The following is a 350,000-nucleotide window of genomic DNA, read 5'->3' as shown; positions in this document are numbered from 1 at the left end:
TCCTCTCAGACCAGCTAGGGATCGTCGCCTAGGTGAGCCGTTACCCCACCTACTAGCTAATCCCATCTGGGCACATCTGATGGCAAGAGGCCCGAAGGTCCCCCTCTTTGGTCTTGCGACATTATGCGGTATTAGCTACCGTTTCCAGTAGTTATCCCCCTCCATCAGGCAGTTTCCCAGACATTACTCACCCGTCCGCCACTCGTCAGCAAAGCAGCAAGCTGCTTCCTGTTACCGTTCGACTTGCATGTGTTAGGCCTGCCGCCAGCGTTCAATCTGAGCCATGATCAAACTCTTCAATTTAAAGTTTGATGCTCATCGAATTAAACCGTAATGAATTACGTGTTCACCCGTGAGACTTGGTATTCATTTATCGTCCGAGGACGTTAAGAATCCATGTCACCTGAGTGCCCACACAGATTGTCTGATAAATTGTTAAAGAGCAGTTGCGACGCGCTTCAGCGCTCTGTCGCGAGGTGGCGTATATTACGCTTTCCTCTTTCAGAGTCAACCCTGAATTTCAGGATTTTTTCTCTTCCGACTTAACGTCGCTGCAAGCTGTTGTTTGCTTAGCGCCGTGTCGATGGAGGCGCATTATAGGGAGCCTACGAGGAATGACAAGCGGAAAAATGCATTTTTATTTCAACCGCTCATCTTTTCAACATAACGGCTATTTTTGGTGCTTTTTGATCGCTGCAGGCAGCTCCGCAAGGCTATTTAGCACCCAATCTGCACTTTTTTCCGCCTCTGGCGTCACTGGCTTACCGGTACGCACCAGCACTTTCGTGCCGACGTTCGCTGCCGCACCTGCCTGCATATCTTCCATTTTGTCGCCCACTATATAAGAAGCGGCCATATCAATGTTCAGGAAGTCACGCGCAGAGATCAGCATGCCCGGCTGCGGCTTACGGCAATCGCACTCCTGGCGATACTCCTCTACGCTCGCTTCAGGATGATGCGGGCAATAGTAGATACCATCAAAATCGACATCGCGATCGGCAAGAGACCAGTCCATCCATTCGGTCAGCGTTTCAAATTGCGCTTCACTATATAAGCCACGCGCAATACCAGACTGATTGGTGACGAGCACCAGCGCATAGCCCATCGCTTTTAATTCACGCATGGCATCAATGACGCCATCGATAAACTCGAAGTTATCGATCTCATGAACATAGCCGTGATCGATGTTAATCGTGCCGTCACGATCGAGAAAAATAGCGGGTACTAAAGTTGCCAAAGGTTTACTCCTGATAAAGGCCGTGTTGCGCCGTAGTATCTCATGTTTCGCTACGCAGGAAAGTGCTCATCATAACAGCGCGACATTGATTTAGACGTCTGGAAGCCTTACCATCCGCTCTGTTTACGGCTATTTCCCGTAACCGGCAGAACAAAATGCCACGGCTCACTCTTATACGATAAAAATAATCTAATGATTAAACTTTCGAATATCACCAAGGTGTTCCAACAGGGAAACCGCAAAATTCAGGCGTTAAACAACGTCAGTCTGCATGTGCCTGCTGGCCAAATATATGGCGTGATTGGCGCATCCGGCGCAGGGAAAAGTACGCTGATTCGCTGCGTAAACCTGCTTGAGCGCCCATCACAAGGTAGCGTGCTGGTCGACGGTCAGGATCTGACCCAGCTCTCTGAAGCGGAATTAACCAAAGCGCGCCGCCAAATCGGCATGATCTTCCAGCACTTCAACCTGCTCGCTTCCCGCACGGTGTTCGGCAACGTGGCGCTGCCGCTGGAGCTGGATAACACCCCGCGCGAAGAGATTAACCGCCGCGTTAAAGAGCTGCTCGATCTGGTCGGCCTCGGCGATAAGCACGACAGCTACCCGACCAACCTCTCCGGCGGGCAGAAACAGCGTGTCGCCATTGCCCGTGCGTTAGCCAGCAACCCAAAAGTGCTGCTGTGCGATGAAGCCACCAGCGCCCTTGACCCGGCGACCACCCGCTCGATTCTTGAATTATTGAAAGACATTAACCGCCGCCTGGGACTGACCATTCTGTTGATCACCCATGAGATGGACGTGGTGAAGCGCATCTGCGACTGCGTGGCGGTGATCAGCAATGGCGAATTGATTGAGCAGGATACAGTCAGCGAAGTCTTTTCCCATCCGAAAACGCCGCTGGCACAGCAGTTTATTCAGTCGACGCTGCATCTGGACATCCCGGAAGACTATCTACAGCGTTTGCAGCCTGAGCCGCAGGCGGACAGCGTTCCGATGCTGCGCATGGAGTTTACCGGCCAGTCGGTCGACGCGCCGCTGCTGTCGGAAACCGCCCGTCGTTTCAATGTGAATAACAACATTATCAGCGCGCAGATGGATTACGCTGGCGGCGTGAAGTTCGGCATTATGCTGACCGAAATGCACGGCACCGCGCAGGATACGCAGGCGGCCATTGCCTGGCTGCAAGAACACCATGTAAAAGTAGAGGTACTCGGTTATGTCTGAGGCAATGATTTGGCTCTTCGCCCGCAGCATCTGGGAAACGTTGTTTATGACCTTTGCCTCCGGCCTGCTCGGTTTTGCCGTCGGTCTGCCGTTCGGGGTACTGCTTTACGTTACCCGTCCCGGCCAGATTATGCAGAACCCAGGTCTCTATCGCGTGATCTCCGCGCTGGTGAATATCTTCCGCTCCATCCCCTTCATTATTCTGCTGGTGTGGATGATCCCCTTTACCCGCGTTATCGTTGGCACATCGATTGGCCTTTACGCGGTGATCGTGCCGCTGACTGTTGGCGCAGCGCCGTTTATCGCCCGTATGGTGGAGAATGCCCTGCTTGAACTGCCGGCAGGTCTGATTGAAGCGTCTCGCGCAATGGGTGCTACGCCGATGCAGATCATCCGTAAAGTATTGCTGCCGGAAGCACTGCCGGGGCTGATCAATGCTGCAACCATTACCCTTATCACGCTGGTCGGTTACTCGGCGATGGGCGGTGCCGTGGGCGCGGGCGGTCTTGGCCAGTTAGGTATTCAGTACGGCTATGTCACCTATAACCCATTAGTAATGAACACGGTTTTAGTATTGCTTGTGGTTTTGGTTTACTTAATTCAATTCGCGGGCGATCGTATCGTCCAGGCTGTGACGCACAAATAACGTTACACAACATAACGACTCTGACAGTAAGGAATAACTGATGGCTTTTAACTTCAAGACCTTTGCCGCCGTTGGCGCGCTGATCGGCTCTCTGGCGCTGGTCGGCTGCGGCCCGGATGAAAAAGATCCGAATCACATCAAAGTCGGTGTGATTGTTGGTGCTGAGCAGCAAGTTGCGGAAGTGGCGCAGAAAGTAGCAAAAGAGAAGTATGGCCTCGATGTTGAGCTGGTCACCTTTAACGACTACGTGCTGCCGAACGAAGCACTGAGCAAAGGCGATATCGACGTTAACGCCTTCCAGCATAAACCGTATCTCGATCAGCAGATCAAAGACCGCGGCTTCAAACTGGTGCCGGTCGGCAACAGCTTTGTCTACCCTATCGCTGGCTACTCGAAAAAAATCAAAGCGATCTCTGAACTGCAGGATGGTTCTCAGGTTGCCGTTCCTAACGATCCGACCAACCTTGGCCGTGCCCTGCTGCTGCTGCAGAAAGAGGGTCTGATCAAACTGAAAGATGGCGTTGGCCTGATGCCGACGGTGCTGGACGTTACTGAAAACCCGAAAAACCTGAAGATTGTTGAGCTGGAAGCCCCGCAACTGCCGCGCTCACTGGACGATGCGCAGATTGCGCTGGCGGTGATCAACACCACTTATGCCAGCCAGATTGGCCTGACCCCGGAAAAAGACGGCATCTTTGTTGAAGACAAAAACTCCCCGTACGTAAACCTGATCGTCGCGCGTGAAGATAATAAAGACGCGGAAAACGTGAAGAAATTTGTGCAGGCGTTCCACTCTGACGAAGTCAGCGAGGCCGCCAACAAAGTCTTTAACGGCGGCGCGGTGAAAGGCTGGTAATCTCATCAGTCTGTAATATCATTCAGGGCGGGCGAAAGCCCGCCTTGTCATTTGGGCACGCCCTTGTTTCAATACGGCGTTAAGAAAATTTTTGTGAGGATACTTTTATGCGTGCTTTCCCGATCTGTCTATTAGCACTCATGCTGAGCGGCTGTTCGTTGCTAAGCAGATCACCTGTCGAACCCGTGCAGAACAGCGCAGCGGAACCCAAAGCAGAGCCGCAAAAAGCGAAAGTCGCACGCGCCGCTCCCGTTCGCATCATTACCAACGCAGAAGAGCTGGTCGGCAAGCCGTTCCGCGATCTCGGTGAAGTGACCGGCGAATCATGCCAGGCCAGCAACCAGGACTCACCGCCGAACATCCCTACCGCCCGTAAACGCCTGCAGATCAACGCCTCGAAAAAAGCCAAAGCGAATGCCGTCCTGCTGCATAACTGCGAAGTCACCAGCGGCACGCCAGGCTGCTACCGCCAGGCGCTCTGTGTCGGCTCAGCCCTGAATATCTCGGCCAAATGAGTCATTTTGCTTTCGAGCAAATCGGCGTTATTCGCTCACCCTACAAAGAGAAGTTCGCTGTCCCGCGCCAGCCTGGCCTGGTGAAACACGGCGGTGGCGAACTTCACTTGCTGGCGCCCTACAACCAGCCCGATGCGGTTCGCGGCCTGGAGGCGTTCAGCCACCTGTGGGTGCTGTTTGTTTTTCATCAGACGATGGAAGGCGGCTGGCGCCCAACGGTGCGGCCTCCGCGCCTCGGCGGCAATGCCCGCATGGGCGTGTTTGCCACCCGCTCGACGTTTCGCCCCAACCCGATCGGTATGTCGCTGGTCGAGCTGAAGGGCATCCGCTGCCATAAAGATCAGGTGATCCTGCAACTCGGTAGTCTTGACCTGGTCGATGGCACGCCGGTGGTTGATATCAAACCCTACCTCCCCTTTGCAGAAGCGTTGCCCGACGCGCAGGCAAGCTATGCGCAGCACGCCCCCGCCGCGACTGTCGCCGTAACCTTTGCACCTGAGCTTGCACCGTCGCTCGCCCTGCTGGAGAAACGCTTTCCGCACTTTGCCGCATTTGTGCAGGAGGTGCTGTCGCAGGATCCGCGCCCGGCCTACCGCAAAGAGGAGGAGCCGGGGAAAACCTATGCCGTCTGGCTGCATGATGTAAATGTCCGCTGGCGCGTTGTCGACGGCGGTTTTGAAGTGTTTGCCCTTGAACCACGCTAATTTTGAGTCCCTCTCTTTTGGCATCTCTGCCGGGCTGATAAACTAAACCACTTTTTTGTGTCGGGCCGCCTCCGGCCTGCTCCAATTGTCCAAATGGAACCGTAACAACATGCGTACTAGCCAATACTTGCTCTCTACTCTGAAAGAGACGCCTGCCGACGCCGAAGTGATCAGCCACCAGCTGATGCTGCGCGCCGGGATGATCCGCAAACTGGCCTCCGGGTTGTACACCTGGTTGCCGACCGGTCTGCGCGTCCTGAAAAAAGTCGAAAACATCGTGCGTGAAGAGATGAACAACGCCGGTGCGATTGAGGTGTCCATGCCGGTCGTGCAGCCAGCCGACCTGTGGCAAGAGAGCGGTCGCTGGGAGCAGTACGGTCCGGAACTGCTGCGTTTTGTCGATCGCGGCGAGCGCCCGTTCGTGCTCGGCCCGACCCACGAAGAGGTGATCACCGATCTAATCCGCAACGAGCTGAACTCCTACAAACAGCTGCCGCTGAACTTCTTCCAGATCCAGACCAAGTTCCGCGATGAAGTGCGCCCGCGTTTCGGCGTGATGCGCTCGCGCGAGTTCCTGATGAAAGATGCTTACTCTTTCCATACCTCTCAGGAGTCGCTGCAAGAGACCTATGACGCGATGTACGCCGCGTACAGCAAAATCTTCAGCCGCATGGACCTCGATTTCCGCGCGGTGCAGGCAGACACCGGCTCCATCGGCGGTAGCGCATCCCACGAGTTCCAGGTGCTGGCGCAGAGCGGCGAAGATGATGTGATCTTCTCTGACTCCTCCGATTTCGCAGCCAACATTGAGTTTGCCGAAGCGCTGGCACCGAAAGCGCCGCGCGCGGCTGCCACGCAGGAGATGACGCTGGTCGATACGCCAAATGCGAAGACCATCGCCGAGCTGGTTGATCAGTTCAACCTGCCGATTGAGAAGACCGTTAAAACCCTGCTGGTGAAAGCCGAAGAGGGTGCCAGCGCGCCGCTGATTGCGCTGCTGGTGCGTGGCGATCACGAGCTGAACGAAGTGAAAGCGGAAAAACTGCCGCAGGTTGCCAGCCCGCTGACCTTCGCCACCGAAGAAGAGATCCGCGCGCTGGTCAACGCCGGCCCGGGTTCGCTCGGCCCGGTTAACCTGCCGACCCCGGTAGTGATTGACCGTACCGTTGCCGCCATGAGCGACTTCTCTGCGGGCGCGAACATCGATGGCAAACACTACTTTGGCATCAACTGGGATCGCGACGTGGCAACGCCGGAAGTGGCGGATATCCGCAACGTGGTAGCAGGCGATCCAAGCCCGGATGGCAAAGGCACCCTACTGATCAAACGCGGTATCGAAGTGGGTCATATCTTCCAGCTCGGCACCAAATACTCTGAGGCGCTGAACGCCGCCGTACAGGGTGAAGATGGCCGCAACCAGATCCTGACCATGGGCTGCTACGGTATCGGCGTGACGCGCGTTGTCGCGGCTGCCATTGAGCAGAACCACGACGATCGCGGCATCATCTGGCCGGATGCAATTGCTCCGTTCCAGGTTGCCATTCTGCCGATGAATATGCACAAGTCCTACCGTGTGCAGGAGCTGGCAGAAAAACTCTATGCCGATCTGCGTGCGCAGGGTATTGAAGTGCTGATGGACGATCGTAAAGAGCGCCCGGGCGTGATGTTTGCTGATATGGAACTGATCGGTATTCCGCACACCGTGGTGATCGGCGATCGCAACCTCGACAATGACGATATCGAATACAAATATCGTCGCAGCGGCGAGAAGCAGATGATCAAAACCGGCGATGTGCTGGATTACCTGGTAAAAGCCATCAAAGGCTAAGCCAATAAAAAAGCCCCGTTAAACGGGGCTTTTTTTATGCTGTCAGAGACTACTCATCGCAGCCTTTATCCGCGCTGAATTTGCCTTTGTTATTGGTCACCAGCACTTTCTGCGCCGCACCGGTATCCGGGTTCGGCTCCAGCGCAAAATGCCCCTCCACCACCAGCAGAATCGGTTTCAGCTCCGTGCCGCGCGCCGCCGCATAATCACGCTCAAGCTGCGCGTTGCTGGCGACCGCCACCTCTTTTCCGGTCGCGCAATCGGTAAAGACCGCCGCATCCGCCATATATTTATACATGCCGCGCATCGCCATTGGCGTGGTTGGCAGTGGCGCTTCTACCGGCTGCAGGGTGTAGTTGAGCGACGATTCAATCGGGTTACCCTCCTGATCCAGCATCTCCAGCGCTTCCCCCTTCGCACGGAAATAGGTTTTGTCGCCCTGGCTATCGGTAAGGACTAATTTATCCGCCGTGCGCGCCCAGTTGCCATAGGTGCCGAATACCGATGGCGCTTTCCCGCCCTGGTAACGCTGGTTCATTACCCAACTGCCATCTTTTTGCAGAAACAGCGAGGTTTCAATACCTTCACAATCCGCGCAGGGCAACACACCGCGCCAGCTCTGCTGCATCGGTTTCAGCTCTTCGACCTGGGTCGGCTGCACCATCTCTGTCTCGTTACGGTTATTACAGCCGAAAAGGGCAAAGAGGGTACACCCTGCCGCAACGGCTAAAATCGCTCTGTTCACACTCGTTTCCTTATGCTCGTTCTCTTTCTGTTTATCCGCCGTCATGGCGACGGACTTTGCCGCGCAGAGATTTGACCGTCGACTTTTGTGATTTCGTCGATAACCGCCGCTCTTTCGAGGCGCGGGTCGGGCGCGTGGCCCGGCGGCTTTTCTGCACTACGGTTAACTCTTTAATCAACGCCACCAGGCGGGCTATCGCCGCTTCGCGATTCATCTCCTGGCTGCGATACTCCTGCGCTTTGATGACGATCCAGCCATCCTGGCTTATCAAATGGTGCGACACCTCCAGCAGGCGCGCCTTGTAATACTCTGGCAGGCTGGAGGCGCGAATGTCAAAACGCAGATGAATAGCGGTTGAGCTTTTGTTGACGTGCTGCCCGCCCGCGCCCTGCGAGCGCACGGCGGTGATATCCAGCTCATCCTCAGGCAGGGAGACGGAGCGGGAGATCTCAATCATGGTTGCTGCCAGGTTTCAAAATGGAACTCCACATTTTGCGTGGCATCAGAGAGCCAGATTGCGCCATCCTGCAGCGTCGCCTGCAGATTCATGGTGCGATCGTCGGCAAATGCGCTGAGCGCTGCCAGCTGTGCGTCATCCAGATACCAGATACTTAAATTGCTGAAGGTTGCGCAGCGCGCCTGGTTTTGCTGCCACCAGATATTCGCCGCCCGTGAGTTATAGGTAAAGAGCGCCACCTCTTTTGCTTGGTTGCACGCCTTCTTCAGCCGCTTTTCATCGGGTAGGCCAAGCTCAATCCACAGATCGATCCCGAGGTAGTCATTGCGCAGCCACGCTTCCGGCTCATCATCAGCGCTCAGCCCACGCGTAAACTGCAGCCGCTCGTCGGCATACTTTATCCAGGCCAGCAGGCGCAGCATCATGCGCTCCTGCGTTTCTGAAGGATGACGGGCCAGCGTCAGGGCGGCATCTAAAAACTGGTTCCGATCCATGTCGGCTACATTCACCGTCGCCTTATAAATTGTCGCTTTTAACGCCATTACATCCTCCTTCATAAAATGGCCGCCATTGTAGCGAAAATAAGCATAAAGCGCTGTTATCTCTTGCCGCGAGCGTTATTCATCACTCTGATAATGGTAAACAAGCTATGGTATAGTCACCTTGCTAAACAGAGGTTAACTTCGTAGGCTTAGTGTTATCTCACAGTAAAGCCGGGAGACTGGCAGGAGGTGATGTGGATAATTATTGTGAGCTAGTGCGCAAACGTTATGCGGAAATCGCCAGCGGAGATGTAGGGTATATCCCGGACGCGCTGGGGTGCGTATTGAAGGTCTTGAATGAAATGGCGTCGGATGACACCCTTTCAGAGTCGGTCAGGGATAAGGCAGCTTATGCTGCCGCGAACTTACTGGTGAGCGATTATGTCAATAAATGATGCCTATCAACCCATCAATTGTGATGATTATGACAATCTTGAACTCGCCTGCCAGCATCATCTTTTATTGAAGCTGGAAATGAAAGATGGCGAGGTACTCAGCGCCAAAGCGAACGATCTGCTGTTACGTAAAAACGTTGAGTATCTGGTGATTGACGCCGCCGGGGAGACCCGAGAACTGCGTCTGGACAGAATCGCCAGCTTCAGCCATCCCGAAATCGGCACCGTAGTGGTGAGCGAGTCCTGAACAGTGCGGGCAGCATCGCTGCCCGCTATCTTTGCCACACCAGACGCACGCCCGTCTGCCCTGCCTCTTTTATCCCTTCCTGCGTTACAAACCGATCGGCCGCCGCAATCAGCGTATCGCCATAAAAGAGCAGCGGCGTAGCATCGCGCTGCCATGGGGGAACGCCCAGCTCCTGCCAGATTTTTTTCAGCTTGCGCCCGCCGTGCCGACCCACAATGTGGATCAGGCCGGACGCCTGAAAGCGCACTGAAACCGCTTCATCGACAGCGGGTGCGCGTAACTCACCGCCGGAGAGCAACGACAAAGCTCCCAATCCCTGCGGCAAAGTGAGCGCGGCGAAAGGCGCAGGCCATGCAAGCTCGGCATCACGCGGATGCGCGGTGCGTTTCACCCACCATAAACACCCCTGATAGCGCCGCACCTCATCATCACCAACGCGCAGGCACGGAACCGCATCTTCCCGGGCGAGCGCCGCCTCTTGCCACAGGCGATCGAGCATCGCCCGCGAAGGCATCATCGACCCACGCTGCGCCAGCCAGCGGCGTAAAAGCGCCCGCCGCCGCGCATCGCTGTAAGCGGTGAGAGGTGCAATCGTCAGCGCCCCCTCTGCGGTGGTGACGGTTGATAACGACTCCGCCAGCAGTTCATCAAGTAACTGTTCCTGTTCACCGCACAGCGCGGCACTGCGCGCTGCCGCGTCGGCAAAGTGCGGCCAGCGGGCATTTAACAGAGGAAGAATTGCCTGGCGCAGGAAGTTGCGATCGAAGCGTGTGTCGGCGTTGCTCTCATCCTCGATCCAGCTGAGATGATGATCGCGCGCCCACTGCTCAAGGGACGCCCGGCTCTGGTTGAGCAACGGGCGGATCAGCTGCGTATCGCCAAACGGCAGGCTCTGCGGCATCGCAGCCAGCCCGGCAGGCCCGCTACCGCGTTTAAGCGCTAAGAGCACCGTTTCAGCTTGATCGTCAAGATGCTGCGCGGTGACAAGCACCTCACCCGGCAGCAGGGCTTCGCGAAATGCCTGATAGCGGGCGGTACGCGCCTGCGCCTCAATCCCCTTCCCTTCATCCACCAGCGCGACGCGAACGGTTGATAGCGGGATCTGCCAGCGTTCACACAGTGACTCGCAGTGCGCTGCCCAGCGATCGGCATTCGGGCTTAAACCGTGATGCACATGAATTGCGCGCAGCTGCACATCGGGGCGATCTTCACGCCAGAGCCACAGTTGATGCAGCAAAACGGTGGAGTCGAGCCCGCCGCTGAACGCCACCAGAAACTGGCGTGATTCGGTTGGCAACGAGAGAAGCAGTGGCGTGGTCATAGTGAGTGTTAACACGGGAACAATGCCCGGCACGTTACCGGGCATTCACAGAAGTGGCAAGCCTTACTGCTGGTAAAGCTCCAGCGGCAGGCCGTCGGGATCGTTAAAAAAGGTGAAGCGTTTATCGGTGCAGGGGTCGATGCGAATCTCTTCACACGCCACGCCCTGGGCAGTGAGATGGGCAACTGCCTGGTCAATATCATCGACGCTGAACGCCAGGTGGCGTAGCCCGCAGGCTTCCGGCCGGCTGGGGCGCGCGGGCGGGAACGGAAAGGAGAAAAGCTCGATAACGTACTGCCCGTTAAGCGCCAGATCGCCTTTCCATGAGTCGCGCGCTTCGCGATAGACTTCACTGAGCAGCGTAAAACCGAGGATGTCGCAGTAGAAGGCTTTGCTCTTCGCATAATCCGTCGCAATGATGGCGATATGGTGAACCTGTTTTAAACCCAGCATAATCTCTCCTTTTTTTGATGCCAGAACGTTACGCCCGCCGCGAAACGCCCGCAACCATTCAGCGCGTTTTTAGGACTCTGACGTAATAACACCCCTCTTCGTCCCGTTTTGCACCGTGAATATCCGTTTCGAATCCCGGATAGTGGCGGCCAATGGCACAGAGCATCAGCAGGAAATCGAGCACTGCCCGGCTCTGCTCGGTGATCATCTCGCCCGGCATCACCAGCGGCACGCCCGGCGGATAAGGCAGGATCATATTGGCGGAAACACGGCCGATGAGCGCTTCCAGCGCCACCGTTTCAACATCGCCACGCACCTGTCGCTGCCACGCCTGATGTGGCGTTAGTTTCATCTCCGGCAACACGTCGAAGGCCTGCAACATCAGGCGCGGCAGATCGTGCTGGCGGATCAGCTTATGGATCCCCTGCGCCAGATCCTGAATGCGCATATTGCGGTAGAAGTCGGGATCTTCTGCGTAGAGATCCGGCAGCATATTGCGCACCCGCAGGTTGAGATCGTAGGCGCGCTTAAACTCCATCAGGCCGCGCAGCAGGCCCATCGCCCGCGTTTTATCAATGCCGATACTGAAGAGAAACAGCAGGTTATAGGGCCCGGTTTTCTCCACCACTACGCCGCGCTCATCGAGGAACTTCGCCACCAGCGCTGCCGGGATCCCTTCGTCGCCCATATTGCCGACCTCATCCATACCCGGCGTCAGGATCGTTACCTTCACCGGATCGAGGAACATATGATCCTCGTCAGCTTCGCGAAAACCGTGCCAATCCGCACCGGGCGCTACCGGCCAGCACTCCGCTTCATCAATCTCTTCCGGTTGCCAGATATCAAAGAACCAGCCATCGGCCTCCTCTTTCAGCCGCTGGACCTCTTTGCGGAAGTGTAGCGCGCGCTCCACGGAGCGGTTAATCAGCCGCTTGCCGGGGTTGCCGCGCAGCATCGCCGCCGCCGTTTCGATCGAGGCAACCAGCGGGTAACTTGGCGAGGTGGTGGTATGCATCATAAAGGCTTCGTTAAAAGCATCTTCGTCATATTCACCTTTGATATGAATCAGCGACGCCTGCGAGAAGGCGGCCAACATTTTGTGCGTCGACTGAGTTTCATAGAAGACTTTTCCCGGCACACGCTCGCCGCTCATACCGCTTTTCCCGGCGTAGATCGGGTGGAAGTTGGTATAGGGAACCCAGGCGGAGTCGAAATGAATCGACGGCACATCCAGTGTCTTCTTGATCCAGTCGGTGTTGTAGAGCAGGCCATCATAGGTGGAGTTGGTGATCACCGCATGCACCGGCCAGCTTGCGCCCGGCGTGGCAACGATCTTCTGCTCAATGCTGGCTGAGGTAAATTCACGGCGCGGAATACCGCCAAGAATGCCCAGCGCGTTGCGTCCCGGTTTCAGCCACAGCGGCGTGACATCGCTCATCATCAGCAGGTGAGCCAGGGATTTGTGGCAGTTACGGTCAATAAGCAGCGTGCTGCCGGTTGGTGCGGCGTACATGCCGACAATCTTATTTGAGGTGGAGGTGCCGTTCGTCACCATATAGCTCTGCTCGGCACCAAAGGTACGAGCGATATACTCCTCCGCCTCAAGATGCGGGCCGGTGTGATCGAGCAGCGATCCGAGCTCCGTCACCGAGATCGAGACATCCGCTTTCAGCGTATTGCCGCCGAAGAAGTCATAGAAGAGACAGCCGACCGGGCTTTTCTGATAAGCGGTGCCCGCCATATGCCCTGGCGTACAGAAGGTGTACTTCCCCTCTTTAACGTAGGTAAACAGCGCCCGGGTAAAGGGCGGCGTAATGTTTTCCAGGTACTCTTTGGTGTATTGCGCGATGCGCGTCGCAATATCATCCGCCACGCTCAGCGCATATTCGAAGAACCACAGCGCCATACGCATATCCTGGGCGCTGACATCCATCGTCGAGTGAGTATTGATAAAACCGTAGAGCGGGAGGTATTCGTTAAGCTGGTTGATCTCGCAGCACAGGTCGAGGTTGTACTCGTCCCAGTCAAAGATCACGCCGCAGATGCGGGGGTTGTGTTCGATAAATTTCAGTAAGTCGGTGCTGTTTCTCGGCCAGATGATCTGAAAGCCCTGTGCCTGTAAGGCCTGTTCCAGCTCCTTAATCGGCTCATCTTTGTAGAAAACGCCATGGGGTCCCATGATGGCAATAATATTCACAACTACCTCCGTTAAAAACCTTAGCTAAGCATAGTTGAGGTAAACAGCAGGTATAAAAAAAGCCGCACCCAGGGTGCGGCTCATTATCGCGCTTTACACAGCGTTTCGCTATCAGGCGTAGCCGTAGCTCATCAGACGCTGGTAACGGCGGTTGCGCAGATCGTCTTTGCTCAGCCCTTCCAGATCGGCGAGATCTGCCAGCAGCTGCGCTTTCAGCGAAGCGGCAATCGCTTCCGGGTTGCGGTGCGCGCCACCCAGCGGTTCCGGAATGATAGAGTCGATCAGTTTCAGCTCTTTCAGACGCGGTGCGATGATGCCCATTGCATCGGCCGCCAGCGGTGCTTTGTCCGCGCTTTTCCACAGGATCGAGGCGCAACCTTCCGGGGAGATCACCGAGTAGGTGCTGTACTGCAGCATATTGACCTTGTCGCCAACGCCAATGGCCAGCGCGCCGCCGGAGCCGCCTTCGCCAATCACGGTGCAGATAACCGGCACGCTCAGGCGAGACATTTCACGCAGGTTGCGGGCAATCGCTTCAGACTGGCCGCGCTCTTCCGCGCCCACGCCCGGATACGCACCCGGCGTGTCGATGAAGGTGATGATCGGCATGTTAAAGCGTTCCGCCATCTCCATCAGACGCAGCGCTTTACGATACCCTTCCGGCGCTGGCATACCGAAGTTACGGCGAATCTTCTCTTTCGTTTCACGGCCTTTTTGATGACCAATGATCATCACCGGGCGACCATCCAGACGCGCGATGCCGCCAACGATAGCTTTATCGTCAGCATAGGCGCGGTCGCCGGCCAGCTCGTCAAATTCGTCGAACGCCAGGCGAACATAATCCAGGGTGTATGGACGCAGCGGATGGCGGGCTAACTGTGCAACCTGCCAGGCACCGAGATCGGCAAAGATTTTACGTGTCAGCTCTACGCTCTTTTCACGTAGACGATGCACCTCTTCGTCGATGTTAATATCCAGTTTTTCATCCTGACGGCCAACGGCGGTCAGAGAATCGATTTTCGCTTCCAGCTCAGCAATCGGCTGTTCGAAATCAAGGAAATTCAGACTCATAGTATTCCTGTATTAGTCAAACTCCAGTTCCACCTGCTCCGAACCAATGAGGCCACGCAGATCGTTAAGTAAACGATCGCTCGGAGAGACACGCCAGGTTGCGCCGAAGCGTAACCGCGCGCGCGCATCCGCCCTCTGGTAATAGAGATGTACTGGAATGGTTCCCGAACGGTGGGGTTCCAGAGACTGACGGAGTCGGTTTAAAAGCTGGTCATCAATTTGCCTGTCCGTCAGCGATATAGCAAGCCCGCGGGCATATTTTTCACGGGCCTCGTCAATGTCCATGACTTCACGGGCGGTCATTTTAAGCCCACCGCTGAAGTCATCAAAGCTGACCTGTCCGCTGACGATGAGTATGCGGTCTTTTTCCAGCAACTGCTGGTATTTATCCAGCGCGTCAGTGAACAACATCACTTCAAGACGCCCGGAACGGTCATCCAACGTACAGATGCCGATACGATTGCCGCGCTTGGTGACCATAACCCGCGCAGCAATGACGAGCCCGGCCGCCGTGGTGACCTTCCCACGTTCGGTCGGATGCATGTCTTTCAGCCTGTAGCCTCCGACATAGCGCTCTATCTCTTTTAAATACTGGTTGATCGGGTGTCCCGTCAGGTAAAGCCCCAACGTCTCCCGCTCGCCCTCAAGCTGAACCTGCTCCGGCCACGGCTGGCAGCTGGCGTAGGATTGCTCGATCTGCTCCGGCTCTTCCGCCAGCACGCCGAACATATCTGCCTGGCCGATCGCTTCCGCTTTCGCGTGCTGATCGGCCGCTTTCAGCGCATCGCCCAGCGAGTTCATCAGCGCCGCACGATGCGGGCCAAGGCGGTCGAACGCCCCGGACATAATCAGCTTTTCTAGCACCCGGCGATTGAGCTTTTTGATATCGGTACGCGCACAGAGATCGAACAGCTCGCGGAAGTAACCGCCGTTGTTACGCGCTTCGATAATCGCTTCGATCGGCCCTTCGCCCACGCCTTTGATCGCGCCGATACCGTAGACGATCTCACCGTCGTCGTTGACGTGGAAGTGGTAGAGCCCGGAGTTAATGTCCGGCGGCAGGATCTTCAGCCCCATGCGCCAGCACTCATCCACCAGCCCGACCACTTTCTCGGTGTTGTCCATATCGGCAGTCATTACCGCCGCCATAAACTCGGCCGGATAGTGCGCTTTCAGCCACAGGGTCTGGTAGGAAACCAAAGCATAGGCGGCGGAGTGCGATTTGTTAAATCCATACCCGGCGAATTTCTCCACCAGGTCGAAAATTTTTATCGCCAGTTCGCCATCGATGCCGTTTTTCTTCGCGCCATCTTCAAAAATGGAGCGCTGCTTGGCCATCTCTTCCGGCTTCTTCTTACCCATCGCACGACGCAGCATATCCGCGCCGCCGAGGGTATAACCGGAGAGCACCTGAGCAATCTGCATTACCTGTTCCTGATACAGGATAATGCCGTAGGTCGGCTCCAGCACCGGCTTCAGGCTCTCGTGCTGCCACTGCACGTCCGGGTAGGAGATCGCTTCGCGCCCGTGCTTACGGTCGATAAAGTTATCTACCATGCCCGACTGCAGCGGACCGGGGCGGAACAGCGCCACCAGTGCGATCATATCTTCGAAGCAGTCCGGCTGCAGACGCTTAATCAGATCCTTCATGCCGCGGGATTCAAGCTGGAAGACCGCCGTGGTCTCCGAGCGTTGCAGCATGTCGAAGCTCTTCTTGTCTTCAAGCGGGATGGCGGCGATATCCAGCGGCGGCTCGCCCTGCTTCTCGCGCCGGGCGTTGATCATCTCCAGCGCCCAGTTGATGATGGTGAGCGTACGCAGGCCGAGGAAGTCGAACTTCACCAGGCCCGCGTATTCCACATCGTTCTTATCAAACTGGGTAACCGGATGCTGCCCGGCTTCATCGCAGTAAAGCGGTGCAAAGTCGGTAATTTTAGTTGGCGCGATCACCACACCACCGGCGTGTTTACCGGCGTTACGCGTCACCCCTTCCAGCTTGCGCGCCATGTCGATCAGCGCCCGCACCTCTTCATCGGCTTCGTAGATCTCCGGCAGCTGCGGTTCCGCTTCAAACGCTTTTGCCAGCGTCATGCCCGGATCGGGCGGCACCAGCTTGGAGATACGGTCGACAAAGCCATAGGGGTGGCCCAGCACACGGCCAACGTCGCGGATAACCGCTTTCGCCGCCATGGTACCAAAGGTGATGATCTGCGACACCGCGTCGCGGCCATACATATCCGCCACGTGCTCGATCACCTGGTCACGTTTCTCCATGCAGAAGTCGACGTCGAAGTCGGGCATCGAGACACGTTCCGGGTTAAGGAAACGTTCGAACAGCAGGTCAAACTCCAGCGGGTCAAGATCGGTGATCTTCAGCGCATAGGCGACCAGCGACCCGGCACCGGAACCACGTCCAGGCCCAACGGGCACGCCGTTATCTTTCGACCACTGGATAAACTCCATAACGATCAGGAAGTAGCCCGGGAAGCCCATCTGGTTAATAACCTGGAGCTCAATGTCGAGGCGCTCGTCGTAAGGCGGGCGTTTCTCGGCGCGCACTGCCGGATCGGGGAAGAGGAATTCGAGTCGCTCTTCCAGCCCCTCTTTCGATTTCACAACCAGGAAATCTTCAGTGGTCATATCCCCGGTCGGGAACTGCGGCAGAAAGTACTCGCCGAGGCGCACGGTGACGTTACAGCGTTTTGCAATTTCGACGCTGTTTTCCAGCGCTTCCGGAATATCAGAGAAGAGTTCGCACATCTCCTCTTCGTTGCGCATATATTGCTGCGGCGAGTAGTTACGCGGGCGTTTGGGATCGTCGAGGGTAAAGCCGTCGTGGATGGCGACGCGAATTTCATGGGCGTCAAAGTCGCCCTCTTCGAGGAAGCGGACATCGTTGGTGGCGACAACCGGCACCCCCTGCGCTTCCGCCAGCGCGACCGCCGCGTGCAGGTAGTTCTCTTCGTCCTGACGACCGGTACGGATCAGCTCCAGATAGTAGCGATCCGGGAAATGGGTTTTATAGAAATCGAGGCACTGCTCGACCAGCGCGCTGTTACCGCGCAGCAGGCTTTTGCCGACGTCGCCCATGCGCGCGCCGGAGAGCAGGATCAGCCCTTCGTTAAGCTCAATCAGCCAGTCGCGATCGATATAGGGTCCCGCCGCGCCGTAGCCGCGCTGATAAGCGCGCGAAATCAGCAGCGTCAGGTTCTGGTAGCCGGTATTGTTGGCGGCGAGGACGGTAAGCTGCGTCAGCTCGTCACCAATCAGATCGCACTGCACGTGGAAGTCAGCGCCGACGATGGGCTTGATCCCGGCACCGTGCGCCGTTCCGTAGAACTTCACCAGACCGCAGAGGTTGGTGAAATCGGTGATCGCCAGCGCGGGCGAGCCAAGGGCGGCCGCCTTCTTCACCAGCGGCCCGGTTTTCGCCAGCCCGTCAATCATGGAGTAGTCGCTATGCACCCGCAGGTGTACGAAACGTGGTTCAGCCATTATTCAATTCCAGCCTGTAGTTTCACGTTCTTAAGAGTCAGGAGACGACGCCCAACGCGCGCCTGACCGGCGCAAAGCTGCGTCGGTGATGCTCGGTTGCGCCATACTCCGTCAGCTTTTCCAGATGAAAAGCCGTGGGATAGCCTTTATGTTGTGCAAAGCCATACTGCGGGAAGATCGCATCCAGCGCGGCCATTTCGGCATCGCGCGTGACTTTGGCGATAATCGACGCCGCGCTGATTTCCGCCACGCGGCTGTCGCCTTTCACCACCGCCATGGATGGCATGGCAAGCGCCGGGCAACGGTTGCCGTCAATCAGCACATATTCCGGCTTGATAGCAAGCCCGGCGACAGCGCGCTGCATCGCCAGCATCGTGGCGTGCAGAATATTAAGCTCATCGATTTCGTGCGGCTCCGCGCGGCCGAGACTCCAGGCCAGCGCTTTCTCTTTAATCTCATCAAAGAGCGACAAACGGCGTTTTTCGGAGAGTTTTTTTGAGTCGTTGAGACCCACAATTGGCCGAGCGGGATCGAGGATCACCGCCGCCGTCACAACCGCGCCGACCAGCGGGCCGCGCCCTACTTCATCCACACCCGCAACAAGATGCGTGTGCGGATAAACAAACTCAATCATTTTGCTAACTCCAGTACCGCGTCCGCTGCCTGTTCATCGGCATTACAGCGGATGCGCTGATGCAGCTCGCGAAACAGATCATGCATTTCATGGCGGGTTTCACTGTTCGCCAGCAGCGGTTCCAGTGCGCTCGCCAACGCCTGCGGCTGGCACTCTTCCTGCAACAGCTCTTTAACCACTTCGCGCCCGGCGAGCAAGTTCGGCAGGGAAACATAGGGCGTTTTCACCAGCCGTTTCGCCAGCCAGAAGGTGAAGGGCTTCATACGATAGCCGACCACCATCGGGCATTTCGCCAGCATGCACTCCAGCGCCGCAGTGCCGGAGGCCAGCAGCGCGGCATCGGAGGCGATCATCGCTTCCCGCGCCTGGCCATCAAGCAGGTGCACCGTCAAATCAGGCGCGACTTCCGCTTTAATGCGCTCAAACTGCTCGCGGCGTTTCGCATTGACCAGCGGAACCACCACTTCCAGCTCCGGGTAGCGCTCACGCAGCAGCTGCGCGGTACGCAAAAAGTCGGCGCTGAGCATCTCGACTTCGGCACCACGGCTGCCGGGCAGCAGCGCCAGGCAGCGCGCCTGCGGGCTAATCCCCAGATGCGCGCGCGCCGCATTTTTATCGGGATCGAGCGGCATGGCATCGGCCATGGTGTGCCCGATAAAGCGGCATGGAACATTAAACCGGTCGTAAAACGCTTTTTCGAAAGGGAGAAACGCCAATACCAGATTGGTCGCTTTACCAATTTTGAAAACGCGCTTTTGTCGCCACGCCCAGACAGACGGGCTGACGTAGTGAATCGTTTTGATGCCGCGTTTTTTTAAATTACCCTCAAGGGTAATGTTAAAGTCCGGCGCATCAATCCCGACAAACACATCGGGTTGCAGCTCGCTGAATCGACGGGTCAAATCAGCGCGGATATGCAGCAGGCGACGCAGACGGCCAAGCACTTCGACGATCCCCATCACCGCCAGCTCTTCCATCTCATACCAGGCTTCACACCCTTCAGCCTGCATACGCGGGCCGGCAACGCCAACAAAACGGGCGTTGGGCACGCGCGCTCTCAGTGCGCGGATAAGACCGGCACCAAGAATATCGCCGGAGGTTTCTCCGGCGACAAGGGCTATCGTAAGCGGACGCTTGTCGACCATTAACGGATCAGGCCACGCGTCGAGCGCTCGAAGAACTGCATAAACGCATCAACTTCCGGGTGCTTCGCGGCAAGCTCGGCAATCTCCGGTTTTGCTTCGTCGAGCGTTTTACCGCTGCGATAGAGCAATTTGTACGCGTTACGGATAGCCACCAGCGCTTCGCGGCTGAAGCCACGGCGTTTCAGGCCTTCGATGTTCACGCCATACGGCGTGGCATGGTTGCCCTGAGCAATGACATAAGGCGGTACGTCCTGCGCGACGCCGGAGCAGCCGCCAACCATCACGTGCTCGCCAATAATGCAGAACTGGTGAACTGCCGTCATGCCACCGATGATCGCAAAATCACCGATTGTGACGTGGCCGCCCAGCGTTGCATTATTCGCGAGGATGCAGCGGTTACCGATAATGCAGTCATGCGCAACGTGCGAGTTGATCATCAGTAAGTTATCGCTGCCCACCTTCGTCAGTCCAGCGTCCTGTACTGTGCCACGATGGATGGTGACGCTTTCGCGAATGCGGTTGCGATCGCCAATTTCCACGCGGGTCGGTTCACCAGCATATTTCAGATCCTGGTTCACTTCACCGATGGAGGCGAACTGATAAATCTCGTTATCACGACCGATTTTGGTGTGGCCGTTAACAACAACCTGAGATTTCAGTACGGTCCCTTCGCCGATTTCGACGTGAGGTCCCACAATACAAAACGGGCCAATATGAACGTTGGCGCCAATGACGGCACCCTCTTCAACAATGGCGGTAGGATGAATAAAGGCGGTTTTATCAATCACGTATCAGGCCTCCCGGCTACGTGCACACATCATAGTAGCTTCACAAACAACTTTACCGTCAACCATAGCAACCCCTTTAAAGCGGGTCACGCCACGGCGCGTTTTCTCGAAAGTGACTTCCATGATCATCTGGTCGCCAGGCACAACGGGGCGCTTGAAGCGCGCTTCGTCGATACCGGCGAAGTAGTACAGCTCACCCGGTTCCAGTTTACCGACGCTTTTAAACGCCAGAATACCGGTTGCCTGCGCCATTGCTTCGAGGATCAGCACGCCCGGGAAAATCGGTTTGCCAGGGAAGTGGCCCTGGAAAAACGGTTCGTTTACCGTAACATTTTTGACTGCGCGCAGAAAACGACCCTCTTCAAAATCCAGCACACGATCTACCAGTAAGAACGGGTAGCGGTGCGGCAGAAGCTCCAGGATCTCTTCAATGTGCAGAGTATGAGTGTCAGTAGTCAAAATACTCTTCCTGTCTAAATATACAAAAAAGCAATAATAACACGGCCCGCGACATTCCTGAGAATGCCAACAGGCCGGGGAGTATATACACTTTATGCGTCGAGTTGCAGAGGCGTTTTGTCGCTTTTTCTGTTAACCCGAACGCTTTTGTGTACAAGCGTCAGGTGAATGAATTAGTCGTCTTGTTGATTTATCTTGCGTTCGACAGCTTTCAAACGCTTACTCATCTCGTCGATATTCATCACCAGGGCTGCGGTTTTTCGCCACGTTTTATTGGGTTGTAACGGAATGCCGGAAGAATAAATGCCTGGCTCAGTGATAGGACGCATCACCATACCCATCCCCGTTACCGTAACCTTGTCGCAAATTTCCATATGCCCGTTGATTACGCTGGCTCCGCCAATCATGCAGTAACGGCCAATTTTCAGGCTGCCTGCCATGATGACGCCACCGGCAACGGCGGTATTGTCGCCAATCACAACGTTATGTGCAATCTGACACTGGTTATCGATAATTACGCCGTTACCGATACGGGTGTCATCAAGCGCGCCGCGGTCGATGGTGGTACATGCGCCAATCTCGACATTGTTGCCGATGATTACGCGACCAAGTTGCGGGATTTTCACCCAATTTCCGCGATCGTTAGCATAACCAAAGCCATCCGAACCTATTACCGTCCCCGATTGAACCAGGCAGTTCTCACCGATCTCAATCTCATGGTAAATAGATACGTTGGCCCAAAGACGCGATCCTGCGCCAATTTTCGTATTTTTCCCCACGAAGCAGCCAGGGCCGATCACGACGTTGTCGCCGAGGGTCACCCCGGATTCAATCACCGCATTCGCGCCGATAGAGACATTGCTGCCCAGCGTCGCGGTCGGATCGATAACGGCGCCAGGCGCGATGTTCTGCGCAGGCTGCGGCGTGGTATCAAGAATTTGTGCCATACGCGCGTAGGTCAGATAAGGGTTCTTCACGACCAGTGCGGCGCTGTGGGCAAAAGGAAGATCGTCCTGCGTCATTACAACGGCAGAGGCCTGGCATGCGGCCAGGTGTTCACGGTATTTAGGATTTACCATGAAAGTGATATGACCTGCTTCGGCAGATTGCATGGACGCAACGCCGGTGATGACGATATCGCCATCACCGTGTAATTCTGCATCCAACTGCTGAGCTAAATCAGCGAGTCGAATTGAAGGCATTACTTATTTAACCTGTTTCAGTACATCAGCGGTGATGTCTTTTACATCATTGCTGTTGTAAATAACGGCATTGGCAGGGATAACCAGATCCACACCCTGATCGGCAGCGACTTTCTTCACTGCGGACTGGATGCGGGTGACCAGCTTGCCGCGCTCTTCGTTAGAGCGGCGGGCCTGATCCTGCTCAAAAGCCTGCGCTTTCTGAGCGAATGCCTGGCGACCGGAAGTGATATCTTTTTCCAGTTTGCTGCGCTCGCTCGCTTTCATGGTAGAACCGTCGCGCTGCAAACGCTGTGCTTTTGCTTGCAGGTCGGACTCCATGCTCTGCAGTTCGTTGGCACGGCCGCCGAATTCGTTTTTCATGGTCTGAGAAACGCCGGAAGTCTGTGCGACCTGCTGTAACAGGTTACCCATATCAACAATCGCAATTTTGTCAGCAGCTTGAGCCGACGCGGCCATTGCCAGACTTAAACCTGCAGCTAATAACAACTTTTTCACAATTAACTCCTTACCATCCCGTTTGTACCCGGAGGTACAGCTCTTTGCGAGGCTGGGCTTCTTCGAAGCCGCAGCCATCACTACACTGCTTGCGCATTCCTTTGCAGTGCGGCGTTACCAGGTTTTACCGATGTTAAACTGGAACTGCTCCGCTTTGTCTCCATCGTACTTTTTAAACGGCTGGGCGTAGGAGAAGACCAACGGCCCCAATGGGGACATCCATTGTAATGCGATACCGGCAGACATGCGGATATTGCTCGGATCGCTATAATCCGGAATACCCAGCGCTTTCATCTCCGCGGTATTTTGCCAGTTCGTATCCCATACGCTGCCCGCATCCCAGAAGAAGGAGGTACGTACAGAGTTAGCATACTTCTCGCTGATAAACGGCGTTGGCGTGATCAGCTCGGCGCTGACAACACCCATTGCGTTACCGCCCACCGCATCGTCAGACTTACAGAATTTCGACGTGGTAGTGTTACAGTTTTCCAGACCGCTGCCGCCGTAGTAGACCGCTTTCGGACCAATGTTATTGGACTGGAAGCCGCGCACGGTGCTGGAACCACCTGCATAGAAGTTCTCATAGAACGGCATTTCTTTGCTACCGATACCGTCGCCATAGCCCCAACGTGTACGACCCAGAACCACCCATTTGTGATCCTCGTCAATCGGGAAGTAGGACGCGGTATCGACAGTGACTTTGTAGAACTCGTTATCGGAGCCCGGAATCGTCACTTTACCGTTCAGGTTGACGCGTGAACCTTTCGTCGGGAAGTAACCGCGGTCAAGGTTGTTATACGTCCAGCCATAGTTGAAGGTGAAATCATCCGCCGAGTAGCCGTTGCTGTCATCCCTGGTGCTGGCATTCTGCCCCACGGAGTCGAGATAACGCCACATGGCGATCTGCGGCTGCATCTTCGACAGGCTGTTGTGCACGTAGCCTAAGCCGGTGCGCAGCGTGTTGTATTCGTTGATCGGGAACCCGAGCGTGCCATCCAGACCATAACTTTTGTTGGTGTAGGATGAGAGGTCCGCGTCGTCCGCTTTAAAGTCGTTGTAGAACAGACGACCGCCGAGGCTCACGCCATCAACCGTGAAGTACGGGTTGGTAACCGAGAGTTCCGAGTAGGTCTGGTAGTCGTTCTTGGTGCCGCTGATGCCGACAGAGTAACCGGTACCTAACCAGTTATCCTGCTGCACGCCGACCTGGAAGCTAACGCCGCTCTCCGTGCCGTAACCGACACCAAAGTTGAAGCTACCGGTGTTACGCTCTTTAACTTTGTAGACCACATCAACCTGGTCCGGGCTGCCCGGAACACGCTGCGTTTCGCTATCGACGGTTTCAAAGTAGCCGAGACGGTTCAGACGCTCTTTACCCTGATCGACCAGATCGCTGCCGAGCCATGCCCCTTCCATCTGGCGCATTTCGCGACGCAGAACGGTATCTTTCGAGGTGTCATTGCCTTCAAAGCGGATCTTACGCACGTAGAAACGGTTACCCGCATCGACGTTGATATGCAGCTTAACGGTCTTATCGGCGTCATTAATCTCAGGCTGAGACTGTACGCGCGGATAGGCATAACCATAGCGACCCAGAAGCTTTTTAATATCGTCTTCCATTTTGGTCACTTTGGTGCCGTTGTAGAGCTCGCCCGGCTGAATTTTGGTCAGGCCTTCAATTTCCGCTGAGTGGCCCGCCAGATTGCCGGCAACCTGCACGCCAGAAAGCTTGTACTGATCGCCTTCGGTGACGTTAACGGTAATGTAGATGCCTTTTTTGTCCGGCGTCAGGCTAACCTGCGTCGAATCAATGTTGAAACGGGCATAACCGCGATCCAGGTAGTAGCTGCGCAGGGTTTCAAGATCGCCCGCCAGCTTCTGCTTCTGGTATTTACGATCGCCAACCACGTTCCACCATGGCACTTCATCGCGCAGCTGGAAGTTAGAGATCAGCTGTTCGGTCGAAAACGCGTGGTTACCGACGATGTTGATCTGCTGGATCTGCGCGGAGACCCCCTCCTGGAAGACCAGCTTAAGATCGACGCGGTTACGCGGCAGCGGCGTGACGACAGCTTTTACGCTGGCGCTGTATTTACCGACGCTGTAGTAGAAATCTTCCAGCCCTTTTTCAATATCAGAGAGGGTGGTGCGATCCAGTGATTCGCCAACACGCACGCCAGAAGCCTCAAGGTTCTGTTTCAGCATGTCATCTTTTACCGACTTGTTGCCGGAGAAGGTGATGCTGGCGATTGTCGGGCGTTCTTTCACCTGAACGAGAAGGGTATCGCCATCACGCAGGACACGAACATCCTCAAAGTTGCCAGTGGCAAACAGTGCGCGAATGGTGTTACTGATGTCTTCATCATTCACCGTATCGCCTGGACGTACTGGCATACTGAGGAGGGCCGCACCAACGGCGACACGCTGTAGGCCTTCGAAATGAATATCCTTCACTACGAACCCCTCAGCACCGTATACGGTGGCGCTGCTAAACAGCAGCGACGCTATGAGCAACTTTTTCATCGCCATCGTTATTATGCGTTCTTCCTAACAAACTCTCTTACAAGCGAGAGAAATCATTGAAAAGTGCAAGCCCCATTAACAACACCAGCAAAATAGAGCCAATGCGATAACTAAAGTCTTGAACTCGCTCGGATACCGGTCCGCCTTTCAGCTTCTCAATCGCTAAAAACAGCAGATGTCCGCCGTCTAAAACGGGGAGCGGGAACAGGTTGATAATGCCTAAGTTCACGCTTATCAAAGCGAGGAACATCAGGTAGTAAATCAACCCGAACTCTGCTGACATCCCAGCCCCCTGGGCGATAGAGATCGGCCCACTGAGGTTGTTCAGTTTTACATCACCGGTGATCAATTTCCCCAACATACTGACCGTCAGCTTCATCAACTGCCAGGTTTTACCCGTGGCTTCGGCGATGGCGCTGAAAGGCCCGTACTGGCGTACTGTCTTATATTCATCCGGCAGCGGGATAATTTTGGGCACCACGCCCGCAAAACCCTCTGCCTTGTTACCGGGTTTTGTATCCGGTACCAGTGTGACGGACAAGGGAGTCCCCTGCCTGTCCACGTCTAACGCTAACGCCTTACCGGGGTTGTCCCGCACCAGCGTGACAAAGGTGGTCCACTGCGTTAACTGCTGACCCTCGACTTTAACGATCCTGTCGCCTGCTTGCAAACCTGCTTTGCTGGCGGCGGAACCGCTCTGGACTTCAGCGAGCACCGGTTCCAGCTGCGCGGAGCGCGGCCGAATCCCCAGCGACATCACCGGATCGTCCTTATCAGGCGCAAAGGTCCAGTGGCGCAGGTCCAGCACTTTATCCTGTCGATTGTTACTGCCGAAAGGTGCCACGCTGACGGTCGTCTGACTGTCACCGATTTTTGACACCAGCTGTAAGCGCACTGCATCCCAATCAGGCGTTTCGATACCGTCAATGGCTTTAAGTTCCGTGCCGGGTGCAATTTGCGCGCTTGCAGCGATAGAGTTGGGCGTTATTTCACCAATTACCGGGCGAACGCCAGGGACGCCGATGATAAACACCAGCCAGTAGGCGAAGATAGCGAAGATGAAGTTGGCGATGGGACCCGCCGCGATCACTGCGGCGCGCTGGCCAACGGTTTTGTTGTTAAACGCGAAGTGGCGCATCTCCGGGGCGACCGGCTCGACGCGCTCATCGAGCATTTTGACGTAACCGCCCAGCGGGATCAGGGCGATAACAAATTCGGTGCCCTGCTTATCGAAGCGGCGCCAGAGCGCTTTACCAAAACCAATGGAGAAGCGCTCGACGCGGACGCCGCAGCGGCGAGCAACCCAGAAATGGCCAAATTCATGCACCGTGATCAAAACACCAAGCGCAATAATGAACGCCGCCAGATTCCAGAGAATGCTCAGCATAAAACCTTCCGTCAAATCGTCCTGAAAACCAGCAGTAACAGACAGGCAAATACGGGAACCGCCGCCGTCAGGCTGTCAATGCGATCCAGTATACCGCCGTGGCCTGGAATAAGATGACCACTATCTTTAATGCCGGCTTCACGCTTGAACATGCTCTCGGTTAAATCGCCCAGCACCGAAGCAAGCGCGGCCACCACAGAGCAGATCAGCAGCGTTGAGTGCGCCACTTCGAGGTTGGCCCATGCGCCGTAGCCCCATGAGATGATCCCTGCGGTCAGCAACCCGCCGAGGAAACCCTGCCAGGTTTTACCGGGCGATACCTTCGGTGCCAGCTTATGTTTGCCAAACAGTTTGCCAAACATATAAGCACCCGAGTCCGCGCCCCAGACAAGGATCATGACGTAGAGCAACCAGATTGCGCCGCTGTAGGGGTTGACCTCATAGTGCCAGACCCGCAGCGCCAGCATGCCCCAGAAGAAGGGAATGATGGTGAGAACGCCAAACAGCAGGCGCAGCGCTTTAGAGTTGCGCCACAGCGCCGCAGAGGCCGGATAACCCAGCACCAGCCCCAATGCCGCCAGCCACCACACCAGAGAGGCCCAAAGCGAGCCTTCAACCAGCGGCTGGTGAACGTTGTGATGATACTCCGGCAGCGTAAACAGCATCAGCGCTAACAGCAGCCCACAGAGCACCGCCAGCCACACGCGCTGCGTGCGCGAGGTTAAGCCGCTCAGCTGACCCCATTCCCATGCGGCGAGCATGCAGACGGCGAGAGTGATAATCGCAAATCCCACCGGTGGCAGCAAAAAAAGCGCCGCGATAACAATGGGTATCAATACAAACGCAGAAATCAGGCGATACTTCAGCAAAAGCAACCCCCATCAGGCTTTGTCGCCACCAGGCTCGGTACCACCGAAACGACGCTCTCGATTAGCAAAGGCATTCAGCGCACCTTCAAAGTCTTGTTCATCAAAATCAGGCCAAAGAACATCAGTAAAGTAAAGTTCGGCATAGGCAATTTGCCAAAGTAAAAAATTACTTATGCGATGTTCGCCGCCCGTCCTAATCACTAAATCAACGGGAGCCAGCTCATGCATGCAGACTTGCTTGTTCAGCGTCTCTTCATCTATTTCGTCCGGGCGCAACAGCCCTTCCTGCACTTGCTCAGCTAAATGCCGAACTCCCTGAACGATATCCCAACGCCCACCGTAGTTGGCGGCGATATTTAACGTTAGCCCGCTGTTCTGGGCGGTTAACGCTTCCGCTTTGCGGATTCGCTCCTGCAAACGCGCATTAAACCGGCTGGTATCGCCAATAATGCGTAAACGAACATTATGGCGGTGCAGGCTTTTCACTTCGCTATCCAGCGCCCACACAAACAGTTCCATCAGCGCGCTCACTTCCTGCGCCGGACGGTTCCAGTTTTCGCTACTAAAAGCATACAGCGTCAGCGCGTCGATACCATTGTTGGCGGCAAAAGAGACTGCGCGGCGAACGGATTTCGCTCCCGCTCTGTGTCCAAAGGCACGGAGTTTCCCCTGCCTTTTTGCCCAGCGACCATTGCCATCCATAATTATCGCTACATGGCGGCAGCCATGCGTTGGCAAATTTTCGCTTATCGGTTGGTTAGCAGACAACATAACGCGTTTTAGTCCCTGAAAAGGATTTAGCGGTACTCAGGAATACAAAAGCCTTCACACAAAAAAGCCGCGCAAACCACGGCTTACACAATTCGCCATAATAAAAAGCGGCAATTTTGTGGCGCAGACTATATCACTGAAGCCCTACGCTAACAAATAGCACCGTCACTCCGGACAGCATTATCACTAGCTTGCGAAGCGCATCACTTGTTTTTGCGCAATCTCTCGTGCCAGTACATCGACGGCCAGAACGTCATCAATACTCTGCGGTTCACGTAAATCCATCTGTTCCAGCACAGAGAGATTGAGAGCGGCAATATCAGTGAAACGAATAGCGGATGCCAGGAAAGCCGAAACGGCCACTTCATTCGCTGCATTTAGCGCGGTTGTCGCCGCCTGACCCTCGCTGGAGGCGTCAATCGCCAGCTTCAGACAGGGATAACGATCGAAATCGGGGGCGGCAAAAGTCAATGCGCTCAGCTTGCAGAAATCAAGGGCGTTGACACCTGACGACACACGCTCCGGCCAGGCCATCGTGTGTGCGATGGGTGTTCGCATATCCGGTTCACCCAACTGCGCCAACACACTGCCATCCTGATAACGCACCATGGAGTGGATCACCGATTGCGGGTGAATCAGCACTTCCATCTGGCGGGCAGCGGCATTAAATAACCAGCGTGCTTCAATGTATTCCAGACCTTTATTCATCATGGTGGCGGAATCAACGGAGATTTTACGCCCCATCGACCAGTTCGGATGGCGACAAGCCTGATCCGGCGTCATTAGCGCCAGATCCGCCATCGGCGTCTCCCGGAATGGGCCACCAGACCCGGTAAGCAGAATAGACGATACGCCATTCTGTTCGAGATCAGCGTACCCCAGGTTATGCTGGATTGGTTCCGGCAAACTCTGAAAAATCGCATTATGCTCGCTGTCGACCGGCAGCAGCTGCGCCCTGCTCTCTTTCACCGCCTCCATAAACAGGCGGCCACAGGTAACAAGCGACTCTTTATTGGCAAGCAGTACGCTTTTACCGGCACGAATAGCGGCAAGCGTTGGCAATAATCCGGCCGCGCCGACGATAGCGGCCATCACCTGATCGACCTCATCAAGCGCCGCCATCTCACAGGCGGCCTGCTGGCCGCTCAGCACTTCCGTACGGCTGCCATGCTCGCTCAGGGTGCGCTGTAGCTGCTGCGCGCTGTCAGCGTCATCCATCACCGCATAGCGCGGAGAGAATTCGAGGCACTGCTCCACCATGCGCGCGACATTTTTTCCCGCGACCAGCGCGGTGACGGTGAAACGATCGGGATTATGACGAACCACAGCAAGCGTGCTGCAACCTATGGAACCCGTTGAGCCCAGAAGAGTTAAATGCTTCATGAAACGCTCGCAACGTTGCAAGGGGGGAAAGCAAAAACGCCGTCAGCAAGCCGCTTGCACGGCTCTCTGGACGGCGTTTTAGTCGGTTTGTATCGAATCAGAACTGCATCAGTTCCGCTTCTTTGTCCGCCAGCGCCGCGTCAACTTTCTTGATCGCAGCGTCGGTCAGCTTCTGCACGTCATCCTGAGAACGGCGGTCATCATCTTCGCTGATCTCTTTGTCTTTCAGCAGTGCTTTCACTTTATCGTTAGCATCACGGCGCACGTTGCGCACGGCAACACGGGCCTGCTCAGCTTCACCGCGCACCACTTTGATCAGATCTTTACGGCGCTCTTCGGTCAGTGCCGGCAGCGGAACGCGAATATCGCTGCCCGCAGAGCTTGGGTTCAGACCCAGATCGGAGGTGAGGATCGCTTTTTCAACGGCCGGGCTCATCGAGCGATCGAAGACGTTGATTTTAAGAGTACGGGAGTCTTCTACCGTTACGCTGGCCAGCTGACGCAGCGGCGTCGGCGTACCGTAATATTCCACAACGATGCCGTCCAGCAGGCTCGGAGAAGCGCGGCCGGTACGGACTTTGCTGATTTGGGTTTTGAAGGATTCTACGCATTTTTCCATGCGTACTTCAGCATCTTTTCTGATATCGCTAATCACGTTACGGATCCTTGAAATCTTGTCGCAGACAGGCCATACGGCGGTTGTGCTAAGTATAGCCTTGTTCCCATGATGGCATCGTAAAGATGCCGGAACGTTCTGCTGGATAAATTAAAGCGGAATCTTACCTTTATTTATTGCTTACGGGAATTATTCCGTAATCAATGTGCCCTCTTTTTCGCCCATTACCACGCGGCGCAGCGCGCCTGGTTTGTTCATATTGAACACGCGAATCGGTAATTTATGGTCGCGGGCCAGGGTAAAGGCGGCCAGATCCATCACTTTCAGCTCTTTCTCAAGCACTTCAGTATAGGAGAGGCGCTCGCAGAGGGTTGCGGTAGGATCCAGCACCGGATCGGCGGTATAGACGCCGTCCACTTTGGTCGCTTTCAGCACCACATCGGCTTCGATTTCGATACCGCGCAGGCAGGCTGCGGAGTCGGTGGTGAAGAACGGGTTACCGGTACCGGCGCTGAAAATCACTACGCGGTTATTACGCAGCAGGCTGATTGCTTCAGCCCAGCTGTAGTTGTCACACACGCCGTTTAACGGGAATGCGGACATCAGGCGCGCGTTCACATAGGCACGATGCAGAGCATCACGCATTGCCAGGCCGTTCATCACTGTTGCCAGCATACCCATGTGATCGCCCACAACACGGTTCATCCCCGCTTTCGCCAGGCCCGCACCACGGAACAGGTTACCCCCGCCAATGACTACGCCAACCTGAATACCCAGTTCAACCAGTTCTTTAATTTCCTGCGCCATACGGTCAAGAATGCTTGCGTCGATACCGAAACCTTCAGAGCCCTGAAGCGCCTCGCCACTCAGCTTAAGCAGAATGCGTTTGTAGATGGGTTTTGCATTGGTAGCCATGTTTCTTTCCTGAGACTGTGAACAATTAGACGGGTTTAATCTGGCGCTATGATACGTCGCCTGTCAGCGCTAACACTAGTGTGCTGGCTGTTTTTCAGATGAAGGACATAAAAAGAAGCCGCCCTCAGGCGGCTCCTTTTATTGATTAAGACTGCTTGGACATGGCAGCAACTTCTGCTGCGAAGTCAGTCTCAACTTTCTCGATGCCTTCGCCCACTTCGAAGCGGATGAAGCCAGTCACGTCAGCGTTGTGCTCTTTCAGCAGCTGGCCAACGGTTTTGCTCGGGTCCATAACGAAAGGCTGGCCGGTCAGAGAAACTTCGCCGGTGAATTTCTTCATGCGGCCTTCAACCATTTTCTCTGCGATCTCTTTCGGCTTGCCAGACTGCATGGCGATGTCCAGCTGAACCTGGTACTCTTTCTCAACCACTTCAGCAGACACGTCTTCCGGCTTAACGAATTCCGGCTTGCTTGCAGCAACGTGCATAGCCAGCTGCTTAACCAGCTCCTGATCGGCGCCTTTCGCCGCAACCAGAACACCGATACGCGCGCCGTGCTGGTAAGAGCCCAGAACTTCGCCTTCCAGAGAAGAGACGCGACGGATGTTGATGTTCTCACCGATTTTAGCAACCAGTGCAACGCGCTCTTCTTCGAACTGCGTTTTCAGAACTTCAACGTCGGTGATTTTGCCAGCAACAGCAGCGTCCAGAACTTTGTTAGCAAATGCCTGGAAACCAGCATCTTTAGCAACGAAGTCAGTCTGGCAGTTAACTTCCAGAATGATGCCGTAGGTGCCGTCGATTTTGGTGATGATCACGCCGTCAGCAGCAACGTTGCCCGCTTTTTTCGCCGCTTTGATCGCACCGGACTTACGCATGTTCTCGATTGCCAGCTCGATGTCGCCGCTTGCTTCGGTCAGCGCTTTTTTACAGTCCATCATGCCTGCGCCAGTACGTTCACGCAGCTCTTTTACCAGGGATGCGGTAATTTCAGCCATTCTTTAATCCTCGGGAGAGATATGACCTGCCCGGTTCCAGGAACCAAACAGGCTTGAAAGTGAAAAAGGGGGCCATAAACAGGCCCCCTAACCAAACTCGGTACTACCTGCTCAATAAGGGGCTCAGCGAGCGTGCCTTATTACTCAGCTTCTACGAAGCTTTCTTCCGCCTGAGTAGCCAGATCAGAAGAACGGCCTTCACGAACGGTAGCAGCAACGGCATTCAGGTACAGGCTAACAGCACGGATTGCATCGTCGTTACCCGGGATAACGAAGTCAACGCCGTCCGGATCGGAGTTGGTATCAACGATAGCAAATACCGGGATACCCAGGTTGTTTGCTTCTTTGATTGCGATGTGCTCGTGGTCAGCATCGATAACAAACAGTGCGTCCGGCAGGCCGCCCATGTCTTTGATACCGCCCAGGCTGTTTTCCAGCTTGTCCAGCTCACGAGTGCGCATCAGCGCTTCTTTCTTGGTCAGCTTGTCGAAGGTGCCGTCCTGAGACTGAGTTTCCAGGTCTTTCAGACGTTTGATGGACTGACGAACGGTTTTCCAGTTAGTCAGCATGCCGCCCAGCCAGCGATGGTTCACGAAGAACTGATCGCAATTCTGAGCTGCTTCTTTCACCGCTTCGCTTGCAGCGCGTTTAGTACCAACGATCAGGATCTTGCCTTTACGAGCAGAGATCTTGTTCAGCTCAGCCAGGGCTTCGTTGAACATCGGTACAGTCTTCTCAAGGTTGATGATGTGAACTTTGTTACGCGCGCCGAAGATGAAAGGCTTCATTTTCGGGTTCCAGTAACGGGTCTGGTGACCAAAGTGAACACCAGCCTTGAGCATGTCGCGCATGGAAACAGTTGCCATGATTAAAACCTCTATATAAAAGTTGGGGTTATGCCTCCACGTATCCCATATTACCGACCCCGAAGGGCACCCCGGAATATGTGCCGATACGTGTGTGTTATTACACAAAGTGAGATTTGTGGCTCCCATTCCAAAACAGGAACGGAAGTCCGGCGCGCTTTATATCACAAAAGCGAGCAGGACACCAATAGTTGTTACCGCAGCGTGCTGTTAACGATTCTCAATTTGGCACAACGCTTGCCCGACTGTTACCATTGACAACACTACTCCTGGTATAGTCGAAAAAATCGACACTGATGGACGCTTCTCATGGCTATCTCTATTAAAACACCCGAAGAAATTGAAAAAATGCGCGTTGCCGGCCGTCTCGCCGCCGAAGTGCTTGAAATGATCGAATCGCACATTAAACCCGGCGTCAGCACCGGCGAACTGGACCGCATCTGTAACGATTACATCGTTAATGAGCAACACGCCGTTTCGGCCTGCCTGGGCTACCACGGCTTCCCGAAATCGGTCTGTATCTCAATTAATGAAGTAGTTTGCCACGGCATCCCGGATGACGAAAAACTGCTGAAAGATGGCGATGTGGTCAATATCGACGTCACCGTCATTAAAGATGAGTATCACGGCGACACCTCAAAGATGTTTATCGTCGGTAAACCGACCATTCTTGGCGAGCGCCTCTGCCGCGTTACCCAGGATAGCCTCTACCTGGCACTGCGCATGGTAAAACCGGGTATTCGTCTGCGCACGCTCGGTGCAGCTATCCAGAAATATGTTGAAGGCGAAGGCTTCTCCGTGGTGCGCGAATATTGCGGTCACGGCATTGGTCGCGGCTTCCACGAAGAGCCGCAGGTGCTGCATTACGATGCTGATGACGGCGGCGTAGTGCTGAAAGCGGGCATGACCTTTACCATCGAGCCGATGGTAAATGCCGGTGATTACCGCATTCGTACCATGAAAGATGGCTGGACGGTGAAAACCAAAGATCGCAGCCTCTCTGCGCAGTATGAGCACACGATTGTTGTCACTGAAACCGGCTGTGAAATTCTCACGCTGCGTAAAGATGACACCATCGAGGCTGTGCTGACCGCCGCCTGATAGCGCCTCTCTGCCAGCCATAACGGTCCGCTTCGCGGGCCGTTTTTTTTGCCCGCTTCCCGGCCGGGTCATACATATAAACGACTTTTCATTTCCATCCATCTCTTTTACTTTGTTTTGCAGTGGATCCGCACGCCAACTGGGTGGCTAATCATGAGCAATATCTCTTCCGAACAATTTGTCAGCAGCGTTCAGCCCACCCTTCCCGGCCAGCCTGAACATCCCGGAGTGTGGCCCGCAGAGGAGCTGCACTGCGCCACCATCAAAGCGCGCATCGATGCTTTTCAGCAGTGGCTGGGGCAGGTGTTTGACGCCGGGATCTCGGCCGAGCAGTTAATTGAGGCGCGCACCGAATTTATCGATCAGCTGTTGCAGCGCTTGTGGCTGCAATATGGCTTTGGCGATGCAGGCGATACCGCGCTGGTGGCCGTTGGCGGCTATGGCCGCGGCGAACTGCATCCCTTATCCGATATCGATCTGCTGATCCTCAGCCGCAATAAGCTGCCGGATGAGCAGGCGCAAAAGATCGGCGAACTGCTGACCCTGCTGTGGGATGTGAAGCTGGAGGTGGGTCATAGCGTGCGCACGCTGGATGAGTGCCTGCAGGAGGGGTTATCGGATCTTACTGTCGCCACCAACCTTATCGAATCACGCCTGCTGGTCGGCGATGTCGCGCTATTTCTGGAACTGCAAAAACATATCTTCAGCGACAATTTCTGGCCGTCGGAGACCTTCTTCCCGGCGAAAGTGGTGGAGCAGAACGAGCGCCATCAGCGCTATCACGGTACCAGTTATAACCTCGAGCCCGATATTAAAAGCAGCCCCGGCGGCCTGCGCGATATTCACACCCTGCAGTGGGTCGCGCGCCGCCATTTTGGTGCCACCTCGCTTAATGAGATGGTCGGCTTCGGCTTTCTGACCGAAGCGGAACGCAACGAACTGAATGAGTGCCTGCATCTGCTATGGCGCATTCGCTTCGCCCTGCATCTGGAAGTGACGCGCTACGATAACCGTCTGCTATTCGACCGCCAGCTCAGCGTGGCGCAGCGTCTCAACTATGTCGGCGACGGCAATCAGCCCGTTGAGCATATGATGAAGGATTTCTTCCGCGTCACGCGCCGCGTGTCGGAACTCAACCATATGCTGTTGCAACTCTTCGACGAAGCGATTCTGGCCCTGACGCCAGACGAAAAACCGCGCCCGATCGATGACGAGTTCCAGCTGCGCGGCACGCTTATCGATCTGCGCGATGAGACGCTGTTTATCCGCGAGCCGCAGGCGATTTTACGCATGTTCGCGATTATGGTGCGTAACAGCGCCATTACCGGCATCTACTCCACCACCCTGCGTCACTTGCGCCATGCGCGCCGCCATTTAACCCAGCCGCTCTGCTACATTCCGGAAGCGCGCACCATCTTCCTCAGCATGCTGCGCCATCCGGGCGCGGTGAGCCGTGGATTATTGCCAATGCATCGCCACAGCGTGCTGTGGGCCTATATGCCGCAGTGGTCGCATATTGTCGGCCAGATGCAGTTCGACCTTTTTCACGCCTATACCGTCGATGAGCACACCATTCGCGTTTTGCTGAAGCTGGAGAGTTTTGCCAAAGAGGAGACGCGCAGCAAGCACCCGCTCTGCGTGGAACTCTGGCCGCGCCTGACGCACCCGGAGCTGATTCTGATTGCGGCGCTATTTCACGATATCGCCAAAGGGCGCGGCGGCGACCACTCGGTGCTGGGGGCGCAGGATGTGCTGAAGTTCGCTGAGCTTCACGGCCTGAACTCGCGGGAAACGCAGCTGGTCGCCTGGCTGGTGCGCCACCATCTGCTGATGTCGGTCACCGCGCAGCGCCGTGATATTCAGGACCCGGAAGTGATTAAGCAGTTTGCCGAAGAGGTGCAAACGGAGAATCGCCTGCGCTTCCTGGTCTGCCTGACGGTGGCGGATATCTGCGCGACCAACGAAACGTTGTGGAACAGCTGGAAGCAGAGCCTGTTGCGCGAACTCTACTTTGCGACGGAAAAACAGCTGCGCCGCGGGATGCAGAACACGCCGGATATGCGCGAGCGCGTGCGTCACCACCAGTTGCAGGCGCTGGCGCTGCTGCGCATGGACAATATTAATGAGGAGCGGCTGCACCAGATTTGGGCGCGCTGTCGCGCCAACTACTTTGTTCGCCACAGCCCAAACCAGCTCGCCTGGCACGCGCGGCATCTGCTGCAACACGATCTGACCAAGCCGCTGATCCTGTTAAGCCCGCAGGCGACGCGCGGCGGAACCGAGATCTTTATCTGGAGCCCGGATCGCCCCTATCTCTTTGCCGCCGTCTGCGCCGAGCTGGATCGCCGCAATCTCAGCGTCCATGACGCGCAGGTCTTTACCACCCGCGACGGCATGGCGATGGACACCTTTATTGTGCTGGAGCCGGACGGCAGCCCGCTCTCTGCCGATCGCCACGAGGCAATCTGTTTCGGGTTGAAGCAGGCGATCACCCAGCATACCTGGCAGCCGCCGCAGCCGCGTCGTCAACCGGCCAAGTTGCGCCACTTTACCGTCGATACCGAAGTGAATTTCCTGCCGACCCATACGGACAGAAAATCGTTCCTGGAGTTGATTGCGCTTGACCAGCCAGGGCTGCTGGCGCGGGTCGGGCAGATTTTTGCCGACCTTGGAATTTCGCTGCACGGCGCAAGAATTACAACCATTGGCGAGCGAGTAGAAGATTTATTCATAATCGCTACCGCTGACCGGCGTGGCCTTAATAATGCGCTGCAAAAGGAGGTACAACAACGGTTGACAGAGGCCCTCAATCCAAACGATAAAGGGTGATTATTTTTTTACACAAGATGGAAAGAGTTTAACAATGCAGCAGTTACAGAACGTTATTGAAGCCGCTTTCGAGCGCCGCGCAGAAATCACCCCGGCCAATGTCGATACCGTGACCCGTGAAGCTGTCAACCAGGTTATCGCCCTGCTTGACTCCGGCGCGCTGCGTGTGGCAGAAAAAATCGACGGTCAGTGGGTCACCCACCAGTGGCTGAAAAAAGCGGTTCTGCTCTCTTTCCGCATTAACGATAACCAGGTTATCGACGGTGCGGAGAGCCGCTACTTCGATAAAGTGCCGATGAAGTTCGCTGATTACGACGAAGCGCGTTTCCAGAAAGAGGGTTTCCGCGTAGTGCCGCCTGCGGCAGTGCGTCAGGGCGCCTATATCGCTCGTAACACGGTATTGATGCCTTCCTATGTCAACATCGGCGCTTACGTTGATGAAGGCTCAATGGTAGATACGTGGGCAACCGTCGGCTCCTGCGCGCAGATCGGTAAAAACGTTCACCTCTCCGGCGGCGTAGGTATCGGCGGCGTACTGGAACCACTGCAGGCAAATCCGACTATTATTGAAGATAACTGTTTCATCGGCGCGCGCTCCGAAGTGGTTGAAGGCGTGATCGTTGAAGAGGGTTCGGTTATCTCGATGGGTGTTTATATTGGTCAAAGCACCCGTATTTACGACCGCGAAACGGGCGAAGTGCATTATGGCCGCGTACCGGCAGGCTCAGTGGTGGTGTCCGGCAACCTGCCGTCGAAAGATGGTAAATACAGCCTCTACTGTGCGGTTATCGTGAAAAAAGTGGATGCGAAAACCCGCGGCAAAGTCGGCATCAACGAACTGCTGCGCACCATCGACTAAGCCTTTTCCCTCTCCCCGTGCGGGAGAGGGTGATATAGCCCGCCTTTTTTGCATACGTCAGTGGCGAAAATAGATTTTTTCGTTAATTATTCATAGGTTATGTTGAGCTTAAGGGTCCGCTATGTACGACAATCTTAAAAGTTTAGGCATTACCAATCCCGATGAAATCGATCGCTATAGCCTCCGCCAGGAAGCGAATAACGACATCCTTAAAATCTATTTTCATAAAGACCGGGGCGAGTTCTTCGCCAAGAGCGTCAAGTTCAAATATCCGCGTCAGCGCAAAACCGTGGTCGCCGATGGCGTAGGCCAGGGTTATAAAGAGGTGCAGGAGATCAGCCCTAACCTGCGTTACGTGATTGATGAACTGGATCAGATCTGCCAGCGCGATCGCACTGAAGTGGATTTGAAGCGTAAGATCCTTGACGATCTGCGCCATCTCGAAAGCGTTGTGACCAACAAGATCAGTGAAATCGAATCGGATCTTGAGAAGTTGACGCGCGGGAAATAAGTTTTATCACCGCCATCTGGCCTGTTAAGCCTGATGGCGACTTTGCCCCGTTACTGATCCATCCCAAACCGGCACGATCGCGTAGGCCGGATAAGCGCAGCGCCATCCGGCAAAAAAGCAGCGCCCAGGCTAAATAAGCGCCTCACCTGTATCAAACCGGCACGATCGCGTAGGCCAGATAAGCGCTCACCCATATCAAACCGGCACAAAAACCGCCATCAATGCTGCTCATCCAGCTGCAACGCCACATAGAGCAGCAGCCTGTCGTCAAAATTCCCCAGGTCCAGCCCGGTCAGCTCCGAGATACGATTCAGGCGATACTCCAGCGTATTACGGTGGATAAACAGCGCCTTCGACGTCGCCAGCGGCTGCACATTGTGCCGAAACCACGCCGTCAGCGTGCGGCGCAGCAAACCATTATTATCCATCGCCTTCAGCCGCGTTAACGGGCGCGCCAGCTCGTTGGCCTGCCAGCCGCCGCGCAGGCTGTCGAGCAGCACCGGCAGCATCAAATCCTGATAGAAGTAGCTGCGGCTCTCCGGCATCCGCTGTTTGCCTACCATCATGGTGGTACGCGCCGTGCGGTAGGAGCGCGCAATGCTGCCAGGCCCGGTAAAGTAGTTGCCCAGCGCGACGCGAAAACGCAGTTGCCCATTCTCTTTCATCCGCGTAATCAGCTGCTCAACCCGCTTGCGGTGATCTTCTGCATCCCAGCGGCCAAACGGGTTCAGCGCCGGCTTTAGCACCACCATTTCGGTCAGGGAGACGATGGCGATAAGATTATTGCGCTCCGGCGTGGTGAGGGCGTTTTGTAGCTGCTGAAGTTCCGCCATTGCGCTGTCGACGCCCAGCTGCCCGCTATCAACCTCCACCACCGCCACCACGCGCGGCTGATTAAGATCGATACCTAAACGCTGCGCCCATTCGGTCAGCGCTGGCGTGTGCTCTTCTGCCTGAATCAGGTTCATCACCAGCTCTTCACGCAGGCGGCTATCCTGCGCCAGCAGATGCATCAGCCGGGACTGCTCCAGCATCATCTCCGCCGTCATACAGACCAGCTCGCCATATTTACGTAACGTTTCGGGTTCACCGGTCAGGCCGATAACGCCGACAATCTCCCCTTCGAGGCGCAGTGGCAGGTTGATGCCCTGGCGCACGCCATGCAGATGGCGCGCCACCGCATCGTCGATATCGACCACGCGCCCCTGTGAAAGCACCAGCAGCGCGCCTTCGTGCAATTCACCAATGCGCTCGCGATCGCCGCTACCAATAATCCGCCCGCGCGCATCCATCACGTTGATGTTTGTATCGATGATACGCATGGTACGCGCCACGATATCCTGTGCCATTTTGGTATCAAGATGCCAGCCAGCCATGTAACCCTCCCCGGTGCAGAGGCCAAGCATATGGCAGAAAATTGACCCGCGCATTGTGCGGATGCACAAAGCGGCAGTGAGAAGTGTGGAGTTGTGGAAGGCTTCACAAAAAGGGCGGGAAGCCCCTCTTCCCCGCAGCCGAGAAGAGGGGTGTACAGAGGATTACTGCATCAGCAGGTAGATTGAGGTATCGCCACGCTGGATGTTCAGCGCCAGCACTGACGGTTTGCTGTCGAGAACTTTGCGCAGTTCAGCAATGTTTTTCACCGGCTGCTGGTTCGCGCCGAGGATCACATCGCCTTTTTTCAGGCCGATTTGCGCCGCCGGGCTATTCGGTTTCACCGCATTCACCACTACGCCGCCATCTTTGCCTTTGTTGCTCATCTCCGCCCCTTCAATACCGCTGAAGATGGTGCTGGATTCAACCTGGTTCTGGCTGCTCTGCTGCAGCTCAAGGGTTACGTTGACCGGTTTGCCATCGCGCAGCATTCCCAGCGTAACTTTGCTGCCAATCGGCATTGAGCCGACTTCCGCGCGCAGCGCCGCAAAGCTGCTGATCGGTTTGCCGTTGAGCGTGGTAATCACGTCGCCCGCCTTGACGCCCGCTTTCGCAGCGGCAGAGTTCGGCATCACCTGGCTGACAAACGCCCCGCGCTGGGCGTCGACTTTCATCGCTTTCGCCAATTCAGAGTTCAGCTCGGTGCCCATAATCCCCAATTCGCCACGGCGCACCTGACCGTACTGCACCATCTGGCTGGTGAGGTTTTTCACCATATTACTCGGGATAGCAAAGCCGATACCGATGTTGCCACCGTCCGGTGCGAGGATAGCGGTGTTAATCCCAATCAGCTCGCCGTTGAGGTTAACCAGCGCGCCGCCGGAGTTACCGCGGTTAATAGCGGCATCGGTCTGAATAAAGTTTTCATAGTTTTCCGCGTTCAGGCCGCTTCGGCCGAGCGCCGAGACAATCCCGGAGGTAACGGTTTCGCCAAGACCAAACGGGTTACCAATCGCCACCGTGTAGTCGCCGACGCGCAGCGCATCGGAGTCCGCAAGCTTAATGGCGGTGAGGTTTTTTGGATCCTGAATCTGGATCAGCGCGATATCGGAGCGCGGATCTTTGCCCACCACTTTGGCGTCAAATTTACGCCCGTCGCTGAGCTGCACTTTGATGGTGCTGGCATTGTCGACCACGTGGTTGTTGGTAACAACATAGCCTTTCGCGGCGTCAATGATTACGCCGGAGCCCAGCGCCATAAATTTCTGCTGCTGGCCGCCACCCTGCCCATCCGGTGCACCGCCGCCCTGGCAGAAGGGAGAGCTCTGGAACGGTGAACCGTCCTGGCAGAAGGGTGAGTTATCACCAAAGAATTGCTGGAAGTTGCGCGGCATACGCGGTGTGTTCACCGTGGTGCTGCCTTCAACGTTAATGCTCACGACTGACGGCATCACCTTTTCCAGCATCGGTGCGAGGCTAGGCATCTGCTGCGATGTTGCGGTGGTTGACGAGGCTGTTTCTGCTGCCGTCGCAGACAGAGGAGACAGCGCAAAACTTAAACTTAAAGCCAGTGCACTCATTGCTAACGTCGTTTTTTTCATCTCTCTCAATCTCTTTTCTGATTAACGCGAACTGCTGTGTATGTGTCACTCAGAGTCGATTTATAGCGTGAAGTTCAGGCCTTAAGCCTCTGGAAAAAGTAAAAAAATATTGTCGTTCTTTACAATTCAGCGGGATTATTCCACCGCCATTAAACGACGATATTCATCCCATGAATAAAGATCCGTCATTCCGCTAATATAGTCCTGAATTAATCGACAACGGTGATAATACTCCAGCACCGAATAGGCTTCGTCATCAGGCGATAATTTGCTTACCGCTTCGACGTAGGCTAACCGGTGGCGCGTCGACAGTTTCTGGAACAGGCGCGATTCAATCGGAAAACGGCGCAGACGCTCTTTTTCCACCAGCTCGGTAAAGTCCGCCAGTGATAATTGCAACAAAGGTCGATAAATTTCCAGCAGCCCACTGATAACGCGGTAGCCCTGTAATTCCAGCTGCTCCACATCGGGGTGGCTGAATACCTGTTTAATGGCGACGTTTTTATATAATTCAAGCAGCTGGCTGAAGCTGCTGTCATCTTCCAGCAGCGCGTGGTTGAATTCGCCGCTGAAGATTTGCGGCAGGTTGTCAATAAAGCGCTGGGCGGCATAGGGCACCAGCTTATTAAGCGTGTTGACGCGCAAATACATAAAGAATTGATCTTCGGCGCTGCGGCTCATCGAATTCGCGCGCGATTTGTCCCACGCATTTTCGACAACCTGAGCAAACAGCGATCCCTTTTCATGCTCACCCCACGCCTCGTAAAGATGCTGATAGAGCTGCTCGGCGGAAAATATACGCTTCTCAACCGCATCTTCGAGATCGGCCACGCAATAGGAGATGTCATCCGCGGCTTCCATTATCCAGGTCAATGGAAAGCGGCTATAGGTATCGAGGTTTAACTCTTTACGCAGCCGCTCAACGTACGCCTCTTCCGAGAAATAGTAGCCGGGCTTTTTCATTAAATAGCTGTGGGAGGCGGGCGGATCACCGACCCACCACGCCGGGCGGGTATATTTTAAAATACAGCCGACCTGCGCCCAGGTCAGGTTCATGCGCATCAGGGTATGCACCATACGAATACCCTGCGCGTTCCCTTCGAAGTGGCTCAAATCGTGGCGCACTTTACTGCGCAGCGCGTTGAGCGTTCCCTCCCCTTTACGCAGGCGCAGGGCCATCACTTCACAGCGATCGTCACCAAGCGGCTCGCCGAGGGCATCATCCGGAGCCAGGCGCTGGCGGAACCAGTCATTAATCGCCGCTTCACCAAAGTGGCCGAACGGCGGGTTGCCGATATCGTGCATCAGGCAGGCCATCTCGACGATGCTCTCAAACGGCCCGGTTAACTCATCCAGCCCATACTTCTCCAGCAGGCGCTGCTCTTTCAGCCGGCTTAAAATCTCTTTGGCGATATAGCGCCCGACCTGCTGAACTTCCATAGAGTGCGTTAAACGGGTGCGAACCGCCGCGTTACGCTCAAGAGGAAAGACCTGGGTTTTCTGCTGCAAACGCCGGATGGCGGCGGAGTTGATGATACGTCCGCGATCGCTTTCAAAGATCCGCAGGATCTCATGTTCGGTTTTCACGCCCTGCGGCGAGCGATACCGGCGATGCCAGTTGATCTTGTTGCGAAAATCGATGTCGTCCATTTCCTCTCCTCTACGCAGGCGCACGGGGTGTCATGCAATTGTGTATGCCATGATAGACTATGCCCTGTAAACCTATTCCTGCCTTATCACATTAGCGAGTATCTCCATGAAAATTGGCATCATTGGTGCAATGGAAGAAGAAGTTACGCTGTTGCGTGACAAAATCGAAAACCGTCAGACGCTGAATATTGGCGGAAGCGAAATTTACACCGGTACGCTGAATGGCACAGACGTGGCCCTGCTCAAGTCCGGCATTGGCAAAGTTGCCGCCGCGATGGGCGCCACCCTGCTGCTGGAGCACTGCAAGCCGGATGTGATTATCAATACCGGCTCCGCAGGCGGCCTGGCGCCAACCCTGAAAGTGGGCGATATCGTGGTCTCTGATGAAGCGCGTTATCACGATGCCGACGTCACCGCCTTTGGCTATGAGTATGGCCAGCTGCCGGGCTGCCCGGCGGGCTTTAAAGCCGATGAGAAGCTGGTGCTGGCGGCAGAAGCCTGCATCGGTGAGCTGAACCTGAACGCGGTGCGCGGGCTGATTGTCAGCGGCGATGCGTTCATCAACGGTTCTGTTGGCCTGGCAAAAATTCGCCACAACTTCCCGCAGGCAGTTGCCGTTGAGATGGAAGCGACCGCTATCGCTCACGTTTGCCACAACTTTGGCGTGCCGTTTGTGGTGGTTCGCGCCATCTCCGACGTGGCGGACCAGCAGTCTCACCTGAGCTTTGATGAGTTCCTGGTGGTGGCGGCAAAACAGTCCAGCCTGATGGTTGAAACCCTGGTGCAGAAACTGGCACGTGGGTAATCCCCTTTTCAGGGCGCTCGCCGCCCTGCTTCTATTTCTGCCGGCGTGGCTCTTCGCTGCGCCGCGCGTTATTTCGCTCTCTCCGGCCAATACTGAACTGGCTTTTGCCGCCGGTATCACGCCCGTCGCCGTCAGCAGTTACTCCGACTATCCCCCCGCCGCCGCGCAGATTGAGCAGATTGCCAGCTGGCAAGGGATAAACCTCGAACGCATCCTCGCCCTGAAGCCCGATGTGGTGCTGGCCTGGCGCGGAGGCAACCCGGAGCGTCAGGTCGATCAGCTGAAAAAGTTTGGCATTCGCGTGATATGGATCGATGCCGTCTCCATTGAAGAGGTCGCGCAGACGCTGCGCCATCTCGCCCCTTACAGCCCGCAGCCCGCGCAGGCTGAGCAGGCGGCGCAACAGTTAATGAGCGCGTATGAGACGTTAAAATCCCGCTACGCAGCAGAGCCGAAAAAACGCGTCTTTATGCAGTTCGGCACGCAGCCGCTCTTTACCAGCGGGAAAGGATCGATTCAACACCAGGTAGTGGAGCTATGTGGCGGCGAGAATATCTTTGCCGAAAGCCGTGTGCCCTGGCCGCAGGTGAGCCGTGAACAGGTGCTGGCGCGCCATCCGCAAGCAATTATCCTCGCGGGTGAAGAGAAGGCGCAAACGCGCGTCAAAGCGTTCTGGGGCGATCAGCTGAATGTGCCGATTATTTCTCTGCATGATGACTGGTTTGAACGGGCGAGCCCGCGTATTATCCTCGCCGCTCAACAACTCTGTTCTGCCCTTGCGCAGGTGAAATAACCGGGGAATGAACCATGCTGGTCTACTGGCTGGATATTATCGGCACCGCCGTTTTTGCCATCTCAGGCGTTCTGCTTGCCGGAAAGTTGCGGATGGACCCTTTTGGCGTGCTGGTGCTGGGCGTGGTGACGGCGGTCGGCGGCGGTACCATTCGCGATATGGCACTGGCGCACGGGCCGGTCTTTTGGGTGAAAGATCCCACCGATCTGGTGGTGGCGATGGTCACCTGCATGTTAACCATTATTTTAGTGCGCCAGCCGCGCCGCTTGCCGAAGTGGATATTGCCGGTGCTGGATGCGGTTGGTCTGGCGGTGTTTGTCGGCATTGGCGTCAATAAAGCGTTTCTTGCCGGCACCGGGCCGCTGGTGGCGATCTGTATGGGCGTGGTGACGGGCGTTGGCGGCGGCATTATTCGTGATGTGCTGGCGCGTGAAATACCGATGATCCTGCGCACGGAAATTTACGCCACGGCCTGTATTGCGGGTGGCATCGTCCATGCTACGGCGTTCTATGTTTTTGCCGTGCCGCTGGAGTCAGCGAGTATGGTGGGAATGGTCGTCACACTGGTGATTCGCCTGGCGGCGATCCGCTGGCACCTGAAGCTGCCAACCTTTGCGCTGGATGAAGCGGGACGTTAAAAAGCGGAGTAAATGCCGGTATTACCCGGCATTTCACGTAATCAGATGCTGAACGACGAACCGCAGCCGCAGGTGCTGGTCGCGTTCGGGTTAGTCACCACGAAGCGGGAACCTTCCAGACCTTCGGTGTAATCCACCGAACCACCCACCAGATATTGCAGGCTCATCGGGTCAACCACCAGGCCAACGCCCTGCTTCTCAATGGTCATATCGCCGTCGTTAATCTGATCGTCAAAGGTAAAACCGTACTGGAAGCCGCTGCAACCACCACCGGTGATGTAGACACGCAGTTTCAGATTAGGGTTCTCTTCGTCCGCGATCAGGCTTTTTACTTTATTGGCTGCTGCGTCGGTAAACTGCAGCGGCAGCGCTACGTCATCACTCATGTCTTGCTCCCGTTAATACGTCGACCTGGGCAAATATTGACCCGATCATGGCGGCTATTATCCATTAGGGTAGTCAATCGTTCAAGTATTCTCCCGCGGCAGCGCACGCTCAGCGGCGGCCTCCTGCCTGGCAAGTGTACGTGCCAGGATGGCGGAATAGAGCGGTTTACCGCCCAAAAACTGGGCTAACAGTGTCGCACCAAGGCAGGTAATGATCATTGGCAAAATAAGCTGATAATTGTCAGTCATTTCCAAAACTAGCACAATTCCGGTCAACGGCGCGCGCAGCGACGCGGCAAGTAACGCCCCCATTCCGGCGACGGCAAAGGTCGCTGCATCGAGCTGATAATGGGGAAAAATCGCCATGCTCGCCGCGCCGAAGGCCATGCCAAGCACCGTGCCTAACGACAGCATCGGCGCAAAAATCCCGCCCGGCGCACCGGAGCTAAAGCAGAGCAGCGTCATCGCCACGCGGATCAGAAAAATAAACAGCAGCGCGCTGAGGCCATAATTCCCGGCAGAGGCGATAGGGATTAGCGCAAAACCGCCGCCGGAGAGCGCGGGAGCCATCAGGCCGAGCACGCCGCAGGTTCCGCCAATCAGGCCGCCAATCAGCACCCACTTTCCGGTCTTCCCGCCGTGCAGCCGCTGAAACAGATCCTGGGTCCGCAGCACCAGCGTGTTAAACAGCGGGCCGATACAGCCAAACACCATTCCCAGCAGCAGATAGAGCCACAGGGTGTTCACCGGCGCATTACTCAACTTACCGACATCGATGACCGCCGCTTCGCCGTTGAACAGGCGAAAGACGATGCTCGACATAATCACGCCGGTAAAGACGGCTTTGATGGAGATAAGGTTGTAGTGAAACTGCGAGCGCATCTCCTCAATGATAAAGAGAATGCCCGCCAGCGGGGCGTTAAAGGCCGCAGATAGCCCCGCCGCCGCGCCGGTTGCCAGCAGAGTGTGGCGCGCTTCGCCGCTGCGCAGACGAAAGAGATCGCACACCATCCGCCCGACGTTACCGCCAATCTGCACCGTTGGCCCTTCGCGCCCGAGCACCATGCCAGCGCCCAGCGTGCCCATGCCGCCGAAAAACTTCACCGGCAGTACGCGCCACCAGCGCACCGGGCGCAGATCTTCCAGCGCGCCTTCGATCTCCGGAATACCGGAGCCGCCCGCTTCCGGCGCGAAGCGGCGCACCAAAAAGTAGCCAATCATCGCCAGCAGCGCCGAGGTGATAAAGGCCAGCGGCCAGACGACAGCGCTGTTCGCCACCTGCGCCAGCGCGCCAATGCGCAGGTTGATCACCGCGTTAACCGCTTTTTCGAAGGCGACGCCCACCAGCCCGGTAAGCGTTCCCGCTACGGCCGCCACCACGAGGATCGCCAGCGGCGTTTTATCACGTTGCAGCATGCGGCGCAGAATATCTCTGCGTCGGCGTCGTTCAACCTGCTGCTGTTCAAATGAGGGAGTGTTTTCTGACATCGGCTCTGATACGTCATACAAAAGGAGTATTGTAGCCACCCGTTGCCGCCGCGTCGCGGGCAAAATCCCTGCAAAATATGTCGTTCTTCCCGGCAAAACTTTCATCCGCTTCCGGTAATCACATAGAATGAGCGGCAACGATTTTTTCCAGCAACCAGGAATGAAAGCATGAGTAAGTCTGAAAACCTCTTTAATACAGCGCGACAGCTTATCCCTGGCGGGGTCAATTCACCGGTACGCGCCTTCACCGGCGTTGGCGGTACGCCGCTGTTTATCGAGCGGGCTGACGGAGCTTATCTGTACGATGCCGATGGCAAAGCCTATATCGACTACGTCGGCTCCTGGGGACCGATGGTGCTGGGCCACAACCACCCGGCGATCCGCAATGCGGTGATTGAAGCGGCCAGCCGCGGGCTGAGCTTCGGCGCGCCGACCGAGATGGAAGTGAAAATGGCGGAGCTGGTGACCGAACTGGTTCCGACCATGGATATGGTGCGTATGGTTAACTCCGGCACCGAAGCGACGATGAGCGCCATCCGCCTTGCGCGCGGTTTTACCCATCGCGACAAAATCATCAAATTCGAAGGCTGCTACCACGGTCACGCCGACTGCCTGCTGGTGAAAGCGGGCTCCGGCGCGTTAACCCTCGGTCAGCCGAACTCACCCGGTGTACCGGCGGATTTCGCTAAGCACACCCTCACCTGCACCTATAACGATCTCGACTCGGTGCGCGCGGCGTTCGAGCAGTATCCGCAGGATATCGCCTGTATCATCGTTGAGCCGGTCGCAGGCAACATGAACTGCGTACCGCCGCTGCCGGAGTTCCTGCCGGGCCTGCGTGCGCTGTGCGACGAGTTTGGCGCGCTGCTGATTATCGATGAAGTGATGACCGGTTTCCGCGTCGCGCTGGCGGGTGCGCAGGCTTACTACGATGTGGTGCCGGATCTGACCTGTCTTGGCAAAATCATCGGCGGCGGGATGCCGGTAGGCGCCTTCGGCGGTCGCCGCGACGTGATGGAAGCGCTGGCACCGACCGGGCCGGTTTACCAGGCGGGCACGCTGTCCGGTAACCCGATTGCGATGGCCGCGGGCTTCGCCTGTCTGAACGAAGTGGCGCAGCCGGGCATTCACTCTACCCTGACCGATCTGACGACTCGCCTGGCGGAAGGTTTGCTGAACGCCGCGCAGGAAGCGGGCATTGGGCTGGTGGTTAACCATGTCGGCGGGATGTTTGGTCTCTTCTTTACCGATGCGCAGAGCGTGACGAGCTATCAGGATGTGGTGAAGTGCGATGTTGAGCGCTTTAAACGCTTCTTCCACCTGATGCTGGAGGAAGGGGTTTACCTGGCACCGTCCGCGTTTGAAGCGGGCTTTATGTCCGTTGCCCACAGCGTTGAGGATATCGATAACACCATCGACGCCGCGAAGCGCGCCTTCGCGAAGCTGTAATGCCCTGCTGATATCGGGGAAATGCCGGATGGCGCTGCGCTTATCCGGCCTACAAAACCACCGTGCTGCCGTCGGGAATTGCCGGATGGCGCTCACGCTTATCCGTCCTACAAAATCATCGTGCTCCCATCGGGAAATGCCGGATGGTGCTACGCTTATCCGGCCTACTAAATCGTGTTCTCAGCCTTCGTAGGCCCGGTAAGCGTTAGCGCCACCGGGCATTTTTTTAGCGGCTCTGCTTTCTCAGCAGATAGATAAAGTACGGCGCGCCGATAAAGGTCGAGAGCAGCCCCGCCGGGATCTGGAACGGAAACAGCACCATCCGCCCGCACCAGTCGGCAAACACCAGCAACACGCCACCCACCAGCGCCGAAATAACCATATGCGGCATCGTGCGGCGAAAGCCCATCATGCGCGCAATATGCGGTGCCATCAGCCCGACAAAGCTGAGCGGCCCGATGGTCATCGTCGCCGCCGCCGTCAGCGCGGCCGCCAGCAGCAGCAGCACGACACGCGACGAGGTCAATGCCATCCCTACCGAGCGCGCACTCTCCCCACCGAGCGGCAGGATCATCAGCCAGCGGCGGCACAACGGGGTCAACGCCAGCAGCACCACCATCACCACCGCGCTGCGCACCACCAGCTCACCAGAAGCGTTATAAGTACTGCCGGAGATCCAGGTCAGGATCGTCGCCATGCGCGGATCGCCGCTCGCCTGCAACATCATCAACAGCATGGTAAAGGCGGTACTGAGTGCCATCCCCGCTAGCAGCATGCGGTGTGGCGAAAAGCCGCCGCGCCCGGCGGCGAGCATAATGATCAATAGCGTTGCCGCTGCGCCCAGACTCCCAGCGGGCAGCAGCCAGCCAAAGGCGTTGCCCGGCACAAAGAAGAGCATCAACACCACGCCAAACGCCGCGCCGGAGCTGATGCCCAGCACTTCCGGGCTGGCCATCGGATTACCAGTCAGGCGCTGGATAATGCACCCGGCGACCGCCAGCATCATCCCGGCGGTCAGCGCAGCAATAATGCGCGGCCAGCGCCAGGGCAGCAGTTGATCCAGCAGCGTACCGCTGGCCCACTGCCAGCCGTGCGCGTCGCGGCCAAAACTGAGCGCCGCCCACATCGCCAGCAGCAGTAACAGCACGCCGCCCAGCGCAAACCACATCACATGCCCGCGCTCGGGGCGAACCTTATCGCCACCATCCATTGCCGGGGCGCTCATACTGCGCAGACGCGGCAGCAGCCAGAGCAGCAGCGGTGCGCCAATCAGCGCCGTCATCGATCCGGTGGAGACCTCCATCCAGACGCGCGTCAGCCAGAGGATCACCTGATCGGAGAGCCAGAGGATCAGCGCGCCAATCAGCGGGGCCAGCATCAGACGCGTCAGCAGACGCCGTGCGCCGAGCATCTTCGCCAACAGCGGCGCGAAGAGGCCGATAAACCCGATAATGCCAACCGCGTTAACCAGCAGCGCACTGAGTGCAATCGCCAGCGTTAACGCCGCCAGCCGCGCCAGCGACAGCGCCAGCCCGAGGTTGCGCGCCACGCCATCATCCAGCCCCATTAAGGTCAGCGGACGCAGCAGCAGCAGCGTTAACACCGTGCCGCCAAGCAGCTGCGGCCAGAGACGCTGCACCACGCTCCAGTCGGTCTGCGTTAGCGTGCCGGTGCTCCACAAAAACATGCTTTGCAGCTGATCGTGGTGAAACAGTGCCAAAAGCTGGTTGATCGCCCCGCAGTAGAGGCTCACCACCAGGCCCGCAAGAATCAGGGTCACCGGGGAGAGCCGTTTTCCCCACGCCACGCCAAACACCAGCGCGCCGACGGCGCAGGCACCGAGCAGCGCCGCAAACTGCGATGCCATTACGCCCGGGATCGCCCACAACGTGGTGATAGTGATGCCAAGCTGCGCGCCGGTCGCCACGCCAAGCGTGGTCGGCTCCGCCAGCGGGTTACGCAACACCTGCTGGAACAGCACGCCCACCAGCCCAAGCCCGGCACCGACCAGCAGCGAGATCGCCAGGCGCGGCAGCAAGCTGTAGTGAAACAGCATCTGATCGATACGATCGATATTCGGCGTAAACAGCGCCTGTCCCCACTGGGCGCGCGGCAGCGCAAGGGTGAGGTTGTACCAGGTTAACCCGGCCGCCAGGATAAACAGCACCGCCAGCAGCAGCGCCGATGAGAGGGAGAAGCGACGGATCATGCCCGGCCTCCCAGCGCGTTATCCAGCACGCGGGTGAAGTGCATGGCGGAGAGCGTCGCGCCATAGAACCAGACCGCCGGCACGCGCTGAAAACGCCCCTGGCGCACAAACGGCATCGCCTGCCAGAGCGGTGTCGCCATCACTTTTTGCATATCCTGCTCGTTGTTGTGATCAAAGCAGATCACATCCGCGTCTTTATAGGCGGCAAGCCGATCGATGCCGACCGCCACGCTGCCCCAGAAGGTCTGCTCGCCCTGCCAGGCGTTACGAATGCCGAAGTCATCGAGCACTTCCTGAAACAGGCAGTTGGCACCAAATACCAGCACATGGCGCGGATCGAGCAATGTAATCATCAGCAGCGGGCGATCGCCGCGCCGGGCAAAGCGCGGCTTTGTGGCGCTCATCAGCGCATCGAACTGCGCGAGATGCTGTTTCGCCTGCACTTCTTTGTTGAGCAACTGTGCCATCTCATTCAGCGAGCGTCGGGCCATTGCCAGCGGCTTTTTGCCGTCGCTGAAGGTAAACCCGCGCCCCGGCGCAATGGTCGCCAGCTTCGCTTCAGAGGGGCCATAGCCCGCCGACCAGACCAGCAGCGATGGCTTCATCTGCGTCAGCAGTTCGAGGTTCGGTTCGGTGCGCAGGCCAACATCAATGACCGACGACGGCAGCGACGGTTCGTTGACCCAGGTGTTGTAATTCTGCACATCGGCGACGCCATAGGGCATCACGCCCAGCGCCAGCAGCAGCTCGACCGGCAGCCACTCAAGAGCGACGACGCGCTGCGGATCGACGCTGGCAGCCTTCGCATTTCGCATCTGCCAGAGCAGCGGCGAGAGCGCCATGGCCGTCAGTAAACGCCGACGGCTGATTTCAGGAATAGCGGCCATCAGTAGACAAAGCTCACGGGCGCGGCACCGGCCGGGTGTGGCAGGATCCCCATCGGGATACCGTAGATCTGCTCCAGCGTTTCGGCGCGCATTAACGCCTCTGGCGCGCCTTCGGCGATCATCTCGCCGCCGCGCAGCGCCACCAGATAGTCACAGTAGCGTGCCGCCATATTGATATCGTGCAGCACGGCAATCACCGTCAAGCCACGCTGCTGGCTTAAGCGGTGCACCAGCGCCAGCACATCGACCTGATGGGCAATATCGAGCGCGGAGGTCGGCTCATCAAGCAACAGGCAGCGGCTATCCTGCGCCACCAGCATGGCAATCCACGCACGCTGGCGTTCGCCACCGGAGAGGCTGTCCACCAGCCGGTGCGCCAGCGGTTTTAAACCGACCAGCGCAATCGCCTCCTCCACTTTCTCCCGGTCAGCCACGCCAAAACGCCCCAGTGCCCCGTGCCACGGATACCGCCCAATCGCCACCAGTTCGCGCACGGTCATCCCTTCCGCCTGCGGCAACTGCTGCGGCAGATAGGCAACTTTGCGGGCGAAGGATTTGCTGCTCCAGCTCTCCAGCGGCTGCCCGTCGAGCAGAATATCGCCCTCAGAGGGCGCCTGATGGCGGCCAAGCATCTTCAGCAGCGTCGATTTACCCGAGCCGTTATGACCAATCAGGCCGGTCACTTTCCCGCTCGGGAAGGTCAACGACAGCGGATGCAGCAGCGTGCGTCCCGGCACGCGAAAGGTGACATCGTTTAGTTGAAAGGTGGTATCGGGAAGCGTTTTGTTTTCCTGCATGGTTGCCAACTTGTCAGAGGGCACGGCGAACCGTGCCCGAAGAGAAAGATTAGAAGCGGAAGGTTGCGGTTGCCGTCACCTGACGTTCAGCGCCCCAGAAGCAGCCGTAGCTGTTAAAGCAGCTGGCGACATACTCACGATCGAACAGGTTATTGACGTGCAGGGCGATATTGGAGCCCGCCATACCCAGGCGCGCCAGGTCGTAACGCACCAGCGCATCAACGACGGTAGCGCTACCGACTTTAAACGAGTTCGCCGGATCGCCGAAGCTTGAGCCGGTGAAGCGCGCGCCGGTGCCCAGCGTCAGGCCGGAGAGCGCGCCATCATAAAAGGTGTAATCTCCCCACAGCGAAGCCATATGTTTTGGCACCTGCGGCGGGGTATTACCTTTCAGTTTGGTATCGGTGGTGTATTCCGCTTGCGTATAGGTATAAGAGCCGACCACATTCAGGTTGGCGGAGAGCGCCGCTTTGGCTTCAAGCTCCACGCCGCGCGAACGCACTTTGCCGCCCTCGACTGACCAGACCGATCCCGCAGGGTCGGCCATCAGGTTGTTGCTCTTGGTCAGCTGATAGAGCGCGCCGGTCAGCACAATCGGCCGATCGCTCGGGCTATATTTCACCCCGGCTTCATACTGCTTGCCTTTCGACGGAGCGAAGATCGCGCCATTCGCACCGGAGGTGGACGACGGTTCGAAAGATTCGCTGTAGCTGAAGTATGGCGTGACGCCATTATCAAACAGGTAGTTAACGCCGCCGCGCCAGCTGAACTGGTTATCGTCACGGGTTGTGGTGATGCCAGTCTCGCGGTTAAACGCGCTCTGCTTCGCCCAGTCGTAACGGCCGCCCAGCGTAACCAGCACCTTCTCCCACTGCGCCTGATCCTGCGCATAGAGGCCGGTCTGTTTCTGGCGGTTAAGAATGCGGTAAGCGCCAGACGGGCCAGAGTGGGCAGCGAAATCAAAATCGCCGCGATCGAGGTTATAGATATCCGATGGCGCAACCGATCCCGCATAGCCAAACCATGAGTCGATGTCGTTACGCATACGCATAAAGTCGACGCCGGTCAGCAGCGTATGGTCGATAGATCCGGTGGCAAAGGTGCTCTGCAACTGCGTATCGACCGAGAAGTTCTGCAACTTCTCGTTATCAATCACATACTGGCGCGTCAGGTAGTGGTTCCACTGCGACGGCGCGATACTGGCACAGGGGCTTTTTTTTGCATCGGCGGTATAGAGCGGATCAGAGCACATACCGTAGCCATAGACGCTGTTTTGCGAAGTTTTGTTCTCGGCGTAGCGCAGGTTCTGGCGCACGGTAAAGGTATCGTCGAAGGCGTGCTCAAAGCTGTAACCGACCATCTTCTGGTTACGGGAGTAAGTGTTGTTCTTTGCGCCTTCATTGAAGCTGGTCGGCAGGCGTTTGCCGTTCGGCAGCGGTTCAACGGTCCCCTCTTTCGGCAACCAGCCGTAGTAGCCGGTGTCGGGCTCATTCTGGAAATAGGAGAGGAAGGTGAAGTTGGTTTTATCATCCGGCCGCCAGCTAAAGGAGGGGGCGATGGTATAACGCTGCTCTTTTTTCCCGTCCTGCTGCGCATTAGCAGAGCGCGCCAGTCCGGTCAGGCGATAGGAGTAAACACCGTCGTCATCCAGCGCGTCGCTGAAATCAAACCCGGTCTGAAACAGGCTATTGGTGCCGGCTTTAAACTGAATTTCATGCAGCGGCGTGGTGGTCGGGCGCTTGCTGACCATATTCATCAGGCCGCCGGGGCTGCTTTTTCCGTAGAGCACGGAGGTTGGCCCGCGCAGCAACTCAACGCGTTCCAGCATATAGGGATCGATCACCGCGTCGTTATAGAAGTTGCCCTGCAACTTCAGGCCGTCGAGGTAGTTATTCTGGCTTTGGTTATCAGCGGCAAAACCGCGGATGATCAGCTGATCGTAAGTATTGGACGCCCCACGCGTGCCCACGCTGACGCCCGGCGTGTAGCTCAGGGCCTCTTTCGCCGATTTCGGCTGGTGAAGCGCGATCTCTTCCGCGGTGACGACAGAAATGGACTGCGGCGTTTTTTCCAGCGGCATATCCGTTTTTGTCGCGGTCGCGGTATGTTTCGCCGCGATAGTCGCCGCCGGCCCCCACGCATTCTCTTGCGGCGCGGCGGTGGTGACGGTGATGGTTTCTTCTTTTGAGGTGGTGGCAGCCTGTGCATAAACAGACATGCCGCTAACCGCTGTGGCTACTACGACTGCGAGAGTACGCAGCGTAAAAGTGACTGGCTGAGCAGTTGTTGGACGCGCCATGAGTGTATCTCTGATTCAGTAAGTGAACGTTAACGTAAACGAGAATTATTATTATGACCGCAGAATAATATGCGAAGCGCTCAGTGCATAGCAAGCGCAATGCCGCCCGGCGGGGCTTAACAGGAAAGAATTAGTCGCTGAAAAAGCAGGATGTTAATTGCATGAAGAAAGGAATTTAACGCGGCGTTATTTGAATGTATCAGAAAGGACAAAATAAAAACCCCGGTCTGCTGAACCGGGGTTTTTTATCACTAGTTACTGCCGAACATATCTTTAATCCAGCCTGCTACGCCATCGCTCTTCTGCTCCTGCTGCGGCTGTTGTTGCTGCGGCTGTTGCTGCTGTTGCGGCTGCGTCGACTGATCGAACGGGTTGCCCGTTTGCGGCTGCATCATCTGGCTTTGCTGGCACAGCGCGTCCGGATTGGTGGTCCAGACCGGCAGCTGACGTACGCCACCGCCGCCGCAGATAAAGTTACCCATATCATCAACGCCGATGTTGGTGATGTCCTCCGGCGGCGTCAGATCCAGCGGGATCGGCGACTGGTTTTGCAGATAACGCTGGTAAATCGCCATCGCGCCGCTGGCACCATACAGCTTGGTCGGCTGGTTATTATCGCGGCCAACCCAGGTGATGGTCACTTCACGCCCGTCGATGCCGGCAAACCAGGTATCAACGTTATTGTTGGTGGTACCGGTTTTCCCTGCAAGGTGCAGGCCCGGATACTTCGCGCCAAGCTGGCGACCCGTTCCGCGCTGAACCACCTGCTGCATGGTCCACAGCGTCATGTAGGCTGCCTGAGCAGGCACCACACGTTCCGCCTGCGGGTAGCTCTGATAGAGCACCGTGCCATCTTCAGCAATCACCGAACGCAGCGCGGAAAGCTGAGCGCGGTTACCGCCGCTGGCGATGGTCTGGAAGGCCTGCGCCACTTCAATCGGCGTCAGGTTGAGCGCACCCAGCAGCATTGACGGCATGCCGTTCAACTGATTTTTCGGCGCACCGAGTTTCTCCCAGGTATCCGTTACCGCCGGTAAGCCTACCGCAATGCCGAGGTTAACGGTCGGCACGTTCATCGAGCGCGTCAGCGCATCCACCAGCATCACCTGACCGCTGAAGCGGCGATCATCGTTCTGCGGCGACCACACCTGGCCGTTGGAGAGGCGCAGCGAAATCGGCGCATCCGCAATCCAGGTGTTCAGGCGATAGGTATTTGGCTGGCTCAGCGCCGTCAGGTAGGTTGCCGGTTTTGCCAGCGAGCCGATAGAGCGACGCGCCTGCATGGCACGGTTATAACCGGCAAACTGCGGTGTCGCACCGCCCACCATCGCGCGAACTTCACCGGTGTAGCGATCGACCACCACCATCGCGGTTTCCAGATCCGACAGCTTGCGCTGTTTGATCAGCAGCGGAATGCCCTCCACCGCCGCTTTTTCGGCAGCATCCTGCGCCACCGAGTCAAAGGTGGTGAAGATCTTCACGCCGGAGAGATCTTTAACTTTATCGCCAAGTTTGCTCTGCAGCTCCTGGCGCACCATCTGCATAAAGGCTGGCTGAGGTGAGATCACCCCACCACGCGGCTGCACGCCGAGCGGACGCGCGCTGAGCATGTCATACAGCTCCTGGTCAATCACGCTCTGCTGTTGCAGCAGGCGTAGCACCAGGTTACGACGCTCAAGGGCCAGTTTCGGGTTACGCCACGGGTTATAAATCGACGCCCCTTTTACCATTCCCACCAGCAGCGCCTGCTGATCGAGGCTCAGCTCTTCAACCGGACGGCCAAAGTAGTAGAGGCTCGCCAGCGGGAAACCGCGGATTTCGTTATCGCCGCTCTGACCGAGGTAGACCTCGTTCATATAGAGCTCAAGGATGCGATCCTTGCTGTAGCGGGCATCCATGATCAGCGCCATATAGGCTTCGTTGGCTTTACGCCAGTAGGAGCGCTCGCTGCTCAGGAAGAGGTTTTTCACCAGCTGCTGGGTCAGCGTACTCGCCCCCTGCACCGTGCGGCCTGCGGTAAGGTTCGCCAGCACCGCACGGCCAATGGAGTAGAAGCTGATGCCGTCATGCTCGTAGAAGTGGCGGTCTTCCGTCGCCAACAGCGTGTCGACCAGCAGATCCGGGAAACCGTTACGCGCGACAAACAGGCGCTGCTCGCCGTTCGGCGAAGAGAGCATGGTGATCAGGCGCGGATCGAGACGGAAGAAACCGAACTGGCGGTTGCTGTCCATATTCTCAATCGTCTCCAGGCGATCGCCGTCAAAGGTCAGACGCGCGCGCACCTGGCCCTCTTTGCTGTCCGGGAAATCAAACGGACGACGGATCATCTCGATGCTTTTCGCCTGCACGGTGAACTCACCGGGGCGCGTCATCTTGGTCACTTCGCGGTACTGCGTCGCTTCCAGCAGCTTGACCATCTCATTTTTGCTGATGGCCATATCCGGCTCGAGGTTGACCATACGGCCATAGACGGCGGCAGGCAGCTGCCACACTTTACCGTCGATGCGCGCGCGGATTTTCTGATCCAGATAGACGCCGTAAATGGCAAACAGCACTGCGCAAACAATGAAAATTTTCAGCAGCAGCCAGAACCAGCCGCGTTTACCGCGGGGCTTTTTGCCTCTGCCTCTTCCCTTTTTCGGCACTGCGTTTTCCTCTTCATCATCGTATTCGTCATACTCTTCATCACGAACGCGACGACGACTGATTTTCTCTTTTGCCGGGCGCGCAGGTTTCCCCTTGCGTCCAATTGGCTCGCGGTCATTCCCCGCCATGCTTTACTCTCCGCAACGTTCAGGCGCAAGGGCCCGATTCTCAGCTCTTCGGCCCACAGGCAGAAGAAGAACTCTCTCAATTTATACCACTGCTGAATGACGCTATACGCATCAGCACTATGAATACTTTTTCGTTCGCCGCGTCGGCGCGGTGTTCGCCGGATCGTCCGGCCAGACATGTTTGGGGTAGCGCCCCTTCATCTCTTTTTGCACCTCGCGGTAGGTTCCGGCCCAGAACGCGCCTAAATCGCGCGTAATTTGCAGCGGCCGCTGGGCAGGCGAAAGCAGCTCCAGCACCAGCGCCACGCGCCCCTGCGCAATCGTCGGCGTGGTGGCTTCACCGAACATCTCCTGCATCCGCACCGCCAGCGCAGGCGGATTATCTTCATGATATCGGATGGCTATCCGGCTTCCGGTCGGCACAGTGTAATGCCCAGGCAGCTCACTATCCAGCCGTTGACGCAACGACCACGGCAGCGCCTGCTGCAACGCCTGCCCCACGTCGAGAGACTGCAAATCGCGCAGGGAACGAATGCCGCCCATTTGCGGCAGCAGCCACGCCTCAAGGGTGTCGAGCAGCGAGGCGTCATCAACGGCGGGCCAGTCAAACTCCGGTAGCCACTTCGCGGCGCAGAGTAAGCGTAAACGATACTGCGCCGCTTCGCTTGTCCAGTTCAGCACCCGCAGCCCCTTTTCGCGAATACCGTTTAGCATCGCCTGGTGCAGCTCCTCCTCAGAGGGCTTCGCCAGCGGCTGTGCGCTCAGCGTCAGTTGCCCAATTTGCCGACGACGAAATGCTTTCAGGGTGCCGAGCGTTTCATCCCACTCGACGCTGTCAGACTGGGTAATCAGTTGCGGGCATTGGGCAACAAGCGCGTCGATATCCAGCGGCAGCGCCAATAATATACGCGCATCCGGCGACTGGCTCCCCTGCAACAGCAATGGCGCGAGCAGCCATTCGTGACGGTTTAGCGCATCATCAGCATCCAGCGTTGCACCTAAACCGTTCGCCAGCTGGTAGCGCCCCTGCTGGCCGCGTCGGCGCGCGATACGATCGGCAAACGCACAGGCGAGAAGCGGTGCCAGCGCGTTGTTATCCGGCTCGCCTCTGCTGCTCTTCAGCCTGCGTGCCAGCTGGCGCGCGCGCTGTTGCCAGTTCCCCTGCTGGCGCGAGAAGGCAGCGCTCAAATCAGAATTACCGCCGCGCGGCGGCTCTTCGAGGATCGCTGCAAGCTTCGCCGCGGTGGCAATCTCATCATCGCCCTGCGCGCTCGAAAGCATCGCCGCCAGACGCGGATCGTTGCCGAGCGCCGCCATTTTCATGCCAAACGGCGTTAAACGCCCCTCTTCCAGCGCGCGCAGTTGCGTCAGCAGCCTGCGCGCCGCCGCCAGGTTAGCCTCAGGCGGCAGATCCAGCCAGCTAAGCTGGGCAGCATCCTGGCAGCCCCACTGCAATAACTCCATCAACAGACCGGAGAGATCGCTATTAACGATCTCCGGGTTGCTCTGCGCCGCCGCGCGCTCCGCCTGCTCTTTGGCAATCAGATGCAGGCAGATGCCCGGCTCCAGACGCCCGGCGCGTCCGGCGCGCTGGGTCATCGACGCCACGCTGATGCGCTGGGTAATCAGCCGCGTTAAGCCGCTGCGGGCATCAAAACGGGCAACGCGCTCCTGGGCGCTGTCCACCACCAGCCGGATCCCTTCAATGGTCAAGCTGGTTTCGGCAATATTGGTCGCCAGCACCACTTTTCGCTTGCCGGCGGGCGCAGGCAGAATCGCTTTACGCTGTTCGCTTAACGGCAGCGCGCCATACAGGGGGCAGAGCAGCACATCGCTGCCAACGCGCGACGCCAGTTGCTCCTGCACGCGCTGAATTTCGCCGACGCCTGGCAAAAAGAGCAGCAGCGAACCCGGTTCGTTGCGCAGTAGCTCAGCCGTGGCCTGCGCCACCGCCTCATCAAAACGTTGATGAGCGGGCAGCGACTGGTAGCGCTGTTCAACCGGGAAAGTACGCCCTTCGGAGACGATCACCGGCGCATCCGGCAACAGCGAGTGTAGACGCTCATTATCCAGCGTCGCGGACATAATCAGGAGTTTCAGATCCTCCCGCAGTCCCTGCTGCACATCAAGCAGCAGCGCCAGCGCCAGATCGGCCTGTAGACTTCGCTCGTGGAACTCGTCGAGGATCACCAGCCCGATGCCATTAAGCTCCGGATCGTTTTGGATCAGGCGAGTGAGGATCCCTTCAGTGACCACTTCAAGGCGGGTATTTGGGCCGACGCAGGTGTCGGCGCGCATGCGGTAACCCACGGTGTCGCCGGGTTGCTCATTGAGAAGCTCCGCCAGCCGCTGCGCAACGTTGCGCGCCGCCAGACGTCGCGGCTCCAGCAGCAAAATTTTCCCTTCAACTACATTATCTTGCAGCAGTTGCAGCGGCAGCCAGGTCGATTTACCGGCCCCGGTCGGGGCGCTCAGCAGCACCTGTGGCGCATTTTTCAGCGCAGAGAGAAGATCGGGCAGAACGGCGGCAACCGGCAGTAAGGACACAAACGCTCCAGGGGTTAACAGAAGAGGAGCGGCAGTATACCATCCCCACATATTCTTGACCTCGAGCACACTATGCCCGCATCAAAAAGGCTCTTTTTTGCCATCGAACTGCCCGCCGAACTCCAGCCCCAACTGGTGCAGTGGCGCGCGCAGCACTTCGCGCCGGAAGCGGGACGGCCAATTGCCGCCGCCAATTTGCATCTGACGCTGGCCTTTCTGGGCGATATCAGCGCCGAAAAACAGAAGGCGCTGGAGACGCTGGCCGGGCGCATTCGCCAGCCGGGCTTTACGTTGACGCTGGATGATGCCGGGCAGTGGCTGCGCTCGCGCGTGGTGTGGCTCGGTTCACGCCAGCCGCCGCGCGGATTACTGCAACTGGCAGATATGCTGCGCGCGCAGGCAGCACGCAGCGGCTGCTATCAAAGCCCGCAGCCTTTTCACCCACACATCACGCTGCTGCGCGACGCCAGCCACGCGGTTTCGCTCCCACCGCCGGGTTTTCGCTGGTCTTTTGCGGTCACAGAGTTTGCGCTCTACGAGTCGCAGTTTCTCAACGGGCGTACCCGTTACACCGCCCTGAAGCGCTGGTCCCTTAGCGGGGAGTAATCATTTCGGCGCGCCCTGAGCCACGAACATATTAAGGAAGAGATATGGAATTCACCCCGCCGTTACAATCCGCCACGCTTGTGACGCGCTATAAACGCTTTCTGGCGGATGTGGTGACGCCCGAAGGCGAAACCCTGACGCTGCACTGCCCCAATACCGGCGCGATGACCGGTTGCGCGACGCCTGGCGATCGGGTCTGGTATTCCACCTCAACAAATCTGAAGCGCAAATATGCCCACACCTGGGAATTAACTGAAACGCAACAGGGCGCATTTATTTGCGTGAATACGCAGCGGGCAAATATGTTAACGAAAGAGGCGATTATCGCCGACCGCCTGCCTGAGTTAACGGGATATAGCGAGCTGAAAAGCGAAGTGAAATATGGTGCGGAGCGCAGCAGAATTGATTTTCTGTTACAGGCGGAGGATCGCCGCAACTGCTATATTGAAGTGAAATCGGTCACGCTCGCCGAGCAGCAGTCAGGCTATTTCCCGGATGCGGTCACACTGCGCGGGCAGAAGCATTTACGGGAGTTGATGAGCGTTGCGGCCAATGGTGACCGTGCGGTGATCTTGTTTGCCATTCTGCACTCCGCCGTTGAACATTTCGCACCCGCGCGCCATATTGATGGGGAATACGCACGATTATTGAGTGAAGCGCAACAAAATGGGGTGGAAGTTATTGCTTATAAAGCGGAACTTTCTGCCGATAATATGAGTCTTAGCTTGCCGCTACCGTTCTCGCTTTAAGGCAAGCGCCTGACGAATAAGTGATTTGGTCGCGTGCGCAAATACGCTTTTCTTCACAGGGTTGTCAAGTGTTACGTATGGATATTTGCCATCCGTAAAAGCATCTGCTATTTATAGCGGCCTGATTTTTCCCCCATACGGGGATCGATAGTGCGTGTTAAGGAGAAGCAACATGCAAGAAGGGCAAAACCGTAAAACATCGTCCCTGAGTATTCTCGCCATCGCTGGGGTGGAGCCGTATCAAGAGAAGCCGGGCGAAGAGTATATGAACGAAGCCCAGCTGGCGCACTTCAAGCGGATTCTTGAAGCATGGCGCAATCAACTTAGGGATGAAGTCGATCGCACCGTTACGCACATGCAGGACGAAGCGGCTAACTTCCCGGACCCGGTTGACCGTGCTGCTCAGGAAGAGGAGTTCAGCCTTGAACTGCGTAACCGCGATCGCGAGCGTAAGCTGATTAAGAAGATCGAAAAAACGCTGAAAAAAGTAGAAGACGAAGATTTCGGTTTCTGCGAATCCTGCGGCGTTGAAATTGGTATCCGTCGTCTGGAAGCGCGTCCGACTGCCGACCTGTGCATCGACTGCAAAACCTTGGCGGAAATCCGCGAAAAACAGATGGCGGGCTAACCCCCGGCATTCCCCAAGACGCCCCGCTGATGCGGGGCGTCTCTTATAAGGCGGCGAACGCGCCCGCCCTGTACTTTTTTGCCTGTCGATATGCCTGAATCACACTATATCGGGCGCTTTGCGCCATCCCCATCCGGTGAACTGCATTTTGGTTCGTTAATTGCCGCCCTCGGCAGCTATCTGCAAGCCCGTGCTCAGCATGGAATCTGGCGCGTGCGGATTGAAGATATCGATCCTCCCCGCGAAGTGCCCGGTGCGGCAGAGACAATTTTGCGCCAGCTGGAACACTACGGCCTGCACTGGGACGGCGAGGTGCTGTGGCAATCGCGGCGACATGAAGCTTACCGGGAAGTGCTGGCGCGGCTGCACCGTGAAGGGCTGAGCTACTTCTGCACCTGCACGCGGGCACGTATTCAAAGCGTGGGCGGTTTCTATGATGGCCACTGCCGCACCCTGAATCATGGCCCGGAAAACGCCGCGGTTCGCCTGCTGCAACGCCAGCCGGTGCTGGAATTTACCGACCGTCTGCGCGGGCGCATCGTTGCCGAAGAGAAACTGGCGCGCGAAGATTTTATTATTCACCGCCGCGATGGATTATTTGCTTATAACCTCGCCGTGGTGGTCGATGACCATTTTCAGGGTGTGACGGAGATCGTGCGCGGCGCGGATCTGATTGCGCCGACGGTGCGGCACCTCTCCCTTTATCAACAATTAGGCTGGCCGGCACCGGAGTATGTTCATTTGCCATTAGCCCTTAATGAACAAGGGGATAAGCTCTCTAAGCAGAACCATGCACCTGCCCTGCCGGAGGGCGATCCGCGTCCTGTGTTGATCCGTGCTTTACAATTTATGAACCAGGATGTAACAAAAGAGTGGCAGGATCTCTCGCTGAAGGATCTGCTGGAAAAGGCGGTGGCGAACTGGTCGCTTTCACGCGTACCTGTAACAGGCGATGCGAATACAGCATTCTCAAATGCTTCGCGCTGAGCTATGATTAGCCGCTATTTTTTTGTCCCGATGACGTCTGACACTACCGAGGTGTACTATTTTTACCCGAGTCGCTAATTTTTGCCGCAAGGTGCTAAGCCGCGAAGAGAGCATGGCCGTTGAGGCAATGGCCAAACCGCAAATGGCGGTTATCCCGCGTGAGCAGCACGCTATTTCCCGCAAAGATATCAGCGAAAATGCGCTCAAAGTGCTCTATCGTCTGAATAAAGCGGGCTATGAAGCTTACCTGGTAGGCGGCGGTGTGCGCGACTTGTTGCTGGGCAAAAAACCAAAAGATTTTGATGTCACCACCAACGCCACGCCGGATCAGGTGCGCAAGCTGTTCCGCAACTGCCGCCTGGTGGGTCGCCGTTTCCGCCTCGCACATGTGATGTTCGGGCCGGAGATTATCGAAGTGGCGACCTTCCGTGGTCATCATGACGATCAACAAACCGATCGCACCATCTCCCAGCGCGGCCAGAACGGCATGCTGCTGCGCGACAACATCTTCGGCTCAATTGAAGAAGATGCCCAGCGTCGTGACTTCACCATTAACAGCCTCTATTACAGCGTTGCCGACTTTACCGTACGTGATTACGTCGGCGGCATGCGCGATCTGCAAGAGGGCACCATCCGCCTGATCGGCAACCCGGAAACCCGCTACCGCGAAGATCCGGTGCGCATGCTGCGCGCGGTGCGTTTCGCCGCCAAGCTGGGCATGCAGATCAGCGAAGAGACCGCAGAGCCGATCCCGCGTCTGGCAACCTTAATTAACGACGTGCCGCCGGCGCGTCTGTTTGAAGAGTCCCTGAAGCTGCTGCAGGCTGGTTACGGTTACGATACCTACCAGTTGCTGCGCGAATATGGCCTCTTCCAGCCGCTCTTCCCGATCATCACCCGCTGCTTTACCGAGCGCGGTGACAGCCCGATGGAGCGCATTATTGCCCAGGTGCTGAAGAACACCGATAACCGCATTCACAACGATATGCGCGTTAACCCGGCGTTTCTGTTTGCCGCCATGTTCTGGTATCCGCTGCTGGAGAACGCGCAGCGTATCACCCAGGAGGGCGGGCTGGCCTATTACGACGCCTTCGCGCTGGCGATGAACGACGTGCTCGACGAAGCGTGCCGCTCGCTGGCGATCCCGAAACGCATCACTACGCTGGTTCGTGATATCTGGCAGCTGCAGCTACGCATGTCCCGTCGCCAGGGCAAACGCGCCTGGAAACTGATGGAGCATCCGAAATTCCGCGCCTCGTACGATCTGCTGGCGCTGCGCGCCGAGGCGGAAAACAACGCTGAGCTGCAACGCCTGACAAAATGGTGGGGCGAGTTCCAGGTCTCTGCACCGCCAGCGCAAAAACATATGCTTGATGATTTAGGTGAAGAGCCGGCCGAGCGCCGTCGCCATCGCCGTCCGCGTAAACGCGCGCCGCGCCGTGAGGGCAGTGCGTGACGCTGGCCTTTATCGCGCTGGGCAGCAATCTCGCCTCGCCGCTCGATCAAGTAAACGCCGCGATAGCCGCGCTGGGGGAGATCCCCGACAGCCGGATCGTGGCGTGCTCCTCGCTTTACCGCACTCCCCCGCTCGGCCCGCCGGATCAGCCTGACTATCTCAACGCCGCCGTGGCGCTGGAAACCACGCTCGCACCGGAAGCCCTTCTCGACCATACGCAGCGCATTGAGCTGCAACAGGGGCGCGTACGTAAAGCCGAGCGCTGGGGGCCGCGCACCCTTGACCTCGATATCATGCTGTTTGGCGAGATGGCAGTGCAGACCGCGCGCCTGACCATTCCCCATTACGATATGAAAAACCGCGGCTTTATGCTGTGGCCACTGTTTGAGATCGCCCCTGACCTGCACTTTCCCGATGGCGAATCATTACAGGCCGTGTTGACTCGTCTGAACGCGCCAAAACCTCACGCCTGGTAACCCCGCCTGAAAAGGTGACCTGCATCAACGGGTTGCCTAAAGTCATTGCCCCCCTGAATGTTGCTGCTTAGAATGCGCCAGATTCGCCTTCGACTATCAGGAAACGCTATGAAACCGACGACCCTCTCGTGGCTGCTGAAATGTAAGCAGGAGAAGCGCCGCTTCGCCACCATCACCGCCTATGACTACAGCTTCGCCAAACTCTTTGCCGAAGAGGGAATCAACGTGATGCTGGTCGGCGATTCGTTAGGCATGACGGTACAAGGGCACGACTCCACGCTGCCGGTAACGGTAGCCGATATCGCTTATCACACCCAGGCGGTTCGCCGCGGCGCACCCGCCTGCCTGCTGCTCGCCGATCTGCCGTTTATGGCCTACGCCACCCCTGAACAGGCGTTTGAGAACGCGGCTGCGGTGATGCGCGCGGGTGCCAATATGGTGAAAATCGAAGGCGGCCGCTGGCTGGCACCGACGGTGAAAATGCTCACCGAACGCGCGGTGCCGGTCTGCGGGCACCTCGGTTTAACCCCGCAATCGGTCAACATCTTCGGCGGTTATAAAGTTCAGGGACGCGGTGATGCAGCGCAAGGCCTGTATGAGGATGCGCTGGCGCTGGAAGCGGCAGGCGCGCAGCTGCTGGTGCTGGAGTGCGTGCCGGTTGAACTGGCGCAGCGCATTACTGAGGCGCTAACCATCCCGGTGATTGGTATTGGCGCAGGTAATGTGACCGACGGACAGATTCTGGTGATGCATGACGCATTCGGCATTACCGGTGGACATATTCCAAAATTTGCTAAAAATTTCCTCAATCAAGCAGGCGACATGCGTGCCGCGGTCAGGCAGTATGTGGCTGAAGTCGAGTCCGGAGCCTATCCGGGCGAAGAGCACAGTTTCCATTAAGGAGCCTTGTTGTGTTGATTATTGAAACCCTGCCGCTGCTGCGCCAGCATATTCGCCGCCTGCGTCAGGAAGGAAAACGCATTGCGCTGGTGCCGACCATGGGCAACCTGCACGATGGTCATATGAAGCTGGTCGACGAAGCGAAACTGCGCGCCGATGTGGTGGTGGTAAGCATCTTTGTGAACCCGATGCAGTTTGACCGCCAGGATGACCTGGTGCGCTACCCGCGCACGCTGCAGGAAGATTGTGAAAAGCTGAACAAACGCAAAGTCGATTTCGTCTTTGCCCCGGCACCTGCGGATATCTACCCGCAGGGCACGGAAGGCCAGACTTATGTTGACGTTCCGGGCATCTCGACGATGCTGGAAGGTGCCAGCCGTCCCGGCCATTTCCGCGGCGTCTCGACCATCGTCAGCAAGCTGTTTAATCTGGTCCAGCCCGACATCGCCTGCTTCGGCGAGAAGGATTACCAGCAGTTGCAGCTGATCCGCAAAATGGTGGCGGATATGGGCTACGACATTGAGATTGTCGGTGTACCAACCGTGCGGGCGAAAGATGGCCTGGCGCTCAGCTCGCGTAACGGCTATCTCACCGCTGACCAGCGTAAAATCGCGCCGGGAATGAGCAAAGTGATGAACGCCATCGCCGATAAATTACAGGCGGGTGAGCGCGATATCGAAGAGCTGGTGGCACTGGCGGAGCAGCAGGTTAACGAAGCCGGTTTCCGCGCTGATGATATTCAGATCCGCGATGCGGACACGCTGCTTGAAGTGACAGAGAGCAGCGAGCGCGCGGTGATTCTGATGGCGGCATGGCTCGGCCAGGCGCGGCTTATCGACAACAAAGTGGTTGAATTGACCCAGAAATAATCTGGCAGAACGCTGCGCCGGTTAAGGCGCGGCAACAACAGACGGGGTTAAGCAGGGAGCCGTCTCCCCGTTTCGGCTTTACTCTCAGTAACGAAGGTTCAACTTATGATTCGCACTATGCTGCAAGGCAAGCTCCACCGCGTCAAAGTGACGCAGGCCGACCTGCATTACGAAGGCTCCTGCGCCATCGACCAGGATTTCCTGGAAGCGGCCGGTATCCTTGAATACGAAGCCATTGATATCTACAACGTCACCAACGGTAAGCGCTTCTCTACCTATGCGATTGCCGGTGAGCGCGGCTCGCGCATTATCTCCGTTAACGGCGCGGCGGCGCACTGTGCGGATGTCGGCGATATTCTGATTATCGCCAGCTACGTCACCATGCCCGATGACGTGGCCCGCAACTGGCAGCCGAAAGTGGCCTATTTTGACGGCGACAACGAGATGAAGCGCACCGCGAAAGCCGTGCCGGTTCAGGTTGCCTGATGCCTACCCCTGCGGCTGATTGCTGATCAGCCGCGACATCGTTTCCAGCGAGTCCGTCCGTAAGATATAGAGCCGTTTTAACAGGAACGGATTATCCCCCGGCTTCACCTTTCCGCGCACCGTGGTTACCGCCATATGGAAACCGGCGTCATTTGCCGCTTTCACCGCTTTATCGTCATAACCGCCAAACGGATAGGAGAGATAGAGCACATGCGGGTTGAACTGCGCCAGCGCGCGGCGTGAGCGTTTAAAATCAAACAGGATGTTGTGATAGCTACGGCTAAAGAGGATCGGATGGCGCGCGTCATCGACCCGGTGCAGGAAGTGGGTGTGCGACTGCACATCAAACACATCACGAATGCCGTTAAGCTCCGACACGCTCATAAACTGCAGCGATTTTGGGTCCCACTTCTGCGGCTTTAGCTTGATGCGCGACGAGATAATAAACGCCGTCGCTTTAAAGCCATACTGGCGCAGGATCGGGTAGGCGTAGCGGCTGACGGACTTCAGCCCATCATCAAAGGTGATCACCACCGCGCGGGCGGGCAGATTCATGCGGTTACGCACATACCCTTCCAGCTGATACATCGACAGTGTGGCGTAACCCTGGTCGCGCAGCCACGTCATCTGGTTGGTAAAGGCACGAACCGAAGTGGTAGTGGAAGTGTGGCGAAAGCGGGTGTTCTCTTCGTCATGCAAAATATGGTGGTAAGTCAGCACCGGCAGGCCGTTATCTTCCTGCGCATCGAGGCTGCTGACCCACGCCAGCCGGTTGCCGATGCGGATCTGAAACCAGGTCTGGTTCAGGCGATCCTTGAGCTTATCGATAATCGGGTAGCGCAGGTTTTGCGCCAGCGTGCCGAACTGCGGGCTGGTTTTATCGGGCGCGTTGTAGAGCGGCGTATCCTGCCAGGTGATGAGATTCTGGTTGCTGAGCGGCTTATTAAGATCGCCGAGGCTATCCTGCACGCGCTTGTTGCCCGTCACCGTGCCGAGATGGCCTTTATCAATAAACCCCGAGCCAAAGCCGAAGCGAAAGGCGTAGTAATCCTCCTCGCCCGGCACCACGCCGATGATCTGCCCGGCGCGAATATTGCCGACGGTAATGACCTTATCGCCCACCTGCGCCCAGATGTCGGCATCTTCGGTGGTTTGCAGATAACGTGCAGGAACAGCTTGTTCGCTGATAATGGCGGCAGAGACGCTACCGGCCAGCAACAGAAAGAGAAAGGCAATCAAACGAGACATGAGACGAACCGCGTTAGGAAAGTGGCGTGATTGTAACAAAACCTGAGGGATTTAATGGCTTTGTTTAGGTCAAAAAGTGGGCTAACTCGGCGGATTGCTTCCTGGCAGGTGACCTCTGGTGTGGAATGCTCATCTTCTGTTCAAACTTTGCCTTTCCATTTCCCTGCTGTATGTTATTTGTGCAATTGCACCTTAATAATGGACTAAGGGATCATCATGAACATGGATAAAGCTCTTATTCTCGCTCTGCTTTTAGGCTTTTCATCCGCTTCAGGCGCGGCTTTCGCGGGTCAATGCCCGGCAAAAGGAAGCATAACGTCAACGGGCGTGGAAACGGACACGGATGGGATTTCAAGCGTGGTTTATTGCTCCCCATCCGCCACTAACTGTAGATGGAAAGGATTCGACCCGATGGCCATCATAGGCAGTAAAGTAAAAGAACTCTTAAATGCGATGAATCAGCCCACCAGAAACAATGGACTCACTTATTGTGACTACCGATTAGAAACGGGCGATCAAATAAGAATGTCTTTAAAACACGATTAAGTGCTGTTCATGCAAAACGATAAGATCGCCGAAGCGATCTTATCGTTTTTTAGAGCAATGCTGAAAATAGCCGGATAACCGCTAGCTACGCAAACCGCGCCCACGCTGAATCAGATACCAGCAGGTCAGATAGAAGCCGAGGATAAAGACCACCAGCACGCCGACCGTGGTGATCAGCGGTACATCGCTAATCCCGAGGAAGCCGAAGCGGAAGCCGCTGATCATATAGACGATCGGGTTCAGGTGCGACAGCGCCTGCCAGAACGGCGGCAGCAGCGTCAGGGAGTAGAAGACGCCGCCGAGGTAGGTCAGCGGGGTCAACACAAAGGTCGGGATCAGGCTGATATCGTCAAAGGTTTTGGCGAACACCGCATTCAGCAGACCGGCCAGCGAAAAGAGCACCGCGGTAAGCAGCAGCGTCAGCCCGACAAACAGCCATGAGTGCACCTGGAAAGGCACGAAGAAGAGCGACACCGCCGTTACCAGCACGCCAACGCAGAGCCCGCGCGCCACGCCGCCGCCAACATAACCCACGATAATTACGTGCGTCGGCACCGGTGCCACCAGCAGTTCTTCAATGTTGCGCTGGAACTTGGCGCTAAAGAAGGAGGAGGCGACGTTGGCATAGCCGTTGGTGATCACCGCCATCATGATCAGACCCGGAACGATAAACTGCATATAGGTGAAGCCGTGCATTTCACCAATACGCGAACCGATCAGGTTGCCGAAAATAATAAAGTAGAGGGTCATGGTGATCACCGGCGGCACCAGTGTCTGCACCCAGATACGCATAAAACGCTGGATCTCTTTGTACCAGATACTCTTCAGCGCCACCCAATAAAGCTGCATCATGCGCCCTCTCCTTTCCTGTCATGCACCAGCGTAACGAACAGCTCTTCAAGGCGGTTGGCTTTGTTACGCATACTTAATACCTGGATCCCCTGCGCGCTCAGCTGGCTAAAGACGCTGTTGATCCCCTGCTCGCGCAGCACTTCCACTTCGAGCGTTGAGGTATCTACCAGTCGATATTGATACCCTTCCAGCTTCGGCAGCGCGCTTTTCGCCGCCAGATCAAGGATAAAGGTCTCCGATTTAAGCTTGGAGAGCAGCGACTTCATCGAGGTGTTCTCCACCAGTTCACCATGCTGGATGATGCCGATATTGCGGCACAGCATCTCCGCCTCTTCCAGATAGTGAGTGGTGAGAATAATGGTGGTGCCTTTGTCGTTCAGATCCTTCAAAAAGCCCCACATGGAGCGGCGCAGTTCGATGTCGACGCCCGCCGTTGGCTCATCAAGAATCAGCAGTTTTGGCTCATGCATCAGCGCACGGGCAATCATTAAACGGCGCTTCATCCCGCCGGAGAGCATACGCGCACGTTCGTTACGCTTTCCCCACAGATCGAGCTGGTTAAGGTACTTTTCGCTGCGAGCTAATGCATCTTTGCGATCGACACCGTAGTAGCCCGCCTGGTTGACGACAATCTGCTGTACGGTTTCAAAGGGGTTGAAGTTGAACTCCTGCGGCACCAGCCCCAGCTGGCGTTTGGCGTTCACCACATCCTTTTCCAGGTCATAGCCAAAGACGCTGACCCGACCAGAGGTTTTGTTCACTAGCGAGCTGATAATGCCGATGGTGGTCGACTTACCCGCGCCGTTCGGCCCAAGCAGGGCGTAGAAGTCTCCCGCCTCGACTTGCAGATCGATTCCGCGCAGCGCCTGAACGCCGCCAGGATAGGTTTTTTTAAGCTGCTCAAGCTCCAGTGCAATGGTCATGAATTATCACTTACCTATTTTCTTACACTCGATGTGTGGTTTTAAAAGAGAAAGAGTTGACCTATATTAGGCCTCGCACTCATTTTGCTTACAGGTCGCAAAGCGCTATGAAAGACATAGATACACTCATCAGCAACAACGCACTATGGTCAAAAATGCTGGTCGAGGAAGATCCAGGATTTTTTGAAACGCTGGCGCAGGCACAAAAGCCGCGCTTTCTGTGGATTGGCTGTTCAGACTCACGCGTTCCGGCTGAGCGCCTGACTGGCCTTGAACCCGGCGAGCTGTTTGTTCACCGTAACGTGGCCAACCTGGTCATCCATACCGACTTAAACTGCCTCTCCGTTGTGCAATACGCGGTTGATGTGCTGGAAGTTGAACACATCATCATCTGCGGCCACTACGGCTGCGGCGGCGTTCAGGCAGCGGTTGAAAACCCGGAACTGGGTCTTATCAACAACTGGCTGCTGCACATTCGCGACATCTGGTTTAAACATAGCTCGCTGCTCGGCGAAATGCCGCCAGAACGTCGTCTCGATACGCTGTGCGAATTAAACGTCATGGAGCAGGTTTATAACCTTGGCCACTCAACGATTATGCAATCCGCCTGGAAACGCGGCCAGAACGTGACGATTCACGGCTGGGCTTACGGCATCCATGACGGCCTGCTGCGCGATCTGGATGTGACCGCCACCAACCGCGAAACGCTGGAACAGCGTTACCGCACAGGTGTACAGAACATCAGCCAGAAGCACATTAATCACAAATAACAATCGGGGCCGTCGGCCCCGATTTTTTTATTCGTCCAGCATTACCACTTTGCCGACGTAGGGCAAATGGCGATAGCGCTGAGCGTAGTCAATTCCGTAACCCACCACAAACTCATCCGGAATCGAAAAACCGACATACTCGACGGTGACATCCACTTCGCGTCGCGAGGGTTTATCGAGCAGGGTGCAGATCGCCAGCGACTTCGGCTCGCGCAGGCTCAGGATCTCGCGAACTTTCGACAGCGTGTTGCCAGAATCGATAATGTCTTCAACAATCAATACATCTTTGCCGCGAATATCTTCATCCAGATCTTTGAGGATTTTCACATCGCGGGTCGATGACATGCCGCTGCCGTAGCTGGAGGCGGTCATAAAATCGACTTCATGGGAGACCTGCACTTCACGGCAGAGATCGGCCATAAACATAAACGAGCCGCGCAGCAGCCCCACCAGCACCATCTCGCTGCCGCTATCTTTGTAACGTTCAGTGATTTGACGACCCAGTTCGGCGACGCGTGCTTTGATCTCCGCTTCCGGGATCATCACTTCAACTTTGTGTTTCATATTAACTAACCATATGATTTTAGAAGCAAATAATTCAACACCAATCGCTTAAACCGGTGATTGAAACGCAAGCCGTGAAGTATACCAGCAAAACCAATTGAGGTGGGCATGCATCGAGAAAGCTCGATTTGTGATGACGATCACACTTGTTAACACCTATAATTAGTTGCTATCAAAAATTTAACAAACTGATGAGTATTCCTTTTATGGCAGAAACAAAATCGCAACGGTCGCGGCTATTGATCATGCTGACGACGATCTTTGCAGCCTTCTGCGGGCTGTATCTTTTAATCGGTGGTGTCTGGCTGGTCTCCATCGGCGGCTCCTGGTACTACCCCATCGCTGGCCTGGTGATGCTCGGTGTGACCTGGCTGCTGTGGAAAGGGAAGCGTTCCGCGCTCTGGCTTTACGCGGCTCTGCTGCTTGCCACCATGCTGTGGGGCGTTTGGGAAGTCGGCTTCGACTTCTGGGCGCTGACCCCACGTAGCGATATCCTTGTCTTCTTCGGTATCTGGCTGATTCTGCCATTTGTCTGGCGTCGCCTGATTATTCCTGCCCGCGGCGCGGTTGCTGCTCTGTTAGCGGTACTGCTGATTAGCGGCGGCATTCTGACCTGGGCTGGTTTTAACGACCCACAGGAGATCAACGGCACCCTGAGCGCTGACTCGACGCCTGCTGCACCGATCTCTAACGTTGCCGATAGCGACTGGCCGGCTTATGGCCGTAACCAGGAAGGCCAGCGTTACTCCCCGCTGAAGCAGATCAACGCGGATAACGTGAAGAACCTGAAGGAAGCCTGGGTGTTCCGCACCGGCGACCTGAAGCTGCCGAACGATCCGGGTGAAATCACCAACGAAGTGACGCCGATTAAAGTGGGCGACACCCTGTTCCTCTGCACCGCGCACCAGCGTCTGTTCGCACTTGATGCGGCAAGCGGTAAAGAGAAGTGGCACTTCGATCCGCAGCTGAATGCGGATCCGTCCTTCCAGCACGTAACCTGCCGTGGTGTCTCTTACCACGAAGCGACGGCGGAAAACGCCAGCCCGGACGTGGTGGCTAACTGCCCGCGCCGCATCATTCTGCCGGTGAACGACGGTCGCCTGTTTGCGGTTAACGCTGATAACGGCAAGCTGTGTGACACCTTTGCTAACAAAGGTATCCTCAACCTGCAAACCAACATGCCGGTTACTACGCCAGGGATGTATGAGCCGACTTCACCGCCGATCGTCACCGATAAAGTGATTATCATTGCCGGTGCGGTAACGGATAACTTCTCCACCCGTGAGCCGTCTGGTGTGATTCGTGGTTTCGATATCAACACCGGTAAGCTGCTGTGGGCCTTCGATCCGGGCGCGAAAGATCCGAATGCAATCCCGTCGGATGAGCACAAGTTCACCATTAACTCGCCGAACTCCTGGGCGCCTGCCGCCTATGACGCCAAGCTGGATATGGTCTACCTGCCGATGGGCGTTACTACGCCAGATATCTGGGGCGGTAACCGTACGCCGGAGCAGGAGCGTTACGCCAGTTCCATTGTTGCGTTGAATGCGACCACCGGTAAGCTGGTGTGGAGCTATCAGACCGTACACCACGATCTGTGGGATATGGATATGCCGTCCCAGCCGACGCTGGCGGATATCGATGTTAACGGTAAGAAAGTGCCGGTCGTTTATGCTCCGGCGAAAACCGGTAACATCTTCGTGCTGGATCGCCGTAACGGCGAACTGGTTGTGCCGGCACCGGAAAAACCGGTTCCGCAGGGCGCAGCGAAAGGCGATTACGTCACCAAAACCCAACCCTTCTCCGATCTGAGCTTCCGTCCGAAGCGAGATCTGAGCGGCGCGGATATGTGGGGCGCCACCATGTTCGACCAACTGGTGTGCCGCGTGATGTTCCACCAGATGCGTTATGAAGGCATTTTCACTCCGCCGTCTGAGCAGGGTACGCTGGTCTTCCCGGGTAACCTCGGCATGTTTGAGTGGGGCGGTATCTCCGTCGATCCAAACCGCCAGGTGGCGATTGCTAACCCGATGGCGCTGCCGTTTGTCTCGAAGCTGATCCCGCGTGGTCCAAACAACCCGATGGAGCCGCCGAAAGATGCGAAAGGCACCGGTTCGGAATCCGGTATTCAGCCGCAGTATGGCGTGCCGTTTGGCGTAACGCTGAATCCGTTCCTCTCGCCGTTTGGCCTGCCGTGCAAACAGCCAGCCTGGGGTTATATCTCTGCGCTGGATCTGAAAACCAACCAGGTAGCATGGAAAAAACGTATCGGTACGCCGCAGGATAGCCTGCCGTTCCCGATGCCGATTAAAGTGCCGTTTACCCTCGGTATGCCGATGCTCGGCGGCCCGATCTCCACTGCCGGTAACGTGCTGTTTATTGCCGGTACCGCGGATAACTACCTGCGCGCATACAACATGACCAACGGTGACAAACTGTGGGAAGGTCGTCTGCCAGCGGGTGGTCAGGCCACGCCGATGACCTATGAAGTGAATGGCAAGCAGTATGTTGTCATCTCTGCAGGCGGTCACGGTTCGTTCGGCACCAAGATGGGTGATTACATCGTGGCGTTTGCTCTGCCGGATGATGCGAAGTAATTAAGCACTCTGATGTGGTATTGCCGGATGGCGGCTAACGCCTTATCCGGCCTACAAAACAAAGCCCGGCACGCATTGCGCTGCCGGGCTTTTTTGTTGTGGAATCGCAATGCATTGCCGGATGGCGGCTGGCGCCTTATCCGGCCTACAAAACCCTGAAACCGACCACAGAACCGTAGGCCTGATAAGCGCAGCGCCATCAGGCATATTTACCCGCTGCGGTTTACGCGACGGTAAAGCCAAGCATCATGCCGGTATCTTCATGCTCCAGCAGATGGCAGTGCGCCATATAGGCAAACTCTTTCGCTGCCGCATGATCAAAGCGCACCAGCACTTCACTGCGCGCACCGTACACATTGACCGTATCCTTCCAGCCTGCGCGATGCGCCGCGGGCGGCTTGCCGTTTTCGGAGAGGATGCGGAACTGCGTACCGTGAATATGAAACGGATGCAACATCATGTCCCCCTCCCCGGAGATCGCCCAGCGCTCAAACTGCCCTTTTTGCACCGCAAATTGCGGCGTCACCATATCAAACGCTTTGCCGTTAATCCGGTTGGCATTGTGGAAATCAAACCCCTGGCTGCCGTGATCCATATGGCCATGATCCATCTGCATGCCGTGCATGCCCTGCATATCGCCGTGATGCATCCCCATGCCTGCCATCGCGCCGTCGCCATACTTCTGCTGCAGCGCCTGCATCCCCATCATATCGAGCATCGGATCCATCGACAGTTGCAGAGTGCGCTGAGTTAAGCCCTCAAGCGCAGGCAGTGCGGGCAGCGTGGCAAGCTTATCCGGCAGATCGCCCGAGGCGGTTACCTGCAGCGGCTGGATACGCAGCACCGGCACTGGCTGGTCGAACGGCGCGACGGTCATCCCCATCTGCTTAACCGGCAGCGTTATAAGATCGAAAGGCTTGCCATCGCTGATATCCACCAGCACCTCGAACCGCTCGCCCATCAACATCGGCAGTTCAGTCACCTTAACCGGCTCACTTAACAACCCGCCGTCGCTGGCGATGACATAGAGCGGGCGCTGATCGCTGGTAGCGAAATTGAGCGAGCGCGCGTTACACCCGTTGAGCAGGCGCAGGCGCAGCCAGCCGCGCGGAGCCGCATGCTGCGGGTAGACCGCACCATTGGCGAGCAGCGTATCGCCAAACCACCCCACCGCCGCGCTCATTACATCAAGCTGGTAATCAATTTGCCCCTGCGCGGTCAATTTTTTGTCCTGCACGATGACCGGCACATCATCGATGCCCCACTGCTGCGGCAGGCGCAGTTTGCGGCTGTTGTCATCTTCGATCAGCACCAGCCCGGCGAGCCCCATCGCCACCTGACGCCCGGTTTTTCCATGCTGATGAGGGTGGAACCAGCAGGTGGCGGCCTGCTGCGTGGGCGTGAAGGTCACCGACCGGCTACCGCCCGCCTTAATCACGCCCTGCGGCCCGCCGTCGACCTCGCCCGGCACTTCGAGACCGTGCCAGTGCACGGTGGTCTCTTCGGCAAGCTGATTGCGGATATCTACCGTCACCGCTTTTCCCTGACGCAGCCGAATAGCAGGCCCCAGCAACGCGCCGTTATACCCCCAGGTTGTCGCGCTTTTCTGCGCAAACTGGCTCTCCCCCGCCTGCACCGTTAAGACAATGCGGCTCTCTGCATCCGGGGCAAGCAGCGGTGGAATGGGTAACGTGGGCCAGGTGGCGGCGAAGAGCGAGCGGCTCCAGAGCGGCAGCGCGCTGGCAGCCCCCAGGAGCGCGGAATATTTAAGGAAATCTCGACGTTGCATGGGTATGTCCTTATCAAGAGTCGGCGATGCTTTAAGCGTAAACCTTTCCCCTGCCGGAAGGTCAAGAAAGCAGACGATAATAAATATCGTCGCGTTAACTGGACTGTGCTAACGTTTAATTTCCGTTACGCCGTGGTAGAGAGAATGAAAACGTTTTTCAGAAGTATCATCCTTGGCAGCCTGCTCGCTGTCTCCGCCAATAGTTATGCCCTGAGTGAATCTGAAGCTGAAGACATGGCCGATCTGACGGCGGTGTTTGTTTTCCTGAAAAATGACTGCGGTTATAACAACTTACCTAACGGGCAGATCCGCCGTGCGCTGGTCTTTTTTGCCCAGCAAAATCAGTGGGATCTCAGCAACTACGATAGCTGGAACATGAAAGCGCTGGGCGAAGAGAGCTACCGCGATCTGAGCGGCATCGGCATTCCAACGGCGAAAAAGTGTAAGGCTCTTGCCCGTGACTCGTTGAGTCTGCTCGCCTACGTGAAATAGCGCTTATCTTTTGACCGTGCATCGTTCGCCAGAGTTGGCTATCATGTTGCGCCCGTTTTTCACGGATGTTAACAAAGGAGCGACGAATGGCCGACAACACCATTTGGCAAGAAACGCTGCACGACAACTTTGGTCAGTACTTTGCCGTTGATAAGGTGCTTTACCACGAGAAGACCGATCATCAGGATCTGATTATCTTCGAAAACGCCGCCTTTGGCCGCGTGATGGCGCTGGATGGCGTGGTACAAACTACCGAACGCGATGAGTTTATCTATCACGAGATGATGACTCACGTTCCGCTGCTGGCGCACGGTCACGCAAAGCATGTGCTGATCATCGGCGGCGGCGACGGCGCGATGCTGCGCGAAGTCTCCCGCCACAAAAATATTGAAACCATCACCATGGTAGAGATCGACGCAGGCGTCGTCTCTTTCTGTCGCCAGTACCTGCCAAAACACAACGCCGGTGCCTACGATGACCCGCGCTTTGAGCTGGTGATTGATGATGGCGTCAACTTCGTCAACCACACGCAAAAAACTTTCGATGTGATTATCTCTGACTGTACCGATCCTGTCGGTCCGGGCGAGAGCCTCTTCACCTCGGCGTTTTATGAAGGGTGCAAGCGCTGCCTCAATCCCGGTGGGATTTTTGTCGCGCAGAACGGCGTCTGCTTCTTACAGCAGGAGGAAGCCGTCGGCAGCCATCGCAAACTGGGCCACTACTTTGCCGATGTTAGTTTCTACCAAGCGGCGATCCCGACCTATTACGGCGGCATTATGACCTTTGCCTGGGCGACGGATAATGAAGCGTTGCGCTCGCTCTCCACGGAGATTATCGCCGCGCGTTTCCACACCGCCGCACTGACCTGCCGTTACTACAATCCGGCAATCCATACGGCAGCATTTGCTCTGCCACAATATCTACACGATGCACTGTCTGCACAGTGACGCTAAGGGGGTGAGAAAAATTGAAAAAGCTTAAACTACATGGCTTTAACAACCTGACCAAAAGCCTGAGTTTTTGTATCTACGATATCTGCTACGCCAAAACCGCCGAAGAGCGCGACGGCTATATTGCCTATATTGATGAACTCTATAACGCCAACCGCCTGACGGAGATCCTCACGGAGACCTGTAACATCATTGGCGCCAACATTTTGAATATTGCCCGCCAGGACTACGAGCCGCAGGGTGCGAGCGTGACGATCCTGGTGAGCGAAGAGCCGGTCGACCCGCACCTGATCGATAAAACCGAACACCCGGGGCCGCTGCCGGAAGCGGTTGTCGCGCATCTGGATAAGAGCCATATCTGCGTGCACACCTACCCGGAAAGCCACCCTGAAGGCGGGTTGTGCACCTTCCGCGCCGACATTGAAGTCTCAACCTGCGGGGTGATTTCGCCGCTGAAAGCGCTGAACTACCTTATCCATCAGCTTGAGTCGGATATCGTGACCGTCGACTACCGCGTGCGCGGCTTTACGCGTGACGTGAATGGCATGAAGCACTTCATCGACCACGAGATTAATTCGATCCAGAACTTTATGTCTGACGATATGAAATCGCTGTATGACATGATGGATGTGAATGTTTACCAGGAAAACATGTTCCATACCAAAATGTTGCTTAAAGAGTTCGACCTTAAGCACTACATGTTCCATACCAAACCGGAAGATTTGACGCCGCAGGAGCGGAAAGAGATCACGGAAGCGCTGTGGAAAGAGATGCGCGAGATCTACTACGGCCGCAACATCCCGGCCGTGTAAATGCGCAGCGGGAGCAGGGACGCTCCCCGATTAGCGCTGCTTAAGAAATTGCCGGTAAGCGGCCACTACCTGAAGAAAATCCTCCACGCCGCAGAGCGATAAACTCTCCTCATCGTAGTAGTTCATCCCCTCTTCCATCTCGTCGCCGGTAAACTCCAGCAGATTGGCGCGGATCATCACCTCTTCGCCATCCAGCCACAGCGTGTACTCATGGCCGATGCGCTGCCAGGAGCGCTCGCTGCCCTTCACCGTTTGCGCCGCCTGCTCCACTTCATCCAACAGGGCGAGGTTCTCTTTCACCTCTTCGTTAAACCAGTGGCCGATCACTTCGTGCCCCATCGACATGCGCACTTTGACGCCGCCGGTGACATCGCGCAGAAATTCGTAATCCATCATTGCTCCTCATGGGGGCCAGAGAGCCGCCAGTGCTTTAATTATCGCAGCACCATACAGGAAAAAAAGCGCGGGGACGGGAAGGAAGGGAAAAAAAAGCCACTCCGAAGAGTGGCTTTCTGATTTAGACGGCGGTCTGGAATATCACGCCTTCAGCTTTGTCGGTGTATTGATCAAGCTGGTCAAAGTTGAGGTAGCGGTAAGTATCCACGGCGGTTTTATCCACCTGATCCATAAAGGTCAGATACTCCTGCGGCGTCGGCAGCTTGCCGATCAGCGCCGAGACGGCAGCCAGCTCAGCAGAAGCCAGGAAGACGTTCGCGCCGGTACCTAAACGGTTCGGGAAGTTACGGGTCGAGGTTGAAACGACGGTCGCACCGTCTGCCACACGCGCCTGGTTACCCATGCACAGGGAGCAGCCCGGGATTTCGATACGCGCACCGCTCTTACCAAAGACGCTGTAGTAGCCCTCTTCGGTCAGCTGCGCGGCATCCATACGCGTCGGCGGCGCAACCCACAGGCGGGTCGGCAGCTGGCCTTTGTGGCTGTCCAGCAGCTTACCGGCGGCGCGGAAGTGGCCGATGTTGGTCATACAGGAACCGATGAACACCTCATCGATGCTTTCGCCCTGTACATCAGAGAGCAGACGCGCATCGTCCGGATCGTTCGGCGCGCAGAGGATCGGCTCTTTGATTTCGGCCAGATCGATATCGATCACCGCCGCGTAATCTGCGTCCGCATCCGCTTCAAGCAGCTGCGGATCCGCCAGCCATTTCTCCATGCCCTGGATACGGCGCTCCAGCGTACGGCGGTCGCCGTAGCCTTCAGCAATCATCCACTTCAGCAGCACGATGTTGGAGGTCAGGTATTCGATAATCGGCTCTTTGTTCAGCTTGATGGTGCAACCCGCAGCAGAACGCTCTGCGGAGGCATCGGTCAGCTCGAACGCCTGCTCGACTTTCAGATCCGGCAAGCCTTCAATTTCCAGGATGCGGCCAGAGAAGATGTTTTTCTTACCCTTCTTCTCAACGGTCAGCAGACCCTGTTTGATGGCGTACAGCGGAATGGCGTGAACCAGATCGCGCAGGGTGATGCCCGGCTGCATTTTGCCTTTAAAGCGCACCAGCACCGATTCCGGCATATCCAGCGGCATTACGCCGGTCGCGGCAGCAAACGCCACCAGACCCGAGCCCGCCGGGAAGGAGATACCAATCGGGAAACGGGTGTGGGAGTCACCGCCGGTACCAACGGTATCCGGCAGCAGCATGCGGTTCAGCCAGGAGTGGATAACGCCATCGCCCGGACGCAGCGACACGCCGCCACGGTTCATAATGAAGTCCGGCAGCGTATGGTGGGTAGTGACGTCAACCGGCTTCGGATAGGCCGCAGTGTGGCAGAAGGACTGCATCACCAGGTCGGCAGAGAAGCCGAGGCACGCCAGATCTTTCAGCTCGTCACGGGTCATCGGCCCGGTGGTGTCCTGCGAGCCCACAGAGGTCATCTTCGGTTCGCAGTATGCGCCCGGACGAACACCGTCGACGCCACAGGCGCGGCCGACCATTTTCTGCGCCAGCGAGTAGCCGCGGCTGCTCTCCGCCACGTCTTTCGCCTGACGGAAGATCTCGCTCTGCGGCAGACCCAGCGCTTCACGCGCTTTGGTGGTCAGGCCACGGCCGATAATCAGCGGGATACGGCCACCGGCGCGCACTTCATCGATCAGCACGTCGGTTTTTAGTTCAAAGGTCGCCAGCAGTTCGTTGGTTTCGTGGTTGCGCACTTCGCCTTTGAACGGGTAAACGTCAATCACGTCGCCCATGTTCAGGTCAGAGACGTCAACTTCAATCGGCAGCGCACCGGCATCTTCCATGGTGTTGAAGAAGATAGGCGCGATTTTGCCGCCAAGCACCAGACCGCCGCCGCGCTTGTTCGGCACGTTCGGAATGTCGTCGCCCATAAACCACAGCACCGAGTTGGTGGCGGATTTACGCGAAGAGCCGGTCCCGACAACGTCGCCGACGTAGGCCAGCGGGAAGCCTTTCTGCGCCAGCGCTTCGATCTGCTTGATCGGGCCAACGCTGCCCGGCTGATCCGGTTCGATCCCTTCACGGGCGTTTTTCAGCATCGCCAGCGCGTGCAGCGGAATATCCGGGCGCGACCAGGCATCCGGTGCCGGTGAAAGGTCATCGGTGTTGGTTTCGCCGGTCACTTTAAAGACGGTAACGGTGATCTTCTCGGCCAGCGGCGGACGGCTCTGGAACCATTCAGCATCCGCCCAGGATTGCATCACCTGTTTGGCGTAGGCGTTGCCCGCTTTCGCTTTCTCTTCCACATCGTAGAAGTTATCGAACATCAGCAGGGTATGGGAGAGGGCTTTGGCAGCAATCGGTGCCAGCGTATCGTTATCCAGCGCGTCAATCAGCGGATGGATGTTATAACCGCCCTGCATGGTACCCAGCAGTTCAACGGCTTTCTCAGGGCTAACCAGTGGGGAGGTTGCTTCGCCTTTGGCGACAGCTGCAAGGAAACCCGCTTTCACATAGGCGGCTTCGTCAACACCGGGCGGTACACGATTAGCCAGCAGGTCTAACAGGAATTCTTCTTCGCCAGCAGGCGGACTCTTCAGCAGCTCGACAAGCGCGGCCATTTGGGTTGCATCTAATGGTTTTGGCGCAATCCCCTCAGCGGCACGTTCAGCTACGTGCTTACGGTATTCTTCTAGCACGACGGTTCTCCTCGCTCTCATTGTCATAATGCGGCAGGCGTTTCTCTTCACGCTCCTGTGAGACAGCAGTTTGTAGGGTAAATCCGCGAACCGCGCCGGGCAGCATAGCAGGAATTTCAGGGGGTGTTAATCTGTTTACAAAAAAGCAACATTAAATCCCGGCTGAATCGTTACAGATGGCATAAAGCAGACGGCAGAGGGGTTTAGCGAAAAATAATCCTCGAACCGCCGAGAAAACAAACGGCTCCGCAGAGCCGTTACGTTAAGACAATGTTAAAGCTTGCCGAGAATGTCCAGCCCCCAGCTACGGCTGTATTTCTCCGGGTTCAGGCTCTCATCAACCAGTTTGCCCAGCAGGTACTTTTTCACCGTTTCACGGTTATCTACCAGCTGATGGTGCTGAACGTTGGCCAGTTGGCCGCGTCCATTGTAGTTGAGCGTGGTGCTGTTCTCCTCGCTGTTTTCGACCACATGGTAGTAGTAGCTTTGTGAGGATTTCTGCGTGCCCAGCGCCAGTGGAATCGACGGATCGATCGCCTGGTGCCAGGCAGCGCTCAGGTTGCTACGCGTCGTCTGCTTCACGCTCTTAGAGCTGTCGCTATGATCGCTGGCTTCCGTTGACTGCGAGGCGGTGTAGGCAAAGCGATCTTTCTCCTGCAACTTCGCCGGGTTGACCGACTTCTCCGTCTGCGTCAGCGAGAGTGAAAAATCATTCAGCCCGCTGAGCTGTGACGCGCCGTTATCACCGATGCGAATCGCATTGGTCGCCACGACAGGCATTTTTTCAGCGCTGGTATTGCTGTTAAGCGCGCGGAAGACCGCCTTCAGCGCCGCCATCTGGTCATAATTGCCCTGCCCGGCAGTGCGCGCTTTATCGAATTTACTGTCCCACGCGCTTAAGGCGGTTTGCTGCTGCGCGGCGTTACCAGCAAAGGCGGAGTGCGCCATGTCGCTGCTCATTTTCAGCGAGAAGTCGCCATCTTCATAAGCCGTGGAGCGCGTTTTGTTATCCGCATGGAAATTGAGCGATTGCAATGACTTATCGTCGTTACGCAGGTCGGTTTTCAGGTCCACCGATTTCAGCAGGCGCGTATCAAACTGGGTTAAGCCGCTGATGTCCAACTGCGGTTGCTGCTTGCCGAGGCCGCTGAGGGTCTCTCCCAGCGCTTTACCGAGGCCCGCGATGGCGGCGGCTTCGTCGTCATTGAGCGCTTCGCCGTCGGTTTTCAGCTGGACGGTCATGCCGTCATCCTGCTGGCTCATCACCAGCTGCACTTTGGTGCCGGACTGGGTGACGATATCCATGGTGATGGCTGAATCATAAGGCGCGCGGGCAATGCCCATATCCGCACCGCGCAGCGTCTGCACCACATCGCCACGGTTATCATTCAGGTTGCTCAGCAGCGTGCTGCCAAGCGTGGCGAAAGCGGAAACGGAGATACCACCGGAGGCCAGCCCCATCAGCCCCTGAATCTGGCTATGCTGCTGCTCGGCAATCGCCGGGTTCACTTTCTTGGGCATCAGCGAATAGACGGCGGCAATCTCCGACGTCTGGCTACCGAACATCACTTTTGTCGAGGCGTCATCCACGGGAGATGCTTTGTTTACAGATGCGGGCGCAGCAGTGCCGACCCGCGCAGAGGTACTGACCCGCGCGGCTGATGGCAGTAGCGCAGTAAGGTTAAGGCCGTTAATCATGGCGATGAAACTCCCTCTCACCGAAATAGTAAATAAGTAACATCGGCAACGTGCGGCGAAGGTTTATCGCTTTTGGCTGAAAAGCAGGCACCCGTCACTTTTACCTATAAAAAAAGCGGGCCAGTTGCCTGAGCCCGCTTGTTAGCTGCCAGCAGTCAACTTACATAATGTTGGCGACAGATTTTGCCAGCTGCGCTTCGAGGGCCGGTTTCGCCTCTTCGAATTTCAGGTTTACTTTGTTGGCGTTAGAGACCACGCGGGTCTGGTATTTCGCGCGGTTACCCTCTTCGGTGCTGGTCTGCAGCTTGATACCAGAGGTGCCCTGACGCAGAGCGGCGATATTATCGGTGGTCACTTTCGCTTTGCTGCGCTCGGAGATCTGCAAGTCGGTGATCATAGTGAAGTTCACATCTTCCACCATCGCGTCTGCTGCGAGGCCAATCAGGCCAGCCGCCAGACCCACGCCCAGCGCGGCACCGGAGGAGTTGCTGTTATAGGCGGTGATACCGGCCCCCAGACCGGCACCAATCGCCGCGCCTTCGTAACCACTTTTCAGGTAGCCCTGAGTTTCACGCAGATCCATTTTGTCCGCTTTCAGCACGTTCGCCTGGATCCAGTAATAGGCCGTATCCGGAGAGGAGGTGACTTTGTAGCCTTTATCGCTCAGCTCTTTTGCCAGCAGGGTCTGCAAATTACTCATGTCTTTATCAGAGGTATTTTTTACCTGAATAAACACAGTTTTCTCAGAAGCCGGCTCCAGCCAGATGGTCTGGCTCATCTGAGTTTTTACATCCAGATTGCGTTTTTTGATAGCCGTCGTCATCGCGCCACAGCCGGAGAGGGTAAACGCTGCCAGAACCATACCGACAACAGCGAGTTTTTTAATAGACATTAACGATTCCTTTATATTTCGAACACCAGAAGAACAACAAATGCGGCAAAGGCAGGACGGGAGCGATGAAACGCGGATAAGTGACAAAGTCCATGTCATGACGACGCCAGGCCACCCGCCTGAGGCGAGCGTGCCAATACTATTCTTAAGTGAGTTATCGGCTTCGTTATCAATTGGTTGAGGGCTAATTACCTACTAAATGTGGTGGTTCTGCGGCAGGAATAAAAAAAGCAGCCATATAGGCTGCTTTATTGTCGAACGCACAAGCGGCGTGAAGAGGCTTATTTCTTCTTCGCTTTCGGGTTCGGCAGGTCGGTGATGCTACCTTCGAACACTTCTGCGGCCAGGCCAACAGATTCGTGCAGCGTCGGGTGCGCGTGGATGGTCAGCGCGATATCTTCTGCATCACAGCCCATTTCGATCGCCAGACCGATTTCACCCAGCAGCTCGCCGCCGTTGGTGCCGACAACCGCGCCACCAATAATACGGTGCGTCTCTTTGTCGAAAATCAGTTTGGTCATACCGTCTGCGCAATCGGAAGCGATAGCACGGCCAGAAGCTGCCCACGGGAAGGTGGCGGTTTCGTAGCTGATGCCTTTCTCTTTCGCTTCTTTCTCGGTCAGACCTACCCATGCTACTTCTGGCTCGGTATAGGCGATAGACGGGATCACTTTCGGATCGAAGTAGTGTTTCTTACCGGCGATAACTTCTGCGGCAACGTGGCCTTCATGCACGCCTTTGTGCGCCAGCATCGGCTGACCGACGATGTCGCCGATAGCGAAGATGTGCGGCACATTGGTGCGCAGCTGTTTGTCGACGCGGATGAAGCCACGGTCGTCCACTTCCACGCCCGCTTTACCGGCGTCGAGGTTTTTACCGTTCGGCACACGGCCGATGGCGACCAGCACGGCGTCGTAACGCTGCGGTTCAGCCGGCGCTTTTTTGCCTTCCATCGTAACGTAGATACCGTCTTCTTTTGCTTCAACGGCGGTCACTTTGGTTTCCAGCATCAGGTTGAACTTCTTGCTGATGCGTTTGGTGAAGACTTTAACTACGTCTTTGTCGGCAGCCGGGATCACCTGGTCGAACATCTCAACCACGTCAATCTCTGAACCCAGCGCATGGTATACGGTGCCCATTTCCAGACCGATAATGCCGCCACCCATAACCAGCATACGCTTCGGTACGGATTTCAGCTCAAGCGCGCCGGTGGAGTCCCACACGCGCGGATCTTCATGCGGAATGAACGGCAGTTCAATCGGACGGGAACCCGCCGCGATGATGGCGTTGTCGAAGTTGATTACGGTTTTGCCGTTTTCGCCTTCCACTTCCAGGGTGTTCGCCCCGGTAAATTTACCCAGACCGTTAACCACTTTGACCTTACGGCCTTTTGCCATACCTGCGAGGCCGCCGGTCAGCTGGTTAATTACTTTGTCTTTCCAGGTGCGGATTTTGTCGATGTCGGTCTGCGGTTCGCCGAAGACGATGCCGTGCTCGGCCAGCGCTTTAGCTTCTTCAATCACTTTCGCGACGTGCAGCAGCGCTTTAGAAGGGATACAACCTACATTCAGACAAACACCGCCGAGGGTGTTGTAGCGTTCAACGATGACGGTTTCCAGACCTAAATCAGCGCAACGGAAGGCAGCAGAGTAACCTGCCGGGCCTGCCCCAAGTACGACGACCTGAGTTTTGATTTCAGTACTCATCATGACCTCTTATTGATTTCCGGCGGTCAGGGGTACTTCATGTCGCCCTTCATCCACCGGGACGTTCTATCCGCCCGCAGTTTACAAAATTGTTAACATTTTTGAAACAACAAACGGCTAACGAATTGTCCTTTGCCTCTGATAACCCCAAAAGCGCTATGAGATTAGCAGAAAAAAGCCGGCCGTCAGGCCGGCTTTTCGATTACATCACCAGACGGCGAATGTCGGACAGCATGTTATTGATGATGGTGATAAAGCGCGCCCCATCAGCACCGTCAATCACACGGTGGTCGAAGGAGAGTGAAATCGGCATCATCAGACGCGGAACGAACTCTTTACCGTTCCACACCGGCTCCATCGCGGACTTGGATACGCCCAGGATAGCCACTTCCGGCGCGTTCACAATCGGCGCGAAGTGGGTCGTACCCAGGCCGCCGATGCTGGAGATGGTGAAGCAGCCGCCCTGCATTTCGCCGGCAGTCAGTTTACCATCACGCGCTTTCTTGGAGATCACGGTCAGTTCGCGGGACAGCTCGGTCACGCTCTTCTTGTTCACGTCTTTAAAGACCGGAACCACCAGGCCATTCGGGGTATCAACCGCGACACCGATGTTGATGTATTTTTTCAGCGTCAGACGCTGACCATCTTCGGACAGCGAGCTGTTGAAACGTGGCATCTGCTCAAGGGCCGCAGCAACGGCTTTCATGATGAAGACCACTGGGGTGAATTTCACGTCCAGTTTACGTTTCTCGGCTTCGGCGTTCTGCTGTTTACGGAACGCTTCCAGATCGGTGATATCGGTTTTGTCGAAGTGGGTAACGTGCGGGATCATCACCCAGTTACGGCTCAGGTTAGCACCAGAGATTTTCTGGATACGGCCCAGTTCCACTTCTTCGATTTCGCCGAACTTGCTGAAGTCCACTTTCGGCCACGGCAGCATGCCTGGCAGGCCACCGCCGGTAGCGGCAGCAGGTGCGGATTCCGCGCGTTTCACCGCGTCTTTCACGTAAGCCTGAACGTCTTCGCGCAGGATACGGCCTTTACGACCGGAGCCTTTCACTTTCGACAGGTTCACGCCGAATTCGCGCGCCAGGCGGCGGATCAGCGGAGTCGCGTGGACGTAAGCGTCGTTCTCTGCGAAGTCAGATTTGCCTTCTGCTTTAGCCGGAGCCGCAGCAGCCGGTTTCTCTGCTTTTGCAGCCGGTGCCGGAGCCGCTTCCTGTTTCGCTGCCGGAGCAGCAGCAGGCGCAGCGCCTTCCACTTCGAAGACCATGATCAGCGAGCCGGTGGAGACTTTGTCGCCCACGTTCACTTTCAGCTCTTTTACCACGCCCGCGAACGGTGCCGGGACTTCCATCGAGGCTTTGTCGCCTTCAACGGTGATCAGAGACTGTTCAGCAGAGACTTTATCGCCGACTTTGACCATCACTTCGGTCACTTCAACTTCGTCACCGCCGATATCCGGTACGTTAACGTCTTTCGCGCCCGCAGCTGCTGCCGGAGCAGAAGCCGCTTCTTCTTTGACCTGCGGTTTCGCGTCAGCAGCCGGTGCAGCACCTGCCACTTCGAAGACCATAATCAGAGAACCGGTGGAGACTTTGTCGCCAGTGTTGACTTTGATCTCTTTCACGGTGCCAGCGAACGGCGCCGGAACTTCCATGGAGGCTTTGTCGCCTTCCACGGTGATCAGGGACTGCTCAGCGGTCACGCTGTCGCCCACTTTCACCAGAATTTCGGTCACTTCGACTTCATCACCGCCGATATCCGGCACGTGAACGTCTTTTGCGCTTGCAGCGGCCGGAGCAGCAGCTGCCGGCGCGGCTTCTTTCTTCTCTTCTGCCTGAGCAGGTGCAGCGTCAGCTGCACCGTCGGCGGAATCGAAAATCATGATCAGTTTACCGGTCTCGGTTTTGTCGCCGACAGAGACTTTGATCTCTTTCACGACGCCAGCCTGCGGAGACGGAACTTCCATAGAGGCTTTGTCGCCCTCTACGGTGATCAGCGACTGTTCAGCTTCAACTTTGTCGCCCACTTTGACCAGAATCTCGGTGATTTCTACTTCATCAGACCCGATGTCCGGTACGTTGATTTCGATAGCCATTGTCTCTTTACCTCTTACGCCAGACGCGGGTTAACTTTATCTGCATCGATGTTGAATTTGGTGATCGCTTCTGCCACCACTTTCTTGTCGATTTCGCCACGTTTAGCCAGTTCGCCCAGGGCTGCTACCACCACGTAAGAAGCATCAACTTCGAAGTGGTGACGCAGGTTTTCACGGCTGTCGGAACGACCGAAGCCATCGGTACCCAGTACGCGGTAATCATCAGCCGGTACATAAGTACGAACCTGTTCGGCGAACAGTTTCATATAGTCAGTAGATGCTACAGCCGGAGCGTCGTTCATCACCTGAGCGATGTACGGAACGCGCGGAGTTTCCAGCGGATGCAGCATGTTCCAGCGTTCACAATCCTGGCCATCACGCGCCAGTTCAGTGAAGGAGGTGACGCTATAAACGTCAGAACCTACGCCGTAGTCGTTAGCCAGGATCTGCGCTGCTTCACGAACGTGACGCAGGATAGAACCGGAGCCCAGCAGCTGAACTTTACCTTTGTTACCCGCAACGGTTTCGAGTTTGTAGATACCTTTACGGATACCTTCCTCGGCGCCTTCCGGCATTGCCGGCATGTGGTAGTTTTCGTTCAGCGTGGTGATGTAGTAGTAAACGTTCTCTTGTTTCTCGCCGTACATGCGCTGCAGGCCGTCATGCATGATGACCGCAACTTCGTAAGCGTAAGACGGATCGTAAGAGATACAGTTCGGGATAGTCAGCGACTGAATGTGGCTGTGACCATCCTCGTGCTGCAGACCTTCACCGTTCAGGGTCGTACGACCAGAAGTACCGCCTACCAGGAAGCCGCGAGCCTGCTGGTCGCCTGCCTGCCAGCACAGGTCACCGATACGCTGGAAACCGAACATCGAGTAGTAGATGTAGAACGGAATCATCGGCAGGTTGTTGGTGCTGTAAGAGGTCGCAGCCGCCAGCCAGGATGCGCCAGCACCCAGTTCGTTGATACCTTCCTGCAGGATCTGACCTTTCTCGTCTTCTTTGTAGTAAGCAACCTGCTCACGGTCCTGCGGGGTGTACTGCTGGCCGTTCGGGCTGTAAATACCAATCTGACGGAACAGACCTTCCATACCGAAGGTACGCGCTTCATCGGCGATGATCGGAACCAGGCGATCTTTGATCGACTTGTTCTTCAGCATCACGTTCAGGGCACGAACGAAGGCGATGGTGGTGGAGATCTCTTTGTTCTGCTCTTCCAGCAGCTGGGAGAAGTCTTCCAGCGCAGGCAGATCCAGTTTTTCGGTGAAGTTCGGCTGACGTGACGGCAGGTAGCCTTTCAGCGCCTGGCGACGTTCATGCAGATATTTGTGCTCTTCAGAGCCTTCAGCGAAGGTGAGGTAAGAGAGTTTTTCAACTTGCTCATCGGTCACCGGAACATTGAAGCGGTCGCGGATATAACGCACGCCGTCCATGTTCATTTTCTTCACCTGGTGGGCGATGTTTTTACCTTCGGCGGTATCGCCCATGCCATAACCTTTAACGGTGTGGGCCAGGATGACAGTTGCTTTGCCTTTGGTTTCCTGCGCTTTTTTCAGTGCAGCGTAGATTTTCTTCGGATCGTGACCACCACGGTTCAGTGCCCAGATCTGCTCGTCGCTCCAGTCTGCAACCAGTGCGGCGGTTTCCGGGTATTTACCGAAGAAGTGCTCGCGAACGTACGCACCATCTTTCGATTTGAAGGTCTGGTAGTCGCCGTCAACGGTTTCGTTCATCAGCTGGATCAGTTTACCGCTGGTGTCTTTACGCAGCAGCTCGTCCCAACGAGAACCCCACATCACCTTGATCACGTTCCAGCCAGCACCTGCGAAGATGCCTTCCAGTTCGTTGATGATTTTGCCGTTACCGGTGACCGGGCCATCAAGACGCTGCAGGTTACAGTTGATGATGAAGCAGAGGTTGTCCAGTTTCTCACGGGTCGCGATAGTGATCGCACCTTTGGATTCCGGCTCATCCATCTCGCCATCGCCGAGGAAGGCGTAAACGGTCTGTTCAGAGGTGTCTTTCAGACCACGGTGTTCCAGATATTTCAGGAACTTCGCCTGATAGATGGCACCAATCGGGCCCAGACCCATGGAAACGGTCGGGAACTGCCAGAATTCCGGCATCAGTTTCGGGTGCGGGTAAGAGGAGAGGCCTTTACCGTGAACTTCCTGACGGAAGTTGTTCATCTGCTCTTCAGTCAGACGACCTTCAACAAATGCACGTGCGTACACGCCCGGAGAGATGTGGCCCTGGAAGTACACCAGATCGCCGCCGTCTTTCTCGTTACGAGCGCGGAAGAAGTGGTTGAAGCAGACTTCGTAAATGGTTGCGGAAGACTGGAAGGAGGCCATGTGACCGCCCAGCTCGAGGTCTTTTTTAGACGCACGCAGAACCGTCATGATTGCGTTCCAGCGGATAGCTGAACGAATACGGCGTTCCAGTTCCAGATTGCCCGGGTATTCCGGTTCATCTTCAACGGCAATAGTGTTTACGTAGTTGCTCGCCCCTGTGCCAGCTGCCACTTTCACACCGCCTTTGCGGGCTTCAGAAAGGAGCTGGTCAATCAGATACTGAGCACGCTCAACACCTTCTTCACGGATGACCGATTCGATCGCCTGTAGCCAGTCGCGAGTTTCGATCGGATCCACGTCATTTTGTAAACGTTCTGACATGGGGGGTATTCCTTATCTATCTAATCGTTGATTGTCTGGAACCTGTCCCATTGCACTCTGACGGCCTGTAAAGGTTCGTAAAAGTGCAATAAGACAGGTTCTGCGTTTAGTTGCCGCGCTCTAAAAGTTGGCGCTGTTGTTACAACTCTTCCGGCACAATTTGCGCCAGAAAATTCTAATTCTTGCGCTGCTCCAGCCGACGCAGAGAGCGTTCACGACGACTCTGTTCACGGCTGCGATCCAGCAAAATCTCTTCGATAAACGCCAGATGGCGGTGCGACGCTTCACGCGCCTCTTCCGGTTTGCCAGCCATGATCGCGGCGAAGATACTCGCGCGATGGTTGCTGACCAGCGGTAGCATCTCGCGGCGGGCGTAGAGCAGTTCGAAGTTTTGACGAACGTTCTGCGCCAGCATCGGCTCCATGCAGCGTAGCAGATGAAGCAGGACTACATTATGTGCCGCTTCCGTTACGGCGATTTGATACTGCACGACCGCGCTGGACTCCGCGTCCAGATCGCCCGACTGCTGAGCCAGTTCGATGGCGCGATGCAGCTCGCCAATCCGCACTTTGTCTTCGTCGGTGCTGCGAAGCGCCGCGTAATAAGCAGCAATGCCTTCCAGTGCATGGCGCGTTTCGAGAAGATCAAATTGGGATTCGGGATGATCGGTCAGAAGCTCGACCAGCGGATCGCTGAAGCTCTGCCACAGACTGCTTTGGACAAAGGTCCCGCCACCCTGGCGACGTAGGAGCAGGCCTTTCGCTTCGAGACGCTGGATGGCCTCGCGCAGTGAAGGACGAGAAACGTCGAACTGTTTGGCCAGTTCGCGCTCTGGAGGAAGTTTTTCACCGGGACGGAGTGTGCCCTCGAGAATCAAAAACTCCAGTTGCTGCTCAATCACATCGGAAAGTTTAGGTTGGCGGATTTTGCTGTAGGCCATTGTTCCCTGTCTCTGCCACTCGCCCGGAGTAAATTGGTCTTACCAATTTCATATTGTTGACGCTAAAGTAACAAAGTATTCACCTTCTGTCCATACAGGTTTTGATTGAAATCAGGAAACCACGCACATTTTAACAAGCAAAGAGAAATGGCGTTTCAAAGATGTAACCTTACGCAAATGACTCGTTTACCCCTTAAGAGTGAGTTTTAACTTTCCCGAAACGCAAATTACTGAATGTGAACCGATTCAGTCGGTTTATAGATGATTTTTTATTCACTTCTGATGAATAAAAAGAGGGGTGTTTTGGTATGAGGGGGTAAGAGGGTTATTGGCCGACGCTCTTTTTTTCATCAGCTCGTCATAGACCCGTCATAAAGCAGATGCATTCCCGTTCGCTTACCACTATTCTTTGGCATGCGAAAGGTCTCAAGTCAAAATCATCCTGCCGCTTCGTAAAGCAAAAAATACATATAAATGGAACTTATTCATTACACGCTTAAACATAGCGTAAACATAATAACCACACACGAGGTTTCATAATGGAAGGTCAACAGCACGGCGATCAGCTAAAGCGCGGCCTTAAGAACCGCCATATACAGCTTATCGCGCTGGGCGGTGCTATTGGGACTGGGCTGTTTCTGGGCAGCGCGTCAGTCATCCAGTCGGCCGGCCCCGGCATTATTCTCGGCTACGCCATTGCCGGTTTTATCGCGTTTCTGATTATGCGCCAGCTCGGTGAGATGGTGGTCGAAGAGCCAGTTGCCGGCTCCTTCAGCCATTTCGCTTACAAATACTGGGGCAGTTTTGCCGGCTTCGCCTCCGGCTGGAACTACTGGGTGCTCTACGTGCTGGTCGCCATGGCCGAACTGACGGCGGTCGGTAAATATGTCCAGTTCTGGTGGCCGGAAATTCCTACCTGGGTTTCTGCGGCCGTCTTCTTTGTCGTTATCAACGCCATCAACCTGACCAACGTAAAAGTGTTCGGCGAGATGGAGTTCTGGTTTGCCATTATCAAAGTGGTGGCCGTGGTGGCGATGATCCTCTTCGGCGGCTGGCTGCTGTTTAGCGACAGCGCAGGCCCGCAGGCGACGGTTCGCAACTTATGGGAACAAGGCGGCTTCCTGCCGCACGGCATCGGCGGCCTGGTGATGATGATGGCGATCATCATGTTCTCCTTCGGCGGGCTGGAGCTGGTCGGTATCACCGCGGCGGAAGCAGATAACCCGGAGCAGAGCATTCCCAAAGCGACCAACCAGGTTATCTACCGCATTCTGATCTTCTATATCGGCTCGCTGGCGGTGCTGCTCTCTCTGCTGCCGTGGACCCGCGTAACGGCTGACACCAGCCCGTTTGTACTGATCTTCCATGAACTGGGCGACTCCTTTGTAGCCAACGCGCTGAATATCGTGGTGCTGACGGCGGCACTGTCGGTCTACAACAGCTGCGTTTACTGCAACAGCCGTATGCTGTTTGGCCTGGCCAAACAGGGCAACGCGCCGAAGATGCTGCAAAAAACCGACAAGCGCGGCGTGCCGGTCAACACCATCCTCGTCTCCGCACTCTTCACCGCGCTTTGCGTGCTGATTAACTACCTCGCACCGGAATCCGCCTTTGGGCTGCTGATGGCGCTGGTGGTCTCCGCGCTGGTGATTAACTGGGCGATGATTAGCCTCGCGCACATGCGTTTTCGTCGTGCGAAGCAGCAACAGGGCGTGAAACCGCGCTTCCCGGCGCTCTTCTACCCGCTGGGGAACTGGATCTGCCTGATCTTTATGGCGGCAGTGCTGGTTATCATGGTGATGACGCCGGGTATGGCGATCTCCGTGTGGCTTATCCCGGTATGGATTGCGATTCTTGGCGTCGGTTACCTGGTACGACAGAAAAATGCAAAAGCGGTAAAAGCACACTGATCCCCTTCTGCCCTGCCCTCTCCCGCCCGGGAGAGGGTTGTTAAACCGATGTTAACTTCCTCACACTTTCCTTTACGTAGCCATATTGTCCATCTCTGCGGCGTGATCCTGCTACGCAAATAAAAATTTACGGGCGAATAATCGAACTCATACCTCAGAGGGAGACCCGTCGATGGACACCACTAAACTGTCTGTTAAAGAGAAGATTGGTTATGGCATGGGCGATGCCGGATGCAACATCATCTTTGGCGCCATCATGCTGTTTGTGAACTATTTTTACACCGATATCTTCGGTCTGGCTCCCGCGCTGGTTGGCGTGCTGCTGCTGTCGATTCGCGTTATTGATGCCATTACCGACCCGTTAATGGGCGCGCTGGCCGACCGCACGCAAAGCAAATATGGCCGTTTTCGCCCGTGGCTGCTGTGGATTGCCGTCCCTTACGCGGTCTTTAGCGTGCTGATGTTTACCACCCCGGAGTGGACCTACAGCAGCAAAGTTATCTATGCCTTTGTCACCTACTTCCTGCTCTCGCTCACCTATACCGCCATTAACATTCCCTACTGCTCACTGGGCGGCGTTATCACTAACGATCCGAAAGAGCGCGTGGCCTGCCAGTCTTACCGGTTTGTGATGGTCGGCATCGCGACGCTGCTGCTGTCGCTGACGCTGCTGCCGATGGCAGAGTGGTTCGGCGGCGCGGATAAAGCCAAAGGCTATCAGATGGCGATGACGGTGCTGGCATTTATCGGCATGTGTATGTTCCTGTACTGCTTTGCTACGGTGCGCGAGCGTGTACGCCCGGCGGTGCCGACCAATGACGATCTGAAGAAAGATTTCAGGGACGTGTGGAAGAACGATCAGTGGGTGCGCATCCTGCTGCTGACGCTGTGCAATGTCTGCCCCGGCTTTATCCGTATGGCTGCCACCATGTATTACGTCACCTGGGTGATGCAGGAGAGCACCCACTTCGCCACGCTGTTTATCAGCCTCGGCGTGGTCGGCATGATGTTCGGCAGCATGCTGGCAAAAGTGCTGACCGACCGCTGGTGCAAACTGAAAGTCTTCTTCTGGACCAATATCGCGCTGGCGATCTTCTCCTGCGGCTTTTACTTCCTCGACCCGCGCGCAACGGTGATGATTGCCGTGCTCTACTTCCTGCTCAACATCCTGCATCAGATCCCCTCCCCGCTGCACTGGTCGCTGATGGCCGATGTCGATGACTACGGCGAGTGGAAAACCGGCAAACGTATCACCGGCATCAGCTTTTCCGGCAACCTCTTCTTCCTGAAAGTGGGGCTGGCGGTGGCGGGCGCGATGGTTGGTTTCCTGCTCTCCTGGTATGGCTACGACGCCGGTGCCAAACAGCAGAGCGCCAGCGCTATCAACGGCATTATGCTGCTGTTTACGGTGATCCCGGGCGTCGGTTATCTCATCACCGCTGGCGTGGTTCGTCTGTTGAAAGTCGACCGTGAACTGATGAAACAGATCCAGGCGGATCTGGAAAAACGCCGCATTAACTACCACGAACTGAGCGACAGCCAGAGCGTACCGGCGGCGAAAAACGTAAGGAATGCATAATGAAAACCTGGCCGAACCCCTTTATTGAACAGCGCGCAGACCCGTTTATTCTGCGCCACGACGAACACTACTACTTTGTCGCCTCGGTGCCGGAGTACGACCGCCTGGAGATCCGCCGCGCCGCTACGCTCGACGGGCTGCGCAGCGCCGAAGGCGTTGTGGTGTGGCGCAAGCCGCAAAGCGGGCCGATGAGCGAGCTTATCTGGGCGCCGGAGCTGCATCATATCGAGGGCAAATGGTATTTATACTTTGCCGCTACCGGAACCAAGGCTCTCGATAAGCTGAATATGTTCCAGCACCGCATGTTTGTGCTGGAGTGCGCAGATGCCGATCCGCTCAGCGGAGAGTGGGTTGAAAAAGGCCAGGTTAAGACGCCATTCGACACCTTTGCGCTGGATGCCACCACCTTTGTACATCAGGGCAAGCGCTGGTATTTGTGGGCGCAAAAAGCGCCGGATATTGCCGGCAACTCCAATCTCTATCTGGCGGAGATGGAGAACCCGTGGACGCTGAAAGGGGAGCCGGTGATGTTAAGCAAACCGGAGTTTGAGTGGGAGTGCCGCGGCTTTCTGGTTAACGAAGGCCCGGCGGTGCTGTTTCACGAAGATAAGCTCTTTATCAGCTACTCCGCCAGCGCGACGGACGAGAACTACTGCATGGGGCTACTGTGGATCGATCTTAACGCCAACCCGCTTGCGCCGCAAAACTGGCATAAATCGCCAGAGCCGGTGTTTAAAACCAGTTATGAAAACCGCCAGTATGGACCGGGACACAATAGCTTTACGCAGACGCCGGAGGGAGAAGATGTGCTGGTGTATCACGCGCGTAACTACACCGAAATTGAGGGCGATCCGCTTTACGATCCCAACCGCCATACGCGCCTGAAAACGATTCGCTGGCAGGAAAACGGGATGCCTGATTTCGGCATCCCGGCGGCGGATAATCAGTAAACCGGCGGCACGCGGTTACATCAGCGTGCCGTAAATCGTCAGTAACGCCACCACCACGACCACGGCAAACGAGGTCTTCTTCGCCATCGACACCGCCGCTTTCGGCGTGGCGACCTTATCATGATGCGGCTCGCGCGCCAGCGAGAACTGTGCCAGCCGCGTTAACACATGGTATTGCGAGGTGTGGGTATCACCGAGCGAGGCAAACCAGGCAGGCAGTGCTTTCTCACCATGGCCGAGCAACGCATAGACCACGCCCGCAAGGCGCACCGGCACCCAATCGAGCAGATGTAAAATAGCGTCGATGCCCGATTGCTGCCGCTCGGTCGGCGTCTTGAAGCGCGCCAGCCAGTACTGCCAGGCGCGCAAAAAGGCGTACCCAACCAGCAATACCGGCCCCCAGGGGCCACCCACCACAAACCAGAAGAGCGGCGCGAGGTAGAAGCGGAAGTTAATCCACAGCAGCGCATTCTGCAATTCGCGCAGGAACTCGCGCTCGTCGCAACCGGGCGGCACGCCGTGAATCAGCGTCAGCTCACTGGCCATCGCCATATGGGCGCGGCTGTCGTTTCGCGCCGCCGCTTTCAGATAGGCGTGGTAGTGCAAACGCACTTTGCCCGCGCCGATGCACAGCAGGCCAATCAGGATCCACACCACCAGCAGCGGGACATTGAAAAACAGCCCCAACAGCGCGCGCAGGATCAGGAAGGTCACCAGCATGGCTAACGCCGTCATTAACAGCGTTCTCAGCATCGAATAGCGCTTGATGCGCCGGAACAGCACCTCCAGCCGGTGATCCAGTTGCCAGTGCTCTCCCAGTTTAAACAGCCGCTCCGCTGCCAGCACCAGCAGCATGGTGAATAACGTCATGGCTTCTCCTTTTCTGACAACGCGGCGACCAGGGCGCGAAATTTGGCCCAGTCAAACGCAGGGCCGGGGTCGGTCTTGCGTTCAGGCGCGATATCGCTGTGTCCGGTCATATTGTCGGCAATCGCCGGGTAAAGCTCAATCACCGTTCGTGTCACCGCCGCCAGTTGGCGGTACTGCGCGTCGGTATACGCCAGATCGTCCGTTCCCTCAAGCTCAATACCGATTGAGAAATCGTTGCAGCGCTCGCGCCCCTGATAAGAGGAGACGCCCGCATGCCAGGCGCGCTTATCGAAAGGCACATATTGCACGATTTCTCCGTCGCGGCGAATCAGACAGTGCGCAGAAACGCGAAGATGAGCAATGCCGGCAAAATAGGGATCGGCGCTGGGATCCAGCGTGCCGGTAAAGAGCGCGTCAATCCACGGGCCGCCAAACTCGCCGGGAGGCAGGCTGATATTATGTACCACCAACAGTGATGGCGACTCATCGTCCGGGCGGCAATCATAATGCGGAGAGGGCACATGCCGCGCCTCCACCAGCCAACCCTTGCGTAACTGCATAAGGAACTCCTTATAGAGGATGGTGCTGAAACACGCTTCAGAGTAGCATGCTTAGGCCGCCTCCCATAATGCCGGAGCTGCACAACCAAACGCTAACTTTGTGATTCGTTACACTTTTTGGAGCCTATCATGCCGCCTCGCCGCTATAACCCCGACCTTCGCCGTGACGCGTTGCTCAAACGCATCGAACTGGATATTCCTGCCGCCGTCGCGCTGGCATTGCGTGAAGATCTCGGTGGAGAAGTCGATGCGAATAACGACATTACCGCGCAATTATTACCGCCAGAGAATCGCTCCCATGCGGTAGTGATCACCCGTGAAGAGGGGGTGTTCTGCGGTAAACGCTGGGTTGAAGAGGTGTTTATACAGCTGGCGGGCGACGACGTGAAGCTCACCTGGCACGTTGCGGATGGCGACACGGTGCACGCCGATCAGCCGCTGTTTGAGCTGGATGGCCCTTCGCGCGTGCTGCTCACCGGTGAACGTACGGCGCTCAACTTTGTCCAGACGCTCTCCGGCGTCGCCAGCGCGGTGCGCAACTATGTTGCCCTGCTGGAGGGCACCAAAACACAACTGCTTGATACGCGCAAAACCCTGCCCGGCCTGCGCACGGCGCTGAAATATGCGGTGCTCTGCGGCGGTGGCGCGAATCATCGTCTCGGGCTTTCCGATGCGTTTCTGATCAAAGAGAACCACATTATCGCCGCAGGCTCAGTGCGCAACGCGGTAGAGAAGGCCTTCTGGCTGCATCCGGATGTGCCGGTCGAGGTTGAAGTCGAGACGCTGGAAGAGTTCGATGATGCGCTGAAGGCGGGTGCCGATATCATCATGCTGGATAACTTCGCGCCCGAGCAGATGCGCGAAGCGGTCAAACGGGCTAACGGCCAGGCGAAGCTGGAGGTCTCCGGCAATGTTACCGAGCAGACGCTGCGCGAATTTGCACAAACCGGCGTCGATTACATCTCTGTCGGCGCGCTGACCAAACACGTCCGCGCCCTCGATCTCTCGATGCGTTTTCGCTGATCATCTCCCAATATCACGGGCCGCTGGCCCGTTTTTTTGCGGCTTATCTCGCAGCAATCTTGTTCTGTTATGCAACTGCGGTAAAAACGCCGGAAGCCACTTTCCGGGGTGCTCTTTTGCCCCTCGCACCGCTTTTCACCCCCTGACACAGTAACGGCTCTGCATAAGGAGCCGTCTATGAACAGACAACACGGATTTACCCTCATTGAGCTGATGGTGGTGATTGGCATCATCGCCATTCTGAGCGCCATCGGCATTCCCGCCTATCAAAACTACCTGCGTAAAGCAGCGCTAACGGACATGCTGCAAACCTTTGTTCCCTACCGCACCGCCGTCGAGCTCTGCGCGCTGGAGCGCGGCGGCGTCGATAGCTGCGATGCCAGCAGCAATGGCATCCCCGCTCCAACGACAACGCGTTATGTCGCCGCGCTCAGCGTTGCCAAAGGCGTGGTTTCGCTCACCGGCCAGGAGAGTCTTAATGGCCTGAATGTTGTGATGACACCGCAGTGGAGCAGCGCAAATGGCATTCAGGGCTGGGCGCGCAACTGTAACACCGAGGCAGACAGTGCGTTGCAGCAGGCGTGCGAAGACGTTTTCCGTACCGGTCGATAAGGATATCTGATGAAAGAGAACAAACTTGAGGCGCTGTGCCGCCGCCATAATGCGGCCTTACTGAGCAAAGATGATGACGCGCTGGTTATCGCGGTTGTAGGCAGCCCGAGCATGGAGCTAATGGAGTCACTCAGTTTCGTTGCCCAGCAGCGTGTTGATATTCGCTGCTGGACGCAGGAGGAGATGGAAAAACATCAACAGCTCGCCGCGCAGGCGCTACCTGCGGCAAGTGCCGCACTCACCGAGGAGAGCGGCTCGGCGGTCGAGATCATCAACCATACGCTGCAGCAGGCGCTGATGCTGCGCGCATCAGATATCCATTTCGAGCCGGGCGAGACGCACTACGCGATCCGCCTGCGGGTGGATGGAGTGCTCCATCCGCTGTCGCCTCTGCCCTGCACCCTCTCCGACACTCTGACCGCCCGGTTAAAAGTGATGGGCAATCTGGATATCGCCGAGCGGCGGTTGCCGCAGGATGGGCAGTTCACCGTCACCCTCGCCGATCAGCCGGTGTCGTTTCGTATTGCCACACTGCCCTGCCGCCACGGCGAGAAAGTGGTGCTGCGGCTGCTGCACCAGGTAAACCAGGCGCTGGCACTGCCTGCGCTCGGCATGACCGACGCGCAGCTGACGCAGTTCAACGCCGCGCTGGCGCAGCCGCAAGGTCTACTGCTGGTGACCGGTCCCACGGGCAGCGGGAAGACAGTCACGCTCTACAGCGCGTTGCAGGCGCGCAATAAACCGGAGGTTAATCTTTGCAGCGTGGAAGATCCAGTGGAGATCCCGCTTGCCGGGCTGAATCAAACGCAGATTGCTCCGCGCGCCGGGCTCACTTTTCAGAGCGTACTGCGCGCCCTGCTGCGCCAGGACCCCGACGTCATTATGGTCGGCGAGATCCGCGATGGTGAAACCGCCGAGATTGCTATCAAGGCCGCGCAGACGGGCCACCTGGTGCTGTCGACGCTACATACTAACTCCACCAGCGAAACGCTGGTGCGGATTGAGCAGATGGGTGTGGCGCGCTGGATGATCTCTTCGGCATTATCGCTGGTGGTTGCCCAGCGCTTGGTGCGTAAGCTCTGCCCCCACTGCCGTAAACTGGCGACAGAGAGCATTCATCTGCCGGATAACGTCTGGTCACGCCCGCTGCCACGCTGGCGCGCTCAGGGGTGTGAAGCTTGTTATCACGGTTTCTACGGCCGGGTGGCGCTGTTTGAGATCCTCAACATCACACCACCGATCCGTCAGGCGATTGCCAGCGGCATGAGCGTGAACGAGATTGAGCAGTGCGCGCGTGAAGAGGGCATGACAACGCTCTTTCATCATGGCTGCCAGGCGGTTGAACAGGGGCTGACGACCTTTGAGGAACTGGTACGGATATTGGGCTACCCGCATGGCGAGTAGGCAACTCTGGCAATGGTCGGGGCTGGATGATAGCGGTGAACTACATGAGGGGCTGCTCTGGAGTGTAAGCCGTGACGCGGCGGTGTTATGCCTGTTGCAGCAGCGTCACCATCCGTTGACGCTGAAACGTCGAGCGGTGCGCGCACGTCTCTGGAGCCCCGAGCAGAGCACGCCGCTGCTTAACCAGCTTGCCACCCTGCTTCAGGCCGGGCTGACACTGCCGGAAGGGTTACAGCTGATGGCGGAGCAGCACCCGGCCAGACAGTGGCAGGCACTGCTGCGCAGCCTGTCAGCGGCACTCGAAGAAGGGGAAACCTTCTCTGCGGCGCTGCGTCAGTGGCCGGAAGTCTTTCCGCCGCTCTGGCAGGCGATGATCCGCACCGGTGAACTGACCGGCAAGCTGGACGAGTGCTGCTTCAGGCTCGCTGCGCAACAAAAAGCGCAGCATGAACTGAAGCTGAAGGTGAAAAAAGCGCTGCGCTATCCGCTGATTATTTTGTCGCTGACCGCGGCGGTGGTGCTGGCGATGATCTATCTGGTGCTGCCGGAGTTCGCCGCCATCTACCAGACCTTTAATACGCCGCTGCCGGCATTAACGCGCGGCGTCATTGCGGGCGCCGGGATAGTCAAACAGTGCGCGCTGCCTTTGATGCTGGTTAGCGGGCTGGCAGGCGCGCTGCTGCTACGGCTACGTAGTCACGACAACTGGCTACGTGCCTGTCAGCGGTTCTTGCTTGCCAGCCCGGTTATCGGGCCGCTGGTGCGCGGGCAACGGCTGAGCCAGATCTTTACCGTCTTGTCGCTGACCCAGCGTGCCGGTATTGCCTTTTTACAGGGACTGGAGAGCGTGACCGAAACGGTGGTCTGCCCCTACTGGCGGGATCTGTTAGTACGGGCGCAGCGGGAGATAACCGAGGGTGTGCCGATATTTGCCGCATTAAAAGCGAGCGGTGAGTTTCCACCGCTTTGCATACAGCTGGTGCGAACCGGGGAGCTGTCAGGCGCGCTCGACAGCATGCTGGATAATCTGGCGCAGTATTACAGTGAACAGACGCAACGTCAGGCCGACGGGCTGGCGGCGGTGCTGGAGCCGCTGATGCTGGTGGCGACAGGGATAATCATTGGTGTGCTGGTGGTGGCAATGTACCTGCCCATCTTTCATCTTGGCGATGCGATGGGCGGTACGGGCTGATGGCGGTATAACACGTTAAGCCGCGTTTACCGCAAGCCAGTTACAGGCTGTTGAAAACGCGGTTTTCCTGCTCCTGAACGCGAATAAAGGTGGTGCGTTTGGTCAGCTCTTTCAGACGAGAGGCACCGACGTAAGTGCAGGCGGAACGTAAACCACCGAGAATATCGCGCGCGGTATTCTCAACCGGGCCACGCAGCGGAAGCTTAACGGTTTTGCCTTCAGCGGCGCGGTAGCCTGCCACGCCACCAACGTGACGGTTCATCGCGGACTCAGAACTCATGCCGTAGAAGAGCATAAACTTCTCGCCGTTCTCTTCCATCAGCGTGCCGCCGCTCTCTTCATGCCCTGCCAGCATACCGCCAAGCATCACGAAGTCTGCGCCGCCGCCAAACGCCTTAGCAACGTCGCCCGGCACGGTGCAACCGCCGTCGCTGACGATCTGGCCGCCAAGGCCGTGCGCCGCATCGGCACACTCAATAACCGCTGAGAGCTGCGGGTAACCGACGCCGGTTTTCACGCGCGTCGTGCAGACAGAGCCGGGGCCAATGCCCACTTTGACGATATCGGCGCCGGAGAGGATCAGCTCTTCGCACATTTCGCCGGTTACGACGTTGCCCGCGCAGATGGTTTTGTCCGGCCAGGCTTCACGGGCCTTAGCCAAAAACTGCACGAAGTGTTCGGAGTAGCCGTTAGCAACGTCGATGCAGACAAAATTGAGCGAGGAATGCAGCGCGAGGATCTGTTTGGTTTTTTCGAAATCGGCATCGGATGTGCCGGTTGATACCATTACGTGACGCAGCACAGAGTCGGCCTGTGCCTGCACAAATGCTCGCCACTCTTCAACGGAGTAGTGCTTGTGTACGGCAGTCAGGATATCGAACGAGGCCAACGCTTTCGCCATGGCGAATGTCCCTACGGTATCCATATTGGCAGCGATAACCGGTACGCCAGACCAGCGCATTCCTGAGTGCTTGAAAGTGAATTCGCGCTCCAGTTCAACATCGGAACGGCTTTTAAGAGTGGAACGTTTAGGGCGGATAAGAACGTCTTTGAAACCTAACTTCAAATCTTCTTCGATACGCATGTAGGGATTCCTGGGGTTAATGGCGCTAAGACAAACTCACAACTCCAGTGACGCTATCATACGCACTAATAAGGGCCGCGCAAGACTGCGAAAATCTCTTTTTTTACGCTACAATCCTATAAATTTACCTGGTGAATATGCCAGTTTCAGTTAATTGATTTCTTTATTGTCTGATTGATTTTCAACTTACTGATTCCTATAAATAAAAAAAGAGTGGCTTTGCTTTTTTTCACGCTAAGTCTGCTGCGGTTTCGTTGTGATGAGTGACGAAAATAACAGCAGAGAATGAGTCTGGCAGCCCCTTACAGGATTGAGCGTTATGAAGTATAAGGTCGCGTTAACGGGCGGTATTGGCAGCGGTAAAAGTACCGTGGCGGACGCGTTCGCCGAACAGGGTGTTAACGTTATCGATGCGGACGTGATTGCCCGCCAGGTCGTCGAACCGGGCACTCCTGCGCTACGCGCTATTGCCGAAAAGTTCGGCGATGAAATGATCCTCGCGGACGGTTCACTCAACCGTCGCTTACTGCGCGAACATATTTTTGCCTCTGACGTGGATAAGCGCTGGCTCAACGGCTTGCTGCACCCGCTTATCCAGCAAGAGACCGAGCGTCAGATGGCCCGGGCGACATCACCTTATGTGCTGTGGGTCGTTCCGCTGCTGGTGGAGAACCAGCTTTACCACAAAGCCGATCGGGTATTAGTCATTGACGTTCCGGTTGAGACGCAAATTTTACGCACCATGCGCCGTGACGGCGTGACCCGCAAACATGCTGAACAGATCCTCGCCGCGCAGGCTACGCGCGATGCGCGGCTTGCCGTCGCGGATGATGTCATTGACAATAATGGCGCACCAGATGCAATCGCATCGGATGTTGCCCGCCTGCACGCGCGCTATCTTGCTCTCGCCGCGCAGGCCGTATCACAGGAAAAACCGTAATGCACACCCACATCCTTTTTGAACATCCGCTGAATGAAAAGATGCGCACCTGGCTGCGCGTCGAGTTCTTACTGCAACAACTCTCCGTCCATCTGCCCGTCAGCGATCATGCCGGCGCGCTGCACTTCTTCCGTAACGTGGGCGATCTGCTGGATGTGTTCGAGCGCGGTGACACCCGTACTGAATTGTTGAAAGAGCTGGAGCGCCAGCAACGTAAACTGCAAGCCTGGAGCGAAGTGCCGGGCGTCGATCCAAGGCGTATTGAAGAGATCCGCCAACAGCTGAAAGCGAGTGGTGCCGTGCTGATGAATGCACCGCGTATTGGTCAGATGTTACGTGAAGATCGGCTGATTGCGCTGGTGCGCCAGCGCTTAAGTATCCCCGGCGGCTGCTGTAGCTTCGATCTGCCGACGCTGCATATGTGGTTACACTTACCGCAGGAGCAGCGCGATGCGCAGGTCAATTACTGGCTGGAGAGCCTTGAACCGCTGCGCGCTACCCTGACATTAATCCTCGATCTGATCCGCAACGCCGCCCCGTATCGCCGCCAGACCAGCCTGAACGGTTTCTACCAGGATAACGGCGATGATGCCGATCTGCTGCGTCTGCAACTGCCGCTTGACGCGCGGCTTTATCCGCAAATATCCGGCCATAAAAGCCGCTTTGCCATTCGTTTTATGCCCCTCGACAGCGAACACGGCACGGTGCCGGAGCGGCTCGATTTTGAATTAGCCTGCTGTTAAGGAACCCTGATGACTGATAAGACAATTGTGAATTGCCCGACCTGCGGCAAACCTGTGGTATGGGGCGAAGCCAGCCCGTATCGCCCTTTTTGCTGCAAACGCTGCCAGCTGATTGACCTCGGCGAATGGGCGGCGGAAGAGAAACGTATCCCAAGCTCGGGCGATCTCTCTGACAGCGATGAGTGGAGCGAAGAGCAACAGTAATCCCGGGCTGCCCGCTGGCTGAAGGTCAGCGGGTCTGGCTCAGCGCAATCAGTTTTGTAATGACCGGTTCGTTAGCCGGAGGAAAATCTTCCGCTTTCAGCGCGCTCTGCGCAATCCACTCGCCCGGCTGCCCCTCTTTACCCCACGGCTCGCCCTGCCATTTTTCCACCAGCCAGAACCAGAGCGTGATATGGCGGTCGGGGAATTCATACTCCAGCTTATCGAACAGCGTGGCGCTTTGCGTGGTGATGCCCACCTCTTCCTGAAGTTCACGGATCATCGCCTGCTCAGGCGTTTCACCCGCTTCGATTTTGCCGCCGGGGAATTCGCGCATATTTGCCATATGCGCATCGGCCGCACGCCGGGTAATAAAGATTTCGCCCTGCGGATTACGAATAATACCGACGGCGATATTGAGTATTTTCATCCTGCTGACTCCATAAAAAAGGCGCAGATCTCTGCGCCTTTTTATTTGTTAATTAGCCGTTATGCGAGACGGCCATGGCACTGTTTATATTTCTTACCGGAACCGCACGGGCAAGGATCGTTCCGGCCGACTTTGCGCTCGCCGGATTGATCGGCAAGTGCAGCGGCGGCAGCGGCTTCATCGTCCTGATGGCTTAGCTGCTGCATCTGTGCCAGACGCTCTGCCTCTTCGCGGCGCTGCTGCTCCATCGCTTCCACTTCTTCCGGCATGCGCACCTGCACCTTGCTCAGTGTGCTGATCACTTCATACTTCAGCGATTCCAGCATCGCGGCGAACATGGCGAAGGATTCACGCTTGTACTCCTGCTTCGGATCTTTTTGCGCGTAGCCGCGCAGATGGATCCCCTGACGCAGATAATCCATCGCCGCCAGGTGCTCTTTCCACAGGGAGTCGAGGGTTTGCAGCATGACGCCTTTTTCGAAGTGACGCATCATCTCCGCGCCGACCACTTCCTCTTTACGCTGGTAGGTCTCTACCGCGCTCTGCAGAATACGCTCACGCAGCGTCTCTTCATGCAGGTTCGGCTCTTTATCCAGCCACTCCGCAATCGGCAGCTCGAGGTCGAAATCATTTTTCAGACGCTCCTGCAGGCCAGGAATATCCCACATCTCTTCCAGAGACTGCGGCGGAATGTGCCCGTCGATGGTCGCTTTGAAGACATCTTCACGAATGCTGTTGATGGTTTCGCTCACGTCGGTCACATCCAGCAGCTCGTTACGCTGGGTGTAGATTGCGCGACGCTGATCGTTCGCCACATCATCATATTCCAGCAGCTGCTTACGGATGTCGAAGTTGCGGCTTTCCACTTTACGCTGCGCGTTGGCAATCGCTTTTGTCACCCATGGGTGCTCAATCGCTTCGCCCGGCTTCATGCCAAGCTTACGCATCATGCCGGAGACGCGATCGGAGGCGAAAATACGCATCAGCGCATCTTCCATCGAGAGGTAGAAACGGGAAGAACCCGCATCGCCCTGACGACCGGAACGACCGCGCAGCTGGTTATCGATACGGCGCGATTCGTGGCGCTCGGTACCAATAATGTGCAGACCACCTGATGCCAGCACCGCGTCATGGCGTTTCTGCCACTCGGCTTTCAGCTCTGCAACCTGCTCAGGGGTCGGATCGACCAGCTCGGCCAGCTCAGACTGCCAGCTGCCGCCCAGCACGATATCGGTACCACGGCCCGCCATGTTGGTGGCGATAGTGACCGCGCCCGGATAACCGGCCTGCGCCACGATATCTGCTTCTTTGGCGTGGAACTTGGCGTTCAGAACGTTATGTTTAATGCCCGCTTTGGTTAACTCATTCGACACCACTTCTGATTTTTCAATCGAGATGGTACCGACCAGCACCGGCTGACCGTTGGCGGTACGCTCTTTGATATCTTCGATGATCGCCTGGATTTTTTCCGCTTCGGTCATATAGACCAGATCCGCCATATCTTTACGGATCATCGGGCGGTTAGTCGGTACAACCACGGTATCGAGCTTGTAGATGGAGCTAAATTCGAACGCTTCGGTATCTGCGGTACCGGTCATACCGGCCAGTTTTTCATACAGACGGAAGTAGTTCTGGAAGGTGATGGAGGCCAGGGTCTGGTTTTCGTTCTGGATCTCAACGCCCTCTTTGGCTTCAACGGCCTGGTGCAGGCCATCGGACCAGCGGCGGCCCTGCATTGTACGACCGGTGTGCTCATCAACGATGATTACTTCACCCTCTTTCACGATGTAATCAACATCGCGGGTAAAGAGCACATGGGCACGCAGCGCGGCGGTAACGTGATGCATCAGCATGATGTTGGTCGGGGAGTAAAGCGACTCGCCCTCCTCCATGATGCCCTCTTTCACCAGCAGCTCTTCAATCAGCACCAGACCGCGCTCGGTCAGGGTAACCTGACGCGCTTTTTCGTCGACAGAGAAGTGGCCTTCGCCCTGGAAGGTGTCAGAGTCCTCTTTCTCCTGGCGCACCAGGTGAGGAATGATTTTGTTCACTTTTTTGTAGAGATCGGAGCTATCTTCCGCCGGACCGGAGATGATAAGCGGCGTACGCGCTTCATCGATCAGGATGGAGTCCACCTCATCCACCAGCGCATAGTGCAGCTTACGCTGAACGCGCTCTTCCGGGCTGAACGCCATGTTGTCGCGCAGGTAGTCGAAGCCATATTCGTTGTTGGTGCCGTAGGTGATATCGGCGGCGTAAGCTTCGCGTTTGGCGATAGACGGCATGCCAGGCAGGTTGATGCCGACGGTCAGGCCGAGGAATTCGAACAGCGGACGGTTGTTCTCGGCGTCACGCTGCGCCAGATAGTCGTTGACGGTAACCACGTGCACGCCTTTGCCGCTCAGCGCATTGAGGTAGGCCGGCAGGGTTGCGGTCAGGGTTTTACCTTCACCGGTGCGCATCTCAGCGATGCAGCGATCGTTAAGCACCATGCCGCCAAGCAGCTGCACATCAAAGTGGCGCATGCCGAAGACGCGTTTACTGGCTTCACGTACCACCGCAAAGGCTTCCGGCAGCAGGGAATCAACGCTTTCGCCCTTCTCAAGACGTGCGCGGAACTCTACCGTCTTCCCTTTCAGCTCATCATCGCTGAGCTTCTCAAGGGCCGGTTCCATGGCATTAATCTGGTTGACGGTTTTACGCATACGGCGCAGCGTACGATCGTTGCGGCTACCGAATACTTTTGTTAACAAATTTAGCATGATAAAAATCTCTGATACTCCGCTCAGCGAAGCGAAAAAAATGGATGAATAGGGCTTTTTTTAGCTGAGGGAGTATGGCCCGGCACGGATACCCTGCGCCTGGCTAATCCAGTTCGAGACACTGAACGTCGCGAATGGTGTAAAAGAGAGGCGATCCGCAAGGCGTACAATCGCCGGCGGCTTGCTTTCAACGTTAAGCAGCGCGCTTAGCGTATCAAGAAGGGCAAGATGGTGTGCCTGAATCGGCAAAGGCTCTTCCGTTGCGGCGGCCAGCGTTTGCGGCGCCATGGCGAACGAAAGATGACGAATAACGGTGCGGATGGCGTGCTGATGCCAGTAATCGACGGTGAAGTTCGGGCGGCGCTTCGCTTCCAGCAGCGCGAGGCTGGTAAAATTCGCCGTGGTTGCCGAAGCGTGATCGCGCGTCGTTTCGCGCGTGGCGTGGGTTTCGGTATTACTGGCAAGCGCGGGCAAGCCAAAACTCGCCGCGACCATCCCTAATAAGAGATGCGGCCAGAAATAGCGTCTGCCAAATTGTCGCCAACGCGTCAGTATTCCGCTCACTTGCTCCACCAAAAAAGACGCGTCCATGATGTTGCGTCTATGAAAGTCGATTGCGCCCAAATCTTATCACTAATGCCGCCGCCACACAGCAGGAAACAGGCCTGACGCGCGTGAAAACTGGCGAGGAAAGCAGCAATCAAACGCAGGATCGCGGCGTTGAAAAGATTTTCGGAAAGATTAGTCGTAAAGAGAGGATTTTGCGGCGCGCAAAAAGAAAAACGACTGGTTCCCCTGACCGGAGAGAGTGCCAGGTTAACCAGTCGATTTTTTAGGTTATGGCGTTATGCCAGAACCATTGAAGGTGCTTTGAATGCCAGCGGCAGTTCAGCTTCGTCTTCGAAGGTCACATATTCCCAGGCTTCCTGTTTTGCCAGAACAGCCTGCAGAAGTTTGTTGTTCAGCGCATGACCGGATTTATAAGCGGTAAAGGCACCGATAATGTTGTGACCACACATAAAGAGGTCGCCGATTGCATCGAGCATTTTGTGGCGCACGAATTCATCTTCGAAACGCAGGCCGTCTTCGTTCAGTACGCGATAATCGTCAACTACGATGGCACAATCGAAGCTTCCGCCCAGGCACAGGCCGCGGGACTGAAGGTATTCGATATCACGCATGAAACCGAAGGTACGCGCACGGCTAATCTGGCGCATAAATGCATCGGCAGAGAAGTTCATCGCGTAGCGTTGCGTGCTGGCATCAATCGCCGGGTGGTTGAAGTCGATGGTGAAATCGAGCGTAAAACCGTTATGCGGTTTGAACTCGGCCCACTTATCGCCATCTTCAACGCGCACCGTCTCTTTGATGCGAACGAATTTCTTGGCGCTGTTCAGCTCCTCGACACCTGCGTCAAGCAACAGGTATACGAACGGTGCTGCACTGCCATCCATAATTGGAATTTCCGGTGCATCGACTTCGACAATAATGTTGTCGATACCCAGCCCCGCCAGAGCCGCATTTAAGTGCTCGACGGTGGAAATCCGCACGTCATGCTCGTTGACCAGACAAGTACAGAGCATAGTATCACGCACAGATTTAGCATCAGCCGGAAAGTCTACCGGTGGATTTAAGTCAGTGCGACGATAGATGACCCCGGTATTTGCCGGCGCAGGGCGCAACGTCAGTGTGACTTTCTTGCCGGTATGTAAACCGACACCAGTCGCCTGAACGATACGTTTAAGAGTCCTTTGTTTGATCATCGTATAATCTCGCCTTATTACCAATCCAACCAAATTGTATAACACAATGGGTGGGCCAGTTTAGCACAAAGAGCGAACATGCCCAACTTCCAGTAAATTCTTAGTCCGCCTGCTTACGCAGAAACGCCGGAATATCCAGATAATCGGGCTCTTTTGTGGTCTGCGGCGTATTGTCATTAACCACTTTCGCCGGCTTCTGCTCCTGCTGCATCGGCTGCATGCCGTGCTGCTGGTAGCGATCCATTACCGGCTGCTGCGCCTGCTTGTTGGTTACCAGAGTGATCTCAGGACGCTTGTCCATACCGATACCGGTGGCAACAACGGTCACGCGCAGTTCGTCGTTCATATCCGGGTCGAGAGAGGTACCGATTACCACCGTCGCGTTATCAGAAGCGAACGCACGAATGGTGTTACCAACGGTCTCGAACTCATCCAGACGCAGGTCGAAGCCGGCTGTGATGTTAACCAGCACACCACGTGCGCCAGAGAGGTCGATATCTTCCAGCAGCGGGCTGGAGATCGCCATTTCTGCCGCTTCTTCCGCACGATCTTCACCGCTTGCTACACCGGAGCCCATCATCGCGTAGCCCATTTCGGACATCACGGTGCGCACGTCGGCGAAGTCGACGTTCATCAGACCCGGACGGGTAATCAGCTCGGCGATACCCTGCACCGCGCCTTTCAGCACGTCGTTTGCCGCGCCGAACGCGTCAAGCAGAGAGATACCGCGACCCAGCACTTTCAGCAGCTTGTCGTTCGGGATAGTGATCAGGGAATCGACATGTTTTGAGAGCTCGGTAATACCCTGCTCTGCAAAGGCCATGCGCTTCTTGCCTTCAAAGTTGAACGGCTTGGTCACCACCGCAACGGTCAGAATGCCTAAGTCTTTAGCGACTTCAGCTACCACAGGCGCTGCACCGGTACCGGTACCGCCACCCATGCCCGCTGCGATAAAGACCATGTCAGCGCCTTCCAGCGCAGCGCGCAGCGCTTCACGATCTTCTTCAGCCGCATTACGACCGACTTCAGGGTTAGCCCCTGCGCCCAGACCTTTGGTGATACCGCCACCGATCTGAATGGTCTGCCCTACCGCCGTCTTACGCAACGCCTGGGCGTCGGTATTCACCGCGAAGAACTCAACCCCTTCGATGCGCTCGCGCACCATATGCTCTACGGCATTACCGCCGCCGCCACCGACGCCGATGACTTTAATCACCGCGTCGTTGGTTAATTCCATTGGTTCAAACATAATCTCTCTCCGTCTTTACGCCTCATCCACCGGGCAGCCCGTGGGCCGCTTATCAGGATTGGCGTATGTGCCTGTCGCCTGAAACCGCTAATTTTCTACGGTCTCTGAAAAAAATTAAAACTCTTTTCGCAGCCAGCTGTTGATTCGTTTGAACCACGAACCGACTGACGTCCGCTTTTCCACTTCCGCTTCACCACTTAAATGGGTCTCTTTCCCGTAGTGCAGCAACCCAACCGCCGTAGAGTAATACGGCTCCTGGGCGTAATCAGTTAAGCCAGTAATATTGAGCGGTGCGCCAATACGCACCTGCGTATGGAACACACGTTGCGCGCAGGCCGCCAGACCTTCAATCTGCGCCGCGCCGCCGGTTAATACAATCCCCGCCGCAAGATGATGTTTCACGCCCTGCTGGCGAAGCTGCTCCTGCAACTGCAATATCTCGTCGTTGACCAGGTTGAGCAGCTCGGTATAGCGCGGCTCAATCACATCTGCCAGCGTCTGGCGCTGCAGGCTGCGCGGCGGTCGACCGCCCACGCTCGGTACTTCCACGCTCTCATCTTTACCGACCAGCGATCCCAGCGCGCAACCGTGGCGAACTTTAATCGCTTCCGCATCGCTCGGCGGTGTGCCGAAGGCGTAGGCGATATCGCTGGTTACCACATTCCCCGCGTAAGGGATCACTTTGGTGTGGCGCAGCGCGCCGCCGGTATAAACGGCCATGTCCATTGTACCACCGCCGATGTCAACGACGCAGACGCCCAGTTCGCGTTCATCTTCCGTCAACACCGAGTAGCTGGAGGCCAGCCCGGCAAAGATAAGTTGGTCAACTTTCAAACCACATCGTTCAACGGCTTTAACGATGTTTTTCGCCATATCGTTATGGCAAGTAATCAGGTGCACTTTCGCCTGCATACGCACGCCGGAAAGGCCTACCGGGTTTTTAATGCCCTCCTGGTAGTCAATGGCGTACTCCTGCGGAATCACGTGCAGCACGCGGTGTTCATCGCGTACGCGGACTGATTTCGCGGTATGCACCACGTTTTCCACATCTTCCAGCGTCACTTCTTCTTCTGAAATCGGCACCATACCAATTTCGTTCTGGCAACTAATGTGTTTCCCCGAGAGCGCAAGGTAGACCGAGGAGATCTGGCAATCGGCCATCAGTTCGGCCTGATCGATGGCGCGCTGTACGCACTTCACCACCGACTCCAGATCGTTCACTCCGCCTTTGTCCATCCCACGGGATGGGCAACTGCCTACGCCAATGATATTAACAATACCGTCGGGCAGAACTTCCCCTACTAAAGCGGCGACCTTCGCGGTGCCAATCTCCAGTCCAACTACCAGTTTTCTGTCCGTCGCCTTGATCATTGTTGCTCTGCCTGTGCCTGATTCTGTTGTGCCTGATTTTGCTGCTGATCCGCTTGTTCCTGTACAGGGGCAGGCTTCCAGCCTACCGCCGCGCCTGAGTCATAGCGCAAATCCACGTAGCTTATCTCTTTGCCGTCTGTCTGGGCCTGCTGCTGCAGCACCGGATAGAGTTCAACAAAGCGCGCCAGACGTTTCATCGTATCGCCACGGCCCAGGTTGAGCTTGATATCATTGCTCAGCGTCACCTGCCAGGAGCGCCGCGCGGTCATCGCCGCTTCTTTCAGCGTGAACTTATCCTTTGCCAGCACCTGTCCCATATCGCGGTAACCCTGCAGCACTTCATTTTCGCTGCCTTCCGGGCCATACAGCATCGGCAATATCTGCTTGCTGGTGCGTTCCGCCGGTACGCTAAAGGCGTTGCCGTCCGCATCAACCATATGCTGGTCATTCCACCGCGCTATGGGCACATATTCAACCAGATGAATCTTCAATTCGTCCGGCCACTGCTTTCTTACGCTCGCCTGCTTAATCCACGGCAGGCGCTCAATCTGGCTCTGAATGATATTGACGTCCTGGGACATAAAGGTCCCGGGTGCGCCAAGCGCCAGAATGGACTGGCGAATATCATCATTGCGCGTGTAGTGACGATCGCCGGTTAACACCAGCTTCGACAGCGGTAACCGCTGTGCGTCATCCATCCAGCCGAGCACAATCCAGCCACTCACCAACACGGTGCACAGTACCGTCAACAGGAACACAATGCCGGCAAGGCGCGTTCCATTGTTGCGGCGGGAGGTCGTTACCGCCTCCGCTTCGCGATTTCGCGTGTTCAGCGCAGCCTGAGACATATCACTCCGCCAGTTCCAGAATACGAACAACAAGCTGGGTAAAGCTCAGCCCCGCCTGACGCGCCGCCATCGGCACCAGGCTGTGGCTGGTCATACCCGGCGAGGTATTCGCTTCCAGCAAGTAAAATTGACCATCACTGTCGAGCATCGCATCGATTCGTCCCCAGCCGCGGCAGCCTAAAACCTGCCACGCTTTGGCGATCAGCGCCTGTAAAGCCGCTTCCCGCTCTGCTTCCAGACCTGATGGACAGAAATACTTCGTCTCATCAGAGAGATACTTCGCCTCATAATCATAGAAGATTCCCGCCGGTTGAATGCGAATCGACGGTAAAATTTCATTTCCGAGCAACGCGACGGTAAATTCCGGGCCACTGAGCCATTTTTCGATCAGAACTTCATCATCGTGTTGAAAAGCAAGCGCTAAAGCCGCCTGCAGATCGCTACTTTCGTTGACCTTTGACATCCCGACGCTGGAGCCTTCACGGCTTGGCTTAACGATCAGGGGCAAGCCCAACGCTTCAATACTTTGAATATCAGACACTTGCAGGTCTGATTCAAACTCACCACGCGTCAGCGCAACCCATGGCGCAACCGGTAAACCCGCGCCCTGCCATAGCAGTTTGCTGCGCAGTTTATCCATTGAAATCGCAGAGGCCATCACGCCGCTGCCGGTGTAGGGAACGCCGGTCAGTTCCAGCAGACCCTGCAAAGTGCCATCTTCACCGCCGCGGCCGTGCAATGCGATAAACGCTTTACTGAAGCCCATCTCTTTCAGGCGGGTTACATCAACCTCGCGCGGATCGATGGCATGGGCGTCAACACCACCTTCACGCAGCCCGGCAAGCACGGCCGCGCCTGAATTAAGCGACACCTCGCGCTCGGCAGAGGTACCACCCAGCAGAACGGCAACTTTCTCAGCCACGCTGCACCTCCTCGCTCTGCGGAACCAGTTTGCACTGCGCGAGGCTGCGGGCGATCTTGCCGATATTACCTGCGCCCTGAATCAGGATCAGATCGTTACCGGTCAGCACAGGGGCCAGCATCGCTGCCACCTGATCCGGATCGGAGACCAGGATCGGGTCGATCTTGCCGCGACCGCGGATCGTGCGGCACAGCGAACGGCTGTCAGCCCCCGGGATCGCCGTTTCGCCCGCGGCGTAAACTTCCAGCATCAGCAGCTTATCCACCTGCGTCAGCACGTTGGCGAAATCGTCATAGAGATCGCGGGTACGCGTGTAGCGGTGCGGCTGGAAAATCATCACCAGATTTTTATCCGGCCAGCCGGCGCGCGCGGCTTTGATCGTTGCGTCCACTTCCGTTGGGTGGTGACCGTAATCATCAACCAGCATCGCACTGCCGCTGTTGCCATTCACCGTTTCCAGCGGAAACTCGCCGAGGAAATCAAAGCGGCGGCCGGTGCCCTGGAAGCTCTCCAGCGCGCGCAGAATCGCTTCGTCGTCAATCCCCTCTTCCGTCGCCACGGCTACCGCCGCTGCGGCGTTGAGCGCATTGTGGCGACCCGGCGCATTGAGCGTCACGCGCAGCGCCGGTTTATCCTGGCGCACCAGCGTAAAGTGGCCCTGCGGCCCCTGCTGGCGGTACTCTTCAACGCGCACATCGGCGTCGTCGCTAAATCCATAGGTGGTAATTTGACGCCCGACGCGCGGCAACAGCTCGCGGATCACCGGGTCATCAACACACATCACCGCACGGCCATAAAACGGCAGGTTGTGCAGGAAGTTGATAAAGGTCGTTTTCAAATTCTCGAAGTCACCCTGGTACGTATCCATATGGTCGGCTTCAATATTGGTCACAATCGCCACCATCGGTTGCAGGTGCAGGAAGGAGGCATCGCTCTCATCCGCTTCGGCAATCAGATAGCGGCTATGACCGAGGCGCGCATGCACACCGGCCGCTTTTACCAGCCCGCCGTTAACGAAGGTCGGATCCAGACCCGCTTCTGCGTAGATACTGGAGACCATGGCGGTGGTGGTCGTTTTTCCGTGCGTCCCGGCGATAGCGATGCCGTGACGAAAACGCATTAATTCAGCCAGCATCTCCGCGCGGCGGATCACCGGGATACGCGCTTCCTGCGCGGCAACAATCTCTGGGTTATCGGCAGAGATGGCGCTGGAGACCACAACAACGCTCGCATCGAGCACATTTTCCGGGCGATGGTTAAAGTAGATGGTGGCACCAAGGGACGTCAGCTGCTGCGTCACCGGGTTTGGCGCTAAATCAGAACCGCTAATCTGGTAGCCTTCGTTGGCCAGCACTTCTGCAATACCGCCCATGCCAGCACCGCCGATGCCAACGAAGTGAATGTGCCGGACGCGACGCATCTCGGGCACGATTAAACGCAGTTTCGCAAGTTCTTGTGTATTCATTTTCTAAACGCCATCAACTTCTAAAAAAATTGGCGCGACGCAAACAGGCGTCGCCACGATTTACCCTTGAGCCGCAAGGCTCACTTCATGCGCTACCCGCTCGGTGGCGTCGGGGATGGCTGCCGCGCGCGCGCGTTCCGCCATCTCTCTTAATGCTTCACGATCCCAGCCTGCAAGCGTTGCTGCCACGGCATCAACGGTAAACTGCGGCTGTTCGAGGATCTTCGCCGCGCCCACTTTCTCCAGCGGCAGGGCATTCCAGTACTGCTGTCTGTCTTTGTGCTGAAACGGCACAAACAGCGCTGGCAGACCGGCAGCGGCGATTTCGCTTACCGTCAGCGCGCCGGAGCGGCAAACGACCACATCCGCCCACGCATAGGCTTTAGCCATATCGTCAATAAATTCAGTAACTTTATGCTGCGCCTGACCCGCAGTGGCATATGCCTGCTCGACATCCTGCTGCGCGCCTTTACCACTCTGATGCCAGATGGTGATCGCCGCGCCCAGTTTAGCCGCCACCTGCGGCATGGTCTGGTTCAGCACGCGCGCGCCCTGCGAGCCGCCAACTACCAGCACGCGAATGGGTCCTTCGCGGCCCGGCAGGCGCATCTGCGGCAGGGGCAGCGCCAGCACGTCGACGCGCACCGGGTTCCCCACCACTTCCGCTTTCGGAAATGCGCCGGGAAACGCCTGCATCACTTTGGTGGCGATCTTCGCCAGCCACTTGTTGGTCAAACCGGCAATACCGTTCTGCTCATGCAGAACAACCGGGATACCGAGCGACCAGGCGGCAAGACCGCCAGGGCCGGAAACATACCCGCCCATGCCCAGCACCACGTCCGGCTTGAAGCGCTTCATAATGTCGCGCGCCTGACGCCAGGCATTAAAGATACGCACCGGCGCGAGCAGCAGCGCTTTCAGCCCTTTGCCGCGCAGGCCGGAGATGCGGATGAAGTCGATATCAATGCCATGTTTCGGCACCAGGTCAGCCTCCATACGATCGGCGGTTCCGAGCCAGCGTACTTGCCAGCCCTGATCCATCAAATGGTGCGCCACGGCGAGACCGGGGAAAACATGCCCGCCGGTTCCGCCTGCCATCACCATTAACCGCTTAGGTTGACCACTCATCACACACCTCGTGTAAACGCCTGAGCTTTCTTCAGACGCGTTTCATAATCTATCCGTAGCAACAGCGTAATCGCCGTCGACATAATCAATAAACTGGAGCCGCCGTAACTGATCAGCGGCAGGGTTAAGCCTTTGGTCGGCAGCATACCGGCTGCCGCACCGACGTTAACCAGCGCCTGGAAGCTAAACCAGATACCAATGGAGCAGGCAAGGAAACCGGAGAAGCGGTGGTCAATCTCCAGCGCTTTTCTGCCAATGGACATGGCGCGGAAAGCGACGAAGAATACCATTAAAAGTGCGGCTACCACACCGATATAACCGAGTTCTTCGCCGATGATGGAGAAGATAAAGTCGGTATGCGCTTCCGGCAGATACTCCAGCTTCTGCACCGAGTTGCCGAGCCCCTGCCCCCACAGCTCGCCGCGGCCAAACGCCATCAGCGACTGGGTTAACTGATATCCGCTGCCAAACGGATCTTCCCACGGGTTCCAGAAGGAGGTTACGCGGCGAATACGATAGGGTTCGGCGAGGATCAGCAGCACTACTGCCGAGATACCCATGCCGATAATGGCGATGAACTGCCACAGCTTCGCACCCGCGAGGAACAGCATCGCCAGCGTAGTAATAAACAGCACCACCACCGTACCGAGGTCAGGCTGCGCCAGCAGCAGCACCGCCAGCACGAGGATCACGCCCATCGGTTTTAAGAAGCCGCGCAGGTTATTACGCACCTCGTCCACTTTGCGCACCAGGTAGTTCGCCAGGTAGCAGAAGAGCGACAGCTTGGTGAACTCCGCCGGCTGGAAGCGCATGATGCCAAGGTCAATCCAGCGCGATGCACCGTTGATCGAACTCCCCACCACCAGCACCACTAACAGCATAATGATCGCCGCAATCAGCATTACCGAGCTGTACTTCTGCCAGAACTCCATCGGCAGACGCAGCGTGATCATCGCCATACAGAACGACAGGAACAGATAGAGCCCGTGGCGTTTAGCGAAGAAGAAGGGATCGTCCGTCAGTCGCTGACCGACCGGCATTGACGCCGAGGTCACCATAATGAAGCCGATCGCCGCCAGGCCGAGCGTCAACCACAGCAGCGTGCGGTCGTACATCACCAGGCTGTCGGTATCTTTCTGTCGCGAGCCCATGACCCAGCCTTTCAATGCCGCAAACAGCCACGCCAGGATCCCATAACCTGGCAGACGCGGCATTCTCGGGCGGGGAAGCGTTAAACGCATTAGCCTAACTCCTGCGCCAGACGGGTGAACTGGTCGCCCCGTTGTTCGAAATTCTTAAACTGATCGAGGCTGGCACAGGCCGGCGACAACAGCACCATATCGCCTGGCTGCACGCGCGCGGCAATTAAGCGCATCGCCTGATCCATAGTTTCTGTCTGCTCAGCCACATCCGGGCGCAGTGCAGCCAGCTCAGCGCCATCGCGCCCGAAGCAGTAGAGGCGAATACGATCGCCACCGAGATAGCGCTTCAGCGGCGTGAAGTCCGCCGATTTGCCGTCGCCGCCCAGCAGCAGATGCAGCGTCCCTTCCACCTGCAAACCATTAAGCGCCGCTTCGGTACTACCGACGTTGGTCGCTTTCGAGTCGTTGATCCAGCGCACGCCGTTATGCTCAAACGCCAGCTGGAAGCGGTGCGCCAGCCCGCCAAACGTGGTCAGAGCCTTCAGGCTGCTGGCGCGCGGTAAACCTGCCGCATCCGCCAGCGCCAGCGCCGCCAGCGCGTTGGTGTAGTTATGCTGGCCGCTCAGTTTCATCTCTTTGACGTTCAGCACCTTCTCACCTTTTACCCGCAGCCAGATTTCGCCCTGCTGGCGGTTGAGGTGATAGTCACCAACGTCAACGCCAAAGCTGACGCAGCGCTCATCGGCACCGCGAACCGGCATGGTCAGAGCGTCATCGGCATTGACCACGCACACTTTGGCGTTTTCATAGATACGCAGTTTGGCGGCGCGGTACTGCTGCAGGCCAAACGGATAGCGATCCATATGATCTTCAGTGACGTTAAGGATGGTTGCCGCCACGGCGTGCAGGCTGGAGGTGGTTTCCAGCTGGAAGCTGGAGAGCTCCAGCACATACAGCTCGCGCGCCTCGTCCAGCAGCATCAGCGCTGGCAGGCCGATATTGCCGCCGACGCCAACATTTTTACCGGCCGCTTCCGCCATCTCACCGACCAGTTTGGTGACGGTGCTTTTGCCGTTCGAACCGGTAATGGCGATGATCGGTGCCTGCGCTTCACGGCAGAAGAGTTCGATATCGCCGACAATCTCGACGCCCGCGTCCGCAGCGGCACTGAGCGACGGATGCGCCAGCGCCATACCGGGGCTGGCGACAATCAGATCGGCGCTCTGCAACCAGTTATCGTTAAGACTACCAAGATGGCGCTCGACCGTTTCCGGCAGCTTATCCAGCCCCGGCGGCGACGTGCGGGTATCCATCACCTTAGGCGTGACGCCGCGCGCGAGGAAAAAGTCCACGCAGGAAAGGCCCGTCAGGCCTAAACCGATAATGACGACTTTTTTACCCTGGTAATCTGCCATGATTAACGTACCTTCAGCGTTGCCAGGCCAATCAGCACCAGCATCAGCGAAATAATCCAGAAGCGCACAATCACGCGCGGCTCCGGCCAGCCCTTCAATTCATAGTGGTGGTGAATCGGCGCCATACGGAAAATGCGCTGGCCGCGCAGTTTGAACGAGCCAACCTGCAAAATCACCGACAGGGTCTCCACCACAAAGACGCCGCCCATGATCACCAGCAGGAACTCCTGGCGCAGCAGCACGGCGATAATGCCGAGCGCGCCGCCGAGCGCCAGCGATCCGACATCGCCCATAAAGACCTGCGCCGGATAGGTGTTAAACCACAGGAAACCGAGCCCGGCACCGACAATCGCCGTACAGACGATCACCAGCTCACCCGCGTGACGCAGATAAGGAATGTGCAGATAGTTGGCGAAGTTCATGTTACCGGTCGCCCACGCCACCAGCGCGAAACCGCCTGCGACAAAGACGGTCGGCATAATCGCCAGGCCATCGAGGCCATCCGTCAGGTTGACGGCGTTACCGGTGCCGACAATTACAAAGTAAGCGAGCAGCACATAGAACAGACCAAGCTGCGGCATTACATCTTTAAAGAACGGCACCACCAGTTCGGTGGCGGGGGTATCTTTTCCGCCAAGGTAGAGCGCAAACGCGACGCCCAGTGCAATCACCGACATCCAGAAGTACTTCCAGCGGGCGATAAGCCCCTTGGTATCTTTGCGCACCACTTTGCGATAATCATCGACAAAGCCGATGATGCCGTAGCCCACCAGCACCACCAGTACGCACCAGACGTAGGGGTTGGAGGGGTAAGCCCACAGCAACACCGAGACAACAATTGCGGTCAGGATCATAATCCCGCCCATTGTCGGCGTACCGCGTTTACTGAAGTGCGATTCCGGGCCGTCGTTACGCACAACCTGGCCAAAAGAGAGTTTCTGCAAGCGGGCGATCATGCGCGGCCCCATCCATAAGGAGATGAAGAGCGCGGTCAGCAGGCTGACAATGGCGCGAAACGTCAGATAGGAAAAGACGTTAAAGCCGGAATAATATTTGACCAAATGCTCGGCCAGCCAAACTAACATGTCCCGTTCTCCTGTAAGTCGCGTACCACCTCTTCCATGGCGGAGCTACGTGAACCTTTCACTAAAATGGTAATCATTGGGTGCTCGGCAATCAGCGCTGTTAAACGCGCCGTGGCCGCAGCTTTATCATTGAAATGCTCGCCAACGCCGCTGGCGTCGCTGAGCGCTTTACTTAATGTGCCGACGCTCAGCACCTTGTCGATACCGACGGCTTTCGCCGCTTCGCCGACCTGAACGTGGCAGGCTTCGCTCTCGTCGCCCAGCTCCGCCATATCGCCCACCACCATCACGCGGTAGCCGGGCATCTCTGCCAGCACGTGCGCAGCGGCGGTCATCGACCCGACGTTAGCATTATAGGTATCGTCCAGCAGCAGCTGGTTTTCACCAAGGCGCACCGGGAAGAGACGGCCCGGCACTGCTTTCAGCTTCGCCAGGCCCTGTTTTACCGCATCGAGAGATGCGCCCACCGCCATTGCCAGCGCGGTCGCTGCCAGCGCGTTAGCAATGTTGTGACGTCCCGGCAGGGGTAAAGTCACCTCGGCATTGCCGGTCGGCGTTTGCAGCGTGAACTCAGTGCCGTGCGAGGTGATATGCACATTGGTGGCGGTAAAATCGCTGTTCGCCGCGTTGGGCGAGAAGCGCCACACTTTGCGATCGCCGATAATGCTCTGCCAGTTCAGCCAGTCATTGTTATCGGCATTGAGGATGGCGATGCCGTTGGCCGGCAGGCCGGTGTAGATTTCACCTTTCGCCTTCGCCACGCCCGCCAGCGATCCGAACCCTTCCAGATGCGCAGCGGCCAGGTTGTTGACCAGCGCCGCTTCCGGGCGGGTCAGGCTGACGGTCCAGGCGATTTCGCCCTGGTGGTTAGCACCCAGCTCAATCACCGCGTACTGATGCTCTTTGGTGAGACGCAGCAGGGTCATCGGCACGCCGATATCATTATTCAGGTTGCCCGCGGTGTAGAGCGTGTTGCCGCACTCGCCAAGAATGGCGGCGGTCATCTCTTTCACCGAGGTTTTACCGGAGGAGCCGGTCAGCGCAACGACGCGCGTCGGCACCTGCTGACGCACCCATGCCGCCAGTTCGCCAAAGGCCTGGCGGGTATCACTCACCACCAGCTGCGGCAGATCGGTATCCAGTTTGCGGCTCACCAGCAGCGCGCCCGCGCCGCCCGCTTTGGCTTGCTCGGCAAAATCGTGGGCGTCAAAACGTTCGCCTTTCAGCGCCACAAACAGGCAGCCCGGCGTCAGTTTACGGGTATCGCTGGTCACGGCGTCAATTGTGACGTCCTGACCTAAAAGTTCACCGTGCAGCGTGCCGGCAAGCTGGCTGAGCGTTACGCTAATCATGCTACTACCCCCAGCAGACGCGCGGCGGTCACACGGTCTGAGTAATCCAGACGGTGGGTGCCGACAATCTGATAATCTTCATGGCCTTTACCTGCCAGCAGCACCACATCGTTCTCTTTGGCCTGCATAATGGCGTTGGTCACCGCTTCGGCGCGGCCCTCCACCACATGCGCGCGTCCGGCGTCGAGCATACCGGCGAGAATGTCGTTAATGATGGCGCGTGGCTCTTCGGTGCGCGGGTTGTCATCGGTGACGACCGGCACATCGGCAAACTCTTCGGCAATCGCGCCCATCAGCGGACGTTTGCCCTTGTCACGATCGCCGCCGCAGCCAAAGACGCACCACAGTTTTCCTGTGCAGTGCAGACGCGCGGCCTGCAGCGCTTTTTCCAGCGCGTCCGGCGTGTGGGCATAATCCACCACCACCGTCGGTTTGCCCGGCGCGCTAAACACTTCCATCCGGCCGCAAACGGGTTGCAGGCGGGAGGCGGTTTTCAGCAGATCGCTGAGGGGATAGCCAAGCGCCAGCAGGGTTGCCAGCGCCAGCAGCAGGTTGCTGACGTTAAACGCGCCCATCAGGCGGCTTTCGATTTCCCCTTCACCCCAGCTGGAGTCGAAGCGAATGGTCGCCCCGCTGTCGTGGTAATCAACGCTCAGAGTTTTCAGCCAGCGCCCGTGGCAATCCGGGTTGATATGGCCTTCCATCGACACCGCAACCGCATCCGGCAGGTTTGCCAGCCAGCGGCGGCCCACTTCGTCATCGGCGTTGATGATCGCCTGACCATAGTGGTGCGAGGAGAAGAGCAGCCATTTGGCGGCTTCGTAATGGGTCATATCGCCGTGATAATCGAGGTGATCGCGGCTTAAATTGGTGAACACCGAGGCGGCGAATTTCAGCGCCGCCACGCGATGCTGAACTAAACCGTGGGAGGAGACCTCCATCGCGGCAAGGGTAGCGCCCTGCTCCGCGAGACCGGCAATCACATGCTGGACATCGACCGCAGAACCGGTGGTGTTTTCCGTCGGCACCACTTTACCAAGCAGGCCGTTGCCGACCGTACCCATCACCGCGCTGGTTTCGCCGAGCAGCTGGCTCCACTGCGCTAACAGCTGCGTGGTGGTGGTTTTACCGTTAGTACCGGTGACGCCAATCAGGCGTAGCTGGTCTGACGGCTCGCCGTAGAAGCGGCCCGCCAGCGCAGAGAGACGCTCATTCAACTGGCTTAAGTAAACCACCGGCACGCCGTGCATTTCACGAATTTCACCGTCATTTGCCTCGTCTTTCGCCTCAGCAATAATGGCAGCAACACCTTGCGCAATCGCCTGCGGGATATAACGACGCCCGTCCGCCTGATGACCGACCACCGCCACGAAGAGATCGCCCGACGCAGCCACACGGCTGTCGAGTGTCATCTCTCGTAGTGCTCGCGCAGGTAGCATGGGTACCCACGGAGCGAGAAGGTCGCGCAAATTACGATCTGCCACCTGATCCCTCGCCTTGATTAATTACAAACTCACTTTTTTCGCCCGTGGTCAGCGCATCCGGCTCGATGTTCATGGTGCGCAGTACGCCGCCCATGATGGCACCGAAGACCGGCGCAGAGACCGCGCCACCGTAGTATTTGCCCGCTTGCGGATCGTTAATGACCACCACCAGCGCAAAGCGCGGCCGGCTGGCAGGCGCGACGCCCGCAGTGTATGCAATGTATTTGTTGATGTAGCGCCCATCCGGCCCGACTTTTTTCGCGGTACCGGTTTTGATCGCGATGCGATAGCCCTTAATGGCCGCTTTTACCCCACCGCCGCCCGGCAGCGCCACGCTCTCCATCATATGCACCACGGTGCGGACAATGGATTCGTTGAAGACGCGCTCACCCGGTACGGGCGGGTCGACTTTGGTAATCGACAGTGGGCGATAGATGCCGTAGCTGCCAATGGTTGCGTAGACTCGCGCTAACTGTAACGGCGTTACCATTAGCCCGTAGCCGAAAGAGAAGGTGGCCCTCTCTATGTCAGACCACCGTTGTTTTTGAGGAAATAAGCCACTGCGTTCCCCGACCATCCCCAAATTGGTCGTTTTTCCCAGTCCAAAACGTGAGTAAGTATCTACTAACGCTGAGGAGGGCATCGCTAACGCCAGCTTGGATACGCCAACGTTACTCGACTTCTGCAGCACCCCGGTAAGGGTCAATTCGCTATAGCGCGCCACGTCTTTGATTTCGTGACCGTTAATTCGGTAAGGCACGGTGTTAAGCACCGTATTGGGGTTAACCACGCCGCGTTGCAGCGCGGTCATTACCACCATCGGTTTCACCGTCGAACCGGGTTCGAAAACGTCGGTGATAGCGCGGTTACGCATCGCGTCTTTGGCGGTGCCGGAGAAGTTGTTCGGGTTATAGGAGGGGCTGTTGGCCATCGCCAGCACTTCGCCGGTGTTGACATCCACCAGCACGGCGCTGCCGGATTCGGCTTTGTTAAATGCCACGGCGTTGTTCAGCTCGCGGTAAACCAGCGCCTGCAGACGTTCATCAATGCTCAGCGCGAGGTTGTGCGCCGCCTGGCTGTCGGTCGAGGAGATATCCTCAATTACGCGGCCATAGCGATCTTTACGCACGATGCGCTCGCCCGGCTGGCCGGTAAGCCACTTATCAAAGCTCTTTTCGACCCCTTCAATCCCCTGGCTGTCGACGTTAGTAAAGCCGATCAGGTGAGCGGTCACTTCTCCGGAGGGGTAGTAGCGGCGCGACTCTTCGCGCAGATGAATGCCGGGAAGCTTGAGTTTTTTGATGTAGTCCCCCAGATCCGGATTGACCTGGCGGGCAAGATAGATAAAGCGCATCTTCGGGTTGGCGTTAATGCGCGAAGCGAGCTGGTCGAGCGGCATATTGAGCGCATCGGAGAGCGCTTTCCAGCGGTTATCCAGCGTTACGCCGCCTGCGTCATGCAGCTCTTTCGGGTCAGCCCAGATCGCTTTTACCGGCACGCTGACCGCCAGCGGACGCCCGGAGCGGTCGGTGATCATCCCACGCGAGGTCGCCACCTCCTGCACGCGCAGCGAGCGCATATCGCCCTGGCGCACCAGCATATCGGGGTTGATAATTTGCAGATACGCGACGCGGCCAATCAGGAAGCCGAGCGCCAATAAAATACAGCCGCAAAGCAACGCAAAACGCCAACTTATAAAGTTGGCCTGCTCTTCCTGGCGTTTCGCTTTCACCATCTTCGCCGCGGCTTTCATGCGCTGGGTTGTTCCTTTTTCATCGCTATTTCTGCACCACTATATTTTCCTGTGAAGGATCGACGTGCTGCATCTGCAGCTTCTCGGTAGCAATCCGTTCGACCCGGCTATGATCGCCGAGGGCGTTCTCTTCAAGAATCAGGTTGCGCCATTCGATATCCAGCGCGTCGCGCTCAATCACCAGTTGTTCACGCTGTGCGGTCAACAGACGGGTATGGTGCGCGGTGGTGACGACCGTGATGGCCGTCATGATGATGCAAATGAACAGGCAGAGTGGCAGTTTCCCGAACCGCAAAAGATCGTCGCCGATCACGCCAGGCAAGGCATGGCGCTCGCTGCTTCCTAACGATCCCTTAACTTTGCTGAGGGTCTCCGTCACTCTGCCGATCATGCGTTCGTCCTCTCTGCAATACGCAGAACTGAACTACGGGCACGTGGGTTTTCCGCCACTTCTTCTTCGCCCGGCATCATTTTTCCTAAGGCTCGCAGTTGACGGCCACCCAGCTTGCTGAGTTGCGCTTCGGTCATCGGCAGCCCGGCAGGAACCTGCGGCCCACGGCTTTGCTCACGCATAAAGCGTTTCACAATGCGGTCTTCCAGCGAGTGGAAGCTGATGACAGAAAGCCGGCCTCCCGGGGCCAGCACATCGAGCGAGTTTTTTAGCGCCTGCTCTATCTCCTCCAGTTCACTGTTCACCCAGATGCGCACCGCCTGGAAGGTACGGGTCGCGGGATGTTTAAACTTATCTTTTATCGGCGTCGCCGCTGCCACCACTTCTGCCAGCGCTTTGGTGCGGGTCATCGGATCGAGGCGGTTACGCTCGACGATGGCGCGGGCGATGCGTTTAGCAAAGCGCTCTTCACCAAAGGTTTTCAGCACCCAGGCAATATCCGCTTCATCTGCGGTTTGCAGCCACTGGGCGGCAGACTGGCCGCGCGTCGGATCCATACGCATATCCAGCGGGCCGTCTCGCATAAAGGAGAAGCCGCGTTCCGGATCGTCAAGCTGCGGTGAAGAGACGCCAAGATCGAGGAGAATGCCGTCGATCTTGCCAATAAGATCGCGCTCGCTGACATAATCAGCGAGCGCAGAAAAGGGTCCATGAATGATGGAGAAGCGCGGGTCATTAATGGTCTTCGCAACTTCAATTGCCTGCGGATCGCGATCGATTGCCAGCAAGCGGCCTTCCGCCCCCAGTTGGGAGAGGATCAGGCGCGAGTGTCCACCGCGACCAAAAGTGCCATCAATGTAAATGCCATCCGGACGAATATTCAGGCCGTTAACGGCCTCATCCAGCAGCACCGTTGTGTGTTTAAAATTTTCCATCATCATTAAAGAGACAAATCCTGCAACCGATCCGAAAGTCCTTCGGAACCGGATTGCTCAGCGTCAATATCTTCCCTGACCTGTTGATACCAGGTCGTTTCATCCCACAGCTCAAATTTATTGAACTGTCCGACCAGCATCACTTCTTTGGTTAGCCCGGCGTGCTGCCGTAAGACAGGCGCAATTAAGATGCGACCGGCGCTATCCATCTGGCACTCGCTGGCATGCCCCAGCAATAAACGTTGTACGCGCCGCTCAAGCGGGTTCATGCTCGACAGCCGCGACAGTTTTTGCTCGATAATTTCCCATTCGGGCAGAGGGTAAAGCAGCAGGCATGTGTGGCGAATATCAATGGTACAGACCATCTGGCCGGAGGCACTCTCCTGCAGCGAATCCCGATAACGGGTCGGAACGGATAACCGCCCTTTGCTGTCGAGATTGACTAACGTCGCGCCACGGAACATGTCCGGTTTACCCCCGCATGATCATTTCCACCACTTTATCCCACAAAACCCCACCGAGGGAGTTTACGGAGCGGAGGAAAAGCTTGTCAAGCCAGCGCAAAGGCCAACGAGAACAAAAGATCCCTTATTCGTAATGAATATCAGCGTCGGTGAAATAGTGCTCAGCTTACGAGGCAAATTAACGTCATGAATATTTGCAAGAAAAAAGGGGGGAATATAGGCCCTGGGGTTTCAGACCATTCCGTTTCTGTACGCGAAATATAAAGTGTCAGTTTGCGACGCGGGCGGCATTTTAAGGCATAACGGCGCGACTTAACAGCGCCAGATGCAGGAGCTGGCGCTAACTTAGCCCCGGTTTCGCTAAGGTGATGTTCCTCTCAACAAAAGTGGTTGTTAATTAATCGAATGCGATCAGGAGATGTAACAATTCAATACAGAAATCATCATCAGTAACTTCTTAACGGGCAGTGAGAAATCGGAAGTAAAGAAACTTAAAGAAATAATAAATCAGAGCATCTTCGTAAATTAAGGATTTATCTGAGGAGTTAAATAGCACTATTTCGATTAAGGCGAAATGTTGAAAAGGAAAAAGGCAGCGGGCGCTGCCTTAATTGCGTTTATTTATACCCGGCTTAATATGCCGCGTCGATAGAGATTACGTCGAATACGGCTTAACCCCGGCTTCGGCTTGCGCGGCTCATCAAGGCTTGCCAGCACGATCTCGAGCACCCGCTCGGCAACGTCACGGTGACGCTGCGCCACGGCCAGCACCGGACACTGCAGGAAATCGAGCAGTTCATGATCGCCAAAGGTGGCTATCGACAGATTGGAAGGCAGCTTGCCGTCGCGGCGCAGCGTCACATCCAGCACGCCCTGCAGCAGCGCGAAAGAGGTGATAAACATCGCTTCCGGCATCTCGTTGGTTTCCAGCCACTTTTCAAATAACTGGGCGGCGGCGTCGCGCTCATAGCCATTGGCGTAGAGATACTTCACCTCGCGGGGATCGTCTTTCCAGGCTGTACGGAAACCCTGCTCGCGCAGGAAGCTCACCGAGAGCTCCGGCAGCGCGCCTAAATAGAGCACGCGCTCCGCCGGCATTTTACGCAGCTCCGCCGCCAGCATCTCTGAATCCTCCTGATCGGCCCCGACCACGCTGGTGAAGTGCTCACGATCCAGCGCGCGATCGAGCGCGACAATCGGGAAGGCGTCATTCGCCCAGCGCTGATAGAAGGGGTGCTCCGGCGGAAGCGAGGTCGAGACGATGATCGCATCCACCTGCCGTTGCAGCAGATGTTCGATGCAACGCATCTCGTTATCAGGCTGATCTTCAGAACAGGCGATCAGCAGCTGGTAGCCGCGCTGGCGCGCCTGGCGCTCCAGATAATTAGCAATACGGGTATAGCTTGTGTTTTCCAGATCGGGAATGACCAGTCCGATCGATCGGGTGCGTCCTGCTCGTAACCCAGCTGCCACCGCGTTCGGGTGGTAGTTATGCTCACGAACGACCGCCATAACTTTCTCTACGGTTTTATCGCTGACACGATACTGCTTCGCCTTTCCGTTAATGACGTAGCTTGCCGTGGTTCGTGAGACGCCGGCGAGCCGGGCGATTTCATCCAGTTTCACAATTGCCCCTTAAAATGATGCGCACCATAACCTTTTTAGGGATATAGGTTAATTTCCATAACATCTAAGCGCAGAAAGGTAACTGCGGCAACCGCTTTTCTCTCTGCTTCCGGCTGATTTCGCAAAAAAAAGCCCGGCATAATCAGCCGGGCTTAAAAATGTGGAACCTTGCTCGCATTAGCGCATGATTTTATCGCCGCGTGATAAACCGACCACGCCGGAGCGCGCTACTTCAACAATCTTCGCTACATCACGAATTGTGGCGAGGAACGCATCCAGCTTGTCGCTGGTGCCGGCGAGCTGAACCGTGTAAATCGACGGCGTGACGTCAATGATCTGCCCGCGGAAGATCTCCGCGTTGCGTTTAACCTCTTCACGGCCATAGCCGCTGGCCTGGATCTTCACCAGCATGATCTCACGCTCAACATAGGCCCCCTGCCCCAGCTCGTTTACGCGCAGCACGTCCACCAGTTTGTGCAACTGCTTCTCGATCTGTTCAAGGACCTTTTGATCGCCCACGGTCTGGATGGTCATCCGCGACAGGGTGGGATCGTCCGTTGGCGCGACCGTCAGGCTCTCAATGTTGTAGCCGCGCTGTGAGAAGAGGCCAATGACGCGCGATAACGCGCCCGATTCGTTTTCCAGTAAGACAGACAATATCCGGCGCATAATCAGGTTCTCTCCGTTTTGCTTAACCACATCTCATCCATGCCGCCGCCGCGGATCTGCATCGGATAAACGTGTTCACTTCCGTCAACGGTCACATCGACAAAGACCAGACGATTGTTTTTCACCTGCTCCAGCGCCTCGGCGAGCTTCGCCTCCAGCTCTTCCGGACGGGTAATGCGGATACCAACATGACCATACGCTTCGGCGAGACGGGCAAAATCTGGTAAAGACTCCATATAGGATTGCGAGTGGCGCCCGGAGTAGATCATATCCTGCCACTGCTTCACCATCCCGAGGTAGCGGTTGTTAAGGTTGAGAACCAGCACCGGCAGCTCATATTGCAGCGCAGTCGAAAGCTCCTGGATATTCATCTGGATACTGCCGTCGCCGGTGACGCAAATTACCGTCTCGTCCGGCAGTGCCATTTTTACGCCCAGCGCGGCAGGTAAGCCGAAGCCCATCGTGCCGAGGCCGCCGGAGTTGATCCAGCGGCGCGGTTTATCAAAGCGGTAATAGAGCGCGGCAAACATCTGGTGCTGACCAACATCGGAGGTAACGTAAGCGTCGCCCTTAGTCAGACGCCAGGCCGCCTCAATCACCGCCTGCGGTTTAATGCTTTCGCTTTGCGTGTCATATTTCAGGCACTGGCGCGCGCGCCACTGCTCAATGCGCAACCACCAGTCGCGGATCTCATCGTGCGGCTGCGAGGCGCGCTCCTGTTCAAGCAACTCCAGCATCTGCTCCAGCACCTGGCGCGCATCGCCAACAATCGGCACATCCGCCTGCACGGTTTTAGAGATAGAGGTGGGATCGATATCGATATGCAGCACCGTCGCGTCGGGGCAGTACTTCAGCAAATTATTGGTGGTGCGATCGTCAAAACGCACGCCGACGGCAAAGATCACGTCGGCATGATGCATCGTCATATTCGCTTCATAGGTCCCGTGCATACCGAGCATACCGAGCGACTGACGATGGGAAGCCGGGAAGACGCCCAGCCCCATTAATGAAGAGACCACCGGTGCATTCAGCGTTTCAGCCAGCTGGCGCAACGGGGCGTCGCAGGCAGAAGTAATCGCCCCACCGCCGACATAGAAGACCGGCTTTTTGGCGGCAACCAGGGTTTGCAGCGCGCGTTTGATCTGCCCTTTGTGCCCCTGCGTGGTCGGGTTATAGGAGCGCATGCTGACCGACTCCGGCCAGAGATAGGGCAGCTTGTTCGCGGGGTTCATAATATCTTTCGGCAGATCCACTACCACCGGCCCCGGGCGTCCGCTGGCAGCGAGCCAGAACGCCTTTTTTAATACGCCGGGAATATCTTCAGCCTGCTTCACCAGAAAGCTGTGTTTCACCACCGGGCGGGAGATGCCCACCATGTCGCACTCCTGGAAGGCGTCGTAACCAATCAGCGAGGTCGCTACCTGACCGGAGAGCACCACCAGCGGGATGGAGTCCATATAAGCTGTCGCGATACCGGTGATGGCGTTTGTCGCGCCGGGGCCGGAAGTCACCAGCACCACCCCCACTTCACCTGTCGCACGTGCCAGCCCGTCTGCCATGTGAATGGCCGCCTGCTCATGGCGCACCAGCACATGCTCGATGCCACCGACGGTATGCAGGGCGTCGTAGATATCAAGTACCGCGCCTCCGGGGTAGCCGAATACCTTCTTTACGCCTTGATCGATGAGCGATCGTACGACCATCTCGGCTCCAGACAACATCTCCATGCTTTGCCTCCAGGCTTACGTTTGTCGACTGACGGCAGAACTCATTTCCGCACTGTCGCTCTGTTCAGAACAGGACATCCTGCTTTCTGATTATGAATGGCAGTTACCATAACCGCTCAAAATCTGGCAGGCAATCCGACCTCAGGCGAGGAAAAGCCCCGCTAAAAGCAGAAACAGGAGGTCTTAAATAAAGAGCTGGTGAAAACGTCTGTAATAAGCCGCGACGATGACCATTGATCGCTGTGATAAGGGAATGTTCAGTAATTCATGCATTTTTAACATCGTGCAGAGATTCGCTGGCGGGATAAATCAGAATAAAATAGTGGTTATATAGATAAAGGCAGAATAAACCGGAATTCAGCTGCCCGGTTTATTCCGCACGGCGCTTAGTGGCTACAGACCGACACCAACAGCTCCTCCATCCACTGATGCCCCTTATCCCGACCGGCGGATTCGTGCCATGAGAGGCAGCAGGTACGGCTATTGAGCGTAAGCGGCAACGGCAGCGTATGCAGCGCCAGCCCGCTGGCAAAGCGCTCCACCAGCCAGCGCGGCGCAATAGCAACCAGATGGGTTTGAGAGACAACGTTTAATACGCTGGGCAGCGCCATTCCTTGATAGGCAATGCGGTTGCGCTTTTCGACCGTGTCGTACCAGGGCTGGCTAAAAGAGGCGTAGCGCTCCAGCGAAACAACGGCATGCTGCTCGTTAAACAGGCTGTTTTCCGTCGTCAGGTCAGCGATGCGCGGATGTTGTTGGCTCACCGCCAGCACCATTTCATCTTTAAACAGCGGGACGCAGGAAAACTCCGGACGACGAAATTCTTCATAGCCGATCACAAACTCTATTTCCTGATAGCGCAACTGATGTTCGGTACTGTGATTTAGATCAGATTTGAATATCAGTTTTATATTTGGTGCGACGGCTTTCACATTATTGTAAATAACCGAAGTCAAGAAATTATCGAGTGGACTGCATACGCAAAGATTAAAAATCCGCTCGCTGCTTTGTGGATCAAAACCGGAGCCAGGCAGTTCATTTTGCACCAACTGAAGTGCCTGTCTTATCGCGCCAAAAAGCTGATACGAACGTGCGGTAGGTTGAATACCTCGACCATAACGAACAAAAAGTTCGTCGTTAAACATCACCTTAAGACGCGCAACGGCATTACTGACGGCGGGTTGAGACATACCCAACGCATGGGCTGCACGCGTAATGTTTTGTTCCTGCATAACGGCATCAAAAACGGTCAGCAAATTGAGATCAACCGAACGTAATTGTGGCTTCTCGCCGTCATTAACCTTTTGATTATAAATACTTTCCCCGGGAAAATTGCAATCCGTCGTCATGATAAACTCCCTTGACTTGTGTAATAATAATATTCAGGAAGATGATTTATCACGCATATAGCATTATTAGAAGCGCAGTGTGAAAATTTAGGAATATATAAAGCTTACATTTAATTTCCTGGATGAAATTAAAAAAAGCATTACTCAGCCCTGTAATATAAATTAATTTTTAATATTTTCACTTCCATAGCTGTTTTGTAACGATAATCATAAGTCGATTGCCCTACCCACCATTTTCTTTAACATCTTGCCGAAAAGGATTATTAATTCCCCGAACCTTCCCTTCGCTTTTTCTTACGAAAAGTCTTATCAGCACAACAAGCAAGAATGTCGCGATCACGCTAATTAGACAGCAGATTAAACTAAAACAGTGCGCGGAGATTTGCGCTTCCACATCGCCAGATTTCGCCGGGGGGTTGACATCAAAGTGCGTATCCAGTACCACTAAAAGCATATCGGTTTTCACGGGAGCAAGATTCATGATTCGTCACGTTCGTTTCGCTGGTCTACTACTACTAAACGCATCAACTGTGCGCGGTAGACCGGTGGACGACACTCAGAACTGAATCGTCTTCCTGTTAAGACTAAGAACCCGCGCCTTGGCGCGGGTTTTTTTATGCTCGTAGCGAGGCGGCCAAAGCGAACAAGGATCTAAACCATGAGCCAGCAGCAAGTCGTAATTTTCGATACCACCTTACGTGACGGTGAACAGGCATTGCAGGCAAGCCTGAGTGTGAAAGAGAAGCTGCAGATCGCCCTGGCGCTGGAGCGTATGGGTGTTGATGTGATGGAAGTCGGTTTTCCGGTCTCGTCACCGGGCGATTTTGAGTCCGTACAGACCATCGCCCGCCAGGTAAAAAACAGCCGTGTCTGCGCCCTGGCACGCTGCGTTGAGAAAGATATTGATGTCGCCGCAGAGTCGCTGAAAGTGGCTGAAGCGTTCCGCATTCACACCTTTATCGCCACCTCGCCAATGCATATCGCCACCAAGCTGCGCAGCACGCTGGATGAGGTGATTGAGCGCGCCATCTATATGGTGAAACGTGCGCGTAACTATACCGATGATGTGGAGTTTTCCTGTGAAGATGCCGGGCGTACGCCGATTGAGGATCTGGCGCGCGTCGTCGAAGCGGCAATCAATGCCGGGGCGAAAACCATCAATATCCCGGATACCGTGGGCTACACCATGCCCTTCGAGTTCGCCAATATCATCACCGGCCTGTATGACCGCGTTCCAAACATTGATAAAGCCATTATTTCTGTCCACACCCATGATGACTTAGGCCTGGCGGTCGGTAATTCGATTGCCGCCGTGCATGCCGGCGCGCGCCAGGTAGAAGGCGCGATGAACGGCATCGGCGAACGTGCCGGTAACTGTTCACTGGAAGAGGTGATCATGGCGATTAAAGTGCGCAAAGACATTATGAATGTGCACACCCGCATCAATCATCAGGAGATCTGGCGCACCAGCCAGACCGTGGCTCAGATCTGCAATATGCCGATCCCGGCCAACAAAGCGATCGTCGGCACCGGCGCCTTCGCTCACTCCTCCGGCATCCATCAGGATGGCGTGCTGAAAAACCGCGAAAACTACGAAATCATGACGCCAGAGTCGATCGGCCTGAACCAGGTGCAGCTGAACCTGACTTCACGCTCCGGTCGCGCAGCGGTCAAACATCGTATGGAAGAGATGGGCTATCAGGAGAGCGACTACAACCTGGATAACCTGTACGACGCCTTCCTGAAGCTGGCGGATAAAAAGGGTCAGGTCTTTGATTACGATCTGGAAGCGCTGGCCTTTATCAACAAACAGCAGGAAGAGCCGGAGCATTTCCGCCTGGAGTACTTCAATGTGCAGTCCGGCTCCAACGATATCGCCACCGCCTCGGTGAAACTGGCCTGCGGCGAGGAGATCAAAGCCGAAGCCGCCAATGGCAACGGGCCGGTCGATGCCGTCTACCAGGCGATTAACCGCGTCACCGAATATGACATCGAGCTGGTGAAATACAGCCTGACGGCGAAAGGCCACGGTAAAGATGCGCTGGGCCAGGTTGATATCGTCGTCAATTACAACAACCGCCGCTTCCACGGCATCGGCCTGGCAACAGATATCGTTGAGTCCTCCGTCAAAGCGATGGTCAACGTGCTGAACACCATCTGGCGCGCCGCCGAAGTGGAAAAAGAGTTGCAACGTAAAGCGCAGAACAAAGAAAACAACAAGGAAACCGTGTGATGTCGAAGAGTTACCATATTGCCGTGCTGCCGGGCGACGGCATTGGCCCGGAAGTGATGGCGCAAGCCCTGAAAGTACTGGAAGCCGTGCGTAGCCGTTTCGCGATGCGTATTACCACCAGCCATTACGACGTTGGCGGTATCGCCATTGACCGTCATGGCAATCCGCTGCCGCAGGCGACGGTCGAAGGTTGCGAGCAGGCCGATGCAATTCTGTTTGGCTCCGTCGGCGGCCCGAAATGGGAAAACCTGCCGCCAGCGCAGCAGCCGGAGCGCGGCGCGCTGCTGCCGCTGCGTAAACACTTCAAGCTGTTCAGCAACCTGCGCCCTGCCAAACTCTATGCGGGCCTGGAAGCCTTCTGCCCGCTGCGCGAAGATATCGCCGCCAACGGTTTCGATATACTGTGCGTACGAGAACTGACCGGCGGCATCTACTTCGGTCAACCTAAAGGGCGCGAAGGCAGCGGCCAGCATGAGAAAGCTTACGACACCGAAATTTATCACCGCTTTGAGATCGAGCGCATTGCGCGTATCGCTTTCGAGTCGGCGCGCAAACGCGGCAAAAAAGTCCACTCCATTGATAAAGCCAACGTGCTGCAAACTTCGCTGCTGTGGCGTGAAATCGTCAATGAGATCGCGGGCGAATACCCGGACATTGAGCTGGCGCATATGTATATCGATAACGCCACCATGCAGCTGATTAAAGATCCCTCCCAGTTCGACGTGCTGCTCTGCTCCAACTTGTTCGGCGATATCCTCTCCGACGAGTGCGCGATGATCACCGGCTCAATGGGCATGCTGCCCTCTGCCAGCCTGAATGAGCAGGGCTTTGGCCTGTATGAACCGGCGGGCGGCTCCGCGCCGGATATCGCGGGCAAAAATATTGCCAACCCGATCGCGCAGATCCTGTCGCTGGCGCTGCTGCTGCGCTACAGCCTGAATGCAGACGAGGCGGCAACGGCGATTGAACAGGCCATTAACCGGGCTTTAGAAGAGGGCGTGCGCACCGGCGATTTAGCGCGTGGCGCGTCCGCAGTCAGTACCGATGAGATGGGCGATATCATCGCTCGTTATGTCGCAGAAGGGGTGTAATCATGGCTAAGAGTTTGTACGAAAAGTTATTTGACGCCCATGTGGTCTATGAAGCGCCGAACGAGACCCCGCTGCTCTATATCGACCGCCATCTGGTGCATGAAGTGACCTCGCCGCAGGCGTTTGATGGCCTGCGCGCGCACAATCGCCCGGTGCGTCAGCCGGGCAAAACCTTCGCCACGATGGATCACAACGTCTCGACGCAGACCAAAGATATCAACGCCTCCGGTGAGATGGCGCGTATTCAGATGCAGGAGCTGATTAAGAACTGCAACGAATTTGGCGTCGAGCTGTATGACCTGAACCACCCCTATCAGGGCATCGTGCACGTGATGGGTCCGGAACAGGGCATCACCCTGCCGGGGATGACCATCGTCTGCGGCGACTCCCACACCGCCACGCACGGCGCGTTTGGCGCGCTGGCGTTCGGTATCGGCACCTCAGAGGTGGAACATGTGCTGGCGACGCAGACCCTGAAGCAGGGGCGCGCCAAAACCATGAAGATTGAAGTTAACGGCACCGCTGCGCCGGGCATCACCGCCAAAGATATCGTGCTGGCGATTATCGGCAAAACCGGCAGCGCTGGCGGCACCGGTCACGTGGTGGAGTTCTGCGGCGACGCGATCCGCGCGCTCAGCATGGAAGGCCGCATGACGCTGTGCAATATGGCGATTGAGATGGGTGCGAAAGCGGGCCTGGTCGCGCCGGATGAGACCACCTTTAACTACGTGCAGGGTCGCCTGCATGCGCCGAAGGGCAAAGATTTCGACGAAGCGGTCGCTTACTGGAAGACGCTGCATACCGATGAGGGTGCCCACTTTGACCGTGTTGTCACCCTGCAGGCAGAAGATATCGCCCCGCAGGTCACCTGGGGCACTAACCCAGGGCAGGTGATCTCGGTCACCGAGATCATCCCCGATCCGGCCTCCTTCGCCGATCCGGTCGAGCGTGCCTCGGCGGAAAAAGCGCTGGCCTATATGGGACTGAAACCGGGCGTACCGCTGACCGACGTGGCGATCGACAAAGTCTTTATCGGCTCCTGCACCAACTCGCGCATTGAAGATTTACGCGCAGCCGCGGCAATTGCCAAAGGGCGTAAAGTGGCACCGGGCGTGCAGGCGCTGGTGGTTCCTGGCTCCGGCCCAGTGAAAGCGCAGGCGGAAGCGGAAGGGCTGGATAAGATCTTTATCGAAGCCGGTTTTGAGTGGCGTCTGCCGGGCTGCTCGATGTGCCTGGCGATGAACAATGACCGCCTGAACCCGGGCGAGCGCTGTGCCTCTACCAGCAACCGTAACTTTGAAGGCCGTCAGGGCCGCGGCGGACGCACCCATCTGGTCAGCCCGGCCATGGCCGCCGCTGCGGCAGTAACCGGTCGTTTCGCTGATATTCGTCATTTGCAGGCTTAAGGAGATCACCATGGCAGAGAAATTTACCCAACATACCGGGCTGGTGGTTCCGCTGGATGCCGCTAACGTCGATACCGACGCCATTATCCCGAAGCAATTTTTGCAGAAGGTGACGCGCACCGGTTTTGGCGCGCATCTGTTTAACGACTGGCGTTTCCTCGACGATAAAGGCGAACAGCCTAATCCGGAGTTCGTGCTCAACTTTCCTGAGTACAAAGGGGCGTCGATTTTGCTGGCGCGGGAGAACTTTGGCTGTGGCTCCTCGCGCGAGCATGCGCCGTGGGCGCTGACGGATTACGGCTTCAAAGTGGTGATTGCGCCGAGCTTTGCCGACATCTTCTATGGCAACAGCTTCAACAATCAGCTGCTGCCGGTAACGCTGAGCGACGAAGAGGTGGATGAGCTCTTTGCGCTGGTGCAGAGCAATCCGGGCATTACCTTTGAGGTGGATCTGCAGGCGCAGGTGGTAAATGCAGGTGGGAAGTCCTACAGCTTTACGCTCGATGCCTTCCGCCGCCACTGCATGCTGAACGGTCTGGACAGCATTGGCCTGACGCTGCAACACGACGACGCCATTGCTGCTTACGAAGAGAAACAACCCGCGTTTATGGGGTGATAGCCTGACGCTGATTGCCGGAGGGTTATCCGGCAGTCGGCATCGTGCGGGTTTGCTTGCCGGATGGCGGCGTTGCCTTATCCGGCAGTCGGCATCGTGCGGGTTTGTTTGCCGGATGGCGGCGTTGCCTTATCCGGCCTACGGGTAACGATGCAAGTGTGAAGAGTAGGCCGGATAAGCGTTAGCGCCATCCGGCAATTCAACCGCCGCACCGCGCCTTACACATCCTTCACCCGGCTGGTGAGCAGTAGCGTCACGACCGACAGCCCGGCAATTCCCAAATACACCGAGCCGTGACCAAAATATTGCGCCAGCGCGCCCTGAATCACGCCTGCCAGAATCACGCCGGTGGAGATGCTGTTGGTAAACAGTGTCGTCGCTGAACCTGCCCTGCCCGGCATCAAATCCTGGAACCACAGCATACCGATCCCGGCGACAATACCGATAAACACCGCGTTGAAAAATTGCAACAACAGCAGCGCCGTCTGGCTATGGAAAAAGAGCAGGCCGATATAGAACAGCACGCCAGCGGCGACGGCGATCAGCATCATCAACCGCTTACCGAAACGCTTCACGAAATAACCCGCGAGGATCATCGCCGGGATCTCAAGGCCTGCGGCAGTACCCATCAAAATGCCCGCCAGCTTGTCCGGCAGCCCCAGATCAAGGCTGATCCACAGCGGCATATCAATGATGTACATGGTGTTGCAGGTCCACATCAGCGTCGAGGCGATAAACAGCATGCGCACATTGCTGTCGCGCCAGCCGCTCACCTGCGTGACGGCCACATCAGCGGGCTGCTCAACCCGCGGCACCGACGGCAGCCAGAAGGCGATCAGCACCAGGCTGACAATAAACAGCCCGGCGGCGATAGAGAACATGGCGACAAAGCCATAATTGAGCGCCAGCATAAACGCCAGCGGCGGCCCGATAACCCACGCCAGCGAGAGCTGCGCGCGCATAATCGAACTGAACATCACCACTTCCCGCGCCGAGCTGTCGGCGTACTCACGCGCCAGCGCGAAGAGCTGCGGCATCGCGGTGCTGGCAAGCGAAGCCAGCAGCACGCCGCAGGTGATTAAGGTCAGATAGTGACGGTTAAACGCAAACAGCAGCGCGTTACCCACCGCCATCAGGCAGCAAAAGAGGATCAGCTTGCGCCGATCGCCCTGGCTGTCGGATCGTTTTGCCAGCGCAAGGCTGACAAGGATCCCGGCAATGGCGTTGACGGTATAGAACAGCCCGATCCAGAAGGGCTCTGCGCCCACTTCGCGGCTGAGGAACAGGCTCAGCGTCGGCGCCTGTACCGCACCGGCGACGCCCATCATAAAGGCGACGATCATAAACGCGATGTAGACGCCATTCATGCGGCGTCCCATCGTCATCAACCAGAGCATGGCATTTCCTTGTTGAAAGCGGAAAACAGCGACGCAAGCTTAAACGAAAAAAGCCAGCAAAAACATTTTGCTGGCGGGTGCATTCGCACTTAATACTCAGTCACACATGATTCGGGCGAGTCAGTTTTTCCACACGCGTCGTCATTCCCCACTCCGCTATGCGCCTCCTCGCTTTCATCGCAGAGAAGTATCGGCTTAATATAGGGATAAATAAATTGCTGAGTTTTTGCCGGGAGTTCCTCTTTTATGTCCTCTGGTCGCCTGCAACAACAGTTCATCCGTCTGTGGCAATGCTGCGATGGAAAATCTCAGGAAACCACGCTCAACGAGCTGGCGGAGCTGCTTAACTGCTCCCGCCGCCATATGCGCACCCTGCTCAACACCATGCAGACGCGCGGCTGGCTCACATGGGAAGCAGAAGCCGGGCGCGGTAAACGCTCGCGCCTCACCTTTCTCTACACCGGCCTGGCGTTGCAACAGCAGCGGGCGGAAGATCTGCTTGAGCAGGATCGAATCGACCAGCTGGTGCATCTGGTGGGCGATAAAGCCGCCGTGCGCCAGATGCTGGTGTCGCATCTGGGCCGCAGTTTTCGCCAGGGGCGGCATATCCTGCGCGTGCTCTACTACCGCCCGCTGCGCAATCTGCTGCCCGGCTCGCCGCTGCGCCGCTCCGAAACCCATATGGCGCGGCAAATCTTCAGCACCCTGACGCGGATAAATGAGGAAAACGGGGAACTGGAAGCCGATATTGCTCACCACTGGAAAGCGATCTCTCCCCTGCACTGGCGCTTCTACTTACGCCCCGGCATCCACTTTCACCACGGCCGCGAGCTGGAGATGGCGGATGTTATCGCCTCCTTACAGCGCGCCAGCGCCCTGCCGCTCTACTCCCATATCCGCGATATCGTTTCGCCGACGCCGTGGACCCTCGACATTCACCTCTGGCAGCCCGACAGCTGGCTGCCGTGGCTGATGGGCCACGTGCCGGCGATGATCCTGCCGCAGGAGTGGGAGACGCTGGCGAACTTTGCCAGCCAGCCAATTGGCACCGGCCCTTACGCGGTGATGCGCAATACCCGCAACCAGCTAAAGATCCACGCCTTTGAGGATTACTTCGGCTTTCGCGCGCTGATTGATGAAGTGAATGTCTGGGTGCTGCCGGATGTCGGGGATGAGACCACCTGCGGCCTGACGCTCGAAGGGCCAACCGAGGGCGAAAAAGCGGTGGAGAGCCGTCTCGAAGAGGGCTGCTACTATCTGCTGTTTGACGCACGCTCCAGCCGCGGCGCGAACCCGGCGGTGCGCGAGTGGGTAAGCCGGATCCTTTCGCCGACCAATCTGCTGTGGCACGCCAGCGAACAGAATCAGCGCTACTGGTTTCCCGCCTATGGATTGCTGCCGCGCTGGCACCATGCGCGCCCCGGCAGCGGTGAAAAGCCCGCCGGGCTGGAGACGCTGACGCTCACCTTCTACCGCGAGCACAACGAGCACCAGGCGATCGCCCACACCATGAGCACACTGCTGGCAGAACATGGCGTTAAGTTACTGATTCAGGAGGTCGATTACGATGAGTGGCATCGCGGCGAAATAGAGAGCGATATCTGGCTTAACAGCGCCAACTTCACGCTGCCGCTCGACTTCTCGGTCTTTGCCAACCTCTATGAGGTGCCGTTGCTGCAACACTGCATCCCGCGCGACTGGCAGGCGGACGCCGCGCGCTGGCGCGCCGGGGAGATGAACCTGGCGATGTGGTCACAGCAGTTGCTGGCGAGTAAAGCGATTGTGCCGCTGATCCACCACTGGCTTCGCATTCAGGGGCAGCGCACCATGCGCGGGCTGCGCATGAATACTCTCGGCTGGTTTGACTTTAAATCGGCCTGGTTTGCGCCGCCGGATCCGTAATGCTTTCAGATTGTTTACCAAATCATTACAATAGCGCCGTTCTCAACGGGGTGCTGCGCTTCACGCGCGTGCTGAGAAAATACCCGTCGAACCTGATCCGGATAACGCCGGCGAAGGGATTTGAGGCTCTCTCAAAATCCTTTGCCACCCATTTATGAGGTGCAAAGTGTTAAAAAAATCATTGTCACTGCTGCTGCTGATTGCCGCCCCCGTTTTCGCTAAACCCGTCCTGACTGTCTACACCTACGACTCCTTCGCCGCCGAATGGGGGCCAGGCCCTGCGGTAAAAAAAGCCTTTGAAGCCGACTGCAACTGCGAGCTGAAGTTCGTGGCGCTGGAAGATGGCGTCTCGCTGCTCAACCGTCTGCGTATGGAGGGCAAAAAGAGCAAAGCCGACGTCGTGCTCGGTCTGGATAACAACCTGCTGGAAGCGGCTAGTCAGACAAAACTCTTTGCCAAAAGCGGCGTGCCGGATGACGCGGTGAAGGTGCCGGGCGGCTGGAGCAATGACACCTTTGTGCCGTTCGATTACGGCTGGTTCGCCTTCGTCTATGACAAAACCAAACTTAAAAACCCGCCGAAGAGCCTGAAAGAGCTGGTCGAAAGCGATCAGAAGTGGCGCGTGATTTACGAAGATCCGCGCACCAGCACGCCAGGGCTCGGCCTGCTGCTGTGGATGCAGAAAGTCTATGGCGATAAAGCCCCCGAAGCCTGGCAAAAGCTGGCGGGCAAAACCGTTACCGTCACCAAAGGGTGGAGCGAAGCCTACGGCCTCTTTTTGAAAGGTGAGAGCGATCTGGTGCTGAGCTACACCACTTCGCCTGCCTACCACATCATCGAAGAGAAGAAAGAGAACTACGCGGCGGCGAACTTCAGCGAAGGCCACTACTTGCAGGTTGAAGTCGCGGCGCGTACCGCCGCCAGCAAGCAGCCGGAGCTGGCGGAAAAATTCCTCAAATTTATGGTTTCACCCGCCTTCCAGAGCGCCATCCCAACGGGCAACTGGATGTACCCGGTGAGTAACGTCGCGCTGCCCGCCGGTTTTGACCAGCTTGAGAAACCGCAAACCTCGCTGCAATTCTCGCCGCAAGAAGTGGCAGCCCAGCGCGCAGCATGGATAGCCTCGTGGCAACGCGCCGTCAGCCGCTAATTCCCGGCTGGCTGCTTCCTGGCCTCACCGCCGCCACGCTGATGGTGGCGGTCGCGGTGGCGGCCTTTTTCGCGCTGTGGCAAAACGCGCCTGTCGAAGGGCTCTCCGACTTGTTGTCGGACAGCTACCTGTGGCACGTGGTGCGATTCTCCTTCTGGCAGGCTTTTCTCTCTGCCCTGCTCTCCGTGGTGCCCGCCATTTTTCTTGCCCGTGCGCTCTACCGCCGACGCTTTCCCGGCCGCCAGCTGCTGCTGCGCTTATGCGCGATGACGCTGATCCTGCCGGTGCTGGTGGCGGTGTTTGGCATTCTCAGCGTCTATGGTCGCCAGGGGTGGCTCGCCGCGCTCTGCCAGACGCTCGGCATTGAGTGGACTTTTTCGCCCTACGGCTTACAGGGCATCCTGCTGGCGCACCTCTTTTTTAACCTACCGATGGCCTCGCGCCTGCTGCTACAGGCGCTAGAACAGATCCCCGGTGAGCAGCGCCAACTGGCGGCGCAACTGGGCATGCGCGGCTGGGCCTTCTTCCGCTTTGTCGAGTGGCCCTGGCTGCGTCGCCAGATCCCGCCGGTGGCAGCGCTGATCTTTATGCTCTGCTTCGCCAGTTTCGCCACCGTACTGTCGCTGGGTGGCGGCCCGCAGGCAACCACCATTGAGCTTGCCATCTACCAGGCGCTTAGCTTTGATTTCGATCCCGCCCGCGCGGCGATACTGGCGATAATCCAGATGATCTGCTGCCTCGGGCTGGTGCTGTTAAGCCAGCGGATGAGTAAAGCCTTCGCCGTCGGCAGCCATCACATTCAGGGCTGGCGCGACCCGGAAACGCGCTGGTTTAGCCGCCTCGCCGATACGCTGTTAATTGTGCTGGCACTGCTGCTGATGCTGCCGCCGCTGCTGGCGGTGATCGTTGACGGGCTAAATGTCAGTTTGCTGAAGGTGCTGGCAGAGCCGGTGCTGTGGCAGGCGGTGTGGACGTCGCTGCGTATCGCGCTGGTCGCCGGGCTGCTCTGCGTGGTGCTGACCATGATGCTGCTGTGGAGCAGCCGCGAACTGCGTGCGCGCCACCGTGCAGCCGCCGGGCAGGCGCTCGAACTGAGCGGCATGCTGATCCTGGCGATGCCGGGGATTGTGCTGGCGACCGGCTTTTTCCTGCTGCTTAATAACACCATCGGCTTGCCCGACTCCGCCGATGGCATCGTGATATTCACCAATGCGCTGATGGCGATCCCCTATGCGTTAAAGGTGCTGGAAAACCCGATGCGCGATCTCACCGCGCGGTATGCGCTGCTCTGCCAGTCGCTCGATATTGCCGGTTTTCGCCGCCTGTGGGTGGTAGAGCTGCGCGCGCTGAAACGCCCGCTGGCGCAGGCGCTGGCCTTTGCCTGCGTGCTGTCGATCGGTGATTTTGGCGCGGTGGCGCTGTTCGGCAATGAAGATTTCCGCACGCTGCCCTTCTATCTCTATCAGCAAATCGGTTCTTACCGCAGCCAGGATGGAGCAGTCACCGCGCTGATCTTGCTGCTGCTCTGCTTTTTACTCTTCACTGTGATTGAAAAACTACCGGGCCGCCATGCTAAGACTGATTGATGTCACCTGGCTTTACGAACACCTGCCGATGCGCTTTACCCTTGCAGCCGAACGGGGTGAGCAGATTGCCATTCTCGGCCCCAGCGGCGCGGGGAAGAGCACGCTGCTGAACCTGATTGCCGGGTTTATCACCCCGGCGAGCGGCACGATTTTACTTGGCGATGAGGATCATACCCGCACGCCGCCCGCGCGCCGTCCGGTGTCGATGCTGTTTCAGGAGAACAACCTCTTCACCCACCTGACGGTGCGGCAGAATATTGCTCTTGGTTTACATCCGGGGTTGAAGCTGAATGCCGCGCAGCGGGAGAAGCTTAATGAGATTGCCGCCACCATGGGGCTGGAGAGCCTGCTGGAGCGACTGCCGGATCAGCTCTCCGGCGGCCAGCGCCAGCGCGTAGCGTTAGCACGCTGTCTGGTGCGCGAGCAGCCGCTGCTGCTGCTGGATGAGCCCTTTTCCGCGCTCGATCCTGCCCTGCGCCAGGAGATGCTCGCGCTGGTGCAGAGCGTCTGCCGTCGCCAGCAGTTAACGCTGCTGATGGTGTCGCACAGCGTGGAGGATGCTGCGCGCATCGCCGAACGCGCGCTGGTGGTCGCCGAGGGGCGTATCGCCTGGGATGGCGCAACCGACACGCTGCTTCGCGGCAACGCGCCGGTCTCTGCCCTGCTCGGCATTCAGGCTCAGTGACCGCGGATCACCTTGCCGAGAATATTGAGATAGATTGGCATCAGCGGGTGTTTCGCCAGCATCACTACTGCCGCAATGGCAATCACCATCGTGCCCGGTGCCAGCCAGAGCAGGCGCTGTCGCGGCAGATATGCCGTTAAACGATCGCTGCCCGATTTCCCCGCGCGCCACAGACGCCAGCAGAGCCAACAGGCCAGCCAGAGCACAATCGCCGTCAGCAGCAGCAACCATTTAAAGCTGCTGCTCTGCATATCGGCAGGAATATCGATCGCCGCACCGGCGAGAATACCCGGCAGGAAGTAGAAGGGCGGCCACAGCAGGCAGCCAATGATATTCGGCGGTAAAAATTTGCGGATCGGCAGATCGAGCATCCCGGCGACCATCGGCACCAGCGGGCGCGTCGGGCCGACAAAGCGCCCCACCAGAATGGTAAACAGGCTGTGCTCATGCAGCGCGTGTTCGGTCTTATCGAGCAGCGCTTTGTGCTTTTTCAGGAAAGACCAGCGGTGCAGCGGTTTCTTAAAGCGCCAGCCGAGCCAGAAGGAAATCCAGTCACCGAGCAGGCAGCCGACAATGCCCGCCAGCCACGCATGCCAGAAATTAACTTCCCCGCTGCCAATCAATGCGCCCAGCGCCGCCATCATCACCGTGCCGGGAAGGATCAGCCCCACCAACGCCAGCGACTCAAAAAAAGCGACCAGCGCAATCGCCACCAGCGAGTACATGGCTGACTGGGTAATAAAGTGTTCCAGCAATGCTTCCATAAAGGGTCCTGTTCAGATTGAACGCCGGATTCTGCGGAGCGCCTCCGCCACCGTCAAGCTTTCAATTATCTGAATCTTTACCACTTATGTCAGATTGAAGAACAGATTATTTCCATTCTTTACGCTTCATTCACATCCAGCACGAAACTCGCTCGGGCTGGCACCGGTGCATTTTTTAAAGACACGAGAAAAGTAGAGCTGATCGTCAAAGCCGACGTTGCGCCCGACGCTGGCAATCGGCATCCGCGTGGTGCTGAGCAGCAGCTTCGCCTGGCTGATGCGCTGATCTTCGCGCCAGCTCAGTACGCTAACGCCAAGCTGCTGGCGAAAGAGATGCGACAGGCGCGACGGCGAGAGGCAGACATGCTGCGCGACGCTGGCAATATCAAAATGGTTATCGGAAAGGTGGTCGCTGATGTACTGACAGGCATCACGCACGCGGTTATCAAGGGGCGGATTAAGGGATTCGTTAATCGCCTCCATACGCCGCAGCAGCAGCTGTTCGAGCAGGTTAATCGCCAGATGTTCAGCGTAGCGCCCGGCACTCTGCCCGGCGTCGATAATTTGCGCGAAAAGGTCGCGAAAACGATCCATATGCGCATCATCCGGGCGGTAAAAACCGGTTTGCGCGAAGAGCGTCGGCCAGTTTAGCCACTCCTGCCAGTAGGCGCGCGGACGGAAGTAGACCCACTGGTGATACCACGCCTCGGCGTCAGGATGGCGGCCATAGTGGTGAATCTCGCCGGGGGGAAAGAGCAGAATATCGCCGGGGCGGCAGACAAACTGTTTGCCCTGGTTCATCACCACGCCTTCGCCGCGCACCGTCAGGTTGAGGATATAGCCCTTCATCCCCAGCGGTCGGTCAACAAAAAAGTCGAGATAGCTTTCCGATTCAATCGGCGTCAGACCCGCCACCAGGTGCGCGTTAAACGAGTACCCGGGCAGCAGTGGATCATTTTGAGATTCGGCCATAAAACGCATTACTCCCCTACCCGACAAGGAAACCAATTGTCCATATTGTCATTCCCGTTATTTCCCGACTAATGGCGGGCAGAGCGCGTCAATACTGCCATCACGCGATGCCGCAAGACAAAAGCGATAAGCCCTTTTTAACGCCTTAAAGCAGGGTCAAAACGGATAACGAAAGTGTCTATAAAGGTGACAGAAATGTCCACATCGAATTTTTGCACGGCGTCACACTTTGCGATGCCATAGCAATTTCGTCCATAAGATTAGCGAATCCTGCCTGACGGTTTTCGCCGCCGATCTCTATCGTTTTTCTAACGGTTATTCTTATGGAGCACTAAGCATGGCAATCACGATTGGCCTCGATTTCGGCAGCGATTCAGTACGTGCGCTGGCGGTAGACTGCACATCCGGGGCGGAGATCGCCACCAGCGTCGAGTGGTATCCGCGCTGGCAGGAGGGCCGTTATTGCGACGCGCCGCATAACCAGTTTCGCCATCACCCGCGCGATTACATCGAATCGATGGAAGCGGCGCTCAAAAGCGTGCTGGCAGAGTTAAGCGACGCCCAGCGCGCAGAGATCAAAGGCATTGGCGTAGACAGCACCGGCTCCACCCCTGCACCGATTGATGCCGAAGGCCGCGTGCTGGCGCTGCGCCCGGAGTTTGCCGACAACCCGAACGCCATGTTCGTGTTGTGGAAAGATCACACCGCCGTGGAAGAGGCGGAAGCCATCACCCGTCTGTGCCACACCTCCGGTAAAACCGACTACTCGCGCTACATTGGCGGCATCTACTCCAGCGAATGGTTCTGGGCGAAGATCCTGCACGTTACCCGCGCCGACAGCGCCGTGGCGCAGGCCGCCGCCTCGTGGATCGAGCTCTGCGACTGGGTGCCTGCCCTACTCTCCGGCACCACGCGCCCGGAAGCGATCCGTCGCGGGCGTTGCAGCGCCGGGCATAAATCCCTGTGGCATGAAAGCTGGGGCGGTCTGCCGCCTGCCGCCTTCTTTGATGAACTCGATCCGATTATCAATAAACACCTGCGCTGGCCGCTCTTTACCGAAACCTTTACCGCCGACCGCCCGGTGGGCACGCTGACCGCCGAGTGGGCGCAGCGCCTGGGGCTGCCTGAATCGGTGGTGATCTCCGGCGGCGCGTTCGACTGCCATATGGGTGCCGTTGGCGCGGGCGCACAGCCCAATACGCTGGTGAAAGTGATCGGCACCTCCACCTGCGACATTCTGATCGCCGATAAACAGAGCGTTGGCGACCGCGCGGTGAAAGGTATCTGCGGCCAGGTTGACGGCAGCGTGGTACCGGACTTTATCGGCCTTGAAGCGGGGCAATCCGCCTTCGGCGATATCTACGCCTGGTTTGGCCGCATCCTCGGCTGGCCGCTGGAGCAACTGGCGCAGCAGCACCCGGAACTGAAAGAGCAGATCAAAGCCAGCCAGAAACAGCTGCTGCCGGCGCTTACCGACGCGTGGGTGAAAAATCCTTCTCTCGATCACCTGCCGGTGGTACTCGACTGGTTCAACGGTCGCCGCACGCCAAACGCTAACCAGCGCCTGAAAGGGGTGATCACCGATCTGAATCTTGCCACCGACGCGCCGGCGCTGTTCGGCGGGCTGATTGCCGCCACCGCCTTCGGTGCCCGCGCGATTATGGAGTGCTTTACCGAACAGGGTATTGCCGTTGACAACGTGATGGCGCTTGGCGGCATCGCGCGGAAAAACCTCGGCGTAATGCAGGCCTGCTGCGATGTGCTCAACCGCCCATTGCAGGTTGTCGCCTCTGAACAGTGCTGTGCGCTGGGCGCGGCTATCTTTGCCGCCGTCGCCGCAGAGGTGCACGCCGATATCCCGGCTGCGCAGCAGAAGATGGCGAGCGCCATCGAGAAAACGCTCCAGCCTTCGGCACAGGCGCAGCAGTTTGAACGGCTCTATCGTCGCTATCAGCAGTGGGCCGTCAGCGCCGAGCAGCACTATCTCCCTTCAGCCGCGACAGTTTCGCCGGCCGCGTTAACCCATTAAGGACACGATCATGACTATTTTCGACAAGTATGAAATTTGGTTCGTTATTGGCAGCCAGCACCTGTACGGGCCGGAAGCCCTGAAGCAGGTGACGCATCATGCCGAGCAGGTGGTTAACGCCCTCAACGCAGAAGCAAAACTGCCCTGCAAACTGACGCTGAAGCCGCTGGGAACCACGCCGGATGAGATTACCGCCATCTGCCGCGATGCCAACTATGACGAGAAGTGCGCCGGGCTGGTGGTGTGGCTGCACACCTTCTCGCCGGCGAAAATGTGGATCAACGGCCTGTCGATCCTCAATAAGCCGCTGTTGCAGTTCCATACCCAGTTCAATGCCTCCCTGCCGTGGGACAGCATCGATATGGACTTTATGAACCTCAACCAGACCGCACACGGCGGCCGCGAATTTGGCTTTATCGGCGCGCGTATGCGTCAGCAGCACAGCGTGGTAACCGGTCACTGGCAGGATAAACAGGCTCATTCCCGCATCGGTGCGTGGATGCGTCAGGCGGTGTCCAAACAGGATACCCGTCACCTGAAAGTGGTGCGCTTTGGCGACAATATGCGTGAAGTAGCGGTAACCGACGGCGATAAAGTGGCCGCACAGATCAAATTTGGCTTCTCGGTAAATACCTGGGGCGTCGGCGATCTGGTGCAGGTGGTGAATGCGGTGAGCGACGGCGATATCAATGCGCTGGTCGATGAGTATGAAAGCAGCTACCGCCTGACCGCGGCGGCCCAGGTGAACGGCGATAAACGCCAGAACGTAATTGATGCCGCGCGTATCGAGCTTGGTCTGAAGCGCTTCTTAGAAGAGGGCGGCTTCCACGCCTTCACCACCACTTTTGAAGATCTGCACGGTCTGAAACAGCTGCCGGGTCTGGCGGTACAGCGCCTGATGCAGCAGGGCTACGGCTTTGCCGGCGAAGGCGACTGGAAGACCGCAGCGCTGCTGCGCATTATGAAGGTGATGTCCGGCGGCCTGAACGGCGGCACCTCCTTTATGGAGGATTACACCTACCACTTTGAGAATGGCAACGACCTGGTGCTCGGCTCGCATATGCTGGAAGTGTGCCCTTCTATTGCTCTCGACGAGAAACCGACGCTCGATGTGCAGTATCTCGGCATCGGCGGCAAGGCCGATCCGGCACGTCTGATCTTCTCCACCAAAACGGGTCCGGCGATCAACGCCAGCCTGATCGATCTCGGCGATCGCTTCCGCCTGCTGGTGAACTGCGTTGAAGCGGTGAAAACGCCGCACGATCTGCCGAATCTGCCGGTGGCGAATGCCCTGTGGAAAGCGCTGCCGGACCTCAACACCGCCTCCGAAGCGTGGATCCTCGCCGGTGGAGCTCACCATACCGTCTTCAGCCAGGCGCTGACGCTTGATGATATGCGCCAGTTCAGCGAGCTGCACGGCATTGAGCTGACGGTGATTGATGAAGATACCCGCCTGCCAGCGTTTAAAGATGCGCTGCGCTGGAACGAGCTCTATTACGGTTCTAAGCGCTAAGCCGATGCCCGGTGGCACTGCGTTTACCGGGCCTACAAAACCCGAAAGCCGGATAAGCAACGCGCCATCCGGCGATACAGACGAAACAAACCCGTAGGCCGGATAAGCACGCGCCATCCGGCGATACAGGAGAAACCGATGCTCGACGATCTCAAACGGCAGGTGCTGGAAGCCAACCTGGCACTGCCAAAACATAATCTGGTCACCCTGACCTGGGGCAACGTCAGCGCCGTCGACCGCACCCGCGGCGTGCTGGTGATCAAACCCTCCGGCGTTGACTACAGCGTGATGACCGCCGAGGATATGGTAGTGGTGGATATCGCCACTGGCAACGTGGTTGAGGGGACGAAAAAGCCCTCTTCCGATACCCCCACCCACCGCCTGCTCTACCAGGCATTTCCGACCATTGGCGGCATTGTCCACACCCATTCGCGCCACGCCACTATCTGGGCGCAGGCCGGGCAGCCTATTCCGGCGACCGGCACCACTCACGCCGACTACTTTTATGGCGAGATCCCCTGCACCCGCAAAATGCGCGATGAGGAGATCAACGGTGAATATGAGTGGGAAACGGGCAATGTGATTGTCGAAACTTTCGAGAAAAACGGTATCGACGCGGCGCAGATGCCCGGCGTGCTGGTGCACTCCCACGGGCCGTTTGCCTGGGGTAAAAATGCCGATGACGCGGTGCATAACGCCATTGTGCTGGAAGAGGTGGCCTATATGGGCATCTTCAGCCGCCAGCTCAATCCGCAGCTGCCCGCCATGCAGCAGACGCTGCTGGATAAGCACTATTTACGGAAACACGGCGCGAAAGCCTATTACGGACAATAGCTGTATAAAACCACAGCATCACCTACCGAACCAGGCTATAATCTCGCCTGGTTTCGGTTGAGTGAGAGCAAACTGTGGCGCAGGCGCAAGAAGGCTTTATTTTAACCCGTCACTGGCGGGATACGCCCAACGGGACGGAGATCGAACTCTGGCTTGCCACGGATAACGGCCCGCTGCGCGTGGTACTGCCGCCGCAGGAGTCGGTTGCCTTTATTCCCGCCGAACAGGCGGACAAAGCCCGCGCGCTGCTGCGCGATGAGCACAACTGGCGCTTAACGCCACTCTCCCTCAATGATTTTCACCGCCGTCCCGTAATGGGTCTCTACTGTCGCGCCCACCGTCAATTAATGCGTTTTGAGAAGCTGCTGCGCGAAGGCGGTGTTACCGTCTATGAAGGCGATGTCCGCCCGCCGGAGCGCTATCTGATGGAGCGCTTTATCACCGCTCCGGTGTGGGTCGATGGCGAACCGCGCGGCAACGCGCTGGTCAATGCACGCCTGAAGCCGAGCCCGCACTATCGCCCGCCGCTGAAGTGGGTGTCGCTGGATATTGAAACCACCCGCCACGGCGAGCTTTACTGCATCGGCCTTGAGGGCTGCGGCCAGCGCACGGTCTATATGCTCGGCCCGGAGAATGGTGATGCCCAGGGGCTCGATTTCGATCTTATCTATGTCGCCAGCCGCCCGCAGCTGCTGGAGAAGCTTAACGCCTGGTTTGCCGAGCACGATCCCGATGTGCTGATTGGCTGGAACGTGGTGCAGTTCGATTTGAAAGTGCTGCAAAAGAGCGCCGAGCGCTACCGGGTGCCGCTAACCCTCGGGCGCAACGGCAGCGAGCTGGAGTGGCGCGAGCACGGCTTTAAAAACGGCGTCTTCTTTGCCCAGGCACCGGGCCGCTTGATTATCGACGGCATCGACGCGCTGAAGTCCGCCTTCTGGAGCTTCTCCTCCTTCTCGCTGGAATCGGTATCGCGCGAGCTGCTCGGCGAGGGAAAAGCGATCGACAACCCGTGGGATCGCATGGATGAGATCAACCGCCGCTTCGCCGAAGATAAGCCGGCGCTCGCTACCTATAACCTGAAGGATTGCGAGCTGGTGACGCGTATCTTCCATAAAACGGAGATCATGCCCTTTTTGCTGGAGCGTGCGACGGTCAACGGCCTGCCCGCCGACCGCCACGGCGGCTCGGTTGCCGCCTTTAGCCACCTCTATTTTCCGCGCATGCACCGCGCCGGTTATGTGGCACCCAATCTCGGCGATGTCGCACCGCAGGCGAGCCCCGGCGGCTATGTGATGGACTCACGCCCAGGCCTCTATGATTCGGTGCTGGTGCTCGATTACAAAAGCCTCTACCCGTCGATCATCCGCACCTTTCTTATCGATCCGGTCGGTCTGATTGAGGGGCTGGCGCAGCCGGATGCGGCGCACAGCACGGAAGGTTTTCTCGGCGCGTGGTTTTCGCGCGAGAAGCACTGCCTGCCGGAGATTGTCGGGCAGATTTGGCACGGGCGCGATGAGGCCAAACGGCAGGGCAATAAGCCGCTGTCACAGGCGCTGAAGATCATTATGAACGCCTTCTACGGCGTGCTCGGCACCACCGCCTGCCGCTTCTTTGATCCGCGGCTCGCCTCGTCGATCACCATGCGCGGGCACCAGATCATGCTGCAAACCAAAGCGCTGATTGAAGCCGAAGGGTATGACGTGATCTATGGTGATACGGACTCCACCTTCGTCTGGCTTAAACATCAGCACAGCGAAGAGGCGGCGGCGAAAATTGGCCAGCAGCTGGTCGACACGGTTAACCGCTGGTGGACCGCGCATCTGCAACAACAGGGGCTGGAGAGCGCGCTGGAGCTGGAGTTTGAAACCCATTTTTGCCGCTTTCTGATGCCGACCATTCGCGGTACCGATCAGGGGAGTAAAAAGCGCTACGCCGGGATGATTCAGGAGGGCGATACGCAGCGCATGGTGTTTAAAGGCCTTGAGACGGTACGTACCGACTGGACGCCGCTGGCGCAGCAGTTTCAGCAGGCGCTCTATCTGCGTATCTTTCGCAACGAGCCCTACCAGGATTATGTTCGCGAGACCATCGCCAGCCTGATGGCGGGCGAACTGGATGCGCAGCTGGTCTACCGCAAGCGCCTGCGCCGCCCGCTGGCGGAGTATGAGCGTAATGTGCCGCCGCACGTGCGCGCCGCGCGTCTTGCCGACGAGGAAAACCAGAAGCGCGGGCGCGCGCCGCAGTACCAGAACCGCGGCACCATTAAGTATCTCTGGACGACGAGTGGTCCGGAACCGGTCGATTACCAGCGCTCGCCGCTCGATTACGATCACTATTTAACGAAGCAGTTGCAGCCGGTCGCCGATGGGATCCTTCCTTTCCTTGACGATGACTTTGCTACACTGATGACAGGGCAGCTGGGACTATTCTGACCGTGATGCTGCACGAATCGGTCTATACGAACGAAGTTGGTTCCAGTACCATAGCGCCCTTCCTTTTTCTGGCCCCAAATTTATCCGCCCGCCTGTCGCCAGGCGGTGACGAACTATTGCCTGCAATTAGAGATTAGAGTTCATTTATGCCCTTTACACTTGGTCAACGCTGGATCAGCGATACGGAAAGCGAGCTTGGACTTGGTACTGTCGTTGCGATGGACGCGCGCACGGTCACCCTGCTTTTCCCCGCCACCGGTGAAAATCGCTTGTATGCCCGCAGCGACTCTCCCGTCACGCGCGTCATGTTCAATCCCGGTGACACCATCACCAGTCACGACGGCTGGCAGCTCACCATCGATGAAGTCAACGAAGAGAACGGTCTGCTCGCCTATACCGGTACGCGTCTTGATACCGGTGAGAGCAACGTGGTGCTGCGTGAAGTGCTGCTCGACAGCAAGCTGGTGTTCAGCAAGCCGCAGGATCGTCTTTTCGCCGGGCAGATTGATCGTATGGACCGTTTCGCGCTGCGCTACCGCGCGCGGAAATACCAGAGTGAGCAGTACCGCATGCCGTGGAGCGGCCTGCGTGGGCAGCGTACGAATCTGATTCCACACCAGTTGCACATCGCCCATGACGTGGGCCGCCGCCATGCGCCGCGCGTGCTGCTGGCCGATGAAGTGGGGCTGGGCAAAACCATTGAAGCCGGGATGATCCTGCATCAGCAGCTGCTGGCGGGTGCCGCCGAGCGCGTGCTGATCGTGGTGCCGGAAACCCTGCAACACCAGTGGCTGGTTGAGATGCTGCGCCGCTTCAACCTGCGCTTTGCGCTGTTTGATGACGATCGTTATGCCGAAGCGCAGCACGATAGCGATAACCCGTTCGAGACTGAGCAGCTGGTGATCTGCTCTCTTGATTTCGTGCGCCGCAGCAAGCAGCGCCTCGAACACCTGTGCGATGCCGAGTGGGATCTGCTGGTGGTCGATGAAGCGCACCACCTGGTGTGGAGCGAAAAAGAGGCGAGCCGCGAATATCTCGCCATTGAACAACTGGCCGAGCGCGTGCCGGGCATTCTGCTGCTGACCGCGACGCCGGAACAGCTCGGTATGGAGAGCCACTTTGCGCGTCTGCGCCTGCTCGACCCGAACCGTTTCCATGATTTCGCCCAGTTTGTTGATGAGCAGCAGAACTACCGTCCGGTGGCCGACGCCGTCGCGCTGCTGCTGGCGGGCGAACGCCTGAGCAATGACGATCTCAATATGCTGAGCGAGCTGGTGGGCGAGCAGGATATCGAGCCGCTGCTGCAAACCGCGAACAGCGATCGCGACGGCGCTGCCGATGCGCGCCAGGAGCTGATCGCCATGCTGATGGATCGCCACGGCACCAGCCGCGTGCTGTTCCGTAACACCCGTAATGGGGTCAAAGGCTTCCCGAAACGCGAACTGCACACGGTGAAACTGCCGCTGCCGACCCAGTACCAGACGGCGATTAAGGTCTCCGGCATCATGGGTGCGCGCAAAAGCCAGGAAGAGCGCGCCCGCGACATGCTCTACCCGGAGCAGATCTATCAGGAGTTTGAAGGCGACAGCGGCACCTGGTGGAACTTCGATCCGCGCGTCGAGTGGCTGATGGGCTACCTCACCAGCCACCGCTCGCAGAAGGTGCTGGTGATCTGCGCCAAAGCAGCGACCGCGCTGCAGCTGGAGCAGGTACTGCGCGAGCGCGAAGGCATCCGCGCAGCGGTGTTCCATGAAGGGATGTCGATTATTGAACGCGATCGCGCGGCGGCCTGGTTCTCGGAAGAGGATAGCGGCGCGCAGGTGCTGCTCTGCTCCGAAATCGGCTCTGAAGGGCGTAACTTCCAGTTCGCCAGCCATCTGGTGATGTTCGACCTGCCCTTCAACCCGGATCTGCTCGAACAGCGTATTGGCCGTCTGGATCGTATTGGCCAGGCGCACGACATTCAGATCCATGTGCCATATCTTGAAAAAACCGCGCAGTCGGTGCTGGTGCGCTGGTATCACGAAGGGCTGGACGCGTTTGAACACACCTGCCCGACCGGCCGCGCCATCTACGACAGCGTGCACGGCGAGCTGATTAACTACCTGGCCGCACCGGAAAACACCGACGGTTTTGACGAGCTGATTAAAACCTGCCGCGCGCAGCATGATGAGCTAAAAGCGCAGCTGGAGCAGGGCCGCGACCGCCTGCTGGAGATCCACTCCAACGGCGGCGAAAAAGCGCAGGCGCTGGCTGACAGCATCGCCGAACAGGATGACGACACCGCGCTTATCGCCTTCGCCATGAACCTGTTTGATATCGTCGGCATTAACCAGGACGATCGCGGCGAGAACATGATTGTGCTGACGCCATCGGATCATATGCTGGTGCCGGACTTCCCGGGCTTGCCGGAAGATGGCTGCACCATCACCTTTGAGCGTGATGTAGCGCTGTCGCGCGAAGATGCGCAGTTTGTCACCTGGGAGCACCCGATCATCCGTAACGGCCTGGATCTGATCCTCTCCGGCGATACCGGTAGCAGCACCATTTCCCTGCTGAAGAACAAAGCCTTACCGGTCGGCACGCTGCTGGTGGAGCTGATCTACGTGGTCGAAGCACAGGCACCGAAACAGCTGCAGCTTAACCGCTTCCTGCCGTCGACGCCGATCCGCCTGCTGGTGGATAAAAACGGCAACAACCTCGCCGCGCAGGTGGAGTTTGAGACCTTTAACCGCCAGTTGAGCGCGGTCAACCGCCATACCGGCAGCAAACTGGTCAACGCCGTACAGCAGGAAGTGCATACCATCCTGCAAAAAGGGGAAGCCCAGGTGGCTGACGCCGCGAAGGCGCTGATTGAAGCCGCGCGCCGCGAAGCCGATGAGAAGCTCTCTGCGGAGCTGGCGCGTCTGGAAGCGCTGAAAGCCGTCAACCCGAACATTCGTGATGACGAGCTGGAAGCGATCGAAAGCAACCGGCTGCAGGTGATGGAGAGCCTGGCGCAGGCCAGCTGGCGTCTGGACGCGCTGCGTCTGATTGTCGTCACGCATCAATAAACGGAGCCCGCAATGGTGATGGAGCCCTACAACCCGCCGCAGGATCCCTGGCTGGTCATTCTCTATCAGGATGAGCACATTATGGTCGTCAACAAGCCCAGCGGCTTGTTGTCGGTGCCGGGGCGTCTTAATGAGCACAAAGACAGCGTAATGACGCGCATTCAGCGCGACCATCCGCTGGCGGAATCGGTGCACCGGCTGGATATGGCCACCAGCGGCGTGATTGTGGTGGCACTCACCAAAGCGGCCGAGCGCGAGCTGAAACGCCAGTTCCGCGAACGAGAGCCGAAAAAACAGTACCTGGCGCGCGTCTGGGGTCACCCGGAAAAAGCGGAAGGGCTGGTGGATCTGCCGCTGATTTGCGACTGGCCGAACCGGCCAAAGCAGAAGGTCTGTTTTGAAACCGGCAAGGCGGCGCAGACGGAGTATGAAGTACTGTCCTATGACGAGGATGGCAGCGCGCGGGTGCGCCTGAAGCCGATTACCGGTCGTTCACACCAGCTGCGGGTGCATATGCTGGCGCTGGGTCATCCGATTCTTGGCGACCGCTTTTATGCGACGCCAGAGGCGCTGGCGATGGCGCCGCGTTTACAGCTCCATGCCGAAATATTGACCATTACCCACCCGGCGTTTGGCAACAGCATGACGTTTAAGGCACCGGTGGATTTTTGAGAACGCGCCCCGATCTTGCGGTCGGGGACGTTTTTATTAGCGGAACCCTTTCTGTTCGCGAATCAGTTCGTAGGCTTTCTGGATGTCCTGCGCTTTCTGCTTCGCCATCTCCATCATCTCCGGCGGTAATCCTTTCGCCACCAGCTTGTCCGGGTGATGCTCGCCCATTAAGCGTCGATAAGCGCGTTTAATGGTTGTCGCATCGTCGGTGGCTTTCACCCCCAGCACGTTACAGGCATCTTCGAGCGTTGGGCCGCGCTGCGACTGCTGCCATCCACCACCGCCCGCCTGCTGCTGTGAGTTGTTAAAGCCGCCGCCAAACTGCGCCCCGCCCTGCATCATCAGCAGGAACTGATCGAACTGCTGGCGAGAGATGCCCAGCTCTTCGGCAATGACGTACAGAACCTGGCGTTCGCTCGGGTGGAGCGTACCGTCAGCAAACGCTGCCTGGATTTGAATTTCCAGAAACATCCTAATCAAATCAAAGCGACCGAAACAGACGCTGCGAAACTGACGCATCTTGTCGCGCAACGGGTAGTTATCCGTTTTGCCGACGCGAAACGCGTGCTGCGCCGCGGTGCGCGACTCGCCGTGCAGGTTCAGACGATCCATAAACAGGGTGGCGACCTGAATATCCGCTTCCGTTACGCGCCCCTTCGATTTGGTTAAATGCCCCATCACCTCAAAGGTGGTGGCAAAAAAGAGCGTCTGGCGCTCGCGCTGGTTGGCAAACCACGCCATTTTACGGCTGCGTGATTTGTCAAAAAGATGCCCAATAATCAGCCCCAGCACGGCGCCCCAAAAGCCGCCGCCTACGAAAAGGGCAACGACTACTCCAACCACTTTCCCCCAATACTGCATATACTCCCCAAATCGTCATGCCGTCGGCTAAAATTTGCTTTATCATACCCGTCATTCTATGCCGTGCACAGGCGCAGGCTCTCCTTCTGGCTCGAACGCGGGCAGGATTAAAACTAGCGTTGCAAAGGCGAGTAAGTTAGTCTCAGACCGTTTGCCAGCGTAAAGCCACAGATGACGGAACAACACATAAAACGTATGAAAAAACGTATCCCCACCCTCCTGGCCACCATGATTGGCTACGCCCTTTACAGTCAGCAGGGGATGGCAGCCGATCTTGCCTCGCAGTGTATGCTTGGCGTTCCCAGCTATAACCGCCCCCTGATTAAAGGCGATACCAATAACTTACCGGTAACGATCAACGCCGATCATGCTAAAGGCAACTACCCTGACGACGCCGTTTTTACCGGCAATGTCGATATTAATCAGGGTAATAGCCGCATGCAGGCCGATGAGGTGCAGGTTCATCAACAGCAACCGGAAGGTCAGACGGAACCTGTACGAACGGTGGATGCGCTCGGTAATGTGCACTATGACGACAATCAGGTCATCCTGAAAGGTCCGAAAGGTTGGGCGAATCTCAACACCAAAGATACCAATATCTGGGACGGTAACTACCAGATGGTGGACCGCCAGGGTCGCGGTACTGCCGATCTGATGAAACAGCGCGGCCAGAATCGCTACACCATTCTGGACAACGGTACCTTTACCTCCTGTCTGCCCGGCTCCAATACCTGGAGCGTGGTGGGAAGCGAGGTGATTCAGGATCGCGAAGAGCAGGTTGCTGAGATCTGGAACGCCCGCTTTAAGCTCGGCCCGGTTCCGGTCTTCTATAGCCCCTATTTGCAGTTGCCGATCGGGGATAAACGCCGTTCAGGTTTCCTGATCCCGAACGCCAAGTACTCAACCAGCAACTACTTCGAATTCTACCTGCCCTACTACTGGAACATCGCGCCCAATATGGATGCGACGATCACGCCGCACTATATCCACAAGCGCGGTAACACCCAGTGGCAGAATGAGTTCCGCTACTTGTCGCAGGCGGGCCAGGGTCTGATCGAGTTCGATTATCTGCCCTCCGATAAAGTGTATGAAGATGAGCACCCAACCGAAGGCGATCGCCATCGCTGGCTCTTCTTCTGGCAGCATGCCGGGGTGCTGGATCAGGTGTGGCGTTTTAACGCCAACTACACCAAAGTTAGCGATCCGAACTACTTTAACGACTTCTCGTCAAAATATGGTTCCAGTACAGACGGTTACGCCACGCAGATCCTCAGCGTCGGCTATGCGGTTGAAAACTTTGACGCTACGGTCTCTACCAAGCAGTTCCAGGTGTTTAACCGTAACAACAGTAACTCCTACTCTGCGCAGCCGCAGGTGGACGTAAACTGGTACCACAACGATCTCGGTCCGTTCGATTTCCGCGTGTATGGCCAGGCGGTTAACTTTGTTAATACCAACAAAAATAACCCTGAGTCGACGCGTCTGCATCTGGAGCCGACCTTAAGCCTGCCGCTTTCGAATGGCTGGAGCAGTCTTAATACCGAAGTCAAAATGTTGGCGACCCACTACCAGCAGACCAATGTCGACACCTATAACACCCGTAACGGCACCGATTACCGCGAGTCTGTTGACCGCGTCATGCCGCAGTTTAAGACTGACGGCAAGCTGGTGTTCGAACGTAATATGGACTGGGCGGCGGGCTACACCCAGACGCTGGAGCCACGTGCGCAGTACCTCTATGTGCCGTACCGCGATCAGAGCCATATCAATAACTACGACTCCTCCCTGTTGCAGTCAGACTACAGCGGCCTGTTCCGTGACCGTACCTATGGCGGTCTCGACCGCATCGCGTCGGCAAACCAGGTCACTACCGGTCTCACCACGCGTATTTTTGATGATGCGGCGGTTGAACGTTTTAACGTTTCTGTTGGTCAAATCTACTATTTCACCGAGTCCCGTACCGGTGATGACAACATCAAATGGGAGAAAGACAACAAAACCGGTTCGCTGGTGTGGGCAGGTGACACCTACTGGCGTATCTCCGACCGTTGGGGTCTGCGCGGCGGGGTTCAGTACGATACGCGTCTGAACAACATCGCCAACAGCAGCTCTGCGCTGGAGTACCGCCGGGATCAAGACCGTCTGCTACAGCTGAGCTACCGTTATGCAAGCCCGGAGTATATCCAGGCAACGCTGCCGAACTACGCGGCATCAGAGCAGTATAAAAACGGGATTTCGCAGGTGGGCACCGCCGCAAGCTGGCCGATTGCCGATCGCTGGTCTCTTGTTGGCGCGTACTATCTTGATACCAATACCAAAAAGCCTGCGGACCAGATGGTTGGCGTGCAGTACAACTCCTGCTGTTATGCGATTCGCCTCGGTTGGGAACGCAAACTTAACGGCTGGGAGAACGATCAGAGCAAGTATGAAAAAGTTATCGGTTTCAACATTGAGCTTCGCGGCCTGAGCTCCAACTATGGCCTGGGTACGCAAGAGATGCTGCGCTCGAACATCCTGCCGTACCGTAGCTCACTGTGATCTGTTTGATTTGCAACGTAATCCGCACTGCGGTTAATTGAAATGGAAAAGGTATGAAGAACTGGAAAACGCTGCTTCTCGGTATCGCTATGGTTGCGAATACCAGTTTTGCCGCGCCTCAGGTTGTCGATAAAGTCGCCGCCGTGGTGAATAACGGTGTCGTGCTCGAAAGTGACGTTGATGGTTTGATGCAGTCTGTCAAAGCGAATGCTGGCCAGGCGGGCCAACAGTTGCCGGATGACAAAACCCTGCGCCATCAGATCCTGGAGCGTCTGATCATGGATCAGATCATTTTGCAGATGGGCACGAAAATGGGCGTCAAAGTGACTGACGAACAGCTCGATGCCGCTATCGCGGATATTGCGAAACAGAACAACATGACGATGGATCAGATGCGCAGCCGTCTGGCCTACGATGGGATGAATTTCAGCACCTATCGTAATCAGATCCGCAAAGAGATGATCATCTCCGAAGTGCGTAACAGCGAAGTGCGTCGCCGCGTGACCGTGCTGCCGCAGGAAGTGGAGTCGCTGGCGCAGCAGGTTGGCAACCAGAACGATGCCAGCACCGAGCTGAACCTGAGCCACATCCTGATCCCGCTGTCAGAAAACCCGACCTCCGCACAGGTTAACGAAGCAGAAGCCCAGGCGCGCTCGATCATCGAGCAGGCGCGTAACGGCGCTGACTTTGGCAAGCTGGCAATCACCTACTCTGCTGACCAGCAGGCGCTGAAAGGCGGCCAGATGGGCTGGGGCCGTATTCAGGAGCTGCCGAGCGTCTTCGCTCAGGCGCTGAGCACGGCGAAAAAAGGCGACGTGCTGGGCCCAATTCGCTCCGGTGTTGGTTTCCACATTCTTAAAGTGAACGATCTGCGCGGTCAGTCGAAGAGCATCTCCGTGACCGAAGTGCATGCCCGTCACATTCTGCTGAAGCCGTCGCCGATCATGACCGATGACCAGGCGCGTACCAAGCTGGAAGAGATTGCAGCCGACATCAAGGGCGGTCGCACCACCTTCGCTAATGCGGCGAAAGAGTTCTCTCAGGATCCGGGTTCAGCCAACCAGGGCGGCGACCTCGGCTGGGCTGCAGCGGATATCTACGATCCCGCTTTCCGCGATGCGCTGATGAAGCTCAAACGCGGCCAGATGAGCGGCCCGGTGCACTCCTCCTTCGGCTGGCACCTGATCGAAATGCTCGATTCGCGCAACGTCGACAAAACCGATGCCGCGCAGAAAGATCGCGCCTACCGGATGCTGATGAACCGCAAGTTCTCTGAAGAGGCGGCAACCTGGATGCAGGAACAACGCGCCAGCGCTTACGTCAAAATTCTGAGCAACTGATGAACACGCAGCGCATCGTTATCACTCCCGGCGAACCTGCCGGGATTGGCCCGGATCTGGTGGTGCAGCTCGCCCAGCGCGACTGGCCGGTTGAACTGGTAATCTGCGGCGATGCGACGCTGTTAACTGACCGGGCAGCCCTGCTCGGTCTGCCGCTTACGCTTCGGGAGTACACTCCCGGACACGCAGCGGTGCCGCAACAGGCCGGAACCCTTACCCTGCTGCCCGTTGCGCTTAACGCGCCGGTTGTCGCCGGCCGTCTTAATCCGCAAAACGGTGCTTACGTCGTCTCTACCCTTGCCCGCGCCTGTGATGGTTGCCTGAACGGTGAGTTCGCCGCGCTGGTTACCGGCCCGGTGCATAAAGGGGTGATCAACGATTCAGGTACGCCCTTTACCGGGCACACGGAGTTTTTCGAGCAGCGCGCTCACGCCGACAAAGTGGTAATGATGCTGGCAACGGAGACGCTGCGCGTGGCGCTGGCGACGACGCATCTGCCGCTCAGAGAGGTGGCGGATGCCATCACGCCCGATCTGCTGCGTGAAGTTATCACCATCCTGCACGGCGATTTACGGCAGAAGTTTGGCATCGCCTCTCCGCATATTCTGGTCTGCGGCCTCAACCCCCACGCGGGCGAAGGTGGCCATATGGGCACGGAAGAGATCGATACCATCATTCCGGTGCTGGAAGCGATGCGTCGCGAAGGCATGAACTTGAGCGGTCCGCTCCCGGCAGACACGCTGTTTCAGCCGAAATACCTCGATAACGCCGACGCGGTGCTGGCGATGTACCACGATCAAGGCCTGCCCGTGCTAAAATACCAGGGCTTTGGCCGCGGGGTGAATATTACCCTCGGTTTACCTTTTATTCGCACCTCCGTCGACCACGGTACCGCCCTAGAACTGGCGGGACAGGGAACCGCGGAGGTCGGCAGTTTTATTACGGCGCTTAATCTCGCCATCAAGATGATTGTTAATACTCAATGAATACTCGCGTCCATCAGGGCCACTTAGCCCGCAAGCGCTTCGGGCAAAACTTCCTCCACGACCAGTTCGTGATCGACAGCATCGTTTCCGCCATCAACCCGCAAAAGGGTCAGGCCATGGTCGAAATCGGCCCGGGTCTTGGCGCGCTGACCGAACCGGTCGGCGACCGTCTGGATAAAATGACGGTTATCGAGCTTGACCGCGATCTGGCGGCTCGTCTGCAAACGCATCCGTTCCTCGCACCAAAGCTGACGATTTATCAGCAGGATGCGATGACCATGAACTTCGGCGAGCTGTCGCAAACCCTCGGCCAGCCGCTGCGCGTTTTCGGCAACCTGCCCTACAACATCTCGACACCGTTGATGTTTCATCTGTTTAGCTATACTGATGCCATTGCCGACATGCACTTTATGTTGCAAAAAGAGGTGGTAAACCGCCTGGTTGCAGGGCCGAACAGTAAAGCGTATGGACGACTGAGCGTAATGGCGCAGTACTATTGCCAGGTGATCCCGGTGCTCGAAGTGCCGCCGACCGCCTTCGCGCCGCCGCCAAAAGTCGATTCCGCCGTGGTGCGCCTGGTGCCGCATACCACTATGCCGCACCCGGTAAAAGAGGTTCGCACCCTGAGCCGCATTACTACCGAAGCGTTCAACCAGCGCCGTAAGACCATTCGTAACAGTCTCGGCAATGTGTTTACCGTCGACGTGCTTTCATCGTTGGGTATCGATCCGACGATGCGCGCAGAAAATATCTCTGTTGCGCAGTATTGTCAGTTAGCCAACTACCTGACGGATAATGCGCCGCCGAAGGAGAGTTAACCCATGATCAATTCGCCCCGCGTCTCTGTGCAGGTTCAAAGCCTCTATATCGAGTCACAGTCGCAACCCGACCATGAACGCTATGTCTTTGCTTACACCGTCACCATCCGGAACCTGGGGCGAAGCGCCGTCCAGTTGCTCAGTCGCTACTGGTTGATCACCAATGGAAATGGCCGCGAAACGGAAGTGCAGGGCGAAGGTGTGGTCGGCGAGCAGCCCCATATCGAGCCAGGCGGCGAATTTCAGTACACCAGCGGCGCGGTGATCGAAACGCCGCTGGGCACCATGCAGGGCCATTACGATATGGTCGATGCGCAGGGCAACCCCTTCCGCGTCGCTATCCCGGTCTTCCGACTCGCCGTTCCAATAGTGATCCATTAATCAATGTCTACATACTTTATTGGCGACGTTCACGGTTGCTTTGATGAACTGATCGCGCTGTTAAACCAGGTGCAGTTTTCACCGGAAAAAGACACCGTATGGCTGACCGGCGACCTCGTGGCGCGCGGCCCTGGCTCGCTCGACGTGCTGCGTTACGTCAAATCCCTTGGCGACAGCGCGCGCGTTGTGCTCGGCAATCACGATCTGCATCTGCTGGCGGTCTTTGCCGGTATCAGCCGCAATAAGCCGAAAGATCGGCTTAACCTGCTGCTGGAAGCACCCGACGCCGACGAGCTGATTAACTGGCTGCGTCGCCAGCCGCTGCTGCAAATCGATGAAGAGAAAAAGGTGGTGATGGCCCACGCCGGGATCACGCCACAGTGGGATCTCGACACGGCGAAAAGCTGCGCCCGCGATGTCGAAGCGGTGCTGGCGAGCGACTCCTATCCGCTATTCCTCGATGCGATGTATGGCGATCTGCCAAACCACTGGTCGCCGGAGCTGAGCGGCCTTGCACGTTTACGCTTTATCACCAACGCATTTACGCGGATGCGTTACTGCTTCCCGAACGGGCAGCTGGATATGTACTGCAAAGATACGCCGCAGAACGCGCCGGCACCGCTGAAACCCTGGTTCTCAATTCCGGGTCCGGTCGCGCAGGAGTACAGCATCGTCTTCGGTCACTGGGCATCGCTGGAAGGCGAAGGCACCCCGGAGGGGATTTACGGCCTGGATACCGGCTGCTGCTGGGGCGGGGATCTCACCTGCCTGCGCTGGGAAGATAAGCAGATCTTCACCCAGCCATCGAATCGCCAGATGGATCTGGGTGATGGGGAAGCCATCGCCTCCTGAAATGAAAATCCCCGGCATGCCGGGGATTTTGCTATTAGCGACGCTCGAGAATTTCGAAGCAGTAGCTGTGTGAATTCTGCGCGTCCGCGTCGTGGAATTCACTGAAGACCGAGTCCCACTCGTCCGGATCGTAATCCGGGAAATGGGTATCGCCCTCCACTTCCGCATCAATGTGCGTCAGATAGAGGCGCTGCGCTTTCGGCAGGAACTGCTCATACACGCGGCCGCCACCGATCACCATGATCTCCTGCGCATCGCCGCACGCCGCCAGCGCATCCTCAACGGATTTCACCCACTCAACGCGATCGTCGGTGCCAGGCTGGCTGCTGATGACAATGTTTTTACGCCCCGGCAGCGGGCGACCGATGGATTCCCATGTCAGGCGGCCCATCACAACAGGTTTATTCAAGGTGTTGCGCTTAAACCAGGCGAGATCGGCAGGGAGATCCCACGGCATGGCATTCTCCATACCGATGACGCGATCCACTGCTAACGCCGCAATCAGACTGATCATTCATTCATTTCCTGGATGCAAAAAATTGTCGCCACTATACGGAAAGCACAATCTTTCGTCGACGGTGTGCAAGGTAAAGAAGAAGAAAAATTTCTGTTCTGCTGGCGGTGACCCTGCACATCTTCGCACCGCCAGCTTTCCATGCCTGATCTATCAAGCCGTTAGCCGTCAAGCAGCCTTAACAGACCGCGCGATCAGGGCTCTGGTTTCACCGCGGGCTCATCTGCCGGATCGTCAGTGTGCCGCCCCTCTTCCGTCCCCTGCCAGCCATGGCGCTGCGTAACGGAGAGATGCGCACGGTCTTCGGCGATAATCTCCGTCAGCATGGCGCTGGTACGCTTAAACACCGCAACGCGCCCCTGGCCGCCATCTTCCGCATTCGCCATCTCTTCAATCATGTCGTGATTAAAGCGGCGGAAGCGATCGGCGCGCTCACGCGCCTCATAGGCACCCAGCCCCAGCCCTTCAAGGGCCTGACGGCCGGTTTTCAACGCCGCTTCGAAGGTCTCACGTTCAGGATCCTCAACGCCCATCTGACGCAGGCGAATGTAGTGATCGACATCGCGGGCGCGGGCAATAATGCGCAGGTGCGGGAAGTGCTCCTTCGCCAGCTCCGTTAAGTGCAGGCTGGCTTCGGGATCATCAATTGCGTTGATCAAGACTTCCGCCCGCGCCGCGCCTGCAGACTCCAGCAGATCGACGCGGGTCGCGTCACCGTAGAAGACCTTCATACCAAACTTACGCAGCGTCTCGATATGGTCGGGATCGTGATCGAGGATCACCATCTTCACGCCGCTGGAGAGCAGCAGACGCCCTGAGATCTGCCCGAAGCGGCCAAAGCCGGCAACGATTACCCGCGCCTCCTCTTCGTCAATGGCATCGGCTTCCTGCTCCCGATCGCCGCCGCCCGCTTCCAGACGCGCAAGCACCAGCAGCAGCAGCGGCGTTGCCGCCATCGACAGCGCCACGGTGAGGGTTAAGGCTTTCGCCCATTCACTATCCAGCACTTGCGCCGTCTGCGCGGCACCAAACACCACGAAGGCAAATTCACTCCCCTGCCCCAGCAGCGCCGCGAACCACCAGCGCTGTTTGCGCGGCACCGTTAAAGGACGCGCAATCAGCCACAGCACCGCGGTTTTGATCACCAGGAACCCGCCCAGCAGCAGCAGGATGCGCAGCGGATGACTCACCAACGTGCCGAAATCGATCGACATGCCGACGCCGATAAAGAAGAGCCCGAGCAGCAGCCCTTTAAACGGCTCGATATCGCTCTCCAGCGCGTGGCGATACTCGGAGCTGGCGAGCAGCACCCCGGCGAGGAAGGCGCCCATCGCCATCGATAAACCGGCCTCTTCCAGCAGCAAACCGAAACCGAAGACCAGCAGCAGCGCCACGGCGCAGAAGACTTCGCGCAGGCCGGAGCGGGCAACAAAACGCAGTGCCGGGCGCGCGACATAGCGCCCAATCAGCACCACCAGCGTCAGCGCCGCCACCACTTTTAACGCGGATAATAGAAAGGCGCTGAGGGTCATCGCTCCGCCACTGGCGGCCAGTAGCGGGATCATCGCCACCAGCGGAATCGCGGCGATATCCTGGAACAGCAGCACTGAAAAGGCGCTGCGCCCCATCTGCGAGGCGGTCAGGTTCCGTTCATTCATCGCCTGCATGGCAATAGCGGTTGATGAGAGTCCCAGCGTCAGGCCAATCAGCAGCGCCACCGGCCACGGCAGCCCGAGCAGCAGGCAGAAGCCGCCGAGCAGCAGGCCACAGCTGCCCATCTGCAACGCGCCGCCGCCAAACACCGAGGCGCGCAATTTCCATAACCGCTGCGGATCCAGCTCGAGCCCGATAATAAACAGCATTAATACCACGCCGATTTCGGCAAAATGCAGAATAGACTCCGCATCGGTGACCAGCCGTAACCCCCACGGGCCGATAATCCCGCCAGCAATCAGGTAACCAAGCACTGAACCGAGCCCGAGGCGCATGGCGATTGGCACCACCAGCGCCGCCGCGCCCAGGTAGATCAGCGCCTGAATCATTGAGTGACTATCCACGCTGTACCTCCAGCCATGTCTGCAAACGCTGTTTATATTGCCGTGCCTGCGCCTGCAGGGTTTCGTCATCGCAGACAAAAGTGCGGTGAATGGCAAAAGGCGGCAGCCAGGTTAGCCCGCAATAGAGCGCCGTGGCCTGCAAAGGCTGAGCCAGCACTTCAAAACCAGGATGCTCACCCAGATCAAAATGGTGCTCGCCGCCGCCGGTAGTCACCGCCCACATAATGCTTTTGCCACGCAACGCGGTGCCGCCGTGACCATATGCCCAGCCGTGGGCCAGCACTTTATCGATCCAGAGTTTGAGTAAAGGCGTGACGCTATACCACTGCATCGGGTGCTGCCAGATGATGAGATCGGCACGTGCCAGCGCCTGCTGCTCGGCGGCAATGTCGATATTGAAATCGGGATAGAGGTCGTAAAGGGAACGGATCTCCACCTCATCCATTGTCCTGACCTGCTCAAGCATCTGCTTATTAGCATGGGAGTGTTGCGGATAGGGGTGGGCGTAAATAATAAGGATCATCGATTACCTGTTTCACTGACAATTTTCAAAGAGTGTAGACAGTTAATCGATTGGCTAACAGTGGCAATCTGTAGGGAAATTCAGAGGGGGGTCGTGCGGCGGCGAGTGCCACCGCACGCTAAGCGCGGCGGATTAGTTATCCAGCTCGCTCATACCTTTAACCTGGTCACGGTTGATCTGCTGCGTTTTACCGGTTTCGGCATTTTTAATGGAGACCATACCGGTATCTTTGTCTACCTGCGGCTTGCCGTCGGTAACGATGGTTTTGCCATCGGTCGTCTCTACAGCCTGGTTTGAAGAACAACCGGCAACGGTAAACAGCGCAGCGGCAGTCATTACGGATGTGAGCAGAAGTTTAGTTTTCATGGTTCTCTCCCTGTTTTGCAGTCAATTTTAGGCTTCTTGGGAGTAAGTGTAGGGTAACTTGCTGAGGGATGAGGAAAATACAGAACACTCTGAAGGTGGGTAAATGCAGGTAGGATCGCGTAGGCCTGATAAGCGAAGCGCCATCAGGCATTATTGCCGGATGGCGGCGACGCCTTATCCGGCCTACAAATAGTGCGAATAAAAAATTCGGGCCGGTAAACCGGCCCGCTCTGTTACTTGTTGATCTGCGCGTGCATCTCCTGCACGGAGGTCACCTTCTCGGTGGCGTCGGCATTCAGCGCCATTGCGGTGGCGAAGCCGCCGTTCAGGGTGGTGTCGTAATGCACCTTGTACTGCAGCGCGCTGCGGCGAATCAGTTTTGAATCCTCAATCGCCTGGCGGCCTGCGGTGGTGTTAATGATGTAGGTATATTCGCCATTCTTAATACGATCCTGAATGTGCGGACGCCCTTCATGCACCTTATTCACCAGGCGCGGGTTGATGCCTGCTTCGCCGAGCACAATCGCTGTGCCGTGGGTAGCATCCAGCTCGAAACCCTGCTTCAGCAGCTTGGCGGCGAGGTCAACAACGCGCTCTTTATCCCCTTCGCGCACCGACAGCAGCGCACGGCCACGCTTCTGCATGGTGGAGTTGCTGCCGAGCTGCGCTTTGGCGAACGCTTCAGCAAAGGTGCGACCGACGCCCATCACTTCCCCGGTCGAGCGCATTTCCGGCCCTAACAGCGGGTCAACGCCCGGGAATTTGTTGAACGGCAGCACTACCTCTTTCACCGAGTAGTACGGCGGGATAATTTCGCTGGTGTGGCCCTGCGCAGCCAGAGTCTGACCGGTCATCACGCGCGCCGCCACTTTCGCCAGCGGAACACCCGTCGCTTTTGAAACAAACGGTACGGTACGCGCCGCACGCGGGTTCACTTCAATCAGGTAGACGTCGTTATCTTTCACTGCGAACTGCACGTTCATCAGACCGCGCACCTGCAACTCAAACGCCAGTTTCTGCACCTGCTGGCGCATCACATCCTGAATCTCCTGGCTCAGCGTATAAGCTGGCAGTGAACAGGCGGAGTCACCGGAGTGAACACCTGCCTGCTCGATATGCTCCATGATGCCGCCAATCAGCACGCTTTCGCCGTCGCAAATCGCGTCGACGTCCACTTCTACTGCGTCATCGAGGAACTTATCCAGCAGCACCGGCGCATCGTTCGAGACGCTGACTGCGGTCATAAAGTAGCGACGCAGGTCGACTTCGTCGTAGACAATCTCCATTGCGCGGCCGCCCAGCACATAGGAGGGACGCACCACCAGCGGATAGGTGATCTCTTTGGCTTTCTCAACCGCCTGCTCCAGCGCCGTGACCGTGGCGTTAGCCGGTTGCAGCAGCTTCAGGCGCTCTACCGCCTGCTGGAAACGCTCGCGGTCTTCCGCGCGGTCGATTGCGTCCGGGCTGGTGCCGATAATCGGTACGCCCGCTGCTTCCAGTTCGCGCGCCAGTTTCAGCGGCGTCTGCCCGCCGTACTGGACGATCACGCCCTTCGGCTTCTCGATACGCACGATTTCCAGCACATCTTCCAGCGTTACCGGCTCGAAGTAGAGGCGGTCGGAGGTATCGTAATCGGTGGAGACGGTCTCCGGGTTACAGTTGACCATAATGGTCTCGTAACCATCTTCGCGCAGCGCCAGCGAGGCGTGGACGCAGCAGTAGTCAAACTCAATACCCTGGCCGATACGGTTTGGACCACCGCCGAGCACCATGATTTTTTCGCGATCCTGGTTCGGGTTCGCTTCGCACTCCTCTTCATAAGTGGAGTACATATAGGCGGTGTCGGTAGCGAACTCCGCGGCGCAGGTATCAACGCGTTTGTAGACCGGGTGCAGGTTGTACTGGTCGCGCAGCTTGCGGATCTCCGCTTCGCGCACGCCAACCAGCGTTGCCAGGCGAGCATCGGCAAAGCCTTTGCGTTTCAGCTGGCGCAGGAAGTCGGCGTTCAGGCCGTTAATGCCCTGCGCGGCGACCTGCTCTTCCAGACGCACCAGCTCCTCAATCTGCACCAGGAACCAGCGGTCGATATTGGTCAGGTTGAAGACGCCATCAACCGAAAGGCCAGCGCGGAAAGCGTCAGCGATGTACCAGATACGATCCGCGCCCGCGTCTTTCAGTTCGCGGCGGATTTTGGTCAGCGCTTCCGGATCCTCAAGGCTTACTTTCGGGTCGAAGCCGGTGGCGCCCACTTCGAGGCCGCGCAGCGCTTTTTGCAGCGACTCCTGCTGGGTGCGGCCAATCGCCATCACTTCACCAACGGATTTCATCTGCGTGGTCAGGCGGTCGTTAGCACCGACAAATTTTTCGAAGTTGAAGCGCGGAATCTTGGTCACGACATAGTCGATAGAGGGTTCGAACGACGCCGGGGTACGCCCGCCGGTAATATCGTTCATCAGCTCATCCAGCGTGTAACCTACCGCCAGTTTCGCCGCCACTTTTGCAATCGGGAAGCCGGTCGCTTTTGAAGCCAGCGCTGAAGAGCGTGACACGCGCGGGTTCATCTCGATAACAATCAGACGACCGTTTTTCGGGTTGACCGCGAACTGCACGTTGGAGCCGCCGGTCTCCACACCGATTTCACGCAGTACCGCCATCGAGGCGTTACGCATGATTTGGTACTCTTTGTCGGTCAGGGTCTGCGCCGGGGCCACGGTGATGGAGTCACCGGTATGGATGCCCATGGCGTCGAAGTTTTCAATCGAGCAGACGATGATGCAGTTGTCATTCTTATCGCGCACCACCTCCATCTCATACTCTTTCCAGCCAATCAGCGACTCATCAATCAGCAGCTCTTTGGTCGGAGAGAGGTCGAGGCCGCGGGCGCAAATCTCTTCAAACTCTTCGCGGTTATAGGCGATGCCGCCGCCGGTGCCGCCCATGGTAAAGGAGGGGCGGATAATGCACGGGTAGCCGACGTCAGCCGCCACGGCCAGCGCTTCGTCCATGGTGTGCGCAATGCCGGAACGCGCAGTATCGAGGCCGATTTTCTTCATCGCAATATCGAAACGGCGGCGATCTTCCGCTTTATCAATCGCATCTGCGGTAGCGCCAATCATCGTCACGCCGAACTCTTCCAGCACGCCCTGACGCTCAAGCTCCAGCGCGCAGTTGAGCGCGGTCTGGCCGCCCATTGTCGGCAGCACCGCGTCCGGGCGCTCTTTCTCGATGATTTTGCGCACCACTTCCCAGTGGATTGGCTCGATATAGGTGGCGTCCGCCATTTCCGGGTCGGTCATGATGGTTGCCGGGTTGGAGTTCACCAGGATTACGCGGTAACCCTCTTCGCGCAGCGCTTTACATGCCTGCGCGCCGGAGTAGTCGAATTCACACGCCTGGCCGATAACAATCGGGCCAGCGCCAAGGATCAGGATGCTTTTTAGGTCTGTACGTTTTGGCATGGCTCTTTTTCTCCTGATTATTTGGCGGTATGACGATACTGCTCAATCAATTCAATAAAGTGGTCAAACAGCGGCGCGGCGTCGTGCGGGCCTGGGCTGGCTTCCGGGTGGCCCTGGAAGCTGAAGGCCGGCTTATCGGTGCGGTGAATGCCCTGCAGCGTGCCGTCGAACAGCGATTTGTGCGTAACGCGCAGGTTAGCAGGCATAGAAGCCTCGTCGACGGCAAAGCCGTGGTTCTGCGCGGTGATCATCACCGTATTGTTGTCGATATCTTTTACCGGGTGGTTGCCGCCGTGGTGACCAAACTTCATCTTCACGGTTTTCGCACCGCTCGCCAGCGCCAGCAGCTGGTGTCCGAGGCAGATGCCGAACACCGGAATGTCGGTTTCCAGGAACGCTTTAATCGCGTCGATGGCGTAATCGCACGGTGCCGGGTCGCCGGGGCCGTTAGAGAGGAAGATGCCGTCCGGATTCATTTTCAGTACTTCTGCGGCCGGGGTTTGCGCCGGGACTACCGTCAGGCGGCAGCCGCGATCCACCAGCATGCGCAGAATGTTGCGTTTCGCGCCGTAATCATAGGCCACAACGTGGTAAGGCAGTTCGCTCTCTTGTTTCGCTTCCGGCAGCTCGTCCGCCAGCGTCCAGCTGCCCTGCGTCCAGCTATAGCTCTCCTGAGTCGTTACCTCTTTCGCCAGATCCATCCCGTTCAGCCCCGGGAAGGCTTTCGCTTTCTCCAGCGCCACGGTCTCGTCGAGGTTTTCGCCCGCGATAATGCAGCCGTTCTGTGCGCCTTTTTCGCGCAGCAGGCGGGTCAGCTTACGGGTATCGATATCGGCAATCGCCACGATGTTATGGCGTTTCAGGTAGGAAGAGAGATCTTCAGTGCTGCGGTAGTTGCTGGCAATCAGCGGCAGGTCGCGAATCACCAGACCCTGCGCATGCACCTGAGAGGACTCTTCGTCAGCCGCGTTGGTGCCGACATTGCCAATATGAGGATAAGTAAGAGTGACGATTTGGCGGGAATAGGAAGGATCAGTGAGGATTTCTTGATAACCGGTCATTGAAGTATTGAAAACGACTTCCCCAACCGCCGTGCCCGTTGCCCCTATGGCCCGACCGTAAAACTGGGTTCCGTCTTCCAGAACCAATAGCGCTGACTTAATCAAAACACCCTCCAGAGAATATTCACTCACTTTATTTGCATATTAATTCATATCAGGATGATGAATCAATGCAAATTTGCTGGCCGTGGATTTTTGGCAAACGGCGGCATTCTGGAGAGATGCGGGATAAAAGTCAACTTATGAGGCCTATTTTTCTTTCTCTTTTACGCCACTGCCTGCTTTTACAGGGTTTAAGAGATAAAAAAAGAAGATAAGCGGAGTCGGGAAAACGCTTGCGTGGGAAGAAAATTGTATCTGAGTGGTCGCCGGAGTGAAAAACCAGACCAAATGGTCAAAATTTACATTTTAGAAACAAAAAATCACTCATAAAGTGTGTAATTTAGCGGCTTGAAAGCAAAAATCATTTATAGATGACAAAATAAAAGGGCAATAAATTATTGCCCTTTGCAATCAATCCATTATGACTGCAACAACCACATCACGAAGGGTAAAAACGCTTACAGATTGTTGAGATCGAGGACATCACGCATATCAAAAAGACCGCTTTCTTTGTCTTTTAGCCATGAAGCGGAACGCACCGCGCCATTAGCGAAGGTCATGCGGCTTGACGCTTTATGCGTAATCTCGACACGTTCGCCAATATCGGCGAACATCGCCGTATGTTCGCCGACGATATCCCCGGCGCGAACCGTAGCAAAGCCAATGGTGCCAGGAACACGCTCACCGGTATGGCCTTCACGCGAATAAACCGCGCACTCTTTTAACTCTTTATTCAGTGAGCTGGCGATCGCTTCACCCATCGCCAGCGCCGTGCCTGACGGTGCATCCACTTTATAGCGGTGGTGCGCTTCGATAATTTCAATGTCGGTATAGTCGCCCATCACCTTCGCCGCTTTCTCCAGTAGCTTCAGCATGACGTTTACGCCAACGCTAAAGTTGGCGGCAAAGACGATGGCAATCTCCTGCGCCGCATCGCTGATGGCCTGCTTGCCCGCGTCATCAAAACCGGTGGTGCCGATCACCATGGCTTTATGGTGCTGACGGCAAAACGCAAGATGGTGCAGCGTCCCTTCCGGGCGGGTGAAATCGATAAAGACATCGAAATCATCTTTCACTGCCTCAAGGCTGCTCTGCACCGTGACACCGCTTTTACCTGCGCCTGCGAGTTCGCCCGCATCGCTTCCCAGCAGAGATGAACCTTCCCGCTCCAGCGCTGCACCAAGGGACACGCCCTCCATAGCCAGCGCCGCCTGAATCAGCTGTCGGCCCATACGACCGCCAGCGCCCGCGATGGCTACGCGGATTGCTGCATCATGCATAGTTGTGCTCTTTTGTTAATTAAATGCGTAAAAATCGTTTCCAGATTAACCAGCCCATCGCTGAGCCACCAGCCGAAAACGTCGATAATTAGAAATTAATGATATACACCAGCAAATATCAGTAAAAGGCATGACAAGAGCCTGGCTTCGTTATTAAGGTGCCAGCGCCAGCACCCCGGCGAACCATGTACGAAAACCCTCAACATCCATATCCAGCGCTACCTGCGCATTAGCGGGCATCCCCAGCTTGCCGTCGATATCCACCACCGTCGCGCCCGTAGTGAACTGCCCCTGCGTCTCAACCGCCACAAAGCAGGGTTTGAGGGTAAAGAGATCCGGGCGAACCAGGTAAGCGATAGCGCAGAGATCGTGCATGCGCTGCCCGGTCGCCATGCTGCCGCTGCGGTAGTGGCTGAAAAGCGCATGCAACATTTTGCCGGTGCGGTTAAGGGTGGGAAGCGTGGCCAGAAACGCGGGCGAAAGGGTCGCGTGGTTGGTGACATCCAGGCCGCACATGACGATATCCAGCCCGCTGGCAAAAACGCGCGCCGCGGCGTCGGGATCGACGGCGATATTAAATTCGGCGCTCGGCGTAAAGTTACCGCGCCCGGCAGAGCCGCCCATCATCACCAGCCGACGGATGTTGAACTGGCACTCCGGGTAGTGGGTAAGCAGCAGCGCGATATTGGTCAGCGGGCCGATGGTCACTAGCGTAATGGGTTCAGGCGAGGCCAGCAGCATGTCGCGGATCGCCTGAAAAGCCGGGATCGCCAGCGGCTGGCGTGCATGTTCAATAAAGTCGTAGCCATCCAGCCCCGATTCGCCATGCACATTTGCCGCGCTGTAGAGCGGGCGCAGCAAAGGCGTAGCGGCTCCCTGTGCCAACGGGACATCTGCGTTCCAGAAGTGAAGCAATTGCAGCGCGTTGCGGGTGGTTTTCTCCAGCGAAACATTACCGGCAACGGTTGTGATCAGTTTCAGATCGCACTCAGGTGCGAACAGCGCGGCGGCAATCGCCACGGCGTCGTCAATACCGGGATCGGTGTCGAGAATGATTGGCAGACCCATAGCCCCTCCACGAAAAATGGTCAAAAAAAATGCCAGACTCAGTCTGGCATCTTCGCATAACCCTCGGGAAAAAGGTTACTCGACTTCGCGAACCTCGACCCGCAGCTCTTTTGGCACTTCGAAGACGATATTCTCTTCGCGTCCTTCAAGCGGGATGGCGTCGCCGCCGCCCAGCTCCTGCAGGCGGGTAATCACGTTCTGCACCAGAATATCCGGCGCGGACGCGCCAGCGGTAACACCGACACAGGCAATGCCCTGAACCCAGCGCTCCTGGATATCAGAGGCATCATCAATCAGATAGGCCGCTTTGCCCATCCGCTGCGCCAGCTCGGCGAGCCGGTTGGAGTTGGAGGAGTTTTTCGACCCGACTACCAGCACCACCTCCGCCTGTTCAGCCAGTGCGCGCACCGCTTCCTGACGGTTGGTGGTGGCGTAGCAGATATCATCTTTACGCGGCCCGACGATCTGCGGGAAACGCACGCGCAGGGCGTCAATGACATCAGAGGTATCGTCGACGGAGAGCGTGGTCTGGGTCATGAAGGAGAGTTTGCCCGGATCTTTGATCTCAAGCGTCGCCACATCATCCGGCGACTCAACCAGGTACATGCCCCCTTTCGGGTTGCTGTACTGACCCATGGTGCCTTCCACTTCCGGGTGACCGGCGTGTCCAATCAGGATCGCCTCTTCGCCACGACGGCTGGCGCGTGCCACTTCCATATGCACTTTCGTGACCAGCGGACAGGTGGCGTCGAAGACCGTTAAATCACGGCTTTTCGCTTCGTTGCGCACCGCTTGTGAAACGCCGTGCGCCGAGAAGATCAGGATCGCGCCGTCCGGCACTTCGCTTATCTGCTCAATAAAGATGGCACCGCGCTCGCGCAGGCTGTCGACCACGTAGCGGTTGTGCACCACTTCGTGACGCACATAAATCGGCGCGCCGTAGATGGCCAGCGCGTTTTCAACAATGCTGATAGCGCGGTCAACGCCAGCGCAAAAACCGCGCGGGTTAGCCAACAGGATCTGCATCTGTCTCCTCCAGTGCCGGATCGACTTCCAGCACATCGATATCAAAGTGGACGGTTCTGCCCGCCAGCGGATGGTTGAAATCGACGGTAATCGAGTCGCCGTTGATTTCGCGGATCACGCCCGGCATTTCGCTGCCATCCATTGCGGTAAAGAGCATAATCGCGCCGATTTCAGGCTCGCCGGCGTCCATAAATTCACGGCGCGAGAAGTACTGGATCAGATCCGGGCTCGGTGTGCCGAAGGCGGCATCTGGCTCAAGGGAAAAGACCTTTTTCTCCCCGGCCTTCAGGCCAAGCAGATGTTGCTCCAGCCCTTCGGAAAGGGAACCGTCGCCAAGGCGAAACAGCGCCGGCTTACCGTTGTTGCGAGTGGATTCGGCAAGTGAACCATCTTCGAGCTTGAGCGTGAAGTGCACCAGCACTGCGCTGTCGCTCTGTACGGATTTAGACATGCAGGTTGCTCTTATGTGATAGCGAATGTAGGACCCGGGCTATATTGCATGCCGGATGGCGCTACGCTTATCCGGCTTAATAACCGGGCCTACAACGCTTTATGGCTTACGCCTGTTTTTTCACTGCGGCGGAGGGTAAAAACCCTTCCAGCACGATCAGCGCCGCGCCGATACAGATTGCGGTATCGGCAAGGTTAAAGGTAGCAAAATGCCAGTCGCCCACATAAAAATCGATCATATCGACGACAAAGCCATGCCACAGACGGTCGAACAAGTTACCGAGCGCGCCGCCAATAATCAGCGCATAGGCGATGTTATTCAGCTTTTGCGACGCTTTAGCGCGGTACATCAGCACCGCCAGCACCACGCAGATACCGATAGCGATACCCGCGAAGAACCAGCGTTGCCAGCCGCCACTGTCGGCGAGGAAGCTGAACGCCGCCCCATAGTTACGCGCATAGTGCAGGTTTAGCGACGGGAACAGAGAAACCGTCTCCCCCAGAGCGAAGTTCTGGAGGATCAGGTATTTACTGCCCAGATCGATAATCAGCACCGCCACGACCAGCCATAGCCAGCGCAGCCCTGTTGAAAAGATCGGTTTACTCATCAGGCAAACTTACGTTTTTCGCCGTCACCGGCGACGTTGCTAACACAGCGTCCGCAAATTTCTGCGTGTTCCGCCACCTGACCGACATCATGGGTGTAATGCCAGCAACGCGGGCACTTCTCACCATCGGCTTTACTCAGCGCTACTTTCAGCCCTTTGAGCAGTTCGCTCTGCTGTGCATCCGCAGACGCGCTGGCATAATCCTCAACCTGCGCGCCGGAGGTCAACAGGACAAATCGCAATTCATCGCCCAGCGCCGTCAGTTTCGCCGCCAGCTCCGGCTGCGCGAACAGCGTCACCGTCGCTTCAAGGGAGCCGCCCACTTTCTTATCGGCACGCGCCTGCTCGATCACCTTGTTGACTTCGCCACGCACTTTCAGCAGCTCGGCCCAGTAGGCGTCGTTCATCGCTTCGCTGTCCGCGAGGCCAAACAGGCCTTCGTACCACTCGCCGGTGAAGACATACTTCTCGCGATCGCCCGGCAGGTAGCCCCAGATCTCATCCGCAGTGAAGGACATGATCGGTGCCATCCAGCGCACCAGCGCTTCACAGATGTGATAGAGGGCACTCTGGCAGCTGAGACGCGCACGGCTATCCGCTTTCGCGGTGTACTGGCGGTCTTTAATGATGTCTAGATAGAAGGAGCCCATCTCCACGGAGCAGAAGCGCATCAGGCGCTGCACCACTTCATGGAAGTCGTAGGATTCGTAAGCTTTCAGGATATCTTCCTGCGCCGCTTTCGCGCAGCCGACAGCCCAGCGATCCAGCACCACCATATCTTCCGGTTTCACCATATCTTTCGCCGGATCGAAACCGTTAAGGTTCGCCAGCAGGAAGCGCGCGGTGTTACGGATACGACGATAGCTATCGGCTGCACGCTTGAGGATCTCGTCAGAAACGGCGATTTCACCGGTGTAATCCGTTGATGCCACCCACAGACGCAGAATATCCGCGCCGAGTTTGTTCATCACATCCTGCGGCGAAACGGTGTTGCCGATCGATTTCGACATCTTGCGGCCCTGGCCATCAACGGTGAAACCGTGGGTCAGCACCTGACGATAAGGCGCTTTGCCCTTCATCGCTGTCGAGATCATCAGGGAGGACATAAACCAGCCGCGATGCTGATCCGAACCTTCCAGATACATGTCTGCTGCGTTGCCTGCAAACTCCGGGCGAACGTCGACGACGGAAGCATGGGTTGAACCGGAGTCAAACCAGACATCCAGCGTATCCGGCACTTTGACATAGCTGTCGGCGTCATCGCCGAGGATGTCGCGCGGGTCGAGATCCCACCAGGCCTGAATGCCGTCAACTTCAACGCGTTTTGCTACCTCTTCCATCAGCTCCAGCGTACGCGGGTGCAGCTCTTCGCTATCTTTATGAACGAACAGCGACATCGGCACACCCCAGGTACGCTGACGGGAGATACACCAGTCAGGACGGTTAGCGACCATCGATTCGATACGCGCCTGGCCCCAGTCCGGGATCCACTGCACGCCTTTGATCTCCTGCAGCGACTGCGTGCGCAGCCCTTTTTGATCCATGCTGACGAACCACTGCGGCGTAGCGCGGAAGATGATCGGCGACTTGTGACGCCAGCAGCACGGATAGCTGTGCTGCATCTTCTCGACGTGCAGCAGCGCGCCTTTCTCGGTCAGCAGCGCCACGATGATGTCATTTGCTTTGAAGACGTTAATGCCGTCCAGCGTCGGGTAGGTGCCCGGCAGATAGCGACCGTCCGGGCCAACCGGGTTGGCAATTTCCAGACCGTACTTCTGGCTGATGGTGTAGTCGTCCGGGCCGTGACCACCGGCGGTATGCACCGCGCCGGTACCCGCTTCCAGCGTCACGTGATCGCCAAGGATCGCCGGCACGTCGAAATCGAGGAACGGGTGTTTGAAGCGCATCAGCTCAAGCTCAGCGCCGTTGACCGTAGCCAGCACGCGATAATCGCTGATGCCGGTGCGTTTCATCACGCTCTCAACCAGATCTTTTGCCAGGATCACCGCCTGACCGTCAACCTGCACCAGCGCGTACTCAAACTCCGGAGAGAGGGAGATAGCGCGGTTAGCAGGAAGGGTCCACGGCGTGGTGGTCCAGATAACCAGCGAAACCGGGCCGTTAACAGAATCAACGCCGAATTTCGCTTTCACCGACTGCTGATCGACGGCCTGGAAGGCGACGTCGATAGAAGGTGAGGTTTTGTCGTAATACTCAACTTCCGCTTCCGCCAGCGCAGAACGGCAGTCGACGCACCAGTGCACCGGTTTAGCCCCTTTCAGCAGGTGGCCGTTACCGATGATTTTGCCCAGCGCGCGGATGATATTGGCTTCGGTTTTGAAGTCCATGGTCAGGTAAGGGTGCGACCAGTCGCCGAGCACGCCCAGACGGATAAAGTCTTTGCGCTGCCCGTCTACCTGCGTGGCGGCATATTCACGGCACTTGGCGCGGAACTCGGCGGCGGTAAACTTCTCGCCCGGTTTGCCGTACTCCTGCTCGACTTTCAGTTCGATCGGCAGACCGTGGCAATCCCAACCCGGAACGTAAGGCGAGTCATAACCTGCGAGCCCTTTGGACTTCACAATAATGTCTTTCAGAATCTTGTTAACCGAGTGACCAATATGAATGCTGCCATTCGCATATGGAGGGCCATCATGCAGAATGAAGGTTTTTTTGCCTTTTTTCGCCGCACGGATGATGCCGTAGAGGTCATCATCAGTCCAACGCGCCAGCATTCCCGGTTCGCGTTTGGCGAGATCGCCACGCATTGGGAACCCTGTTTCCGGCAAATTCAGGGTAGATTTATAGTCACTCATTAGATTCTCGGTTCCGTATTTCGGTTTGATTAATACCACCAGGCCTTAAGAAGCCGGTTTAGATAGCCCAAAAAACTCACGGGCCGCTACCTCATCTCGGGCGATTTGCGCCTTCAGTTCATCGAGGGAAGCAAAGCGCTGTTCGTTACGTATTTTTTTACGCAGTACTACGTCTATATGGCGACCATAAAGGTCCATTGCAACATCCAGCAGGTGCACTTCCAGCTGCTGGCGAATACCTGCCACCGTCGGACGGGTACCAATATTGGCAACGCCCGGCAACAGCGTGTCGCCGAGGCCCGCCACTTCAACCGCGTAGACCCCTTTTACCGGGGAGACCTGGCGGCGCAGCGGCACATTCGCCGTCGGAAAACCGATGGTACGCCCCAGCGCATCGCCGTGGACAACGCGCCCGGAGATGCTGAACGGGCGGCCAAGCAGATTCTCGGCAAGCGCCAGGTCGTCGTTCGCCAGCGCCTGGCGAATCGCGGTGCTGCTCACCCGCACGCCGCCTTCGCAGAAGGTTTGCGTACTGGTGACGTCAAAGCCATATTTCTCGCCGGCCTTCTGTAATAACAAGAAATCCCCCTGGCGACCAGCGCCAAAACGGAAATCGTCACCGACTGCGAGAAATTTCACACCGAGGCGGTCGACCAGCAGGTCGCTGACAAAGGTTTGTGCGGTCAGCGCCGCAAAACGCCTGTCGAAGCGCAGGCAGAGAACATACTCCACGCCGCACTCGGCCAGCCAGCGAAGCTTCTCGCGCAGACGCGTCAGCCGCGCGGGGGATTTTTCCCCGGCGAACAGCTCCAGCGGCTGCGGTTCAAAAATCATCACCACCACCGGCAGGCCGCGCGCGCGCCCTTCTGCGCCCAGCCCCTGTAGCAACGCCTGATGACCGCGATGTACGCCGTCGAAATTACCAATAGTCAGCACACACCCGTGCGGTGCATGACTGAGGTTATGTATGCCGCGTATCAGCTTCATGTCTGGCTCAAAACAGTGAAAATCGTCGGATTATACCTTGTACAGCGGGCAACGTTAACCGGCGATTGCCTTATCGCGTCAGAAAGGAGAGGCTTTTCATCAGGCTGCCGCTGGCTGTGGTGAGAATCTGCCGTTATGCACGATTTTTTCTGGTGGAAAAGCTGTATTCGCGACACGCAAGCTGTTAGAATCCTGCGCCATCACTACGTAACGAGCGTCGTTGCTTAACGGCGCTTATTTGCACAAATCCATTGACAAAAGAAGGCTAAAAGGGCATATTCCCCGGCCTTTGAATTGTCCATAAAGATCATATTTGGGAGTTGGACCTTGGCTAATATCAAATCAGCTAAGAAGCGCGCCGTTCAGTCTGAAAAGGCTCGCAAGCACAACGCTAGCCGTCGCTCAATGATGCGTACTTTCGTTAAGAAAGTATACGCAGCTATTGAAGCTGGCGACAAAGCCGCTGCGCAGAATGCATTTAACGAAATGCAACCGATCGTGGATCGTCAGGCCGCTAAAGGTCTGATCCACAAAAACAAAGCAGCGCGTCATAAGGCTAACCTGACCGCGCGTATCAACAGCCTGGCTTAATCGCTTCGCTGATCGCTTTGTAAAAAAAACCCGCTTCGGCGGGTTTTTTCATTTCTGGCGGAGCGCGAAAAGCGCCGAGTAGTCGCGATTGCAGATGCGCTGCACCGCCGGATGCTGGATCATCCGTTCAGCAAAAATCGCGTGATACTCCTCCTGCACGTTGTCGAGCCGGCCGATCTCCACCATGCGCGCATCGGCATAGAAGTCGTCGCCATACGAGGTCGGCGCAACAAAAATGGCGTCATGTTTCGCGCCAAAGGCCTTCATCAGCGCAGCATCATCAAACTCGCCGAGGATCTCCACCTGCAGGTTCTGCACATGAAACCAGTTCATTAACTTGCGGCCGAGCATTGAGCGGCGACCGGGAATTAATAACCGACGCGTTTCAAGGCAGGCGGGAAACGGCAGATCGGGCACCGGGCCGCTGCTCCAGAAGCTGACGCTGCATTCGCCAATCTTCACCGAGAAGAGCCCCTCCTGCTGCGCAGAGTCGATGGGGCAGTCCGAGATAATCATATCGAGCTTATGCTGGCTTAACTGCTCCAGCAGCAGCTCGTGCGTCGATTCAAAACAGCGCAGGTGAATCGGCTCGCCCTCCTGCACGGCGGCATCAAGGATACCGCTCACCAGCCGCTTTGAGAGCGCATCCGCCACGCCGACATCAAACAGCAGGTTCGCCTCTTTGCGGTAGTTGATGATATCGAGCATCTCCTGGCTTAAGGCGAACATCTTATCCGCATAGCGAAACACCAGCTGACCCAGTTCGGTAGCTTCCAGCCCGCGCCCTTTACGTTTAAAGAGCTTGCCCTGTAGCCGCTCCTCCAGCGCTTTGATCTGCCCGGTGATCGTCTGCGGCGTTAAATAAAGCGCCTCCGCCGCGCCAACGACGGAGCCTTCCCGGTAGACATGCCAGAAGTAGTACAGATGGTTGTAATTGATATATGACATGGCGCTTTACCTTTTGGTGACTACGCCGTGCGGATAAGGCGCGTACGCAGCAGGCAGTAACCCGCCACGGCCGAGATAACCGAGCCGGTGAGAATGCCCAGTTTGCTCCAGGCGATCATATCGGCATGCGCATCACCAAAGGCGAGTGACGAGATAAAGATCGACATGGTAAAGCCGATACCGCACAGCACACCGACCGCCATAATCTGTTTGAACACCGCGCCATGCGGCAGCTTCGCCAGTTTCAAACGCAGCGCCAGCCAGCAGAAGAGCGAAATACCGAGCGGTTTACCGATCACCAGGCCAGCAATAATCCCCAGCGGCAGTACATCCGTCAGGCCGGAGAGCGACATACCGGTAAGAGGAACCCCGGCATTGGCAAAAGCAAACAGCGGCAGAATAAGCCAGGCGACCCACGGGCTAATCGCATCACTCAGCTGATGTAACGGCGATACGCCATTCTCTTTTTTCAACGGCACAAAGAAACCGACGATAACGCCCGCAAGCGTGGCATGTACCCCGGATTTCAGCACCGCCGTCCACAGCACGACGCCCACTAACATATAGAGACCGATGCGGCGCACATTGAGTGCATTCATGATTGCCAGCACGGCGATAGCGGTGGCGGCAACGCCCAGCGCCAGAGTCGAGAGATCGCTGGTGTAGAAGAGTGCGATAATCACAATCGCGCCGAGATCGTCAATGATCGCCAGCGCCATCAGAAACACCTTCAGTACCGGCGGGACGCGATTACCTAACAGCGCCAGCACGCCAAGGGCAAAGGCAATATCGGTCGCGGTAGGAATGGCCCAACCGTGGCTTGCCAGCGGGTTATGACCATTAAACAGCAGGAAGATCAGCGCGGGTGCAACCATTCCACCCAGCGCGGCAATCACCGGGAATACCGCCTGCTGACGGCTGGCGAGCGTCCCCTCTACCAGTTCATACTTCACTTCCAGACCGACCATCAGGAAAAAGATCGCCATCAGCGCATCGTTAATCCACAACAGCATGTCTTTATTGATCTCAAGCGAGCCGACTTTCAGCTGGACTGGGGTCTGTAAAAACGAGCTGTAAATCTCCTGCGTCGCGCCGAGGTTCGCGCAGAGCATGGCCAGCGCGGCGGCACAAATCAGCACGATGCCACCTGAGGCATCGCTATTTAAAAAACGGTGCAAAAACTTCATCGGATTCTCCCACTCCCTGTAACGTCGTGGCGGCTATCTTACTCCTCGTCACTCTTCGTTAAAAACAGATTATTATTGCTTATCAACTCTGTTTTCCCGAGGTATGCGAGCGGGCAAAAAAAAACCCGGCAGCGCCGGGTTGATAAAGAGAGGTGATGCGAAACGCTTAGCGCGTCAGATCGTCGAAGAATTTTTTCACGCCGTCGAAGAAGCTTTTGGAGCGCGGGCTGTTATTTTCCCCGGTCGGGCCACCAAAACTATCCTGCAGATCCTGCAGCAGCTGTTTCTGCTTCTCGTTCAGGCCGACCGGCGTCTCTACGACCACGCGGCACAGCAGATCGCCCTGCGCGCCACCGCGCACGGATTTCACGCCTTTACCGCGCATGCGGAACAGCTTGCCGGTCTGGGTTTCGCTCGGCACTTTCAGCTTCACGCGACCATCCAGCGTCGGCACTTCGATTTCGCCGCCCAGCGCCGCCATGGCAAAGTTGATCGGCACTTCGCAGTAGAGGTTATTGCCTTCACGCTCGAAGATCGGGTGCTGTTTCACCTGCACCTGAACGTAGAGATCGCCTGCCGGCGCGCCGTGCTCGCCCGCTTCGCCTTCGCCGCTCAGACGAATACGATCGCCGGTATCCACCCCTGCCGGGATCTTCACGGAGAGGGTTTTGGATTTCTCAACGCGACCGTGGCCGTGACATTTGTTGCACGGATCTTTAATCAGCGTACCGCGGCCCTGACAGTGCGGACAGGTCTGCTGTACGGCAAAGAAGCCCTGGCGCATCTGCACCTGGCCGGAGCCATGACAGGTCGGACAGGTCTGCGGCTGGGTACCCGCTTTTGCGCCGCTGCCGTGGCAGATGTCGCACTCTTCCAGCGTCGGGATACGGATCTCTTTCGTGACGCCGCGTACCGCTTCTTCCAGCGTCAGCTCCATGGTGTAACGCAGATCGGAACCACGCGCCGCGCGCTGACGGCCACGACCGCCGCCGAAGATGTCGCCAAAGACATCGCCAAAGATGTCGCTGAAGTCGGCACCGCCGCCAAAGCCGCCGCCGCCGTATCCACCGCCGCCGCCGCCCTGCTCAAAGGCCGCATGACCGTACTGATCGTACGCCGCGCGTTTCTGGGGATCGGTCAGGACCTTATAGGCTTCGTTGATCTCTTTGAATTTACTTTCGGCCTCTTTATCGCCCTGGTTGCGGTCCGGGTGAAATTTCATGGCCAGGCGTCGGTACGCCTTTTTGATCTCAGACTCTTCGGCCGTTTTCGACACGCCGAGAATCTCGTAATAATCTTGCTTCGCCATCGGTTTATCTGCCCCTTAACATACGAGCACGGGCGTGGAGAAAACTCCGACGCCCGTGCTGGTTATCTACCCTGCATAAGGGCGATTACTTTTTGTCTTTAACTTCTTCGAACTCGGCGTCAACCACGTCGTCATCTTTCGCCGCGTTGGCGTTGTTCGCAGAAGCATCAGCGCCGCCCGCCTGCTGCTGTGCGTGCTGCTGCTGGGCGATTTCCATCAATTTCTGGGAAACCTGTGCCAGCGCCTGCATTTTCGCGTCGATGGCCGCTTTGTCTTCGCCTTTCAGCGCGGTTTCCAGCTCGCTCAGCGCGGACTCGATTGCAGTTTTGTCTTCAGCTGGCAGTTGGTCGCCTGCTTCTTCAACCTGCTTACGGGTGCTGTGCAGCAGATGATCGCCCTGGTTACGGGTCTGTACCAGCTCTTCGAACTTACGGTCAGACTCGGCGTTCGCTTCCGCGTCACGCACCATTTTCTGGATTTCATCCTCGTTCAGACCAGAAGAAGCCTTGATGGTGATCTTCTGCTCACGGTTGGTATTCTTGTCTTTCGCAGAGACGTGCAGAATACCATCGGCGTCGATATCGAAGGTGACTTCGATCTGCGGCATGCCGCGCGGTGCCGGGTTGATACCGTCGAGGTTGAACTGGCCCAGCGATTTGTTATCGGAGGCGCGTTTACGTTCACCCTGCAGCACGTGGATGGTTACCGCAGACTGGTTGTCTTCCGCAGTAGAGAACACCTGGCTGTGCTTGGTCGGGATAGTGGTGTTTTTGTTGATCAGCGGAGTCATCACGCCGCCCATGGTTTCGATACCCAGCGACAGCGGGGTAACGTCCAGCAGCAGAACGTCTTTAACTTCACCGGTCAGAACGCCGCCCTGAACCGCAGCACCGATAGCAACTGCTTCATCCGGGTTCACATCTTTACGCGGATCTTTGCCGAAGAACTCAGCCACTTTTTTCTGCACCATCGGCATACGGGTCTGGCCACCGACCAGAATCACGTCGTTGATGTCAGAAACGGAGAGGCCCGCATCCTGCAGCGCAACTTTCAGCGGCTCGATAGAACGGCTTACCAGGTCTTCGACCAGGCTTTCCAGTTTCGCGCGAGTCACTTTGATGTTCATGTGTTTCGGACCGGTCGCGTCTGCGGTGATGTACGGCAGGTTCACGTCGGTCTGCTGTGCAGAAGAGAGCTCGATTTTCGCCTTCTCTGCCGCTTCTTTCAGGCGCTGCATTGCCAGCGGATCGTTGCGCAGATCGATACCCTGATCTTTCTTGAACTCTTCCACCAGGTAGTTGATCAGACGGCTGTCGAAGTCTTCACCACCGAGGTGGGTGTCACCGTTGGTCGCCAGTACTTCGAAGGTTTTTTCGCCGTCAACATCGTCGATTTCGATGATGGAGATATCGAAGGTACCGCCGCCCAGGTCGTATACCGCGATAGTACGGTTGCCGGTCTCTTTATCCAGACCGTAAGCCAGCGCAGCCGCTGTCGGTTCGTTGATAATACGTTTTACTTCCAGGCCCGCGATACGGCCAGCGTCTTTGGTCGCCTGACGCTGCGCATCGTTAAAGTAAGCCGGAACGGTGATAACCGCTTCAGTTACCGGTTCACCCAGGTAATCTTCCGCCGTTTTCTTCATTTTTTTCAGCACTTCAGCAGAGATCTGCGGCGGTGCCATTTTGTTGCCTTTCACATCAATCCAGGCGTCGCCGTTGTCGGCTGCCATGATTTTGTAAGGCATGATAGATACGTCACGCTGGACTTCTTCGTCCTGGAAGCGACGGCCAATCAGGCGCTTGATCGCAAACAGCGTGTTTTGCGGGTTCGTCACTGCCTGACGTTTAGCCGGCTGACCTACCAGAGTCTCGCCATCCTGTGTGTACGCAATTACGGAAGGCGTGGTGCGATCGCCCTCAGCGTTCTCAAGCACGCGCGCCTGAGCCCCATCCATGATGGCTACACAAGAGTTGGTTGTCCCAAGGTCGATACCAATAATTTTACCCATCTAAACGTCTCCACTAAAAATTCGTCATCAGCTGGTTGTGAACCTGTAATAAGGGCAAACCTCACGGTTTCAACTGCCCTGTATTGATTTTTTTGCAAGCCCACAAAATGCGGTTGACTACAAGATGGGGTCGCCGCGCCGCGCATCAAGGGGGAGACAATAAAAAAATATTTAATTTCCACCTGTTCAGATCATAGACAGGCCGGATGGCGCTATTTATGATGCCGCGCCCCGCTTGCAGAAAACTCCCGCGGGGTAATTATTTCTCCCCTTTATCAATTGATTCTTTTGAGGAATTATGGGCAACACTAAGTTGGCTAATCCGGCTCCGCTGGGCTTAATGGGCTTCGGCATGACCACTATTCTGCTTAACCTGCACAATATTGGTCTATTCCCGATGGATGTCATTATCCTGGCCATGGGCATTTTCTATGGTGGTATCGCACAAATTTTTGCCGGCCTGCTTGAGTATAAAAAAGGCAACACCTTCGGCTTAACGGCTTTTACCTCTTACGGTTCTTTCTGGTTGACGCTGGTAGCAATTCTGCTGTTCCCGAAAATGGGGCTGACAGAGGCGACCAACGGCCACTTCCTCGGCGTCTATTTAGCCATCTGGGGCGTCTTTACCCTGTTTATGTTCTTCGGCACGCTGAAGAGCGCGCGCATGTTGCAGTTTGTCTTCCTGAGCCTGACGGTGCTGTTTGCGCTGCTGGCAGTGGGACATCTGGCGGATAACGAAAACATCGTTCATATCGCGGGCTGGATTGGCCTCGTCTGCGGTGCCAGCGCGATCTACCTTGCGATGGGTGAAGTGCTGAACGAACAGTTTGGCCGCACCGTGCTGCCGATTGGCGAAAAGCACTGATTCGTTCAAGTGCCAGCAATAAAAAACGGAGCCTGAAGGCTCCGTTTTTTTATAAGGATTCGAGCGGGGTGTCGGCCACACTATCGGCATGATGCAGATCCTGGCGCAGCCAAACGCCCAGGCCAAACCCCATCAAGGAGAGCGCCAGCACGTACCAGGCCGGTGCCATCGGCGAGACGCTCATCAGCATCGTCACCGCAATCGGCGTCAGCCCGCCGAAGATGGCATAGGAGACGTTGTAAGAGAAAGAGATGCCGGTAAAACGCACCTCCGCCGGAAAGGCGCGCACCATCACATAAGGCACTGCGCCCACAACGCCCACGCACAGCCCAACCAGGCCATACAGCAGAAAGAGTTGTTCCGGGTGGCTGCCAACGCGGTGATAGAAGAGCCAGCTCGAAGCGGCGAGCAGCAGGCTGCCGACGATAAAGGTGCGGCTGGCACCAAAGCGATCGACTAACAGCCCCGCCGCCAGACAACCAAAGCAGAGCATGACCGTAGCGATGCTGTTTGCCTGTAAGGTCAGGGCGGGCGCGAAGCCAAACTGCTTTTGCAGCCAGACCGGTGACATCAGAATGACGACCACAATCCCGGCAGAGAGCAGCCAGGTCAGCAGCATTGAGACCACTACTGCCTTTTTGTGCTTCAGCACCACCGCTTTAACCGGCAGCTCCTGCGCCAGCGCTTTGCGCTGCTGCATCTCCAGGAAAATGGGGGTTTCACGCAGCCAACGGCGTAAATACATTGCCACCAGCCCGAACGCGCCGCCAAGCAGGAAGGGGATACGCCAGCCGCCGTCGTGGATCGCCTGCTGCGTCATGCTGGTATTGACCAGCGTGGCAACCACCGATCCCAGCAGGATGCCAACCGTTAAGCCCGCCGTCAGCGTGCCGCAGGCAATACCAATGCGGCGCGCCGGGACATGCTCAGCAACAAACACCCATGCGCCAGGCACTTCGCCACCAATCGCTGCGCCCTGTAACACGCGCATAAACAGTAGCAGCAGCGGCGCGACTATGCCCATTGAGGCATAGGTCGGCAGCAGGCCAATCGCCAGCGTTGGCAGCGCCATCAGCAGAATGCTGAGGGTGAACATCTTCTTGCGCCCGACCAGATCGCCGAAGTGCGCCATCACAATGCCGCCCAGCGGGCGCGCCAGATAACCGGCGGCAAAAATACCAAAGGTCTGCACCTGACGCAGCCACTCGGGGATATCGGCCGGGAAGAAGAGTTCCCCGACCACGGCGGCGAAAAAGACGAAGATGATGAAATCGTAAAACTCCAGCGCCCCGCCGAGGGCGGCGAGGGTCAGGGTTTTATAATCCTGTTTGTTCAGAGGGCGTGTGTAATGTGACATAGCGAACCGTTGATAAGAGTGAACGATTATATTTTTACGAGTTATGTAAACTAAAAATGACTATACCGTAAAAATATCAATACGCCACTGCCGGGATCGCATATGTCAGAAAAGCGCTGCTTTCAGGATAAAGTTTCGCGCCTTGCGCTTTTAGGACGAAAAGCTGCTACGACCTGCGGATCCGTTTCCACATAGGGGCCATCAAGAAGCTGTACACAATACGGTACACTGGCAAAAATCCCTGCAACTTTCACTTCACCGTTCTCGCTTTTCAGCCCTTCAAGGGTCTCTTTAATCGATTTCGGCTGGCCCGGCAGGTTGAGGATCAGCGCCTGTTTACGGATCACGCCCACCTGGCGCGAAAGAATGGCCGTCGGCACAAAATTGAGGCTGATCTGGCGCATCTGCTCGCCAAAGCCCGGCATCTCGCGATCGGCAACGGCGAGGGTGGCATCGGGGGTTACATCGCGTCGCGCCGGGCCGGTTCCACCAGTGGTCAACACCAGATGACAGCTCATCTCATCCACCAGCTCACAGAGGGTCTGCTCGATGATGGTCTGCTCATCAGGGATAAGGCGCGTTTCGATATGAAACGGGGTGGTTAAGGCCGATGCCAGCCACGCTTCGAGCGCGGGTAAGCCTTTGTCTTCATAAACGCCGCTGGAGGCGCGATCGGAAACCGAAACTAAACCAATGCGTAGTGTGTCCATAATTATTCCGTTGCATAAAACCGTTTACGGAATGATACACGCTGAGGGGAGAGGCAAACAGAGTAGAGAGAAGAAGCGTGACCGGGAGCCCGGCCACGCCTGATGATTACAGCAGATCGCCGATCATTTTTTCCAGTTTTTCCTGGTCAACGGCAAACTTGCGGATACCGTCCGCCAGTTTATCAACCGCCATCGGATCCTGGTTGTGCTGCCACAGGAATTCCGCTTCGCTGATGCGCTCCGGACGCGCTTTTACTTCGCCGGTGTACGACAGTTTGCGCTCCAGCGCGCCTTCGCTTTCTGAAAGCTCTTTCAGCAGCGCCGGGGCGATGGTCAGACGGTCGCAGCCAGCCAGCTCAATGATTTCGCCGGTGTTACGGAAGCTTGCGCCCATCACCACGGTTTCATACCCGTGCTCTTTGTAGTACTGGTAGATTTCGCTCACGGAAACCACGCCCGGATCTTCTGCCGGAGCGTACTCTTTCTTGTCGGTATTAGCTTTGTACCAGTCAAGAATACGACCTACGAACGGAGAGATCAGGTAGACGCCCGCTTCGGCACAGGCACGCGCCTGGGCGAAGGAGAAGAGCAGCGTCAGGTTACAGTTGATGCCCTCTTTTTCCAGCTGTTCTGCTGCGCGAATGCCCTGCCAGGTGGAAGCCAGCTTGATCAGGATACGATCGTTGCTGATGCCCGCATCGTTATACATTTTGATCAGGCGTTTGGCTTTGGCGATGGAGCCTTCGGTGTCGTAAGAGAGGCGCGCGTCAACTTCAGTAGAGATACGGCCCGGGATCAGTTTGAGGATTTCCAGACCGATGTTAACGGCCAGGCGGTCAGACGCATCAACCACTTGCTGCGCGCGATCGCTGCTCTGGCTGCGCGCCCATGTCACAGCTTCGTCAATCAGTTTACGGTATTCCGGGATTTGGGCTGCCCCAAGGATCAGAGAAGGGTTGGTTGTAGCATCCTGCGGCTGATAGAGCTTCATTGCCGCGATATCTCCGGTATCAGCCACGACTGTTGTGTACTGACGCAGGGAGGTCAATTTATCCGTCATGATAATGTTTCTCTTTAAACGATACCCTGAATAAATCACGTCGAGACCGATGACGCCTTTATGGCTTGTCGGGCGCAAAGGCTGCCAGCGCACCTGAACGAGAAGTATGACGAGTATACTTGTTAGGGGGATGTAACCGGTCTGGCAAGATGATAACACGACGCCCTGTCAGCGCAACCGCAGACAATGCAGGTGGCATTGTATGATAAACTCCCTGATTAATTGCCTGCGAAGGGATAAGCCCGTTGTAAACGCGCCATTGCAGGTTACCTTCCCCGGCATCGACAAGAGGGTCGTTAATGCCAGAATTCTTCTCTTTTATCAGTGAGATCCTGTGGGGTTCGCTGATGGTATACCTGCTGGCAGCGGCGGGTATCTGGTTTGCATTTCGCAGCCTGTTTGTTCCCTTTCGTTTTTTCCGCGACTTTGGCAAAAGTCTGAAAAGCGGCCGCAGCGTGCCGCCCGGAGCCCTCACCTCGTGGCAGGCGCTCTGCCTGAGCCTGGCGACGCGCTTAGGCAGCGGCAACCTGGCGGGCGTGGCATTCGCCCTCACCGCTGGCGGACCTGGCGCGATCTTCTGGATGTGGATCGCGGCGCTTATCAGCATGGCGACCAGTTTCGCCGAGTGCGCGCTGGCCCAGCTCTATAAAGAGCGTGATGCCAATAATCAACTGCGCGGCGGCCCGGCCTGGTATATGGCGCGCGGCCTTGGCATGCGCTGGATGGGCGTGCTCTTCTCCGTTTTCCTGCTCCTCGCTTATGGGCTGGTGTTTAACACCATTCAATCCAGCGTGGTGACGCGCGCCGTTCACTTCGCCTGGCAGGTGCCGGGCACGCTGACCGGTCTGGTGCTGGCGGTGGGCTGCCTGCTGTTTATGACCCGTGGTCTGGCGGTGCTTTCCCGTCTGATGCAGTGGATGGTGCCGCTGATTGCGCTGGCATGGATTGTGGTGAGCTTCAGCATCAGCCTCTGGCATGCCAGCCTGTTACCGGAGGTCTTCGAAACCATTTTTAAAAGTGCCTTCGGCTGGCAAGAGGCGGCGACCGGCACAATGGCCTGGACACTGAGCCAGGCGATGACCAGCGGGTTTCAGCGCAGTGTTTCAACTAACGAAGCGGGAATGGGCTCCTCGCCGAATGCCGCGGCGATGGCAGCCTCCTCCCCGCCCCATCCGGTTGCGCAGGGCATTGTGCAGATGATTGGTGTGCTGACGGATACCTTTCTGGTCTGCACCGCCAGCGCGATGATGCTGCTGCTGGCAGGTAACGGGCCGGCAGAGAGCAGCCTTGTCGGCATCCAGTTGATGCAACAGGCGATGGTCTCTCTTGCTGGCGGCTGGAGCGCCGGGTTTATCGCGCTGGTGGTGCTGCTGTTCGCCTTTACCTCAATCCTTGCAAACTACCTCTATGCCGAGAACAACCTGATCTTTTTAGGCCGCAACAGCCGGGGCAACCTGCTGCTGCTGCGGGGCGTCGTGGTGGTAATGGTGCTGTGCGGTTCCTTGGTCAGCGTACCGCTGATTTGGCATATTGCCGATGTGGTAATGGCGCTGATGGCGATGATTAACCTGACCGCCATCCTGCTGCTGTCGCCAGTCGTTAAGCTGCTGGCGGGGGACTATCTGCGCCAGCGTAAACTCGGTGTCGAGCCGGTGTTTAACCCGCAGCGTTACCCGGAGATTCAGCGCCAGCTTGCGCCAGGCAGTTGGGACTCCCTGCCCCCTTCGTCTCGCTAATCGCAACTATCGATCAAGCCAGGTGATTTTTTTGTTAAAGTCAGCGGAAATTTCTCACACAGCAAGGAGTGAGCATGCTGATTTTGATTTCACCTGCCAAGACGCTCGATTACCAGAGCCCGCTGGCAACCGAGCGCTACACCCAGCCAGCACTGCTGGAGCACTCTCAACAGCTGATTAAGACCGCCCGCACGCTTTCCGCGCCGCAGATCAAAAAGCTGATGGGGATAAGCGACAAACTCGCCGACCTCAACGCCACCCGTTTTCACGACTGGCAGCCCAACTTCACGCCGGAAAACGCGCGCCAGGCGCTGCTCGCATTTAAAGGCGATGTTTATACCGGCCTGCAGGCTGAAACCTTCAGCGACGCGGATTTTGACTTCGCCCAGCGGCACCTGCGTATGTTATCCGGCCTGTATGGCGTGCTGCGTCCGCTCGATTTAATGCAGCCCTATCGTCTGGAGATGGGTATTCGTTTTGAGAATGAGAGAGGCAAAGATCTCTACCACTTCTGGGGCGATATCATCACCGATACGCTGAATGAGGCGCTCGCCGAACAGGGCGATGAGATTGTGGTTAACCTGGCGTCCGATGAGTATTTCCGCGCCGTGAAGCCGAAGAAGCTCAATGCGCGCATCATCAAACCGGTGTTCCTCGACGAGAAAAACGGCACCTTTAAGGTCATCAGTTTCTACGCCAAGAAAGCGCGTGGCCTGATGAGCCGCTACATCATTGAGCAGCGTCTGACGAAGCCGGAGCAGCTAACGGGCTTTGACCGCGAAGGGTACTTCTTTGATGAGGTGGCCTCGACGCCAGACGAGCTGGTGTTTAAGCGCCACGAACAGTAAGCGGAAAAGCGTCCCCCACCTGCAGGTGGAGGACGCTTAAGATTACGCTTTTTGCATCATCAGCTGGCGTAACGCCGCAAAATCCGCAGGCAGGGAGTGGGAGAGCAGCGGCAGATCCGCACGGTCCGCCAGCTCTTTCGGCAGCGGCAGCGTTTCGCCAAGGATAGCTTCCACGCTCTCTTTGAACTTCGCCGGATGCGCAGTGCCGAGGAACAGGCCATATTCCCCCGGATGGAGCTGATCGCGCAGGGCGCGGTAAGCAATTGCGGCGTGAGGCTCTGAGACGTAGCCCTTCTCTTTCAGCTCAACGATCGTCGCTTTGGTGGTTTCATCATCCACTGCCGCGTAACCCAGCTCGTTCAGACGCCAGATTTTACGGCGGAACAGCTCCTCCACGCGCGGCCAGTTGTTCGGCTGGCTGACATCCATCGCGTTTGACAGCGTCGCCTGCGTCGCTTTTGGCTGCCACTCGCCCTCTTTCAGAAAACGCGGCACGGTGTCATTGGCGTTGGTGGCGGCGATAAAACGCTTCACCGGCAGGCCGAGTGACTTCGCCAGCAGCCCGGCAGTCAGATCGCCAAAGTTGCCGCTTGGTACCGACACCACCAGCTGATTGCGCGCCTCTTGCGGCAGCTGCGCCACCGCTTCGAAGTAGTAGCACACCTGCGCCAGCAGGCGGCTGATGTTAATCGAGTTGGCGGAGTTAAGGCCCAGCGCGCTTTTCAGCCCTTCATCGTCAAAAGCCTGTTTGACCAGCGCCTGGCAGGCGTCGAAGTCAGCATCAATGGCCACCGTTTCGATATTCCCACCCAGCGTACAGAAGAGCTTCTCCTGCAGCGGACTGATTTTGCCCTGCGGGTAGAGGATCACCACGCGAACATTCTTCATGCCGTAGAAGGCATGAGCAACGGCCGCGCCGGTGTCGCCAGAGGTCGCAGTCAGAATGGTGACCGGCTTATCGCCGCTGATGGCGCTCAGCATCTGCGCCATAAAGCGCCCGCCGAAATCTTTAAACGCCAGCGTCGGCCCGTGGAACAGCTCCAGGCAGCCGATATCGTTTTCAACCGGTTTTACCGGGGCCGGAAAGGCAAACGCAGCACGCACGCGGGCTTCCAGCGCTTCCTGCGGGATCTCATCGCCGATAAAAGCGGAGAGGATCTTCGCGCTGCGGCTGACGAAATCCTGCTCCAGCATCTCGTCGATTTCCGTCAGGTTGAATTCCGGCAGATCGTGCGGGAAGAAGAGCCCCTGATTCTTGCCAAGCCCTTGTGTGACGGCCTGCGCGAAGCTGACCTGCTCATTGTGATCTTTTAAGTTGTAGAGTTTCATTGGTTATCCCACTACCCTTGCGCCCGCCGTGTCCAGCCGGCAAATATGAACGAAGCCTTCCTGATTTTGCAGATAGTGTTTGCCGAGCCAGTCGGCCACGCGCTGCGCGGTATCCGGCTTGTCGCACAACGCAAACAGCGTTGGGCCAGAACCAGAGATGCCGCAGGCCTGCGCGCCGATATCCGCCACCGCCTGACGCGCCTGCTCAAAGCCTGGCAGCAACTTCATGCGATAGGGTTCGGCAATCACATCTTTCATCAATTTCGCCGCCAGCGCGGGCTGGCGGGAGTAACAGGCATGAATAAATCCAGCCAGGTGACGCCCGTGAGCAATACACTCCTGACGGCGATACTGCGCCGGTAAAATGGCGCGCGCTTCTGCCGTCGAGACTTTAATGCCCGGGTAGGCAAGCACCCATAACCACTCATCAAAGCATGGCACCTGCTGGCTGATAATGCCGCCTTCCTCGATCATCAACTGCATGCCGCCGAGATAACAAGGCGCGACGTTGTCGTAATGCACGCTGCCGGAGATGCGCCCTTCCAGCTCGCCCATCAGCGCCAGCATGCGCGTCTCATCAAGCGGCTTACCGCAGAACTCGTTCATCGCCACCAGCGCCGCCACGACCGAACAGGCGCTGGAGCCGAGACCGGAGCCGATCGGCATGTTTTTTTCCAGCGTCATCGCCACCGGCACCTGCTTGCCAATCTCCTGGCAGAAGAGCTCCCAGCATTGATAGACGATATTCTCCCGCGCTTCGCTCGGTAACTTACTGGCGAAACGCCCTCTGTTTTGCAGACTAAAGTGGTCAGCGGCTTCCACCGACACCGTGTCGCCTAACAGCGTGCCATCGACCGGCGTTACCGCCGCGCCGAGGACATCAAACCCTACGCTCATATTGGCGCTAGACGCCGGCGCATACACCTTCACCATCTCAGACCCCTAACTTCCACGAAAGCGTACGCAGCAGGTCGGCAAACACGCCCGCCGCCGTAACATCATTACCCGCGCCGTAACCGCGCAGCACCAGCGGCAACGGCTGATAATAGTGGCTGTAAAACGCCAGCGCGTTCTCGCCATTTTTCACCTTATACAACGGATCGTTGCCGTCGACTTCGGCAATCTTCACCCGGCAGGTGCCATCCTCTTCAATGTTGCCAACATAACGCAGCACATTGCTGGCGTCACGGGCCTTCGCCACGCGGCTGGCAAACTCATCATCCAGCGACGGCAGACGCGCCATAAAGCTGTCGACATCGCCAGAATCATCGAAGCTTGCTGGCAGAACCGGCTCGATCACGATATCCGTCAGTTCCAGCTCGCGCCCGGTTTCACGGGCCAGGATCAACAATTTACGTGCGACATCCATGCCGGAGAGATCGTCACGCGGATCCGGCTCGGTGTAGCCCATCTCACGCGCCACTTTTGTTGCTTCCGACAGGCTCATCCCTTCGTCGAGCTTACCGAAAATAAAGGATAAAGAGCCGGAGAGAATGCCGGAGAAACGTTGCAGTTCATCACCGGCGTTAAGCAGGTTTTGCAGGTTTTCAATCACCGGCAGACCCGCGCCAACGTTGGTGTCATAGAGGAATTTGCGGCGCGATTTCTCTGCGGCGCGGCGCAGCTGATGGTAGTAATCCATCGACGAGGTGTTCGCTTTTTTGTTCGGCGTGACGACGTGGAAACCTTCGCGCAGGAAGTCGGCATACTGATCGGCGACCGCCTGGTTGGAGGTGCAATCGACGATCACCGGGTTCAGCAGGTGATACTCCTTCACCAGACGAATCAGTCGGCCAAGGTTAAACGGCTCCTTCGCGTCGGCAAGTTCTGCCTGCCAGTTATCCAGGTTCAGCCCATGAACATTGGTCAGCAGCGCTCTTGAGTTAGCGACGCCGCAGACGCGCAGATCGATATGCTTACTCTTCAGCCACGTCTGCTGGCGCTTCAGCTGTTCCAGCAATGCGCCGCCAACGCCCCCGACGCCGATCACAAAGACTTCAATCACCTGATCGGTGTTGAACAACATCTGGTGAGTGACGCGAACACCGGTGGTGGCATCATCATTACTGACCACAACAGAGATGGAACGCTCAGAGGAACCCTGGGCAATTGCCACGATATTGATATTGGCGCGCGCCAGTGCGGCAAAGAATTTCGCCGAGATGCCGCGTAAGGTGCGCATGCCGTCGCCGACAACAGAGATGATCGCCAGGCGCTCCATCACCGCGAGCGGCTCCAGCAGCCCCTCTTTCAGTTCCAGATAGAACTCTTCATTCATCGCACGCTGCGCACGGGCGCAGTCGGACTGCGGCACGCAGAAGCTGATGCTGTATTCGGATGAAGATTGGGTGATAAGCACCACGGAGATGCCGTTGCGCGACATGGTAGCGAAGACGCGGGCGGCCATGCCCACCATCCCTTTCATTCCCGGACCGGAAACGCTGAACATCGCCATATTGTTAAGATTCGAGATGCCCTTAACCGGCAATGAATCGTCATCCGAGGTGGCGCCAATCAGCGTACCTGGTGCTTGCGGGTTGCCGGTGTTTTTAATCAGGCATGGGATCTGGAACTGGGCGATGGGGGTAATGGTGCGGGGGTGAAGAACTTTAGCGCCGAAGTAGGAGAGCTCCATGGCTTCCTGATAGGACATCGACTTCAGCAGCCTGGCGTCCGGCACCTGGCGCGGGTCGCAGGTATATACGCCGTCAACATCCGTCCAGATTTCACAACAGTCGGCGCGTAAACATGCGGCCAGCACGGCGGCGGAGTAATCGGAGCCGTTACGCCCAAGCACCACCAGTTCGCCCTTCTCATTGCCCGCGGTGAAACCGGCCATCAGCACCATATGATCCTGCGGAATACGGCTCGCTTCGATACGGCGCGTGGATTCAGCGATATCGACCGTCGATTCGAGATAGTGCCCGACCGCGAGCAGTTTTTCGACCGGATCGATAACCGTCACTTTGTGACCGCGTGCTTCCAGCAGCCCGGCCATAATCGCGATAGAGAGCTTTTCACCCCGGCAGATAAGCGCAGCATTGATGCTGTCCGGGCACTGGCCCAGCAGGCTGATGCCGTGCAGAACATGTTTGATCTGCGCGAACTCGGCATCGACCACGGTTTTGAGTTGTGCGAGCGGAAAGCCGGGCTGCGCATCTGAAAGCCCCTGCAGCAGCTCGGAGAAAATACGCTCCGCATCGCTAATGTTGGGAATGGCATCCTGTCCGGAGATGGTTTTTTCAATCATCGCGACAAGATGGTTAGTAATTTTTGCGGGAGCAGAGAGTACGGTTGCGACTTGCCCCTGCCTGGCATTACTTTCCAAAATATCGGCAACACGCAGAAAACGCTCCGCATTTGCCACTGATGTACCGCCGAACTTCAACACTCTCATGCTTTACCCCTTGATTTTTGCTCGAAAAAAAAGCCCGCACTGTTCAGGTGCGGGCTTTTTTCAGTATTTCCTGTACGCGTCAGCCCGCACCGTTACCTGTGGTAATGGTGATGGTTGTAATAGTGGTAATCGTGCAGATGCGTGCCATGGATGTTGTGCTCTGTATTATTATCTGTCTGTGCTGTATGCCTATATTGGTTAAAGTATCTGCCTGCTTAAGTCAATTTATTTTTTATTTATGCAGAATTTATTCAATTCCCGTCTGCGCTAAAAGCGGAGCCGTTTACAGCCCGATCAGGGCGATGAGAAATCGATATCGCAGCATCTTCAGCTATAAAAGAATCTTATTACAGCGCGTTACTCGATAAGCTTTTTTTCGATATCGTGAAGCAAACGGTGCAACATGGCGGTGTCGCGCTGCTCAAGTAAGCCAAGCCGCTGGTCCAGCCAGTCGACCATTTTCATATCGTCAACCACGTCTAATTTTTTGAGTAAATTATGTGCCCGTAAACGCAGTGCACTTAACTGGTTATTATCAACCTGAGAAATGGTTTGCGGCGCACTTTGCATTAACGCAGATAATTGATAGCAAAATACCATTACCGCCTGGCCGAGATTAAGCGAAGGGTAATCTGCCGCCATCGGCACGCCGGTTAAAATATCCGCCAGCGCCAGTTCATCATTGGTCAGCCCGGAATCCTCGCGCCCAAAAACCAACGCCGCGCCGCTAAGCCAGGCGCTTTTTTCCTCTAATAACGGCACGAGCTGCTCAGGCGTCGCGTAATAGTGAAATTTCGCCCGGCTACGCGCAGTGGTGGCAATGGTGAAAGGAATATCGGTCAGCGCGTCGGCGAGCGTCGCGTAATGTTTCGCGTTATCCAGGATCTCTCCTGAACCGTGCGCAACACGCCGTGCGGCTTCCTGTAAATGGGCATCGCTGTCGACAATACGTAAATCAGTAAAGCCCATCGTTTTCATGGCACGCGCCGCTGCGCCAACGTTTTCCGCTCGCGCGGGGGAGACAAGAACAATTGCCAGTTGCATCGAAACCTTCTTTTTTCATGCCCGCTGAAAAAATGTGACATCAATCAACATATTACGCGGAGCGAATTTACAATTACATAACACTAATCGCCGATCTGACCCGTCTCTACGCTTAAAAAAAGCTAAACTGTTTATCAGCAATATTACCTGTTAAGATGTTAACAGAACGGGCATATCCCTCTGTTTCTTCTTGGCATTTTAATACAGAAATGTCTGCCTGTGTTGGATTCAGGCTATTTATCAATTAGCGCACGCAACTACTTGGTTTATTGAAAATTTGTAATAGAAGCTAGCAGCTGGCTATCAGAATTTCGCTAAAGTGTTAACGTGCTACAATTGAACTTGATATATGTCAACGAAGCGTAGTTTTATTGGGTGTCATTTGCGTCTTAGCCTGTTATGTTGCTGTTAAAATGGTTAGGATGACAGCCGTTTTTGACACTGTCGGGTTCAGAGGGAAAGTGCCCACGACCAAGCTAATGATGTTGTTGACGTTGATGGAAAGTGCATCAAGAACGCAATTACGTACTTTAGTCATGTTATGCCGTCATGTTAATTTTCGACATGCACCAGGCTGGTCAGGGACTTTTGTACTTCCTGTTTCGATTTAGTTGGCAATTTAGGTAGCAAACATGCAGATCCCGCACATTCTTATTGTTGAAGACGAGTTGGTAACACGCAACACGTTGAAAAGCATTTTCGAAGCAGAAGGCTACGATGTCTTTGAAGCGACTGATGGCGCTGAAATGCATCAGATCCTTTCTGAACACGATGTAAACCTGGTGATTATGGATATCAATCTGCCGGGTAAAAATGGTCTTTTACTGGCGCGTGAGCTGCGTGAGCAAGCAAATGTCGCGCTGATGTTTCTGACCGGTCGCGACAACGAGGTCGATAAGATCCTCGGTCTTGAAATTGGCGCTGACGATTACATCACTAAACCTTTTAACCCGCGTGAATTGACTATCCGCGCGCGCAACCTGCTGTCCCGTACCATGAATCTCGGTACCATCAGCGAAGAGCGCCGCAGCGTCGATAGCTACAAATTCAATGGCTGGGAGCTGGATATCAACAGTCGTTCGCTGATTAGCCCGAACGGCGAGCAGTATAAGCTGCCGCGCAGTGAGTTCCGCGCGATGCTGCACTTCTGCGAAAACCCGGGCAAGATTCAGTCGCGTGCTGAGCTGCTGAAAAAAATGACCGGGCGTGAGTTGAAACCGCACGATCGTACCGTGGATGTCACCATCCGCCGTATCCGTAAGCACTTTGAATCAACGCCGGATACGCCAGAAATTATCGCCACTATTCATGGCGAAGGTTACCGCTTCTGCGGCGATCTGCAGGAATAAACGAACGCAAACGAAAAAGCGGCGCACAGTGCGCCGCTTTTTTTATTTCCAGATCCTTAACTCATCTTCCGTCGCAGGCTCTGCTGCGATCCGTTTTATCCCTGCCGCCGAGAGCGCATACCAGTCAAATTTACGCGTCAGGAACATCACCGCGGTCAGCGCCACAAACAGCACGCCGGTTCCCAGTAAGAGCGCATTATCCTCAGAGTTGAGCAGCCCCCACATCACCGCATCAAGCAGCAGTAGCGCGGCGGTAAAGCCCAGACTGGCACGCCAACTTTTCATTACGCCCTGCAGATAGAAGCCGTTCAACAGCGCACCGAGCAGGCTGGCAATAATCCACGCGACGGTAAATCCGGTGTGTTCAGAGAGCGCCAGTAATACCAGATAAAACATCACCAGCGACAGACCAACCAGCAGATATTGCATCGGGTGCATCTGCCGCGCGGTGAGGCTTTCAAACACGAAGAAGGCGAGGAAAGTCAGCACGATCAGCAAGATGGCATACTTTATCGCTCTGTCGGTCAGTTGATACTGATCCGCCTGGGTGACGATATTGACGCTGAACGCCGGCAGTTCCCAATTGTTCTTACTGGAGAGCACGGTCATATCGCGCACTTTACTGTCCAGATTGTTGGCAAACCAGCTACTCTGCCAGTGCGCCTGGAATCCGCTCTCGCTCACTTCACGTTTTTCCGGCAGGAAATCGCCCATAAACCCCGGGTGCGGCCAGTCGCCCTTCAGCGCCATCTCGCTATTACGGCCAAGCGGCACCACGGAAAATTCACCGGTTCCACTCAGATTGAACGACATCGCCAGCTTGAGCGGTTTTTGCAGGCTCTCCATCGCCAGCGGCATATGCACGCCCTGCAGATCGCTCGTCAACCCGGTCCCCGGCTCGACGCGCAGCGCTTCGCCATTCACGCTTGTGCTGCGCACCAGGCCAATGCCGCGTGAGTCGCTCACCGCCAGCACGATAAACGGTTCGCCAAGCGTCACATTTTCACTCGGTTTGATATCCAGCCGCTTCGGGTCGAACTCGGCGTTAATATCAATGTTGTTGTGCCAGATCTGCCCGTCATAGATACCGATTTTGCGTGTTTCAACCTGCTGATTGCCGTTGACCATCAGCGATTCCGGCAACCATAAACGGATGAAACTCTGCTTGCGGCGTATCTCTTTCGGCGGTTCGTTTTCGCCGCTGCTCTCCAGCGACACGGTGGTTTCCGTTACCGGGATGGCGATCAGCGGGCCGATCAGTTTTTGCGAGCCGGCGCTGCTCTGGCGCAGCGTATCGGTCACGTCATGTCGATAATCGGCGCGCTCGCCAATCAGGCTGCTGAGCATTGTCAGCGGGATAAGTAATACACACAGGCAACTTGCCAGCGTAACCATTTTCCAGAACAGGGGGGATTTCAACATAGCCTTCTCCTTAGTGATGCGCGCAGCATAACGAGGCTATGTGTGAAGCATTTGAAGTTATGTGAAGTGAGGGTGAAGTGTCAGACGGGCTTCGCAACCGCCTTCCTCACGGTTGGAAACGGTGATAGCGCCGTGATGCAAGCGCGCGACCTCCTGGACAAAGGCCAGCCCTAATCCGCTGCTCTTCTGCCCATTTCCGCGCGGCAGGGAGTAGAAGCGCTCAAAGATGCGCGGCAGCGCATAATCAGGAATACCGGCACCGCTGTCGCTCACCGTGATGACTATCTTGTCGGCTTCCTCTGCGGCGCGCAGCACAATATTGCCACCAGCAGGTGTAAAGTCGATGGCATTATCCAGCAGGTTTCCCACCGCCTGCGCCAGCAGCTCTTTATCACCCGCCACCACCGCATCGTTGGCTTCAAAAACAAGGTTTAGCGCCTTTGCCGCTGCCACCGCGCTTCGCTCCTCCTGCAATTGCTGAAAGAGCGCACTCATCTCAACAGGCGCAAAGGCGATCTCCAGACGGTTCTCCAGCTTCGCCTGATGCAGCAACTTCTCAACCAGGCGCTGCATACGGCTATTCTGCGCGAGAATATTCTCCGTGAAGCGGGTCGCGACTGGCTGGGGAGGATGTTCACGCAGGATCTCCGCCGCGCCGCGGATCGCCGCCAGCGGGCTTTTCAGCTCATGGGTCAGGGCATAAACATACTGCTCAATATAGTTTTTCCCCTCCAGCTTGACGCGCATGCTCTCCAGCGCCTGCGCCAGTTTGCGCAGTTCACTGCTGCCCAGTTCAGGCAATGGCACCGGGCGGTCTTCGGTTACCGAATCCGCATAACGAGCGAGCTTGCCGATCGCGCGGTTGATCCACCAGACCATTGCCCCGCCAATCAGCAGCGCAATGCCAAGCAGCGCGCCGCCGGCCCACAAAATGCGCCGTTCGCTGCGTTTTATCACCGGATCCATGGCACTGTTGGGCTTACCAACGCTCACCACGCCAATGATCCGCCCCGCATCCATCACAGGCGCAGCGACATACATCACCGTACTTTGCGGATCGCCCGCAAACAAGGGTGAGCTACGCGCGCCATACTGCCCGCGCAGCGTCAACCAGACATCATTCCAGCGCGAATAGTCCTCGCCCAGCGCCTTGCCCGTCGAATCAAATACCACGCGCCCGCTGGCGTCAGTCATATAGACATGGTACTCGTTGCGCACTTTGTGAATGCCGTTGATATGGGCGTTAATCGGGTGCTGATGAAGGGTGGAAAAGGCCTGCGCCAGTCGCCCATCCTGCGCATGCCCGCTGAGCAAATCCTCGCGGGCAAACTCTGCCAGCAATGTCGCGGTATCAATCAGCGTGCCTTCGGTGGCGCGACGCACGCCGGGTTTGATCTCCTGCACGAAGATAAACAGCACAAACCAGGCGGCCACTGCCACAATCAGGAAGTAGCCCAGCAGCAGGCGCATGCCGATACGCATCAGCGCAGCCCCAGGCTGTAACCCATGCCGCGATGGGTATTGATTGGCGTCAGTTGAGGATTGATTGCGCGCAGCTTGGCGCGCAGCGTTTTGATATGGGTGTCGACGGTACGATCGAAGCTCTCTTGCCCATCGCACCACACCTGGTCCATCAACTGCTGGCGCGAGAAGATCCTGCCCGGCGCCTGCAATAGTGTTTTCATTAACAGGAATTCATACCGCGTCAGATTCAGCGTTTCGCCGCACCAGAGGATAATCGCCGCGGTTTCATCCAGTTCAAACTCGCCGACGCGGATACGGTCGCTATGCAGCGACGCTTTCTGCAACCTACGCAACACGGTGCGCACGCGGGCGCACACTTCGCGCGGCGAGAAGGGTTTGGCGATATAGTCATCCGCGCCCATCTCCAGCCCCAGCAGTTTGTCGACCTCTTCGCTGCGCGCGGTCAGAAACAGTACCGGCAGCGCGGGTGCGCGCGCCAGCAGACGCCGGCACAGCTCAAAGCCGCTGATATCCGGCAGGCCAACATCAAGGATGACCAATTCGGGCAACCGCTGCGCCGCTGCATCCAGTACCGGTAATCCCCGCTCAAACGCGGTGACGGCAAACCCATCCTGTTGCAGCATATAGAGTAAGGTTTCAGCGATGCTGGCTTCATCTTCCACCAGCCAAATCAGCGGTTGCGGCATAGACACGTTGCTTATTTACCCCACGGCATGATCGGCACCGCGCTGATGGCGTTCTTCGGTGAACCTTCGACCACTTTATCGGAATAGGCTAAATAGGTCAGCGCGTTACGTTTGGAATCGTAGAAACGAACCACCTGTAACTTTTTGAAAACTAACGAGGTGCGCTTCTGGAACACGACGTCGCCCTGCGCTTTGCCGTTCTTAATCTTATCGCTCAGCTCAACCGGCCCTACCTGCTGGCAAGAGATTGCCGCATCGGAGGTATCCTCTGCTAAACCAAGACCGCCTTTGATACCGCCGGTTTTCGCCCGGCTGATATAACAGGTAACGTTTTTCACATCGGGATCGTCGAACGCTTCCACCACGATTTTGTGATCAGGGCCGAAAATCTTGAATACCGTATCCACCGATCCAATCTGCTCCGCCTGTGCGGAAGCTAGCGAGGTCGACAGGAGAGCAGGAATAACAAACTTTGTATATTTCATATTGTTACCATTTTTGAATATTACGTTACGCAACTATTCAGTTTTCATATGAGAAACTGTTTGCAGATCACCCATTTACAAAATTTATGATTAAAATCAGTCACAATGCGCGGGTCAGCGCAAAAAAAACACTGCATGCTAAACCCCTTAAAACCCGCTATTATCCCTCCCCTGATATCAAGCGTTCACCGCTGCTGTGCTATGGAAGAGGATATTTTATGGATCAGGCTGGCATCATTCGCGACTTACTTGCCTGGCTGGAAGGCCATCTCGATCAGCCGCTGTCGTTAGATAATGTGGCGGCAAAAGCGGGTTATTCCAAGTGGCATTTGCAAAGGATGTTCAAGGATGTCACAGGCCACGCTATCGGCGCCTATATTCGTGCCCGCCGTTTGTCGAAATCCGCCGTTGCGCTGCGTCTTACCGCCCGCCCGATTCTTGATATCGCGCTACAGTATCGCTTCGATTCCCAACAAACGTTCACCCGCGCGTTTAAAAAACAGTTTGCCGTTACCCCAGCGCTCTATCGCCGTTCACCGGACTGGAACTCGTTTGGCATCCGGCCGCCGCTGCGTCTGGGCGAGTTCGCCTTACCGACGCACAGCTTTGTCACGCTGCCGCCGATGAAGCTTATCGGCACTACGCAAAGCTACACCTGCGCGCTGGAGGAGATCTCCGATTTTCGTAACCAGATGCGTATCCAGTTCTGGCGCGAGTTTTTAAGCAATGCACCTACCATCCCGGATGAGTTGTACGGCCTGCACGAGCCGCGGCCAAGCCAGGAAAAAGATGACGAGCAGGAAGTCTTTTACACCACCGCCCTGCCGCCGGAGCAGGCGAATGGTTACCTGAGCAACGCTCAGCCGGTCGCGCTGGAAGGGGGAGACTATGTTGCCTTCTCCTATGATGGCGCACCGGAAGGGTTGCAGGAGTTTATCCTGACCGTCTACGGCACCTGCATGCCGATGCTGCAGCTGACGCGCCGTAAAGGCCAGGATATCGAGCACTTCTACCCGCAGCGTAACGCCACCAACGATCGTGAACCGCCGACGCACATTCGCTGCGAGTATCTGATCCCTATCCGCCGTTAACGCTGCATCTCATCGAGCGCAGGGGCGTCCAGATGTGAGACGTCGCCTGCGGTTTCCACCACCCAGCCTGACGCCAGCCATGGGCTCTGCTGATAGTCGATGCGGGAGATGGAGCAGTTGCGCAGGCGCAAACGGCGCTCGGCGTAGGCCGGCAGGCCAAGAATCGTGCTCACCAGACACCCCAGCGCCATGCCGTGGCTCACCAGCAACGGACGGCTGCCTTCTGGCAGTTCGAGACAGGCTGCCAGCGCGGCGTGCATACGCTCGCTCAGCTCCTGCATCGACTCCCCTTCAGGAATGCGGCCATCTGCGGTGCCGTTGACCAGTTGACGACGCCAGCCCTCTTCCTCTTCGGTTAAAGAGTCGAGGGGGCGTCTCTCCAGCACGCCCATATTGAGCTCGCGCAGGCGCGGTTCCAGCGTCACGTCGCAGCCGCAAATGTCCGCGATAATCTCCGCCGTGCGGCGCGTACGCCCCAGGTCGCTGGTGATAATGTGGGTGATGCCCAGTGCTTTCGCGCGTTCCGCCACCTGACGGGCCTGTGTTTCGCCTTTGTCGGTTAACGGACTGTCAGACTGGCCTTGAATACGACGCTCGGCGTTCCAAAGGGTTTCACCGTGGCGAACAAGGTATACCTGTAACATGTATTGTTATCCATTATACTGCGATGAATTTATTTCTCTGAGGAAGGCTCAAGTCCGCATGGGAAAAGCAGTTTCCTCTCGGACATGCCTTAGATGATTATGCACCAAGTTGTCTGCGCTACCACCAATCCCGCCAAAATTCGGGCGATTCTGCACGCTTTTAACCAGATTTTCGGCGAAGGATGCTGCCATATTGACGCTATTTCCGTCGAGAGCGGCGTCCCGGAACAACCCTTCGGCAGTGAAGAAACGCGAGCTGGCGCACGAAACCGCGTACGGAACGCGCGCGCGGCACGGCCAAAAGCAGATTTTTGGGTGGCGATCGAAGCGGGTATTGATGAAGGGAGCACCTTCAGTTGGGTGGTAATTGAGAATGGCAAGTTAACCGGCGAATCCCGTTCGGCAACGCTGCCGCTGCCGGAGGTGATTCTGCGCGATGTGAACGCTGGCGAAGCGCTGGGGCCGGTGATGTCACGCTATACCGGCATTGATGAGATTGGCCGCAAAGAGGGAGCCATCGGCGTCTTTACCGCCGGGGCGCTGACCCGCGAAAGCGTCTATCACCAGGCGGTGATTTTAGCGCTTAGCCCGTTCCATAACGCCGTTTATCGTTGAGCGTTAAGTAACGCTTTTTCCAGCCACAGACGCAAATCCGTCGGCGCGGCTTTCAGACTGTTGGAGCCGCGCGTGATGGTCGCAATGCCCGCGCCAAGCTCGTTTTTCAGCTCGCGCTGGCTCATCTCGCCGCGCAATAGCTCTTCGATAATACGCACCCGCGTGCCCAGCGCTTCGCGCTCGTCCGGCGTAAGCATCAGGTTAAGCAACGGGATATGCAGTTCGTTGTCGTACGCCTGCCTGAGCAGATCAACAAAGCGTTGCCACTCCTGCTCGCGCTGTTCGGCCATCGCCGCTGAATAGGGGGATTGCTGAGTCATAGTTTGTCGCCGTGTTAGGGATTTTTATGCTGCGTACTCGTGCATGAGTACGCAGCATAGCATAAACCACACTAATCAGTAACGGCGCTGCCATTCAGCGTCACTGAGGATGGTCGCTTTCTCGTCCTGCAGGAAGTAACGGTAGTAGGCATCATAAGCCAGCACGTTTTTCACATAACCGCGGGTTTCCGAGAAAGGAATGCTCTCGATAAACGCCACCGCATCCAGCTTGCCGCCGCTGTTATTCAGCCAGCTACGCACCCTTCCCGGCCCGGCGTTATAAGCCGCCGAGGCGAAAATACGGTTATCGCCAAACTGCTGGTAGACATACTGTAGGTAGCTGGTGCCGATCTTGATGTTAGTTTCCGGATCGAAGAGCTGGCTGGAGTTACTGTAGCCCGGGATCGAAAACATCTTCACGGTGTGCGTGGCGGTGGCAGGCATAATTTGCATCAGCCCACTCGCGCCGACCGGCGAGCGCGCCGTCGGGTTCCACGCACTCTCCTGGCGAGAGATAGCCATCGCATAGCTCGGCGAAATCTGCTTATCGCCGGTATAGCGCGTATAGAGATCGCGATACGCCAGCGGGAAGCGCTCCTCTAACTGATCCCACAGCTTGCCGCTGATCGTCGCCTGCACGCTCAGATCCCACCACTGCTGCTCAAAAGCATAGCGCGCCAGCTGCGCCTGCTGTTGCTGGCTGCGGCTGGAGACCAGATTCGCCCACTCGCCGCGCGCGGTGTTATCCATCTTCCAGTACATCAACTCGCGCACGCGCGCCATCTCTGTACTCTGCAACAGGGTCGGATCGACGTTGCCATCAGCCTTATCTATCTTCAACTGATACGCTTCGCCCAGACGCTGCGCGGCAGCCATCGGGTAGAAGCCGCGCTGCTGCATCAGCGCATGGAGGATCTCTTTGGCGTCGTTTTCACGCCCGCGCTCCAGCAGCAGATCGGCCTGCCAGTAGCGCCACTCATCTTTCTCTTTCGCCTCCATCGGCAGGCGCGAAAGCCAGGTGTTCAGCCCGCGGCGGTCGCCATTGCTGAGCGCCATACGAACACGCCGCTCCAGCAGTGAAACGGATTGCGAACGCATAATCGTATCGTCGCGCCAGCGCGCCTGCTCGCTGGTCACATCATTGCCCATCAGCCGCCACGCGACCGTCTCGCGCAGCTGCTGCGTCTGCTCTTCGTTGAGTTTTTGCGCCTGCGCCAGTAACGGGATCATCAGCCGGGCATTCTCCACATCCTGGCGCGCCACGCTTTCAAACGCTTCAGCCGCCATCTGGCGCGTAAAGTCCGTCGCTCCGGTGGTGGTAGCGAAACTCATCACCGTCATCGGATCGTTGGCCAGCGTCACAATCGCCGACGAGATGGTCTGGTAATCGGGCGGCATCTGGTTCGCCAGCAGCGTAACAAGCCGCGTATTGCCAGCTTTCATCGCCAGGCGGATCCGCTCCAGGTAAGCGAGCGGATCTTGTTTGCCCGACGCGCGCCAGGCGCCAAACAGCTGATCGCAGGCGTTGGGCTGGCTTTTACCGCTCAGCCAGAGATCTTTCGCGCCCGCCCAGGCTTCATCCGCCTGGCCGCTGTTCCATTTAGCGAAGTAGTAGTTGCACTGCGCCTCGGTGGTCGTGGGTTTGTCCGGGCTAAAGGCCAACAAACCCTGCCAGTCCTGACGCCGCGCCAGCTCGTTCACAAAGCGGTTTTTCAACGTCCGCGCGGCGGGCAGCGTCGGATACTGCTGCACAAACTGGGTGACAGTGAGCGCCGGTTCGCTCATCAAATCGTCGGTGATCTGCCGGTATTGCAGGTAGGGGTAAAGGGGATAGGTTTGCAGCGTCGGCATTAGCTGCTGCACAACGTCCATCTGGTTGTTGTCCCAGGCGCTTTTGATTTGCGCATACCGATCGCGTTGTTCATCCAGTGAGTCCGCCCGCGCCGCATTGCTGAAGGACAGCAAACACACGCAGGCCGCCGCTAACCGCCAGGCGGCATGTTTAGCTCTCTGCACAGCTCTTTCCTCTTATCTGTCACATTTTTACAGCATCATGCCGCATACAGGGGTTAATGCTAACCGGGCATGCCGTAACGCGCCACGTTACGCACACTTTTTTACCTTTCTGGTGTGATTTAACAGTGTGAGCGTCGCTGGCTGGGATTAGCGCGCGAAAACGGCTACACTCCGCTGTTAAATGCACTACTCATAACAAAGAGGCGAAGTCCACCGTGGCTCAATTCGTATATACCATGCACCGTGTCGGCAAAGTTGTTCCGCCGAAACGTCATATTCTGAAAAATATCTCCCTCAGTTTCTTCCCTGGCGCAAAGATCGGCGTGCTCGGCCTTAACGGTGCCGGTAAATCGACGCTGCTGCGCATCATGGCCGGTATTGATACCGACATCGAAGGGGAAGCGCGCGCGCAACCGGGTATTAAAATCGGTTACCTGCCGCAGGAGCCGCAGCTCAATCCTGAGCAGACGGTTCGTGAATCGGTTGAAGAAGCCCTTTCTGAAGTGGTTAACGCGCTGAAACGTCTGGATGAAGTTTACGCACTCTACGCTGAGCCGGAGGCGGATTTCGACAAGCTCGCCGCCGAACAGGGCAAGCTGGAAGAGATTATCCAGGCGCACGACGGTCACAACCTGAACGTGCAGCTTGAGCGCGCCGCCGATGCGCTACGTCTGCCGGAGTGGGATGCGAAAATCGCCACTCTCTCCGGGGGTGAACGCCGCCGCGTCGCGCTGTGCCGTCTGCTGCTGGAAAAGCCGGACATGCTGCTGCTCGACGAACCAACCAACCACCTGGATGCCGAATCCGTTGCCTGGCTGGAACGCTTCCTGCACGACTTCGAAGGTACCGTAGTGGCGATTACCCACGACCGTTACTTCCTCGATAACGTTGCGGGCTGGATCCTGGAGCTTGACCGCGGTGAAGGTATTCCGTGGGAAGGCAACTACTCCTCGTGGCTGGAGCAGAAAGATCAGCGTCTGGCGCAGGAAGCCTCTCAGGAAGCGGCTCGCCGTAAATCCATTGAGAAAGAGCTGGAGTGGGTTCGCCAGGGCGCGAAAGGCCGTCAGTCGAAGGGCAAAGCCCGTCTGGCACGCTTTGAAGAACTTAACAGCACCGAGTACCAGAAACGTAACGAAACCAACGAACTCTTTATTCCGCCAGGCGCGCGTCTGGGCGATAAAGTGGTTGAAGTCAGCAACCTGTGCAAAGCCTATGGCGACCGCCAGCTGATCGATAACCTCTCCTTCTCCGTACCGAAGGGAGCCATCGTCGGCATTATCGGCCCGAACGGCGCCGGTAAATCGACGCTGTTCCGCATGATGTCCGGTCAGGAGCAGCCTGATGCCGGCACTATCACGCTTGGTGAAACGGTGAAACTGGCCTCTGTTGACCAGTTCCGTGACGCGATGGATAACAACAAGACCGTCTGGGAAGAGGTCTCCGGCGGGCTGGATATCATGCGTATCGGCAACACCGAGATGCCAAGCCGCGCCTACGTTGGCCGCTTTAACTTTAAAGGCACCGACCAGGGCAAACGCGTTGGCGAACTCTCCGGTGGTGAGCGCGGTCGTCTGCACCTGGCGAAGCTGCTGCAGGTTGGTGGCAACATGCTGCTGCTCGATGAACCAACCAACGACCTGGATATCGAAACCCTGCGCGCACTGGAAAACGCCCTGCTGGAGTTCCCGGGCTGCGCGATGGTTATCTCGCATGACCGCTGGTTCCTTGACCGTATCGCCACCCACATTCTGGATTACCAGGATGAGGGTAAAGTGGAGTTCTTCGAAGGTAACTTCACCGAATACGAAGAGTACAAGAAACGCACGCTGGGCGCCGATGCGCTGGAGCCGAAGCGTATCAAGTACAAACGTATTACCAAGTAATAAGCAGAGCGAATGGGGAGACCCATTCGCTTTTTTTCCCGCAAACCCTCAGCAAATTCCTCTTCTTTCCCGCACTAAAAAAGTATTTTTGTTTTTCTGTTATTCAGGACGAATAAGCCACCTCGTTATATTCGCCATGGAAATAAAATAAAAATAAACCGCATCAGACGACGCTAATCCAAAGCAGATATCACTGCGCAATGTCTATCGGCAGAATATCTGTTTTAGCTTTCGCTAAAAAAGCCGCATCTTGAATAACGCTACACCCAGTCGCTACCATTTTGCTTCCTCGTAACAGGCAGTAAACGGAGCCCTCTTATGCACATCATTACAGACGATCGCTTCCTGGCGTGCGGGCTGCGGGCGCTGTTTGAGCAGGGAATCTTTAATCTTGCCGAAGAGGACGTTATCGTCGATTTCGATAATCACTTTCTGATTATTACTACGCTACCGACATTAAAAACGATTATGTCTGGCGACCAATCTTTTGAGCATTTTTTATTACAGCCCTTTTTTAAAATCGAAAAGCGCATCGCTATAAAAGCGTTACCGCTTCAGCTGAAATACCGCCCCTGGCGGCAGCGTAAATACACCCCGCCATCACCGCCCCTCACGCGCAAAGAGCGGGCACTGCTGACGTATGTGATGAACAGCGAGTATCAAAACGGGATTTTTGATTATGGCGAGCTGGGCAGCAAAACCCTGAGTACCCACAAATACAATCTGCTGCGCAAAGTGAATCTGCGCTCAATTGCCGCGCTGGCGCAGGTGCATATGCGCTGGAAAACGCTCTCTCATCTGCGCTGTTTCTGGCCGGAGAGCGCATGCGCCAGACCGGCCAGAGAGCGCGCGCTACGCGCCCATCAGCTGTTTTACCAGGTCAACACACTGCAGGAAGCGTGAGTCGTAATCGGCCTCTTCAACGCGAACATAGTCGATATTATTCGCTTCCAGCATCGAGACCAGCAGATCCTGAAACTCACGGCGATCGACAGAGCTGCCGAGGCTGCGCAAGCCGTCGTTGATCCACGGCGTGTTGTTTTCCAGCAGGATCACCAGATCGAAGCGATACTCATCGATCAGCGCCTGCACAAAGGGGTGCTCGCGCCCCTCATACTTTTTACAGAAGGCCTGCGTGGTGACAAAGTCGGTATCGATAAAGGCGACTTTATTGGCATACTTCACCGCAAAATCAATATATTGCGCATGACCGAGGGCGATTTTGTCGTAGTCAGAATATTGCAGCGCAATCTCATCCCCGCCGAGATGGGAGAAGACGTAATCGCGACCAAACTCCCAGGCGCTGGTGGTGTTGAAGATATTGGCAAGCTTGTTCACCAGCGTCGACTTCCCGCTCGACTCACCGCCAAGGATCGCCACTGTGCGCACAAAGAAGGGCTTCACTTCCGTCGGAATGTACTCCCAGTAGCGGAACGGGTTTTCACGAATTTGTGAGCCGCTAATGTTCATAAAGGTGCGCTCGGGATCGACCAGCACCGCTTCCGTGCCGAGATGCTGCAAATATTGCGGCGCATCCGCGGCCTCAGAGGTGTAGATCCAGTTCGGCGTAATGCCCTTTTCCGCCATAAAGGCTTTGATGCCATTGCTCCAGACGTCCCAACCGTGAGGATAGGGCTCCATCCCCTCTTCGTTGAACGCATGGATGCGGATATTTTTCTGGTACTTAAAGGTTTGCAGCAGCCAGCGCAGACGGTCGCTCACCGTTGGCTGCTGCGACATCGCGCTTTCTTCAAACAGCGCGCGGTCGCGGGTTTCGTCATACCCGAGGATGATATGCAGCTCGTCAACCTGGCTACAGGCGCGCTGGATCAGGTAGATATGGCCAGTGTGCAGCGGATAGAACTTGCCGAACACCACGCCGATATTTTTCTCGCGACGCGGGAAATCCAGCCCGAGGAAACGGTGCAGCGCCTCCAGCTTTTGCGCGCTGGGGCTTTTGATTTTGGCATTCAGCAGCTGGCTTAAGTAGCCTTTGGTCATGCCGCTGGCATCCGCGACCTGCTGCAACGTGCAGCCCTTCTGGCGAATGGCGGTTTTTAAGTAGTCGAATGACGACATCGTTGCCTCCTGCAAAAGTGATAAGCCAATTATAAGTCGTCAAAGACGCTTAGCGCATCGGCGAGCTTCTTCACGCCAAAGATCTGCATGCCTTCCGGCACCTTTTTCGGCACGTTTGCCGCCGGAACAATCGCCCGGCGAAAACCGTGCTTCGCCGCTTCCGAGATACGCTCCTGGCCGCTCGGCACCGGGCGGATCTCACCGGCCAGCCCGACTTCGCCGAACACCACCAAATCCTGCGGCAGCGGGCGATCGCGCAGGCTGGAGACCATCGCCAGCAGCAGCGCTAAGTCGGCGCTGGTTTCCGTCACTTTCACCCCGCCGACCACATTGACAAACACATCCTGGTCCGCCATCTGCAAACCGCCGTGGCGGTGCAGCACGGCCAGTAAAATCGCCAGCCGGTTCTGCTCAAGCCCTACCGCCACGCGGCGCGGGTTCGACATCATGGAGTGATCGACCAGCGCCTGGATCTCCACCAGCAGCGGGCGCGTTCCTTCCCAGACCACCATCACCGAACTGCCGGAGGTTACTTCATCCCCGCGGCTAAGGAAGATGGCCGACGGGTTGCTCACTTCGCGCAGCCCCTGCTCCGTCATGGCGAAAACGCCCAGTTCATTCACCGCGCCGAAGCGGTTTTTATGGCTGCGCAGCGTGCGGAAGCGGGAGTCGGCATCGCCGTCGAGCAGTACCGAACAGTCAATACAGTGCTCCAGCACTTTCGGCCCCGCCAGCGAACCATCTTTCGTCACGTGGCCGACCATTACAATCGCTACGTCGCGGGTTTTGGCAAAGCGGGTGAGATAGGCCGCGGTTTCGCGCACCTGCGCGACGCTGCCGGGCGAGGACTGGATATCCGCCATGTGCATTACCTGGATGGAGTCGATCACCATCAGGCGCGGCTTCTCCTCTTCAGCAATCATGCAGATCTGCTCAATGCTGGTCTCGGAGAGCATATTCAGGTTAGTGGTCGGCAGCCCTAAACGGTGGGCGCGCATCGCCACCTGCTGCAGTGACTCTTCGCCGGTAACATAAAGGGTTTTCATCTGCTCGGAGAGCTTGCAGAGCGTCTGTAACAGCAGCGTCGATTTCCCCGCACCCGGGTTACCGCCAATCAGAATGGCGCTGCCGGGCACCACGCCGCCGCCGAGGACGCGGTCAAACTCTTTAAAACCGGTGGAGAAGCGCGGCAGCGCTTCGAGGCTAATGTCGGAGAGCTTTTGCACCTTCGACACGCCCGCGCTGCCCGCATAGCCGGAGAGGCGCTCGTTGCGCGCAACGGTTGGCGAAGCGGCCACGCGCACTTCGGTAATGGTGTTCCAGGCGTGACAGGCGCTGCATTGCCCCTGCCAGCGCGGATAATCAGCGCCGCACTCATTACAGACAAACGCACGTTTTGGAGCTTTCGCCACATTCACCTCTACTTCTTATTAATACTGCCGGAAAGGATACAAAATACGCCCATCAGGTCGGCGTGACGAATGGTCACTTCCGCCTTCTCATTCACGGTTGGTTTGGCGTGAAACGCGATGCCAAGGCCGGCGGATTTGATCATCGGAAGATCGTTGGCGCCATCGCCAATCGCCACGGTCTGATCCGGGGCGATCTCATACTCTTCCGCCAGCAGCTTCAGCGTTTTCGCTTTGTACTGCGCATCGACGATATCCCCCAGCACCTGGCCGGTAAATTTACCGTCGACGATCTCCAGCTGATTCGCCACCGCCGCCGTCAGATGCAGCTTGTCGCGCAGGTAGTCGGCAAAGAAGGTAAAGCCGCCGGAGGCAATCGCCACCTTCCAGCCGAGGGTTTCCAGTTTTAACACCAGTTGCACCAGACCCGGCATCAGCGGCAGATTTTCGCGCACCTGATGCAGGATAGCAGCATCCGCGCCTTTTAAGGTCGCCACGCGGCTGCGCAGGCTGGCGGTGAAATCGAGTTCACCGCGCATCGCGCGCTCGGTCACTTCAGCCACCTGTTCGCCGGTGCCGGCCAGTTTGGCGATCTCATCAATGCACTCAATCTGGATCGCGGTGGAGTCCATATCCATCACCAGCAGCCCTGGCGAGCGCAGGTGCGGGATTTTACCGAGCGGCGCGACGTCCATGCCCTCATCGTGCGCCAGGCGCGTCGCGCGCGGCGTCAGCGAGCCTGCCAGGCGAATCACCTGATACTCATCCACGCTCCAGGCGGAAACAATCACCATCGCGGCACCCAGCTTGCGCTGATAGGTGGTCAGACGCTGCTTATCAAGGCTCCGGCTATAGAGCAACCAGCCGCTGCGACCAGCGTGATAATCCAGAGGCATCACCTCATCACCACTGAGAGAGAGCGGCAATCCCGGCCACTGAGAAACATCATCGGGCAGGTCGCACCAGGTCAGACTGTTAGGCATTAAAGCTCCTGTAAAAACGTTCGCGCCAGAAAGCACCGGAGGGGAAAATAACGCAAGAGGCTACCTTGTAATCAACGCTTCTGGCAACATTAAGCATCAAATTTACAACAGGTGACACATGAGTCGCGCAAAACTTAAATTTCGGCTGCATCGCGCCGTGATTGTCCTTATCTGTCTGGCGCTGTTGGTCGCGCTGATGCAGGGTGCTTCCTGGTTCAGCCAGAAGCATCAGCGCCAGCGAAATCCGCAGTTTGAAGAGCTGGCAAGAACCCTGGCGCGTCAGGTGACGATCAATCTCACCCCGCTGATGCGCACCGAAACGCCCGATGAAAAACGTATAGCCGCCATCTTAGGCCCGCTGACGGAAGAGAGCCGCATTCTCGATGCTGGCGTCTACGATGCACAGGGCGACCTGGTGGCGCGCGCCGGTGAAGGTATTGAGGTACGTGACCGACTGGCGCTGGATGGCAAAAAGGCGGGTGCCTACTTCAATCAGCAGATCGTTGAGCCAATCCAGGGCAAAAGCGGCCCGCTGGGTTATCTGCGCCTGACGCTGGATACCCACACGCTGGCGACGGAAGCTAAACAGGTGGATAACACCACCAATATTCTGCGTCTGATGCTGCTGCTCTCCCTGGCCATCGGCGTAGTGCTGACGCGCACCCTGTTGCAGGGCAAACGCACCCGCTGGCAACAGTCCCCCTTCCTGCTGACGGCCAATAAAGCGGTGCCGGAAGAGGATGAGCAGGAAAAGCGAGAGTAGCCGCCGCGGCTTCCCGTACGCCCCCTGATTTTTTAGCAAGGATATCGCCTATGTCGACGCTTCGTCTTCTTATCTCCGACTCTTACGATCCCTGGTTTAACCTGGCGGTTGAAGAGTCGATCTTCCGCCAGATGCCCGCCACGCAGCGGGTGCTGTTTCTCTGGCGTAACGCCGATACGGTAGTGATTGGCCGGGCGCAGAATCCGTGGAAGGAGTGCAATACTCGCCGCATGGAAGAGGACAACGTGCGGCTGGCAAGGCGCAGCAGCGGCGGCGGCGCGGTGTTCCACGATCTCGGCAACACCTGTTTTACCTTTATGGCCGGCAAGCCGGAGTATGACAAAACCGTCTCCACCACCATTGTGCTCAATGCGCTACAGGCGCTGGGCATTAACGCGGAAGCCTCCGGGCGCAACGACCTGGTGGTCAAAACCGCCGAAGGGGATCGTAAAATCTCCGGCTCAGCCTATCGCGAAACGCCGGATCGCGGCTTTCACCACGGCACCCTGCTGCTCAACGCCGATCTCAGCCGTCTGGCGAACTATCTCAACCCGGATAAGAAGAAGTTGCAGGCCAAAGGCATCACCTCTGTGCGCGGTCGGGTGGCGAATCTGGTCGATCTGCTGCCGGGTATCACTCATGAGCAGATTTGCGCCGCCGTCACCGAGGCCTTCTTTGAGCACTATGGCGAACGTGTCGAGGCAGAGGTTATCTCGCCGGACAAAACGCCGGACCTGCCGAACTTTGCCGAAACTTTTGCCCGCCAGAGCAGCTGGGAGTGGAACTTTGGCCAGGCCCCGGCCTTCAGCCATTTGCTGGATGAGCGGTTTACCTGGGGCGGCGTGGAGCTGCACTTCGATGTCGAAAAGGGGCATATCACCCGCGCGCAGATCTTTACCGACAGCCTGAACCCGGCACCGCTGGAAGCGCTGGCGGCACGTTTGCAGGGCTGCCTCTATCGCGCCGATATGCTGGCACAGGCGTGCGACGCGCTACTGGTAGATTTCCCGCAGCAGCAACAGGAGCTGCGCGAACTGTCGGCGTGGATTGTACAGGCAGTGCGATAGAGCAGTATGCCTGGCGCTGTGCGTATCGGGTGTGAATAGATACGTGAATAGATTCTCAATCACTATTCTATTGATTTAAAAAGAAAAGCATGCAGATATGCAGTAAAAGATGAATAGATAGTAAGGGGTAAAATGCCGGGCAAGCTTACCGCCGCCCGGCAGGCAAAATTACGCGTTGTCGCCCAGCAGGACGGATTCCAGCGCGATTTTGATCATGTCGTTGAACGTGGTTTGACGCTCATCGGAGGTGGTCTGCTCGTGGGTGCGGATATGGTCGGAAACGGTGCAGATTGTCAGCGCTTTCGCACCGAACTCTGCCGCAACGCCATAGATACCCGCCGCTTCCATCTCCACGCCGAGGATACCGTACTTCTCCATCACGTCGAACATCTCGCCATCCGGGGAGTAGAAGAGATCGGCAGAGAAGAGGTTACCTACGCGCGCATCAACGCCAAGGTTTTTCGCCGCGTCAACCGCGTTACGCACCATGTCGAAATCCGCGATCGCTGCGAAGTCGTGATCCTTGAAACGCATACGGTTCACTTTGGAGTCGGTGCAGGCACCCATACCGATGACGATGTCACGCAGTTTCACATCCATACGCACGGCACCGCAGGAGCCGACGCGGATGATCTTTTTGACGCCAAAATCGGTGATCAGCTCTTTGGTGTAGATGGAGCAGGATGGAATACCCATACCGTGACCCATTACAGAGATTTTGCGGCCTTTGTAGGTGCCGGTGTAGCCCAGCATGCCGCGCACGTTGTTCACTTCACGATAATCTTCGAGAAACGTTTCGGCGATGTGCTTTGCACGCAGCGGGTCGCCCGGCATCAGTACGACGTCCGCGAAATCGCCCATTTCTGCATTGATATGTGGGGTTGCCATCGTTGCTTCCTTTGACTTGTTAGAAAATGGAGGGCGGGAAAGACCCCGCCCAAAAACATCAGAACATGGCTTTGCCATACTCCATATCAGAGACGCCGAAGTAGCGGGCGATCGTCTGACCAATATCAGCGAAGGTCTCGCGGTGTCCCAGCGAGCCTGCTTTTACTTTCGGGCCGTAGATCAGAACCGGAATGTGTTCGCGGGTATGATCGGTGCCTTTCCAGGTCGGATCGCAGCCGTGGTCGGCGGTAAGGATCAGGATATCATCTTCACCCACCAGCTCCATCAGCTCCGGCAGACGGCGGTCGAACAGCTCCAGCCCGCCCGCATAACCGGCGACATCGCGGCGGTGGCCCCAGGAGGAGTCAAAATCGACGAAGTTGGTAAAGACAATGGTCTTATCACCCGCCTCTTTCATCTCGGTAATCGTGGCATCAAACAGCGCGTCGAGGCCGGTAGCCTTCACTTTTTTGGTGATACCGCAGTTGGCGTAGATATCGGCGATTTTACCGACGGAGACCACCTGCCCATCCTTCTCTTCAACCAGTTTTTGCAGCACCGTCGCGGACGGCGGCTCAACGGCCAAATCGTGACGGTTGCCGGTACGCTGGAAGTTACCCGCTTTGTCGCCCACAAACGGACGCGCAATTACGCGGCCAATGTTGTAGCCGCCTTCGGTCAGCTCTTCGCGGGCAATTTCGCACAGCTCATAGAGCTTATCGAGACCAAAGGTCTCTTCGTGGCAGGCAATCTGGAACACCGAGTCGGCAGAGGTATAGAAAATCGGCTTGCCGGTTTTCATATGCTCTTCGCCGAGCTGGTCAAGAATGACCGTCCCGGAGGAGTGGCAGTTGCCGAGATAACCCGGCAGGTTAGCGCGCTCGACCAGCTTATCCAACAGCTCCTGCGGGAAGCTGTTTTCGGTATCGCTGAAGTAGCCCCAGTCGAAAAGTACTGGTACACCGGCGATTTCCCAGTGGCCTGACGGCGTATCTTTCCCGGAAGAGAGTTCATGCGCCCAGGCATACGCGCCAATAATCTCGGCGTTGCCGTCCATACCGGCCGGGATCTCGCCGGTTGCGCCTTCGTGGGCTTTCGCAAGCCCGAGGCGAGTGAGATTCGGTAGATTAAGCGGACCTTTGCGCCCGGTATCTGCTTCACCTTTCGCACAGGCTTCAGCGATGTGGCCGAGAGTGTCGGAACCCGCGTCGCCGAAGCGATCCGCGTCTTCTGTCGCGCCGATGCCGAAAGAGTCCAGCACCATGATAAATGCACGTTTCATATGTTCTCCGTACCTTGTGCTTTGAAAAAAAGCGATCAGATCAGTATACCGCTATTCAGTTATGCGGCGATAGACCGTAGGTGTCTCTTTTGGTGCGCGGTCGCTCACACTTATTGCCGCTTTCACCACCTGCGCGGCGCTCTGCCAGCTGGCTTCATCTTTGGCGTGAATAATGGCAAGCGGGCGTTGGCCGTCAACCTGTTCACCGAGGCGCACCATATCGGTTAAGCCAACGCTGTAATCAATGGTATCGGACGCCTGGCGACGACCGCCGCCCAGCGAGACCACCGCCATACCCAGCTCGCGGGTATCCATTGCGCTGATAAACCCTTCATCGTCGGCGTAAACCGCTTTGCTCAGGGTCGCTGTCGGTAAATAGCGATCGTAGTTCTCAACAAAATCATGCGGGCCTTTCTGCGCGGCGACCATGCGCCCGAAAATCTCGGCCGCTTTTCCGTTATCCAGCACCGCCTGCAATTTCGCGCGCGCGTCAGCGTCATCTTTTGCCAGTTTGCCGGAGATGAGCATTTCGGCGCTGAGGGCCATTGTCACCTCAAACAGACGCGGATTACGGTATTCGCCCGTCAGGAACTGCACCGCTTCGCGCACTTCCACCGCGTTACCGGCGCTGGAGGCCAGCACCTGATTCATATCGGTCAGCAGCGCGGTCGTGCGCACGCCTGCACCGTTGGCAACGCCCACAATCGCTTCCGCCAGCTGTTCGGAACGCTCATAGGTCGGCATAAACGCCCCGCTGCCCACCTTCACATCCATCACCAGCGCATCAAGCCCTTCCGCCAGTTTTTTGGCGAGGATCGAAGCGGTAATCAGCGGAATGGAGTCAACGGTGGCGGTGATATCGCGGGTGGCGTAGAAGCGCTTATCTGCCGGTGCCAGCGAGTTGGTCTGGCCGATAATCGCCACGCCAACCTCTTTGATGATGTCGCGAAAACGCTGGTCGGAGGGGAAAATATCAAAGCCCGGAATCGCTTCCAGCTTATCGAGCGTGCCGCCCGTATGGCCGAGGCCGCGCCCGGAGATCATCGGGATATAGCCGCCGCAGGCCGCCACCATCGGGCCGAGCATCAACGATGTCACATCGCCAACGCCGCCGGTAGAGTGCTTATCCACCACCGGGCCATTAAGATCGAGGCTTTTCCAGTCAAGCACGGTACCGGAATCACGCATCGCCATGGTCAGCGAGACACGCTCCGGCATGCTCATATCATGGAAGAAAATGGTCATCGCCAGCGCGGCGATTTGCCCTTCAGAAACGGTGTTATCGCGAATTCCGTTGATAAAGAAACGGATTTCTTCATCACTCAGCGCGATGCCATCGCGTTTTTTACGAATAATTTCTTGAGCGAGAAACAAGGTAACCCCCTGAGGATAGAGAGGGCCGGGCAACGGATTCAGCCCGGCAATATGGCTAATGATGGCGCAGCGCCATCAGGCAATCATCAGTAAGCGCTGCCGCTTTTGCCGTCGCCGTGGCCGAGCGCTTTCAGCAGGCTCGCCAGCAGGCTGGACGCGCCAAAACGGTAGTGACGCGCATCGGCCCAGTCGGCACCAAACAGCTGATCGGCAATCGCCAGGTACTGCTGCGCATCTTCCGCCGTGCGCACGCCGCCCGCCGGTTTAAAACCAACGTTTTTTTCCACGCCCATATCGCGGATCACTTCCAGCATGATGCGCGCGCTCTCAGGCGTGGCGTTGACCGGCACTTTACCGGTGGACGTTTTAATAAAATCAGCCCCGGCGTTGATGGAGATTTCAGAGGCTTTGCGAATTAATGCTTCCTCTTTCAGTTCACCGGTTTCGATGATCACTTTCAGCAGCACATTCGCCGCTGCACAAGCCTCTTTACACGCTTTCACCAGATCGAAACCGATCTGCTCGTTACCGGCAATCAGCGCACGGTAAGGGAAAACGACGTCCACTTCATCCGCGCCGTAGGCGATGGCCGCGCGGGTTTCCGCCAGCGCAATCCCGATATCGTCATTACCGTGCGGGAAGTTGGTGACGGTGGCGATACGGATCTCCGGCGTTCCCTGCTCGTTCAGGGTTTTACGCGCAATCGGGATAAAACGCGGATAGATGCAGATCGCGGCAGTATTGCCGACCGGGGTTTTCGCCTGATGGCACAGCGCAATGACTTTCTCATTGGTGTCGTCATCATTCAGGGTGGTCAGGTCCATCAGTTTCAGCGCGCGCAGGCTGCTGGCAGTTAAATCAGTCATATTCTCTCCGACGGCATAATGCCGGTTTCAGTTCGGTTTTGTGAGTATTCTAACATTCACCCACAATTACACTTCGACACGCATCACAGTTAGCAAAAAGTTTGTTCATGCTTGCATAACCATAACGCGACATTGATCAAATTATTCTGGTACAGAAAGGCAACCACGCGTGGAGGCAGCCGCAGCAAGCCCACGCCATTTGAATGTGAGAATTTTAACACAGGAGAGTGTGCGTGCCGATGAAAAAGCGTTACAGCCGCGAATCAGGCAGAGCGAAGAGCCGTTGGGTATTGTGAAACAGCGCGTTAGCAATCACATCCGGCGCTTCCGGACGCAGCTCACAGAGGGTTGCAAAAACGTTTGCAGCCCGCTCCGGGCGGTTGGGCTGCCCCTGAAAACCGTTGAGCGGCATATCGGGCGCGTCGGTTTCAAGCAGCAGCGAGGCGAGCGGCAGTTGTGCCATCACATCACGGGTTTTACTGGCGCGCGGATAAGTAATCGTGCCGCCAACGCCAATGCAGTAGCCAAGATCGATAAAGCGCTGCGCCTGTTGCAGACTACCCGCAAAGCCGTGCACCACGCCAGTTCGCGGCAGGTTATGCTTTTTCAGCTGCATCGCCAGCTTGTCATGGGTGCGGCGGGAGTGAATAAGAACCGGCAAATCATAGCGCTTCGCCATTTTTAGCTGCGCATCCAGCAGTTCTTGCTGGCGCTCAAACTGCGGATTATCGCGATAAAGGTCGAGGCCGATTTCGCCGATGGCGATCACCTTCTCAGGCCGGGTGGCGAGCAGCGCATCCAGCTCTTCCAGACTCTGCTGTGTATGCTCCTCCACCACAATCGGGTGCAGGCCCAGCGCGGCATAGAGGGCGTGATGCTGCTGCGCCAGGTTGCAGACGCGGTCAAAATAGCGGGCGGCGATGGCGGGCACAATAATGCGCTCAACGCCCGCCTCTGCCGCGCGGGCGATACTGGCCGCCTCATCGCCTTTGAAGGGTGCAAAATCGAAATGGCAGTGGGTATCGATAAAGCGAAAACTCACGCGCTGTCCTCGTTATTGAGCGAAATATCATTGGCCTCCGGCGCGGTCACCAGCGGCAGATCAAGCGCGTCGTTCGCCACCTCGGCGGGCGGCACCACGCGCGTTGTCGGCGCAACCACCGGCGTATAGCGCAGCAGCGGCGGCGTCTCGGCCAGCAATTTGCCCACCGTCGCCAGGAAGTAGCGCCCGCATAAGCGGCCAATTTTATAATCTTCCCGTAGCGCCGGTAAACGGCTGCCGAGCGCCATGCTTTTTAACAGCTTCGGCGGGTAGATCTCGATGATGCGCAGCTTGCCCGGCGGCGTTTCGATAAACTGCTGCGTGGCGAGATAACTCTTCTCATGATGCTGCACCAGGTTGACCAGCGACTGCAGGCTGCTTTCGCCAAGCCAGCGCTCCATACGCTTAAACCACTGCGGCGTGTAGTATATCTGTGACGGTACGGTGCGGATCACCACGATGGTATCGGCCCCGCGACGCGCGGCTTCCTGCACCGGGATGGCGTCGCTGACGCCACCGTCCAGATAGTTGACGCCGCTCAGCGCCACGCCGGTGCGATAAAAGCCTGGAATGGCACTTGAGGCACGGATCAGGTCGAGCCATGTCTGGTGATTAGGTAAAAAATACTCCGCCGAATAATCATCCTGCCGGCAGGCGCACATGTAAAAGGCTTTTCCGGCGTCGAAGGCGCGTACACCATGATCCATTGCCAGCGGCATTTCGGTCGCAGTGGCGTTAACCAGCCAGTCAAGATCGATAAGGTTGCCCCCGCGCACGAAGCGCAGCGGGTCGAAAAATTCCCGTCGCGTGGTGTAGCGCATAATCACTTTACGCGCGTAACCCGGTTGGTTGCAGACATACGCCGACAGGTTCTGCGCGCCGGCAGAGGTGCCAAAGAAGAGATCGAAAGGGTTGAAGTCGGCGCGCATAAACTCATCCAGCACGCCCGCGGTAAAGATGCCGCGCTGACCACCGCCTTCGCACACCAGTGCCAGACGCCCCGGTCGAAACGGTTTCAGCGCCAGCGGCGCAATATTGCCGAGCGTGATGGGAATATGTTGCCCCACTTCGTTTTCCTTTTAAGCAAATGTCACAACAAAGTAGCGCAATATTTAAGTCCCTGAAACAGCAAAGCCAGTCACGAGGACTGGCTTTAATGTAACCGAAGTTTAAGCGTGTTAAACGCTACGGGCGCCGACGACCCATGAACAGGCTGACCAGGAACAGAACGATACCAACGATGAAGACGATTTTCGCCGCACCGGCTGCTGTACCTGCCAAACCACCAAAGCCCAGAGCGGCGGCAATTAACGCGATAACCAGAAAAATAATGCCCCAACGAAACATAGAACTCTCCTTAACCATAGTTAATGTCGACCGCAAGCGATGGGCTCTCAGATGCCCATCCGCGATGTTTCCTGCTAAGTATCTATCGCGCCCGGACATCGCCAGGCGCGGATTTTTTCACGTACTCTTATTTAACTTTCAGGTCGTTCTTCACGCTTTTCACGCCATCAACTGCTTTGGCGATGCTTTCAGCGCGCTCACTTTGAGCCTTGGATTCCACCGTACCGGATAACTGAACAACGCCGTCAGTGGTTTCCACTTTCACCATACGGGACGGGACGTTTTCATCGGCCAGCAGCTTCGCTTTGATTTCGCTGGTGGTGGCGGTATCACCCGCGTAACCTTTTGCAGTGCTCTCTTTCGCATCGCGAACGTGCAGTTTGTCGCTTACAGAAGCCACACCCTCTACACCTTTCGCCACGGAAACCGCCTCTTCAGCCTGTTTCTGGCTTTCGACGAAACCGCTCAGGGTTACCACTTTTTTGTCCGTTTTCACGGAGATATCGGTGCTTTTAATGCTTTCATGATCGACCAGCGCTGCTTTAACTTTTGCAGTAATGGTACTGTCGTCCATGAATCCACCGACTTTATTCATAGAGCTATCAATTTTGTCCCCTGCACTGGACGCGGTGCTTTGCGCTTTATCAGTGGTGGTTTCCGCCGCCAGGGCAGAACCCGTGGTCAGAACAGAGCCCAGCGTAATAGCCAGCAGGGTTTTAGAAAGAGTCAGCTTTGTCATAGTCATCGATGTTATTCCTGTATGTTTGCCCACCATTTGGGCTGAAGCAGCAAGAAGCTGCCAACTGCTGCGGTGAAACTCACCGTATCAACGTCAATGGTTGCGATCACATTCCGGCAAATCGCTGCGCTGATGCAGTTGTTAATGTTATCTGGTGATTAGTTGAGTGGATAAAAGACCATTAAACACGCATTGAGCAGTACTTTCAGCCACACACCTTGTCATCACTTTGTTAAATATAGATCACTCTCGACAAAGATCCTGTTGGAGTGCGTAAAAAGCGAGCAACAGACAGAAAAAGCGAGGGTTTTAAGAACTTTCCGCAAGAAACGGCAGGGTAGAAAAGAGGCCGGAGCGCAGCGTCTGCCGCGCTCCGTAGAGGGATTAGTGTTCGCGGGTTTTGTGGAAGGTTACTTCCGGGTAACGCTCTTGTGTCAGGTTGAGGTTAACCATGGTCGGCGCAATGTAAGTCAGGTTATCGCCGCCATCGAGCGCCAGCTGGATCTCGTTCTTACGCTTAAACTCTTCGAACTTCTTCACGTCGCTGCTCTCCACCCAACGGGCAGTTGCCACGTTGACGGACTCATAGACCGCTTCGACGTTGTATTCGCTCTTCAGACGCGCTACTACCACATCAAACTGCAGCACGCCGACCGCGCCGACAATCAGATCGTTGTTGGCAATCGGGCGGAAGACCTGCACCGCACCCTCTTCTGAAAGCTGAACCAGACCTTTAAGCAGCTGTTTCTGCTTCAGCGGATCGCGCAGGCGAATACGGCGGAAGAGTTCCGGGGCAAAGTTCGGGATGCCGGTGAACTTCATCATTTCACCCTGCGTGAAGGTATCGCCAATCTGAATGGTGCCGTGGTTGTGCAGACCGATGATGTCGCCCGGGTAGGCTTCTTCAACGTGAGAGCGGTCGCCCGCCATAAAGGTCAGCGCATCGGAGATCACCACATCTTTTCCGGTACGCACCTGGCGCAGCTTCATCCCTTTTTCGTAGCGCCCGGAAACCACGCGCATAAAGGCAACGCGGTCGCGGTGCTTCGGATCCATGTTGGCCTGGATCTTAAAGACAAAGCCGGTGAACTTCTCGTCGTCCGCTTTCACTTCGCGCACGTCGGTTTTACGCGGCATCGGTGCTGGTGCCCATTCAACCAGGCCATCCAGCATATGATCGACGCCAAAGTTACCGAGCGCGGTACCGAAGAAGACCGGCGTCAGCGCGCCGCTCAGGAAAAGCTCCTGGTCGAACTCGTTGGAGGCACCCTGCACCAGCTCCAGCTCATCGCGCAGCTGCTGGGCCAGATCCTCGCCGACAGCGGCATCCAGCTCCGGGTTATCCAGCCCTTTGACGATGCGCACTTCCTGGATGGTGTGGCCTTTACCGGTCTGATACAGGTAGGTTTCATCTTTATAGAGATGGTAAACCCCTTTGAACAGCTTGCCACAGCCAATCGGCCAGGTGATCGGCGCGCAGGCGATCTTCAGCTCGCTCTCAACTTCATCCAGCAGCTCCATCGGATCGCGGATGTCACGGTCGAGTTTGTTCATAAAGGTGAGGATCGGCGTATCGCGCAGACGGGTCACTTCCATCAGCTTACGGGTACGATCTTCGACGCCCTTCGCCGCATCGATCACCATCAGACAGCAGTCAACGGCGGTTAGAGTGCGGTAGGTATCTTCGGAGAAGTCTTCGTGTCCCGGGGTGTCGAGCAGGTTGATCAGGTTCTCGCGGTACGGGAACTGCATCACGGAGGTGGTGATGGAGATACCACGCTGCTTCTCCATCTCCATCCAGTCAGATTTTGCATGTTGGTTGGAGCCACGGCCTTTTACAGTCCCGGCGGTCTGGATCGCCTGTCCGAACAGCAGCACCTTTTCGGTAATGGTAGTTTTACCGGCATCGGGGTGCGAGATGATAGCGAACGTGCGGCGCTTCGCCACCTCTTGGTAATAAGGAGACAACGTCATAATTGAGATCTTCTGTGTAATTGCGCGGCACTGAGCCCCGCGTTAAAGACGAAAAATGCGGCTATTGTACTCAACGGTTGAGTGCAGACAATCAATGTTTACACAGGAGTTGCTCCAGTTCGTTCAGGGACGTTACCGTCCAGGTCGGGTTGATACCTTCAGGCAGCGCGCGGTTGTGGGCATTGAGCCAGCAGGTCGAGAGCCCCGCGTTGATGCCGCCCAGAATATCCGACTCCGCCGTGTCGCCAACCATTAAGACGCGATCGCGGGATGGGTTACCCGCCTGCTTCAGTGCGTACTCAAAAATGCGCGGATCCGGTTTAGCCACGCCAACCTGTTCAGAAATCACTAACAGATCAAAATAGTCGCGCAGGCCGGTGCGTTCCAGGCGAATTTGCTGCAAGGCGGTAAAACCGTTGGTGATGATGCCGATTTTCACTTTGCCCTTCAGGCTGTTGAGCAGCGACACCGCGCCCGGCAGCGGCGCGCAGATTTCCGCCATCGCATTGAGAAACGCCTCGTTAAGCATGCCCGGCGGCACATCCAGCCGCTCGGACCAGCTCTGAAAACGCTGATGCTGCAACTGCAACGCGGTGATCGCGCCATTCTGGTAATCGACCCATAACGGCTTATTAACAGATTGATATTCTGCGAAATCCTGGTCGGTGAATGTCACGCTATAGTCAAGAAACATCCGTTGTAAGCCGCCAAACGAGTCGAAGGTGAAGAGCGTTTCGTCAGCGTCAAAGAGTATCCAGTCCCATTTCATTACATCACCTTTATTCAATTACAGAGGAAGCGCCATGATGATGGCATCCTCACGCCCGTGGGCCGTGGGATAGTAGTTGCGCCTGATAGTCGCTTCGTTAAAACCTAAACTCTCATACAGCGCGATGGCGGGCTGGTTAGAGGCGCGAACCTCCAGCCACAGCGTCAACACATCGCGCTTTTCCAGCTCGCTGATCAGATGTTCGAGCAGCTGGCGGCCCAGCCCCTGGCGCTGCCAGGCGGGATCGACGGCGATATTGAACAGCGTGGCTTCATCAAGCACCACCTGCGTGATGGCAAAAGCCGCCATCTCGTCACCCACCATCAGCCGATAGTTGAGGTAGCGCTCCCCCTGATTACTGGCGAGCGTTTTTTCGCTCCAGGGAAAGGCGTGCGCCCGGGTCTCTATTTCGTAAGCGCGGGGCAGATCAGTCGTGCAGAGGGAAGAAATCGTGTTCATGTTCGCAGATTTGTTGCCATAACGCGGCGCGTGCCGCAGGGTTTGCGCGTAGCTCATCAACAGCGGGCGTCGAGACTTGCACGCCCGACAGCGGCAGCGGCGCATCAATGCCCAGCAGCCAGCTGTTGCAATGGCTCTCCGGCGGCAGCATCGCCACGCGATCCGGGGTGAGTTGTAGCACCTGATCTGCCGTTACGGTCAGGGCACGCAGCACGTCGGTGACAAGCGGATCGTTTAATGCAGGCAGCGCCGGCGAGACCATTACCAGACGAATGTGCGCGGGCAGCGAAATGGCGATCTCGCCCTGTAACGCCGTCGGGCGGCGCAGGGTCCACTGGGTAATACCCAGTTGCTGTAATTGCCAGTCGCGTCGGGAAGTCATCGTGAAACACTCCTGTATCAGGCGCGCAAATATAACAAACTCGTCGAAAATGCGCCATCAACACGCGGCGTATAGGGATAAAGACGCAGCCAACAAAGAGGCAGCGCGCAGGATAACGTGTTACACAAAATCATTCGTGTTGCGTCGAGGCGGCAAGGATGAATATCCCCAGGAGCTTACAAAAGTAAGTGACTGGGGTATGAAGACGCAGCCAACAAAGAGGCAGCGCGAAGGATAACGTGTATAATCGCCGGCTCAGTTTAAAGAGGAACACGTAATGTCTGCTTTTACCCCGGCAAGTGAAGTCTTGCTGCGCCACAGTGATGATTTCGAATCTAACCATATTCTTTTTGCCGGTGATCTGCAGGATGACCTGCCCGCGCGTCTGGAGAGTGCCGGGAGCCGAGCCTGGACCCAACAGTTCCACCAGTGGCAAACTCTGAGCCAACAGATGGGCGAGCGCGCCAGTTTTAGCCTGGTGGCGGATAGCGCGATGATTGGCGAGAGCGATACGCTTATCTACTACTGGCCGAAAAATAAGCCGGAAGCGCTGTTCCAGCTGATGAATTTGCTCTCGCTGCTGCCGGTGGGAACGGATATTTTTGTTGTTGGCGAAAACCGCAGCGGCGTGCGCAGCGCCGAGCAGATGCTGGCAGAGTATTGCACGCTGAATAAAATCGACAGCGCGCGTCGCTGTGGGCTTTATCATGGCCGCCTCGATAAAAACCCTGCCTTTGATCCTGACGGCTTCTGGGGCGAGTACGCGCTGGACTCTCTGACGATTAAAACCATGCCGGGCGTCTTTAGCCGCGATGGGCTGGATGTTGGCAGCCAGTTGCTGCTCTCCACGCTGACGCCGCATACCAAAGGCAAAGTGCTGGATGTTGGCTGCGGCACGGGCGTGCTGGCAGCGGCGCTGGCAAGCCATTCGCCGAAAGTGCGTTTGACCCTGTGTGATGTTTCGGCCCCGGCGATCGAAGCCAGCCGCGCGACGCTTGCAGCGAACGGCCTTGAAGGCGAGGTTTTCGCCAGTAATGTCTTCTCTGAGGTGACCGGTCGCTTCGATATGATCATCTCCAATCCGCCGTTCCATGACGGGTTGCAGACCAGCCTGGAAGCGGCGCAAACGTTGATCCGTGGCGCGGTGCGACACCTCAACAGCGGCGGCGAGTTGCGCATTGTGGCGAACGCCTTCCTGCCCTATCCGGACGTGCTCGATCAGACCTTCGGCTTCCATGAAGTGATCGCGCAGACCGGACGCTTCAAGGTCTACCGCACCGTGATGACGCGCCAGGCGCTGAAAAAATAAGTCATCTTCCCGGCGGGCCTGCTCGCCGGGTGAATTTCCCCACCTGTTAGCCGACGCCCATTTTTGCAGCAATCGACGACTCTGCGCGCAATTAACTGTTGACGAAAAGTTGAAAACATCTAGAATGCGCCTCCGTGGTAACGATACTTCTGGTATCGATGGTATGCGAAGGTGGCGGAATTGGTAGACGCGCTAGCTTCAGGTGTTAGTGTCCTTACGGACGTGGGGGTTCAAGTCCCCCCCCTCGCACCATAAACCACGCAGATATCGCTCGCACTGTGCGAAGGTGGCGGAATTGGTAGACGCGCTAGCTTCAGGTGTTAGTGTTCTTACGGACGTGGGGGTTCAAGTCCCCCCCCTCGCACCATAAACCACGCAGATATCGCTCGCACTGTGCGAAGGTGGCGGAATTGGTAGACGCGCTAGCTTCAGGTGTTAGTGTCCTTACGGACGTGGGGGTTCAAGTCCCCCCCCTCGCACCAGATATCTTGCTCACCCCTCTTAATGCCCCTCTGTTTTTACACCATCATTTTCAAATTCAGCAGCATCAAAATGACACCGCCAATCAAAGCAATGCTTGATGGCAACAGAACGTAATGGCGTAATCGCTTGTGGTAAAGCATCACTGGCGTCAATAACAAACCCAGTAAAATTACCGCGCGCCAGCTGTTGACCGACAGGTCTGCCAGCACTAATGCGGCTACAATCATGCCCGGAAAAACGATCCCCCAACGACTTCCCAACGCGCGCTGCAGCATGGTTTCATCTCTTCAATTACGAATGATAACCAATATCATATGATATAATTTCTCATTTGTCAGCGAGGTCGTCGTGCCGGAAGATTCTGCATCTTCTAATGACAGCCATTGAGTAAGGTGATAAATTAAGCACCGCTTAAATAAAAATTCTTATTACTAATATTTCGCGATGACCATTTCATTGCGCAACGCTATTTTACGACTCATAACGCACTGAAAAACTGCGGATAAATACGACTTATAGGTATGACATCACAAACATGGCAATCTCTTTGTAATAAGAGATATCGATTGTCCCTACGTCTCTTTTTACTGCTTAACGCCATTTCAGCACTCTTTTCTATGCTGGTGCCGCTCTATAATCTGCACGCCGTTACGCTGCCGGTTGGGGCGATCTTCACGCTCAGCGCGGTGTTGCCCGCGTGGCATAAATTTTACCCCAGAAGCAAAATCAACATCACACTGATCTCACTCCTGTTTGGCTGTCTCTGGGCGTGGCATGTTGTTCTTAAAGCGAAACTGATAGGGGATGATGCTTCGGCCTATCTGTTAATCGCGCTGCTTAGCGTTCTGTTTATCGGCACTATCGCCTTCTCCAATAATATCATCGCCTTCCTGCTCCACTCTCTGCCGCTTTTTGTAACCAGCTTATGGCTGAATGAGTCTGAGAGCTGCATGCGCCTCATCTATAGCTTCTCTCTGCCCGTTATCGGGATTGCCATTCAGCATGCGATTCAGAAGCGTAACGATAGTTTTGCCCGCGCCCTGATGCAGCGGTTAATGCAGGAGCGCAAGACGCTTAACGACCTGAGCATGCTTGACCCGCTCACCGGTCTCTATAACCGCCGCGGATTGCAGCATAAGCTCGATAACCTGCTTGCCGTCGATGACAGCAGCCGTTTTGTTCTGCTGTTGGATATCGATCACTTCAAAGCCTATAACGACCATTATGGGCATATGATGGGCGACCAGGCGCTTATCCGCGTCTCTGCTGCGCTGCGCGACGCAGTGCGCTCGCGGGACATTGTGGCGCGCTTCGGTGGCGAAGAGTTTATGATTTTGTTGAATAACATCGACCAGGATCAGGCGCGGATGGCCGCAGAGCATATCCGCCAGCGGGTTTACGATCTGAAGATCCCCCATATGTTTAATGAAAGCGTCGCCACCAATGTCACCGTCAGTATCGGCATTGCGCCGTTGCAGAATAACGATATTGATGCCGCGCTGACGCAGGCGGATAAAGCGCTGTATGAAGCCAAGCATTTAGGCCGCAACAGTATTCTGGTCAGCGGAGACTTACAGCTCGCCTGACGTGCGCTGGCGCTAACTTTACGATAAACAACTTGCTATCGGTTTGGCCTCTGGATAGGATTGGCAATCATTATCATTTAGATTCCTTCTCCAGCTGGGGCTATGGCATACCGTACCGCATCGATTACGCAACATGTTATCTGGCAAAGCCCGCTTCATGATGAGCGCGACTCGCTGGCGACTGCCATGCGGGACGCCATTGCCAGCACGCGGGCCCATCTGCTCGATTTCCTGCGCCTTAATGAAGATGCGCCTCATCAGGCAATGACGCTGGCAGAGTGGTCGCGCCCGACGGCGCTAAGCTCGCTTATTGCCACCTACTCCGATCATATTTACCGTAACAACCCCACAGAGCCGCGTGAAAGCAAACCGCTGCTCTCGCTGTGGGCGCAATGGTATCTCGGGCTGATGGTGCCGCCGCTGTTGCTGACGCTGCTAACGCAAAAGAGCGCGCTGGATTTAGACCCCGATAACTTCCACGTTGAATTTCACGAAAGCGGGCGCGCCGCCTGCTTCTGGATCGATGTTCAGCAGGATCACAGCCTGACGCTGAAAAATGATGCCGAACGTATTGCCACACTGGTCACCCATACCATCCAGCCGGTAATAAAGGCGCTGGAAGCGACGGGCGACATCAACGGCAAACTTATCTGGAGCAACACCGGTTACCTGATTAACTGGTATCTGGGCGAGATGATGCCGCTTATCGGCGAAGCCCGGCTGGCCGCTCTGCGCCAGATCTGCTTTTTCGAAAAAGCGCTTGCCGACGGCAGCGACAACCCGCTATGGCGCACGGTCGTGCTGCGCGACGGCGCGCTGGTTCGCCGGACGTGCTGCCAGCGCTATCGCCTGCCGGATGTTCAGCAGTGCGGCGACTGCACGCTGAAATAGCGTTGTATGCTGGAATAGCAAAGGGGCGATGATTCGCCCCTTTTTTGTCTCAGGCAACCTGCCGATTTTCCTCTTCTGCGCGGCGCGCCTCTTCCGCCTCCTGCTCCAGCAGCTGCTTCTCATACACCTTGAAGAAGGGATAGTAGATAACCGCCGAGATCGCGGCGAGGAGCAGAACCAGCACGGCAGCGCGGAAATCCCAGCCTAGTGCCCACGCGGCACCAATCGGCGCGGGCGCGGTCCACGGTACAACTGAAATCACGCGGCCAATTAGATCCATCTTCATCACCGCCCAGGCAATGATCGCATTGAGCGTCGGTGCCAGCAGGAAGGGGATAAAGAACACCGGGTTCATCACAATCGGTGTGCCGAAAATCACCGGCTCATTAATGTTAAACAGGCTCGGCACAACGCTGAGACGGCCAATCGATCGTAGATGGACCGAGCGGCTACGCAGGTAGCAGAACACCAGCCCCATGGTTGCGCCCGACCCGCCAATCACAATAAAGAAGGTCCAGAACGCCTCCATAAAGATGTGCGGCAGCGGCGCGCTTTGCGCCAGCGCGCTCTGGTTGATACCCAGGTTGGTCAGCCAGAACATCTGCAGCATGCCGGAGACAATCGCTGCGCCGTGGATACCGGCAAACCAGAGCAGATGACCAATGATCACCGCCAGCAGGATCGCAGGCAGCGAGTCTGCCGCCGAGACTAGCGGTTTAAACAGCGCCATGATCGCCTGCGGGATGAGCATATTGAACTGAGACTGAATCAGCAGGCTGAGCGGATAGAGCGTCAGTACCACCACCAGCACCGGGATCAGCAGATCGAAGGAGTTCTTGATCATCGGCGGCACCTGGTCCGGCAAGCGGATGCCAATGTTGTGCGCCTTCAGAAAACGCATCATCTCCACGCAGTAGATTGCCACAAGGATCGCGGTGAAAATCCCGGTGCCGCCAAGGCTGTCCACCGGCAGCGTACCGCTGGTTTTCGGTGCGGCAACCAGTAAAAACGCCATCAGCGAGAGCATCGCGCACATAAAGGGATCAAGCTGATATGACTTCGCGTAGTGCTTGCCGAGGTTGTAGGCGATAGCGGCGCAAATGTAGATCGACATGATCCCCATGGTCATATCAAACGGCGTAAGGATCCGCCCTTCATACTGCTTCGCCAGATCCAGCCAGCCGCGGGCAAAACCCCACGTGGTATCCGGCGAAAAAGGGGGGTAAGCAAACACCAGTAAAAACGAACCGACGATCATAAAGGGCATCGCGGAGATAAAGCCGTCGCGGATGGCCATAACGTGGCGCTGGGAAGAGATACGCCCGGCTATCGGGCTGACATAGTTTTCAATAAACCGAAAGATAAGGTTAAACGCAGCATGGTTAGCAGACATCGTCGATCTCCTGTCAGAGTTGCAAGGTAATGGCAACAGCAGCGGTGCAGCCGTGCCGCGATCGGTTTCGGATGGTTGAAACCATGCTGATGAGCGGACCAGCATTACAACTGAGTAGGGTAGGTTTCATAAGAGGCTCTTTTTATTTTAGGGTCAGGGGGAGTGACAAAATGAGTATTAACCTGCCCTGAGAACACTGCAACTGGTTCATGTAACCGGTTTCTGCGATTGTGAAGGGGATCGAGAAACGTAATGTAAGCGGTTTGTCATGATGGATTATTTACAGAGATAACTCGCTTGTGACAGATTAGCTGCGGTCTTTCGCAGGAGAACATCATGAGTTTGCAGTCCGTGCGGCAATTCTTTGCCGATAACGCCCCTGATATCGATATTATTGAACTCAATCAAAGTACGGCAACCGTTGCGCTGGCGGCGGCGGCCCATCGTGTCGAGCCGGGCCAGATCGCCAAGACGCTGTCGTTGAAGGTGAAAAACGAGGTCATTCTGGTTGTCGCGAAAGGTGATGCCCGGCTTGATAATAAAAAACTGAAAAACACCTTCGGCGCAAAAGCGCGGATGTTGAGCAGTGATGAAGTGGTCACGATTACCGGTCATCCGGTCGGCGGCGTCTGCCCTTTTGGGCTGGAAACCCCGCTGGCGGTCTATTGCGATGTCTCGCTCAAACAGTACCCGGAAGTGTTACCGGCGGCGGGCGCGATTCACAGCGCGGTGCGTATCTCACCGGAGCGCATGGCGGCGCTGACCTCCGCAAAGTGGATTGACGTTTGCCTGTAGTGTTGCTGCGCCAGGCCCGGTCCTGGCGCTTACGCGCAATGAAGCGAGCGTTACATCAGCTCTGATGCCGCCCGGGTGCTGGGCGGAATCCAGGTCAAAATATCCGCAGCATCAAGTAAACCGACATCGGATGTCACGCCCAATTTTGTCATGGCATTAAATTTGTGCGCGCGGATGGTTTTCACATTGCGGTCCAGCTGCGAGGCGATCTCTGCAATGGAAAAGCCCCGCGTCATATAGTGCAAAATCTCCCTTTCGGTTGGGCTTAACATACGAAACTGGCTGACGTAGCCATGATTAATCATGTTCTCGTTAACCCGCCGGGTTTCGCCAAGCAGCGTGGTGAGTTGCTCAAGCAGCATCGGCAACTCTGATGATTTACTCAAGATGCCGTGCAGCCGCGACGGGGAGAGGTGCCCCACCAGCCGCGCTTCTCTGTCATCTCCCGCCAGCACGATGCGCTGAACGTCCGGGCAGGAGAGCGAGAGCAGATGCAGACACATCAGGCATTCGCGCCGCTCTTTACGCTGACCAAAAAGCGAATAGATGACCGAGAAATAGGCAGACTTTTTTAATGCCTGCCGAAAGGCAATATGATCCTTAAAAAAATGAAAAGAGTAGTTTGCAAAAACGGGCTCGCTGAATAAACTCTGCAACCCTTCCCGACTCATCATGCATTTTTCAATGATGGCTACATGTCCCGCTTGGCTAATGTTTTCCATTCATTATGGTCTCCATATGCTGATCCTAAATTCAGCTCTTTCATACCCTGATGGCTATTAATCCACGTGTACAAATCTGCATTACTGCGCAGTGATAATCGTCGCATTGCGCTATTTTTCTGCGCGCTGACGGTTTTGTTGCTTTTTTTGAGCAACATGGCGATTTGGTTTATTCCCCACCCCTTTCCAAGAAGGCGTAACACTTTCCTTTCCGAAAAGGTGAGTAATTTTCGCGGCGCTGGCGTCTCTGCACAGTGCTGCCGTACCGCAGAAAGTAGCGTAGGGCTCACTTTAGGAGCGTTTTCTTCTCCGCCGCGTAGCGCATTAACCACACTGTCGATAGGCTCAATATCGGCGAGTAGCATGGTTTGCGGCTGGATTAAAAAGTCCACCGCATCAGGATAAAATTCCGGGGAAATAAAGAAGAGCCAGCGCGTTTTATCGCATTGCGAGATCAAGGTGTAGTAGTGTTCACAGCGCTGCTGCGCAGACCGCAACCCACCGGAGAAATCAATGATAACCAAGCTGCTATCCGCTAACTGCGGCAGCGTGACCTCCTCTATCGTGGCGTAATGCGTTACCGGATACTCAGGAAAATGATGCTCAAATATGCTGCCAATACCGGCCCTAAGTACGGGAGCCTGGCTAATAATAATCCCGTGATTGCCGCCTGGTGATAGCATAAAAACCTCCGCTTCCATTTGCGCTCTCTATCAATCCTCGTAATGAGTATTTACTCAATCGGTACCAATAATGCGTAAATTAACAATAATGTTCCGAACCAGCCGTTATAAGAATTGTTGGAATTTATGATTAGCAATTTAATATAAATATTTAAAATCATAATATTGCCAACGTGCGTGACAACATAGCACAACGACTCTTCAAATACTTAGTGCCTTATTAAAAATAAAATAATTAAAAGAATATAATCAAATTGTATATGGTTAATAAAAGATCAATAACCTTAATAAATATTTAATCGCAGATGTAAACTAGGAATATTAACGCTTACCAGGATTATCCGTAATATGTCGCCGTAATTCACATGGCCCTTATAATAATATTCCTAGAAACATTGATGTGGTAAATAATCATAGCGAAATCATTATCCAGATTTATTGCACACTTCTTGATCTGCGTTAGCGCCAGCCTCCCCCGCTCCTGTGCTAAAAAGAGGTGTGCCGTTCCCCCTTTGCGAGCGGCGTGACCAGATAACCAGGGCAAGCATGCAAACAGACCACTCAACGCAGCGAACCATTACGCGCTTGTGTATTCAGTGCGGCCTTTTTTTGTTACAGCACGGCGCAGAGAGCGCGCTGGTGGAGGAGCTGTCGACGCGCCTGGGGAAAGCGCTTGGCATGGACACAGTCGAGAGCCTCATCTCCTCAAATGCCATCGTGTTAACCACCATTAAAGAGGGCCACTGTCTGACCTCAACGCGCAAAAGCAGCGATCGCGGTATCAACATGCATATGGTGACGGAAGTGCAACATATCGTCATTCTCGCCGAGCATAAGCTGCTGGATCTTCAGGATGTAGAGAAGCGCTTCACCCAGCTAAAACCGCTGCGCTATCCGCGCTGGCTGGTGACGCTGATGGTCGGTCTCTCCTGCGCCTGCTTCTGCAAACTCAATCGCGGCGGCTGGGACGGTGCGTTTATCACCTTCTGCGCCAGCAGCATCGCGATGTATGTCCGTCTGCTGCTGGCAGGAAGACATATGCATCCGCAAATCAACTTCTGCATTACCGCTTTTGTCGCCACCACCGTTTCCGGTCTGCTGCTCACCCTGCCCGTTTTTCTGCACTCCTCAACGGTAGCGATGGCCGCCAGCGTGCTGCTGCTGGTGCCAGGCTTTCCGCTTATTAACGCTGTGGCCGACATGTTTAAAGGGCATATTAATACCGGGCTGGCGCGCTGGGCGATTGCCAGCCTGTTAACACTCGCGACCTGTATCGGTGTGGTGATGGCGATGACACTCTGGGGGCTGCGCGGATGGATATAATCTCGTTCTTCTACGCACTGGCACAAGATATGCTGCTGGCCGCCATTCCGGCGGTGGGCTTTGCGATGGTGTTTAACGTCCCTCACCGCGCGCTGCGCTGGTGCGCACTGCTTGGCGCCATCGGCCACGGCTCGCGGTTTGCCATGATGCACTGGGGTTTTAATATCGAATGGTCGACGTTCGTCGCCTCAATGCTGGTAGGCTGCATCGGCATCCGCTGGTCGCGCTGGTATCTGGCGCACCCCAAGGTCTTTACAGTGGCGGCGGTTATTCCCATGTTTCCGGGCATTTCAGCCTACACTGCAATGATCTCGGCGGTAAAAATTAGCCACGTCGGCTACAGTGAAGCATTAATGATCCTGCTGTTGACCAACTTCCTGAAGGCCTGCTCGATCGTCGGTGCGCTGTCGATTGGATTATCGCTGCCGGGGTTATGGATCTACCGCCGTCGGCCGCGTGTTTGAGTCGCCTAAAAATATCTTGCAATTAAATCGCACACTACCTATATTTAAAAACATGAAGAAAAGCTCAACATCCACCGCGAATGAGCAGCTCGCGCTAGATAACCAGTTTTGTTTTGCACTCTACTCAACAAACCTGGCGCTGCATAAGCTTTATCGGCAGTTGTTAACGCCGATGAACCTGACCTATCCGCAGTATCTGGTCATGCTGGTGCTGTGGGAGAAAGATGATATTACCGTGTCGGAGATTGGCGAGCGTCTGTTCCTCGACTCCGCCACGCTGACGCCGCTGTTAAAACGTCTGCAAAGCGCCGGGCTGATCGATCGCCAGCGTTCGCGCCATGATGAACGCCAGGTGGTTATCACCCTGAGCGAAAGCGGCCGTGAGTTACAGCAGCAGGCAAAAGCCATCCCGGAAGCGATACGCTGCGCGGTGGCCTGCGATGATGCAACGCTGAATGACGTCAAAAAGCAGCTGGAGCAGTTTCGCCAACAGTTTCACCAGGCATAAATTCCCTTTCGGGGATTTATGCTGATATATAAATCGCACGCTATTTTATAGCAAACACTCAAGATGATAAGGAACCTGTCATGTCTTTAGAAAAAGTTGTTTACACTGCCAAAGCCAAAGCAACCGGAGGCCGTGACGGCCGCGCAACCTCTTCTGACGGCGTTCTCGACGTCAAACTGGGTGTGCCGAAAGAGATGGGCGGCGCGGGCGGTGAAGTAACCAACCCGGAGCAGCTGTTTGCCGCAGGCTACTCTGCCTGTTTCCTCGGCGCGATGAAGTTCGTGGCTGGCCGCGACAAAATCAGCATGCCGAAAGAGGCCTTTATTGAAGGTGAAGTGGGTATCGGCCCGTTGCCGACCGGTTTTGGTATTGAAGCCAAACTGAACATTCACCTGCCGGGGATGGACGCAGACGAAGCCAAAAAACTGGTCGACGCCGCGCACATCGTCTGCCCTTATTCTAATGCCACCCGTGGCAACATCGACGTTACGCTGAACATCATCGCGTAACGCATTTTTTAGCCAGCACGTTTGGGAAATGACAAAGCCGGGGCAACCCGGCTTTTTTCGTGCTGTGCTCCCCTTTCCGCGCGCTGTGTTACTATGTGCCTTTCTGTCGGCGGCCTATATTGCGCCCGCCACTCTTTCTGTCGTTACCCTGTTTGAGAACGTGTTATGTCTTCCAGAATCCTGACGTCGAATGTTATCGGCATTGATGAATTTATGCGTGATAACGCCGCGATACTGGCGCGCGCGGAAGGCGGTACCGTCGCCGTATTTGCAAATAACAGCCCTGCGTTTTACGCGCTCACCGCCGAGCGCCTTGAGCAGCTACTGGCGCTAGAAGCGCAGCTTTCGCGCCCGCCGAGCGACGTGTCGCTTGATGCGCAATTCTATGAAGAGCCTGCCGCCGCGCCGGTGAGCGTGCCAATGGGCAAATTCGCTATGTATCCGGGCTGGCAGCCAGACGCCGATTTTCAGCGCCTGGCCGCGCTGTGGGGCATCGCCCTCACCCAGCCAGCCACGCCGGAAGAGCTGGCGTCGTTTGTCGCTTACTGGCAGGCGGAAGGCAAAGTTTTCCACCACGTGCAGTGGCAGCAGAAGCTGGCGCGCAGCCTGCAAATCGGGCGCAGCAGCCAGAGCGGCGCGGCGAAGCGCGATATCAACACGCTCTCTGCACCGGACAACCACATTCCACCTGGCTTTCGAGGTTAGCGATGAAAAACGTTGGCGAATTGATGAAGCGGCTGCAAAAGATGATCCCGGCTCACGTCGAACCGGCGTTCAAAAACAGCGAAGAGTTGATGGCCTGGCAAAAGCAGCAGGGCGAACTGCGCTCAGCGGCGCTGGAGCGTGAAAACCGCGCCATGAAGATGCAGCGCACCTTTAACCGTTCCGGCATCCGCCCTCTGCATCAAAACTGCTCTTTTGACAATTATCGCGTCGAGACGGAAGGCCAGATGCGCGCCCTCAGCCAGGCGCGGCAGTATGTCGAAGAGTTTGATGGCAACATCGCCAGCTTTATCTTCTCCGGCAAACCGGGCACCGGCAAAAACCATCTCGCCGCCGCCATCTGCAACGAACTGCTGCTGCGCGGTAAGTCGGTGCTGATTATCACCGTGGCGGACATCATGTCGGCGATGAAAGAGACCTTCGGCAACCGCGAAAGCAGCGAAGAGCAGTTGCTGAACGATCTAAGCAGCGTCGATCTGCTGGTGATCGACGAAATCGGTATGCAGACCGAGTCGCGCTACGAAAAAGTGATCATCAACCAGATTGTCGATCGCCGCTCCTCTTCAAAGCGCCCGACCGGCATGCTGACTAACAGCAATATGGACGAAATGAATAAGCTGCTCGGCGAACGCGTGATGGATCGCATGCGTCTCGGCAACAGTTTGTGGGTCATCTTCAACTGGGACAGCTACCGCAGCCGCGTCACCGGTAAAGAGTACTAAAATCAGCGGCTTCAACGCCGCGTTATCCCCAATGCGGCGTTTTTACCCCTTTCACGCTGTGCGATAGCGATCACCTTTCCCGCTTTCTAAACCAATTCTGAATAAACCGCCGATAAGATGACACTACAATTGCAGGCAGGTGACATCGTCATTAAATTATATCCCCTGTTACAAATATTCATGACCAGTAATATCTCTGGCGCTTTTGAGGAATAACGGTTGTCCGGATTGCTCTCCCTTGTCCTGTTTATCGCCTCGGTGGCGATTTATGCTACGAAAGCGGGCCGTAATAAGTGGTGGTTTAGCGCCACGCTTCTCGTATTAGGCCTGTTTGTTCTATTAAACATTACCCTTTATGCCAGCAACTACTTTACCGGTGACGGCATTAACGATGCGGTGATCTACACCCTGACTAACAGCCTGACCGGCGCGGGTATCGGCAAATATCTGCTGCCCGGCGCAGGCTTAGTGCTGGCACTGGTTGCCGTTTTTTGTGCCCTCGGCTGGGTGCTGCGCCGTCGCCGCCATATGCCCCACCATTTTGGTTACAGCCTGCTGGCGCTGGCGCTGGCCTTAGGCTCGGTGGATGCCAGCCCGGCGTTTCGCCAGATAACGGAGTTAGTAAAATCGCAAACCCGCGAAAGCGATCCCGATTTTGGCGCCTGGTACAAAGTGCCTGCAAAGCAGATCCCCAACCCGCAGCTGAACCTGGTCTATATCTACGGCGAAAGCCTCGAGCGCACCTACTTTAATGAGGATGCATTTCCCGGACTGACGCCGGAGCTTGGCGCGCTGAAAGCCGAAAGCCTCGATTTTAGCCATACCGAACAGCTGCCCGGCACCGATTACACCATCGCCGGCATGGTCTCCTCGCAGTGCGGTATTCCGCTCTTTGCGCCGTTCGAGGGCAATGCCTCCGCGTCGGTCTCCAGCTTCTTCCCGCAAAACCTCTGCCTCGGCGATATTCTGAAAAACTCCGGATATGAGAACCACTTTATTCAGGGGGCGAACCTGCGTTTTGCCGGTAAAGATGTGTTCCTCAAATCCCACGGTTTTGACCATCTGATTGGCGCCGAGGAGCTGAAAAACCAGGCCGCGGATCCCAGTTACCGCAATGACTGGGGCTTTTACGACGATACGGTGCTGGATACCGTCTGGCAGCAGTATGAATCCCTCTCCCGCGCCGGTAAGCGCTTCTCCCTGTTTGCGCTGACGGTGGACACCCACCACCCGGACGGCTTTATCTCCCGCGGCTGCGAGCGCAAAAGCTACCGTTATGACGATAAGGTGAACCAGTCATTCAGCGCGGTGACCTGCAGCCAGCAGAATATCGCCAGACTGATTAACCGGATAAAAGCATCGCCGTGGTTTAAAGATACGGTGATTGTGGTCTCGTCCGATCATCTGGCGATGAACAACAGCGCCTGGAAATACCTGAACAAACAGGATCGCAGCAATCTCTTCTTCGTCCTGCGTGGCGACCAGCCGCAGCAGGATCTCTCCGGCATTAAGCGCAGCACGCTGGATAATGGCGCGACCGTGCTCGATATTCTCGGTGGCGACAACTTCCTCGGCCTCGGTCGCAGCAGCCTCTCCGGGCAGTCGCTCTCCGGCGTCTTCCTCAACATGAAGCAGAAGGTGCTGGCGTGGAAGCCAGATATCATCCGCCTGTGGAACTTCCCCAAAGAGATAAAGGATTTCACCATCGATGGTGAAAAACAGACCATCACCTTCTCCGGCAGCCAGTTCCGCCTGCCGCTGCTGGTGCGCGTGTCGGAGAAAATCGAGCCGTTGCCGGAGAGTGAATACTCCGCGCCGCTGCGTTTCCAGCTGGCGGATTTCGCGCCGCGCGACAACTTTGTCTGGGTCGATCGCTGCTACAAAATGGCGCGGCTCTGGGCTCCTGAGCTGGCGCTCTCAACCGACTGGTGCGTCTCGCAGGGTCAACTGGGCGGCGAACAGCAGGTGCAGCGCGTCGATAAACCGCAGTGGCACGGTAAAACGGCGTTTAAACAGACAGTTATCGATACTGCCCGCTACCAGAAGAGCGTCGATACGCTGAAGATCCTCGATGATGACATTCGCTATAAAGCCGACAGCTTTATCTTTAATGTCGCGGGCGCGCCGGAAGAGGTGAAACAGTTTAACGGCATCTCACGCCCGGAAAGCTGGGGACGCTGGTCAAATGCCCAGCTTGGCAAAGAGGTGGCCATTGAGTACCAGCAGCCGCTACCGGCGCAGTTCGATCTGGTGATCACCGCGAAAGCGTTTGGTGATAATGCCAATCGCCCGATTCCGGTGCGTGTCGGTAACGAAGAGCAGATGCTGACGCTAAGTCATGAGGTGAGCACCACCACGCTTCATTTCACCAATAGCGCGGGCAGTAACAAGCTGGTCATTGTGCCGCCGGATCCGCAGTCGACCAATGAAGGGAATATCCTCGGTCATGCGCCGCGTCAGCTGGGGATTGGTCTGGTAGAGATAAAAGTGGTGAAACGCGAAGGGTAAAAGCGCGCCCTGCAGAGCAGGGCGCAGCGGGAAATCAGAAGGTTTCCCAGTTTTCGCCAGAAGTGGTCGCTACCGCTTTACGCGGCAGCACCGCCGGCGCGGCTTTGTTACCACCGGCTGTTTTCGCAGCAGCACGCTGCTCGTTCATCAGGCGGAACACGGCAACCGCTTCAGTCAGACGGCTGGCCTGCTCTTCCAGCGCGGCAGCCGCCGCGGCAGACTCTTCCACCAGCGAGGCGTTCTGCTGTGTCACGCGATCCATCTCGGCGACGGCAAGGCCAACCTGGTCGATACCGCGGCTCTGCTCATCGGAAGCAGAGGCGATTTCGCCCATGATATCAGTCACGCGGGTAACGGCATTGACGATCTCATCCATCGTTTCACCGGCGCTCTCAACCAGCGTGGAACCCACTTCAACGCGACCAACAGAGTCTTCAATCAGACTCTTAATCTCACGCGCCGCCTGGGCACTACGCTGGGCAAGGTTACGCACTTCACCAGCAACCACGGCAAAACCACGGCCCTGTTCACCGGCACGCGCCGCTTCCACCGCGGCGTTGAGCGCCAGGATGTTGGTCTGGAAGGCAATCCCATCAATCACGCTGATGATGTCAGCGATTTTCTGCGAACTGGCGGTGATATCACGCATGGTCTGCACCACGTTATCCACCACTTTGCCGCCTTTCTGCGCCGTTTCCGACGCGCTCAGCGCGAGGTTGCTCGCCTGACGGGCGTTTTCGGCGTTCTGTTTCACCGTCGCAGTCAGCTCTTCCATGCTGGCAGCGGTCTCTTCCAGAGAAGCAGCCTGCTGTTCAGTACGTGAAGAGAGATCGTTGTTACCAACGGAGATTTCGCTGGCACCGCTGTAAATCGCGTTAGCGCCATTACGCACATCGCTGACGGTGCGCACCAGTTCACCCTGCATATGACGCAGGCTGTCAGCCAGCACGCCCATTTCGTTGGAGCCCTGCACTTCAATGCGCTGGCCCAGATCGCCACCGGCGATATGGCGAATATTGTCGATCAGGTGGTTCAGCGGTGCGATCAGCGCACGTTTGATGCCGACCCACACGGCGATGATCACCAGCAGCACCACCAGCAGCACGCTGATAATGATCCAGATGGCAGAACCGTAGGAGCTTTCACTGTCAGCCACGGCGGCGTCATACAGACGATCGTTCTGCTGCAAGTAGGAGGTGTACTGCTTCTCGAAGCCATCCTGGTAGCTCTGCGTCGGCTGATCGAAGAACTCGTTGATCTTGCCTGCGCCAAGCAACTGGATCAGTTCTGACAGCGCGTTGTGGTAGATATCGTAATTACGCTTGATCTCCGCCGCCGCCTCTTCGCTCTGACGCGGATCGCGCGGCAATGCCTGGTAGGCATTCCAGTTCACTTCCGCCTGTTTCAACGAGGTGCTGGCAATCTGCATCAGTTCCGGAACGGTCGCGCCGCTGCCGATATTGGTCTGATCCATCATGTAGCGGATACCCGCGCGGTTCAGGGTATTACGGGTTTGCAGCAGCGCAACCCAACTGCCGTTAAGCGTGGATTGTTGCTGACGAATGGTTTGAAGGACGGTGAAGTTTTCTTTGTCTTGCTTTAGCGAATTAAAGAACAATCCGCCGGAGGTGAGTTGTAAAAGGCCAAATAATCCGAGTACCAGTAACAAGCTGGTCACGATTTTGATGCGCGTTAACATATCATTCTCTTTCCTTATAGATAGTAAGTAGATTTTCGGCCTGGCGGGGAAAAACTTTATGGCTAAATGCACTATTTTGTAGGGATATTAATAGCGGCATCAGCTTGTTACGTGGGCTAACCTGTTGCGATCTTACGTGATCTTGCTCACATAATTTTTCGGAATAGTTGTAGTGTAAAACCTCTTAGACCCACTTCGATACCGCTCACCGCGCTTATATAACCGCTCGGCAAAATCGCCCCCTTTCACGCGCGTGATTTGCCATCATGGCGGGCAGCATTTGTCCTGTTTAACACCACACACGTCTCTTCCCTATTTCTGATAAAAACCAGGTCTGCTATGGATACCAAAAAACTCTTTAAGCACGTTCCGTGGGTCATCCTTGGGGTAATCGGTGCTTTTTGTCTGTCGGTCGTCGCGTTACGCAGGGGTGAGCATGTCAGCGCCCTGTGGATCGTGGTCGCCTCCGTCTCTGTTTATCTTGTTGCTTATCGTTACTACAGCCTCTACATCGCCCAGAAGGTGATGAAACTCGATCCAACCCGCGCCACGCCTGCGGTGATCAATAACGATGGTCTTAACTACGTGCCGACCAACCGCTACGTGCTGCTTGGTCACCACTTTGCCGCTATCGCTGGCGCTGGCCCGCTGGTCGGCCCGGTACTCGCCGCGCAGATGGGCTACTTGCCCGGCACCCTCTGGCTGCTGGCAGGCGTCGTGCTGGCGGGAGCGGTGCAGGACTTTATGGTGCTGTTTATCTCCTCACGGCGTAACGGTGCGTCGCTCGGCGAGATGGTGAAAGAGGAGATGGGCCGCGTGCCGGGTACCATTGCCCTCTTCGGCTGCTTCCTGATCATGATTATCATCCTGGCGGTGCTGGCGCTGATTGTGGTGAAAGCGCTGGCCGAGAGCCCGTGGGGCGTCTTTACCGTCTGCTCAACGGTGCCGATTGCGCTGTTTATGGGCATCTATATGCGCTTCCTGCGCCCGGGCCGCGTCGGCGAAGTGTCGGTAATCGGCATTGTGCTGCTGGTGGCGTCAATCTGGATGGGCGGTGTGATTTCCCAGGACCCTTACTGGGGCCCGGCGCTGACCTTTAAAGACACCACCATCACCTTTGCGCTGATTGGCTATGCCTTTATCTCTGCCCTGCTGCCGGTGTGGCTGATCCTCGCCCCGCGCGACTACCTGGCAACCTTCCTGAAGATCGGCGTGATTGTCGGCCTGGCGCTGGGGATTGTGATCCTCAACCCGGAACTGAAGATGCCTGCGGTGACGCAGTATATCGACGGCACCGGCCCGCTGTGGAAAGGGGCGCTCTTCCCGTTCCTGTTTATTACCATCGCCTGCGGCGCGGTCTCCGGCTTCCATGCGCTGATCGCCTCTGGTACCACGCCGAAACTGCTGGCCAATGAGACCGACGCGCGCTTTATCGGTTATGGCGCGATGCTGATGGAGTCCTTTGTGGCGGTGATGGCGCTGGTGGCAGCCTCCATTATCGAGCCGGGTCTCTATTTCGCCATGAACACGCCGCCTGCGGGTCTTGGCATCACCATGCCAAATCTGCATGAGCTGGGTACTGAACATGCACCGATGATCATGGCGCAGTTGCAGGATGTCACCGCGCACGCCGCGGCGACGGTCAGCTCCTGGGGCTTTGTGATTTCGCCAGAGCAGATCCTGCAAACCGCGAAAGATATTGGTGAACCCTCCGTGCTTAACCGCGCGGGCGGCGCGCCGACGCTGGCCGTCGGTATCGCCCACGTGTTCCACAAAATCATTCCGATGGCGGATATGGGTTTCTGGTATCACTTCGGCATTCTGTTTGAAGCGCTGTTTATTCTGACCGCGCTGGATGCGGGCACCCGCGCAGGCCGCTTTATGCTGCAGGATCTGCTGGGTAACTTCGTGCCGTTCCTGAAGAAAACCGACTCGCTGGTGGCCGGTGTAGTGGGTACTGCCGGTTGCGTTGGCCTGTGGGGTTACCTGCTCTATCAGGGCGTGGTCGATCCATTAGGCGGCGTGAAGAGCCTGTGGCCGCTGTTCGGTATCTCTAACCAGATGCTGGCCGCCGTAGCACTGCTGCTCGGCACCGTGATCCTGGTGAAGATGCAGCGCACCAAATACATCTGGGTAACGGTCGTTCCGGCCACCTGGTTGCTGATCTGCACCACCTGGGCGCTCGGCCTGAAGCTCTTTAGCAGCAACCCGCAACTGGAAGGCTTCCTCTACATGGCTAACCAGTACAAAGCGAAGATTGCCGCGGGCGGCAGCGAGCTGAGCGCAGAGCAGATTGCCAACATGAACCATATCGTGGTGAACAACTACACCAACGCCGGGTTAAGCATTCTGTTCCTCGTGGTGGTTTACAGCATCATCTTCTACGGCATTAAAACGTGGCTCCAGGTACGCAATAACACCACGCGTACCGATAAAGAGACGCCGTATGTGCCGGTGCCGGAAGGTGGCGTTAAAACCTCTTCACACCATTAATCTCAACCCTTTGCCGGAGCGGGCTCGCCCCTCTCCGGCATTACCAATATCTGGATGCGCGAATGTTTGGTAACTTAGGCCAGGCTAAAAAGTACCTTGGGCAGGCGGCAAAAATGCTGATTGGTATTCCGGACTATGACAACTATGTTGATCATATGAAAACCAACCATCCCGATACGCCCTATATGACCTACGAAGCGTTTTTCCGCGAGCGTCAACAGGCGCGTTACGGCGGCGATGGCAAAGGCGGCGTCCGCTGTTGTTAAAGGAGAGTCCATGACACCTGTTGCAGTTACCCTGCTGACCGGCTTTCTCGGTGCCGGCAAAACCACCCTCTTGCGCCATATCCTTAATGCACAACACGGCTATCAGATTGCGGTTATCGAAAATGAGTTCGGCGAGGTCTCCGTTGACGATCAGCTGATTGGCGATCGCGCCACGCAGATCAAAACCCTGACCAATGGCTGCATCTGCTGTAGCCGCTCGAATGAGCTGGAAGATGCGCTGTTGGATCTGCTCGACGGGCTCGATCGCGGCGAACTCCATTTTGATCGGTTGGTGATCGAGTGCACCGGCATGGCGGATCCCGGCCCGATCATTCAGACCTTCTTCTCTCATGAGATCCTCTGCCAGCGCTATCTGCTCGACGGCGTGATTGCGCTGGTCGATGCGGTGCATGCCGATGAGCAGATGAACCAGTTTACGCTGGCGCAATCGCAGGTCGGTTACGCGGATCGTATTCTGCTGACTAAAACCGATGTCGCTCCGGATAACGCGGCGCTGCGCGAACGGCTGGCCCGCATCAACGCCCGCGCGCCCATCTACACCGTGACCCACGGCGATATCGATCTGGCGCTGCTGTTTAATACCAGCGGTTTTATGCTCGAAGAGAACGTGGTTACCGCCAAACCGCGCTTCCACTTTATGGCCGATAAGCAGAACGATATAAGCTCAATTGTGGTGGAGCTCGATTACCCGGTGGATATCAGCGAGGTGTCGCGGGTGATGGAGAACCTGCTGCTGAGCTTTGCGGAGAAGCTGCTGCGCTACAAAGGGATGCTGTGGATCGACGGCGAGCCGAACCGCCTGTTGTTCCAGGGCGTGCAGCGCCTCTATAGCGCCGACTGGGATCGCCCGTGGGGCGACGAAACACCGCACAGTACGCTGGTGTTTATCGGCGTGCAGCTGCCGGAGGAGGAGATCAGAGCGGCGTTTGCCGGGCTGAGAAAGTAACTGCCTGATGGCGCTACGCTTATCAGGCCTACAAAAACACAGCAGCACGTACGTAGGCCGGATAAGGCAAAGCCGCCATCCGGCAAAACCGAATGACGGCTCACAGTGGAAACGGTGTCGCCCGTAGGCCGGATAAGCGCAAGCGCCATCCGGCAAACGATGCCAGCTAAGGCTACTGACGCACCACTACCAGCTTCTGGTTCACAAACTCTTTGATCCCCAGATCCGACAGCTCACGCCCAAAGCCCGAACGTTTCACCCCACCAAACGGCAGTTCTGCCGCGGTATCGGTCAGCCAGTTGATGTACACCATCCCGGTTTCAATCCGCGAGGCCAGCCCTTTCGCCCGCTCAATATCGCGGCTGAAGATCGCCCCACCAAGGCCATAATGGGAGTCGTTCGCCAGGCGCACAGCCTCTTCATCGTCCTGCACCACATAAATCTGCGCCACCGGGCCGAAGAACTCTTCGAAGTACGCCGGGTTGTCGCGAGTAATGTGAGTCAGGATCGTCGGCTCAAAGAAGTTACCTTCGCTGTTCGCCGGTTTACCGCCGAAGTGGAGTTTCGCCCCCTTCTGCACCGCTTCACTCACCTGCTTGCTAAGGGTTTCTAGCGCATCTTTAGACGATAGCGGCCCAAGCGTGGTGCTCTCATCAAGCGGGTCACCCATATTCACCTGCTGGAATGCGTCGGTGAACTGGCGCAGGAACTGATCGGCTACTTTCTGGTGCACGATAAAGCGTTTTGCCGCCGTACAGACTTGCCCGGCATTGGCCAGACGCGCCTGCACGCCGGTTTTCACCGCCTTCTCCAGATCGGCATCGTCGAGCACGATAAAGACATCGTTACCGCCCAGTTCGAGGGTCGATTTTTTGATGTGCTTCGCCGCCTGCGACGCCACTGCGCTACCCGCTTTTTCCGAACCGGTCAGGGCTGCGCCCTGCACGCGTGGGTCAGCGATAATCGCCGAAACCTGATCGGAAGAGATAAACAGGTTGGTCCATGCCCCTTCCGGCGCACCCGCTTCACGCACCAGATGGGCGAAGGCTTCGGCGCAGTGCGGCACGATGCTGGCGTGCTTACAGATCACCGGGTTACCGGCGGCCAGGTTCGGTGCCAGCACACGAATGAGCTGATAGTAAGGGAAATTCCACGGCTCGACCGCCATGATGATACCGATCGGATGGTGTTCAACCCAGGCATCGCCCAGCTCGGTGTCATATTTCACCGGGGCGAGGAATTTTTTCGCGTTGTCCGCATAGTAACGGGCGATCTGCGCGCAGATCTGCACCTCGCTGCGGCTCTGGGCAATCAGTTTCCCCATCTCCTGGGTAGCGATTTTCGCCAGCTCCTCCTGATGGCTCTCCAGCAGGTCAGCCAGTTTATGCAGTACCGGCAGCCGCTGGTCGATGCTCCCTTTTGCCCACTCTGAGTGGTAAAGGGCGTCAGCCTGGCGCAGCGTCGCCTCAATATCGGCATCGCTGTGATTCGGATACGCTTTAATCAGCTGATTGTTGAAAGGATTCACTGTCTGGTAAGCCATATGGGTCTCCTTAATTTACCACTTAGGATAATAAGGGTAGTAAAGCGTCAGGAGGCGTGAAGTAAAGTTGAGTATATCCGGAGTGTTCTTATGTTTCATTTAGCGTGATATTCTTGCCACCAGGAAATATAAAACCTACATAAGAAATTAAAAATCAATCACTTACTTTATTTATCAAGTAATAAAACCTTATTTAACCCTGAACTATCTCTGGATAAGTAAATAAGCGCTCCTGCCTGTCACTTTTTGTGCAATTAAAGCTTAATTAACGCCGCTTTATTTCCACCCCGTCTGCATCCGCTATGCTTAATACCACACAAATAACAGGAGGAAATATGCAGCAGAGCGTCCGCGGAATTGATCATATTGGTATTACCGTGCCGGATATAAAAGCCGCTACCCGTTTTCTTACCGAGGCATTAGGTGCGGAGCTGATTTACCAGTCCGTGGCACCGGAAGATGAGGATATTGATAGCGAAGCGCAGCAAAAGACGCTGCGGCTGGTGCCGGGCACGGTGATCAAAGCGGTGAACATGCTTAAGCTGCAACACGGGCCGGGCATTGAGCTGTTTGAAATGCAGGGGCCTTCGCAACGTGAACCGCTGCGGGCGAACGACTTTGGCCTGCAACACTTTGCGGTCTATGTCGACGATATCGACGCCGCGCTGAAACAGTTTGCCGATGCGGGTGGCGAAGTGTTTACCGCGCCGCAGCCGCTCGGTTTCCCGACCGAGAAGGGCGACGGCAACTGCTTTTGCTATGGCCGCACGCCGTGGGGCAGCATCGTCGAATTTATCGCTTACCCAACGCCGATGCCCTACGAGCGCGACACACCGCTGCGCCGCTGGAAACCGTGACCATTAGTCCGAAGCCCCACCCAATGTAGCGGCTTCTGCACAACGCGCTTCGCGATCCCAGGCGCGCTGTGCTATACCGGAAAACCGCTCCAGATCGAGATGATGAATAGCCGTGACTCGCGATATCGCACAAACCTTTTTCCGCTCAGCTGCGCTGCCCGGTGTCGAGCTGCGCAGCACCCGCAACAGCACGCAGGCGTATAAGCGCCACCGCCACGCGGAGCTCTCCATCGGTGCGATTATCGACGGCCAGACCCGCTGCGTCTGCCACCAGCAGGAGTACCTGCTGCGGCCAGGCGATCTGATTGTGATTCCGGCCCTGACGCCGCACAGCTGCAACCCGCTCGCCGGGCAGCCGCGCAGCTACCATATGCTCTACCTGGCTGATGAAAATCGCGCCCGGCAGGTGATTCGCGACCCGCAGTTGTTCGAACACTTCCTGCATATTGTCGCGCTGATGGAGCATAACCAGACGCTGGCATTGCCAGGAGCCATCCAGACTCTGCTCGCCGCCTTACCGAATGTGCCTGATGATAAACCGCTCCACGCAGTCAGTGAGCAGGTGCAGATGGCGTTGCAGGAGAATTTGCAGCAGCCACCGACGCTGGATGCGCTGGCGCACGCCTTTTCACTGCGCAAAGAGACGCTGATCCGCACCTTCAAGCGGGACACCGGTTTAACGCCCGGCAGCTTTCTCAACCTTGCCCGCGTCGAGTTTGCCAAAAGCCGGCTGCGCGCCGGGGATAAACTGGCAGATGTCGGCTACCAGAGCGGTTTTGCCGACCAGAGCCACTTTCATAAAACCTTTGTCAGCTACACCGCCGCCACGCCGCGCCAGTACGCGCGCGGATCAATATCAGACAATAAATAGCGCCGCGCAGCGGCTATGGTGACCGCAATGTTTATGCGAGGTCACTATGGATATCTTTCCCGCCGCTTTTCCCGCCCTGGCGCTGGCGCATTTTGTCGCGCTGCTCAGCCCCGGCCCGGACTTTTTCCTGCTGATAGGTTACGCCATTCGCTACCGCCTGCGCGGCAGCGTCGGGCTCTGCATCGGCATCGCTTTGGGTAACGCGCTCTATATTCTGCTGGTGATTATCGGGGCCAGCGCGCTGCGCCACTTCAGCGGTCTGTTTACCGCCATCGAACTGCTCGGCGCGCTTTATCTGTTGTGGATTGGTTCACAGCTGGTGCGCAGCCGCCCGCAAACGCTGGCACTGGATGAGACGCGTCAGCGCTGCCCTGGCATCGGTAAACAGTTTTTACTTGGCCTCGGCTCGGCGCTGCTCAACCCGAAAAACGCCCTCTTCTACCTGGCGCTGATGACCGCCCTGCTCGGCCCCGATGTGACGCTACTGCAACAATCGGTCAGCGGGATCTGGATGGTGATGGTGGTACTGCTGTGGGATATAGCGCTGGTCAGCCTGATTGGCCTGCCTGCCCTGCAACGGCGTCTGAGCCGCAGCATCTGCTGGATAGAGCGCATCGCGGGCGTAGTGCTGATGGTGTTTGGCGGGTGGATCTTATGGAAAACCCTGTAGGTCGTTATTCGAATAGCTCGGCATGGGTGCCCAAATCGGTGAATACCACCAGATGCTTTTCGCCATCAAGGCGATATACCAGCAGATAGTCACCGCCAATATGCAGCTCGCGAAACCCCTGCATATTTCCGGTTAAAGCATGATCGTTATATTGAGCGGGAAGCGGGTTGCCGGAGAGCACCATCGACATGATAGCAGCCGTCTCATGCATGTCCCGGCGTCCCGCTTTGTTATATCGCTCCCAGGCCTTCACAAAGGTTTTGGTGTAATCGGAGCGGAATGGCAGGCGCGCGCGTTTACTCTTTCCCATCGTTTAAGCTGTCCATTAGCTGTTCAACACTCTCAAAGCGTCCCTGCTTTTGCGCGGCGATCTCTTCGGCCTCAACCATTGCGTTACGTAACCGGGCGGTTGGTTTCGCGGTGATTTCAAAAGGTATCCCTTCGTTTTTAACAATTTGCTCAGCAAACAGGCGTATCGCCGTGCTCCAGTTGAGGCCGCAATTTTCAAGCACCAGCCCGGCGCGTGCCTTGAGTTCGCTGTCGATACGCGATCGGATAACAGAATCCATATAACCTCCTGTGCGTTTGTGGGCACAGTGTAGCTACAAAATTGATTCTTTGCACCTTCGCCTCGTCTCGCTCTATGCTTATCAGATGGAAAAATTAGCTGAACTGAAGCGCGCCAAACGACTGGCGCTGTCGCTGCTGCTGATCGCTGCCGCGGTGTTTGTTACCACTCTCTTTCTGCCGCCAAACTTCTGGGTGAGCGGGGTCAAAGCCATTGCCGAGGCGGCGATGGTCGGCGCGCTGGCCGACTGGTTTGCGGTGGTGGCGCTGTTTCGCCGCGTGCCGCTGCCGTTTATTTCCCGCCATACGGCGATTATTCCGCGCAATAAAGACCGGATTGGCGACAATCTTGGTCAGTTCGTGCAGGAGAAGTTTCTTGATACCCAATCGCTGGTGGCGCTGATCCAGCGTCATCAGCCTGCGCAGATGATCGGCGTCTGGTTTAGCCAGCCGGAGAACGCGCAGCGCGTTGGCACGCACCTTTTGCAAGTGATGAGCGGTTTTCTTGAGATGACCGATGACAGCCGTATTCAGCGGCTGATCCGCCGGGCAGTGCATAAAGCGATCGATAAAGTCGACTTAACGCAGACCAGCGCCCTGATGCTGGAGAGCCTGACGCGTAATAATCGCCATCAGAAGCTGCTGGACACGTTAATTACTCAACTGATTGCTCTGTTACAGCGGGAGAGTACGCGCACCTTTATTGCCCGCCAGGTGGTGCACTGGCTGGAGACCGACCATCCGGTGAAGGCGAAAGTGCTGCCGAAAGAGTGGCTGGGGGAGCAGAGCGCGGCGCTGGTCTCCGATGCCGTTAACTCCCTACTGGATGATATCAATGCCGATCGCACGCACCAGATCCGCCAGGCCTTCGATCGCGCGACGATGAAACTGATCGCTAACCTGAAAAGCGATCCGGAGATGGCAGAGCGGGCGGAAAACATCAAAGAGTACCTGAAGAACGATGAGGCGTTTAACCGCTACGTGGGTGAGATGTGGGGCGATCTGCGCAACTGGATGAAAGCGGATATGCAGTCTGAAGATTCAAAGATGCAAAAGCGCATCAGCGAAGCCGGGTTGTGGTTTGGCGAAACGCTGCTGGCGGACGGCGCGCTGCGCGCCTCGCTTAACGAGCACCTCGAGCAGGCGGCCCATCGTGTAGCACCGGAGTTTTCGGCTTTCCTGACGCGTCATATTAGCGACACGGTGAAGAGCTGGGATGCGCGGGATATGTCTTACCAGGTGGAGCTGAATATCGGCAAGGATCTGCAATTTATCCGCATTAACGGCACGCTGGTCGGCGGCTGTATCGGCCTGATTTTGTACCTCTTGTCGCAGATCCCGGCGCTCTTAAACCTCTCCGCCCTGTGAGTCGCCGGATGGCGGCTTACGCCTTATCCGGCCTACAAAAGCGCCCTCCACGAGAATAGTAGGCCGGATAAGCGCAGCGCCATCCGGCAGTGAACTCACTCCTCAATCACAAACCGCGTCGCTTCAAAGCGGTTCAAAATCAGGTGCACCAGATAAACCATCGTCAGCGTCGCCACCAGCGAAACGGTGACGGAGACAATGCGGTACAGGTCGCTGAACACCAGGTCGGTGTCCGGGTGCAGGTTCTGGCCAAACATAATGCCGATGGTGGTGACGCTGGCGAAACCGACGCCTGCGCCCACCTTCTCCATCACATGCAGCCGCGCGCTAAACGCCAGCCCAAGGCCGATAAGCGGCATCATCAGCAGCATATGGCTACTGTGGTTATAGAGAATCAACTGCACCAGCAGAATATAAAGACACGCCAGCACCACGCCGACTACGCGCCATAACGAACTCAGCACCGACCCGCGATAGTGCATCGGAAAGAGGATCAAAATGCCCGCCATCAATGCCGAAAGCGAATCGCTCAGGTCGCTCATCTGGAAGACAACAAAAATCATCGTCGCCACCGTGCCGGAGAGCAGCGATTCATGGCGCACCCGGGCAGCATTTTTCTCAATCAGCGGCGGACGGGTGCGCGGCTCGACGTCCGGCAGCAGAAAGTGCATTAGCGCGCTAAGGGCGACGGCCATAATACTGGCCTCAATATTGGAAAAGAGCAGCGTATGCCAGTCGCTCGACGGGTAGCTCATAAAGTTGAGCATCGTGCTCTGGCACACCACGCCGGTTGAACCAAAGAGAAACAGCGGGCCTTTGCTCATAAAGCGAAAACGCATCACATAGAGCCCAAACACCACCAGCGTCATGATCACCGGCCACTGCATCAGATAGCCGATGATGAACACCATTTCGACACAGTTAATCACCGCGCTGAACACAAACTGTTTGGCGACGTGGCGGTTAAACACCGGCACCAGCGACAGCAGCATCACCGGGTAGATAACATAAAAGACGCCATACTGCGTGTTGTAAAAGCTCGACACGCTCAGGGCGATCATCCCGGAGAAAACAATGCGCAGCGTCTGGCGAAAATCGTTCGCCGTGTAGACGATGTTGCCGTGCGGCGTAAAGACGCGGGCCAGCGTGTTAATAGACATAGTGCAGCAGGCTTACCAGGCGGATTTGCAGCCCGGAGAAGAATCGGGCGAAGATCCCTTCGCTGTTATAGAGCTGCACCGTAGCGCGCGCGCCGGTCGGCAGTTCTTTGGGCAGTGGCTCATCCAGCGCCACATGAATACGCATACGCTGCGCATCGCGCACCCAGCGGTTGGAAGTTTCCGGCTCCGAAAGCTGACCGTTTACCGCTTCCTGCCCGGCGAGGGTGCCCGCATCGCTGCTGGTGACATGCGCGTGAAACACCTGGCCCGGCAGCGCATCAAACACTACCGCCGCATCGGTGCCAACATGGGTATGACGCAGGCTCTTTTCACGAAAATCGGCGACGATATCGCTCTTTTCATGCACCAGTGCCAGCGACGCGCCACCCGCCTGGGCATAAAAACCGGGGCTGAGTTGCAGGTTGCTGACCGTGCCATCAGCTTCGGCGCGCACCTGCGTCCAGCCAAGGTTCAGCTGCGCCTGTTGCAGGGCGTTGCGATATTTTTGCAGCGTGACGTTATGCGCCTCATCACGTTCACCGCGCTGAATACGCAGCGCTTCAATGCTGGCATTGAGATTCGTCACCGACTGCTCGCTCCCCTGCCAGGTGGTGCGCACGTTATCGAGATCGGACTGCGAGACACTCTGCATTTTGCCGAGTCGCTGGTAACGCTCAAAAGTGACGCGATTATTCTGCGCCGTCAGCTGCGCCGTTTTCAGGCTCGCCTGCGCGGCAGCGATCTGCGCGTCGAGCTGTTGATTGGTCAGACGCGCCTGCGCCAGCGCAATCTCCGCGGCTTCAACCTGGTTTTCAAAGGGAGTAGCGTCGAGTCGGTAGAGCAGATCGCCGCGCTTAACCCGGCTGTTGTTCTGCACATAGACCTCAGAAACATAGCCAGAGACGCGGGCAGAAACCGGCGTCACCACGCGCATCACGGTGGAGTCCGGCGTCAGCGGGATCCAGATATCGGCGACAATAAAATAGACAAACATCAGCAGGAAAGAGGCAATACTGACCCTTACCCAGCGGGCAAATTTTTGTTCAGGCGTCATCATTTTCTTATTCGGTTTTATTATCTTCTTCGCGCATCACGCGCAGATTACAGGCGAGTTGGCTCAGCGTGGCGCTGAACTTTTGCAGATCTTCCGCCGGGATACTCTCCGTTGCCCGCAGCTGACAGGCTTCAATCACTTGTGTGATTTTCTCCAGCAGCGCGCACCCTTTGGCGGTCAATTTCAGCAGGCGGATGCGCTTGTCGTACGGCGATGTCGTACGCGCAATCAGCCCCTGCGTCTCCAGTTGGGCGAGCGTGCGCATCAGTGGCGGTAGTTCAATGCCCTGCACTTCCGCCAGCTCACTGACCGAAACATTGTCCCCCAGTTGCTGCAACTGCATCAGCACCGTCCAGCTCGACTGGGTGATGCCGGTGTCGCGCAGGGCATGATCAATGGTCGCTCGCCACTGGCGCACTACCATTGCCATGCGCATTCCCAGCGGTCGGCGGGCAAACAGTTCATCTTCGGTCATTACGTCCCCTCACATTAGCGGAGGGGCACGATAAAGGTTATCAGGGTAACTATCAAGAAACGGTGGGGCAAAGAGCATGGATTGTGAAAGGCGAGGAGGTCAATCAAAAAACACCATTCCCTTATAGGGCTTCGCGCGACAAGCCGCCAGGCGCTGCGCCAGATCGCCGACATGTGCTTCCAGCTTATGACCGTCCGGGTCAAGGACGTAGTACGATGCCCCTTCGCTTTTGTTCACCTTCCAGCTCACCACGCCCGCTTGTTCCAGCCGTGTGATAAACGCCGAAGCCATTCTTTCCTGCTCGCTGCGCGCGATGCCCAGCGTTTCAGCATGGCTGCGCGCAGCAGGCCAACCCGCGCAGGCTCGGCAAAATCTTGCCAGTCGGCATACACCCAAACATCCGTGGTCATTAACGCGGCTCTCCTCTCTTCCTTAAAAGCTCAATATCCTGCAACTTGCGCCCCAGCTCATCATCCCTGGCAAGCAGAAGAAAATCATCGACCAGCCCGAGTACGCCGAGCACAGCCACATAGTGCCCAAGCGAAACCCCCGGGTCGCCCTGCTCGATTTTTCGCAAGGTGAGACGGCTTAACCCCGTTCGTTCCGAGAGCATAGTCTGAGTGAGTTTTCGGCGTTTGCGGGCGAGTTTGATGTTCTCACCAAACTGCGTAAGCACTTATTGATGGCGGGGGAAGATAACCGCGCTGCGTTTATCTCTTGCTGTCATGGTCACTATACTTACCATTAATATTGAATTTGGTAAGTATAGTGACCATAAAATCGAAGGTAAAGTATATAAAATGAACACCACCGCATTCTCTTATCCGGTCGCGGGGGTGCTCAGAGGGTTATTTCGCGGCTTTGACCTCGGCGACAAACTCGGGAAGCTCCCAGGCACCGCCCGCGCGAATTCCACGGCAAAGGCCGGTGGTGCCTTCGCTACTTCGACGAAACGCTTCGCCGTCCCACACCCACTCGGTTGATGCCCAGCAGTCGCCAATCCCGCGCCCGCGCTGAGCAAGCGTGATGGCACCGTCGCTGTAATCCGTTCCCGAGCTGGTGATGAACTGCGGTTTCTCTTTCAGGGCGTTATCAACCACCCAGTAGCCATAACCTTCGTTATAGGCGGCACGCCAGCAGAGTGCGGAAACCAGGCCATGTTTTGCGTCCAGCGGCGTCAGGGTGAGGTCATTATCGCCCTTAACCGTCTCCTCTTCCGGGTTGGCGAGCCGGTCGCAGTCATCATCTTTACCGAGTGTCGCGAGCAACTGTGGCGTCAGTTTTTTTGCTTCGGCTGCGCTAAGGGTACGCGCCTCGCCTTTGCTTACGGTTGCGGCCTGGATCACCGGGGCGCTAATCGCGGCGGTAACCGAGGTTTCAGGCTTATTGCCTTTTTTACTCAGTGCGCCCGGCGTGCCGATGCGCCCCTGCACATCGTCAACCTTTAGCAGTGCGGCGGAAGCGCCGTCGCCAGAGAGCACAAACGGTTTCGCGCCGCCTCTGAACTCAACTTTGCCACTGCCCTTCACCGCAGCAATCATCTGCGTTGCCTGCTCGTCCGTCAGACGCCAGGTGTCGTTATCGCCAGGGGTTAACGCGCCGAGCGATTTGCCGTTGATCCACAGCGCCAGTTTCGTCGGCGACGACGGCGGTTCACTCTCGTCCATATCTGCCAGCACCACCTGCACGGTGACCGGGGTTTGCGGCCCCGCTTTACGGGTGATCAGCACAGAGCCGGTTGGGTCGTCTTCCACACTGTAGCCCGCTGCGCGGCAGGTCAGAGTGTTATCGCACACCACTTGCCAGTCTTTATGTTCGAACGAGACGCTGGCAGATGCTGCCAGCGCAGGAAAGCTCAGGGTCGCTGCGGTTATCAGCGCTGCGGTGATACTGCTTTTCATGCCATCACTCCATAATGAGAAAGGCGTCAGGGGTGCGAAACAGAATCAGGAAAATGATGAGGCGAGAGAGTTCTCGCCTCAGAAAAGCACAGGAATTAATCGAGGTTGAGATCGGCGTAGGAGTTGACCACGCGGGAGACAATGCCGTAATCCATCGCCTCTTTGGTGTTCATCCAGAAGTTGCGATCGGTATCCTGCTTCACCTTCTCCACCGGCTGGCCGGTTGCGTCAGCAATCATGCGGTTCACACGCTCAAGGGTACGGATAATCTCTTTGGCTTCGATTTCAATATCGCTCGCCTGACCACGCACGCCGCCCAGCGGCTGGTGGATCATAAAGCGGGTGTTCGGCAGCGAGTAGCGGTGCTCTTTTTTCGCCGCGAGGAAGATAGTGATCCCAGCGCTGGCGACCCAGCCGGTGCCGATGATGTGCACTTCCGGGGTGATAAATTTGATCATGTCGTGGATGGTATCCGCCGCTTCGACATGGCCACCCTGGCTGTTGAGATAGATTTTGATCGGCGCATCGCTGATGCCTTGTAACAGCAGAAGCTGGGTCACCACTTTCTCAGTCAGCGCCTGGTTGATCTCACCGGAAATGATGATCGAACGCGCATCCAGCAGTTTCTGCTGCATCAGCTGGCTGGCATTGCTCGCTTCTTTCTCTTTTTTGTCGTCATCATCGTGGTTAGTAATAAAATGCATGTGCTCTCTCCCTTCAGGTTATGCAGCTAAGCATAGCCCAACGCAGGGTGGGCGGGAACCACCAGATATTTCCTCCGCCCTTTCGCCTTCAGCTTATATCGCTGCGTCGTAGTCCCATATCCCTTAACTGCTCGTCACTCAGCCTGCGCAGTTCGCGTCGGGTTTTCGCCAGCAGGTGCCAGCGCCGCAGCTGGCGCCAGAGTAAAACAAAGCCGGAAAACGGGCGCCGTGGTCGATTTTCGAAAAATTCCATGTTGCTCTCCTCGCCTGAAAAGAGCTCTATCTTCGCTGCGATCGCCCTGCACAATACAGACTCAGAAAATACTTTTCTTTAACATACAGATGCCGTAAAAGAGGATCTGAACGCCACTTTCCCGCCCGATCTGTACTGTTTTTTGCAACTGTATGGTGACTTTTTAGGATACAGCATGACCCGCTACCAACATCTGGCCACTTTGCTGGCAGAGCGCATTGAACACGGCTTATATCGCCACGGTGAAAAATTGCCTTCGGTGCGCAGCCTGAGCCAGGAGCATGGCGTCAGTATCAGCACCGTACAGCAGGCCTATCAGGTACTGGAAACGTTGCAGTTAATCACCCCGCAGCCGCGCTCCGGTTACTTTGTCGCGCCGCGCAAAGCCAAACCGCCGGTGCCGGCGATGTCGCGCCCGGTGCAGCGCCCGGTTGATGTCACGCAGTGGGATGAAGTGTTAACCCTGCTTGATGCGCGCACGGATAAAGAGATTATCGCCTTCGGCGGCGGCGCACCGGACCTCAACCAGCCGACCCTCAAACCGCTGTGGAAAGAGATGAGCCGCATCGCGCAGCACCAGGTGATGGATGCGCTTAGTTATGATCCCCTGCCCGGCCAGCACGAACTGCGCGAGCAGGTCGCCCGCCTGATGCTTGATGGCGGTACCTCGTTAAACGCCGAAGAGATTGTTATCACCGCTGGCTGCCACCCGGCGCTGGCGCTGGCGCTGATGGCGGTCTGCGATCCGGGCGATATTGTCGCCGTCGAATCCCCCTGCTTCTACGGCACCATGCAGCTGCTGCGCGGGCTGGATATCAAAGCGATCGAAATCCCGACCGATCCGGAAACGGGGATCAGCATTGAAGCGCTGGAGCTGGCGCTGGAGCAGTGGCCAATTAAAGGGGTGATCCTGGTGCCCAACTGCCAGAATCCGCTCGGGTTTATCATGCCGGAAGCGCGCAAAAAGGCGGCGCTGTCGCTGGCACAGCGCCACGATATTGTCATTTTCGAAGATGATATTTATGGCGAGCTGGCCACCGACTATCCGCGGCCGAGCACCATCAAATCCTACGATATTGATGGCCGCGTGCTGCTCTGTAGTTCACTGACCAAAACCGTGGCGCCGGGACTGCGCATTGGCTGGATCGCGCCTGGGCGCTATCTGGATCGGGTGATCCATAAAAAATATGCCGCCATCGGCACTAATGTCCCTTCCACCCAACTGGCGGTGGCGGCGTTTATCCGCGACGGACACTATCACCGCCACGTACGCCGGATGCGCCAGGTCTACCAGCAGCGGCTGGCGGTCTATACCTGTTGGGTACGGCAATATTTTCCATGCAATATCTGCGTGACGCGCCCGCAGGGCGGCTTTCTGCTGTGGGTCGAACTGCCGGAAAGCGTCGATATGGTCTGCGTTTCCCGCGCGCTCTGCCGGTTAAAGATCCAGATCGCGCCCGGTTCACTCTTTTCGGCCTCCGGCAAGTATCGTAACTGCCTGCGCCTCAACTGCGCCCTGCTGCCGGATGAAGAGAGACGGGAAGCGATCAAACAGCTGGGTGCGACTATCCACAACGCGCTGGAGGAGTAGCCTCAGAGAATCGCCTCGTTGGTCAGAATACGCCGCGCGCCGAGGTAGTGATCCTGCCAGTAGTCATTGGTCAGGTTACTGATACGGATCTTCAGCCCGCTGCGCGGTGCTTCGATAAAGCTATTGTTGCCAAGGTAGACGCCAACGTGGTCTGCCGGGCCGCGCCTTTTACTGTGAAAGAAGATCAGATCGCCGCGGCGCAGCTTATGGCGGGCCACTTTTTTCAGCCCCCTATCCCGAAACATCGCCCGGGTGGTGCGCGGCAGTTTTCGCGCCAGCACCTTGTTATAGGCGTAGACCACCAGCCCGCTACAGTCGAACCCCCGCTGCGGTGAGACGCCGCCACGCACGTAAGGTTTACCGAGCTGCTTCTCCAGACGGTTCATTACCGTCAGCAACGATGCGCGAACGCGCGCTTTTCGCCTCGCCTGATGATGCGCGGCAGCTGTCTGGGCGTTTGTCTCAGACGTGGTTAACAGAGGCGCCGCTCTGCGCGCGGGGGTTTGCACACACCCGGTTGCAAGCGACAGCACAAGAAGCGTAAAAAAAAGCCCCAAAAACCCTCGGAGCAGGCTCCGACTGGGGGCGACGATGGATGACAAAATCACAGCTTTCACGAGAACAACACATTTAAACCAATGAGTTAAACGGGAGCACCGGCTACAGCCAGCACCATAAATAGTGCGTTTATTGACGCGTAAACGCCTGAACCTTCTGGGCAATCCCTTTATTGAGCTGGCAGACGCGCGCTTCCGATACGCCAATCACCTGCGCGATCTCTTTCAGGCTCAGCTCATGCTGGTAATAGAGCGCGAGGATCAGCTGCTCACGCTTGTCGAGGGTGGCTACCGCGCTGCGTAACGTGTAGGCGGGCAGCAGTTCATCCTCGAGCTGGCGGCTATAGAGCGTGCTGGCGTGCAAATCACTCTCCAGCAGGGTATCCAGGCTCTCCAGGGCACTGGCCGAGTGCAGCAGCAGATATTGCTGCCAGGCTTCCGGCGTCACTGACAGCCGTTCACTCAGCTCCTCAAAGCGCGGTTCATACCCCAGCTCACGGGTGATTTCGCGGATCGCATCCGTAAGCTTATGCGTCTGTTGACGCAGCCTGCGCGGTCGCCAGTCCTGCTGGCGTAACTCGTCCAGCACCGCGCCGCGAATGCGCTGAATGGCGTAACCGGCAAACTGCGCGTCCGGCGGGCCATAGCGGCGCAAGGAAGCCAGCAGCCCCATCAGGGCAATTTGGCGCATATCCTCTTTGCTCATTACGCTGCTGGTCTGCCAGCTGAACTGTTTGACGACTTTATGTACCAGCGGCAAATAATCACTGATATAACGCGCTTCATCAGCGGGATTTAAGGTTTTTGCGGCAGTTAAATTCATCATTTACATTACGTATGAGGAACAGCGGATAAAACAATTAATAAAAAGTTTCGGCAACACCTAATTAACAAAATGAGAAGAGAAGTAGCTAATAACGTACAAAAGCGCTCCTCAACGGCGTCAAACAATACACCACAAAGGCGTTTTTTAATCCTTTGAAAAGCGCCAACTAATGAAATCACATGTAATTTACGCCGCGCCTTCCGTATTATTAACGCCACAAACCGGTGAACTACGAATATTTATTCTGTTATTTATCCGATTCAGCCAACGGCATTATTTCTTGTAATAAGTCTCTGACGGATTGGTATCACTCGTTAACCTTTTATGAATAAACACAATTGCACCGTAAATAACTGGGTCATCGATCCTGCGTCAGGCGCGATCCACCATGTGGTGACCGGCGAGGAGAAACGGCTGGGAACGCACCCGCTCAGATTACTGGCTGTTTTGCAGCAACACCCCGGCGAGATCCTCTCCCATGAGGCGTTGGCGGCGCAGGTGTGGGAAGATCGCGCGGTCAGCAGCAATAGCCTCGCCAGTGCCATTCACGCACTGCGCACCGCCCTGGCGGATAACGGTAAGCAGCAGCGAATTATTCGCACCATCCCCAAAAAGGGATACGTGCTGGAGGCAAAATATTGCCGCCCTCTGGTCAGCGGGCCGCCGCCAGACCCGCGCCCTGTCGCAACTGAAATCGATATCCCGGTACAGGAGACGCCACCTTCCGCGCCTGAGTTACCCGCGCCAACCCGGCAACCGACGCCCGTTGCTGTGCGGCCTTTCTCCTGCATTAACGTTCTGCTTATTATGCTGCTCTTTATATTCACCGTTCTCTGTAGCGGTTACCTGGCGCTCACCTATAACAACAAGATAGTGGCAAAAGAGGTGGCGAAAAATATCTACAGCCATCTGCGTATATTTGCCCTGCTGGCACCGGGCGAGAGAATGAAAGAGCCGACGGCTATTTATGATCGCTTAAAAGAGAGCTATACCCGGCTTAATCGGCAGGCCAAGCAGAAGGCGCTGCGTATTGCTATTTACTATCGCAGTGAAAATCAAACCTTGAATTATACCTTCCGCATACATAATGGCTGCGAGCAGCGGGTACTGGTGATGCAAATTGACCACTGGCGTTCCGATACGGCGTTATTAAATAAGCTGATTGTCAGTGAGACACGGAGAAAAATGGATGAGATGGTACGCTGTAACAGACAATAAACGGACACTATTTCTGCTTGCTATCACCCTGGCGGCGCTGGCCTGCGGCATCGTTTTCCAGCGCGGGCAGCGCGTCCTTAACCAGACGGAGGAGATCGTACAGCAGGTGGGGTTTTACGATTTGATGCTGCATCAACAGGAGATCTACGATTCGCGCATGAGCACGGCGGGCAATATTATTATCAGCACGCTCAGCAGCCCGCAGGATGCGGCCTTTATCCTCAAAAGTAACTTTGTCCACACGCGCCAGCGGTATGGTAAACACTATTTTGCCTACGCACCGGTGCTGTTCAACCCGGCAAAAGATAACCGTATGGTGACAAACAATGTTGATCTCCTCACCTACTCGGAGAATGCCATGCAGCAGATTGCGCCCGACGGCGTGCCGCTGGTTTGTCAGCAAAATGGCATGATTTTTCGCTATCAGCTGGAGCCGGATTAAGCTAAAACGCGGGGATTAAGTTTGCAACGTCGGTGGTCGTTTTAGGTAGCCAGATAGCCGCCAAACGTTAACCGCCCTCTGTGAGACGCACATCATGACAGCGCCCCCCTTTTCTGACGCGACCCTCTTTTTGCTTAACCAGGCGCAGGCCGACCTTGATCAATTGCCGGAGATTGACCAGCCTAAGATTGAACGCCTTCGCGCAGCGCTTAACGCTGGCGAACTTAAGCTCGATCCCGATGCGCTGGTGCAGGCCATTTTCACTTTTCACCAGCGCTGACGCGCCGCTTAATGATCACTTATGCGCAGCATGAGCAGCGTCACACTCTCGTTTCGCGCCCCGTGTAAGAATAAATTATTCTTAAATTGATAGTTATGAATAATATATTATTCCTTTTTCGGTTGCCGGGGCCGCGCAGCGGCAGGCAGAAAGTCATAACGCAGAGTGAAGTGAGACGTGATGAACATTGATCTATCCACATTGACGACCGAAGGCCGCAACAGCGCCAGCGCCAACATCGACATGCTTGATACCGAGGCGATGTTACGGGTGATTAACCGTGAAGATCAGAAGGTCGCACTGGCGGTTGAGCAGGTGATCCCGGCGATTACGCAGGCGGTCGATGCGATTGTCAGCGCTTTCAAAAAGGGCGGACGCCTGATTTACTGCGGCGCGGGCACCTCCGGGCGCTTAGGCATTCTGGATGCCAGCGAATGCCCGCCCACTTACGGTACGCCGCGTGAGCAGGTTGTCGGCCTCATTGCTGGCGGTCATCGCGCCATTTTGCAGGCGGTGGAGAATGCCGAAGATAGCCTGACGCTCGGCGTCGACGATCTTAAATCCCTCAATTTCAACGCCAACGACGTGCTGGTCGGCATCGCCGCCAGCGGGCGCACGCCCTATGTGATTGCCGCCATGGAGTACGCCAAAATCCTGCATGCCACCACCGTATCGCTGACCTGCAACGCCGGTAGCCCGATGACGCAGATTGCCGATATCGCCATTACGCCGGTCGTCGGCGCGGAAGTGGTTAGCGGCTCCTCGCGCATGAAAGCGGGCACGGCGCAAAAACTGGTGCTCAATATGCTCACCACCGGGGCGATGATCCGCAGCGGCAAAGTCTACGGCAACTTGATGGTGGACGTGGAGGCGACGAACCAGAAGCTGGTGCAGCGCCAGGTCAACATTGTTATGGAAGCCACCGGCTGCGATAGCGACGAGGCGAAGCTGGCGCTACAGGCCTGCCACGGCCACTGCAAAACCGCCATCCTGATGGTGCTGGCGCAGATTGACGCCGAAGAGGCCGCGCGTTTGCTCGCGGATAACGGCGGGTTTATTCGCCAGGCGCTGCTCCACGCAGGAGTGAAGTGATGGCCAAAATCACGCCGGAACTGATCGCCTCCATCCTGCAACGGGTCGGTGGTGAAGCGAATATTAAAAGCTGCGGCAACTGCATGACGCGCCTGCGCCTGGCGCTGCATAACGACGCGCTTGTCGACAAGGCCGGGTTGCAGGCGCTGCCCGGCGTGCTCGGCGTGGTGAACAGTGACGATCAGTTGCAAATCATCGTTGGTCCCGGCAAAGCGCAAACCGCGGCAGAGATGATGAGTCTCTTAATCAACCGTGACAATGCGCCGGCTGAATCGGCCCCGCTTAAAGAGATCGCCCGGGACACCAAACAGCAGATGAAGGCGAAGCAGACCAGCGGCCTGCATCAGTTTCTGGCGAAATTCGCCACCATTTTCACACCGCTCATCCCAGGCTTTATCGCCGCCGGGATGCTGCTTGGCTTCGCCACGCTGATTGAGCAAAGCCTGCTGGTTGGCGCGCAGGATAAGAGCAGCGCGCTCGCGCACGTTGTCGGTTATATGAAAGTGTTTGGCAAAGGGTTGTTCACCTTCCTGCCGATCCTGATCGGTTATAACGCGCAAAAAGCCTTTGGCGGCAGCGGCGTCAACGGCGCAATTATCGCCGCGCTGTTTGTGCTCGGCTACGACGCGAAAGCGACGGTCGGCTACTTCTCCGGGATCGACACCTTCTTCGGCATGAGTATCGATCCGCGCGGCAATATTATCGGCGTGCTGATCGCCACGATCCTCGGCGCGTGGATCGAGCGGCAGATCCGCCGGTTTGTGCCCGACAATCTCGATATGATCCTCACCTCGCTGCTGACGCTGCTGATCACCGGCGCGCTCACCTTTACGCTGATCATGCCGATCGGCGGCGAGCTGTTTAAAGGAATGTCGTGGCTGTTTCTGCACCTCAACGGCAACCCGTTTGGCTGCGCGGTGCTGGCGGGGCTGTTCCTGATTGCGGTGGTGTTTGGCGTGCATCAGGGCTTTATTCCGGTCTACTTCGCCCTGATGGATGCGCAGGGGTTCAACTCGCTCTTCCCAATTCTGGCGATGGCGGGCGGCGGCCAGGTGGGCGCAGCGCTGGCGCTCTACTTCCGCGCGGCGCGTGAATCGACGATCCGCAACCAGATCCGCGGCGCGATCATCCCCGGCCTGCTAGGCGTCGGCGAACCGCTGATCTACGCCGTGACCCTGCCGCGCGTTAAACCTTTTGTCACCGCCTGTATCGGCGGTGCCTGCGGCGGATTTTTTATGGGTGCGGTGGCGTGGCTTGGCTTACCGGTCGGATTGAATACGGTATTTGGCCCTTCCGGGCTGGTGGCGTTGCCGCTGATGACCTCCGATCACGGCATCTATGCCGGGATGGCGGTCTATGCGGCGGGCGTGGTGGTGGCCTATCTCGGTGGGTTTATCGTCACCTGGCTCTCCGGCCATAAAGGCGTCGATCTCAGCTAAGAAAAAACCCGGCGCAGCGGCCGGGTTTATCACATCAGAATGCGTAAGAGAGGCTGCCAACGATGCTGCGCTCGGCGCCAAAGTAGCAGTAATTGGCGGAGTTACAGGCGGCGACATAGCGCTTATCGGTGAGGTTATTCACGTTCACCTGGGCGCTCAGCCCTTTCAGACCGACATTCGACAGATCGTACCCGATGGCCAGATCCACCAGCGTGTAGGAGGGCAGCGTGTGGGTATTCTCACGATCGGAGGTGATGCCGTTAACATAGCGCACGCCGGAACCGAGGGTCAGGCCATTCAGCGCACCCGCTTTCACGTCATAGCTCAGCCAGGCGCTGGCCTGGTTACGCGGGGCGTAAACCGCGCGTTTCCCCTGCTCCTCGGGGCTGCTTTTCTTATAACGAATGTCGTTATAGGTGTAAGCCGCTTGTAAGCGCAGGTTATCCGTCAGCTGACCCACCGCTTCCAGTTCAACCCCTTCTGATTCAATCTCGCCAATAGCGCGATAGGGATCGGTCGGCTCCACTTTGGTGGCGATATTGTTCTGGTTGATGCGGTAGACCGAGGCGCTGTACATGGTCTGCGACCCTTCCGGCTGGAACTTCAGCCCCGCTTCCCACTGCTTGCCCTTCATCGGTTGCAGGATCTTGCCGTTCTCATCGGTAAAGCTGGTCGGCGTAAAGGCCGTCGAGTAGCTTACGTAGGGCGCAAATCCGCTGTCGAAGAGGTACATCAGCGCCGCACGGCTGCTGATATGGTCTTTCTCCAGCGTATCGTGCGTGTCACCGATCTTATTGCTGTTGGTGATCTTCACCTGATCGTGACGCCCGCCGAGGGTCAGACGCCAGCGATCGAGCGACATCTGATCCTGTACATAGATCCCGGTCTGCTCCAGTTTATGCTTTTCACGTCCATACACGGAAATTGAGAGCGGATCGGCACCGTAAACCGGGTTAAAAGCATCGATCGCCGGGAAGCTGCCATAGGACGAGGTGACGTTGTTATTGCGATGCTGATAATCAACGCCCACCAGCAGACGGTGGTTGATGGCACCGGTATCGACGCTGCCATCCAGCTGGTTATCCAGCGTCACCGCCGAGAGGGACTCATCTGAGCCGGAGTAACCGCGGTTCAGCTCGGTCTCATTCAGCCAGCCCGAGGCATAAACCTGATTGAGATCGACTTTGGTACGCAGGTAGCGCAGCTTCTGGCGCACCGACCAGCCGCTTTCAAACATGTGCTCAAAGTTATAGCCGACCATGTTTTCACGGCGTTTGTACTTGTCGTACTTATCTTCGCCCTCAAAGAAGGTGTTGGAGATTTTGCCCCCGGCGTGCGGCACCACGGTACCTTCATACGGCAGGCCTGAGTGGCTGCCGCCTTCCGGATCGCGATGCAGATAGGCCATCACATCGAGGCGCGTGCTGTCGGTAATACGCCAGGTGACGCTCGGCGCGATGGCGTAACGCTGCTCTTTCAGGTGATCAAACTGGGAGTCAGCATAGCGGGTCATACCGGTTAAACGCACCGCCACGCGATCGTTATCATCTACCGGCCCGGTCACATCAAACGCCGCGCCGCGCTGGTTGTTATTGCCCGCGAAGAGTTTCACTTCACCGCCCGGATCGAACGACGGTTTACGCGAGTTCAGCGCCACAATGCCGCCCGGCGACGAGCGGCCATAGAGCACGGATGCCGGGCCGCGCACCACTTCAACGCTGTCTAAAAACCACGGGTCGATCACCAGCGAGCTGTGGGAGTTGGTATCGCCCATCATCTTCAGGCCGTCGAGATAGACGTTATCGAGACTGCCGTCGGAAAAGCCGCGCAGCACGATGTAATCAAAGCGGTTAGAGGCGCCGATTTGGTTGCTGTAGACGCCCGGTGTGTAGCTAACGGCCTGGCGCACGCTGGTTGCGCCCTGCTCTTCATACTGCTGGCGCGTGACGATCGAGACCGCCTGCGGCGTTTCGATATCCGGCGTCTCAAGCTTGGTCGCGCCGCTCTGCACCTGCGACGTTACCACCACGGTATCTTTAGCGTTTTCCTGCGCCAGCGCCGAAACGCTTATCCCACCCGTTATGCAGCCAATCATCAATGCCAGTCGCGTTTTTGCGAACATGAAACTCTCCAGAAGCGGTTATTATTGTAAATAAGAATTATTACCCTTTTGGATTCGCCAATAGCTATGCGCAATGACAATTCACATATGCGCGGTGACAAAATGGCGCGCAGGGCGAGAGAAAAGGTCTACGGGGAGGCGATCGGCTGTCGCGCTTCACTCGGCGCAATGCCATACCGGCGGCGAAAAGCGGTAGAAAAGTTGGTAGCGTGTTGGTAACCCGACATCCAGGCCGCTTGCTGCACGCTGTAACCCTGGGCGAGATAGCGGCGTGCCAGCGCCAGGCGGCAGTCGCGCAGATAGTCAAACACCGAGTGTCCATAGGCCTGGCGGAACTTCACCCGCAGGCTGCTGGTGCTCATCGCCGCCAGCTGCGCCAGCGCGGTCAGGGTGTACTCTTTTTCCGGCTGCTGCTCGAGCAAACGGCGCACCGACTCAAGCCGCTGCCCCTCACCGCCACAGGCACGCGTACAGCGCTCCACGCCCGCCATCCGCTGTGACAGCGCGTGCCCGACCAGTTGCAGCATCACCCCTTCGAGGATCAGTTCGCGCGACAGTGCGGGCAGCGTTGAAAGCTGGCTCTGTTGTAAGCCGGAGAGCAGAAACTCGGGCACCTGCCATAAAAAGGTTGGCGCGCCGTGGGATTCCCACTGCTCCAGTAGCGCGGTAAGCAGCGGCGAGCGCTGGCAGCTGGCCGGATCGACGCCGAGAGACAGCGTGCGCAGGGAGTTATCCGCCAGATGACGGGCGTTCATCACCTGCTGCTCGCTCAGACGCGAGGTAAAAGCCATACCAGAGCGAACGATAAACTCCTCGCCGTTGAGGCGCAGCATTACGCTGCCTTCAAGCACTACCAGCATATAGAGCGGGCAGCTGTGCAGAGAGGTGGTTTCATAGGGTTGCAGAACGCGAATGTCGGAGCGGGTCAGGTTCAGGCCGCTGGAGAAGCGCATCTCCTGCACATCGCCCTGAATCACGATGCGTCGCTCCTCGCTCAGCGAGCGGCAGGAAGCCAGCGCCGGAAAGCGGTAATCGATGCCGTAGCGCTCGCCAAAGCCGATAAAATCTTCAACGGAAAAGTCTCTTTTTTGCATAACCGGCAGCCGTTCGTTCTCGGTCAAACCCAGGCCCCACGCCGGGCGAAACGGCCTACACCTTACCATCCGCATCCGGCTGCTTCAATGCTATTGAGAACGATTCTCATAAAACAGGTCCGTGGGCGTAGCGGGCATCATGGGCAAGAACGGCTCACCCTGTCGGCCTATAACGTCAAATAGGAGTGCCTCCTTTATAGAGGGCAATATCACTCTGCCAGGGTCATTTTTATCTCTTTGCAACCTCTCACATTGCCATCACATTGGCTCCGCACTTTCACGCTAATATATCCCTCAATCTTTCCTGCTTATTTTTTCTTTATTTCTCCACATTATGAAATTTCGTAAAACGGATCTATTTATAAATAAAATATTTACCCAAAAAAGATAATTTCAATTAATGTACTGCGTAATGAGAATGTTCATTCTCATCCTTATTTAACCGGGGGGCGCGATGTCGCAAAAAGCACTACAGGAGCAACGCCATCAGCAGCGTAAAGACGAGATCATTGCGGCTGCCCGGCGGCGTTTTCGCATCAGTGGCTTTCATGCCGCCAGCATGTCGCAAATCGCCCTCGAAGCGCAGCTGAGCGTCGGTCAGATTTACCGCTACTTCATCAATAAAGACGCCATTATTGAAGAGATGATTTGCCGCATTATTGACTACCGCATCGCCGAAATGGAGAGCAAAGCCGAGACTACCCATCTGCCGGAAATGCTGGCCTGGCGGCACACCCTCAGCCCGGATGACGATGCGTTAATGCTGGAGATGTCCGCTGAAGCGACGCGCAACCCGCAGGTGCAGGCGATGATGATTGAAGCCGATGCCCGCATGTTTAACACCGCCTGCCAGCACTTGCACAACAGCCACCCTCACCTGTCGCAAGAGCGCATACGGTGCTGCGTGGAATTACTGGCAGTGTTAATGGAAGGCAGCACATTTCGCCGCCTGACGCCGCAAAAATGCGACCCGGCACAATTACAGCAGCTCTATCAGGAAATTACCGCGATGTTATTTGCGAAGAAATAAGAAGTCATAGATGAAAAAGCGGCGGCGCTATTTCTGGCGCCGCCGAAATAACCTGTTTACTCGCCTGCTCCACACTCCTGTTAATCAAAACGGGCAGGCTTCGCTCATGCCAGGAAAACTGAAATAAAGTTAATAAAAACAACCCTGTTGGCCGCGATCGCCCTTGTCGGTTGCGATAACGCCACGCCACCTGCACAACGCCCGCCCCAGCAAGTGGGGATTGTCACCTTAAAAAGCCAGCCGCTGGAGGTTACCAGTCAGCTTACCGGGCGCATATCCGCCGCGCAGTCGGCAGAGGTTCGCCCTCAGGTGGGTGGCATCATTCAAAAACGGCTGTTTACGGAGGGCGATACGGTAAAGGCCGGGCAGGCGCTTTACCAGATCGACCCTTCCAGCTATCGCGCCGCCTTTGATGAAGCCAGCGCGGCACTGAAACAGGCGCAGGCGCTGGTCGTTTCCGACTGCCAGAAAGCCACACGCTATGCGCAACTGGTAAAAGAGGATGGTGTTTCGCGCCAGGATGCAGATGATGCGCAATCCACCTGCGCGCAGGACAAAGCCAGCGTGGCGTCGAAAAAAGCCGCGCTGGAGAGTGCGCGCATCAATCTCAACTGGACCACCATTAGCGCACCGATTGGCGGACGCATCGGCATCTCCTCCGTCACGCCCGGCGCGCTGGTCACGGCTGAGCAAACCACGGCACTCGCCACGATTCGCGGGCTGGAGAGCATGTATGTTGATCTGACGCGATCCAGCGTCGATCTTCTGCGCCTGCGCAAGCAAGCGCTCACCAGCGACAGCAATACGCTGGGGGTGACGTTAACGCTTGAAGATGGCAGCACCTACAGCGAAAAAGGGCGCCTGGCGCTGACGGAAGTCGCCGTTGATGAGTCCACCGGATCCGTTACGTTACGCGCCATCTTCCCGAACCCGCAGCACCAGCTGTTACCGGGAATGTTTGTCCGCGCACGCGTTGATGAAGGGGTAATGGCTGACGCCATTCTCGCACCGCAGCAGGGAATCACGCGCGATGCAAAAGGCAATGCCGTCGCGCTGGTAGTGAATGCGCAGAACAAAGTGGAGCAGCGCACGGTTGAAACCGGTGACACTTACGGCGACAAATGGCTGGTGGTAAAAGGCCTCGCCAGCGGCGATAAGCTCATTGTGGAAGGCAGCGACAAAGTGAGTGCTGGCGCAACAGTGAAAGCGGTGCAGGTGCAAGAGACTGAAGGAGGGAAAGCCTGATGTTCTCGCGCTTTTTTGTCCGCCGCCCGGTCTTTGCCTGGGTTATCGCCATTCTTATCATGATGGCCGGTATTCTGGCGATCCGCTCACTGCCCGTTGCCCAGTACCCGGATGTCGCCCCACCTGCTGTCAAAATCACCGCCACCTATACCGGCGCATCGGCGCAGACGCTGGAAAACAGCGTCACCCAGGTGATTGAACAGCAACTCACCGGGCTGGATAACCTGCTCTACTTCACCTCCACCAGCAGCTCCGACGGCCAGGCGACCATCACCGTCACGTTTGAGCAGGGCACTGACCCGGATACCGCGCAGGTTCAGGTGCAGAATAAAGTCCAGCAGGCGGAGTCGCGCCTGCCAACAGAAGTGACGCAATCGGGCGTCACGGTAGTGAAATCCCAAAGCAACTTCTTGTTGATCATGGGGTTGTACGATAAGACCGACCGCGCCAGCAGCTCCGATATTGCCGACTGGCTGGTGAGCAACATGCAGGATTCGCTGGCGCGCGTAAACGGTGTCGGCAGCCTGCAAGTCTTCGGCGGTGAATACGCGATGCGTATCTGGCTGGATGCGGACAAGCTGAAATCCTTCTCGCTGATGCCGTCTGATGTGCAATCGGCCATCGAAGCGCAGAACATCCAGGTCTCCGCCGGAAAAATCGGCGCCCTGCCCGCGTCCGATAAACAGCAGTTAACCGCCACCGTGCGCGCCCAGTCGCGCCTGCAAACCGTGGCACAGTTTCGCGACATCATTGTCAAAAGCCAAACCGATGGTGCCGTGGTGCGCGTTAAGGATGTGGCGCGCGTCGAGATGGGCAGCGAAGACTACAGCGCCCAGGCAAAGCTGAACGGCCACCCGGCAGCGGGTCTGGCGGTGATGCTGGCACCCGGTGCGAATGCGCTGGACACCGCCACGCTGGTCAAAAACAAGATTAATGAGTACCGCAACAACATGCCGCAGGGCTACGACGTGGCCTATCCGAAAGACAGCACCGATTTTATTAAGATCTCCATTGAAGATGTGGTGAAGACGTTAATCGAAGCCATCATTCTGGTGGTCTGCGTCATGTACCTGTTTTTGCAAAATATCCGCGCAACGCTGATCCCGGCACTGGCGGTGCCGGTGGTGCTGCTCGGCACCTTCGGCGTGCTGGCGCTGTTTGGTTACTCCATCAATACCTTAACGCTGTTTGCCATGGTGCTGGCGATAGGGCTTTTGGTCGATGATGCGATTGTGGTGGTGGAAAACGTCGAGCGCATTATGCGCGACGAAGGTTTGCCTGCCCGCGAAGCAACGGAGAAATCGATGGGCGAAATCTCCGGCGCGCTGGTGGCCATCGCGCTGGTGTTGTCTGCCGTATTTCTGCCAATGGCCTTCTTTGGCGGCTCGACCGGGGTAATTTACCGGCAGTTCTCCGTCACCATTATTTCAGCGATGGTGCTCTCGGTGGTGGTTGCGCTGACGCTGACACCGGCGCTGTGCGGCGCAGTGTTAAAACATAGCGCGCCCCATAAAAAGGGCTTCTTCGGCGCCTTTAACCGCTTTTACAACAACACGGAACAGAAATATCAGCACGGCGTATTGCGGGTGCTACGCCGCGCGCTATCCGTGCTGGGAATCTATGCCGTGCTGTGCGGCGCGATGGCGCTGGTGATGTGGCGCTTGCCGGGCAGTTTCCTGCCGACGGAGGATCAGGGCTCGATTATGGTGCAGTTCACCCTGCCCGCCGGGGCCACGGCAACGCGTACCGATGCGGTGGCGAAAAAGGTCACGGAGTGGTTCCTCAACAATGAAAAAGCCAATACCGATGCCATTTTTACCGTTACCGGTTTTAGCTTTAGCGGCAGTGGGCAGAACGCAGGGATGGCCTTCGTCTCGTTGAAAAACTGGTCTGAACGCGACGGCGCGCAGAACACCGCCCAGGCGATTGCCCAGCGCGCCAGCCAGCAGTTAGCCACCATCCGCGATGCCACCATCTTCGCGATGACGCCACCGTCGGTTGATGGCCTCGGCCAGAGCAACGGTTTCACCTTTGAGCTGCTCGCCAGCGGCAGCACCGATCGCGATCGGCTCCTCACGCTGCGTAACCAGTTGCTGGCCAATGCCAATCAGCGTGCTGAGTTGCAGGCGGTTCGCGCCAACGATCTGCCGCAGATGCCGCAGTTGCAGGTCGATATCGACAGCAACAAAGCCGTGGCGCTGGGGCTCTCCCTGAGCGATGTGAGCGATACGCTCTCCAGCGCCTGGGGCGGCACCTACGTTAATGACTTTACCGATCGCGGCCGGGTGAAAAAGGTCTATATCCAGGGCGATAGCGACTTCCGCGCGTCCCCCTCCGACCTGCAAAAATGGTACGTGCGCGGCAGCGATAACAGCATGACGCCGTTTTCAGCCTTTGCCACCACCCGTTGGGAGTATGGCCCGGAGAGCCTGGTGCGTTACAACGGTTCGGCGGCGTATGAGATTCAGGGCGAGAATGCCAGCGGCTTTAGCTCCGGCGCGGCAATGACCGAAATGGAACACCTCGCCGATAATCTGCCCGCGGGCACCACCTGGGCGTGGAGCGGTCTGTCATTGCAGGAGAAGCTCGCCAGCGGCCAGGCAATGAGCCTCTACGCCATCTCCATCATGGTGGTGTTTTTGTGCCTTGCCGCGCTGTATGAGAGCTGGTCGGTGCCGATTTCGGTGATTTTAGTCATCCCGCTCGGCCTGCTCGGTGCGGCGCTGGCGGCATGGATGCGCGGGCTAAGCAACGACGTCTACTTCCAGGTCGCGCTGCTTACCACCATCGGTTTGTCGTCGAAAAACGCCATTTTGATTGTTGAGTTCGCCGAAGCCGCGGTGCAGGAGGGACAGTCGCTCTCCCGCGCGGCGCTGCGCGCTGCACGTACCCGCCTGCGCCCAATCATGATGACCTCGCTGGCGTTTATAGCCGGGGTCGCGCCACTGGCGATTGCCACGGGAGCTGGAGCCAACAGCCGCATCGCCATCGGTACCGGCATTATTGGCGGTACGCTGACGGCAACCCTGCTGGCGATTTTCTTTGTTCCCCTTTTCTTTGTGCTGGTGAAAAAACTCGTCACCGCTAAACGCGCGCGTCAGGAGTAATTATGTTGCGTATAAGTGTTCTGTTTCTTGCCCTGCTGAGCGCGGGCTGTGTCTCCCTCGCCCCGACTTATCAGCGCCCGCAGGCTCCGGTGCCGGCAACCCTGCCGGGCAGCAGCGGCCAGGCGCAGGCCGTCGCCACCGACTGGCAGCAGATTGTGAATGATGGCCGCCTGAAACAGGTGGTCAGCAATGCGCTGACGCAAAACCGCGATGTCCAAAAAGCGATTGCCGATATCGACGCGGCACGCGCGCTATACGCTGAAGATCGCGCCGCGCTCTTCCCGACGGTCAATGCCGACCTAAGTCACACCCGTAGCCGTACCGTGGCAGGCGGGTTAACCAGCAGCGCGGAAGCCGACGGCGCAGTCTCCAGCTTTGAACTCGATCTCTTTGGCCGCAATCAGAGCCTCACCCGCGCCGAACGTGAAACCTGGCTTGCCAGTGAATATACCGCGCAAAACACCCGACTGAGCCTGGTGGGGGAGATCACTACCGCCTGGGTGACGCTGGCGGCAGATAACAGCAACCTTGCCCTCGCCAGACAGACGATGGAGAGCGCGCAAAACTCGCTGAACATTGCCAAACGCAGGCAGACGATCGGCGTCGCGGCCGCAGGGGATACCGCGCAAGCGATGGCGGTATTTCAGCAGGCGCGCGCCAGCGTTGCCAGCTATCAGACGCAAGTGATGCAGGATAAAAACGCGCTTAATCTGCTGGCGGGCGAGACGGTGCCGGAAGCGCTGTTGCCGGGTACGCTGGAGAGCCTGGGGGATAACAGCATTACGCTGACCCCGGCGGGCGTCTCCTCCTCCGTGCTGCTGCGCCGCCCCGATATTCAGGAAGCGGAACATAATCTGAAGAGCGCGAATGCCAATATCGGCGCCGCGCGGGCGAACTTCTTCCCGACCATTTCACTCACTGCCAGCGCGGGCGTTGGCAGCAGCTCACTTTCGTCCCTCTTCAGCCATGGCATGAAGGTGTGGTCATTTGCGCCGTCCATCACGCTGCCGCTCTTTACCGGCGGGAAAAATATGGCGCAATTGCGCTACGCCGAGGCAGAGAAAAAGGGGCTGATTGCCACCTATGAGAAGACGATTCAGAGCGCGTTTAGGGATGTGGCCGATGCGCTGGCGCGCCGCGAAACGCTCACCGAGCAACTGGATGCTCAGCGTGAATATGTCGCGGCCGAGCAAAAAGCGCTGGATATCGCCCAGCGCCAGTACAAGGCGGGAACCGGCGATTATCTCTCGGTTCTGACAGCCCAGCGCTCGCTCTGGTCGGCGCAGGAATCATTGATTTCACTGCAACAAACCGACCTGCAAAACCGCATCACGCTCTGGCAATCCCTCGGCGGCGGCGTCAGTTGATCCTCTCACCCCTTTTTACCGCCCGGCTTTAAACCCCGGTGAAACTCATTGATGCGTTTCACCGTTTTAATCGCCCGCTGCGAATTGGCTGACGCCACCGACAGGACAATCATCTCCAGGCAGAGCAACACCGTGCCGTGCAGCGGGATTTTGCCCTTCTCGCCGCCGCGCGGGACATGGATCACCACATCCGCTTGCTGGCTGAAGCGCGAGTCGACGGCGTTGGTCAGCAGGATCACCGGAATGCCGAGCCGCCGCGCCTCTTTCAGGGTGGTAAGCCCTTCGCGGTGCGCCGATTTCTGCGCCATCATCACCAGCACATCGCCGCGCTGTAACCCAATCAGCTGCTCAGAAAGGGCGATGCCGGTGCGGTTAAGTTCAATAGCGGGCAAGCCAATGCGGTTGAAAAGCCGCGCGCTGTACTCCGCCAGGATCCCCGATGCGCCAATGCCGAAAATCGCCACCTGGCGGGCATCGACCAGCAGTGCCACCGCCTGCGCGATAGCGTAACGGTTGGCAGGCGCGGAGAGCACTTCGCAGGTGTGCTGATGCCCTTCGAGGACAAAATCGATACCTGAATTGACGTCGCAGGCGAGCGCATTCACCGTGGTGCTCATCTTCTCGGCCGACGATGCCGCCGGGCCAAACCACTGCTCCAGCGTCTGCTTCAGATCGCGCAACCCGGCAAAGCCCAGCGCCTGAATCGCCCGCACGACGGTGGCGTCAGAGGTGTGGGTGGCGGCAGCAATCTCCATCGCCGTCTGCTCCAGCACCGCTTCACGATGATCGTGGATATAACGCGCCACCGCCTGCAAACGCGGTGACAGCGTCTGCACCCGCGCGCGAAAACGCTCGCCGTAGATATCGACGCGGCTTCTGGCCCGCTTTGCGTTCTGCATGTTCATTTCCCTTGTTGCGGCAGCGGTCGCCCGGCAATCTGCGACTGCACCTGCGCCACCATCAGGCTTAACGAGGCAAAGGAGTTAGAGATCGCCTCTTCCCGTGAAATCAGGACATAGCGCCCGTTGTGACAGGCAGTGAGGAAATCGCACCAGCCGGGCATCACCGCGTTCATGGCGGCCATCTCATCCTGCGGCGTGCCGCCAGTATCGCCGCGCCATGTTGCAAAGACAAAGTCCGCATCCAGCTCCGGTAGCCGCTCGGCGCTGACATCCATCCGCCCGCCTTCAGGGATGCTGTCGATAAGCGGCGGGAAGCGAAAACCGGCATCCCGCAGCACGCGGCCCAGCGAGTGATAGCTGTGTAGTACGTTGATTTTGCCGTTGTTCGCCTGGATAACCGACACCGTTATCTTGCGGGTATCAATGGTCTTTTTCAGCGCCGCAATCTGCGCCTGATAGCGCCGCATCAGTATCGCCAGCCGCGCCTGCGTGCCGGTCAGCTGCGCCAGCTTGCGGTAGATCTCCGGCGCGCCGCCCTGCAGATGATCAATGCTCACGGTTGGGGCGATCTTCTCCAGTTGCTCTACCGGCGTATTACGGCTGGGCTCGGTAATGATCAAATCGGGTTTCGCCGCTGCAACGGCTTCCATATCGATATCGGCGGAGCCAATAAAGCGGATGTCAGAGTTATCAAAGTCGACGCCGGTTAACAGCGCGCCGGAGCGTAACACGTGGCGACCATCCGCCTGCGTGCGCCCGTGGCTGGCGACCGGCGGTACGCCAAGCTCAATCAGCGGAATGGTGATATCGAGATCGTGCAGCGACACAATGCGTTTCGGGTGCTGCGGCACCTTGACCACGCGCCCTAAATCGTCGGTGAAACTCTGCACAGGCTCTGCGGCAGCGGCGGCAAAACCGGCCAGCAGCAGCAGGGAGAAGAGAAAGCGCATAGAACTCCTTAAGGTTACAAGCGATCGCGTCGCTGCCAGAGCAGCAGCAGGAAAAAGGGGCCACCCACCAGAGCAATCACAATCCCGGCGGGAAGTTGCAGCGGCGCAAACGCCAGCCGCCCAATCGTATCGGCGGCGAGCACCAGCAAACCCCCGAGCACTGCGCTGCCCCAGAGCAGCGCGCGCTCACCGCCGCGCAGCAGAAAACGCGCCATATGCGGGGCAATCAGCCCGACAAAGCCGAGACTGCCGACGCAGGAGACGCTGGCCGCGGTCAGCAACACCGGAGCGAAGACCCGCAGGCCGTTAAGCAGTATCAGCCGCACGCCGAGACCCCTTGCCGCCTGATTGCCAAGCTGAGCGACATCCGCCGCGCGGGCGGTGAGCAGCAAAATAAGCGCCGCAGGCAGCGCCCAGCAGAGCGCCACGCCGAGCAGCGGCCAGCTGGCGGCCTGTAAACTGCCCGCCAGCCACAGCATCGCGGTCTGTACGTCGCGCACGTCAGCGGTGGTCATAAAGAGGCCGATACCGGCGGCGAAAGTCCAGGAGAGGCCAATACCCAGCAGCACAAAGCGCGGTCGGGAGACATCCCGCGCCAGCGCGATCACCAGGCCGGCGGCAAGCAGGCCGCCCGCCATTCCCGCCAGCGGGCGCCAGACAACGCTCACCGCCGGAAAGCTGAACACCAGCGTTAACACCGCAACGCTGGCCCCCTCTTTCACGCCAATTAAGCCTGGATCCGCCAGCCCGTTGCGCGTCATGGATTGCATCGCCGCGCCCGCCATGCCGAGCATCGCTCCGCAGAGCAGCGCCATGCAGAGCCGCGGCAGACGCAGATCCCACACCACATAGTGCTGCTCGCCGCTGAGCATCTGCGGCATAAACAGCGCCCGGGCAAGGTTCGATGTCGGCACGGGCAGCGATCCGTGCGAAACGCCGAACAGCAGCAGCCCCAGCGCCAGCAGCAGCAGGCCGCTCAGCCACAGCAGCGCACGCGGGCGTAGCAGGCGGGAGAAGCCGCCGATCCGAAGCGCACGCAGCCCGGCGCGATGCAGTTGGTGGCTCATTTGAAGAACCTCGCCGCCAGCAGCATAAACAGCGGCGCGCCGACCAGTGCAGTCATCACCCCGGTTGCCAGCTCCTGTGGCGACAGTAGCGTTCGCGCCGCAATATCCGCCAGCAGCAACAGCGCTGCGCCACCGAGCGCCGAGAGTGGGATCACCACGCGCAGATCGCTCCCCGCCAGGCGGCGCACCATATGCGGCACCACCAGCCCGACAAACCCGACCGGACCGGCAATGGCCACCGCCGCGCCGCACAGCAGCGCAATGGCGAATAAAGAGAGCAGGCGAATTCGCGTCAGCGAAACACCAAGGCCGCGCGCCAACGTATCGCCGAGCGCCAGCATATTCAGTGCCGGTGCCAGCCCAATCGCCAGCGCGAAGCCCGCGGTGGCAGCCATCGCCGCAGGGGTGATTTGCGCCCAGCTCAGCCCGGCAAGATCGCCCGCCAGCCAGGTGCGCATGCTCAGCAGGGTCTGCTCATCAAGGATCAGGATCGCGGCGGTGATTGACGAGGCAAAGGCCGACAGCGCCACGCCGCAGAGCGTCACCTTCATCGGCGTGAAGCCAGCGCGCCCGGCCGAACAGAGCAGCATCACCAGGGAAAAGAGGAGCGCCGCTCCAGTGGCGGCAATCAGCGGTCGGCTGACGGCGGCATCGCCCACCGTGATGCCAAGCGCGGTAGTTGCCACCACCGCCAGCGCGGCACCGGCATTCAACCCGAGGATGTGCGGCTCGCCCAGCGGGTTGCGAATAACCGACTGCAAGAGTGCCCCGGCAACGCCCAGCGCGCCGCCGGTAAAGAGCGCGGCGACGAGGCGCAGCAAACGCAGGCTGACGATCACCCGGTGATCGAAATTGTGCGGATCAAAGGCGATCAGCGCCTGTACCACCGTCGGCGGGGCGATGTAGCGCGCGCCGAGGCCAAGATGGCAAATGGCCGCCATTATCACTAATGCCAGCAGGCCAAGCGCGCCGATGCTCACGCGGGCAGAGTGACGAACGCTCATGCGTTACTACCGCCCGGTTTGCGAAAGGGCATAAAGAATGGCTTGCCGGTCAACGGGTTAACCGACATCTGTACCTCGACATCAAACACGCGTTTGATCAGCTCCGGCGTGCAGGCTTCGCCTTCGTTGATCACCCCCTGCAAACGCCCCTGCTTGAGGAAGATCAGCGTGTCGGCGTAGTTCACCGCGAAGTTAAGATCGTGCAGCACCACAATCACCGTGCGGCCATGATCGCGGGTTAAGGTGTGCAGCAGTTCGAGGATCTCCACCTGATAGCGAAGATCGAGGAAGGTGGTTGGTTCATCAAGCAGGATCACCGGCGTTTGCTGCGCCAGCGCCATCGCAATCCAGCAGCGCTGCCGCTGACCGCCGGAGAGGCTGTCCACGGGCTGATGGGCAAACCCGGCGGTGCCGGTCATTTCCAGCGCCTGCTGTACCGCGTTTTCATCCTCTTGCGACCACTGGCGCATAAAGCTCTGCCAGGGAAAACGCCCGCGCGCGACCAGCTCAAACACCGTCAGCCCTTCTGGCATGACCGGCGATTGCGGCAAAATGCCCAACTGGCGGGAGACCGCTTTTGTCGGCTGCTGATGGATCGCTTTGCCATCCAGCAGCACGCTGCCGCCAAGCGGTTTCAGCATGCGGGCAATGGTGCTGAGCAGGGTGGATTTCCCGGAGCCGTTCGCCCCCACCAGCACACTCATTTTGCCGAGGGGAATGGTCAGGCTGATCTCATCGACAATTATCTGCTTGTGATAACCCGCCGACAGGCGGTCGAGCACGATACCTTGCCCGCTTTCAGGTTGTTCCACGTGTTGTGGCATGTTGACTCCTGCGCCGCAACAGCGTGGCTACCCGCGCGTGCGTTAGCATCAAATAAAAATAAATCTCATTCTCTTTTGAAATTTTGCAGTTTGCCGCTGTAGTAGTCAAGTATCCTAATCAGCTAATGCACTTACCCACTCAGGCAGATGATCGGTGCTTATCTGCAAACCGGACTTAACCATTAACTTATTTATTTTTAATAAGTTAATTAACTAAACCTACCGCGCTATCTGCCCTTCTTTGCCCCTTATTTTTCTGTAGTGAATATCTCCTGTTTTTCGTTTACTACTACGTAAGCTCATGTTTGAATGATTATCAATTACAAATCCGAAGCCGCACACTACGGTTAACGGATCGCGCTTTATCCATCAGCAATAACCATAAAAAAACGTTCACGCCTGCCGGTAACGCAGGCACGCTTCGGGAAAGAAGAAGACATGGCAGATTTAACAGGTTGTTATTTCGGGCAAAAAGGGCGCACGCGCCTCTCTGCGCTGATTTTAGGTGCGCTCGTTTCACCGCTCACGCACGCAGCAGATAACAAAGAGGGCGACACCGTAACGGTGGTGGCAGATGCCGCCGCCGATAAACCGGCCACCTCCGGGTATCAGCCGCTTAACTCCTCCACCGCCACCCTGACCTCGATGCCGCTGCTGGATATTCCGCAAGTGGTGAATACCGTTAGCGACCAGGTGCTGGAAGATCAACACGCCACCACGCTTGATGAAGCGCTCTATAACGTCAGTAACGTTGTGCAGACCAACACGCTCGGCGGCACGCAGGATGCGTTTGTGCGCCGTGGTTTTGGTGCCAATCGTGACGGCTCGGTGATGACCAACGGCCTGCGCACCGTGGTGCCGCGCAGTTTTAACGCCGATGTCTCCAGGGTGGAAGTGCTGAAAGGCCCGGCTTCAACGCTGTATGGCATTCTCGATCCCGGCGGGCTTATCAACGTGGTGACCAAACGCCCGGAGACCACTTTTGGTGGCTCTGTTTCCGCCACCTCCAGCAGCTTTGGCGGCGGCACCGGTGAGTTTGACGTTACCGGCCCGATCGAAGGCACGCGGCTGGCCTGGCGCCTGATCGGCGAATACCAGAACGAAGATTACTGGCGTAATTTCGGCAAGCAGAAAAGCACCTTTATCGCCCCCTCGCTGAGCTGGTTTGGCGATAACGCGACGATCAACGTGCTCTACTCCCATCGTGACTATCAGATGCCGTTCGATCGCGGCACGATCTTCGATCTTGCGACCAAACAGCCGGTCAATGTCGACCGTAAAACCCGTTTTGATGAGCCGTTTAATATTACTGACGGTGAATCTGACATCGCGCAGCTCAACGCCGAATACCGCTTTAACAGCCAGTGGACCGGAAAGCTGGAGTACGGTTTCAGCCAGGATAAATACAGCGATAACCAGTCGCGGGTGATGGCCTATAACGCCGCCACCGGCGGGCTGACGCGCCGGGTGGATGCCACGCAGGGATCGACCCAGCGCATGCACACCACGCGCGCCGATCTGCAGGGTAACGTAACCCTCGGCGGCTTTTATAACGAGATCCTCACCGGCGTCGCGTATGAAAATTACGATCTGCTGCGCACCGATATGATCCGCTGTAAAAACGTGAAAGATTTCAATATCTACAACCCGAGCTACGGTCGTGCCAGCAAATGTACAACCGTCTCGGCTTCCGACAGCGATCAGCGCATCCAGCAAGAGAGCTACTCGGCGTATGCGCAGGATGCGCTCTATCTGACGGACAACTGGATCGCCGTCGCCGGGATGCGCTACCAGTATTACACCCAGTATGCGGGCAAAGGGCGTCCGTTTAAGGTCAACACCGACAGTAGCGATGAGCAGTGGACGCCGAAGTTTGGCCTCGTTTATAAACTCACGCCGTCGATCTCGCTGTTCGGTAACGTGGCAAAAGCCTTTATGCCGCAGTCGTCGATTGCCAGTTATATCGGCGACCTGCCGCCAGAAACATCGACATCCTATGAAGTGGGTGCCAAATTTGACCTGTTCGACGGTGTTACCGCCAACATCACGGCGTTTGATATTCACAAACGTAACGTGCTGTATAACGAAATCATCGGCGATGAAACGGTAGCGAAAACCGCCGGGCGCGTGCGCTCCCAGGGTGTTGAGATGGATCTGGCAGGTGCGCTGACGCCGAATATGAATGTGATTGCCAGCTACAGCTATACCGCGGCGAAAGTGCTGGAAGATCCGGACTACGCTGGTAAACCGCTGCCGAACGTGCCGCGTCACACCGGTTCGCTGTTTCTGACCTATGACATTCACAATGTTTTTGCCGGAAATACGCTGACCCTCGGCGGCGGCGGGCACGGCGTCAGCCGCCGCTCGGCCACCAACGGCGCGGATTATTACCTGCCGGGCTATGTCGTCGCGGATGCCTTTGCCGCTTATAAAATGCAGCTGCGCTACCCGGTGACGCTGCAGCTGAACCTGAAAAACCTGTTTGATAAGACCTATTACACCTCATCGATGGGCACCAATAATTTGGGTAACCAGATTGGCGATCCGCGTGAAGTGCAGTTCACGGTGAAGATGGATTTTTGATCTTCAACAAAAGAGGAAAAAACACCCTGCATTATGCGGTTTTTTTGCTGAATATTTACTACATCCTCAATCGTTCAGCTACCGGCATGCTGCGTTAAACCATATCCGCATGCCGCCTCAGAATTTTCCCAGCCGTTGAATGCTGTTTTCATGCTTGATTTTGAAAAATATTTTGTCAGGATAGATAACATATCTCAGCCCTACGATCAGAAGCTCTATCTGAGGGCGGTAGCATAGCTTTGTCAGAGAAAGCGACTGCTTGATGAGGTCTGTTCAATTATAAGCAATGTGTCTAAAATATTATTAAGAGAGCACAGATGACAATACAGTCCATCGAAATAACTAATCTTTTATCCTTTGACTCATTAAAAATCGATAAAATAAAGGACATTAATTGCATTGTTGGAAAGAATAATGCAGGAAAGTCAAATCTGTTAAAATTAATTAAGTTTTTCTATGACGCCTTAAACGGTAAGGAAAGTCTGCCGCCAAAACTGCATTCTAACTATTCTTACAAAGGTAATATTACACTTATTTACGACACAACCAGAATTTATAGAATAGCCAGAAGAAACGCCGGGAACAGATATTTCAACTATATTTTGAGGAAACTTATCCCTGTCCATAGGAGGGGTTTTTTAAGCACCAACAGTTACAATAAAAACCCAACATCATTTACACTCACCCTGCATATCTATAATAACAACTCGATAGCCTGATCGACCAAAGATAAGCAAACACGTGATTTAATTTTATACCTTTACCCTTTCTTTTATATCGAACCGCGACATATGAACCTTCACAACTGGGAAAGTTTATGGGATCTAGTCGCACGTATAAAATCATTTAATCTATCGAAAATAAATGATAATGCAGTAATAAAGTTTTTCGACAAGGCCATAAACACAGACTCTGAAAATTCTTACAAAAAATATATAGATGAGTTGAGCCAGATCCTCAAGACACAGAAAAGCACCCAAAAAGAGAAAATACTATCCTATATCAAATCGGGCCTAAAAGGATATAAATTCGAAATAGAAGAGAATGAATTAATTTACCAATCTGACGGAACGAATTCGTTTCACTTTATAAAAACATTCCTTAACATCCTAATAACCATATCAAAGAGAGAATATATAACTCCATTTGTGTTTATTGATGAACCAGAATTAGGTTTGCATCCAAAGATGAATGAGACATTAATTAAAGAAATCTACCACTCTTACGCTTACCAGGCTATTAGCAGTAAAACACCCAAACCTAAAATAATTATGTCGACACATTCGTCGAATATTGTAAAAGAGATCATAAAAAGCTTCCGCGATAAACAGTCTGTGTTATTGTTTCAAAAAAAAAGACAAAGCACCACCCGTGTCGATTATCTCAAATCGAATTTCGACAACGAAAGTTTCATTAATATTTTTAGCGATAACGAAGCCAGGCTTTATTTCAGCAAATTCATACTATTCGTAGAAGGGGAAACGGAACAAGAGGTATTCGGCAATGCAAAATTAGCGCAACACTTTCTACACTTAAATGAAATAGATATTTATAAAAGTAGCAGCAATGTTATTGGTGAAAGGATCAATCCGTCTTACGCTAATAGCTCCATACCTTACTTATTTCTTTTTGATGCTGATAAAGCATGGAAAATCGTGGGAAAAACCGGCAACCACACTATCAACACAGAGAAAAATGGTAATTATTACAGCCTCAAAACTCCTGCTCTTGAGGACGATGCCAATAAATACTCTCTCGGTTATAATAAAAAATACATGGAAATTGCAGAAAATATAAAGTCCATCATCGCCATTATTGATACTAAAATATCAATAAATGATACAACGCAGCAGTTTTCTAATGAATATATCATGGAGAGATTTCGTTCATCTATAAAAAAATATCTTCTTCTCAAAAATTGCTATATTAATCAAAACACTTTCGAAGGTTGCCTTATTAATATGAATTCCGCACCGATCTTCTATAAATGGCTTGAGATAGAACGAGGTGTAGATATAAAAAAAATAAAAAGATACGTCAACAGTAGCAAGGGTTTAAATCAACGAATGTTACTCACCTTCTTCCGTGTAATTTTTAATGGAAAAACTGACGCACTATGGGATTACAGTGCATTTAATCTTGAAGAATATAAAAAGGCAATTCAATCCGGGTCAGCGCTTCCTGAAAAATTACTACGAACAAGCCTGAAAGCCAAAAAATTTATGGCCTATGTAGAAAATAACTCTCTCAGAAGCAAGTCTTTGAAGAAAACAGACGGCTGGACAACCAGTTTTCTCAATTTTGCTATTGATTCAATGGAAGATCAAAGTAAACGACAAAAAAAATCTTTTGTTAGTTTATTCAAATTTTACTTTCCTGAATTTTATGATATAATCCAGAGGCTTCAACCCGATAGTTAATGGGAGATATAAGCTTCGGTTTATATCTGAGGGCTGGACCCTCCCGTCGTTTGACATAGCCCACGAGTGACTAGTTGGCATCACGTGTGATTAGTCTCTGGAAGGCACACCTGCGGTGTAACGTTGTTCTTTGTATCGGGTTGAAGCAACTAATGAAATTAATTACTAATGAAGTTTTCAGCAAAACTATTCTTAAAGGTAAATCTGAGTTATTTGATACCTTCACCCCTCTGTCAACCGAACGTCAGATAGGCAAAGAGGTTTGTTGCATAATACCAGACTCAACAGATCATAAGGTAATAAACAACTCCTTAACCAAAATTGTTTTCTCTCGTATACCATTGAATAATTCTGCCTATGGCTTTGTACCAAACAGATCTTACTTGGATTTTTTGACACCGCATGTCAAGAATTACTATTTCTTGAGGCTGGATATAAAAAAATTCTTTTACAGCATTGATATCTCCTTGATTAAGAAATTGGTCCAAAGCTTATTTAGCCAAGATAAGGAAGGGAAAAAACACTCTCCTTATGATGTTGTCATGGAAGCGATAACACACAAAACCTCATCTGACTTCCCGATAGCAGAAATCAGAAACCGACAAGTTCTCCCCATCGGCTACCCATCTTCACCAGTAATATCAAATATTCTATTCAGGCCAATTGATATTTTAATCCAGAAATACTGTGAAGGAAAAAAAATAACGTATACCCGCTACGCTGATGACATGTTATTTTCTGGCAATACCAAAAGAATATTACACGGAGAAAATTTTGAAACAGAAATATCAATTTTATTAGCCACTATCGGCTTGAAAATAAACAATAAAAAGACTATTGCGTGTGAAAACACTATATCGCTCAATGGATACGTAATTCAAAACATCAAGCCAACTGTTAACGAGTTTCTCTCTCAATATTACGAGACCTCTATAGGTCACATTCACATATCGAATAAAAAGACACAGTTAATATGCAAAGTAATACACTCTCTGAGAAAAAAAGAAAGTCCGGAAAATATTATGGCGACACATTTCGGGAAAACATATAACAAACACAAATTTAAATATACCAAAGATTATAGCTTCTATATAAAATATGCTGACATGCAACTGCAAAACAAATTAAAAGGTTATCGATCATTTTTAATATCATTAATTAAGCATAATAAGAAAAACAATTGCATTAGCGACAAAAACATCGAAAAATATAGTAATTTAGCGAGAGAGATTGAGCGCCATATAAAAAATTAGGAAATATTTAGCTTATATTTTAGGCCTCCGTAATAACGCCCGATGGAGCGAAGCACATTGGGCTACTCATCTCCATGCAGCCGCTTAATACCCTCTAAACCCCGATTCATTAAACAGTCACCTGCACGCCATGCTTTTGCAGCATTGGTTTCACACAATGCCCGCTTTCGAAACCCGTGACGTTTTTTTCAGGCAACTATGAAAAAGTACTGGCTTCCCTGGCTTATCCTCTCGCCGTCGCTGCTCTTCCTGGCGCTGTTCACCTACTTTCCCCTGCTGCGCTCGGTCTACGACAGCCTGTTCGATACGCGCATGGCGAGCGACAACCCGCCCTTTGTCGGCGCGGCTAACTTTACGCGCCTGCTGGAGGACAGCGTCTTCTGGCAATCGCTGCTCAATAACCTGCTCTATATCCTGCTGACGGTGATCCCGGGCGTCACGCTGGCGCTGCTGCTGGCCGTCGCGCTGTGGGAAAACCACCGCGTAAACCGCTGGCTGCGCACAGCTTTTTTCTTCCCGATGATTATCCCGATGGTGAGCGCCGCCGCGCTGTGGCTGTTTATCTTTATGCCCGGCCTCGGCATGCTCGATCACTATCTGGCCATCCTTTTTGGCCCGATGAATAACAACTGGCTCGGTCGCAGCAACAGCGCGCTGTTTGCGCTGGCGCTGATTGGCGTATGGAAATTCGCTGGCTACTACATGCTCTTTTTCCTCGCCGGTTTGCAGGGCATTCCCGCTTCCACGCGTGAAGCGGCGGTGATGGAAGGCGCAACGCCGACCCAGGTTTTCTTCAAAGTCACGCTGCCGCTGCTGCGCCCGACCCTGAGCTTTGTGCTCACCACGGCGCTGATCTACTCCGTAACGCAGATCGATCACGTTGCGGTGATGACCCACGGCGGGCCGGATAACGCCACCACCGTGCTGCTCTACTACATCCAGAATCTCGCCTGGGAGACGCACGATCTCGGTAAAGCGTCGGCGGCCACCTTTCTAACGCTGGTCGGCCTGTTCATCTTTTCGCTGGTTAACCTGAAATTACTGGAAAGAGGAGCGCACTATGAGCGTTGAGATCTCACCTGCCCTCAATTCGACGGCTGCCGTAGCCCGCCCGCGCTGGCTGCGCCTGCGTCACTCCCGTTCGTTTACCCTCGCGCTGCTGATGAGCTGCCTGGCGCTGCTGTGGGTCAGCCCGTTTATCTGGATGCTGTCGTCCGCTTTCAGCACCACCACCTTCGGCGAAGAGATGGCCTCAATTCTGCCGCGCTTCCCGCTGACGCTGGATAACTTCCGCGAGGCGTGGAACAGCGCCGACTGGCTGAGCCTCTATGGCAACACGCTGATTTTCGCCTTCGGCACCTTCTTCGTGCAGCTTTTTACCATCACGACCGCCGGGTATGTCTTCGCCTGCCACGAGTTTCGCGGCAAGCAGACGCTGTTCGTCCTCTTTCTGGTGCAGCTGATGATCATGCCGGTGGTGATGATGATCCCCAATATGCTGACGCTGAAAACCTTCGGCCTGCTCAATACCTTAACCGGCGTGATGATGCCCTACTTCACTTCGGCGTTTGGCGTGTTCCTGATGCGCCAGGCCTTTCTCGCTATCCCGAAAGAGATCGAAGAGGCGGCGCTGATGGAGGGCTGCCGCTGGTGGCAGGTGCTGTTCCGCGTGATGTTGCCGATGTCGTGGCCGTCGCTGCTCGCCTTCGCCACCGTCAGCATTACCTATCACTGGAACGAGTATTTATGGCCGCTGATGATGCTCAACGATCCCGACAAGCAGGTGCTGACGGTCGGGCTGGTCTCCTTCGCCATGGGCGCGGAGTCCGGCGGGCAGTGGGGGGTGATCAGCGCCGGGACGCTGATGGTCTGCCTGCCGCTGATGATCGCCTTTATCGCGTTCCAGAAACAGTTTCTTCGAAGCTTTGGCTTCTCCGGCATTAAATAAGGAGTGCAGTGATGTTTTTAGCGCAAATTTCCGACACCCACTTTCGTAGCCAGCATGAGAAGCTGTACGGGTTTATAGACGTCAATGCCGGTAACGCCGATGTGGTGTGCCAGCTAAACGCCCTGCGCGAGCGCCCGGATGCGGTGGTCATCAGCGGCGATATCGTCAACTGCGGCCAGCCTGAAGAGTACCGCGTGGCGCGCCAGGTGCTCGGCAGCCTCGATTACCCGCTGTTTGTTATTCCCGGCAATCACGACGACAAAGCGCACTTTCTTGAGTATATGCACCCGCTCTGCCCGCAGCTGGGCAGCGATCCGCACAATATGCGTTACGCGATTGATGAGTTCCCCACCCGTCTGCTGTTTATTGACTCCAGCCTCGCCGGGGAGTCAAAAGGCTGGCTAACGCCGGAGACGCTGAACTGGCTGGAAGCGCAGCTTACGCAGAGTAATGATCGGCCTACCGCTCTGTTTATGCACCACCCGCCGCTGCCGCTCGGCAATGCGCAGATGGATCGCATCGCCTGTGAAAATGGCCATCTGCTGTTAAATCTGATTGAGCGTTTCCCGGCGCTGACGCGCATCTTCTGCGGCCATAACCACAGCCTGACCATGACCCAGTATCGCCAGGCGACGATTGCCACCATTCCCGCCACCGTGCACCAGGTGCCGTACTGCCACGAAGATACCCGCCCCTATTACGACATGTCGCCGCCCGCCTGCCTGATGCACCGCCAGATTGGCGAACAGTGGGTCAGCTACCTGCATTCGCTCTCGCACTACCCTGGCCCGTGGCTCTACAACCCGCAGATCAGCTGCCCGGTGGATGAGCGCTAAGAACATGTTAAGACTCAATCAGGTAAGTAAAAGTTTTGAGGGCAATGCGGCACTGAACGCGGTCTCGCTGGAGATTGCCGACGGTGAATTTGTCGTGCTGGTCGGCCCGTCCGGCTGCGGCAAAAGCACGCTGCTGCGGCTGATCGCCGGATTAGAGAGCGTCAGCAGCGGGGAGATCTGGCTCGATAATCAGGAGATCACTACTCTTTCGCCGCGCGATCGCAACTTTGCGATGATCTTCCAGAACTACGCCCTCTTTCCGCATCTTTCAGTGCGCGACAACATCACCTTCGGCATGAAGGTGCGTAACGAAGAGCGAGCAAGCTGGCAGCCGCGGCTGGAGCGCGTGGCGCAGATGCTGGAACTCGATACGCTGCTGGAGAGAAAACCGGCGAAGCTCTCCGGCGGCCAGCGTCAGCGCGTGGCGATGGCGCGCGCCATCGTGCGCAACCCGAAGCTCTTTTTAATGGATGAACCGCTCTCCAACCTCGATGCCCGCCTGCGCAGCGACGTGCGCGACAGCATTATGGCGATGCACCAGCAGTTGCAGATAAGCACCATCTACGTCACCCACGATCAGACCGAAGCGATGTCGATGGCCGACCGCATCGTGGTGATGAATGGCGGGCATGTGCAGCAGGTGGGCCGCCCGGAAGAGCTGTATGCGCACCCGGTGAACCTGTTTGTCGCTGGCTTTATCGGCTCACCGGCGATGAACCTGCAACGGCTGCCCTGTGCCGGGGACGATGTGCTGCTGGGCGAGCAGCGCCTGCCGCTGCCGGCTCACGCCCGAAATCATGATGAGGTATGGCTCGGCATTCGCCCGGAACATATCACCGATGTGCCAGAAGCAGGCAATCTTATGCTGCCTGCCACCGTCACCCAGCGCGAACTGATGGGCGCCGATTACCAGCTGCATGTCACCACGCCCATCGGCAACCTGCGCTATATCCGCCGTCACCGGGGCGATGTTCCCAACAAAGGGGACACGCTCAGCGTCGGTTTTTCACCGTTTGATTGCCACCTTTTTGCTGCCGATACGCAGCGTAATTTACACCAGGAGAGAGACCATGCATAAGCTAATGCGAGCGCTTACTTACGGTATAACCCTTGCGATAAGTGCCAGTGCGGCGGCGCAGGAGAAGATCGACTTTATGTTTCCGGCACCGGTCGATGGCAAGCTGACGATGGAGATGACGCGCATCATCAAAGCCTTCAACGACTCGCAAAAAGAGGTTGAGGTACGCGGCATTTTTACCGGCAACTACGACACCACCAAAATGAAAGCCGAGTCCGCGCAAAAGGCGGGCCAGCCGCCTGCGCTGGTGATTATGTCCGCCAACTTCACCACCGATCTGGCGTTAAAAGATGAAATCCTGCCGATGGATGAGCTGTTTAAATATGGTGATAAAAAAGCGGGCGATTTCCTGCAAAGCGCTTTCTGGCCGGCGATGCAGAAGAATGCGCAGGTGATGGGCGTCACTTATGCCATTCCGTTCCACAACTCGACGCCAATCCTCTACTACAACAAAACGCTGTTTGCGCAGGCGCGCATCACGCAGCCGCCGCAGGACTGGAAAACGCTGCTGGAGGATGCGAAAAAACTGACGGATCAGAGCAAAGGCCAGTGGGGCATTATGCTCCCCTCGACCAATGACGATTACGGCGGCTGGATCTTTTCCTCGCTGGTACGCGCCAACGGCGGCAACTACTTCAATGAGAACTTCCCCGGCGAGGTCTATTACAACGCGCCGACAACCATTGGCGCGCTGCGCTTCTGGCAGGATCTGATCTACAAAGAGAAAGTGATGCCCTCCGGCGTGCTGAACTCCAAACAGATCAGCGCCGCCTTCTTCTCCGGCAAGGTGGGGATGACGATGCTGAGCACCGGCGCGCTTGGCTTTATGCGTGAAAACAGCAAAGGGTTTGAGCTGGGCGTAGCGATGATGCCTGCCCAGCTGCAGCGCGCGGTGCCGATTGGCGGCGCCAGCCTGGTGAGCTTTAAAGGCATCTCCGACGCGCAGAAAAAAGCGGCTTATACGTTTATGACCTACCTCATTAGCCCCGAGGTCAATGGCGCATGGAGCCGCTTTACCGGCTACTTCTCGCCGCTGAAAGCGACCTACGACACGCCGGAGATGAAGGCTTATCTCAAGCAGGATCCGCGCGCGGCGATTGCGCTGGAGCAGTTACAGTATGCGCACCCGTGGTACTCCACTTATGAAACCGTCGCCGTGCGCAAAGCGATGGAGAACCAGCTCGCCGCGGTAGTGAACGATGAGAAAGTGACGCCGGAAGCAGCGGCCGCCGCCGCACAAAAAGAGGCGGATACGTTGATGAAGCCCTATGTCGATAAAACGGCGCTACAGCCGGTGAAATAAGGGATTTACAGGCCCGCAGGGAAGCGGGGGAAGGTTTGCTCCAGTAAGCACTCACTAACGTAGCAGTATCATGCTTAGCGTCGCCTCGCGGGTTTGCGCATCGTAATGGAGTGAAAAAGTATCTGCTGCGGGGTTGTCAGGTTTTCGCCACTCTTCTGCACGGGTTATCGGATGCGGATCGCGCTCATAGCCGAGGGTTTGAATGTACTGCCGCAGCGCCTCGATACTCTCTTTGCTGGCATTCTCAAAAATAATGCTGTTGATGGAGGGATAACCGTCACCATTATGAAATTCCAGATGATACGTCGTGGTGATACGCGGAGCCTGCGCAATCGCCTTTTCGGTCAACGTGTTGTAATCCCAAAGATTACGCTCGGTGTAGACCGTCGTTTCCCCCAGCCCGGAGAGCATCAGCCAGAGCAGAAAGAAGAGCACCAGCGCGAGGGAAACCACAAACAGGCTGCCCCACTTCACTATGCGAAAGAGTAACGCGGTGGCTGCGTGGGGCTTTTGCATCATTATTTTTTATCCTGCACCGTAGTTTGACGCTCCAGTCTTACCTACTCTTCGCGCGCCATAATCTTTTCGATATAAGCCTCAAGCTGATGACGCTGCAGATAGGTTTTCACCTGACGCTCCCAGCCGGAGCCATCGCCGAGCACCGCGCGGCTGTGCGTCGGGGCATAGAGATAACGTGTGTCGTAGAGGTTCATCAGCGACTGGTTCATCGCATCGATATTGGCCGGGGTTTTCTTGCTCTTCTCTTGCTGGATAGCCAGCGAATGCAGGACTTTTTCGCGCGACGCTTCATCGGGCGTCCACGACTGCTCACTCAGTTCGCTCAGCACCAGAAACTGCGGCTGATACTCTTCTGCCAGCGCGGCCTGTAACCGGTCATGACCGTCGAGGATGACGAACGACGCCAGCCCGGCGATATACCACACCAGAATCGGCGGCAGCGCGTTTTCGCGGCACTTCTTGCGCCACCACTTCACGCGGCCGGACCCGGCATCCACCGGATAGCGGCTGAGCAGCAGATGACCGCCCCACCACCAGTCAACCCACTTCACCTTCTCCGGGTTTTGCAGATCGGGAAAATCTTCGCTGTAGAGCGACCAGTTCACGCCGATATAGGTGCTGTGGTCGGGCGTATCAAAACGCCACTCTTCGCGCGGCACTTTGCGATCGCACACATAGGGTGCCTTCGGCCTGGCTGCCAACATCGGGCGCAGCAGCCAGCGGCGCGGCGGCAACAGTGGAACGGGCGCTTCCATCAATTCACGGGCAAAGTAGCGGCACCAGTGGCTGATCCAGTTCTCTTCGCCCGCCCGTTTGGCGCTTTCTACGTCCGCCGAGCTGATGGCAGGCAGCAGCAGATCCTGGCCGGGGTGCTCGGCGTTAAACACCAGCCAGACGCCGGAGTGGTCGTTTAGCATCGTCGCCCAGAAGAGGGGTTCGCCATTGACCTGCAGGGCCATGCGGCCGTTGTTGCCGCTCTGCATCTCCATCGCCTGGCCGTTGCCTTCGCGCACCACCAGCTCCAGCCCCTGCCAGCGATCCTGACGGTCGAGCAGATCTTTCCACCAGTACTCACTCATCCTCTTCTCCTTACGACGTGACCCGCAGAGTGTAAGGCAAAGTTGCCGCAGGGATAACTACCAGAATGTCTTAAACCATGGCTGAGATTAAAGGAAAGGGATCGCCTGCCGTTTATTACTTCTCATTACTTTGTGAAAGGAACCACAATGTTACATGCCATTTTGAACAGCAAAGCGCGGCGCGTGGATGTGAGCGATAAGGCTGCACAAAGCTGGCGGTCGGTATTTCAAAACTATGAAGATCTCTTAACCGCCGCTTTCTGGGGGCGAATAAGCTATCTCTCCCAGGAAGCCATACAGGCTTTACTCTCCTCCCTGCTCGCTACCGATACAGGCCCATGGGGAAAGTTTGAATCCCTTACGTTCTGGCCCAAATATCCCTTTCCTGATGTGCTGGATAGCGCTGTCGCGCCGTGGATCAATGAGCATGATAAGTATGCCGAGCCCGATGTTGTCCTGACCTTCGAACACGCCACGCTGATTGTGGAAGTCAAACCGCCAGAGGGTGGTCAGCAGTACCAACAGCAGTGGTGTAAGGAGATCTACGCGTGGAAAAACAGTGAAGAGGCCCAGCAGGCGCTGCATTTTCTGGCGATCGGCAACTTACCGAAGCATGCTAACGCTCTGTTTTGCGATTTGAAGCGTCTCTTTGATGGCGTGTCGTTTTACGGCTTAGAGTGGCGCGAGGTTCGCGCCAAAATGGAACACCCCGCCAGCGGCTGGTCGACAGAGCAGGATCAACGCATTGTCGCCGATTGCCTGCGCGCCCTTGAGTTATATGGCATCCGCGCGCCGTTATTGCCGTGGCAGCCCTTTCTTTCGTCTCTTCATCACGCCGACCTGTCGGCTGGCTTCCCCTCTTTACAAGGAAAATCCTGATGTCCGATCCCTTTAGCGTCGTGCGCCAGGCGCACCGGATTTGTGCGGCCTACTATCAGCAGATGCTGCCACTCATCAATGAAACGGCCTATCGCCTTGGGGCAGAGTTTTTTCGCCGCGATCACTGGAGCTTCAGCCCACCGCCGCAGCGTAACAGCAACCCTTTTACCTGCTGGGAGTGGGATTTCCTGCCGCTGATGGATGCCGCCTTCGTTTTCGCTCACCAGCAGACCGCCAGCAAAATGGGGAGCGAGGATTTCGTTGTTGATTTCCGCCTGGTAACGGACAGCGAGCTGGCCTGGGAGCAGCGCAACGAACAGTATGGCGAAGATGAAAAACCGCTCGCCAGCGCATTGAAAACAGCACCAGAAAATGCAGAAAGCTTGCTTGAAATCTACCTCTTCGCCGCCTGTAAAAACGGAACCTACGATTCCCCTTACACGCTGTGGAACAGCTATCGCGGTTATCCAAAAACTGACGGTACGGTCACGCTTTCAGAGGATGAAGCCATCAAAGCGATCGGTTTCAGGGTTCACCTCCATGAGCTGGCGCATGAAGGTAGCGTTGACGAGCTTGTTAAACGCATCGAGGCTCATCTGGCACTACTGCGGGCGGATAAAACAGCATAATGCCCGCCAGCAGCGTAAAGGCGATCAGCGCTGGTGCAGCGCCGATCTGCGCGTAAAGCACGCCGAAAAGCATCGATCCGGCAACCTGCCCGGCAGCGAGCATAAAAAAGACCACGCCGACGCCGGATGCAGGCCTCTCTGGCGTGGCCTGCGCACCGCCAACCAGCAGCACGCCGGAAAGTGTAATGTAACCCGCCCCACAGAGCGCCACCGCCGGAAACAGCCAGCCGCTAAAGGTATGGCTGAAGGCAATTAGCATCAGCGGAGCGGCCATAAACAGTAGCGACAGGCGGTAAACCTGCCCCATGCCGATGAGGCGCGCAAGCGGCCCGGTAAGGACCCCGAGCATCCCCGCTGCACCGCATACCAGCCACAGCAGGCTTATCAGCGTATTCGCGACTTTCGCATGCTGGCGCAGCACCTCGGGGCCAAAACTCCACCACGCCGCGCTCGCCATACCGCTGATAAAGGCGACGATCGCAAGGTGCACCAGCGGACGAGTAAACAGCCCCCTCTGAGCGGATGGCTCAACCTGCTTCACCGCACCCGACGGCAGATAGCGCCACGCCGGCAGCAAGGTCAGCAGCGCAATCGCCGCGAACAGCACGCAGGCGTAGCGCCAGGGCAGAACAAGCAGCAGCGGCACAGAGAGGATAATTCCTGCGCCCGTACCGGCATTGATGATGGTGTTAACCTGCGTCTGGCGCTGCGCGGTGACAGCCTGGCTGACCGCCGCCGCCAGCGACGGTGAAGAGAGCCCGGCGCTGAAACCGGCAATCAGCAGCCCTGCTGCCAGCAATAGGGGCGAGGAAGCAGCGGCAAGCAGCAGCAAACCCGCCGCGGCACAGAGAGCGGAGATCACGCCTACCAACCTTGCGCCATAGCGCGTGCAGAGCCGGGATGCCACCGAGACCGACAGGCAGTAGGCGGCGAAACTGCAGGCAGAAAGCACGCCCGCCAGACGCGGGCTGAATGGCACCTCTTGCGAGACCGCGGGCAGCATCAATCCCCACGAGAAACGCGCCAGCCCGTAAGAGACGGCAATCAACAGAAAGCCCGTAACGGCGAGCGAAAGGGAGTTTTTCATGGCGTCTCCTGGTGGGCAATAAGCAGTGCCGCCGCATCACCGGCGCGCTGCGCGGCCTGAGCACCGACGATCAATGCCGAGGTGATAGCGCCTTCAAACAGCATCCATATCGCATCTGCCAGCGCGGCGTCGTGCACGCAGTCGGTGATGTAAGCGCGCAGCTGATAGCGAAAATCGAGCGCCAGCGCCGAGAGGCGAACACTCTCCTGCGCATACTCGCCCCAGGCTTTCAGAAAGAAGCAGCCGCCGGTGCCATGTGCCTCCATCCAGTCGCCGAGCACGGTGAAAAGCGTGTGAATGGCGAGCGGATCGTCAGGCGTTCGCAGGTCAGCAAAAAACCGCTGCTGACGCGCCTGCATCACCGCCTCGGTAAGCTGCTCGCGCGACGGAAAATAGCGATAAAGCGTGCGTGTGGAGACGCCCGCTTCGCGGCAGATGCGGTCGGTGCTGGTGGCGTGAAAGCCGTTGTCATAGAAGAGCCGCTCGGCGGCCTCGATGATATCTTTTCGTTTTTGCATAGTTAAAAAGTAAACCGATCGTTTTACTTCTGCAAAAAAATAGCGAAAAAAATAAGATTAATAATCTATTCAGCCGGAACGGTATCACCTGCAGCGCAGGTTTTTACCGCGGCGTTATTTACCGCGTGAAACATCCGAAAAGAAACCATTTGCCTTGAAGCACCCCTCCCCTTTGCTAATTCTTAAAAATCACCTTCGCACTCCGTTCGTTCCGCCACCTTTTTGAGCAACCACCGCTTTCATCTTTCAGGCGTAAGATAATGATTATCAGGGGCTTACTATGTCCGATTACGATATCCTTCCCAGAAATATGCCCGACACCACAAGCGAACTGGCCGATCGTTTTGATACCGCGCTGCCGGAGACAGCATTTAAAAATGATTATTCACAGCCTGCCGCTGATATTTATGAGCTTTTTCTGGACGACTCAGACGATATTACTCTCCAGTCATCAGGCCGCCCGGTTAATAATGGCACCCCGCCCGATGAAAATAAAAAACAGCAGCTGAGGGATGTTATTGAAGAGGCGTTAAATAAAAAACTGCCTCAGCTGATCGAATTCCACGCGAAGGGTTATAACGCGATCAGTCCGGACAGAAACGCGCTGCAGAACCTCCGGGAGATGCTGCAAAACGAGCGGCTGAATATTCCTGAAGCGCTGCGTAAACCCGCCCGGCGATTTGTCGACACGCTCAGTGCCGTTGTCAGCTCAGAAGAGGCGCTCTCTCCGGATCTGCTCCAGGCATCAGACGACGTTCTTCAGCATCTGCGCGCCGCGCTGGATGACCTCAGCGCCATCCGCAAAGTCAGCTCGCTGAACTGGGAGGAAGAGGCTGAGCAGACGGCGCGCGAAGCGCGCGGGCAGCTGGTCACCCGTGCGGCTGAGCAACTTTTTCCGCAGCAGGGCACAGAGCGCGAGAAAAGCCGGCAGAAACTCGACAGTATTCTGTTCTCACAAAGCAGTGCGCTCAGCGCGGAGTATAAAAAATTCAGTCTTTTAAAAGCCTCGCTGGTCGCGGAAAGCCGCCTGACCCGCCAGCGGCTGGCGGCCCATTTACAGTCCCGGGCAGACACCTTAATTCAGGGCGCGCGGGAAGCACGCCGCGCCGCACTGGATGTGCTGCTCACGGAGTCCGGTACCGGGCAGATGCACCCGGAGCAGCTGATGCACTGGAGCCAGGGCTATCAGCAGTATGCCCGTTATCTGCGGGCGGTTGATGCCCGGCCGGACGCCGGTGCGCTGACAGGCAATCCGCTGATTGCCGCCGTGTATGCAACCGCCCGCGGCGGCGGCTCCGCGCGCGCCAGGCTTGCCGGGAGCATGGTGCCGCTGGCGGATGCACTGGGCTCGGTTGCCGTGCGTCTTTTACAGGAAAAACAGCGCACAGAGCCTGCGCCAGCTGCCCCCCGGCCTGCGCAGAGGGAAGAGTCCGGGTTAACGGGCAAAATTAAAAAAGTGGTCTGGGACAGGGGGCGCAAAAAAGGGCGTGCGGTCAGGGCAACCTCTGTCTGGCTGGCGAAAACCTCCGGCAGCAAAGTCAGCCGGGCAGCGTCAAAAACGAAACATACCCTGCAACGAGCCCCTGCCCTCAGCGAAGGCACCCGCCAGGCCATCAGCAACACCGCCCTGCTTCTGCTTGATGAGATTCAGCAGGCAGAGCGGCGGCTCAGGCTCCTGCCGGGTTATGCCTGGGTACGCCAGGAGGCGGTACAGCAGCAGCAAAACGTCAGCCGCGAAATCACCGACGCGCGCGAGTCACCCCTGCTGGATACGCTTGTTTCGCAACGGATTAATGAGGAGACAGCCCGCTGGCAGCTGATCGCAGACAATGCCGCCAGGCAGATGGAGGCCCTGCTCTCTCCCCTCACCCGCCTTGCGGAAACAACCTGGTTCAACGACTTTTACTTTGCCCTGAGTGATGAGCTGCGGGCACACCCGGTGCCGGGAAGCGCTGAGGCGATTTCACGCATGGATGAAACGGTGATCCGGGCCGCCGAGCAGCTGGCCGGTCTCGGGCGTCAGCTGAACGCCGCCGCCGTGCGGCTGAGCGGCCACGGGCATGAGGGCGGAAAAGCACTGCAGGAGAAGGCCGGTGAGTGGCTGATGACGCTGAAAACCCTGAAGCACCAGGTCAAAACGCAGGCCATTCAGCTCACCGGCCATGCGCCGGATAACTTCTCCCGCAGCGGCATGCTGGCGCGCGGCATCGCGGAGTGGGCGCAGACGCTGCGCCAGGATTATCTTGCGGGCCTGGCGGGCGATGAGCGCACCCGCGCAAATGAACGCTTCGATCAATTATTCACTGAGCTGCTCAGTAAGCACCGCCAGCACTTTGCAGGGCCTGACGATCCGCAGGCAGAGGGCCTGCTGAAACGCGTCGCCATGGCGTTAAAGCATACCGCGGAAGGGACAACGGTCTACCCGCCGACGGCGGAGGAGATCCTCGCGGGCACCCGCAGTATCTCCGCGGATGTTCAGCACTGGGCGGAGAAAAAGATCCTCACCGGCGCGCTGTCAGCGGCGATGTCAGGCGGCCTGAAACTGCTGACCGGGCCGGTTTCCCTGCCCGTGCGCGTCGCCCTGCGCGGCGCAAGAACCGGCTGGACGCTGAACAAAAGCCTGAGGGCAATGAACCGCGTGCGGCTGGGGGAGGGGCCGCCGGGGCGCAGCGCACGGGACCGGCTTATCCATCAGGAGCTGTCGAAGCTGGCGTTCCGGCTGACGCTCTCGCTGTCACCCGCAGGCGGGTACGGCGTGGCCGCCACCGTCGTCGGCAGCCAGCTGATTAGGGGTAAAAAAACCTACGCCAGAGCGCTGACAAAAAAAGTAGTTGTCGACCTGCCGCAGGAAGCGCTGTGGTTCGGCCTCGCGTATGGCGGTTACGCCGGCGTTAACGCGGTGGTACGGGCCAGCGCGGAGCGTGCGATGCAGAAAGCCTGGGAGCAGGCGGCAAATGCGCGGCGCGAGAGAATTAACCGCATGCTGCAACAGTCCAGCATGGCGAATATTGAGGAAGAAGATGTTTCAGAGACAGAACAATCCATAGCTGAAACCGCAGACGATACTGCAGCTGAAGCCACCGCCGATGTAGTTATTGCGAGTAACAAGACGAATGAATCAACAACGTCGCAGAGCGAAACGCCTGCAGACGCTGGCACCGACCAGGCCAGAAACGATAAAAGAAAAGTGCCGTCATTATCCCGCAGCGGTCGGATAAAAAGATTCGCACCGGACAGTGGAACGCCCCGGACGGGCGTCGCGCTGAATACCACGCCGGATAAGGCGGATAATAAAATTATCTCCTCTCAGGTTTCCGGCAGTTTAAAAGGTCTCGTCGAGAACCTGGCTACCGGACGTGGCTTCCTGGACTCCGGCCTCAAAAATGGACACGAGGGAGCAGTTTATAATGCGGACGGCAACTTTTATATTTGTATAAATAAACAATACTGGCCCATTGATTTCAAAGAGAATCAGAAAGCGGTCATCACTTTAAATCCCTATAAAAGAGAGAGCGAAATAAAAATAGAGGTTCATCTCAAAAATAATACGTGGTCAGCAGCCGAAAATGACAATACAAAAAATAATTATCCCGCCCTTCCTGTTAAGCCTGGAAATCCGCAAGAGGAAAGTGCCGAATCCACTACAAATTCAGAAAAAGAGGTTAGCAAAAATGCTGACTCTTCAGCAGGATTATCTAACAGCACAGCAACACCTGAACTTTATAAAGAGGTTAAAAGCTGGTCAACCCATAGTGCTTTTTATTATAACAACATGACTGGCGGTAAAGAGTCGCAGATTTACACAGACAGTAAAAATCATAAAAACTATATTTATCTTAACGGTATTTATTGGCCAGTCATTATCACAGGAAGTTCAACAGCGGCTATCACCTTGAATTTTGATGACCCTCGGCAGAAAAAAGTCATCAACATAAGGAAAATCAATCAACAATGGGGGATAGCACCGTCATTTAACACACAACCCCTGACTATGAAAAACGCAGGTAATTTTAGCATTGAAGATTACATCAAGGTTTTTTTAGTGCTAATAACGCTGCTAAAGTTACATCCGAACAATTACAAAAATTAGATAACGGGTTATTCCTCGACAAATCCACGGGTCAGCATTATATACAGGTAAACGGATATTACTGGCATATCACATCTATTCTCCTTCGTGGTTCTGAAAAACTTAAAACCTGGAAAATACATGAAGCCGGCACGCGTGAGTATATTAACGTACATTATAATGAAACCACTGGCGTATGGATTCCCTTGCAAACAAAGGATAATGCGTATGATACAGACAACAGTATAACGCCTGCCACATTATCGACAGATTTAATTGGCGAGATGAAAAAATGGGATGTTGATTCGTCTGTGCGCCCTGCTGGCTCAGGACCAGGCGTAGAGGGCGTTGTATATCAAGATAAAACAGGCGAATATTATATCTATCTGCAAAATCGGTACTGGCATTTCAGCTGGATAACGCCAGATGCAGGAGGGGTAACCATCATTAGCGATGGTATTCGTAAGTTTTTCATTCTCCTCAAGGAGAACAGTCAATGGTACTATTTTGATGAAGAACTGATATCAGACGCATTCGATCTCGATACTCTTCTAAAAAGCATCGAGGATGCTAAGCTTGATAACGAAACGCAAGAAAAATTATATTCCATATTATGGCGAGATAATTTCACATCGCTGGATGACTTACTATATAACTTACAGAAAGCACTGGAGCAGGGATTTTATCGACTCTATGAAAAACCGGCTAGCGAAGCTCTCGTTAATATAATCTCCTTAAGTAATAAAGTATCAGAACTACAAAAATCCATTGCTTATTATAATCCTGATAAGGGTAGTAAAAAAGAAGAGTATAACTGGAATCAAAATCTACTCAATTTATATCGAGAAGAGTTCTCCAGCGATGCAGAAGAGAGTTCTTATTTATATGCCGCACGACAAGCTAAAGTTGCGGCTGATGAGGCCAGGAAAAAGATTACCCAACTCAGCACTGCGGCTATTGATCGACAGATTAAAGAACAATATGACGCCATCTCTGCCCGCATGAAAGATATATCTTACTGGCTTGATTTCCTTTTTGAGAGGCCATTATCAATTGATAAACCAATAGCCCAGGAGAATATAGACGCCCTTAAGCTAACAATTAATACGCACCAAACCAGAATCAAACAACTCAGTACCCTGAGGAAACAAACGCTCGATCGGAAAGCTGAATACCAAAAAGTCATAGACGACTATAACAAAAATTATCGTCTGGTAAATATCAGTATTGACTATGTGAAAAAAGCCCTTGCTGATAAGAAAAAACTAGCAGGATTTAATGATGATGTAAGCATAGCTGAAGAGTTACTAATTGATTTCACCTTACAGAAAATTGCCATAAGAAATTCCGCAACAGAGGCTTATACCCAAGTCGAACTCGATAAATTAAAAACATTGAACATTTCGCAAACGATGATAGCACAACTCATTGAGCGCCATACGCTGAGCCAGGAATTAATAGAACAAATCGAGCAGTCATCAATTCAGTGGCCGTCATTGAAAAATAGCTACCAGGATATAGAATGGAGCAATAAAGAAGCAGAGAGAATTTACCAGGAAAATTATCCAGAGGATGATGACTCTGAAGCTAATCACTTATTACCCCCTTTACTCTACTGGTTATTAAAAAACAACGGCAACTTTCGCACCCTAAAGTCGATGGATATAGATGATATTATTAATGTTTATTATTCCGATGCCTATTTATTGAACCCACTAAAGAAAATTAAGGAAATGCCAGAAGGGTATACCCCATTAGCACACATGTTAGGTAGCGAACACTTCAACTCTGATAGCGAGTATTATCAACAATTCGTCACCTACAAGGAAAAATACAGCAATTACGAGGCTAGCGAAAATACCAAAAACTTCCTCCTGTCATCCGATCTCTCTTTGAATGAGATCACATCTAAGGTAAAAAAACGCTTCTATTTTAACGTACTACAGTCAACTAATATTAATGATAAACATGACGGCGGAATGTTATTTATTGAACTGGAAGATGGCCGCTGGGTTTTCTTCTCTCTTTTCCCTGAATCTCTTTTTAGCCGGGTACTATCTCGTGAAGAGATGATGGGAAATATCTGGTTAAAAGCAATAGCTAACCTGACTCCGGAGAAAACACATTATCACGGGGTTGAGTCCGTTTTCCTCGAATCCTTCTTTCTTAAAAACTTTGAACCCAATAATAAAAACAAAAAGGCTGGCAAATACCACACTGTGGAAGCCAGAAAAAAGAAAGAGTACGAAGATTTAATCAAAAACATCTTATACAAGGATCGCGATGGTATCACCTATGACAATCCTTTTAAAGATCGCGCATATTATGGTTTGACCTATGATTTTTCACTTAACACTGAGCAACCACAAGAAACACTATTAGAAACCCTGAATAAAGCTTTTCATGATGTACTGAACCGCTCCGCCACAAATCGAAAAACGTCCTTATACCAGTCGTCACTATTTGAGAAAATCGCTAACATAGTCATTCCTTTTTATGCTGAGATACGTGGTTCAATAAATGACCCAGAGCACAAGGTTGATGCTACTTCAATTATTCTTGATGTCGTAAGCATTTGCTTTGTTGCTTCCCAGGCGGGAACTAAAACGGCTTCACTGCTTAAAAATGCAAAGGGGATGGGTAAAATAATTGGTGAAGGGAGAAAAATTGGGTTAGCAGGAAAGGGCTTGCAGAAATATGTAATTAAACAGATGGGCAAACAAGGCCTCATCAACGCATCGGGGCTCGCGAAAATCAGCGCCAATGCACTCATTGATCTTGTTTCACCTGTTACTTTAGGCGATTTATCAAAGATCTCTTTCACTAAAAAGAAACTTACCGCTGGCCTTAGCAATATCATTAACGCTGATTTCCATGGAGCAGTAAAGAGCAGAGGCATTCCTGATAAATACATAAACACAAGTATTTCGCTTGATGATTTGTCAAAGACTCATATACACGGCACTGACGTTTATACCAAACCAGCTGATAGTGTAATGAATGGGAATTATTTTATTAAATCTGATGGTAACCTTTACCAAATACGCTGGGATGATTATGCGCACACCTGGCGAACTGTTGACCCTAATAATCCAGGGCGTTTTAGTTATGGTGAACCGGTTATCTTAGAAGATGGCAACTGGGTAATAAATAAAAATTATGGTGGGTTACGTGGCGGTGAAATAAAGTACCCACTGGTTACTATGGGTGAGCAACCGATGAGAGAAGGATTAAAAGAGGAAAAAGTCTTTGAAAATATTATCAGTACTCCAGATGTTAATGCCGCAGCATATCTTGAAGAAATAAAAAAAACCGGCGGATTAAGTGGCGCAATATTATCCCCGTCTGAAAAATGTGAACTTGTTATTACAACCATGGCTACTTTTATGAAAAAAAAGGATTTTACAAACATCAGATGCCGGGGCATGGCTTTTTTTGTTAACGGCATGGATACTTCAGCAACCAATCATTTCGTGCTGATCGGTACAAAAAAAGGCAGAGATTACGCTTTTGATATTACTGCCGGACAGTTTAATGGACTCTATCCAGAGTTAAGCGGCCCAATCATTATGCCCGAGGAAATGTGGGCTCAAAAGTATGCCAATATTACGTCCGAAAGAAAGCTTATAAAATACGCTGATTATCCCCTGAACGAACTGCGTAAGGTAAAAATAGATTACGGGTCTTATAGTCCTTATCTCGTGCGCGGGCCCAATAGCCAACTGCCTAATGCATTGGTCCTCAAGCGACCTATCTGGTATTTTCCTAAAAAAAGTGTCGATGATGTTGCTGCCATCGCTAGCACCAATAAAAAAATGGCATTCGACACCATTGAGCAGGCCAATCCTGTACGCGAGGCGGCAAGGCGTAGCAGGTTAACAAGCCAGGCATCCGATATCAGTTGGGATTATGCGGTTACTCTTCTTGAGAATGCCGAACTTATAAGTAAAGGCCCGGCCATAACACTACGTACCGGCATACGTCAGGCAACAAAATACCAGCGCGCTAGCGCCTCCTCCCCAGGCAATGTGGATGGTCTCTTTGCAAGTAGTCACACCATCAATAGTCATGAGAATCTGCTTAACGTAAAACAGGGCGAAATATTGATGTTTATGGAGGTTGATCCTAATTTACCGGCCAAAGGACCGCGCCCGATCCATATTATGGTAAGCCTGGGTAATGGCCGCTTCGCCGGTGTGAAAAATAGCGTACTTAACAGCAGCCTCGGTGAGGGCAAACGAATATTAACCGCAGAACAGCTTGGCGAGTTTGTGAACGGGACGTTCAGGCGCAGGGGAAATGCTCAGTTACCAGACTTGCAGCTTATCGCGGGCAGACCGAAAGGGCTGCAGCTTGACTCCCCTTCATTAAAATCTCTTGCAGAAGATGCCCCGTTATCGGCAGCGAACAGCAGCGATATCGCCACCACTACCACTGAATTTCTCAGCAAATCAGGGGAGCTGGCAGAAGAGCAGGCCAGGGCTTTGAAAGATCTATTAACGCCCCTGTTATCCACTACCACCACTGGCGTTGTTCATCAGCCCGTAACCAACTTATTAACGAATGCCGTCCTGATTAAGAAAAAACAGCTGGCAAACGTGCCCAAAGGTCAATTGATCATTTTTGATAAGACATCCGATGCCTCATCGTCAAGACATGTCATGTACAGCCTGGGTAACGGTGAGTTTTTTATGGTCAACCCCGGACATCTGGATGCGGGTCTGCCAATCAATAAAGCTATTGTCAAAGCAGAACAGTTCTCCGATGAGATTTTTAAAAACCGCAAAGTCTATGCCGGTAATATCTCACCGACTAATCTTCGCATGAAGTCGCTGCTGGGACAGGACGCCAGTTTTGTCGTTAACGGCAATCAATTAATCATTACGGCACATGGTGCTGCATCGGGCGTTAATGCGATGGATGCCTCTGAGCTTGCAGAGGTGATTCGTGGCCTGGGGCTGCGTGAAACATCCAAAGTGGACTGGTCGAAAATAAAAGAAATCAGGCTTAACTCCTGTTTTAGCGCCTTTGGCTCGTTACCCACCGGCAAAGTTCTGGCGAATATCCTGAACAAAAAAGTGACGGCCTATCCTTTTTACTTCAGCGAAAGAATGCGTGATACCAGAAGCTTTTTTACCCGGGCCAGGACTTACCTCCCGGGTGACCTGACAACCATCGAAGTAGAGAAAATGATAAAACAGCAAAGCCGCAACCACGATTTGTGGGTCAGGCTACTGCGCCTACCGCGGAAAGCCCCGGCGAAGGGAGTGCCTCTTGTCACCAGTCGTTTTGATAATACGCTCGAGGATGTTGCAAAACTGGCAAATGGCGACACGACAGTCGGGCAATTCATGAAAGATTACCCTGAGTACAAAAGCGGGCTGTCCGTGACAGAGAATGAACTCAACACCCTCGTCGGAGAAACTATTCCTGATGATGAAACCTTTGCCATGCGTTGCTGGGATATTCTGATGGCCAGCACTTATACCGCGAATCTGGTGGATAAATATCTTGAAAGCCAGTCAGCGGATTGAGGTATCGCTCACTGAAAGATGCCCTGCGCTATCGATGGAAAGGGTAAATTGGGCAGTGATGAGGTAGGCATCACCTTTGACAGGTACAACGTTCCAGTAGTAAGCATATTTTTCCCCTGCCCTGAATGCAGTGCTAAACATGGGCAGGCAATCACCCGCAGCAATATAACGCGGCTTATCCGGGAAGAGTTCAAAACGCTTTCCTTCATCAGTACTGAAAATCTCAGCCGAGACCATCTTTTCGCCGGGTTTCATGATCGAGACTGCGCAAACTTCATGATTCATCAAAAATAGATTTGTCGGCACTTCTCGTGTCATTTTGTCAAGAAAACCGATGCAGCCAGATAGCATGCACACGCCCATCAATAGCAAACTTGCTCTCATCATCCTTACCCTCTGCCTGTAATGATTTTTCGATACAGCGTCGGGATATCACGAATATCATCTTTTCCGCAATATCGTCCTGGTTGATTATGTTTCTGAAATAGCTGCCAAACATTAATACCATGAATATGAAGCAACCAGTAATCCGCCAGAATAGAGGCCTGTTGCTCAAGGGAATAATCTGTAAGCTTTTCTCTGTCGAGTTGATAAAAATAATTTGCTGCCCAGCTAAAAGCTCCTCGGATGCGCACCCATTGACCATGCTGATGCTGCCACACGTGCCCTAACTCATGGATGAAGGTATGTTTTTCTTGCAGGGTCGTAGAAGGCAAAGAAAAGTCATCTCTATAACGCTCTTTTCTGTACCAAATCTCCCCATTCGGCGCCATAACATAATCCGGATGCTGCAGCCCAAACGGGAAGTAGCTTTCGCAGTGGATCCAGACGCGGCTATATACAATCGCATCGCCGTAAAATTGACGTGCCATGGCAATTTCACCGAGCGTCATCAGACGCAATGTTCCCTCTCTACGTCCTGTAGTCATCATTTATTCCCTTTCAAAAATAACAGCGCAGGATTATCAATAAATCTCGTCACCGCTGCGCAGAGGGAATAAGCAGAAAACTAAAATTCAGATTATTTTTTATATTGATGCGTTAGATGAATTTTTAAGTTACGGCCCTATATTAATTGCCAGAAAAATATAAAAAGCCCATAAAAAAAGCCAGCCACATAACATGGCTGGCCTCAAGTTAACGGCAGCACCTGATTAGCTGAGCTTAAACACCGCTACCGCCTCTTCCAGCAGCTGAGACTGCTCTTTCAGCGAGTAGGCTGCGGCAGAGGCTTCTTCAACCAGCGCGGCGTTCTGCTGGGTCACGGTATCCATCTGCGCCACCGCGAGGTTGATCTGATCGATCCCACGGCTCTGCTCGCCGGTGGAGAGCGCGATTTCCGACATCAGTTCGGAAACCTGCTTCACCGAGTTGATAATACGCTGCATGCTCTCGCCTGCGCTGGTAACGCGATCGCTGCCCACCAGCACCTGACGGCCAGAGAGTTCAATAAGCTCTTTGATCTCCTTCGCCGCCACGGAGGAGCGCTGCGCGAGGTTGCGCACTTCGGTTGCCACCACCGCAAAACCACGCCCCTGCTCGCCTGCGCGCGCGGCTTCGACGGCGGCGTTAAGCGCCAGGATATTGGTCTGGAATGCAATATCTTCAATGATGCCGATAATGGTGCCGATCTTGCCGGAGCTGGTTTCGATCTCCTTCATCGACACCACGGCTTCTTCAACAATCGCATTCCCCTCTTGCGCCGCGCTGCGCATATTCCCCGCCAGGCTGTTGGCCTGCTGAGTGTTTTCAGAGGTGTGTTTCACGGTTGAGGTCAGCTCTTCCATGCTGGCAGCGGTCTGCCCCAGCGAGGCGGCCTGCTCTTCGGTACGCGCCGACAGATCGGTGTTACCCGCGGCGATCTCTTCTGCGGCGTAAGCCACGCTCTGGCTGGAGTTACGCACCTGAGAGATGATCTGCACCAGCGAGAGACGCATCTGCTCCAGCGCGCTCATCATGCCGCCGATCTCATCTTTCGAGTTGGAAACCACCGGCAGATTCAGTTCGCCCGCCGCCATTTTCTGGCAGTGCAGGCGCGCGGCATCCAGCGGTGACAGCACACGACGACGCAGCAGGATAAAGATCCCCACAATGATCAGCGTAAACAGCAGCGCAAAGACGCCGAGGGTCACCATGCCGTTAACGAAGCGGCTCTGCGCCTCATTGTTCAGCTGCTGGGCATACTTTTCACGGAACGCCAGCAGGTTATCAAGGGTGATCTCGAACTGACGATCCAGCTGAGGAATGGTAGTGCTGACCAGCTGGTTAAAGCGCGCGGTGTCGTTGTTTTTCGCGGCATCCATCAGCGGACGTAAGCCGTTATCAACATAGTTCTGCCAGGCCCGGCGATACGGCGTAGCAAGCGCATCTTCACCGGCAACGCGCGGCGCGGCGAGATAGTTATTGAACGCCGACGAAGCTTTTTGCATCACCTCATTGGCGCTCTCAAGGGAGGCCTGGGCTTTCTGGCTATCGCCCAGCGAGGCGTTAATCATCGCCTCCATCAGGCGTACGCGCAGGGTACGGCTATGGTTAATCGGATCGATGACCGACAGCACCACGCGGATCTCTTTGTTTACGTTATCCAGCGAGTCGTTACTGCGGGTAAGCGACCAGAGGTTAGACGCGGAGCTGATAAGGAAGATAGAGAGTAACAGACCAAAAACGAGCAATGAAAAACGCCTGACTGACATAGTGATCCCTTGGGTGATAGAGCGACAAAACGATGTGGCACCGCATAAAATGCGAATTGCCTTAAAAGAGTTATCGACCAAAAGGGAGCGAAATTTAAATTAAATAATCATATTTACACTAAATATGAATCCTCAAAAATTCATTCATAAAACAAATTTGAACCCTTCGCGCAAAGAAGATCTCGCATTCGTAATAGGATTCATTATCATTGCGAAACTATTTCGATGATCCCATAAATCACCATAATGTTAATGAAGGATAGTGTTGAATGAAGAAGGTTCTCTGCGCGCTGGGGCTGGCGCTTGCCTCATTAAGTTCTGCTTATGCCACCACATATCCCCTCACCCTTGAAAACTGCGGCTACAAAGAGACCTTCACCAAAGCCCCTGAGCACGTGGTCGCGTTAGGGCAAAACACCGCCGAGATCCTGCTGCTGCTCGGCTTAGAGGATAAAATCGCCGCCACCGCCTTCTGGCCGACCAAAGTCCTGCCGCAGCTGGCGGACAAAAATGCGAAGATCAAAACCCTGACGGTAGAGATCCCGACGCTGGAGTCGGTGCTGGCGCAAACCCCGGATTTCGTTGCCGCGCAATCACCGCTGCTGCTGGGGCCAGAGAGTAAAGTGGCGAAGCGCGAAGATCTCGCCACCGTCGGCGTTAACAGCTATATGTCACCGGGCATGTGCGCCACCAAAAAGGGCACCGGCGATATGTACGGCAGCCGCCAGAAGCTGTGGGACATGACCTACCTCTACCAGGAGATCGAGGATTTCGCGAAGATCTTTAACGTTGAAGATCGCGGCCAGGCGCTGGTTGCCGACTTCAAAAAGCGCGAAGCCGATCTGCGTAAAGAGTTTGGTAAAAACAAAAAAGATCTCTCCTTCGTCTTCTGGTTCTCCAGCTCATCCCCTTCTGCTGACGCCTACGTCGGCGGCAAAAACAGCGCCTCCGGCTTTATCGCCAATGTGCTCGGCGGCCATAACGCCATCACCACCGAAACTGAGTGGCCGACCGTTGGCTGGGAGAGCATTATTGCCGCTAACCCGGATGTGATTGTCGTCTCCAGCCTCGACCGCAACCGCTGGGCGCTGGATAACGCCCAGGAGAAGATTAAGTTTCTGAAGAGCGATCCCGCCGTCAGCCAGCTTGAGGCAGTGAAAAAAGGCCATATCGTGGTGATGGATGGACAGGCGATGAACCCCACCATTCGCACCATCTACGGCGCAGAGCAGGTTGCTGAACAGCTGAGAAAGATGGGGCTTAATTGATGGCAGCGTTGCACCCAACGCGACAAACGTTGTGGTTAAGTAGTGCCGCGCTGCTTGCCGTTGTGCTGCTGGTGGTGGTGATTGCGGTAGGAGCCAGCGTCGGTGAGCTGGCAATTCCGTTACCCAGCGTTTTCTATGCGATTGGCAATAAGCTTGGGCTCACCGCCGAGCCGCTCAACCGCATCTATGAAAGCGTGATCTGGGATTTCCGCCTCAGCCGCTCGCTGGTCGCTGCCTGTTGTGGCGCCGGGCTGGCGATTTGCGGCGCGGTGCTGCAAAGCCTGCTGAAAAACGCCCTGGCCGAGCCGTACGTGCTCGGTGTCTCGGCGGGCGCATCGACCGGTGCGGTCTCCGTGGTGGTGCTCGGTCTTGGCGCGGGTGCGGTATCGCTCTCGGCGGGCGCTTTTGCCGGAGCCTTCGCCGCCTTTGCTTTTGTCGCGTTTCTCACCAACGGCGCACGCGGGGGCAACGAGCGCACCATTTTAGCCGGGGTGGCCGCTTCGCAGCTCTTTAACGCTGTCACGGCGTATACCATCAGCACCTCCGCCAGCGCCCAGCAGGCGCGCGACGTAATGTTCTGGCTGCTGGGCAGCTTTAGCGGCGTACGCTGGCCGGAGTTCCAGCTGGTGCTGATCGTGGTGCTGATTGGTCTGGCGATCTGCCTCTACTACTCGCGGGCGCTGGATGCCTTCACCTTCGGTGATGATGCGGCGGCCTCGTTAGGTATCGCCGTGCCGTGGGTGCGCCTCGCGCTGTTTACCACCACGGCGCTGATCACCGCCACCATTGTCAGCATGGCTGGCTCCATCGGATTTGTCGGGCTGGTAGTGCCGCATATGATGCGCTTCTTCTTTGGGCCGCTGCACCGCAGGCTGCTGGTGGCCTGTGCGCTGGCGGGCGCGATTTTGATGGTGCTGGCGGATATCGCATCGCGCATGCTGATTGCCCCGCAGAGCCTGCCGGTGGGCGTCGTCACCGCGCTGGTCGGCGTGCCGTTCTTCGCCTTTATTATTTACCGTTCAAGGAATCGCTAATGAGCATCGCCGCTGAAAACATCACCTGGAAGGTGGGTAAAAAAGTGATCGTCAACGATGTCTCACTGACGGTTGCGCGTGGCGAAACGGTGGGCCTGCTGGGGCCAAACGGCTCGGGGAAATCCTCCCTGCTGCGCGTGCTGGCGGGTCTGCGCCGCCCGCATAAAGGACGCGTATTGCTCGACGGGCAGAACCTTCACCGGCTGCCCAAAAAGCAGCTCGCCCGCCGGGTAGCGTTCGTTGAGCAGCACGGCATGACCGATGCCAATATGCGCGTGCGCGACGTGGTCAAACTGGGGCGTATTCCGCACCACTCCCCCTTCTCCAGCTGGAGCACGGAGGATGGTGAGACCATCTCCGCGGCGCTGGCACGCGTCGACATGCTGGAGAAAAGCCAGCAGGGCTGGCTGACGCTCTCGGGCGGCGAGCGGCAGCGCGTCCATATTGCCCGCGCGCTGGCGCAGATGCCGTCAGAGATCCTGCTCGACGAGCCGACCAACCACCTCGATATTCACCACCAGCTCCAGTTGATGAAGCTTATCAGCGAACTACCGGTGACCAGCATCGTCGCCATTCACGATCTCAACCATGCGCTGATGTTTTGCGACAGCCTGATCGTGATGCAGCACGGTACTGTGGTGGCGAGCGGAACGCCGCAGGCGATCCTCACCGAAGATCTGCTGTGGGAGGTATTTCGCGTGAAGGCGAAAATCACGCCATCGCCCTGCCATGACAAAAACCATATCCACTTCATCGCCTGACGTCAGGATTTTCGCATGTCTTTTCCCCACCCGCGGCCAGCGAAACAGCTCTGGCCGCCTGTTTTACTCGGTAGCCAGTTTGTTTTTAATATCGGCTTCTACGCCGTGGTGCCCTTCCTGGCGATCTTCCTGCGCGATGACTTACTGCTCTCCGGCGGGCTGATCGGCCTGGTGCTTGGGCTGCGCACCTTCTCGCAGCAGGGGATGTTCTTTATCGGCGGCGCGTTATCGGACCGCTTTGGCGCGCGCGTCATTATCCTCTGCGGCTGCATTATCCGCGTCGCGGGCTATCTGATGCTGGCCTTTGGCCACTCGCTGGGGCCGATCATTGTCGGAGCCTGCCTGACCGGCATCGGCGGCGCGCTCTTCTCCCCCTCGATTGAAGCGTTACTGGCGCGCGCCGGAGCCCAGAGCGAAAGCCAGGGCAAGCGCAGCCGCGCCGAGTGGTTTGCGCTTTTTGCCGTCTGCGGCGAACTCGGCGCGGTGCTCGGCCCGGTAGCGGGCGCGCTGATGACCGGCCTCGGCTTTCGCCAGGTGGCGTTAGCAGGTGCTGGCGTGTTTGTCGTGGCGCTGATTGTGCTCTTCTTCTGCCTGCCGCCCGCGCCGCCAAAACGCCAGACGCTGGCGGTCACACCGTGGTGGACCACCTTTCGCCAGCCGCGCTTTGTCGCTTTTATCCTCGCCTACAGCTCCTGGTTACTGAGCTACAACCAGCTCTACCTGGCGCTGCCGGTTGAGATCCAGCGCGCGGGCGGTAGCGAAAAAGATCTCGGGCCGCTGTTTATGCTGGCCTCGGTGCTAATTATCACCCTGCAACTGCCCCTCGCCCGCTTAACGCGCCGCATTGGTGCCGCGCGCATGATGCCGGTGGGCTTTTTGCTCATCTCTGCAAGCTTTGCCAGCGTCGCGCTTTGCGCTGCCAGCACGCCGCCTGCGGGCTGGATGCGGCTGCTGCCCGCCATCAGCTTCGTCTCGTTATTAACCCTCGGACAGATGCTGCTGGTGCCTGCGGCGAAAGATATGGTGCCGTGGTTCGCTGACGACGCCACGCTCGGCGCGCACTATGGCGCGCTGGCGACGGCGGGCGGTTTTGCCGTGCTGGCGGGCAACCTGCTGTTTGGCAGCCAGCTCGACCGGGCGTTAACCCCCTCGGTTGAGGCGATCTACCCCTGGTTGCAGCTGGCGATTTTCCCGCTCTGTAGCGCGGTGGCCTTAATCTTTATCTGCCGCCCGATGCGCAGGGGCTAAGCGGGCGCTCAGTTGCAGCACCAGGCTGAACGCGGCGGGTAACACCGTCAGCGTCACCAGTGTTGCCACCAGCAGCCCGCCGATAATGGCGTAGGCCATCGGCCCCCAGAACACCTGATGGGAGATGGGGATCATGCCGAGGATCGCCGCGCAGGCGGTCAGCATAATCGGCCGCGCGCGGTGCTCCGACGCGGCGATAATCGCCTCATCAGGCTGCATCCCAAGGTGCAGATTGCTGTCCACTTCGCTAATCAGGATCACCGCGTTGCGGATGATCATCCCCGCCAGCGCAATCACCCCCAGCAGCGCGACAAACCCCATTGGCGTGCCGGTCGGCAACATCGCCAGCACAATTCCCGGCAGGCCAAACGGTGCCATGGTGACGGCCAGCAGCATGCGCGAGAAGCGCTGAAGCTGAACCATCAACAGCAGCAGCATAATAATCAGCGTCACCGGCAGCACGGCATACACCGAGCCGTTGCCCTTGTCCGACTCGGCAACGGTGCCGCCCTCCTCAATACGATACCCGGCAGGCAACTGGGCGCGCAGCTTATCCACCGTCGGGCGCAGGCCGGATGATACCGCTTCCGCACGCAGGCCGGGCGCGAGATCCGTCTGCACGGTGATAAAGGGCAGCCGCTGATGACGCCAGATCACCGGGTCGTCCAGCCCCCACTCCGGCGTCGCCACTTCGCTCAGCGGAATTTTTGTGCCGTTAGACGTCGGCAGCATCAATGTGCCGAGCGTACCGATATCGAGCCGCTCGCGATCGTTACCGCGCAGCACCACGTCCACCAGCCGATCGTTATCCCGCACCGTGGTCAGCGTCGCGCCGGACCAGACGGTATTAAGCATCTGGGCAATGCTTTCCGAGGAGACGCCCGCGGCGCGCGCGGCGGTCTGATTAACCTGTAAGCGGATCATCCGCTCCGGCTCCCCGGCGGTCAGGTTCACTTCCCGGGCCAGCGGCGAGCCGCCAATCTGCGCCGCCAGCTGATGCGCCAGCGTCTGCACTTTTGCATAATCCGGTCCGCTCACGCGGTAGCGCACCGGCCAGCCCACCGGCGGCCCCAGCTCCAGCGGTGACACGCGAGAGGTAATCGCGCTGAACTGCTTTGCCAGCAGCGTCTCCAGCTGTTGGCGCAGCCGGTCACGGGCGGCGAGATCTTTTGCCACCACCACCAGTTGCGCGGTGTTTTCGTTGTCCTGCAAAACATCCATCGGCAGATAAAAACGCACCGCGCCGGAGCCGACGTAGCTGCTGTAGCGATCGAGATCCTCATTACCGGTCATCGCCCGCTCCAGGCGCTCCACCTGCTTTTGCGTCTCGGTCTGCGAGGCGTTCGCGGGCAGCGAGAGCGTCACCAGCAGCTCCGGGCGATCGGAGGCGGGGAAAAACTCCCCCTGCAAATAGGTGGTGCCGACCAGCGACAACCCCAGCGCCAGCAGCGCCAGTGCCAGCGTGGTCAGCCGCCAGCGCAACGCGAGGCGCAGCAGCGCCTGATAGCCGCGCTTCAGCCTGCCGACGCGATCGCCATGCTTATCAATGCGCGCGGGCAGCAGCCAGGTGCCGGTAAGCGGGGAGAAGAGGATTGCCACCACCCACGAGCAGAGCAGCGCGATCAGCACCACGGCAAACAGCGAGTAGCAGTACTCCCCGGCGCTGGAGGCGGCAAAGCCGACGGGAATAAATCCGGCGATCATCACCAGCGTGCCGGTGAGCATCGGAAAGGCGGTGGTTTTAAAAGCATAGGTGGCGGCCTGCCTGCGCGACTCCCCCGCTTCCAGGCGCGCGACCATGGTTTCAACGGTGATCATCGCATCATCCACCAGCAGACCGAGCGCGATAATCAGCGCGCCGAGGGAGATGCGTTGCAGGCCGATCCCGGCGAGCATCATCCCGGCGAAGGTCATCGCCAGCACCAGCGGAATGGCGGCGGCCACCACCAGGCCCGCGCGCAGGCCCAGCGAGACAAAAGAGACGGCGAGCACAATCACCACCGCTTCTACCAGCACGCGGACAAAACCGCTCACCGCCCCGCTCACCACCTGCGACTGATCGGCCACTTTCACCATCTCAATGCCGTGTGGCAGCTGGGCCTGGATCTGCGCCATGCGCGCATCCAGCGCCTTGCCAAAGCGCAGCATATTCCCGGTCGAAGCCATTGAGATCGCCAGCCCCAGCGCCGGTTGCCCGTTAACGCGAAACTGCGGCGCGGGCGGCTCTGCGGCCTGGCGGGTGATGGTGGCGATATCGGTGAGCGGAATATAGCGATCGTTGATATGCAGCGTCACCGCCCGCAGGCTCGCTTCGCTGCTTAACGCACCGCTGACCCGCAGCGCCACGTTATCCTCGCCGGTGCGGATCGTGCCGGCGGGCGCGATGGCGTTTTGCGCCTTCAGCGCCGTGCTGATCTGCTCAATATCGAGCCCCATTCCCGCCAGCTGACGCGGGGAGAAGGCGATAACAATCTGCTCCTGCTGATCGCCTATCAGGCTGATCTTGCCGATATCGTTCAGCGACATCAGGCTGCGGCGGATGGTCTCCACCCGATCGCGCAGCTCACGCGGTGAGTAACCGTCGGCGGTAAAGCCATAGATGGTGCCGAAGGTGTCATCAAACTCATCGTTGACCTGCGGCCCCTGCGCGCCCTGCGGCAGATCGGCGGCGCTGTCCTGCATCTTTTTCCGCGCCTGGTACCAGATGTCGGGCACCGCTTTTGGCGGCGTGTCATCGCGCAGGTTGACGTTGATAATTGTGCTGCCAGCGCGGGTTTCGCTCTCAATAAAATCGAGATGTGGAACCTCCTGTAACTTCTTCTCCAGCACGTCGGTGACCAGCTGTGTTGTCTCTTCGACGCTGGCACCCGGCCACTGAGCGGTGACGACCGCCGTTTTGATGGTGAATGCCGGATCTTCATTACGCGGCAGCTGTTGATAGCAGAGCACGCCCATCACTATCACCAGCAGCATAAAAAAGGTGACCAGCTGCTGATGTTCCAGCGCCCAGGCAGAGAGGTTAAAGCGCGAGCGTTTCATGGCTGTAACTCCCCGGCGATCACCTGCTCACCGGCGCGCAATTTGCTGACGCCCGCAGTAATGACTCTGTCACCGGGACGCAGGCCGGAACGGATAAACACCGATGAGGCGCTATAGCCGCCCAGCGTCACCGCGCGCGGCTGCGCCCGGTTTTTCTCATCAATCACAAACAGCGCCGGTTGTTGACCAAGGCGGCTTAATGCCGGGGCAGGCACCGCGAAGCCTGCGGATGCTGACTCCGGCAGCGCAATGGTGGCGCTGGCACCGAGCGCCATCGCCGCGGGCGGGTTTGCCAGCGCCAGCCGCACCTGCCAGGTGCGCGTCTGCGGATCGGCCTGCGGGCTGATATCGCGCAGGCTGCCGCTCGCCTTCACCGACGGGTCCGCCAGCAGCGCAACGGTGAACGTTGCGTTTGATGCCAGCTGGCGCGGGTCGGCAACGGCAAACACCACGTCGCGCGCCTCGCTGGTGGCGAGGGTAAAGACCGCCTGCCCGGCGCTGACCACCTGCCCGGCAGAGGCGTTCACGCGCGTGATAATGCCGTCTGCCGGGGCGACCAGCTGCGTCCAGCTCAGATTCTGCTCGGCGTTGCGTAATGCCGCAGTGCTGCTTTTCAGCTTTGATGCTGCCGACTGCCAGTCGGCGCGGGCGCTGTCGAGCTGCGTGCGGGCAATCGCGCCGGAGGGCATTAACGCCTGCATCCGTTTCAGATTCAGCGCCGCCACCTGCTCAGCCGCGCGGGCACTCTCCACATCGGCGCGCGCGCTGGCGAGCTGGTTTTTGCCGGTTTCGCTCTCAAGGGAGGCCAGCACCTGCCCGGCATGCACCCGCGCGCCAATATCCACCTCACGGGAAATCATGCGGCCATCCAGGCGGAAAGCCAGCGTGGTCTCATCATGGGCGCGGATCTCGCCAGTGCGCACCGTTTGCGGGTTTGCCGCGCTATTAGCGACGACCAGGTAACGCACCGGACGCGGCGGAGCCGGTTTGTCGGTTTTTTTCTCGCCACAGCCGGTCACAGCCAGCGCCAGCAATAGCAGCAGAGGAAGCCCGCGGACAGCGTGCAAAAGCCTGTGTGCGAGCGGGCGTGCGTAAGGGATAAACTGTTCTGACATAGCGCCACTCCGGATCGGTAATGGCGCTATTACAGGCGTGACGCGTCGAGATTCAGCCCACGTTTCGTCAAGGTTTTATCAAGGCTGCAACTTTTCTTGCGCCTCAACAATGTGGGGAAGGTGAAGGGTGATCGCCAGCCCGCCCGCTTCCGGCAGCGCGGCGCTGATGCTGCCGCCGTGGGCATGGACAATCGCCTGGGCGATGGATAACCCAAGGCCGCTGCCGCCGGAATGGCGCGCGCGCGAGGTATCGGCCCGCGTGAAGCGATCAAACATCAGCGGCAGAAAATCAGCCTCCACGCCGGGGCCGTCATCGGTGAAATCAATTAAATAGCCGCTCGCCTGCGATGTGAGCGTGATAAACAGATGGCCGCCCTGCCGCCCGTAACGCACCGCATTCTCCATCAGCACGGTAAAGACCTGCCCTAAGCGGAAGGCGTCGCCCTCCAGCGGCGCGGGCGTTGGCGCGGTCAGGGTAAAGGTGAACCCGGCGGCGTCGGCCTGCGGTTTCATCCACGCCGCGCGTTCGCGCAGCAGATCATCTAAGAGCAGCGGCTGGCAGTTGAGCATCAGCTGCCCGGCGTCGGCCAGCGAGAGCAGGTGCAGCTCATCCGTTAAGCGGCGCAGCAGTTGTAATTGCTTCATCACCATCGACATCTGCGCAGGGCTTGGCTCAAACACCCCATCCAGCATCCCCTGCAGGCGACCAATCGCGGCAGTAAGCGGCGAGCGCAGTTCGTGAGCCATCGCCACGTGGGAGGCGCGCAGTTCACGCTCATAGCGCGCCAGCTGGCGGGTCATGCCGTTAAAGTCGCTGGCAAAGCGCACCATTTCGGCGGGTGCCTCTTTTACCAGCTCAGCCTGTGCGCCAAATGTTCCCTGCGTTACCTCTTCGGCGGCGTCGCGCAGGCGGCTAAATTGCAGGGTCAGCGGGCGGGCATAGCGCAGCCCCATAAAGACGATAAAGGGGATCATCACCAGCACCAGCACGCCGACCATGATCCAGTCCGTTGAGGCGATAGTGGGCGTGGAGTAGCTCAGCCCCCACCAGGTATCGACGATTTCGTGAAAGCGCGTCGGATTGATCTCCGGGTTCTCTTTCAGTAGCAGAAACTCGGCGCGCACCGACGCGGGCATGGCGTGCAAAATCCAGACGTTCTGCACGGCATAGCGTAGCCACATACAGAGCGCGATGATGATCACCGTACCAATCGCCAGCGCGAGGATGCGTACGCAGATCCAGCGCCAGAGCGACTGTTGAACTGAATTTTTCATGGCTGAGAGAACCTGTAACCGACGCCGCGCACATTGCTTAACACGCCGCTGACGCCCGCGTTTTCCAGCTTTTTACGCAGGTTGTAGACGTGCGTATCGACCACGCGCTCCAGCGCTTCGCTTTCGGGCAGGCAGTGCTCCAGCAGATGCTGGCGGGAGAAAGCGCGCGTGGGATGGCGCATCAGTGTCGTAAGCAGGGAGAATTCCGTCGGCGTCAGCTCCAGCGCGCGCGTCTGGTTATCTTCTTGCGTGACGGTCACGCTAATGGCGACGGTGTCGACCGCAAGGTTGTGCCAGCGCAGCACCTCCTCCTGGGTTTCCGCGCGCTGCGTGCGCCGCAGTACCGCCTGTACGCGCGCCACCACTTCGCCGGGGTGATAGGGCTTCACCACATAATCATCCGCGCCGTAACGCAGCGCGCCAATGCGGTCGGGGGCATCGCCGAGCGCCGTCACCATGATCACCGGCACATCGCTTTTGCGCCGCAGCGCCGCCAGCACTTCGCTACCGTTCATGCCGGGCAGCATCACATCGAGCAGGATCAGATCGGGCTTGCAGCGCTGCGCCAGCTCCAGCCCGGCCAGGCCGTCGCTCGCCAGCGTCACCTCATAATTTTCACGGCGCAGATAGGCCTCCAGCACGCCTGCTGCATCCGCGTCATCCTCAATCACCAGCACTCTTTTCGCCACCATTTCCCCACCTTGACCGTTTCTTAACACTTTGCTGACGGTTTATTGATACGACCTGTCTATGTTCCCTTTCAGCGCTTGCGCACACCCTTTCCCACCGACGAGATGTGACGATGATAACGAGAAAACGTACGTTGTATAGCCTCTGCGCCCTGCTGGCAGCCACCGCCTCTGCGGCGCACGCCGATGATGATCCATCGGCACAAAATGGCGTAACTGTAGGTATCGGCGCACAGTCTGCGCCGCGCTATAGCGGTTCAGACAAGCAGCGCCTGCAATTCGTTCCGCTGATTCAGGCGCGTGATAATGCCCTCTTCATTGATTCGCAAAAGGGCATCGGTTACGACCTGCAAAGCGATAACGGCCTCTATCTCGAACATACGCTCGGTTACGGCCTTGGTCGCGACGAGAGCAACTCCTCCTGGCGCGACGGGGCTAATAACCTGAAAGGGATGGGGAAAATCGATGCCACGATGAATACGGCGTTTGCCGTCGGCTGGTCGATCACCCCGTGGCTCTCCGTTGAAGGCAAAGCGACGCTGCCGCTGACCGACAGCCAGGGCGTGCAGTATCAAACCTCGGTGACGCTGCTGCCGGTGCAGAGCGCCAGCGATACCGTTGCACTCCAGTCCGCCGCGCTGTTTGGCGACAGCCGCTATATCAACACCTTTTATGGCGTCAGCGCGCGGCAGAGCCAGCGCAGCGGTTTTCGCCCCTATGATCGCGCAGGCGGTTTCTACGGCGTCAACAGCTCGCTCACCTGGAGCCATCAGTTCGACGAACACTGGGGAACACTGCTGAGCGCGGGCTACACCTGGCTTGGCGATCGCGCAGGCGACAGCCCAATTGTCGCGCAACGCAATGAGGGAACCGGCACGCTTGCCGTGACCTGGACCTTCTGAACAGGGGGAAGATCGTGAAAAAAGAGGATTATCAGCTGGTGGGGAAGATCTGGTTTGGCTGCTTTCTGGTTTACCTCGGTGCCTATCTGACATATATCTCTTTGTAATGATTGCCAACAAAGCAGCGATGAGATGAATAAAGACGCCCACACTCAAGCCCTTTGCCTCGACACGCCACGGCTGGTCTGCACGCAAATCGAGGCGCAGGATCGCGATTTTTTTAGCCGCCTGATGGCGAGCAATGAGGTGCAGCATTACATCTCGGACGCGCGCACGCCAGAGGAGATCGAGGAGGCTTTCACCACCCGCTTGCCGCCCTGGCAGCCGGGGAGCGCGCACTGGCTCTGCCTGGTGGTGCGCGACAGAGCGAGCGGTGAAAGGCTCGGCGTCACCGGCTATATCCATCGCGAAGCGGACTGCGCCGAAGTGGGGTTTCTCTTTGCTCCCGAGGCGCAGGGAAAAGGCTATGCGCGCGAGTCGTTACAGGCGGTGTGCGATTTCGCTTTCCATAAAGGCGGCATCCGGCGGCTGACGGCGATGGTCACCGCCGGCAATCACCCCTCTCGCCGCCTGCTGGAAAAGGTGGGGTTTGTGCTGGAGGGCGAGCTGCGCGAGAGCTACTGGCTGCATAACCGCTGGCACAATGACTGGCTGTTTGGCCTGCTGCGCCAGGATTATCTCCATCAATAACGAGGGTGTTATGTCACTAAACATCACCACCATTACCCCGGCAGTCGACGGTTTTCAGCCGCTAAAACAGGCGAGCGTGGCGGAAGGATTTAATATGCTGCGCAGGCTTGAGGAGAACTGGCTCAATCAGCACAACCGCTTTGATAAACAAGGCGAATTGCTGTTAGGTGCGTTAATTGACGGCCAACTGGTCGGCGTTTGCGGGCTGAATATCGACCCGTTTGTGCAGGCGCATCGCGCAGGCCGGGTGCGCCACCTCTATGTTGCCGCAGCCTATCGCAGCCAGGCAGTGGGCAGCGCGCTCTTGAGCGAGATTGTCACCCACGCCGCGCAGAGCTTTGATCATCTCTATACGCATGCACCGCAGGCGGCGTTCCGCTTTTACCAACGTGCAGGCTTTGTGCCGACAGAAGGGATTGAGCGGGTGACGCACTGCCTGCGGTTGGGGCAAAACTAGCCGGTAAGCGTGCCCTACCGGCTTTTGACGTTACGCACGCATCGGCTCGCCGCGCACCGGGCGGTCGCCCGCCACGAAGTAGTCGGCGTTGCTGCGCGGCAGCGGCGTGCGGCCACGGATATTATCGGCAATCTTCTCGCCAATCATAATGGTGGTGGCGTTGAGGTTACCGGTGATGATCAGCGGCATAATCGAGGCATCGACCACGCGCAGCCCTTGCAGGCCGTGCACGCGACCTTCACCGTCCACTACCGCCATCTCGTCGCTGCCCATTTTGCAGGTGCCGCACGGATGGTAAGCGGTTTCGCCATGGTTACGCACAAACTCATCCAGCTGTTCGTCCGTCTGGCACTCAATACCGGGGCTGATCTCACGCCCGCGATACTTATCCAGCGCCGGCTGGTTGATGATCTGGCGCGTAATGCGGATCGCATCGCGGAACTCCTGCCAGTCCTGCTCGTGGGCCATGTAGTTAAACTGAATGGCCGGGTGCATACGCGGATCGCGCGATTTCAGGCGCACAAAGCCGCGGCTCGGCGAGCGCATGGAGCCAACGTGGCACTGGAAGCCGTGGGCTTCAACCGCGTTGCTGCCGTTGTAGTTAATCGCCACCGGCAGGAAGTGGTACTGAATGTTCGGCCAGGCGAACTCTTCCCGGCTGCGGATAAAGCCGCCGCCTTCAAACTGGTTGCTGGCCCCGATGCCGGTGCCGTTAAACAGCCACTCCGCGCCGATTTTCGGCTGGTTCCACCACTTCAGCGCCGGGTAGAGCGACACCGGCTCTTTGCACTCGTACTGCAGGTACATTTCGAGGTGATCCTGCAGGTTTTCACCGACGCCCGGCAGATCGTGCACCACGGGAATATCGAACTTTTTCAGCAGATCCGCCGCACCGACGCCGGAGCGTTGCAGGATCTGCGGCGACGCGATGGCACCCGCGCAGAGCAGCACTTCGCGGCGCGCATGCACCTGCTGCGGCGTGTTGCTGGCACCGTGCAGATACTCCACGCCCACAGCCCGCTTGCCGTCGAACAGAATGCGATCGGTGGTGGCATGGGTGATGATGGTCAGGTTGGAGCGCTTTTTCGCGGTATCGAGATAGCCGCGCGCGGTGCTCGAGCGACGCCCGTTCGGCGTCACGAAGCGATCCATCGGGCCAAAGCCCTCTTGCTGATAGCCGTTGAGATCCTCGGTGCGCGGATAGCCCGCCTGCACGCCCGCTTCGATCATCGCTGCAAACAGCGGGTTATTGCCCGGTTTGCAGGTGGTGATGCTGACCGGGCCTTCGCCGCCGTGGTAGTCGTTCGCGCCGATATCGCGCGTTTCCGACTTGCGGTAGTAAGGCAGGCAGTCGAGATAGGTCCAGCGCTCAAGCCCCGGTTCCTGTGCCCAGTTATCGAGATCCATTGCGTTGCCGCGCACGTAGCACATGCCGTTGATCAATGACGATCCACCCAGCCCTTTACCGCGCCCGCACTCCATGCGGCGGTTGTTCATGTGCGGCTCGGGCTCGGTTTCATACGCCCAGTTGTATCGTTTGCCCTGCAACGGGTAAGCCAGCGCCGCAGGCATCTGCGTGCGGAAATCAAAACGGTAATCGGGACCGCCCGCTTCAAGCAGCAGCACGTTGACGTCGCTATCTTCGGTCAGTCTTGTTGCCAATACGTTCCCTGCGGATCCGGCTCCGATGATGATGTAATCAAATTCCATTAGTCGCTCCTCAGGTTAAAATTCACTCAAAATACAGACTGGAAACGGGTCATTTCGAGCTGCACAGACTTCACCTGGGTGTAGTTTTGCAGCGTCATCAGGCCGTTTTCACGCCCGACGCCGGAGTGCTTGTAGCCACCCACCGGCATTTCGGCGGCGGATTCGCCCCAGGTGTTGATCCAGCAGATCCCCGCTTCAATCTGATGAATAACGCGGTGCGCGCGGTTGAGATCCTGCGTCACCACACCAGCGGCCAGACCGAAGTCGGTGGCATTCGCGCGGCGCACTACTTCCTCTTCGCTTTCATAGGTGAGGATCGCCATCACCGGCCCGAAGATCTCTTCGCGCACGATGGTCATCTCGTCGCGGCAGTCGGTAAAGACCGTTGGCGCAACCCAGGCGCCGTTATCGAACTCACCGCCAGTCAGACGTTTGCCGCCGCAGAGCAGGCGCGCGCCTTCACTGATGCCGGATTCGATATAGCGCATCACATTGTCGCGGTGCGGGAAGCTCACCAGCGGGCCGAAGTTGGTGGCTGGATCGTTTGGATCGCCCGCTTTAATACGCGCCACGCGATCGGCGATCTTCACTTCAAACTCTGCCTGCCATTTCGCCGGAACAAACACGCGCGTGCCGTTGGTGCAGACCTGGCCGGAGCTGTAGAAGTTGGCCATCATCGCGATATCGGCAGCGAGATCGAGATCCGCGTCGTCAAAGATGATCAGCGGCGATTTACCGCCCAGCTCCATGGTGACCTCTTTCAGGGTCGAACCGGCGGCATTCGCCATCACTTTTTTACCGCTGGCCACGCCACCGGTGAAGGAGACTTTGTCGATACCCGGATGCTCGGTCAGCAGCTGGCCGGTGACCGCGCCGCTGCCCGGCAGAACGTTAAAGACGCCGTCCGGCAGGCCCGCTTCGGTGTAGATTTCCGCCAGTTTCAGCGCGGTGAGCGGTGTGACTTCGCTCGGTTTGAAGATCATTGCGTTGCCCGCAGCCAGCGCCGGTGCGGATTTCCACAGCGCGATCTGGATCGGGTAGTTCCATGCGCCGATACCGGCAACCACGCCAAGCGGCTCGCGTCGGGTATAGACAAAGGAGGTGTCGCGCAGCGGGATCTGCTGCCCTTCCAGTGACGGGATCAGCCCGGCGTAGTACTCCAGCACATCGGCACCGGTGACAATATCAACCGCCTGGGTTTCGCTCAGCGGTTTACCGGTGTCGAGGGTTTCCAGCGCGGCCAGTTCATCATTGCGCTCGCGCAGAATATCGACCGCGCGACGCAGGATGCGTGAGCGCTCCATCGCCGTCATCGCCGCCCAGATTTTCTGGCCTTTACGCGCGCTTTCGACTGCGCGATCGACATCGGCCTGCGCCGCTTCGTGCACTTCGGCTAATACTTCGCCGTTGGCCGGGTTGATGGTCTGGAATGTTTTTCCAGCCGCGGCGGGAACGTATTGACCATCAATATAGAGCTGCTGTTCTGCGAATCGGGACATGATTCCTCCTTCCTCAGGGATTCTCTGCGCCAGCCAACTGCTGGCGGATGAATTGGGTGGTGAGCGTTCGGGCAACGTCCGGGTTGAACGGTTTGCCGCTCAGGGCTGCGCGCAGCCACAGGCCATCAATTAATGACGCCAGGCCATGCGCTGCCAGCCGGGCCTTTTCGCGCGGCAATTCGCGGCGAAACTCCGCCGTCAGGCTGGAGAAGAGGCGTCGGCTGCTGACCCGCTCAAGGCGGCCCAGCTGCGGTTGATGCATGCTGCTGGCCCAGAAGTCGAGCCAGGCTTTCATCGCCGCGCTGTGTACCTGCGTTTCGTCGAAGTTACCGTCGACAATCGCCAGTAAACGCGCTTCGGTCGTGGCCTGGGCTAACGGTTTCAGGCGTACCGCCACCGCGTCGCGCAGCTGGCGCGTAATGTCGCGCATGGTGGCTTCCAGCAGGCCGTTTTTGTCCTTGAAGTAGTGGCTGATGATGCCGGTCGATACCCCGGCCCGGCGCGCAATCTGCGCAATGGTAGCGTCGTTGATCCCGACGTCGTTGATCGTATCCAGGGTCGCATCAATCAGTTGCCGACGGCGTATCGGCTGCATTCCCACCTTTGGCATGACTCCCTCTTCCACCGCAAAGTAAGGGCTCTATTTAATCTTTTTTTGATTGCACGTTCAATATAAAAAAAGAATTTGTTAAGGTAATGTACCTGCGCTGTTACAAAAACGAAGCGGCAGTGTGTAAGCTGTAGCAGGCTCAATCCGTAACAAAAATGAGGGAAAAACAACAAGAAAAGAGGCAGCACGTTGCAAGTAATCTTTTGATTTATTTACAGGAAATTAACCAGAGGTAACCGATGATTAATCCACCTGCCAGTGAAAAAGACAGAATCAATCCTGTGGTGTTCTACACCTCCGCCGGACTGATTCTGACATTTTCACTTGTCACCATTCTCTATAGCGATCTCGCCGCGGCGTGGATCCAGACCACCGTCAACTGGGTGTCGTCCACCTTTGGCTGGTTCTACATGCTGGCCGCCACGCTCTATATCGTCTTTGTGGTCTATATGGCCTGCTCGCGCTACGGGGCGATCAAGCTCGGGCCAGAGCAGTCCAAACCAGAGTTCAGCCTGTTAAGCTGGTCGGCGATGCTGTTTGCCGCCGGGATCGGCATCGATCTGATGTTCTTCTCCGTCGCTGAACCGGTGACGCAGTATATGCAGCCGCCGGAAGGCGCCGGGCAGACGATGGAGGCCGCGCGCCAGGCGATGGTCTGGACGCTGTTCCACTACGGCTTAACCGGCTGGTCGATGTACGCCCTGATGGGGATTGCCCTCGGCTACTTCAGCTACCGCTACAACCTGCCGCTGACCATCCGCTCGGCGCTCTACCCGATTTTCGGTAAACGCATTAATGGCCCGATTGGCCACACGGTGGATATCGCAGCGGTGATCGGCACCATTTTCGGCATCGCCACCACGCTTGGCATTGGCGTTGTGCAGCTTAACTACGGCCTGAAGGTGCTGTTTGATGTGCCGGAAGGGTTAACCGCGCAGATGGCGCTGATTGTGCTGTCGGTGGTTATCGCCACCATTTCGGTCACCTCCGGCGTGGATAAAGGCATCCGTATTCTTTCTGAACTGAATGTCGCGCTGGCGCTCGGGCTGATCCTGTTTGTGCTGTTTATGGGTAAAACGGATTTCCTGCTCAACGCGCTGGTGCTGAATGTGGGCGATTACATCAACCGCTTTATGGGCATGACGCTGAACACCTTTGCCTTTGACCGCCCGACGCAGTGGATGAACAGCTGGACGCTCTTCTTCTGGGCCTGGTGGGTGGCGTGGTCGCCGTTTGTCGGCCTGTTCCTTGCGCGCATCTCCCGCGGTCGTACCATTCGCGAGTTCGTGCTCGGTACGCTGATCATTCCGTTTACCTTCACCCTGCTGTGGCTGTCGGTGTTTGGTAACGCCGCGCTGTATGAGATCATTCACGGCGACGCCGGTTTTGCCCAGGAAGTGATGTCCCATGCCGAACGCGGCTTCTACAGCCTGCTGGCGCAGTACCCGGCGTTTAAACTGAGCGCCTCGGTTGCCACCATTACCGGCCTGCTCTTTTATGTCACCTCGGCAGACTCCGGCTCGCTGGTACTGGGCAACTTCACCTCGAAGCTGAAGGATATCAACAGCGATGCGCCGAACTGGCTGCGTATCTTCTGGTCGGTGGCAATTGGCGTGCTGACGATGGGAATGCTGATGACCAACGGCATTTCCGCCCTGCAAAACACCACGGTGATCATGGGCCTGCCGTTCAGCTTTGTGATCTTCTTCGTGATGGCGGGGCTTTATAAGTCGCTGAAGGTGGAGGATCACCGCCGCGCCAGCGCCAGCCGTGAAACCGCACCCTATATTCCGGCGAGCAACGATCGCCTGAGCTGGAAAAAGCGTCTCTCGCGCCTGATGAACTACCCGGGCACGCGCTACACCCAGCAGATGATGGAGACGGTGATCTACCCGGCGATGCAGGATGTGGCGAAGGAGCTGGAACTGCGCGGCGGTCGCGTTACGCTGGAGAGTGTGCCTGCGGAGGATGATAAACCGCTCGGCCATCTCGATTTGCGTGTGCTTCTCGGCGACGAGCAGGACTTTGTTTACCAGGTCTGGCCGCAGCAGTACTCCGTTCCCGGCTTTACCTACCGCGCGCGCAGCGGCAAGTCGCACTACTTCCGTCTGGAGACCTTCCTGTTAGAGGGCAGCCAGGGGAATGACCTGATGGATTACAACAAAGAGCAGGTGATTATCGATATTCTCGATCAATATGAACGTCACCTGAACTTTATCCATCTGCACCGCGAAGCGCCCGGCGCAAATATTGTTTACCCACAGATGTAACGACATAAGGCCACGCAAGTGGCCTTATTTTTTTCAGGCGGATCAATTTGCGCTAAATGACGATGTTTTTAGGAAAAATCTGCAAATACGACCCAGCTTTTCAATTTCATGCGTTGCGCTCTGTATCTGAAGATGTCGATCTGTAAAATGTCTTCTTTCATGGAATGGTTGCGGATTGACGTTGCAGGGTAAGCATCTTTCAAAAAAATAAGGATGGGGATATATAATTATGGAATTTCTCTCTTACATAATGCCTAAGCTTGCATGGATCTTCCCGTTAGGAATGTTGATTTTCGTTGCATATGTTTTTATTAAAAACAGAGAATCAGATAAGCTCGACGATTATATAAAAGAAAATGGCGTTGACGTTGATGCGATCATGACAGTAATCAAGCCAGATGCAGCTCAAACCATAAACAATAAAATAGTTGCTGTTATTACTGTGCAGTATGAGTTTGAAGGCAAAAGCATAACTTCTAAGCGTGGCCTTAGTTTTTATATAACGGATAAAGATAAGTTTGAAGTTGGAAATAAAATCAGGATAAGAATAAACCCTGGCAATCCAGGGCAGTTCTATTATCCTGATTACAGGACGTACTAAATAGTTACATCAAAAAACATGGTAACTACTGCTTTTTTATAGCAAGCAGTCTGTGACTTTGATGTAATGTCTTCTAACTCATTTCACTTTAAGAATTGATATGACTGAAATATTAATGAAAGCGTTAGTTTTCATATCCGTTGGCGTTTTGGTATTAGCCATCTCTATAACAACTGTGCAAAATTTTATTGATAAAAAAACAGCTAAAAAGATTATGACAGATCCCTGCTATGTTGACGCAACGATTACCGACATAATGCCGGGCACGCCATCCAGTTATGGGCTTGTCAATATTACAGTCGATTATTCATTTACAGCCATAAACGGCGAAACCTACACGAAAAAAAACGTCCTGACCGGCATTAAAACGATGGACCTGCCGAAATTCAACGTCGGTTTCACCATACCCGTCGTTTACCTTAGAAACGATCCGTCAAAAAACATGCTTAATATGAGAAATGCGATAGAGGATTACGTACGATTTAGATGGAAAAAGAAATTCTGATGTTACTGCATAAGTAGCTGTCAAAAAGATAAGGGCTAGGATATATATTTATGGAATTACTCTCTTATATCATGTTGAAATTAGCGTGGATCATCCCCCTGATAGGCCTGAGCTTTGCGGGCTACGTAGCTTTCCTTACCCATAAAAGCAATAAAAGAGATGCCAATATTAAAGAGAATGGCGTTGATATAGAGGCCATTATCACGGAGGTCGTTCCTGATAAATATCAAAGGGTTAATAATAAACTTGTTAGTGTCGTCGCGGTGAAATATATCTTTTCAGGGCAAACCATTACCTCGAAAAGAGGCATCAGAGTTTATGTCAACGATAAAGATAAAATCCAAATGGGGAAACCATTAAGAATAAGAGTAAACCCTGCCAAGCCTGCTGATTTTTACTACCTCGATTATGAAAGTTGTTAAAGAGGAGAGGCCACAGGACGATTACCTAAAAAATTTTTCAGCAACCCGCTCAAAACAAGGAAGGCTAGTGCTAAAATAAGTGCATTCTTATCAGCTATGGATCCAGCGTGATGGAGTTACTTAAAGCGGTTCACATAATACTTGTTACTATTGTCTCTGCGTTGCTTTTTTATGCCATAGTCATTAGAAGTGTTTTTTATTGGTTTATCAAAAAGAGAATATTCAACAACCCTTGCTACGTTGATGCAACTGTTACCCATATTAAACAGCATATACCATCGAGTCGAGGCATCGTCAGTATTGAAGTCGACTATCGATTCACCGCAGTAACTGGTGTGATATATGAAAAAAAACATGATCTGCTAAACATCAAAACCATCAATCTCGATCTTTTTCAGCCTGGTTCAGTCATCCCTGTGGTCTACCTTAAAACCGACCCTGGTAAAAACAGAATAAATATGCCTGATGTAATACTGGACCAGCAATGAATATTGTATTTAGGCTGATTCAATACAGCACAGCGAACTCCTTAATCACGGAGAAACAGAACTATCATGATGGAATTTTTATCAACCGTTTCACCAAAGTTAGGCTGGTTTATTACTGGCGGCATGCTGCTTGTTTTCGTTTATATCGGTATAACTAACTGGCAAAGCCAGTCCAAAGATGCAAAAACCAAACAAAATGGCACTGACCTTAAGGCAAATATCGTTGATTTAAAACTTGATGAGCGTCAGGGCGTTAATAATCATCTTACGGCAGCCGTGACGGTGAAATATATTTTTAAAGGAGAGGGAATTATCGCCAAACGTGGTATTGCTTTCCCGTTTATTGAAAAGGATCAGTTTTTTCCTGGTGCCGAAGTCAATATCCGTGTTGACAATGAGACAGGCCAGCACTTCTATTTTAGCGACTACAAAACCTATTAACTCCGTGGTGTTGCGGGGCAACTGCCCTCCTTTTTGCTACGCACTTTTACCAGCACCTGATGCAACTGCCCGATGGAGAGATCGCGCACTACGGGCTCGGGCTCGCCGCGCAACCAGCGAAAAAAATAGCAGATGCCGAGTAGATCGAGACCTTCGCTTGTAAAGAGGTACTCGTTCTCCTTTAGCGAGAAAAGCGAGCGAAAATCTTCTTCATCCGTTTCAAAACGGACAGCAAAAAACTTCTCTGCTTCTTCAAGAAGCTCAACGCCGTCATCACCGCAAATACCCAGATCCTCTTCCAGCAGCGTGCTTTCATCGATCGCTTTGCGCGTACGTCCCGAAAACTCACGCACAAAAGCAATTACCTCTTCTACGCTCGGACTCACTGTTGCACTCCTCTCGCCCGGCTTTATGGCGCCGGGCGTAATGATTACTGGCCTTCAAAGCCGTAATACTGCACCGGATAGCGCTGACCGTTGATCTCCAGATCGCGCCAGGGTTTGCTGACGGTTTTCGGCATACTCTCGCGCAGCGCTTTTTCGGCGTTCTGCGACAGCGTGACGCTGCCCGCCTGACGCCACTCATTGCCCTGACGGGTATAGACCGAGATCCCGGCGTCGTTGCGGTTATAGAGCAGCACTTCCGGCGTGCCGTCGCCGTTGAGATCCTGCATCCAGATCAGGCAGGCGCTGCTATCCACCATGCAGGTGCTCAGCGTGTGATCAACATACTGCGTTTGCGCCTGCCACCAGCTCTCCGGCGGTGCTTCGCTGCCCGCACGCAGCGGGATGCTTTTCTGTAACGCGTTAATGTCTTTCTTCGTGCCTTCGTGATAGCCGCCGAGGATTTGCATCAGCATCGCTTGCTGCTGCACCGGATCTTTGAGCCACTGCGGATGCGCTTTCAGCATCTGCAACGCTTCTTTGCCACGACGCCCGGCGTTGCTTAACGTATAGAGATCGCCCTCATCCGCTTTTGCTTTTCCGTCGGCGTATCGCGCCAGCTGATTGTTAACGGTGATACGCAGCGGATCGACAACCGGCGTATGCAGCAAGAACCAGCCGCAGGCTGTTAGTGCCAGCATAAGAACGGTGAAACGGTTCATGTTAGCCGCGCCCTGCGTCCAGGCCCGGCGCTGATAGCTCACCAGCAGCAACGACCCGATCAACGCGAGAAGCGTTAGAGCCACGCCGTAAACGCGATCCACCGTCCAGCCATATTCGGCGATGCGCAGCCAGAGCGCCCAACCCGCCAGTACGGCGAGCAGCGGCGTGATCCCCTGCGCCATCAGCACCAGACGCGCAACCATCCGTGACCAGCGCGAAGCAGCTGGCGCTTTTTCGCCAACCATGGCGCTGAACGCCAGCATCAACAGCGTCATGGTCAGCAGCAGTGTCGCGGCGGAGACAGAGGCCGGGATAATCGCCAGCCCGGTAAAGGGCAGGCAGGCCAGAAACAGCAGAGAGATAACCGCGTGCAGCGGTAGCAGGACGCTGACCGCGAGCGTCAGCAGGTTACGGAACAGACCGGCAGCGCCAGGCAGGCATCGGCAAAAAACGATGCCAGCGGCGACGGCAGCACCCGTCGCCATCGCCGGGAAAAAAGGGTTATCAAAAAAGAGGTGTTCGAACAGCGTGATGCCAATCATGCTGAAGAGTTTGCTCCACAGCAGCAGCACCAGCCAGAACAGCCCGGTCATCACCGCGGTCACGCCCAGGGTGAAGGTGTTGTTCCATAGCGCGCCGGTGATAAAGGCATGTTTATCCGCTTTCTGCCCGGACGGCGTGCAGAACGCCGCCAGAAACGGCATCACCAAAGTAAGCAGAAATGTCGATGCACCGAAGTTTGTGCCATGAAAATCATCGTTCGGCAGCCCGGGGAAGTTCCAGCGCAGCCAGCCGGTCATCAGCGCGATAAACGGCAGCGTCAGCAGCGCGCAGAGCCACGGTTTAACGTCTTTAACGCGATAAAGCGTGAAGGCGAGCACGCTGGCAAATGCAATGGCAAGCGGCGACAGATAAAACGCGTAGTCGTGATCGTCAATGAGCCCGCCGGACAACGCACACATTAATCCGGCGAGCGTGCCAATGGCGATAATCACCCACCTGGTTTTTGCCGGGAAATCCTCTTTTTGCAACATCGCGGTTCCTTTGCTGTTTGGCTGTGTGAAACGTAGTTATGCGCTTATTTTTTCGTCAAAAACCACCACGGGTTTTTGCTGGCTCTTTTCTTGCTCTGCTTTGTACGGCGCACGATCAGGCATTGTCCATGCTGAGATGGAGAGCGCAATCACTTGTTTGGGTGGGGAGCTTAATCGCATACCACGCATTAACTCGAAGTAGCCAGGGAAGCATCTGGCCTACTGGGCGTAACTCAGCCATTAATAGGTGTTAAAAATAGGAGCCAATATCAGAAAATTATTATTAGATTTCTTGATCTACCTCCAAAGATATTCGCAATTACAACATGTTAGATTGACGGGCTATTAAGTCCCAAAAGCACTATACACATGGATTGTGAGGTTAGAAGAATGAGCCGACGTGAAGATATTCTGGACCCTTCCAGATTTTGGTCTGAATCAGCAATAAAAAGCGGTCTTTTATATTCAGATGTCTTGGGATGGCTCGATATGGGGCATGCTCGTGGTGATGATATCCAAGAGTTATTAGCGCGTTTTTCTGCGGGAGAAGCCAGCGGTAAGGAGTATTACGAAATCAAATATGAACAAAAGATGGCAATAAGCCGGTTCAATACTGGCCGCTTCAGTATCTGGCGGATAAAGCGGGGAAGAAGTATAGAACAGCGAAGAAGTATCATTCTTGCCATGATGATGAACACCGCAGTGGCGTTCGAAAACTGGCAGTCCATGCCATGGTTCAGTTGGTTCACCGATAGCGGCTTCAGTAGTGAAGATTTGGTCTCGGATCTGTTCGGTTTCTATAGAGTTACCTTTCCCCGCATTTACTGGCGAGATTTGCGTATTGCCAGCAAAGAATCAGCACTACGCCGATGGGACTACTATGGCCCTGTCGGTGACTACAAAAACACTGGATTTTTACCGTTGCTCTTCCCTGATCCCATCGATAAACAGCTATGCTATCGCGCACCTTACAAGGCTCAGCTTCCGAGGTTTATGATGCAGGTTATGCCTTATAAATTGAGACCGGGTGATGACACTGTGTATCGCACTAGTAAAAGAGCAGGTATCTCAGTTGCAATGGAGTAACTACAAGTGAAAAAACTAAAAAGAGCGTCAATGCTTATTCTGCTGGTCATCATTGGCTTCGTGCTGATTGATTGCAGCATGCAGAAAGTTGCTGAGCGCCACGAAGGTTATACCGAGGCAAACCTGTGGGCCTATTATCTTTACACCGACAGCGACATTCGCCATGCGCCGAGAGCCTCTGAGAAATATCACTTCACCTTCACCGCCGAGGATGGCACTCAGCCCAGGGACAGCAGCATTGTTTATGGCCCAGGTGCTGACATAACCGTCATCAGAAATTATTTAACCTCACTGGGATACGCCAGCGTAAAGCGCGAAGGCCTGCTGGAAAGTTGGCAGCGCAAAGGGGAAAACACGCCCTACTTTGTTATTACCCGGGATCCGCAAACACGGACGCTGACGCTGACTCGCTCCAGTTTTTAAACAGGCTTTTCTCTTACCGCGCCATTTACTCCGGGCACTTACCGATAAGTTAAGGTAAATGTCGCTGTTGCACTGGCGACACCTGCGCTGACGCGCGGTGCGGTCTGGTAATAGCGCGCTTTAAACTGGACGGTCTCGGTGCCGCCGCCGGGCGAGGTGTAGTAAATCCTGCGCTGCCCAAAGCGCACCGCCCGATCGTCGGGCGCGAAATAGAGCTGCACACCGACGCCCGTTGCCGCGATATCGCCGGGCGCGCTGTCCAGCTTCATTACACCAGTCACGTTTGAGGGATCCTGTTCTGCGTCGACCTGGACGTAGATACGGGCGTCTTTATCGCACTCCAGCTCAATCCAGAAATCTTTCCATTCGGTATAGGCGCCGGGGCCATAAAAGTTCGATTTTTCATGGTCGCCCAGCAGCACATAGAGCTCCGGTGTCAGGATCGTGCAGGCCGTGGTGGTAACCGTGTTGGTGCCGCCCAGCGTGACATTGGCAAAATAGAAGCGGCTGTCAATTGAGGCGCGCGCCAGCACGCCCGGGGTCAATGTTCCTGGCGTGATCGCGCCGGTTTTGATTAATTCCGCTTTCATACCGGCACCGATATAAACACTGGTATTCGGCGGCACGCGCTGATCGTATGGCAGCTGTTTTCGGGAGCCGATATTGGTTAAGCGAATCCCCACACCGGGCAAATTCGTTGCATAAATTTTGTTTCCGAGGGCGCTCTGCGCGCGCCACTGGCTCATCTCCCAGCGGTAAATCCAGCTCTCATTGCATCCGGCGATGTTGTTCCCGCCGTTATAGGCACCGGTTACTGCCGTCGCAATCACGATACCGACAGGCGTATCTCGTTGTACCGAGACGTTGCCGAAGCTGATGGCATTGCCGATCTCACCCGCCAGATTACTGGCAAAACCGCAGGCGGCCTTCGCGCCGCAAGAGAGGCACCACAGCGCCATCAGGCCGGAGAGTGATTTTACGAACCGCGTCATGCCAGGCACTCCTCTTCTGTTTCAATTACCGGGCTGTTGCCGACGTTGTCCGGCAGCCGAAAATGGACTTCACACTGCTGATCCGCGTTCCATTTCACTTTGAGTTTTCCCTCCTCCGGCACGCCCGCGAGATAGACCACGCCGTCATCGCCGACGATGCCGCTGCTCCCCTCTTTAAGCGTTGCCTGTGCGCCGAAGGGCACCGGTCGCCCCTGATAAGAGAGCTTCATCAGCACGCGCCACCCAATACGGGTGTTGAAGTTCGCCATCACCACGGCGCCGTTTGTCGGGGTAACGGTTTGTACTGCGCTATCGATATCCACCTCATCGCCAAGGGTAGTGGTATCCAGCACCACGCGGTTTTTCCGGTACGGCGTGACATAAGGCACCACCGCATAACCACGCCGGTCAGTGTAGAGACCGGTGTTGTTCTGCACTTTCGCATCACGAGCGCCAGGCGCTTGCAGCACGGCCAGCGCCTGGCCCAGCGGCTGAGAGAGAGTAACGCCGTGCGGATGGGCAACCACGCCGCCTTTCAGGCCGTAGTTAATCTGTTGATAGTGCGCGTCATAGTTGTAGCCGCCGCTTATCTCCCCCTGCCCGCCTTTGTAACCGGCGCTGAGACTCCCCGCACTGCCCGCGCCGTGATGCGTGTGGCTCTGCTGGATGCTGTAGCTCAGGTTGTTGTCGGCAAGCGTCGTGCCGCTGAGTCCCACCTGCTGGCGGGTATTGCCGTGTCGGGCGCTGTTCAGGCTGTAGCTCGCCCACGCGTTGGGCAGAAAACGGCTGAGCGGCACCTGAACGCTGAACGCCAGTTGCTGTTCCGCAGGCTGGGCGCGAGCCGGATAGGTGTTATAGCTGTAGGCGAGGTTGTAACTGATACCATTGAAGTTACTGCTCCAGCCGGTGCTAAGCGTGCGTTCGTAGCCCTCCTCCTGCCAGAAACTCTGCTGATAACCGGAGAGATAAAGCGAACCGTAGTCCCCCGCGCTCTGGCTGAGATCGAGCTGGAGCTTTTGCCGCTTATTGTGGCCCTCCACGCGCCGATCGTTCGCCTCCTGAAAGGTGTAAAATCCGGCGGTGGAGTAGCGGTACGCCGCAAGGGTGAAGCGGGTATCGGTGGCCTGAAAATCCTTTGCATATTGCAGCCGGTAGGAGTGGCCGTGGTGAGCGTCGTTGCGGTTCAGCGTGCTCTGGGCAACCGACATATCGGCAGACAGGGAGCCAAGATCGCCAAGCCCAAAACCGAGCCCTGCCGCTCCGGCGTGGTAATTTTGCGCTGCGATCGCACCGCCAAAAAGCGTAACGGCGCGCGGCAAGCCGTAGATGGCCGTCGCCTGGCCAAAAGTGGGCTCATCGCTGGTTCTGTTACCGCTGCGATACTTCCCGGCAGTCAAAGCATATTTCAGGCGACCTTCGCGCTGCATAATCGGCACCGCCGAGAAGGGCTGGACAAAGGTGTGCTCGCTGCCGTCCGCCTCTTTAATGGTGATGGTGAGATCGCCGCTGCCGGAGGTGGGATAGAGATCGCGGATAACAAACGCCCCGGGCGCGACGTAGCTCTGGTAGATGATGTAATCATTCTGCCTGATCGTTACTTGCGCACTGGAGTGGGCGATGCCGCGGATCACCGGGGCAAAGCCGCGCAGGCTGTCCGGCAGCATGTTGTCGTCAGAGGCGAGCTGCGCACCGCGAAACTGCACGCTGTCGAAGATCTCCGAGGCCGTGTAGCTGTCGCCAAGAGTCAGCTGCCCCTTCAGCGCTTTGATGTTGCGTTGCAGGTAGGTGTTAATCGACGCCCAGCGGCTGCCGTGATCGCTGGCGTAATGCCCGGTCGAGTCGTTACGCAGCCGCCACGCCCCGAGATTTACCCCGCTTTGCAGGCTGGCGTAGTAGCTGTCGCGCGAGCCTTTGCCCACGTCCAGCCAGCGATGGCTGCCGCTGAGGCTATAGTTCAGCAGCGCAGCAGTCACTCCTTCGTCCCACTCTGCGGGATCGACATCGCCTCTGGCGCGCGCATCCATCGCCGCCTGTGGCAGGCTAACGTTTAGCGTTAACTGGCTGAACCGCAGTTCGGCGTCGGCCATCGGGATGTAATGGCCGATATCCTCAAGAGGTACCTCCGGCGTCAGCACCGCCAGTTCGGGAAAGGCGTCGATTTTCACTCCCCAGCTTCGCAACATCGCGGGCGTGATCTGCGCATGCAGTCGCTTGTCCGCGCCCGCGATAAAGGCAATATCCTGCGCCTCCCCCTGCTTTTCCCCATTCACATAGACGGTCACGCGGTAGGTGCCCGGCAGCTGACCGTCCGGTTCAGCAAAGAAGGCGAGATCGGCCACCGGCTGGCCCGGGTTATCAAGCTCCAGCGCATGAAGATTAAACATCTCGCGCGCGTCCGCATGGCGCAGGTAGCCGGGCAGCAGCAGCACTATCGGCACCAGCGCCGGTAAAAACGCCCGCTGCCGCGAAGTCGGCATTTTCATTACCTTCCCCTCAGAGCGGCCGATGTTCAACCCGGCTGACGCCGCCGTAATCGCTGATCGCCTGCCAGCTGACGCGCGATACCACTGCCGAGGGCAGCGTAAAGCTGGCGTTGCCCAGGGGCGGCACCATATCAACGTCCTTAACCTCTTTTCCGTCCACTTTCAGGGTGAAGAGCGTGACGTAATAGGGCGTGGGATTGGTGACGGTCAGGCGATTGCCGCGGTGAGTGAACCGCAGATTTTGATAAGCGCTTCCCGGCTCGCCCGGCAGCCCGCCGGGGCGGTAGAAAAGCTTGATGCGCGATTTGATCACCACCTGCAACATGTTGGTGCGCGCAACGCTGTCATCCATGGCGGGAATCGATTTAACGTTCAGCCAGAACACCGATTCGCGATCCTGCGCCAGCCCGCCGCCGGTGCGGATGATGCGCAGCAGGTTCTCTTCATCCGCGTTGATGCGAAACAGCGGCGGCGTGACGATAAAGGGCGCTTTGCGACCCTGCTCACCGCTATCAACCCAGCTCTGCACCAGATAGACATTCGATTTATTCGGGTTGCGGACGGAGAGCGAGGCCTCTTTTTTATCACCGTTATAAATAACGCGTGTCCCACCAATCACGATCCCGGACTCTGCGGGCCCACAAAGCAGAGCCAGCAGCAACGCCAGCACAACATGCCGATGCCTGTTCATCTTCTTCTCTCCGGACACCATCCTTGTTATGCGGAGATACACCGTTATGTGTATCTCCGCGTCAGTCGGGCGTTAGCGGTAGTTCAGGGTGAACTGCGAGGTGGCGTTAGCCGTACCGGTGGTGACCGTCGTGCCGGTCGAGACATAGCGGGCGGTGAAGTCCAGCGTGTTGCTGCCTTCATCGAGGGTGTAGTCGCCCGAGGCCGAGTAGAGCGGAATGGCGGAGCCATTTTTATCGGCGATTTCGATGCCGACGCCGCTCGCAACGTTACTTCCGCTGTCCAGCGACAGCAGGCGCTGGTTAACCGCATGCGCAGTGCCGTCGAATTTCACTTTCAGCGCGGTGACGGTGTCGGGGCAATCATTGAGCGTAATGCTGAAGTGTGTCGGGGCCGCTTTCAACCCGGCAGAGCCGTTGAGCGTCGTCACGGAGACTTTGCCTAAATCAACGTTCATGCTTTGCGAACCGCTGTCAACCGCGCAGGTCTGGTCGGTGATGCTGCCGGTGAAGTAGATGGTGCCGTCTGCGGCCTGCGCCGTGCCGGCAAGCCCCATCCAGACGATAAAAGCCGTGTTTGCTAACCGCATTTTCATTTTCTTCTCCTTGATAAAAATGACGCAGAGCTATGCCCTGCTCTACAACGGCGGCGAAAAAATCTGCTTCAGACTTTCCCGTTAGTGCCAGAGTGGTAAGTTCAGCGGAAGATTTTTAAAAACAGAGAAAGGCAGCATAAAACGTCAGGGAACGCGCTTTTTGGCAAGATAAGAGAGATAAAATAACGGGACGTTGAGAAGATAACACTGGCAACGTGAACAGCTGAATCACGTTGCCAGTAAACGTTAAAGCATTATTACGACGTGCTTGCAAAAAATAACGATTTAAAAACAGCAAGATAACGTCTTGCCTGAAGAGGCATCAGAAAAATTTTGACTCTACCCTAAATTTTTCTGATACTACTTTGCGTTTTGGCACTAAATGGTTGATTTTGCGAAACATCTCCCCAGACATTGAGAAACCGCTGCGTGTTAGTGGCCGTGTAGATCACCGTATGCCGGATGTTCCGGTGCCCGAGATAATCCTGTATCAGACGCGTATCACGCCCCAAATCCGCCAGCGCGTAACCGCATCCGTGCCGCAACATGTGCGGATGAGCGGAGATACTGATTCCCCCCAGTTCACCATAGCGTTTAAGCAGCAACCGCACCTGATGGCGCGAGAGCGGCCCGCCTTTTTGCGAGAGGAAGAGCCAGTCGCTGTCCGCATCCCGCCAGCGGCGGCGCTCGTTCAGCCAGCGCGTCAGCGCAGGCAGTTCGGTATCAAACAGCGGATGCTGCGTGGAGAGGCTGTTCTTGAGCCGCCGGACGTAGACCGACCGCCCGACCAGATCGATATCGGACAAGCGCATATCGCACAGTTCGCTGACGCGCAGCCCGTGTAAAAAACACATCTGGATGAGGCAGTAATCCCGCGCAAAATGCAGCCCCCGGTCTGTTGCCAGCAATATTTGCCTCACCTCGTGGCGAGTCAGGTGTTTTCTCTTAACTGACATTGTCTTACTCCTTACTTAAAAAAGGGGAATAAAATCAGGCCAGTACCGTGAATGTAGCCCGGCCTGAATCCAGCGACAGGATAGCATTTTGGAAAGGGGGAGTTGGGGAGGAATTTTTTAAGGGGGGTTATTTGGCTGGGGAAGGATTCTGCGTAATGGGAGGGCATCAGAAACGCCCTCCGTATTATTTATACTTTTTAGCAGAAGAAGTATTTAAATTAGGGCTTCTCTACCACCGATACAATGACGGTTTCTGGCTTCGATACAACACCAACCGAGACAGAGGTTTTGGGATCAGCGCCTTGCCAGCACTCCCCTTCAATATCGCAGACGCCAAGTCGCTTATATCCATTTTCTTCAAGATAGGTCTTTATTCTGCTCGCATCTGTGGTACCTGAAAACGTCACATCGTAAATAAGCAGATCCGGGCCAGTGACATTGGAATACCCGAACCGATAATTTTCAGACACGCGCGGTATTTTCTTTAACAGTTCTGGGGTGAAAAATTCGTACTCCCGTTTATCCTGCTCCGCATAATTAGCGCTTTCAGCAAAATCCATTTTGACGTAGGGCCATGCGTAAACCAGGCCTGCTGCGATGACGGCAATCGTTGCGAGTAAAATTTTCGTAGAGGTTTTCATATTATCGGTGCGCCCTTTCCTGATTGCATAAAGCTTCCATTAACGGTTGATATACTTACGTTTCCTGAGTTCCAGTCAGTATAAGGCCGAATGGTTTGCATGAAAGCAGGTAAATGGCCGTGATGCGGGCTGGCATTCGGGAAGCGTTCAGGGGCCGGGTAACGGACCTTCTGGTTGGAATGATCGCCTTCTGACAATGAACCGCTCCCGGTGCTTTACCGGAAGCGGGTCTCTATTCAGGCGACTTTCTGTTTACCGGAAATCACTCCTATAAACTCCTGCACCTGCTTCTGTTTCCGCGCAGAGAGCTTGCACGCCCGCCGCAGCGACTGCATCAGTTCGCTCTCTTCGGGTGCGGCTTTTCGGGCGGTGAGCACAATACAGCCATCCATTACTTTCACATCAACTCCCGTACCGCTGGCAAAACCGGCGGCTTCCAGCCACTGCCCTTTCATAATGATGGCGGGAATACGGCTGTAATCCGGATAGCGGCTCGCATAAGTTACGGTCAGTTGACGGTTATTTGCCGGGGAGACTTCTGGTTCAAACGGTTGTGCAATAGAATGCGTGTCAGTCATGATTACTATTCCTCTAAATAGTGATTGTGATGAGCGATGCGGGTGTGTTGCAGCACATCCGCATCGCGCTAAAAACCTGTACATATCACCAATAAAATGAAATAAAGTCCAGATAAAAACAGGATAAAACAAGAAGCTTCTGAAGCCATTGCAATATTTAGGCGCCAAATTTTATTGGCAAAATAATTAAAAACATGGTATCCAGTAAAAAAATAAAACCCATTTTTTTGAATTTTCTTTTTTAACCTATACAACCCATATGCACAGATTTAATTTTTCAAGAAGTGTGTAAAAAATCGAAGAAAGTATCAATCATTGATGGTCACTAAAGCGAGGTAAGTTAAGTTAAAAAAATATTAGCATTCCGCACGTTAAAATCCCAACATAGTCTAACCCTATCGATACTTATTTATAAAAAAGTCATTATGAAATCGACAAGCTTGGTGAAAATGAGGAGCAATCAATATATTATTATTTAAATAAAACTAGCTAATCAAAAAACCATAATGGAATAAGCATTTATTAAATGCATAGCATTACCTGTATTTAAATAAGACAATCATTCATTGGAGCTTGTTATTTAACATTTTAAATCATACAGAAGTATCGTATTAAAAAAGCAAATAGAGTGAGCAGGGTAAAAACCAAGCCCACCTTATTTTCCTGTAATTTTTTATATTACAAATTATTTTTAAACTCAATAGCCCAAGCATGTAGAGTCTTTGAGCGTCTCTTGGCGGTATCTTCTGCCAGCCCGTTAGCTTTTTCAATAAGGAAAGCTATTGCTGTTGTCTCATCAATGTCTACAATAGTTTCGACCCCACAATATTTCATCCAAGCCCAACCACAATCGGAATTCTCAAAAGCCTCTGCTAATAGAGATATTTTTTCTTTAAAGTCTTTCGCAAAGAAAACTTTCCAACCCAAAGGCTGCAGGACAAAACCATTCTTTTTGACTAGCCCCAAAAGCCTTGCCGCATGCTTATAATAATTTACTTGTCGAGGTGTAATACCTTCAGACTCTTCATTGAATAACTCATTATTGCCAACAGAATCAACCAGTTTAATAACCCTATATATATCATCTGCTTGAGGAACAAGATCGCTCGAAAGATATCTTTGGTTATGTTCTTGTATTTTTTCTTTTTCAGATGCCAATTTTTTAGCATCAATTATAAATAATGAGGATCCAGTATTCGATCTAACTTCCATTTTATAATTATAAGTTCTCAGATTAGAAAGCAATGCCTCAAAATCATTAAGATCAATACCAAGCTCCTTAATTGTTTCTAAATCCAAATTCGAACTTTTTAGGACATTAAGGAACTCAGTAAAATTGCTTATGAAAACATCATTTTTTTCTGCAATAAATTTTGTCTTATAAGAACCGATAGATGAAGTATAGGGCACCAGTGAAAAATCATCATCAAAAAGCACTTTGGCTACTTTATTATATAAAGAATTCCAAGTATTAATTATTTTTTGAATGGGCTCCCATTCAATGTTTTTTTCACTTCTGTCTCGAAATATTCTTATTTCATGAACGTTGTTAAGTATTTCTTTCTCATCATTATAAACAATGGCGCACTCACCTTCCCCATCTATGGAAATGAAATAACCTACTGGTGGAAGTGTTTCATTGTCTATATCTCGATATGAAAGAAATTCTATTTCACAACAAGACAAATCATATGGTGTAGTTACGATAAATACATTCTTATTAAGAAAGAAATCCCTGACCTGGATAAAACCAGAATCTAGATTACTTATCTCTAATTTATTCATGGGCGCATAATACCATGAATCGAATGTTTCAGACTCGTCAAACCAATAGACTAAATAAAACTCTTTTGTCTTTGAACTTTTAACTAAAAATGTCCTTGGTACATCATAAAAACTATAGACTCTCTCTATAGAAAGCTCACCAAGTTCATTAGTAATTGGTAAGTAATACATAATCAACCTACTACCTTAAAATTATTTTCAATCCGAGTGTTTAATCTCAACCACGTTTCGAAATGAGAATTTTTATTGGGTTTAGACGCTTTGCCATGAACGGGTTCAAGGTTACCGATTGCAATCTTCTTTTTCTTTAAGGCTACATGGAAATTCCTAGCACATTCGACTTGCTCAAGATCTCTAAACATTGATGTGCCATAATCGCTTGGCTTTAGATTTCCCTTTTTCTTGATATGGGGTTCTTGATTGTGTCCCACAAAGTCCTTGTCAGTTGGCGGATCATTTGCTACCAGACGAAAAGCTTCGCCCATAGCATCGATAGCACTTTCAGGGGGAACATTCTCAGGAAAATCAGCAGGCCAAGGGTACTCAGGAAACTCCATCTCAATCCCTCAATTTATCAAAGATTTAAGCCTCTCCGTTGCAATCCTAACTGCTTCTTTACTTAGGTCATTACCTAAAAAGAATCTATCATTCTCTAGAGCAGCAACACCTACTGGGCAAGCTCCCATAAACGGATCGCAAACAATTTCACCAACAATACTACTTTGTTTTAGTAAAATTTCCATAAGCTTTGAAGGCTTTTCTGTAGGGTAGCCCTTTAAAATCCTTGGACAAGAGAGAACATCAGGAATAGAAAGATCGTTTAGTTTTCGTTTTCCCTTCTCAAAGAAAAGGATAAATTCATACTTCGCCCGGTAATGATATCCCATGCCAATGCGTTGTTTATCCCAAACTAAAGGTTTCCAAAATTTAAATCCGACTTTTTCAGCCACAGGCTTGGCATAAAAAGCCGTTTCTTGGTCACAGAAAAGATAAAAATGCGTGTTTTTCTTCATAACCCTGTAAATTTCTTCAAATAATTCTTCGAATCGTTCATTAGGAAAGATTTCGAACCACTCATTGCTTGATTTTTTGCTGTTTTTCAATCTTGTTGTCGTACCGACTTTACGATGCTTTTCAAGTGATTCATAAGCAGGATCAGTAATTACCAAATCTAAGGATTCACTTTTCAACGAACTCAAGAAATCAATAGCATCCTTTTGAAAGATATCATATTTATTATTCATATACTTTATCCCTGTCGGCCAGTTAGTTGCTTAAAAGCATTGTATATCCATACAGTAATTCTTTCAACGTATGTTAACTGCAAGACAGATTCTCAATAAGAATATTTATTTTTTAACAACAATATCAAATACTTAAATTACTAAAAATGCCTAGCATGATCATAGAAAATGATGGTAGCTTTGATACTGATTTGAGATAGTCCGCCTGTCGCAGCAACATTAACAGAGGCAGGTTCTGGTGCTTAGAAGTATGGATAATGCCGCGCATATGCCATTACGCTCTGACTGACTTACCTAACGTTCTATCGCGTCATAACTCCATAATCTCGACTTACCTAATACACAACGTGGCATTGTTCGAAACTAATGACCGCAACTTTCTGTTTTATTGCAACCCTCATCACACGCAAAGCATCGTTTACCATGTTTTCGCTCATCATCTTTGTAACCTATCCAGCTGCTTTAAAAAGTAGTTTTTCATCACTAATCTGCTTGGGCAACTCTAAACAACATCATTGCATGGTTACTGAGTAGAACGATCTGCTCCGGTTTAGTTTCATGCCGCGATGCAAGCAACGGACTCCACTGATTTCTTATGTCTTCCAAGTACGTACCCTAAGTTTTTTTCGAAATTAAGCTCTTACCATCACGCAAAGAATCACTTACTGGAACGTACAATAGTCACTAGAGAAAATTCAATAGAGAGACGCCTCATCGTTCGGCCAAGATGTACCAAAAGAAGGGCAATATAATCAGGTGCATCGGTCGAAGACAGATCTGGGTAAGTCGTACTTTGGTCAGGATAATGCGCCAGCCACATCATTGCTAGGTTGGAGCTGATGTGATCATTATGTACTTCATAAGGCTAACCGCATTGACATATTGTTAAAGGCGGTTCAAATGAAGAGTCGCAGAACTACCTAATGAATTAGGATTTCAAACACAAAAAAAGCCGCTCTTAGGCGACTTATTTTTGCATCTTATGGTGCCGAAGGCCGGACTCGAACCGGCACGTATTTCTACGGTTGATTTTGAATCAACTGCGTCTACCGATTTCGCCACTCCGGCACGGAAGGGGATGCGGAAACGTGTTGGATTATACCTGTCAATCGCCTCCATGCAAGCAGCGCCGCGCGTAAGGTCTGCCAAGTGCTGAAATTTTCAGCGCTAAACCTCCCCCTCTCCTCCCCTCATAAATTCACCAAACCAATTGTTGGGTGATTTACATCACTGCGTATTTGTTATGTGATCACGTAACATTCACCGGTAATCCATCACCAGGAAAACCTATGCGTTTTTACCAGGTCGATCCCACGCTGGAAAACTACTGGCGGGGAGTGATCCTCTTTGGCAACAACTTCGCGACCTATAAGTTCGCGCTGGCGCACGCGCTGTACGATATCGATCGCAGCAATACATTCATCTCCTTGCAGGATCTGGCGATCCCCTTTAGCCAGCATATCTGTGCGCACCTGAAAAACGCACCAAAGCAGATCCTCAACACCAGCAAGCCTGGCCCGTTTATCACCGCCTGCTTGCAGTTTAATCGGGGTGAGATTAGTTACGATGAGCTGTTGCAGGTGACGGCGAAGCAGGGTTTTAAGGTGGTGCTGAAAGCCTTTCACAACGTTAACGGCGGGCCGATTGAGAAGCAGTTTTTTATTGATGAGCAGCGCGAAGGCAAAGGCATTCGCCTGACGGATGATTTTTACCTTCTGACGCAGACGCCGCAGTTCCAGAACCTGGTGCATGAGACGGACGCGCGCTGGACGCTGGTCGAAAAGGCCTGGGAGATGAACCTGCCGCCGCAGTTGCTGGACGTTCACTATGATGATGAGCAGCAAACGCTTTTTACCCAGCTTAAAAGCGCGCGCATCACGCTGACCAGTTGTCGGAACAGCCTCAATGGTTACCAGAAAGGGCACTGTTTTTACTGCCATGCGCCGATAAGTCTCGAAAACGGCGATCCGCTATTAGCCGACGTCGATCACTTTATCCCGTTGATGGCGCGCGCAGGGCTGCCGGGCGTCAACCTGAACGGCGTCTGGAACCTGGTGCTGGCCTGCCAGAGTTGCAACCGTGGTGCGCAGGGTAAGTTTGCCCAGTTGCCGACATTGCCGCTGCTGGAGCGCCTGCATGCCCGCAATGAGTATCTTATTAATAGCCGCCTGCCGCTGCATGAGGCGATTATCAACCAGACCGGTAACAGTGAACCGAAGCGCAGAGCCTTCCTGAATGACCGCTGGAACAGGGCGCTGGCTTCACAGCTGAAAACCTGGGCTCCAGAGAGACAACAACAGCGAGTGCTCTGATGACGATGAATTACTACCAAAACCATGCGCAAACCTTCTTCGACGGCACGGTCGATCTCGATATGACGCCGCTGTACGCCGACTTTATGGCGCACTTGCCGGAACAGGCGTGCGTGCTGGATGCGGGCTGTGGCTCCGGGCGCGATGCGCTGGCCTTTGCACGCAAAGGTTATAACGTCGAGGCGTTCGACGCCTCTGCCGAACTGGTGGCGCTGGCGCGTCACTACAGCGGGCTGCCGGTGAAGGAGATGACCTTCGACCAGCTGAATGAAACGCAGAAGTATGACGGGATCTGGTGCTGCGCCTCGCTGCTGCACGTCCCGTATAACGAACTACCTGCGGTGATAAACACCCTGGCGCGCGCCCTGAAACCCGGCGGCATCTGGTATCTGTCGTTTAAATATGGCGATAGCGAGCGCGAACTGGCGGGCCGCCGTTTTAGCGATATGACGGAGTCCCGGCTGACCGCGCTGCTAGCACCACTGCCTGAGCTGACAATCAATAAAATGTGGATAACGCAGGATCAGCGCCCCGATCACGATGAAAACTGGCTTAACGTGCTGGTTAACAAGCGCTAACCCGCCCGCAAAAACAGCGCCCGCTCCGCTTCACGCCGCCGTGTCAGGCCGGGCAGCACTCTGCCGCCCGCTTTGTTCCAGCGCAGAAACTGGTCGGCGGCCTGCGCATATTCGCCTTGATTTAACAGCTTGAGCAGCGTCGAGCTCTGCAAGTTCCCGGCACCGAGGTTGAAGGTAAACGACACCAGCGCGTCGAACTGATCCTGGTCGAGATCGACCGTCACCAGCCGGTGCACGCCGCGCTCGCTCGTCTGCAAATCCTTGCGCAGCAGCGCGTCAGCCTCCGCTTCGGTAATCGGGCGCGGAAAGTTCTCGTTCGGCAGGATCAGGTGCCCGTAGCCAATGGTCCACTTGCCGACGGCATCGCGATACTTCTCCAGCCGTAGTCCTTCAAAGGATTTGATTAATGCGACGCCAGCATCGCCGGTGTGTTGCGGTTGATTCGCCATCATCGTTGCTCCTGTAGAGAGAGAATGGCGCTGAGCGTTGACTGCGCGTTGCGCCCTTATTTGAGGATGGTTCGGACACATCGTGTTGCAAAGTCGCCACGGCTTAATATGCGGATGGAAAATCCTAAAAAACGCGGCTTTCAGAGCAATCGCTTAACGAAACGGGCGGTATGGACAGCCGCAGGCTGCCAGAGCGGCGGCAGATGCCCTACACTTCAAGCGTCTCCCTCAACATAAAGGAATCCGTGATGAGCATCATCAAAAACTACGCCGCGCCACAGGCTGGCGCCGAGCTTGAGCTTCAGGAATACGATGCAGGCCCGCTGGCGGCTGAAGATGTTGAAGTCGCCGTGGATTATTGCGGGATCTGCCACTCTGACCTGTCGATGATCGACAACGAATGGGGCTTCTCCCAGTATCCGCTGGTTGCCGGGCATGAAGTAATTGGTCACGTGGTTGCACTGGGTGACGCCGCGCAGAACAAAGGGCTGAAAGTGGGCCAGCGCGTCGGTATCGGCTGGACGGCGCACAGCTGCGGCCACTGCGACGCCTGTATCGACGGCAACCAGATCAATTGCCTGGAAGGCGCGGTGCCGACCATCCTGAACCGCGGCGGCTTCGCCGATAAAATCCGCGCCGGCTGGCAGTGGGTGATTCCCCTGCCGGACAGCATTGATATTGAAACCGCCGGTCCGCTGCTCTGTGGCGGCATTACCGTCTTTAAACCGCTGCTGATGCACAATGTCACCGCTACCAGCCGCGTTGGTGTGATCGGTATTGGCGGTCTGGGCCATATCGCCATCAAACTGCTGCGCGCGATGGGCTGCGAAGTGACGGCCTTCAGCTCGAACCCGGCAAAAGAGGCGGAAGTGCGTCTGATGGGCGCGGATTATGTGGTGAACAGCCGCGATCCGGAAGCGCTGAAAGCGCGCGCGGGTCAGTACGATCTGATCATCAACACCGTTAACGTCGATCTTGACTGGCTGCCCTTCTTCGAAGCGCTGGCGCACGGCGGCCATTTCCACACCGTTGGTGCCGTGATGAAGCCGCTGGAAGTGCCGGCCTTTACGCTGATTGGCGGCGATCGCAGCGTCTCCGGTTCCGCAACCGGTACGCCGTATGAGTTGCGTAAGCTGATGAAGTTTGCCGGTCGTGCGAAGGTTGCGCCGACCATCGAGATGTTCCCGATGTCGCAGATCAACGAAGCGTTGCAGCATGTGCGCGACGGTAAAGCGCGTTATCGCGTAGTGTTGAAAGCGGATTTTTAAGCCGTTCAGCCCGGTGAGCGTCAATGCCGCCGGGCAGGTTTAACGCCGTACGGCGCGTTGTTGAGCGTGCGGGTTAAATGCCGGATGGCGCGTAAACGCTTATCCGGCCTACGCCGTTTCAGCCAGCCGCATAATCCCATGCCGTTTGAGCAGAGCGCACAATCACATGCCGGATGGCGTGTGAAGGCTTACCCGGCATGCGCCGTTTCAGCCAGCCGCATAATCCCATGCCGTTTGAGCAGAGCGCACAATCAC

At 56.1% G+C, this 350,000-nt stretch carries 307 protein-coding genes, 4 tRNA genes, 1 rRNA gene, 3 pseudogenes, 1 riboswitch and 1 other annotated feature (1 of these 317 running past the window's edge); of the genes and pseudogenes, 135 read left to right on the top strand and 180 right to left on the bottom strand.

Translation table 11 applies throughout. From position 1 onward, the window contains the following. Together IAE50_RS07225 and gmhB are read right to left on the bottom strand one after the other, a co-directional pair. Positions 1–303 (bottom strand): 16S ribosomal RNA (locus IAE50_RS07225); it reaches 1,239 nt to the left of the window's first position. 367 nt (positions 304–670) lie between these two features. Continuing rightward, complete coding sequence (gene gmhB, locus IAE50_RS07220) at positions 671–1,237, bottom strand: D-glycero-beta-D-manno-heptose 1,7-bisphosphate 7-phosphatase (protein WP_076768864.1); 567 nt, start codon at positions 1,235–1,237, stop codon at positions 671–673. A gap of 192 nt (positions 1,238–1,429) precedes the next feature. Here gmhB and metN point away from each other — a divergent pair, with 192 nt between their 5' ends. The 6 genes from metN to proS all read left to right on the top strand — a co-directional run bounded on the left by metN (position 1,430) and on the right by proS (position 7,010). After that, on the top strand, positions 1,430–2,461 hold the full coding sequence (metN, locus tag IAE50_RS07215; RefSeq protein WP_200579915.1) for a methionine ABC transporter ATP-binding protein MetN: 1,032 nt from the start codon (positions 1,430–1,432) through the stop codon (positions 2,459–2,461). Continuing rightward, complete coding sequence (locus IAE50_RS07210) at positions 2,454–3,107, top strand: methionine ABC transporter permease MetI (protein WP_042713899.1); 654 nt, start codon at positions 2,454–2,456, stop codon at positions 3,105–3,107. The genes metN and IAE50_RS07210 overlap by 8 nt, the downstream gene beginning before the upstream one ends. A 40-nt stretch (positions 3,108–3,147) precedes the next feature. Next, positions 3,148–3,963 carry a MetQ/NlpA family lipoprotein gene (locus IAE50_RS07205; protein WP_042713897.1) on the top strand — a complete coding sequence of 272 codons (816 nt, stop codon included), beginning with the start codon at positions 3,148–3,150 and terminating at the stop codon, positions 3,961–3,963. Between the two features lie 107 nt (positions 3,964–4,070). Next, positions 4,071–4,478 (top strand): Rcs stress response system protein RcsF, encoded by a 408-nt coding sequence (gene rcsF / locus IAE50_RS07200; RefSeq protein WP_200579914.1) that lies wholly within the window; start codon positions 4,071–4,073, stop codon positions 4,476–4,478. Further along, on the top strand, positions 4,475–5,182 hold the full coding sequence (tsaA, locus tag IAE50_RS07195) for a tRNA (N6-threonylcarbamoyladenosine(37)-N6)-methyltransferase TrmO (protein WP_200579913.1): 708 nt from the start codon (positions 4,475–4,477) through the stop codon (positions 5,180–5,182). Before rcsF ends, tsaA begins: the two co-directional genes overlap by 4 nt. Before the next feature lie 109 nt (positions 5,183–5,291). Next, complete coding sequence (gene proS / locus IAE50_RS07190) at positions 5,292–7,010, top strand: proline--tRNA ligase (protein WP_200579912.1); 1,719 nt, start codon at positions 5,292–5,294, stop codon at positions 7,008–7,010. Between the two features lie 49 nt (positions 7,011–7,059). On the opposite strand, the gene nlpE is transcribed toward proS, so the two are convergent. From nlpE to IAE50_RS07175, 3 genes are read right to left on the bottom strand one after another with little or no spacing between them, the layout of a single operon-like run. Next, entirely contained in the window at positions 7,060–7,755 is a 696-nt protein-coding gene (nlpE, locus tag IAE50_RS07185) for an envelope stress response activation lipoprotein NlpE (protein WP_200579911.1), read from the bottom strand. A 31-nt stretch (positions 7,756–7,786) separates the two neighbouring features. Further along, positions 7,787–8,212, bottom strand: coding sequence for an alternative ribosome rescue aminoacyl-tRNA hydrolase ArfB (arfB, locus tag IAE50_RS07180; RefSeq protein ID WP_076768867.1), 426 nt, complete (start codon positions 8,210–8,212; stop codon positions 7,787–7,789). Further along, positions 8,209–8,754: a YaeQ family protein gene (locus tag IAE50_RS07175; RefSeq protein WP_076768868.1), complete on the bottom strand. Its 546-nt coding sequence runs from the start codon at positions 8,752–8,754 to the stop codon at positions 8,209–8,211. Before IAE50_RS07175 ends, arfB begins: the two co-directional genes overlap by 4 nt. Positions 8,755–8,948: 194 nt before the next feature. Here IAE50_RS07175 and IAE50_RS07170 point away from each other — a divergent pair, with 194 nt between their 5' ends. Then, positions 8,949–9,149 (top strand): YaeP family protein, encoded by a 201-nt coding sequence (locus IAE50_RS07170; RefSeq protein ID WP_023480353.1) that lies wholly within the window; start codon positions 8,949–8,951, stop codon positions 9,147–9,149. Further along, positions 9,136–9,396, top strand: a complete 261-nt coding sequence (gene rof, locus IAE50_RS07165) for a Rho-binding antiterminator (RefSeq protein ID WP_023480196.1) — start codon at positions 9,136–9,138, stop codon at positions 9,394–9,396. Before IAE50_RS07170 ends, rof begins: the two co-directional genes overlap by 14 nt. 25 nt (positions 9,397–9,421) lie before the next feature. On the opposite strand, the gene tilS is transcribed toward rof, so the two are convergent. The 20 genes from tilS to rpsB form a co-directional block, all read right to left on the bottom strand. Next, positions 9,422–10,762 (bottom strand): tRNA lysidine(34) synthetase TilS, encoded by a 1,341-nt coding sequence (tilS, locus tag IAE50_RS07160; protein WP_375286605.1) that lies wholly within the window; start codon positions 10,760–10,762, stop codon positions 9,422–9,424. Positions 10,763–10,780: 18 nt separating this feature from the next. Next, on the bottom strand, positions 10,781–11,170 hold the full coding sequence (locus IAE50_RS07155; RefSeq protein ID WP_042711996.1) for a VOC family protein: 390 nt from the start codon (positions 11,168–11,170) through the stop codon (positions 10,781–10,783). A 58-nt stretch (positions 11,171–11,228) separates the two neighbouring features. Further along, positions 11,229–13,367: a lysine decarboxylase LdcC gene (locus IAE50_RS07150; protein WP_094419398.1), complete on the bottom strand. Its 2,139-nt coding sequence runs from the start codon at positions 13,365–13,367 to the stop codon at positions 11,229–11,231. A 111-nt stretch (positions 13,368–13,478) separates the two neighbouring features. Beyond that, complete coding sequence (gene accA / locus IAE50_RS07145) at positions 13,479–14,438, bottom strand: acetyl-CoA carboxylase carboxyl transferase subunit alpha (protein WP_023480513.1); 960 nt, start codon at positions 14,436–14,438, stop codon at positions 13,479–13,481. Between the two features lie 12 nt (positions 14,439–14,450). After that, complete coding sequence (gene dnaE, locus IAE50_RS07140; protein WP_094419397.1) at positions 14,451–17,933, bottom strand: DNA polymerase III subunit alpha; 3,483 nt, start codon at positions 17,931–17,933, stop codon at positions 14,451–14,453. A 37-nt stretch (positions 17,934–17,970) separates the two neighbouring features. After that, on the bottom strand, positions 17,971–18,567 hold the full coding sequence (rnhB, locus tag IAE50_RS07135) for a ribonuclease HII (protein ID WP_200579910.1): 597 nt from the start codon (positions 18,565–18,567) through the stop codon (positions 17,971–17,973). Continuing rightward, positions 18,564–19,712, bottom strand: a complete 1,149-nt coding sequence (lpxB, locus tag IAE50_RS07130) for a lipid-A-disaccharide synthase (protein ID WP_200579909.1) — start codon at positions 19,710–19,712, stop codon at positions 18,564–18,566. The genes rnhB and lpxB overlap by 4 nt, the downstream gene beginning before the upstream one ends. After that, entirely contained in the window at positions 19,712–20,500 is a 789-nt protein-coding gene (gene lpxA, locus IAE50_RS07125) for an acyl-ACP--UDP-N-acetylglucosamine O-acyltransferase (protein WP_200579908.1), read from the bottom strand. Before lpxA ends, lpxB begins: the two co-directional genes overlap by 1 nt. A gap of 3 nt (positions 20,501–20,503) precedes the next feature. Further along, positions 20,504–20,959, bottom strand: coding sequence for a 3-hydroxyacyl-ACP dehydratase FabZ (gene fabZ, locus IAE50_RS07120; RefSeq protein WP_023480493.1), 456 nt, complete (start codon positions 20,957–20,959; stop codon positions 20,504–20,506). A 173-nt stretch (positions 20,960–21,132) separates the two neighbouring features. Further along, positions 21,133–22,161: a UDP-3-O-(3-hydroxymyristoyl)glucosamine N-acyltransferase gene (gene lpxD / locus IAE50_RS07115; RefSeq protein ID WP_200134270.1), complete on the bottom strand. Its 1,029-nt coding sequence runs from the start codon at positions 22,159–22,161 to the stop codon at positions 21,133–21,135. 3 nt (positions 22,162–22,164) lie between these two features. After that, positions 22,165–22,659 carry a molecular chaperone Skp gene (gene skp / locus IAE50_RS07110; RefSeq protein WP_023480303.1) on the bottom strand — a complete coding sequence of 165 codons (495 nt, stop codon included), beginning with the start codon at positions 22,657–22,659 and terminating at the stop codon, positions 22,165–22,167. Positions 22,660–22,773: 114 nt separating this feature from the next. Beyond that, entirely contained in the window at positions 22,774–25,188 is a 2,415-nt protein-coding gene (gene bamA, locus IAE50_RS07105; RefSeq protein ID WP_200579907.1) for an outer membrane protein assembly factor BamA, read from the bottom strand. Positions 25,189–25,219: 31 nt separating this feature from the next. Further along, the gene (gene rseP / locus IAE50_RS07100; protein ID WP_054802823.1) at positions 25,220–26,569 is read right to left on the bottom strand and encodes a sigma E protease regulator RseP; all 1,350 of its coding nucleotides are present in this window, start codon (positions 26,567–26,569) and stop codon (positions 25,220–25,222) included. A gap of 11 nt (positions 26,570–26,580) precedes the next feature. Further along, on the bottom strand, positions 26,581–27,438 hold the full coding sequence (gene cdsA / locus IAE50_RS07095; protein WP_076768871.1) for a phosphatidate cytidylyltransferase: 858 nt from the start codon (positions 27,436–27,438) through the stop codon (positions 26,581–26,583). A 12-nt stretch (positions 27,439–27,450) separates the two neighbouring features. Next, positions 27,451–28,209, bottom strand: coding sequence for a (2E,6E)-farnesyl-diphosphate-specific ditrans,polycis-undecaprenyl-diphosphate synthase (gene ispU / locus IAE50_RS07090; RefSeq protein ID WP_023480217.1), 759 nt, complete (start codon positions 28,207–28,209; stop codon positions 27,451–27,453). A 186-nt stretch (positions 28,210–28,395) separates the two neighbouring features. After that, positions 28,396–29,592, bottom strand: a complete 1,197-nt coding sequence (ispC, locus tag IAE50_RS07085; protein ID WP_023480337.1) for a 1-deoxy-D-xylulose-5-phosphate reductoisomerase — start codon at positions 29,590–29,592, stop codon at positions 28,396–28,398. A gap of 97 nt (positions 29,593–29,689) precedes the next feature. Then, positions 29,690–30,247 (bottom strand): ribosome recycling factor, encoded by a 558-nt coding sequence (gene frr, locus IAE50_RS07080; protein WP_023480286.1) that lies wholly within the window; start codon positions 30,245–30,247, stop codon positions 29,690–29,692. 150 nt (positions 30,248–30,397) lie between these two features. Beyond that, positions 30,398–31,123: a UMP kinase gene (pyrH, locus tag IAE50_RS07075; protein WP_094419393.1), complete on the bottom strand. Its 726-nt coding sequence runs from the start codon at positions 31,121–31,123 to the stop codon at positions 30,398–30,400. A gap of 145 nt (positions 31,124–31,268) precedes the next feature. After that, a complete protein-coding gene (gene tsf / locus IAE50_RS07070; protein WP_023480457.1) occupies positions 31,269–32,120 on the bottom strand; it encodes a translation elongation factor Ts in 852 nt (283 codons plus the stop codon). Positions 32,121–32,260: 140 nt separating this feature from the next. Continuing rightward, positions 32,261–32,986, bottom strand: a complete 726-nt coding sequence (rpsB, locus tag IAE50_RS07065; protein WP_023480483.1) for a 30S ribosomal protein S2 — start codon at positions 32,984–32,986, stop codon at positions 32,261–32,263. 309 nt (positions 32,987–33,295) lie between these two features. Here rpsB and map point away from each other — a divergent pair, with 309 nt between their 5' ends. The 4 genes from map (at position 33,296) to IAE50_RS07045 (ending at position 38,286) form a co-directional block, all read left to right on the top strand. Then, positions 33,296–34,087, top strand: coding sequence for a type I methionyl aminopeptidase (gene map, locus IAE50_RS07060; RefSeq protein WP_200579906.1), 792 nt, complete (start codon positions 33,296–33,298; stop codon positions 34,085–34,087). A gap of 153 nt (positions 34,088–34,240) precedes the next feature. Further along, positions 34,241–36,916, top strand: coding sequence for a bifunctional uridylyltransferase/uridylyl-removing protein GlnD (gene glnD, locus IAE50_RS07055; protein WP_042716715.1), 2,676 nt, complete (start codon positions 34,241–34,243; stop codon positions 36,914–36,916). Positions 36,917–36,950: 34 nt separating this feature from the next. After that, a complete protein-coding gene (gene dapD / locus IAE50_RS07050) occupies positions 36,951–37,775 on the top strand; it encodes a 2,3,4,5-tetrahydropyridine-2,6-dicarboxylate N-succinyltransferase (protein WP_023480482.1) in 825 nt (274 codons plus the stop codon). A gap of 121 nt (positions 37,776–37,896) precedes the next feature. Next, positions 37,897–38,286, top strand: a complete 390-nt coding sequence (locus IAE50_RS07045) for a DUF3461 family protein (RefSeq protein ID WP_023480393.1) — start codon at positions 37,897–37,899, stop codon at positions 38,284–38,286. 218 nt (positions 38,287–38,504) lie between these two features. Here IAE50_RS07045 and cdaR read toward each other — a convergent pair whose 3' ends face one another. The 3 genes from cdaR to dgt all read right to left on the bottom strand — a co-directional run bounded on the left by cdaR (position 38,505) and on the right by dgt (position 42,911). Next, positions 38,505–39,662 carry a DNA-binding transcriptional regulator CdaR gene (gene cdaR / locus IAE50_RS07040; protein ID WP_023480257.1) on the bottom strand — a complete coding sequence of 386 codons (1,158 nt, stop codon included), beginning with the start codon at positions 39,660–39,662 and terminating at the stop codon, positions 38,505–38,507. Positions 39,663–39,824: 162 nt separating this feature from the next. After that, positions 39,825–41,261 carry a serine endoprotease DegP gene (degP, locus tag IAE50_RS07035; protein ID WP_200579905.1) on the bottom strand — a complete coding sequence of 479 codons (1,437 nt, stop codon included), beginning with the start codon at positions 41,259–41,261 and terminating at the stop codon, positions 39,825–39,827. A gap of 135 nt (positions 41,262–41,396) precedes the next feature. Then, on the bottom strand, positions 41,397–42,911 hold the full coding sequence (gene dgt / locus IAE50_RS07030) for a dGTPase (protein WP_200579904.1): 1,515 nt from the start codon (positions 42,909–42,911) through the stop codon (positions 41,397–41,399). A 106-nt stretch (positions 42,912–43,017) separates the two neighbouring features. Between dgt and mtnN the strand changes: the two genes are divergently transcribed. Genes mtnN through IAE50_RS07015 form a run of 3 tightly spaced genes read left to right on the top strand, consistent with a single transcriptional unit; the run spans position 43,018 to position 45,147 of the window. Beyond that, entirely contained in the window at positions 43,018–43,716 is a 699-nt protein-coding gene (gene mtnN / locus IAE50_RS07025) for a 5'-methylthioadenosine/S-adenosylhomocysteine nucleosidase (protein ID WP_042711574.1), read from the top strand. Further along, complete coding sequence (gene btuF, locus IAE50_RS07020) at positions 43,709–44,509, top strand: vitamin B12 ABC transporter substrate-binding protein BtuF (RefSeq protein WP_200579903.1); 801 nt, start codon at positions 43,709–43,711, stop codon at positions 44,507–44,509. The genes mtnN and btuF overlap by 8 nt, the downstream gene beginning before the upstream one ends. A 14-nt stretch (positions 44,510–44,523) precedes the next feature. Continuing rightward, positions 44,524–45,147, top strand: a complete 624-nt coding sequence (locus IAE50_RS07015) for a TRIC cation channel family protein (protein ID WP_023480298.1) — start codon at positions 44,524–44,526, stop codon at positions 45,145–45,147. Positions 45,148–45,188: 41 nt separating this feature from the next. Here IAE50_RS07015 and erpA read toward each other — a convergent pair whose 3' ends face one another. Continuing rightward, a complete protein-coding gene (erpA, locus tag IAE50_RS07010; RefSeq protein ID WP_023480429.1) occupies positions 45,189–45,533 on the bottom strand; it encodes an iron-sulfur cluster insertion protein ErpA in 345 nt (114 codons plus the stop codon). 81 nt (positions 45,534–45,614) lie between these two features. Next, on the bottom strand, positions 45,615–47,021 hold the full coding sequence (clcA, locus tag IAE50_RS07005; RefSeq protein WP_200579923.1) for a H(+)/Cl(-) exchange transporter ClcA: 1,407 nt from the start codon (positions 47,019–47,021) through the stop codon (positions 45,615–45,617). 168 nt (positions 47,022–47,189) lie between these two features. Here clcA and hemL point away from each other — a divergent pair, with 168 nt between their 5' ends. Further along, complete coding sequence (hemL, locus tag IAE50_RS07000) at positions 47,190–48,470, top strand: glutamate-1-semialdehyde 2,1-aminomutase (RefSeq protein ID WP_042711954.1); 1,281 nt, start codon at positions 47,190–47,192, stop codon at positions 48,468–48,470. 226 nt (positions 48,471–48,696) lie between these two features. Here the strand turns inward: hemL and fhuB are convergent, their stop codons facing one another. The 6 genes from fhuB to hrpB form a co-directional block, all read right to left on the bottom strand. After that, positions 48,697–50,679 carry a Fe(3+)-hydroxamate ABC transporter permease FhuB gene (gene fhuB, locus IAE50_RS06995; RefSeq protein WP_200579902.1) on the bottom strand — a complete coding sequence of 661 codons (1,983 nt, stop codon included), beginning with the start codon at positions 50,677–50,679 and terminating at the stop codon, positions 48,697–48,699. Beyond that, positions 50,676–51,566: a Fe(3+)-hydroxamate ABC transporter substrate-binding protein FhuD gene (gene fhuD, locus IAE50_RS06990; protein WP_200579901.1), complete on the bottom strand. Its 891-nt coding sequence runs from the start codon at positions 51,564–51,566 to the stop codon at positions 50,676–50,678. The genes fhuB and fhuD overlap by 4 nt, the downstream gene beginning before the upstream one ends. Then, entirely contained in the window at positions 51,566–52,363 is a 798-nt protein-coding gene (gene fhuC / locus IAE50_RS06985) for a Fe3+-hydroxamate ABC transporter ATP-binding protein FhuC (protein WP_023480201.1), read from the bottom strand. The genes fhuD and fhuC overlap by 1 nt, the downstream gene beginning before the upstream one ends. Positions 52,364–52,412: 49 nt before the next feature. Continuing rightward, on the bottom strand, positions 52,413–54,662 hold the full coding sequence (gene fhuA / locus IAE50_RS06980; RefSeq protein WP_200579900.1) for a ferrichrome porin FhuA: 2,250 nt from the start codon (positions 54,660–54,662) through the stop codon (positions 52,413–52,415). A gap of 251 nt (positions 54,663–54,913) precedes the next feature. Further along, the gene (gene mrcB, locus IAE50_RS06975; RefSeq protein WP_200579899.1) at positions 54,914–57,436 is read right to left on the bottom strand and encodes a bifunctional glycosyl transferase/transpeptidase; all 2,523 of its coding nucleotides are present in this window, start codon (positions 57,434–57,436) and stop codon (positions 54,914–54,916) included. A gap of 117 nt (positions 57,437–57,553) precedes the next feature. Next, a complete protein-coding gene (gene hrpB, locus IAE50_RS06970; protein WP_200579898.1) occupies positions 57,554–59,983 on the bottom strand; it encodes an ATP-dependent helicase HrpB in 2,430 nt (809 codons plus the stop codon). Positions 59,984–60,055: 72 nt separating this feature from the next. On the opposite strand from hrpB, the gene thpR reads away from it, so the two are divergent. The 9 genes from thpR (at position 60,056) to panD (ending at position 67,140) form a co-directional block, all read left to right on the top strand. Then, positions 60,056–60,589, top strand: coding sequence for an RNA 2',3'-cyclic phosphodiesterase (gene thpR / locus IAE50_RS06965; protein WP_042714930.1), 534 nt, complete (start codon positions 60,056–60,058; stop codon positions 60,587–60,589). Positions 60,590–60,633: 44 nt separating this feature from the next. Further along, complete coding sequence (gene sfsA / locus IAE50_RS06960; protein WP_094419382.1) at positions 60,634–61,338, top strand: DNA/RNA nuclease SfsA; 705 nt, start codon at positions 60,634–60,636, stop codon at positions 61,336–61,338. A 172-nt stretch (positions 61,339–61,510) separates the two neighbouring features. Next, on the top strand, positions 61,511–61,966 hold the full coding sequence (gene dksA, locus IAE50_RS06955) for an RNA polymerase-binding protein DksA (RefSeq protein WP_007373199.1): 456 nt from the start codon (positions 61,511–61,513) through the stop codon (positions 61,964–61,966). 90 nt (positions 61,967–62,056) lie between these two features. Next, positions 62,057–62,953 (top strand): tRNA glutamyl-Q(34) synthetase GluQRS, encoded by an 897-nt coding sequence (gene gluQRS, locus IAE50_RS06950; protein ID WP_200579897.1) that lies wholly within the window; start codon positions 62,057–62,059, stop codon positions 62,951–62,953. Positions 62,954–63,011: 58 nt separating this feature from the next. Then, positions 63,012–64,409, top strand: coding sequence for a polynucleotide adenylyltransferase PcnB (gene pcnB, locus IAE50_RS06945; protein WP_225975754.1), 1,398 nt, complete (start codon positions 63,012–63,014; stop codon positions 64,407–64,409). After that, positions 64,406–64,885 carry a 2-amino-4-hydroxy-6-hydroxymethyldihydropteridine diphosphokinase gene (gene folK / locus IAE50_RS06940; protein WP_094419378.1) on the top strand — a complete coding sequence of 160 codons (480 nt, stop codon included), beginning with the start codon at positions 64,406–64,408 and terminating at the stop codon, positions 64,883–64,885. The genes pcnB and folK overlap by 4 nt, the downstream gene beginning before the upstream one ends. 108 nt (positions 64,886–64,993) lie before the next feature. Further along, positions 64,994–65,785, top strand: coding sequence for a 3-methyl-2-oxobutanoate hydroxymethyltransferase (gene panB, locus IAE50_RS06935; protein ID WP_042716565.1), 792 nt, complete (start codon positions 64,994–64,996; stop codon positions 65,783–65,785). 11 nt (positions 65,786–65,796) lie between these two features. Then, the gene (panC, locus tag IAE50_RS06930) at positions 65,797–66,654 is read left to right on the top strand and encodes a pantoate--beta-alanine ligase (RefSeq protein ID WP_200134255.1); all 858 of its coding nucleotides are present in this window, start codon (positions 65,797–65,799) and stop codon (positions 66,652–66,654) included. A gap of 105 nt (positions 66,655–66,759) precedes the next feature. After that, complete coding sequence (panD, locus tag IAE50_RS06925; RefSeq protein WP_094419375.1) at positions 66,760–67,140, top strand: aspartate 1-decarboxylase; 381 nt, start codon at positions 66,760–66,762, stop codon at positions 67,138–67,140. A 3-nt stretch (positions 67,141–67,143) separates the two neighbouring features. On the opposite strand, the gene IAE50_RS06920 is transcribed toward panD, so the two are convergent. Next, positions 67,144–68,388, bottom strand: coding sequence for a polysaccharide deacetylase family protein (locus tag IAE50_RS06920; RefSeq protein ID WP_200134254.1), 1,245 nt, complete (start codon positions 68,386–68,388; stop codon positions 67,144–67,146). 216 nt (positions 68,389–68,604) lie between these two features. On the opposite strand from IAE50_RS06920, the gene IAE50_RS06915 reads away from it, so the two are divergent. After that, the gene (locus tag IAE50_RS06915) at positions 68,605–68,934 is read left to right on the top strand and encodes a hypothetical protein (protein ID WP_094419374.1); all 330 of its coding nucleotides are present in this window, start codon (positions 68,605–68,607) and stop codon (positions 68,932–68,934) included. An 81-nt stretch (positions 68,935–69,015) separates the two neighbouring features. On the opposite strand, the gene IAE50_RS06910 is transcribed toward IAE50_RS06915, so the two are convergent. Then, on the bottom strand, positions 69,016–69,786 hold the full coding sequence (locus IAE50_RS06910; protein WP_094419373.1) for an ABC transporter permease: 771 nt from the start codon (positions 69,784–69,786) through the stop codon (positions 69,016–69,018). Beyond that, complete coding sequence (locus IAE50_RS06905; protein ID WP_200134253.1) at positions 69,783–70,709, bottom strand: ABC transporter ATP-binding protein; 927 nt, start codon at positions 70,707–70,709, stop codon at positions 69,783–69,785. The genes IAE50_RS06910 and IAE50_RS06905 overlap by 4 nt, the downstream gene beginning before the upstream one ends. A 107-nt stretch (positions 70,710–70,816) precedes the next feature. Here IAE50_RS06905 and can point away from each other — a divergent pair, with 107 nt between their 5' ends. Then, the gene (gene can, locus IAE50_RS06900) at positions 70,817–71,479 is read left to right on the top strand and encodes a carbonate dehydratase (protein WP_042716572.1); all 663 of its coding nucleotides are present in this window, start codon (positions 70,817–70,819) and stop codon (positions 71,477–71,479) included. 27 nt (positions 71,480–71,506) lie between these two features. Here can and hpt read toward each other — a convergent pair whose 3' ends face one another. Next, positions 71,507–72,043, bottom strand: coding sequence for a hypoxanthine phosphoribosyltransferase (hpt, locus tag IAE50_RS06895; RefSeq protein WP_023480399.1), 537 nt, complete (start codon positions 72,041–72,043; stop codon positions 71,507–71,509). A 206-nt stretch (positions 72,044–72,249) separates the two neighbouring features. Between hpt and IAE50_RS06890 the strand changes: the two genes are divergently transcribed. Beyond that, entirely contained in the window at positions 72,250–74,640 is a 2,391-nt protein-coding gene (locus tag IAE50_RS06890) for a glucose/quinate/shikimate family membrane-bound PQQ-dependent dehydrogenase (protein ID WP_023480348.1), read from the top strand. A gap of 223 nt (positions 74,641–74,863) precedes the next feature. Here the strand turns inward: IAE50_RS06890 and cueO are convergent, their stop codons facing one another. Then, positions 74,864–76,429 (bottom strand): multicopper oxidase CueO, encoded by a 1,566-nt coding sequence (gene cueO, locus IAE50_RS06885; protein ID WP_200134252.1) that lies wholly within the window; start codon positions 76,427–76,429, stop codon positions 74,864–74,866. A gap of 144 nt (positions 76,430–76,573) precedes the next feature. On the opposite strand from cueO, the gene IAE50_RS06880 reads away from it, so the two are divergent. The 3 genes from IAE50_RS06880 (at position 76,574) to speD (ending at position 78,683) form a co-directional block, all read left to right on the top strand. After that, a complete protein-coding gene (locus IAE50_RS06880) occupies positions 76,574–76,921 on the top strand; it encodes a YacC family pilotin-like protein (protein ID WP_023480277.1) in 348 nt (115 codons plus the stop codon). A gap of 86 nt (positions 76,922–77,007) precedes the next feature. Beyond that, entirely contained in the window at positions 77,008–77,868 is an 861-nt protein-coding gene (gene speE, locus IAE50_RS06875; RefSeq protein ID WP_023480226.1) for a polyamine aminopropyltransferase, read from the top strand. A gap of 20 nt (positions 77,869–77,888) precedes the next feature. Then, complete coding sequence (speD, locus tag IAE50_RS06870) at positions 77,889–78,683, top strand: adenosylmethionine decarboxylase (RefSeq protein WP_200579896.1); 795 nt, start codon at positions 77,889–77,891, stop codon at positions 78,681–78,683. Between the two features lie 30 nt (positions 78,684–78,713). Here the strand turns inward: speD and yacL are convergent, their stop codons facing one another. The 8 genes from yacL to pdhR form a co-directional block, all read right to left on the bottom strand. Beyond that, positions 78,714–79,076, bottom strand: coding sequence for a protein YacL (gene yacL, locus IAE50_RS06865; protein WP_042716579.1), 363 nt, complete (start codon positions 79,074–79,076; stop codon positions 78,714–78,716). Positions 79,077–79,200: 124 nt separating this feature from the next. Further along, on the bottom strand, positions 79,201–81,798 hold the full coding sequence (acnB, locus tag IAE50_RS06860) for a bifunctional aconitate hydratase 2/2-methylisocitrate dehydratase (RefSeq protein WP_200579895.1): 2,598 nt from the start codon (positions 81,796–81,798) through the stop codon (positions 79,201–79,203). A 273-nt stretch (positions 81,799–82,071) separates the two neighbouring features. Next, positions 82,072–83,496 carry a hypothetical protein gene (locus tag IAE50_RS06855; protein ID WP_200579894.1) on the bottom strand — a complete coding sequence of 475 codons (1,425 nt, stop codon included), beginning with the start codon at positions 83,494–83,496 and terminating at the stop codon, positions 82,072–82,074. A 160-nt stretch (positions 83,497–83,656) separates the two neighbouring features. After that, positions 83,657–84,388, bottom strand: coding sequence for a conjugal transfer complement resistance protein TraT (gene traT / locus IAE50_RS06850; protein WP_023480291.1), 732 nt, complete (start codon positions 84,386–84,388; stop codon positions 83,657–83,659). Between the two features lie 281 nt (positions 84,389–84,669). Beyond that, positions 84,670–86,094 (bottom strand): dihydrolipoyl dehydrogenase, encoded by a 1,425-nt coding sequence (gene lpdA / locus IAE50_RS06845; protein WP_042711868.1) that lies wholly within the window; start codon positions 86,092–86,094, stop codon positions 84,670–84,672. A gap of 202 nt (positions 86,095–86,296) precedes the next feature. Beyond that, positions 86,297–88,195: a pyruvate dehydrogenase complex dihydrolipoyllysine-residue acetyltransferase gene (gene aceF / locus IAE50_RS06840; RefSeq protein WP_054802810.1), complete on the bottom strand. Its 1,899-nt coding sequence runs from the start codon at positions 88,193–88,195 to the stop codon at positions 86,297–86,299. Positions 88,196–88,209: 14 nt separating this feature from the next. Continuing rightward, on the bottom strand, positions 88,210–90,873 hold the full coding sequence (aceE, locus tag IAE50_RS06835) for a pyruvate dehydrogenase (acetyl-transferring), homodimeric type (RefSeq protein WP_023480311.1): 2,664 nt from the start codon (positions 90,871–90,873) through the stop codon (positions 88,210–88,212). 175 nt (positions 90,874–91,048) lie between these two features. Continuing rightward, on the bottom strand, positions 91,049–91,813 hold the full coding sequence (pdhR, locus tag IAE50_RS06830) for a pyruvate dehydrogenase complex transcriptional repressor PdhR (protein WP_023480248.1): 765 nt from the start codon (positions 91,811–91,813) through the stop codon (positions 91,049–91,051). Between the two features lie 536 nt (positions 91,814–92,349). Here pdhR and aroP point away from each other — a divergent pair. From aroP to IAE50_RS06815, 3 genes are all read left to right on the top strand, one after another. Continuing rightward, a complete protein-coding gene (gene aroP, locus IAE50_RS06825) occupies positions 92,350–93,723 on the top strand; it encodes an aromatic amino acid transporter AroP (protein WP_094192963.1) in 1,374 nt (457 codons plus the stop codon). A gap of 172 nt (positions 93,724–93,895) precedes the next feature. After that, positions 93,896–95,302, top strand: a complete 1,407-nt coding sequence (locus tag IAE50_RS06820; protein WP_054802809.1) for a glycoside-pentoside-hexuronide (GPH):cation symporter — start codon at positions 93,896–93,898, stop codon at positions 95,300–95,302. After that, a complete protein-coding gene (locus IAE50_RS06815; protein WP_200579893.1) occupies positions 95,302–96,252 on the top strand; it encodes a family 43 glycosylhydrolase in 951 nt (316 codons plus the stop codon). Before IAE50_RS06820 ends, IAE50_RS06815 begins: the two co-directional genes overlap by 1 nt. 15 nt (positions 96,253–96,267) lie before the next feature. On the opposite strand, the gene ampE is transcribed toward IAE50_RS06815, so the two are convergent. Beyond that, the gene (gene ampE / locus IAE50_RS06810) at positions 96,268–97,122 is read right to left on the bottom strand and encodes a beta-lactamase regulator AmpE (RefSeq protein ID WP_200579892.1); all 855 of its coding nucleotides are present in this window, start codon (positions 97,120–97,122) and stop codon (positions 96,268–96,270) included. Then, positions 97,119–97,682 (bottom strand): 1,6-anhydro-N-acetylmuramyl-L-alanine amidase AmpD, encoded by a 564-nt coding sequence (ampD, locus tag IAE50_RS06805; protein ID WP_042713107.1) that lies wholly within the window; start codon positions 97,680–97,682, stop codon positions 97,119–97,121. Before ampD ends, ampE begins: the two co-directional genes overlap by 4 nt. A 129-nt stretch (positions 97,683–97,811) precedes the next feature. Here ampD and nadC point away from each other — a divergent pair, with 129 nt between their 5' ends. The 4 genes from nadC to hofC all read left to right on the top strand — a co-directional run bounded on the left by nadC (position 97,812) and on the right by hofC (position 101,913). Next, entirely contained in the window at positions 97,812–98,705 is an 894-nt protein-coding gene (nadC, locus tag IAE50_RS06800; RefSeq protein WP_200579891.1) for a carboxylating nicotinate-nucleotide diphosphorylase, read from the top strand. A 177-nt stretch (positions 98,706–98,882) separates the two neighbouring features. Beyond that, entirely contained in the window at positions 98,883–99,317 is a 435-nt protein-coding gene (gene ppdD / locus IAE50_RS06795; protein WP_200579890.1) for a prepilin peptidase-dependent pilin, read from the top strand. 9 nt (positions 99,318–99,326) lie between these two features. Continuing rightward, complete coding sequence (gene gspE, locus IAE50_RS06790; RefSeq protein ID WP_200579889.1) at positions 99,327–100,721, top strand: type II secretion system protein GspE; 1,395 nt, start codon at positions 99,327–99,329, stop codon at positions 100,719–100,721. Further along, positions 100,711–101,913: a protein transport protein HofC gene (gene hofC, locus IAE50_RS06785; RefSeq protein ID WP_200579888.1), complete on the top strand. Its 1,203-nt coding sequence runs from the start codon at positions 100,711–100,713 to the stop codon at positions 101,911–101,913. Before gspE ends, hofC begins: the two co-directional genes overlap by 11 nt. Positions 101,914–101,953: 40 nt before the next feature. Here the strand turns inward: hofC and IAE50_RS06780 are convergent, their stop codons facing one another. Beyond that, positions 101,954–102,997 (bottom strand): GMP reductase, encoded by a 1,044-nt coding sequence (locus tag IAE50_RS06780; RefSeq protein WP_128483637.1) that lies wholly within the window; start codon positions 102,995–102,997, stop codon positions 101,954–101,956. A gap of 319 nt (positions 102,998–103,316) precedes the next feature. On the opposite strand from IAE50_RS06780, the gene coaE reads away from it, so the two are divergent. Genes coaE through yacG form a run of 3 tightly spaced genes read left to right on the top strand, consistent with a single transcriptional unit; the run spans position 103,317 to position 104,884 of the window. Next, a complete protein-coding gene (coaE, locus tag IAE50_RS06775; RefSeq protein ID WP_094419360.1) occupies positions 103,317–103,937 on the top strand; it encodes a dephospho-CoA kinase in 621 nt (206 codons plus the stop codon). Next, positions 103,937–104,680, top strand: a complete 744-nt coding sequence (zapD, locus tag IAE50_RS06770) for a cell division protein ZapD (RefSeq protein ID WP_042716639.1) — start codon at positions 103,937–103,939, stop codon at positions 104,678–104,680. The genes coaE and zapD overlap by 1 nt, the downstream gene beginning before the upstream one ends. Before the next feature lie 9 nt (positions 104,681–104,689). Beyond that, positions 104,690–104,884 (top strand): DNA gyrase inhibitor YacG, encoded by a 195-nt coding sequence (gene yacG / locus IAE50_RS06765; RefSeq protein ID WP_023480199.1) that lies wholly within the window; start codon positions 104,690–104,692, stop codon positions 104,882–104,884. Positions 104,885–104,909: 25 nt separating this feature from the next. Here the strand turns inward: yacG and mutT are convergent, their stop codons facing one another. The 23 genes from mutT to leuO all read right to left on the bottom strand — a co-directional run bounded on the left by mutT (position 104,910) and on the right by leuO (position 132,211). Further along, positions 104,910–105,311, bottom strand: a complete 402-nt coding sequence (gene mutT, locus IAE50_RS06760; RefSeq protein ID WP_200579887.1) for an 8-oxo-dGTP diphosphatase MutT — start codon at positions 105,309–105,311, stop codon at positions 104,910–104,912. Positions 105,312–105,370: 59 nt separating this feature from the next. Next, a complete protein-coding gene (secA, locus tag IAE50_RS06755; RefSeq protein ID WP_200579922.1) occupies positions 105,371–108,076 on the bottom strand; it encodes a preprotein translocase subunit SecA in 2,706 nt (901 codons plus the stop codon). 57 nt (positions 108,077–108,133) lie between these two features. Further along, positions 108,134–108,637: a secA translation cis-regulator SecM gene (secM, locus tag IAE50_RS06750; protein WP_200579886.1), complete on the bottom strand. Its 504-nt coding sequence runs from the start codon at positions 108,635–108,637 to the stop codon at positions 108,134–108,136. A gap of 281 nt (positions 108,638–108,918) precedes the next feature. Further along, positions 108,919–109,836 carry a UDP-3-O-acyl-N-acetylglucosamine deacetylase gene (gene lpxC / locus IAE50_RS06745; protein WP_023480366.1) on the bottom strand — a complete coding sequence of 306 codons (918 nt, stop codon included), beginning with the start codon at positions 109,834–109,836 and terminating at the stop codon, positions 108,919–108,921. Between the two features lie 100 nt (positions 109,837–109,936). Beyond that, positions 109,937–111,085: a cell division protein FtsZ gene (ftsZ, locus tag IAE50_RS06740; RefSeq protein ID WP_007373153.1), complete on the bottom strand. Its 1,149-nt coding sequence runs from the start codon at positions 111,083–111,085 to the stop codon at positions 109,937–109,939. 114 nt (positions 111,086–111,199) lie between these two features. After that, the gene (gene ftsA, locus IAE50_RS06735) at positions 111,200–112,456 is read right to left on the bottom strand and encodes a cell division protein FtsA (RefSeq protein ID WP_023480191.1); all 1,257 of its coding nucleotides are present in this window, start codon (positions 112,454–112,456) and stop codon (positions 111,200–111,202) included. Beyond that, positions 112,453–113,304 carry a cell division protein FtsQ gene (ftsQ, locus tag IAE50_RS06730; protein ID WP_042718391.1) on the bottom strand — a complete coding sequence of 284 codons (852 nt, stop codon included), beginning with the start codon at positions 113,302–113,304 and terminating at the stop codon, positions 112,453–112,455. The genes ftsA and ftsQ overlap by 4 nt, the downstream gene beginning before the upstream one ends. 1 nt (position 113,305) lies before the next feature. Beyond that, the gene (locus IAE50_RS06725; RefSeq protein ID WP_200579885.1) at positions 113,306–114,226 is read right to left on the bottom strand and encodes a D-alanine--D-alanine ligase; all 921 of its coding nucleotides are present in this window, start codon (positions 114,224–114,226) and stop codon (positions 113,306–113,308) included. After that, on the bottom strand, positions 114,219–115,691 hold the full coding sequence (gene murC, locus IAE50_RS06720) for a UDP-N-acetylmuramate--L-alanine ligase (RefSeq protein ID WP_200579884.1): 1,473 nt from the start codon (positions 115,689–115,691) through the stop codon (positions 114,219–114,221). The genes IAE50_RS06725 and murC overlap by 8 nt, the downstream gene beginning before the upstream one ends. 60 nt (positions 115,692–115,751) lie before the next feature. Next, complete coding sequence (gene murG, locus IAE50_RS06715) at positions 115,752–116,819, bottom strand: undecaprenyldiphospho-muramoylpentapeptide beta-N-acetylglucosaminyltransferase (RefSeq protein ID WP_023480440.1); 1,068 nt, start codon at positions 116,817–116,819, stop codon at positions 115,752–115,754. After that, complete coding sequence (ftsW, locus tag IAE50_RS06710) at positions 116,819–118,060, bottom strand: cell division protein FtsW (protein ID WP_054802800.1); 1,242 nt, start codon at positions 118,058–118,060, stop codon at positions 116,819–116,821. Before ftsW ends, murG begins: the two co-directional genes overlap by 1 nt. Further along, positions 118,060–119,376, bottom strand: a complete 1,317-nt coding sequence (gene murD / locus IAE50_RS06705) for a UDP-N-acetylmuramoyl-L-alanine--D-glutamate ligase (RefSeq protein WP_200579883.1) — start codon at positions 119,374–119,376, stop codon at positions 118,060–118,062. Before murD ends, ftsW begins: the two co-directional genes overlap by 1 nt. Positions 119,377–119,378: 2 nt before the next feature. Beyond that, entirely contained in the window at positions 119,379–120,461 is a 1,083-nt protein-coding gene (gene mraY, locus IAE50_RS06700; RefSeq protein ID WP_200579882.1) for a phospho-N-acetylmuramoyl-pentapeptide-transferase, read from the bottom strand. Beyond that, positions 120,455–121,813 (bottom strand): UDP-N-acetylmuramoyl-tripeptide--D-alanyl-D-alanine ligase, encoded by a 1,359-nt coding sequence (gene murF / locus IAE50_RS06695; RefSeq protein WP_042718378.1) that lies wholly within the window; start codon positions 121,811–121,813, stop codon positions 120,455–120,457. The genes mraY and murF overlap by 7 nt, the downstream gene beginning before the upstream one ends. Further along, a complete protein-coding gene (murE, locus tag IAE50_RS06690) occupies positions 121,810–123,297 on the bottom strand; it encodes a UDP-N-acetylmuramoyl-L-alanyl-D-glutamate--2,6-diaminopimelate ligase (protein ID WP_200579881.1) in 1,488 nt (495 codons plus the stop codon). The genes murF and murE overlap by 4 nt, the downstream gene beginning before the upstream one ends. Beyond that, on the bottom strand, positions 123,284–125,050 hold the full coding sequence (locus IAE50_RS06685; protein WP_023480405.1) for a peptidoglycan glycosyltransferase FtsI: 1,767 nt from the start codon (positions 125,048–125,050) through the stop codon (positions 123,284–123,286). Before IAE50_RS06685 ends, murE begins: the two co-directional genes overlap by 14 nt. A gap of 25 nt (positions 125,051–125,075) precedes the next feature. After that, a complete protein-coding gene (gene ftsL, locus IAE50_RS06680; RefSeq protein ID WP_023480380.1) occupies positions 125,076–125,441 on the bottom strand; it encodes a cell division protein FtsL in 366 nt (121 codons plus the stop codon). After that, positions 125,438–126,379, bottom strand: coding sequence for a 16S rRNA (cytosine(1402)-N(4))-methyltransferase RsmH (gene rsmH / locus IAE50_RS06675; protein WP_023480357.1), 942 nt, complete (start codon positions 126,377–126,379; stop codon positions 125,438–125,440). Before rsmH ends, ftsL begins: the two co-directional genes overlap by 4 nt. Positions 126,380–126,381: 2 nt before the next feature. Then, entirely contained in the window at positions 126,382–126,840 is a 459-nt protein-coding gene (mraZ, locus tag IAE50_RS06670; protein ID WP_023480198.1) for a division/cell wall cluster transcriptional repressor MraZ, read from the bottom strand. Positions 126,841–127,461: 621 nt separating this feature from the next. Further along, entirely contained in the window at positions 127,462–128,466 is a 1,005-nt protein-coding gene (gene cra, locus IAE50_RS06665; RefSeq protein WP_042718373.1) for a catabolite repressor/activator, read from the bottom strand. 177 nt (positions 128,467–128,643) lie between these two features. Beyond that, positions 128,644–129,135 carry an acetolactate synthase small subunit gene (gene ilvN, locus IAE50_RS06660; RefSeq protein ID WP_007373137.1) on the bottom strand — a complete coding sequence of 164 codons (492 nt, stop codon included), beginning with the start codon at positions 129,133–129,135 and terminating at the stop codon, positions 128,644–128,646. A gap of 2 nt (positions 129,136–129,137) precedes the next feature. Then, positions 129,138–130,862: an acetolactate synthase 3 large subunit gene (ilvI, locus tag IAE50_RS06655; protein ID WP_200579880.1), complete on the bottom strand. Its 1,725-nt coding sequence runs from the start codon at positions 130,860–130,862 to the stop codon at positions 129,138–129,140. 386 nt (positions 130,863–131,248) lie between these two features. Beyond that, positions 131,249–132,211 carry a transcriptional regulator LeuO gene (leuO, locus tag IAE50_RS06650; protein WP_200134236.1) on the bottom strand — a complete coding sequence of 321 codons (963 nt, stop codon included), beginning with the start codon at positions 132,209–132,211 and terminating at the stop codon, positions 131,249–131,251. A 479-nt stretch (positions 132,212–132,690) separates the two neighbouring features. Here leuO and leuL point away from each other — a divergent pair, with 479 nt between their 5' ends. From leuL to leuD, 5 genes are all read left to right on the top strand, one after another. Beyond that, positions 132,691–132,777, top strand: coding sequence for a leu operon leader peptide (gene leuL / locus IAE50_RS26720; RefSeq protein WP_128484107.1), 87 nt, complete (start codon positions 132,691–132,693; stop codon positions 132,775–132,777). A gap of 92 nt (positions 132,778–132,869) precedes the next feature. Next, positions 132,870–134,444, top strand: a complete 1,575-nt coding sequence (leuA, locus tag IAE50_RS06640; RefSeq protein ID WP_023480193.1) for a 2-isopropylmalate synthase — start codon at positions 132,870–132,872, stop codon at positions 134,442–134,444. After that, positions 134,444–135,535, top strand: coding sequence for a 3-isopropylmalate dehydrogenase (leuB, locus tag IAE50_RS06635; RefSeq protein ID WP_023480275.1), 1,092 nt, complete (start codon positions 134,444–134,446; stop codon positions 135,533–135,535). Before leuA ends, leuB begins: the two co-directional genes overlap by 1 nt. Positions 135,536–135,537: 2 nt before the next feature. Next, positions 135,538–136,941 (top strand): 3-isopropylmalate dehydratase large subunit, encoded by a 1,404-nt coding sequence (gene leuC / locus IAE50_RS06630; RefSeq protein ID WP_042718365.1) that lies wholly within the window; start codon positions 135,538–135,540, stop codon positions 136,939–136,941. A gap of 10 nt (positions 136,942–136,951) precedes the next feature. Further along, the gene (leuD, locus tag IAE50_RS06625) at positions 136,952–137,557 is read left to right on the top strand and encodes a 3-isopropylmalate dehydratase small subunit (protein ID WP_200579878.1); all 606 of its coding nucleotides are present in this window, start codon (positions 136,952–136,954) and stop codon (positions 137,555–137,557) included. Positions 137,558–137,775: 218 nt separating this feature from the next. On the opposite strand, the gene IAE50_RS06620 is transcribed toward leuD, so the two are convergent. After that, a complete protein-coding gene (locus IAE50_RS06620; RefSeq protein WP_200579877.1) occupies positions 137,776–138,954 on the bottom strand; it encodes a sugar efflux transporter in 1,179 nt (392 codons plus the stop codon). 246 nt (positions 138,955–139,200) lie between these two features. On the opposite strand from IAE50_RS06620, the gene sgrR reads away from it, so the two are divergent. From sgrR to thiQ, 4 genes are all read left to right on the top strand, one after another. Further along, a complete protein-coding gene (gene sgrR, locus IAE50_RS06615; RefSeq protein ID WP_200579876.1) occupies positions 139,201–140,856 on the top strand; it encodes an HTH-type transcriptional regulator SgrR in 1,656 nt (551 codons plus the stop codon). Between the two features lie 36 nt (positions 140,857–140,892). Beyond that, a riboswitch (TPP riboswitch) is annotated at positions 140,893–140,993 on the top strand. A gap of 29 nt (positions 140,994–141,022) precedes the next feature. Further along, the gene (gene thiB / locus IAE50_RS06610) at positions 141,023–142,006 is read left to right on the top strand and encodes a thiamine ABC transporter substrate binding subunit (RefSeq protein WP_200579875.1); all 984 of its coding nucleotides are present in this window, start codon (positions 141,023–141,025) and stop codon (positions 142,004–142,006) included. Next, on the top strand, positions 141,982–143,592 hold the full coding sequence (thiP, locus tag IAE50_RS06605; protein ID WP_200579874.1) for a thiamine/thiamine pyrophosphate ABC transporter permease ThiP: 1,611 nt from the start codon (positions 141,982–141,984) through the stop codon (positions 143,590–143,592). Before thiB ends, thiP begins: the two co-directional genes overlap by 25 nt. After that, complete coding sequence (thiQ, locus tag IAE50_RS06600) at positions 143,576–144,277, top strand: thiamine ABC transporter ATP-binding protein ThiQ (protein WP_200579873.1); 702 nt, start codon at positions 143,576–143,578, stop codon at positions 144,275–144,277. The genes thiP and thiQ overlap by 17 nt, the downstream gene beginning before the upstream one ends. Here the strand turns inward: thiQ and IAE50_RS06595 are convergent. Both IAE50_RS06595 and araC read right to left on the bottom strand, forming a co-directional pair. After that, the gene (locus IAE50_RS06595) at positions 144,271–145,041 is read right to left on the bottom strand and encodes a DedA family protein (RefSeq protein WP_094419348.1); all 771 of its coding nucleotides are present in this window, start codon (positions 145,039–145,041) and stop codon (positions 144,271–144,273) included. The genes thiQ and IAE50_RS06595 overlap by 7 nt on opposite strands. A 126-nt stretch (positions 145,042–145,167) precedes the next feature. Then, positions 145,168–146,013: an arabinose operon transcriptional regulator AraC gene (gene araC / locus IAE50_RS06590; protein WP_042718368.1), complete on the bottom strand. Its 846-nt coding sequence runs from the start codon at positions 146,011–146,013 to the stop codon at positions 145,168–145,170. 337 nt (positions 146,014–146,350) lie between these two features. Here araC and araB point away from each other — a divergent pair, with 337 nt between their 5' ends. From araB to rluA, 6 genes are all read left to right on the top strand, one after another. Beyond that, a complete protein-coding gene (gene araB, locus IAE50_RS06585; RefSeq protein ID WP_054802795.1) occupies positions 146,351–148,042 on the top strand; it encodes a ribulokinase in 1,692 nt (563 codons plus the stop codon). A gap of 10 nt (positions 148,043–148,052) precedes the next feature. After that, positions 148,053–149,555 carry an L-arabinose isomerase gene (gene araA, locus IAE50_RS06580; RefSeq protein ID WP_094419346.1) on the top strand — a complete coding sequence of 501 codons (1,503 nt, stop codon included), beginning with the start codon at positions 148,053–148,055 and terminating at the stop codon, positions 149,553–149,555. Between the two features lie 138 nt (positions 149,556–149,693). After that, positions 149,694–150,389, top strand: coding sequence for an L-ribulose-5-phosphate 4-epimerase (araD, locus tag IAE50_RS06575; RefSeq protein WP_094419345.1), 696 nt, complete (start codon positions 149,694–149,696; stop codon positions 150,387–150,389). Between the two features lie 74 nt (positions 150,390–150,463). Then, positions 150,464–152,821, top strand: a complete 2,358-nt coding sequence (gene polB / locus IAE50_RS06570) for a DNA polymerase II (RefSeq protein ID WP_200579872.1) — start codon at positions 150,464–150,466, stop codon at positions 152,819–152,821. 146 nt (positions 152,822–152,967) lie between these two features. Next, positions 152,968–155,874 carry an RNA polymerase-associated protein RapA gene (rapA, locus tag IAE50_RS06565; RefSeq protein ID WP_076768905.1) on the top strand — a complete coding sequence of 969 codons (2,907 nt, stop codon included), beginning with the start codon at positions 152,968–152,970 and terminating at the stop codon, positions 155,872–155,874. A 12-nt stretch (positions 155,875–155,886) separates the two neighbouring features. Beyond that, positions 155,887–156,546 carry a bifunctional tRNA pseudouridine(32) synthase/23S rRNA pseudouridine(746) synthase RluA gene (gene rluA / locus IAE50_RS06560; protein WP_200579871.1) on the top strand — a complete coding sequence of 220 codons (660 nt, stop codon included), beginning with the start codon at positions 155,887–155,889 and terminating at the stop codon, positions 156,544–156,546. A gap of 36 nt (positions 156,547–156,582) precedes the next feature. Here rluA and djlA read toward each other — a convergent pair whose 3' ends face one another. Next, on the bottom strand, positions 156,583–157,407 hold the full coding sequence (gene djlA / locus IAE50_RS06555; RefSeq protein WP_124969843.1) for a co-chaperone DjlA: 825 nt from the start codon (positions 157,405–157,407) through the stop codon (positions 156,583–156,585). 195 nt (positions 157,408–157,602) lie between these two features. Here djlA and lptD point away from each other — a divergent pair, with 195 nt between their 5' ends. From lptD to apaH, 6 genes are read left to right on the top strand one after another with little or no spacing between them, the layout of a single operon-like run. Next, positions 157,603–159,945, top strand: coding sequence for an LPS assembly protein LptD (gene lptD, locus IAE50_RS06550; RefSeq protein ID WP_200579870.1), 2,343 nt, complete (start codon positions 157,603–157,605; stop codon positions 159,943–159,945). A gap of 53 nt (positions 159,946–159,998) precedes the next feature. Continuing rightward, positions 159,999–161,285 (top strand): peptidylprolyl isomerase SurA, encoded by a 1,287-nt coding sequence (surA, locus tag IAE50_RS06545; RefSeq protein WP_200579869.1) that lies wholly within the window; start codon positions 159,999–160,001, stop codon positions 161,283–161,285. After that, positions 161,282–162,271 carry a 4-hydroxythreonine-4-phosphate dehydrogenase PdxA gene (pdxA, locus tag IAE50_RS06540; protein ID WP_200579921.1) on the top strand — a complete coding sequence of 330 codons (990 nt, stop codon included), beginning with the start codon at positions 161,282–161,284 and terminating at the stop codon, positions 162,269–162,271. The genes surA and pdxA overlap by 4 nt, the downstream gene beginning before the upstream one ends. Further along, complete coding sequence (rsmA, locus tag IAE50_RS06535) at positions 162,268–163,089, top strand: 16S rRNA (adenine(1518)-N(6)/adenine(1519)-N(6))-dimethyltransferase RsmA (RefSeq protein WP_023480359.1); 822 nt, start codon at positions 162,268–162,270, stop codon at positions 163,087–163,089. Before pdxA ends, rsmA begins: the two co-directional genes overlap by 4 nt. 3 nt (positions 163,090–163,092) lie before the next feature. Further along, positions 163,093–163,470: a Co2+/Mg2+ efflux protein ApaG gene (gene apaG, locus IAE50_RS06530; RefSeq protein WP_042715373.1), complete on the top strand. Its 378-nt coding sequence runs from the start codon at positions 163,093–163,095 to the stop codon at positions 163,468–163,470. A 3-nt stretch (positions 163,471–163,473) separates the two neighbouring features. Further along, the gene (apaH, locus tag IAE50_RS06525) at positions 163,474–164,322 is read left to right on the top strand and encodes a bis(5'-nucleosyl)-tetraphosphatase (symmetrical) ApaH (protein ID WP_200134219.1); all 849 of its coding nucleotides are present in this window, start codon (positions 163,474–163,476) and stop codon (positions 164,320–164,322) included. Between the two features lie 34 nt (positions 164,323–164,356). On the opposite strand, the gene folA is transcribed toward apaH, so the two are convergent. The 13 genes from folA to ribF all read right to left on the bottom strand — a co-directional run bounded on the left by folA (position 164,357) and on the right by ribF (position 180,638). Beyond that, positions 164,357–164,836: a type 3 dihydrofolate reductase gene (folA, locus tag IAE50_RS06520; RefSeq protein WP_023480281.1), complete on the bottom strand. Its 480-nt coding sequence runs from the start codon at positions 164,834–164,836 to the stop codon at positions 164,357–164,359. 194 nt (positions 164,837–165,030) lie between these two features. Continuing rightward, entirely contained in the window at positions 165,031–166,893 is a 1,863-nt protein-coding gene (gene kefC, locus IAE50_RS06515; protein ID WP_139966657.1) for a glutathione-regulated potassium-efflux system protein KefC, read from the bottom strand. After that, positions 166,886–167,416, bottom strand: coding sequence for a glutathione-regulated potassium-efflux system oxidoreductase KefF (gene kefF, locus IAE50_RS06510; protein WP_200134218.1), 531 nt, complete (start codon positions 167,414–167,416; stop codon positions 166,886–166,888). The genes kefC and kefF overlap by 8 nt, the downstream gene beginning before the upstream one ends. Before the next feature lie 132 nt (positions 167,417–167,548). After that, positions 167,549–167,782 carry a YgdI/YgdR family lipoprotein gene (locus IAE50_RS06505; RefSeq protein WP_042715383.1) on the bottom strand — a complete coding sequence of 78 codons (234 nt, stop codon included), beginning with the start codon at positions 167,780–167,782 and terminating at the stop codon, positions 167,549–167,551. 233 nt (positions 167,783–168,015) lie between these two features. Next, entirely contained in the window at positions 168,016–171,240 is a 3,225-nt protein-coding gene (gene carB, locus IAE50_RS06500; RefSeq protein ID WP_094419334.1) for a carbamoyl-phosphate synthase large subunit, read from the bottom strand. A gap of 17 nt (positions 171,241–171,257) precedes the next feature. Further along, the gene (gene carA / locus IAE50_RS06495; RefSeq protein WP_023480398.1) at positions 171,258–172,406 is read right to left on the bottom strand and encodes a glutamine-hydrolyzing carbamoyl-phosphate synthase small subunit; all 1,149 of its coding nucleotides are present in this window, start codon (positions 172,404–172,406) and stop codon (positions 171,258–171,260) included. 455 nt (positions 172,407–172,861) lie between these two features. Beyond that, a complete protein-coding gene (gene dapB, locus IAE50_RS06490) occupies positions 172,862–173,683 on the bottom strand; it encodes a 4-hydroxy-tetrahydrodipicolinate reductase (protein ID WP_200579868.1) in 822 nt (273 codons plus the stop codon). A gap of 153 nt (positions 173,684–173,836) precedes the next feature. Next, a complete protein-coding gene (gene rihC, locus IAE50_RS06485; RefSeq protein WP_200579867.1) occupies positions 173,837–174,751 on the bottom strand; it encodes a ribonucleoside hydrolase RihC in 915 nt (304 codons plus the stop codon). A gap of 75 nt (positions 174,752–174,826) precedes the next feature. After that, complete coding sequence (gene ispH / locus IAE50_RS06480; RefSeq protein WP_094419331.1) at positions 174,827–175,777, bottom strand: 4-hydroxy-3-methylbut-2-enyl diphosphate reductase; 951 nt, start codon at positions 175,775–175,777, stop codon at positions 174,827–174,829. After that, entirely contained in the window at positions 175,758–176,228 is a 471-nt protein-coding gene (fkpB, locus tag IAE50_RS06475) for an FKBP-type peptidyl-prolyl cis-trans isomerase (protein ID WP_054802788.1), read from the bottom strand. The genes ispH and fkpB overlap by 20 nt, the downstream gene beginning before the upstream one ends. A gap of 106 nt (positions 176,229–176,334) precedes the next feature. Then, the gene (lspA, locus tag IAE50_RS06470; RefSeq protein ID WP_042715392.1) at positions 176,335–176,835 is read right to left on the bottom strand and encodes a signal peptidase II; all 501 of its coding nucleotides are present in this window, start codon (positions 176,833–176,835) and stop codon (positions 176,335–176,337) included. Further along, entirely contained in the window at positions 176,835–179,651 is a 2,817-nt protein-coding gene (gene ileS / locus IAE50_RS06465) for an isoleucine--tRNA ligase (RefSeq protein ID WP_200579866.1), read from the bottom strand. The genes lspA and ileS overlap by 1 nt, the downstream gene beginning before the upstream one ends. A 45-nt stretch (positions 179,652–179,696) precedes the next feature. Beyond that, on the bottom strand, positions 179,697–180,638 hold the full coding sequence (gene ribF, locus IAE50_RS06460) for a bifunctional riboflavin kinase/FAD synthetase (RefSeq protein ID WP_023480490.1): 942 nt from the start codon (positions 180,636–180,638) through the stop codon (positions 179,697–179,699). A 327-nt stretch (positions 180,639–180,965) separates the two neighbouring features. Here ribF and rpsT point away from each other — a divergent pair, with 327 nt between their 5' ends. After that, complete coding sequence (rpsT, locus tag IAE50_RS06455; RefSeq protein ID WP_023480327.1) at positions 180,966–181,229, top strand: 30S ribosomal protein S20; 264 nt, start codon at positions 180,966–180,968, stop codon at positions 181,227–181,229. Between the two features lie 48 nt (positions 181,230–181,277). Here rpsT and nhaR read toward each other — a convergent pair whose 3' ends face one another. From nhaR to dnaK, 4 genes are all read right to left on the bottom strand, one after another. Then, positions 181,278–182,177 carry a transcriptional activator NhaR gene (gene nhaR, locus IAE50_RS06450; RefSeq protein WP_200579865.1) on the bottom strand — a complete coding sequence of 300 codons (900 nt, stop codon included), beginning with the start codon at positions 182,175–182,177 and terminating at the stop codon, positions 181,278–181,280. 20 nt (positions 182,178–182,197) lie between these two features. Then, complete coding sequence (gene nhaA, locus IAE50_RS06445) at positions 182,198–183,364, bottom strand: Na+/H+ antiporter NhaA (RefSeq protein ID WP_200134212.1); 1,167 nt, start codon at positions 183,362–183,364, stop codon at positions 182,198–182,200. A 166-nt stretch (positions 183,365–183,530) separates the two neighbouring features. Next, complete coding sequence (gene dnaJ / locus IAE50_RS06440; protein ID WP_023480326.1) at positions 183,531–184,673, bottom strand: molecular chaperone DnaJ; 1,143 nt, start codon at positions 184,671–184,673, stop codon at positions 183,531–183,533. An 85-nt stretch (positions 184,674–184,758) separates the two neighbouring features. Then, positions 184,759–186,684: a molecular chaperone DnaK gene (gene dnaK / locus IAE50_RS06435; RefSeq protein WP_124969893.1), complete on the bottom strand. Its 1,926-nt coding sequence runs from the start codon at positions 186,682–186,684 to the stop codon at positions 184,759–184,761. A 298-nt stretch (positions 186,685–186,982) separates the two neighbouring features. Here dnaK and satP point away from each other — a divergent pair, with 298 nt between their 5' ends. Next, the gene (gene satP, locus IAE50_RS06430) at positions 186,983–187,549 is read left to right on the top strand and encodes an acetate uptake transporter (RefSeq protein WP_042715340.1); all 567 of its coding nucleotides are present in this window, start codon (positions 186,983–186,985) and stop codon (positions 187,547–187,549) included. 49 nt (positions 187,550–187,598) lie between these two features. Here satP and IAE50_RS06425 read toward each other — a convergent pair whose 3' ends face one another. From IAE50_RS06425 to tal, 3 genes are all read right to left on the bottom strand, one after another. Continuing rightward, on the bottom strand, positions 187,599–188,906 hold the full coding sequence (locus IAE50_RS06425; RefSeq protein ID WP_200134211.1) for an MFS transporter: 1,308 nt from the start codon (positions 188,904–188,906) through the stop codon (positions 187,599–187,601). A 122-nt stretch (positions 188,907–189,028) separates the two neighbouring features. Continuing rightward, entirely contained in the window at positions 189,029–189,616 is a 588-nt protein-coding gene (gene mog, locus IAE50_RS06420; RefSeq protein WP_200579864.1) for a molybdopterin adenylyltransferase, read from the bottom strand. Positions 189,617–189,722: 106 nt separating this feature from the next. Next, positions 189,723–190,676, bottom strand: a complete 954-nt coding sequence (gene tal, locus IAE50_RS06415; RefSeq protein WP_023480402.1) for a transaldolase — start codon at positions 190,674–190,676, stop codon at positions 189,723–189,725. Between the two features lie 299 nt (positions 190,677–190,975). Between tal and IAE50_RS06410 the strand changes: the two genes are divergently transcribed. Both IAE50_RS06410 and yaaA read left to right on the top strand, forming a co-directional pair. Beyond that, positions 190,976–192,412, top strand: coding sequence for a sodium:alanine symporter family protein (locus IAE50_RS06410; protein WP_200579863.1), 1,437 nt, complete (start codon positions 190,976–190,978; stop codon positions 192,410–192,412). Between the two features lie 74 nt (positions 192,413–192,486). Continuing rightward, entirely contained in the window at positions 192,487–193,260 is a 774-nt protein-coding gene (gene yaaA, locus IAE50_RS06405) for a peroxide stress protein YaaA (RefSeq protein ID WP_200579862.1), read from the top strand. Between the two features lie 42 nt (positions 193,261–193,302). On the opposite strand, the gene thrC is transcribed toward yaaA, so the two are convergent. From thrC to yjjY, 6 genes are all read right to left on the bottom strand, one after another. Continuing rightward, on the bottom strand, positions 193,303–194,589 hold the full coding sequence (gene thrC, locus IAE50_RS06400; protein ID WP_200579861.1) for a threonine synthase: 1,287 nt from the start codon (positions 194,587–194,589) through the stop codon (positions 193,303–193,305). 3 nt (positions 194,590–194,592) lie between these two features. Next, on the bottom strand, positions 194,593–195,522 hold the full coding sequence (thrB, locus tag IAE50_RS06395; RefSeq protein ID WP_124969908.1) for a homoserine kinase: 930 nt from the start codon (positions 195,520–195,522) through the stop codon (positions 194,593–194,595). A gap of 1 nt (position 195,523) precedes the next feature. Then, positions 195,524–197,986: a bifunctional aspartate kinase/homoserine dehydrogenase I gene (thrA, locus tag IAE50_RS06390; protein WP_200579860.1), complete on the bottom strand. Its 2,463-nt coding sequence runs from the start codon at positions 197,984–197,986 to the stop codon at positions 195,524–195,526. A gap of 23 nt (positions 197,987–198,009) precedes the next feature. Next, positions 198,010–198,127, bottom strand: a sequence feature (Thr leader region). Next, entirely contained in the window at positions 198,066–198,134 is a 69-nt protein-coding gene (thrL, locus tag IAE50_RS06385; RefSeq protein WP_124971581.1) for a thr operon leader peptide, read from the bottom strand. It overlaps the preceding feature by 62 nt. A gap of 209 nt (positions 198,135–198,343) precedes the next feature. Continuing rightward, complete coding sequence (locus IAE50_RS06380) at positions 198,344–199,030, bottom strand: tRNA/rRNA methyltransferase (protein WP_200134206.1); 687 nt, start codon at positions 199,028–199,030, stop codon at positions 198,344–198,346. 397 nt (positions 199,031–199,427) lie between these two features. Further along, positions 199,428–199,568 carry a protein YjjY gene (yjjY, locus tag IAE50_RS06375; RefSeq protein WP_086870418.1) on the bottom strand — a complete coding sequence of 47 codons (141 nt, stop codon included), beginning with the start codon at positions 199,566–199,568 and terminating at the stop codon, positions 199,428–199,430. 94 nt (positions 199,569–199,662) lie between these two features. On the opposite strand from yjjY, the gene arcA reads away from it, so the two are divergent. Beyond that, positions 199,663–200,379, top strand: a complete 717-nt coding sequence (arcA, locus tag IAE50_RS06370) for a two-component system response regulator ArcA (protein WP_023480336.1) — start codon at positions 199,663–199,665, stop codon at positions 200,377–200,379. 42 nt (positions 200,380–200,421) lie between these two features. On the opposite strand, the gene creD is transcribed toward arcA, so the two are convergent. From creD to creA, 4 genes are read right to left on the bottom strand one after another with little or no spacing between them, the layout of a single operon-like run. Then, positions 200,422–201,801, bottom strand: coding sequence for a cell envelope integrity protein CreD (gene creD, locus IAE50_RS06365; protein ID WP_200579859.1), 1,380 nt, complete (start codon positions 201,799–201,801; stop codon positions 200,422–200,424). Between the two features lie 57 nt (positions 201,802–201,858). Beyond that, positions 201,859–203,283 carry a two-component system sensor histidine kinase CreC gene (gene creC / locus IAE50_RS06360; RefSeq protein ID WP_200579858.1) on the bottom strand — a complete coding sequence of 475 codons (1,425 nt, stop codon included), beginning with the start codon at positions 203,281–203,283 and terminating at the stop codon, positions 201,859–201,861. Beyond that, entirely contained in the window at positions 203,283–203,972 is a 690-nt protein-coding gene (creB, locus tag IAE50_RS06355; protein ID WP_042715991.1) for a two-component system response regulator CreB, read from the bottom strand. Before creB ends, creC begins: the two co-directional genes overlap by 1 nt. An 11-nt stretch (positions 203,973–203,983) precedes the next feature. Further along, entirely contained in the window at positions 203,984–204,457 is a 474-nt protein-coding gene (gene creA / locus IAE50_RS06350; RefSeq protein WP_200579857.1) for a protein CreA, read from the bottom strand. A 218-nt stretch (positions 204,458–204,675) separates the two neighbouring features. Between creA and robA the strand changes: the two genes are divergently transcribed. Further along, complete coding sequence (robA, locus tag IAE50_RS06345; RefSeq protein WP_200579856.1) at positions 204,676–205,548, top strand: MDR efflux pump AcrAB transcriptional activator RobA; 873 nt, start codon at positions 204,676–204,678, stop codon at positions 205,546–205,548. Here robA and gpmB read toward each other — a convergent pair. Then, the gene (gene gpmB, locus IAE50_RS06340; protein WP_042715995.1) at positions 205,545–206,192 is read right to left on the bottom strand and encodes a 2,3-diphosphoglycerate-dependent phosphoglycerate mutase GpmB; all 648 of its coding nucleotides are present in this window, start codon (positions 206,190–206,192) and stop codon (positions 205,545–205,547) included. The two genes, robA and gpmB, sit on opposite strands and share 4 nt — an antisense overlap. Before the next feature lie 99 nt (positions 206,193–206,291). Here gpmB and yjjX point away from each other — a divergent pair, with 99 nt between their 5' ends. After that, on the top strand, positions 206,292–206,807 hold the full coding sequence (gene yjjX, locus IAE50_RS06335) for an inosine/xanthosine triphosphatase (protein WP_200579920.1): 516 nt from the start codon (positions 206,292–206,294) through the stop codon (positions 206,805–206,807). On the opposite strand, the gene trpR is transcribed toward yjjX, so the two are convergent. Both trpR and sltY read right to left on the bottom strand, forming a co-directional pair. Beyond that, positions 206,798–207,127, bottom strand: a complete 330-nt coding sequence (gene trpR / locus IAE50_RS06330) for a trp operon repressor (protein WP_023480369.1) — start codon at positions 207,125–207,127, stop codon at positions 206,798–206,800. The two genes, yjjX and trpR, sit on opposite strands and share 10 nt — an antisense overlap. A 75-nt stretch (positions 207,128–207,202) precedes the next feature. Continuing rightward, positions 207,203–209,143: a murein transglycosylase gene (gene sltY / locus IAE50_RS06325; protein WP_200579855.1), complete on the bottom strand. Its 1,941-nt coding sequence runs from the start codon at positions 209,141–209,143 to the stop codon at positions 207,203–207,205. Positions 209,144–209,358: 215 nt separating this feature from the next. Here sltY and ettA point away from each other — a divergent pair, with 215 nt between their 5' ends. Both ettA and IAE50_RS06315 read left to right on the top strand, forming a co-directional pair. Next, positions 209,359–211,026 (top strand): energy-dependent translational throttle protein EttA, encoded by a 1,668-nt coding sequence (gene ettA, locus IAE50_RS06320; protein ID WP_042715999.1) that lies wholly within the window; start codon positions 209,359–209,361, stop codon positions 211,024–211,026. A gap of 318 nt (positions 211,027–211,344) precedes the next feature. Then, positions 211,345–211,929, top strand: a complete 585-nt coding sequence (locus IAE50_RS06315) for a LuxR C-terminal-related transcriptional regulator (RefSeq protein ID WP_200579854.1) — start codon at positions 211,345–211,347, stop codon at positions 211,927–211,929. On the opposite strand, the gene nadR is transcribed toward IAE50_RS06315, so the two are convergent. Genes nadR through serB form a run of 3 tightly spaced genes read right to left on the bottom strand, consistent with a single transcriptional unit; the run spans position 211,879 to position 215,497 of the window. Further along, positions 211,879–213,105 (bottom strand): multifunctional transcriptional regulator/nicotinamide-nucleotide adenylyltransferase/ribosylnicotinamide kinase NadR, encoded by a 1,227-nt coding sequence (nadR, locus tag IAE50_RS06310; RefSeq protein ID WP_023480307.1) that lies wholly within the window; start codon positions 213,103–213,105, stop codon positions 211,879–211,881. The two genes, IAE50_RS06315 and nadR, sit on opposite strands and share 51 nt — an antisense overlap. 29 nt (positions 213,106–213,134) lie before the next feature. Further along, a complete protein-coding gene (gene radA, locus IAE50_RS06305) occupies positions 213,135–214,517 on the bottom strand; it encodes a DNA repair protein RadA (protein WP_124969944.1) in 1,383 nt (460 codons plus the stop codon). 8 nt (positions 214,518–214,525) lie between these two features. After that, a complete protein-coding gene (gene serB, locus IAE50_RS06300; protein ID WP_042716000.1) occupies positions 214,526–215,497 on the bottom strand; it encodes a phosphoserine phosphatase in 972 nt (323 codons plus the stop codon). A 118-nt stretch (positions 215,498–215,615) separates the two neighbouring features. On the opposite strand from serB, the gene IAE50_RS06295 reads away from it, so the two are divergent. Both IAE50_RS06295 and lplA read left to right on the top strand, forming a co-directional pair. Next, entirely contained in the window at positions 215,616–216,260 is a 645-nt protein-coding gene (locus IAE50_RS06295; RefSeq protein WP_023480449.1) for a YtjB family periplasmic protein, read from the top strand. A gap of 50 nt (positions 216,261–216,310) precedes the next feature. Further along, complete coding sequence (lplA, locus tag IAE50_RS06290) at positions 216,311–217,327, top strand: lipoate--protein ligase LplA (RefSeq protein WP_200134200.1); 1,017 nt, start codon at positions 216,311–216,313, stop codon at positions 217,325–217,327. A gap of 168 nt (positions 217,328–217,495) precedes the next feature. Here lplA and deoD read toward each other — a convergent pair whose 3' ends face one another. The 12 genes from deoD to IAE50_RS06230 form a co-directional block, all read right to left on the bottom strand. Then, the gene (deoD, locus tag IAE50_RS06285) at positions 217,496–218,215 is read right to left on the bottom strand and encodes a purine-nucleoside phosphorylase (RefSeq protein ID WP_023480392.1); all 720 of its coding nucleotides are present in this window, start codon (positions 218,213–218,215) and stop codon (positions 217,496–217,498) included. 58 nt (positions 218,216–218,273) lie between these two features. Next, on the bottom strand, positions 218,274–219,497 hold the full coding sequence (gene deoB / locus IAE50_RS06280) for a phosphopentomutase (protein WP_042716009.1): 1,224 nt from the start codon (positions 219,495–219,497) through the stop codon (positions 218,274–218,276). A gap of 51 nt (positions 219,498–219,548) precedes the next feature. After that, the gene (deoA, locus tag IAE50_RS06275) at positions 219,549–220,871 is read right to left on the bottom strand and encodes a thymidine phosphorylase (RefSeq protein ID WP_200579853.1); all 1,323 of its coding nucleotides are present in this window, start codon (positions 220,869–220,871) and stop codon (positions 219,549–219,551) included. 86 nt (positions 220,872–220,957) lie between these two features. Next, positions 220,958–221,737, bottom strand: a complete 780-nt coding sequence (gene deoC, locus IAE50_RS06270) for a deoxyribose-phosphate aldolase (protein WP_200134198.1) — start codon at positions 221,735–221,737, stop codon at positions 220,958–220,960. A gap of 250 nt (positions 221,738–221,987) precedes the next feature. Next, positions 221,988–222,779, bottom strand: coding sequence for a TatD family hydrolase (locus tag IAE50_RS06265; protein ID WP_200579852.1), 792 nt, complete (start codon positions 222,777–222,779; stop codon positions 221,988–221,990). After that, a complete protein-coding gene (locus tag IAE50_RS06260) occupies positions 222,776–223,846 on the bottom strand; it encodes a patatin family protein (RefSeq protein ID WP_200579851.1) in 1,071 nt (356 codons plus the stop codon). The genes IAE50_RS06265 and IAE50_RS06260 overlap by 4 nt, the downstream gene beginning before the upstream one ends. 118 nt (positions 223,847–223,964) lie before the next feature. Beyond that, complete coding sequence (locus tag IAE50_RS06255) at positions 223,965–224,126, bottom strand: DUF1328 domain-containing protein (RefSeq protein ID WP_023480205.1); 162 nt, start codon at positions 224,124–224,126, stop codon at positions 223,965–223,967. Positions 224,127–224,253: 127 nt separating this feature from the next. Next, positions 224,254–224,871, bottom strand: coding sequence for a molecular chaperone OsmY (gene osmY / locus IAE50_RS06250; protein WP_023480446.1), 618 nt, complete (start codon positions 224,869–224,871; stop codon positions 224,254–224,256). A 378-nt stretch (positions 224,872–225,249) separates the two neighbouring features. Then, positions 225,250–226,839 (bottom strand): peptide chain release factor 3, encoded by a 1,590-nt coding sequence (gene prfC, locus IAE50_RS06245; RefSeq protein WP_054802772.1) that lies wholly within the window; start codon positions 226,837–226,839, stop codon positions 225,250–225,252. A gap of 91 nt (positions 226,840–226,930) precedes the next feature. Beyond that, positions 226,931–227,608, bottom strand: coding sequence for a pyrimidine 5'-nucleotidase (gene yjjG, locus IAE50_RS06240; protein ID WP_200579850.1), 678 nt, complete (start codon positions 227,606–227,608; stop codon positions 226,931–226,933). Positions 227,609–227,626: 18 nt separating this feature from the next. Continuing rightward, on the bottom strand, positions 227,627–228,067 hold the full coding sequence (rimI, locus tag IAE50_RS06235) for a ribosomal protein S18-alanine N-acetyltransferase (RefSeq protein ID WP_200579849.1): 441 nt from the start codon (positions 228,065–228,067) through the stop codon (positions 227,627–227,629). Then, positions 228,036–228,449, bottom strand: a complete 414-nt coding sequence (locus tag IAE50_RS06230; RefSeq protein ID WP_200579848.1) for a DNA polymerase III subunit psi — start codon at positions 228,447–228,449, stop codon at positions 228,036–228,038. The genes rimI and IAE50_RS06230 overlap by 32 nt, the downstream gene beginning before the upstream one ends. Positions 228,450–228,726: 277 nt before the next feature. Between IAE50_RS06230 and rsmC the strand changes: the two genes are divergently transcribed. From rsmC to IAE50_RS06210, 4 genes are all read left to right on the top strand, one after another. Continuing rightward, a complete protein-coding gene (gene rsmC / locus IAE50_RS06225; RefSeq protein WP_076768941.1) occupies positions 228,727–229,758 on the top strand; it encodes a 16S rRNA (guanine(1207)-N(2))-methyltransferase RsmC in 1,032 nt (343 codons plus the stop codon). Between the two features lie 165 nt (positions 229,759–229,923). After that, positions 229,924–230,010 (top strand) — tRNA-Leu (locus IAE50_RS06220). A gap of 28 nt (positions 230,011–230,038) precedes the next feature. Beyond that, a tRNA-Leu gene (locus tag IAE50_RS06215) sits at positions 230,039–230,125 on the top strand. A 28-nt stretch (positions 230,126–230,153) separates the two neighbouring features. After that, positions 230,154–230,240: transfer RNA gene (locus IAE50_RS06210), tRNA-Leu, on the top strand. A gap of 36 nt (positions 230,241–230,276) precedes the next feature. Here IAE50_RS06210 and IAE50_RS06205 read toward each other — a convergent pair. After that, positions 230,277–230,516: a DUF1435 domain-containing protein gene (locus tag IAE50_RS06205; RefSeq protein ID WP_128483687.1), complete on the bottom strand. Its 240-nt coding sequence runs from the start codon at positions 230,514–230,516 to the stop codon at positions 230,277–230,279. Positions 230,517–230,762: 246 nt separating this feature from the next. Here IAE50_RS06205 and IAE50_RS06200 point away from each other — a divergent pair, with 246 nt between their 5' ends. Together IAE50_RS06200 and fhuF are read left to right on the top strand one after the other, a co-directional pair. After that, positions 230,763–231,827, top strand: coding sequence for a GGDEF domain-containing protein (locus tag IAE50_RS06200; RefSeq protein ID WP_200579847.1), 1,065 nt, complete (start codon positions 230,763–230,765; stop codon positions 231,825–231,827). 102 nt (positions 231,828–231,929) lie between these two features. After that, a complete protein-coding gene (fhuF, locus tag IAE50_RS06195; protein ID WP_200579846.1) occupies positions 231,930–232,718 on the top strand; it encodes a siderophore-iron reductase FhuF in 789 nt (262 codons plus the stop codon). Between the two features lie 49 nt (positions 232,719–232,767). Here the strand turns inward: fhuF and IAE50_RS06190 are convergent, their stop codons facing one another. Then, entirely contained in the window at positions 232,768–234,111 is a 1,344-nt protein-coding gene (locus tag IAE50_RS06190) for a PTS sugar transporter subunit IIC (RefSeq protein ID WP_023480312.1), read from the bottom strand. 336 nt (positions 234,112–234,447) lie between these two features. On the opposite strand from IAE50_RS06190, the gene IAE50_RS06185 reads away from it, so the two are divergent. Further along, on the top strand, positions 234,448–234,906 hold the full coding sequence (locus IAE50_RS06185) for a YbaK/EbsC family protein (RefSeq protein ID WP_042715755.1): 459 nt from the start codon (positions 234,448–234,450) through the stop codon (positions 234,904–234,906). A 50-nt stretch (positions 234,907–234,956) separates the two neighbouring features. Here IAE50_RS06185 and bglJ read toward each other — a convergent pair whose 3' ends face one another. Next, the gene (gene bglJ / locus IAE50_RS06180; RefSeq protein ID WP_076770267.1) at positions 234,957–235,577 is read right to left on the bottom strand and encodes a DNA-binding transcriptional activator BglJ; all 621 of its coding nucleotides are present in this window, start codon (positions 235,575–235,577) and stop codon (positions 234,957–234,959) included. A gap of 20 nt (positions 235,578–235,597) precedes the next feature. Beyond that, positions 235,598–236,329: a LuxR C-terminal-related transcriptional regulator gene (locus tag IAE50_RS06175; protein WP_369811826.1), complete on the bottom strand. Its 732-nt coding sequence runs from the start codon at positions 236,327–236,329 to the stop codon at positions 235,598–235,600. 528 nt (positions 236,330–236,857) lie between these two features. Between IAE50_RS06175 and IAE50_RS06170 the strand changes: the two genes are divergently transcribed. From IAE50_RS06170 to opgB, 7 genes are all read left to right on the top strand, one after another. Beyond that, positions 236,858–237,634: a threonine/serine exporter ThrE family protein gene (locus IAE50_RS06170; protein ID WP_200579845.1), complete on the top strand. Its 777-nt coding sequence runs from the start codon at positions 236,858–236,860 to the stop codon at positions 237,632–237,634. Next, on the top strand, positions 237,625–238,098 hold the full coding sequence (locus IAE50_RS06165) for a threonine/serine exporter (RefSeq protein ID WP_124969984.1): 474 nt from the start codon (positions 237,625–237,627) through the stop codon (positions 238,096–238,098). The genes IAE50_RS06170 and IAE50_RS06165 overlap by 10 nt, the downstream gene beginning before the upstream one ends. Before the next feature lie 52 nt (positions 238,099–238,150). Next, positions 238,151–238,606, top strand: coding sequence for a MarR family winged helix-turn-helix transcriptional regulator (locus tag IAE50_RS06160; protein ID WP_042715760.1), 456 nt, complete (start codon positions 238,151–238,153; stop codon positions 238,604–238,606). Positions 238,607–238,686: 80 nt separating this feature from the next. After that, on the top strand, positions 238,687–239,115 hold the full coding sequence (locus IAE50_RS06155; protein ID WP_042715761.1) for an organic hydroperoxide resistance protein: 429 nt from the start codon (positions 238,687–238,689) through the stop codon (positions 239,113–239,115). A gap of 165 nt (positions 239,116–239,280) precedes the next feature. Then, positions 239,281–239,820 carry a primosomal protein DnaT gene (gene dnaT / locus IAE50_RS06150; RefSeq protein ID WP_200579844.1) on the top strand — a complete coding sequence of 180 codons (540 nt, stop codon included), beginning with the start codon at positions 239,281–239,283 and terminating at the stop codon, positions 239,818–239,820. A 2-nt stretch (positions 239,821–239,822) separates the two neighbouring features. Beyond that, complete coding sequence (dnaC, locus tag IAE50_RS06145; RefSeq protein ID WP_023480325.1) at positions 239,823–240,560, top strand: DNA replication protein DnaC; 738 nt, start codon at positions 239,823–239,825, stop codon at positions 240,558–240,560. A gap of 219 nt (positions 240,561–240,779) precedes the next feature. Further along, positions 240,780–243,068: a phosphatidylglycerol--membrane-oligosaccharide glycerophosphotransferase gene (opgB, locus tag IAE50_RS06140; protein ID WP_200579843.1), complete on the top strand. Its 2,289-nt coding sequence runs from the start codon at positions 240,780–240,782 to the stop codon at positions 243,066–243,068. Positions 243,069–243,102: 34 nt separating this feature from the next. Here the strand turns inward: opgB and tsr are convergent, their stop codons facing one another. Continuing rightward, the gene (gene tsr, locus IAE50_RS06135; RefSeq protein ID WP_200579842.1) at positions 243,103–244,767 is read right to left on the bottom strand and encodes a methyl-accepting chemotaxis protein; all 1,665 of its coding nucleotides are present in this window, start codon (positions 244,765–244,767) and stop codon (positions 243,103–243,105) included. Between the two features lie 339 nt (positions 244,768–245,106). On the opposite strand from tsr, the gene IAE50_RS06130 reads away from it, so the two are divergent. The 3 genes from IAE50_RS06130 (at position 245,107) to yjiA (ending at position 248,493) form a co-directional block, all read left to right on the top strand. Beyond that, entirely contained in the window at positions 245,107–247,260 is a 2,154-nt protein-coding gene (locus IAE50_RS06130) for a carbon starvation CstA family protein (RefSeq protein WP_200579841.1), read from the top strand. A 62-nt stretch (positions 247,261–247,322) separates the two neighbouring features. Beyond that, positions 247,323–247,526, top strand: a complete 204-nt coding sequence (locus IAE50_RS06125) for a YbdD/YjiX family protein (RefSeq protein ID WP_042714577.1) — start codon at positions 247,323–247,325, stop codon at positions 247,524–247,526. Between the two features lie 10 nt (positions 247,527–247,536). Next, complete coding sequence (gene yjiA / locus IAE50_RS06120; protein WP_200579840.1) at positions 247,537–248,493, top strand: GTPase; 957 nt, start codon at positions 247,537–247,539, stop codon at positions 248,491–248,493. A 172-nt stretch (positions 248,494–248,665) separates the two neighbouring features. Here yjiA and IAE50_RS06115 read toward each other — a convergent pair whose 3' ends face one another. Beyond that, a complete protein-coding gene (locus IAE50_RS06115; RefSeq protein WP_200579839.1) occupies positions 248,666–250,036 on the bottom strand; it encodes an NAD-dependent succinate-semialdehyde dehydrogenase in 1,371 nt (456 codons plus the stop codon). A 335-nt stretch (positions 250,037–250,371) separates the two neighbouring features. Here IAE50_RS06115 and IAE50_RS06110 point away from each other — a divergent pair, with 335 nt between their 5' ends. The 3 genes from IAE50_RS06110 to IAE50_RS06100 all read left to right on the top strand — a co-directional run bounded on the left by IAE50_RS06110 (position 250,372) and on the right by IAE50_RS06100 (position 252,434). Continuing rightward, a complete protein-coding gene (locus tag IAE50_RS06110; protein WP_200579838.1) occupies positions 250,372–250,893 on the top strand; it encodes a VOC family protein in 522 nt (173 codons plus the stop codon). 106 nt (positions 250,894–250,999) lie between these two features. After that, positions 251,000–251,764 carry an AraC family transcriptional regulator gene (locus IAE50_RS06105; protein ID WP_200579919.1) on the top strand — a complete coding sequence of 255 codons (765 nt, stop codon included), beginning with the start codon at positions 251,000–251,002 and terminating at the stop codon, positions 251,762–251,764. A gap of 46 nt (positions 251,765–251,810) precedes the next feature. Further along, the gene (locus tag IAE50_RS06100; protein WP_200579837.1) at positions 251,811–252,434 is read left to right on the top strand and encodes a LysE family translocator; all 624 of its coding nucleotides are present in this window, start codon (positions 251,811–251,813) and stop codon (positions 252,432–252,434) included. 4 nt (positions 252,435–252,438) lie between these two features. On the opposite strand, the gene IAE50_RS06095 is transcribed toward IAE50_RS06100, so the two are convergent. After that, positions 252,439–252,744, bottom strand: coding sequence for a type II toxin-antitoxin system YafQ family toxin (locus IAE50_RS06095; protein WP_200579836.1), 306 nt, complete (start codon positions 252,742–252,744; stop codon positions 252,439–252,441). Continuing rightward, on the bottom strand, positions 252,731–253,003 hold the full coding sequence (locus tag IAE50_RS06090) for a type II toxin-antitoxin system RelB/DinJ family antitoxin (RefSeq protein ID WP_042714565.1): 273 nt from the start codon (positions 253,001–253,003) through the stop codon (positions 252,731–252,733). Before IAE50_RS06090 ends, IAE50_RS06095 begins: the two co-directional genes overlap by 14 nt. Positions 253,004–253,088: 85 nt before the next feature. On the opposite strand from IAE50_RS06090, the gene IAE50_RS06085 reads away from it, so the two are divergent. After that, on the top strand, positions 253,089–254,369 hold the full coding sequence (locus tag IAE50_RS06085; RefSeq protein WP_200579835.1) for a DUF445 domain-containing protein: 1,281 nt from the start codon (positions 253,089–253,091) through the stop codon (positions 254,367–254,369). A 95-nt stretch (positions 254,370–254,464) separates the two neighbouring features. On the opposite strand, the gene IAE50_RS06080 is transcribed toward IAE50_RS06085, so the two are convergent. The 8 genes and pseudogenes from IAE50_RS06080 to IAE50_RS06045 all read right to left on the bottom strand — a co-directional run bounded on the left by IAE50_RS06080 (position 254,465) and on the right by IAE50_RS06045 (position 259,916). After that, positions 254,465–255,529, bottom strand: a complete 1,065-nt coding sequence (locus IAE50_RS06080) for a DUF2955 domain-containing protein (RefSeq protein ID WP_042714560.1) — start codon at positions 255,527–255,529, stop codon at positions 254,465–254,467. Next, the gene (locus tag IAE50_RS06075; RefSeq protein WP_042714559.1) at positions 255,519–256,586 is read right to left on the bottom strand and encodes an HlyD family secretion protein; all 1,068 of its coding nucleotides are present in this window, start codon (positions 256,584–256,586) and stop codon (positions 255,519–255,521) included. Before IAE50_RS06075 ends, IAE50_RS06080 begins: the two co-directional genes overlap by 11 nt. A gap of 4 nt (positions 256,587–256,590) precedes the next feature. Continuing rightward, positions 256,591–257,058 (bottom strand): MarR family transcriptional regulator, encoded by a 468-nt coding sequence (locus IAE50_RS06070; RefSeq protein ID WP_042714558.1) that lies wholly within the window; start codon positions 257,056–257,058, stop codon positions 256,591–256,593. A gap of 99 nt (positions 257,059–257,157) precedes the next feature. Next, positions 257,158–257,337 (bottom strand): annotated as a pseudogene (locus IAE50_RS06065) (glutathione transferase); the annotation flags it as partial. A 130-nt stretch (positions 257,338–257,467) separates the two neighbouring features. Then, positions 257,468–257,734, bottom strand: a complete 267-nt coding sequence (locus IAE50_RS25945; protein WP_309228085.1) for a helix-turn-helix transcriptional regulator — start codon at positions 257,732–257,734, stop codon at positions 257,468–257,470. Positions 257,735–257,906: 172 nt separating this feature from the next. Beyond that, positions 257,907–258,959, bottom strand: coding sequence for a DUF1176 domain-containing protein (locus tag IAE50_RS06055; RefSeq protein WP_200579834.1), 1,053 nt, complete (start codon positions 258,957–258,959; stop codon positions 257,907–257,909). Positions 258,960–259,054: 95 nt separating this feature from the next. Then, positions 259,055–259,663, bottom strand: coding sequence for an ATP-dependent Clp protease proteolytic subunit (locus IAE50_RS06050; protein ID WP_200579833.1), 609 nt, complete (start codon positions 259,661–259,663; stop codon positions 259,055–259,057). A gap of 88 nt (positions 259,664–259,751) precedes the next feature. Then, complete coding sequence (locus tag IAE50_RS06045; protein ID WP_076768952.1) at positions 259,752–259,916, bottom strand: DUF1127 domain-containing protein; 165 nt, start codon at positions 259,914–259,916, stop codon at positions 259,752–259,754. A 175-nt stretch (positions 259,917–260,091) separates the two neighbouring features. Between IAE50_RS06045 and IAE50_RS06040 the strand changes: the two genes are divergently transcribed. Then, positions 260,092–261,507 carry a PLP-dependent aminotransferase family protein gene (locus IAE50_RS06040; protein ID WP_200579832.1) on the top strand — a complete coding sequence of 472 codons (1,416 nt, stop codon included), beginning with the start codon at positions 260,092–260,094 and terminating at the stop codon, positions 261,505–261,507. A gap of 2 nt (positions 261,508–261,509) precedes the next feature. Here the strand turns inward: IAE50_RS06040 and IAE50_RS06035 are convergent. Continuing rightward, a pseudogene (locus IAE50_RS06035) lies at positions 261,510–261,893 on the bottom strand (C40 family peptidase); the annotation flags it as partial. A gap of 301 nt (positions 261,894–262,194) precedes the next feature. After that, positions 262,195–262,890: a FliA/WhiG family RNA polymerase sigma factor gene (locus IAE50_RS06030; protein WP_094419286.1), complete on the bottom strand. Its 696-nt coding sequence runs from the start codon at positions 262,888–262,890 to the stop codon at positions 262,195–262,197. A 324-nt stretch (positions 262,891–263,214) separates the two neighbouring features. On the opposite strand from IAE50_RS06030, the gene IAE50_RS06025 reads away from it, so the two are divergent. From IAE50_RS06025 to murP, 5 genes are all read left to right on the top strand, one after another. Further along, on the top strand, positions 263,215–264,108 hold the full coding sequence (locus tag IAE50_RS06025) for a winged helix-turn-helix domain-containing protein (protein ID WP_200579831.1): 894 nt from the start codon (positions 263,215–263,217) through the stop codon (positions 264,106–264,108). Further along, complete coding sequence (locus IAE50_RS06020) at positions 264,080–264,550, top strand: hypothetical protein (protein ID WP_200579830.1); 471 nt, start codon at positions 264,080–264,082, stop codon at positions 264,548–264,550. Before IAE50_RS06025 ends, IAE50_RS06020 begins: the two co-directional genes overlap by 29 nt. A gap of 94 nt (positions 264,551–264,644) precedes the next feature. Then, positions 264,645–264,830: a flagellar biosynthesis anti-sigma factor FlgM gene (locus IAE50_RS06015; protein ID WP_200579829.1), complete on the top strand. Its 186-nt coding sequence runs from the start codon at positions 264,645–264,647 to the stop codon at positions 264,828–264,830. 180 nt (positions 264,831–265,010) lie between these two features. After that, positions 265,011–265,922, top strand: coding sequence for an N-acetylmuramic acid 6-phosphate etherase (gene murQ, locus IAE50_RS06010; protein ID WP_200579828.1), 912 nt, complete (start codon positions 265,011–265,013; stop codon positions 265,920–265,922). Further along, positions 265,922–267,361 carry a PTS N-acetylmuramic acid transporter subunit IIBC gene (gene murP / locus IAE50_RS06005; RefSeq protein ID WP_200579827.1) on the top strand — a complete coding sequence of 480 codons (1,440 nt, stop codon included), beginning with the start codon at positions 265,922–265,924 and terminating at the stop codon, positions 267,359–267,361. Before murQ ends, murP begins: the two co-directional genes overlap by 1 nt. Before the next feature lie 34 nt (positions 267,362–267,395). On the opposite strand, the gene IAE50_RS06000 is transcribed toward murP, so the two are convergent. Further along, positions 267,396–269,483, bottom strand: a complete 2,088-nt coding sequence (locus IAE50_RS06000) for a TonB-dependent siderophore receptor (RefSeq protein ID WP_200579826.1) — start codon at positions 269,481–269,483, stop codon at positions 267,396–267,398. Positions 269,484–269,611: 128 nt separating this feature from the next. Next, a complete protein-coding gene (locus tag IAE50_RS05995; RefSeq protein ID WP_042714586.1) occupies positions 269,612–270,577 on the bottom strand; it encodes a helix-turn-helix transcriptional regulator in 966 nt (321 codons plus the stop codon). Positions 270,578–271,031: 454 nt separating this feature from the next. On the opposite strand from IAE50_RS05995, the gene IAE50_RS05990 reads away from it, so the two are divergent. The 4 genes from IAE50_RS05990 (at position 271,032) to IAE50_RS05975 (ending at position 277,326) form a co-directional block, all read left to right on the top strand. After that, the gene (locus IAE50_RS05990; RefSeq protein ID WP_124970067.1) at positions 271,032–271,607 is read left to right on the top strand and encodes a TetR/AcrR family transcriptional regulator; all 576 of its coding nucleotides are present in this window, start codon (positions 271,032–271,034) and stop codon (positions 271,605–271,607) included. Positions 271,608–271,739: 132 nt separating this feature from the next. Beyond that, on the top strand, positions 271,740–272,852 hold the full coding sequence (locus IAE50_RS05985; RefSeq protein WP_375286613.1) for an efflux RND transporter periplasmic adaptor subunit: 1,113 nt from the start codon (positions 271,740–271,742) through the stop codon (positions 272,850–272,852). Further along, on the top strand, positions 272,852–275,959 hold the full coding sequence (locus tag IAE50_RS05980; protein WP_200579825.1) for an efflux RND transporter permease subunit: 3,108 nt from the start codon (positions 272,852–272,854) through the stop codon (positions 275,957–275,959). Before IAE50_RS05985 ends, IAE50_RS05980 begins: the two co-directional genes overlap by 1 nt. A 2-nt stretch (positions 275,960–275,961) precedes the next feature. Continuing rightward, on the top strand, positions 275,962–277,326 hold the full coding sequence (locus IAE50_RS05975; protein ID WP_200579824.1) for an efflux transporter outer membrane subunit: 1,365 nt from the start codon (positions 275,962–275,964) through the stop codon (positions 277,324–277,326). 5 nt (positions 277,327–277,331) lie between these two features. Here the strand turns inward: IAE50_RS05975 and IAE50_RS05970 are convergent, their stop codons facing one another. The 5 genes from IAE50_RS05970 to IAE50_RS05950 are packed head-to-tail and all read right to left on the bottom strand — an operon-like array spanning position 277,332 to position 282,073. Beyond that, entirely contained in the window at positions 277,332–278,225 is an 894-nt protein-coding gene (locus tag IAE50_RS05970; protein ID WP_200579823.1) for a MurR/RpiR family transcriptional regulator, read from the bottom strand. A 2-nt stretch (positions 278,226–278,227) separates the two neighbouring features. Further along, on the bottom strand, positions 278,228–279,178 hold the full coding sequence (locus tag IAE50_RS05965; protein ID WP_200579822.1) for an iron-siderophore ABC transporter substrate-binding protein: 951 nt from the start codon (positions 279,176–279,178) through the stop codon (positions 278,228–278,230). A 14-nt stretch (positions 279,179–279,192) separates the two neighbouring features. Then, complete coding sequence (locus tag IAE50_RS05960; RefSeq protein ID WP_200579821.1) at positions 279,193–280,245, bottom strand: iron ABC transporter permease; 1,053 nt, start codon at positions 280,243–280,245, stop codon at positions 279,193–279,195. Next, positions 280,242–281,249: an iron ABC transporter permease gene (locus IAE50_RS05955; protein ID WP_200579820.1), complete on the bottom strand. Its 1,008-nt coding sequence runs from the start codon at positions 281,247–281,249 to the stop codon at positions 280,242–280,244. Before IAE50_RS05955 ends, IAE50_RS05960 begins: the two co-directional genes overlap by 4 nt. Next, entirely contained in the window at positions 281,246–282,073 is an 828-nt protein-coding gene (locus IAE50_RS05950) for an ABC transporter ATP-binding protein (protein ID WP_200579819.1), read from the bottom strand. The genes IAE50_RS05955 and IAE50_RS05950 overlap by 4 nt, the downstream gene beginning before the upstream one ends. Positions 282,074–282,511: 438 nt before the next feature. Between IAE50_RS05950 and IAE50_RS05945 the strand changes: the two genes are divergently transcribed. From IAE50_RS05945 to IAE50_RS05910, 9 genes and pseudogenes are all read left to right on the top strand, one after another. Continuing rightward, a complete protein-coding gene (locus IAE50_RS05945; protein ID WP_200579818.1) occupies positions 282,512–284,656 on the top strand; it encodes a TonB-dependent siderophore receptor in 2,145 nt (714 codons plus the stop codon). Positions 284,657–284,973: 317 nt separating this feature from the next. Further along, on the top strand, positions 284,974–285,375 hold the full coding sequence (locus IAE50_RS25940; RefSeq protein WP_234467122.1) for an AAA family ATPase: 402 nt from the start codon (positions 284,974–284,976) through the stop codon (positions 285,373–285,375). 12 nt (positions 285,376–285,387) lie between these two features. Then, positions 285,388–287,076: pseudogene (locus IAE50_RS05940) on the top strand (retron Eco8 family effector endonuclease); the annotation flags it as partial. A gap of 152 nt (positions 287,077–287,228) precedes the next feature. Continuing rightward, positions 287,229–288,329 carry a reverse transcriptase family protein gene (locus IAE50_RS05935; RefSeq protein ID WP_200579817.1) on the top strand — a complete coding sequence of 367 codons (1,101 nt, stop codon included), beginning with the start codon at positions 287,229–287,231 and terminating at the stop codon, positions 288,327–288,329. Between the two features lie 198 nt (positions 288,330–288,527). Beyond that, positions 288,528–289,400 carry a carbohydrate ABC transporter permease gene (locus tag IAE50_RS05930; RefSeq protein ID WP_200579816.1) on the top strand — a complete coding sequence of 291 codons (873 nt, stop codon included), beginning with the start codon at positions 288,528–288,530 and terminating at the stop codon, positions 289,398–289,400. Continuing rightward, a complete protein-coding gene (locus IAE50_RS05925; protein ID WP_139568600.1) occupies positions 289,390–290,277 on the top strand; it encodes a carbohydrate ABC transporter permease in 888 nt (295 codons plus the stop codon). Before IAE50_RS05930 ends, IAE50_RS05925 begins: the two co-directional genes overlap by 11 nt. An 11-nt stretch (positions 290,278–290,288) precedes the next feature. Beyond that, positions 290,289–291,113, top strand: coding sequence for a phosphodiesterase (locus tag IAE50_RS05920; RefSeq protein WP_200579815.1), 825 nt, complete (start codon positions 290,289–290,291; stop codon positions 291,111–291,113). Positions 291,114–291,117: 4 nt separating this feature from the next. After that, a complete protein-coding gene (locus IAE50_RS05915) occupies positions 291,118–292,191 on the top strand; it encodes an ABC transporter ATP-binding protein (protein ID WP_200579814.1) in 1,074 nt (357 codons plus the stop codon). Then, on the top strand, positions 292,184–293,494 hold the full coding sequence (locus IAE50_RS05910) for an ABC transporter substrate-binding protein (RefSeq protein ID WP_200579813.1): 1,311 nt from the start codon (positions 292,184–292,186) through the stop codon (positions 293,492–293,494). Before IAE50_RS05915 ends, IAE50_RS05910 begins: the two co-directional genes overlap by 8 nt. A gap of 54 nt (positions 293,495–293,548) precedes the next feature. On the opposite strand, the gene IAE50_RS05905 is transcribed toward IAE50_RS05910, so the two are convergent. Both IAE50_RS05905 and IAE50_RS05900 read right to left on the bottom strand, forming a co-directional pair. Next, on the bottom strand, positions 293,549–294,013 hold the full coding sequence (locus IAE50_RS05905) for a hypothetical protein (RefSeq protein ID WP_200579812.1): 465 nt from the start codon (positions 294,011–294,013) through the stop codon (positions 293,549–293,551). 41 nt (positions 294,014–294,054) lie between these two features. Next, positions 294,055–295,092, bottom strand: coding sequence for a hypothetical protein (locus IAE50_RS05900; protein WP_200579811.1), 1,038 nt, complete (start codon positions 295,090–295,092; stop codon positions 294,055–294,057). A 147-nt stretch (positions 295,093–295,239) separates the two neighbouring features. On the opposite strand from IAE50_RS05900, the gene IAE50_RS05895 reads away from it, so the two are divergent. Both IAE50_RS05895 and IAE50_RS05890 read left to right on the top strand, forming a co-directional pair. Beyond that, entirely contained in the window at positions 295,240–295,971 is a 732-nt protein-coding gene (locus IAE50_RS05895; protein ID WP_200579810.1) for a hypothetical protein, read from the top strand. Beyond that, positions 295,971–296,600 carry a hypothetical protein gene (locus IAE50_RS05890; RefSeq protein ID WP_200579809.1) on the top strand — a complete coding sequence of 210 codons (630 nt, stop codon included), beginning with the start codon at positions 295,971–295,973 and terminating at the stop codon, positions 296,598–296,600. The genes IAE50_RS05895 and IAE50_RS05890 overlap by 1 nt, the downstream gene beginning before the upstream one ends. On the opposite strand, the gene IAE50_RS05885 is transcribed toward IAE50_RS05890, so the two are convergent. Both IAE50_RS05885 and IAE50_RS05880 read right to left on the bottom strand, forming a co-directional pair. Further along, on the bottom strand, positions 296,548–297,687 hold the full coding sequence (locus IAE50_RS05885) for an MFS transporter (protein WP_200579808.1): 1,140 nt from the start codon (positions 297,685–297,687) through the stop codon (positions 296,548–296,550). The two genes, IAE50_RS05890 and IAE50_RS05885, sit on opposite strands and share 53 nt — an antisense overlap. Continuing rightward, positions 297,684–298,205: a TetR/AcrR family transcriptional regulator gene (locus tag IAE50_RS05880; RefSeq protein WP_200579807.1), complete on the bottom strand. Its 522-nt coding sequence runs from the start codon at positions 298,203–298,205 to the stop codon at positions 297,684–297,686. The genes IAE50_RS05885 and IAE50_RS05880 overlap by 4 nt, the downstream gene beginning before the upstream one ends. 280 nt (positions 298,206–298,485) lie before the next feature. Here IAE50_RS05880 and IAE50_RS05875 point away from each other — a divergent pair, with 280 nt between their 5' ends. Both IAE50_RS05875 and IAE50_RS05870 read left to right on the top strand, forming a co-directional pair. Then, the gene (locus IAE50_RS05875) at positions 298,486–302,295 is read left to right on the top strand and encodes a hypothetical protein (RefSeq protein ID WP_200579806.1); all 3,810 of its coding nucleotides are present in this window, start codon (positions 298,486–298,488) and stop codon (positions 302,293–302,295) included. Between the two features lie 185 nt (positions 302,296–302,480). Then, the gene (locus IAE50_RS05870) at positions 302,481–307,808 is read left to right on the top strand and encodes a hypothetical protein (RefSeq protein WP_200579805.1); all 5,328 of its coding nucleotides are present in this window, start codon (positions 302,481–302,483) and stop codon (positions 307,806–307,808) included. Here the strand turns inward: IAE50_RS05870 and IAE50_RS05865 are convergent. The 3 genes from IAE50_RS05865 to IAE50_RS05855 form a co-directional block, all read right to left on the bottom strand. Continuing rightward, complete coding sequence (locus IAE50_RS05865; RefSeq protein WP_200134098.1) at positions 307,797–308,195, bottom strand: putative T6SS immunity periplasmic lipoprotein; 399 nt, start codon at positions 308,193–308,195, stop codon at positions 307,797–307,799. The two genes, IAE50_RS05870 and IAE50_RS05865, sit on opposite strands and share 12 nt — an antisense overlap. A 2-nt stretch (positions 308,196–308,197) precedes the next feature. Continuing rightward, a complete protein-coding gene (locus tag IAE50_RS05860) occupies positions 308,198–308,737 on the bottom strand; it encodes a type IV secretion protein Rhs (RefSeq protein WP_232045515.1) in 540 nt (179 codons plus the stop codon). Between the two features lie 225 nt (positions 308,738–308,962). Next, positions 308,963–310,501: a methyl-accepting chemotaxis protein gene (locus tag IAE50_RS05855; RefSeq protein WP_200579804.1), complete on the bottom strand. Its 1,539-nt coding sequence runs from the start codon at positions 310,499–310,501 to the stop codon at positions 308,963–308,965. 269 nt (positions 310,502–310,770) lie between these two features. On the opposite strand from IAE50_RS05855, the gene IAE50_RS05850 reads away from it, so the two are divergent. Genes IAE50_RS05850 through IAE50_RS05835 form a run of 4 tightly spaced genes read left to right on the top strand, consistent with a single transcriptional unit; the run spans position 310,771 to position 314,812 of the window. Next, the gene (locus IAE50_RS05850; RefSeq protein ID WP_042713934.1) at positions 310,771–311,769 is read left to right on the top strand and encodes an ABC transporter substrate-binding protein; all 999 of its coding nucleotides are present in this window, start codon (positions 310,771–310,773) and stop codon (positions 311,767–311,769) included. After that, positions 311,769–312,803 carry an iron ABC transporter permease gene (locus IAE50_RS05845; RefSeq protein ID WP_094420563.1) on the top strand — a complete coding sequence of 345 codons (1,035 nt, stop codon included), beginning with the start codon at positions 311,769–311,771 and terminating at the stop codon, positions 312,801–312,803. Before IAE50_RS05850 ends, IAE50_RS05845 begins: the two co-directional genes overlap by 1 nt. Continuing rightward, positions 312,803–313,564, top strand: a complete 762-nt coding sequence (locus IAE50_RS05840) for an ABC transporter ATP-binding protein (RefSeq protein ID WP_200579803.1) — start codon at positions 312,803–312,805, stop codon at positions 313,562–313,564. Before IAE50_RS05845 ends, IAE50_RS05840 begins: the two co-directional genes overlap by 1 nt. Positions 313,565–313,579: 15 nt before the next feature. Next, on the top strand, positions 313,580–314,812 hold the full coding sequence (locus IAE50_RS05835; RefSeq protein ID WP_200579802.1) for an MFS transporter: 1,233 nt from the start codon (positions 313,580–313,582) through the stop codon (positions 314,810–314,812). Here the strand turns inward: IAE50_RS05835 and IAE50_RS05830 are convergent. The 4 genes from IAE50_RS05830 to IAE50_RS05815 all read right to left on the bottom strand — a co-directional run bounded on the left by IAE50_RS05830 (position 314,777) and on the right by IAE50_RS05815 (position 320,933). Next, the gene (locus tag IAE50_RS05830; RefSeq protein WP_200579801.1) at positions 314,777–317,851 is read right to left on the bottom strand and encodes an efflux RND transporter permease subunit; all 3,075 of its coding nucleotides are present in this window, start codon (positions 317,849–317,851) and stop codon (positions 314,777–314,779) included. The two genes, IAE50_RS05835 and IAE50_RS05830, sit on opposite strands and share 36 nt — an antisense overlap. Further along, on the bottom strand, positions 317,848–318,966 hold the full coding sequence (locus IAE50_RS05825) for an efflux RND transporter periplasmic adaptor subunit (RefSeq protein WP_200579800.1): 1,119 nt from the start codon (positions 318,964–318,966) through the stop codon (positions 317,848–317,850). The genes IAE50_RS05830 and IAE50_RS05825 overlap by 4 nt, the downstream gene beginning before the upstream one ends. A 78-nt stretch (positions 318,967–319,044) precedes the next feature. After that, positions 319,045–320,241 (bottom strand): cell wall metabolism sensor histidine kinase WalK, encoded by a 1,197-nt coding sequence (locus tag IAE50_RS05820; protein WP_200579799.1) that lies wholly within the window; start codon positions 320,239–320,241, stop codon positions 319,045–319,047. Next, complete coding sequence (locus IAE50_RS05815; RefSeq protein WP_042713947.1) at positions 320,238–320,933, bottom strand: response regulator; 696 nt, start codon at positions 320,931–320,933, stop codon at positions 320,238–320,240. Before IAE50_RS05815 ends, IAE50_RS05820 begins: the two co-directional genes overlap by 4 nt. 110 nt (positions 320,934–321,043) lie before the next feature. Between IAE50_RS05815 and IAE50_RS05810 the strand changes: the two genes are divergently transcribed. From IAE50_RS05810 to IAE50_RS05800, 3 genes are all read left to right on the top strand, one after another. Then, positions 321,044–321,832 carry a MipA/OmpV family protein gene (locus IAE50_RS05810; RefSeq protein ID WP_200579798.1) on the top strand — a complete coding sequence of 263 codons (789 nt, stop codon included), beginning with the start codon at positions 321,044–321,046 and terminating at the stop codon, positions 321,830–321,832. 132 nt (positions 321,833–321,964) lie between these two features. Next, positions 321,965–322,522 (top strand): GNAT family N-acetyltransferase, encoded by a 558-nt coding sequence (locus IAE50_RS05805; RefSeq protein WP_200579797.1) that lies wholly within the window; start codon positions 321,965–321,967, stop codon positions 322,520–322,522. Between the two features lie 10 nt (positions 322,523–322,532). Further along, positions 322,533–322,979 (top strand): GNAT family N-acetyltransferase, encoded by a 447-nt coding sequence (locus IAE50_RS05800; protein ID WP_200579796.1) that lies wholly within the window; start codon positions 322,533–322,535, stop codon positions 322,977–322,979. A 30-nt stretch (positions 322,980–323,009) separates the two neighbouring features. Here IAE50_RS05800 and betA read toward each other — a convergent pair whose 3' ends face one another. Genes betA through betI form a run of 3 tightly spaced genes read right to left on the bottom strand, consistent with a single transcriptional unit; the run spans position 323,010 to position 326,798 of the window. Continuing rightward, complete coding sequence (gene betA, locus IAE50_RS05795; RefSeq protein ID WP_124970174.1) at positions 323,010–324,689, bottom strand: choline dehydrogenase; 1,680 nt, start codon at positions 324,687–324,689, stop codon at positions 323,010–323,012. 26 nt (positions 324,690–324,715) lie between these two features. Then, positions 324,716–326,188 (bottom strand): betaine-aldehyde dehydrogenase, encoded by a 1,473-nt coding sequence (gene betB, locus IAE50_RS05790; RefSeq protein ID WP_200134111.1) that lies wholly within the window; start codon positions 326,186–326,188, stop codon positions 324,716–324,718. Between the two features lie 13 nt (positions 326,189–326,201). After that, positions 326,202–326,798, bottom strand: coding sequence for a transcriptional regulator BetI (betI, locus tag IAE50_RS05785; protein ID WP_124970180.1), 597 nt, complete (start codon positions 326,796–326,798; stop codon positions 326,202–326,204). Positions 326,799–327,037: 239 nt separating this feature from the next. Between betI and IAE50_RS05780 the strand changes: the two genes are divergently transcribed. The 6 genes from IAE50_RS05780 (at position 327,038) to IAE50_RS05755 (ending at position 331,525) form a co-directional block, all read left to right on the top strand. Then, positions 327,038–329,068, top strand: coding sequence for a choline transporter (locus IAE50_RS05780; protein ID WP_200579795.1), 2,031 nt, complete (start codon positions 327,038–327,040; stop codon positions 329,066–329,068). A gap of 229 nt (positions 329,069–329,297) precedes the next feature. Continuing rightward, complete coding sequence (locus IAE50_RS05775; protein WP_200579794.1) at positions 329,298–329,669, top strand: hypothetical protein; 372 nt, start codon at positions 329,298–329,300, stop codon at positions 329,667–329,669. A gap of 115 nt (positions 329,670–329,784) precedes the next feature. Next, positions 329,785–330,174 carry a hypothetical protein gene (locus tag IAE50_RS05770; protein WP_200579793.1) on the top strand — a complete coding sequence of 130 codons (390 nt, stop codon included), beginning with the start codon at positions 329,785–329,787 and terminating at the stop codon, positions 330,172–330,174. A gap of 50 nt (positions 330,175–330,224) precedes the next feature. Next, positions 330,225–330,596 carry a hypothetical protein gene (locus tag IAE50_RS05765; RefSeq protein ID WP_200579792.1) on the top strand — a complete coding sequence of 124 codons (372 nt, stop codon included), beginning with the start codon at positions 330,225–330,227 and terminating at the stop codon, positions 330,594–330,596. Positions 330,597–330,706: 110 nt separating this feature from the next. Then, positions 330,707–331,084: a DUF3592 domain-containing protein gene (locus IAE50_RS05760; RefSeq protein WP_338138534.1), complete on the top strand. Its 378-nt coding sequence runs from the start codon at positions 330,707–330,709 to the stop codon at positions 331,082–331,084. Positions 331,085–331,150: 66 nt separating this feature from the next. Further along, positions 331,151–331,525, top strand: coding sequence for a hypothetical protein (locus IAE50_RS05755; RefSeq protein ID WP_200579790.1), 375 nt, complete (start codon positions 331,151–331,153; stop codon positions 331,523–331,525). Here the strand turns inward: IAE50_RS05755 and IAE50_RS05750 are convergent. Both IAE50_RS05750 and IAE50_RS05745 read right to left on the bottom strand, forming a co-directional pair. Then, entirely contained in the window at positions 331,522–331,911 is a 390-nt protein-coding gene (locus IAE50_RS05750) for a hypothetical protein (protein WP_200579789.1), read from the bottom strand. The genes IAE50_RS05755 and IAE50_RS05750 overlap by 4 nt on opposite strands. A gap of 44 nt (positions 331,912–331,955) precedes the next feature. Beyond that, complete coding sequence (locus tag IAE50_RS05745) at positions 331,956–333,665, bottom strand: DUF4153 domain-containing protein (protein WP_200579788.1); 1,710 nt, start codon at positions 333,663–333,665, stop codon at positions 331,956–331,958. Between the two features lie 390 nt (positions 333,666–334,055). Here IAE50_RS05745 and IAE50_RS05740 point away from each other — a divergent pair, with 390 nt between their 5' ends. Both IAE50_RS05740 and IAE50_RS05735 read left to right on the top strand, forming a co-directional pair. Continuing rightward, a complete protein-coding gene (locus IAE50_RS05740) occupies positions 334,056–334,751 on the top strand; it encodes a hypothetical protein (RefSeq protein WP_200579787.1) in 696 nt (231 codons plus the stop codon). A 6-nt stretch (positions 334,752–334,757) separates the two neighbouring features. After that, complete coding sequence (locus IAE50_RS05735; RefSeq protein WP_200134190.1) at positions 334,758–335,174, top strand: hypothetical protein; 417 nt, start codon at positions 334,758–334,760, stop codon at positions 335,172–335,174. A 38-nt stretch (positions 335,175–335,212) separates the two neighbouring features. On the opposite strand, the gene IAE50_RS05730 is transcribed toward IAE50_RS05735, so the two are convergent. From IAE50_RS05730 to IAE50_RS05680, 11 genes are all read right to left on the bottom strand, one after another. Next, positions 335,213–336,166, bottom strand: coding sequence for a fimbrial protein (locus IAE50_RS05730; protein WP_200134121.1), 954 nt, complete (start codon positions 336,164–336,166; stop codon positions 335,213–335,215). Continuing rightward, a complete protein-coding gene (locus tag IAE50_RS05725; RefSeq protein WP_200579786.1) occupies positions 336,163–338,649 on the bottom strand; it encodes a fimbria/pilus outer membrane usher protein in 2,487 nt (828 codons plus the stop codon). The genes IAE50_RS05730 and IAE50_RS05725 overlap by 4 nt, the downstream gene beginning before the upstream one ends. Positions 338,650–338,659: 10 nt before the next feature. Next, positions 338,660–339,340 (bottom strand): molecular chaperone, encoded by a 681-nt coding sequence (locus tag IAE50_RS05720; RefSeq protein WP_200579785.1) that lies wholly within the window; start codon positions 339,338–339,340, stop codon positions 338,660–338,662. Positions 339,341–339,412: 72 nt separating this feature from the next. Beyond that, positions 339,413–339,934, bottom strand: a complete 522-nt coding sequence (locus tag IAE50_RS05715; RefSeq protein ID WP_054804002.1) for a fimbrial protein — start codon at positions 339,932–339,934, stop codon at positions 339,413–339,415. Between the two features lie 344 nt (positions 339,935–340,278). Then, positions 340,279–340,890, bottom strand: a complete 612-nt coding sequence (locus IAE50_RS05710) for a tyrosine-type DNA invertase (protein ID WP_042713977.1) — start codon at positions 340,888–340,890, stop codon at positions 340,279–340,281. A 218-nt stretch (positions 340,891–341,108) separates the two neighbouring features. Further along, positions 341,109–341,531 carry a hypothetical protein gene (locus IAE50_RS05705; RefSeq protein ID WP_200579784.1) on the bottom strand — a complete coding sequence of 141 codons (423 nt, stop codon included), beginning with the start codon at positions 341,529–341,531 and terminating at the stop codon, positions 341,109–341,111. A gap of 236 nt (positions 341,532–341,767) precedes the next feature. Continuing rightward, the gene (symE, locus tag IAE50_RS05700; protein WP_200579783.1) at positions 341,768–342,109 is read right to left on the bottom strand and encodes an endoribonuclease SymE; all 342 of its coding nucleotides are present in this window, start codon (positions 342,107–342,109) and stop codon (positions 341,768–341,770) included. A 678-nt stretch (positions 342,110–342,787) separates the two neighbouring features. After that, positions 342,788–344,065, bottom strand: coding sequence for a DUF6575 domain-containing protein (locus IAE50_RS05695; protein ID WP_200579782.1), 1,278 nt, complete (start codon positions 344,063–344,065; stop codon positions 342,788–342,790). 2 nt (positions 344,066–344,067) lie between these two features. Next, positions 344,068–344,451 (bottom strand): hypothetical protein, encoded by a 384-nt coding sequence (locus IAE50_RS05690; RefSeq protein ID WP_200579781.1) that lies wholly within the window; start codon positions 344,449–344,451, stop codon positions 344,068–344,070. A 9-nt stretch (positions 344,452–344,460) separates the two neighbouring features. Further along, on the bottom strand, positions 344,461–345,138 hold the full coding sequence (locus IAE50_RS05685) for a site-specific DNA-methyltransferase (RefSeq protein ID WP_200579780.1): 678 nt from the start codon (positions 345,136–345,138) through the stop codon (positions 344,461–344,463). A gap of 983 nt (positions 345,139–346,121) precedes the next feature. Further along, a tRNA-Leu gene (locus IAE50_RS05680) sits at positions 346,122–346,206 on the bottom strand. Positions 346,207–346,427: 221 nt separating this feature from the next. On the opposite strand from IAE50_RS05680, the gene IAE50_RS05675 reads away from it, so the two are divergent. Next, positions 346,428–347,450, top strand: a complete 1,023-nt coding sequence (locus IAE50_RS05675) for an HNH endonuclease domain-containing protein (RefSeq protein ID WP_200579779.1) — start codon at positions 346,428–346,430, stop codon at positions 347,448–347,450. Beyond that, positions 347,450–348,028, top strand: a complete 579-nt coding sequence (locus tag IAE50_RS05670; RefSeq protein ID WP_200579778.1) for a bifunctional 2-polyprenyl-6-hydroxyphenol methylase/3-demethylubiquinol 3-O-methyltransferase UbiG — start codon at positions 347,450–347,452, stop codon at positions 348,026–348,028. The genes IAE50_RS05675 and IAE50_RS05670 overlap by 1 nt, the downstream gene beginning before the upstream one ends. Here IAE50_RS05670 and IAE50_RS05665 read toward each other — a convergent pair. Further along, positions 348,025–348,477 (bottom strand): lysozyme, encoded by a 453-nt coding sequence (locus tag IAE50_RS05665; RefSeq protein ID WP_200579916.1) that lies wholly within the window; start codon positions 348,475–348,477, stop codon positions 348,025–348,027. The two genes, IAE50_RS05670 and IAE50_RS05665, sit on opposite strands and share 4 nt — an antisense overlap. Positions 348,478–348,725: 248 nt before the next feature. Here IAE50_RS05665 and IAE50_RS05660 point away from each other — a divergent pair, with 248 nt between their 5' ends. Then, positions 348,726–349,745, top strand: coding sequence for an NAD(P)-dependent alcohol dehydrogenase (locus IAE50_RS05660; RefSeq protein ID WP_042713995.1), 1,020 nt, complete (start codon positions 348,726–348,728; stop codon positions 349,743–349,745). Positions 349,746–350,000 lie beyond the last annotated feature (255 nt).

Source organism: Kosakonia sp. S42 (assembly GCF_016624785.1).
In the GTDB taxonomy this organism is placed as follows: Bacteria; Pseudomonadota; Gammaproteobacteria; order Enterobacterales; family Enterobacteriaceae; genus Kosakonia; species Kosakonia cowanii.
Note: the sequence above shows the minus strand (reverse complement) of the source record. Positions and strands in the feature narration are given on the sequence as shown.

Coding starts and splice junctions, on each gene's coding strand:
- metN (WP_200579915.1), top strand. CDS start 1,430: ATGATTAAACTTTCGAATATCACCAAGGTGTTCCAACAGGGAAACCGC.
- IAE50_RS07210 (WP_042713899.1), top strand. CDS start 2,454: ATGTCTGAGGCAATGATTTGGCTCTTCGCCCGCAGCATCTGGGAAACG.
- IAE50_RS07205 (WP_042713897.1), top strand. CDS start 3,148: ATGGCTTTTAACTTCAAGACCTTTGCCGCCGTTGGCGCGCTGATCGGC.
- rcsF (WP_200579914.1), top strand. CDS start 4,071: ATGCGTGCTTTCCCGATCTGTCTATTAGCACTCATGCTGAGCGGCTGT.
- tsaA (WP_200579913.1), top strand. CDS start 4,475: ATGAGTCATTTTGCTTTCGAGCAAATCGGCGTTATTCGCTCACCCTAC.
- proS (WP_200579912.1), top strand. CDS start 5,292: ATGCGTACTAGCCAATACTTGCTCTCTACTCTGAAAGAGACGCCTGCC.
- arfB (WP_076768867.1), bottom strand. CDS start 8,212: ATGATTGAGATCTCCCGCTCCGTCTCCCTGCCTGAGGATGAGCTGGAT.
- IAE50_RS07175 (WP_076768868.1), bottom strand. CDS start 8,754: ATGGCGTTAAAAGCGACAATTTATAAGGCGACGGTGAATGTAGCCGAC.
- rof (WP_023480196.1), top strand. CDS start 9,136: ATGTCAATAAATGATGCCTATCAACCCATCAATTGTGATGATTATGAC.
- tilS (WP_375286605.1), bottom strand. CDS start 10,762: ATGCCCGGTAACGTGCCGGGCATTGTTCCCGTGTTAACACTCACTATG.
- IAE50_RS07155 (WP_042711996.1), bottom strand. CDS start 11,170: ATGCTGGGTTTAAAACAGGTTCACCATATCGCCATCATTGCGACGGAT.
- accA (WP_023480513.1), bottom strand. CDS start 14,438: ATGAGTCTGAATTTCCTTGATTTCGAACAGCCGATTGCTGAGCTGGAA.
- dnaE (WP_094419397.1), bottom strand. CDS start 17,933: ATGGCTGAACCACGTTTCGTACACCTGCGGGTGCATAGCGACTACTCC.
- rnhB (WP_200579910.1), bottom strand. CDS start 18,567: ATGATTGAGTTTGTTTATCCGCACACGCATCTTGTTGCGGGTGTGGAT.
- lpxB (WP_200579909.1), bottom strand. CDS start 19,712: ATGGTCGACAAGCGTCCGCTTACGATAGCCCTTGTCGCCGGAGAAACC.
- lpxD (WP_200134270.1), bottom strand. CDS start 22,161: ATGCCTTCAATTCGACTCGCTGATTTAGCTCAGCAGTTGGATGCAGAA.
- bamA (WP_200579907.1), bottom strand. CDS start 25,188: ATGGCGATGAAAAAGTTGCTCATAGCGTCGCTGCTGTTTAGCAGCGCC.
- rseP (WP_054802823.1), bottom strand. CDS start 26,569: ATGCTGAGCATTCTCTGGAATCTGGCGGCGTTCATTATTGCGCTTGGT.
- ispU (WP_023480217.1), bottom strand. CDS start 28,209: ATGTTGTCTGCTAACCAACCGATAAGCGAAAATTTGCCAACGCATGGC.
- ispC (WP_023480337.1), bottom strand. CDS start 29,592: ATGAAGCATTTAACTCTTCTGGGCTCAACGGGTTCCATAGGTTGCAGC.
- pyrH (WP_094419393.1), bottom strand. CDS start 31,123: ATGGCTACCAATGCAAAACCCATCTACAAACGCATTCTGCTTAAGCTG.
- tsf (WP_023480457.1), bottom strand. CDS start 32,120: ATGGCTGAAATTACCGCATCCCTGGTAAAAGAGCTGCGTGAACGTACT.
- rpsB (WP_023480483.1), bottom strand. CDS start 32,986: ATGGCAACTGTTTCCATGCGCGACATGCTCAAGGCTGGTGTTCACTTT.
- map (WP_200579906.1), top strand. CDS start 33,296: ATGGCTATCTCTATTAAAACACCCGAAGAAATTGAAAAAATGCGCGTT.
- glnD (WP_042716715.1), top strand. CDS start 34,241: ATGAGCAATATCTCTTCCGAACAATTTGTCAGCAGCGTTCAGCCCACC.
- dapD (WP_023480482.1), top strand. CDS start 36,951: ATGCAGCAGTTACAGAACGTTATTGAAGCCGCTTTCGAGCGCCGCGCA.
- IAE50_RS07045 (WP_023480393.1), top strand. CDS start 37,897: ATGTACGACAATCTTAAAAGTTTAGGCATTACCAATCCCGATGAAATC.
- cdaR (WP_023480257.1), bottom strand. CDS start 39,662: ATGGCTGGCTGGCATCTTGATACCAAAATGGCACAGGATATCGTGGCG.
- degP (WP_200579905.1), bottom strand. CDS start 41,261: ATGAAAAAAACGACGTTAGCAATGAGTGCACTGGCTTTAAGTTTAAGT.
- dgt (WP_200579904.1), bottom strand. CDS start 42,911: ATGGACGACATCGATTTTCGCAACAAGATCAACTGGCATCGCCGGTAT.
- mtnN (WP_042711574.1), top strand. CDS start 43,018: ATGAAAATTGGCATCATTGGTGCAATGGAAGAAGAAGTTACGCTGTTG.
- IAE50_RS07015 (WP_023480298.1), top strand. CDS start 44,524: ATGCTGGTCTACTGGCTGGATATTATCGGCACCGCCGTTTTTGCCATC.
- erpA (WP_023480429.1), bottom strand. CDS start 45,533: ATGAGTGATGACGTAGCGCTGCCGCTGCAGTTTACCGACGCAGCAGCC.
- clcA (WP_200579923.1), bottom strand. CDS start 47,021: ATGTCAGAAAACACTCCCTCATTTGAACAGCAGCAGGTTGAACGACGC.
- hemL (WP_042711954.1), top strand. CDS start 47,190: ATGAGTAAGTCTGAAAACCTCTTTAATACAGCGCGACAGCTTATCCCT.
- fhuB (WP_200579902.1), bottom strand. CDS start 50,679: ATGATCCGTCGCTTCTCCCTCTCATCGGCGCTGCTGCTGGCGGTGCTG.
- fhuD (WP_200579901.1), bottom strand. CDS start 51,566: ATGGCCGCTATTCCTGAAATCAGCCGTCGGCGTTTACTGACGGCCATG.
- fhuC (WP_023480201.1), bottom strand. CDS start 52,363: ATGCAGGAAAACAAAACGCTTCCCGATACCACCTTTCAACTAAACGAT.
- fhuA (WP_200579900.1), bottom strand. CDS start 54,662: ATGGCGCGTCCAACAACTGCTCAGCCAGTCACTTTTACGCTGCGTACT.
- mrcB (WP_200579899.1), bottom strand. CDS start 57,436: ATGGCGGGGAATGACCGCGAGCCAATTGGACGCAAGGGGAAACCTGCG.
- thpR (WP_042714930.1), top strand. CDS start 60,056: ATGCCCGCATCAAAAAGGCTCTTTTTTGCCATCGAACTGCCCGCCGAA.
- sfsA (WP_094419382.1), top strand. CDS start 60,634: ATGGAATTCACCCCGCCGTTACAATCCGCCACGCTTGTGACGCGCTAT.
- dksA (WP_007373199.1), top strand. CDS start 61,511: ATGCAAGAAGGGCAAAACCGTAAAACATCGTCCCTGAGTATTCTCGCC.
- gluQRS (WP_200579897.1), top strand. CDS start 62,057: ATGCCTGAATCACACTATATCGGGCGCTTTGCGCCATCCCCATCCGGT.
- panB (WP_042716565.1), top strand. CDS start 64,994: ATGAAACCGACGACCCTCTCGTGGCTGCTGAAATGTAAGCAGGAGAAG.
- panD (WP_094419375.1), top strand. CDS start 66,760: ATGATTCGCACTATGCTGCAAGGCAAGCTCCACCGCGTCAAAGTGACG.
- IAE50_RS06920 (WP_200134254.1), bottom strand. CDS start 68,388: ATGTCTCGTTTGATTGCCTTTCTCTTTCTGTTGCTGGCCGGTAGCGTC.
- IAE50_RS06915 (WP_094419374.1), top strand. CDS start 68,605: ATGAACATGGATAAAGCTCTTATTCTCGCTCTGCTTTTAGGCTTTTCA.
- IAE50_RS06910 (WP_094419373.1), bottom strand. CDS start 69,786: ATGATGCAGCTTTATTGGGTGGCGCTGAAGAGTATCTGGTACAAAGAG.
- IAE50_RS06905 (WP_200134253.1), bottom strand. CDS start 70,709: ATGACCATTGCACTGGAGCTTGAGCAGCTTAAAAAAACCTATCCTGGC.
- can (WP_042716572.1), top strand. CDS start 70,817: ATGAAAGACATAGATACACTCATCAGCAACAACGCACTATGGTCAAAA.
- hpt (WP_023480399.1), bottom strand. CDS start 72,043: ATGAAACACAAAGTTGAAGTGATGATCCCGGAAGCGGAGATCAAAGCA.
- IAE50_RS06890 (WP_023480348.1), top strand. CDS start 72,250: ATGGCAGAAACAAAATCGCAACGGTCGCGGCTATTGATCATGCTGACG.
- cueO (WP_200134252.1), bottom strand. CDS start 76,429: ATGCAACGTCGAGATTTCCTTAAATATTCCGCGCTCCTGGGGGCTGCC.
- IAE50_RS06880 (WP_023480277.1), top strand. CDS start 76,574: ATGAAAACGTTTTTCAGAAGTATCATCCTTGGCAGCCTGCTCGCTGTC.
- speE (WP_023480226.1), top strand. CDS start 77,008: ATGGCCGACAACACCATTTGGCAAGAAACGCTGCACGACAACTTTGGT.
- yacL (WP_042716579.1), bottom strand. CDS start 79,076: ATGGATTACGAATTTCTGCGCGATGTCACCGGCGGCGTCAAAGTGCGC.
- IAE50_RS06855 (WP_200579894.1), bottom strand. CDS start 83,496: ATGATTAACGGCCTTAACCTTACTGCGCTACTGCCATCAGCCGCGCGG.
- traT (WP_023480291.1), bottom strand. CDS start 84,388: ATGTCTATTAAAAAACTCGCTGTTGTCGGTATGGTTCTGGCAGCGTTT.
- lpdA (WP_042711868.1), bottom strand. CDS start 86,094: ATGAGTACTGAAATCAAAACTCAGGTCGTCGTACTTGGGGCAGGCCCG.
- aceF (WP_054802810.1), bottom strand. CDS start 88,195: ATGGCTATCGAAATCAACGTACCGGACATCGGGTCTGATGAAGTAGAA.
- aceE (WP_023480311.1), bottom strand. CDS start 90,873: ATGTCAGAACGTTTACAAAATGACGTGGATCCGATCGAAACTCGCGAC.
- pdhR (WP_023480248.1), bottom strand. CDS start 91,813: ATGGCCTACAGCAAAATCCGCCAACCTAAACTTTCCGATGTGATTGAG.
- IAE50_RS06820 (WP_054802809.1), top strand. CDS start 93,896: ATGGACACCACTAAACTGTCTGTTAAAGAGAAGATTGGTTATGGCATG.
- IAE50_RS06815 (WP_200579893.1), top strand. CDS start 95,302: ATGAAAACCTGGCCGAACCCCTTTATTGAACAGCGCGCAGACCCGTTT.
- ampE (WP_200579892.1), bottom strand. CDS start 97,122: ATGACGTTATTCACCATGCTGCTGGTGCTGGCAGCGGAGCGGCTGTTT.
- ampD (WP_042713107.1), bottom strand. CDS start 97,682: ATGCAGTTACGCAAGGGTTGGCTGGTGGAGGCGCGGCATGTGCCCTCT.
- nadC (WP_200579891.1), top strand. CDS start 97,812: ATGCCGCCTCGCCGCTATAACCCCGACCTTCGCCGTGACGCGTTGCTC.
- ppdD (WP_200579890.1), top strand. CDS start 98,883: ATGAACAGACAACACGGATTTACCCTCATTGAGCTGATGGTGGTGATT.
- gspE (WP_200579889.1), top strand. CDS start 99,327: ATGAAAGAGAACAAACTTGAGGCGCTGTGCCGCCGCCATAATGCGGCC.
- hofC (WP_200579888.1), top strand. CDS start 100,711: ATGGCGAGTAGGCAACTCTGGCAATGGTCGGGGCTGGATGATAGCGGT.
- IAE50_RS06780 (WP_128483637.1), bottom strand. CDS start 102,997: ATGCGTATCGAAGAAGATTTGAAGTTAGGTTTCAAAGACGTTCTTATC.
- coaE (WP_094419360.1), top strand. CDS start 103,317: ATGAAGTATAAGGTCGCGTTAACGGGCGGTATTGGCAGCGGTAAAAGT.
- zapD (WP_042716639.1), top strand. CDS start 103,937: ATGCACACCCACATCCTTTTTGAACATCCGCTGAATGAAAAGATGCGC.
- yacG (WP_023480199.1), top strand. CDS start 104,690: ATGACTGATAAGACAATTGTGAATTGCCCGACCTGCGGCAAACCTGTG.
- mutT (WP_200579887.1), bottom strand. CDS start 105,311: ATGAAAATACTCAATATCGCCGTCGGTATTATTCGTAATCCGCAGGGC.
- lpxC (WP_023480366.1), bottom strand. CDS start 109,836: ATGATCAAACAAAGGACTCTTAAACGTATCGTTCAGGCGACTGGTGTC.
- ftsZ (WP_007373153.1), bottom strand. CDS start 111,085: ATGTTTGAACCAATGGAATTAACCAACGACGCGGTGATTAAAGTCATC.
- ftsA (WP_023480191.1), bottom strand. CDS start 112,456: ATGATCAAGGCGACGGACAGAAAACTGGTAGTTGGACTGGAGATTGGC.
- ftsQ (WP_042718391.1), bottom strand. CDS start 113,304: ATGTCTCAGGCTGCGCTGAACACGCGAAATCGCGAAGCGGAGGCGGTA.
- murC (WP_200579884.1), bottom strand. CDS start 115,691: ATGAATACACAAGAACTTGCGAAACTGCGTTTAATCGTGCCCGAGATG.
- murG (WP_023480440.1), bottom strand. CDS start 116,819: ATGAGTGGTCAACCTAAGCGGTTAATGGTGATGGCAGGCGGAACCGGC.
- ftsW (WP_054802800.1), bottom strand. CDS start 118,060: ATGCGTTTAACGCTTCCCCGCCCGAGAATGCCGCGTCTGCCAGGTTAT.
- murD (WP_200579883.1), bottom strand. CDS start 119,376: ATGGCAGATTACCAGGGTAAAAAAGTCGTCATTATCGGTTTAGGCCTG.
- mraY (WP_200579882.1), bottom strand. CDS start 120,461: ATGTTAGTTTGGCTGGCCGAGCATTTGGTCAAATATTATTCCGGCTTT.
- murF (WP_042718378.1), bottom strand. CDS start 121,813: ATGATTAGCGTAACGCTCAGCCAGCTTGCCGGCACGCTGCACGGTGAA.
- IAE50_RS06685 (WP_023480405.1), bottom strand. CDS start 125,050: ATGAAAGCCGCGGCGAAGATGGTGAAAGCGAAACGCCAGGAAGAGCAG.
- ftsL (WP_023480380.1), bottom strand. CDS start 125,441: ATGATCGGCAGAGTGACGGAGACCCTCAGCAAAGTTAAGGGATCGTTA.
- rsmH (WP_023480357.1), bottom strand. CDS start 126,379: ATGATGGAAAATTTTAAACACACAACGGTGCTGCTGGATGAGGCCGTT.
- mraZ (WP_023480198.1), bottom strand. CDS start 126,840: ATGTTCCGTGGCGCGACGTTAGTCAATCTCGACAGCAAAGGGCGGTTA.
- ilvN (WP_007373137.1), bottom strand. CDS start 129,135: ATGCGCCGGATATTGTCTGTCTTACTGGAAAACGAATCGGGCGCGTTA.
- ilvI (WP_200579880.1), bottom strand. CDS start 130,862: ATGGAGATGTTGTCTGGAGCCGAGATGGTCGTACGATCGCTCATCGAT.
- leuO (WP_200134236.1), bottom strand. CDS start 132,211: ATGACGACGGATTGCAATTTTCCCGGGGAAAGTATTTATAATCAAAAG.
- leuL (WP_128484107.1), top strand. CDS start 132,691: ATGATTCGTCACGTTCGTTTCGCTGGTCTACTACTACTAAACGCATCA.
- leuA (WP_023480193.1), top strand. CDS start 132,870: ATGAGCCAGCAGCAAGTCGTAATTTTCGATACCACCTTACGTGACGGT.
- leuB (WP_023480275.1), top strand. CDS start 134,444: ATGTCGAAGAGTTACCATATTGCCGTGCTGCCGGGCGACGGCATTGGC.
- leuC (WP_042718365.1), top strand. CDS start 135,538: ATGGCTAAGAGTTTGTACGAAAAGTTATTTGACGCCCATGTGGTCTAT.
- leuD (WP_200579878.1), top strand. CDS start 136,952: ATGGCAGAGAAATTTACCCAACATACCGGGCTGGTGGTTCCGCTGGAT.
- IAE50_RS06620 (WP_200579877.1), bottom strand. CDS start 138,954: ATGCTCTGGTTGATGACGATGGGACGCCGCATGAATGGCGTCTACATC.
- sgrR (WP_200579876.1), top strand. CDS start 139,201: ATGTCCTCTGGTCGCCTGCAACAACAGTTCATCCGTCTGTGGCAATGC.
- thiQ (WP_200579873.1), top strand. CDS start 143,576: ATGCTAAGACTGATTGATGTCACCTGGCTTTACGAACACCTGCCGATG.
- IAE50_RS06595 (WP_094419348.1), bottom strand. CDS start 145,041: ATGGAAGCATTGCTGGAACACTTTATTACCCAGTCAGCCATGTACTCG.
- araC (WP_042718368.1), bottom strand. CDS start 146,013: ATGGCCGAATCTCAAAATGATCCACTGCTGCCCGGGTACTCGTTTAAC.
- araB (WP_054802795.1), top strand. CDS start 146,351: ATGGCAATCACGATTGGCCTCGATTTCGGCAGCGATTCAGTACGTGCG.
- araA (WP_094419346.1), top strand. CDS start 148,053: ATGACTATTTTCGACAAGTATGAAATTTGGTTCGTTATTGGCAGCCAG.
- araD (WP_094419345.1), top strand. CDS start 149,694: ATGCTCGACGATCTCAAACGGCAGGTGCTGGAAGCCAACCTGGCACTG.
- rapA (WP_076768905.1), top strand. CDS start 152,968: ATGCCCTTTACACTTGGTCAACGCTGGATCAGCGATACGGAAAGCGAG.
- rluA (WP_200579871.1), top strand. CDS start 155,887: ATGGTGATGGAGCCCTACAACCCGCCGCAGGATCCCTGGCTGGTCATT.
- djlA (WP_124969843.1), bottom strand. CDS start 157,407: ATGCAGTATTGGGGGAAAGTGGTTGGAGTAGTCGTTGCCCTTTTCGTA.
- lptD (WP_200579870.1), top strand. CDS start 157,603: ATGAAAAAACGTATCCCCACCCTCCTGGCCACCATGATTGGCTACGCC.
- surA (WP_200579869.1), top strand. CDS start 159,999: ATGAAGAACTGGAAAACGCTGCTTCTCGGTATCGCTATGGTTGCGAAT.
- rsmA (WP_023480359.1), top strand. CDS start 162,268: ATGAATACTCGCGTCCATCAGGGCCACTTAGCCCGCAAGCGCTTCGGG.
- apaG (WP_042715373.1), top strand. CDS start 163,093: ATGATCAATTCGCCCCGCGTCTCTGTGCAGGTTCAAAGCCTCTATATC.
- apaH (WP_200134219.1), top strand. CDS start 163,474: ATGTCTACATACTTTATTGGCGACGTTCACGGTTGCTTTGATGAACTG.
- folA (WP_023480281.1), bottom strand. CDS start 164,836: ATGATCAGTCTGATTGCGGCGTTAGCAGTGGATCGCGTCATCGGTATG.
- kefF (WP_200134218.1), bottom strand. CDS start 167,416: ATGATCCTTATTATTTACGCCCACCCCTATCCGCAACACTCCCATGCT.
- IAE50_RS06505 (WP_042715383.1), bottom strand. CDS start 167,782: ATGAAAACTAAACTTCTGCTCACATCCGTAATGACTGCCGCTGCGCTG.
- carB (WP_094419334.1), bottom strand. CDS start 171,240: ATGCCAAAACGTACAGACCTAAAAAGCATCCTGATCCTTGGCGCTGGC.
- dapB (WP_200579868.1), bottom strand. CDS start 173,683: ATGCATGATGCAGCAATCCGCGTAGCCATCGCGGGCGCTGGCGGTCGT.
- rihC (WP_200579867.1), bottom strand. CDS start 174,751: ATGGGTCTGCCAATCATTCTCGACACCGATCCCGGTATTGACGACGCC.
- ispH (WP_094419331.1), bottom strand. CDS start 175,777: ATGCAGATCCTGTTGGCTAACCCGCGCGGTTTTTGCGCTGGCGTTGAC.
- fkpB (WP_054802788.1), bottom strand. CDS start 176,228: ATGTCTAAATCCGTACAGAGCGACAGCGCAGTGCTGGTGCACTTCACG.
- lspA (WP_042715392.1), bottom strand. CDS start 176,835: ATGAGTAAACCGATCTTTTCAACAGGGCTGCGCTGGCTATGGCTGGTC.
- ileS (WP_200579866.1), bottom strand. CDS start 179,651: ATGAGTGACTATAAATCTACCCTGAATTTGCCGGAAACAGGGTTCCCA.
- ribF (WP_023480490.1), bottom strand. CDS start 180,638: ATGAAGCTGATACGCGGCATACATAACCTCAGTCATGCACCGCACGGG.
- nhaR (WP_200579865.1), bottom strand. CDS start 182,177: ATGTCATATATCAATTACAACCATCTGTACTACTTCTGGCATGTCTAC.
- nhaA (WP_200134212.1), bottom strand. CDS start 183,364: ATGAAGTTTTTGCACCGTTTTTTAAATAGCGATGCCTCAGGTGGCATC.
- dnaJ (WP_023480326.1), bottom strand. CDS start 184,673: ATGGCGAAGCAAGATTATTACGAGATTCTCGGCGTGTCGAAAACGGCC.
- dnaK (WP_124969893.1), bottom strand. CDS start 186,684: ATGGGTAAAATTATTGGTATCGACCTTGGGACAACCAACTCTTGTGTA.
- satP (WP_042715340.1), top strand. CDS start 186,983: ATGGGCAACACTAAGTTGGCTAATCCGGCTCCGCTGGGCTTAATGGGC.
- IAE50_RS06425 (WP_200134211.1), bottom strand. CDS start 188,906: ATGTCACATTACACACGCCCTCTGAACAAACAGGATTATAAAACCCTG.
- mog (WP_200579864.1), bottom strand. CDS start 189,616: ATGGACACACTACGCATTGGTTTAGTTTCGGTTTCCGATCGCGCCTCC.
- tal (WP_023480402.1), bottom strand. CDS start 190,676: ATGACGGATAAATTGACCTCCCTGCGTCAGTACACAACAGTCGTGGCT.
- IAE50_RS06410 (WP_200579863.1), top strand. CDS start 190,976: ATGCCAGAATTCTTCTCTTTTATCAGTGAGATCCTGTGGGGTTCGCTG.
- yaaA (WP_200579862.1), top strand. CDS start 192,487: ATGCTGATTTTGATTTCACCTGCCAAGACGCTCGATTACCAGAGCCCG.
- thrC (WP_200579861.1), bottom strand. CDS start 194,589: ATGAAACTCTACAACTTAAAAGATCACAATGAGCAGGTCAGCTTCGCG.
- thrB (WP_124969908.1), bottom strand. CDS start 195,522: ATGGTGAAGGTGTATGCGCCGGCGTCTAGCGCCAATATGAGCGTAGGG.
- thrA (WP_200579860.1), bottom strand. CDS start 197,986: ATGAGAGTGTTGAAGTTCGGCGGTACATCAGTGGCAAATGCGGAGCGT.
- IAE50_RS06380 (WP_200134206.1), bottom strand. CDS start 199,030: ATGCAACTGGCAATTGTTCTTGTCTCCCCCGCGCGAGCGGAAAACGTT.
- yjjY (WP_086870418.1), bottom strand. CDS start 199,568: ATGACTAAAGTACGTAATTGCGTTCTTGATGCACTTTCCATCAACGTC.
- arcA (WP_023480336.1), top strand. CDS start 199,663: ATGCAGATCCCGCACATTCTTATTGTTGAAGACGAGTTGGTAACACGC.
- creD (WP_200579859.1), bottom strand. CDS start 201,801: ATGTTGAAATCCCCCCTGTTCTGGAAAATGGTTACGCTGGCAAGTTGC.
- creC (WP_200579858.1), bottom strand. CDS start 203,283: ATGCGTATCGGCATGCGCCTGCTGCTGGGCTACTTCCTGATTGTGGCA.
- creB (WP_042715991.1), bottom strand. CDS start 203,972: ATGCCGCAACCGCTGATTTGGCTGGTGGAAGATGAAGCCAGCATCGCT.
- creA (WP_200579857.1), bottom strand. CDS start 204,457: ATGAAATATACAAAGTTTGTTATTCCTGCTCTCCTGTCGACCTCGCTA.
- robA (WP_200579856.1), top strand. CDS start 204,676: ATGGATCAGGCTGGCATCATTCGCGACTTACTTGCCTGGCTGGAAGGC.
- gpmB (WP_042715995.1), bottom strand. CDS start 206,192: ATGTTACAGGTATACCTTGTTCGCCACGGTGAAACCCTTTGGAACGCC.
- yjjX (WP_200579920.1), top strand. CDS start 206,292: ATGCACCAAGTTGTCTGCGCTACCACCAATCCCGCCAAAATTCGGGCG.
- trpR (WP_023480369.1), bottom strand. CDS start 207,127: ATGACTCAGCAATCCCCCTATTCAGCGGCGATGGCCGAACAGCGCGAG.
- IAE50_RS06315 (WP_200579854.1), top strand. CDS start 211,345: ATGCACATCATTACAGACGATCGCTTCCTGGCGTGCGGGCTGCGGGCG.
- nadR (WP_023480307.1), bottom strand. CDS start 213,105: ATGTCGTCATTCGACTACTTAAAAACCGCCATTCGCCAGAAGGGCTGC.
- serB (WP_042716000.1), bottom strand. CDS start 215,497: ATGCCTAACAGTCTGACCTGGTGCGACCTGCCCGATGATGTTTCTCAG.
- IAE50_RS06295 (WP_023480449.1), top strand. CDS start 215,616: ATGAGTCGCGCAAAACTTAAATTTCGGCTGCATCGCGCCGTGATTGTC.
- lplA (WP_200134200.1), top strand. CDS start 216,311: ATGTCGACGCTTCGTCTTCTTATCTCCGACTCTTACGATCCCTGGTTT.
- deoD (WP_023480392.1), bottom strand. CDS start 218,215: ATGGCAACCCCACATATCAATGCAGAAATGGGCGATTTCGCGGACGTC.
- deoB (WP_042716009.1), bottom strand. CDS start 219,497: ATGAAACGTGCATTTATCATGGTGCTGGACTCTTTCGGCATCGGCGCG.
- deoC (WP_200134198.1), bottom strand. CDS start 221,737: ATGACTGATTTAACTGCCAGCAGCCTGCGCGCGCTGAAACTGATGGAC.
- IAE50_RS06255 (WP_023480205.1), bottom strand. CDS start 224,126: ATGTTTCGTTGGGGCATTATTTTTCTGGTTATCGCGTTAATTGCCGCC.
- osmY (WP_023480446.1), bottom strand. CDS start 224,871: ATGACTATGACAAAGCTGACTCTTTCTAAAACCCTGCTGGCTATTACG.
- prfC (WP_054802772.1), bottom strand. CDS start 226,839: ATGACGTTGTCTCCTTATTACCAAGAGGTGGCGAAGCGCCGCACGTTC.
- yjjG (WP_200579850.1), bottom strand. CDS start 227,608: ATGAAATGGGACTGGATACTCTTTGACGCTGACGAAACGCTCTTCACC.
- rimI (WP_200579849.1), bottom strand. CDS start 228,067: ATGAACACGATTTCTTCCCTCTGCACGACTGATCTGCCCCGCGCTTAC.
- IAE50_RS06230 (WP_200579848.1), bottom strand. CDS start 228,449: ATGACTTCCCGACGCGACTGGCAATTACAGCAACTGGGTATTACCCAG.
- rsmC (WP_076768941.1), top strand. CDS start 228,727: ATGTCTGCTTTTACCCCGGCAAGTGAAGTCTTGCTGCGCCACAGTGAT.
- IAE50_RS06205 (WP_128483687.1), bottom strand. CDS start 230,516: ATGCTGCAGCGCGCGTTGGGAAGTCGTTGGGGGATCGTTTTTCCGGGC.
- IAE50_RS06200 (WP_200579847.1), top strand. CDS start 230,763: ATGACATCACAAACATGGCAATCTCTTTGTAATAAGAGATATCGATTG.
- fhuF (WP_200579846.1), top strand. CDS start 231,930: ATGGCATACCGTACCGCATCGATTACGCAACATGTTATCTGGCAAAGC.
- IAE50_RS06190 (WP_023480312.1), bottom strand. CDS start 234,111: ATGTCTGCTAACCATGCTGCGTTTAACCTTATCTTTCGGTTTATTGAA.
- IAE50_RS06185 (WP_042715755.1), top strand. CDS start 234,448: ATGAGTTTGCAGTCCGTGCGGCAATTCTTTGCCGATAACGCCCCTGAT.
- bglJ (WP_076770267.1), bottom strand. CDS start 235,577: ATGAGTCGGGAAGGGTTGCAGAGTTTATTCAGCGAGCCCGTTTTTGCA.
- IAE50_RS06175 (WP_369811826.1), bottom strand. CDS start 236,329: ATGGAAGCGGAGGTTTTTATGCTATCACCAGGCGGCAATCACGGGATT.
- IAE50_RS06170 (WP_200579845.1), top strand. CDS start 236,858: ATGCAAACAGACCACTCAACGCAGCGAACCATTACGCGCTTGTGTATT.
- IAE50_RS06165 (WP_124969984.1), top strand. CDS start 237,625: ATGGATATAATCTCGTTCTTCTACGCACTGGCACAAGATATGCTGCTG.
- IAE50_RS06160 (WP_042715760.1), top strand. CDS start 238,151: ATGAAGAAAAGCTCAACATCCACCGCGAATGAGCAGCTCGCGCTAGAT.
- IAE50_RS06155 (WP_042715761.1), top strand. CDS start 238,687: ATGTCTTTAGAAAAAGTTGTTTACACTGCCAAAGCCAAAGCAACCGGA.
- dnaT (WP_200579844.1), top strand. CDS start 239,281: ATGTCTTCCAGAATCCTGACGTCGAATGTTATCGGCATTGATGAATTT.
- dnaC (WP_023480325.1), top strand. CDS start 239,823: ATGAAAAACGTTGGCGAATTGATGAAGCGGCTGCAAAAGATGATCCCG.
- tsr (WP_200579842.1), bottom strand. CDS start 244,767: ATGTTAACGCGCATCAAAATCGTGACCAGCTTGTTACTGGTACTCGGA.
- IAE50_RS06130 (WP_200579841.1), top strand. CDS start 245,107: ATGGATACCAAAAAACTCTTTAAGCACGTTCCGTGGGTCATCCTTGGG.
- IAE50_RS06125 (WP_042714577.1), top strand. CDS start 247,323: ATGTTTGGTAACTTAGGCCAGGCTAAAAAGTACCTTGGGCAGGCGGCA.
- yjiA (WP_200579840.1), top strand. CDS start 247,537: ATGACACCTGTTGCAGTTACCCTGCTGACCGGCTTTCTCGGTGCCGGC.
- IAE50_RS06115 (WP_200579839.1), bottom strand. CDS start 250,036: ATGGCTTACCAGACAGTGAATCCTTTCAACAATCAGCTGATTAAAGCG.
- IAE50_RS06110 (WP_200579838.1), top strand. CDS start 250,372: ATGCAGCAGAGCGTCCGCGGAATTGATCATATTGGTATTACCGTGCCG.
- IAE50_RS06100 (WP_200579837.1), top strand. CDS start 251,811: ATGGATATCTTTCCCGCCGCTTTTCCCGCCCTGGCGCTGGCGCATTTT.
- IAE50_RS06095 (WP_200579836.1), bottom strand. CDS start 252,744: ATGGGAAAGAGTAAACGCGCGCGCCTGCCATTCCGCTCCGATTACACC.
- IAE50_RS06090 (WP_042714565.1), bottom strand. CDS start 253,003: ATGGATTCTGTTATCCGATCGCGTATCGACAGCGAACTCAAGGCACGC.
- IAE50_RS06085 (WP_200579835.1), top strand. CDS start 253,089: ATGGAAAAATTAGCTGAACTGAAGCGCGCCAAACGACTGGCGCTGTCG.
- IAE50_RS06080 (WP_042714560.1), bottom strand. CDS start 255,529: ATGTCTATTAACACGCTGGCCCGCGTCTTTACGCCGCACGGCAACATC.
- IAE50_RS06075 (WP_042714559.1), bottom strand. CDS start 256,586: ATGATGACGCCTGAACAAAAATTTGCCCGCTGGGTAAGGGTCAGTATT.
- IAE50_RS06070 (WP_042714558.1), bottom strand. CDS start 257,058: ATGACCGAAGATGAACTGTTTGCCCGCCGACCGCTGGGAATGCGCATG.
- IAE50_RS06055 (WP_200579834.1), bottom strand. CDS start 258,959: ATGAAAAGCAGTATCACCGCAGCGCTGATAACCGCAGCGACCCTGAGC.
- IAE50_RS06050 (WP_200579833.1), bottom strand. CDS start 259,663: ATGCATTTTATTACTAACCACGATGATGACGACAAAAAAGAGAAAGAA.
- IAE50_RS06045 (WP_076768952.1), bottom strand. CDS start 259,916: ATGGAATTTTTCGAAAATCGACCACGGCGCCCGTTTTCCGGCTTTGTT.
- IAE50_RS06040 (WP_200579832.1), top strand. CDS start 260,092: ATGACCCGCTACCAACATCTGGCCACTTTGCTGGCAGAGCGCATTGAA.
- IAE50_RS06030 (WP_094419286.1), bottom strand. CDS start 262,890: ATGATGAATTTAACTGCCGCAAAAACCTTAAATCCCGCTGATGAAGCG.
- IAE50_RS06025 (WP_200579831.1), top strand. CDS start 263,215: ATGAATAAACACAATTGCACCGTAAATAACTGGGTCATCGATCCTGCG.
- IAE50_RS06020 (WP_200579830.1), top strand. CDS start 264,080: ATGAGATGGTACGCTGTAACAGACAATAAACGGACACTATTTCTGCTT.
- IAE50_RS06015 (WP_200579829.1), top strand. CDS start 264,645: ATGACAGCGCCCCCCTTTTCTGACGCGACCCTCTTTTTGCTTAACCAG.
- murQ (WP_200579828.1), top strand. CDS start 265,011: ATGAACATTGATCTATCCACATTGACGACCGAAGGCCGCAACAGCGCC.
- murP (WP_200579827.1), top strand. CDS start 265,922: ATGGCCAAAATCACGCCGGAACTGATCGCCTCCATCCTGCAACGGGTC.
- IAE50_RS06000 (WP_200579826.1), bottom strand. CDS start 269,483: ATGTTCGCAAAAACGCGACTGGCATTGATGATTGGCTGCATAACGGGT.
- IAE50_RS05995 (WP_042714586.1), bottom strand. CDS start 270,577: ATGCAAAAAAGAGACTTTTCCGTTGAAGATTTTATCGGCTTTGGCGAG.
- IAE50_RS05990 (WP_124970067.1), top strand. CDS start 271,032: ATGTCGCAAAAAGCACTACAGGAGCAACGCCATCAGCAGCGTAAAGAC.
- IAE50_RS05980 (WP_200579825.1), top strand. CDS start 272,852: ATGTTCTCGCGCTTTTTTGTCCGCCGCCCGGTCTTTGCCTGGGTTATC.
- IAE50_RS05975 (WP_200579824.1), top strand. CDS start 275,962: ATGTTGCGTATAAGTGTTCTGTTTCTTGCCCTGCTGAGCGCGGGCTGT.
- IAE50_RS05970 (WP_200579823.1), bottom strand. CDS start 278,225: ATGCAGAACGCAAAGCGGGCCAGAAGCCGCGTCGATATCTACGGCGAG.
- IAE50_RS05965 (WP_200579822.1), bottom strand. CDS start 279,178: ATGCGCTTTCTCTTCTCCCTGCTGCTGCTGGCCGGTTTTGCCGCCGCT.
- IAE50_RS05960 (WP_200579821.1), bottom strand. CDS start 280,245: ATGAGCCACCAACTGCATCGCGCCGGGCTGCGTGCGCTTCGGATCGGC.
- IAE50_RS05955 (WP_200579820.1), bottom strand. CDS start 281,249: ATGAGCGTTCGTCACTCTGCCCGCGTGAGCATCGGCGCGCTTGGCCTG.
- IAE50_RS05950 (WP_200579819.1), bottom strand. CDS start 282,073: ATGCCACAACACGTGGAACAACCTGAAAGCGGGCAAGGTATCGTGCTC.
- IAE50_RS05945 (WP_200579818.1), top strand. CDS start 282,512: ATGGCAGATTTAACAGGTTGTTATTTCGGGCAAAAAGGGCGCACGCGC.
- IAE50_RS25940 (WP_234467122.1), top strand. CDS start 284,974: ATGACAATACAGTCCATCGAAATAACTAATCTTTTATCCTTTGACTCA.
- IAE50_RS05935 (WP_200579817.1), top strand. CDS start 287,229: ATGAAATTAATTACTAATGAAGTTTTCAGCAAAACTATTCTTAAAGGT.
- IAE50_RS05930 (WP_200579816.1), top strand. CDS start 288,528: ATGAAAAAGTACTGGCTTCCCTGGCTTATCCTCTCGCCGTCGCTGCTC.
- IAE50_RS05925 (WP_139568600.1), top strand. CDS start 289,390: ATGAGCGTTGAGATCTCACCTGCCCTCAATTCGACGGCTGCCGTAGCC.
- IAE50_RS05920 (WP_200579815.1), top strand. CDS start 290,289: ATGTTTTTAGCGCAAATTTCCGACACCCACTTTCGTAGCCAGCATGAG.
- IAE50_RS05915 (WP_200579814.1), top strand. CDS start 291,118: ATGTTAAGACTCAATCAGGTAAGTAAAAGTTTTGAGGGCAATGCGGCA.
- IAE50_RS05910 (WP_200579813.1), top strand. CDS start 292,184: ATGCATAAGCTAATGCGAGCGCTTACTTACGGTATAACCCTTGCGATA.
- IAE50_RS05905 (WP_200579812.1), bottom strand. CDS start 294,013: ATGATGCAAAAGCCCCACGCAGCCACCGCGTTACTCTTTCGCATAGTG.
- IAE50_RS05900 (WP_200579811.1), bottom strand. CDS start 295,092: ATGAGTGAGTACTGGTGGAAAGATCTGCTCGACCGTCAGGATCGCTGG.
- IAE50_RS05895 (WP_200579810.1), top strand. CDS start 295,240: ATGTTACATGCCATTTTGAACAGCAAAGCGCGGCGCGTGGATGTGAGC.
- IAE50_RS05890 (WP_200579809.1), top strand. CDS start 295,971: ATGTCCGATCCCTTTAGCGTCGTGCGCCAGGCGCACCGGATTTGTGCG.
- IAE50_RS05885 (WP_200579808.1), bottom strand. CDS start 297,687: ATGAAAAACTCCCTTTCGCTCGCCGTTACGGGCTTTCTGTTGATTGCC.
- IAE50_RS05880 (WP_200579807.1), bottom strand. CDS start 298,205: ATGCAAAAACGAAAAGATATCATCGAGGCCGCCGAGCGGCTCTTCTAT.
- IAE50_RS05875 (WP_200579806.1), top strand. CDS start 298,486: ATGTCCGATTACGATATCCTTCCCAGAAATATGCCCGACACCACAAGC.
- IAE50_RS05865 (WP_200134098.1), bottom strand. CDS start 308,195: ATGATGAGAGCAAGTTTGCTATTGATGGGCGTGTGCATGCTATCTGGC.
- IAE50_RS05860 (WP_232045515.1), bottom strand. CDS start 308,737: ATGACTACAGGACGTAGAGAGGGAACATTGCGTCTGATGACGCTCGGT.
- IAE50_RS05855 (WP_200579804.1), bottom strand. CDS start 310,501: ATGTCAGTCAGGCGTTTTTCATTGCTCGTTTTTGGTCTGTTACTCTCT.
- IAE50_RS05850 (WP_042713934.1), top strand. CDS start 310,771: ATGAAGAAGGTTCTCTGCGCGCTGGGGCTGGCGCTTGCCTCATTAAGT.
- IAE50_RS05845 (WP_094420563.1), top strand. CDS start 311,769: ATGGCAGCGTTGCACCCAACGCGACAAACGTTGTGGTTAAGTAGTGCC.
- IAE50_RS05840 (WP_200579803.1), top strand. CDS start 312,803: ATGAGCATCGCCGCTGAAAACATCACCTGGAAGGTGGGTAAAAAAGTG.
- IAE50_RS05835 (WP_200579802.1), top strand. CDS start 313,580: ATGTCTTTTCCCCACCCGCGGCCAGCGAAACAGCTCTGGCCGCCTGTT.
- IAE50_RS05830 (WP_200579801.1), bottom strand. CDS start 317,851: ATGAAACGCTCGCGCTTTAACCTCTCTGCCTGGGCGCTGGAACATCAG.
- IAE50_RS05825 (WP_200579800.1), bottom strand. CDS start 318,966: ATGTCAGAACAGTTTATCCCTTACGCACGCCCGCTCGCACACAGGCTT.
- IAE50_RS05820 (WP_200579799.1), bottom strand. CDS start 320,241: ATGAAAAATTCAGTTCAACAGTCGCTCTGGCGCTGGATCTGCGTACGC.
- IAE50_RS05815 (WP_042713947.1), bottom strand. CDS start 320,933: ATGGTGGCGAAAAGAGTGCTGGTGATTGAGGATGACGCGGATGCAGCA.
- IAE50_RS05810 (WP_200579798.1), top strand. CDS start 321,044: ATGATAACGAGAAAACGTACGTTGTATAGCCTCTGCGCCCTGCTGGCA.
- IAE50_RS05805 (WP_200579797.1), top strand. CDS start 321,965: ATGAATAAAGACGCCCACACTCAAGCCCTTTGCCTCGACACGCCACGG.
- IAE50_RS05800 (WP_200579796.1), top strand. CDS start 322,533: ATGTCACTAAACATCACCACCATTACCCCGGCAGTCGACGGTTTTCAG.
- betA (WP_124970174.1), bottom strand. CDS start 324,689: ATGGAATTTGATTACATCATCATCGGAGCCGGATCCGCAGGGAACGTA.
- betB (WP_200134111.1), bottom strand. CDS start 326,188: ATGTCCCGATTCGCAGAACAGCAGCTCTATATTGATGGTCAATACGTT.
- betI (WP_124970180.1), bottom strand. CDS start 326,798: ATGCCAAAGGTGGGAATGCAGCCGATACGCCGTCGGCAACTGATTGAT.
- IAE50_RS05780 (WP_200579795.1), top strand. CDS start 327,038: ATGATTAATCCACCTGCCAGTGAAAAAGACAGAATCAATCCTGTGGTG.
- IAE50_RS05775 (WP_200579794.1), top strand. CDS start 329,298: ATGGAATTTCTCTCTTACATAATGCCTAAGCTTGCATGGATCTTCCCG.
- IAE50_RS05770 (WP_200579793.1), top strand. CDS start 329,785: ATGAAAGCGTTAGTTTTCATATCCGTTGGCGTTTTGGTATTAGCCATC.
- IAE50_RS05765 (WP_200579792.1), top strand. CDS start 330,225: ATGGAATTACTCTCTTATATCATGTTGAAATTAGCGTGGATCATCCCC.
- IAE50_RS05760 (WP_338138534.1), top strand. CDS start 330,707: ATGGAGTTACTTAAAGCGGTTCACATAATACTTGTTACTATTGTCTCT.
- IAE50_RS05755 (WP_200579790.1), top strand. CDS start 331,151: ATGATGGAATTTTTATCAACCGTTTCACCAAAGTTAGGCTGGTTTATT.
- IAE50_RS05745 (WP_200579788.1), bottom strand. CDS start 333,665: ATGTTGCAAAAAGAGGATTTCCCGGCAAAAACCAGGTGGGTGATTATC.
- IAE50_RS05740 (WP_200579787.1), top strand. CDS start 334,056: ATGAGCCGACGTGAAGATATTCTGGACCCTTCCAGATTTTGGTCTGAA.
- IAE50_RS05730 (WP_200134121.1), bottom strand. CDS start 336,166: ATGACGCGGTTCGTAAAATCACTCTCCGGCCTGATGGCGCTGTGGTGC.
- IAE50_RS05725 (WP_200579786.1), bottom strand. CDS start 338,649: ATGAAAATGCCGACTTCGCGGCAGCGGGCGTTTTTACCGGCGCTGGTG.
- IAE50_RS05720 (WP_200579785.1), bottom strand. CDS start 339,340: ATGAACAGGCATCGGCATGTTGTGCTGGCGTTGCTGCTGGCTCTGCTT.
- IAE50_RS05715 (WP_054804002.1), bottom strand. CDS start 339,934: ATGAAAATGCGGTTAGCAAACACGGCTTTTATCGTCTGGATGGGGCTT.
- IAE50_RS05710 (WP_042713977.1), bottom strand. CDS start 340,890: ATGTCAGTTAAGAGAAAACACCTGACTCGCCACGAGGTGAGGCAAATA.
- IAE50_RS05705 (WP_200579784.1), bottom strand. CDS start 341,531: ATGAAAACCTCTACGAAAATTTTACTCGCAACGATTGCCGTCATCGCA.
- symE (WP_200579783.1), bottom strand. CDS start 342,109: ATGACTGACACGCATTCTATTGCACAACCGTTTGAACCAGAAGTCTCC.
- IAE50_RS05695 (WP_200579782.1), bottom strand. CDS start 344,065: ATGTATTACTTACCAATTACTAATGAACTTGGTGAGCTTTCTATAGAG.
- IAE50_RS05690 (WP_200579781.1), bottom strand. CDS start 344,451: ATGGAGTTTCCTGAGTACCCTTGGCCTGCTGATTTTCCTGAGAATGTT.
- IAE50_RS05685 (WP_200579780.1), bottom strand. CDS start 345,138: ATGAATAATAAATATGATATCTTTCAAAAGGATGCTATTGATTTCTTG.
- IAE50_RS05675 (WP_200579779.1), top strand. CDS start 346,428: ATGCGTTTTTACCAGGTCGATCCCACGCTGGAAAACTACTGGCGGGGA.
- IAE50_RS05670 (WP_200579778.1), top strand. CDS start 347,450: ATGACGATGAATTACTACCAAAACCATGCGCAAACCTTCTTCGACGGC.
- IAE50_RS05665 (WP_200579916.1), bottom strand. CDS start 348,477: ATGGCGAATCAACCGCAACACACCGGCGATGCTGGCGTCGCATTAATC.
- IAE50_RS05660 (WP_042713995.1), top strand. CDS start 348,726: ATGAGCATCATCAAAAACTACGCCGCGCCACAGGCTGGCGCCGAGCTT.